Annotated in this window: 401 protein-coding genes, 3 rRNA genes, 5 pseudogenes and 5 riboswitches (1 of these 414 only partly in view); of the genes and pseudogenes, 220 read left to right on the top strand and 189 right to left on the bottom strand. The window is 70.8% G+C overall.

Features of this window, described 5'->3' with window-relative positions; translation table 11 throughout:
- The first annotated feature begins 226 nt into the window (after positions 1–226).
- Positions 227–992 (top strand): annotated as a pseudogene (locus OHT57_RS09100) (carbon-nitrogen hydrolase family protein).
- 77 nt (positions 993–1,069) lie between these two features.
- Entirely contained in the window at positions 1,070–2,785 is a 1,716-nt protein-coding gene (locus tag OHT57_RS09095) for a flavin monoamine oxidase family protein (RefSeq protein ID WP_328745564.1), read from the top strand.
- A 48-nt stretch (positions 2,786–2,833) separates the two neighbouring features.
- On the opposite strand, the gene OHT57_RS09090 is transcribed toward OHT57_RS09095, so the two are convergent.
- Positions 2,834–3,520: a DUF5995 family protein gene (locus OHT57_RS09090; RefSeq protein ID WP_328745563.1), complete on the bottom strand. Its 687-nt coding sequence runs from the start codon at positions 3,518–3,520 to the stop codon at positions 2,834–2,836.
- A 172-nt stretch (positions 3,521–3,692) separates the two neighbouring features.
- On the opposite strand from OHT57_RS09090, the gene OHT57_RS09085 reads away from it, so the two are divergent.
- On the top strand, positions 3,693–4,811 hold the full coding sequence (locus OHT57_RS09085) for a glycoside hydrolase family 6 protein (protein ID WP_328753156.1): 1,119 nt from the start codon (positions 3,693–3,695) through the stop codon (positions 4,809–4,811).
- Positions 4,812–4,857: 46 nt separating this feature from the next.
- Here the strand turns inward: OHT57_RS09085 and OHT57_RS09080 are convergent, their stop codons facing one another.
- Positions 4,858–6,069 carry an MFS transporter gene (locus OHT57_RS09080; RefSeq protein ID WP_328745562.1) on the bottom strand — a complete coding sequence of 404 codons (1,212 nt, stop codon included), beginning with the start codon at positions 6,067–6,069 and terminating at the stop codon, positions 4,858–4,860.
- A gap of 113 nt (positions 6,070–6,182) precedes the next feature.
- Here OHT57_RS09080 and OHT57_RS09075 point away from each other — a divergent pair, with 113 nt between their 5' ends.
- From OHT57_RS09075 to OHT57_RS09030, 10 genes are all read left to right on the top strand, one after another.
- Positions 6,183–7,409, top strand: a complete 1,227-nt coding sequence (locus tag OHT57_RS09075; protein WP_328745561.1) for an ROK family transcriptional regulator — start codon at positions 6,183–6,185, stop codon at positions 7,407–7,409.
- Between the two features lie 286 nt (positions 7,410–7,695).
- A riboswitch (FMN riboswitch) is annotated at positions 7,696–7,826 on the top strand.
- 147 nt (positions 7,827–7,973) lie between these two features.
- Positions 7,974–8,579, top strand: a complete 606-nt coding sequence (locus tag OHT57_RS09070) for a riboflavin synthase (protein WP_328745560.1) — start codon at positions 7,974–7,976, stop codon at positions 8,577–8,579.
- Positions 8,576–9,217: a nicotinamide mononucleotide transporter family protein gene (locus OHT57_RS09065; RefSeq protein WP_328745558.1), complete on the top strand. Its 642-nt coding sequence runs from the start codon at positions 8,576–8,578 to the stop codon at positions 9,215–9,217. The genes OHT57_RS09070 and OHT57_RS09065 overlap by 4 nt, the downstream gene beginning before the upstream one ends.
- Complete coding sequence (locus OHT57_RS09060) at positions 9,214–10,557, top strand: bifunctional 3,4-dihydroxy-2-butanone-4-phosphate synthase/GTP cyclohydrolase II (RefSeq protein WP_328745557.1); 1,344 nt, start codon at positions 9,214–9,216, stop codon at positions 10,555–10,557. The genes OHT57_RS09065 and OHT57_RS09060 overlap by 4 nt, the downstream gene beginning before the upstream one ends.
- A 25-nt stretch (positions 10,558–10,582) precedes the next feature.
- A complete protein-coding gene (gene ribH, locus OHT57_RS09055; protein ID WP_328745556.1) occupies positions 10,583–11,068 on the top strand; it encodes a 6,7-dimethyl-8-ribityllumazine synthase in 486 nt (161 codons plus the stop codon).
- A gap of 34 nt (positions 11,069–11,102) precedes the next feature.
- Positions 11,103–11,375, top strand: coding sequence for a phosphoribosyl-ATP diphosphatase (locus tag OHT57_RS09050; protein WP_020117406.1), 273 nt, complete (start codon positions 11,103–11,105; stop codon positions 11,373–11,375).
- Positions 11,376–11,420: 45 nt separating this feature from the next.
- The gene (gene hisG / locus OHT57_RS09045; RefSeq protein ID WP_328745555.1) at positions 11,421–12,269 is read left to right on the top strand and encodes an ATP phosphoribosyltransferase; all 849 of its coding nucleotides are present in this window, start codon (positions 11,421–11,423) and stop codon (positions 12,267–12,269) included.
- A gap of 13 nt (positions 12,270–12,282) precedes the next feature.
- The gene (locus OHT57_RS09040; RefSeq protein ID WP_328745554.1) at positions 12,283–12,741 is read left to right on the top strand and encodes a PH domain-containing protein; all 459 of its coding nucleotides are present in this window, start codon (positions 12,283–12,285) and stop codon (positions 12,739–12,741) included.
- Between the two features lie 192 nt (positions 12,742–12,933).
- On the top strand, positions 12,934–14,274 hold the full coding sequence (locus OHT57_RS09035) for a hemolysin family protein (protein ID WP_328745553.1): 1,341 nt from the start codon (positions 12,934–12,936) through the stop codon (positions 14,272–14,274).
- Positions 14,271–15,347, top strand: a complete 1,077-nt coding sequence (locus OHT57_RS09030) for a hemolysin family protein (RefSeq protein WP_328745552.1) — start codon at positions 14,271–14,273, stop codon at positions 15,345–15,347. Before OHT57_RS09035 ends, OHT57_RS09030 begins: the two co-directional genes overlap by 4 nt.
- Before the next feature lie 119 nt (positions 15,348–15,466).
- Here the strand turns inward: OHT57_RS09030 and OHT57_RS09025 are convergent, their stop codons facing one another.
- Both OHT57_RS09025 and OHT57_RS09020 read right to left on the bottom strand, forming a co-directional pair.
- The gene (locus OHT57_RS09025) at positions 15,467–17,332 is read right to left on the bottom strand and encodes an AAA family ATPase (RefSeq protein WP_328745551.1); all 1,866 of its coding nucleotides are present in this window, start codon (positions 17,330–17,332) and stop codon (positions 15,467–15,469) included.
- Between the two features lie 432 nt (positions 17,333–17,764).
- On the bottom strand, positions 17,765–18,385 hold the full coding sequence (locus OHT57_RS09020) for a uridine kinase family protein (RefSeq protein ID WP_328753155.1): 621 nt from the start codon (positions 18,383–18,385) through the stop codon (positions 17,765–17,767).
- A 229-nt stretch (positions 18,386–18,614) separates the two neighbouring features.
- On the opposite strand from OHT57_RS09020, the gene OHT57_RS09015 reads away from it, so the two are divergent.
- The 3 genes from OHT57_RS09015 (at position 18,615) to OHT57_RS09005 (ending at position 21,011) form a co-directional block, all read left to right on the top strand.
- Positions 18,615–19,982, top strand: a complete 1,368-nt coding sequence (locus OHT57_RS09015; protein WP_328745550.1) for a peptidase C39 family protein — start codon at positions 18,615–18,617, stop codon at positions 19,980–19,982.
- A 160-nt stretch (positions 19,983–20,142) separates the two neighbouring features.
- Positions 20,143–20,283 carry an SCO1431 family membrane protein gene (locus OHT57_RS09010; protein ID WP_328745549.1) on the top strand — a complete coding sequence of 47 codons (141 nt, stop codon included), beginning with the start codon at positions 20,143–20,145 and terminating at the stop codon, positions 20,281–20,283.
- A 65-nt stretch (positions 20,284–20,348) separates the two neighbouring features.
- Positions 20,349–21,011, top strand: a complete 663-nt coding sequence (locus tag OHT57_RS09005) for a TetR/AcrR family transcriptional regulator (protein WP_328753154.1) — start codon at positions 20,349–20,351, stop codon at positions 21,009–21,011.
- Positions 21,012–21,071: 60 nt separating this feature from the next.
- Here the strand turns inward: OHT57_RS09005 and OHT57_RS09000 are convergent, their stop codons facing one another.
- Positions 21,072–22,304 (bottom strand): glycoside hydrolase family 18 protein, encoded by a 1,233-nt coding sequence (locus OHT57_RS09000; protein WP_328745548.1) that lies wholly within the window; start codon positions 22,302–22,304, stop codon positions 21,072–21,074.
- Positions 22,305–22,644: 340 nt separating this feature from the next.
- Between OHT57_RS09000 and OHT57_RS08995 the strand changes: the two genes are divergently transcribed.
- The 3 genes from OHT57_RS08995 (at position 22,645) to OHT57_RS08980 (ending at position 26,459) form a co-directional block, all read left to right on the top strand.
- Entirely contained in the window at positions 22,645–23,817 is a 1,173-nt protein-coding gene (locus OHT57_RS08995) for an acyl-CoA dehydrogenase (RefSeq protein WP_328745547.1), read from the top strand.
- A gap of 333 nt (positions 23,818–24,150) precedes the next feature.
- Positions 24,151–25,266 (top strand): hypothetical protein, encoded by a 1,116-nt coding sequence (locus OHT57_RS08985; protein ID WP_328745545.1) that lies wholly within the window; start codon positions 24,151–24,153, stop codon positions 25,264–25,266.
- Between the two features lie 98 nt (positions 25,267–25,364).
- Complete coding sequence (locus OHT57_RS08980; protein ID WP_328745544.1) at positions 25,365–26,459, top strand: phosphotransferase family protein; 1,095 nt, start codon at positions 25,365–25,367, stop codon at positions 26,457–26,459.
- Between the two features lie 10 nt (positions 26,460–26,469).
- Here OHT57_RS08980 and OHT57_RS08975 read toward each other — a convergent pair whose 3' ends face one another.
- Positions 26,470–26,901: a hypothetical protein gene (locus OHT57_RS08975; protein WP_328745543.1), complete on the bottom strand. Its 432-nt coding sequence runs from the start codon at positions 26,899–26,901 to the stop codon at positions 26,470–26,472.
- 267 nt (positions 26,902–27,168) lie between these two features.
- On the opposite strand from OHT57_RS08975, the gene OHT57_RS08970 reads away from it, so the two are divergent.
- The 4 genes from OHT57_RS08970 to fxsA all read left to right on the top strand — a co-directional run bounded on the left by OHT57_RS08970 (position 27,169) and on the right by fxsA (position 31,275).
- Positions 27,169–27,609 (top strand): Lrp/AsnC family transcriptional regulator, encoded by a 441-nt coding sequence (locus OHT57_RS08970; protein ID WP_328745542.1) that lies wholly within the window; start codon positions 27,169–27,171, stop codon positions 27,607–27,609.
- 100 nt (positions 27,610–27,709) lie between these two features.
- On the top strand, positions 27,710–29,296 hold the full coding sequence (locus tag OHT57_RS08965) for an amidohydrolase (protein WP_328745541.1): 1,587 nt from the start codon (positions 27,710–27,712) through the stop codon (positions 29,294–29,296).
- A gap of 545 nt (positions 29,297–29,841) precedes the next feature.
- Positions 29,842–30,636 (top strand): polyprenol monophosphomannose synthase, encoded by a 795-nt coding sequence (locus tag OHT57_RS08960; protein ID WP_328745540.1) that lies wholly within the window; start codon positions 29,842–29,844, stop codon positions 30,634–30,636.
- Positions 30,637–30,708: 72 nt separating this feature from the next.
- Positions 30,709–31,275, top strand: a complete 567-nt coding sequence (gene fxsA, locus OHT57_RS08955) for an FxsA family membrane protein (RefSeq protein ID WP_328745539.1) — start codon at positions 30,709–30,711, stop codon at positions 31,273–31,275.
- An 88-nt stretch (positions 31,276–31,363) separates the two neighbouring features.
- On the opposite strand, the gene OHT57_RS08950 is transcribed toward fxsA, so the two are convergent.
- From OHT57_RS08950 to yczE, 4 genes are all read right to left on the bottom strand, one after another.
- Positions 31,364–31,738, bottom strand: a complete 375-nt coding sequence (locus OHT57_RS08950; protein ID WP_003977404.1) for an RNA polymerase-binding protein RbpA — start codon at positions 31,736–31,738, stop codon at positions 31,364–31,366.
- A gap of 266 nt (positions 31,739–32,004) precedes the next feature.
- Entirely contained in the window at positions 32,005–33,360 is a 1,356-nt protein-coding gene (locus OHT57_RS08945; protein ID WP_328745538.1) for an MFS transporter, read from the bottom strand.
- 63 nt (positions 33,361–33,423) lie between these two features.
- Entirely contained in the window at positions 33,424–34,191 is a 768-nt protein-coding gene (locus OHT57_RS08940; RefSeq protein ID WP_328745537.1) for a glycerophosphodiester phosphodiesterase, read from the bottom strand.
- A complete protein-coding gene (gene yczE, locus OHT57_RS08935; protein ID WP_328745536.1) occupies positions 34,188–34,877 on the bottom strand; it encodes a membrane protein YczE in 690 nt (229 codons plus the stop codon). Before yczE ends, OHT57_RS08940 begins: the two co-directional genes overlap by 4 nt.
- 64 nt (positions 34,878–34,941) lie before the next feature.
- Between yczE and OHT57_RS08930 the strand changes: the two genes are divergently transcribed.
- Positions 34,942–36,441 carry an SCO1417 family MocR-like transcription factor gene (locus OHT57_RS08930; protein WP_328745535.1) on the top strand — a complete coding sequence of 500 codons (1,500 nt, stop codon included), beginning with the start codon at positions 34,942–34,944 and terminating at the stop codon, positions 36,439–36,441.
- Positions 36,442–36,564: 123 nt separating this feature from the next.
- Here the strand turns inward: OHT57_RS08930 and OHT57_RS08925 are convergent, their stop codons facing one another.
- Both OHT57_RS08925 and OHT57_RS08920 read right to left on the bottom strand, forming a co-directional pair.
- Positions 36,565–38,127, bottom strand: coding sequence for a hypothetical protein (locus OHT57_RS08925; protein ID WP_328745534.1), 1,563 nt, complete (start codon positions 38,125–38,127; stop codon positions 36,565–36,567).
- Between the two features lie 40 nt (positions 38,128–38,167).
- Positions 38,168–38,362: a hypothetical protein gene (locus OHT57_RS08920; RefSeq protein ID WP_046262076.1), complete on the bottom strand. Its 195-nt coding sequence runs from the start codon at positions 38,360–38,362 to the stop codon at positions 38,168–38,170.
- A 217-nt stretch (positions 38,363–38,579) separates the two neighbouring features.
- Here OHT57_RS08920 and OHT57_RS08915 point away from each other — a divergent pair, with 217 nt between their 5' ends.
- The 5 genes from OHT57_RS08915 (at position 38,580) to OHT57_RS08895 (ending at position 44,022) form a co-directional block, all read left to right on the top strand.
- Positions 38,580–38,972 carry an ankyrin repeat domain-containing protein gene (locus OHT57_RS08915; protein WP_328745533.1) on the top strand — a complete coding sequence of 131 codons (393 nt, stop codon included), beginning with the start codon at positions 38,580–38,582 and terminating at the stop codon, positions 38,970–38,972.
- A 301-nt stretch (positions 38,973–39,273) separates the two neighbouring features.
- Positions 39,274–40,692, top strand: coding sequence for a HEAT repeat domain-containing protein (locus OHT57_RS08910; RefSeq protein WP_328745532.1), 1,419 nt, complete (start codon positions 39,274–39,276; stop codon positions 40,690–40,692).
- A gap of 188 nt (positions 40,693–40,880) precedes the next feature.
- Positions 40,881–42,014, top strand: coding sequence for a glycosyltransferase family 4 protein (locus tag OHT57_RS08905; protein WP_328745531.1), 1,134 nt, complete (start codon positions 40,881–40,883; stop codon positions 42,012–42,014).
- Positions 42,011–43,174 (top strand): glycosyltransferase, encoded by a 1,164-nt coding sequence (locus OHT57_RS08900; protein WP_328745529.1) that lies wholly within the window; start codon positions 42,011–42,013, stop codon positions 43,172–43,174. The genes OHT57_RS08905 and OHT57_RS08900 overlap by 4 nt, the downstream gene beginning before the upstream one ends.
- The gene (locus tag OHT57_RS08895) at positions 43,171–44,022 is read left to right on the top strand and encodes an SGNH/GDSL hydrolase family protein (protein WP_328745528.1); all 852 of its coding nucleotides are present in this window, start codon (positions 43,171–43,173) and stop codon (positions 44,020–44,022) included. Before OHT57_RS08900 ends, OHT57_RS08895 begins: the two co-directional genes overlap by 4 nt.
- Before the next feature lie 96 nt (positions 44,023–44,118).
- Here OHT57_RS08895 and OHT57_RS08890 read toward each other — a convergent pair whose 3' ends face one another.
- The 5 genes from OHT57_RS08890 to OHT57_RS08870 form a co-directional block, all read right to left on the bottom strand.
- Positions 44,119–44,988 carry a biotin-dependent carboxyltransferase family protein gene (locus OHT57_RS08890; protein WP_328745527.1) on the bottom strand — a complete coding sequence of 290 codons (870 nt, stop codon included), beginning with the start codon at positions 44,986–44,988 and terminating at the stop codon, positions 44,119–44,121.
- A complete protein-coding gene (locus tag OHT57_RS08885; protein WP_328745526.1) occupies positions 44,985–45,596 on the bottom strand; it encodes a 5-oxoprolinase subunit B family protein in 612 nt (203 codons plus the stop codon). The genes OHT57_RS08890 and OHT57_RS08885 overlap by 4 nt, the downstream gene beginning before the upstream one ends.
- Complete coding sequence (locus tag OHT57_RS08880; RefSeq protein ID WP_328745525.1) at positions 45,593–46,351, bottom strand: LamB/YcsF family protein; 759 nt, start codon at positions 46,349–46,351, stop codon at positions 45,593–45,595. Before OHT57_RS08880 ends, OHT57_RS08885 begins: the two co-directional genes overlap by 4 nt.
- 28 nt (positions 46,352–46,379) lie before the next feature.
- On the bottom strand, positions 46,380–47,201 hold the full coding sequence (locus tag OHT57_RS08875; protein ID WP_328745524.1) for a putative hydro-lyase: 822 nt from the start codon (positions 47,199–47,201) through the stop codon (positions 46,380–46,382).
- Between the two features lie 72 nt (positions 47,202–47,273).
- Positions 47,274–48,569: an MFS transporter gene (locus tag OHT57_RS08870; protein WP_328745523.1), complete on the bottom strand. Its 1,296-nt coding sequence runs from the start codon at positions 48,567–48,569 to the stop codon at positions 47,274–47,276.
- A 131-nt stretch (positions 48,570–48,700) separates the two neighbouring features.
- Here OHT57_RS08870 and OHT57_RS08865 point away from each other — a divergent pair, with 131 nt between their 5' ends.
- The 4 genes from OHT57_RS08865 to OHT57_RS08850 all read left to right on the top strand — a co-directional run bounded on the left by OHT57_RS08865 (position 48,701) and on the right by OHT57_RS08850 (position 56,692).
- The gene (locus tag OHT57_RS08865; RefSeq protein ID WP_328745522.1) at positions 48,701–49,396 is read left to right on the top strand and encodes a GntR family transcriptional regulator; all 696 of its coding nucleotides are present in this window, start codon (positions 48,701–48,703) and stop codon (positions 49,394–49,396) included.
- A gap of 160 nt (positions 49,397–49,556) precedes the next feature.
- Positions 49,557–51,086 carry a hypothetical protein gene (locus OHT57_RS08860; protein ID WP_328745521.1) on the top strand — a complete coding sequence of 510 codons (1,530 nt, stop codon included), beginning with the start codon at positions 49,557–49,559 and terminating at the stop codon, positions 51,084–51,086.
- Positions 51,087–51,117: 31 nt separating this feature from the next.
- A complete protein-coding gene (locus OHT57_RS08855; RefSeq protein WP_328745520.1) occupies positions 51,118–51,996 on the top strand; it encodes a hypothetical protein in 879 nt (292 codons plus the stop codon).
- Between the two features lie 37 nt (positions 51,997–52,033).
- Positions 52,034–56,692: a hypothetical protein gene (locus tag OHT57_RS08850; RefSeq protein ID WP_328745519.1), complete on the top strand. Its 4,659-nt coding sequence runs from the start codon at positions 52,034–52,036 to the stop codon at positions 56,690–56,692.
- Positions 56,693–56,762: 70 nt separating this feature from the next.
- Here OHT57_RS08850 and OHT57_RS08845 read toward each other — a convergent pair whose 3' ends face one another.
- Positions 56,763–57,302, bottom strand: a complete 540-nt coding sequence (locus OHT57_RS08845; protein ID WP_328753153.1) for a hypothetical protein — start codon at positions 57,300–57,302, stop codon at positions 56,763–56,765.
- A gap of 430 nt (positions 57,303–57,732) precedes the next feature.
- Here OHT57_RS08845 and OHT57_RS08840 point away from each other — a divergent pair, with 430 nt between their 5' ends.
- The 5 genes from OHT57_RS08840 to OHT57_RS08820 all read left to right on the top strand — a co-directional run bounded on the left by OHT57_RS08840 (position 57,733) and on the right by OHT57_RS08820 (position 62,816).
- Positions 57,733–60,702 (top strand): nitrate- and nitrite sensing domain-containing protein, encoded by a 2,970-nt coding sequence (locus OHT57_RS08840; RefSeq protein ID WP_328745518.1) that lies wholly within the window; start codon positions 57,733–57,735, stop codon positions 60,700–60,702.
- Positions 60,699–61,121 (top strand): roadblock/LC7 domain-containing protein, encoded by a 423-nt coding sequence (locus OHT57_RS08835; protein ID WP_328745517.1) that lies wholly within the window; start codon positions 60,699–60,701, stop codon positions 61,119–61,121. The genes OHT57_RS08840 and OHT57_RS08835 overlap by 4 nt, the downstream gene beginning before the upstream one ends.
- Positions 61,122–61,130: 9 nt before the next feature.
- A complete protein-coding gene (locus OHT57_RS08830; RefSeq protein WP_328745516.1) occupies positions 61,131–61,526 on the top strand; it encodes a DUF742 domain-containing protein in 396 nt (131 codons plus the stop codon).
- Between the two features lie 524 nt (positions 61,527–62,050).
- Positions 62,051–62,230 (top strand): hypothetical protein, encoded by a 180-nt coding sequence (locus OHT57_RS08825; RefSeq protein WP_328745515.1) that lies wholly within the window; start codon positions 62,051–62,053, stop codon positions 62,228–62,230.
- On the top strand, positions 62,211–62,816 hold the full coding sequence (locus OHT57_RS08820; protein WP_328745514.1) for a GTP-binding protein: 606 nt from the start codon (positions 62,211–62,213) through the stop codon (positions 62,814–62,816). The genes OHT57_RS08825 and OHT57_RS08820 overlap by 20 nt, the downstream gene beginning before the upstream one ends.
- Positions 62,817–62,886: 70 nt before the next feature.
- On the opposite strand, the gene glpK is transcribed toward OHT57_RS08820, so the two are convergent.
- The 5 genes from glpK to OHT57_RS08795 form a co-directional block, all read right to left on the bottom strand.
- Positions 62,887–64,398: a glycerol kinase GlpK gene (gene glpK / locus OHT57_RS08815; RefSeq protein ID WP_328745513.1), complete on the bottom strand. Its 1,512-nt coding sequence runs from the start codon at positions 64,396–64,398 to the stop codon at positions 62,887–62,889.
- 68 nt (positions 64,399–64,466) lie between these two features.
- Positions 64,467–65,192 (bottom strand): MIP/aquaporin family protein, encoded by a 726-nt coding sequence (locus OHT57_RS08810; RefSeq protein WP_328745512.1) that lies wholly within the window; start codon positions 65,190–65,192, stop codon positions 64,467–64,469.
- A gap of 364 nt (positions 65,193–65,556) precedes the next feature.
- Complete coding sequence (locus OHT57_RS08805; RefSeq protein WP_328745511.1) at positions 65,557–67,209, bottom strand: GGDEF domain-containing protein; 1,653 nt, start codon at positions 67,207–67,209, stop codon at positions 65,557–65,559.
- Positions 67,210–67,316: 107 nt separating this feature from the next.
- Positions 67,317–68,507: a lipid-transfer protein gene (locus OHT57_RS08800; RefSeq protein ID WP_328745510.1), complete on the bottom strand. Its 1,191-nt coding sequence runs from the start codon at positions 68,505–68,507 to the stop codon at positions 67,317–67,319.
- Positions 68,504–68,929 (bottom strand): Zn-ribbon domain-containing OB-fold protein, encoded by a 426-nt coding sequence (locus OHT57_RS08795; protein ID WP_328753152.1) that lies wholly within the window; start codon positions 68,927–68,929, stop codon positions 68,504–68,506. Before OHT57_RS08795 ends, OHT57_RS08800 begins: the two co-directional genes overlap by 4 nt.
- Positions 68,930–69,064: 135 nt before the next feature.
- Between OHT57_RS08795 and OHT57_RS08790 the strand changes: the two genes are divergently transcribed.
- Positions 69,065–69,601 carry an NUDIX domain-containing protein gene (locus tag OHT57_RS08790; RefSeq protein WP_328745509.1) on the top strand — a complete coding sequence of 179 codons (537 nt, stop codon included), beginning with the start codon at positions 69,065–69,067 and terminating at the stop codon, positions 69,599–69,601.
- 189 nt (positions 69,602–69,790) lie between these two features.
- Here OHT57_RS08790 and OHT57_RS08785 read toward each other — a convergent pair whose 3' ends face one another.
- Positions 69,791–72,157, bottom strand: coding sequence for a glycoside hydrolase family 31 protein (locus OHT57_RS08785; RefSeq protein ID WP_328745508.1), 2,367 nt, complete (start codon positions 72,155–72,157; stop codon positions 69,791–69,793).
- A 214-nt stretch (positions 72,158–72,371) separates the two neighbouring features.
- Between OHT57_RS08785 and OHT57_RS08780 the strand changes: the two genes are divergently transcribed.
- The 4 genes from OHT57_RS08780 (at position 72,372) to OHT57_RS08765 (ending at position 76,500) form a co-directional block, all read left to right on the top strand.
- Complete coding sequence (locus OHT57_RS08780; protein ID WP_328745507.1) at positions 72,372–74,339, top strand: acetoacetate--CoA ligase; 1,968 nt, start codon at positions 72,372–72,374, stop codon at positions 74,337–74,339.
- Positions 74,340–74,703: 364 nt separating this feature from the next.
- A complete protein-coding gene (locus OHT57_RS47410; RefSeq protein ID WP_443053433.1) occupies positions 74,704–74,871 on the top strand; it encodes a hypothetical protein in 168 nt (55 codons plus the stop codon).
- A 266-nt stretch (positions 74,872–75,137) separates the two neighbouring features.
- Positions 75,138–75,584 carry a hypothetical protein gene (locus OHT57_RS08770; RefSeq protein ID WP_328745506.1) on the top strand — a complete coding sequence of 149 codons (447 nt, stop codon included), beginning with the start codon at positions 75,138–75,140 and terminating at the stop codon, positions 75,582–75,584.
- A gap of 22 nt (positions 75,585–75,606) precedes the next feature.
- Complete coding sequence (locus OHT57_RS08765) at positions 75,607–76,500, top strand: hypothetical protein (RefSeq protein WP_328745505.1); 894 nt, start codon at positions 75,607–75,609, stop codon at positions 76,498–76,500.
- Positions 76,501–76,566: 66 nt separating this feature from the next.
- Here OHT57_RS08765 and ptsP read toward each other — a convergent pair whose 3' ends face one another.
- Together ptsP and OHT57_RS08755 are read right to left on the bottom strand one after the other, a co-directional pair.
- Complete coding sequence (gene ptsP / locus OHT57_RS08760; protein WP_328745504.1) at positions 76,567–78,237, bottom strand: phosphoenolpyruvate--protein phosphotransferase; 1,671 nt, start codon at positions 78,235–78,237, stop codon at positions 76,567–76,569.
- 82 nt (positions 78,238–78,319) lie between these two features.
- A complete protein-coding gene (locus OHT57_RS08755) occupies positions 78,320–78,769 on the bottom strand; it encodes a PTS sugar transporter subunit IIA (protein ID WP_328745503.1) in 450 nt (149 codons plus the stop codon).
- Between the two features lie 557 nt (positions 78,770–79,326).
- On the opposite strand from OHT57_RS08755, the gene OHT57_RS08750 reads away from it, so the two are divergent.
- The 13 genes from OHT57_RS08750 (at position 79,327) to OHT57_RS08690 (ending at position 94,660) form a co-directional block, all read left to right on the top strand.
- Positions 79,327–80,854 (top strand): 16S ribosomal RNA (locus tag OHT57_RS08750).
- A 315-nt stretch (positions 80,855–81,169) separates the two neighbouring features.
- Positions 81,170–84,292, top strand: a 23S ribosomal RNA gene (locus tag OHT57_RS08745).
- Positions 84,293–84,395: 103 nt separating this feature from the next.
- Positions 84,396–84,512, top strand: a 5S ribosomal RNA gene (gene rrf / locus OHT57_RS08740).
- Together the 16S, 23S and 5S rRNA genes form the textbook arrangement of a ribosomal RNA operon.
- Before the next feature lie 109 nt (positions 84,513–84,621).
- Complete coding sequence (locus OHT57_RS08735) at positions 84,622–85,230, top strand: CDP-alcohol phosphatidyltransferase family protein (protein ID WP_328745502.1); 609 nt, start codon at positions 84,622–84,624, stop codon at positions 85,228–85,230.
- A gap of 115 nt (positions 85,231–85,345) precedes the next feature.
- Positions 85,346–87,841 (top strand): mannose-1-phosphate guanyltransferase, encoded by a 2,496-nt coding sequence (locus OHT57_RS08730; RefSeq protein ID WP_328745501.1) that lies wholly within the window; start codon positions 85,346–85,348, stop codon positions 87,839–87,841.
- A 162-nt stretch (positions 87,842–88,003) separates the two neighbouring features.
- Positions 88,004–88,840 (top strand): DUF881 domain-containing protein, encoded by an 837-nt coding sequence (locus OHT57_RS08725; RefSeq protein ID WP_328753151.1) that lies wholly within the window; start codon positions 88,004–88,006, stop codon positions 88,838–88,840.
- On the top strand, positions 88,837–89,169 hold the full coding sequence (locus OHT57_RS08720; RefSeq protein ID WP_003988855.1) for a small basic family protein: 333 nt from the start codon (positions 88,837–88,839) through the stop codon (positions 89,167–89,169). Before OHT57_RS08725 ends, OHT57_RS08720 begins: the two co-directional genes overlap by 4 nt.
- 5 nt (positions 89,170–89,174) lie before the next feature.
- The gene (locus OHT57_RS08715; protein ID WP_328745500.1) at positions 89,175–90,005 is read left to right on the top strand and encodes a DUF881 domain-containing protein; all 831 of its coding nucleotides are present in this window, start codon (positions 89,175–89,177) and stop codon (positions 90,003–90,005) included.
- Positions 90,006–90,066: 61 nt separating this feature from the next.
- A complete protein-coding gene (locus tag OHT57_RS08710) occupies positions 90,067–90,972 on the top strand; it encodes an FHA domain-containing protein (RefSeq protein ID WP_328745499.1) in 906 nt (301 codons plus the stop codon).
- A gap of 18 nt (positions 90,973–90,990) precedes the next feature.
- Entirely contained in the window at positions 90,991–91,728 is a 738-nt protein-coding gene (gene ftsR, locus OHT57_RS08705) for a transcriptional regulator FtsR (RefSeq protein WP_328745498.1), read from the top strand.
- Positions 91,729–91,805: 77 nt separating this feature from the next.
- The gene (locus OHT57_RS08700) at positions 91,806–92,279 is read left to right on the top strand and encodes a bifunctional nuclease family protein (protein ID WP_004002801.1); all 474 of its coding nucleotides are present in this window, start codon (positions 91,806–91,808) and stop codon (positions 92,277–92,279) included.
- A gap of 263 nt (positions 92,280–92,542) precedes the next feature.
- A complete protein-coding gene (locus OHT57_RS08695) occupies positions 92,543–93,226 on the top strand; it encodes a MerR family transcriptional regulator (RefSeq protein ID WP_328745497.1) in 684 nt (227 codons plus the stop codon).
- A 57-nt stretch (positions 93,227–93,283) separates the two neighbouring features.
- On the top strand, positions 93,284–94,660 hold the full coding sequence (locus tag OHT57_RS08690; RefSeq protein ID WP_443053432.1) for a DNA polymerase IV: 1,377 nt from the start codon (positions 93,284–93,286) through the stop codon (positions 94,658–94,660).
- Between the two features lie 17 nt (positions 94,661–94,677).
- Here OHT57_RS08690 and OHT57_RS08685 read toward each other — a convergent pair whose 3' ends face one another.
- Entirely contained in the window at positions 94,678–95,055 is a 378-nt protein-coding gene (locus OHT57_RS08685; RefSeq protein WP_328745496.1) for a PRC-barrel domain-containing protein, read from the bottom strand.
- Between the two features lie 123 nt (positions 95,056–95,178).
- A riboswitch (glycine riboswitch) is annotated at positions 95,179–95,274 on the top strand.
- Positions 95,275–95,389, top strand: a riboswitch (glycine riboswitch).
- 63 nt (positions 95,390–95,452) lie between these two features.
- Between OHT57_RS08685 and gcvP the strand changes: the two genes are divergently transcribed.
- On the top strand, positions 95,453–98,338 hold the full coding sequence (gene gcvP, locus OHT57_RS08680; protein WP_328745495.1) for an aminomethyl-transferring glycine dehydrogenase: 2,886 nt from the start codon (positions 95,453–95,455) through the stop codon (positions 98,336–98,338).
- Between the two features lie 57 nt (positions 98,339–98,395).
- Here gcvP and OHT57_RS08675 read toward each other — a convergent pair whose 3' ends face one another.
- Positions 98,396–98,815: a TOBE domain-containing protein gene (locus OHT57_RS08675; protein WP_328745494.1), complete on the bottom strand. Its 420-nt coding sequence runs from the start codon at positions 98,813–98,815 to the stop codon at positions 98,396–98,398.
- Between the two features lie 941 nt (positions 98,816–99,756).
- On the opposite strand from OHT57_RS08675, the gene OHT57_RS08670 reads away from it, so the two are divergent.
- The 4 genes from OHT57_RS08670 to OHT57_RS08655 all read left to right on the top strand — a co-directional run bounded on the left by OHT57_RS08670 (position 99,757) and on the right by OHT57_RS08655 (position 103,976).
- Positions 99,757–101,052, top strand: a complete 1,296-nt coding sequence (locus OHT57_RS08670; protein WP_328745493.1) for an extracellular solute-binding protein — start codon at positions 99,757–99,759, stop codon at positions 101,050–101,052.
- Between the two features lie 6 nt (positions 101,053–101,058).
- Positions 101,059–102,057, top strand: a complete 999-nt coding sequence (locus OHT57_RS08665) for a carbohydrate ABC transporter permease (RefSeq protein ID WP_328745492.1) — start codon at positions 101,059–101,061, stop codon at positions 102,055–102,057.
- 65 nt (positions 102,058–102,122) lie between these two features.
- Positions 102,123–102,887, top strand: a complete 765-nt coding sequence (locus OHT57_RS08660) for a carbohydrate ABC transporter permease (RefSeq protein ID WP_443053604.1) — start codon at positions 102,123–102,125, stop codon at positions 102,885–102,887.
- A 54-nt stretch (positions 102,888–102,941) separates the two neighbouring features.
- Entirely contained in the window at positions 102,942–103,976 is a 1,035-nt protein-coding gene (locus OHT57_RS08655) for an endo-1,4-beta-xylanase (protein ID WP_328745490.1), read from the top strand.
- 6 nt (positions 103,977–103,982) lie between these two features.
- Here OHT57_RS08655 and OHT57_RS08650 read toward each other — a convergent pair whose 3' ends face one another.
- The 3 genes from OHT57_RS08650 to OHT57_RS08640 all read right to left on the bottom strand — a co-directional run bounded on the left by OHT57_RS08650 (position 103,983) and on the right by OHT57_RS08640 (position 106,343).
- Positions 103,983–105,020 (bottom strand): LacI family DNA-binding transcriptional regulator, encoded by a 1,038-nt coding sequence (locus OHT57_RS08650; RefSeq protein WP_328745489.1) that lies wholly within the window; start codon positions 105,018–105,020, stop codon positions 103,983–103,985.
- A 180-nt stretch (positions 105,021–105,200) separates the two neighbouring features.
- Positions 105,201–105,398 (bottom strand): DUF5999 family protein, encoded by a 198-nt coding sequence (locus OHT57_RS08645; protein WP_328745488.1) that lies wholly within the window; start codon positions 105,396–105,398, stop codon positions 105,201–105,203.
- A gap of 378 nt (positions 105,399–105,776) precedes the next feature.
- Positions 105,777–106,343, bottom strand: a complete 567-nt coding sequence (locus tag OHT57_RS08640) for a hypothetical protein (protein ID WP_328745487.1) — start codon at positions 106,341–106,343, stop codon at positions 105,777–105,779.
- A 527-nt stretch (positions 106,344–106,870) separates the two neighbouring features.
- Between OHT57_RS08640 and OHT57_RS08635 the strand changes: the two genes are divergently transcribed.
- Positions 106,871–108,388, top strand: a complete 1,518-nt coding sequence (locus tag OHT57_RS08635; RefSeq protein WP_328745486.1) for a glutamate--cysteine ligase — start codon at positions 106,871–106,873, stop codon at positions 108,386–108,388.
- A 54-nt stretch (positions 108,389–108,442) separates the two neighbouring features.
- Here the strand turns inward: OHT57_RS08635 and OHT57_RS08630 are convergent, their stop codons facing one another.
- Positions 108,443–110,251 carry a substrate-binding and VWA domain-containing protein gene (locus OHT57_RS08630; protein ID WP_328745485.1) on the bottom strand — a complete coding sequence of 603 codons (1,809 nt, stop codon included), beginning with the start codon at positions 110,249–110,251 and terminating at the stop codon, positions 108,443–108,445.
- A gap of 209 nt (positions 110,252–110,460) precedes the next feature.
- Here OHT57_RS08630 and OHT57_RS08625 point away from each other — a divergent pair, with 209 nt between their 5' ends.
- Positions 110,461–111,261 (top strand): CPBP family intramembrane glutamic endopeptidase, encoded by an 801-nt coding sequence (locus OHT57_RS08625; protein ID WP_328745484.1) that lies wholly within the window; start codon positions 110,461–110,463, stop codon positions 111,259–111,261.
- Positions 111,262–111,268: 7 nt separating this feature from the next.
- Here the strand turns inward: OHT57_RS08625 and OHT57_RS08620 are convergent, their stop codons facing one another.
- Positions 111,269–112,084 carry a PhzF family phenazine biosynthesis protein gene (locus tag OHT57_RS08620; RefSeq protein WP_328745483.1) on the bottom strand — a complete coding sequence of 272 codons (816 nt, stop codon included), beginning with the start codon at positions 112,082–112,084 and terminating at the stop codon, positions 111,269–111,271.
- Between the two features lie 588 nt (positions 112,085–112,672).
- On the opposite strand from OHT57_RS08620, the gene OHT57_RS08615 reads away from it, so the two are divergent.
- The gene (locus OHT57_RS08615) at positions 112,673–113,566 is read left to right on the top strand and encodes an alpha/beta hydrolase (RefSeq protein WP_328745482.1); all 894 of its coding nucleotides are present in this window, start codon (positions 112,673–112,675) and stop codon (positions 113,564–113,566) included.
- A 179-nt stretch (positions 113,567–113,745) separates the two neighbouring features.
- Here the strand turns inward: OHT57_RS08615 and rox are convergent, their stop codons facing one another.
- The gene (gene rox / locus OHT57_RS08610; RefSeq protein ID WP_328745481.1) at positions 113,746–115,335 is read right to left on the bottom strand and encodes a rifampin monooxygenase; all 1,590 of its coding nucleotides are present in this window, start codon (positions 115,333–115,335) and stop codon (positions 113,746–113,748) included.
- Between the two features lie 555 nt (positions 115,336–115,890).
- Here rox and OHT57_RS08605 point away from each other — a divergent pair.
- Positions 115,891–116,514 carry a PadR family transcriptional regulator gene (locus tag OHT57_RS08605; RefSeq protein WP_328745480.1) on the top strand — a complete coding sequence of 208 codons (624 nt, stop codon included), beginning with the start codon at positions 115,891–115,893 and terminating at the stop codon, positions 116,512–116,514.
- A 69-nt stretch (positions 116,515–116,583) separates the two neighbouring features.
- On the opposite strand, the gene OHT57_RS08600 is transcribed toward OHT57_RS08605, so the two are convergent.
- Both OHT57_RS08600 and OHT57_RS08595 read right to left on the bottom strand, forming a co-directional pair.
- Positions 116,584–117,012: a type II toxin-antitoxin system Rv0910 family toxin gene (locus tag OHT57_RS08600; protein WP_328745479.1), complete on the bottom strand. Its 429-nt coding sequence runs from the start codon at positions 117,010–117,012 to the stop codon at positions 116,584–116,586.
- Positions 117,013–117,162: 150 nt separating this feature from the next.
- Positions 117,163–117,351 carry a hypothetical protein gene (locus OHT57_RS08595; RefSeq protein ID WP_328745478.1) on the bottom strand — a complete coding sequence of 63 codons (189 nt, stop codon included), beginning with the start codon at positions 117,349–117,351 and terminating at the stop codon, positions 117,163–117,165.
- A 198-nt stretch (positions 117,352–117,549) separates the two neighbouring features.
- Between OHT57_RS08595 and OHT57_RS08590 the strand changes: the two genes are divergently transcribed.
- From OHT57_RS08590 to OHT57_RS08580, 3 genes are all read left to right on the top strand, one after another.
- Entirely contained in the window at positions 117,550–118,083 is a 534-nt protein-coding gene (locus tag OHT57_RS08590) for a Clp protease N-terminal domain-containing protein (protein ID WP_328745477.1), read from the top strand.
- 123 nt (positions 118,084–118,206) lie between these two features.
- The gene (locus OHT57_RS08585; RefSeq protein ID WP_328745475.1) at positions 118,207–119,202 is read left to right on the top strand and encodes an EamA family transporter; all 996 of its coding nucleotides are present in this window, start codon (positions 118,207–118,209) and stop codon (positions 119,200–119,202) included.
- Positions 119,203–119,459: 257 nt separating this feature from the next.
- Positions 119,460–120,371, top strand: coding sequence for a DMT family transporter (locus OHT57_RS08580; protein ID WP_328745474.1), 912 nt, complete (start codon positions 119,460–119,462; stop codon positions 120,369–120,371).
- A gap of 38 nt (positions 120,372–120,409) precedes the next feature.
- Here the strand turns inward: OHT57_RS08580 and OHT57_RS08575 are convergent, their stop codons facing one another.
- The gene (locus OHT57_RS08575) at positions 120,410–121,054 is read right to left on the bottom strand and encodes an FMN-binding negative transcriptional regulator (RefSeq protein WP_328745473.1); all 645 of its coding nucleotides are present in this window, start codon (positions 121,052–121,054) and stop codon (positions 120,410–120,412) included.
- Positions 121,054–121,737 carry a pyridoxamine 5'-phosphate oxidase family protein gene (locus OHT57_RS08570; RefSeq protein WP_328745472.1) on the bottom strand — a complete coding sequence of 228 codons (684 nt, stop codon included), beginning with the start codon at positions 121,735–121,737 and terminating at the stop codon, positions 121,054–121,056. Before OHT57_RS08570 ends, OHT57_RS08575 begins: the two co-directional genes overlap by 1 nt.
- Before the next feature lie 35 nt (positions 121,738–121,772).
- On the opposite strand from OHT57_RS08570, the gene OHT57_RS08565 reads away from it, so the two are divergent.
- On the top strand, positions 121,773–123,104 hold the full coding sequence (locus OHT57_RS08565) for an aminotransferase class I/II-fold pyridoxal phosphate-dependent enzyme (protein WP_328745471.1): 1,332 nt from the start codon (positions 121,773–121,775) through the stop codon (positions 123,102–123,104).
- Between the two features lie 41 nt (positions 123,105–123,145).
- On the opposite strand, the gene OHT57_RS08560 is transcribed toward OHT57_RS08565, so the two are convergent.
- Complete coding sequence (locus OHT57_RS08560; protein WP_328745470.1) at positions 123,146–124,195, bottom strand: DMT family transporter; 1,050 nt, start codon at positions 124,193–124,195, stop codon at positions 123,146–123,148.
- A 74-nt stretch (positions 124,196–124,269) separates the two neighbouring features.
- On the opposite strand from OHT57_RS08560, the gene OHT57_RS08555 reads away from it, so the two are divergent.
- Positions 124,270–125,172 (top strand): LysR family transcriptional regulator, encoded by a 903-nt coding sequence (locus OHT57_RS08555; RefSeq protein WP_328745469.1) that lies wholly within the window; start codon positions 124,270–124,272, stop codon positions 125,170–125,172.
- 43 nt (positions 125,173–125,215) lie between these two features.
- Here the strand turns inward: OHT57_RS08555 and OHT57_RS08550 are convergent, their stop codons facing one another.
- Positions 125,216–125,683 (bottom strand): pyridoxamine 5'-phosphate oxidase family protein, encoded by a 468-nt coding sequence (locus tag OHT57_RS08550; RefSeq protein WP_328745468.1) that lies wholly within the window; start codon positions 125,681–125,683, stop codon positions 125,216–125,218.
- Positions 125,684–125,818: 135 nt separating this feature from the next.
- Between OHT57_RS08550 and OHT57_RS08545 the strand changes: the two genes are divergently transcribed.
- Positions 125,819–126,475, top strand: coding sequence for a cysteine hydrolase (locus tag OHT57_RS08545; protein ID WP_328745467.1), 657 nt, complete (start codon positions 125,819–125,821; stop codon positions 126,473–126,475).
- Here the strand turns inward: OHT57_RS08545 and OHT57_RS08540 are convergent.
- Complete coding sequence (locus OHT57_RS08540) at positions 126,462–126,947, bottom strand: Rieske (2Fe-2S) protein (protein WP_328745466.1); 486 nt, start codon at positions 126,945–126,947, stop codon at positions 126,462–126,464. The genes OHT57_RS08545 and OHT57_RS08540 overlap by 14 nt on opposite strands.
- Before the next feature lie 167 nt (positions 126,948–127,114).
- Between OHT57_RS08540 and OHT57_RS08535 the strand changes: the two genes are divergently transcribed.
- The 7 genes from OHT57_RS08535 to OHT57_RS08505 all read left to right on the top strand — a co-directional run bounded on the left by OHT57_RS08535 (position 127,115) and on the right by OHT57_RS08505 (position 133,162).
- Positions 127,115–127,870 (top strand): HipA family kinase, encoded by a 756-nt coding sequence (locus OHT57_RS08535; RefSeq protein WP_328745465.1) that lies wholly within the window; start codon positions 127,115–127,117, stop codon positions 127,868–127,870.
- A complete protein-coding gene (locus tag OHT57_RS08530; protein ID WP_328745464.1) occupies positions 127,867–128,283 on the top strand; it encodes a DUF3037 domain-containing protein in 417 nt (138 codons plus the stop codon). The genes OHT57_RS08535 and OHT57_RS08530 overlap by 4 nt, the downstream gene beginning before the upstream one ends.
- A 152-nt stretch (positions 128,284–128,435) precedes the next feature.
- Positions 128,436–129,197: a 3-oxoacyl-ACP reductase FabG gene (gene fabG / locus OHT57_RS08525; protein ID WP_328745463.1), complete on the top strand. Its 762-nt coding sequence runs from the start codon at positions 128,436–128,438 to the stop codon at positions 129,195–129,197.
- A 12-nt stretch (positions 129,198–129,209) separates the two neighbouring features.
- Complete coding sequence (locus OHT57_RS08520; RefSeq protein ID WP_328745462.1) at positions 129,210–129,974, top strand: SDR family oxidoreductase; 765 nt, start codon at positions 129,210–129,212, stop codon at positions 129,972–129,974.
- A gap of 189 nt (positions 129,975–130,163) precedes the next feature.
- On the top strand, positions 130,164–131,744 hold the full coding sequence (locus OHT57_RS08515; RefSeq protein ID WP_328745461.1) for an ABC transporter substrate-binding protein: 1,581 nt from the start codon (positions 130,164–130,166) through the stop codon (positions 131,742–131,744).
- A 90-nt stretch (positions 131,745–131,834) separates the two neighbouring features.
- Positions 131,835–132,518: a uracil-DNA glycosylase gene (locus OHT57_RS08510; protein ID WP_328745460.1), complete on the top strand. Its 684-nt coding sequence runs from the start codon at positions 131,835–131,837 to the stop codon at positions 132,516–132,518.
- A gap of 122 nt (positions 132,519–132,640) precedes the next feature.
- Positions 132,641–133,162 (top strand): hypothetical protein, encoded by a 522-nt coding sequence (locus OHT57_RS08505; protein ID WP_328745459.1) that lies wholly within the window; start codon positions 132,641–132,643, stop codon positions 133,160–133,162.
- A gap of 12 nt (positions 133,163–133,174) precedes the next feature.
- On the opposite strand, the gene OHT57_RS08500 is transcribed toward OHT57_RS08505, so the two are convergent.
- Positions 133,175–133,693, bottom strand: coding sequence for a hypothetical protein (locus OHT57_RS08500; protein WP_328745458.1), 519 nt, complete (start codon positions 133,691–133,693; stop codon positions 133,175–133,177).
- 220 nt (positions 133,694–133,913) lie between these two features.
- Entirely contained in the window at positions 133,914–134,426 is a 513-nt protein-coding gene (locus tag OHT57_RS08495; RefSeq protein ID WP_328745457.1) for a DinB family protein, read from the bottom strand.
- A gap of 145 nt (positions 134,427–134,571) precedes the next feature.
- On the opposite strand from OHT57_RS08495, the gene OHT57_RS08490 reads away from it, so the two are divergent.
- Complete coding sequence (locus OHT57_RS08490; RefSeq protein ID WP_328745456.1) at positions 134,572–135,477, top strand: Gfo/Idh/MocA family protein; 906 nt, start codon at positions 134,572–134,574, stop codon at positions 135,475–135,477.
- Here OHT57_RS08490 and lnt read toward each other — a convergent pair.
- From lnt to OHT57_RS08455, 7 genes are all read right to left on the bottom strand, one after another.
- Positions 135,401–136,966, bottom strand: coding sequence for an apolipoprotein N-acyltransferase (gene lnt / locus OHT57_RS08485; protein ID WP_328745455.1), 1,566 nt, complete (start codon positions 136,964–136,966; stop codon positions 135,401–135,403). The genes OHT57_RS08490 and lnt overlap by 77 nt on opposite strands.
- Before the next feature lie 65 nt (positions 136,967–137,031).
- Positions 137,032–137,514: a nuclear transport factor 2 family protein gene (locus OHT57_RS08480; protein ID WP_328745454.1), complete on the bottom strand. Its 483-nt coding sequence runs from the start codon at positions 137,512–137,514 to the stop codon at positions 137,032–137,034.
- 136 nt (positions 137,515–137,650) lie between these two features.
- Positions 137,651–138,823, bottom strand: a complete 1,173-nt coding sequence (locus OHT57_RS08475; RefSeq protein WP_328745453.1) for an FAD-dependent monooxygenase — start codon at positions 138,821–138,823, stop codon at positions 137,651–137,653.
- Positions 138,824–139,011: 188 nt separating this feature from the next.
- Positions 139,012–139,191 (bottom strand): hypothetical protein, encoded by a 180-nt coding sequence (locus tag OHT57_RS08470; RefSeq protein WP_328745452.1) that lies wholly within the window; start codon positions 139,189–139,191, stop codon positions 139,012–139,014.
- A 110-nt stretch (positions 139,192–139,301) separates the two neighbouring features.
- Positions 139,302–139,820, bottom strand: coding sequence for a DUF1877 family protein (locus OHT57_RS08465; protein ID WP_328745451.1), 519 nt, complete (start codon positions 139,818–139,820; stop codon positions 139,302–139,304).
- A gap of 7 nt (positions 139,821–139,827) precedes the next feature.
- The gene (locus tag OHT57_RS08460; protein WP_328745450.1) at positions 139,828–140,703 is read right to left on the bottom strand and encodes an undecaprenyl-diphosphate phosphatase; all 876 of its coding nucleotides are present in this window, start codon (positions 140,701–140,703) and stop codon (positions 139,828–139,830) included.
- Positions 140,704–140,922: 219 nt separating this feature from the next.
- Complete coding sequence (locus OHT57_RS08455) at positions 140,923–141,696, bottom strand: TVP38/TMEM64 family protein (RefSeq protein WP_328745449.1); 774 nt, start codon at positions 141,694–141,696, stop codon at positions 140,923–140,925.
- Positions 141,697–142,014: 318 nt separating this feature from the next.
- Here OHT57_RS08455 and tuf point away from each other — a divergent pair, with 318 nt between their 5' ends.
- Together tuf and OHT57_RS08445 are read left to right on the top strand one after the other, a co-directional pair.
- A complete protein-coding gene (gene tuf / locus OHT57_RS08450) occupies positions 142,015–143,184 on the top strand; it encodes an elongation factor Tu (RefSeq protein ID WP_328745448.1) in 1,170 nt (389 codons plus the stop codon).
- A 98-nt stretch (positions 143,185–143,282) separates the two neighbouring features.
- Positions 143,283–144,128, top strand: coding sequence for a spermidine synthase (locus OHT57_RS08445; RefSeq protein ID WP_328745447.1), 846 nt, complete (start codon positions 143,283–143,285; stop codon positions 144,126–144,128).
- Here OHT57_RS08445 and OHT57_RS08440 read toward each other — a convergent pair.
- A complete protein-coding gene (locus OHT57_RS08440) occupies positions 144,090–145,391 on the bottom strand; it encodes an MFS transporter (protein WP_328745445.1) in 1,302 nt (433 codons plus the stop codon). The two genes, OHT57_RS08445 and OHT57_RS08440, sit on opposite strands and share 39 nt — an antisense overlap.
- 224 nt (positions 145,392–145,615) lie before the next feature.
- Between OHT57_RS08440 and OHT57_RS08435 the strand changes: the two genes are divergently transcribed.
- Positions 145,616–146,053: a DUF4442 domain-containing protein gene (locus OHT57_RS08435; RefSeq protein ID WP_328753150.1), complete on the top strand. Its 438-nt coding sequence runs from the start codon at positions 145,616–145,618 to the stop codon at positions 146,051–146,053.
- Between the two features lie 183 nt (positions 146,054–146,236).
- Here OHT57_RS08435 and galU read toward each other — a convergent pair whose 3' ends face one another.
- The gene (gene galU, locus OHT57_RS08430) at positions 146,237–147,187 is read right to left on the bottom strand and encodes a UTP--glucose-1-phosphate uridylyltransferase GalU (protein WP_328745444.1); all 951 of its coding nucleotides are present in this window, start codon (positions 147,185–147,187) and stop codon (positions 146,237–146,239) included.
- 561 nt (positions 147,188–147,748) lie between these two features.
- Complete coding sequence (locus OHT57_RS08425) at positions 147,749–148,282, bottom strand: hypothetical protein (RefSeq protein WP_328745443.1); 534 nt, start codon at positions 148,280–148,282, stop codon at positions 147,749–147,751.
- Positions 148,283–148,300: 18 nt separating this feature from the next.
- On the opposite strand from OHT57_RS08425, the gene OHT57_RS08420 reads away from it, so the two are divergent.
- Both OHT57_RS08420 and OHT57_RS08415 read left to right on the top strand, forming a co-directional pair.
- Positions 148,301–149,419, top strand: a complete 1,119-nt coding sequence (locus tag OHT57_RS08420; protein ID WP_328745442.1) for an RICIN domain-containing protein — start codon at positions 148,301–148,303, stop codon at positions 149,417–149,419.
- A gap of 227 nt (positions 149,420–149,646) precedes the next feature.
- Positions 149,647–150,297: a DedA family protein gene (locus OHT57_RS08415; protein ID WP_328753149.1), complete on the top strand. Its 651-nt coding sequence runs from the start codon at positions 149,647–149,649 to the stop codon at positions 150,295–150,297.
- Positions 150,298–150,300: 3 nt separating this feature from the next.
- Here OHT57_RS08415 and OHT57_RS08410 read toward each other — a convergent pair whose 3' ends face one another.
- Positions 150,301–150,834 (bottom strand): gamma carbonic anhydrase family protein, encoded by a 534-nt coding sequence (locus OHT57_RS08410; RefSeq protein ID WP_328745441.1) that lies wholly within the window; start codon positions 150,832–150,834, stop codon positions 150,301–150,303.
- A gap of 105 nt (positions 150,835–150,939) precedes the next feature.
- Here OHT57_RS08410 and OHT57_RS08405 point away from each other — a divergent pair, with 105 nt between their 5' ends.
- Positions 150,940–151,695, top strand: coding sequence for an acyltransferase (locus tag OHT57_RS08405; protein ID WP_328745440.1), 756 nt, complete (start codon positions 150,940–150,942; stop codon positions 151,693–151,695).
- A gap of 55 nt (positions 151,696–151,750) precedes the next feature.
- Here the strand turns inward: OHT57_RS08405 and OHT57_RS08400 are convergent, their stop codons facing one another.
- Entirely contained in the window at positions 151,751–152,608 is an 858-nt protein-coding gene (locus OHT57_RS08400) for an EamA family transporter (RefSeq protein ID WP_328745439.1), read from the bottom strand.
- 93 nt (positions 152,609–152,701) lie between these two features.
- Here OHT57_RS08400 and OHT57_RS08395 point away from each other — a divergent pair, with 93 nt between their 5' ends.
- Positions 152,702–153,274: a helix-turn-helix domain-containing protein gene (locus tag OHT57_RS08395; RefSeq protein ID WP_328745438.1), complete on the top strand. Its 573-nt coding sequence runs from the start codon at positions 152,702–152,704 to the stop codon at positions 153,272–153,274.
- Between the two features lie 146 nt (positions 153,275–153,420).
- On the opposite strand, the gene OHT57_RS08390 is transcribed toward OHT57_RS08395, so the two are convergent.
- Positions 153,421–154,497: a cation diffusion facilitator family transporter gene (locus OHT57_RS08390; protein ID WP_328745437.1), complete on the bottom strand. Its 1,077-nt coding sequence runs from the start codon at positions 154,495–154,497 to the stop codon at positions 153,421–153,423.
- Positions 154,498–154,557: 60 nt separating this feature from the next.
- Between OHT57_RS08390 and OHT57_RS08385 the strand changes: the two genes are divergently transcribed.
- Positions 154,558–154,917, top strand: coding sequence for an ArsR/SmtB family transcription factor (locus tag OHT57_RS08385; RefSeq protein WP_328745436.1), 360 nt, complete (start codon positions 154,558–154,560; stop codon positions 154,915–154,917).
- 16 nt (positions 154,918–154,933) lie between these two features.
- Here OHT57_RS08385 and OHT57_RS08380 read toward each other — a convergent pair whose 3' ends face one another.
- Complete coding sequence (locus OHT57_RS08380) at positions 154,934–156,145, bottom strand: 4-hydroxybenzoate 3-monooxygenase (RefSeq protein WP_328745435.1); 1,212 nt, start codon at positions 156,143–156,145, stop codon at positions 154,934–154,936.
- Positions 156,146–156,431: 286 nt separating this feature from the next.
- A complete protein-coding gene (locus OHT57_RS08375; RefSeq protein ID WP_328745434.1) occupies positions 156,432–156,839 on the bottom strand; it encodes a CoA-binding protein in 408 nt (135 codons plus the stop codon).
- Between the two features lie 215 nt (positions 156,840–157,054).
- Here OHT57_RS08375 and OHT57_RS08370 point away from each other — a divergent pair, with 215 nt between their 5' ends.
- The 6 genes from OHT57_RS08370 to OHT57_RS08345 all read left to right on the top strand — a co-directional run bounded on the left by OHT57_RS08370 (position 157,055) and on the right by OHT57_RS08345 (position 163,584).
- Positions 157,055–157,789 carry a hypothetical protein gene (locus OHT57_RS08370; RefSeq protein WP_328745433.1) on the top strand — a complete coding sequence of 245 codons (735 nt, stop codon included), beginning with the start codon at positions 157,055–157,057 and terminating at the stop codon, positions 157,787–157,789.
- Positions 157,786–158,328, top strand: coding sequence for a SixA phosphatase family protein (locus OHT57_RS08365; protein WP_328745432.1), 543 nt, complete (start codon positions 157,786–157,788; stop codon positions 158,326–158,328). Before OHT57_RS08370 ends, OHT57_RS08365 begins: the two co-directional genes overlap by 4 nt.
- 50 nt (positions 158,329–158,378) lie before the next feature.
- A complete protein-coding gene (locus OHT57_RS08360; RefSeq protein ID WP_328745431.1) occupies positions 158,379–159,005 on the top strand; it encodes a YigZ family protein in 627 nt (208 codons plus the stop codon).
- Positions 159,002–159,163 (top strand): hypothetical protein, encoded by a 162-nt coding sequence (locus OHT57_RS08355; RefSeq protein WP_328745430.1) that lies wholly within the window; start codon positions 159,002–159,004, stop codon positions 159,161–159,163. The genes OHT57_RS08360 and OHT57_RS08355 overlap by 4 nt, the downstream gene beginning before the upstream one ends.
- Before the next feature lie 267 nt (positions 159,164–159,430).
- Positions 159,431–160,594, top strand: a complete 1,164-nt coding sequence (locus tag OHT57_RS08350) for an exonuclease SbcCD subunit D (protein WP_328745429.1) — start codon at positions 159,431–159,433, stop codon at positions 160,592–160,594.
- On the top strand, positions 160,591–163,584 hold the full coding sequence (locus OHT57_RS08345; RefSeq protein WP_328745428.1) for an SMC family ATPase: 2,994 nt from the start codon (positions 160,591–160,593) through the stop codon (positions 163,582–163,584). Before OHT57_RS08350 ends, OHT57_RS08345 begins: the two co-directional genes overlap by 4 nt.
- 57 nt (positions 163,585–163,641) lie before the next feature.
- Here OHT57_RS08345 and OHT57_RS08340 read toward each other — a convergent pair whose 3' ends face one another.
- Positions 163,642–164,088 carry an Lrp/AsnC family transcriptional regulator gene (locus OHT57_RS08340; RefSeq protein WP_328745427.1) on the bottom strand — a complete coding sequence of 149 codons (447 nt, stop codon included), beginning with the start codon at positions 164,086–164,088 and terminating at the stop codon, positions 163,642–163,644.
- Between the two features lie 94 nt (positions 164,089–164,182).
- On the opposite strand from OHT57_RS08340, the gene OHT57_RS08335 reads away from it, so the two are divergent.
- Entirely contained in the window at positions 164,183–164,668 is a 486-nt protein-coding gene (locus OHT57_RS08335; protein WP_328745426.1) for a rhodanese-like domain-containing protein, read from the top strand.
- 71 nt (positions 164,669–164,739) lie between these two features.
- Positions 164,740–165,255: an immunity 21 family protein gene (locus tag OHT57_RS08330; protein ID WP_328745424.1), complete on the top strand. Its 516-nt coding sequence runs from the start codon at positions 164,740–164,742 to the stop codon at positions 165,253–165,255.
- A 124-nt stretch (positions 165,256–165,379) separates the two neighbouring features.
- Here OHT57_RS08330 and OHT57_RS08325 read toward each other — a convergent pair whose 3' ends face one another.
- Together OHT57_RS08325 and OHT57_RS08320 are read right to left on the bottom strand one after the other, a co-directional pair.
- Positions 165,380–167,071, bottom strand: a complete 1,692-nt coding sequence (locus OHT57_RS08325) for a DUF885 domain-containing protein (RefSeq protein ID WP_328745422.1) — start codon at positions 167,069–167,071, stop codon at positions 165,380–165,382.
- A 33-nt stretch (positions 167,072–167,104) separates the two neighbouring features.
- Positions 167,105–167,599 (bottom strand): Lrp/AsnC family transcriptional regulator, encoded by a 495-nt coding sequence (locus tag OHT57_RS08320; protein ID WP_328745421.1) that lies wholly within the window; start codon positions 167,597–167,599, stop codon positions 167,105–167,107.
- A 60-nt stretch (positions 167,600–167,659) separates the two neighbouring features.
- Between OHT57_RS08320 and OHT57_RS08315 the strand changes: the two genes are divergently transcribed.
- A complete protein-coding gene (locus OHT57_RS08315) occupies positions 167,660–168,871 on the top strand; it encodes a trans-sulfuration enzyme family protein (RefSeq protein ID WP_328745420.1) in 1,212 nt (403 codons plus the stop codon).
- Here OHT57_RS08315 and OHT57_RS08310 read toward each other — a convergent pair.
- The 3 genes and pseudogenes from OHT57_RS08310 to OHT57_RS08300 all read right to left on the bottom strand — a co-directional run bounded on the left by OHT57_RS08310 (position 168,849) and on the right by OHT57_RS08300 (position 173,027).
- Entirely contained in the window at positions 168,849–170,228 is a 1,380-nt protein-coding gene (locus tag OHT57_RS08310) for a GNAT family N-acetyltransferase (protein WP_328745419.1), read from the bottom strand. The two genes, OHT57_RS08315 and OHT57_RS08310, sit on opposite strands and share 23 nt — an antisense overlap.
- Positions 170,229–170,408: 180 nt before the next feature.
- A pseudogene (locus tag OHT57_RS08305) lies at positions 170,409–172,003 on the bottom strand (alkaline phosphatase D family protein).
- A 193-nt stretch (positions 172,004–172,196) separates the two neighbouring features.
- Positions 172,197–173,027: an alpha/beta fold hydrolase gene (locus OHT57_RS08300; RefSeq protein ID WP_328745418.1), complete on the bottom strand. Its 831-nt coding sequence runs from the start codon at positions 173,025–173,027 to the stop codon at positions 172,197–172,199.
- 155 nt (positions 173,028–173,182) lie between these two features.
- Between OHT57_RS08300 and OHT57_RS08295 the strand changes: the two genes are divergently transcribed.
- Positions 173,183–174,067 carry an RNA polymerase sigma-70 factor gene (locus tag OHT57_RS08295; protein WP_328745416.1) on the top strand — a complete coding sequence of 295 codons (885 nt, stop codon included), beginning with the start codon at positions 173,183–173,185 and terminating at the stop codon, positions 174,065–174,067.
- Between the two features lie 193 nt (positions 174,068–174,260).
- The gene (locus tag OHT57_RS08290) at positions 174,261–175,022 is read left to right on the top strand and encodes a GntR family transcriptional regulator (protein WP_328745415.1); all 762 of its coding nucleotides are present in this window, start codon (positions 174,261–174,263) and stop codon (positions 175,020–175,022) included.
- A gap of 43 nt (positions 175,023–175,065) precedes the next feature.
- On the opposite strand, the gene OHT57_RS08285 is transcribed toward OHT57_RS08290, so the two are convergent.
- The 3 genes from OHT57_RS08285 to OHT57_RS08275 all read right to left on the bottom strand — a co-directional run bounded on the left by OHT57_RS08285 (position 175,066) and on the right by OHT57_RS08275 (position 178,306).
- Positions 175,066–176,223: an ROK family transcriptional regulator gene (locus OHT57_RS08285; RefSeq protein WP_328753148.1), complete on the bottom strand. Its 1,158-nt coding sequence runs from the start codon at positions 176,221–176,223 to the stop codon at positions 175,066–175,068.
- Between the two features lie 236 nt (positions 176,224–176,459).
- Positions 176,460–177,122 (bottom strand): response regulator transcription factor, encoded by a 663-nt coding sequence (locus OHT57_RS08280; protein ID WP_328745414.1) that lies wholly within the window; start codon positions 177,120–177,122, stop codon positions 176,460–176,462.
- 14 nt (positions 177,123–177,136) lie between these two features.
- Positions 177,137–178,306 (bottom strand): sensor histidine kinase, encoded by a 1,170-nt coding sequence (locus tag OHT57_RS08275; protein WP_328745413.1) that lies wholly within the window; start codon positions 178,304–178,306, stop codon positions 177,137–177,139.
- A gap of 108 nt (positions 178,307–178,414) precedes the next feature.
- Here OHT57_RS08275 and OHT57_RS08270 point away from each other — a divergent pair, with 108 nt between their 5' ends.
- Together OHT57_RS08270 and OHT57_RS08265 are read left to right on the top strand one after the other, a co-directional pair.
- Positions 178,415–179,335, top strand: a complete 921-nt coding sequence (locus OHT57_RS08270; protein WP_328745412.1) for an ABC transporter ATP-binding protein — start codon at positions 178,415–178,417, stop codon at positions 179,333–179,335.
- 1 nt (position 179,336) lies between these two features.
- Entirely contained in the window at positions 179,337–180,086 is a 750-nt protein-coding gene (locus OHT57_RS08265; RefSeq protein WP_328745411.1) for an ABC transporter permease, read from the top strand.
- Between the two features lie 181 nt (positions 180,087–180,267).
- Here OHT57_RS08265 and mug read toward each other — a convergent pair whose 3' ends face one another.
- The 9 genes from mug to OHT57_RS08220 all read right to left on the bottom strand — a co-directional run bounded on the left by mug (position 180,268) and on the right by OHT57_RS08220 (position 190,560).
- Positions 180,268–180,813: a G/U mismatch-specific DNA glycosylase gene (mug, locus tag OHT57_RS08260; RefSeq protein ID WP_328745410.1), complete on the bottom strand. Its 546-nt coding sequence runs from the start codon at positions 180,811–180,813 to the stop codon at positions 180,268–180,270.
- A gap of 13 nt (positions 180,814–180,826) precedes the next feature.
- Positions 180,827–182,269, bottom strand: a complete 1,443-nt coding sequence (gene purB / locus OHT57_RS08255) for an adenylosuccinate lyase (protein ID WP_328745409.1) — start codon at positions 182,267–182,269, stop codon at positions 180,827–180,829.
- A 59-nt stretch (positions 182,270–182,328) separates the two neighbouring features.
- On the bottom strand, positions 182,329–182,670 hold the full coding sequence (locus tag OHT57_RS08250) for a DUF4326 domain-containing protein (protein ID WP_328745408.1): 342 nt from the start codon (positions 182,668–182,670) through the stop codon (positions 182,329–182,331).
- Positions 182,671–182,676: 6 nt separating this feature from the next.
- Positions 182,677–183,450: an SGNH/GDSL hydrolase family protein gene (locus tag OHT57_RS08245; protein ID WP_328745407.1), complete on the bottom strand. Its 774-nt coding sequence runs from the start codon at positions 183,448–183,450 to the stop codon at positions 182,677–182,679.
- A gap of 67 nt (positions 183,451–183,517) precedes the next feature.
- A complete protein-coding gene (locus OHT57_RS08240) occupies positions 183,518–184,531 on the bottom strand; it encodes a hemolysin family protein (RefSeq protein ID WP_328745406.1) in 1,014 nt (337 codons plus the stop codon).
- On the bottom strand, positions 184,528–185,862 hold the full coding sequence (locus tag OHT57_RS08235; protein ID WP_328745405.1) for a hemolysin family protein: 1,335 nt from the start codon (positions 185,860–185,862) through the stop codon (positions 184,528–184,530). The genes OHT57_RS08240 and OHT57_RS08235 overlap by 4 nt, the downstream gene beginning before the upstream one ends.
- Before the next feature lie 314 nt (positions 185,863–186,176).
- Positions 186,177–187,067 (bottom strand): LLM class F420-dependent oxidoreductase, encoded by an 891-nt coding sequence (locus tag OHT57_RS08230; RefSeq protein ID WP_328745404.1) that lies wholly within the window; start codon positions 187,065–187,067, stop codon positions 186,177–186,179.
- A gap of 48 nt (positions 187,068–187,115) precedes the next feature.
- On the bottom strand, positions 187,116–189,683 hold the full coding sequence (locus OHT57_RS08225) for an ABC transporter permease (protein ID WP_328745403.1): 2,568 nt from the start codon (positions 189,681–189,683) through the stop codon (positions 187,116–187,118).
- A 4-nt stretch (positions 189,684–189,687) separates the two neighbouring features.
- Positions 189,688–190,560 carry an ABC transporter ATP-binding protein gene (locus OHT57_RS08220; RefSeq protein ID WP_328745402.1) on the bottom strand — a complete coding sequence of 291 codons (873 nt, stop codon included), beginning with the start codon at positions 190,558–190,560 and terminating at the stop codon, positions 189,688–189,690.
- Positions 190,561–190,757: 197 nt separating this feature from the next.
- Between OHT57_RS08220 and OHT57_RS08215 the strand changes: the two genes are divergently transcribed.
- Positions 190,758–190,982: an antitoxin gene (locus OHT57_RS08215; RefSeq protein ID WP_328745401.1), complete on the top strand. Its 225-nt coding sequence runs from the start codon at positions 190,758–190,760 to the stop codon at positions 190,980–190,982.
- On the top strand, positions 190,979–191,353 hold the full coding sequence (locus OHT57_RS08210; protein WP_328745400.1) for a fic family toxin-antitoxin system, toxin component: 375 nt from the start codon (positions 190,979–190,981) through the stop codon (positions 191,351–191,353). The genes OHT57_RS08215 and OHT57_RS08210 overlap by 4 nt, the downstream gene beginning before the upstream one ends.
- On the opposite strand, the gene OHT57_RS08205 is transcribed toward OHT57_RS08210, so the two are convergent.
- Positions 191,354–192,043 (bottom strand): class I SAM-dependent methyltransferase, encoded by a 690-nt coding sequence (locus OHT57_RS08205; protein ID WP_328745399.1) that lies wholly within the window; start codon positions 192,041–192,043, stop codon positions 191,354–191,356.
- Between the two features lie 73 nt (positions 192,044–192,116).
- The gene (locus tag OHT57_RS08200; protein WP_328745398.1) at positions 192,117–192,803 is read right to left on the bottom strand and encodes an esterase/lipase family protein; all 687 of its coding nucleotides are present in this window, start codon (positions 192,801–192,803) and stop codon (positions 192,117–192,119) included.
- Positions 192,804–192,971: 168 nt separating this feature from the next.
- Between OHT57_RS08200 and OHT57_RS08195 the strand changes: the two genes are divergently transcribed.
- Positions 192,972–195,173 carry a LuxR C-terminal-related transcriptional regulator gene (locus OHT57_RS08195; protein WP_328745397.1) on the top strand — a complete coding sequence of 734 codons (2,202 nt, stop codon included), beginning with the start codon at positions 192,972–192,974 and terminating at the stop codon, positions 195,171–195,173.
- Positions 195,174–195,203: 30 nt separating this feature from the next.
- Here OHT57_RS08195 and bioD read toward each other — a convergent pair whose 3' ends face one another.
- The 3 genes from bioD to bioB are packed head-to-tail and all read right to left on the bottom strand — an operon-like array spanning position 195,204 to position 198,403.
- Complete coding sequence (gene bioD / locus OHT57_RS08190; protein WP_328745396.1) at positions 195,204–195,920, bottom strand: dethiobiotin synthase; 717 nt, start codon at positions 195,918–195,920, stop codon at positions 195,204–195,206.
- A gap of 1 nt (position 195,921) precedes the next feature.
- The gene (locus tag OHT57_RS08185) at positions 195,922–197,211 is read right to left on the bottom strand and encodes an adenosylmethionine--8-amino-7-oxononanoate transaminase (protein ID WP_328745395.1); all 1,290 of its coding nucleotides are present in this window, start codon (positions 197,209–197,211) and stop codon (positions 195,922–195,924) included.
- Positions 197,204–198,403 carry a biotin synthase BioB gene (gene bioB / locus OHT57_RS08180; protein WP_328745394.1) on the bottom strand — a complete coding sequence of 400 codons (1,200 nt, stop codon included), beginning with the start codon at positions 198,401–198,403 and terminating at the stop codon, positions 197,204–197,206. Before bioB ends, OHT57_RS08185 begins: the two co-directional genes overlap by 8 nt.
- Before the next feature lie 148 nt (positions 198,404–198,551).
- Here bioB and OHT57_RS08175 point away from each other — a divergent pair, with 148 nt between their 5' ends.
- A complete protein-coding gene (locus tag OHT57_RS08175) occupies positions 198,552–199,679 on the top strand; it encodes an 8-amino-7-oxononanoate synthase (RefSeq protein WP_328745393.1) in 1,128 nt (375 codons plus the stop codon).
- Positions 199,680–199,718: 39 nt separating this feature from the next.
- On the opposite strand, the gene OHT57_RS08170 is transcribed toward OHT57_RS08175, so the two are convergent.
- Positions 199,719–199,940 carry a DUF397 domain-containing protein gene (locus OHT57_RS08170; protein ID WP_328745392.1) on the bottom strand — a complete coding sequence of 74 codons (222 nt, stop codon included), beginning with the start codon at positions 199,938–199,940 and terminating at the stop codon, positions 199,719–199,721.
- 10 nt (positions 199,941–199,950) lie between these two features.
- Positions 199,951–200,811 (bottom strand): helix-turn-helix domain-containing protein, encoded by an 861-nt coding sequence (locus OHT57_RS08165; protein WP_328745390.1) that lies wholly within the window; start codon positions 200,809–200,811, stop codon positions 199,951–199,953.
- A 214-nt stretch (positions 200,812–201,025) separates the two neighbouring features.
- Here OHT57_RS08165 and OHT57_RS08160 point away from each other — a divergent pair, with 214 nt between their 5' ends.
- Entirely contained in the window at positions 201,026–201,484 is a 459-nt protein-coding gene (locus tag OHT57_RS08160; RefSeq protein ID WP_328745389.1) for an ATP-binding protein, read from the top strand.
- A 45-nt stretch (positions 201,485–201,529) separates the two neighbouring features.
- Here the strand turns inward: OHT57_RS08160 and OHT57_RS08155 are convergent, their stop codons facing one another.
- From OHT57_RS08155 to OHT57_RS08140, 4 genes are all read right to left on the bottom strand, one after another.
- Positions 201,530–202,132, bottom strand: coding sequence for a DUF6328 family protein (locus tag OHT57_RS08155; protein WP_328745388.1), 603 nt, complete (start codon positions 202,130–202,132; stop codon positions 201,530–201,532).
- Positions 202,133–202,226: 94 nt separating this feature from the next.
- Positions 202,227–202,700 (bottom strand): C40 family peptidase, encoded by a 474-nt coding sequence (locus tag OHT57_RS08150; protein WP_328745387.1) that lies wholly within the window; start codon positions 202,698–202,700, stop codon positions 202,227–202,229.
- A gap of 3 nt (positions 202,701–202,703) precedes the next feature.
- A riboswitch (cyclic di-AMP (ydaO/yuaA leader) is annotated at positions 202,704–202,874 on the bottom strand.
- 377 nt (positions 202,875–203,251) lie between these two features.
- On the bottom strand, positions 203,252–203,557 hold the full coding sequence (locus tag OHT57_RS08145) for a hypothetical protein (RefSeq protein ID WP_328745386.1): 306 nt from the start codon (positions 203,555–203,557) through the stop codon (positions 203,252–203,254).
- Between the two features lie 7 nt (positions 203,558–203,564).
- The gene (locus tag OHT57_RS08140) at positions 203,565–204,200 is read right to left on the bottom strand and encodes an ATP-dependent Clp protease proteolytic subunit (protein ID WP_328745385.1); all 636 of its coding nucleotides are present in this window, start codon (positions 204,198–204,200) and stop codon (positions 203,565–203,567) included.
- 72 nt (positions 204,201–204,272) lie between these two features.
- Between OHT57_RS08140 and OHT57_RS08135 the strand changes: the two genes are divergently transcribed.
- Positions 204,273–204,551, top strand: a complete 279-nt coding sequence (locus tag OHT57_RS08135; RefSeq protein ID WP_328745384.1) for a type II toxin-antitoxin system Phd/YefM family antitoxin — start codon at positions 204,273–204,275, stop codon at positions 204,549–204,551.
- Positions 204,552–204,602: 51 nt separating this feature from the next.
- On the opposite strand, the gene OHT57_RS08130 is transcribed toward OHT57_RS08135, so the two are convergent.
- Entirely contained in the window at positions 204,603–205,589 is a 987-nt protein-coding gene (locus OHT57_RS08130; protein WP_328745382.1) for an ABC transporter permease, read from the bottom strand.
- 102 nt (positions 205,590–205,691) lie between these two features.
- Between OHT57_RS08130 and OHT57_RS08125 the strand changes: the two genes are divergently transcribed.
- The 8 genes from OHT57_RS08125 (at position 205,692) to OHT57_RS08090 (ending at position 212,823) form a co-directional block, all read left to right on the top strand.
- Entirely contained in the window at positions 205,692–206,342 is a 651-nt protein-coding gene (locus OHT57_RS08125) for a TetR/AcrR family transcriptional regulator (RefSeq protein WP_328745381.1), read from the top strand.
- A gap of 88 nt (positions 206,343–206,430) precedes the next feature.
- On the top strand, positions 206,431–206,733 hold the full coding sequence (locus OHT57_RS08120) for an urease subunit gamma (protein WP_328745380.1): 303 nt from the start codon (positions 206,431–206,433) through the stop codon (positions 206,731–206,733).
- An 11-nt stretch (positions 206,734–206,744) separates the two neighbouring features.
- A complete protein-coding gene (locus OHT57_RS08115) occupies positions 206,745–207,056 on the top strand; it encodes an urease subunit beta (RefSeq protein WP_328745379.1) in 312 nt (103 codons plus the stop codon).
- Positions 207,049–208,770, top strand: a complete 1,722-nt coding sequence (locus tag OHT57_RS08110; protein WP_328745378.1) for an urease subunit alpha — start codon at positions 207,049–207,051, stop codon at positions 208,768–208,770. The genes OHT57_RS08115 and OHT57_RS08110 overlap by 8 nt, the downstream gene beginning before the upstream one ends.
- Positions 208,771–208,783: 13 nt before the next feature.
- Positions 208,784–209,461 carry an urease accessory protein UreF gene (locus OHT57_RS08105; protein WP_328745377.1) on the top strand — a complete coding sequence of 226 codons (678 nt, stop codon included), beginning with the start codon at positions 208,784–208,786 and terminating at the stop codon, positions 209,459–209,461.
- Positions 209,462–209,635: 174 nt separating this feature from the next.
- Positions 209,636–210,313: an urease accessory protein UreG gene (gene ureG / locus OHT57_RS08100; RefSeq protein WP_328745376.1), complete on the top strand. Its 678-nt coding sequence runs from the start codon at positions 209,636–209,638 to the stop codon at positions 210,311–210,313.
- A gap of 41 nt (positions 210,314–210,354) precedes the next feature.
- Positions 210,355–211,083, top strand: a complete 729-nt coding sequence (locus OHT57_RS08095) for an urease accessory protein UreD (protein ID WP_328753147.1) — start codon at positions 210,355–210,357, stop codon at positions 211,081–211,083.
- A gap of 126 nt (positions 211,084–211,209) precedes the next feature.
- Positions 211,210–212,823: an alpha/beta hydrolase gene (locus tag OHT57_RS08090; protein ID WP_328745375.1), complete on the top strand. Its 1,614-nt coding sequence runs from the start codon at positions 211,210–211,212 to the stop codon at positions 212,821–212,823.
- A 57-nt stretch (positions 212,824–212,880) separates the two neighbouring features.
- Here OHT57_RS08090 and OHT57_RS08085 read toward each other — a convergent pair whose 3' ends face one another.
- From OHT57_RS08085 to OHT57_RS08055, 7 genes are all read right to left on the bottom strand, one after another.
- Positions 212,881–213,894 (bottom strand): NAD-dependent epimerase/dehydratase family protein, encoded by a 1,014-nt coding sequence (locus OHT57_RS08085; protein WP_328753146.1) that lies wholly within the window; start codon positions 213,892–213,894, stop codon positions 212,881–212,883.
- 70 nt (positions 213,895–213,964) lie between these two features.
- Complete coding sequence (locus OHT57_RS08080; protein ID WP_328745374.1) at positions 213,965–214,696, bottom strand: lysophospholipid acyltransferase family protein; 732 nt, start codon at positions 214,694–214,696, stop codon at positions 213,965–213,967.
- Positions 214,697–214,870: 174 nt separating this feature from the next.
- Positions 214,871–216,103 (bottom strand): PP2C family protein-serine/threonine phosphatase, encoded by a 1,233-nt coding sequence (locus OHT57_RS08075; protein WP_328745373.1) that lies wholly within the window; start codon positions 216,101–216,103, stop codon positions 214,871–214,873.
- Between the two features lie 92 nt (positions 216,104–216,195).
- Positions 216,196–218,649, bottom strand: coding sequence for a SpoIIE family protein phosphatase (locus OHT57_RS08070; protein ID WP_328745372.1), 2,454 nt, complete (start codon positions 218,647–218,649; stop codon positions 216,196–216,198).
- 112 nt (positions 218,650–218,761) lie between these two features.
- On the bottom strand, positions 218,762–219,982 hold the full coding sequence (gene rocD / locus OHT57_RS08065; RefSeq protein WP_328745371.1) for an ornithine--oxo-acid transaminase: 1,221 nt from the start codon (positions 219,980–219,982) through the stop codon (positions 218,762–218,764).
- The gene (gene ddaH / locus OHT57_RS08060) at positions 219,979–220,803 is read right to left on the bottom strand and encodes a dimethylargininase (protein WP_328745370.1); all 825 of its coding nucleotides are present in this window, start codon (positions 220,801–220,803) and stop codon (positions 219,979–219,981) included. The genes rocD and ddaH overlap by 4 nt, the downstream gene beginning before the upstream one ends.
- 151 nt (positions 220,804–220,954) lie before the next feature.
- Positions 220,955–221,443 (bottom strand): Lrp/AsnC family transcriptional regulator, encoded by a 489-nt coding sequence (locus tag OHT57_RS08055; RefSeq protein ID WP_328745369.1) that lies wholly within the window; start codon positions 221,441–221,443, stop codon positions 220,955–220,957.
- A 78-nt stretch (positions 221,444–221,521) separates the two neighbouring features.
- Here OHT57_RS08055 and OHT57_RS08050 point away from each other — a divergent pair, with 78 nt between their 5' ends.
- The 4 genes from OHT57_RS08050 to OHT57_RS08035 are packed head-to-tail and all read left to right on the top strand — an operon-like array spanning position 221,522 to position 225,547.
- Positions 221,522–222,271, top strand: coding sequence for a LytR/AlgR family response regulator transcription factor (locus OHT57_RS08050; RefSeq protein ID WP_328745368.1), 750 nt, complete (start codon positions 221,522–221,524; stop codon positions 222,269–222,271).
- Positions 222,268–222,636 (top strand): hypothetical protein, encoded by a 369-nt coding sequence (locus tag OHT57_RS08045; RefSeq protein WP_443053603.1) that lies wholly within the window; start codon positions 222,268–222,270, stop codon positions 222,634–222,636. The genes OHT57_RS08050 and OHT57_RS08045 overlap by 4 nt, the downstream gene beginning before the upstream one ends.
- Entirely contained in the window at positions 222,633–224,345 is a 1,713-nt protein-coding gene (locus OHT57_RS08040) for a sodium/solute symporter (protein ID WP_328745366.1), read from the top strand. Before OHT57_RS08045 ends, OHT57_RS08040 begins: the two co-directional genes overlap by 4 nt.
- Entirely contained in the window at positions 224,342–225,547 is a 1,206-nt protein-coding gene (locus OHT57_RS08035) for a sensor histidine kinase (RefSeq protein WP_328745365.1), read from the top strand. The genes OHT57_RS08040 and OHT57_RS08035 overlap by 4 nt, the downstream gene beginning before the upstream one ends.
- Before the next feature lie 3 nt (positions 225,548–225,550).
- Here the strand turns inward: OHT57_RS08035 and OHT57_RS08030 are convergent, their stop codons facing one another.
- From OHT57_RS08030 to OHT57_RS08000, 7 genes are all read right to left on the bottom strand, one after another.
- Positions 225,551–225,727 carry a hypothetical protein gene (locus OHT57_RS08030; RefSeq protein WP_031053721.1) on the bottom strand — a complete coding sequence of 59 codons (177 nt, stop codon included), beginning with the start codon at positions 225,725–225,727 and terminating at the stop codon, positions 225,551–225,553.
- A 13-nt stretch (positions 225,728–225,740) separates the two neighbouring features.
- The gene (locus OHT57_RS08025) at positions 225,741–227,570 is read right to left on the bottom strand and encodes a serine/threonine-protein kinase (protein WP_328745364.1); all 1,830 of its coding nucleotides are present in this window, start codon (positions 227,568–227,570) and stop codon (positions 225,741–225,743) included.
- A 27-nt stretch (positions 227,571–227,597) separates the two neighbouring features.
- The gene (locus OHT57_RS08020) at positions 227,598–228,980 is read right to left on the bottom strand and encodes a PASTA domain-containing protein (RefSeq protein WP_328745363.1); all 1,383 of its coding nucleotides are present in this window, start codon (positions 228,978–228,980) and stop codon (positions 227,598–227,600) included.
- Between the two features lie 67 nt (positions 228,981–229,047).
- Complete coding sequence (locus tag OHT57_RS08015) at positions 229,048–229,998, bottom strand: cytochrome c oxidase assembly protein (RefSeq protein ID WP_328745362.1); 951 nt, start codon at positions 229,996–229,998, stop codon at positions 229,048–229,050.
- A gap of 128 nt (positions 229,999–230,126) precedes the next feature.
- Positions 230,127–231,152 (bottom strand): 6-phosphofructokinase, encoded by a 1,026-nt coding sequence (locus OHT57_RS08010; RefSeq protein ID WP_328745361.1) that lies wholly within the window; start codon positions 231,150–231,152, stop codon positions 230,127–230,129.
- A gap of 197 nt (positions 231,153–231,349) precedes the next feature.
- Positions 231,350–232,078 carry a type 1 glutamine amidotransferase gene (locus OHT57_RS08005; RefSeq protein WP_328745360.1) on the bottom strand — a complete coding sequence of 243 codons (729 nt, stop codon included), beginning with the start codon at positions 232,076–232,078 and terminating at the stop codon, positions 231,350–231,352.
- Positions 232,079–232,094: 16 nt separating this feature from the next.
- Complete coding sequence (locus OHT57_RS08000; protein ID WP_328745359.1) at positions 232,095–233,333, bottom strand: MurT ligase domain-containing protein; 1,239 nt, start codon at positions 233,331–233,333, stop codon at positions 232,095–232,097.
- Between the two features lie 112 nt (positions 233,334–233,445).
- Between OHT57_RS08000 and def the strand changes: the two genes are divergently transcribed.
- On the top strand, positions 233,446–233,991 hold the full coding sequence (gene def / locus OHT57_RS07995; RefSeq protein WP_328745358.1) for a peptide deformylase: 546 nt from the start codon (positions 233,446–233,448) through the stop codon (positions 233,989–233,991).
- Positions 233,992–234,069: 78 nt separating this feature from the next.
- On the opposite strand, the gene OHT57_RS07990 is transcribed toward def, so the two are convergent.
- Positions 234,070–234,714: a TetR family transcriptional regulator gene (locus OHT57_RS07990; RefSeq protein WP_328745357.1), complete on the bottom strand. Its 645-nt coding sequence runs from the start codon at positions 234,712–234,714 to the stop codon at positions 234,070–234,072.
- Between the two features lie 172 nt (positions 234,715–234,886).
- Between OHT57_RS07990 and OHT57_RS07985 the strand changes: the two genes are divergently transcribed.
- Positions 234,887–236,116, top strand: a complete 1,230-nt coding sequence (locus tag OHT57_RS07985) for an acyl-CoA dehydrogenase family protein (protein WP_328745356.1) — start codon at positions 234,887–234,889, stop codon at positions 236,114–236,116.
- Here OHT57_RS07985 and OHT57_RS07980 read toward each other — a convergent pair.
- The 8 genes from OHT57_RS07980 to OHT57_RS07945 form a co-directional block, all read right to left on the bottom strand.
- Complete coding sequence (locus OHT57_RS07980) at positions 236,113–236,634, bottom strand: cupin domain-containing protein (protein ID WP_328745355.1); 522 nt, start codon at positions 236,632–236,634, stop codon at positions 236,113–236,115. The two genes, OHT57_RS07985 and OHT57_RS07980, sit on opposite strands and share 4 nt — an antisense overlap.
- Entirely contained in the window at positions 236,631–237,845 is a 1,215-nt protein-coding gene (locus tag OHT57_RS07975) for a cytochrome P450 (protein WP_328745354.1), read from the bottom strand. Before OHT57_RS07975 ends, OHT57_RS07980 begins: the two co-directional genes overlap by 4 nt.
- Before the next feature lie 2 nt (positions 237,846–237,847).
- Positions 237,848–238,909, bottom strand: coding sequence for a type III polyketide synthase (locus OHT57_RS07970; protein WP_328745353.1), 1,062 nt, complete (start codon positions 238,907–238,909; stop codon positions 237,848–237,850).
- 192 nt (positions 238,910–239,101) lie between these two features.
- Positions 239,102–239,338, bottom strand: a complete 237-nt coding sequence (locus tag OHT57_RS07965; protein WP_007380390.1) for a DUF6213 family protein — start codon at positions 239,336–239,338, stop codon at positions 239,102–239,104.
- 25 nt (positions 239,339–239,363) lie between these two features.
- The gene (locus OHT57_RS07960) at positions 239,364–240,749 is read right to left on the bottom strand and encodes an NADP-dependent succinic semialdehyde dehydrogenase (RefSeq protein ID WP_328745351.1); all 1,386 of its coding nucleotides are present in this window, start codon (positions 240,747–240,749) and stop codon (positions 239,364–239,366) included.
- Between the two features lie 71 nt (positions 240,750–240,820).
- Complete coding sequence (locus OHT57_RS07955; RefSeq protein ID WP_328745350.1) at positions 240,821–241,279, bottom strand: NUDIX domain-containing protein; 459 nt, start codon at positions 241,277–241,279, stop codon at positions 240,821–240,823.
- Positions 241,276–242,814 (bottom strand): ATP-dependent DNA ligase, encoded by a 1,539-nt coding sequence (locus OHT57_RS07950; RefSeq protein WP_328745349.1) that lies wholly within the window; start codon positions 242,812–242,814, stop codon positions 241,276–241,278. Before OHT57_RS07950 ends, OHT57_RS07955 begins: the two co-directional genes overlap by 4 nt.
- A gap of 100 nt (positions 242,815–242,914) precedes the next feature.
- Entirely contained in the window at positions 242,915–243,838 is a 924-nt protein-coding gene (locus tag OHT57_RS07945) for an NAD(P)/FAD-dependent oxidoreductase (protein ID WP_328745348.1), read from the bottom strand.
- 65 nt (positions 243,839–243,903) lie between these two features.
- Here OHT57_RS07945 and OHT57_RS07940 point away from each other — a divergent pair, with 65 nt between their 5' ends.
- From OHT57_RS07940 to OHT57_RS07915, 6 genes are all read left to right on the top strand, one after another.
- Positions 243,904–244,476 carry a helix-turn-helix domain-containing protein gene (locus OHT57_RS07940; RefSeq protein ID WP_328745347.1) on the top strand — a complete coding sequence of 191 codons (573 nt, stop codon included), beginning with the start codon at positions 243,904–243,906 and terminating at the stop codon, positions 244,474–244,476.
- 112 nt (positions 244,477–244,588) lie between these two features.
- Positions 244,589–245,566, top strand: a complete 978-nt coding sequence (locus OHT57_RS07935; protein ID WP_328745346.1) for an NADPH:quinone oxidoreductase family protein — start codon at positions 244,589–244,591, stop codon at positions 245,564–245,566.
- Positions 245,563–246,744, top strand: coding sequence for an acyl-CoA dehydrogenase family protein (locus OHT57_RS07930; protein WP_328745345.1), 1,182 nt, complete (start codon positions 245,563–245,565; stop codon positions 246,742–246,744). The genes OHT57_RS07935 and OHT57_RS07930 overlap by 4 nt, the downstream gene beginning before the upstream one ends.
- The gene (locus OHT57_RS07925; RefSeq protein WP_328745344.1) at positions 246,741–247,841 is read left to right on the top strand and encodes an acyl-CoA dehydrogenase family protein; all 1,101 of its coding nucleotides are present in this window, start codon (positions 246,741–246,743) and stop codon (positions 247,839–247,841) included. The genes OHT57_RS07930 and OHT57_RS07925 overlap by 4 nt, the downstream gene beginning before the upstream one ends.
- A 181-nt stretch (positions 247,842–248,022) precedes the next feature.
- Positions 248,023–248,898 carry a phosphatidylinositol-specific phospholipase C/glycerophosphodiester phosphodiesterase family protein gene (locus OHT57_RS07920; RefSeq protein WP_328745343.1) on the top strand — a complete coding sequence of 292 codons (876 nt, stop codon included), beginning with the start codon at positions 248,023–248,025 and terminating at the stop codon, positions 248,896–248,898.
- Between the two features lie 113 nt (positions 248,899–249,011).
- Positions 249,012–249,206, top strand: a complete 195-nt coding sequence (locus OHT57_RS07915) for a hypothetical protein (RefSeq protein ID WP_328745342.1) — start codon at positions 249,012–249,014, stop codon at positions 249,204–249,206.
- An 18-nt stretch (positions 249,207–249,224) separates the two neighbouring features.
- Here OHT57_RS07915 and OHT57_RS07910 read toward each other — a convergent pair whose 3' ends face one another.
- From OHT57_RS07910 to OHT57_RS07900, 3 genes are all read right to left on the bottom strand, one after another.
- The gene (locus OHT57_RS07910; RefSeq protein ID WP_328745341.1) at positions 249,225–250,463 is read right to left on the bottom strand and encodes a phosphodiester glycosidase family protein; all 1,239 of its coding nucleotides are present in this window, start codon (positions 250,461–250,463) and stop codon (positions 249,225–249,227) included.
- Between the two features lie 74 nt (positions 250,464–250,537).
- The gene (locus OHT57_RS07905) at positions 250,538–250,921 is read right to left on the bottom strand and encodes a DUF779 domain-containing protein (protein WP_328745340.1); all 384 of its coding nucleotides are present in this window, start codon (positions 250,919–250,921) and stop codon (positions 250,538–250,540) included.
- A 46-nt stretch (positions 250,922–250,967) separates the two neighbouring features.
- Positions 250,968–252,134 (bottom strand): bifunctional class I SAM-dependent methyltransferase/NUDIX hydrolase, encoded by a 1,167-nt coding sequence (locus OHT57_RS07900; RefSeq protein ID WP_328745339.1) that lies wholly within the window; start codon positions 252,132–252,134, stop codon positions 250,968–250,970.
- A 151-nt stretch (positions 252,135–252,285) separates the two neighbouring features.
- Here OHT57_RS07900 and OHT57_RS07895 point away from each other — a divergent pair, with 151 nt between their 5' ends.
- From OHT57_RS07895 to OHT57_RS07860, 8 genes are all read left to right on the top strand, one after another.
- On the top strand, positions 252,286–253,935 hold the full coding sequence (locus OHT57_RS07895; RefSeq protein WP_443053431.1) for a cellulase family glycosylhydrolase: 1,650 nt from the start codon (positions 252,286–252,288) through the stop codon (positions 253,933–253,935).
- A gap of 157 nt (positions 253,936–254,092) precedes the next feature.
- Positions 254,093–256,144 (top strand): galactose-binding domain-containing protein, encoded by a 2,052-nt coding sequence (locus OHT57_RS07890; RefSeq protein ID WP_328745337.1) that lies wholly within the window; start codon positions 254,093–254,095, stop codon positions 256,142–256,144.
- Positions 256,145–256,168: 24 nt separating this feature from the next.
- The gene (locus OHT57_RS07885; protein WP_328745336.1) at positions 256,169–256,771 is read left to right on the top strand and encodes a TetR/AcrR family transcriptional regulator; all 603 of its coding nucleotides are present in this window, start codon (positions 256,169–256,171) and stop codon (positions 256,769–256,771) included.
- A gap of 177 nt (positions 256,772–256,948) precedes the next feature.
- Positions 256,949–259,327: an excinuclease ABC subunit UvrA gene (locus OHT57_RS07880; RefSeq protein WP_328745335.1), complete on the top strand. Its 2,379-nt coding sequence runs from the start codon at positions 256,949–256,951 to the stop codon at positions 259,325–259,327.
- Between the two features lie 141 nt (positions 259,328–259,468).
- Positions 259,469–260,554: an S-(hydroxymethyl)mycothiol dehydrogenase gene (locus OHT57_RS07875; RefSeq protein ID WP_328745334.1), complete on the top strand. Its 1,086-nt coding sequence runs from the start codon at positions 259,469–259,471 to the stop codon at positions 260,552–260,554.
- A gap of 161 nt (positions 260,555–260,715) precedes the next feature.
- Complete coding sequence (locus tag OHT57_RS07870; RefSeq protein ID WP_328745333.1) at positions 260,716–261,078, top strand: bifunctional 3-phenylpropionate/cinnamic acid dioxygenase ferredoxin subunit; 363 nt, start codon at positions 260,716–260,718, stop codon at positions 261,076–261,078.
- A complete protein-coding gene (locus tag OHT57_RS07865; RefSeq protein WP_328745332.1) occupies positions 261,075–262,235 on the top strand; it encodes an NAD(P)/FAD-dependent oxidoreductase in 1,161 nt (386 codons plus the stop codon). The genes OHT57_RS07870 and OHT57_RS07865 overlap by 4 nt, the downstream gene beginning before the upstream one ends.
- A 111-nt stretch (positions 262,236–262,346) precedes the next feature.
- Positions 262,347–263,477: an aromatic ring-hydroxylating oxygenase subunit alpha gene (locus OHT57_RS07860; RefSeq protein ID WP_328745331.1), complete on the top strand. Its 1,131-nt coding sequence runs from the start codon at positions 262,347–262,349 to the stop codon at positions 263,475–263,477.
- 10 nt (positions 263,478–263,487) lie between these two features.
- On the opposite strand, the gene OHT57_RS07855 is transcribed toward OHT57_RS07860, so the two are convergent.
- The gene (locus tag OHT57_RS07855; protein WP_328753145.1) at positions 263,488–264,240 is read right to left on the bottom strand and encodes an IclR family transcriptional regulator; all 753 of its coding nucleotides are present in this window, start codon (positions 264,238–264,240) and stop codon (positions 263,488–263,490) included.
- 206 nt (positions 264,241–264,446) lie between these two features.
- Between OHT57_RS07855 and betA the strand changes: the two genes are divergently transcribed.
- The 11 genes from betA (at position 264,447) to OHT57_RS07800 (ending at position 281,600) form a co-directional block, all read left to right on the top strand.
- Positions 264,447–266,120, top strand: a complete 1,674-nt coding sequence (gene betA, locus OHT57_RS07850; RefSeq protein ID WP_328745330.1) for a choline dehydrogenase — start codon at positions 264,447–264,449, stop codon at positions 266,118–266,120.
- A gap of 3 nt (positions 266,121–266,123) precedes the next feature.
- The gene (locus OHT57_RS07845) at positions 266,124–266,960 is read left to right on the top strand and encodes a 5,10-methylenetetrahydrofolate reductase (protein WP_328745329.1); all 837 of its coding nucleotides are present in this window, start codon (positions 266,124–266,126) and stop codon (positions 266,958–266,960) included.
- Between the two features lie 121 nt (positions 266,961–267,081).
- Positions 267,082–268,551 (top strand): aldehyde dehydrogenase family protein, encoded by a 1,470-nt coding sequence (locus tag OHT57_RS07840; RefSeq protein WP_328745328.1) that lies wholly within the window; start codon positions 267,082–267,084, stop codon positions 268,549–268,551.
- Positions 268,552–268,571: 20 nt separating this feature from the next.
- A complete protein-coding gene (locus tag OHT57_RS07835) occupies positions 268,572–269,660 on the top strand; it encodes a quaternary amine ABC transporter ATP-binding protein (RefSeq protein ID WP_328745327.1) in 1,089 nt (362 codons plus the stop codon).
- Complete coding sequence (locus tag OHT57_RS07830; RefSeq protein ID WP_328745326.1) at positions 269,660–271,669, top strand: ABC transporter permease; 2,010 nt, start codon at positions 269,660–269,662, stop codon at positions 271,667–271,669. Before OHT57_RS07835 ends, OHT57_RS07830 begins: the two co-directional genes overlap by 1 nt.
- A 13-nt stretch (positions 271,670–271,682) precedes the next feature.
- Complete coding sequence (locus tag OHT57_RS07825; protein ID WP_328745325.1) at positions 271,683–272,645, top strand: ABC transporter substrate-binding protein; 963 nt, start codon at positions 271,683–271,685, stop codon at positions 272,643–272,645.
- Positions 272,646–272,838: 193 nt separating this feature from the next.
- Positions 272,839–275,277: a GcvT family protein gene (locus OHT57_RS07820; RefSeq protein ID WP_328745324.1), complete on the top strand. Its 2,439-nt coding sequence runs from the start codon at positions 272,839–272,841 to the stop codon at positions 275,275–275,277.
- Between the two features lie 20 nt (positions 275,278–275,297).
- The gene (gene glyA / locus OHT57_RS07815) at positions 275,298–276,581 is read left to right on the top strand and encodes a serine hydroxymethyltransferase (RefSeq protein ID WP_328745323.1); all 1,284 of its coding nucleotides are present in this window, start codon (positions 275,298–275,300) and stop codon (positions 276,579–276,581) included.
- Positions 276,578–277,813, top strand: a complete 1,236-nt coding sequence (locus tag OHT57_RS07810) for a sarcosine oxidase subunit beta family protein (RefSeq protein ID WP_328745322.1) — start codon at positions 276,578–276,580, stop codon at positions 277,811–277,813. Before glyA ends, OHT57_RS07810 begins: the two co-directional genes overlap by 4 nt.
- A gap of 24 nt (positions 277,814–277,837) precedes the next feature.
- Positions 277,838–281,005, top strand: a complete 3,168-nt coding sequence (locus OHT57_RS07805; protein WP_328745321.1) for a sarcosine oxidase subunit delta family protein — start codon at positions 277,838–277,840, stop codon at positions 281,003–281,005.
- Positions 280,998–281,600 (top strand): sarcosine oxidase subunit gamma, encoded by a 603-nt coding sequence (locus OHT57_RS07800; protein ID WP_328745320.1) that lies wholly within the window; start codon positions 280,998–281,000, stop codon positions 281,598–281,600. The genes OHT57_RS07805 and OHT57_RS07800 overlap by 8 nt, the downstream gene beginning before the upstream one ends.
- A gap of 12 nt (positions 281,601–281,612) precedes the next feature.
- Here the strand turns inward: OHT57_RS07800 and OHT57_RS07795 are convergent, their stop codons facing one another.
- From OHT57_RS07795 to OHT57_RS07765, 7 genes are all read right to left on the bottom strand, one after another.
- Entirely contained in the window at positions 281,613–282,404 is a 792-nt protein-coding gene (locus OHT57_RS07795; protein ID WP_328745319.1) for an IclR family transcriptional regulator, read from the bottom strand.
- Between the two features lie 32 nt (positions 282,405–282,436).
- Complete coding sequence (gene purU, locus OHT57_RS07790) at positions 282,437–283,309, bottom strand: formyltetrahydrofolate deformylase (protein ID WP_328745318.1); 873 nt, start codon at positions 283,307–283,309, stop codon at positions 282,437–282,439.
- A gap of 180 nt (positions 283,310–283,489) precedes the next feature.
- Positions 283,490–286,066 (bottom strand): CBM35 domain-containing protein, encoded by a 2,577-nt coding sequence (locus OHT57_RS07785; protein WP_328745317.1) that lies wholly within the window; start codon positions 286,064–286,066, stop codon positions 283,490–283,492.
- Positions 286,067–286,126: 60 nt separating this feature from the next.
- Entirely contained in the window at positions 286,127–286,981 is an 855-nt protein-coding gene (locus OHT57_RS07780; RefSeq protein ID WP_328745316.1) for a carbohydrate ABC transporter permease, read from the bottom strand.
- The gene (locus OHT57_RS07775; RefSeq protein WP_328745315.1) at positions 286,978–287,934 is read right to left on the bottom strand and encodes a carbohydrate ABC transporter permease; all 957 of its coding nucleotides are present in this window, start codon (positions 287,932–287,934) and stop codon (positions 286,978–286,980) included. Before OHT57_RS07775 ends, OHT57_RS07780 begins: the two co-directional genes overlap by 4 nt.
- A 78-nt stretch (positions 287,935–288,012) precedes the next feature.
- Positions 288,013–289,323 (bottom strand): ABC transporter substrate-binding protein, encoded by a 1,311-nt coding sequence (locus OHT57_RS07770; RefSeq protein ID WP_328745314.1) that lies wholly within the window; start codon positions 289,321–289,323, stop codon positions 288,013–288,015.
- Between the two features lie 107 nt (positions 289,324–289,430).
- On the bottom strand, positions 289,431–290,501 hold the full coding sequence (locus OHT57_RS07765; RefSeq protein ID WP_328745313.1) for a LacI family DNA-binding transcriptional regulator: 1,071 nt from the start codon (positions 290,499–290,501) through the stop codon (positions 289,431–289,433).
- A 169-nt stretch (positions 290,502–290,670) separates the two neighbouring features.
- Between OHT57_RS07765 and OHT57_RS07760 the strand changes: the two genes are divergently transcribed.
- The 3 genes from OHT57_RS07760 to OHT57_RS07750 all read left to right on the top strand — a co-directional run bounded on the left by OHT57_RS07760 (position 290,671) and on the right by OHT57_RS07750 (position 295,971).
- Positions 290,671–292,776 carry an alpha-galactosidase gene (locus OHT57_RS07760; protein WP_328745312.1) on the top strand — a complete coding sequence of 702 codons (2,106 nt, stop codon included), beginning with the start codon at positions 290,671–290,673 and terminating at the stop codon, positions 292,774–292,776.
- A gap of 437 nt (positions 292,777–293,213) precedes the next feature.
- Positions 293,214–294,818, top strand: a complete 1,605-nt coding sequence (locus tag OHT57_RS07755) for a purple acid phosphatase family protein (RefSeq protein ID WP_328745310.1) — start codon at positions 293,214–293,216, stop codon at positions 294,816–294,818.
- Positions 294,819–294,894: 76 nt separating this feature from the next.
- Positions 294,895–295,971, top strand: coding sequence for a LacI family DNA-binding transcriptional regulator (locus OHT57_RS07750; protein ID WP_328745309.1), 1,077 nt, complete (start codon positions 294,895–294,897; stop codon positions 295,969–295,971).
- Between the two features lie 84 nt (positions 295,972–296,055).
- Here the strand turns inward: OHT57_RS07750 and OHT57_RS07745 are convergent, their stop codons facing one another.
- Entirely contained in the window at positions 296,056–299,655 is a 3,600-nt protein-coding gene (locus OHT57_RS07745) for a LamG-like jellyroll fold domain-containing protein (protein ID WP_328753144.1), read from the bottom strand.
- A gap of 404 nt (positions 299,656–300,059) precedes the next feature.
- Between OHT57_RS07745 and OHT57_RS07740 the strand changes: the two genes are divergently transcribed.
- From OHT57_RS07740 to OHT57_RS07720, 5 genes are all read left to right on the top strand, one after another.
- Positions 300,060–301,091, top strand: coding sequence for a LacI family DNA-binding transcriptional regulator (locus OHT57_RS07740; RefSeq protein WP_328745308.1), 1,032 nt, complete (start codon positions 300,060–300,062; stop codon positions 301,089–301,091).
- A gap of 156 nt (positions 301,092–301,247) precedes the next feature.
- Entirely contained in the window at positions 301,248–302,495 is a 1,248-nt protein-coding gene (locus OHT57_RS07735; RefSeq protein ID WP_328745307.1) for a sugar ABC transporter substrate-binding protein, read from the top strand.
- A 20-nt stretch (positions 302,496–302,515) separates the two neighbouring features.
- Positions 302,516–303,469 carry a carbohydrate ABC transporter permease gene (locus tag OHT57_RS07730; protein WP_328745306.1) on the top strand — a complete coding sequence of 318 codons (954 nt, stop codon included), beginning with the start codon at positions 302,516–302,518 and terminating at the stop codon, positions 303,467–303,469.
- Positions 303,466–304,290, top strand: a complete 825-nt coding sequence (locus OHT57_RS07725; protein WP_328745305.1) for a carbohydrate ABC transporter permease — start codon at positions 303,466–303,468, stop codon at positions 304,288–304,290. Before OHT57_RS07730 ends, OHT57_RS07725 begins: the two co-directional genes overlap by 4 nt.
- 62 nt (positions 304,291–304,352) lie before the next feature.
- Entirely contained in the window at positions 304,353–306,086 is a 1,734-nt protein-coding gene (locus OHT57_RS07720; protein ID WP_328745304.1) for an amylo-alpha-1,6-glucosidase, read from the top strand.
- Positions 306,087–306,174: 88 nt separating this feature from the next.
- Here the strand turns inward: OHT57_RS07720 and OHT57_RS07715 are convergent, their stop codons facing one another.
- Positions 306,175–307,689: an FG-GAP and VCBS repeat-containing protein gene (locus OHT57_RS07715; protein ID WP_328745303.1), complete on the bottom strand. Its 1,515-nt coding sequence runs from the start codon at positions 307,687–307,689 to the stop codon at positions 306,175–306,177.
- Between the two features lie 375 nt (positions 307,690–308,064).
- Here OHT57_RS07715 and OHT57_RS07710 point away from each other — a divergent pair, with 375 nt between their 5' ends.
- On the top strand, positions 308,065–310,932 hold the full coding sequence (locus tag OHT57_RS07710; protein WP_328745302.1) for a helix-turn-helix transcriptional regulator: 2,868 nt from the start codon (positions 308,065–308,067) through the stop codon (positions 310,930–310,932).
- A 145-nt stretch (positions 310,933–311,077) separates the two neighbouring features.
- Here OHT57_RS07710 and OHT57_RS07705 read toward each other — a convergent pair whose 3' ends face one another.
- From OHT57_RS07705 to OHT57_RS07660, 10 genes are all read right to left on the bottom strand, one after another.
- A complete protein-coding gene (locus OHT57_RS07705; RefSeq protein ID WP_328745301.1) occupies positions 311,078–311,902 on the bottom strand; it encodes a DUF1684 domain-containing protein in 825 nt (274 codons plus the stop codon).
- 221 nt (positions 311,903–312,123) lie between these two features.
- Positions 312,124–313,524 carry an NtaA/DmoA family FMN-dependent monooxygenase gene (locus OHT57_RS07700; RefSeq protein ID WP_328745300.1) on the bottom strand — a complete coding sequence of 467 codons (1,401 nt, stop codon included), beginning with the start codon at positions 313,522–313,524 and terminating at the stop codon, positions 312,124–312,126.
- A complete protein-coding gene (locus OHT57_RS07695) occupies positions 313,521–314,621 on the bottom strand; it encodes an LLM class flavin-dependent oxidoreductase (protein WP_328745299.1) in 1,101 nt (366 codons plus the stop codon). The genes OHT57_RS07700 and OHT57_RS07695 overlap by 4 nt, the downstream gene beginning before the upstream one ends.
- Before the next feature lie 23 nt (positions 314,622–314,644).
- Positions 314,645–316,612 carry an alpha/beta hydrolase domain-containing protein gene (locus OHT57_RS07690; protein ID WP_328745298.1) on the bottom strand — a complete coding sequence of 656 codons (1,968 nt, stop codon included), beginning with the start codon at positions 316,610–316,612 and terminating at the stop codon, positions 314,645–314,647.
- The gene (locus OHT57_RS07685; RefSeq protein ID WP_328745297.1) at positions 316,609–317,649 is read right to left on the bottom strand and encodes an LLM class flavin-dependent oxidoreductase; all 1,041 of its coding nucleotides are present in this window, start codon (positions 317,647–317,649) and stop codon (positions 316,609–316,611) included. Before OHT57_RS07685 ends, OHT57_RS07690 begins: the two co-directional genes overlap by 4 nt.
- The gene (locus OHT57_RS07680; protein ID WP_328745296.1) at positions 317,646–319,337 is read right to left on the bottom strand and encodes an ABC transporter ATP-binding protein; all 1,692 of its coding nucleotides are present in this window, start codon (positions 319,335–319,337) and stop codon (positions 317,646–317,648) included. The genes OHT57_RS07685 and OHT57_RS07680 overlap by 4 nt, the downstream gene beginning before the upstream one ends.
- The gene (locus OHT57_RS07675; protein WP_328745295.1) at positions 319,334–320,266 is read right to left on the bottom strand and encodes an ABC transporter permease; all 933 of its coding nucleotides are present in this window, start codon (positions 320,264–320,266) and stop codon (positions 319,334–319,336) included. Before OHT57_RS07675 ends, OHT57_RS07680 begins: the two co-directional genes overlap by 4 nt.
- Complete coding sequence (locus OHT57_RS07670) at positions 320,263–321,222, bottom strand: ABC transporter permease (RefSeq protein WP_328745294.1); 960 nt, start codon at positions 321,220–321,222, stop codon at positions 320,263–320,265. The genes OHT57_RS07675 and OHT57_RS07670 overlap by 4 nt, the downstream gene beginning before the upstream one ends.
- A gap of 3 nt (positions 321,223–321,225) precedes the next feature.
- Positions 321,226–322,845, bottom strand: coding sequence for an ABC transporter substrate-binding protein (locus OHT57_RS07665; RefSeq protein WP_328745293.1), 1,620 nt, complete (start codon positions 322,843–322,845; stop codon positions 321,226–321,228).
- Between the two features lie 215 nt (positions 322,846–323,060).
- Entirely contained in the window at positions 323,061–323,135 is a 75-nt protein-coding gene (locus OHT57_RS07660; RefSeq protein ID WP_328753143.1) for a putative leader peptide, read from the bottom strand.
- Between the two features lie 76 nt (positions 323,136–323,211).
- Positions 323,212–323,325: riboswitch (SAM riboswitch) on the bottom strand.
- A gap of 571 nt (positions 323,326–323,896) precedes the next feature.
- Here OHT57_RS07660 and OHT57_RS07655 point away from each other — a divergent pair.
- Positions 323,897–324,412 (top strand): flavin reductase family protein, encoded by a 516-nt coding sequence (locus OHT57_RS07655; protein ID WP_328745292.1) that lies wholly within the window; start codon positions 323,897–323,899, stop codon positions 324,410–324,412.
- A 316-nt stretch (positions 324,413–324,728) separates the two neighbouring features.
- Here the strand turns inward: OHT57_RS07655 and OHT57_RS07650 are convergent, their stop codons facing one another.
- The 6 genes from OHT57_RS07650 to OHT57_RS07625 all read right to left on the bottom strand — a co-directional run bounded on the left by OHT57_RS07650 (position 324,729) and on the right by OHT57_RS07625 (position 329,508).
- Positions 324,729–325,667, bottom strand: coding sequence for a hypothetical protein (locus OHT57_RS07650; RefSeq protein WP_328745291.1), 939 nt, complete (start codon positions 325,665–325,667; stop codon positions 324,729–324,731).
- On the bottom strand, positions 325,664–326,152 hold the full coding sequence (locus tag OHT57_RS07645) for a hypothetical protein (RefSeq protein ID WP_328745290.1): 489 nt from the start codon (positions 326,150–326,152) through the stop codon (positions 325,664–325,666). The genes OHT57_RS07650 and OHT57_RS07645 overlap by 4 nt, the downstream gene beginning before the upstream one ends.
- The gene (locus tag OHT57_RS07640; protein ID WP_328745289.1) at positions 326,152–327,378 is read right to left on the bottom strand and encodes a macrolide family glycosyltransferase; all 1,227 of its coding nucleotides are present in this window, start codon (positions 327,376–327,378) and stop codon (positions 326,152–326,154) included. The genes OHT57_RS07645 and OHT57_RS07640 overlap by 1 nt, the downstream gene beginning before the upstream one ends.
- Entirely contained in the window at positions 327,375–328,301 is a 927-nt protein-coding gene (locus OHT57_RS07635; RefSeq protein ID WP_328745288.1) for a patatin-like phospholipase family protein, read from the bottom strand. Before OHT57_RS07635 ends, OHT57_RS07640 begins: the two co-directional genes overlap by 4 nt.
- A 124-nt stretch (positions 328,302–328,425) precedes the next feature.
- On the bottom strand, positions 328,426–328,986 hold the full coding sequence (locus tag OHT57_RS07630; protein WP_328745287.1) for a DUF5134 domain-containing protein: 561 nt from the start codon (positions 328,984–328,986) through the stop codon (positions 328,426–328,428).
- 78 nt (positions 328,987–329,064) lie between these two features.
- On the bottom strand, positions 329,065–329,508 hold the full coding sequence (locus OHT57_RS07625; protein WP_443053430.1) for a cupin domain-containing protein: 444 nt from the start codon (positions 329,506–329,508) through the stop codon (positions 329,065–329,067).
- A gap of 210 nt (positions 329,509–329,718) precedes the next feature.
- Here OHT57_RS07625 and OHT57_RS07620 point away from each other — a divergent pair, with 210 nt between their 5' ends.
- The 8 genes from OHT57_RS07620 (at position 329,719) to OHT57_RS07585 (ending at position 338,417) form a co-directional block, all read left to right on the top strand.
- Positions 329,719–330,456 (top strand): SDR family oxidoreductase, encoded by a 738-nt coding sequence (locus OHT57_RS07620; protein WP_328745286.1) that lies wholly within the window; start codon positions 329,719–329,721, stop codon positions 330,454–330,456.
- Positions 330,457–330,511: 55 nt separating this feature from the next.
- Positions 330,512–333,166: a pyruvate dehydrogenase (acetyl-transferring), homodimeric type gene (aceE, locus tag OHT57_RS07615; RefSeq protein WP_328745285.1), complete on the top strand. Its 2,655-nt coding sequence runs from the start codon at positions 330,512–330,514 to the stop codon at positions 333,164–333,166.
- Positions 333,163–333,930: a class I SAM-dependent methyltransferase gene (locus tag OHT57_RS07610; RefSeq protein ID WP_328745284.1), complete on the top strand. Its 768-nt coding sequence runs from the start codon at positions 333,163–333,165 to the stop codon at positions 333,928–333,930. The genes aceE and OHT57_RS07610 overlap by 4 nt, the downstream gene beginning before the upstream one ends.
- 80 nt (positions 333,931–334,010) lie before the next feature.
- Complete coding sequence (locus OHT57_RS07605) at positions 334,011–334,925, top strand: RNA polymerase sigma-70 factor (protein WP_443053429.1); 915 nt, start codon at positions 334,011–334,013, stop codon at positions 334,923–334,925.
- Positions 334,926–335,002: 77 nt separating this feature from the next.
- Entirely contained in the window at positions 335,003–335,500 is a 498-nt protein-coding gene (locus OHT57_RS07600; protein WP_328745283.1) for an Ohr family peroxiredoxin, read from the top strand.
- Between the two features lie 106 nt (positions 335,501–335,606).
- On the top strand, positions 335,607–337,307 hold the full coding sequence (locus OHT57_RS07595) for an L-aspartate oxidase (protein WP_328753140.1): 1,701 nt from the start codon (positions 335,607–335,609) through the stop codon (positions 337,305–337,307).
- 74 nt (positions 337,308–337,381) lie between these two features.
- Positions 337,382–338,128 carry an SDR family oxidoreductase gene (locus tag OHT57_RS07590; protein WP_328745282.1) on the top strand — a complete coding sequence of 249 codons (747 nt, stop codon included), beginning with the start codon at positions 337,382–337,384 and terminating at the stop codon, positions 338,126–338,128.
- Positions 338,129–338,243: 115 nt separating this feature from the next.
- A complete protein-coding gene (locus OHT57_RS07585) occupies positions 338,244–338,417 on the top strand; it encodes a hypothetical protein (RefSeq protein ID WP_328745281.1) in 174 nt (57 codons plus the stop codon).
- Between the two features lie 26 nt (positions 338,418–338,443).
- Here the strand turns inward: OHT57_RS07585 and OHT57_RS07580 are convergent, their stop codons facing one another.
- A complete protein-coding gene (locus OHT57_RS07580) occupies positions 338,444–339,112 on the bottom strand; it encodes a sigma-70 family RNA polymerase sigma factor (RefSeq protein ID WP_328745280.1) in 669 nt (222 codons plus the stop codon).
- A gap of 314 nt (positions 339,113–339,426) precedes the next feature.
- Between OHT57_RS07580 and OHT57_RS07575 the strand changes: the two genes are divergently transcribed.
- Positions 339,427–342,198 (top strand): helix-turn-helix transcriptional regulator, encoded by a 2,772-nt coding sequence (locus OHT57_RS07575; protein WP_328745279.1) that lies wholly within the window; start codon positions 339,427–339,429, stop codon positions 342,196–342,198.
- Here OHT57_RS07575 and qcrB read toward each other — a convergent pair.
- Positions 342,195–343,760, bottom strand: coding sequence for a cytochrome bc1 complex cytochrome b subunit (gene qcrB, locus OHT57_RS07570; protein ID WP_328745278.1), 1,566 nt, complete (start codon positions 343,758–343,760; stop codon positions 342,195–342,197). The two genes, OHT57_RS07575 and qcrB, sit on opposite strands and share 4 nt — an antisense overlap.
- On the bottom strand, positions 343,757–344,002 hold the full coding sequence (locus OHT57_RS07565; RefSeq protein WP_328745277.1) for a WhiB family transcriptional regulator: 246 nt from the start codon (positions 344,000–344,002) through the stop codon (positions 343,757–343,759). Before OHT57_RS07565 ends, qcrB begins: the two co-directional genes overlap by 4 nt.
- A gap of 188 nt (positions 344,003–344,190) precedes the next feature.
- Here OHT57_RS07565 and OHT57_RS07560 point away from each other — a divergent pair, with 188 nt between their 5' ends.
- Positions 344,191–345,054, top strand: a complete 864-nt coding sequence (locus OHT57_RS07560) for an RNA polymerase subunit sigma (protein ID WP_328745276.1) — start codon at positions 344,191–344,193, stop codon at positions 345,052–345,054.
- On the opposite strand, the gene OHT57_RS07555 is transcribed toward OHT57_RS07560, so the two are convergent.
- Entirely contained in the window at positions 345,011–345,970 is a 960-nt protein-coding gene (locus tag OHT57_RS07555; RefSeq protein ID WP_328745275.1) for a sigma-70 family RNA polymerase sigma factor, read from the bottom strand. The genes OHT57_RS07560 and OHT57_RS07555 overlap by 44 nt on opposite strands.
- 189 nt (positions 345,971–346,159) lie before the next feature.
- Between OHT57_RS07555 and OHT57_RS07550 the strand changes: the two genes are divergently transcribed.
- Positions 346,160–346,615 (top strand): hypothetical protein, encoded by a 456-nt coding sequence (locus OHT57_RS07550; protein ID WP_328745274.1) that lies wholly within the window; start codon positions 346,160–346,162, stop codon positions 346,613–346,615.
- 10 nt (positions 346,616–346,625) lie between these two features.
- Here the strand turns inward: OHT57_RS07550 and OHT57_RS07545 are convergent, their stop codons facing one another.
- The 4 genes from OHT57_RS07545 to OHT57_RS07530 form a co-directional block, all read right to left on the bottom strand.
- A complete protein-coding gene (locus OHT57_RS07545) occupies positions 346,626–347,006 on the bottom strand; it encodes a hypothetical protein (RefSeq protein ID WP_328745273.1) in 381 nt (126 codons plus the stop codon).
- Positions 347,003–348,358 carry an NAD(P)/FAD-dependent oxidoreductase gene (locus OHT57_RS07540; RefSeq protein WP_328745272.1) on the bottom strand — a complete coding sequence of 452 codons (1,356 nt, stop codon included), beginning with the start codon at positions 348,356–348,358 and terminating at the stop codon, positions 347,003–347,005. The genes OHT57_RS07545 and OHT57_RS07540 overlap by 4 nt, the downstream gene beginning before the upstream one ends.
- Positions 348,359–348,429: 71 nt before the next feature.
- The gene (locus tag OHT57_RS07535; RefSeq protein WP_328745271.1) at positions 348,430–348,930 is read right to left on the bottom strand and encodes a DUF1003 domain-containing protein; all 501 of its coding nucleotides are present in this window, start codon (positions 348,928–348,930) and stop codon (positions 348,430–348,432) included.
- Positions 348,914–349,363: an SsgA family sporulation/cell division regulator gene (locus tag OHT57_RS07530; RefSeq protein ID WP_328745270.1), complete on the bottom strand. Its 450-nt coding sequence runs from the start codon at positions 349,361–349,363 to the stop codon at positions 348,914–348,916. The genes OHT57_RS07535 and OHT57_RS07530 overlap by 17 nt, the downstream gene beginning before the upstream one ends.
- Before the next feature lie 253 nt (positions 349,364–349,616).
- On the opposite strand from OHT57_RS07530, the gene OHT57_RS07525 reads away from it, so the two are divergent.
- On the top strand, positions 349,617–352,298 hold the full coding sequence (locus OHT57_RS07525) for an AAA family ATPase (protein ID WP_328745269.1): 2,682 nt from the start codon (positions 349,617–349,619) through the stop codon (positions 352,296–352,298).
- Here the strand turns inward: OHT57_RS07525 and OHT57_RS07520 are convergent.
- Entirely contained in the window at positions 352,264–355,065 is a 2,802-nt protein-coding gene (locus tag OHT57_RS07520) for an ATP-binding protein (protein WP_328745268.1), read from the bottom strand. The two genes, OHT57_RS07525 and OHT57_RS07520, sit on opposite strands and share 35 nt — an antisense overlap.
- A 53-nt stretch (positions 355,066–355,118) precedes the next feature.
- The gene (locus OHT57_RS07515; RefSeq protein ID WP_443053601.1) at positions 355,119–355,541 is read right to left on the bottom strand and encodes a cupin domain-containing protein; all 423 of its coding nucleotides are present in this window, start codon (positions 355,539–355,541) and stop codon (positions 355,119–355,121) included.
- Between the two features lie 307 nt (positions 355,542–355,848).
- On the opposite strand from OHT57_RS07515, the gene OHT57_RS07510 reads away from it, so the two are divergent.
- From OHT57_RS07510 to OHT57_RS07475, 8 genes are all read left to right on the top strand, one after another.
- A complete protein-coding gene (locus tag OHT57_RS07510; protein WP_328745267.1) occupies positions 355,849–356,838 on the top strand; it encodes an ROK family glucokinase in 990 nt (329 codons plus the stop codon).
- 136 nt (positions 356,839–356,974) lie between these two features.
- The gene (locus OHT57_RS07505; RefSeq protein ID WP_328745266.1) at positions 356,975–358,408 is read left to right on the top strand and encodes a sugar porter family MFS transporter; all 1,434 of its coding nucleotides are present in this window, start codon (positions 356,975–356,977) and stop codon (positions 358,406–358,408) included.
- Positions 358,405–358,698, top strand: coding sequence for a WhiB family transcriptional regulator (locus tag OHT57_RS07500; protein ID WP_328745264.1), 294 nt, complete (start codon positions 358,405–358,407; stop codon positions 358,696–358,698). The genes OHT57_RS07505 and OHT57_RS07500 overlap by 4 nt, the downstream gene beginning before the upstream one ends.
- A gap of 269 nt (positions 358,699–358,967) precedes the next feature.
- Positions 358,968–361,712, top strand: coding sequence for an ATP-binding protein (locus OHT57_RS07495; RefSeq protein WP_328745263.1), 2,745 nt, complete (start codon positions 358,968–358,970; stop codon positions 361,710–361,712).
- A 278-nt stretch (positions 361,713–361,990) separates the two neighbouring features.
- The gene (locus tag OHT57_RS07490; protein WP_328745262.1) at positions 361,991–364,762 is read left to right on the top strand and encodes a helix-turn-helix transcriptional regulator; all 2,772 of its coding nucleotides are present in this window, start codon (positions 361,991–361,993) and stop codon (positions 364,760–364,762) included.
- 139 nt (positions 364,763–364,901) lie between these two features.
- Positions 364,902–365,171 carry a hypothetical protein gene (locus OHT57_RS07485; RefSeq protein WP_328745261.1) on the top strand — a complete coding sequence of 90 codons (270 nt, stop codon included), beginning with the start codon at positions 364,902–364,904 and terminating at the stop codon, positions 365,169–365,171.
- Positions 365,172–365,406: 235 nt separating this feature from the next.
- Complete coding sequence (locus tag OHT57_RS07480; RefSeq protein WP_328745260.1) at positions 365,407–366,282, top strand: DUF3592 domain-containing protein; 876 nt, start codon at positions 365,407–365,409, stop codon at positions 366,280–366,282.
- Between the two features lie 250 nt (positions 366,283–366,532).
- On the top strand, positions 366,533–366,883 hold the full coding sequence (locus OHT57_RS07475) for a hypothetical protein (RefSeq protein ID WP_328745259.1): 351 nt from the start codon (positions 366,533–366,535) through the stop codon (positions 366,881–366,883).
- Positions 366,884–366,890: 7 nt separating this feature from the next.
- Here the strand turns inward: OHT57_RS07475 and OHT57_RS07470 are convergent, their stop codons facing one another.
- Both OHT57_RS07470 and OHT57_RS07465 read right to left on the bottom strand, forming a co-directional pair.
- On the bottom strand, positions 366,891–370,781 hold the full coding sequence (locus tag OHT57_RS07470) for a carboxypeptidase regulatory-like domain-containing protein (protein WP_328745258.1): 3,891 nt from the start codon (positions 370,779–370,781) through the stop codon (positions 366,891–366,893).
- A 116-nt stretch (positions 370,782–370,897) separates the two neighbouring features.
- Entirely contained in the window at positions 370,898–371,746 is an 849-nt protein-coding gene (locus OHT57_RS07465) for a LysR family transcriptional regulator (protein WP_328745257.1), read from the bottom strand.
- Positions 371,747–372,087: 341 nt separating this feature from the next.
- Between OHT57_RS07465 and OHT57_RS07460 the strand changes: the two genes are divergently transcribed.
- The 9 genes from OHT57_RS07460 to OHT57_RS07420 are packed head-to-tail and all read left to right on the top strand — an operon-like array spanning position 372,088 to position 381,055.
- On the top strand, positions 372,088–372,822 hold the full coding sequence (locus OHT57_RS07460) for an alpha/beta hydrolase (protein ID WP_328745256.1): 735 nt from the start codon (positions 372,088–372,090) through the stop codon (positions 372,820–372,822).
- Positions 372,819–373,667: a sulfurtransferase gene (locus OHT57_RS07455; protein ID WP_328745255.1), complete on the top strand. Its 849-nt coding sequence runs from the start codon at positions 372,819–372,821 to the stop codon at positions 373,665–373,667. Before OHT57_RS07460 ends, OHT57_RS07455 begins: the two co-directional genes overlap by 4 nt.
- A gap of 25 nt (positions 373,668–373,692) precedes the next feature.
- Positions 373,693–374,583 carry an ABC transporter permease gene (locus OHT57_RS07450; RefSeq protein ID WP_328745254.1) on the top strand — a complete coding sequence of 297 codons (891 nt, stop codon included), beginning with the start codon at positions 373,693–373,695 and terminating at the stop codon, positions 374,581–374,583.
- 4 nt (positions 374,584–374,587) lie between these two features.
- Positions 374,588–375,340: an ABC transporter ATP-binding protein gene (locus tag OHT57_RS07445; RefSeq protein ID WP_328745253.1), complete on the top strand. Its 753-nt coding sequence runs from the start codon at positions 374,588–374,590 to the stop codon at positions 375,338–375,340.
- The gene (locus OHT57_RS07440) at positions 375,337–376,308 is read left to right on the top strand and encodes an ABC transporter substrate-binding protein (RefSeq protein ID WP_328745252.1); all 972 of its coding nucleotides are present in this window, start codon (positions 375,337–375,339) and stop codon (positions 376,306–376,308) included. Before OHT57_RS07445 ends, OHT57_RS07440 begins: the two co-directional genes overlap by 4 nt.
- Positions 376,309–376,351: 43 nt before the next feature.
- Positions 376,352–377,452: an LLM class flavin-dependent oxidoreductase gene (locus OHT57_RS07435; RefSeq protein WP_328745251.1), complete on the top strand. Its 1,101-nt coding sequence runs from the start codon at positions 376,352–376,354 to the stop codon at positions 377,450–377,452.
- 60 nt (positions 377,453–377,512) lie between these two features.
- Positions 377,513–378,538, top strand: coding sequence for an ABC transporter substrate-binding protein (locus OHT57_RS07430; protein ID WP_328745250.1), 1,026 nt, complete (start codon positions 377,513–377,515; stop codon positions 378,536–378,538).
- Positions 378,535–379,653, top strand: coding sequence for an acyl-CoA dehydrogenase family protein (locus OHT57_RS07425; RefSeq protein WP_328745249.1), 1,119 nt, complete (start codon positions 378,535–378,537; stop codon positions 379,651–379,653). Before OHT57_RS07430 ends, OHT57_RS07425 begins: the two co-directional genes overlap by 4 nt.
- 28 nt (positions 379,654–379,681) lie before the next feature.
- Positions 379,682–381,055: an FAD-binding oxidoreductase gene (locus OHT57_RS07420; protein ID WP_328745248.1), complete on the top strand. Its 1,374-nt coding sequence runs from the start codon at positions 379,682–379,684 to the stop codon at positions 381,053–381,055.
- Between the two features lie 150 nt (positions 381,056–381,205).
- On the opposite strand, the gene OHT57_RS07415 is transcribed toward OHT57_RS07420, so the two are convergent.
- From OHT57_RS07415 to OHT57_RS07405, 3 genes are all read right to left on the bottom strand, one after another.
- Positions 381,206–381,514, bottom strand: a complete 309-nt coding sequence (locus OHT57_RS07415; protein ID WP_328753138.1) for a hypothetical protein — start codon at positions 381,512–381,514, stop codon at positions 381,206–381,208.
- A gap of 238 nt (positions 381,515–381,752) precedes the next feature.
- Positions 381,753–382,031 (bottom strand): hypothetical protein, encoded by a 279-nt coding sequence (locus tag OHT57_RS07410; RefSeq protein ID WP_328745247.1) that lies wholly within the window; start codon positions 382,029–382,031, stop codon positions 381,753–381,755.
- A gap of 145 nt (positions 382,032–382,176) precedes the next feature.
- Positions 382,177–383,037, bottom strand: coding sequence for a hypothetical protein (locus tag OHT57_RS07405; RefSeq protein ID WP_328745246.1), 861 nt, complete (start codon positions 383,035–383,037; stop codon positions 382,177–382,179).
- Between the two features lie 565 nt (positions 383,038–383,602).
- Between OHT57_RS07405 and OHT57_RS07400 the strand changes: the two genes are divergently transcribed.
- The 7 genes from OHT57_RS07400 to OHT57_RS07370 all read left to right on the top strand — a co-directional run bounded on the left by OHT57_RS07400 (position 383,603) and on the right by OHT57_RS07370 (position 390,095).
- A complete protein-coding gene (locus tag OHT57_RS07400) occupies positions 383,603–384,028 on the top strand; it encodes an STAS domain-containing protein (protein WP_328745245.1) in 426 nt (141 codons plus the stop codon).
- 90 nt (positions 384,029–384,118) lie between these two features.
- Positions 384,119–384,559, top strand: coding sequence for a hypothetical protein (locus tag OHT57_RS07395; protein WP_328745244.1), 441 nt, complete (start codon positions 384,119–384,121; stop codon positions 384,557–384,559).
- Positions 384,556–385,404, top strand: coding sequence for an ANTAR domain-containing protein (locus OHT57_RS07390; protein ID WP_328745243.1), 849 nt, complete (start codon positions 384,556–384,558; stop codon positions 385,402–385,404). The genes OHT57_RS07395 and OHT57_RS07390 overlap by 4 nt, the downstream gene beginning before the upstream one ends.
- 29 nt (positions 385,405–385,433) lie before the next feature.
- Entirely contained in the window at positions 385,434–386,159 is a 726-nt protein-coding gene (locus OHT57_RS07385; RefSeq protein WP_328745242.1) for a GAF and ANTAR domain-containing protein, read from the top strand.
- A gap of 25 nt (positions 386,160–386,184) precedes the next feature.
- A complete protein-coding gene (locus tag OHT57_RS07380; RefSeq protein WP_328745241.1) occupies positions 386,185–386,355 on the top strand; it encodes a hypothetical protein in 171 nt (56 codons plus the stop codon).
- Positions 386,352–388,964, top strand: a complete 2,613-nt coding sequence (gene mgtA, locus OHT57_RS07375) for a magnesium-translocating P-type ATPase (RefSeq protein ID WP_328745240.1) — start codon at positions 386,352–386,354, stop codon at positions 388,962–388,964. The genes OHT57_RS07380 and mgtA overlap by 4 nt, the downstream gene beginning before the upstream one ends.
- A 273-nt stretch (positions 388,965–389,237) precedes the next feature.
- Positions 389,238–390,095: a slipin family protein gene (locus tag OHT57_RS07370; protein ID WP_328745239.1), complete on the top strand. Its 858-nt coding sequence runs from the start codon at positions 389,238–389,240 to the stop codon at positions 390,093–390,095.
- 201 nt (positions 390,096–390,296) lie between these two features.
- Here the strand turns inward: OHT57_RS07370 and OHT57_RS07365 are convergent.
- Both OHT57_RS07365 and OHT57_RS07360 read right to left on the bottom strand, forming a co-directional pair.
- Positions 390,297–390,450 (bottom strand): annotated as a pseudogene (locus tag OHT57_RS07365) (PEP/pyruvate-binding domain-containing protein); the annotation flags it as partial.
- 62 nt (positions 390,451–390,512) lie between these two features.
- On the bottom strand, positions 390,513–391,421 hold the full coding sequence (locus tag OHT57_RS07360) for a universal stress protein (RefSeq protein WP_328745238.1): 909 nt from the start codon (positions 391,419–391,421) through the stop codon (positions 390,513–390,515).
- Between the two features lie 299 nt (positions 391,422–391,720).
- On the opposite strand from OHT57_RS07360, the gene OHT57_RS07355 reads away from it, so the two are divergent.
- From OHT57_RS07355 to OHT57_RS07345, 3 genes are all read left to right on the top strand, one after another.
- Complete coding sequence (locus OHT57_RS07355; RefSeq protein WP_328745237.1) at positions 391,721–392,197, top strand: Crp/Fnr family transcriptional regulator; 477 nt, start codon at positions 391,721–391,723, stop codon at positions 392,195–392,197.
- A gap of 42 nt (positions 392,198–392,239) precedes the next feature.
- Entirely contained in the window at positions 392,240–392,914 is a 675-nt protein-coding gene (locus tag OHT57_RS07350; RefSeq protein WP_328745236.1) for a CBS domain-containing protein, read from the top strand.
- A 135-nt stretch (positions 392,915–393,049) separates the two neighbouring features.
- On the top strand, positions 393,050–393,751 hold the full coding sequence (locus tag OHT57_RS07345; RefSeq protein WP_328745235.1) for a response regulator transcription factor: 702 nt from the start codon (positions 393,050–393,052) through the stop codon (positions 393,749–393,751).
- Between the two features lie 72 nt (positions 393,752–393,823).
- Here OHT57_RS07345 and OHT57_RS07340 read toward each other — a convergent pair whose 3' ends face one another.
- The 8 genes and pseudogenes from OHT57_RS07340 to OHT57_RS07305 form a co-directional block, all read right to left on the bottom strand.
- Positions 393,824–395,569: a sensor histidine kinase gene (locus OHT57_RS07340; RefSeq protein WP_328745234.1), complete on the bottom strand. Its 1,746-nt coding sequence runs from the start codon at positions 395,567–395,569 to the stop codon at positions 393,824–393,826.
- 484 nt (positions 395,570–396,053) lie between these two features.
- A complete protein-coding gene (locus OHT57_RS07335; protein WP_328745233.1) occupies positions 396,054–396,563 on the bottom strand; it encodes a flavodoxin domain-containing protein in 510 nt (169 codons plus the stop codon).
- Positions 396,564–396,708: 145 nt separating this feature from the next.
- Positions 396,709–399,417, bottom strand: a complete 2,709-nt coding sequence (locus OHT57_RS07330; protein ID WP_328745232.1) for a bifunctional acetate--CoA ligase family protein/GNAT family N-acetyltransferase — start codon at positions 399,415–399,417, stop codon at positions 396,709–396,711.
- A 216-nt stretch (positions 399,418–399,633) separates the two neighbouring features.
- Positions 399,634–400,673: pseudogene (gene gap / locus OHT57_RS07325) on the bottom strand (type I glyceraldehyde-3-phosphate dehydrogenase).
- Positions 400,674–400,704: 31 nt separating this feature from the next.
- Entirely contained in the window at positions 400,705–403,089 is a 2,385-nt protein-coding gene (locus OHT57_RS07320) for a phosphoketolase family protein (RefSeq protein WP_328745231.1), read from the bottom strand.
- Between the two features lie 154 nt (positions 403,090–403,243).
- Complete coding sequence (locus OHT57_RS07315) at positions 403,244–404,116, bottom strand: universal stress protein (protein ID WP_328745230.1); 873 nt, start codon at positions 404,114–404,116, stop codon at positions 403,244–403,246.
- A 5-nt stretch (positions 404,117–404,121) separates the two neighbouring features.
- A complete protein-coding gene (adhP, locus tag OHT57_RS07310; RefSeq protein WP_328745229.1) occupies positions 404,122–405,144 on the bottom strand; it encodes an alcohol dehydrogenase AdhP in 1,023 nt (340 codons plus the stop codon).
- Positions 405,145–405,168: 24 nt separating this feature from the next.
- Positions 405,169–406,113, bottom strand: coding sequence for a universal stress protein (locus OHT57_RS07305; protein WP_328745228.1), 945 nt, complete (start codon positions 406,111–406,113; stop codon positions 405,169–405,171).
- Positions 406,114–406,448: 335 nt separating this feature from the next.
- Here OHT57_RS07305 and OHT57_RS07300 point away from each other — a divergent pair, with 335 nt between their 5' ends.
- The gene (locus tag OHT57_RS07300; protein WP_328745227.1) at positions 406,449–406,808 is read left to right on the top strand and encodes an ester cyclase; all 360 of its coding nucleotides are present in this window, start codon (positions 406,449–406,451) and stop codon (positions 406,806–406,808) included.
- A 538-nt stretch (positions 406,809–407,346) separates the two neighbouring features.
- Entirely contained in the window at positions 407,347–409,344 is a 1,998-nt protein-coding gene (locus OHT57_RS07295; protein ID WP_328745226.1) for a WD40 repeat domain-containing protein, read from the top strand.
- 194 nt (positions 409,345–409,538) lie between these two features.
- Here OHT57_RS07295 and OHT57_RS07290 read toward each other — a convergent pair whose 3' ends face one another.
- A complete protein-coding gene (locus OHT57_RS07290) occupies positions 409,539–410,114 on the bottom strand; it encodes a X2-like carbohydrate binding domain-containing protein (RefSeq protein ID WP_328745225.1) in 576 nt (191 codons plus the stop codon).
- A 121-nt stretch (positions 410,115–410,235) separates the two neighbouring features.
- Here OHT57_RS07290 and OHT57_RS07285 point away from each other — a divergent pair, with 121 nt between their 5' ends.
- The 5 genes from OHT57_RS07285 (at position 410,236) to OHT57_RS07265 (ending at position 414,887) form a co-directional block, all read left to right on the top strand.
- Positions 410,236–411,072 carry a helix-turn-helix transcriptional regulator gene (locus OHT57_RS07285; protein WP_328745224.1) on the top strand — a complete coding sequence of 279 codons (837 nt, stop codon included), beginning with the start codon at positions 410,236–410,238 and terminating at the stop codon, positions 411,070–411,072.
- 241 nt (positions 411,073–411,313) lie between these two features.
- On the top strand, positions 411,314–411,919 hold the full coding sequence (locus OHT57_RS07280) for a TetR/AcrR family transcriptional regulator (protein WP_328745223.1): 606 nt from the start codon (positions 411,314–411,316) through the stop codon (positions 411,917–411,919).
- Between the two features lie 109 nt (positions 411,920–412,028).
- Positions 412,029–412,766: an NADPH-dependent F420 reductase gene (locus OHT57_RS07275; RefSeq protein WP_328745222.1), complete on the top strand. Its 738-nt coding sequence runs from the start codon at positions 412,029–412,031 to the stop codon at positions 412,764–412,766.
- 206 nt (positions 412,767–412,972) lie between these two features.
- Entirely contained in the window at positions 412,973–413,716 is a 744-nt protein-coding gene (locus OHT57_RS07270) for an NADPH-dependent F420 reductase (protein ID WP_328745220.1), read from the top strand.
- Positions 413,717–413,786: 70 nt separating this feature from the next.
- Positions 413,787–414,887, top strand: a complete 1,101-nt coding sequence (locus OHT57_RS07265) for a Gfo/Idh/MocA family protein (RefSeq protein ID WP_328745219.1) — start codon at positions 413,787–413,789, stop codon at positions 414,885–414,887.
- Between the two features lie 316 nt (positions 414,888–415,203).
- Here the strand turns inward: OHT57_RS07265 and OHT57_RS07260 are convergent, their stop codons facing one another.
- Positions 415,204–416,154, bottom strand: a complete 951-nt coding sequence (locus OHT57_RS07260) for an alpha/beta fold hydrolase (protein WP_328745218.1) — start codon at positions 416,152–416,154, stop codon at positions 415,204–415,206.
- A 97-nt stretch (positions 416,155–416,251) separates the two neighbouring features.
- Between OHT57_RS07260 and OHT57_RS07255 the strand changes: the two are divergent.
- Positions 416,252–417,082: pseudogene (locus OHT57_RS07255) on the top strand (IS5 family transposase).
- Here OHT57_RS07255 and OHT57_RS07250 read toward each other — a convergent pair.
- Both OHT57_RS07250 and OHT57_RS07245 read right to left on the bottom strand, forming a co-directional pair.
- Positions 417,079–417,471, bottom strand: a complete 393-nt coding sequence (locus OHT57_RS07250; protein WP_328745217.1) for a nuclear transport factor 2 family protein — start codon at positions 417,469–417,471, stop codon at positions 417,079–417,081. The pseudogene OHT57_RS07255 and the gene OHT57_RS07250 overlap by 4 nt on opposite strands.
- Before the next feature lie 363 nt (positions 417,472–417,834).
- Entirely contained in the window at positions 417,835–418,488 is a 654-nt protein-coding gene (locus tag OHT57_RS07245; RefSeq protein ID WP_328745216.1) for a TetR/AcrR family transcriptional regulator, read from the bottom strand.
- A gap of 133 nt (positions 418,489–418,621) precedes the next feature.
- On the opposite strand from OHT57_RS07245, the gene OHT57_RS07240 reads away from it, so the two are divergent.
- Entirely contained in the window at positions 418,622–419,371 is a 750-nt protein-coding gene (locus OHT57_RS07240; protein ID WP_328745215.1) for an NADPH-dependent F420 reductase, read from the top strand.
- A 243-nt stretch (positions 419,372–419,614) separates the two neighbouring features.
- On the opposite strand, the gene exaC is transcribed toward OHT57_RS07240, so the two are convergent.
- The 7 genes from exaC to xylB form a co-directional block, all read right to left on the bottom strand.
- The gene (gene exaC, locus OHT57_RS07235) at positions 419,615–421,138 is read right to left on the bottom strand and encodes an acetaldehyde dehydrogenase ExaC (protein ID WP_328745214.1); all 1,524 of its coding nucleotides are present in this window, start codon (positions 421,136–421,138) and stop codon (positions 419,615–419,617) included.
- Between the two features lie 56 nt (positions 421,139–421,194).
- Positions 421,195–422,511: a GAF domain-containing protein gene (locus OHT57_RS07230; RefSeq protein WP_328745213.1), complete on the bottom strand. Its 1,317-nt coding sequence runs from the start codon at positions 422,509–422,511 to the stop codon at positions 421,195–421,197.
- Positions 422,512–422,583: 72 nt separating this feature from the next.
- Positions 422,584–423,183, bottom strand: a complete 600-nt coding sequence (locus OHT57_RS07225; protein WP_328745212.1) for an N-acetylmuramoyl-L-alanine amidase — start codon at positions 423,181–423,183, stop codon at positions 422,584–422,586.
- Between the two features lie 29 nt (positions 423,184–423,212).
- Positions 423,213–424,232 (bottom strand): acetamidase/formamidase family protein, encoded by a 1,020-nt coding sequence (locus OHT57_RS07220; protein WP_328745211.1) that lies wholly within the window; start codon positions 424,230–424,232, stop codon positions 423,213–423,215.
- Complete coding sequence (locus tag OHT57_RS07215) at positions 424,229–424,426, bottom strand: hypothetical protein (RefSeq protein WP_328745210.1); 198 nt, start codon at positions 424,424–424,426, stop codon at positions 424,229–424,231. Before OHT57_RS07215 ends, OHT57_RS07220 begins: the two co-directional genes overlap by 4 nt.
- 158 nt (positions 424,427–424,584) lie before the next feature.
- A complete protein-coding gene (locus OHT57_RS07210) occupies positions 424,585–425,793 on the bottom strand; it encodes an ROK family transcriptional regulator (RefSeq protein ID WP_328745209.1) in 1,209 nt (402 codons plus the stop codon).
- 153 nt (positions 425,794–425,946) lie between these two features.
- On the bottom strand, positions 425,947–427,392 hold the full coding sequence (gene xylB, locus OHT57_RS07205; RefSeq protein ID WP_328745208.1) for a xylulokinase: 1,446 nt from the start codon (positions 427,390–427,392) through the stop codon (positions 425,947–425,949).
- Positions 427,393–427,538: 146 nt separating this feature from the next.
- Here xylB and xylA point away from each other — a divergent pair, with 146 nt between their 5' ends.
- Together xylA and OHT57_RS07195 are read left to right on the top strand one after the other, a co-directional pair.
- A complete protein-coding gene (xylA, locus tag OHT57_RS07200) occupies positions 427,539–428,705 on the top strand; it encodes a xylose isomerase (protein ID WP_328745207.1) in 1,167 nt (388 codons plus the stop codon).
- 219 nt (positions 428,706–428,924) lie between these two features.
- Positions 428,925–429,383, top strand: a complete 459-nt coding sequence (locus tag OHT57_RS07195) for a hypothetical protein (RefSeq protein WP_328745206.1) — start codon at positions 428,925–428,927, stop codon at positions 429,381–429,383.
- A 33-nt stretch (positions 429,384–429,416) separates the two neighbouring features.
- Here the strand turns inward: OHT57_RS07195 and OHT57_RS07190 are convergent, their stop codons facing one another.
- A complete protein-coding gene (locus OHT57_RS07190) occupies positions 429,417–430,097 on the bottom strand; it encodes a TetR/AcrR family transcriptional regulator (RefSeq protein ID WP_328745205.1) in 681 nt (226 codons plus the stop codon).
- Positions 430,098–430,194: 97 nt separating this feature from the next.
- Here OHT57_RS07190 and OHT57_RS07185 point away from each other — a divergent pair, with 97 nt between their 5' ends.
- Positions 430,195–431,067: a patatin-like phospholipase family protein gene (locus OHT57_RS07185; protein WP_328745204.1), complete on the top strand. Its 873-nt coding sequence runs from the start codon at positions 430,195–430,197 to the stop codon at positions 431,065–431,067.
- A gap of 24 nt (positions 431,068–431,091) precedes the next feature.
- Positions 431,092–432,267, top strand: coding sequence for a cytochrome P450 family protein (locus OHT57_RS07180; RefSeq protein ID WP_328745203.1), 1,176 nt, complete (start codon positions 431,092–431,094; stop codon positions 432,265–432,267).
- Here OHT57_RS07180 and OHT57_RS07175 read toward each other — a convergent pair.
- Together OHT57_RS07175 and OHT57_RS07170 are read right to left on the bottom strand one after the other, a co-directional pair.
- A complete protein-coding gene (locus OHT57_RS07175) occupies positions 432,247–433,524 on the bottom strand; it encodes an SWIM zinc finger family protein (RefSeq protein WP_328745202.1) in 1,278 nt (425 codons plus the stop codon). The two genes, OHT57_RS07180 and OHT57_RS07175, sit on opposite strands and share 21 nt — an antisense overlap.
- Positions 433,521–436,292 carry a DEAD/DEAH box helicase gene (locus OHT57_RS07170; protein ID WP_328745201.1) on the bottom strand — a complete coding sequence of 924 codons (2,772 nt, stop codon included), beginning with the start codon at positions 436,290–436,292 and terminating at the stop codon, positions 433,521–433,523. Before OHT57_RS07170 ends, OHT57_RS07175 begins: the two co-directional genes overlap by 4 nt.
- A gap of 306 nt (positions 436,293–436,598) precedes the next feature.
- On the opposite strand from OHT57_RS07170, the gene OHT57_RS07165 reads away from it, so the two are divergent.
- Positions 436,599–437,657, top strand: a complete 1,059-nt coding sequence (locus OHT57_RS07165) for a fatty acid desaturase family protein (protein ID WP_328745200.1) — start codon at positions 436,599–436,601, stop codon at positions 437,655–437,657.
- Positions 437,658–437,957: 300 nt separating this feature from the next.
- Positions 437,958–438,140 carry a hypothetical protein gene (locus OHT57_RS07160; RefSeq protein WP_328745199.1) on the top strand — a complete coding sequence of 61 codons (183 nt, stop codon included), beginning with the start codon at positions 437,958–437,960 and terminating at the stop codon, positions 438,138–438,140.
- Between the two features lie 54 nt (positions 438,141–438,194).
- On the opposite strand, the gene OHT57_RS07155 is transcribed toward OHT57_RS07160, so the two are convergent.
- Together OHT57_RS07155 and OHT57_RS07150 are read right to left on the bottom strand one after the other, a co-directional pair.
- Positions 438,195–439,082 (bottom strand): hypothetical protein, encoded by an 888-nt coding sequence (locus OHT57_RS07155; protein WP_328745198.1) that lies wholly within the window; start codon positions 439,080–439,082, stop codon positions 438,195–438,197.
- 136 nt (positions 439,083–439,218) lie between these two features.
- Positions 439,219–439,515 carry a hypothetical protein gene (locus OHT57_RS07150; RefSeq protein WP_328745197.1) on the bottom strand — a complete coding sequence of 99 codons (297 nt, stop codon included), beginning with the start codon at positions 439,513–439,515 and terminating at the stop codon, positions 439,219–439,221.
- A 596-nt stretch (positions 439,516–440,111) separates the two neighbouring features.
- Between OHT57_RS07150 and OHT57_RS07145 the strand changes: the two genes are divergently transcribed.
- A complete protein-coding gene (locus OHT57_RS07145) occupies positions 440,112–441,467 on the top strand; it encodes an NAD(P)/FAD-dependent oxidoreductase (protein ID WP_328753137.1) in 1,356 nt (451 codons plus the stop codon).
- Between the two features lie 268 nt (positions 441,468–441,735).
- On the opposite strand, the gene OHT57_RS07140 is transcribed toward OHT57_RS07145, so the two are convergent.
- Positions 441,736–442,335 (bottom strand): class I SAM-dependent methyltransferase, encoded by a 600-nt coding sequence (locus OHT57_RS07140; RefSeq protein WP_328745196.1) that lies wholly within the window; start codon positions 442,333–442,335, stop codon positions 441,736–441,738.
- A 153-nt stretch (positions 442,336–442,488) separates the two neighbouring features.
- Here OHT57_RS07140 and OHT57_RS07135 point away from each other — a divergent pair, with 153 nt between their 5' ends.
- The 5 genes from OHT57_RS07135 (at position 442,489) to OHT57_RS07115 (ending at position 447,469) form a co-directional block, all read left to right on the top strand.
- The gene (locus OHT57_RS07135; RefSeq protein ID WP_328745195.1) at positions 442,489–443,262 is read left to right on the top strand and encodes an MHYT domain-containing protein; all 774 of its coding nucleotides are present in this window, start codon (positions 442,489–442,491) and stop codon (positions 443,260–443,262) included.
- A gap of 61 nt (positions 443,263–443,323) precedes the next feature.
- Positions 443,324–445,864, top strand: coding sequence for a sensor histidine kinase (locus tag OHT57_RS07130; RefSeq protein WP_328745194.1), 2,541 nt, complete (start codon positions 443,324–443,326; stop codon positions 445,862–445,864).
- Positions 445,861–446,298, top strand: coding sequence for a roadblock/LC7 domain-containing protein (locus OHT57_RS07125; protein ID WP_328745193.1), 438 nt, complete (start codon positions 445,861–445,863; stop codon positions 446,296–446,298). Before OHT57_RS07130 ends, OHT57_RS07125 begins: the two co-directional genes overlap by 4 nt.
- Positions 446,299–446,320: 22 nt before the next feature.
- On the top strand, positions 446,321–446,734 hold the full coding sequence (locus tag OHT57_RS07120; RefSeq protein WP_328745192.1) for a DUF742 domain-containing protein: 414 nt from the start codon (positions 446,321–446,323) through the stop codon (positions 446,732–446,734).
- Between the two features lie 129 nt (positions 446,735–446,863).
- Positions 446,864–447,469 carry a GTP-binding protein gene (locus OHT57_RS07115; protein ID WP_328745191.1) on the top strand — a complete coding sequence of 202 codons (606 nt, stop codon included), beginning with the start codon at positions 446,864–446,866 and terminating at the stop codon, positions 447,467–447,469.
- 41 nt (positions 447,470–447,510) lie between these two features.
- Here OHT57_RS07115 and OHT57_RS07110 read toward each other — a convergent pair whose 3' ends face one another.
- Entirely contained in the window at positions 447,511–447,939 is a 429-nt protein-coding gene (locus OHT57_RS07110) for a PPOX class F420-dependent oxidoreductase (RefSeq protein ID WP_328745189.1), read from the bottom strand.
- Between the two features lie 94 nt (positions 447,940–448,033).
- On the opposite strand from OHT57_RS07110, the gene OHT57_RS07105 reads away from it, so the two are divergent.
- Positions 448,034–448,447, top strand: coding sequence for a roadblock/LC7 domain-containing protein (locus tag OHT57_RS07105; protein WP_328745188.1), 414 nt, complete (start codon positions 448,034–448,036; stop codon positions 448,445–448,447).
- A 133-nt stretch (positions 448,448–448,580) separates the two neighbouring features.
- Positions 448,581–449,465, top strand: a complete 885-nt coding sequence (locus OHT57_RS07100; protein ID WP_328745187.1) for a DUF6397 family protein — start codon at positions 448,581–448,583, stop codon at positions 449,463–449,465.
- Between the two features lies 1 nt (position 449,466).
- On the opposite strand, the gene OHT57_RS07095 is transcribed toward OHT57_RS07100, so the two are convergent.
- Positions 449,467–450,333, bottom strand: a complete 867-nt coding sequence (locus OHT57_RS07095) for an acyl-CoA thioesterase (protein ID WP_328745186.1) — start codon at positions 450,331–450,333, stop codon at positions 449,467–449,469.
- A gap of 37 nt (positions 450,334–450,370) precedes the next feature.
- Positions 450,371–452,884 (bottom strand): DEAD/DEAH box helicase, encoded by a 2,514-nt coding sequence (locus tag OHT57_RS07090; RefSeq protein WP_328745185.1) that lies wholly within the window; start codon positions 452,882–452,884, stop codon positions 450,371–450,373.
- A gap of 145 nt (positions 452,885–453,029) precedes the next feature.
- On the opposite strand from OHT57_RS07090, the gene OHT57_RS07085 reads away from it, so the two are divergent.
- A complete protein-coding gene (locus OHT57_RS07085; protein WP_328745184.1) occupies positions 453,030–453,824 on the top strand; it encodes a metal-dependent hydrolase in 795 nt (264 codons plus the stop codon).
- A 32-nt stretch (positions 453,825–453,856) separates the two neighbouring features.
- On the opposite strand, the gene OHT57_RS07080 is transcribed toward OHT57_RS07085, so the two are convergent.
- The 4 genes from OHT57_RS07080 to OHT57_RS07065 all read right to left on the bottom strand — a co-directional run bounded on the left by OHT57_RS07080 (position 453,857) and on the right by OHT57_RS07065 (position 458,594).
- Entirely contained in the window at positions 453,857–454,117 is a 261-nt protein-coding gene (locus tag OHT57_RS07080; RefSeq protein WP_328745183.1) for a type B 50S ribosomal protein L31, read from the bottom strand.
- Positions 454,118–454,201: 84 nt separating this feature from the next.
- Positions 454,202–454,672 (bottom strand): DUF5709 domain-containing protein, encoded by a 471-nt coding sequence (locus tag OHT57_RS07075; RefSeq protein ID WP_328745182.1) that lies wholly within the window; start codon positions 454,670–454,672, stop codon positions 454,202–454,204.
- Positions 454,673–455,025: 353 nt separating this feature from the next.
- The gene (locus OHT57_RS07070) at positions 455,026–456,807 is read right to left on the bottom strand and encodes an ABC transporter ATP-binding protein (protein ID WP_328745181.1); all 1,782 of its coding nucleotides are present in this window, start codon (positions 456,805–456,807) and stop codon (positions 455,026–455,028) included.
- The gene (locus OHT57_RS07065) at positions 456,804–458,594 is read right to left on the bottom strand and encodes an ABC transporter ATP-binding protein (RefSeq protein WP_328745180.1); all 1,791 of its coding nucleotides are present in this window, start codon (positions 458,592–458,594) and stop codon (positions 456,804–456,806) included. The genes OHT57_RS07070 and OHT57_RS07065 overlap by 4 nt, the downstream gene beginning before the upstream one ends.
- Positions 458,595–458,869: 275 nt before the next feature.
- Here OHT57_RS07065 and OHT57_RS07060 point away from each other — a divergent pair, with 275 nt between their 5' ends.
- Positions 458,870–459,646, top strand: a complete 777-nt coding sequence (locus OHT57_RS07060; protein WP_328745179.1) for a L,D-transpeptidase family protein — start codon at positions 458,870–458,872, stop codon at positions 459,644–459,646.
- Positions 459,647–460,178: 532 nt separating this feature from the next.
- Positions 460,179–461,373: the 5' portion of a cation:dicarboxylate symporter family transporter gene (locus tag OHT57_RS07055; RefSeq protein ID WP_328745178.1), read on the top strand. 200 nt of this gene lie beyond the right edge of the window; 1,195 of the gene's 1,395 nt are visible here — the first part of the coding sequence; it begins with the start codon at positions 460,179–460,181; the stop codon falls past the right edge of the window.

Below are 461,373 nucleotides of genomic sequence, written 5' to 3'. Positions count from 1 at the left end.
GGCCGGGCCGGTGGCCTCTCTGCCGCCGGCTTCGCGGAGCCACTGCGACGACCGCGGCGAACCAGCCCCGCTCCACCCCCGCACGCAACGAATCGCCGCGGCTCGGCCGGCACACGCAACAAACCGCTCACCGGCGCGCAACGGCTCCTCCTTGTCCGCCCCGGTGAGCCGCCCGTACCGTCTAGGTGGCCCCCACAACCACCTTCCGCCCCGGTGAGGATCACGCATGCGCACCGCCCTGCTCCAGAGCTCCGGCCGCCCCGGCTCCGTCGAGGGGAACCTCAAGGTCCTCGACGAGGCCGCGGGCCGGGCCGCCGCCGCGGGCGCCGCACTGCTGGCCGTACCGGAGATGTTCCTCACCGGGTACGCCATCGGCGACGACATCGCCCGCCTCGCCGAACCCGCCGACGGCGACTCGGCGGACACGGTCGCGGAGATCGCCGAGCGGCACCGGCTGGCCATCGCGTACGGATACCCGGAGCGCGACGGCGATCGCGTGTACAACTCGGTCCAGCTGATCTCCGCCGAGGGCGCCCGTCTCGCCGGCTACCGCAAGACCCACCTCTTCGGCCGCTTCGAGCACGACCACTTCGAGCCGGGCGAACAGCCGGTGGTCCAGGCCGAGGTGGGCGGACTGACCGTCGGCCTCATGATCTGCTACGACGTCGAGTTCCCGGAGAACGTCCGCGCCCACGCGCTCGCCGGCACCGACCTCCTCGTGGTGCCGACGGCCCAGATGCACCCGTTCCAGTTCGTCGCCGAGTCCCTCGTACCCGTGCGCGCCTGGGAGAGCCAGATGTACGTCGCCTACGTCAACAGGGTCGGCGCGGCTCTCCACGCTGGCCGGCCCCGACGGGGTGGCCCGCACCCGCGCCGGACGAGGTGAGGAGCTGGTGTTCGCCGACGCCGACCCCACCTTCCTCACCGCCTCCCGCGAGGCGAACCCGTATCTGCGGGACCGCCGCCCCGGTCTCTACGGGTCCCTGCTCTGAAACCCACCTCGTCCTTCTCGCACGTTCGCAAGTTCGCACGTTCGCATGATCGAAAGTTCGCAAGGAGCCCGTACCCCATGACGTCCACCGTGCCCAACGCCGTCGAGCACGCAGACGAGCCCCGGCTGCCGCCGATCACCATGTTCGGGCCGGACTTCCCCTACGCCTACGACGACTTCCTCGCGCACCCGGCGGGCCTCGGCCAGATACCGGCCACCGCACACGGCACCGAGGTCGCGGTGATCGGCGGCGGTCTGTCCGGCATCGTGGCCGCGTACGAGCTGATGAAGATGGGACTCAAGCCGGTCGTCTACGAGGCCGACCGGATCGGCGGACGGCTGCGGACCGTGGGCTTCGAGGGCTGTGACCCCTCACTGACGGCCGAGATGGGCGCGATGCGCTTCCCGCCCTCCTCCACGGCGCTCCAGCACTACATCGACCTCGCCGGACTGGAGACCCGCCCCTTCCCCAACCCCCTTGCGGAGGCCACCCCTTCGACGGTGGTCGACCTCAAGGGCGAGTCCCACTACGCCGAGACGATCGCCGACCTGCCGCAGGTCTACCGCGATGTCGCCGAGGCCTGGAACAAGTGCCTCGAAGACGGCGCCGACTTCACCGACATGAACCGCGCCCTGCGCGATCGGGACGTGCCGCGCATCCGGGAGATCTGGGCACGGCTCGTCGAGAAGCTCGACAACCAGACCTTCTACGGTTTCCTCTGCGAGTCCGAGGCCTTCAGGTCCTTCAGGCACCGCGAGATCTTCGGCCAGGTCGGCTTCGGCACCGGCGGCTGGGACACCGACTTCCCCAACTCCATCCTGGAGATCCTGCGCGTCGTCTACACCGAGGCGGACGACCACCACCGCGGCATCGTGGGCGGTTCGCAGCAACTGCCGCTCCGGCTCTGGGAACGCGAGCCGGAGAAGATCGTCCACTGGCCCTACGGGACCTCCCTGAAGGCGCTGCACGCCGACGGCGAACCCCGCCCGGCGGTCACCCGTCTGCACCGCACGGCCGGCAACCGGATCACCGTGACGGACGCCCGGGGAGACATCCGCACCTACCCGGCGGCCGTCTTCACCGCGCAGTCCTGGATGCTGCTGTCCAAGATCGCCTGCGACGACTCGCTCTTTCCGATCGACCACTGGACGGCGATCGAGCGCACGCACTACATGGAGTCGTCGAAGCTCTTCGTGCCGGTCGACCGCCCGTTCTGGCTGGACAAGGCCGTCGACGACAGGGGGAACCCGACGGGCCGGGATGTCATGTCGATGACCCTCACCGACCGCATGACACGCGGGACCTACCTTCTCGACGACGGTCCGGACAAACCCGCCGTCATCTGCCTCTCGTACACCTGGTGCGACGACAGTCTGAAGTGGCTGCCGCTGTCCGCGAACGAGCGGATGGAGGTCATGCTGAAGTCCCTCGGCGAGATCTACCCCAAGGTCGACATCAGGAAGCACGTCATCGGCAGCCCGGTGACCGTTTCCTGGGAGAACGAGCCCTATTTCATGGGCGCGTTCAAGGCGAACCTGCCCGGCCACTACCGCTACCAGCGGCGCCTGTTCACCCATTTCATGCAGGACCGCCTGCCCGAGGACAAGCGGGGCATCTTCCTCGCCGGTGACGACGTCTCCTGGACGGCCGGCTGGGCCGAGGGTGCGATCCAGACCGCACTGAACGCGGTCTGGGGCGTGATGCACCACTTCGGCGGCGAGACCGACGCGACCAATCCGGGGCCGGGGGACGTGTACGAGGAGATCGCACCGGTCGAACTCCCCGAGGACTAGGGCGAGTCACCAAAGCAGCGGCATCCGCCCGGGCGCGCGGATGCCGGTTCAGTCCGGCAGCGGTGTGAGCAGCATCCGCCCCGCGAAGCCCACGGCGGTGTCCAGGCGTTCGGTGAACTCGCCGGCCACATCGGGCAGTCCGCGCAGCGCCCACAGGGCGCGGGCCGCGGTCCAGGTGGCGTCGCGTGCGCGGTCCAGGCTCCAGGAGCCGAGCAGGTGGGTGAGCGGGTCGGCGATCTGGAGGAGGTCGGGGCCCGGCATCAGATCCTCGCGGATGCGCTCCTCCAGCGAGACGAGGAGATCACCCACGCGGTCGAACTCGTCCTCCACGTCGCCGGGTTCGCAGCCGAGGTTACGACAGGTGTCCACCACGGCGAGCGCCAGGTCGTGGCCGATGTGCGCATTGATGCCCGCCAGCGCGAACTGCAGTGGTCGTACTCCGGGATGACGGCGGAACTGGAACAGGGGCCGCCAGCAGGCCGGCGGACGGCGCTCCTGTGCGACCGCGTCCACCGCCGCGAGGTAGCGCTCGGCGAACCGAACGTCCAGCGTGATCGCGGCCCGCGCGTCCGTGAACCGACCCCTGTCGACGTGCCGGTCGACCGCCTCGGTGACAGCGAGGTAGACGCGGTTGAAGACCCCCACGCCGTCCCGCTCCGGCAGGTCGGCGTCCAGGGCGCGCATGCGGGAGACGACGGTGTCGAGGGGAGTGGTGAACTGTTCCAATTGCGCCATAGCAGCAGGGTCCCAGTCCTAGGCTGGCAAGGGTGCCGGCGAGCCCGACGCTTCCCCAGAACGGGGGAACGCGCCCGCTGCGCGAGGGGGGAGCGACAGGGTGTCAGGCCTACGTGCCCAGCGGCTGGCCGCGCGTCGCACCGCACGCAGGCGTGCCGTGGGCCGCGGTGCGATGGTCGCGGTGGCCTCCGTGGTGGTCGCCCTGGGCACCGCGACCGGGATGCTCTCCGCGCTCGACGGCCGCGAGGGCTCCGACGAGGCGCAGCCGGTACTCGTCAGCGGCTCCCCGAGCCCGGATCCACGGCCGGCCGTGCCGTCGGCGTCCCGGCCGGCCCCGGCCGCCGTCCCCACGAAGGCGAGTGCGTCCCCGTCGCCCGGGAAGGCGCGTCCCACCCCCGGTCCTACGAAGGCCCGCCCCACCACCTCCACCCGCCTCTACCGCCACCCCTCCTCCCAGGTGCTCGACTGGGTGCGGGACAACCCGCGCGACCGGCGCACCGACCGCATAGAGGCCCGTATCGCCGACCGGCCGGCCGCGGTCTGGTTCGCGGACTACACCCCGGGGACCATCACCTCCCGGGTCCGCGCGGTCACTTCGGGCGGGGCCGCGCAGGGCCGGGTGCCGGTGGTGGTGGCGTACGCCGTCCCGGACCGCGACTGCGGCGGCGCCTCCGAGGGCGGGGCACCCGACGCCGGCGCGTACGACGCCTGGATCGACCGGTTCGCCGCGGGGCTCGGGTCCGGCGAGGTCGTGGTCGTCCTGGAGCCCGACTCGATCGCCCAGTCGGACTGCCTGTCGGTTGCTCAACGAGCAGCCCGTTTCGCCTCGTTGGCCCGCGCGGGCCGGGTCCTCAAGGCCGCAGATCCCAAGGCCCGCGTCTACTACGACGGCGGTCACTCCGGCTGGCACCCGGCGGACAGACAGGCGGCTCTGCTGAAGGAGGCGGGCGCCGCCTCGGCATCCTCCTCCGACGGGATCTTCAGCAACGTCTCCAACTTCCATGCCACGAGCGCCGAGATCGCCTACGACCGCCAGGTCCTCGACACTCTGGACGGGCCGTCGAGCCTGGGCGCCGTCATCGACACCAGCCGTAACGGCAACGGCGCCCCGGCGGACGGCGAGTGGTGCGATCCGGCAGGCCGGAAGATCGGCCGGGCGCCGAGCCTGAACACCGGCGAGACGAGGATCGACGGCTACCTCTGGGTGAAGCTGCCGGGGGAGTCGGACGGCTGCAGGGGCACACCGGGCACGTTCAGCCCGTCGTACGCCTATGAGCTCGCCTCGCCGTAGATCCGCACACGGCCTACGCGCCGCGCCCCGCTCCGGAGCGAGGAGTTCAGGGCCGCGGGCCGGGAACCGCCGCGGCCGGCGGGCTGAGCTTCGGCCGGTCGCGGTCACCGGAGCGCAGTACCCCCGCGAAGGCCACGATCCCGCCGGCCAGCACCGTCACCAGGACGAACGAGACCATCAGGCTGGTGGCCTGGGCCACGCCGCCCAGCAGGCTCGGCGCGATGAGCCCCGAGGTGTAGGTGATGGTCGCGACGCCCGCGATCGCCTGGCTCGGATTGGGCCCGCTGCGCCCCGCCGCCGCGAAGCACAGCGGTACGACGACGGCGATACCGAGACCCATCAGGGCGAACCCGGCCATGGCCACCCCCGGATGGCCCGCGACGACGATGAGCACTCCGCCGGCGGCGGCGAGGACACCGCCCAGGCGGACGGTACGGACCGACCCGAAGCGGTTGACGACGGTGTCGCCGACGAGCCGGGCCACCGCCATGGTGAGCATGAAGCCGGTCGTGCAGGCCGCGGCGAGTCCCGCCGAGGCGTCGAGCCGGTCCTTCAGATAGACCGCCGACCAGTCCAGGCTCGCGCCCTCCGCGAACACCGCGCAGAAACCGACCGTCCCGATCAGCAGGGCCGACTTCGGGGGCAGCGCGAAGCGTGGCGGCGGCTCCTCGTCCTCGGCGGCCTGCACATCGAGGACCCACCGGCAGGCCAGCAGGCCGAGCAGGGTGAGACAGGCCGAGGCCAGCGCGAAGTGCACGCGCGCGTCCGAGCCCAGATGTGCGGCGAGCGTGCCGCCCGCCGAGCCCACCAGGGCGCCCGCGCTCCACATGCCGTGCAGACTGGACATGATCGACTTGCCGAGCAGGTTCTCGACCTCGACGCCCAGCGCGTTCATGACCACGTCGGCCATGCCGGCACTCGCCCCGTACGCGAACATCGCGAGGCACAACGTGTAGAGGTTGGGCGCGATCGACGGCAGGACCAGAGACAGGGTCCACAGGGTGATCAGCCCGCGCAGCGCCGTGCGGCTGCCGAAACGGTGGCTGACCCGGGCGGCCAGAGGCATCGAACACGACGCGCCGAACGCGGTGAAGGCCAGGGAGAAGCCCAACTGCCCCGCGTTCAAGGAGGCATGGTCCTGGATCCACGGCACCCGTGTCGCGAACGAGCCGGTCACGGCCCCGTGCACGGCGAACACGGCGGCCACGGCATACCGGGCCCGACGTACCTCTGCCGACACCTGAACCACACCGCTCATGCCTTTGCCCCTCCCGGATCCTCGTCGTCCCGACACCGCCGCCGTAAACTATCAGGAACCCTGCCTGTTAGAAAGCGCGTATTCGGCACCACGGATCTGAGAGGATGCCCGGCATGCCCGCATCCCCGAGCACCGCCCGGGCCATCAACGACCGGCACGCCCTGCGTCTGCTGCAGCAGGAAGGCCCGCTGACGGCGGGGCAGTTGAAGCAGCTCACCGGACTGTCCCGGCCGACGGTCGCCGACCTCGTCGAGCGCCTCGCCGCCGCCGGACTGATCGACGTGGTCGGGGAGTCGGGGGAGCAGCGCCGCGGCCCGAACGCGCGGCTGTACGGCATCGTCGCCGACCAGGCTCATCTCGCGGCCCTCGACGTCCGCACGGAGGGCGTCTCCGTCGCCGTGTCCGACCTGCTGGGGCGGGTGCTGGCCGAGGCGTCGGTGCCCATCGGCGGGGACACCGGCACGGGGCCCGCGGTCGAACAGGCGGTCGCGCTCGTCGAGCGGACGGCGAAGGAGGCCGGGGTGCCCGACTTGCACACCGTCGGCATCGGCGCCCCCGGCCTCATCGACCCGGCCACCGGTGAACTCCGCGACTCCGGCGGCCTGCCCGAATGGCACCGGCGACTGGTGCTGGCGCTCCAGGAACGGTTCCCCGAGACCCGCACGCACGTGGAGAACGAGACCAATCTGGCGGCACTGGCGGAGCAGCGGGAGGGCGTGGCCCGCGACCGGGGCACCTTCGTCCTCCTCTGGCTCGGCCACGGCACGGGTGCGGCCGTGGTCCTGGACGGCACCCTGCGCAGGGGTGCCTCGGGCGGCACGGGCGAGATCGGCTTCCTGCCCGTCCCGGGCACGGGTGGACTGCCGTCCGCGGTGGACTGCGAGGGAGGTTTCCACTCCCTGGCGGGCTCGGCGGCCATCGTGGCGCTCGCCGGGGAGTACGGACTGGTGGTCGAGGGCGACGGTTACGAGCCGCTGGCCGCACGCGTGGTCCGGGAGGCCGTGGCGAGCGCCTCGGCGGACTTCCTCGACGCCCTCGCCGACCGCCTCGCCATAGGAGTCGCCTCGGTCGTCGCCATTGTCGACCCGGGCTGTCTGGTTCTGGCGGGCGAGGTCGGCCAGGCCGGCGGGGCGGACCTCGCGGCACGGGTGGAGCGCCGGGTCCGCCGGATGTCACCCCTGTCCACGGAGGTACGGGCGAGCGCGCTGGGAGGGGGAGCGGTCCTGCGAGGAGCCCTGCTCACCGCACGGGACAGGGCCCAGGACGAGGTGTTCGCCCCCCTTCGGGGGCACAAGGGTCCTGCGGCACCGCCGCGTGGGCCCGCACCGGCCCGCGGATAGTCCGCGAACGCCCCCTTCGGCACGGCGTGTTCGGGTGCGCGCGCCCCGAGTTTTGTCCTGGCGGACGCGCGCTGACCGGGGAAGGAGACCCGGCGGCGGGCAAGGGCCGTCTTCACCGCCGCCGGGCCCGTCTTGACGGGTGTCCATCCATGGCGACCCTAAAAAGGACTAGACCATTAGGTCAAGGGGTGGGGAGATGAGGTCGCGAGCAGGGCTGTGAGCCACAGCACACCGTTCGCCCGTATGGACGAGGATCGGGCGTGGCAGACTGAGTCTGTACCAGTAGCAGCGCACTCCGGGGTCGGTGAAAGTCCGAACCGGCGGTTACAGTCCGCGACCCGATCGCTTCCAGCGGTCGGTTGACCAGGTGAAATTCCTGGACCGACGGTTAAAGTCCGGATGGGAGGCAGTGCGCGGCGGGCGGGCATTCGTGCGCGCCGTCGTATCCGTTCGTCCTGAGGGACGAGTGCGTCCGGCGTCGCCCCCGGTGTTCCTGCCCGTACATTCTGTCGTCATCGACAGCCCCGGAGTCCGTGCCCGAATGAGGCAGGGAGGACCCGGGAAGTGTTCACCGGAATCGTCGAAGAGCTGGGCGAGATCACCGCCGTCGAGAACCTCGGCGACGCGTGTCGCTTCCGACTGCGTGGCCCCGTCGTCACCGAGGGCGCGAAACACGGGGACTCCATCGCCGTCAACGGCGTGTGCCTCACCGTCGTCGACCACGAGGGCGACGAGTTCACCGCCGACGTCATGGCCGAGACCCTCGACCGCTCCAGCCTGGGCGCCCTCGGCGTCGGCTCGCGCGTCAACCTCGAACGCCCCACCGCCGTCGGCGCGCGCCTCGGCGGGCACATCGTGCAGGGACATGTGGACGGCACCGGCGAGGTCCTGGAGCGCAAGCCCTCCGAGAACTGGGAGATCATCAAGATCTCGCTGCCCTCGGACCTCGCGCGGTACGTCGTGGAGAAGGGCTCCATCACGGTCGACGGCATCAGCCTCACCGTCGTGGACGCCGGCCCCGACTACTTCACCGTCAGCCTCATCCCCACCACCCTCGCCCTGACCACGCTCGGCCTCAAGCAGCCCGGCGCCCCGGTCAACCTCGAGGTCGACATCGTCGCCAAGTACGTCGAGCGCCTGCTCGCGAGCAGTCAGGGGGCGGGGACGTGAACTCCCTCAACACCGAGGCCTTCACCCTGTTCGGCCAGCACATCCTCTGGTCGGACATGATCGGCAACATCCTCGGCCTCATCGCCCTCGCGCTCGGCTGGCGGCGCAACCTGTGGAGCTGGCCGGTGCAGTTCGCCTCCGGCCTCATCCTCTTCGGCGCCTTCTTCGGACACCTCACCGGCAGCGCGGGCAAGCAGGCCGTCGTCATGGTCGTCGCCCTGTACGGCTGGTGGCAGTGGAACCGCAACAAGGGCCAGTCCGGAGACGGTCACATCGCCCCGCGGTTCGCCACCTGGACCGAGCGCGCGGTGATGACCGGAGCGGCCGCCGCCGGCACCGTCGTGGTCGCCCTCCTCTTCAAGGCCTACCCGACCCTGTCCTGGGACCCCTGGCCGGACGCCTACATCTTCGTCGGGACCATCGTCGCCATGTACGCCCAGGCGCGCGGCATGGTCGAGTTCTGGTTCGCCTGGCTCCTCGTCGACCTCGTCGGCGTCCCGCTGAACTTCGCCAACGGCTACGCCTTCTCCGGCTTCGTCTACGTCATCTACGGCGCGCTCGTCCTGTGGGGCATGCGCGACTGGTGGCTGCGCTCCCGCGAGTCCGCACGGCCCGTCCTGGAAGGAGCGCCGGCATGACCGCCCGCCCGTCACCCACCACCGCCCTGAACGAGCCGCTTCGCGCCGCCCCCTCTGTCCCGCCGATTCTCTACAGCACCGACGGGTTCGAGGACTTCGCGCTGGACCCGGTCGAGCAGGCCGTCGCCGACATCGCGGCCGGCCGCCCCATCGTGGTCGTCGACGACGAGGACCGTGAGAACGAGGGCGACCTCGTCGTCGCCGCCGAGAAGATCACCCCCGAAATCGTCGCCTTCATGATGAGCGAGTGCCGCGGCCTGATCTGCGCCCCCATGGAGGGCGACGAACTGGACCGGCTGAAGCTGCCGCAGATGGTCGACGACAACACCGAGTCGATGAAAACCGCGTTCACAGTGTCCGTGGACGCCTCCGGCGCTCACGGTGTGACCACAGGGATCTCGGCATCCGACCGCGCGACCACGCTTCAGCTCCTGGCGAGCGGCGACGCCGGGCCCACCGACTTCGTCCGCCCGGGCCACATCTTCCCGCTCCGCGCGAAGGCGGGCGGTGTCCTGACCCGCAATGGCCACACCGAGGCCGCCGTCGACCTCGCCCGGCTCGCGGGACTGCGGCCGGCCGGCGCGATCGTGGAGATCGCCGGCGAGGACGGCCGTATGCTCCGGCTGCCCGAGCTGATCCCCTTCGCCCGCAAGCACGGCCTGACGATCATCTCCATCGAGGACCTGATCGCCTACCGCCAGGCCGCCGAGCCCACGGTCCGCCGCGAGGCCGAGACCCGGCTGCCCACCGCCCACGGCGCCTTCACGGCGTACGGCTACCGCTCCATCGTCGACGGCGTCGAGCACGTCGCCCTGGTGCACGGCGAGATCGGCGACGGCGAGGACGTCCTGGTCCGCGTCCACTCCGAGTGCCTCACCGGCGACATCTTCGGCTCCCTGCGCTGCGACTGCGGCCCCCAGCTGGACGCCTCCCTGGAGCGCATCCAGGCAGAGGGCAGGGGAGTGGTGGTCTACCTGCGCGGCCACGAGGGGCGCGGTATCGGCCTGCTGTCCAAGCTGCGGGCGTACGAGCTGCAGGAACAGGGCCGCGACACCCTCGACGCCAACCTGGAACTCGGCCTGCCCGCCGACGCCCGGGACTACGGCGCCGGCGCGCAGATCCTTCAGGACCTCGGCGTCCGCAGTCTGCGCCTCATGACCAACAACCCCGACAAGTCCGAGGCGCTCCTGCGGCACGGCCTCAAGGTCACCGGACGGGAGCCGATGCCCGTACAGGCGGGCGAGCACAACCTCCGCTACCTGCGCACCAAGCGGGACCGGATGGGCCACGACCTGCCCTGGCTGGACACCGCCCCGGTGTCCACCTGCAGTAACCAGTAATCGCACACCGAGGAGACGTAAGAACGTGAGCGGCAAGGGTGCACCGGACCTGTCCGTACGCAATGTCGGAGACCTGAGGGTCGCCGTCATCGCGGCCCAGTGGCACGAGAAGGTGATGGACGGACTGGTCGACGGCGCCCTGCGCGCCCTGCACGACCTGGGCATCGACGAGCCGACCCTGCTCCGGGTCCCCGGCAGCTGGGAACTCCCGGTCGTCGCCAAGGTCCTCGCGGGCCGAGGCTACGACGCGATCGTCGCCCTCGGTGTCGTGATCCGCGGCGGCACCCCGCACTTCGAGTACGTCTGCCAGGGCGTCACCCAGGGCCTCACCCAGGTCGCGGTGGACACCGGCGTGCCCGTGGGCATGGGCGTTCTCACCTGCGACACCGAGGAACAGGCCCTGGACCGCGCGGGCATCGAGGGCTCCAACGAGGACAAGGGACACGAGGCGGTGACCGCCGCCGTGGCCACGGCGGCCACCCTCCGCTCAGTATCCGAACCGTGGCGTTAGGTGGTCCGGCCTTACGCGTAAAGTGGGCGCCACCATGTCCAATAAGACGTTCGAGGAGCTCTTCACCGAGCTCCAACACAAGGCCGCCAACGGCGACCCCGCCACCTCCCGCACCGCAGAACTGGTCGGCAAGGGCGTCCATGCCATCGGCAAGAAGGTCGTCGAAGAGGCCGCCGAGGTCTGGATGGCCGCCGAGTACGAGGGCAAGGAAGCGGCCGCCGAGGAGATCTCGCAGCTGCTGTACCACGTCCAGGTGATGATGGTCGCGCGCGGGATCTCGCTCGACGACGTCTACGCCCACCTGTAAGACCAGTCGCCGCAACCACCCCTGAGAGCAAAGGAAGCCGACCTCATGCTGCGCATCGCCGTCCCCAACAAGGGTTCCCTGTCAGGCCCTGCGGCGGACATGCTGCATGAGGCCGGCTACCAGCAGCGCCGCGAGTCCAAGGAACTGCGGATCGTCGACCCGGTCAACGACGTGGAGTTCTTCTACCTCCGCCCCCGGGACATCGCGATCTACGTCTCCTCCGGCCAGCTCGACATCGGCATCACCGGCCGCGACCTGCTGATCGACTCCGGCGCCCACGCCGAGGAGATCCTGCCGCTCGGCTTCGCCCGCTCCACCTTCCGCTTCGCGTCCAAGCCCGGCGAGGCCAACGGCATCGAGGACCTCAAGGGCAAGACCGTCGCCACCTCGTACGAGGGGATCGTCGCGGGGCACCTCGCCGAGAACGGCATCGACGCCTCCGTCGTCCACCTCGACGGCGCCGTCGAGACCGCCATCGAGCTCGGTGTCGCCGAGGTCATCGCGGACGTCGTCGAGACCGGCACCAGCCTGCGCAACGCGGGCCTGGAGGTCTTCGGCGAGCCGATCATGAAGTCCGAGGCCGTCGTCATCCGCCGTACCGGCGCGGACGTGGAAGAGCCCAAGGTGCAGCAGTTCCTGCGCCGCCTCCAGGGCGTCCTCGTGGCGCGGACGTACGTGATGATGGACTACGACTGCCGCGTCGAGCAGCTGGAGAAGGCCGTCGCGCTCACGCCCGGCCTGGAGTCCCCGACGGTGTCCCCGCTGCACAACGAGGGCTGGGTGGCCGTCCGCGCGATGGTCCCCGCCAAGGAGGCGCAGCGGATCATGGACGACCTGTACGACATCGGCGCGCGGGCCATCCTGACGACGGCCATCCACGCCTGCCGTCTCTGAGGGGTCCCGCCAGATGTCCTCCGAACTGCCCGACCTCCCCGTCACCTTCCGGCCGGGCCGCACCCGTGCGGTCCTGCTGGCCGCCGGTACCGCGATCTTCGTGGTGATCACGGTGATCGCGCTGCTCCTTGAGCAGCTCGGTCCCGGCGAGCGCCTGAGCTTCATCTTCACCGGGGCTCTGCTCGCCGGTGTGCTGTTCATGCTGGCCAGGGTGAAGGTCGTCGCCGACGAGTCCGGGGTCACCGTCCAGAACATCGCCGGCCGGCGCCGTCTGGAATGGGCCGAGATCGTGCAGGTGAACCTGCGTCCCGGCGATCCGTGGGTGTTCCTCAACCTCAGCGACGGCACCAGCCTGCCCGTGCTCGGCATCCAGCCGGGCATCGCCAAGCAGCGGGCCATCGCCGATGCGAAAGCCCTGCGCGCACTCGCCGAGGCCCGCTCCACAGCCCGCCCGGACGAAGATCAGGGCTGACTTGGGGGCTTTGACCCTGCCGCAGGTGCCCATGTCTTGATTAATCTGTTGGCGGAGGCGTTTTCCATGCGCCTCCGCCCTGCGTTGTTCCAGCACCTTGTTCCTGCTACCCGAGGAGTGACTCCCTCCAGCGATGGACGGATCGTCCTGTAGTACATGCGCCGCCCCCTCCCGACCCATCGAGGCGGCGGCATGACCATCCCCTTGTTGCTCCTAGGAGCGGCGTTCCTGCTGATCCTGGCCAACGGCTTCTTCGTGGCAGCCGAGTTCGGCCTGATCACCGTCGAGGCCACGGACGCAGAGAAGGCCGCAGCCGAAGGCGACCGACGGGCCCGAAGGGTCGCCGAGTCGCTCAAGGAGCTGTCGTTCCAGCTCTCCGGCACCCAGCTCGGCATCACCATCACCTCCCTCGTCGTCGGCATGCTCGCCGAACCGGCACTCGCGGAACTGCTGCACGGCCCGTTCACGGCCATCGGCATCCCCGAGGGCGCGGTCTCCGGCGTGGCCGTCGTCGTCGGCATGCTGCTGGCCTCCGCCGTGCAGATGGTGATCGGCGAGCTCGTGCCCAAGAACTGGGCGGTGTCCAAGCCGATGCAGGTGGCCCGCTTCGTCGCGGGCCCCCAGCATGTCTTCGCCCGGCTGTTCCGACCGGTGATCGCCGCCCTCAACGCGGTCGCCAACCGCCTCGTCCGCGCCCTCGGCATCGAGCCCGCCGACGAGCTGGCCTCCGCCCGTACCCCCGGCGAGCTGGTCTCCCTGGCCCGGCACTCGGCCCAGGCCGGTGCCCTGGAGCAGGACACCGCGGACCTCTTCGTGCGCACACTGTCCCTCGGTGAGCTCACGGCACAGCACGTCATGACCCCGCGCGTGAAGGTCAGCTCGCTCCAGGCCTCCGCGACCGCCGAGGACGTCGTCAACCTCACCCGCGCCACCGGGCTGTCCCGCTTCCCGGTCTACCGCGAGAAGATCGACGAGATCGTCGGCATGGTCCACCTCAAGGACGCCCTGGCGGTCCCGGCGCAGGACCGGCTGCGGACACCCGTGCGCCGTATCGCCCGCCCGGCGCTGCTGGTGCCCGAGACGCTCCCCGTCCAGCCCCTCCTCGCCCAGCTGCGCAACGAACAGCCCATCGCCGTCGTCGTCGACGAGTACGGCGGCACGGCCGGCGTGGTCACCCTGGAGGACATCGTCGAGGAGATCGTCGGCGAGGTCCGCGACGAGCACGACGACGCGTCCGACGAAACTCCTGAACTGGCGGCCGCCCCCTCGGAGGACGGCCGTCTCACCTGGGACGCCGACGGCAGCTGCCGGGTCGACATCCTCCAGCGCATAGGCCTCGACGTGCCCGAAGGACCGTACGAAACCGTCGCCGGGCTGGTCGCCGACCTGCTCGGCCGTATCCCCGCCGTCGGAGACCGGGCAGAGCTGCCCGGCTGGCGGCTCACCGTGCGCCAGGTCGGGCACTACAGGGCCGAGCGGGTCCGTCTGGTCCGCACGGTCGCCACCGTGAACGTCATGGAGGCCGCCCGATGAGCGTGCTCCAACTTCTCTTCGCCGCGCTGCTCGTGCTCGCCAACGGTTTCTTCGTCGGCGCCGAGTTCGCGCTCGTCTCCGTGCGCCGCAGCCAGATCGAACCGCTCGGCACCGCACGTGCCCGACAGGTGCTGTACGGCCTGGAGCGGCTGCCGCAGATGATGGCGGCGGCCCAGTTCGGCATCACCATGTGCTCGCTGACGCTCGGCGCCGTCGCGGAACCGACGGTCGCCAAGCTGCTGGAGCCGGTCTTCGAGTGGATCCACGTGCCGCACGGCGTGATCCACCCGCTGGGCTATGTGATCGCCCTGGCCGCGGTCGTCTTCTTCCACCTGGTCATCGGCGAGATGGTCCCGAAGAACCTCGCGATGGCCGCCCCGGAGAAGGTCGCGCTGTGGCTCAGCCCGGGCCTGGTGGCCTTCGCGAGGGTGTGCAGGCCGATCACCGTCGCCCTCGGCGCCTGCGCCCGGGGCATCCTGCGGCTCTTCGACGTCGAGCCCAAGGACGAGGTCGAGGCGGTGTTCACGAGTGAACAGCTGAACCGGCTGGTGGAGGACTCCGGCCAGGCCGGCCTGCTGGACCCCGAGGAACAGGAACGCCTGGAGGACGCGCTGGAACTGGGCTCCCGTCCCGTGACGGACGTCCTGCTCAAGTGGGAGTCCCTGGTGACGGTGCGTCCCTCGGTGACCCCGGGCCAGATCATCGAACTCACCGGCCACACCGGGTACTCACGCTTCCCGATCGCCGCGGAGAACGGTGCCTTCATGGGGTACCTGCACGTGAAGGACGTCCTGGATCTGGAGGACTCGCAGCGGGCGGTGCCCCAGCAGATCTGGCGTCGGATGACGAAGCTCAGGTCTGATCTGCCGCTGGACGACGCGCTGACGGTGATGCGGCGTGCGGCGACGCATCTGGCCCAGGTGGCGGACGGTTCGGGCAAGGTGCTCGGGCTCGTCGCGCTGGAGGACGTACTGGAGCTGCTGGTGGGCGAGGTACGGGATCCGGCTCACCGGGAGCTGCCGGAGGTCCGGGTCGCCGAGCCTCGGAGCAGCGAGGAGGCGTTGGCGTCGTAGGGGTCGTCGTACGGCTGCGGGCCGGTGGGGTGGGTGCAGTCAAGGATGTCCGGCTGCACCCACTGCTTCAGGGGCGCGGGGAAGCGCGCGACAAGCCCCACCGGCCCGTAGCCGTACGACTACGTCGTCGACGGGTCCTGCGGCCCCCGCCCCGACAGCACCTCCCCGTACGCCTGCATCAGGTCCGCCAGCCGTAACGTCGACAGGTCGTCCCGCGTCAGCACGCCCGGATACGTCGACAGGCGAAGATCCCGATACGCACAGCTCTTCTCGTACAGCGTCCGCAGGAACCGACCGTTCCCCAGCTCGTCGATCCATCCCTGATCCACCACGTGGCCGGCGATGGAGCGCAGCTCGTCCAGCGCCTCCTCGTCCCAGATGTCACCGTTCTCGCTCGCCAGCACCTCGCCGATGGAGGTGAGTTCGAGCGGTCGGTACGACGGAAAGTCGACGCGGGTCGTGAAGCGGGAGGAGAGCCCCGGGTTCGCGGCCAGGAGTCGGTCCATGCCCTCCGGGTAGCCGGCCAGGATCACGACCAGGTGGTCCCGGTTGTCCTCGGCCCGCTTGAGCAGCACCTGGAGCGCCTCGTCGCCGTACGCGTCCCCCTTGCCGTAGCCGGAGTTGGAGAGGGAGTACGCCTCGTCGACGAAGAGCACGCCCCCGAGGGCCGAGTCGATCAGCTCGTTCGCCTTCACCGCCGTCTGACCGAGGTACTCCCCGACCAGGTCCGCCCGCTGCGCCTCCACGAGATGGTCGCCGCCCAGCAGACCGAGGGCGTAGAAGACGCGCCCCAGGATGCGGGCCACCGTGGTCTTGCCGGTGCCGGAGGGGCCGGAGAAGACGAAGTGACGTTTGGGCGGCTGCACCGGCAGGCCCTGGCCGGTTCGCAGGCGGGCCATGTTCAACTGGGCGGAGAGCGCCTTGACCTGGCGTTTCACCGGGTCCAGGCCGACCATGCGCTCCAGTTCGGTGAGGGCTTCCTCCAGTAAGGCGGGATCGGTGGGTCCGGCGGGCAGCGGCCCCACCGGTACGCCGGAGCGCTCCCGTCCGGCCGGGTCGGTCATCGAGGGCAGGGGCCCACTGGGCGGCGGCTCAGGCTCGGAGAGCCTCAACTCCCGCCCTTCGATGCCGAACAGGGGATCGACCCCGTCGGGCCCCTCGAGGACGTCCTGCCCGAAGCCGGTGAGTGTGATCGCCGCGAGATCGGCGGGGTCGTCGTACCCGTCGCTCTCGGCGATGGCGGCGAGCCGGGCCGAGGTGTCCATGAAGGCGGGGTCGACGCGGTGCACGGCCCGGTAGAGGGGGAGTGCGGCCGCGGACCGGCCCGTTCCCTCGTGGGCGCGGGCCAGCCAGTAGCGCAGTTCCTTGCGCTGGGGCTGTTCGCTGCGACAGCGCATCAGTGCCGCCGACAGGAGTGGCTCGGCCTGGCCGAACGTCTCCAGACGGACCCGGGCCATGCCGCCGAACAGACCTGCCTCGATGCCGAGCATGGCGTCGTCGATCAGTGGGTCGGTGTGCCGGACCAACTGGTCCCAGTCCTTGACCAGATAGGCGCGGCAGGCGTGCAGGAAGCGGACCTGGTGGTCGGTGTCCACCGGCGGCAGTCCCGCGAGGGCCCGGTCCAGCTCGGGGACATGGCGGCCGTCGAGCCAGTGCGAGGCGTGCGCGAGGAGCAGGTCACGCGGGCTCTCCAGGACCGGCTGCACCCACCACCCCAGCCAGTACCAGGAGTTGAGCGTCCTGCGATGCCGGGTGCGCTGTTCGCCGAAACGCTCGCGGTGCCGGAACATCCGGAGCAGCGCGGTCGTCGTGTCGACGCGCAGTGCGTGCAACCCGAGCCAGCCGTCGGCCATCCCGGGATCGATCCGCACCGCGACCCGGAACTCCTCCTCGGCCTGCGGATAGGCGCCCATCGTGTAGGCGTCCACACCCCGCAGCCAGGCGAGGTCGGCCGGGGCCTCGGGGCCCTGCGTGCCGAAATCCATCACGTCCCCCACAAGCCGTGCCCCCGTGGTTTCACCACCGGGCCGTCGCCCGATGGCCGCCTTCGTCCAACCGCTGTGCCGCGGACCGGAGTTGCATCGGTGTGCAGAGCAGCCGTCCGTAGGTCGCACCGAGGGCATCGTACCTGCGGTGGTGTCGCTCGCCGTAGGGTGCCGCACAGGCCGTTTGGCGAGGTGGGAGCAGATGGGGCGCATCGGGCGCGGTGACCCAGGGTGAGCGAATCGCGCCTCACAGCGTCCGGAATCCCGGGTGAGGGCAGAACGAAGCCCCCGATCACGGGGGAACAACCGGGGGCTTCGCGACTGCGGGCGACCTCGAACGGCCGCACATTGAGAACGTAAGACCTGTACGGCCCCTCGGTCAAGCCGAGTTGGGGGAGTCCGGCAAGTTCCTGTCAGTGGGCCTTCACAGGATCAACACATCGCCGTCGAGCCGTCACCGTGCGTGACATCCTGGTCCGGTCCAACAGGCGCGGCAGGCCCTTTGGCGGTCTCATATCCCTCCCGGCACTGCCGTACCAGAAGGTCGGCGAAGGGCCTGGAGGGGTCTTCGGCGAAATGCCGTTGTTCCGCCGCGACCCATCCGTCCCAGAACTCCCGCTGTTCCGCCCCGTCCCGCAACCGGCCACGCGTCCAGGACTCCTCGCGGGGCAGTTCCATCCACAGCAGGTGCGCCAGGTGCGGCCGCAGAGCGCGTCGGCCGGCCCCGACCCCCTCCAGCAGGATCAGCGGGTCCGGTGGCACGTCGCGGGGCGCTCCGCACTGGCGGGTGCGCCAGTCGTAGGGGGCGTAGTGCGCGGTCTCGCCCCGGCCGAGCGGTGCGATCACCTCGCTCAGCAGCCGCCCGGTCCAGTCGAACAGTTCGTCGTGCCGGGCGATGTCGTCGAGGTGCAGCACGGGAACGCCGCCGAGGGCGGCGGCCAACTGCCGGGCGAACGTGGACTTTCCGGAGCCCGCGTGTCCGTCGATGCCGATCAGACGGACCGGGCCGCAGGACGGGGGCAGCCGGCGGAGCCGGGAGGCGAGGAGGTGGATGACGAGTCCTGAAGGTGCTCATACGGACGGGCGGTCGGGCCCGTCCAGTCTAGTGAGGGCCTGTGATCACCGCCGGAACCGAAGCTTCCCAGGTCACGTCAGTGGACCAGACCAATATTCATGGGCGTGGCACGGGCCGAAGTGCTGGCAGGAGCATGCCCCCTCCTCCATAGTTGGCGCACGACCGTGCACAGTCTGTCCGATTCGCACACCGGGGGTCTTTCCACTCATGAGCCAAGCCCAACAGCCGTCCCGCAGAACCGTTCTGGCCGTCGCGGTCGCCGCCGCGGTGGCCGGCAGCGTGGGCCCCGCGGCCGCCGCGGCCGCCGCGGGCAACGCGACCGACGCGGAACCCGACCGGGACACCCGCCCCGTCGACAACCATGCCTGGACCACGTACAGCGACTGGCACGGCGGCACGGGCAGCGGCACCCGTGCCGTCCCCGGCAGACGACCCGGTGTCGTGATCGGCGCCCCCGCCGGCACCACCGACTACACCGACCCGCACACCGGAACCACCGCCACCTGGGAGTACGCGACCTGGACCTCCCCGGTCCGCCGGCTCGCCGTGCCCTCGACCGAGGTGATCGCCTCCTGGAACGCCCACACCCCGGCCGGCACCTGGATCCAGATCGAGCTGGAGGGGACGTACTCCGACGGCACGGTCACCCCCTGGTACGTGATGGGCCGCTGGGCCGCCGGTGACGGCGACATCAAGCGGACCTCGGTCGACGACCAGACCGACGGCAAAAGCACGGTCTGGACGGACACCTTCGCGATCGACGACCCGGCCACCGGACTGCGCCTGGCCTCGTACCGGCTGCGGCTGACGCTCTACCGCAAGCCGGGCACGAAGGCCACGCCGACCGTGTGGCGGCTGGGCGCGATGGGCTCGGACGTCCCCGACCGGTTCACCGTCCCCGCCTCCGCACCCGGCGTCGCCCGTGAGCTGATCGTCCCGCGCTACTCGCAGGAGATCCACAAGGGCCAGTACCCGGAGTACGACAACGGCGGCGAGGCCTGGTGCAGTCCGACCTCCTCGCAGATGATCATCGAGTACTGGGGCGGCCGCCTCACCGCGGAACAACTGGCCTGGGTCGACCCGTCGTACGCCGATCCGCAGGTCTGCCACGCGGCCCGGTACACCTACGACTACCAGTACGCGGGCTGCGGCAACTGGCCGTTCAACGCGGCCTACGCGGCCACCTACGACGACCTCCAGGGCGTGGTGACCCGGCTCGGCTCGCTCACCGACCTGGAGACGCTGATCGCCGCCGGAATCCCGGCCATAACGTCCCAGTCGTTCCTCAAGGAGGAGCTCACGGGGGCGGGTTACGGCACCTCCGGCCATCTGATGACCGTCATCGGCTTCACCGCCGAGGGCGATGTGATCGCGAACGACCCGGCCTCGCCCAGCGACGCGGCGGTGCGGCGCGTCTACAAGCGGCGTGAGTGGGAGAACATCTGGCTCAGGACCAAGCGGTACAACGCCACCGGCAAGGTCGTCTCCGGCACCGGCGGCGTCTGCTACCTGTACTTCCCGGCCTGTCCGACCGCGCGCCAGCGCAAGGCGCTCGCGGCGGTGGGCGTGCGCTGAGCAGGCCCGCAGCGGCCCCCGGCACCCGCCGGGGGCCGTTCGCTGTGACCAAGCTCTCGGCCGCAGAGGCCCATGTCGGTGGCAAGGTGGACGGATCGGTGGGGGAGACCGTCCAGCCCGTCCAGCCGTTCCGACGGCCATCCGAGAGCAGTGAGACGCCATGACCGCACACTCCGCCACCACCGCCCGCGCCCGTACCGGCAGCCCCCAGGACAGCGGCCCGAGGATCCTCGAACATGTCGCGGGCTGGACCCTCGTCGCGGTGATCGCGATGCTCGTCACGCAGCTCGGCCTGCTGTGACCTGATGCAATTGGTGACCTGACATACTGCGGATGTCCTGCCGCCAGCCCGAGACCAGGTCGATATTGAACATCAGTGAGCAGCGTGAAGCCGCCCGGCCGCGGGCTCGCGGCACCGAGCGCTCGGTCGCGCGCCGTGCCGAACTCATCTCCATCGGGCGGAAGTTGTTCGCGGACACCTCCTACGACGCGCTCTCCATGGACGACATCGCCCGCCAGGCGCACGTCGCCAAGGGGCTGATCTACTACTACTTCCAGTCCAAGCGCGGCTACTACCTGGCGATCATCCAGGACTCCGTCGCGGACCTGGTCACCTACGCGGCGAGCGGTCTCGAACTGGGGCAGGTGGACCGCGTCCACCGCACGCTGGACAGCTATCTGCGCTACGCCGAGCACAACCAGGCCGCCTACCGCACCGTCGTCAGCGGGGGCGTCGGTTTCGACGCCGAGGTGCACGCCATCCGGGACGGGGTGCGCGAGGCGATCGTCGCGACCATCGCCCAAGGCGCCTACGGCCGCACCGACGTCTCCCCGCTGGCCCGGATGGGCCTGCTCGCGTGGGTGTGCAGCGTCGAGGGCGCGACCCTCGACTGGATCGACGGCCCTCCCCAGCTCTCCCGGGACACGATGTGCGACCTCCTGGTGAAGTCGCTCGGCGGCTCGATGCGCGCCATCGCGGAGATGGACCCCGCCTACCCGACTCCGCCGCCGGCCCGCCGCGAGGGCTGACGGCCGACGAGTCGGGGCGGAGGCTCGTGGTCCCCCGCCCCGAGTCCGGTGCCGGACAGGTCAGTTGATCGCCCGGATCAGCTCGCCGCCCGAGGTGTCCCCGCTCAGCTCCCAGAAGAAGGTGCCGCCCAAGCCCTGCTGGTTCTTGTACGTCATCTTCGTGGCGATGGTCGCGGGGGTGTCGTAACTCCACCACTGGTTCCCGCACTTGGCGTAGGCAGTGCCGCCCACCGTTCCCGTCGCCGGGCACTTGGACTTGAGCACCTTGTAGTCGTCGATGCCCTGCTCGTACGTGCCCGCCGCCGGGCCGGTGGCCGCGCCGCCCGGCGCCGACTGGGTCACGCCCGTCCAGCCACGGCCGTAGAAGCCGATGCCGAGCAGCAGTTTCGAGGCCGGTATGCCGAGTCCCCTGAGCTTGGCGATGGTGGCCGAGGTGTGGAAGCCCGCCTTCGGGATGCCGGAGTAGGAGGTCAGCGGCGAGTGCGGGGCCGTGGGTCCGGACGCGTCCCAGGCTCCGAAGAAGTCGTACGTCATCGGGTTGTACCAGTTGACGTACTGTGCCGCGCCCGCGTAGTCCGCCGCGTCGATCTTGCCGCCGGACGTGGCGTCAGCGGTGATCGCTGCGGTGACCAGCGTGCTGCTTCCGAACTTCGAACGCAGCGCCGCCATCAGGTTCTTGAACGCCTCCCTGCCGCTGGTGTCACAGGTGTTGCCGCACGCGTTCGGGTACTCCCAGTCGATGTCGATGCCGTCGAAGACGTCGGCCCACTTGGAGTTCTCGACCAGGTCGTAGCAGGACTGTGCGAACGCGGCGGGGTTGCGGGCGGCCTCACCGAAACCGCTCGACCAGGTCCAGCCGCCGAAGGACCAGAGGACCTTGAGGCCGGGGTGTTTCTTCTTCAGCTCGCGCAGCTGGTTGAAGTTGCCGCGCAGCGGCTGGTCCCAGGTGTCGGCGACGCCGTCCACGGACTCGGCCCCGGTGTAGGTGCGGTCGGTCGCCGCGTAGGCGTCGCCCATCGCGCACTTGCCGCCGGTGACGTTGCCGAACGCGTAGTTGATGTGGGTCAGTTTCGCCGCCGAGCCGGAGGTCTCGACGTTCTTGACGTAGTACTTGCGGTCGTAGGTGCCCCATTCGGTGAAGTAGCCGACGACTTTGGAGCCGGCGGCCCTCGGTGTCGCCTCGGGGGCGGCGGCGGTCGCGGTGCTCGCGCCGGCCAGCAGGCCCGCGCCGAGGACCGCGCAGCACGCGGCCGAGATCAGGGCCCGGAAGCGGGCGTGGCGGGGAAGGTGCATGGGTGTCTCCTCGTGGGGGAGAGGGGATCGCCTGCGATTGGCATGAACGCGGTAAAGCGTTGCCGGAACAGTAGGAGGACTAGACCACCGCGTCAATGGTTCGGACCAATCCGAGGTCGTTGCCGGTTCCGTTGCCGGCGGGCCGGGCCGCCTTGAAGTAAGCGGTCGTTAACCGGTGACCTGGTCCCCCTTGTCGGGCATACTCACAGGGCGCAGCCGCTGGTCAGCAGCTTCCGAGACCCGGGAGACGCGAGCAGCGACCGGCGCCGGTGAGACCCGGCGGAGCCGCCCCACCCCACGGCGTGCGTCCGTCAGCCCCCTACAGGAGGAGAGCGTCCCCATGCCCGACCGCGCCCCGCAGCCAGTGGACCGGCATCTGCCCACGGACGAGGCCCGGGACCTGATCTCGCTCGTCCGCGACATCGCGCAGCGAGAGATCGCCCCGAAGGCGGCCGAGGAGGAGGACGCCGGGCACTTCCCGCGCGAGGTCTTCACCCTGCTGTCCAGGACCGGCCTGCTCGGCCTGCCGTACGACTCCGAAAACGGCGGCGCCGACCAGCCGTACGAGGTCTACCTCCAGGTCCTCGAAGAACTCGCCGCCGCCCGCCTGACCGTCGGCCTCGGCGTCAGCGTGCACACCCTCGCCTCCTACGCCCTCGCCACCTACGGCACCAAGGCGCAGCAGGCCGAGCATCTGCCCGCGATGCTCGGCGGCGGACTCCTCGGCGCCTACTGTCTGTCCGAGCCGTCCTCCGGCTCGGACGCGGCCTCGCTGCGCACCAGGGCCGTCCGGGACGGCGGCGACTGGGTCGTCACCGGCACCAAGGCCTGGATCACCCACGGCGGAGTCGCCGACTTCTACACCGTCATGGCACGCACCGGCGAGGAGGGCCCGCGCGGGATCACCGCGTTCCTGGTCCGCGCCGACGCGGAGGGGCTGAGCGCCGCGGTGCCGGAGAGGAAGATGGGCATGAAGGGCTCGCCGACCGCCCAGGTCCACTTCGACGGGGTGCGCGTACCGGACGAGCGGCGCATCGGCGAGGAGGGGCAGGGCTTCGCGATCGCCCTGTCCGCGCTGGACTCGGGGCGGCTCGGTATCGCCGCGTGCGCGATCGGGGTGGCCCAGGCGGCCCTCGACGAGGCGGTCGGCTACGCGACCGGGCGGCGGCAGTTCGGGCGGCCGATCGCCGACTTCCAGGGGTTGCGCTTCATGCTCGCCGACATGGCGACCCAGATCGAGGCGGGCCGGGCGCTGTACCTCGCGGCGGCACGGCTGCGCGACGCCGGGCGGCCGTTCGCCAAGCAGGCGGCCATGGCCAAACTGCACTGCACCGACACCGCGATGAAGGTCACCACCGACGCCGTCCAGGTCCTCGGCGGCTATGGCTACACCGCTGACTTCCCGGCCGAGCGGTACATGCGCGAGGCCAAGGTCCTCCAGATCGTCGAGGGCACCAATCAGATCCAGCGGATGGTCATCGCCCGGCACCTAGCGGGTCCGGAGACGCGCTGAACTGACCGGGCCTGACCTGCGGCGCCGCGAGCCGGACCCACTCCGGATCATGGCGCCCCGGCAGGGTGCGGCCGCCGCTGGCCCAGGTGTGCAGCAGGTCGCGGTAGATGGGCGGGTCCTGCGGTGGTGGTGGCGGGGCCGGCGGCGCGGGGAGCGGAATCAGCGCAACCGATTCTGCGAACGGCGCGTATGCGGAGGTCATACCGGGGCAACGCGGCGGCCCGCGGCGGGGTCACCGGTTCCGGGAATCGAGCGTGCGTTCACGGCCGTGCATCTGGCCTCCGTCAGTCGGCTGACGTACCGTCAGCGACGTTGCCTGACAGGGAGGTTGAGGTGGCCGACGACCGCCCCGTGCCGCTCGACGAGTACCCCGTGCACCAGGTTCCCCTGTCCATGAAGCATGTGGCCACGGGGGACCGCAACGCCTACGACCGCTGCATCTTCCACGTCATCGACGACGAGGGGAGCGCCCTGCTCATCATCGGGCTCGGGGTGTACCCCAACCTCGGGGTGATCGACGCCTACGCGACTCTGCGCCTCGGCGACACCCTGCACGCGGTGCGCGCCTCGGACGCGCTCGGCGACGACCGGATGCGGCTGCACGTCGGTCCCGTGTCCGTCGGTGTGCTGCAGCCGCTCCGCGAGTTCGTCCTGGAGTGTGATCCGGACCCCGACGATCCGGACGGACTGTCGTTCATGATCAGGTGGTCGGCGGGCTTCCCGCCGCTGTGGGAACCGCACCACCAGCAGCGGCGCGGCGGGCGCCTCACCCTGGAGGGGAAACGGTTCGTTCAGGCGGGCCGTTGTCACGGCGTGCTGCGCGTCGGCGGGGAGGAGATCCAGCTGACCCCCGATCGCTGGACCGGAACCCGCGACCGCAGCTGGGGCGTGCGCACGGTCCCCGGCGAGGACGGCGGCCGACTCGCCGAGGACCATCCGACCGAGGGCTTCCACTGGCTCTGGAGCCCGGTGCACCTCGGGGACCGCTTCCTCATGGTGATCGTCCAGGAGGACGCCGACGGCCACCGCTCTCTCAACGACGCGACCCTCGTCCGTCCCGGCCACCGCGACCGCCAACTCGGCTGGCCCCAGCCCGAGATCACCTACCGCTCCGGAACCCGTCACCCCGAACGCGCCCTCGTGCGCCTCGGCGACATCCGCAAACCCATGGAGCTGGAGATGGAGGTCCTCACCTCCTCGCCGCTCGCGCTCGGCGCCGGCTATCCGCCCGCCGACGACTGGCAGCACGGCACCTGGCAGGGCCGCGACTGGACCGACCGCCGTACCTACGACCTCACCGAGCCGCACCCCCTGGCCGGGTACGGCGTCACCGACCACGCCGCCCGCTTCCGGCTGGACGGCCGGACCGGCCACGGCATCTTCGAACACGGTTCGTTCGGCCGGCACGACCCGAGCGGCTTCACCGGCTTCGACTCGGTTGCTCCATAAGGGCGTTGACCGCACGGACCTCCGCACGGCGGGCCGACCCCGTGAAGCCCCGCACCGGGCGTCGGCCACCCGGAGCTCCACACAAGGGAGTTGACCCCATGGCCACGGCACCCCGCCCCCGCACCACCACCCGCGACCCCGAGGAGCTCACCCACCGCCTCACCGCCTGGCTCGCCGCCCGGCTGCCCGGGGCAAAGGCCGTCGACGTCACCGTCCCGGCCACGAACGGCCTGTCCAGCGAGACCCTGCTCTTCGACATCGAGCACCCCGAACCGCCGCTGCGGGCCTGCGCGTTGCGGCTCGCCGCGGACCCGTCGGCGTACACGGTCTTCCCGGTGTACGACATGCCCCGCCAGTACCGCACGATGCAGACCGTGGCCCGCTTCTCGGATGTGCCGGTGCCGAGGGTGCAGTGGCTGGAAGAGGACCCGGGCCCGCTCGGCGCGGCCTTTTTCGTCATGGAACGCGTGGCGGGGCGAGTGCCGCCGGACGTCATGCCCTACACCTACGAGGGCAACTGGTTGCACTCCGCGAGCGACGCCGAGCGCGAGCACCTGGAGGCGGCCACGGTCGGGCTGTTGGCCCGCCTGCACGACCAAGTCCCGCCAGCGGAAGCAGAGTTCCTGGCACTGCCCGGCGACGGCGACACGCTGCGCCGTCACGTCACCGCCCAACACGCCTACTACGACTGGGTGGTCGACGGACTCGCCCGCTCACCGCTCATCGAGCAGGCCTTCGACCGGCTGGAGGAACTCTGGCCGCGCGCTCCCGGCGCTCCCGTCCTCAACTGGGGCGACGCGCGCATCGGCAACGTGATCTACGACGGCTTCGACCCGGTGGCCGTACTGGACTGGGAGATGGCGGCCCCGGCCCCGCGCGAGGTCGACCTCGGCTGGACCGTCTATCTGCACCGCTTCTTCCAGGACCTGACGGTCGCCTTCGGCCAGCGCGGACTGCCGGACTTCCTGCGTCGCGACCGGATCGAGGCCCGGTACGCCGACCTCACCGGCCACACACCGCACGACATGGACTTCTTCACGCTCTACGCCGCACTGCGGCACGCGATCGTCATGCTGCGCGTCGCCTACCGCCAGGCCCACTTCGGCGAGGTGGCCGTACCGGCGGACCCGGACACACTGATCCTGCACCACGGCAGCCTGCGAGCCATGGTGCAGGGCAGCTACTGGGACTGAGCGAAGCGGCTCAGGCGGCCTGACGCCGTATCACCGGCACGGGGCGCGAGCCCCGGCCACCGACGTGCGAGAAGGGCTGGGTCCGCCAGTCGAGTCCCTGAGGGAGCGTCAACAGCAGCGCAGTGTCCTGCTCCTGAAGCTCCGCCGACTCGTCCGCCGACCGGGCCTCGGAGGCCGTGCGGCCCGTGCCGGTGCAGACCGTCAGACCGAACGGGTTCCACGGCGAAGCGCACAGCGCGTGCTCCGGCAGCTTCTCCTCGTCCGCCAGCAGGGCGATGGGCTGCACGCAGTCCGGGCAGATCACCCGGTACATCTCGAAGGTGTCGTACGCGTCGAACTCCTCGTCGTCGAGGGCGTCGGTCTCGAAGCCCTCCGGTTCGAGCTCGACAACCGCCTGGAGTCGCTTGGGCGCGGTACGTCCAGGACGCTTAACACTCTGCATGGGTTCTCCCCCTAGGGCTGGGCCGTGACGGCACTGCGGCCTCGACCACAGCAAGCACTTCCCGTCCCGTCACGGACGTAATCACGAGACCATCACCGGGGCCCGCGCAGGGGTGTGGCCTTCGTCACATGCCGATTGCAGATGCCCGCCGCGTTCGCTTTGTCCCTCGGACGGCAGCCAGGAGACCCCCGGTCACATCACGAACCGGGCATGACCTGGGCCGCTCAGGTATCGGTGGAGATCAGACGCACTGTAGGTTCTTGCGCCATGGAGGAGCTGGACCGACAAATCGTGCAGCTGCTCGTCAAGGACGGGCGGATGAGTTACACGGACCTGGGCAAGGCCACGGGCCTGTCCACGTCGGCCGTGCACCAGCGGGTGCGACGGCTCGAGCAGCGTGGTGTGATCCGCGGGTACGCCGCGGTGGTCGACCCAGGGGCGGTGGGCCTGCCCATGACAGCCTTCATCTCGGTGAAACCGTTCGACCCCAGTGCCCCGGACGACATCGCGGACCGGCTGGCGGGCGTACCCGAGATCGAGGCCTGCCACAGCGTCGCGGGCGACGAGAACTACATCCTCAAGGTGCGGGTGTCGACCCCGCACGAGCTGGAGGAGCTGCTGGCTCGCCTGAGGTCACTCGCGGGGGTGTCGACGCGGACCACGGTGGTCCTGTCGACCCCGTACGAGGCGCGGCCACCGCGCATCTGAACGAGCCTGCGCCAAAGGGCCGCGACCAGCCGCGACGAAGCGGAGTCCGGCCGTGCACCCGCACCCCCGGGGGCGCCGGGCTCCCTGCGAAACTGTCCCCATGAGTGAACCGAAGACCGTCCTCCTGCGCCGCGGCGAGGTCCACAGCCCCGCCGACCCGTTCGCGACCGCGATGGTCGTGGAGCGAGGCCAAGTCGCCTGGGTGGGGTCGGAAGGTGCCGCGGACGCCTTCGCGGACGGCGTCGACGAGATCGTCGACCTGGACGGCGCCCTGGTCACCCCCGCGTTCACCGACGCCCACGTCCACACCACCGCCACGGGCCTCGCCCTGACCGGCCTCGACCTCTCCGGCGCCCCCTCCCTGGACGCGGCCCTGAGCCTCGTACGGGACTTCGCGACCGCGCGTCCCGGCGACCGCGTCCTGCTCGGGCACGGGTGGGACGCCGCCCGCTGGCCCGGCGGCCGCCCGCCCACGCGCGTGGAGCTCGACGAGGCGACGGGCGGCCGCCCGCTGTATCTGAGCCGGATCGACGTCCACTCGGCGGTCGTGACGACGGCACTGCTCGACATGACCTCCCTGGGGCTCCTCGACGGCCCCCTCACCGCCGACGCCCACCACGCCGTCCGCGCCACCGCCCTCGGCTCCGTCACACCCGCCCAGCGCGTCGAGGCCCAGCGTGCCGCCCTGGCCCACGCCGCCTCCCTGGGCATCGGCACCGTGCACGAGTGCGCCGGGCCCGAGATCTCCTCCGAGGACGACTTCACGGGTCTGCTGCGGCTGGCCGCCGAGGGGACCGGCCCCAGGGTCGTCGGGTACTGGGCGGAGCAGGACGTCGACAAGGCCCGGCGACTCGGCGCGGTCGGCGCAGCCGGAGACCTCTTCGTGGACGGCGCCCTCGGCTCGCACACCGCGTGCCTGCACGAGCCGTACACCGACGCCGACCACACCGGGCTCGCCTACCTGGACGACGCCGCCGTGGCCGCCCACGTCACCGCCTGCACCGAGGCGGGCCTCCAGGCCGGCTTCCACGCGATCGGCGACGCGGCCGTGACCACCGTCGTCGCGGGCGTCCGCGCCGCCGCGGAGAAGCTCGGCCTCGCCCGCGTCCGTGCCGCCCGGCACCGTGTCGAACACGCCGAGCTGCTCACCCCCGAGGCCGTGGCCGCCTTCGCCGAACTGGGCCTCACCGCCTCCGTCCAGCCCGCCTTCGACGCCCTGTGGGGCGGCGAGGACGGCATGTACGCCCAGCGGCTGGGCCGGGAGCGGGCGGGCCGCCTGAACCCCTTCGCGGCCCTCCTGCGGGCTGGTGTCCCGCTGGCCTTCGGCTCCGACAGTCCCGTCACCCCCCTCGACCCGTGGGGCACGGTCCGCGCGGCCGCCTTCCACCGGACCCCCGAGCACCGCGTCTCCGTGCGCGCCGCCTTCACCGCGCACACCCGCGGCGGCTGGCGGGCGGTGGGCCGCGACGACGCGGGCGTCCTGGTGCCCGGCGCTCCTGCCGACTACGCCGTGTGGCGTACCGGCGAACTGATCGTGCAGGCCCCCGACGACCGGGTCGCCCGCTGGTCCACCGACCCCGGCTCCGGCACCCCCGGTCTTCCGGACCTGACGCCGGGGCTCGACCTGCCCGTCTGTCTGCGCACCGTGGTCGGCGGACGGACCGTCTTCGTAGGGCCGGGCGAGTGATCTCCGGGGGTGGCGCGGCACCGATCGGCCGCACGCCCCCTGTCGCGCGACCTGCGCATCCTCCCCGCTGACCAGGGCGTTGGTGGTAGATGCGCAGGTCGGAGGAGTGTTGACAGGCGACGGCAGGGGGCCGGTAGGTTCGGCCGGGTCCACCACCGGACACCCGACCGGGGAACCTCCATCGAGTCGTCGCAGCGCCGCTGGGTCAGACGGTGTACCGCACCGGAGCACCGCCACTGGGAGCCAGGCTCAGCGCTCGCGCCACGGCGAGGGAACGTTCCGTCCGGCCGGGGAGGTGTGACCCGGGTGGGGCCCGGGGGCTCAGTAGACAACGGCTTTCGGTCGACCCGCAGCCAGCGGGCCCCAGGTCGGCCCGAAGGGCGCCGGGCCCCCATCCGCAGCAGGGACCGCGATTCCACAAGGGTGAAAATCGGACTCTTACCCCGTTCTTGTGGAAACGACACCAGCATACGAACGCCTTGTCACGTCATCGCAGGCCGCGCCCATTATGGTGGACGCCTGCGCAATGACTCGAAGGGGCAGCAGTGAACGACGGCGACGGGACCCGCACGGCACAGGGGACGCGTTTCGGCCCGCTCGGCACGACCTTGGTGATCATTCCGACCTATGACGAGGCGGAGAACATCAAGGCCATCGTCGGCCGGGTGCGCAAGGCCGTCCCCGAGGCGCACGTCCTCGTGGCCGACGACAACAGCCCCGACGGCACAGGCAAGCTCGCCGACGAACTGGCCGTCGGGGACGACCACGTCCAGGTCCTGCACCGCAAGGGCAAGGAAGGTCTCGGCGCCGCCTACCTCGCGGGCTTCCGCTGGGGCCTGGAGCACGGTTACGGCGTCCTGGTCGAGATGGACGCCGACGGCTCCCACCAGCCCGAGGAACTGTCCCGTCTGCTGACCGCCCTCAAGAGCGCCGACCTGGTCCTCGGCTCCCGCTGGGTGCCCGGCGGCCGGGTCGTGAACTGGCCCAGGTCCCGCGAGATCATCTCCCGCGGCGGCAGCCTCTACTCCCGCGTCGCCCTCGACCTGCCCCTGCGTGACATCACCGGCGGTTACCGCGCTTTCCGCCGCGAGACCCTCGAAGGCCTCGGCCTCGACGACGTCGCGTCCCAGGGCTACTGCTTCCAGGTCGACCTCGCCCGCCGCGCGGTCAAGGCCGGCTACCACGTCGTCGAGGTGCCCATCACCTTCGTCGAGCGCGAACTCGGCGACTCGAAGATGAGCCGCGACATCCTGGTGGAGGCCCTGTGGCGGGTCACCACCTGGGGTGTGGGGGAGCGGGTCGGCCGGATCACAGCCCGGGGAAAGCGCGCACAGCCTTAGTCGTACGCCCTCACAGTCCCGGCTGATCGTCTCCTTATCCCGTGCTGAGCCGCGCCCAGGCACACTGGACGCATGACGACAGGCGCTCCGACCCCCACGTATCCCGCCCGGCCCCGCCGCTCCCGTATGCGCACCTTCCTGCCGCTGGGTATCGCCGCCTGGCTGGTGCTGGAGATCTGGCTGCTGACCGTGGTCGCGGGCGCGGCGAGCGGGTTCGCGGTGTTCCTGCTGCTGATCGCCGGCTTCGTCCTCGGCTCGGTGGTGATCAAGCGGGCCGGCCGCCGTGCCTTCCAGAACCTGAACGAGGCGCTCCAGCGGGGCGGCACCCCGTCGGGCTCCGGCAGCGGGGGCAACGGCCTGATGATGCTGGGCGGCCTGCTCCTGATGATCCCGGGCCTGATCTCGGACGCGGTGGGCCTGCTCCTGCTGATCCCGCCCGTCCAGAAGGCCGTCGGCCGCTACGCCGAGCGCACCTTCGACCGCAAAATGCGCGCGGCTGTTCCGGGCACCCTGGGTGACGCCTTCCAGCAGGCCCGTATGCAGCGCCCCGACGGCAAGGTGGTCCAGGGCGAGGTCATCGTCCGGGACGAGCCGGGCGACGACACCCCGCAGGGGTCGCGCCCGCCGCTCACGCGCTGAGCCGGCAGAGGGCAGCAGAAAACCGCGGGCGCGGTACGTGAATCACGTACCGCGCCCGCGGTTTCTCGTATGTGCTGCTGTGTCCCGCTCAGGCCGACTTGCGGCTGTCTCGGGGGTGAACAGCGATGTTCATCGCCCCCGAACGCAGAACCGCCAGACGCTCCTCAAGGACCTCTTCGAGTTCCTCTCGGGTGCGTCGCTCCATCAGCATGTCCCAATGTGTACGCGCAGGCTTGGCCTTCTTTTCCTCAGGGCCGTCGCCGTCCACGAGAAGTGCTTGGGCCCCGCAGACCTTGCACTCCCACTCGGGCGGGATCTCCGCCTCGACCGAGAAGGGCATCTCGAAACGATGCCCCTTCTCGCATGCGTACTCCACGGCCTGGCGCGGGGCCAGGTCGATGCCGCGGTCCGTCTCGTAGCTGGTCACCACGAGGCGCGTGCCGCGAAGAGCTCGCTCACTCATGAATCGTGCCTCCCGGGCTTGTCGCCCACAGGACAGGTGTCGCTGTCGTCGTCATCCGGTCAACGTCCGGTCGGCGGTAAAGATTCCCGTTCCGGGTCCCGTCCCGGGCAACGCGTCGCCGTCGTAGCCGCCCCTTGTTGTACCCACCAGTGCCCGGTTTGTCACATCTGCTAGTAGATGTCACCCAGTGTTCGGCATCTTTGACGCGCAGTAACGGTACGCCTGGCAGGCCAAACGCGTACACTACAGCGCTTTCGTGTTGAACGCTAAATCCTTTCCGGTACCGGATTGCCCGCGTCGTTGATCGCCCGCCCCACCGGAACCCGTGCGAGCAGCACGAATCCGATGACGAAGAAGACCACCAACGAGATGATCGCGTCCCGGTAACTTCCCGTCAGCTGGTAGGTGATCCCGAACAGGAGCGGGCCCAGCCAGCTCATGCCCCGGTCGCTCATCTCGTATGCCGAGAAGTATTCGGCCTCCTTGCCCGGCGGGACGAGATGCGAGAACAGGGAGCGGGACAGGGCCTGACTGCCGCCGAGCACGAGCCCGATCCCGGCGGCCAGGACGAAGAACCACCCGGGCGCGCCGGCGGGCAGGAAGTATCCGGCCCCGAGGACCGCCGCCCAGGCGACCAGTGAGCCGAGGATCGTGCGTTTGGCCCCGTACGCCCGGGCGAGTCGCCCGAGCGCGAGCGCCCCCGCCACCGCCAGCACCTGGACCATGAGCACGGCCGTGATGAGGGTCGACTGTTCGAGATCCAGCTCCTCGGAGCCGTAGATCGAGGCCTGGGAGATCACGGTCTGGATGCCGTCGTTGTAGATGAGGTACGCGAGCAGGAAGGCGAGGGTGAGCGGGTGGCGGCGCATGTCGCGGACGGTGGCCGCCAACTGCCGGAAGCCGGGGGCGGTCGACTCCTTCGGGCGCTCAGGGGTGGCACGGCGGTCCCGCAGCCGTCGTAGCGGGACCACGGCGAAGGCGCCCCACCACAGCCCCGCGGAGGCCAGGCAGATGCGGACCGCCGCGCCTTCGGAGAGGCCGAAGGACTCGTGGCCGGTGTAGAGGACGAGATTCCCGACCAGGACCAGCGAGCCCGCCGCGTAGCCGAACGCCCAGCCCTTGGAGGAGACCGCGTCGCGTTCCTCGGGCGGGGCGATCTGCGGGAGGTAGGAGTTGTAGAGCATGGTCGCCACGGACTGCGCGGCGTTCGCGACGATCAGCAGGACCCCGCCGAGGAGATACCGCTCGCCGCCGAGGAAGAACATGGCGGTCGTCGCGGCGGCCCCGGTGTACGCGGCAGCGGCCAGCAGGGGTTTCTTGCGGCCGGAGCGGTCGGCGGCGGCGCCCACCAGGGGCATCACCAGCACGGCGACGATCACCGACAGGGACACCGAGTACGCGAAGAAGGAGCCGGCGCGCACCGGGATCCCCAGCGGATGGACGTAGCCGTCCGCGTCCGCCGCGTTCTTGGCGACCGAGGTCAGATAGGGGCCGAGGAACACGGTGAGCACGCTCGTCGAGTAGACGGAGCACGCCCAGTCGTAGAAGTACCAGCCGCGCTGCTCGCGCCGCCGCTCGGTGGCCTCGTCCGCCGAGCCCGCCCGCACGGTGTCGGTGCCCACCCGTGCCCTCGCTTCCCCGTGAATGCCGTGCGCGGGCCGGGGGAGGGACGGGCCGGACGGGGGTCAGACCCAGATGCCCCGGTCCTCCATGACCTTGCGCAGTGTGTCGATGTGATCGGTCATGATGCCATCGACTCCCAGGTCCAGGAGCCGGTGCATGCGATCGGGTTCGTTGACGGTCCACACGTGCACCTGGAGCCCGCGCGCGTGGGCGGTGCGCACGAACCGGTGGTCGACCACCTGGATGCCGGACTGGGCCTCGGGCACCTGGGCGGCGACGGCCGAGCGGCGCAGCGTCGCCGGCACGCCCCATGAGCGCAGCCGCAGGTTGAGCACGCCCCGGGTGCCGTACGACGTCGCCAGGCGCGGCCCGGCCAGCCGCTGGGCGCGCATCACCCGTGCCTCCGAGAAAGAGCCGACACAGATCCGGTCCCAGGCGCCGGTGCGCTCGATGAGGTCCAGGAGTGGCCGGAGAGCGGGTTCGGCCTTGACGTCGACGTTCCAGCGCGCTTCGGGGAAGGTCTCCAGGAGCTCCTCGAAGAGCGGTACGGGCTCCTTGCCCGCCACACGCGCGCGTTCTATGACCGCCCAGCGCAGGTCGGCTATCCGGCCCGCGCCGTCGGTCACCCGGTCCAGCGTCGCGTCGTGGAAGGCGACCAGCTTGCCGTCCGCCGTCGCGTGGACGTCCGTCTCCAGATATCGGTAGCCCGCCTCGATCGCCCGCCGGAACTGGAACGCGGTGTTCTCGAGCCCGTCCGCCGCCCCGCCCCGGTGGGCGAAGGGGATGGGGCCGGGATGGTCGAGGTAGGGGTGGCGTATCGGCGAGGTCACGGACGGATTATCGCTCCCTGCGGTTGCCCGCCGGCGACGACCGTGCTGCCGTCGGATGCCGGGGGGACGGCGAACACGCGCAGGAAACGCTGGGCGAGCGGTCCGATGGACACCGCGTACAGGACGGTGCCGATGCCGATGGTGCCGCCGAGGACGAACCCCGTGACCACGACGGCCACTTCGACCGCAGTCCGCATCAGACGGATCGAACGGCCCGTCCGCCGATGAAGCCCGGTCATCAGGCCGTCCCGCGGGCCGGGGCCGAAGACGGCGGCGATGTACAGCCCGGTCGCCGCGCCGTTGAGCAGGATGCCGGCCAGCAGGAGAGGGATCTGTACGGCGAGTCCGTGCGCCTGTGGGACCACCGCGAGGGTGCCGTCCATGGCGATGCCGACCACGAAGACGTTGGAGACCGTGCCGAGGCCCGGCCGCTGGCGCAGCGGGATCCACAGGAGCAGCACCGCCGCGCCCACGATGATCGACACGACACCGATCGACAGCCCCGTCAGCGCGGCAAGTCCCTGGTGCAGCACGCCCCAGGGCTCCAGGCCCAGACCTGCCTGGACGAGCAGGGCGGAACTGACCCCGTACAGGGCGAGTCCCACGTACAGCTGGATCAACCGTCGCCCGAGACGGCTCTGCGTGGACAAGGTGGGTCCCCCTGTGGTGGTAGTGGCCTGACTCATGTCACTCTGTGGCTTGGGATGAGATGCCATCCATGGCCAATTCTGGGAAGGTGGACTGATTTCGGTGACGCAGTGGACCTCGGCGGTGGGTGCCGCGCAGCTCGCCCGGCTGCTCAGCTCCCAGCAGGACCGCCCGGCGGGCCCCGGTACGCGCCGGCCGCCGGCCTACCGCGCACTCGCCGACGGCATCCGCCTGCTGGTCCTGGAAGGACGGGTCCCGGTGGCCGCCCGCCTGCCCGCGGAACGCGAGCTGGCCCTCTCCCTCTCGGTCAGTCGTACGACCGTCGCGGCGGCCTACGAGGCTCTGCGTGCCGAGGGTTTCCTGGGGTCCCGGCGCGGCGCGGGCAGCTGGACGGCGGTCCCGGCCGGGAACCCCCTCCCCGCACGCGGCCTCGAACCCCTCCCGCCCGAGGCCCTCGGCTCGGTGATCGACCTGGGCTGCGCGGCGCTGCCCGCCCCCGAGCCGTGGCTGACGCGTGCGGTCCAGGGCGCCCTGGAGGAACTGCCGCCCTACGCCCACACGCACGGCGACTATCCGGCCGGGCTGCCCGCGCTGCGCGCGATGATCGCCGAGCGGTACAGCGCGCGCGGGATCCCGACCATGCCGGAGCAGATCATGGTCACGACGGGGGCGATGGGCGCCATCGACGCCATCTGTCACCTGTTCGGGGGACGGGGGGAGCGGATCGCCGTCGAGTCGCCCTCGTACGCCAACATCCTTCAGCTGATGCGGGAGGCGGGCGCCCGCCTCGTGCCCGTCGCGATGGCGGACGGGCTGACCGGCTGGGACATGGACCGCTGGCGTCAGGTGCTGCGGGACGCGGCGCCGCGGATCGCCTATGTCGTCGCCGACTTCCACAACCCGACCGGTGCGCTCGCCGGCGAGGACCAGCGGAGGCAGTTGGTGGAGGCGGCGCGGTCCGCGGGGACCGTGCTGGTGGCGGACGAGACGATGACCGAGCTGTGGCTGGACGAGGACGTCTCGATGCCGCGGCAGGTGTGCGCCTTCGACCCGGCCGGGTCCACCGTGGTCACCGTCGGTTCCGCCAGCAAGGCGTTCTGGGCGGGGATGCGGATCGGGTGGGTGCGGGCGGCGCCGGACGTGATCCGCAGCCTGGTCGCCGCACGGGCCTATGCCGACCTCGGAACGCCTGTCCTGGAGCAACTCGCCGTGAACTGGCTGTTCACCACCGGGGGCTGGGAGCAGGCGGTGCACCTGCGGCGGGAGCAGGCCAGGGAGAACCGGGACGCGTTGGTGGCGGCGGTGCGCAGGGAGCTGCCCTCGTGGGAGTTCGAGGTGCCGCAGGGCGGGCTGACGCTGTGGGTGCGGGCCGGAGGGCTGTCCGGGTCGAGGCTGGCCGAAGTCGGGGAACGGGTGGGCGTGCGGGTCCCGTCAGGGCCACGGTTCGGGGTCGACGGGGCTTTCGAGGGGTATGTGCGGCTGCCGTTCACGGTGGGCGGTGCGTTGGCGGACGAGGCCGCGACCCGACTGGCCGCGGCGGCACGGGTTGTGGAGAGCGGGGGGTCCGGGGGCGGCGAGGTGCCTCGTACGGTCGTCGCGTGAACGGGGCGGCCGGCCGGGGACGGTCGCAGCTGTGGGACTGACGGCAACCGCAACCGCCCAGGGGTGCGGGGAACCGCGCGACAGGCCCCCATGCGGCCGGAGCCGCACGACAACCGCTGGTGGCTACGGCGCTTCGGCGACCACCGCTTCCGCGGGGACCGTCTCCCCGTCCGCCGGCGTCGTCCGCGGCGGCAGCAATGCCAGCACTGCCTGCCGGTGTGCCTCGCTCGTCGCTTCGTCGTACGGATCCGGAGTCGCCGGGACCTGAAGGCGATGGACCGGCCCGGTGCCCAGACGGGCGTACCCGCGGCCGGGCGGGACCTGGGTGACCGGAGTCGTGTGCGCGGGCGCTCCCAGCACGGCCTCCAACTGGTCCGGCGTCGCCGGGCCCAGCACGACACGCGCGCGTGTGTGCTGCCGTACCGGATCGCTCAACGCCTCCGCGCTGTCGAACTGGTCGGCCACCACCACCGTGACGTTCGCCGCACGACCGTGCCGCAGCGGGACCTGGAGCAGGGACTGCGGATCCGTGCGGCCGTCCGCGGCGGCCAGGTGGGTGAAGGCGCTCGGACGGTCGAGGAGGATCCACAGCGGGCGCCTGGTGTCGTCCGGCGGGGGGTGGCCGGCCTGACGGGCGCGGTTGGCCGCGATCAGGCGGCGTTCCGTCTCGGTCGCCGCCCACTCCAGGCTCGCCAGGGCCCCCGCCAGTCCGCACTCGACCGCGAGAACCCCGTCCCGCCCGGTCAGGCACGCGTACTCGCCGGTGCCGCCGCCCTCGACGACGACGACATCGCCGTACTGCAGGGCCTGGAGCGCGATGGAACGCAGCAGGGTCGACGTGCCGCTGCCCGGCTGGCCCATGACCAGCAGGTGCGGCTCGGTGGAGCGGATGCCGGTGCGCCACACGACCGGCGGGACGTCGCGCTGCCCGTCGCCGTAGCCGAGCGGGAGCGTGCGCTGGACCTGGGTGGGGTCGGTGAAGCCGAGGACGGTCTCGCCCGGGGCGGTGACGAAACGCTGGGCGGCGATGTCGGTGGGCAGCGGGACGAGGACGGAGACCGTGAGCTGGTTGCCCTCCTCGTCCCAGGTGAAGTGGTATTCGCGGCCGCGCCCTGACTTGGCGTACAACAGCTGCTCGATACGGGCCCGGGACGGGGCCTCGCCGTCGGTGAAGTACGCCGGGTAGTGGATCACCAGGCGGGTGATCCGGCCGGTGCCGTCGAAGTCGTACGCGGGGAAGGCCTTCTCCCATTCGCCGCCGTGGGTGTACAGCGGGGCCGGGTCCTCGGCCGCCGAGAAGTACGGGACGAGCGCTTCGTACAGCGACTGGAGGCGCTGTGTCTGCGACTCGTCGGGTCCTTCCGGCTCCGGCGGTCTGTGATCCCGGCCCTGCCAGGCTGCCGCCGCCATCACGGTGATGACGGCGAGGAGCGGGCCGTACGGCACCAGTGCCACGACCAGGACCACCGAGGCCACCAGGAACAGCAGCGGTCCGCGCCTGTCCTTGGGGGTGTCGGCCCATCTGCGCCGACCGGCCGAGGCCAGCCGGCGCAGACCGCGGGTGATCGTGATCAGCGGGTGGAGGACGTCGGTGGCGCTGTCGGCCGCCGTCCGGGCCAGCTCCCGGCTACGGGCGATCTGCGCGCTGCCTGTGCTCAGGATGCGGGGAAGGGGGCGGCGAGCCACTGCGGTCTCCTGAAGGTGCGTACGGACGGGAGGGGCGGCGTCAGAACTTGATGCCGCCGAGGAGGCTCGCGAGGCTCTCGCCACCGGCCTTGATGCTCGGGGCGATGGCCGTGCTGGCCAGGTAGAAACCGAACAGGGCGGCGACGAGGGCGTGGGACGCCTTGAGTCCGTCCTTGCGGAAGAAGATGAAGACGACGATGCCGAGCAGGACGACGCCGGAGATAGAGAAGATCATTTGAGTGCTCCTGGTTCGCGGGGACAGTCACCATGAGTACTTCCAGGATCACAGCATGTATCCATACGACAAAAGCTGCAAAAGGGTGAATTTCTTTTGATTTCACCAGGTTGGCGGAGTCGTGGTGATCTTCACCTCCGACACATCGGGTCATGTGCCGCGCGAGCCAGTACCCTTGCGATTCACCTGAACGGTTGTATGGAAGGCGGACCGGCCGATGACTGAAGCCCCCGACCCCGAGGTCGTGGAGCTGGCGACCAAGATCTTCGATCTGGCCCGGCAGGGGCAGACCGAGGCTCTCGTGGCGTACGTCGACGCGGGTGTTCCGGCAGGCCTCACCAACGACCGCGGGGACTCGCTCGTGATGCTCACCGCATACCACGGCCACGCGGACGCGGTGAGCGCCCTGGTGGCCCGTGGAGCGGCGGCGGGCGGCGTCAACGACCGGGGCCAGACACCGCTCGCCGGAGCCGTGTTCAAGGGCTCCGCGGACGTCATCAAGGCCCTCCTGGAGGGTGGCGCCGACCCTTCCGAGGGCACGCCGTCCGCCGTCGACACGGCCAGGATGTTCGGCCGGACGGAACTTCTCGAACTGTTCGGCGCACACTGATCCGTATGTTCTGACCAGCTGGAACACAGAAAACGGGGGAGGCGGTACGGGGCCGCCGAAATTTCGGTCGCGGCAGACGGAAGTGCCGGGTCATCATGACGTCGTGGTTCACGGACGTGATGGCAGGGCAGGTGATGCCGCACCGCGCGGACCGTGACACGGGTCCGCATGGGCCACCGACGAGAGGCAGAGGAAGATGGCTTACAGCAAGCAGGAAACGGCGGACACCCCGACGTGTCGGCGCGCGGCCAGGTAATGCACGTCCCCGGTTGCGTCGACGCTTGATGTGAGGCTGTTTCCCATGTTCGATCCGGTCATAGCGCCCAGCGGCACGCTGCTCGGCCTGCTCCAGCGGGGCCGCGGCGACGGCACACTGCACGCGCTCACCGCCCCGCGAGCCGAGGCGCTCGCGGCCCTGAACCACTGTGTGCTGCGCGATCCCCGCCACGACTGGCAGGTGGAGAACCGCTCGCTGTACTACGCCCGTCTCTATCTCGACCTGAACGGCGAGCTGGACGAGATCGAGGCGCACCTCTTCGAGGTCGACGACGTCTTCGACACCGAGGAGTCACGCACGGGCCTCGCCCTCGCCGTCCTGGGCCACCTCGCCTCCTACGGCAGGCGCGACGCGCTCGGACTCCTGCGCAGGTACGCCGCCTCGGGCTCCAACTGGGCCTGGGCGCTGGACGAACTGGCGCTGCGCGACGACGACGCCGGGCTGCGGTCTCTCGCCGCCCCCGTCCTCGCACGCTTCGGGACCGATCCCGAGGGAGAGGCCGAACTGGCCACCGCCGTCCGGGACGCCTTCGAGCCGAGGCCATGGCGCCTGTGGGCGGACGATCCACGCGAATCCGTCTCCACGCGTGTGCGCGCCGCTCAGGAGAGCGGCTGTTTCGACCTCTGGCAGCGGCAGATGCGACCTGCCGGGCCCCGCCCGGGGTGGAGTGTGCAGGCCGTCTTCGAATGGGCCCAGCAAGGCGTCGAGCGGGGGGCCGTCCTGTATGTGCCCGCCGCCCGCTGCCTGACCGCCGTCGCGGGCCCCGAGGACCGGCCCGAGATCCTTGCGGCAGCCAAGGACGGTACCGAGGGGGCGCGGTGCACCGCTCTGCGCTATCTCGCCGACGGCAATGATCCCGAGGCCTTCGACCTGATCGAGGCGGCCGTTGTCACCGGCTCGCCGGCCGTCGTGGAGGCCGCCCTCGACTCGTTCGAACGTATGCGCAGTATCGCCGCCGTGGACCGGGCGCGCGGCTGGGCCCGCCGGCCCGATCCACTGGGTGCCGCCGCCGGACGCATGCTCGCCTGTCTGGGCGGAGTCCAGGACCGGGACCTCGTGCTCGCGGCCCTCAGGGAAGCCGTACGGGGCGAGGGCCCCGACGCGCACACCCTGTGGACCCTCGTCGACGGCACCGGCCGGCTCGGCATCGCCTGTGCCGCCCCCGTGCTGCGGCACATCTACCGGGAGACGGCGTCCTCCCATCTACGGGGCCGGGCCGCCCACGCGCTCGCCGCCACCGACCCCTCCTTCCCCAGCGGATTCGCCGTCGAATGCCTGTGGGACTGCGAGGAGGCCACCCGCGAGATCGCCGCCAGGCACGCCGAGACCGGCGACGCCAGGGTCGTGGAGCGACTGCGCCGGCTCGCCGCCGACCCGGCCGAGGAGGGCGAGGTGCAGACCGTGGTCCGCGGCCGTATCGGACCGGACACGGCCGCCATGTGACACCCGCCCCGAACGAGTACCGGTGGGCACCGTCACGCCCACCGGATGAACTCGCGGTGACCCGCGGGGCAGGTCCGCATGGACGTGGCCCGACCTGCTCGGGTGCGCACCGGAACGCTCATGGGACGTTCCCCGCCCGGAAAGATCCACGTTGACGTGACCACGTCCGGCGCGGCGACAACAGCCCTATGCGTGTCGTCATCGTGACCGAATCCTTTCCCCCCGATGTGAACGGCGTGGCCCACTGCGCGCTCCAGACCGCCCGGCACCTCGTAGATCGCGGTCACCTCCCGCTCGTCGTCGCGCCGGCCACCGCGTCCGGCCCCGAGCCCGGCGTGGACGCCCTCGCGCCGTGCCCCGTCGTCCGTGTCCCCTCCCTCCCGCTCCCGGGCTACCCACAGGTCCGCGTCGCCCTCCCCAGCAGGCGCGTGGCCGCGGCGATCGTCGAGCATCGTGCCGACGTGGTCCACCTGGCCAGCCCCTTCGTCCTCGGCGTCCGCGGCATGGCCGCCGCCGCCCGGCTCGGCGTCCCCGCCGTGGCCGTCTACCAGACCGACCTCGCCGGATACGCCCGCACCTATGTGCACGCGGGCGAGGCCGCCGCCTGGCGCCGCATCCGTTCCGTCCACGCCGCCGCCGACCTCACCCTCGCCCCGTCCAGCGCGTCCCTGCAGGACCTGGAGACGCACGGCGTGCCCCGGGTCAAGCTGTGGCCGCGCGGCGTGGACACCGTCCGTTTCCGCCCTCATCTGCGCGACGAGGCACTGCGCCGCCAACTCGCCCCGAACGGCGAGACGATCGTCGGCTACGTGGGGCGGCTCGCCCCCGAGAAACACATCGAGCTGCTGGCCGACGCGTGCCGCCTTGAGGGCGTCAAGGTCGTGGTGGTCGGCGACGGGCCGAGCGCGCCCCACCTCGAACAGGCGCTCCCCGGCGCGGTCTTCCTGGGCCGTCGCATGGGCGACGAACTCGCCCGGATCTTCGCCTCCTTCGACGTCTTCGCCCACACCGGCCCCTTCGAGACCTTCTGCCAGACCGTGCAGGAGGCCATGGCAAGCGGTGTGCCCGTCGTCGCACCGGCCGCGGGCGGCCCGCTGGACCTGGTCGCCCACGGGCGCACGGGGTTCCTCGTCCCGCCGCGCGACCCGGCCGCCGTACGGGACGCGGTGCGGTCCCTGGCCGCCGACCCAGGAATGCGTGCCGAGTTCGGTGCCGCCGCGCGGGCCATGGTCGAGGGACGTACCTGGGCGGCCGTCGGCGACCAGCTGATCGGCCACTACGCAGCCGTGCTCAGCGGCCGGAAGACGGCGGTGGCGGCATGAGCGGGCAGTCACTGCGGATCGTGCGTCTGGCGAACTTCGTCGCTCCCGCCTCGGGCGGCCTGCGCACCGCCCTGCGCGAGCTCGGCAAGGGCTATCAGGCGGCCGGGCACGAGTCCGTGCTCGTCGTGCCGGGCGACCGCCCGAGCGACCGGCAGACCGAGCAGGGACGGATCATCACCCTGCCCGGCCTGCTGCTGCCCGGCACCGGCGGCTACCGCGTCCTCGCCGACAGGCGGCGGGTGGCCCGGCTCCTGGAGGAACTCGCCCCCGACCGCCTGGAGGTCTCCGACCGTACGACCCTCAGGTGGACCGGCAAATGGGCCAGGCGGGCCCGGGTCCCCGCCGTGATGGTCTCCCACGAGACCGCCGACGGAGTCCTGCGCACCTGGGGCCTGTCGGAGACGGCGGCCCGGCGCACCGCCGACGCCCTCAACGTCCGTACGGCGCACACGTACGCGCGTGTGGTGTGCACCACGGAGTTCGCCGAGCGGGAGTTCGTGCGGATCGGAGCACGCAACGTCGTACGGGCCCCGCTCGGCGTCGATCTGGTCGAGCGGCGTCCGGCACTGCGCGACGCGGGCCTCAGGAACCGGTACGCGCGCGAGGACCAGACGCTGCTCGTGACCTGCACCAGGCTGTCCGTGGAGAAACGGCCGAGCACCGCCCTGGACGCTCTGGAGTCCTTGGTGCGGCGCGGCCGGCGGGCGGTGCTCGTGGTGGCCGGGGACGGGCCGCTGAGGCCGCGCCTGGAGCAGCGGGCACGGGAGCGCGGGCTGCCGGTCACGTTCCTCGGCCACGTCCTCGACCGCGGACTGCTCGGCGCGCTCCAGGCGTCCGCCGACGTGTGCCTGTCTCCTGGACCCGCCGAGACGTTCGGGCTCGCCGCGCTGGAGGCGATGGCGTGCGGTACGCCGGTAGTGGTGAGCGCCTCCTCCGCGCTGCCTGAGGTGATCGGCTCCGCCGGGGCCGTCGCCGCCGACCGCGGGGAGGCCTTCGCGGACGCCGTGGACATGCTGCTCGAACAGTCCGAGCCGGAGCGCCGGGAGTCCGCACGCGCGCGTGCGGAGTGCTTCGGGTGGGACACGGCGGTCCGGGCGTTCCTCGCCGCTCATGACGCGGACGTCCTCGTCCGACGCTCCGTGCCCGGAGGCGTGGCATGAGAGGCCCGCGCTTCGTCGCCCTCGGTGACTCGCTCACCGAGGGCGTGGGGGATCCCGTCGAGGGCGGCTGGCGTGGCTGGGCCGCGCTGCTCGCCGACGGGCTCTCCGCCAGGGAGGTGGACTTCGCCAACCTCGCGGAGAGCGGGGCGCAGACCCGGGACGTGTTGGAGCGGCAACTGCCCGCGGGGCTCGCCCTGCGGCCGGACATCGTGTCCGTGGTCGTCGGTGTGAACGACACCCTGCGCTGCACCTTCGACATCCATGCCGTGGCCGAACGGCTCGACACGGTCTACGCGGCCTTCCGTGAGCAGGGTGCGCTGCTGCTCACCGCGTGTCTGCCCGACCCGGGCACGATGCTGGGGCTGCCCGGTGCGCTGGCCCGGCCGCTGGCACGGCGGCAGCGGGCGGTCAACACCGTGGTGCACGCGCTGTCCGAGCGCTACGGGGCGGTGCATCTGCATGCCGCGCAAGGAGACTGGACCACCGAACGGGCGATGTGGAGCGCGGACCGGCTGCATCCCGGCGAGCGGGGGCACCGGCAGTTGGCGGTGCGGTTTCATCAGGTGCTGGCGGAGCGGGGTGTGGCGACGGGGGCCCCGCCCTCGGCCGAGCCGGAGTTTCCCGTGCCCACGAAGTCGGCGAGCATGTGGTGGCTGGCCACGGCGGGGACCGGTTGGGTCGTCCGGCGCTGCACCGATCTGCTGCCGCAGTTGGTGACGCTGGCCGTGGCCGAGATGCGCCACCGCGCGCGGGGGACGAGCGGGCGGCTGGATCTGCGGACCGCGCACGCGGTGTCCACGGCGCTGGCGGCGTTGTCCGTGCAGGAGCAGCGGCCCGAGGCGGCATGAGGGCGTCGGCGGGTGCGGGTGCGGCCGCGTGGGGGCTGGTCGCGCCCACGCGGCGGTAGCCGCACATTCGATACAGCCCGGCGCCCGCGGGGCGCGCTACCGCCTGCGAACCCCTACAAAGCGCACCGGGGTTCCGGGTGCAGCCTGGGCCGCAGCCGGGAGGTCGGTCGCGCGGACCACACCGATCACGGGGTACCCCCCGGTGGTCGGATGGTCGGCGAGGAAGACCACCGGTCTGCCGTCGGGCGGTACCTGGACGGAGCCCAGAACCATGCCCTCACTGGGGAGTTCGCCCGTGAGGACCCTCTCCAGGGCCGGCCCCTCCGTCCGCAGCCCGATGCGGTTGCTCGCCGACGACACCCGGAAGGTGGCGGACGTGAAGGCCCGCACCGATTCCCGTGCGAACCAGTCGTCCCGTGGGCCCAGAGTGACGCGCAGGACGAGTTCCGCGGGGGGCGCCGGCTGCGGTGCGACGTCCACGCGCGTGTGGAGTGACTCCGGGGCGCCCAGAGGAAGTACCGCGCCGTCCGTGAGGGGGGCCGGGCCCAGCCCGGACAGGAGGTCCGTGGAGCGGCTGCCGAGCACCGGCTCCACGGTGATGCCGCCGGAGAGGGCCACATAACTGCGTACCCCGTGGACGGCCGAGCCGATGACCAGCAGCGCTCCGGCCGGCACGAGCACCGGTGCGCCCCAGGCCGCCGGGCGGCCGTCCACCGTGACCTGGCAGGGGGCGCCCGTGACGGCCACGGTGACCGCCGAACGGGGGCGTACCGCACAGCCGTTGAGCGTGGTCTCCAGGACGGCCGTGTCGGCGCGGTTGCCGACCAGCCGGTTGGCGAGGTCCGCCGCGGGGCCGTCGAGGGCGCCGGAGCGGGGCACACCGAGATGGGCGTGGCCCGGCCGGCCCCGGTCCTGAACGGTGGTGAGCGCTCCGGCGCGTACGACGGAGAGGGCGCGGTCCGTCATGGCCCCTCCACGAAGCGGACCCGTGTCCCCGGAGACAGCAGCGCGGCAGGCACCCGCGCGTGGTCCCACAGCACGGCGTCCGTGGTGCCGATGAGCTGCCAGCCGCCCGGGGACGAACGCGGGTAGACGCCCGTGTACGGCCCCGCGAGCGCCACCGAACCCGCCGGGACGGCGGTGCGGGGGGTGGTCCGGCGCGGGACGTCGTACCGGGCGGGCAGGCCGGTGAGGTAGCCGAAGCCCGGGGCGAATCCGCAGAAGGCGACCGTGAACTCGGTGCCGGCGTGGATGCGGGCAACCTCCCGGGGGGAGACGCCCCAGTACGCGGCCACGTCGGCCAGGTCGGGTCCGTCGTAGCGCACCGCAAGTTCGATCGCCTCACGCGCGCGGGTGGGGGCGGGCGGTACGTCGGCGGCGGCGAGTTCCGCGGCCAGGCGGGCCGGCTCGGCGAGGCCGTCGAGGAGGACAGTGCGGGCCGCGGGGACGATCTCCCGGACCGACAGGGAGCCCTCCGCGCGGCGACGCAGCAGCTCGGCGTGCAGGGCCTGGGCCTCCTCGCCCGAGGACACCTCGACGAGCAGGGCGTCGGTCCCGACCGGCAGGGCCCTCATACGAAGGCCTCCACCCGGATTCCCGATGCCTCCAGGCGTTCCCGGACCCGGCGAGCCAGGTCGACCGCGCCCGGGGTGTCCCCGTGCAGGCACAGGGAGCGGGCCGTGACCTCGATGCGGGTACCGGAGCGGGAGATGACCGAGCGGTCCCGGGCCAGGCCCAGTGAGCGCTCCACGACCGCCTCCGGATCGGTGACCACCGCGCCCTCCTGGCCGCGCGGCACCAGCGTGCCCTCCTCGGTGTAGGCGCGGTCCGCGAAGGCCTCGGTGACGCCGGGCAGGCCCGCCTTCCCGGCCGCCTCCAGGAGACGCGAGCCGGGCAGGCCCAGCACGGGCAGCGTCGCGTCCGCGAGGACCACGCCGGCGACGACCGCCGCGGCCTGCTCCTCGTCGTGCACGACCCGGTTGTAGAGGGCGCCGTGCGGTTTGACGTAGGACACGCGTGTGCCCGCCGCACGGGCGAAGACCTCCAGGGCGCCGATCTGGTAGGCCACCTCGGCCGTCAGCTCGGCGGACGGCACGTCCATCGCGCGCCGTCCGAAGCCCGCCAGGTCCCGGTAGGAGACCTGGGCGCCGACCCGGACCCCGCGCGCGGCCGCCAGTTCGCACACCCGCCGCATGGTGGACGCGTCCCCGGCGTGGAACCCGCAGGCCACGTTGGCGCTGGTGACGACGGACAGCAGTTGTTCGTCGTCGGTCAGCTGCCAGCGGCCGAAGCCCTCGCCGAGGTCGGCGTTCAGATCGATCGAGCTCATGGACTGCTCGTGTCTCCTTCCGGGCCTCTCAGGCCACTCGGTACTGCTCGTCGCGGGCGTCCGTCAGGAGCATCTGGCCCGGCGCGTGGGTGAGGGCGAACGGGGGGCGCGAGGCCATCACCGCGGCCTGGGGCGTCACCCCGCAGGCCCAGAACACCGGGATGTCGTCCGGTTCGGCGGCCACCGCTTCACCGAAGTCGGGGCGGCCGAGGTCGTCGATGCCGAGCCCCGAGGGATCGCCGCAGTGGACGGGGCTGCCGTGCACCGCAGGGAGCAGGCTGCTCTCCCTGAGCGCGGTCGCGAGGTGCTGCGGCGGCACCGGGCGCATGGACACCACCATCGGGCCGTGCAGCCTTCCTGCGGGGCGGCACTGGCGATTGGTCACATACATGGGAACGTTTCGGCCCTGCTGAATGTGCCGGATCGGGACGCCCGCCTCGGAAAGCGCCCACTCGAAGGTGAAACTGCAGCCGATCAGGAACGACACCAGGTCGTCGCGCCAATGGGCGCGCACGTCGGTCGGCTCGTCCACCAGCTCGCCGTGCTCCCACACGCGGTAGCGCGGCAGATCGGTGCGCAGGTCCGCGCCGTCGGCGAGGACGGTGCTCCAGTCGCCGGCGTCCGTGACGTCGAGAACCGGGCAGGGCTTGGGGTTGCGCTGGCAGAACAGCAGCATGTCGTACGCCCAGTCGGCGGGCACCGAGATCAGGTTGACCTGGGTGTGGCCGGCCGCGACCCCTGCGGTGGGGCCCGTCAGGCCCGCGCGGAAGCGGGTGCGGGCCTGAGCAGGGCTCCACGCGTGCGCGTGCTCGTCGACCAGGGTCAGGGGACGGTCTTCCGTGCGGTTCATGCGGGTTCCTTTCCGCGGGTCTGCGGCAGAGGGTTCATGCGAGTTTCTTCCCACGCGTCTGCGGCAGAGGGTTCACGCGAGTTCCTTTCCACGTGTCTCCGGCAGTCCGAGCAGGGCCAGGGCCGCGATGCCGTAGCCGATGGCGCCGAAGACCAGCGCGCCGCCCACGCCCCAGCTGTCGGCAAGGAAACCGACGGTGGTCGGGAAGATCGCGCCGATCGCGCGGCCGGTGTTGTACGTGAAGCCCTGTCCCGAGCCGCGCACCGCCGTCGGGTACAGCTCGCTCAGATAGGACCCGAAGCCGCTGAAGATCGCCGACATGCAGAACCCGAGCGGGAACCCGAGCACCAGGAGCAGGGTGTCGGCTCCGTGCGGGATGTTGCCGTAGGCCACGATGCAGACGGCCGACAGCAGCGCGAAGAGCCAGATGTTGCGGCGGCGGCCCAGCCGGTCGGTGAGATAGCCGCCGGTGAGGTAGCCGAGGAAGGCGCCGGAGATCAGGAACGTCAGATAGCCGCCGGTGCCGACGACCGACAGTCCGCGGTCGCTCTTGAGGTACGTCGGCACCCAGGTGGCGAGCGTGTAGTAGCCGCCCTGGACGCCGGTGGACAGCAGCACCGCGAAGATCGTCGTCCGCAGCAGGTCCGGCTTGAAGATCGCCGTGAACGAGCCCTTGCCGGCGGTCTTCTCGCGCACCTCGATCGCCGCGGGGGCGTCCTTGACCTGGCGCCGCACCCAGACGACGAGCAGTGCGGGCAGTGCGCCGGTCCAGAACATCACGCGCCAGGCCGTGCCGTCGTCGAAGACCGAGAAGACCAGCGTGTACACGATCACGGCCAGCGCCCAGCCCACTGCCCACGAGCTCTGGATCGCGCCCAGGGTGCGGCCCCGGTGCTTGGTGCTCGTGTACTCGGCGACCAGGATCGCGCCGACCGCCCACTCGCCGCCGAATCCGAGGCCCTGAAGGGCGCGGAAGACCAGCAGGGACTCGAAGTTCGGTGCGAAGCCGCAGGCCACGGTGAAGACCGCGTAGGTGATCACCGTGATCATCAGCGCCCGGACCCGGCCGGCCCGGTCGGCCAGTACCCCCGCCAGCGCCCCGCCGATGCCGGAGGCCACGAGGGTGACGGTGGTGAAGAGACCGGTCTGGCCGCTGTCCAGGCCGAAGTACGCGGCCAGCGCGACCATGCTCAGCGGGAGCGTGAAGTAGTCGTAGGAGTCCAGGGCGTAGCCCCCGAAGGCGCCGGCGAAGGCGCGGCGGCCGCGTGGGCCGAGGGCCCGGAACCAGCTCAACGCCCCGTCTTCGGCGGCGTGTTCGGTCGTCGTGGGGTCGGTGGTGAGGGACTGGGGTGGCGGGGTCGTGCTCATGGGCACCTCGCAGTGGGAGGACGGAGGGTGCGGAGCTGAGCCGTGCGGTGTTCCTCTAACGTAGAGGATCGTTCAACGATCCTTCAATACCCCTGTTGTTTCGTACTCGTGTCTGCGGTTGAATTCCGGGCATGGCAGAGCAGCTGAGCCCACTGGCCGACGACCGCGCCCTCCTGGGCCGTACCAGCACGGCCGAGCGGGTCTCGGACATCCTCAGAAGCCGCATCGCGGAGGGCTACTTCCCGCCCGGCACCCGGCTGTCGGAGGACAGCATCGGGGGCGCGCTCGGGGTCTCCCGCAACACCCTGCGCGAGGCGTTCCGGCTGCTCACGCATGAGCGACTGCTCGTCCACGAGCTGAACCGGGGCGTGTTCGTCCGGGTCCTGGCGGTCGAGGACGTCGAGGACATCTACCGGACCCGCGCCCTCGTGGAATGCGCGGTCGTCCGTGGGCTGGGCGAGCCTCCGTATGCCCTGGACGCCCTTGCCGAGGCGGTCGTGGAGGGGCAGCGGGCGGTGCGCGAAGGCGACTGGAAAGCGCTGGGGACGGCCAACATCCACTTCCACCGGGAACTCGTCGCCCTCGCGGCCAGCGACCGCACCGACGAACTGATGCGCAGCGTCTTCGCCGAACTCCGCCTGGCCTTCCACGTGGTGGACGACCCCAAGGCCCTCCACGAGCCCTACCTGGCTCGCAACCAGCAGATCCTCGGAGCGCTTCAGGCGGGCGACCGGGAAGAGGCGGAGCGGCTGCTCGCCGTGTACCTCGCTGACTCCTTGGAGCGAGTGGTCGAGGTGTACAGGCGAAGGGTCGGCGAGGAGACCTAGGGGACACCTGGGGGCGCGGGGCCGTGTCCCATGTGCGACTCCGCCGTGCGGGCGTGAGACCTGCCGCAGACGTGTCGCAACCGGTCGTGCCCCGTCCGACCGCCGGGGGCGATCCGTGCCGTTTGGGGAGTTGTCAGACCGAGGACCTAGTCTGTGCACCGTGACTTCGCCTGCATCGACGGACAGCGTTCCGCCCCAGTTCAGCGCGGGGCCGCGCCCCGCACCGGGCCCGGCCGCCGACGAGGGACTGGCGCGTCGGCTGCGCGCCCTCGCATGCACCGCGCCGCTGCACGACCTGGACGTGCGCAAGGCGAACCTCGCGGGTGAGTACTCGGTGTACGGCATGGCGGAGGTGGCCCTCTCCGGCATCGACCTGGTCACACTGAACATGGACTTCGACACGGGCGCCGACCACGACCAGGTCGTGGCCCGCCTCATCCCGCGCATCGCCGCCCAGGCCCCGCAGCGGCCCGTCGCCGAGCACGAGCGGGTGGCCCGCTGGGTCCTGGAGAACCTGATCAACGTCGGCAGCGTCGACCGCGGTTTCCGGGCGGTGTACGGCACCTTCGCGCCGGACGGTACCTATGTCCGGCGCGACTACGACTTCAAGTTGATCGAGGAGGTGCCCGGCCCCGGCGGCTCGGTGTATCTCCGGACGACGGACGAGGCGGTCAACGTTCTCGTCGGCGCCCTCGACACCGATGTCACCAGCGCCCAGATCGCCGCCGAGGTCAAGCTGGAGGTGCTGATCAGCCGCGGACGCCTCGCCGACGCCCAACTCGCCGCCGAGCAGGCGCGGTACCGGACCGTGCAGTACTCCGAGACCCTGCGCAGGGCGCTGGACGCGACCAGGCGCAATGTCCGGGCCGTCGACTGGCTCAACTCCGTACCCGACATGATCGCCGAGGCCCTCGATCACGTCGCCGACCGGTACCGCCACGAGAACGCGATCCTCACCAACATCCGCAAGGCACGGGACGAGTCGGAGGACCCCGAGCAGAAGCGGCGGGCCGCCGAGCTCGTCGACATCGTCAAGGACTGCATCCGGCGCCACACCCAACTCCAGTCCAGGCTCCTCGAGGCCGGGCCCCTGTTCCGTGCCGAACAGGACCGCCAGGCCTTCGCCACACCGATGACGACATCGGGGATAGACCTGTACGGCCACCTCGTCGCGCCGGTGCTGCCGCTCCCGTTGGAGCAGGCCACCCGCGTCACCGACGCGTTCTTCGCGCGCGGGACCGGGCTGCGGACCCCGGTGGCGGTAAGAGTGGGCGATCTCGTCGACATACTGCTGACGCCCCCGATGGAGCGCGAGCACCTGGGCGCGGAGATGCCGGAACCGGACCTCATCGCCACGCCGGACGACAGCCGGTTCAGCGAGGAACAGCTCGCGATCGCGAAGGAGTTGCTGGACCTGCCGGCGGACGCACCACGACGACTCTCGGGCCTGCTGGTGGAGGCTCGCCGCACCGGTGGCTTCGACCTGGCGTATCTGGTGGCCCTGTTGGCGGTCCACGCGGCCAGCCCCGCCGTCGGAACCGCCTACCGGCAGGGCGAGCAGAAGCTGCTCTTCGCGGTGGACGACGGGACGGAACTGGACGATCCGGACTTCGGTGGCGCCGACTTCATCGTCGGCACGGCCCTGCTGGACGCCGCGGGGATGGCGGCGGACCGGAGGGACGCAGCATGAGTGAGCACGAGCGTGACAAGGAGCCCAAGCCGTGAGTGAGCAAGTCGAGTGGAGCGACGCGGAGGCCCCGACCCCGCCGGCGCCCGCCGCCGTCACCCCCGCCGATGCCGCCGACGCCGCTCGGCTCGTCGCCTTCGGGCTGCAGCCCAAGCTGCAGCCCGCGCGTGACCAGGAGTACGCCGACCTGCTGCGGCGCTACCGGGAGGATCCGCCGTTCGCGCGGCTCGCCGACGCCGTCGCCGCCGGACTCGGCCTGGTGGTCCTCGAAGTGTCCCCGCGCGCGGGGATGGCCGTGACCGCCGCCGAGGACTCCGTGTTCGCCGTCCGGATGGGGGACTACGCGCGGCGCACGTCAGCGGACGGCGGCGACCGGTTCCTGCACGGACTGGCCCATCTCGCCGTCGCCGCCATGGCGTTCCCGCGGCCCGAGGACCTGGCCGACGACGGATACATCGGGCGTGTCTCGGTCAACGGCGTCGACGCCTTCGTACGCCAGGCATGCCGGCGCCTGGAGGAGCGGGCCGAGGAGGTCGGCGAGAACACCGACCCGGTCACCGACGCGCCCGGCCTCGAGGCGGCCTGGCGGATCTGGGCGAGACGCAGCGCGGCCGGAGCGACCAAGGACGCGCGCCGGCTCGCCGGGTCCACGACCGGCATCGTGGGCAAGGCCGCCGCCTTCCTCACCGACTCCGGGTTCCTCCAGCGGACCGGGGACGACAACGGCGGTACCTACCGGACCACGGCTCGTTACCAGCTCCAGGTGCGCGACACGGCCGGCAGCGCCGCCATGGCCGAACTCCTCGAACTGGGTGTCGTCCCGGTCACCGACGGCACGCCGACGCTGCTGCCCGCCGCAGACGCAGACGACCTGGAACTGGCGGCCGATGCCGGTCTGCCGTTCCACTCCTGAACCTTCCCGATCTGCCGAAGACTTACGAGAGTCCGCCATGTACGAACTGTCCAGGGTCCGCCTCTACTCCATCGGTCCCGCCGGTGCGCGCTACGCCGACACCGTGCTCGACCTGCGGGGTGTGGGCGCCGTCGTGCCCGACCCCGCGCCCACCCAGGCGGAGTTCTTCGAGGACGAACCCGTCGGCCCGCCGCGCCGGCCCGCACCGGCCGGAGTGCTCTTCCTGGAGAACGGCGGCGGCAAGTCCGTCCTGCTCAAACTGATCTTCTCGGTGATGCTGCCCGGCCACCGGAACACCCTCGGCGGCGCCAGCTCCGGCGTGCTCAGGAAGTTCCTGCTCGCCGACGACTGCGGGCATGTGGCCCTGGAGTGGCAGCACACCCTCACCGGCGAGTGCGTCGTCGTCGGCAAGGTGAGCGAGTGGCGGGGGCGCCAGGTCTCCAACGACCCACGGAAGTTCGCCGAGGCCTGGTACTCGTTCCGTCCCGGTCCGGGACTCAGCCTCGACAACCTGCCCGTCGCCGAGTCCACGGGCGTACGCCGGCCCGCCGAGGGCCAGTCGGCCGCGCAGGGCCGCCGTCGCACCATGAAGGGTTTCCGGGACGCCATCACCGAGTCGGGCAAGGCATATCCGCACCTGGAGGCGCACTGGGAGGAGATCCACGACCGGTGGATCGAGCACCTGGGCGAGCTCGGCCTGGACCCGGAACTCTTCCGCTACCAGCGGGAGATGAACGCCGACGAGGGTGAGGCCGCCGGCCTCTTCGCGGTGAAGAAGGACTCCGACTTCACCGATCTGCTGCTGCGGGCCGTCACCGACACCCGAGACACCGACGGACTCGCCGACCTGGTCGGCGGTTTCGGCAACAAACTGGGTCGGCGCGCCGAACTGATCGCCGAACGGGACTTCACCGCCGGCTCGGCGGATCTGCTGGGGCGGATCGTCGAGGCCGCCGAGGCACGCTCACGCGCACGTGACATCCACACGGGCGCCGAACGCCGTACGCGTGCGCTGGCCCGACGGCTGTCCGCGCGGGGCGTCCAGGAGCGCGTGCGGGCCGGAGACCTGGCCCAGCGGGTCACCGCCGCCGCGTACGCCGTCACCCACGCCGAGGCGGGCCGCGAGCGCAGTGCGCTGATCGCCGCCGAACTCGCCTACCGGCACGCCTCCCTGGCGCTCGCTGCCGCCGAGAAGTCGGCCGCCGCCCAGAAGCGCGAGCTCGCCGAGGCGCGCACCCTGCACTCCGCCTGGCAGGCCGCCGAGACCGTACTGCGCCACCGGGCCGCCGCCGACCGAGTCACGCGCGTGGCCGCCGCCATCCAGGTGGCCGAGCGGGACGCGGCCCCCGCGCTCGCCGCCCGCACCAAGGCCGCCGCCGATCTGGTCCGGGCCCTGCACACGGCCGCCGAGGGCGCGGAGAACCTCGCCAACGAAGGGGAGGAGCGGTCCGCCGCCCTCCAGGAGGTCGGCGAGTCGGCCCACCGGGACGCCACCTCTGCCGCCACCGAGGCACAGCGCGCCCGCAGCGAGGTCGGACACCTGCGCCAGCGTCTGAGCGAGGTCGAGCAGGAAACCGCGGAGGCGGTCCGCGCGGGCTGGCTCGACGACACCGCACCCGACGCCGACCCCGCCCGCGCCGCCCTCGCCGCGAGCGACGCCGAGAAGACAGCGGTGGCCGCTTGGGACACTGCCCGCGAGGCGTCGAGCCGGGCCGCCGAGCATGCGCGCGAGGCCGCCTCCACCGAGTCCCGCGCGGAGCTCACAGCAGCTCGCGCGGAGGACGCGGCCACGGCGGCCGAGCGGTCCTACGAGGCCGAACGCCGACTCGCCGAGGGCCTGGCGGGCGAGGAGCGGCTCGCGGAGCTGCTGAGCCTGACCGGGTCCCGCGGGGGAGTGCCGGGGCCGCGCGCGGGGGCCACGGGAGCGAAGAAGGCCGACGCGGACCCGTACGGAGGTTCGGCCGACGACGGGACGCTCACCCCCGAGGACCTCGACCGCTTCGCCGACGAACTCCGTGAACTGCTCGACGGCTCCGTCTCCTCCGCCGAACGCCAGCTGTTCGAGCTGCGTACGACCGCCGCCGACGATGCGCGGATCCTCGGCGCGCTCGGTGACGGCGGGCTGCTGCCTCCGGGGCCGGACGTACTGGCCACCGTCGAGTTCCTCGGCGAGAACGGCATCCCCGCGCTGCCCGGCTGGCGCTATCTCGCCCAGGCCGTCGACCCCGCGGACCACGCGCGTGTGCTGGCCGCGCGGCCCGAACTGGTCGACGGCGTGATCATCACCGACCCCGCCACACACGCTCGTGCCCGCGAGGCCTTGAACGACGCGGCACTGCTCCCACGGTCGGCCGTCGCCGTCGGTACGGCCGCCGCGCTGCTCGCGCCGACTCCGGCGACCGATTCACCCAGCACGGACGTCTTCCTCGTACCGCCGAACCCGGCCATGCACGACGAGCACGCCGCCGACGAGGAACGCCAGGCGCTGCGGGCGCGGGCGGGTGAGCGCGACGAGGAGATCCGGTCGCTCGCTTCCCGGCTCGGCAAGGACCGCGAGCTGACCGCCCGGCTCGCCTCCTGGCGCACCGGCTGTCCGGCCGGCCGGCTCGTCGAGCTGGCCCGGACCGCCCACGACACGCGCGTGTTCGCCGAGGAGGCGGAGGCCGAGCTGACCGAGGCGCGCGCCGTGCGTGCCGAGGCCGACGAGGTCGCCGGCGAAGCCGCCCGGATGCGCGACGAGCGGCAGGAGGCCGCTCAGAAGACCCGGCGTGCCGCCGACGCCCTGGCAGGGCTCGCCTTCCGGCTGCGCGAGCGGGCCGGCTGGCAGGTCAAGCTGCGCGAACTCGCCGACGAGGCAGGCGAGTCGGAGGCCCGCGCCCAGACCTGTCTGGAGCGCGCCCGCGCCGCCGACGAGGACCGGCGCGGTGCCCAGCGCGCAGCCGACGACGCCCGCCGCACCGCCCGTGCGCTGCGTGCCGAGCGCGCCGAGATCGCGGGCGCCCCCGACGACGTACCGGACAGTGAGACGGATCCGTCCAGGGCGTCCCTGCCCGCGCTCCGCGAGGCCTACCGGGCCGCCTCTCAGCTGTACGAGAAGGTGGGCGTCGACGCCGATCTGCGGGCCGAGCAGGCCCGCGCGGAGAGCGACGAGAGCGGGTCCCTGGCCGAGCTGGACCGGCTGAGCAACAAGGTCCGCACACGCGCGGAGCAGCTTCTCCAGTCCACCGAGGGCTCCGACGGGCCCTCCCGGCAGGCCGCCGCCGCCCGGGCGGAGGAGTTGGTTCAGCTCCTGGAGGCCCGCATGTCGACCGCGAGCGAGCAGCTCGGCCGGCTGCGCGGCGAGACCGAGCGGCTCGCGCCCGAGGACGGCGAGGTGCACACCGAGCTGCCGGACGAGTCGGAGCCCCGCGACGCCGAGCACGCGCAGGCGCTGCTGCGCACGGCCACCGCCGAACTGGCGTCCCGCACCGAGTCTTTGGCCCAGGCCGGGCAGGCGCACGCGGAACTGCTCGGCTCCCACCGGGCCGCCGAGGACGCGGCGAGCGGTTTCGACGAGATCGCCGCGATGCTCCGCGACCTGCTGCGCGAGCACGGTGCGGAGGAGGACCAGGAGGAGCCGGAGCCCTACCCGGGCAGCCCCGAGGAGGCCCGGCAGTCCGCCGCCGACGCCCGCCGCTCGCTGCGCGGCTGCGCCGCCGACCTCTCCGCCGCCGAGTCCGCCGTCCGCGAGGCGAGCGACGTGCTCGTCCGGCACGCGAACTCCACGCGCTACGAGCAGGTCCGTACCCCCGCACGTCAGCAGATCCGGGAGCTGCCCGCGTCCGCGCTGCCCGAGCACGCGCAGAAGTGGGCGGACGCCTTCGCGCCCCGACTGCGGGTGCTGACCGACGAGTTGGTGCAGCTGGAGCGGAACCGGGACTCGATCGTGGACCGGCTGCGGGGGCTCGTGGAGTCCGCCCTCGCCACGCTCAGGTCCGCCCAGCGGCTGTCCCGGCTGCCCGAGGGGCTGGGGGAGTGGTCCGGGCAGGAGTTCCTGCGGATCCGCTTCGAGGAACCCGACCAGGCCACGCTGACCGAGCGGCTCGGCGAGGTCGTCGACGAGGCGACGCGGGCAGCCGTGAAGAAGAACTCCGACCTGCGGCGCGACGGGATGTCCCTGCTGTTGCGGGGAGTTGCGGCCGCGCTCCAGCCCAAGGGCGTGGCCGTCGAGATCCTCAAGCCCGACGCCGTGCTGCGTGCGGAGCGCGTGCCCGTCGGGCAGATGGGCGACGTGTTCTCCGGCGGCCAGTTGCTCACCGCGGCCATTGCCCTGTACTGCACGATGGCCGCTCTGCGTTCCAACGACCGGGGCAGGGACAAGCACCGGCACGCCGGCACGCTGTTCCTGGACAACCCGATCGGGCGCGCCAACGCGACGTATCTGCTGGAGCTCCAGCGTGCGGTCTCGGACGCCCTGGGCGTCCAGCTCCTCTACACCACCGGCCTGTTCGACACGACGGCACTCGCGGAGTTCCCCCTGGTCATCCGGCTGCGGAACGACGCGGACCTCAGGGCCGGCCTGAAATACATCAGCGTGGAGGAACACCTCCGCCCGGGCCTGCCTCAACAGCCCCAGGCGGGCGAGGTGGGACACAGCGAGATCACGGCGACCCGCATGTTCAAACGCCCGGCACCCGTCGCTCCTGTCACTCCGTAAGGGGCACGGGGCCGCGGTGGCCCGGGCCCCGTGCCACGGAGCCCGGGCGAGCGTTCGCGCCCGCCCGGACTCAGGGGTGCGACAACTGCCCCGTGCCGCCGCCCTGGCGCCGTATCCGCTCCTGGGTCCGCTCGGTGGCCCGCACCTGCCGCCGGGCCTTGCGCCGCTCGCGCCGCAGCGCGCGCGCCGTGCTGCTGGGGGTCGACACCACGCCGTGCCGCTGGTTCCACACCTGGCGGGTCACCCACACGTCCAGCGCGCCCCAGGTGGCCACCACGGTGCTGGCCACGCTGCTCACCACCATCGGGAACGCCAGCCAGGAACCGGCCAGCGTGCACAGGAAGGCCACCATCGCCTGAAGCAGGGTCACGGCGATGATGATCACCGCCCGCACCGCGGAGGTCCGCACCGGGTCCGGCAGCCGGCGCCTGCGCGCGGGCTCCTCGACCCACAATGGCCGGTACGACTCCTCCCGGACCGCATCGCGCCTCATTGGCCTGTCCGTCGCTGCCGGAACACCGTGAACCGGCGCCTCGCGACGCCTGGGTACCCTCGAACGCGCCGTACCCGCGCCGTCTTCCGGCGCCTCCTGTCGTGCCGCCGTGCCCATCACCGTGTCACTCCCCACCGCCGGCAGATCCCTTGCCCCGATGCCCGTGAACCGGGCTTCAAGGTGGCTGCCCGGCTTGCGCTGCTTTACGCCGCCCAGTTGCAGATGCGGCTCCTGTGGCCGAATCCACCGCCATTTCCCGAAGAGAACTACGTACAGAACCCCTACAAGATTCCCTCGCAACGTCAAAAAAACGAAAAAATCCAGCCAATCAATGGCCCTGGTCGATCGGTTCCGGTGCGACATGGACTGCCTCATCACAGGAGGCAATCTCCCGCAATGGCCGGACACCTCCACATGTCCCGGTGCTGGTGCGGAAGTTAGTGTTCCGGATGGAACTTCGAGTTACGTGTGCGTCAGTAGTAGGCTCGCGCCGTTTGTTGACGTACATGTGTACCCCCGGCCGACGGGGGTCGAGCTGGGGGAGGCCATGCGCTTTCGCGGGAAGTCGATCCGCCGGAAGATCGTGGCGCTGCTTCTCGTGCCGCTGCTCTCCCTGATCGCGGTGTGGGGCTTCACCACGGTGCTGACGGGACGTGAGGTCGCCCGGCTCTTCCAGGTGTCGACCATCACGGAGAAGCTCGGTTATCCCACCGAGGACGCCGTTCGCGTGCTCCAGCAGGAACGCCGCCAGACGCTCGTCTACCTCGCCGACCCGCGTGCGTCGGATGCCCTGTCCGCCCTGCGCACCACGCGGAACGCCTCGGACGACGCCATCGCCAAGTTCCGCACCAACGCGCACGATCCCGATGTCCGCGACGGCCTGGACCAGGACGACGACGATCGGCTCACCGCCGTACTGGACGCGTTCGCGGGCATCGACTCGCTGCGCCGAAGCGTGGAGGAGGGCACTGTCTCCCGCCTCCAGGCCCTCGACCAGTACAACCGGCTCGTGGACCCCTGCTACGCCCTCCTCGCCACCGTCGACGGAGTCGACAGCGTGGAGCTGGACAAGCAGGCCCGCGCCCTGGTGAACATCACCCGCGCCCGTGAACTGCTGTCCCGCGAGGACGCGTTGCTCAGCTCCGCCCTGGTGGTGGGGAAGCTGGACCACAACGAGATCCGTGACGTCTCCGACCTCGTCGCGCAGCGCACCCTGATGTACGACATCAACCTTGCGGTACTGCCGGCGGCGGAGCGGGAGCGCTATGAGAGCTTCTGGAAGAACGCCGGCACCGCTCCCCTGCGCTCGGCCGAGCAGGCCGTCGCCTCCGCCGATGCCGGGACCTTCAACAAGGTCAGCGCCAAGAGCTGGGACGCCGCCGGGGGCAGTGTGCTCGCCGACCTCGCCAAGCTCGACGACCAGGCAGGCGACCGCCTTCAGGACCGGGTCCACCCGGACGCGATGGGCGTCATCTTCAAAGCGGCCAGTGTGGGCGTCCTCGGCCTGATCGCGCTGCTCTTCTCGCTGGTGCTGTCCGTACGGGTCGGCCGCGGCCTCATCCGCGACCTGAGGCAGCTGCGCCTGGAGGCCCACGAGGCTTCCGGCGTAAGGCTGCCCAGCGTGATGCGCCGCCTCTCCGTGGGCGAGCAGGTCGACGTCGAGACCGAGGTCCCGCGCCTGGAGTACGACAAGAACGAGATGGGCGAGGTCGGCCAGGCACTCAACACCCTCCAGCGCGCTGCCGTCGAAGCCGCCGTGAAGCAGGCCGAGTTGCGTGCCGGTGTCTCCGAGGTCTTCGTCAACCTCGCCCGCCGCAGCCAGGTCCTGCTCCACAAGCAGCTCACCCTCCTCGACACCATGGAGCGCCGCACCGAGGACACCGACGAGCTGGCCGACCTGTTCCGCCTGGACCATCTGACCACCCGCATGCGCCGGCACGCCGAGGGTCTGGTCATCCTCTCCGGCGCAGCCCCTTCCCGGCAGTGGCGCAAACCCGTCCAGCTGATGGACGTCGTCCGCGCCGCCGTCGCCGAGGTCGAGGACTACGAACGCATCGAGGTCCGCCGGCTGCCCAGGGTGGCCGTGACCGGACCGGCCGTCGCGGACCTCACGCACCTCGTGGCCGAACTCCTGGAGAACGCCACCGTGTTCTCCCCGCCGCACACCGCCGTGCAGGTCCTGGGTGAGCGCGTCGCCAACGGCTTCACCCTGGAGATCCACGACCGCGGACTCGGCATGGCCGCCGACGCGCTGCTGGACGCCAACCTCCGGCTCGCCGAGACACCGGAGTTCGAGCTGTCCGACACCGACCGGCTGGGCCTGTTCGTGGTCAGCCGGCTCGCGCAGCGCCAGAACGTCCGGGTCTCGCTCCAGCCTTCGCCGTACGGCGGCACCACCGCTGTCGTCTTCATCCCCGACGCGCTGCTGACCGACGACATTCCGGACACCAACGGCATCGGCTTCCGTCTCGACCGCCCCCAACCGCCGAAGGAGGTCGCACCGGCGGAGTCCAGGCGGGTCATGCTCGCCCAGGGACCGCCCCAGCTGCCGGGCAAGGCACCTGCGATCCTGAACGGGCCGGTCGAACTGGAGGCCCCTGTCGACCTGGACGCCCTGAACGACTTCCCGGGCGCGCTCGACTCCGAGGACAGCGAGCGCGGCGGACTGTTCCACCCGCGCCGCTCCCTGGCCGAGGTCGACGACGACGGTCCGGGCACCGACGGAGCCGGTATCGGCGACGACGCCCCGGTTCCGCTGCCTCGGCTGCGTACGCCCAAGCTGGTCAGCTCCCACGGGCGCCCGGTCACCGACACACGGCCGGGACGCGTGGAGACGGACGAGCCACCGGCGATCGGCCCGGGCGGGTCCCGGCCGCAGCCCAATCCCACGACTTCTCCGGGCCCTTCGCGCTCCGAGCCCCCGACGCTGCCCAGCCGCCGTCGCGCCGCGGCTCTGCGCCGGGGCACTGGCGTCGCCGACCGCCTCGACGAGACGACGCAGGCTCCGGCCTCCTCGGCGTCCCCGGGCCGTGAACCGGGCGGAGCGGCCGTTTCCCCCGTCCTGCCCCGGCGCACCAGGCGAGCCGAGATCGCGTCGAGCGGTCCGGCGCCGGACGACTCCGCCACAGGTGTCACCGGCGCACCGGGTTCGGCAGCACCGGCTCTCGGCACGGTCGGCTCCGCGCCGGGCGTTCTCGGGAGGGCCGGTTCGACCGAGTCCACCCGCGGCACCGCCGCAGCGTCCGGCTCGGGCAGACCGCCGCAGGACACGGCTTCCGGCAGCGCCCCGTTGCCCCGCCGCGTACGGCAGGCCAACCTGGCCCCACAACTGAAGCAGAGCCCTGTGCGACGCCCCCAGAACCAGTCGGGGCCCGCCGAGCGGGACGCCGACGAGGTACGCAGCCGCATGGCCTCGCTCCAGCGCGGCTGGCAGCGCGGCCGCGAGGAGAACGCCGAGGACGACGACGTGTCCGGCGGCACAGCACCACAACGAACGACAGAGGGGGACGGTCGATGACCGCACCGAAGGCGACCGACAAGTCCGGCGAGCTCAACTGGCTCCTCGATGACCTGGTGGACCGTGTCACGAGTATCCGCAAGGCCCTGGTGCTCTCCAGTGACGGCCTCCCGACCGGCGTGTCCAAGGACCTCACCCGCGAGGACAGCGAGCACCTCGCCGCCGTGGCGTCCGGCTTCCACAGCCTCGCCAAGGGCGTGGGCCGGCACTTCGAGGCGGGCAACGTCCGGCAGACGGTCGTGGAGCTGGACGACGCCTTCCTGTTCGTGACGGCCGCAGGCGACGGCAGTTGCCTCGCCGTCCTCTCGGACGCCGACTCGGACGTGGGCCTGGTCGCCTACGAGATGACGCTCCTGGTGAAGCGGGTCGGTGTACATCTGAGTGCCGCTCCACGCACCGATCTGCCTCAGGGCGGGTAGTGAGATGGCATGAGCACAGACGGTCAGGGAAGAAGCCACTGGTTCGACGACGAGGCCGGACCGGTGGTCCGTCCGTACGCCATGACGCGTGGCCGCACCACGAGTGACGGCCAGCACCGTCTCGACCTCATCGCGGTCGTCGTGGCCGAACCCGACACGGACGATCCCGATGGGGACCACTCGCTGTCCCCCGAGCACGTGGACATCGTCGACCTGTGCCGGGACACTCCGCAGTCGGTCGCCGAGCTGTCCTCCGAACTCAACCTGCCCATCGGCGTGATACGCGTCCTCATAGGTGATCTCGTCGACTCGGAGTGGGTCCATGTGAACCGGCCGGTGCCGCCCGCCGAACTGCCTGACGAAAGCATTCTGCGCGACGTGATCAGCGGCCTCAGGGCCCTGTGACGGACCGTCCGGCCCACCCCGGGGCGTTCCGTCGGCGTCGCCGGGCGCTCACGGACGGCGTTCGGGGACGGCATGGCCCGAACCGTCCGGCGCACGGGACTGATCTCGTGGAACGCCGCAGCAGGGGCCGTACGTCCGCCCCTGGGGTCCCCGTCGATCCGTGGCGGGCGCAGGCACCCCCTGCCGATATGATCTGACTGATCGTCGACGACCATTCGCGGACGGCCGGCCACCGGCCCCGCGGGCACGCTGCCGAGCAGGCCGATCGGGGAGACGGACGTGACGACAGGCTCCTCGGACCGACCTCGCCGACCTGCGAGCCCCGGTCTTGTGGCACGACGGCGGACACGGCCGCAGGACCGGCTCCGACGCCCGCCCGCGAGCTCGGGTACGGCCGCTCACCGAGCCGCCGTACCCCTCGTGCGTGCCCGCCCTCGGCGGCGGTCGACGCGGCCGTCCCGTACGGATCCCGGACCCTGCTCCACGATGGCCTCTGCGGGAGTACGGCTCGGGGAGTTCGCGCCGTGGCCCAGCGTCGTAAGGTGCCCCCGTACGGCATGGCGGGCCGCGCGCTCGCGGACGGTACGGTCACCGAAGTCGCCGGACGCGTCATCGAGATCCCGGTCGGCTCGGGCCATGGCCCGTCGTCGACCCGACACCCCCAGCAAGCAGGAGAAGAGACCAATGATCTTCGGGCGTTCTGAGCGCGGCAAGCCCCCGGTCGAGCCCGTCACGCTCAAGATCCTGGTGGCCGGCGGCTTCGGCGTGGGCAAGACCACGTTCGTGGGCGCGGTCAGCGAGATCAGACCGCTGCGCACCGAGGAACTGCTCACCGAGGCAGGCCGCCCGGTCGACGACATCAGCGGTGTGGAGAACAAGCGCACCACCACCGTCGCCATGGACTTCGGTCGCATCACCCTGCGCGAGGACCTCGTGCTGTACCTGTTCGGCACGCCGGGTCAGGAACGCTTCTGGTTCATGTGGGACGAGCTGTCCGAGGGCGCCCTCGGAGCCGTCGTGCTCGTCGACACCCGGCGCCTGGAGGACTGCTTCGCCGCCATCGACTACTTCGAGCGGCGCTCCATACCCTTCCTCATCGGCGTCAACTGCTTCCAGGGAGCGGACCGTTACCCGGAGGAGGACGTACGGCAGGCACTCGACCTCGACGCGGACGTGCCGATCGTGCTGTGCGACGCCCGGGACAAGCAGTCGGTCAAGGACGTCCTCGTCGGAGTCGTCCAGCACGCGATGGCGTACTCGGCGCGACGCCGCGAGACCGTCACCGGCTGAGGCACGGGTGCGGCCCGCACCCCCGCCGACAGGGGTACGGGCCGCGGCTCCACGGCACCACGCGCGCGTGCTAGTTCTCGCCGTCCTCCTCCCAGCCGAAGCTCTTCTCCACGGCCTTGCGCCAGTTGTGGTACTGGCGGTCCCGGACGGACGCCTCCATGTTCGGCGTCCACTCGACGTCCTTCTGCCAGTGGGACTTCAGCTGGTCCAGGTCGTTCCACACGCCGGTGGCGAGCCCGGCCGCGTAGGCGGCGCCCAGGCACGTGGTCTCGGAGACCTTCGGCCGCACCACCGGGACGTCCAGCACGTCGGCCTGATGCTGCATGAGCAGGTTGTTCTTGGTCATGCCGCCGTCCACCTTCAGGGTGGTGATGTGCACCCCGGAGTCCTGGTACATGGCGTCCACGACCTCACGGGTCTGCCAACTTGTGGCCTCCAGCACCGCGCGCGCGAGGTGCGCCTTGGTGACGTACCGCGTGAGACCCGTGACGACTCCGCGGGCGTCGGAGCGCCAATAGGGCGCGAACAGGCCGGAGAAGGCGGGCACGATGTACGCGCCGCCGTTGTCGTCGACACTGGCCGCCAGGGTCTCGATCTCGTCCGCGTTGCGGATGATGCCGAGCTGGTCGCGGAACCACTGGACCAGGGCGCCCGTGATGGCGATCGACCCCTCCAGGCAGTAGACCGGCGCCTCGGTGCCGATCTTGTAGCCCATCGTCGTCAGCAGCCCGTTCTTCGACGGGACCGGCCGGGTGCCCGTGTTGAGCAGCAGGAAGGAGCCCGTGCCGTACGTGTTCTTCGCCGTGCCCACGTCGAAGCAGGCCTGCCCGAACACCGCGGCCTGCTGGTCGCCCAGCGCGGACGCCACGGGCACGCCCGCGAGTTGGCCGACCGCGGTGCCGTAGACCTCGGCGGACGACTTGATCTCGGGCAGCACGGCGTCCGGCACGTTCATCGCGTCCAGGATGGACTGGTCCCACTGGAGGGTCTCCAGGTTCATCAGCATGGTCCGTCCGGCGTTCGTCACGTCCGTGACGTGCTGCCCGCCGTCCGTGCCGCCGGTGAGGTTCCAGATCAGCCAGGAGTCGATGGTGCCGAAGGCGATCTCGCCGTTCTCGGCACGCGCGCGCAGTCCCGGCACGTTGTCCAGCAGCCAGGTCGCCTTCGGTCCCGAGAAGTAGGTGGCCAGCGGCAGCCCGGTCTGCTCACGGAACCGGTCCTGCCCGTCCGAACCACCGAGTTGACTGGTCAGAGCCGCGGTGCGGGTGTCCTGCCACACGATCGCGTTGTGCACGGGTTTGCCCGTGGCGCGGTCCCACAGGACCGTCGTCTCGCGCTGGTTGGTGATGCCGAGCGCGCTGAGCTGATCGGCACGCAGCCCCGCTTTCGCGATCGCCCCGGCGACCACGGCCTGCACCTTGGACCAGATCTCGGTGGCGTCGTGCTCCACCCAGCCGGGCTTGGGGAAGATCTGGCGGTGCTCGCGCTGGTCGACGGCCACGATCGCGCCGTCCTGGTTGAAGATGATGCAGCGGCTGGAAGTAGTTCCCTGGTCGATGGCGGCGACGAACTTGTCCGTCATGACGTCCCCTTCGTCGGTTCCTGCACAAGGCTGTGTTTCGCAAGGGCTGTGGTGCACAAGGCCGTGGTTCAGAAGGCGGCGTTGAAGATGACTCCGGACAGCGCCCCGCCGATGAGCGGTCCCACCACCGGGATCCACGCGTAACCCCAGTCCGAGGTGCCCTTGTTGGGAATCGGCAGCAGCGTGTGCACGATGCGCGGGCCCAGGTCGCGGGCCGGGTTGATGGCGTATCCGGTGGGCCCGCCGAGCGACAGACCGATTCCGACCACCAGGAAGGCGACGACGAGGACCGCGGTACCGGACTCGCCGAGCCCCTTGGTGAGGCCGAAGGCCAGGATCGGCAGGACCAGGCCGATCGTTGCGATGATCTCCGTGACCAGGTTCGCCACGGGATTGCGGATCGCGGGCGCGGTGGAGAAGATCCCGAGCGTGGGCTGGGCGAGCTCCTCCTCGGCGTTGGCGTGGAACTGTGCGTAGTAGACCAGCCAGCACAGGACCGCCCCGAGCATGGCACCGACCATCTGCCCGGCGATGTACACGGGAACCTGGTCCCAGTCCCCGGTGTCGACGGCGATCCCGATGGTGACGGCGGGGTTGAGATGCCCGCCGGACAGCGGGGCGGCGGTGTACGCCCCCGCCAGCACGCCGAAGCCCCAGCCGAACGCGATGACCACCCAGCCGGCGTCCTTGGCCTTGGAGTGGTTGAGTACGACGGCGGCGACCACGCCGGCGCCGAAGAGGATCAGAATCGCCGTTCCGATGACCTCACCGAGGAATACGTCTCCGTTGCTCATGGCGGCTCCAAGGCCCTGGCCCGGGACGTTCCCGCCCCGGTGCTCCGTGCAGGGTTGCGGTTCCTTTGGCGAACTGCCGAGGGCAGGGAGGATTCCGCGCCCCGTCCGGCGTCCGCGACGAGCGTGCCGTCGCAGCCGAATCGCCCGTGGAGGTATGGGCCTTGGCTCGTGGGGGCCCGCGCCGCGTGCTGCCTGGATGCGCCGAGAATGTACGGCGATGTCGACTGACACCGGAAGTGTTCACCGGGCCCCGGAGGCCGTCAAGGTCGCCGACGGCAACGGTTGGGGCGGGCTGGCCAGCTGCCTCCGTGAACGGGCGCAGGGCCGGCCGAGCCTCGTTCGAGCCGAACGCGGCCCTGCCCCTTCAGCCCGTCCCCGGCTCCGCCACCGCGTACCCCGTCGAAGCGGCCTGTGGCCCCGTCCCCCGCCGGATCTCGTACCCGGGCATCCCCGCCCGCCCGACGACCCAGCTCGCCCCGCCGAGGGCCTTCGCGGCCTTTTTCAACGGTGCGAGACACGCCGCTGTCTCCCGGTGGTCCGCCACACTGCCCGGTACGCACACCACGGTGGCCAGGGACAGCGTCACGGGCCACCCGCCTGCCGCCCAGGGAACGTCGAGAACGGACGCGGCCAGCGGAGCCAGTTCCTCCGGGTCCGCCAGCACCAGGAAGTCGTCCCCGCCGATGTGCCCCACGCGCGCGGTGCCGGCCGCGGCCTGCTGGAGGACCCGTCCCACCGAGCGGATCAGCTCGTCGCCCGCGGCGAACCCGGCCCCGTCGTTGACCTGCTTGAAGTGGTCGACGTCCAGCCAACTCAGCGCGAACGTCCGCCCGTCCGCGATACGCCGGTCCACCTCGCCCGTGATCGCGTCCGAACCGGGCAGCCGGGTCAGCGGGTTGAGCCCGGCCGCCTCCTCCACCCTGGTCTCGCTCAGCGCCCGTACGAGGTCCGCGAGCCGTACGACGCCCACGCACCGGCCGTACCGGTCGACCACGGCCACGTCGTCCGACGTACGGTCCTCGCCCCCGACCGCGACCACGTCCAGGACCTCCCACGCGGTGGCGTCGATGCCGACCACCCGCGGCGGATCACCGAGTTTGGCGGCGGGCCGGTCGGCGTACAGGGCGTGTCCGTAGCGCCCCGACATCGACAACAGGAAGCGCGACCGGTGCACCGAGCGGAACGGCACCCCGTCCCTGTCCACGAGCAGCACCCCGGACACGTCGGGCGCCCCGGTCAGCAGCGCCCGCACCTGTCCCGCCGACGCCGTGGCCGGCAGCAGCGCGGCGGGGCGCACGAACTCCCGCACCGACGGTCCGGACCGGGGCGGGGCCACGGCACCGGGGGAGCGCGGCGGAACGTACACCTGCGCCGTGGGCAACCGGGACGGCGGTGCGAACAGCACGCCCTGCGCCAGCTGCGCACCGGCCGACAGCACGGCGGCGTAATGGAGTTCGGTCTCCACTCCTTCGACGCAGACGAGCGCCCCGAGTTCGTCGCACAGGGTCCGCATCGCCCGTACCGCCGAAGGCCGGGCCGACAGCGACGCGTCGAGCTTCACGAGGTCGGGCGACATGTCGACAAGCAGTCTCAGCGGTACGTCCCCATCCCCGATGCCGTCCGCGCTGATCCGGAAGCCCTGCCCCCGCAACGCCGTAACCGCCTCCAGCAGCGCCTGGTGCGGTACATGCGTGTACGGCGGACCCACGTCGATCGTGACCTCCCACGGCAGCCGCCCCGTCTCACGCACCGCCGTGTGCAGCGGGGTGAGTCCGCCGAGGTCGGCGAGCGTGCCCGCGAAGACGTTGACGTGCAGCGGCAGCGGAGTCTGCCGGTGAGCCGCCGCCCGTACCGCCAACACCGCGAGCCGGCCGTCGAGTTCGGGGTCGCGGCGGGCCTCCGCCAGGATGTCGCCGGTCTCGGGACGGGCGAGTATCTCCAGTCCTGCCACCGCACCGGTCGCCAGGTTGACCACCGGCTGGAAGGCGAAGCGGAGAGTGTCCGTCCATGAGCGCACGGCAGCATAGTGACGCCCTTCGGGCCCACCCAGGCGCAGTTCATGAGACGTTCACGCAGGATTCCGGGATGCTCACACAGCGTAGGGAAAACTCCCTTTCCCGCTGATCACCGGACGGCTATCACCGCCGACCCGTGCCCGAACAGCCCCTGGTTCGCGGTGATCCCCACGCGCGCGTGTTCCACCTGCCGCTCACCCGCCTCGCCCCGCAACTGCCGGGTGAGCTCACACACCTGGGCGATCGCCTGCGCCGGGACCGCCTCACCGAAGGAGGCGAGTCCACCGCTCATGTTGACGGGTATACGGCCGTCCGGCGCCGTCGCCCCCTCGCGCAGCAGCTTCGCACCCTCGCCCTCCCCGCACAGTCCGAGATCCTCGTACCACTGCAACTCCAGGGCGGTGGACAGGTCGTACACCTCGGCCAGGGAGAGATCGTCCGGGCCGACCCCGGCCTCCTCGTAGGCGGCATGCGCGATCGAGGCGCGGAAGGTCTCCGCGGCGGGCTCGACCGCCGCGGCGGAGTCCGTCGCGATGTCCGGCAGGTCCAGCACCGTGTTCGGATACGTCGGCGTCACCGTCGACACCGCCCTGATCCGCACCGGCTCGGCCACGCCTCGCCCGCGCGCGAACTCCATGCTGGAGAGCACCAGCGCCGCCCCGCCGTCCGAGGTGGCACAGATGTCGAGCAGCCGCAGGGGATCGGCCACCACGGCGGAGGCGGCGACCTCTTCCGCGGTCACCCGCTTCCGGTACCGCGCGTATGGATTCAGCGCTCCCATGGCCGAGTTCTTCACCTTGACCTGCGCGAAGTCCTCCGCCGTGTCCCCGTGTACGGCCATCCGCCGCCGCGCGTACAGCCCGAAGTACGTGGGGTTGGTCGCCCCGAGGGCCCGGAACCGCAGCCAGTCGGGATCGTCGGGCCGGTCGCCGCCCGCAGGCCGGAAGAAGCCCTTGGGTGCCGCGTCGGCACCGACCACGAGCACCACGTCGGCCAGACCGGCGAGGATCTGTGCCCGCGCGGTCGCCACCGCCTGCGCCCCGGACGCGCACGCCGCGTACACGCTGGTGACGCGGGCTCCCTGCCAGCCCAGCGCCCTGGCGAAGGTCGCCCCCGCCACATAGCCCGGATAGCCGCCCCGCACGGTGTCCGCGCCGACGATCGAGCCGATCTCCCGCCACTCCAGCCCCGCGTCGGCCAGCGCCGCGCGGGCCGCCGCCACTCCGTACTCGACGAATCCGCGTCCCCACTTGCCCCAGGGGTGCATGCCCGCGCCGAGCACCGCCACCTCGCCCGTCATGCCGTCACCCCCGTCGGCCGCCACTGCCAGGTCGTCCAGACCGTCTCCCCGTCCTCGTGCAGCACTCCGGGGACGACCTCCACCTCCGCGCCCACCGTCAGATCGGCGACGGTGACCCCGGGAATCGCCTGCCCCAGCACCACGATCCGCTCGGCGGCGAGCTCCACAGCGATCAACGTGTACGGCTCCCACGGAAGTTCCGGATCGCTCACATACGGTGACGGAGGCCGGTACCGGCTGTCGGTGTAGGACCAGACGCGACCGCGCCGCGAAAGAGGAATCTCCGCCAGATCTCCACCACCGCAACCGGGGTTGCGGCAATGGCTGTCCTCGCGAGGGAAGAAGACCGAGGCGCAGCCGGAGCAACGCGTGCCGAGGAGCGTGAAGTCGTCCCCTTCACCGGCGAACCACCCGGCGACCACAGGTGTGCGTGTGCGCGACAAAGTCCCTCCCCGGACCAGAACTGACGGATCGTCAGAAGTGTCGCACGGGCGGCGGCAAAGAGGCAGAGGACCCAACGGAACCGGAGCCACCGATGATCGGATACAGTCCGCCGCGTGTCCGAAACCCAACACTCCATTCCCAACTCCGTACGCGGCTCCCACTGTTCGAGCTGCGGAGCGCCCTACGGAGAGGGCGTCGCGGGCTGGCCCCGCACCTGTCCCGCCTGCGCCACCGTGGCCTACCGCAACCCCCTGCCGGTCGCCGTCGCCCTCCAGCCCGTGTACGACACCCAGGGCACGGCCCTGGTCGTCATCACCCGAACCATCAGCCCCGCGCGCGGGGGCATCGCACTGCCCGGCGGTTACATGGACGACCGCGAGGACTGGCGGCAGGCCCTGGTCCGTGAACTCAGGGAAGAGACCGGCATCGAGGCGGCGAGCCGGGACGTGCGGCTCATCGACGCCCTGAGCTCGACCGACGGGCACCTGCTGCTGTTCGGGATGCTGCCGGAGCGCCCCGCCGACGGCCTCCCTCGGTCCGCCGCCACGGACGAGACCGAGGGCTGGCATCTCCTGCGCAGACCGGAGGAGCTCGCCTTCCCGCTGCACACCCTGGTCGTACGGGCCTGGTTCGAGGGCCGCTACATCTGAGACCTGGGGCCCTTCCGAGTAATCTCCGCAGCGTCGTGACGCCCGCACGCACCCCCACCGCCTCAAGGCGTGGGGGACCCCCAGCCGCACGGGGCAACGGGCCGGGCGGGTCCGCCACATGACCGTCCGTACGCCGATCGCACGCACCGAACGGCGCGCTTTCTCCCGCGGCGATCCGTCAGAAGGGCCTCAGCTCGTTCCGAGCCCGCGCAGCCGCACCGGGTGGGACGGCCGGCGCACACCGTCCTCACCTTCCAGCCGAACGACCACCTTCCCGCCCTCCCAGCGGGCGGCATAGCGCTCGATCCCGGGTTCGTCCCAGCCGTCGCCCGCCTCCGTCACGACCAGCCCGCCCCCGCTCCGCCCGCGGGCGGGTGCCCATACCTCCAGCTCGAGACCGCCGTCGTCTCCCCGCACCGGGATGACGGCACCCGCGCGCGCGAGCACCGGGATCCGCGACAGCGGAGCGTCGACGAGCACCTGCCCCGGCCCTTCGTACGCCTGCTCCGTCGTCGTGTCGTACCAGCGGCCCCGCGGCAACTGGACCGCACGCCGGTCGCTGCCCGGATCGAGCACCGGTGCCACGAGCAGACAGTCACCCAGGAGGAAGGCGTCCTCGCAGTCCCGCAGGGCGCGGTCCTCCGGCGCGGACCACCACAGGGGCCGTACATAGGGCGCTCCGGTACGCCGGGCCAGTTGCGCGAGAGTCATGAAGTACGGCAGCAGCCGCCGGCGTTCCACCAGCGCCACGCGCGCGTGCTCCAGCACCTCGGCACCGAACTCCCAAGGCTCCCTCCGCCCCGCCCGCGGACCCGCGTGCGTGCGGAACAGCGGCAGGTACGCGCCCAGTTGGAGCCAGCGCAGATAGAGCTCCGGCGACGGGTGCCCGTCGTAGCCGCCCACGTCGGGCCCCGAGTAGGGCACCCCGCACAGCCCGAGCCCCATGACGAGCGACAAGGAGGCCCGCAGACCGGGCCAGCCGGTGGCCACGTCACCGGACCAGGTGCCGCCGTAGCGCTGCATGCCGGCCCATCCGGAGCGCGAGACCAGGAAGGGCCGCTCATCGGGCACCAAGGCGCGCAGACCTTCGTAACCGGCCCGGGCCATGCACAGCGCGTAGACGTTGTGCGCCTCCTGGTGGTCGCCGCCCCGGCCCTCCAACGCGTGCCGAGCCGAGCGCGGCAGAGTGGACTCCCCGAAGGCGGTGAACGAGGTGGGCTCGTTCATGTCGTGCCAGAAGCCCGCGAACCCCGCCGAGAGCCGCTCCTGGTAGAGGCGGGCCCACCAGGCGCGCACACGCGCGTGCGTGAAGTCGGGGAAAACCGCCTCCCCGGTGCGTACGACCCCCTCCACGAGCCGCCCGGACGCGTCCCGCACGAAGACGTCCTCGGCCGCCCCGCCGTCGTACACGGCGCCGCCCGGCCCGGCCTTGACCGCCGGCGTGACGACCGACACCAGCCGGATCCCGTCCCGCCGCAGTTCCTCGGCCAGTTGCGGCAGCTTGGGGAAGCGCTCCTGGTCGACCGTGAACACCTGGTGCCCGTCGTAGTGGTCGGTGCCCAGATGGACGGCGTCGAGCGGCAGACCGCGTTCCTGGTAGCCGGCCACGATGCGCCGCACCTCCTGCTCGGTGCCGAAGACCTCGCGCGCGTGGTGATGGCCGAGCGCCCACGACGGAGGCAGCGCGGGCGCACCGGTGAGCGAGGCCCAGCCGAGCAGCACGCGCGCGGGCGTGCCCACCATCACCCAGCAGCGCAGCGGACCGCCGTCCGCCCGCAGCTCGGACGTCCCCGCCCGGTCGTGCCCGGAACCAGCGCCTTCCTCGCCCTCCCGCAGGGTCACGGTGCCGTCCCACGAGGTGTCGTGGAACACGAGATGGGTGGCTGCGTCGGCCACCACCACCTGCACGGGCATCGTGACGTACAGAGGATCGTCGCCAGGCCCGAACGCCCGCATGGGGTCGGTGTTCCACAGCCGATACGTTCCGTCCCGCAACCGCGGTCCCGACGCCCGGCCCCCCAGCCCGAAGAACCGCGCGTCGGCGGCCACCTCGGACCGCTGCATCCAACGCGCCGCACCGCCGCCCACCGGCTCCCACCACCGAGGCGGCAGATCCCGGCGCAGCATCACCCCACCGGGCGTACGCACCTCGACCGCGCCGTGCCGCGACACCACGACCGTCGCCCGCTCGGCGACGACCCGCCAGCCGCCGTCCTTGTCCGGCTCCAGGACCGCCCGGGGATCAGGCTCCGGGCAACGACCCGCGAGGCCGTACGAGGGCTCGGCCCGGGCCCCGTCCCAGCCCCAGAACACCGCCCCGTTCACCGTGACCGTGATCAGCAGCTCGGAGCGGTTGAACCGTATGACGCCCCCGCCGGGCCCCGGCTCGACGCTCTGCACCAGACCCGGCACCCGTGCGCGCTCGGCCCCGCGGGCCGGCAACCCGGCGGCGTCGGTACGCCTCCTGCGCCACGCCGCCCGCACGGTACGGAACCCCAGGGGCGCCCCCGCAGAACCGACCGCCTTCACCGAACGCACCAGGTCACGACCGTTCATGCTGCTCACCCTGTCACTCACTGCCCCACGCGCGCGTGCCGTTCAACTGCCGTTCACCTGTGCCGGGACCACATCTTCACGACACGGACTGTGTGGGTCGCACCCTGGCGTAGAAGTTGATCACATGGCATCGTCCCTGACAGCCGCGTCACGCGCACACCCCTTGCCCGTGCGCGGGTGACGCACACGACGCGCACAGCCCGGGAGCCGCCCCATGTCGACCGTGAACCCCCAGCCGCTCTGGCAGCCGGATCCGCAGCGCATCGCCCGGGCCCAGGTCACCCGGTTCCAGGCATGGGCGGCCGAACACCACGGTGCCCCGGCCGAGGGCGGCTACGAGGCTCTCCACCGCTGGTCCGTGGACGAGCTGGAGGAGTTCTGGGCAGCGGTCACGCAGTGGTTCCACGTACGGTTCTCGACGCCCTACGCGCGCGTGCTGGGCGAGCGCTCGATGCCGGGCGCCGAATGGTTCCCGGGCGCCACCCTCAACTACGCCGAGCACGCCCTGCGCGCGGCCGCGACCCGCGCCGACGAACCCGCCCTCCTGTACGTCGACGAGACCCATGAACCGCGTCCGGTGACCTGGTCCGAGCTGCGCCGCCAGGTCGGCTCCCTGGCCGCCGAGCTGCGGGTCCTCGGCGTACGTCCGGGAGACCGCGTCAGCGGCTACCTCCCGAACATCCCGGAAGCCGTCGTCGCACTCCTCGCCACGGCCGCCGTGGGCGCCGTATGGACGTCATGCGCCCCCGACTTCGGTGCCCGCAGCGTCCTGGACCGCTTCCAGCAGGTCGAACCGGTGGTCCTGTTCACCGTCGACGGGTACCGCTACGGCGGCAAGGAGCACGACCGCCGGGAGACAGTCGCCGAACTCCGCGGCGAACTCCCCTCCCTCCGTGCCGTCGTCCACATCCCGCTGCTGGGTACCGAGGCTCCCGAAGGAGCCCTGGAGTGGTCCGCCCTGACGAACGCGGACACCGAGCCGGTCTTCGAGCAGGTGCCTTTCGCCCACCCGCTGTGGGTGCTCTACTCCTCCGGCACGACGGGCCTGCCCAAGGCCATCGTCCAGTCCCAGGGCGGCATCCTCGTCGAGCACCTCAAGCAGCTCGGCCTGCACTGCGACCTGGGTCCCGAGGACCGCTTCTTCTGGTACACCTCCACAGGCTGGATGATGTGGAACTTCCTCGTCTCCGGCCTCCTCACCGGCACGACCGTCGTCCTGTACGACGGCAGCCCCGGCTATCCCGACACCGGCGCCCAGTGGCGGGTCGCCGAACGCACGGGCGCCACCCTCTACGGCACCTCGGCCGCGTACGTCATGGCCTGCCGCAAGGCCGACGTGCACCCAGGACGCGACTTCGACCTCTCCGCGGTGCGCTGCGTGGCCACCACCGGCTCACCGCTCCCGCCCGACGGGTTCCGCTGGCTGCACGACGAGGTCCGTGAGGACCTGTGGATCGCCTCCGTCAGCGGTGGCACGGACGTGTGCTCCTGCTTCGCCGGAGCCGTACCGACACTGCCCGTGTACATCGGTGAGCTCCAGGCCGCCGGTCTCGGAACCGACCTGCAGTCCTGGGATCCCAGCGGCGCACCCCTGACGGACGAGGTCGGCGAGCTCGTCGTCGCCAACCCCATGCCGTCGATGCCGATCCACTTCTGGAACGACCCCGACGGCAGCCGCTATCACGACAGTTACTTCGACACCTATCCCGGAGTGTGGCGCCACGGCGACTGGATCACCATCACCTCGCGCGGCTCCGTCGTCATCCACGGCCGCTCCGACTCGACGCTCAACCGGCAGGGCGTCCGCATGGGCTCAGCCGACATCTACGAGGCCGTGGAGCGGCTCCCCGAGATCAGGGAAACACTGGTCATCGGCATCGAACAGCCCGACGGAGGCTACTGGATGCCCCTCTTCGTGCATCTCGTCCCGGGAGCCGTCCTCGACCAGGCACTTCTGGACCGCATCAAGCGGACCATCCGCGAAAACCTCTCACCGCGCCACATCCCCGACGAGGTCATCGAGGTGCCCGGCATCCCGCACACCCTCACCGGGAAGCGCATCGAGGTCCCCGTGAAGCGACTCCTCCAGGGCACGCCCCTGGACAAGGCGGTCAACCCCGGCTCCATCGACAATCTCGACCTGCTCCACTTCTACGAGGACCTGGCCCGCAAGCGCGCCTGACCCGGCGGGTCAACCACCGTAGGTGGCCTCGGACCGAGGCCGGCCGCACCGCGTCGGCCGGTTCGAGCTCGGCGACGGTGATCCGCACCCCCGGACCGGACGACAGCCGGAACCGGGCCCCGGCCGCGACCCACCAGCCGTACGAGCACAGCCCGTTCACCACGGCCGACTCGTCCCGGACGCTCTCGGCGCGAGCCACCAACGCGCGCGTACCTTCGTCGGTGAGGAGCCCGTACACCGTCTCCGGGAGCAGATGACTGACTCAGCCGAGGTCAGCAGCAGCCGCCCGTCGTGCCGGTCCACCGTGATCGGATCACACGCGGCGGCCGCCCACCGCAGGTCCGTCCCCAGGAACTTGCTCACCGTGCGCACATGCACCCAGCGCCGCAACCCGCCGCCGGTGAGAGTCCGCAGAGGCGTGATCGTTCTCTACGACCAGCACCTCAGGACGGTCCCGGAGCACATCCAACAGCGCGTCCCGGCGCTCGACGGAGCAGCCACCACCGTACGGATTCTGGCCCTCGCCTCCTAGGCCGTCCTCACCAACCTCTACGCCGCCCGGGTGGCAGGCCCGGACCGCGTCCGCTACCAGGCTTCCACCAGACCATCGCGAACGCGGGCTGGGCGATCGGCGGTCTCGCCGCCGCGGCGGCCCTGACGATCGGGACGACCGCCGCCTGTCAGTGGCTTCTCGCCGGTGACGCCCTGTCCTTCGTCGCCTCGGCCCTCCTCACCCTGCGATGCGGCGAGCCACAGGCTCCTTCCCGCACCGTCACCGGCTCGAAGCACGCGGCTCCCATGACCCGGCCGGCCAACCCCTGGCGCGACCGCACCTACCTCGCATACGTCGCCACCGAAGCGGTTCTCTTCCTCGACGACGCCATGTTCAAAGTCGGACTGCCTCTGCGGATCGCACACGCGAGCAACGCACCGCACGGACTGGCGCCCCTCCTCATGGTCCTCAACAACGTCATGGTCGTGGCCCTCCAGATCCCGCTCGCCCGATTCGGCACCACCACGGCGGCCGCCTTCACCACGGCCGAGATGCTTCACGCCACCGTCTCGTGGGAACTCTCCGTCGCCCTCGCCCTCGCCCTCGCCCTCGCCCTCGACACCGGCCCGGCGGGATGGCTCACGTTCGGCACACTGATCGCTCTGACCTGCGCAGTCCAGCACCAGCTGGTCCGCGTACGTCTCGGCACACCCCCGTTGTCAGTGCCGCCGATTACTGTGAGTGAGCATTGATCGACTGCACGCAGGGGGAAACATGGCGCACACCGCCCACCAGACGATGCGACGCGCGCTGCGCCGCGAAATCGCCGGCACCATCGGCCTGCTCACCGACGAACACGACTTCCGCGCCATGCGGCGCTACCGCAGCTTCACCTTCGCTGACCACGCGACCTACCTGAAACAGGTCGAAGACCTCCTGAAGACCCGCGCCTCGCAGGGCGGCCACACGACAGTGGCCCTCTTCGACCCCCTGGAGTACGCCGAGTTCTGCGAGGCCACGGGCCTCAACCCGGACATCCCGTCGAGTCGCACACGTTTTACCGCGGAACTCGCCAACACCGGACCGGCGCTCCCTTACGAGGGCCAGCCCCTGACCGACCTGGTGCCCGCCCTCGTGGACGAGGCTGTCCGCCAGGCCACCTGGGAGTACGCGACGACACTCCTCGCCCGACTCGGTGCCTGTGGTTCCTGTGGTGAGGACCTCGGCCGCGCGGCCTTCACCCGGGCCTCCCACCTTCTCGTCCAGATCCTGGACACAGCCCGGCCGGGCACACACCATCTCGTGTGCAGCATCACCAGTACTCCGGAAACCCTCGTCGCCGTTCTCCACTCCGACGAGAACGCCGGGGGAGCCGTACAACTCGACGAGGCCGAAGCCCTCGAATTCACCACCGTCCTCGCCCTGGGCATCGCCAACCAGAGCCCAGGTGGACTCGTCATGCGCACCACTGCCCAGGGAACCACCGACCGCATCTACGGCTGGCGCCTGCGCGGTGACGGCCTCGAACCCCTCACAGCCGGAGAAGTCTTCGACGCCTACTGCACCGACGTCGACTCCGGCGACCTGATCTCCCCGGAATCGGACGTCGACTACTGCGTCCCACCCGACCTCGGCCCGGAAGGGCAGACACTGCGTCACAGCCACTGAACACCTAGAGGGCGCCCCACCACAGGTGAGGCGCCCTCCCGGAACAGTCATACCGGTGCCGTGCGGTTACTCGCCGGACAGCACCGCCTGAGCCGCCTCGCGCGCCTCTTCGGCGCTGTCGGCCGCCCGTGCGGCCGCGGCCGCACGCTCACACTGCGCCAGGGTGTACTTCGCCAGGGTCCCCCGGACATAAGGAAGGGACGCGGAACCCATGGAAAGGGAGGTGACTCCGAGACCGGTCAGTACACAGGCGAGCAGCGGGTCGGAGGCCGCCTCGCCACAGACACCACAGCTCTTGCCCTCGGCCTTCGCCGCCTCCGCTGACAGCGCGACGAGGTCGAGCAGAGCAGGCTGCCACGGATCCTGAAGGCGGGACACCGCACCCACCTGACGGTCGGCGGCGAAGGTGTACTGAGCGAGGTCATTGGTCCCCAACGACAGGAACTCGACTTCCTGCAGAATCGACCGCGCCCGCAGGGCGGCCGAGGGAATCTCCACCATCGCGCCGAACTTCGCTCGCAGCCCCGCCGCACGACATGCATCGGCGAACGCCTTGGCATCGGCACGGTCCGCCACCATCGGGGCCATGACATCGAGGTGGACCGGCAGCCCCTCAACGGCCCTGGCGAGCGCCGTCAGTTGTGTGCGCAGTACCTCCGGGTGGTCGAGCAGCGTCCGCAGACCACGCACGCCGAGCGCCGGGTTCGGCTCGTCGGAAGGCGTCAGGAAGTCCAAGGGCTTGTCCGCGCCGGCGTCCAGTACACGAACGACAACACGCCCCTCCGGGAAGGCTTCGAGCACCTGCCGGTAGGCCTCGACCTGCTTCTCCTCGGACGGTGCGTTCTTGCTGTCGTCGAGGAAGAGGAACTCGGTACGGAAGAGACCGACACCCTCGGCTCCGGCCTCGACCGCGGCAGGCACGTCAGCCGGACCGCCGACATTGGCCAGCAGCGGCACCCTGTGGCCGTCGGCGGTGGCCCCCGGACCGGTCGACGCGGCGAGCGCAGCCTTCCGTTGGGCGGCCGCGGCCTCCAACTCGGCCTTCTTCTCGTCGCTCGGGTTCACGAAAACGTCGCCGGTGCTTCCATCGACGGCGATCACCGTGCCCTCCGTGAGCTCACCGGCACCCGGCAGCGCCACAACGGCCGGCACACCGAGTGCCCGCGCCAGAATCGCGCTATGACTGGTCGGGCCACCCTCCTCGGTCACAAAGCCCAGAACGAGCGTCGGATCCAGCAGAGCGGTGTCGGCGGGCGCGAGATCGCGCGCCACCAGAACATACGGCTCGTCACTGTCCGGCACGCCCGGCATGGGCACGCCCAGCAGACGGGCGACGATACGATTCCGCACGTCGTCGAGATCGGCCACGCGTCCGGCGAGGTACTCACCGGCAGCGGCCAGCAGCTCGCGGTACGCGGCGAACGCGTCGTAAACGGCACGCTCAGCAGTGCTGCCGACGGCGATCCGCCGGTCCACGTCCGCCATCAGCTCCGGGTCCTGCGCCATCATGGCCTGCGCCTCGAGCACCGCCTGGGCTTCACCCCCGGCCAGATTGCCGCGCGCCATCAGGTCGGCTGCCACGGCATCCACGGCCTTGCGAGCGCGTCCCTGTTCGCGCTCCGCGTCTTCCGCCGGAATCTGCTTGGCAGGCGGCTCCAGCACCGCCGTTCCCATGTGCCGAACCTCGCCGATCGCCACACCGTGGCTCACGCCGACGCCTCGCAGCGTTGTCTCCATCTCACCGTCTCCGATAGTGCGGCGGGTCCCGCCGCCGCGGTGGTTGTCATCCCTACCTACCGTCTCCCGACGGTAGGTGACGTCACTTCCAGGCGAAGAGACTGTCGCCGGCCTTCACGTCGCCGTCGTCACGCAGTTCGGAGAGCGCCTCGGCCGTGGCCTCCAGCGCCACGACCGGGCACACGGCGGACTTGCCGGCGGCCTCGACGGCAGCCGGGTTCCAGCGCACGACAGCCTGCCCGCGTGTGACGGTGTCGCCTTTGTTCACCAGCAGCTCGAATCCCTCGCCGTTCAACTGAACGGTGTCGATCCCGAGGTGGACGAGCACGCCGTGCCCCTCTTCGTCCACGACGACGAACGCGTGCGGGTGCAGAGAGACGATCACTCCGTCCACGGGCGCGACGGCCTCGGAGGGCTCACGTACGGGATCGATCGCCGTACCCGGGCCGACCATGGCCCCGGAGAAGACCGGATCCGGCACGGCGGCCAGTCCGATGGCGCGTCCTGCAAGAGGGGACGTCACGGTGGTCATGGGAAGCCTCCCAGGGGTGGAGCTGCGGGTATGCGCCGTCACTGCCTGGCTAGGACGGCGCTTTCCAGCAGCGTATGTCAGATGAAGTTCGGGCTCCGTATGGAAGATACCGCTAAGTGGTCTAGACCACCAGCCCCATGGATTTGCACCCTCTTCGCGGCCCCGTGTACAGTCGTAGTCCTGCTCGAGGCCGAGTGACGCCACCAAGTGTCCTGGTCGAGCAGCATCCAACTTGTCAGATCCCAACTCGGGATCACCTTCTGCGTGCTTGCAGGACGGTGGTCAGGGGGCCGGAAAATCACTGATAGAGTTTGGAACAACGAAGGGAAGCGCCCGGAGGAAAGCCCGAGAGGGTGAGTACAAAGGAAGCGTCCGTTCCTTGAGAACTCAACAGCGTGCCAAAAATCAACGCCAGATATGTTGATACCCCGTCTCCGGCCTTCATGGTCGTAGATGAGGTTCCTTTGAAGAATACACAGCGAGGACGCTGTGAGTGACTGCCTTATTCCGGTGGTTGCTCCGCTCTCGTGATGTGTGCACCCGATTACGGGTAAACATTCACGGAGAGTTTGATCCTGGCTCAGGACGAACGCTGGCGGCGTGCTTAACACATGCAAGTCGAACGATGAACCACTTCGGTGGGGATTAGTGGCGAACGGGTGAGTAACACGTGGGCAATCTGCCCTTCACTCTGGGACAAGCCCTGGAAACGGGGTCTAATACCGGATATCACTGCTACGGGCATCTGTGGTGGTTGAAAGCTCCGGCGGTGAAGGATGAGCCCGCGGCCTATCAGCTTGTTGGTGAGGTAATGGCTCACCAAGGCGACGACGGGTAGCCGGCCTGAGAGGGCGACCGGCCACACTGGGACTGAGACACGGCCCAGACTCCTACGGGAGGCAGCAGTGGGGAATATTGCACAATGGGCGAAAGCCTGATGCAGCGACGCCGCGTGAGGGATGACGGCCTTCGGGTTGTAAACCTCTTTCAGCAGGGAAGAAGCGAAAGTGACGGTACCTGCAGAAGAAGCGCCGGCTAACTACGTGCCAGCAGCCGCGGTAATACGTAGGGCGCAAGCGTTGTCCGGAATTATTGGGCGTAAAGAGCTCGTAGGCGGCTTGTCACGTCGGGTGTGAAAGCCCGGGGCTTAACCCCGGGTCTGCATTCGATACGGGCAGGCTAGAGTGTGGTAGGGGAGATCGGAATTCCTGGTGTAGCGGTGAAATGCGCAGATATCAGGAGGAACACCGGTGGCGAAGGCGGATCTCTGGGCCATTACTGACGCTGAGGAGCGAAAGCGTGGGGAGCGAACAGGATTAGATACCCTGGTAGTCCACGCCGTAAACGGTGGGAACTAGGTGTTGGCGACATTCCACGTCGTCGGTGCCGCAGCTAACGCATTAAGTTCCCCGCCTGGGGAGTACGGCCGCAAGGCTAAAACTCAAAGGAATTGACGGGGGCCCGCACAAGCAGCGGAGCATGTGGCTTAATTCGACGCAACGCGAAGAACCTTACCAAGGCTTGACATACGCCGGAAAGCATCAGAGATGGTGCCCCCCTTGTGGTCGGTGTACAGGTGGTGCATGGCTGTCGTCAGCTCGTGTCGTGAGATGTTGGGTTAAGTCCCGCAACGAGCGCAACCCTTGTCCTGTGTTGCCAGCGTGCCCTTCGGGGTGACGGGGACTCACAGGAGACCGCCGGGGTCAACTCGGAGGAAGGTGGGGACGACGTCAAGTCATCATGCCCCTTATGTCTTGGGCTGCACACGTGCTACAATGGCAGGTACAATGAGCTGCGATACCGTGAGGTGGAGCGAATCTCAAAAAGCCTGTCTCAGTTCGGATTGGGGTCTGCAACTCGACCCCATGAAGTCGGAGTTGCTAGTAATCGCAGATCAGCATTGCTGCGGTGAATACGTTCCCGGGCCTTGTACACACCGCCCGTCACGTCACGAAAGTCGGTAACACCCGAAGCCGGTGGCCCAACCCCCTTGTGGGGAGGGAGCTGTCGAAGGTGGGACTGGCGATTGGGACGAAGTCGTAACAAGGTAGCCGTACCGGAAGGTGCGGCTGGATCACCTCCTTTCTAAGGAGCACTTCTTACCGATCCCCACGGGGTGAGGTCAGAGGCCAGTACATCGGCGTACGTCCGATGCTGGTTGCTCACGGGTGGAACGTTGATTATTCGGCATCGTCAGTCATCTCGGGCTGCAAGTACTGCTCTTCGGAGCGTGGAAAGCTGATCATGAGTGGCGGGGATGCCGGGCACGCTGTTGGGTGTCTGAGGGCACGGCCGTAAGGTCTGTCTTCGGGTGCCGGCCCCAGTGAACTCCAGCTCAGGTTGGGGGTGATGGGTGGCTGGTCGTTGTTTGAGAACTGCACAGTGGACGCGAGCATCTGTGGCCAAGTTTTTAAGGGCGCACGGTGGATGCCTTGGCACCAGGAACCGATGAAGGACGTGGGAGGCCACGATAGTCCCCGGGGAGCCGTCAACCAGGCTTTGATCCGGGGGTTTCCGAATGGGGAAACCCGGCAGTCGTCATGGGCTGTCACCCATACCTGAACACATAGGGTATGTGGAGGGAACGCGGGGAAGTGAAACATCTCAGTACCCGCAGGAAGAGAAAACAACCGTGATTCCGGGAGTAGTGGCGAGCGAAACCGGATGAGGCCAAACCGTATACGTGTGAGACCCGGCAGGGGTTGCGTGTGCGGGGTTGTGGGATCTCTCTTCACAGTCTGCCGGCTGTGAGGCGAGTCAGAAACCGTTGATGTAGACGAAGGACATGCGAAAGGTCCGGCGTAGAGGGTAAGACCCCCGTAGTCGAAACGTCAACGGCTCGTTTGAGAGACACCCAAGTAGCACGGGGCCCGAGAAATCCCGTGTGAATCTGGCGGGACCACCCGCTAAGCCTAAATATTCCCTGGTGACCGATAGCGGATAGTACCGTGAGGGAATGGTGAAAAGTACCGCGGGAGCGGAGTGAAATAGTACCTGAAACCGTGTGCCTACAAGCCGTGGGAGCGTCGCGCATCAAGTTTACTTGGTGCGTCGTGACTGCGTGCCTTTTGAAGAATGAGCCTGCGAGTTTGCGGTGTGTTGCGAGGTTAACCCGTGTGGGGAAGCCGTAGCGAAAGCGAGTCCGAATAGGGCGTTTCAGTAGCACGCTCAAGACCCGAAGCGGAGTGATCTAGCCATGGGCAGGTTGAAGCGGAGGTAAGACTTCGTGGAGGACCGAACCCACCAGGGTTGAAAACCTGGGGGATGACCTGTGGTTAGGGGTGAAAGGCCAATCAAACTCCGTGATAGCTGGTTCTCCCCGAAATGCATTTAGGTGCAGCGTCGTGTGTTTCTTGCCGGAGGTAGAGCACTGGATAGGCGATGGGCCCTACCGGGTTACTGACCTTAGCCAAACTCCGAATGCCGGTAAGTGAGAGCGCGGCAGTGAGACTGTGGGGGATAAGCTCCATGGTCGAGAGGGAAACAGCCCAGAGCATCGACTAAGGCCCCTAAGCGTACGCTAAGTGGGAAAGGATGTGGAGTCGCACAGACAACCAGGAGGTTGGCTTAGAAGCAGCCACCCTTGAAAGAGTGCGTAATAGCTCACTGGTCTAGTGATTCCGCGCCGACAATGTAGCGGGGCTCAAGCGTACCGCCGAAGTCGTGTCATTCATACAATAGGGCCAACGCCTGTATGGATGGGTAGGGGAGCGTCGTGTGCCGGGTGAAGCTGCAGCGGAAGCTAGTGGTGGACGGTTCACGAGTGAGAATGCAGGCATGAGTAGCGATACACACGTGGGAAACGTGTGCGCCGATTGACTAAGGGTTCCTGGGTCAAGCTGATCTGCCCAGGGTAAGTCGGGACCTAAGGCGAGGCCGACAGGCGTAGTCGATGGATAACCGGTTGATATTCCGGTACCCGCTGTGAAGCGTCAAACATTGAATCAGGCGATGCTAAGTCCGTGAAGCCGTTCCGGACCCTTCGGGGAATGGAAAGTGGTGGAGCCGGCGAACCAGACTTGTAGTAGGTGAGTGATGGGGTGACGCAGGAAGGTAGTCCATCCCGGGCGGTGGTTGTCCCGGGGTAAGGGTGTAGGACGAATGGTAGGCAAATCCGCCGTTCATTAAGTCTGAGACCTGATGCCGAGCCGATTGTGGTGAAGTGGATGATCCTATGCTGTCGAGAAAAGCCTCTAGCGAGTTTCATGGCGGCCCGTACCCTAAACCGACTCAGGTGGTCAGGTAGAGAATACCGAGGCGTTCGGGTGAACTATGGTTAAGGAACTCGGCAAAATGCCCCCGTAACTTCGGGAGAAGGGGGGCCATCACTGGTGATCCGATTTACTCGGTGAGCTGGGGGTGGCCGCAGAGACCAGCGAGAAGCGACTGTTTACTAAAAACACAGGTCCGTGCGAAGCCGTAAGGCGATGTATACGGACTGACGCCTGCCCGGTGCTGGAACGTTAAGGGGACCGGTTAGTCACATTTCGGTGTGGCGAAGCTGAGAACTTAAGCGCCAGTAAACGGCGGTGGTAACTATAACCATCCTAAGGTAGCGAAATTCCTTGTCGGGTAAGTTCCGACCTGCACGAATGGCGTAACGACTTCTCGACTGTCTCAACCATAGGCCCGGTGAAATTGCACTACGAGTAAAGATGCTCGTTTCGCGCAGCAGGACGGAAAGACCCCGGGACCTTTACTACAGTTTGATATTGGTGTTCGGTTCGGCTTGTGTAGGATAGCTGGGAGACTGTGAAGCGGGCACGCCAGTGTCTGTGGAGTCGTCGTTGAAATACCAGTCTGGTCGTGCTGGATGTCTAACCTGGGTCCGTGATCCGGATCAGGGACAGTGTCTGATGGGTAGTTTAACTGGGGCGGTTGCCTCCTAAAGAGTAACGGAGGCGCCCAAAGGTTCCCTCAGCCTGGTTGGCAATCAGGTGTTGAGTGTAAGTGCACAAGGGAGCTTGACTGTGAGACCGACGGGTCGAGCAGGGACGAAAGTCGGGACTAGTGATCCGGCGGTGGCTTGTGGAAGCGCCGTCGCTCAACGGATAAAAGGTACCCCGGGGATAACAGGCTGATCTTCCCCAAGAGTCCATATCGACGGGATGGTTTGGCACCTCGATGTCGGCTCGTCGCATCCTGGGGCTGGAGTCGGTCCCAAGGGTTGGGCTGTTCGCCCATTAAAGCGGTACGCGAGCTGGGTTTAGAACGTCGTGAGACAGTTCGGTCCCTATCCGCTGCGCGCGCAGGAATATTGAGAAGGGCTGTCCCTAGTACGAGAGGACCGGGACGGACGAACCTCTGGTGTGCCAGTTGTCCTGCCAAGGGCATGGCTGGTTGGCTACGTTCGGGAGGGATAACCGCTGAAAGCATCTAAGCGGGAAGCCTGCTTCGAGATGAGTATTCCCACCCCCTTTGAGGGGTTAAGGCTCCCAGTAGACGACTGGGTTGATAGGCCGGATCTGGAAGGCGGGTAACCGCTGGAGGTGACCGGTACTAATAGGCCGAGGGCTTGTCCTCAGTTGCTCGCGTCCACTGTGTTGGTTCTGAAACCACGAACAGCCCCACATCCCTGTGGTTTACGAGGGGTGTGGTGTGGCATGGTTCGACAGTTTCATAGTGTTTCGGTGGTCATAGCGTGAGGGAAACGCCCGGTTACATTCCGAACCCGGAAGCTAAGCCTTACAGCGCCGATGGTACTGCAGGGGGGACCCTGTGGGAGAGTAGGACACCGCCGAACTCCTTTTAGAGCTCTGGCTCTTGGGCGCACAGCCCAAGAGCCAGAGCTTTTTTGTGTTGAGGTAGGGTCAGGGGGCATCGTCGGCACATTTCCCACAGGAGGCTCCCGGGTGGAGGTCCAGGAGACCCGGGTCCAGACGGACCGGGTCCTCACCATCCCCAACATCCTCAGCATGGCGCGGCTCGTTGGTGTGCCGCTCTTCCTGTGGCTGATCCTCAGGCCTGAGTTCGGGGGCCCCAGGAGCGACGAGTGGGCGTTGCTGGTGTTGGCCCTGAGCGGCATCAGTGACTACCTGGACGGCAAGCTCGCCCGCCGCTGGAACCAGATCAGCAGCCTGGGCCGGCTGTTGGACCCCGCAGCCGACCGGCTCTACATTCTCTCGACCTTGGTCGGGCTCACCTGGCGCGAAATTCTGCCAATCTGGTTGACGGCTGCACTGCTTCTGCGTGAGCTGGTTCTCCTGGTGATGGTGGGCATCCTCAGGCGTCACGGCTATCCTCCGCCGCAGGTGAACTTCCTCGGCAAGGCTGCCACCTTCAACCTGATGTACGCCTTCCCGTTGCTCCTGCTCAGTGACGGAACTGGATGGCTCTCGTCACTCGCTGCTATTTTCGGATGGGCGTTCGCAGGATGGGGTACAACCCTCTACTGGTGGGCAGGAGTCCTCTACGTGGTACAAGTCCGCCGCCTAGTCCGTGCGGACGCCATGGCCGATTGAACTCGTCCATTGGCACAGCCGTAACGGCTCGATGGCCCCCGCCGGGAATGTGCGGGACAATCTGGACGGGTGAAGTCGGCTAGACCGTCATCTCTTGGAGGAGGACGCTTCCGACATGAAGGCCGTCGTGATGGCCGGAGGCGAAGGCACACGCCTTCGCCCAATGACCTCAAGCATGCCCAAGCCGCTCCTGCCGGTGGTAAACCGGCCGATCATGGAGCACGTTCTTCGGCTGCTCAAAAGGCATGGTCTCAACGAGACCGTCGTCACTGTGCAGTTCCTGGCCTCGCTGGTCAAGAACTACTTCGGTGACGGTGAAGAGCTCGGGATGGAGCTCTCTTATGCCAACGAGGAGAAGCCACTCGGTACCGCCGGAAGCGTCAAGAACGCCGAAGAGGCGTTGAAGGACGATGCTTTCCTCGTAATTTCCGGTGATGCCCTGACCGACTTCGATCTCACCGAACTCATCAACTTCCACAAGGAAAAGGGCGCGCTGGTCACTGTCTGCCTGACGCGCGTACCCAATCCACTCGAATTCGGCATCACCATCGTCGATGAGGAGGGGAAGGTCGAGCGCTTCCTGGAGAAGCCGACCTGGGGGCAGGTTTTCTCGGACACGGTGAACACGGGCATCTACGTGATGGAGCCCGAGGTCTTCGACTATGTCGAGTCCGATGTACCCGTGGACTGGTCCGGCGATGTCTTTCCGCAGTTGATGAAGGAAGGCAAGCCGATCTACGGCTATATCGCTGAGGGGTACTGGGAGGACGTCGGCACCCACGAGAGCTATGTGAAGGCTCAGGCCGACGTTCTGGAGGGCAAGGTCGACGTCGAGATCGACGGCTTCGAAATCTCCCCGGGCGTATGGGTTGCCGAGGGTGCAGAGGTGCATCCTGACGCCGTTCTCCGCGGCCCGCTCTACATCGGGGACTACGCGAAGGTCGAGGCCGGCGCGGAAATTCGTGAGCACAGCGTCATCGGCTCCAACGTGGTCGTCAAGAGCGGGGCCTTTCTGCACAAGGCGGTTGTGCACGACAACGTGTACATCGGCCAGCAGAGCAATCTCCGTGGATGTGTCGTCGGGAAGAACACCGACATCATGCGGGCGGCCCGTATCGAGGACGGTGCGGTCATCGGTGACGAGTGCCTCGTCGGCGAGGAATCGATCATCCAGGGGAATGTTCGGGTCTACCCGTTCAAGACCATCGAGGCCGGCGCCTTCGTCAACACCTCCGTCATCTGGGAGTCCAGGGGCCAGGCGCATCTCTTCGGCGCCCGTGGGGTGTCCGGCATCCTGAACGTCGAGATCACTCCGGAGCTTGCGGTCCGGCTGGCCGGGGCCTACGCGACGACCCTCAAGAAGGGGTCGACCGTCACCACCGCCCGCGACCACTCCCGAGGCGCACGGGCGCTGAAGCGGGCAGTGATCTCCGCTCTCCAGGCCAGCGCCATCGACGTACGCGACCTGGAGAACGTGCCGTTGCCCGTGGCGCGGCAGCAGACCGCGCGCGGCAGTGCCGGTGGGATCATGATCAGGACCACGCCCGGGGTTCCGGACTCCGTGGACATCATGTTCTTCGACGGGCGGGGCGCGGACCTGTCCCAGGGCAGCCAGCGGAAGCTGGACCGGGTTTTCGCCCGGCAGGAGTACCGGCGGGCGTTCCCCGGGGAGATCGGTGATCTGCACTTCCCGGCGAGTGTCTTCGACTCGTACACCGGCTCGTTGCTGCGGAACGTCGACATCACAGGCATTTCCGAGTCCGGGCTCAAGGTCGTCGTGGACGCCTCGAACGGCAGCGCGGGACTGGTGCTGCCCAGTCTGCTCGGGAAGCTCGGTGTGGACTCGCTGACCATCAACCCGGGGCTCGACGAGTCCAGGCCCACGGAGACGGCGGACGCTCGGCGTTCGGGGCTGGTGCGGCTGGGAGAGATCGTGGCGTCCGCGCGAGCCGCGTTCGGAGTGCGGTTCGACCCTGTGGGTGAACGGCTGTCCCTGGTCGACGAGAAGGGGCGGATCATCGAGGACGACCGGGCGTTGCTCGTCATGCTCGATCTGGTCGCTGCGGAGCGGCGTAGCGGTCGTGTGGCGTTGCCGGTGACCACCACGCGGATCGGTGAGCAGGTGGCGGCGTACCACGGCACACAGGTGGAGTGGACGACCACTTCGCCCGACGACCTCACCCGTGTCGGCCGTGACGACTCGACGATCTTCGGTGGTGACGGCAAGGGCGGCTTCATCATTCCGGAGTTCAGCAGTGTCTTCGACGGCGCGGCGGCCTTCGTGAGGCTGATCGGGCTGGTGGCGCGGACGCAGCTGACGCTCAGCCAGATCGACGCGCGGATTCCGCGGGCACATGTCATCAAGCGGGATCTGGCGACTCCGTGGGCCGTCAAGGGGCTGGTGATGCGGCGGGTCGTCGAGGCGGCCGGCGATCGCTTTGTCGACACGACCGACGGTGTCCGGGTCGTGGAGACCGACGGGCGCTGGGTGATGGTGTTGCCGGACCCGGCCGAGGCGGTCACGCATCTGTGGGCCGAGGGGCCCGACGACGCTTCCGCGCAGGCTCTGCTCGACGAGTGGGCGGCCGTCGTGGACAGTGCCGGTCGCTGATCCACACACGCGCGTGCCGGACATGTGCCCCCAAGGGGGCCTGTCCGGCACGCGGATGGGGCCGTTCGGAGGTAGGGGTCGCGACGTGCGACGATGTTCGGCATGCCGCAGCAGCCCCCCGTCCGGAGCACGCCCACGCGCCCCTCGCGCCCGGACGCCTCCATGTCGCTGCTCACCAACGTCATGGACCACAGCCTCGATGACGGATACGCCGAGTCGGCGGCTCGGAAGAAGGCCGCCGGTGACGCTGGGCTCCCCAGGACGTTGCGGGCCAAGCTCGGCCTTGCCGTCGGCCTGGTGCTCGCGGCTCTGGTGGTCACCGTGGGGGCGGCGCAGGCGCGGGTGGCCGCTCCTGTCGTGGCCAAGGAGCGCGAGGAGCTCATCGACCGGATCGACCGTGAGACCGAGACGGCGGACAGGCTCGAGAAGAGCGTGGACGAGCTGCGCGACGACGTGAGTACACGGCAGCGCCAGGCGCTCAAACAGAGTGGCGACAGCGGCCAGGCCGATCTCATGGGCATCCTGTCGGGCGCCGTGGAAGTGCACGGCCCCGGCGTCAAGCTGGTTGTGAACGACGCCAAGGAAGCCAGCACCGGCGGTGACGGGAACCCGCGTGAGACCTCGGGGTTCTCCGACACCGGGCGCGTGCGCGACCGCGACATGCAGCGGGTCGTCAACGGACTGTGGGCGTCGGGGGCCGAGGCCATCTCCGTCAACGGACAGCGGCTGACCGCGTTGTCGGCGATCAGAGCCGCGGGTGACGCGATACTGGTCGACAACAAGCCGCTGGTTCCGCCGTATACGGTGCTTGCGGTGGGGGACGGGCAACGGCTGAGCAGCAGGTTCCAGAACAGTGCCGACGGACTGTATCTGCACGCCCTCCAAGAGGACTACGGCATCCGGACCGCCATCTCCGTGGAGGGCGACCTCCGGCTGCCGGCCGCACCGAGTGTGATCGTACGTACTGCAGAGCCGAGAACTGAGAAAGGCACATCGTGATCGCCGTACTGGGCCTCGTCGTGGGAGTCGTGGCCGGCCTGTTGGTCCGGCCCGAGGTTCCGGCGGTCGTCGAGCCTTATCTGCCGATCGCCGTGGTGGCGGCGCTCGACGCCGTCTTCGGGGGTCTGCGGGCCATGCTCGACGGCATCTTCGACGACAAGGTCTTCGTCGTGTCGTTCCTGTCGAACGTGGTCGTGGCCGCGCTGATCGTGTTCCTCGGCGACAAGTTGGGCGTGGGTGCGCAGCTGTCGACCGGTGTCGTGGTCGTGCTCGGGATCCGCATCTTCTCCAACGCCGCGGCGATCCGCCGGCACGTCTTCCGGGCGTGAGGCCGATGAGCGAGCAGGACGAGCCGCCCGGCAACAGGCTGCGCAAGGAACTGCCCGAGGAACTTCCGGCGAGGCCGCCCGAGGTGACGGACGCGCCGGTGGTGGAGCCGCGGCTCACCGGCCGTCAGCGGCTGGTGCAGGGGTTGTGGCCGCCGCGTGTGACGCGCGCCCAACTCATCGTCGCCGTCCTGCTGTTCGGCCTCGGTTTCGGCCTCGCCGTCCAGGTGGCGTCGAACAGCGACAGCGACAGCGCGCTGCGCGGGGCGCGGCAAGAGGATCTCGTACGCATCCTGGATGAACTGGACGACCGTACTCAGCGTCTTGAAGACGAGAAGCAGGGTCTCGAGAAGCAGCGGGACGAGTTGGAGAACAGCTCCGACCAGGCCGAGGAGGCTCGCAAGCAGACGGTCGAGAAGGAGCGGCAACTCGGCATTCTCGCGGGCACCGTGGCCGCGCAGGGGCCGGGCATCACGATGACGATCGAGGACACCAAGGGGACGGTCGAGGCAGACATGCTGCTCGACGCGATCCAGGAGTTGCGGGCGGCCGGGGCGGAGGCGATCCAGGTGAACGGTGTGCGGGTCGTCGCGGGCACCTATCTGTCGGATTCCGACAAGAGAGTGAACGTCGACGGGAACAAGATCTCCACGCCGTTTCGTTTCAAGGTCATCGGCAATCCGCAGGACCTCGAACCGGCTCTCAACATTCCTGGAGGCGTGGTGCAGACTCTTGAGAAGGAGCAGGCCACCGTTACCGTCGAGCGGTCGGGCAAGATCGTCGTGGACGCCTTGCGAGCGGCGAAGCGGCCTGACTACGCTCGGTCGTCCTCCCGGTGAACCGGGGGTGCATGCGGCGCGTCGGGCCAGGGCATGAGGTTGCGGGGGGTCGGCGCACCGAATGGGTGGTGCGTGGTGGAAACTGTCTGGTGGAAACGGACGTTGTGAGGGTGTCCGGGTCGACCGGTGTGTTCAATCAGGGTTCGTCCTGCCCCACGGGCGGGTCTGTTTCGGTCAAGGGGAATCGCCCGTGAAGTTGTTTGCGAAGTTGTTCGGCAAGAGTGCGCGAGAGGGCAGCGACAACGCGACCGCTCGTCATCGCGCACAGCCCGACTCAGAGGGTGAGCGCCCGCTGTTCCGGGATCAGCTCGGTGGCCCGGGCAGTGACGTTCCCGGAGGTCAGGGCGTGCCGTCTGTTGACCCTGCCCAGTCCGGCGACATAGGTTTCGGGCAGCCGTCAACCTCAAGTACGGGTGGAGGGTTTTCCCCTATGTCGGCCCAGGTGTGTACGAGGTGCGGTAACCGCAACGCGGAGAACAGCCGCTTCTGCTCCAACTGCGGCGCCCCGCTGCGAGCCGGGGCCGTACCCGAGCGTCCCTCGGAGACGACCTCCACCATCTCCATCTCCGGGCTCGAGGCGTACGACGCCGAGGTCACCGGGCAGACGCAGATGCCGGCCCTGTCGCCGGAGGCGCAGGCGGCCGTCGACGCGTTGCCGCTGGGCTCCGCGCTGCTGGTGGTGCGTCGCGGGCCGAACTCGGGCAGCCGCTTCCTGTTGGACGGCGAGCTGACCACGGCCGGCCGGCATCCGCAGAGCGACATCTTCCTCGACGACGTCACCGTCTCGCGTCGGCATGTGGAGTTCCGTCGCGGCCAGGACGGCGCGTTCACCGTGTCCGACGTGGGCAGTCTCAACGGCACGTACGTCAACCGTGAGCGGATCGACTCGGTCGCTCTGAACAACGGCGACGAGGTGCAGATCGGCAAGTACCGGCTGGTGTTCTACGCGAGCCAGCGGGGCTACTGACCCTCCCAGGGAAGGTCCATGCTTCAAACACCGAGCGGCGGTGCGGGATACGGCACCGCCGCCACGGACAGTGGGCTGATGAGTATCGGCACGGTGCTGAACGTGCTGCGCGACGAGTTTCCCGAAGTCACGATCTCCAAGATCCGTTTCCTGGAGTCCGAGGGGCTCATCGAGCCGCAGCGGACCCCCTCCGGGTATCGCAAGTTCAGCGACCGGGACCTCCAGCGGCTCGGTCACGTCCTGAGGATGCAGCGGGACCACTATCTGCCGCTCAAGGTGATCCGTGAGCACCTGGACGCCATGGAGCGCGGCGAGGCCGCGGCGCTGCCCACGGTGGGCCGTCAGCGCGACGGAGAAACGGTCCTGGAGGTCTCCGAGGGACCCACCGCGGCGCGGATCGGCAGGGCCGAGCTGCTCGCCGCCGCCGAGATCGGCGAGTCGGAGCTGGCGGAGTGGGAGTCGTACGGGCTCATCACCGCGCTGCCGGACGGGGCGTACGACGCCGAGGTGGTCACGGTCGCCGCGCTCGTCGCCGAACTCGGGCGGTTCGGGATCGAGCCGCGGCATCTGAGGGCGATGAAGGCCGCCGCCGAACGCGAGGCTGGGCTCGTGGAGCAGGTGGTGGCCCCGCTGAAGCGCCACCGCAACCCGCAGACCCGCGCACACGCGGAAGCCCGTGCGAAGGAACTCGCCGGCCTCACGGTGAAGCTGCATGCGGCACTCGTGCAGACCGCGCTCGGTGTACGACTGCCCTGAGGGCGGCTGGTGCAGGAACTGTCACCCGTTTCCTGCCCGACTACCCAAACGTCCCGGGCACGGCCTAGGGTTGCTGTGTGAACGAGCTCGATGTCGTAGGTGTCCGGGTCGAAATGCCCTCCAACCAACCGATCGTGCTCCTGCGTGAAGTGGGAGGCGACCGCTACCTTCCCATCTGGATCGGGCCCGGGGAGGCGACTGCGATCGCCTTCGCGCAGCAGGGCATGGCCCCCGCACGACCGCTGACCCACGACCTGTTCAAGGACGTGCTGGAGGCGGTCGGCCAGGAGCTCACCGAAGTGCGCATCACGGACCTTCGTGAGGGCGTCTTCTACGCGGAGCTGGTCTTCGCCAGCGGGGTCGAGGTGAGCGCGCGGCCGTCCGACGCCATAGCGCTGGCCCTGCGCACCGGGACGCCCATCTACGGCAGCGACGGAGTACTCGACGACGCCGGCATCGCGATTCCGGACGAGCAGGAGGACGAGGTGGAGAAGTTCCGCGAGTTCCTCGACCAGATCTCCCCCGAGGACTTCGGCACCAGCAGCCAGTGAGACAGAGTCAGCCGACCCGGCGGATCAGTGGTCCGTGAGAGGTCGGCTGTGTCCGGTCGTCACCAAAATGCTGGCATTTGCCACCGGCGTGTGAGAGCGTCCTGCGGCCCGTTCGGAGCACATTCGGCTAGCCTTTCCCCGCGGTTGGATACGGGAAACCACTCCTAGGGTGATTATCACTCGGCGTGCCGAGTGTGGCGATCGTTGACGCACCCCTGGTGACTGCCTACCGTCGAGAAGGCAGGTCAAGGACGGAGGTCGGCGTGAGAAGCAGCGGCGACGGTACGGCTGGGGGTGCCCCCGGACGGAGTCTCGGGGCAAGCGGTCCGTACCCTCCCCCAAGCTCTCAACTTCGGTCGAGTTGGGCAGACCCCCAGCACGGCAGTGCGGCCGAGCACGTTCCGCAGCGAACGGCGGCCGTGCCGAGCAGCGGAGGGGCGACGTCCATGGCGTCCGAGCAGATCGGCTATCGCGGCCCTACGGCCTGCGCGGCGGCCGGCATCACCTACCGGCAGCTCGACTACTGGGCGCGCACCGGGCTCGTCGAGCCGAGCGTGCGGCCCGCCCACGGGTCGGGGACACAGCGGCTCTACAGCTTTCGGGACGTCGTCGTCCTGAAGATCGTCAAGCGGTTCCTCGACACCGGCGTGTCCCTGCAGAACATCCGCACCACGGTCCAGCACCTGCGGGAGCGGGGCTTCCAGGACCTGGAGCGCATGACGCTCATGAGCGACGGTGCCACGGTCTACGAGTGCACCTCGCCGGACGAGGTCCACGCGCTGCTCCAGGGCGGTCAGGGAATCTTCGGGATCGCCGTGGGTGTCGTGTGGCGTGACGTCGAGAGCGCCCTGTCCCAACTGCACGGAGAGCGCATCGACACCGGGGAGACCCTGGTGGGACACAACCCCGCAGACGAGTTGGCGCGGCGGCGCAACCGGGCGGTCTGAGGCCCGTACCGCCCTTCGGGGCGGGCATTGTCAGTGGCGTAGGGCAGCATCGGACCTGTGAGAAAAGCGCCCACGATCCTGCATCTCGACATGGATGCCTTCTACGCCTCGGCGGAGCAGGCGTCCAAGCCGAGTCTGCGCGGGAAGGCCGTCGTCGTGGGCGGTCTGGGGCCGCGGGGCGTGGTGGCGACCGCGTCGTACGAGGCCCGGGTGTTCGGCGTGAACTCGGCGATGCCCACGGCCCAGGCCAGACGGCTCGCGCCGAACGCCGCCTATCTCGTGCCCCGCTTCGACCTCTACCGGTCGATCAGCGAGCAGGTGATGGGGCTGCTGAGGGAGCTGTCTCCGCTGGTGGAGCCCCTGAGCCTGGACGAGGCCTTCGTGGACCTGGAGGCCGGGGGCACGGCTTGGGACGACCGGTCGGCGCGCCTGGCCGGGGCGAAGCTGCGGGCCGACATACGGGCCGGCACAGGATTGACGGGGTCAGTGGGACTCGCCGCGTCCAAGATGCTCGCGAAGATCGCCTCCGAGCAGGCCAAGCCGGACGGGCTGGTGGTGATCGAACCGGGTACCGAGCGCGCGCTGCTCGGGCCGATGCCGGTGCGGACGCTGCCGGGGGTGGGGCCGGCGACGGGAGACCACCTGCGGCGGGCCGGCATCCATACGGTCGACGAGATCGTGGAGGCGGGGGAGGACGAGCTGGTACGGCTGCTGGGCAAGGCGCACGGGCACGGGTTGTACGCGATGGCGCTGGCCCGGGACGAGCGGCCCGTGGTGGCGGAGCGTGAGACGAAGTCGGTGTCGGTGGAGGACACGTACGACGTGGACATCCATGACCGTGTCCGGGTGGGGCTGGAGGTGCAGCGGCTGGCCGACCGGTGTGTGCGGCGGCTGCGGGGGGCCGGGCTGTCGGGGCGCACCATCGTGCTGAAGGTGCGGCGGTACGACTTCTCGACGCTGACGCGGTCCGAGACCCTGAGGGGGCCCACGGACGATCCCACGGTGGTCCGGGAGGCCGCCCTGCGCTTGCTGGAGGGCGTGGACTCCACGGGGGGTGTGCGGTTGCTGGGGGTGGGCGTGAGCGGGCTGGCCGACTTCACCCAGGAGGACTTGTTCGCTCAGGCCATGGAGGAGCGAGGAGAGCACACCGTCGAGGAGGCGGCTGATGACACCCCTGTGGAGGAGCGTGACGTGGCGGTCGGGCGGAGGTGGGTCGCCGGTCACGATGTGCGGCATGCCGAGTTCGGGCACGGGTGGGTGCAGGGGAGCGGGCTGGGGAGGGTGACCGTGCGGTTCGAGACGCCGGATTCGGAACCGGGGCGGGTGCGGACGTTCCGGGTCGAGGATCCTGCGTTGGAGGTGGCGGAGCCGTTGCCGTTGGTGGAGGCGGCCGGTCCCCATCGGATCACCCGTGACGGGTTCGTCGGTGGGTGAGTGGGCCGGAGGCTCCCTCAGGCCTCGGCTTCCTCCGTGCCCGCAAGCTTGCCGAAGTCCCGGTCCGGGAACGGGGGCGGCGGGGCCGTGTCGAGGCCGTAGTGGTGGTAGAGCTGGAGTTCCTGGTCGGGGGAGAGGTGCCGGCCCACGCCGAAGTCGGGGGCTTCCTTGATGAGGGCGCGGTCGAAGGGGATGTGCAGGGTGCCTTCGATCACTTCGCTCGGTCCCAGGGGGACGAAGGCGTCCCTGGAGAAGAGGCCGGTGCGTATGGCTGCCCACTCGGGCATGCCGGTCGCGTCGTCCAGGTAGACCTCGTCGATACTGCCGATCTTGGTGCCATTGCGGTCGAACGCCTTGCGGCCGATCAGGTTGCGCGGATCGATGTCGGTCTGCACGGGCCCTCCACTTGGTCGCACCTCATCCGAAGCGGTCGTAAGCACTACGAAAGAGCACATTGGGGTGTGCGGCCACTCGAAAGCTCGGGCGTTGACCTCGCTGGTACTGTTGCAGGCGGCTGTCGACACCGTGCGGGAGAGTCCTCCAGACATCATCGGAGGCGCCGAAGGAGCAAATCCTCCCCAGAATCTCTCAGGCTCACGTACCGCACGGGCGAGGTCACTCTGGAAAGCAGGGCGGGTGTCGACGGCTTCCGCTCTCACCGACGGTGAAAGCCGGTCGCTCTCGGGCGGCCTGGTGAAGCTCTCAGGTTGAGATGACAGAGGGGGAGGCCGTCGGGGTACCCGTGCCGGGGTGTACCCCTCGAAGGTCGTGTCAGACCAGGAGGCCTCCGCAATGACCGCCCATCGCATTCCGCTCTCCGCCCTCGAGCAGGGAATCCCCTTCGAGCAGCGTCACATCGGCCCCGACCACGGGGCTCAGGCCAAGATGCTCGCCCAGGTCGGCTACGGCTCGCTGGACGAACTCACCGCCGCCGCGGTGCCGGATGTGATCAAGAACGCCGATGCCCTGGAGCTTCCCGGAGCGCGTACCGAGGCCGAGGTGCTGGCCGAGCTGCGGTCGCTGGCCGACCGGAACCAGGTGCTCGACTCCATGATCGGGCTCGGGTACCACGGCACCTTCACTCCGCCTGTCATCCTGCGCAACGTCATGGAGAACCCGGCCTGGTACACGGCTTACACGCCCTATCAGCCGGAGATCTCGCAGGGACGGCTTGAGGCCCTGCTCAACTTCCAGACCATGGTCGCAGACCTCACCGGGCTGCCCACCTCCGGTGCCTCGCTGCTCGACGAGGGGACAGCGGCGGCCGAGGCCCTGGCGCTGTCCCTCCGGATGGGGAAGAACAAGAAGGGGATCTTCCTCGTCGACGCCGACGCGTTGCCGCAGACCATCGCAGTGATCCGGACCCGCGCCGAGCCGACCGGCGTCGAGGTCGTCGTCGCCGACCTCAGCGACGGGATCCCGGCCGAGCTCGCCGAGCGGGAGATCAACGGCGTGCTCGTCCAGTACCCCGGCGCCTCCGGGGCCGTACGCGACATCAAGGCGGTCGTCGACCAGGCTCATGAGCTCGGCGCGCTCGTGACCGTCGCCGCCGATCTGCTTGCGCTGACCCTGCTGAAGTCGCCCGGCGAGCTCGGGGCGGACATCGCGGTTGGGACCACACAGCGTTTCGGTGTGCCGATGGGGTTCGGCGGTCCGCACGCCGGATACATGGCCGTGCGGGAGAAGTTCGCGCGGAGCCTGCCCGGGCGGCTCGTGGGCGTGTCCGTGGACGCCGACGGGAACAAGGCCTACCGGCTCGCGCTCCAGACGCGTGAGCAGCACATCCGCCGGGAGAAGGCGACCAGCAACATCTGCACGGCCCAGGTGCTGCTCGCGGTGATGGCCGGGATGTACGCCGTCTACCACGGGCCCGAGGGGCTCAGGGGCATCGCCCGCCGTACGCACCGCTACGCGAACATCCTCGCCGCGGGCCTCACGGCCGGTGGGGTCGAGGTCGTGCACGGCTCCTACTTCGACACGCTGACCGTGCGCGTGCCCGCGAAGGCCGCCGAAGTCGTCTCCGCGGCGCGGCACAACGGCGTCAACGTCCATCTCGTCGACGCCGACCATGTGTCCATCGCCTGCGACGAGACCACCGCGCGGGCTCAACTCGCCGCCGTGTGGGGCGCGTTCGGGGTCGAGGCCGACATTGAGGCACTGGACGCGGCCACTGAGGAGGCACTGCCGGACGCGTTGCTGCGCGCCGACGACTTCCTCGCCCATCCCGTCTTCCACCAGTACCGCTCCGAGACCGCGATGCTGCGCTACCTGCGCCGGCTGGCCGACCGCGACTACGCGCTCGACCGCGGCATGATCCCGCTGGGCTCCTGCACCATGAAGCTCAACGCGACCACCGAGATGGAACCGGTCACCTGGCCCGAGTTCGGGCAGCTGCACCCCTTCGCCCCCATCGAGCAGGCGCAGGGTTATCTGACGCTGATCCGGGAGCTGGAGGAGCGGCTCGCCGAGGTCACCGGGTACGACAACGTGTCGCTTCAGCCCAACGCCGGTTCACAGGGCGAGCTGGCCGGGCTGCTCGCCGTACGCGGGTATCACCGGGCCAACGGTGACGAGCAGCGGACCGTGTGTCTCATCCCGTCGTCGGCGCACGGCACGAATGCCGCGAGTGCCGTCATGGCCGGGATGAAGGTCGTCGTCGTGAAGACCGCCGAGGACGGCGAGATCGACGTCGAGGACCTGCGGGCGAAGATCGAGCAGCACCGCACCGAGCTGGCCGTGCTGATGATCACGTATCCCTCGACGCACGGGGTCTTCGAGGAGCACGTCGCCGAGATCTGTGCGCAGGTGCACGAGGCAGGCGGGCAGGTGTACGTCGACGGGGCCAATCTCAACGCGCTGGTGGGGCTGGCCAAGCCGGGGCACTTCGGCGGCGACGTCTCGCACCTGAACCTGCACAAGACCTTCTGCATCCCGCACGGCGGCGGCGGACCGGGCGTGGGTCCGGTCGGAGTTCGGGCGCACCTGGCGCCGTATCTGCCGAACCACCCGATGCAGCCCGCGGCGGGCCCGGAGACCGGCGTCGGGCCGATCTCGGCCGCGCCCTGGGGTTCCGCGGGGATCCTGCCGATCTCGTGGGCGTACGTGAGGCTCATGGGCGGTGAGGGACTCAAGCGGGCCACACAGGTGGCGGTGCTCTCCGCCAACTACATCGCCAAGCGGCTGGAGCCGCACTACCCCGTGCTCTACACCGGTCCTGGCGGGCTGGTCGCGCACGAGTGCATCATCGACCTGCGGCCGCTGACCAAGGCGACCGGGGTGAGCGTCGACGATGTGGCCAAGCGGCTCATCGACTACGGCTTCCACGCGCCGACCATGTCGTTCCCGGTGGCCGGGACGCTGATGATCGAGCCGACCGAGTCCGAGGACCTGATCGAACTCGATAGGTTCTGCGAGGCGATGATCGCCATTCGCGGGGAGATCGAGAAGGTCGGGGCCGGGGAATGGGCCGCCGACGACAACCCGCTGCGGAACGCTCCGCACACCGCCGGTGCGCTTGGCGGGGAGTGGGAGCACTCCTACACGCGCGAGGAAGCCGTGTTCCCGGCCGGGGTGTCGGTCGCGGACAAGTACTGGCCGCCGGTACGGCGGATCGACCAGGCCTTCGGCGACCGGAACCTCGTGTGCTCCTGCCCGCCGCTGGACGCGTACGAGGACTGATCTGAGGTGATGAGGGCCCCGTTTCGGCGGGGCCCTTTTCTTCACGCCGGGCCGGGGCTACTCCTTCGCCAGTGACACCTCGGTCGACTTGATGAGAGCGACCACCGGGGTGCCGACGGCCAGGGCGAGGTCGGTCGCGGCGTCCGCGGTGATCGCGGAGGTGAGCTCGCCCCCCTCGACGGCGATCTTCACGGTGGCCATGGCGGCGCCGGCGACCACGGCGGACACCGTGCCCGGGAGCTGGTTGCGGATGGACACGCCCCGGAGCGGGGCGGTGGCGAGGGAGACCTCCGTCGACTTCACCAGGGCGCGTACGGACGTGCCCCGGGTGAGGCCGAGTTCCTGGACGGCATCGAGGGTGATCGCGGCCGTGAGGTCCTGGCCGCCGTCGAGTCGGATCTTGACCGTCGCCATGGCCTCGCCCGGGGTGACGGTGGTGACGGTGCCGGGGAGCTGGTTGCGGATGCTCAGGGTCATGGGCATCAACTTAGAGTCGTATGCGTCGGATGTCTGGTATGCGCATGTCCGTCGGTGTGGACGCGAGGGTGGCGGGTGCGGTCGGGTTCCGCCTCGCGCGGGAGCTCCGAGGTGAAGCAGGCGCCGGCCTTGACGCCGTCGGGGTGTTCGGCGACGTTGGCGACGGGCGTGCGCGTTCCCGTTCCGTAAGGATCGCCAAGACGAGCGAATGTTTCGACTTGCCGGCGGATTTGCCGAGCCCGCCTTGGCCGGGATGGCCGGGATGACCTCGTGCACCGAGAGCGGATCGGCAACGCTACTGATCGGAAAAGGTAGTTGAGGTGGTCCCCGCCAGGACCAGGTCGAGAGTGGCCGGTTGGGCGGGTCCTCGGCCGGGGTGCCCGCAGAGTCGGTCCCCGTGCGGCCGCGTGTCGACCGGGTGGGTGGCCTGCGCCCAGGTGGCGTAGGGCCGCAGGTCGGTCCAACGCCCATGGAGGCGCGGCGACTTCCGTGTCGCAGGCGTTGCGTGATGCTGGATCTCGAAAGGATCCGATCGTGCGGCGGTCCTGAGGGTCCCGGGGAACTCCCCCGGTCGTTTCGATATCCGGCCCTGTTCGCCGCGGGTAATGGTCTGGGCCGGTACGGCACCCTTCGCCGACCGGCGTGGTCCATGCGGACCTTCTCGTGTCCTCCAACAGGCCGTGACGCATGTGGACTTCGCGCCGATGACGCCGCCAGAGCCGCTCCCGGAATCGACCGCTCCCTTCGTGCGGACGCGTCGGCCGAGGGTGCCGTGGCCTTCGCCTGGTTCAACTGCTCAACATTCCCTGTGCGCAAGGGGTTGCCACCGTTTGGTAGCTGTCTCTAGGGTGCGGCAGCAGCGAAGCTTTCTGGATTCATTCCGAAACTTTCGGACCTAGGACGGACAAGGACGGCTCCGTCCCGTACCCAAGGAGCGCATCATGGGCGACCCGGCACTGTCCCGCCGTGGATTTCTGGCGGCGTCCGCCGCGGCCGGTCTGGGCATGACGGCACTGACCGGCTGTGGCGGAGACTCGCACGGAGGATCGTCCGACGGGACGACCACGGTGGAGTGGTGGAACATCTCCACCACCCAGCCGGCGAAGGGTGTCTGGGCGGGCCTCGCCAAGAAGTTCGAGGCCGCGAACCCCAAGGTCAAGATAAAGATCGTCCAGCTGGAGAACGACGCCTACAAGTCGAAGATGACGGCGCTCACCGCCTCCGGGAAGCTTCCCGACATCTTCCACACCTGGGGCGGCGGCGTCCTCAAGCAGCAGGTCGACGCGGGGCTCGTGGAGGATCTGACCGACAGGACCAAGCCATGGGCCGACGGTCTGCTGAAGGTCACCAAGGAGCCGTACATCCTCGACGACAAGGTCTACGGCATTCCGTTCGACATGGGCATGATCGGCTTCTGGTACAACAAGAAGCTCTTCAAGCAGGCCGGCGTCAGTGAACCCCCCACCACCTGGGGCGGCTTCCTGGAGGCCGTGAGCAAGCTGAAGTCGAAGAACATCACGCCCATCGCCCTCGCCGGCAAGGAGAAGTGGCCCGGCATGTACTACTGGGCCTACCTCGCGATGCGCACCGCCGGCATCGACGCCCTCCAGAAGGCCAGCGAGGACAAGGACTTCACCGGCGCCGGATTCGTCCAGGCCGGCCGGCACCTCAAGGAACTCGTGGACCTGCAGCCCTTCCAGAAGGGCTTCCTCAACGCCGCCTACTCCACCCCCACCGGCCAGGCGGCCGCCGTCGGCAACGGCAAGGCGGCCATGGAACTCATGGGCCAGTGGGCCCCGTCCGTGGAGGCCGACAGCGGCAAGGGCCTCGGGAACGACCTGGGCTTCTTCCCGTTCCCCGCGGTCGAGGGCGGCAAGGGCGCCCTCACCGAGGTGTTCGGAGGCGGCGGCGGACACGCCCTGCGCCGGGGCGCCCCGCAGGCGGCCGTCGACTTCCTGAAGTTCTTCGCCTCCGAGGCCACCGAACTGGAACTGGTCAAGAAGACCAGCGTCCTTCCGGTGCTCCCGAACGCGGAGAAGGCCATGACCGACCCCAACCTCAAGCTCGTCCAGGGGCAGTTGAAGGCCGCCACCGGCTTCCAGCTCTACCTCGACCAGGCGTACGCCCCCGCCGTCGGCCAGGAGGTCAACGACAGCGTGGCCGCGCTCATCGCGGGCTCCAAGTCCCCCGAGCAGGTCACCCAGTCGATCACGAAGACGGCGAAGGAAGAGCAGTAGCCCGCGATGACCTCCACGTTCCTCGCAGACAAGCGGAGCGGTCCGGGCACCGATCTCCCGCCCCCGGAATCAGTCAGGGCCCGGGGGCGGGGCCGTCGGCGCGTACTGCACTGGCTCACCGCGGTCGCCTTCCAACTGCCCGCGCTGGTGCTGTTCATCGGCATGGTCCTGCTGCCGATGCTGTTCGCGCTCTACGCCGCGTTCTTCCGCTGGGGCGGCTTCGGCATGCCCTCCGACTACGTCGGCGGCGACAACTTCACGTCGCTGTTCGACAACCCGGTCTTCCTCGGCGACCTGTGGCGCTGTCTGGTCCTGGTCGTGCTCTCCCTCGTGTTCCAGCTGCCGTTCGCGCTCGCCATGGCCGTCCTGCTCAACCAGCGGATGCGCGGCCGGGCCGTCTACCGGATGCTGTTCTTCGCGCCCTACGTCCTGTCCGAGGCGATCACCGGCGTCCTGTTCAGCATGGTCTTCGCCCCGGACGACGGACTCGCCGACCACATTTTCGGCGCCGTGGGCCTCGACGGGGTGGGCGGGCTGTGGTTCGCCGACCCCTCGTACGTCATGGCGACACTGTTCCTGGTCATGATGTGGAAGTACTTCGGCTTCCACATGATGCTCTACCTGGCCGGACTCCAGTCGATCCCGAAGGAGTTGACCGAGGCCGCCCTCATCGACGGCGCCGGTGCCTGGCAGCGCTTCCGCAACGTCACCCTGCCGCTGCTCGCGCCCACCCTGCGCATCAGCGTCTTCCTGTCCGTCATCGGCTCGATCCAGCTCTTCGACCTGGTGTGGGTGGTCACCCAGGGCGGCCCCGACCACCATTCCGAGACCATGGCCGTGACCATGTTCCAGTACGGCTTCAAGCGCTACCAGGTCGGCTACGCCAGCGCGATCAGCGTGGTCATGTTCGGCATCTGCCTCGTCTTCGCCCTCGCCTACCAGCGGTTCGTGCTCCGCCGCGACCTCGAAGGGGCCACCACGACGATGAGGGGGGACGGCAAGTGACCGCCCGCAAGACCACCGCTCGGACCCTGCCCCTGCACGCGATCCTCGTCGCCGTCGGCGCGGTGATGGTCGTGCCCCTGGTGTACGCCGTCCTGTCCGGGTTCAAGTCCACCGACGAGCTCTCCAGCAACCCCTTCGGGCTGCCGAAGCACTGGCGGACCGGCAACTACACCGACATCCTCGGCGGCAGCGACTTCTGGCGGCTGCTCGGCAGCAGCACGCTGATCGCGGTCGGTACGACGGTGCTGGTGGTCGCCGCGTCCGCGCTGGCCGCGTTCTCCTTCGCGCGGTTCGCCTTCCGTGGCCGGGAGGCCCTGTTCACGCTCTTCACGATGGGGCTGATGTTCCCCTTCGCGGTGGCGGTGCTCCCACTGTTCCTGCTGCTGCGCTCGCTCGGACTGCTCGACAACCCGCTGGGCGTGATCCTGCCGCAGGCCGCCTTCGGGCTGCCGATGACGATCATCATCCTGCGGGCCTTCTTCCGGGAGATCCCCGGCGAGCTGGAGGAGGCGGCCACCCTCGACGGGTGCAGCCCCTTCGGCTTCTTCTGGCGCGTCCTGCTGCCGATGGCACGGCCCGCGCTCGGCACGGTCTCGGTGCTCGCCGTCGTCACCAGCTGGAACAACTTCATGCTGCCCCTGCTGGTGTTCACCGACAACACATGGTGGACGCTGCCCATCGGCGTGCAGCAGTTCCAGGGCCAGTACTCCGCGGAGTACGCCCGTGTCTTCGCCTATCTCGTCCTGGCGATGGTCCCCGCCCTCGCCTTCTACTCGGTCGCCGAGCGTCAGCTCGTCGGCGGCCTGACCGCCGGTGCCACGAAGGGCTGACCCCGGCGCGTCGAAAAGTACGGCTCACCCCGCCCGCACGTGAGGAGTCGCACCATGCGCACGAACCGTCTCAGACTCGCCGGAGTCCTGGCCGCAGTGGTGGTCGCCGCCGCCGCTCCCACCGCCCAGGCCCACGGCAAGCCCACCACCCTCGCCGACCTCGCCCAGCGCCACGGCCGCTACTTCGGCAGCGCCAGCGACAACCCCGAACTCGTCGACGGGCCGTACAAGAAGATCCTCGGCAGCGAGTTCGACCAGATCACGCCGGGCAACGGCATGAAGTGGTACGCCACCGAACCCCAGCAGGGCGTCTTCGACTGGACCAACGGCGACGAGATCGTGAACCTCGCCCGCGCGAACCACCAGAAGGTGCGCGGCCACACGCTCGTGTGGCACAGCCAGCTGCCCGGCTGGATCACCGCGCGCGAGTGGACGGCGGACGAGCTGAAGGCCGTACTGAAAAAGCACATTCAGACCGAGGTGCGGCACTACCGGGGCAAGGCCTTCGCCTGGGACGTCGTCAACGAGGCCTTCAACGAGGACGGCACCTACCGCGAGACCGTGTTCTACAAGACCCTCGGCCCCGGCTACATCGCCGACGCCCTGCGCTGGGCCCGGCAGGCCGACCCCAAGGTCAAGCTGTACCTCAACGACTACAACATCGAGGGCGTCGGCCCGAAGAGCGACGCCTACTACGCCCTGGCCAAGGAGCTGAAGGCGCAGGGCGTCCCGCTCGACGGCATCGGCCTCCAGGCCCACCTGGCACTTCAGTACGGCTATCCGACCACCCTGGACGACAACCTGCGCCGCTTCTCCAAGCTGGGTCTCGACACCGCGCTGACCGAGGTCGACATCCGGATGATCCTGCCCGCGACCGAGGAGAAACTGGCCCAGCAGGCCGAGTGGTACGCGGACCTGACCGACGCGTGCCTCGCGGTGCGCCGGTGCGTGGGCATCACCATCTGGGACTACACCGACAAGTACAGCTGGATACCGGCCTTCTTCGAGGGCCAGGGTGCCGCGCTGCCGTGGGACGAGCAGCTCGAGCCGAAGCCGGCGTACGCCGCGATCCGGGCGGCACTGAAGTAGCCGGGCTCATCGGGGGGTTGGTGGTGCGGTGCTCGACCGCACCACCAGTTCCGTGCCCAGCTCCACCCGCGGCGAGTCGGGGCGCTCGCCGCGGGCCAGTTCGAGGACCGTGCGGACGGCCAGCTTGCCCATGTCGGCGAGCGGCTGGCGCACGGTGGTCAGCGGGGGCGCCGACCAGCGGACCTCCGGAAGGTCGTCGAAACCCACCAGGCTCAGGTCCTCGGGAACCCGCAGGCCGCGCTGCCTGAGCGCCTCGATCGCACCGAGCGCCATCTGGTCGCTCGCCGCGAACACCGCGGTCGGCGGTTCGGGAAGGTCGAGGAGCTTCCCGCAGCCGGCGAAGCCGGACTCCGGGTGGAAGTCGCCGGGTACGACCAGCGACTCGTCGAGGGCGAGACCGGCGCCTTCCAGGGCGGCCCGGTAGCCGTCCAGGCGGGCCCGTGAGCACAGCAGCCGGGGCGGTCCGGCGATCAGGCCGATCCTGCGGTGGCCCAGCGACAGCAGGTGCTCGGTGGCCGCGAGCCCTCCCGACCAGTTGGCGGCGCCGATGGTGGGGGCGTCCAGGGCGGGCGAGCCTGCCGGGTCGACGACCACCAGCGGGACACCGAGGACACGCAGTTCGTCGTGGAGGACCGGCTCCAGGGCCGAGGTGACGAGGATGACTCCGTCGGAGGCGCGGGCGCGCAGGTTGCGCATCCACTCGCGGGCGTCCCCGGAACGGCCGTGGATCGCGGACACGACGGTTCCGACGCCCTCCGCGTGGGCGACCTCCTCGACACCCCGGATGATCTCCACGGCCCAGGGACTGTCGAGGTCGTTGAAGACCAGGTCGAGCAGGGCGGCGCGGGTGCCGTGGGCCGCGGGGCGCTTGCGGTAGCCGTGCTGCTGGAGCAGTTCCTCGACTCGGGCGCGGGTGCGCGGGGAGACGTCAGAGCGGCCGTTGACCACCCGGGACACCGTGGGCACCGAGACTCCGGCCTGCCGGGCGATCTCCGTGATGGTGACCCGGCCCCGGGGCTCGGCGCCAGCCTGGCCTGCTGTCACGTGCCCACCTCCACATCTCCCTGCCGAAACTTCCAGGAGTCTTCCGGAAAAGTGGGTTCATACACAAGGCGTCACAGGGAGTGATCACCCCCGGACATGCGTCGGGGCCGGTGCGCAGACAGTCGCTGCGAGCCGGCCCCTCAAGGTCTCCGGGCGATTCGGCGGGCCGCCCGGCGGTACTCAGGCCGCCGTGGCCGCCGCGAGCGGGCGGTGCGGGGCGATGACCCGGCCGTCAGGCAGGAGCTCACCGGTGTCCTCGAAGAGCAGAACGCCGTTGCACAGCAGGCTCCAGCCCTGTTCCGGGTGGTGCGCCACGAGGCGGGCGGATTCCCGGTCGGCGGAGTCGGCTGTGGGACACGGTGACTGGTGCTGGCACATTGGTGGGATCTTTCGCTGTGTTGTGGTCATGACGTCCCCCGTCGTGATTACTCAGTCTGAACCCAGTGTTGCTCTACGGGCGTCAATCCGCAGGTATTTCGCATCACCACTTCTTCACAGGTTGATGACGCCTCACCCGGCTGGACGGTTCATCCCAACTTCACTGTCCCTTTGGGTGGTTCGCAGTGGCCGAATAGGGCTAGTCCACCTGGGGTCAACCCCGCGTTCGGCTCGTACGAGCAATTATCCGCTCGTACGAGCAAATGGTTTTCTGTGAGATCCCTGCGGATTCTGTACGACCTTAATCCTGCCGCAAACACGTTCGTACCCCGCTACCCGGAATTCGGGGCGGGGTACGGGGACGTAGGTGTGTGGATCTCAGGCCGGTGAGCCGAGCAGGGGGGCCGGAGTCACCCGATGGGTCAGCACCGGGACCAGTTCGGCGGCCCGGTGCGGTCGGTGGGCGGCGATGCCCGGTGGGGCCGGTGCCAGCGGGACGAGCAGATCGGTGGCGGCGAGGCGACCCGTGGCGGCGTCGGCCGCGCAGTCGCCGTGCAGCCAGAGCGCGAGCATGTACAGGCCCGGGATCGACAGCAGCCGTGGCTGGTAGGGCTGCTGCATCACTTCGGCCTGGCGCAGCGCACGCTCGGTGGAGGCGATGTAGGGGCCCTCGAAGAAGTGCGAGAACGCCCAGCCGTCCGGGGTCAGCATGGTCTCGGCGGCGGCCACCGAGCGCTCGCCGCAGTGGATCAGGAAACGCCACCCGGTCAGCCGGGTGGCGTTGCCGTCCAGGACGTGTACGGGCAGTGGAAGTTCGGGTGTGACGGGTCCCTGGGCGCGCAGCAGGGAAGGGGTACGGGCCTCACGGACCGCGGTGGGCGAACCGAGTGCGGTGAGGACGGAGCGAAGTGCAGGCGCGGGAGCCGGGTGGACATGCAGCGGCATGGTGGGTCGCCTCTCATTCGACAGGCATGGTGGCGCGAGGGCGGGGGCGGACGGCGCTGTCAGCTCACGGGGTCAGAGAGGCGGGGGCCGGGGTCCGGTGGGGCGGCGCGCGGAGGAGGACTGCCGAGCGTCGCCTGACGGCAGGATCAAGGACCGCGGGTGCCCACCCTCTGCCTTGTTCGCGGAGTTTATACGACATGTGTTCAGACAGTGTTTCGTCTAGCCGCTTTCAGCGCACGAGGCAAGGGCTACTTCGGTCGGTGTTACGTGGGAATCATCCCGATTCCGAGTCTGTCCGGCGGCAGTGACCTCGGGAAATACCGGGAAAACGGTCGGCGCGTTCTCGTCGGAGTTTTTCACGAGTTCTTCGGGGCACTCGGAACTGCTGAGCGCTTCATGCCGAGTGAATGTGCCACCGGTCACATCCGACAGCCTAGCGGGCTCAAGGCCCTCGCGGGACGTTACCGATCGTTCCGGCTGGGCATCATCCCAGCTGACTCAATGACGCATCGAGGAGGGACCCGTCGATGGGGGAGAAGGTCGTGGCAGGCCAGTTCGACCTGGCTGATCGCCAGGGCTACCGCGACAAGCTCCGGAGGTGCCTGACGGGGCTGGAGCGGCTCCTGGCGGAGCAGCGGTTCGATCGGCCCAAGAATCTGATGGGGCTGGAGATCGAATTGAATCTCGTCGGCGCCGACGGTATGCCGAGAATGTTGAATGCGGAGGTACTCGAACGCATCGCGAGCCGAGATTTCCAAACAGAACTCGCCATGTTCAATCTGGAAGTCAACATAGCCCCACACCGGCTGGGCGGCAGGGTATTCGACCGACTCGCGGAGGAACTCCGCACATCGCTGGCATATGCCGACCGTAAAGCGGGCGAGCTCGACGCGGGAATCCTGATGATCGGCATTCTGCCGACGCTCGACCGGGACGACCTGGTTTCCTCCAACCTTTCCGACGTCGACCGCTACACCCTGCTCAACGACCAGATCGTGGCCGCGCGCGGTGAGGACTTCGTCCTCGACATCGACGGGGTGGAACGCCTCACCTGCACCTCGAAGTCCATCGCCCCGGAAGCCGCCTGCACGTCTGTGCAGCTGCACCTCCAGGTCACCCCGGGCCGGTTCGCCGACGTGTGGAACGCCGCGCAGGCGGTGGCCGGCGTGCAGATCGCCGTCGGCGCCAACTCACCCTTCCTGTTCGGCCGCGAGCTGTGGTGCGAGTCCCGGCCGCCGCTCTTCCAGCAGTCCACCGACACGCGCCCGCCCGAGCTCCAGGCCCAGGGCGTCCGGCCGCGCACCTGGTTCGGGGAACGCTGGATCTCCTCGGCGTACGACCTCTTCGAGGAGAACCTGCGCTACTACCCGGCGCTGCTGCCGATCTGCGACGAGGAGGAACCGCTGAAGGTCCTCGACGAGGGCGGCGTGCCCTCCCTCGCCGAACTCGTCCTGCACAACGGCACGGTGTACCGCTGGAACCGGCCGGTCTACGGCATCGCCGACGGCGTCCCGCACCTGCGCGTCGAGAACCGGGTGCTGCCCGCCGGACCCACCATCACGGACGTCATCGCCAACGCGGCCTTCTACTACGGCCTGGTCCGCGCCCTCGCCGAGGAGTCGCGGCCGGTGTGGACCCGGCTGCCCTTCGAGGCGGCGGCAGCCAACTTCGACGCGGCATGCCGGTACGGCATCGACGCCCGCCTCACCTGGCCCCGTCGCGGCCGGTACGGCGGCACCGTCGAGGTCGACGCGGTGAGCCTCGTACGCGACGAACTGCTGCCGCTGGCCGAAGCGGGCCTCGCGGCGTGGGGCGTGGAGCCCGCCGACCGGGACCTCTACCTCGGGGTGATCGAGGAGCGGTGCCGGCGACGGGCCAACGGGGCCTCCTGGCAGGCGGCGACGTTCCACCGCGCGCTGGAGGCGGGGTTCTCCCGGGACGCGGCGCTGGCGGCCACGACCCGGCGCTACGGCGAGCTGATGCATCAGGGGGACCCGGTGCACACCTGGCCGGTGGGCTCGCCGGAGCCGGTGCCGCTGGGGTGAGGCCGTCGCGTACCGCCGGTGTGGTGGATGGGCCGGGCCGGCGGAGTGCCGGGGTCAGCTCGTGCTGCTGCCCTGGGCGCCCGCCGCCACGATCGCCTTCAGGATCACCGCGTGGATCTGGGCGGGGTCGTTGACCTGCTGACCGGAGCCGCCTGTCGTCTCGGCGAGCTGTTCGGCCTCCGCGCGGTCGGCGTCGGGGCCCACCGCGATCACGATCAGGGGGACCGGCCGTCGGGGATCGGACAGTTTCTCCAACTCGGAGATCAACTTCCCGCGCGAGATGCTGCCGGGGTCCTGGTTCACGCCGTCGGTCAGCACGACCAGCGCGTTGAACTTCCCCTCGGCATAGGAGGACGCCGCCGCCCGGTACGCGGCGAGCGTGGTGTCGTACAGCCCCGTCGCGCCGCCCGGCACCGGCTCCAGGCCGCCGAACGCCGCCGACAGCCGCTCGCGCTGGGTGCCGCCCCCGTCCGCGCTGTCGCCCAGGCGTTCCGTCGGCACCAGGACCTTGTAGTCCTTGTCGCCGTCGAGCTTGGTGGAGAACTCCCACAGCCCGATCTCGTCCTCCTGGGTGAAGGTGGCGAGGGCCTGGAGGAGGGAAGCCCTGGTGACGTCCATCCGGGAGCGGCCGGTGCCCGGCACGGGCTCCGACATGGAGGAGGACGCGTCCACGACCGTCGTGATCCGCGCGCTCTGCACGGTGATCGTCCAGGTGCCCAGGGCCTCCTGGAGGGCCGTCGCCGAGGCGGGCTCGGGGGCCGCGTCCGTGTACGGCTGCGGCACCTTGCCGCCGGCCTTCGCGACCAGCGTGGCCGACACCTGGTCGTCGGACGTGCGGAATCCGTGGTCCGTCAGCAGCTGTTCCTGCGCGGGCTTGCGCAGATACGTCATGAACCGGATCGCCGCCCGGCTCTCGTCCGTGGTCAGCCGTGTCTCGTCGACCAGCGCGTAGGGGTAGTCGAGCCGCGGTGAACCGTCCGTGGGGTAGAAGAAGTCCAGACCCTTCCCCGAGTCGGCCGAGGAGTTGTACGCGTAGGAGGCCTGCTCGGACAGGACCAGCGCCTGGTTGCGCTTCGGGTTGCCCTGCTCGGTGCCGGAGGAGCCCCGCGGCAGGGTCTCCATGAGCTGCCCGTCGCTGTCGGAGATGCGCTGCGAGAGCGCCTTCATCATTGCCGCGGCCTGCGTCTGCCCGCCCTCGACCTTGCCGGCCGCGCCGCTGAGCCGGGTGAGGGCGAGCAGCCCGGTCGCGCTGCGCGCGGGGTCGGCGGCGCCCAGCTTGAGGGAGTCGTCCTGAAGGGTGGCGCCCGCCAAAGGGAGCCAGCCGTACGTCTTCTTCGGCCAGCCCAGCGCCTTCGCGGCGGTCGGCACCATCGCCATCCCTACCGGGCTGGAGGCCACGTTGCCGACGCGGGCCACCTTGGTGGCGCCGCCGTTCGCGGAGATCTGCTCCACCCACACGTCCGAGTCCGGCACCCACACCTGCGCGTCGGGAGCCTTGCCGGCCGCGAGGGTGTCCCTGACCTTGTACGACTCGCGCGCGGTCACCGTGATGTCGACGCAGCGCCCGTCGGAGGTGAGGTTCTCGTCTCGGGCGCGCTCCGCCGCGGTGCGCAGTGCCGGGGCCAGGTCGGGGGAAGCGGCGACCTTGATCTCCACGGCTTCGTCCCGGCAGGAGGAGCCGAAGGAAAGCAGGCCGCCCTGGACCGCGGCGGCCGTACCGCCGGCGACGGTCACGACGAGCACCGTCGCGATGGCCACCGTGCGGCGGCGCAGGCGAGGGCGGGGGTCGCGTGGCCGCGGGTCGGGTGGACGGGGGTCGCTGCCGCCCGCCCCATACTGATCGGGCAAGCTGTGACGTCCCATGACGGTGGTGCCCCTCCCTGTCGACTCCCCGTGCCTGGACAGCCGTATCGGGCAGGAAGGAGGGAGGTACGCCCCCGTACGGCGTCCGTCCCCCCGACGGCTTGTCGCGCACGATTTTCGTAATTTCTCACGATCTTCGTATGTTCTTTCGAAGGACCCTAGCGGGGTGGCGATGGGGATGAGACGGGATTACTCAACTGGAGGCAGGAGTGCAGGCGGAGGCAGGTGCGGTGGCCGATTCTTTTCCGCAGAAGGCGCTCTCACGGAGGTTCTTCCGTGACGAGACGCTGCTCGTGCTGGGGCTTTCGCTCGGTGCGAGCGGTGTGTCCGCACTGATCAGTTTTGTCGGATCGGTCACCAGACCAGGAGGCCTCAAGGACCAGGCGGCGACCCTCAACGCCTCGGCCGCGCCCGGCCGCCCCTGGCTGGATCTTGCCTGGCAGCTTTTCGGGATCACGTCGTCCCTGGTGCCCGTGCTGCTGGTCGCGCACCTCCTGCTGCGCGAGGGCGGGAGCCTGCGGACCCTCGGCTTCGACCGCACCCGGCCGGGGCCCGACCTCGCTCGCGGGGCCGGGATCGCGGCCGTCATCGGCAGCACCGGAATCGCCTTCTACCTGGCCGCACGCGGTCTCGGCTTCAACCTCACCGTGGTGCCCGAGGCGCTGCCCGACGTGTGGTGGAAGTACCCCGTGCTGATCCTCTCGGCGATGCAGAACGCGATCCTCGAAGAGGTGATCGTCGTCGGCTATCTGCTGCGCCGGCTGAACCAGTTGGGCTGGACCCCGGGCACCGCGCTGGTGGCCAGTTCCGTACTGCGCGGCAGCTACCACCTCTACCAGGGCGTCGGCGGCTTCATCGGCAACATGGTCATGGGCGTCGTCTTCGTCTACCTGTACCGGCGGTGGGGGCGGGTGGGTCCCCTGGTGGTGGCGCATTCCCTGCTCGACATCGGGGCGTTCGTGGGATACGCGCTGCTCGCGGGGAAGGTCGGCTGGCTGCCGACGGCGTGAGGGCCTTTCACCACGCCAGCAGCTCGCCCTCGATGACGGTGACCGCGCGGCCCGTCAACAGGGTTCGCTCGCCCCGGAGTTCGGTGTGGACCCGGCCGGAGCGGGGCGATGCCTGCAGTCCGGTGAGTGCCGTACGGCCGAGGCGCTCGGACCAGTACGGAGCCAGGGCGGTGTGCGCGCTGCCGGTGACCGGGTCCTCGTCGATGCCGACGTTCGGGAAGAAGCAGCGCGAGACGAAGTCGTAGCCCAGCGCCGGGTTCTCGGCGCGGGCGGTGGCGATGACGCCGCGCGCGGAGTGGGCGGTCAGCGCCTTGTGGTCGGGGTTCAGCGCGTGGACGGTCTTCTCGTCGACGAGTTCGAGCAGCAGGTCGCCGATGTTCGGGCCGGTGTCGAAGGCGGTGAGCGGCTCGGCGCCGAGCGCCTCGGAGACCCCCTCGGGCAGGTCGACCGGGGTCAGCGGGGCGGTCGGGAAGTCCAGGGTGATCGAGCCGTCCTCGCCCGGTGTCGCGGTGAGCACACCACTGCGGGTGGCGAACCGCACAGGGCCCTCGTGGGCGCCGGTGCTGTGCAGGACGTGAGCGGTGGCGAGCGTCGCGTGGCCGCACATGTTCACTTCGGTCGCGGGCGTGAACCAGCGCAACGCCCAGTCGGCGTCTCCGCCCGCGGGGAGCCGGTGGGCGAAGGCCGTCTCGGCGTGGTTGACCTCCAGGGCGATGTTCTGGAGCCGGTCGTCGTCCGGGAAGACGTCGTCCAGGAGCAGGACCCCCGCGGGGTTGCCGGCGAAGGGGCGGTCGGTGAAGGCGTCGACGATTCGGATGCGCATGGCAGCGACGGTACGGCCTGATCCTGACTCCGGAACAAGGCCAATCCCGGGGGGATGGACCTGCTTTCCGACGCATCGGGCGTCGGGCGCGAGGCGTCCGCGTCCCGGATCGGCACGGGTCGCGATGGCCCTCGGTCTGCGGACACCGACGTCCTGGTGAATCCGCACTCCGCGTCGCGGGGGAGGCGGCCGAAGGGTGCACCTGCCCCGAGAACCTGCCGACGGCGCCTACGGGCGTTCTGGAGCCGCTGACCGACGGCTGCTGGCCGTTGACCGCAGACGCCGACCGCCTGAGGCTTTTCGTCCCGTGTGAGGTCGGCGGTGTCGGCCGCGAGCGGAACGCGGCCGTCGTGGAACGGGAGCGCACCGCATCGGGGTGCCCACGTGGGCCGGGGTGCCCACGTGGGCCCGATCCGGGCGGGGGTCGTTCCGGGGGTTCGGTTGAGACCGAGGGCCCGCGGCGACGGTGGTCGGCCCCGCAGGAGAGGTGCTCACGACGGAGTGGCACCGCGCCCATTGCGCGACGAGTGGAGAGCGTTCATTATCAGGAAACCTGTTACTTTAACCTTGTACTGATAGGTGCCCCGCATGCCGCTCAGCCCCAGAATCAAGGCCAGAGGGATCCAGCTCCTGCTCGGCCGCGTGATGTCCCGCGTCCACAAGGACCTGCACTTCACCGATGTCCCGGCCCACACCGAGACCCTCCGGGTGGAGACCGGCGCCGGTCCGGTGACGTGCACCGTCTACCGCCCGCCGGCCACCACCGGCGACCCGGCCCCCGTGTACGTCAACTTCCACGGGGGCGGGTTCGTGATCGCCCGGCCCGAGCAGGACGACCACATCTGCCGCTACATAGCTGCCACGGCCGGCTGTGTCGTGATCAACGTTGACTACTCCGTCGCCCCGCAGCGGCAGTTCCCCGTCCCCGTCACCCAGGCCTACGACGTCACCGCGTGGGTCGTCGAGAACGGCGCCGCGGGCGGCTGGGACGGCTCACGCCTCGCCGTGGGCGGACACAGCGCCGGCGCCAGCCTGACCGCCGCGGTCTGCCGCCTGGCCAGGGAGCGCGGAACCTTTTCGCCCCGGCTCCAGATCCTCGACTCCGGGCCCTTCGACCAGGTCGCCGACCCGGCCACGAAGCGGTCCCTCATCGCCAAGCCGTTGCTCACCCCCACGCTCATGCGGATCTTCACGGCCGCCTACGTCCCCGATCCCGCCGACCGCGCCCACCCCCTCGTCTCGCCCGCCCTCGCCGACGACCTCACGGGACTGCCTCCCGCCCTGGTCGTCACCGCGGAGAACGACCGTCTGCGCGACGAGGGGGACGCCTACGCCAAGGCACTGGAGGCCGCCGGTGTCCCGGTCACCCATCGCACCTTCGAGGGTGTCGACCACTACTTCACCCACACGGGTCCGGCACCGGCTGGGAAGGAGGCCATCCATCTGATGGCCACCACCGTGCGCGCCGCCCTGAACGACTGACGCCGGCCGGGCGCTCGCCGGAGGGCCTTCCGTCACCTGCCCGAGCGTCACGACCGGCGAGCCCGAGCGACATCGAGCCACAGCCCGACGGACAAGCCGGTCCTACGGATGTGCCGTACGCCAGCACCCGCACCGTGCACGGCCGTGTACGACCAAGGCGTGGCCTTCGTCCGGCATCCTCAGTGCGGCGCTCGCCGGAAGCCACCCGACGGAACGGCGTCGGGGTCGGGGTCGGTGGGCGTGCCGAACCAGCGGGCGAGTTGGTCGTCCAGGTCCTGCTGATCGTCGCCGATCCAGGCGACGTGGCCGTCGGGGCGTAGCAGGACGCACGGAACGTCCAGTGCCGCGGTGGGGTCCGCGAGATGGTCGACCCGGTCCGACCAGCCGCCGACGGCCAGGTGTCCGGTGCGGTCCAGCAGCATGCCGCGGCCGCGGTGCAGCAGACCGTAGAGGCTGCCCTGCTTCACGTCGATGTCGCGCAAGCGGCGGCCGAGCAGGTCGGGGCCGGTACCGAAGTCGTAGCGGATGTCGATCGCGGTGATCTTCTCGATCAGACGGCGGTTCACCTCGTCGAAGTCCATGAGTTCGGTGAGCAGCCTGCGCACGGCTCGTGGGCCCGGTTCGGGGGAGTGCAGTTCCATCTGGGCGCGGGTGTTGTCCAGCACGTCTTCGGCGACCGGACGGCGTTCGGTCTGGTAGGTGTCCAGGAGCGTTTCCGGCGCCCAGCCGCGGATCTGTGCGGCCAGTTTCCAGCCGAGGTTGAAGGCGTCCTGAACGCCCAGGTTGAGGCCCTGTCCGCCGGTGGGCGGATGGATGTGTGCGGCATCGCCGGCCAGCAGCACCCGCCCGACCCGATACCGTTCGGCCAGGCGGGTGGCATCGCCGAAGCGGGACAACCAGCGCGGGGAGTGCACGCCGAAATCGGTTCCGGCGACGGTGCGCAGCTGTTCTTTGAAGTCCTCAAGGGTGGGCGGTTCCGCGCGGTCGCCGACGCCCGCGGCGGGGACGACGACGCTGTAGACCCCCGTGCCGACGGGCCTGAGCCAGAAACGCTGTTGGGTCCGGCCGATCTCGGTCACCTTGGCGGCGATCTCCTCCCGCGGCACACCCACTTCCATCTCGCCCATCAGCGTCTCGGTCCGCGAGGGCTCGCCGGGGAAACCGACGCCGAGCAGTTTGCGGACCGTACTGCGCGCGCCGTCACAGCCGACGAGAAAGCGCGAACGCAGCCGTTCCCCGTCGGCCAACTCGACGGTCACACCCCCGTCGTCCTGCGTGAAACCGGCCACCGCGCAACCGCGCCGGACCTGCGCACCCAGTTGGATCACATGCTCTTCGAGGAGGCGTTCGATCACCTGCTGCGGGATGCCCAGCAGATAGGCGTGCGCGGAATCCAGGCCCTTGGGTGCGGGTTTGTCGATGGCGGCGAAGAACCCGGCGGCCGGACGCTGTCGTCCGTGTTCGCGAAGGCGGTCAAGCAGCCCGCGCATGGCCATCAGTTCGAGGCTGCGAATGTGCAGACCGACGATGCGGACGAACGACACGGGCTCGGTTTCCTTCTCCAGGACGAGTACCCGCACATCGTGCAGCCGTAGTTCCGCGGCCAGCATCGCGCCGGTCGGCCCGCACCCGGCGATGATCACGTCGAACACGGGGGTCGCGCGGTCGGCGCCGGAGGCCCGCGGCCGGGGTTGGGGGACGCCCGAGGTGGCGTCGCGCTCGGCCGAATCGCTCGACGACGGTTCGGCGGTGAACTGCGGAGAGCTCATGGGTGGTGCCTTTCGGGAGTGCCTGTTGGGGAGGCGCTCCCGGCGGGACCTACGTCGATCGCCCGACCGTGACGGGAAGGGGGAGCACCCACATCGATACAGCGTTCATGGGTCTCACCTCCCTGGGCGGTGCCGCGGTCGACGGCAACCTACAAGTTCGAGCATCGCCCGTCCAACCCTTTTTCCGGTTTCCGGTCACATGACCACGACTCCGGACGGGCCCGTGCGGGTGCAGGGCGTACCGCCGTCTCCAGCACCCGTGCGCGTACGCCGTTCTCATCCCGGGCGGCCATCCGGCGACCGCAACAAAAACGCCCGTGCCGGCTCGCCGCGCCTGCGCGCTCCGTTGCTGCCGACGCCGCAGCGCGCGCACCTCACATGACCAGGTCTGCCGGGCAGGAATCCGGACGGCTGGGTTGGTCCGCCGGCACGTACCTGGATTGCGGACGGCGGACAGCCGGCTGCGGTCCTCGTCTGAAGGGGCTTGCCGAGCGAACACTTCCGATATATCGTTGAGGCATCGCGACAGATCAACGATGGAATGGAGTGATTGCGATGCGTTCCCATGGATTCGAGCGTGGACACGGTGGTGCCGGTCGTCAGGGCCGAGGTGGCTTCGAGGGCCTGCGTGGCGCCTTCGGGCCTTTTGGCCCGGGCGGTCCCGGTGGCCCCGGCTTCGGTGGCCCGGGGTTCGGCCCCGGGCCCTGGGGGCCGAGGGGGCGGGGCGGACCCAGGGGGAGGGCGCGGCGCGGTGACGTACGCGCCTCGATCCTGGCCCTGCTCAAGGACCGGCCCATGCACGGTTACGAGATGATCCAGGAGATCGCCGAGCGCAGCGGCGGGGCGTGGAAGCCCAGCCCCGGCTCGGTGTACCCCACCCTCCAGATGCTGGAGGACGAGGGGCTGATCGCCAGTGAGAGCGAGGGCGGCAAGAAGCTGTTCGCGCTCACCGATTCCGGCCGCACCGCGGCCGACGAGGGGCCCGACGCACCCTGGGAGGAAGCCTCCCGCGGCATCGACTTCGAGGCGCTCGGCGAGATCCGGCAGGCCGGGTTCGGTCTGATGGAAGCCTTCGGCCAGGTCTGGAAGACCGGCAACAAGGAACAGCGCGACAAGGCCGTGGCCGTCATCAACGAGGCCCGCAAGAAGCTGTACCTGATCCTCGCCGACGAGGACTGACAGTCGTACGGCGATCGACAGGCGCCCCGTGGAGCGATCCGCGGGGCGCCTGTATGTGTGCCGCCGCGCTCACTCCACCAGTCCGGCCAGCTTCCGCAGCGACTCGTTCAGGGCAGCGGTCCCCGAGTCCTTCAGCTTGCCCGCCATCAGGGACACGGCCGCGCCCGTGAACTCGCCGTCGATGCGGACGGTGGTGGCGTCGCCGTCGGGGGCCAGGGTGTAGCGCGTGGCGACGCTCACCGCCATCGGGCCCTTGCCCCGGATGGCGAACAGCCGGGCCGGCTCCACCTGGTCGATGGTCCACTCGACCTCGGCGGGGAAGCCCATCAGCTTCATGTTCTCCTGGAAGGTCCCGCCCACTTCGAGAACCGTCGGGCCACCCTTGGGGAAGCTGGTGTGGGTCGCGTTCCACTCCCCGTACGAGGACCAGTCCGTGAGCTGTGCCCAGACCTTCTCCGCAGGTGCCTGGACACGTGCCTCCGCGCTGATTTCCGCCATGCGGCCACCTCTTCGTGTCGGGCTGTGATGTCGCGGAAAGTAGCCGCAGGGGTCGCAACATTCAATACTGATGAGCCGTCAGGAAGTGTGAACCCGCCTGGGCGACCCGCCCGTCCAGGCAACCCGATCGCCCGGGACGGCCGACCCGCCTCAGCCGACCTCCCGTATCACCGCCGCGTCGAACAGGTCCCACGCGCGCGGGAACGCACTCTCGTCGTGGCGGTGCCACGCCTCCCAGAACAGGTCGGCGAGCAGCGCGTCCTCCGGGGCGTACACCCGGTACACATACTGCTTGCCGTCCACGGCCGGCAGCTCCACCAGCCAACTCCTGCTCTCCATGCCTGTGTGGGACGAGTGCCGCAGCACTGCGGTTGCGCAAGGGGCGCACGGCAAGGCGGCGCGCGCCGACCAGGGCGAGGAGGCGTGATCTCATCCCCAGGGAGGAGATTCCGGCTCCCGGGGTCCGCTCAGCGTGGGACCCGAAGATGCTTCCCTTCGGGGATGACTCGATTCGGTGGGACTGATGGGGTGGGACACGTGCACCCCCGAATCCCCCGGCAGTCCGTCCGCGAACAGGGCGGTCCGCCGTCGGCCGTCGGCCCGGACGGCGATGCCAGGCTCAGCGCGGAACTGGCCGCGGTGGTGTCCGGTGCCCGCAGGCGCGCGCTCCGGGACGGGGACCGGCAGATCGACACGGCTCATCTGCTGCACTCGCTCCTGGACGCCGACGCCGAGGCGTACGCCGTCTTCGAGGCGGAGCCCCAGTTGCCCCGACTGCTCGGCTATCTCGTGCAGCGCAGCATCGGCTACGGACTGCGCTGGCAGGGGACCGTGGAGGACTCCGTTCCCGTCCCCGTGGTGACGGCGGCCGAGGGTTTCTCTCCGCTTGCCGCGGGCGCGATGGAGTACGCCTGCGCCCGCGCCGAGCCCCGCCACGGCGGACGCGTCCGGGGGATCGACCTGCTGGCGGCGATCCTGGTCGACCCCGGGTCCCGGGCCGTGGAAGTGCTGACCCGCGCCGGTATCGACGCCGGGGGCGTGTTCGCGCGGCTCGAGGGCCACCGGCCGTGAGGCCTGCGGAGCGGACCGCCGCACCGCGCACCCTGAGGGTCCGCGCGGCGGGGGGCGGGTCCAGCCGCTGAGACAGGAGTCAACCGGGGTGACGCTCATGTCTTCCCCTGTCATCATGGGCCGGTGCATACGTCTGAGAGCAGCAGCGTCGGTGGCGGCAAGGGAGTCGGGCTCGGTCTGGCGCTGGTGTCCGCGCTCGCCTTCGGCGGATCCGGGGTCGCGGCCAAACCATTGATCGAGGCAGGGCTCGACCCGCTCGACGTGGTGTGGCTGCGGGTTGCGGGCGCGGCCCTGCTGATGCTGCCGCTCGCCGTGCGCCACCGCTCGCTGCTGCGCCGCCGACCCGCTCTGCTCGCCGGGTTCGGCCTGCTGGGCGTGGCCGGTGTGCAGGCCTTCTACTTCGCGTCGATATCCCGCATCCCGGTCGGCGTGGCCCTGCTCGTCGAATACCTCGCGCCCGCGCTGGTGCTCGGCTGGGTGCGGTTCGTGCAGCAGCGGCCGGTGACCCGCGCCGCCGCGCTCGGCGTGGTCCTCGCGGTGGGCGGCCTCGCCTGTGTCGTCGAGGTCTGGACAGGTCTGAGCTTCGACGCCGTCGGACTGCTCCTCGCGCTCGGCGCCGCCTGCTGCCAGGTCGGCTACTTCGTCCTGTCCGACCAGGGCAGTGACTCCGGCGATGCCCCCGACCCGCTCGGCGTGATCGCGTACGGCCTCCTCGTCGGCACTGCCGTGCTGACGGTCGTGGCCCGCCCGTGGAGCATGGACTTCTCCGTTCTCACGCAGCGGGCCGACATGGACGGCACCCCGGTCGCGGCCGGGCTGCTGCTCGGCTGGATCGTGCTCGTCGCCACCGTCCTCGCCTATGTCACCGGCGTGGTCTCGGTGCGCAGGCTCTCACCGGCGATCGCCGGAGTCGTGGCCTGCCTCGAAGCGGTCGTCGCGACGGTCCTCGCCTGGGTGCTGCTCGGCGAACACCTCTCGGCACCGCAGATCGTGGGCGGTGCGGTGGTCCTCCTGGGCGCCTTCATCGCCCAGTCCTCCACCCCGGCCAAGGGCTCCGCGGACCCGATCGCGACCGGCGGCGCAGAAGGGCTGCTCGCCGCCCGGAAGACCGCTGTCTGAGCGCCCCGCCGGATGGGCCGTCACGCTGCCGAATTGCAGTGGACTTCACCCGGCCGTCCTGGACTAGGCTCCGCGTCATGCACACACGCGTCCTCATCGTTTCTCCGCCGGCCGTCTGAGGCGGGTCTTCCGGAGATCACGCCCGGCCTGTCGCCGGGCTCAACGGTGCTGCCCGCAGACGAAGTCCGCGGACCCCGCGACCGAGCGGGTGTCCCCTTCCGAACCTTCGCGCTTCGGCGCGTCTGCGGAGAGAACACGTGTCGCATACTTCTTCAGGCCTGCCCATCGGGCGAGGCCTCGTCTACCTGATCGTCGCCGGTACCACCTGGGGCACCGCGGGAGCGGTCGCCTCTCTGACCTACCGCACCAGTGACCTGGGCCCGGTGGCTCTCTCCTTCTGGCGCTGCGCGGCCGGGCTCGTGGTCCTGCTCGGCGTCCGTGCCGTACGGCCACGCGCGCGTACGGCCGCCTCGGAGCCGGCAGGCCGCAGGGTGCTGCGCGTCGGCGCCTCGGGCCTGGCGCTCGCGGTGTTCCAGACCGCGTACTTCGCCTCCGTACGGTCCACCGGCCTCGCCGTGGCCACCGTCGTCACCCTCGGCGCCGGCCCCGTCCTCATCGCACTCGGGGCACGCGTGGCCCTGGGGGAGCGGCTCGGGCGGAGCGGAGTCGTCGCCGTCACCGGCGCACTCGCCGGACTCGGCGTGCTGATGCTCGGCGGCGCGGAGGCGTCCGTACGGCTCCAGGGCGTACTCCTCGGCCTGCTCTCGGCGGCCGGCTGCTGTGTGATGACCCTGATCACGCGCGCCGCCCGGGCCGGGTCCTCCGGCACGTCCCTCGGGGTGTTCGCGGTCACCAGCGTCTGTCTGCTGCCCTTCGCGTCGGCCGAGGGACTGGTTCCGCACACCGCCCAACCCGCCCTGCTTCTCGTCCTGTTGGCCTACCTCGCGACCTTCCCCACGGCTCTCGCCTACGCCCTCTACTTCGCGGCGGCCGCGGTCGTCCGCTCCACCACCGTCTCCGTGATCATGCTGCTCGAACCGGTGAGCGCGGCGGTCCTGGCTGTCGTGCTCTTCGGCGAACACCTCACCGCGACCACCCTCGTCGGCACCCTGCTGATGCTGGGCGCGGTCGCCGGGCTCGCGGTGACCGAGGCGCGCGTACATGCGTGACGGGCTGAGGGGCCCCTCTCTGTGAAGGGCCCCTCAGCTCAGGCGCGTTGACGTCGCAACAGATGCTCACGCGCCGCCGCGTCCCCCGGAGCGTCCCGGTCGGCCAGCTTTCCCGCGATCCGGTCCTGCACCTCCAGGGTCCGCTTGCCGGCGTACTTGAACTTCGCCCGCACGCCGGTCACTTCGAGCCGCAGCCCGCGGATCCCCGACAGCTGCCGACCGAACGGCACCTCACCCGCCGCCACCTCCGCGGTGCCGCCCTCCGGCTGGAAGTGGCCGACCTGGCGGTTGAGCAGCGCGGCCTTCTCGGCCGGATCGTCCACCAGATGGGCGCGGCAACGGAGTTGGACGGCCGCATAGAAGCTCGTGGGCACCCCGCACTCGGGCGGGACGTCCGGGTCGGCCTGCCAGGGGCCCGGGACGAAGGCGTAGTCGTCGACCACGCTCAGCACCACCTCCGAGTTCGCCTCCACGGCGTCCCAGAGCGGGTTGGGCCGCGCGAGATGCGTGACGACCTCACCGAGTCCGAGTCCGAGCCCGGGGTCGTAGGCGAAGTGCAGCGGCTGGACGAACGGCGGCTCGCCCGCCGGGCCGTTGACCGCGAGCTGCCCGAAGTCGTGGACGGCGAGCCACTGTTGCCACTCGGCGTCGTCGCGGGCCGCGTCCCAGGGATGGATCAGCATCACAGGCTCGCCAGGTAGCCGGGGATTTCGGTGCCCGCGGCCAACTCGCCGTCGGCGACCGGGGCGCCGTAGCCCTTGCGCAGCGGGACCACGCCGGCCCAGTGGGGGAGGGCGAGGTCCTCGGGCTCGTCGTTGACCCCGCCGGTGCGGAGCTTGGCGGAGACCTCGTCGAGGTCGAGGCGGATGACGGCGGTGGCGGCGAGTTCCTTCTTGTTGGCCGGCCGGGAGTCGAGCGCACGCCCCGGGATCACATGGTCGACCAGCGCGTCGAGGGCGCGGCGCTTCTCCTCGGGGTCCGTGACGTCGTACGCGAGTCCGTGCACCACCACGGACCGGTAGTTGATCGAGTGGTGGAAGGCCGAGCGGGCCAGGATCAGCGCGTCGACATGCGTGACCGTCAGACACACCTGCAACCCGGGGTCGGCCTTGCCCGTCATCCGCAGCGGGCGCGAACCGGTCGAGCCGTGGACGTAGAGCCGCTCGCCGACCCGGCCGTAGAGCGTGGGGAGCACCACCGGGGCACCGTCGCGGACGAAGCCGAGGTGGCAGACGTAGCCCTCGTCGAGTATCGAGTGCACCAGTTCCCTGTCGTACGAGGCCCGTTCGGGGGAGCGCGTCGGGACGGTGCGGTCGGTCGGCGCGTAGGCGGTCGGCTCCGGCGTGGTCGCGGTGGTCCCCTGCATTGCGGTCTCCATTGCGCTAGTGCATAATAGGCTTTGTGCTAGAAGGATATCTGATCGAAGGTCGACGCGCAGCGGAGATTGCGGCGAGCGTCGAGCGCGCGGTGGGCACCGGAGAGCTTGAACCGGGTCAACTGCTGCCACCCATGCGGGAGTTGGCGGTCGAGCTCAGCGTGAATCCCAACACGGTCGCGGCCGCGTACCGCACCCTGCGTGAGCGCGGAGTCATCGAGACCGCCGGGCGACGAGGCAGTCGGGTGCGGTCGAAACCGGCGACCACGGGACGCGAGTACATCCGGGTGGCGGTCCCGGACGGTGTGCGGAACGTGGCGAACGGCAACCCGGACCCGGCGCTGCTCCCCAAGCTGGCCCCCGCGTTCGCCGCGGCCGCCGAGCGGGGCGACCGGGAGCCCGTGCTGTACGGCGAGTCGACCGTGGACCCGGAGCTGGCGCGCCTCGCACGCCGGGCGCTGGACGCGGACGGCGTTCCCGACGGCCCCCTCACCGTCGCCTCCGGCTCCCTGGACGTGATCGAGCGCGTACTGGCGGCCCACCTCAAACCGGGCGACACCATCGCGGTGGAGGACCCCGGCTGGGGCAGCCTCCTCGACCTGGTCCCGGCGCTGGGCCTGCGCATGGCCCCGGTGGGCGTGGACGAAGAGGGCCCACCGGTGGACGATGTGCGTCGCGCCCTGACGTCCGGCGCGCGCGCCCTGATCGTCACCGACCGCGCCCAGAACCCGACCGGAGCCTCGGTGACGGCCACGCGCGCGCGTGCCCTGCGCGCCGTACTCGGGGACCACCCGGACACCCTCCTGATCGAGGACGACCACGGCCACGGCATCGTGGACCTCCCCCTGCACCCGCTGGCCGGCGTCACCCGGCACTGGGCCTTCGTCCGCTCGGTCGCCAAGGCCTACGGGCCCGATCTGCGCCTGGCCGTCCTCACCGGCGACGAGGTCACGGTCGACCGGGTCGGAGGCCGCCACCGACTGGGCCCCGGCTGGGTCAGCCTCCTCACCCAGCGGGCGGTGGCGCACCTGTGGGCCGAGGGTTCACCGGACACGGCGGAGGTGGCGGCGGCCTACCGCAGGCGCCGCGATCAGCTGATCGACGCGCTGGCGGTGCGCGGGGTCGCGGCCCACGGCCGCAGCGGACTCAACGTGTGGATCCCGGTCCCGGACGAGACCGGAGCGGTGGCCCGTCTGCTCCACGCGGGCTGGGCGGTGGCCCCGGGTGCCCGCTTCAGGATGGGTGCCCCGCAGGGGATCAGGGTGACCGTGGCGACCTTGACCGCCGAGGAGGCCGTTGCTCTGGCGGACGCCGTCGCCAGGGCGTTGGGCCCGGCGCCGACCAGGAATCACGTGTAGGGAGCCGACCGGGAATCCCATGTCGGGAGGGGCGAACCTGTTCATGGGTGCGGGGCCGCCTCGACGCGCGACTCCGCCGCGTGGGCGCGACCGGCCCTGTCGGACCCGGGCCTGTCGGATCCGCGCCCGCTGGACCCGCGTCCGCCGGCCGTCCGCGATCCGTTGCGTCTGGCGCCCCGCCGTATCTGCGTGAGCGCCGCCCCGGCGAGAACGACCACCGCTCCCACCGGCGTTGACCAGCTCAACGACTCACCCAGCACGGCGACCCCCGCGCCTGTGGCGATCACCGGAATGAAGTAGGTGACCATCTGGGCGGTCGTCGGCCCGACCTCCGCGACCAAGCCGTACTGGATCAGCAGGGCCACTCCCGTCCCGAGGGCACCCAGAGTCGCGACGGCGAGCAGGGGCAGCGCGTCGACATGCGTCGGTACCCCGCTGAACAGCGCGGTGGCGACGGCCAGTTGAACCGTGGCCAGTAGCAACTGCGCGCCCGTCAGGGATATGTGGGAGTGGCCCACACCCGCGAGGGTCCGGCGGACGTAGATCCACCCGATCGGATAGCTGAGTGAGGCCAGCAGGGCCATCACCGTCCCCCTGCCGTCCAGGCCGCTGAAGCCCTGCCACGCGCCGAGAACCGTCAGCACCCCCACAAACCCGAGCCCGAGCCCCGCGACCCGTACGCGCGTGGGCCGGTCCTCGGACAGGGCGACCATGGACAACGCCATCCCCCACAACGGCGAGGTCGCATTGCAGATCCCCGCCAGCGTGGACGGAATGGTCAACTCCGCGTAGGCGAAGAGGGAGAACGGCAGTGCGTTCAACAGGAACCCCGCGACCGCCAGATGGCCCCAGGTGCGCACCCCGCGTGGGGGTCGCTCCCGTTTCACCGCCATCGCCGCCGCGAGCACCAGCGTCCCGAACAGCAGCCGCCCGAGCGTGACCTGGAAGGGTGCGTACCCCTCCGTGCCCACTTTGATCAGCAGAAAGCTGAACCCCCAGATCAGCGAGAGCACGCCGAAGCGCAGACGCCAGTCCAGGGCGGGGCGGCGGACAGCCCGGACCGGGGCTTCGGTGACGGTCGCAGTGGTCATGCCGACCACGATCCGGTACACGATCTCTTAGCACAAGCGAGTTTTCGAGCGAGATATGTCGTAGGGTTGCTTACATGTTGAACCTGGAGCGCCTGCGCACCCTCGACGCCCTCGCCAGGCACGGCTCCGTCAGCGGTGCCGCCGAGGGGATGCACATCACGACGTCGGCCGTCTCGCAGCAGATGTCCAAGCTGGAGCGGGAGGTCGGCCAGCAGCTCCTCGCCAAGAACGGCCGGGGTGTGCGGCTCACCGACGCGGGCCGCCTGCTGGCCGAGCACGCCGCCCGCATCCTGTCCCAGGTCGAGCTCGCCCAGTCCGACCTGGAGGCCCAACGCGGCCAGGTGGTGGGGGAGTTGCGTCTGTCCGCGTTCCCGACGGCCGCGCGCGGGCTGTTCCCGGCCGCGCTGTCGGGGCTGCGCACACAGCATCCGGGCCTGCGGATCAGCTCGCGCGAGATGGAGCCCGAGGCCGCACTCCTCGCCGTGCTCCGCGGCGATCACGATCTCGCGGTCGTCCTGGACTGGTACAACAAGCCGTTGCCCCTGCCCGACGGGCTGGTGAAGGCGTCGATCGTCGACGACACAGCCGACGTGGCGATGCCCGCGACCCACCGGCACGCGCACCGGAGCGAGGTCGATCTGGAGGAGTTCGCCGACGACGACTGGGTCACCTGGGGTGAGAACGAGTTCTGCCACGAGTGGCTGATGCACACCCTGCGCTCCAAGGGCGTCGAACCCCGCGTCTCGCACCGTGCGGAGGAGCATCCGACCCAACTCGCCCTGGTCGCCGCGGGGCTGGGGGTGTGTGTGGCGCCCCGGCTGGGGCGCGGACCGCTCCCGGACGGAGTGCGGGCCGTGCCCGTACGGCAGTCGGTCAGCCGGCACATCTACGCCGTGTGGCGCGCCGACGCCGACCGCCGCCCGTCGATCCGGGCGGCGGTGCAGGCGCTCAAGTCGGCGGCGGAGAAGGCCGCTTGAGTCGGGCCGCCTGAGTCGGGCCCGTCCGAGCGGGCCGTCCCCGTCAGGCCGAGCCCAGCTTGCGGAAGTCCCAGGAGACGATCTTCTCGGGGGTCAGCCGTATCCAGGCATGCCGGCCGTCGTGCGGCATCTCCTCCAGACGGAAGTTCTTGCGGGCGAACAGCGTCTCGGGGACGTCGAGTTCGGCGTACAGCTCACCGGTGCGTGGTGCCTCGCCCACGAAGTCCACGGCTCCGGACAGTTCCACGCCCTGCAGGTCGTCGTACTCCTCACCGGTGTCGACCACGATCGCGACCCGCGGGTCGCGGCGCAGGTCCGTCCAGCGCTTGCTGCGCACGACGGAGTACAGCCATATCGACGCGCCGTCCCAGGCGAACCACAGCGTGCTCACGTGCGGGGCGCCGTCGGCGGAGACGGTGGCGACCCGGCATGTGCGCTGGCTGGTGAGGAACTCGTCCAGCTCGCCCGGCGTCATCATGATCTTCCGGCCCCGGCGCTGAGTGACGGTCATACATCCCCCTCTTGTCTCACGTCGTGTCAGAGGAGATCCTCTGACATCACGTCAGAAAAGAATGGGCGGTCTTCCGTCCCCACGCAATGGTGGCTACTGTCACCGGCTCCGGGCCGCCGGCGACGAGGGGGCACCATGCCGTCGTACGAACAACTCAGCGAACTCCTCCCTTTCGGTAACACCGTCCTGCTCACCGTCGAGTGCCAGCAGGGCGTCGTCGGACCGGACAGTGCCCTGCCCGAACTCGCCCGCGAGGCACGGGACTCGGGCGCCCTCGCCAACATCGCGCGGCTGGTCGCCGCCGCCCGCGAGAGCGGGGTACAGGTCATCCACGCGATCGCCGAACGCCGCCCCGACGGACGCGGCGCCAACCACAACGCCCGCCTCTTCCACGCCGCCGAACGCCTGCCGGTCCAACAGCTGACCGGGACCGCCGCGGTGCGGGTGGCCGCCCCGATCGAGGTCGCCGAGGAGGACCTCGTCGTACGACGACTCCACGGGCTGTCCCCGATCCAGGGCACCGAGACGGACGCGCTGCTGCGCAACCTGGGCTGCCGCACGCTGGTCGTGACCGGGGTCTCGGCCAACGTGGCGATCCCGAACGCCGTCTTCGACGCCGTGAACCGCGGCTACACCGTCGTCGTGCCCGGCGACGCCATCGCGGGGGTGCCCGCCGACTACACCCCCGCCATGGTCCGCCACACCCTCGCCCTGGTCGCCACGATCGTGACCACCGACGAGGTGCTGGCCGGCTTCGAGCGGGCCCGGCGGCCCCGGGTCACGCCAGCGTGATCGAGTCCCCGCTCACGGTGATCTGCTCGGCCGGCAGCGCCTGGGTCGCGGGACCCTTCTTGACGCTGCCGTCCTCGACCGAGAACTCGCTGTTGTGGCACGGACAGTGGATGACACCGTTGGCCACGCTGCCCACCGCGCAGCCCGCGTGCGTGCACTTGGACGAGAACGCCTTGTAGGTGCCCGCCGTCGGCTGGGTGACCACGACACCCTGGTCCTTGAAGATCGTCCCACCACCCTCGGGGATGTCGGAGGTCTTCGCCAGGACGGTGCCGCCGGAGCCGCTGCCGGAGCTGGAACTCGAACCTCCGCCGCTCGCGTTCGCACCCGCCTGGGTGCTGGAGGAGGAGTCGGACGAGTCGTCGCCCGATCCGCACGCGGTCAGCGCGACGGCGAGTCCCGCCGCGCCCACCGCCGCCACGACGGTACGACGAGCAGGAGCCGGAACGGGATGGGGCAGTTCGCTGGTCATGCTGACATTCCTTCCAACGCGGACGTGGTGCAGCTGTCCAGGGGTACGGTCGCCCGACGCGGGTTGTTCAGACGATGTCGAGATCTAAACGTGTTCGAGATCAGAGCCGTGTAAGCCAGAGCTGTCGCTTCGCTGTCGGCCCCCCTTCCGGCCAGTAACCTGGGGCGATGCTCAAGGAAGCCATCGTGACCCGCTACGTCACGCCCCTGCGTGAGGGCGGCTCGCTGCCGGGGCTCGTCGAGGCCGACGACCACGGGACGTACGTCCTCAAGTTCACCGGCGCGGGACAGGGCCGTAAGACGCTGGTCGCCGAGGTGGTGGCCGGGGAACTCGCCCGGCGGCTCGGCTTCCGGGTGCCACGGCTCGTGACGCTCGACCTCGACCCGGACCTCGGGCTCGGCGAACCCGACGAGCGGGTGCAGGAACTGCTCAAGTCCAGCGGCGGCACCAACCTCGGCATGGACTTCCTCTCCGGCGCCCTCGGCTTCGACCCGCTGGCGTTCTCGGTCGGCGCCCGGGAGGCCGGGCGGATCGTCTGGTTCGACGCGCTGATCAACAACGTCGACCGCTCCTGGCGCAACCCCAACCTGCTCAGATGGCGGGGCGAGGTATGGCTCATCGACCACGGCGCGAGCATGATCTGGCAGCACAACTGGCCCGGCGCGGAGAAGTCCGCCGCCCGCCCCTACGACGCCTCGGACCACGTCCTGAGGCCGTTCACGCCGGATGTGGCCGCGGCCGCCGCCGAGCTGGCCCCGCAGGTCACCGAGGACCTGCTCGCCGAGGTCACCGCGGAGATCCCGGACGTCTGGCTGGCCGACGAGCCCGGCTTCGGGTCGCCTGACGAACTCCGGCGAACCTATGCGCGCCCCCTGCTCGCACGCGCGAGCGTCGTCCACGAACGGATCGAGGGGATCCAGTGACCGAGCGCCACATCATCAGGGGCGGCCGCACCGACGACCGCGAGGTCTACGAGTACGCCCTGCTGCGGGTGGTGCCCCGCGTCGAACGCGGCGAGTGCATCAACGCCGGGGTGCTCGTGTACTGCCGCGCCAAGGCCTACGTCGGGGTGCGCACCCATCTCGACGAGTCCCGGCTGCGGGCACTCGACCCGGACGCCGACGTGGCCGGTGTCCGGGCCGCCCTCCAGGCCGTCGAAGGGGTCTGCGCCGGTGGTGAGGCGGCCGGACAGGCCACCCGCGACGACGCCGGACGGCGCTTCCGCTGGCTGATCGCACCCCGCTCCACCGTCGTTCAGCCGGGCCCGGTGCACACCGGGCTCACCCTTGATCCGGGCGCCGAACCGGAGCGTCTGCTCGACCTGTTGGTGAGGTAATGGATCACACCTGGCCCGGGTGACGTTGACACCGCGTGCCACGGCTTCTAGCGTCACGTCTGTCGAAGGTACTAAGCGGTCGCTCACCAACCGGGCCATACCTTCGCAGGGCGATTTCCCAGGGCGATTTCTCAAGGGCGAGGAGAACCAGAATGTCCAGCACAGAGCAGCGCGTAGCGGTCGTCACCGGTGCCGCGCGCGGCATCGGCGCCGCCACCGCCGTACGACTGGCGGCCGAGGGCCGCGCGGTCGCCGTGATCGACCTCGACGAGGCGGCCTGCAAGGACACCGTGGAGAAGATCACCGCGGCCGGCGGCCGGGCGATCGCGGTCGGTGCGGACGTCTCGGACGAGACCCAGGTGCAGGCCGCCATCGCGCGCGTGGTCGACGAGCTCGGCGCGCCGACCATCCTCGTCAACAACGCGGGCGTGCTCCGCGACAACCTGCTGTTCAAGATGAGCGTGTCCGACTGGGACACCGTCCTGAACGTGCACCTGCGCGGCTCCTTCCTGATGTCCAAGGCCATCCAGAAGCACATGGTCGACGCGGGATTCGGCCGCATCGTCAACCTGTCCTCCTCGTCCGCGCTGGGCAACCGGGGCCAGGCCAACTACTCCGCCGCCAAGGCCGGTCTGCAGGGCTTCACCAAGACCCTCGCCATCGAGCTCGGCAAGTTCGGCATCACCGCCAACGCCGTCGCCCCCGGCTTCATCGCCACCGACATGACCGCCGCCACCGCCGAACGCGTCGGCATGGGCTTCGAGGAGTTCAAGGCCGCCGCCGCCACCCAGATCCCGGTCGCGCGCGTGGGTGAGCCCGACGACATCGCCAACGCCATCGCCTTCTTCACGGGCGAGGCAGCCGGATTCGTCTCGGGCCAGGTGCTGTACGTCGCCGGCGGACCGCTCGACTAGGGAAACGGGACCATGACTTCGCAACTCCCCGAGCTTTCGGGCAAGGTCGCGCTCATCACGGGCGCCAGCCGCGGTATCGGTTACGGCATCGCCGAGGCGTTCGTCGCACGCGGTGACCGGGTGGTCATCACCGGCCGCACCGAGGACACCCTCAAGGGGGCCGTCGAGCAGCTCGGCGCCGAGCGTGCCCTCTACGTCGCGGGCAAGGCGCACGACGAGGCCCACCAGGTCACCGCCGTCGAGCGCGCCATGGAGGCCTTCGGCCGCGTCGACTACCTGGTCAACAACGCCGGTACCAACCCGGTGTTCGGGCCGATCGCCGACCTCGACCTCAACGTGGCGCGCAAGGTCTTCGAGACCAATGTGATCTCCGCGCTCGGCTTCGCGCAGAAGACCTGGCACGCCTGGCAGAAGGACAACGGCGGCGCGATCGTCAACATCGCCTCCGTCGCGGGCATCGCGCCCTCGCCCTTCATCGCCGCGTACGGCGTCAGCAAGGCGGCGCTGATCAACCTCACCCAGCAGCTCGCGCACGAGTTCGCGCCGGGGGTGCGGGTCAACGCGATCGCCCCGGCCGTCGTGAAGACGAAGTTCGCCTCGGCCCTGTACGAGGGGCGCGAGGCGGAGGCCGCCGCGTCCTACCCGCTGGCCCGGCTCGGCGTGCCCTCCGACATCGGCGGGGCCGCGGCCTTCCTCACCTCGTCGCAGTCCGACTGGGTCACCGGTCAGACACTCGTCGTCGACGGCGGCATCTTCCTCAACGCCGGCGTGGGCTGATCTTCCTCGCCACGGCACGGGCGTCCGTTGACAGTGACGGCGCCCGTGTCGACGTACAAAAAGCCTCATAGCCGGATGACAGCGGCATCACAGGCTTGATGATCAAGGAGTCCGTGACGGAACGGTTCGGCGAGCCCGGCGCTGCGGTATGTTTTGCCGACTTTCGGCACGGCATTCGAGGAGTAGCGCGTGTTCATGCGGAACCGATACCTGCCGCCGCTCGCGGCTCTCGTGTCCATTTCCACGGTGGCCGGATGCGGCGTGTTCTCCTCGGGCTCCGCCGGCGACGACAAGGCGATCGTCGTGGGAACCACCAGTGCCCCGGCCACGCTGGACCCCGCGGCCTCCTGGGACAACTCCTGGGAGCTGTTCCGAAACGTCTACCAGACGCTCCTGAACTACAGCCCCGGTGGATCCGACCCCGAACCCGACGCCGCCGAAAGCTGCCAGTTCACGGACACGTCGAGCACCGTGTACAGCTGCACACTGCGCGAGGGGCTGAAGTTCTCCAACGGGCACACGCTGGACGCCAAGGCCGTCAAGTACTCGTTCGACCGGATCAAGAAGATCAACGTCAACGGCGGCCCCGCGGGCCTGCTCGGAACGCTCTCCCGGGTGCAGACGAAGGGTGACCGCGAGGTCGTCTTCCATCTCAGCCAGCCCGACGCCACCTTCCCCCTGGTGCTCACCACGCCGGCCATGTCGATCGTGGACCCCGACGAGTACTCCGCGAACGCGATCCGCAAGGACGGGAAGATCAGCGGCTCGGGGCCCTACAGCCTCGACTCCTACCAGGAGGGCAAGAAGGCCGAGCTGGTCCGCAACGACAACTACAAGGGCATAGCGGACCTCAAGAACAACGCCGTCACCATCCGCTACTTCCCGCAGTCGGACCAACTGGTCAAGGCACTCAAGAACAAGGAGATCTCGGTCGTGTACCGCGGTCTCGGCGCCTCCGACACCGTGGACATCGAGGTCAACCAGCAGAAGGAAGGGCTCCAGCTGGTGGAGAACCCCACCACGGAGATCAGTTACCTGGTGTTCAACCCCAGCGACCCGTGGTCCGCGAAGCCCGCGGTCCGCAAGGCCGTCGCCCAGATCGTCGACCGTCCGGCGCTCGTGCACTACGTCTACAAGGACACCGTCGAGCCGCTGTACTCGATGGTCCCGGCCGGACTCACCGGCCACACCACGGGCTTCTTCGACGACTTCGGAGACCCCAGCGTGTCCAAGGCCAAGCGGTTCCTCAGGACAGCCGGGATCACCGAGCGCGTCCCGCTGACCCTGTGGTACACCAGCGACCGCTACGGCTCGACGACCAAGCCGGCCTTCCAGGAGCTGAAGCGGCAGCTGGAGGCCTCGGGCCTCTTCACGATCACCCTGAAGAGCCGCCCGTGGAAGACCTACGTCGAGGGCTACCAGAAGGGCGAGTACCCGGTGTTCGGGCGCGGCTGGTTCCCCGACTTCCACGACGCCGACAACTTCATCGCGCCCTTCGTGGGCCAGCAGAACGCACTCGGCACCCCGTACGAGGCCCCTGAGATCACCGGCCGGCTGCTGCCGGAATCGCGCGCGGAGAGCGACCGCGGGGCCGTGGGCCCGGAGATCGAGGACGCCCAGCAGATCTTCGTGGACGACGCGCGGCTGGTGCCGCTGTGGCAGGGCAAGCAGTACGTGGCCGCGAACGAGGAGATCGCCGGTCTCGAGAAGGTCATCGACCCGGCGACCATGATGACGATGTGGGAGCTGTACTGGAAGACCAGCTGGTAGGTCCCCGGACCGGCCCTCACGGCACGGATTGTCAGTGGTCGCCTGTAGGTTCTGAAGCCTGAAGTGACCGCACATCGTGAGGACGTTGACGTGACCGACATCGCCATGCTGCCCGAGTCCTGGCGCGGGGTTCTGGGTGACGAGCTCCAGCAGCCGTACTTCAAGGAGCTGACGGAGTTCGTCGAGGACGAGCGGGCGAAGGGTCCCGTCTATCCGCCGCGCGAGGAGGTCTTCGCCGCCCTCGACGCGACGCCCTACGACCGGGTGAAGGTCCTGATCCTCGGTCAGGACCCGTACCACGGCGAGGGCCAGGGCCACGGGCTGTGCTTCTCGGTCCGCCCGGGCGTGCGGACCCCGCCCTCCCTCCGGAACATCTACAAGGAGATGAAGGAGGAGCTGGGCCTGGAGATCCCGGACAACGGCTACCTCATGCCCTGGGCCCAGCAAGGCGTCCTGCTGCTCAACGCGGTGCTCACGGTCCGCTCCGGCGAGGCCAATTCGCACAAGGGCAAGGGCTGGGAGAAAGTCACCGACGCGGTGATCCGCGCGGTGGCCGAGCGCCCCGACCCGGCGGTCTTCGTGCTGTGGGGCAACTACGCGCAGAAGAAGCTCCCCCTGATCGACGAGAGCCGGCACATCGTGGTCAAGGGCGCTCACCCCTCCCCGCTGTCGGCGAAGAAGTTCTTCGGCTCCCGCCCGTTCACACAGATCGACGAGGCGGTCGCCCGGCAGGGTCACGAGGCGATCGACTGGGCGATCCCGAACCTCGGCTGACCCTCCACCGGGCCGGTGCCGCACGGACCCGGCCCGGTCCCGCCTGACCGGGTTTGCCGGTGGCGGCGGCTAGCGTCGGGAGGGACAAGCGACGACAGCCGACACAGGGCCTGGAGGAAGCGGTGACGGAGCGACAGGAGCAGGCGGCGCCGGATGCCGTGATGACGCGGATCGGGCAGGTCGTCATGCTGTGTCACGCGGGGGACCGCGAGGAGGCCCGGCACCGCTACCTCGACCTGTGGGCCGAGATCGGACTGGACGGCGATCCGCTGCACCGCTGCACCCTGGCGCACTACATGGCCGACGCCCAGGACGACCCCTGTGACGAACTCGCCTGGGACCTGCGGGCGTTGACCGCCGCCGAAGAACTCTCCGACGACCGGCTCACCCGGCACGAGGGCGCGCTCGCCGTGCGCGCCCTGTACCCCTCGCTGCATCTGAATCTGGCCGCCGACTATGTGCGGCTCGGCCGCACGGACGCCGCCCGCACCCATGTGCGCCGGGCCCGCAGAGCGGCGCACGTCCTCGGGGAGGACAGCTACAGCGACGGTGTGCGGGCGGCGATCAGCAGACTGGAACTGCGGCTGGGCGTACAGGGATCCGAAGGTGACGCGGGGTGGGGGCCGCCGCGACAGCGGCCCTGATCCACCGGTGCCTCAACGGCCGTACGTCTGGCTGCAGATGGCCGCCTCCGGACTGCCCTCCCGCCAACGGCCGTATTTCTTGCCCAGCGCGCAGACGTCCTGCGCGTTCCTGGGGACCGACTTGGGAACCGTGGTGGCCACGTCCGGGATCTCGATGCGCGGTTGCCGGGGGTGCCGCGGCTCGGGACGTGCCGGGTGGCCCGGGTGTTCGGGACGCGCGTGCGCCGGCTGCCCGTGCTGTGGCCGTGCGGGGGCGGCCGCGGCCCCTCGGTCCGTACCGCGTGGCGCGGTACCGCCAGGGTTCGCGGAGCGGGACGGGTCGATCATGGACAGGGCCTCCTGGGCGGGGGCCTGCACGATCTGCGGCTCCGCGCGACCGTCCGGACGGGTGTCCCCGGCCCCCGGCAGGTGGGAAGGTGCCGTGGTCGGTGGCGGTCCTGACACCGGTGGCCGCTGGATCGTCACACAGCCGGTCAGGGCCGAGACAGCCACGGTGACCAGGAGCGTTGCGGTAGTCGTGGTTCGATGCACCCGCGCCACTCTGCTGCTTGGGGCGACCTCGGCGACAGCGGACAAGCGGAGGTTGCCCCGCACGGGTGATCTCCGTCCCCGTACGACGTGCTCGTGCCTTCCGGTGCTGACGGCCGGGGCGGGCCCGGCGGAGTCCGGGGCGAGCCTGACACACCGCCGGGCGCCCTCTGGGGGAGTGCGTGCCAGGCGTCGCCGGGCAGGCGAGACTTCCGAAAGACGTCTAGTCGCCCGTGGCGCCGTCGATGCGCTCGCGGATCAGGTCGGCGTGGCCGTTGTGGCGGGCGTACTCCTCGATCATGTGGGTGTAGAGCCAGCGCAGGTTGAACCGCTCACCGGTCCTGCGGTGCTTGCCCACGGTGAGGTCGTCCACGGCGAAGAGGGCGGCGTTGTGCCGGCTCTGCTCGATCTCGGCCTGCCAGGTGCCGTACGCCTCCTGCCAGGTGTCGGCCTCCGTGAGACGGAACTCGCCGTCCGGGTCGGCCTCGCTGTAGTAGATCGGTCCCGCGTCCTCGTCCGTCAGGACCCGGCGGAACCAGCTGCGCTCCACCTCCGCCATGTGCCGCACCAGACCCATCAGGGAGAGCGTGGACGGCTCCACCGCGGTGGTCCTGAGTTGGGCGTCGGTCAGGCCCTCGCACTTCAGGGCGAGGGTCTCCCGGTGATAGTCCAGCCAGCCCTCCAGCATGCTGCGTTCGTCGGCGGTGGTCGCGGGTTCGGTGCGTTGCGTGGTCATGAGCGCATCCTTTCCCGGTTCGCGCCCGGCCACCATCGGTTTCCGGCGCGGCCCACGGTCGTGCGCCCCGGCGACCCTGCTCGCGGCCACCGCAGCGGCCGTATGCTTCCGGCAAGGCCCCGGCAGACAACCTGGAGGAGTCCACGTGAAGGTCGGCTGCATCGGACTCGGTGACATCGCGCAGAAGGCCTATCTGCCGGTACTCGGTGGTCGCCCCGGCACCGAACTGCACGTGCAGACGCGGACACCGGCGACGCTGACCCGGGTCGCCGACGGCCTGCACCTTCCCGCGGGACAACGGCACCAGGATCTCGACTCGCTGCTCGCCCAGGATCTCGACGCCGCCTTCGTGCACGCGCCGACGAACGTGCACCCCGACATCGTCGAGCGGCTGCTGGACGCGGGCGTACCGACTTACGTCGACAAGCCGCTCGCCTACGAACTCGCCGACTCCGCACGGCTGGTGGCGCTCGCCGAGGAGCGGAACGTCTCGCTCGCCGTCGGGTTCAACCGTCGTTTCGCACCCGGGTACGCGCAGTGCGCCGAGCACCCGCGCGAGCTGATCCTCATGCAGAAGAACCGGATCGGGCTCCCTGAGGAGCCGCGCGTGATGATCCTCGACGACTTCATCCACGTCGTCGACACCCTGCGGTTCCTGGTGCCCGGTCCGGTCGACGACGTGACCGTGCGGGCCCGCGTCGAGGAGGGGCTGCTGCACCATGTCGTGCTCCAGCTCGCCGGGGACGGCTTCACCGCGCTGGGCGTGATGAACCGGCTCAGCGGCTCGGCCGAGGAGGTCCTCGAGGTGTCCGGGCAGGACACCAAGCGGCAGGTGCTCAACCTCGCCGAGGTGATCGACCACAAGGGCCAGCCGACCGTGCGGCGGCGTGGCGACTGGGTGCCGGTGGCCCGGCAGCGCGGCATCGAGCAGGCGGTGCTCACCTTCCTCGACGCCGTGCGCGCGGGAAAGGTGCTCAGCGCCCGGGACGCGCTGGCGACCCATGAGCTGTGCGAACGGGTGGTGCGAGCGGTTCAGGAGCGGCCCGCCTGAGCCGCAGCACGCGCCGGCCGTCCACGGCACACCACGCCACCAGGATCAGCAGGGCCGCATGCAGCGGCCAGTCACCGAAGCGGACGTACAAGGTCGTCCCGGTCGCCAGCGGTACGTCGTACACGCGCGCGGTGCTGGAGTCGGTGCCGACCCAGCGGCCGACGCGCTGCCCGCTCGCGTCGTAGACGGCGGAGACGCCGGTCAGGGTCGCGTGCACCATCGGGCGGCCCGTCTCGGCGGCGCGCAGTGCGGCGAGCGAGGCATGCTGCTCGGGGGCCCAGCTCTGCTGGAACGACGAGGTCGCCGACTGGGCGATCAGCAACTGGGCGCCGTCCTCGGTGAGATGGCGGCTCATGTCGGGGAACGCCGACTCGAAGCACACCATCGGGCCGACCTTCAGCCCGTGGCCGACGTCCATCACGACCTGCTCGGAACCGTGCCTGCGGTTCTCGCCGGCCGCCTTGCCGACCGAGGTGACCCAGCCGAGCAGCGAGCGGGCCGGGATGTACTCGCCGAAGGGGACCAGACGCATCTTGTCGTAGCGGTCGCCGGTGAGCCCGCCGGGCCCGACGAGCACCGAACTCTTGTAGATTCCGGGCTTGTCGGAGCGGCGGGCGTCCACGTTGACGAGGATGTCGGCGCCGGTCTCCTCGGAGAGCGCGGCGATCCGCTTCGCCAGGTCGGGCCGGTCGTGGAGGTCGAAGCCGACACTGCTCTCGCCCCAGACGATCAGGTCGACGTCCTGCCCGGCGAGGTCACGGGTCAGCTGTTCCTCGCGCGCGAAGCGCTTGTCGGGGCCGTCGATGACGCCGGGCTGGACGACTGCGATCCGTGTCGTGCCCCTGGTGTCGGGGCGCGGCGACCACATCCAGGCCGCCGAGGTGACGGCGGCTGTGGCGACCAGGCCCGCCAGCGCGGGGACCCGGGATTCACGGACCGTCACCAACACGGCGAGCGCGACATTGACGGCCACCAGGACGAAGCTGATCAGCCACACCCCGCCGACCGAGGCCAGCCGCAGTGCCGGTTCGACCTCCCACTGGCTGGAGCCGAGCACGCCCCAGGGGCCGCCGAGCCCTTGCCAGGAGCGGACGAGTTCGATGCCGAGCCACCCCGACGGCAGCACGGCCAGCGCCGCCGTGATCCGGCCGCGCGAGGGCGTTCCGGCCAGGAAGTGCCGTACCAGCGCGCCCCAGGGGGCCCACAGCGCGCCGAGCAGGGCGCCGATGACGAAGATGAACACGCTCAGGCTCGGCAGCAGCCAGTGGTGCATCCCCACCATGAATCCGAACCCGCCGGCCCAGCCGTCGTAGGCCGCCCGTTTCGCCGTGGGCGCCGAGCGGATCAGCGCGATCCACGGGACGAGGGCGACAGGGGCGAACCACCACAGGGAGGGCGCGGGGAACGCGAGCAGAGGGAGGGCGCCTGCCAGTGCGGCGACGGTCGAGCGCCGCCACGGGGAGGCGAGCCAGTGGCCGAACGTGTTCATACGACGCCTCCTACCCCGTGAGTGTCACCAGCGTGCGTGTGGTTGACCACCTTGAGGATGTCGGCTCAGTTGATCACAGGTGCCGGGACGGGGTCGGGCAGACGCCGCCACTTCTCCTGTACGACGACCTCGCGCAGCCGCCAGCCGGCGTCCGTGCGCAGCAGAGTGAAGGCGTAGCGGCCGCCGCAGACGAAGTCGGGGGCGGTGCCGTCGCCGCCGTCGCCGATGCGCATCGGGTTGATGTAGTCGGCCTGGACACGGGCCGTGTCGCCGGTGTCCTGCTCCAGGGTCCCGAGCCGGATGCGCCGGTTGACGATCAGGTGCTGCCGCATCGAGAACAGCTGCAGGCTCTCCGCGAGCCAGCCGGCGACGGTGTGCGCGTCGCCGTCGACGCCGCCCGCCGAGCGGTAGTCGGCCCGTCCGTCGGAGGTGAACAGCTTCCGGTACGCCTCCCAGTCGCCGTCGTCCACGGCGACGGCGTAGTCGGTGACGAGTGCGTCCACGGCCAGCCGGTCCATCACGGTCGCGAGCTCCACACGCTGCGTCATCGGCTCAGTGTTGGGCATGGGACGGGCCGCGCCAAGGGGCGTGCGGTGACATTCGGCGGGCGGGGAGGTTTCCGGCCGGCGGGGGCCGGGCGGGGCCGAGGGCCGTTGGGGGTCCGGTCCGGCGGTGCGCGGTACGTCACCCGTCTGTCAGGACGTCCACCGGCCACGCGGCCGAGTGCGGGCCGAACCTGTTCTCGGCCGCGAGGGCTACCAGACGGGCGTTGCGTGCCTCGGCCTCGGGGCCGTCCGGCAGGTGGTAGTCCTGGCCCGCCCGCGCGGAGCCGGCCTGCACGGTCGTGGCGGCGGGGGCCCGCCTGCGGACGTACCGGTCGAGGGCGTCGGGCACCTCCCCCGGTTCCGTTTCCGTGAGGCAGTCGCCGAGCACGGCCGCGTCCATGACGGCCTGGGCCGCGCCCTGGGCCTGGAACGGCACCATCGCGTGGGCGCTGTCGCCGAGCAGGGTGATCCGGCCGACGTTCCAGCGGGTGAGCGGGGCACGGGTGTGGATGCCGTAGCGGAAGACCTGGCCCGCGCGTTCGAGAACCGTCAGCAGTCGGGGGTCCCAGCCTGCGAACGCGCGCAGTTGCTCGCCCGGCGCCGCCCGCGCGGTCCATGACTCCTGTGCCGCCCGGTCCGTCACGAACACGGCGACGACGTTGAGGAGTTCACCGCGGCGCAGCCAGTAGTGGACGATGTGCCGGCCGGGGCCGAGCCAGCCGGCGTACCCCGGAAGGTCCAGGTCGGCCACCTCGGCGGCGGGGAGCAGGGCGCGGTAGGCGGCGGTGTGCGAGAACACGGCCTCGTCCGCGCCGAAGAGCCACTGGCGTGCGGCGGACCGTATACCGTCCGCGGCCACGACCAGGTCGGCATCCAGCTGTTCGCCGCTCGCCGTGGTCACATGGGCCGACGTGTCGTCCTGGTCGATGCCCACCACGGTGGTGTTCAGACGCAGCGACCGGGGCGGTACCGCGGCGACCAGTGCCTGCTGGAGATCGGCCCGGTGGACCTGGAGGTACGGTGCCCCGAACTGCTCCTCGGCCTCGCGGCCGATCACGTAGCGGCAGATCTCGGATCCGTCGGACCATGTGCGGAAGCTGACGTGCGCCGGGCGGGTGGCGTGTTCCGCGACGGCGTCGAGCAGTCCCAGCCGGCCCAGTACGCGGGTGGCGTTGGGGGCGAGCTGGATCCCGGCGCCGATCTCGGTGAGCTGCCGCGACTGCTCGAGGAGCGTCACCTCATGGCCGGCCCGGCGCAGACTGAGCGTCGCGGTGAGTCCCCCGATGCCCGCACCCACGACGATCGCTCTCATGGCAGGACCTCACTTCGAGATCGGGGAGACTCGACTGCGGGTCCGAGCAGGCTATCGGTGAGAACTGCGGGGCTGTAGAAGGCGTTTCGGCCTACGTGAGCGAAGAGGACCGGCCGGGTGGATCATCACCGGGCGCCGATGCCGATGCCGGCAACTGCGCCGGTCGCTGTGCCTGATGCCGGGCCGTCTCAGGCGGCTTCGACGACGGCACCGCGGATCGCGGCCGCCCACTCGACGACCAACAGCTCGTACTCCACGCGTTCCTGGGACGAGAGGGTGCCGCCGGCGCGCATCCAGAGCGCCCGGATCTGCTCGTTCACCTGGGCAGCGGACCGCACGGAACCAGAGGTCACGGAATCGGGGGACATGCGGACAAGCCTAGGCGCAAGAACTGACAGTGCGCTACCGGACGGCTACGCACAACGTATGTGATTGGTCACGGATTTCGGGGCGGGCGCCCTGTGACGGTGTGCCGCGATCAGTCGATCCAGGCGACGACGCACTGACCTCGCCGTGCGGCCCCACGGTAGAACTCCCGCAGGGCGTAGAAGCGTTCGACCAGGTGAATGCGTACGTCACCGTCGAAGCCCGGGCCGAAACCGCAGACGGCCGCCGCCGCGGCGGGGGAGTGCGGTAGGTCCGCCAGCAGGGTGTTCAGGTCGATGGCGTCGAGGCCGTGCGCGATGTCGGCGACGGCGACGGGCGCGAGCAGCCGTGGCGGGTCCGCGAAACCGTCGTACACCTCGTCGTGGTCGAGGAACCCGACGTCGCCGCCCGGGTCCCCCGAGATCGCGCGGTCGAGCAGGGTCACCGTGCCCGGGTCGGCTCCCGACCGGCGGCAGTGCCGCAGGAGACCCCATGTCGCCCAGCCCGTGTCCAGACAATTCCCGGCCGGGGGAGACCAGTTCGGGGACGCGTCCGGCGAGTCCAGGGCCGAGGCGCGGCAGCGGATCAGGTATTCCGGTGCGACCCGCGCGAGTTGCTGGGTGAGGGCCACGCGGGCGTCAGCCCGCAGACTCCGCCGCGTGGGGGCTCAGGGCGCCCATGCCGACCAGGACGATGATGACGATGCCGAGGGCGATGCGGTACCAGACGAAGGGCATGAAGCTCTTGGTCGAGATGAACTTCATGAACCACGCGATCACGGCGTATCCGGTCACGAAGGCGATCACCGTGGCGAAGATCGTGGGGCCCCAGGAGACGTGGTCGCTCTCCATGGCGTCCTTCAACTCGAAGAGACCGGAAGCGAGTACGGCCGGGATGGCGAGCAGGAAGGAGTAACGGGCCGCGGACTCACGCCTGTAGCCCATGAAGAGGCCGCCGCTGATGGTGGCGCCGGAGCGGGAGACGCCGGGGACGAGGGCCATGGACTGGCAGATGCCGAAGATCAGGCCGTCCTTGATGCCGAGGTCGTCGAGTTCCTTGCGCTGCTTGGGTGCGCGGTGCTTGCCGCCGGTCTCGTCGCGTGCCGCCAGCCGGTCGGCGACGCCGATGACGATGCCGACGACGATCAGCATGGTGGCGGTGATGCGCAGATCGCGGAACGGCCCCTCGATCTGGTCCTTGAACAACAGGCCCAGTACGCCGATCGGGATGGAGCCGACGATCACCAGCCAGCCCATCTGGGCGTCGTGGTCGCGGCGCAGTTCCTTCTTGACGAGGGAACGGCTCCAGGTCGAGATGATCCGCCCGATGTCCTTGCGGAAGTAGATCAGCACGGCGGCCTCGGTGCCGATCTGGGTGATGGCGGTGAACGCCGCCCCTGGGTCCTTCCAGCCCGAGAAGGCCGCGGTCAGGCGCAGATGCGCGCTGGAGGAGACGGGAAGGAACTCGGTCAGCCCCTGAACGAGCCCGAGGATGAGTGATTCGAACCAAGACATGAAGTTACGGCGTCCAAATGCTGGTGGTGTGAGGGGCGTCGGGCGTGCCACATCACCGGGCGCGGTGATCGGGGTGCGAGGGCAGCCTAGCGTTCCCGTGCCGTTGTGCCGCTGTCGGCCCCGCCGGTCGTCGCAGTTCGAGGACGGTCCGAGCGGCCGGTACTGGAAGGGGTCCGGCCGCAACTCCCCACGGGGCGCCGGACGGTGCCGATGTGCGGCTCAGCCGCGCAGCGCGTGCCGCTTGCGCCAGGCCACCACGATCCCCGCCAGTCCCGGCAGGGCGATCGCAGCCATGGCGATCAGGAAAGCGGGCGACGTCGGCGCGGAAGCCCGCGCCCCGGCGACCACATACGCGGCGGTGTTCGGAATCGACCCGAGCGCCGTCGCGACGAGGAACGGCACGACCCTCATACGGGACACGGCCGCGCAGTAGTTGGCCGCCCAGAACGGAATCCCGGGAAACAGCCGAGCCGCGAGCATCGACCGGAACCCGTGCCGGCTCAGCTGCCCGTCCGCGGCCTTCAGCCACCGTCCCCGCAGCAGCGGCCGCAGCGCGTCCTGCCCGAGCATCCGGCCCAGACCGAAGGCGATACCGGCCCCGAGTACCGTGCCGGCGAGCGCCGAGGCGAGCCCCAGCTGGGAGCCGAAGAGCGCGCCCGCCGCGAGATTGAGCAGCGGCCGCGGCACGAACGCCACCGTGCACAGGCCGTACGCGACGCCGAACACGACGGCCGCCGCGACCCCGCCGAGCTGGGGCGGCCAGCCGTCCGAGAGCAGTCGCTGGGGCTCGAAGAGCAGGACCGTGGAGGCGGCGCCCGCGAGCAGTGCGACGAGCAGGGACAGCCGGGACCACGGTGACAGCAGCACTCTGGTGCAGCGTGCGGTGAGGCCCACCGGAGCGGGGACGGCGGCAACCGTGAGGGTGAGCTCAGTGGCAGTGGTCCGGGGAGAGACCGTGGCGGTGCCCCCAGAGCGGGTGGTGGCATCGAGCATCCAGTGACCGTAACCGACTCGGATGTGTGATCGCCGTATGGGTGCGGACGATTGTGCGGACATGCGGCGACAAAAACCGTTCGACGTGGGACGACGCGTCGGACATGATCTGCGTCATGTTCCGGTACGCCTTCGCTCTCGCAGCATCCGCAGTCGCGGATGCGCCGAAGGCTGCCGTTCCCGTTCTCCTGGCCGCCGCAGACGGCGCCCGAAGCTGACTCTCCCCGGATCGACCGGCGGACCCCGCAGGGGGAGGGTCGGCAGGTTCCTCGGGGTCCCCGTTCTTCCATAAACACGAAGAGGCTTCGAGGTACAGCCATGTCCAAGACCGCATACGTCCGCACCAAGCCGCATCTGAACATCGGCACGATGGGACACGTCGACCACGGCAAGACCACCCTGACCGCCGCCATCACCAAGGTCCTCGCCGAGCGCGGCAGCGGCACGTTCGTGCCGTTCGACCGCATCGACCGCGCCCCGGAGGAGGCCGCGCGCGGGATCACCATCAACATCGCGCACGTCGAGTACGAGACCGACACCCGGCACTACGCGCACGTGGACATGCCCGGCCACGCCGACTACGTCAAGAACATGGTCACCGGGGCCGCGCAGCTCGACGGGGCGATCCTCGTCGTGTCCGCACTCGACGGGATCATGCCGCAGACCGCGGAGCACGTGCTCCTCGCCCGGCAGGTGGGCGTGGACCACATCGTGGTCGCTCTCAACAAGGCGGACGCGGCCGACGAGGACCTGGTCGAGCTCGTCGAGCTGGAGGTCCGCGAGCTGCTCACCGCGCACGGCTACGGCGGCGACGCGGTGCCCGTCGTACGGGTCTCGGGGCTGAAGGCGCTGGAGGGGGACCCGCGGTGGACGGCGTCGATCGAGGCGCTGCTCGACGCGGTGGACACCTACGTCCCGATGCCGGAGCGGTACGTGGACGCGCCCTTCCTGCTGCCCGTCGAGAACGTGCTGACCATCACCGGCCGGGGGACCGTGGTGACCGGTGCGATCGAGCGGGGCACCGTGCGGGTGGGGGACCGGGTCGAGGTGCTCGGGGCCGGGCTGGAGAGCGTCGTCACCGGCCTGGAGACCTTCGGCAAGCCCATGACGGAGGCGCAGGCCGGGGACAACGTGGCGTTGCTGCTGCGGGGTGTCGTACGGGACGCGGTGCGGCGGGGGCATGTGGTCGCCGCGCCCGGCAGTGTGGTGCCGAGCCGTCGCTTCACCGCGCAGGTGTATGTGCTGTCGGCGCGGGAGGGCGGGCGTACGACGCCCGTCTCGACCGGGTACCGGCCGCAGTTCTACATCCGTACGGCGGATGTCGTGGGGGACGTGGACCTCGGTGAGGTCGCCGTCGCACGGCCTGGCGAGAGGGTCGTCATGACCGTGGAGTTGGGCCGGGACGTTCCGCTCGAGGCGGGGCTCGGGTTCGCCATCCGTGAGGGCGGGCGGACCGTGGGTGCGGGGACTGTGACAGCCGTTTCGTAGGGGTGGCTGATGTTCGGCGGGGGACTGCGGGCCGGTTGTGGCCGGCCGCGCGGTTCCCCGCGCCCCGACGGGCAGTGCGGCGCAGGCACAATTGCGGGATGACCGAGTCCATCCCCGTCGCCCGCGCCGTCGACCACGGGTTCGCCAAGTTGATGCCCGACGTCGATCGGGAGCGGGCCTGGTTGCTGACCGTGGACGGGGCTCCGCAGTCGTACGTCGATCTGGACGAACCCACGCATCTGGAGTTCGAGTACGCGCTGCGGCTCGGGCATGTCCTGGACACCGTCGGGGAGGCGGGGCGGGCGCTGGACGTGGTGCACCTCGGTGGGGGCGCGTTGACACTGCCCCGGTATCTCACCGCCACTCGGCCCGGTTCCCGGCAGGACGTCGTCGAGGCCGACCGGGCTCTGCTGGACATGGTCGTCGAGCATCTGCCGCTTCCGGACGGGGCGGGGATCGCGCTGCACGCGGCCGACGCGCGGGTGTGGCTGGAAAACGCCCCGGCGGGCTCCGCCGACGTGCTGGTCGCCGACGTCTTCGGGGGGTCACGGGTTCCGGCACATCTGACGTCCGAGGAATACGCGCGGGAGGCAGCGCGGGTGCTCCGGAGCGGCGGCGTCTATCTCGCGAACCTCGCCGACGCCGCGCCCTTCGCGTTTCTCCGTTCCCAGCTCGCCAATTTCGCGGAGGTGTTCGAGGAGCTCGTGCTGATCGCCGAACCCGGTGTGCTGCGGGGACGGCGGTTCGGGAACGCGGTCCTCGTCGCCGCGCACCTGCCCCTCGACACGGCGGCCCTGGCACGGCGTACCGCGGCCGACGCCTTTCCCGCGCGGGTGGAACACGGGGCCGGACTGCGGCAGTTCATCGGCGGGGCCCGCCCGGTGCGGGACGCGGACGCGGTGGCGTCACCCGAACCCCCCGACGGGGCGTTCGGTATCGGCTGAACCGTTCGCCGCGCCCTGGGTGACCTGCTTGGTCCTGCGGCGCAGGTTGCGGACGTCCGGTACGCACAGGACGGTCGCCGTGACCACGACGATCAGGCCCGAGCAGCCCCACAGGGCCGCCGCGCGTCCGAACGTCGACTCCGCGGGGCCCGCCAGCGCCGCCGCGAGCGGCATGAGGGCGACCGAGCCGAACCAGTCGTAGGCCGAGACACGGGAGAGCTTGTCCTCCGGTATCTCCTGGTGCAGGGCGGTCATCCAGGAGACCCCGAACACCTCGACGGTCGCGCCGGCCAGGAACATCGCCGTACACAGCAGGGGCACCGACACCGGTACGGCGAGTGCGGCGGACGGCAGGGCCATCGGGAACACGCACACGATGCCCACGAACAGCAGCCGGCGCGGTTTCCAGCGGGTCATGAGGAGGGCGCCGACGACCGTGCCCGCGCCGAAGAAGGCGAGGGCCACGCCCCAGGGGCCCGCCCCGCCCAGGTCGTCGCGGGCGACGAGCGGGCCGTAGACCGCGTCGGCGGCGCCCAGGACCGCGTTGGCCACGGAGAACTGGACCACGATCCCCCACAGCCAGGGCCGCCCCGCGACCTCCCGCCAGCCCTCGCGGAGGTCGGCGAGGATGCCGGCACCCGCTTCGCGCGCCGGGATGTGGCCGACGTCGAGGAAGCAGCGCAGCGAACCGGCGACGGCGAACGCCACCGCGTCCGCCGCGAGCACCCAGCCGGGGCCGACCGCGGCGACCATCGCACCGCCGAGCGCGGCACCGCCCAGCGCCGCGCCCTGCATCGCCATCCGGAACACCGCGAAGGCCCGGCCGGCCTGTTCGCCGCTCACCGAGGACAGCAGCATGCCCTCGGCCGCCGGGCTGAAGAACGCGTGGCCGGTGCCGCCGAGCGCGGTCAGCACCATCATCTGCCACAGCCGGGGTTCGCCGGTCAGGACCAGGAGGGCGAACGCGCCCTGGGAAAGGCAGTTGAGGGCGTTGGCCGCGACCATCACGCGGTGCCGGGGCAGCCGGTCCGCCACCGCGCCGCCGATCAGCAGGAACACCACCAGCGGGAGCGTGCGCGCGGCGGCCACCAGGCCCACGTCGCCGCTGTCGCCGCCCGACTCCAGCACCGCGAAGGCGGCGGCGATCAGGGCACCGTTGCTCCCGAGGTTCGTCACGAAAGCGGCCGCGGTCAGCAGGCTGTAGTTGCGGTTCGCCCAGGCGGGTCCGCGGGTACGGCGGGAGGAATCGACGGAGGGGGTCACCGGCCGACTATCGCCGCCGGACGCCTGCCCTGCCAAACCAATTGCAGGCCATCTCGCGTGTCGGTGAGGACCGGCGGTCCCCGAGTACCGGGTCGACGAGGAGGCGGTCGACGGCCGCCCGGTGTGCCGGGGCGAACGGCGGTGACGAGACGGCGATCACCTGCGCCGGGCCTGGTCAGCGCCTACTACTCGTGGGTAACATCGGGTCCATGAGCGCAGACCAGATGTCCATCGGCGAGATGCTCGCCGCCACCGTGCCGATGGCCCGGACCCTGAACCTCGAGTTCGTGGAGACGAGTCCGGAGAGGGCCGTGGTCGCCCTGCCCGACCAGGGCGAGTTCCACAACCACGTGGGCGGACCGCACGCCGGGGCGATGTTCACGCTCGGCGAGTCGGCCAGTGGTGCGATCGTCCTGGCCGCGTTCGGTGACCAGCTCTCCCGCGCGGTCCCGCTCGCCGTCAAGGCGGAGATCGCCTACCGCAAGCTCGCGACGGGTCCGGTCACCGCCATCGCGACCCTGGGCCGCCCGGCCACCGAGGTCGTGGCCCAGCTGGACGCCGGGGAGCGCCCCGAGTTCCCGGTCACGATCGAGATCCGCCGCGAGGACGGGGCGGTCACAGGCGAGATGACCGTGGTGTGGACCCTGCGGCCTAACGGCTGAGCCGACGCGGACGGGGCTCGGCGGATCCGTGGCTGAGTTGCTGAGCCGACCGAGGGGTGGACGCCCCCGCCGAGCGCCCCAGCTGTCCTTCGGGGCGGATGCCGGGCGCGCGCGTCCCGTCGCGCGTGACATCCGTGTCGGCGGTCGGCGGTCGGCGGTCGGCAGTCGGCCGGTGTCCGGGGCTCAGGCCGCCGGCCGTTGCCACCCGGCACTCTCGCCGCCCTTCAGCCCCGCCACGAACTCCTTCAGCCAGCCGATGAACTCGGGGCCGAGGTCGTCGCGTTCGCAGGCCAGGCGGACCACCGTGCGCAGGTAGTCCGCCTTGTCGCCGGTGTCGTAGCGCAGGCCGTCGAAGACGACTCCGTGGACCGTGCCGCCGGCCGCGAGGTCCTGGAGGGCGTCGGTGAGCTGGATCTCGCCGCCGCGGCCCGGCGGTGTCCGGTCCAGGACGTCGAAGACCGCGGGGTCCAGGACGTAGCGTCCGATCACCGCGTAGGCGCTGGGAGCCGTCTCGGGGGAGGGCTTCTCCACGAGGCCGGTCACGCGCACCACGCCCTTGTCCTCGGTCGGCTCCACCGCCGCGCAGCCGTAGAGGTGGATCTGCTCGCGCGGTACCTCCATGAGGGCGACCACGCTGCCGGCGTACCGGTCGCGGACGTCGAGCATCGTGCTGAGCAGGCTCTCGCGCGGGTCGATCAGGTCGTCGCCGAGGAGGACGGCGAAGGGCTGGTCGCCGACGTGGCGACGGGCGCAGAGCACCGCGTGGCCGAGGCCGAGGGGCTCGCCCTGGCGGATGTGGTGGATGTTGGCCAGGCGGGCCGGGTCGCGTACGGCGTCGAGGCGCACCGCGTCGCCCTTGGCCGCGAGGGCCTGCTCCAGTTCGAAGGCGTTGTCGAAGTGGTCCTCGATGGCCCGCTTGTGGCGGCCGGTGACCATCAGTACGTCGTCGAGTCCGGCCGCGGCGGCCTCTTCGACGACGTACTGGATGGCCGGCTTGTCGACGACCGGCAGCATCTCCTTCGGTGTCGCCTTGGTCGCCGGCAGGAACCGGGTGCCGAGGCCGGCGGCCGGGACGACCGCCTTGCGGACCGTGCGGGCGGGGGCGGGGGCGTCTGCCGTGTGGGGGACGATCATGTGGATCATGCTGCGTCACCGGGATGAGAACGCACCGGGAGACGGCTGGGAGCTTCCTGTGGACGGGCCGGAAGATGAAGATTTCGTGTGCCAACCATCCGGCGGATGCACACAACCTGACGACGACGCCCCGCTTATTTCGAATGCGGGTCCGGCTACCGCCGGTAACTTTTCTGAAGTGGCCTCTTTTTGAACATGAGTCACTCGAACTTCTTGTTTGCTGTGCAGCAATTGTGCGAAGGTGAGCGCGCCCCCGATAGTCGAGTCGGAACTGACGCGGCATAGGTATGCACCAATCAGGCACCTGCATTCCGAGGACGCGCATTCCCCATGCCGTCCTGCGGCCTGGAAGGAATTGGTCCAGTGCAATCCGCTTACCCTCCACGACCCCCGTACCCCCCACGTCCCGGAGCGAGCCCGGGGGAGTCCGACCGCAATCTCCTGGCCAGGCTCGGGGAGAGCAGTGTGGACGGCCATGCCGTCGCCCTGTTGATGGCACGGCACTGGCGGCCGACCTACGAATACGCGGTCATCTGCCTCGCCTCTTGGTCGGGTTCGGCGTCAATGGCGGCTGCCGCGGCTTTCCACCGGGTGCTCGGTCGGGCGGGTGACGGAGCTTTGCGCCCACAACTGCTTACGGCGGTAAGGGAGTTCGTCAAGGAGTGGGCCGCCGATGACGAGGTGTCCGCCGAACTTCCGGAACTCCGCAAGACGATCGGCGGTCGTGGTCTTCGCGCGGCGAGGTCCGTCACCCCCGAAAGGCGACTGCTCGCCGAGCGCGCATTCCGGGCTCTTCCGGGGGCCTCTCAATGCCTGCTGTGGCATGTCGAGGTCGAGGCGGAAAACATTTCTGTACCGGCCGGCCTGTTGGGTGTCGACGCGGCCCGTGCCACGGCCGCTCTGGACCAGGCCCGCGAGCAATTCCGTACCGGATGCGTGCGTGCCCACCGGGAACTCGCGCCGACCAGTGAATGCCGTTTCTACAACCGTCTCCTGGATGTCCCGATTCGCCGGGGTGGAGATCTCCTGCCCGATGTGCGGAAACATCTGGCGGAATGTCGGTACTGCCGTCACGCGGCCGAACAGCTCAGTCATTTCGAGGGCGGCCTTGAGGTGCTGCTCGCCGAGACGGTGCTCGGCTGGGGGGCCCACCGCTATCTGGACTCGCGACCCGCGCGTGCCGGGAACCAGCCGGAGGCGGACCTCCACGGCGCGGTCCGCCCCCGGCCCGGCGGACGGCATCGGCCCACCACGGCCGGCGTCCTCGCCCAGCCCCGCGGGCATGCCCGGGCGGTACTGGTGGGCGCCGGACTGACCTCCCTCGCCCTGCTCGGCACGGTGCTCGTCGGCAAGGGCTGGACGGGCGACGGCGATGTGCCCACGACCGGCACCACCTGGGGCGCGGTCAGCAACAACACCGTCCGGCCGAGCCCGTCGGAGGTGTCCCACGAGGCCGGATCCCCATCCGCCGCCTCTCTGGGCAACCCCGTCCAGGTCGGCCACGGCAGACTCCGCAACGCCGATGTCGGCCTGTGTCTCGACACCCACGACGGCCGGCTCGGGGACGGCGTCCAGGCAGTCCTGGCGGAGTGTTCCGCCGCCGGGTCCCAGCAGTGGTCCTACGAGGACGACGGACTGCTGCGCAGCACCGCGGATCCCGGGCTCTGCCTCGACTCGGACGTCGGGAGGCGGACGGTGGTGGTCGCCGACTGCCTGGCGCACGCGGACGGGGCCCACTACGACCTCACCGTGCGCGGCGAACTGCTGCTGCGCCGCGGCAAGGGGCTGCTGGTCGCGCCCGGCAAGGGCGAGAGCGTCGCCGTCACCGGGCGGGACGGTTCGAAGGCGCAGCGGTGGTACCTGGAGTCCACCGACGAGAGCGCGCCCACACGTCAGGGCACTCAGTCGCCGAAGACGGAGAACACGGAGAACCCGGAGGGCACGGAGAACCCGGAGTCGCGCAGTGGCTCCGGCGGAACGGACGGCGCTCCCTTCGCGCCCCACCTCGCCCCGGCCTCGCCTCCCGGTGCCGGCCAGGGCTCCGGCGGGCCCTCGGACCAGCAGGGAACCCCGTCCGGGCAGTACCGGACGAGGGTTGCCCAGGTCGACCACGACGACTCCGCCCCGGCCGCCCCGGTCGAGGAGGCCGGGGTGGCGGTGCACGCGGTCGTGGACGCCGTGACCTCGGTCGCGGCACCCGTCACTGCGTCCCTTCGGACCGTGCTGCCGTAGACCGCCGCCGTGAGACCGGGTCCGACCCGGTCTCACGGAGCCCCCTTCGGACCGGTGCAGGTATGTCAAAGGCCGTGTTGTCCCGTCGTGGGGTGGCACGGTCGGGAGAGCCGCCCGCAGGTGCGGGAGCCGTTGCCTCGGACGTTGGTTCACGTGACCCGGTAGGCTGCCACGGCGTGCGCGCGTTCACGGCGCGCGCCGTGAACGCGACTCAGGAGGAACCGGCGTTGCACGTCCAGGAATGGCTCGACACCGTGCCCCCGATCGCCGTCTACGCCCTGGTGGGCCTGGTCATCGGCCTGGAGAGCCTGGGTATTCCGCTGCCCGGCGAGATCATCCTGGTCTCGGCGGCGCTGCTGTCCTCGCAGCACGCCGGCATCAACCCGGTGGTGCTCGGTGCGTGCGCCAGCGTCGGGGCGATCATCGGTGACTCCATCGGCTATGCCATCGGGCGCAAGGGCGGGCGGCCGTTGCTGACCTGGCTCGGCAACAAGTTCCCGAGACACTTCAGCGAGGGCCATGTCGCCACGGCGGAGCGGTCCTTCGAGAAGTGGGGCATGTGGGCGGTGTTCTTCGGCCGCTTCGTCGCACTGCTGCGGATCTTCGCGGGGCCGCTCGCCGGTGTGCTGCGGATGCCGTACTGGAAGTTCCTGATCGCCAACGTGCTGGGCGGGATCATCTGGGCGGGCGGGACGACCGCGGTCATCTACTACGTGGGCATCGTCGCCGAGTCGTGGCTCAAGCGGTTCTCGTGGCTCGGGCTGGTGCTCGCCGTGCTGATCGGGCTCACCTCGATGCTCGTGCTCAAGCGCAGGGCGGCGAAGGCGACGGCCGAGATGCGGGCGGCCGAACCGGAGACCGTCCCGGCCGCCGACTGACCGTCACGCCGTGCCATGCACCTCGTCGTGGGCCTTGGCCAGGTCCGCGTAGAGCGTTCCGTTCAGGGTCACTCCCTGCCGCTCCTCGTCCGTCAGTTCCCGCCTGACCTTCGCGGGGACACCCGCCACCAGTGAACCCGGCGGGACCCGCATGCCCTGAGGCACCAGTGCCTGCGCGGCCACCAGGGACCCCGCTCCGATCACCGCGCCGTTCAGCACCGTCGCGCCCATGCCGATCAGGCAGTCGTCCTCGACCGTCGCGCCGTGCACGACCGCGTTGTGGCCCACCGAGACCCGCTCGCCGATCGTCACCGGGAAGCCGGGGTCGGCGTGCAGGGTGCAGTTGTCCTGAATGTTGCTCCGGGCGCCGACTGAGATGCGTTCTACGTCGCCGCGGGCCACCGCGCCGTACCAGAGGCTCGCCCCCGCCTCCAGGGTCACGTCTCCGATCACCGACGCGGTCGGCGCCACGAAGGCCGTCTCGTCGATCCTCGGTTCTCTTCCGCCGATGCCCGTGATCAAGGCCCTGTGCGTCATTTCGCCTCCCGCTCGCGGATATCCGGAACCGTACGCCACCCGGTGGGGCGAAGATCACAAGCCCTCGGTCTCATGCGGACGGCGCGCGCTCAGTACGGTGTGCTCGTGCCGAAGAGCAAGAACACGTTCTCATCCTGGCGGGGCCGTCTCGTCCAGCGTGCCGTCCACACGGGCTGGGCCTGGGTGCAGCGCACGGGCTCCGTGACCGCGGAGCGCCCGGGGCGTTTCCGCTTCGGCGCGCTGGGTGCGCACAGCCGGCTGGCCTTTCCGCTCGGCACGGTCTTCGGTGAGCCGTGGATCCACGTGGGGTCCCACTGCATCGTCGGCGAGCAGGTCACCCTGACCGCCGGCCTCATGCCCGACCTGGACCTCGGTCCGGAGCCGATCCTGCGCATCGGCGACGGGGTCGTGCTGGGGCGCGGCAGCCATGTCATCGCCGACACCACGGTCACCATCGGCAGCGACTGCTACTTCGGGCCGTACGTCTACGTGACCTCCACCAACCACTCCTACGACGATCCCCACGAGCCCATCGGCAAGCAGTGGCCGCGGATGGAGTCGGTGGAGATCGGGCCGGGCTGCTGGATCGGTACCGGGGCGGTGATCCTGCCCGGTGCGCGGATCGGACGGAACGTCGTCGTGGCCGCCGGGGCTGTCGTCCGAGGTGTGGTGCCGGACCACGCCGTGGTGGCGGGGGCGCCCGCCAGGGTCGTACGGCGATGGACCGCGGAGGACGGCTGGCAGCCGCCGCTGCGGACGCCGGCGCCGGTGCCGATACCCGAAGGGGCCACGGCGGACCAGCTCAACGCGCTGGCCGGGCTCGACGAGGAGACGGCGGCGAAACTCGCCGAGATGGACTGAGCGTCTCGCGGAGCCGGCCGGGCCGAGGGGCGCAGGGGCACTGCTGATCCCGGAGTCAGCCCGTCGCGAGGAGCAGCGTGCCGAGCAGGGCCAGGCCGGCGCCCGCGGCCTGGAGTGCGCGCAGCCGCTCGCTGAGGAAGCCGCGGGCGGCCAGGGCGGTGACCACCGGGTAGAGCGAGGCGAGTACGGCGGCCACGGTGACCGGGCCGTGCTGGGCGGCCACCGCGTACGTGCCGTTCGCCGCGACGTCCGCGAGACCGACGAAGGCGAGCGCGGGGAGGGACGACCAGGGGAGCCCGGTGCCGGGGAGGGCGGGGGCGCCGCGCTGCACCGAAACGAACAGCGCGGCGCCGGCCACCGCCACGCTGACGATCCGCTGCACGAACAGGGCCAGGAAGAGACCGGTGACGGTCGTGGACGCCTCCGCGATCAGGGCGAAGACGGCGCCGAAGCCGAGGGCCGCGACCAGCGTGAGGACGATCGCCCGGCGTTGTACGGGAGCCCCCCGCAGCTGGGGGCCGCCGGCCAGGACGACTCCGGTGACGGCCACCGCGATGCCCACGGCCTGCACGGCCCCGGGGCGCTCGCCGAGGAGGAGGCCGATGCCGACCGGGACCGCCACGCTCAGTGTGCCGAGCGGGGAGACGACCCCCATCGGGCCCAGCGCGAGTGCCTTGTAGAAGCAGATCAGGGCGACCGGCCCGGCCAGACCGGCGGCGAACGCGAACCACAACCGGGGCCCGGCCTCGCTCCAGCCGCCTGTCGCCAGCACGGTCATGCCGAGCACCGCCGCGGCGATCGCCTGCGAGACGACCACCACCGTGAGCGCCGGAAGCCGTCGGGTCAGCACGCCGCCGCCGAAGTCGGCCAGGCCCCACAGGAGGCTCGTGGCCAGGGCGAAGAGTGCTGTCACGGCTGACCTCGCAGTACAGTTCGGTGAACGGTCGGGTGCACCCCATCGTAGTTCATTCAGTTGGACCAAGTCATACAGAATATTGGACGTGAAGTGGCGGATCTCGACCTGCTGACCCAGTCCCTGGCGCGCAACGTCAAACGCTGGCGGACCGAGCGCGGCTTCACCCTGGACGCGCTCGCCGCCCGTGCCGGGGTCAGCCGCGGCATGCTGATCCAGATCGAACAGGCCAGGACCAACCCGAGCCTCGGCACGGTCGTGAAGATCGGCGACGCGCTCGGGATCAGCATCACCACGCTCCTCGACTACGAGCAGGGCCCGAAGGTCCGGATCGTTCCGCCGGAGCAGGTGGTGCGGCTGTGGAGCACGGAGGCAGGCAGCTGGAGCCGGCTGCTGGCGGGCGCGGAGGCCCCGGGGCCCCTGGAGATGTGGGAGTCGCTGATGATGCCGGGCGAGGCCAGCCGGTCGGATCCGCACCCGGTGGGCACGGTCGAGATCCTGCATGTCACGGAGGGCGAACTGACCCTGACCGTCGACGGGATCGAGCACCGGGTCCCCGCCGGGTCGAGCGTCACCTTCGAGGCGGGCATCGGGCACGAGTACGCCAACCGGGGTGACACCCCCGCCCGCTGGATGCTGGCGGTCTCGGTACCGGCCGTGTCCTGAGCGGCTGTCGGCCTGCCGCCATGGACGCGCCCACCGGGCACCCGACCGCGAGGCCCCGCTCCCGACGCCCTCGACGAGCTGACCGGCCCGGTCGCGGACGCCCGCAAGGGGAGACCGGCACGGAGCGACATGCGGCCGGCGGTTCCTCAGGCGCCTGTGTGGTGGGCGAGCGTCAGGTGGGGGTCGGTTTCGCCCGGTGCCGGTGTCGGGTCGGCGTGTACGAGCGCGGCGGTGAGACGCGGCACGGCGTGCAGCAGAGCGTGCTCGGCCTCGACGGCCACGGCATGCGACTGACGGACCGTCATCTCGCCGTCCACCACGACCGCCACCTCCGCGCGCAGCCGGTGCCCGATCCAGCGCAGCCTCAACTCGCCCACCCCACGCACCCCTTCGACCTCCCGCAGTGCGTCCTCGGCCCGGTCCACCAGGTGGGGATCGACGGCGTCCAGCACCCGCCGGAACACCTCGCGGGCCGCGTCCCGGAGTACCAGTGCGATCGCGGCGGTGATCGCCAACCCCACGACCGGGTCGGCGAGTTGCCAGCCGAGGGCCGAGCCGCCGGCGCCGAGGAGCACGGCCAGTGAGGTGAACCCGTCGGTACGGGCGTGCAGTCCGTCCGCGACCAGCGCCGCCGAGCCGATGTCCCGGCCCACACGGATGCGGTAGCGGGCCACACATTCGTTCCCCGCGAAGCCCACCAGTGCGGCCGCGGCCACCACCGGCACGTGCGAGACGGGACGCGGATCGAGCAGCCGGTCGATCGCCGCCCACCCCGCGAAGGCCGCGCTCGCGGCGATCGTCAGCACGATCACCATGCCTGCGAGATCCTCGGCGCGCCCGTAGCCGTACGTGAAGCGTCTGGTGGCCGCGCGTCGGCCCAGCACGAAGGCGATGCCCAGCGGTACGGCGGTCAGCGCGTCCGCCGCGTTGTGCACCGTGTCCCCGAGCAGTGCGACGGACCCGGAGACGGCCACGACGACCGCCTGCGCCAGCGCCGTCACACCGAGCACCGCCAGCGAGACCCACAGGGCGCGCATGCCGCGGGCGGAGGACTCCAGGGCGGAGTCGAGCTTGTCGGCACTCTCGTGGGAGTGGGGGGTGAGGGCGTGGGTGAGGCGGTGGCGGAGGCCGTGGCGCGGGTGCTCCTGCGCGTGTTCGTGCGCGTGCGGATGGTCGTGTCCGTGCTCGTGCGTCCGGTGATGCCCGTGGTCGTGGTCGCTCACGTGATGCTCCTTCCGATGTGCGGAGTGGACGTACCGCACTCACGGAGCCATTATGTGCGTATGAGCGCACGCATGCACCTATCACCTGCGCACGATGCGCACCCGCGCACCCCCGGCGAGGAACAGTTCGCCCTCGCGGCCGAGATTCTCGCCCTTCTGGGCGACCGCACCCGCCTCACCCTGCTGCACGTCCTGACCGGCGGCGAGGCCGATGTCACGACCCTCACGGAGGCCTGCGGAGCGGCCCGTCCCGCCGTCAGCCAGCACCTGGCCCGGCTCCGGCTGGCCGGGTTGGTGAGCACGCGGAAGGAGGGCCGCCGGGTGATCTACGCGCTGCGCGACGGTCACCTGCGCCGCCTCGTCGACGAGGCTCTCAAGGTGGCCGACCACCGGCTCAGCGACCGGCCGGTGCACGACTGAAGGATCGGTACAAGGATCAGTACGCGGACGCCGTACCCAGGTACTGCTCGGCGAAGGCTGCGGCTGTGGCGGGCGAGGTGAACAGGCGACGGAGGCGGGCGAAGGTGGTGCCCGCCCGGTACTCGTCGCCCGACGAGGTGCCGTGGTACACCTCGGAGAGCCACTGGGAGAACTCCTGGTAGTCCCACACGCGCCGCAGACAGGCCTCCGAGTAGCCGTCGAGGCCGCTGCCCTCACCCTTGCCGAGGTAGGCCACAAGAGCGTCGCCGAGCAGGAAGGCGTCGTGCAGGGCGAGGTTCATGCCCTTCGCCGCGATCGGCGCGGTGAGGTGGGCGGCGTCGCCGGCGAGGAAGAGGCGGCCGACGGTCATGGGCTCCACGACGTAGTTGTGCATGTCGAGGACGCGCTTCTCGATCAGCCGGCCCTCGGTGAGCGGGGGGCTGCCGTCCACGCCGAGACGCTGCTGGAGTTCGGTCCAGACACGGTCGTGGGACCAGTTCTCGGGGTCGTCACCCGGCGGGCACTCCAGGTAGTAACGGGTGACCTCGGGGCTGCGGGCCATGTGCCCGGCGAAACCGTGGGGATGGATGCCGAACAGGACACAGTCGGACGACGGCGGTGCCTCCGCGAGCAGCGCCAGCCAGCCGATGCCGTAGTCGTGCCGGGCGATGCGGGTGCTCTCCGGGAGGACGCTGCGGGTCACCCCGCGCGCCCCGTCGCAGCCCGCCACGAACTCGCACTCCACCAGCTGTCGTTCGCCCGTCCCGGCATCGGTGTACGACACGGAGGGCCGGTCCGTCTCCAGGTCGTGCAGGCGGACGTCCTGGACGCCGAAGCGGATCTCGCCGCCCCGTACGTCGGCGTACTCGCGCACCAGGTCCGTCACCAACAGCGGCTGCGGATACACGAAGTGGTGCTGTCCCGTCAGCTCGCCGTAGCCGAAGCGGAAGCGCTCGCCGGCGAAACGGAACTCGCACTCGGTGTGCAACTGGGCCCGCTCCAGCAGGGTGTCCGCGAGGCCGTGCCGCTGCAGACCGCGTACGGCCCACTCCTCGATGACGCCCGCACGCGGCCGCTGCTCGATGAACTCCCGGGTCTCCACCTCCAGGACGAGGCAGTCCACGCCGGCGGCCCGCAGGATGTTGCCGATCGTCAGTCCGGCGGGCCCGGCACCGACGACGACGACCGGAAAGCGTTGTGGGGCAACGGAGTTGGAGTCGGGAGTCACCCGGTCATTATGTCGGCGTCCCGGGGAGGCGGGAGGCGGTGAGTGGTTACGGGTGCCTCGGTGCGGGGGTGCGCGCTCATCGGCGTCTTCTCCGGTGTCCCACCACAGGGCGAGCCTGCCCGGCCGCCGCCGACGCCGCCCTGCCAGGAGATCACGCCCATGCCCACCAGGCGGACCGGCAGCCACCGGGCGGCCGTCCGGTCCAGCCGGGAGCGTCCGGCAGACTCAGGAATTGCGGGGAAGTGGTCGCCCGGGCGGACAAGGGTGCGTGCGGGTCTGCGGGGCGTCAGCCCAGCCGGGGCAGCTCGATCGCCGGGCACTTGTCCATCACCATGTAGAGGCCGGCGGCGCGGGTGCGGTCGTAGGCCGCCTCGTCGATGACGTCCAACTGGAACCAGACGGCCTTCGCGCCCTTGGCCACGGCCTCGTCGGCGACCGCACCCGCGAGGTCGCTGTTCACGAACACGTCGACCACGTCCACGTCGAAGGGGATCTCCGCGAGGGAGGCGTATCCCTGCTCGCCGTGCACGGTCTCCGCCTTGGGGTGGACCGGCACGATCCGCTTGCCGTGGCGCTGGAGCACCTCGGCGACCCCGTAGGCCGCGCGCCGCTGATTCGACGACAGGCCCACGATCGCCCAGGTGTCGCCGGGCTCGGTGAGGATCCTGCGGACAATGTCTGAGTCGCCGTACACGCTGGGCTCCCTGCTCTGTATGTGAGGACTGTTGTGCTCGGAAACAGCCGGCGGTCCCGGTTGATTCCGAGCGGTGGGGGCGGGAGGGTGACGGCGAGATGCAGGGCGAGCAGCAGGGGTTACGGGAGCGGGCGCGGTTGGTTGAACCCCGTACCAGTGTCCGGAATACCGGTCAGTCACCTGCGCGGAGCCCTCCGCCCGCCTACGCTCGCCCCGTGCTGTGCATCACCGACGCCCGAACCGGCGAGCTCGTCGACGCCGCCCCCGCCCGCAGAGGCCTGACCAGGGTCGAGGCCCATGCGCCGGGCTACGACGCCTCCGCCCTGCGCGTCCTGCTCGTCGCCGACATCCTGGTCCGGGCCCTGGAACTCGGCGGCACCCCCGTATGGGCGCTGCTCACCGGTGACCGGGAACAGGCGGAACTGCACGCGGGCGCCGCCGCCCTGGGCACCCGGCCCTTCGAGGACCGCCGGGACGTCGGACCCGGGTGGGGTGAGGCCCAGGCCGTCCATGTGGTGGGGGAGGGCGGCGCGGCCCCGGACGGGGTACGGGTCGCCGTCGCGCCCGTCGCGCCCGTTGCGCCCGTCGAGACCGAGGCCATCCCCGAGGGCGCCGACCCCGCCGTCGTCCGCCTCGCCCTGCTCACTGCGCGACGGGGCACACCCGCCCGGCTCGACGAGGCCGCCCTGACCGAGGCCCACGGGACCCTCCTGCGGTGGCGTCGGGCCGTCGCCGCCTGGGCACGGCAGGCGTCCCGGCCCGTCCCGGACGAGGTGCGCGGACGGCTCCGAACCGCCTGGGAGGACGACCTGGACGTACCCGAGGTCCTGCGCGTGCTGCGGTGGGTCGAGGAGTCGGAACTACCGGAGGGCGCCCGTTTCGAAACGTACGTCTACGCGGACCGGCTGCTCGGTCTCGACCTCGCCCGCGACGTCGGATCCCAGCCATGACCGCGCCCACCGGAGCGGGCTCGTCGCGTCGCCTCGTCGTCCTCAGACACGCCAAGTCCGCCTGGCCCGAGGGCGTCGCCGACCACGAACGCCCGCTCGGGCCCCGCGGACTCCGGGACGCCCCGGAGGCGGGCCGCCACCTCGCCGACGCCGGACTGCTCCCCGACCTCGCCCTGTGCTCCACGGCCGTACGCGCCCGGCACACCTGGGAGTTGGCGGCCGCGCAGTGGGACACCCCACCGCCTGTGCGCCTCGACCCCGAGCTGTACGGGGCCGACCCGACGGAGTTGCTGGCGACCGTGCGCGAGACGCCGCCCGAGGCCGTGACGCTGCTGCTCGTCGGGCACAACCCGGGGCTGGAGGAACTGGTCCTCACGCTGGCCGGGGGCGGCCTCGGCGACGCGCTGGACGAGGTCCGGGTGAAGTTCCCGACCTCGGCGATCGCGGTGCTGGAGTGGCACGGTGAGTCCTGGCGGGACCTGGCCCCGGGGGCGGCGCTCCTCACCTCCGTGACGGTGCCGCGGGGGAGCAGAACGTGACGCCGGGGCAGTCCGTCGGGGCCTCCGCATCCACGGATTAGGCTGGCCGGATGCAGGACGAGTACCGCACGGTGGCCCACGCGGGTGTGCACGAGACCGAGGTCAACCGCTCGCGTTTCCTGTGCGCCCTCGCCCCGGCGGCCACCGAGCAGGAGGCCCGGGACTTCGTCGCGGCCGTCCGCAAGGAGCACGCCGACGCCACCCACAACTGCTACGCCTACGTCATCGGCGCCGACGCCGCGATCCAGAAGGCGAGCGACGACGGCGAACCCGGCGGCACCGCGGGCGTCCCGATGCTCCAGATGCTGATGCGCCGCGACATGCGCTACGTCGTCGCCGTCGTCACCCGCTACTACGGCGGCGTCAAGCTCGGCGCGGGCGGCCTCATCAGGGCGTACGGCGGCTCGGTCGGCGAAGCCCTGGACACGCTCGGCACCCTCACCCGCCGCCGGTTCCGCCTCGCCACGGTCACCGTCGACCACCAGCGCGCGGGCAAGGTGCAGAACGACCTGCACTCGACCGGACGCGAGGTACGGGACGTCCACTACGGCGAGGCGGTCACGATCGAGATCGGGCTGCCGGACGCGGACGTGGCGGCGTTCCGGGGATGGCTCGCGGATGTGACGGCGGGGACGGCGGGGTTCGAGCTCGGCGGGGAGGCGTACGGGGACGCGTGAGCTGGTGGGGCGGGGCGCCGACCTGGCGTTCACTCGACGGCACCCCGCCCGGCCTCGCGCCGGCCGCGCACCCGGGCGACAGTGCCGCTGCGGACGTGCCGCCGAGATCTCATCAGCTCCGAGTGGTCGTCTTCGCCGGTGAGGCCCGCGCGATGTGACCCGACCCGGTGCCGTGAGGCGCCGCCCGCGGACGGCAATCCCGCCGGGCCGTAAGGGAGTTCGTCGGCGCCTCGAACAAGCAGCGTGGAGGGTCCGACGGCAGGACCGCCAAGGGCGTCCCTCTCCCGCCTTCGCTCCCTTCCGTCACCCCGCCTGATCAGGGAACGCAATGCGTTAGCGTGGCGGGTGTTGACGGCGAGCCCCGTGCTGGTTCGTGCTGGTCTTAGAGGCGCAGTAGGGGTAAACGTGCAGTTCGGGGCGGTTTCATGAGAATTCTGCACACGTCCGACTGGCATCTCGGCCGGGCGTTCCACCGGGTCGCCATGCTCGAGGCGCAGGCCGACTTCATCGGTCACCTGGTCACGACCGTGCGGGAGCGCGGGGTGGACGCGGTGGTCGTGTCGGGGGACGTGTACGACCGCGCGGTGCCGCCACTCGCCGCTGTCGAGCTGTTCGACGACACCCTGCACCGGCTCGCCGACCTCGGCGTACCGACGGTGATGATCTCCGGGAACCATGACTCGGCCCGGCGGCTCGGGGTGGGGGCGGGGCTGATCCGGCGCGCGGGAGTCCACCTGCGCACCGAACCGGCGGCGTGCGGGACGCCCGTCGTGCTCACCGACGCGCACGGCGATGTGGCCTTCTACGGACTGCCCTACCTCGAACCGGCCCTGGTGAAGGACGAGTTCGGGGTGGTGAAGGCGGGCCACGAGGCCGTGCTCGCCGCCGCCATGGACCGGGTCCGCGCCGACCTCGCCACACGCGCGGAGGGCACGCGGTCCGTAGTCCTCGCTCACGCCTTCGTCACCGGCGGCGAGGCCAGCGACAGTGAGCGGGACATCACCGTGGGCGGGGTGGCCGCGGTGCCCGCCGGGGTCTTCGACGGGGTCGACTACACCGCCCTCGGGCACCTGCACGGCAGTCAGACCATCACCGAGAGCGTGCGGTACTCCGGTTCCCCGCTGCCGTACTCCTTCTCGGAGGCCGACCACCGCAAGAGCATGTGGCTCGTCGACCTGGACGCCTCGGGCGCGGTCACCGCCGAGCGCGTCGACTGCCCGGTGCCGCGTGCGCTGGCCCGGATCCGCGGAAAGCTGGAGGACCTCCTCGCCGATCCCGGACTCGCGCCCCACGAGGAGGCATGGGTCGAGGCCACCCTCACCGACCCGGTCCGCCCGGCGGAACCGATGGCCCGGCTCTGCGAGCGGTTCCCGCACACGCTCAGCCTCGTCTTCGATCCCGAGCGGACACCGGACGACCCCGGCGTGTCGTACGCCCGGCGGCTGGCCGGACGCAGCGACCAGGAGATCGCCGACGACTTCGTGGCTCACGTGCGGGGCGCCGGACCCGACGAGCGTGAACAGGTCGTGCTGCGGGACGCGTTCGACGCCGTGCGCGCGGACGAGGTCGTCCGGGAGGTGGCCCGGTGAGGCTGCATCGGCTGGACATCACGGCCTTCGGCCCGTTCGGCGGCTCCCAGACGGTCGACTTCGACGAGCTGTCGGGCGCCGGGCTGTTCCTGCTGCACGGACCGACCGGGGCGGGGAAGACTTCAGTGCTCGACGCCGTCTGCTACGCCCTGTACGGCTCCGTGCCGGGAGCCCGGCAGAGCGGCCAGGGACTGACCCTGCGCAGCGACCACGCCGGGGCCGCCACCCGCACCGAGATCCGGCTCGAACTCACCGTCACCGGGCGCCGGTTGGAAATCACCCGGCAGCCGCCGTGGGAGCGCCCCAAGAAGCGCGGCTCCGGTACGACGCTGGACAAGGCCCAGAGCTGGCTGCGCGAGTACGACGCGGCTGCCGGGGCCTGGAAGGATCTGAGCCGGTCCCACCAGGAGATCGGTGAGGAGATCACCCAGCTGCTCGGCATGAGCCGTGAGCAGTTCTGCCAGGTGGTGCTGTTGCCGCAGGGCGACTTCGCGCGCTTCCTGCGGGCCGACGCCGAGGCGCGCGGCAAGTTGCTGGGCCGCCTCTTCGACACCCACCGCTTCGTCGAGGTCGAGAAGCGGCTGGCCGAACGCCGCCGTGCCGCCGAGGCGCAGGTGCGCGAGGGGGACGCGGCACTGCTGGCCGACGCGCACCGCATGCAGCAGGCTGCCGGTGACGCCATGGAGCTGCCCGGACTGGCCCCCGGCGAGCCGGGACTGGCCGAGGCCGTCCTGAGCGCGGCCGCCGTCGCCCGCAGCACCGCCCGTGAGCAGTTGACGATCGCCCACTGCGCCCTGAACACCGCCGAGTCCGGTCAGGCCGCCGCCGAGCGCGCCCTGGCCGACGTACGCGAAGTGGACCGGCTGCAACGGCGGTTCGCTCAGGCGCGTGAGCGTGCCGTGCTGCTGGAGGAGCGCGCCGACGGCTACCACCAGGCGCAGGCACGCATGGAGCGGGCCCGCAAGGCCGAGGCGGTGGCGCCCGCGCTGGAGCTGCGCGAGGACACGGAGGCCGAGCACCGGCGGGCCGCCCTGGCCGAGACATACGCGCGTGAGCTGCTGCCGGAGACCTTCGCGGGAGCCGGGGCCGCCGGACTCGCGGCCGCCGCACGCCGGGCGGCCGAGGAACTGGGCGGCCTGGACGCCGCCCGGCGCGGAGAGCAACGGCTGGCCGAACTCCTCACCGAACGCGCCGAGTTGGACCGCCAGGAACGGTCCGACGAGGACGTACTCCAGGAGGCCGAGGCGTGGCTGACCGGGTGGGAGGAGGTCCGTGCGGGTCTGCGCACCGGTGTCGAGACCGCCCAGGAGGCGGCCACCCGCGCCGAACAGCTGGCCGTACAGCGGGAACCCGCCCGCAAAAGGCTTGCCGCGGCACGGCAGCGCGACCAGTTCGCCCGGGACACCGACGACGCCCAGCAGCAGGTGATCGGGGCGACGGAGCGCGCGCTGAAGGCCCGGGCCGACTGGCTGGACGTCAAGGAGCGGCGGCTGAACGGCATCGCCGCCGAACTGGCCGCCCAGCTCGCCGACGGTGAGCCGTGCGCGGTCTGCGGAGCCCCCGAGCATCCCGCGCCCGCCCGCAAGGACGCCGGACATGTCGACCGGGGAGCCGAGGAGCGCGCGCTCGCCGACTCGCAGCGCGCGGACGAACAGCGGGCCGAGACCGAGCGCCGACTCGGCTTCGTACAGCGGGCGCTGGCCGCGGCCCAGGGCGAGGCCGGTGACGCGTCCACCGAGGAACTCGCTGTCCAGGCGGAGGAGTTGGAGCGCGAGTACACCCAGGTGCGCGGCCTCGCCTCGGCCCTGCACACCGCGACGGAGCAGCTGGGGCAGGCCGAGCGGGAACGCGAGCGACGGCTCACCGCCCAGCAGGAGGCCGCCGTGCGCACCGCCTCCCGCGGCGCCCGCCGTGACGCGCTGGACCGGGAACGAACCGCCCTGGAAGCCGAGTTGACCGAAGCGCGAGGAGCCGCCGACAGCGTGGCCGTCCGTGCCGCCCAGCTGGAGCGGCAGGCCGCGCTGCTCACCGACGCCGCCGACACCGCCCGCGCTGCCGAGGACACCGCCCAGCGGCTCAAGGACGCCGACGCCAGGCTCGCCGACGCCGCCTTCCGGGCCGGTTTCGACACCCCCCAGGCCGCGGCCGCCGCCCTCCTCGACGCCGCGGCACACCGCGACCTCCAGCACCGGCTGGACGCCTGGCAGGCCGAGGAGGCCGCCGTGCGGGCCGTTCTCGCCGAGACCGACACCGCCGAGGCGGCCCGGCGTGCGCCCGCCGACGTGACGCGGGCGGAACGGGCCGCTTCCGACGCGGGCCGCCGGGTCCGTGAGGCCGCCTCCGCGCGTGACGCGGCCGCCCGGCGCTGCGCCGAGCTGGACCGGCTCTCCACCCGCTCGGCCACCGGCCTGCGGCGGCTGGCGCCGCTGCGCGAGGAGTACGACCGAGTGGCCCGGCTGTCCGCGCTCGCCGCGGGCACCTCGGCGGACAACGAACGCAAGATGCGCCTGGAGTCCTATGTGCTCGCGGCCCGGCTGGAGCAGGTGGCGGCCGCCGCGACCGTACGGCTGCAGCTGATGTCGTCGGGCCGCTACACCCTCGTCCACTCCGACGACCGTGCCGGCCGCGGCCGCAGCGGGCTGGGACTGCACGTCGTGGACGCATGGACCGGACGGGAGCGGGACACGGCCACGCTGTCGGGCGGCGAGACGTTCTTCGCCTCGCTGGCCCTGGCGCTGGGCCTGGCGGACGTCGTGACGGACGAGGCGGGCGGGGTGCGCCTGGACACGCTCTTCATCGACGAGGGCTTCGGCAGTCTCGACGACCAGACCCTGGACGAGGTCCTCGACGTCCTGGACTCGCTGCGGGAGCGCGACCGCAGCGTCGGCATCGTGAGTCACGTGGCTGATCTGCGTCGGCGTATCCATGCGCAACTGGAGGTCGTGAAGGGGCGTTCGGGGTCGGTGCTGCGACTGCGGGGAGCGGGCTGAACCCGTGTGGCCGGCGGCCCCCGCCGGCCCCTGCGGAAGCCAGGCGGGTTGTCGGGTTCAGAGGCCCAGCGGTCGCCGGGGGAGCGGTGACGAGTACACGACGCTCGTGGTCACCGAGCCCAGCGTGCTGATCCTGCCCGACACCTCCTCCAGGTGGCGCATCGAGCGCGCGGCGACCTTGATGACGAAGCAGTCGTCACCGGTCACGTGGTGGGCCTCCAGGATCTCGGGCGTCACGGCGACCAGGTCGTGGAAGGGCTTGTAGTTGCTGACGGGGTAGCGGAGGCGGACGAACGCCAGGATGGGCAGGCCGAGCCGGTCGGGGTCCACGACGGCGGCGTACCCCTGGATGACGCCCGCCTCCTCCAGACGCCGCACACGTTCGGTGACCGCGCTGGGCGACATGGACACGGCACGGGCGAGCTCGGCGAAACTGGCCCGGCCCTCCCGCTGGAGGACATCGAGGATGCGCCAGTCGATGGCGTCCGGGGAATACGTGGTCATCCATGAGAGATAGCAGGGGAATCCCCGGTCGATCAAGTTCGGTGCCGGGGAATTCGTCTTCAGCTTCCTGACCGTGAGTCATAGATTTCTGGCCATGACGACAATCGACTCGCTCACCGTGAACCCCGTTCTGCGCGACGCCCCCGCCGCCCCGGCCGAGGCCGCCGCCTACTTCCGTGCCGACCTCGCCTTCCACGCGGACGTCTCCGACGTCGCCGCCGCGCTCGCCGCCGACGGGGACCCCGGATTCGTCGTCCTCGACTCCCGCTCCACCGCCGCCTGGGATCAGGGGCACATCCCGGGCGCGGTCCACCTGCCCACCGCGCTCATCGCCGAGCAGGCCGGACCACTCCTCGACAGGTCCGTGCCGGTGGTGACGTACTGCTGGGGCCCCGGCTGCAACGGCGCCACCCGCGCCGCGCTCGCCCTCGCCGAACTCGGCTACCAGGTGAAGGAGATGCTCGGCGGCTTCGAGTACTGGGTGCGCGAGGGCTTCGAGTTCGAGACCCGTGAGGGTCGCGAGCGGCGTGGCACCGACCCGTTGACCGCACCGAACGACTCGGTTGACTGCGGCTGCTGAGGCCCGGGGACCGCGGCGGGATTGCTGTGCAGGTGCAACTCCGAGGTTCCTGTGCGTGTAGGTTCTGGCGCATGGTGCGATACGCGGAGCCGGGCGCGGTGGAGTGGGTGGAGTCGGGCGGCGGTCCGCTCATAGCGGTGCCGGAGACGGTGCTCCCGTTCTGGGCGGGCGCCGACGGTGACGAGACGGCCTCTGATTACGACCGGGCCTGTGAAGTCGACGGCTACATGGGCCTGTTGCCGGTCGGCGACGCCACGGCCCTGGTCCTCGGGGACGAGCCCGCCTCGACCGCTTACCTTCCCGACCACGACACCTTCGTGAGGTGGTGCGCCGCCGACTCCGAGGACGAACTCCTCGCCGAGGTCCCCGCCGCTCTCGCCACTGCCGTCTGGGATTCCGAGGTGAACTGGGCGGTGCCCGGCCCGGTCGTCCTCTTCGACGCGGCCTGGGCCGGAAACGACTGCGTGAACACCGACCACCTGAAGGTCTCGCTGGCCCCCGGCCGGTACGCGGTACGCGCGGCCGGCGTGCGGCCCGGGCCGGAGACCTGGCTGGGGCTGGTGCAGCTGCGACGGCTGCCGGACTGAGGCATGCGCGCGGTCCGCCCCACCACCCCACTGACGGCGGACGAGGCGGACCGGGCCGGGTCACCGGACGAAGGCCGAACCACGAGGCGCCGAACCGAAAGGCACCCCGCGGTCGCCGTGGCCGTCAGAGCTGTGACAGCTCGTCCACCAGGTCGTCCAGACCCAGCGAACCCTGCGACAGCGCCGCCATGTGCCAGGCCTTGAGGTCGAACGCGTCGCCGTGCCGCTCGCGGGCCTTCTCCCGGCCGAGCAGCCAGGCACGCTCACCGAGCTTGTAGCCGATCGCCTGCCCGGGGATCGTGAGGTAGCGGGTCAGTTCGCTCTCCACGAAGTCCGCCGGACGGCTGCTGTGCGCGCCGAAGAACTCCTGCGCCAGATCGGGCGTCCAGCGCTCGCCCGGGTGGAAGGGCGAGTCCGCCGGGATCTCCAGTTCCAGGTGCATGCCGATGTCGACGATGACCCGCGCGGCCCGCATCATCTGCGCGTCGAGGTAGCCGATCCGCTGCTCCGCGTCCGTGAGGAAGCCGAGCTCGTCCATCAGCCGCTCCGCGTACAGCGCCCAGCCCTCGGCGTTGGCGCTCACTCCGCCCACCGCCGCCTGGTAGCGGGAGAGGTTCTCCGCGACGTGCGCCCACTGGGCGAGCTGGAGGTGATGGCCCGGGACGCCCTCGTGGTACCAGGTCGAGACGAGGTCGTAGACCGGGAAACGGGTCTGGCCCATCGTCGGCAGCCAGGTACGGCCGGGACGCGAGAAGTCCTCCGACGGGGGCGTGTAGTACGGGGCCGCCGCACCACCGGGCGGGGCGATGCACGACTCCACCTTCCTTACCCGCTCGGCGAGTTCGAAGTGGGTCCCGTCGAGCGAGTCGATCGCCTGGTCCATCAGCCCCTGGAGCCAGTCCCGGACCTCGTCGACGCCCTCGATGTGCTTGCCGTGCTCGTCGAGGTGGGCGAGGGCCACCCACGGCGTCTCGGCGCCCGGGAGGATCTTCTCGGCCTCCTGCTTCATCTCGCCGAGCAGCCGGTGGTACTCGGACCAGCCGTAGGCGTACGCCTCGTCCAGGTCGAGGTCCGTGCCGTTGAAGTAGCGCGCCCAGCGGGCGTACCGCTCCCGGCCCACGGTGTTCGGGGCGCCCTCGATCGTCGGTGTGTACACGTCCCGCATCCAGTCCCGCAGTTCCACCACGGCGGCGGTCGCGGTGCGGGCGGCCTCGTCCAGTTCCGTGCGCAGGGATTCCGGGCCGGCCGAGGCGAAGTCCTCGAACCAGCCCCGGCCTTCACCGTCGGTGTCGGCCCACTCGGTGAGCTGTCCGACGAAGGTGGCGGTCGGGCGCGGCGGCGCGTACAGCTTGCGCTCCAGACCGAGCGCGAGGGACTCGCGGTAACCCGCGAACGCGGCCGGTACGGCGCGCAGCCGCTCGGCGATCGCCGCCCAGTCCTCGTCGGTCCCGTTCGGGGTGACGGTGAAGACCTCGCGGACCGAGTGCGCGGGCGTGGCCATGTTGCCGACCGCGCGCAGGCCCTCGTCGGCCTCGTGCACGGCGAGTTCGGCCGTCAGCCGTTCGCGCAGCAGCCGGCCGCACCGGCGCTCGCTGTCACTGTCCGCGCCGGGCTGCCGCTCGGCGGTGTCGAGCTTGGCGAGCGTGGCCCGCTGAAGCTCGGCGAGCGCCTCCTGCCCCGCCGGTGAGGTGTCGGGCAGCCTGCTCGAACTCTCCTTCACGCCGAGATAGGTACCGGTGACCGGATCGAGGGCGATGAGTTCGTCGACGTATGCGTCGGCGACCTGACGGGGGAGCGGGATCTGGGTCTCAGACATGCGGTCCATCCTCATACGGAGACCGCGCGGGAGTCACGTGGATTCCGCTGTCGGCGTGGCAGGCGGAAGCAGGGGCCCGCACTCCCACTGCTGGAAGATCAACCGGGTCTCCACCCGCGCCACTTCACGCCGGGACGTGAACCCGTCCAGCACCAGCCGCTGGAGATCCGCCATGTCCGCCACGGCCACATGCACGAGGTAGTCGTCAGGACCGGTCAGATGGAACACCGTCCGCGACTCCGGCAACGCCCGGATCCGTTCCACGAACGGTCCCACCAGCTCTCGCCGGTGCGGCCTGACCTGCACCGACAGCAGCGCCTCGAGGCCGCGCCCGAGCTTCGCCGGATCCAGGCGCAGCTGGTGTCCGAGGATGACGCCCGAGCGGCGCAGCCGGGTCACCCGGTCAAGACAGGTCGAAGGGGCGACGCCGATCTGCTCGGCGAGATCGCGGTAGGTGGTCCGTGCGTCGTTCTGCAGCAACCGCAGGAGATGCAGGTCCACCGGGTCCAGTTCGACAGATGCGGTCATCGATCGAACGTAGCACGGCACTCTGCCCCGGATCACCGGCCGGTGTTCACTCTTGCGGTCATGGACTCAGCGCGCACATCCACCGCCTCGCGTACGCCGCTCAGAGCACTGGACACCGAGGCCGTCCACGCCGGTCGCGACGACCTCGCCCGGCAGGGACTGCACGCCCCACCCATCGACCTGTCGACGACCTACCCGTCCTACGACAGCCGTGACGAGGCCGCCCGCATCGACGCCTTCGCCGCCACCGGCGCCGAACCCGACGGGCCGCCCGTCTACGGCCGCCTCGGCAACCCGACCGTCGCCCGCTTCGAGACCGCGCTCGCCCGGCTGGAGGGCACCGAGGCCGCGGTCGCCTTCGCCAGCGGCATGGCCGCGCTCACCGCCGTCCTGCTCGTGCGGGCGTCCCTGGGCCTGCGTCACGTGGTCGCCGTACGCCCCCTGTACGGCTGCAGCGACCACCTGCTGACCGCCGGACTCCTCGGCTCGGAGATCACCTGGACCGACCCTGCGGGGGTCGCCGCCGCCCTGCGCGCGGACACCGGCCTGGTCATGGTGGAATCCCCGGCCAACCCCACCCTGGCCGAAGTCGACCTGCGGGCCCTGGCCCACTCCTGCGGCTCCGTGCCCCTCCTCGCGGACAACACCTTCGCCACCCCCGTGCTCCAGCGCCCTGCCGAGCAGGGTGCCCGCCTGATCCTGCACAGTGCCACCAAGTACCTCGGCGGCCACGGAGACGTGATGGCGGGGGTGGTGGCCTGCGACGAGGAGTTCGCGGGGCAGCTCAGGCAGATCCGCTTCGCCACCGGCGCCGTCCTGCACCCCCTCGCCGGCTACCTCCTCCTGCGGGGCCTGTCGACCCTGCCCGTCCGGGTACGGGCCGCCTCCGCGACCGCCGCCGAACTCGCCCGCCGTCTCGCCGCCGACCCCCGCGTCACCCGGGTCCACTACCCGCGCATCGGCGGAGCGATGATCGCCTTCGAGGTCGACGGCGACCCGCACGAGGTGATCGCCGGCGTCCGCCTGATCACCCCGGCGGTCAGCCTCGGCAGCGTCGACACCCTGATCCAGCACCCGGCGTCCATCAGCCACCGCGTGGTGGACGCCGAGGACCGCAGGGCCGCCGGGGTCAGCGACCGCCTGCTGCGGCTGTCGGTGGGCCTGGAGGACGTCGAGGATCTGTGGGCGGATCTGGGTGCCGCGCTGCGGTACCCGTCCGGACCCGCGCCCGCCGTTGAGGTCTCGGCCGCTACGGCGTCCCGGTCTTCGTGACCCCCACAGCGCGCTCCTGCTCTCCCCGCGGAGCGAGCCGCGCCGTGATCACCAGAGTCCCCTCCTCGATCTGGTAGTCGAGGGGGAGCTCCAGCCCCCGCATCGCCGCCACCATCCCCGTGTTGGAGGACTGCGTCACGGCGTACACGTTCTCGCACCCGGCCTCGGCGGCCATGGTCACCAGTCGCTCCAGCAGTTCCGCACCGATCCCGCGCCGCTGCCACGCGTCCTCGACGAGGAGCGCCACCTCGGTCTCGTCCCCGTCCCAGAGCAGATGACCGAGCCCGACGATTCGCCCCGAGGCGGTCTGCACCGCGAGCGTGCGGCCGAAGCGGGGACTGAGCAGGTGGTTCAGATAGCGGTCGGCGTCGCCGAGCGGCCCGTGGTAGCGCATGCTCAGAGTTCGCGGCGAGCACCGCTCGTGCATCGCCCGCGCGGCCTCCACGTCACCGGTGTCGGCCCGCCGCACGGTGATGTCGCTGCCCTCCGGCAGCGTCAGCACGTCGTGACTGCGCGGAATCCGCGGACCGAGCCGGGCGTCCAGCTCGACCAGGGCCCGGGCCCTGGCGAACTCCGTAGGCGTGAACGGCAGATACGGCCGCTCCACGGTGATCACTCCGCCCTCCGGCCCCCGCAGCCGCATCACGGTGTCCTCGAGAACTCCTTCCACGGGCACGCCCTCCGGCCTGCGGCCGCCCCCCACCGGAACCGCAGGCAGCGACCGGATGGTGCACCGGCCCAGCAACTGCCGTAGGGCCAGGGGAAGTTCGGCCGCGTCCAACGCGGTGCGGGTGGCAAGTCCCAGCACCCGGGTGGGGGCGTCCACCAGGTCGTGGGTGTCGGCCCGCTCGATCCAGGTGTCGGTCCCGCCGGCCCGCGCGACGGACCGGGTGATCTCGGAGCCCTCCAGGGTGCCGGGGGCGCGCAGCAGGAACTCGTCGACCGTGCCCTCGGCCAGAGGATGGGTCTGGAGACTGAGGATGTCGACCCGCTGCCCGGCGAGCGCCGCGCAGAGGGCGGCCAGGGAACCCGGCGCGTCCTTCACCGTGGTGCGCATCCGCCACAGCGTGCTCTCTGCGGCCACGGGGGCCGCGGTCCCCGACGGCTCCTCGGACGGCCCGGCCTGCTCCCCCTGGGGTAGCGGCCGGGCACCGGTATCGCCCGTCGGGGGCGCATGGCCGTGGCGGTGTGCCCACCATGTGTGGAATCCGGCGGTGGCGGCCAGGGCCACCGCCGAGATCACCAGCAGCGCCGTACCGTCGGGTCCGTGCCCGACCATGTTCGCCACGGTGTCCGCCACCGCGACGGCCGTGAACAGGGCCGCGAGTTCTATGACGTCGCGCCGCCAGTGGTGCACGGGACGACCGTGTTTCGCACGCGTCACATCAGACATGTCTCGAGTCATGCAGCCACTGTGGAGGAACGGTGTTGCGTGATCACGAACGCATTGTGACTGATCGGTAAAGCGTGGTTCCGTACTTTTTATACCCTTTTCAACTGTTGAGTCGCACCATGAGCCCCCTCGGTGGGCCGGGAGTCACTGGCCCACCCGGCCCGGCTGGAGCACCTGCGTGAACAGCACGGTGCCGTCCGCCTCGCGCAGCCGGACCGTCAACTCGCCGCTGTGTCCGTCGATGTCGACCTCGCCGAAGAACTGGTAGCCGCCGGCGGGGGAGACGTTCGAGGCGGTCGGCGCCTTCACGAACACCCGCTCCGGACCGAAGGTGCCGTCGAGCGCACTGGCCGGGAAGGCCCCCGCGTTCAGCGGGCCCGAGACGAACTCCCAGAACGGTTCGAAGTCGGTGAACGCGGCCCGCGAGGGCTGGTAGTGCTGGGCCGAGGTGTGGTGGACGTCGGCGGTCAGCCACACCGTGCCGGTGATCTTCCGGTGCTTGACGTACCGCAGCAGTTCGGCGATCTGCAGCTCACGCCCGAGCGGGGCGCCCGGGTCGCCCTGCGCCACCGCCTCGATGTTCGCCCTGCCCTCAGTGGCGTCCGGAACCACCAGCCCGAGCGGCATGTCGGAGGCGATCACCTTCCACACCGCGCGCGAGCGCGACAGCTCCCGCTTGAGCCACTCCAACTGCTCCCGGCCGAGGATGCCCTGCGGGTCCACGGTCTGGTCGTCGGGCGAGTTGGCGTTGCGGTACGTGCGCATGTCCAGCACGAACACGTCGAGCAGCGGCCCCTGCCGCAGTACCCGGTACACCCGGCCGTCCCGGGCTCCCGGGCTCCCGGCCGCAGCGTGGAGACCGGGAAGTACTCGCTGAACGCGCGCCGGGCCCGTCCGGCCAGGACGTCGACGCTCTTCTCGGTGTAGCGGGTGTCGGAGTCCAGGATCGTCTGGCCCGGGTACCAGTTGTTGCGGACCTCGTGGTCGTCCCACTGGATGACGGACGGGACCCGGGCGTTGAAGGCCCTGAGGTTGTGGTCGAGCAGGTTGTAGCGGAAGTTGCCGCGGAACTCGGCCAGGGTCTCGGCGACCTTGGACTTCTCCTCGGTGGTGATGTTCCGCCAGGTGCTGCCGTCGGGCAGGGCGGCGGTCTGCGCGATGGGGCCGTCGGCATAGATGTTGTCACCGCTGCACAGGAAGAAGTCCGGATCGAGGTCGGCCATCGCCCGGTAGATCGTGTAGCCGCCGACGTCGGGGTTGATGCCCCAGCCCTGTCCCGCGAGGTCGCCGGACCACAGGAAGCGCACCCCGTCCCGGCGGGCGCCGGAGACCGTGCGGAAGGTGCCCGTGACCGGCTCGCCGGTGCGGCGCGGGTCGTCCGGGTCGGCCAGCAGCACGCGGTAGTGGATCTGCTCGCCCGAGGGCAGGCCGTGCAGCCGGGTCGTCCCCGTGAAGTCGGTGCCGGCGCCGAGCAGCGGGCCGTGCCACCGGCACGGGTTGCGGAACGACTCGGTCGCGGACGTCTCCACGATCATCCGGGCCGGGCGGTCCGAACGCACCCACACCAGGCCGGAGTCGGAGGTCACGTCTCCCGTCTGCACGCCCCAGCCGGCCACGGGACGCCCGGACAGGGCGAAGGCCGGCGCCGCTGCGGACACGGTGGGCAGGGTGAGGGCCGCCGACGCGGCAAGGGATCCGCGCAGAACGCTGCGACGACCGGGGAACGGACGGTGGGACATGAATGCGCCTCCAGGGACGGGATCCGGCCAGTGTGCGATGCCACACCTACTGGGGCCCCGCAGCGCATACGCAAACCACGAGTGAACAACTGACCGCGGGAACAAGGGAACCCGTGTGTGAGACGGCGCGGCCGGTCCCGGTCCGCCGCACCCGTCAGGTGTACGGCGTCCGGAAGCCCGTCGGGAGAAGGGCTCAGCGGCTGCCGTCGAGGATCACGCGGGCGACCAGGGCGGGGTCGTCGTTCATCGGGCAGTGGCCGCAGCCGGGCAGCCGTACCAGCCGGGCCCGGGGAATGACCTGCTTGGCGCGCACGCCCTGCCGGCGCACGAGCAGCATGTCCCTGGTGCCCCAGGCCACCGTGACCGGGAGCCCCGGGATGTCGTCGGTGAACTGGACCGCGGTGCCGGACCGCAGGGTCTGGTCGAACCCCGTGGCCCGGGCGAGGGCCAGCGTCTCGGCGACCACGGCCTCGGGCGCCCGCAGGCCCGGGCGGGCGTAGATCGTGCTCGTCAGCATCGTGCGGCCTGCCACGGTGCGCGACAACCGCTCGACGAGCGGCAGCGGCAGCCGCCGGGAGATGTGCCGCATCGTGAGCAGGACGCCGAACGCGTAGCGGCGCTCGGCCTGTGACCAGAACCCGGCCGGGGACAGTGCGGTGACGGACCGTACGAGCTTCTCGCGGGCGAGTTCCAGGGCCAGCAGACCGCCGAGGGAGTTGCCCGCCACATGCGGGCGGTCCAGCTCCAGCGTCTCGCAGAACGCCCCGAAGACCGTCGTCGTCGTGGCCAGGTCGTAGGCGACGCCCTCCGGCAGGCCCGGGGATGCGCCGAACCCGGGCAGGTCCACGGCGATCACGTCGCGCTCGGTCGCGAGGATGTCCACCACCGGGTCCCAGGCCTGCCGGTGGTGACCTATGCCGTGCAGCAGGAGCAGCGGCTCACCGCGGCCCACACGCGTGTAGGAGACGGTCACGGGCTTCGGCCCCTGAGCGGTGGGGACTTCGAAGGAGACGGTGGCGGACATGAGGGCTCCTTGACTGCGGCTCACGGGCTCAGACGGGAACGCACGACGGACACGCTGTAGACAGCTTGTCAGCAATTGCTACTCGCGGGTAGACCCGTTGTGTGCCGCATGGATATCGTCTGGACACGAGACGGCGTCCGGGTTGGGATGAACCTGTGGCCACCGAAACCGAGACCGACGTCTTCGAAGCACACCGTCCCGTCCTCATGGGCGTCGCCTACCGCATGCTCGGGCGCGTCGCCGACGCCGAGGACGTGGTGCAGGAAGCCTGGCTGCGCTGGTCGGCGGCCGACCGGAGCGAGGTGCGCGAACCGCGCGCCTATCTGGTCCGTGTCACCACGCGTGTGGCGATCGACCGGCTGCGCCAGGTCAAGGCGCGCGGTGAGACGTACGTCGGCCCGTGGCTGCCCGAGCCGTATGTCACCGACTTCGGGGACACCGTCCCCGACACCGCCGAGCGGGCCGTCCTCGCCGACTCGGTCTCCCTCGCCGTCATGGTCGTCCTGGAGTCGCTGTCACCGCTGGAACGGGCGGTGTTCGTTCTCAGGGAGGCCTTCGGCTACCCCTTCGCCGACATCGCCGCCATGCTCGACCGCGCCGAACCGGCCGTACGCCAGCTCGCCGGGCGGGCCCGCAGGCACGTCGATGAACGACGGCCGCGCTACGAGGTCGACCCGGTCCGGCGCCGCGATCTGACCGAGCGTTTCCTCGCCGCCGCGGGCGGGGGCGACCTGGCGGGGCTGATGTCGCTGCTGGCCCCGGACGTCCGCCTGGTGGGCGACAGCGGCGGCAAGTCCAAGGCGCCGCTGCGGGTGCTGGAGTCGGCCGACAAGGTGGCCCGCTTCCTGGTCGGCGTCTCCGAGAAGGGCGTCGAGGACATCTCGTGGCGGTTCCTGGAACTCAACGGGGGTCCGGCAGTGCTCGTGCTGTCCGCGGGAAAGCCCGACTCGGTGTTCCAGTTGGACGTCGTGGACGGGCGCATCCAGGCCGTTTACATCATCCGCAACCCCGACAAGCTGCGGTCGCTGCCCTCCGCCTGACGTCCGGCGGACGGGGCGTTGTACGAACGCCCCGTGAACGCTGCCCGGCGTCACGCCCGCATGCCGCTCAGGGGATCGAGGATTGGTCTTGACCAAGGGTGGGGGCCGCCCTATGGTCGCAGAGAAGTGCAACAACCTTTAATAAACAAGGGCGCTAAAACGCCGTAGGACCACGGCGATTGCGGAGGACAGGGTGGGGACCACGCAACTGGAATCGGTACCGGAACCGAAGTACTGGCATCTGAGGACCGTGCTCAGTGAGGCACTGGACTCCGAATTCTCCGTGGGGGAGATCCTGCCCAACGAGCGAGACCTCGCGGCCCGCTTCGGCGTCGCCCGCGCGACGCTCCGACAGGCACTGGAGCAGCTGGAGCTGGAGGGCAGGCTCCAGCGCCGCCGTGGAGTCGGCACGACCGTCGCACCGCCCCGCGTGGGCGTCGCCGTCGGCCCCGAGCAGCACGCGTGGCCCGGTGCGGCCGGCGACGACTGGCAGCCCGTCGACTGCGCCGCGGCGGTGCCGCCCGCATCCGTCGCCGATGCCCTTCAGGTCGACCGCGACCAGCCTGTGCACGTCGTGCGCCGCTCCCGTACGAACCATGGCCAGCCGGTCGCCGCCGAACTGCTCTACATTCCCGAGCAGTCGGTGCCGGAACTCTCCGCCATAGACGCGCCGTCGGGCGCGGCACGCGTGCGTGCCGTGCTGCGCGAGCTGCACCGCCTGGAACTGGACAGCCGGGAGAACGCCGTCGAGCTCGGCTCGGCCCGCGCGGACGACGCCAAGGAACTGGACCGCCTCCCCGGGGCCCCGGTGCTCGTCGTCACCACCCGCTACCTGGCGGGGGGCCGCACCGCAGCGATCTCGGTGGCCACCTACCGCGCGGACACCTGCAGGCTGACCTTCGGGGACTCCGGCGCGGTGGAGATCGACGAGGGGCCGCAACGCCAGGCCTCCTGAGCGCTACGGCGGTGCCCCGGACCCGCGTCCGGGGCACCGCACCTCAGCGTCGCGCCGTCACCGTGCTCTCCACGGCGAACAACTGCTCCTCGACATGGTCGAGGGCGAGCCGCAGCGCTCCTGTCGCCACAGCCGCCTCGCCGAGGAGAGACAGGGTGACTTTCGGCGGGCGCAGACAATAGCGGGCCAACTCGCGCCGCAGCGGCTCCAGTACGCCGTCCAGGCCGGCCGCCCAGCCGCCGATCACCACAAGCTCCGGGTCGACGGCCAGGACCAGTGCCGCCACGTCGTGGACGAGCCGCTGGATGAAACGGTCCACGGCCGCCCGGGCCCGCTCGTCGCCGCCGCGGGCCTGCGCGAAGACCTCGGCCACGGCCTGCTCGTCGAGCGGGTGCAGGGGCTCGTCCGTGGTGGACAGCAGCGTCTCCGGAGTGACCCCGCGGCCCAGCAGGTGCAGTGCGCCGATCTCCCCGGCTGCACCGCCGTACCCCCGGTGCAGCCGCCCGCCGATCAGCGAGCCGGCCCCCGGGCTCAGCCCGGCCAGCACGAACACCATGTCGTCGGACTCGGTGGCGGCACCCTTCCAGTGCTCGGCGACCGCGGCCGCGTTGGCGTCGTTCTCGACCAGGACCGGGCACTTGAAGGAACGGCTGAGCCGCTCGCCCAGAGGCAGTCCCGTCCACTCGGGCAGCGCCGCGCACAGCCGTATCGTGCCGTCCGTCTCCACGATGCCCGGCGAGGCGGCCCCCACGGCCCACAGGGAGTCGCGCGCGACTCCGGCCCGGCGCAGCAGTTCGGCCACCGTGGTGCGCAGGCGCTCCAGGCGTTCGTCGGCGGACGCCGTCTCGTCGACGTCCTTGGCCACCGCGCCAAGGACGCGGCCGTCGAGGTCGGAGAGAAGGGCGGCGACCCGGTGCGGTCCGATGTCCAGGCCCAGCAGATGCCCGGCCTCGGCCCGGAACCGGAACCGTCGCGCGGGCCGCCCCTGCCGCCGGGCGACGCTCTCGTCCGCCGCCTTCTCGACCACCAGGCCGGCCTCGATGAGCCCCTCGACGACGCCCTCGACCGTCGGCCGGGACAGGCCCGTCACCCGGGTGATCTCGGTCAGTGTCGCGCAGTCCGTGGCGCGCAGCGCGTGCAGCACCACCGCGGAATTGATCCTTCGCAGCAGCGAGGGATCCCCGCCGGTCAGCCGCCCCAACGTCCGTCCTCCCAGCTCGTGCGCGTGTTTGGGCGGATCGTACTCGGCGCGGCGGGCCCCGGCGAGTGCCGGGAGCCGTGAGATCGTCCACCACGCCCACCGACCGGATCCGGACACCGGGCCGGATCCGATGCATCGGCCGCGGTCCGGCCCACCGAACGCGGCCAGGAGGGCGACCGCCGGCCGATCAACGACGTGAGCAGATCGATCACACGGGCACGTGTCCGTGTGTCCGGTCAGCCCGGTGCGACGAAGCCCGACTCGTACGCCGCGATCACGGCCTGGGTACGGTCGCGCGCCCCCAGCTTCGCCAGGACCGCGCTCACATGCGACTTGACGGTCTCCGTGCCGACGATCAGCCGCCCGGCGATCTCCCCGTTCGACAGGCCGCGGGCCATCAGCCGCAGCACCTCGGCCTCCCGCTCGGTCAGCTGGGCCCGCTCCATCGTCGCGCGGGCCGCCCGGTTGCCGCCGTCGTCGCCGTACCGGGCGGCGAGCCGGCGCACCGAAGCGGGGAACGGCAGCGACTCGCCCTCGGCGACCAACCGCACCGCGTGCACGATCTCGGCCGGCCGCGCCCGTTTCAACAGAAACCCGTCGGCGCCCGCCCGCAGGGCCTCGTACACGTACTCGTCGTTCTCGAACGTCGTGATGACGACGATCTTCGGCGGCTCCTCGATGGTGCGCAGCACCGCGCGGGTGGCCTCGATGCCGTCCAGCAGAGGCATCCGTACGTCCATGGCGACCACGTCGGGCCGCAGTTGCCGCACGAGGGGGATCACCGCCGCCCCGTCGGCCGCCTCGCCGACGACCTCGATGTCGGGCTGCGCCTCCAGCACCGCCCGCAGCCCGGCGCGTACGAGAGGTTCGTCGTCGACGAGGAGGACGGTGATCGGCATCCGGTCAGCGTATGTCAGCGCAGCGGCAGCTCGACATGGACCTGCCAGTCGCCGCGGTCCGGGCCGGTGTGGGCACGGCCACCGAGCAGGGCCGCGCGCTCCCGGATGCCCCGCAGACCGCTGCCCCGCCCGGGCCCGGGCACGTCGGCCGTGAGCGGATTGCGGACCTCGAGGACGAGCATGTCGCCCGCGACCTCGATGAGGACCCTCACCGGGACGCCTCCCGCGTGCCGCAGCACGTTGGTCAGCGACTCCTGCAGGATGCGGTAGCCCTCGCGCGAGACCGGTCCGGGCACGGTGTCCACCGGACCCGTGAACTCGGCGTCCACCTTCGCGCCGGACGCGCGGGCGGACTCCAGCAGCCGGTCGGCGTCCGTCAGCGTCGGACGGCCGCTCACCGGACGCTCCGACTCCCGCAGCACACCGAGGACCCGCTCCAGGTCCTCCAGGGCGGCCCGGCCGGTCTCCTCGATGGCGGCCAGGGCACGGTCGGTGAAGGTCGGGTCTCCCGCCGCACGGGCGGCGCCCGCCTGGACGACGGCGACGGTCAGGGCGTGCCCTATGGAGTCGTGCAGTTCGCGCGCGATACGGGTGCGTTCGAGGAGCTGCTCGGTGCGCTCCTCCATGGCGGCCAGGCGGTCCGCGGGGGAGGGGCCGAGCAGCCGGAGGGCGATGGCGGTGATGAGACGGCCCGCACCGACCACCGTCAACGCCAGCGCGGCCAGCGACAGGGGCGCGAGCAGGATGTGCCACCACCGGTGGCCGGCGAGGAAGATGAGTGAGCCTTCGTCGACGTCCCGGCCGAACGCCGACGCCACCAGGTCCACCGAGCCGATGAGCAGTTGCACGGTCAGCATCGATGTCGCGAAGCCGAGCAGCAGCCGCGTCTCCAGCCACACCACGAGCCGGCCCCGGTCACCCCAGGACGCGGACGGCGCCACCACGATGTCGATGTTGTCGCTGTCGTGCCGGTGCCCCGTCAGCAGGAGCCTGGCCTGCAACCCCTCCACGGTGCGCATCGCGGGCACCAGTGCGGCGGGGGCGAGCGTCAGGGCCGCGACCGGCCAGATCCACCACGCCTCCTCGATGAACAGCCACATGGCCGGCCACACGACGGCGATGAACAGATGCAGCCATCGTGTGTACGTCACCACCCGGCCGAACGGGCGCAGCAAGCGAACCATGCCGTCATGGTGTCAGCCGCCACCGACATCGGACCTCCCTCGCACGGGGGAGACGATCTCCACGCGCGGGGGAGGCCCCGGCCCCGCACGAGCGGCCAGGCTGCTGCCATGACCAGCATCGAAGTCCAAGCGCTCACCAAGGAGTTCGGCACCCGACGTGCCGTGGACGACGTCACCTTCCGTGTCCTGCCCGGCCGCGTCACCGGCTTTCTCGGCCCCAACGGCGCCGGAAAGTCGACCACCATGCGGCTCGTCCTCGGACTGGACCGCCCCACTTCCGGGACCGCCACGATCGGAGGCCGCGTCTACACCACGCTCCACGAACCCCTGCGCCATGTGGGCGCTCTCCTCGACGCCCAGGCCGCGCACGGTTCCCGCACCGGCCGCGATCACCTGCGCACGCTTGCGGTCAGCAACCGCATCCCCCACAGCCGGGTCGACGAGGTGCTGGAGGAGACCGGGCTGGCCTCGGTGGCCCGGCGCAGGGTGAAGACGTACTCCCTGGGCATGCGGCAGCGGCTCGGTATCGCGGGCGCCCTGCTCGGCGACCCCGGGGTGGTCATGCTCGACGAACCCTCGAACGGCCTCGACCCCGAAGGCATCATCTGGATCCGCGAGTTGCTGCGCCGACTGGCCGGGGAAGGCCGCACGGTCCTGGTCTCCAGCCACCTCATGAACGAGACCGCGTCCTTCGCCGACCACCTCGTCGTCCTGGGCAGAGGCCGGCTCCTCGCCGACACCCCGCTGCGAGGGTTCATCCACGCACGCGTGCAGCCCAGCGTCCGCATCCGTACGTCGGACCCCGCCGCCCTGGAGGACACCCTCACCCGGCACGGTCACCACGCCGTGCAGCACGACGACGGGCACTGGACGGTGCCCCACGCACGCGTGGACGAGATCGGCGTCCTCGCCTCCGCCGCGGGCGTACCGATCCTGGAACTGACCGCGCAGGAAGGCACCTTGGAACAGGCCTACCTCGACCTCACCGCCGCCGAAACCGAGTTCACCGCACAGCCGCAGGAGGCCTGACATGTCGTCCCCGCCCACCGCCCACTCCCTCGCCCCCGTCCTCCACTCCGAGTGGCTGAAGATCCGCACCCTGCGCTCACTGCTCGGCACCCTGCTCGCCCTGTTCGCCGCGACCACCGCGTTCTCCGCGCTCGCGGGAGTCTCCGAGACGTCCGACCCCGAGTTCGACCCGTTGTTCATGGCGTTGTCCGGCGTCGCGCCGGGGCAGATCGCGGCCATCTCCTTCGGCGCCATGGCAGTGTCCTCGGAGTTCCACGGGGGTGGACTCCGGCTGACCCTGGCCGCCGTGCCCGGACGCGGGCGGTGGTTCGCGGCGAAGCTCCTGGCGATCGCCCTGCCGACCCTGGCCGTGGGGCTGGTCACCGCGTTCGCCGCGCTCGTCGTGGCACGGGCCGGACTCGGTGCCGCGGCGAACGGACTGTCCACGGCCGAGCAGGCGCGCGGTGTCGTCGGCTGCGCGATCTACCTCACGCTGATGGCGTTGTTCGCGGCGGGCATCGCGGCGCTGCTGCGCAGCGGTGTGGGTGCGCTCTCCCTCATCATCCCGTTCGTCCTCATCGTGTCGTTCGTGATCGGCGACGCGGCCGGGGGCGGCATCGCCGACCTGCTGCCCGACAGGGCGGGACAGACCGTCCTGTACGAGCACCCCGACCGAACCCTGGGACCATGGGCGGGCCTTGGGGTCACCGCGCTGTGGACGGCGGCGGCCGTGGCCGCGGGGGCCTGGAGAGTACGTCGACGGGACGCCTGAGCCCGCACGTCGTCCGGCACCCTGCCAGATGTCAGTGCCGCCAGGTTCACTGGAGCACATGGACAGTGCGAGGTACCTCGACGTGATCGGCTCACTGCGGGCCGGGCGACCTGACCGCGGCGGACGGCGAGTCGGACGCCCGCAGGACGCGGCCGAACCGCAGCAGCCTTCACCACGTCGCTCAGGCCTCCGCCGCCACCCGCAGCCGGGCGAACTCCTCCGCCATCGTCGCCGCCGTCCAGTGCGCGTTCAGACCGCTCGGGTTGGGCAGCACCCACACGCGTGAGGTGCCGATCGTCCGCTCCTGCGGCCCCACTTGAGCCTTGCGGTCGTCGAAGGCCGCTCGATAGGCGGTCACCCCCACCACGGCCAGCCACCGAGGCCCGAGCCGGGTCACCTTCTCCGCCAGCGACCGCCCGCCCTCGCGGTACTCCTCGGCGCTCAGCTCGTCCGCCCGCGCGGTCGCCCGGGCCACGACATTGGTGACCCCGAGGCCGTACGACAGCAACTCCCGCTGTTCCGACGGCTTCATGAGCCTCGGCGTGAAGCCGGACAGATGCAGCACCGGCCAGAACCGGTTGCCGGGGCGGGCGAAGTGGTGGCCCGTCGCGGCCGTCATCAGGCCGGGGTTGATGCCGCAGAACAGCACATGGAGACCGTCCGCGACCACGTCCGGCACCAGACGGTCGCGGGCGGCCTCCAACTCCTCGGGGGTGAAGCGCGTCATCGTGAGAGGGGTGTCAGAGGATCGCGCCGGGCGTGTAGCCCGCGGCCGCCGGGTGCTGCTTGACGATCTCCTCGATCCGGCCGACGACGAGGGCGACCTGGTCGGCCGCGGCGCCCGTGAAGGACAGCTTGTCGGCCATCAGCGCGTCCAACTGGGCGCGGTCGAGCGGGATGCGCCCGTCGGCGGCCAGCTTGTCGAGGAGTTCGTTGCGCTCGGCACCCTGCTCGCGCATCGCGAGCGCGGAGGCGACGGCGTTCTCCTTGATCGCCTCGTGGGCGACCTCGCGGCCCACGCCCGCGCGCACCGCGCCCATCAGCACCTTGGTGGTGGCGAGGAACGGCAGGTAGCGGTCCAGCTCACGGGCCACGACCGCCGGGAAGGCACCGAACTCGTCGAGCACGGTCAGGAAGGTCTCCAGCAGACCGTCGAGCGCGAAGAACGCGTCCGGCAGCGCGACCCTGCGCACCACCGAGCAGGACACGTCGCCCTCGTTCCACTGGTCGCCCGCCAGCTCGCCGGTCATCGAGGCGTAGCCGCGCAGGATGACCATGAGGCCGTTGACGCGCTCGCAGGAGCGCGTGTTCATCTTGTGCGGCATCGCGGACGAACCGACCTGGCCCGGCTTGAAGCCCTCGGTCACCAGCTCGTGCCCGGCCATCAGACGGATTGTCTTCGCCAGCGAGGACGGGGCCGCCGCCAGCTGCACCAGCGCGGTGACGACCTCGTAGTCCAGGGAGCGCGGATAGACCTGGCCGACCGAGGTGAACGCCTGCGAGAAGCCCAGGTGTCCGGCGATCCGGTGCTCCAGGTCCGCCAGCTTCGCCGCGTCACCGCCCAGCAGGTCCAGCATGTCCTGCGCGGTGCCGACCGGGCCCTTGATGCCGCGCAGCGGGTAGCGCGCGAGGAGCTCCTCGACCCGGCCGTACGCGACGAGCAGTTCGTCGGCGGCGGTCGCGAAGCGCTTGCCGAGGGTGGTGGCCTGCGCGGCCACGTTGTGCGAACGGCCGGCCATGACCAGCTCGCCGTACTCGCCCGCGAGCTTGCCGAGACGCGCCAGGACGGCCACGCTGCGGTCGCGGACCAGTTCCAGGGAGAGGCGGATCTGGAGCTGCTCGACGTTCTCCGTGAGGTCACGGGAGGTCATGCCCTTGTGGACCTGCTCGTGGCCCGCGAGGTCGTTGAACTCCTCGATCCGCGCCTTCACGTCGTGCCGCGTGACCTTCTCGCGCTCGGCGATGGAGGCCAGGTCGACGGTGTCCAGGACCCGCTCGTAGTCGGCGAGCGCCTCCTCGGGCACCTCGATCCCGAGGTCCTTCTGGGCCCGCAGCACGGCGAGCCAGAGCTGACGCTCCAGCCTCACCTTCTGCTCGGGCGACCAGAGCGTGGCGAGCTCGGCGGAGGCGTAGCGTCCGGCGAGGACGTTCGGGATGCGGGGCTTGGCGGGAGCGGAAGTCACGTGCAGGGATTCTACTGGCGCTTCGTGCAGGCCAGCGACCCGGTCCCGTTCGTCGGAACCTACGAGAGCCGTTCCGCCAGCTCCGCCAGGACACCGGCGTGACACGGTTGTGGCGCGCACCAGCAGGCCAGGGCGCTCCCGCGCAGTTCGGGGAGGTGGGCGAGCAGATCCGGCCGGTCCAGCAGATACGCCCGGTACTTCGCCATGACCTCGGCCCGCGTGCCGTCCCTGCGGCGCTTCGGGGTGTCGTAGGCGAACGGGTTGTACAGCGGGTGCCTCGGCAGGTCCCAGCCGCCCATCGTCCAGCGGCGGCCGACGTACACGAGGTCGGCGGGCGCGTGTTCCAGGCGGGGGCCGTACTCGTGCAGCCGGCCCCTGACGTTGACCACGCGCGTGCCCACCCGGACCTACTCCTCGTAGGGCTGCAGGTCCGGCCGCTTCGGGGATCGGCCGTCCCCCGAGGAGCGTCCCGTCAGCCGCCGTCCGATCCATGGCAGCAGGTACTGCCGGGCGAAGCGGGCGTCCTCGATCCGCCGCGCGGCCCACCTCGGGGGGACCGTCGCCGGCACCGGTGTGCGCCACTCCGTGTCCTCGGGGTCGTAGCCGAGCCCCTGCCAGACGGCCTCGGCGACCCGGCGGTGGCCCTCGGCCGTCAGGTGCAGCCGGTCCACGTCCCACATGCGCTGGTCGGAGAGCGAGGGGGCGCCGTACAGGTCGACCACCAGGGCGCCGTGCCGCGTGGCCAGCTCGTCGACGACCTCGAACAGCTCTTCCATGCGGGGCCGGAAACGCTCCAGGACGGGCCCCTGGCGGCCGGGGCTGCGCATCAGGACCAGTTGCTTGCAGGACGGGGCGAGCCGCTCCACCGCCTCCGTCAGCAGGGCGCGGACCTGCCCCATGTCGCACTTGGGCCGCAGTGTGTCGTTCAGGCCGCCGACCAGGGTGATCACGTCCGGCTGCATCGCCGCCGCCACGTCCACCTGCTCGTCGACGATCTGCCGGATCAGCTTGCCGCGCACCGCGAGGTTGGCGTACCGGAAACCGGGCGTCACCGCGGCCATCCGGCCGGCGAGGAGGTCGGCCCAGCCCCGGTAGGTGCCGTCCGGCAGGAGGTCCGACATGCCCTCGGTGAAGGAGTCGCCGACCGCGACCAGGCTGGTGTGTGTGGGATTCGTCTGCATGGCGGAAGGAATGGTAACCGGTGCACATACCCGGCGGTCGGTCACCCTGTCGGCGGGAAGCCGGTCCTCAGGTTCGCCGCCCGAACAGCTCCCGCAGGACGTCCTCCATCGTCACCAGTCCCGCCAGCCGCCCGTCCTCGCCCAGTGCCGCCGCCAGATGCGTCCGGCTGCGCCGCATCGCCGTGAGCACGTCGTCCAGCGGCGTGGCCGCCCGGATCCGCGCGATCGGCCGCATGTCCCGCACCGGGAACGGCAGATCCCGCGGCGAGGCGTCCAGCGCGTCCTTGACGTGCAGATAGCCGACGATCCGGCGCGCCTCGTCCACCACCGGGAAACGCGAGAACCCGGACTCGGCCGACAGCGCCTCCAGCTGTTCCGGCGTGACGCCCACACGCGCGTAGACGACGCGTTCCAGGGGCAGTACGACGTCACGCACGGGCCGCCGCCCCAGTTCCAGCGCGTCGTGCAGCCGCTCGCGCGCCCGCTCGTCGATGAGGCCTGCCTCGCCGGAGTCCCGCACGATCCGGGCCAGCTCGGCGTCCGAGAAGGTCGCCGTGATCTCGTCCTTGGTCTCCACGCGCAGCAGCTTCAGCAGCGTGTTCGCGAAGGCGTTCACCGTGAAGATCACCGGGCGCAGCCCCCGTGCCAGCGCCACCAGCGGCGGCCCCAGCAGCAGCGCGGTGCGCACCGGCTCCGCGAGCGCGATGTTCTTCGGCACCATCTCGCCGAGCAGCATGTGCAGATAGGTCGCCACCGTCAGCGCGATCACGAAGGACACGGCGTGCCCCGCACCCTTCGGCACGCCCACCGCGTGGAACACCGGCTCCAGCAGATGCGCGATCGCCGGCTCCGCGACCACACCCAGGACCAGCGTGCACAGCGTGATCCCGAGCTGCGCGGCCGCCATCAGCGCGGAGACGTGCTCCAGCCCCCACAGCACGCCCTTCGCACGCCGGTCGCCCTGCTCGGCGTACGGCTCGACCTGGCTGCGGCGCACGGAGATCAGCGCGAACTCCGCACCCACGAAGAAGGCGTTGACGACGAGGGTGGCCAGGCCGATCAGCAACTGGACGGCGGTCATGAACCGGCCTCCTGCCCCGTGCCGTCGTCCAGGGGCGCGTGCAGCAGCACCCGCGCCGCCCGGCGTCCCTGCGCGTCCACCACGTCGAGCCGCCAGCCCGCGACGTCCACGGAGTCGCCGACGGCCGGGATCCGGCCGAGCTCCGTCGCGACCAGACCGGCCAGCGTCTCGTACGGCCCCTCGGGCGCCCGCAGCCCCACGCGCGCGAGCTGGTCCATCCGCGCCGAGCCGCCGGCGCGGAAGAGCTCCCTGCCCTCGTCGTCGGTGCCCGCGGGGGCCAGGTCGGACATCTCGTGCGGATCGTGCTCGTCCCGTACCTCGCCGACGACCTCCTCGACGATGTCCTCCAGGGTCGCCACGCCGGCCGTACCGCCGTACTCGTCGATGACGACGGCCATCGTCCGCTTGCCGGACAGCCGGTCCAGGAGCCGGTCCACGGTGAGCGACTCGGGCACCAGGAGGGGCTCGCGCATCAGCTCGGCGACCGAGGCCCGGGGCCGCCGCTCGGCCGGCACCGCGAGGACGTCCTTGATGTGCGCGATACCCACCACCGAGTCGAGGCTGCCGCGGTAGACCGGGAACCGGGACAGCCCGGTCGCACGCGTCGCGTTCGCCACGTCCTCGCAGGTCGCCTGGACGTCCAGGGCCATCACCTGGACCCGCGGGGTCATCACGTTCTCCGCGGTCAGGTCGGCCAGGTTGAGCGTCCGCACGAACAGTTCGGCGGTGTCCGCCTCCAGCGCGCCCGCACGCGCGGAGTGCCGGGCCAGCGCGGCCAGCTCCTGCGGTCCGCGCGCGGAGGCCAGTTCCTCGGCGGGCTCCAGGCCGAAGCGGCGTACCACCCGGTTGGCGGTGTTGTTGAGGTGCGTGATGAAGGGGCGGAAGGCCGCGCTGAACCAGCTCTGTGCGGTGCCCACCCGCTTGGCCACCGCCAGCGGCGAGGAGATCGCCCAGTTCTTGGGCACCAGCTCGCCGACCACCATCAGGAAAACGGTCGACAACGCGGTGCCGAGCACCAGCGCCACCGAACGCGCCGTGGACCGCGAGGCCCCCAGCGACTGAAGCGGTCCCGCGATCAGCGCCGCGACCGACGGCTCGGCGAGCATGCCGACGACCAGGTTGGTCACGGTGATCCCGAGCTGCGCCCCGGACAGCTGGAACGTCAGATTCCGTACGGCCTTCAGGGCACCGGACGCGCCCCGCTCACCGCGCTCCACCGCGCGTTCCAACTGCCCGCGCTCAACCGTGGTCAGCGAGAACTCCGCGGCCACGAACGCACCGCAGGCCAATGAGAGCAGGATCGCCACCAGCAGGAGGAGCACTTCGGTCATCGGGTCACCTCCGTCCCATGATCGGACAGGGCTCCGAGGATCGCCTGTCCTGAGCGGCGCCCGCCACCCCGGTCGGCGGGGGACTGCACCCGGCGCCGCACCATTTCCTCAGGCGCATACCCCGCCCCACGCACCGGCACCATCCCGTCCCTGCGCAGCCGTCACGCCTCCGGCGCAGGCAGCAGCCGCCCGTGGGCCGGCCGAAGTGACCGGTCTGCCGGCCACGCCGTCCACCCAGCCGCACGAGACGCCCTTCCGCAGCGATGAGCACCTTCGACCCCGTGCCCCCTGTCGCCGTTCCGGACCCCGGACCGCTATCGTCCGCGCAACTCCGCCATGACCGGGGCGAAGGCCTCCATGGACGCCTCCAGCACCGTCAGATACGTGAAACCGTACCGATCGCGCTGCGCCAGCACCTGCGTGACGATCTCCTCGACCGTGCCGATCAGCATGATGGGCAGGTCCAGCGCCTGCTGGAGGGTCAGGTCCGGTAGCCGGTGCAGGAACGGTGCGGCCTCGGCCTCGCGGTCGTCGGTGACGACCACCGTCTGGAGGAGCAGGTTCAGTTCGGCCGGTTCCTTGCGGCCCGCGGCGAGCTGCCGATAGCGCGCGACACGCTCGTCGAGTTCCTCGGCGGTGGTCGGGGTCAGCTTCCCGGTCGTGTTCCCCGGCACCAGGGTCGCCCCCGTGAAGGCTGCGATGTCCGCGTGCTCGGCGGACAGCTTCAGCATCCGGTTGCCGATACCGCCGATCAGCAGGGGCACCCGGGGCAGCTGCACCGGACGCGGCACATGGTCCACCGAGTACAGCAGCCGCTCCAGCTCCTCGACCGTGCGCCGCAGATGGTCCACCCGCTCGCCCGCCGAACCGAAGGGCAGCCCGGCCCGGTCGTGCTCGGACTGCACATATCCGGTACCCAGGCCGAGTTCGAGGCGGCCGCCGGTGAGAGCGTCCACCGTGGCCACCTCACGGGCGAGCAGCGCCGGGTTCCAGAAGCCCGCGTTGAGCACGAACGTGCCGAGCCGCGGCCGCTCGGTGACCTGCGCCGCCGCGACCAGCGCCGGGAACGGCGCGACCTTGCCGAGATGATCCGGGACCAGGATCACGTCGTACCCGAGTTCCTCGGCCCGCCGGCACTTGGTGCGCCAGTCCTCGTCGGTGGAGGCAGTGGTCAGGTTGACGGCGAAGCGGAAGGGGCGCGGCATGAACTCTCCTCAGCGGTAAGCGACTTGAGTTGTATGCCCGCCATTACCTCACTCGTGCGCGATCGCGGCCAGTACATTCATGCGCGATGCACGCAACGCCGGCAGCAGCGCCGCCACGACGCCCACCACCGCCGAGCCGACGACGACCGCGACGATCGTGCCCCAGGGGATCGCCAGCGCGTTCAGGCCCTGCAACGCCAGCACCTGCTGGGTGCACACGCCCCACACCAGCCCCAGCGACAGTCCCAGGACCGCGCCGAACACCGCGATCACCACCGACTCCAGACGGATCATCCGGCGCAGCTGACGCCGGGCGAGCCCGATGGCGCGCAGCAGCCCGATCTCCCGGGTGCGTTCCACGACCGACAGGGCAAGCGTGTTGACCACGCCGAGCACCGCGATGACGATCGCGAGTCCGAGCAGCGCGTACACGAGATAGAGCAGCACCGCGATCTGGTCGTGGACGAGATCCTTGTAGTCGGCGAGGTCGCGTACCTGGACCTGCGGATACGGGTCGAGCGTCTTCTCCAGGCCTGCGCGCAGCCGGTCCGCGCCGGTCCCGGAGGCGGCGTTCACGTACAGCGCGGAGTCCTGGCCGCCCGGCGCGAACCGCTCCAGCGTGCCCAGGCCGAAGTAGATGCCGCCCTGCGTCCCGAACCCGCCCGAGGAGCCCTGGTCGGTGAGGGCGCCCACCGTCAGTTCCGTCCTGCGTCCGCCCTGGAACTCGACCGGGACCCTGCTGCCGACCTTCACGTCGTGGTCGCGGGCGAAGCCCAGGTCCATGGCCAGGTGCCCGGAGGCGAGCGCGGCCGCGGTGTCGCCCTGCGCGTAGGTGATGTGGGCGACGTCGTCGAGCTGCGGGTCGTACCCCGCGGCGGTCGTCTCGACCCGCTTGCCGTCCGGCAGCCGTACGGCGATCGGTGCGAACCGCGACCGTACGACGAGCCCGGCGCCGTCGGTGTCGCGCACCGCGTCCGTGACCTCCTGCGGGAACGGCAGGAAGTTGCCGTTCTGCACGACGAAGTCGGCGCCCAGCGTCTTGTCGATCTGCTCGTCGAAGGACTTGGACATGGACGCGCTCGCCACGGACATCCCGCCGACCAGGGCCAGGCCGACCATCAGGGCGGCCGCGGTGGCACCCGTGCGGCGGGGGTTGCGCAGGGCGTTGCGCTGGCTCATCCGCCCGACCGGACCGAACAGTGCGGGGAAGGCCCCGCCCAGCACCCGGATCACCGGCCGCACCAGCAGGGGACCGGCGATCACGGTCGCCAGGAGGGTCAGGACGACGCCGAGGCCCAGGAAAGAGGCCGCCGACGCGGTCTTCGACGCGAGCGCGCACCCGACGAGTGCGGCCGCGCCCACCGCTCCCACCAGGCCGCCCACGATCGCGCGGACCTTCAACGGCCGTCCGATGTCGGCGATCTCGGCGTCCGCCAGGGCCGCCATCGGTGAGACGCCCGCAGCCCGCCGGGCCGGGAGATAGGCCGCCACGAAGGTGACGCCCACGCCGACCACGTAGGCCGCGACGGGTGTTCCCCAGCCGATGACCATCTCGCCGGTGCGGATGTTCATGCCGAAGGCGTTCATCAGCGCGATCAGTCCCACAGCCAGCCCGATGCCCGTGCCGAGCCCGACCGTGGAGCCGACCAGGCCGAGCAGGAGCGCCTCGGTGAGCACCGAGCGGCGGACCTGACGGCGGTCGGCGCCGAGTGCGCGCAGCAGGCCCAACTCACGCGTGCGCTGGGCGATCAGCATCGAGAAGGTGTTGACGATCAGGAAGACACCGACCATGACGGCGATGCCCGCGAAGCCGAGCATGACGTACTTGACGACGTCGAGGAATCCACCCAGCTGGTCGACGTCGGACTTCGCCTGCTCCTCCGCCGTCCGGTACTCGTAGGTGCCCGTGCCGAGCGCGGCGGCCACGTGCTGCTTGAGCCGGTCGTTGCTCACCCCCTCGGCGGCGTCCACGGAGATGCTGGTGGCGGCCGTCGAGGAGCCGAGCAGCTTCGTCTGCGCGGTCGGCGGGTCGAGGAACAGCAGCGAGGCACCGGGGTTGGTGGTGGTGAAGGTGGCGATGCCGACGATCCGGACCTTGAACGAACCCGGTCCCGCGATCACGGTGAGCGGGTCACCGATGCGCAGGTCCTTGCGGTCGGCGGTCTCCGAGTCGAGCAGCGCCTCGGAGGGGCCGTGCGGGGCATGGCCGGAGGTGAGCTTCAGGGGGCTGCGCTCGGTGGGGTTCCAGTCGGTGCCGATGGTGGGGGCGCCGGTGGTCGAGCCGATCGACTTGTTGTGGGAGTCGACAACGGTGATGCCGTCGTCCTCGGCGTCGAAGCGCGCGGCGGCGACCCCGTCGACCTCGGCCAGGCGTGCCGCGAGCGCGGCCGGCAGGGTGGCCGTCGTCCCGGACGGGATGGCCTCGCGCAGGTCCTCCTTGGGGCTGACGGTGAGGTCGGGGGCGGTCGAGGCGAAGAGCCGGTCGAAGGTGCGGCTCAGCGTGTCGGAGAAGATCAGGCTTCCCGACACGAAGGCCACGGACAGCACGACGGCCAGCGCGGAGAGCAGCAGCCGTCCCTTGTGCGCGAGAAAGCTCCGCAGTGTCGCCTTCAGCACGGGCTCAGTCCTTGTCGAGGGTCACGTCACCGGAGCCGCTGTCCTGAGGCGAGCCGGGCGGGCTCGGTGGGCCGGAGGACTCCGGTGAGCCCTCGAACTGGCCGCGGATCACGTCGAAACGCTTCATACGCTCCAGCACCGCCTCCGCCGTCGGCCGCTCCATGCTGTCCACGATCCGCCCGTCCCCGAGGAAGAGCACCAGGTCGGAGTGGGTCGCCGCCCCCGGGTCGTGGGTGACCATGACGACGGTCTGTCCGAGCTGGTCGACGGCCTCGCGCAGAAAGCCGAGGACCTCCAGACCCGCCCGTGAGTCGAGGTTGCCGGTCGGCTCGTCCGCGAAGATCAGCTCGGGCCGGGAGGCGAGCGCCCGCGCGCACGCGACCCGCTGCTGCTGACCGCCGGAGAGCTGCGAGGGCCGGTGCTTGAGCCGGTCCCGCAGGCCCAGCGTGTCGATGACCTGGTCCAGCCACTTCTCGTCGGGCTTCTTGCCCGCGATGTCCATGGGCAGGGTGATGTTCTCGGCCGCGTTCAGCGTCGGGATCAGGTTGAACGACTGGAACATGAACCCGATCCGGTCCCGGCGCAGCCGGGTCAGCTCGCGGTCCTTCAGCCCCGTGATCTCGGTGTCGCCGAGCCACACCTGACCGGCCGACACGGTGTCGAGCCCCGCGAGGCAGTGCATCATCGTGGACTTCCCGGAGCCCGAGGGGCCCATGATCGCGGTGAACCGGCCGCGCGCGATGTCCACGTCCACCGAGTCCAGGGCGAGGACGGCCGTCTCTCCCGAGCCGTACGCCTTGGTCAGACCGCGGGCACGGGCCGCGGTCCCGTCGGCCGGAACGGCACCGGGGGCGTGCTCGGCTGCAGCTGTGGACAAGGCTCTCTCCTCGCTCGTGGACGGCGTGGCTTCCCGCCCGGCCGAGCGTAATGTGATCCACCCCACACCCGGTATCCCTCGCGCGGTCGAGACCTTCTCCACCCCAGGTCGGGCCCCCGGTATCGATGTAAGGGACATATTCCACCCAGGGGAGGACCCTCTTGCGCATGCTAGCGTTTCGGCGCTAGCTTCAAGGTATGGCGAAGACTCAGTTGAACGTGCGGGTGGACGAGGGCACCGCCCGTGCCGCCCGTGATCGTGCCCTCGCCCGTGGCGTGAGCGTCAACCGCTACATCGAGGAGTTGGTCATGAAAGACACCGGCGAGGCGGGCCAGGCCTTCGTGGAGGCCGCGGCCGACTTCATGAAGCAGTACGAATCCGTCTTCGTGGAGGAATTCGGCAAGGAACACGAGGCTCGTTGAGCGATCTGCACATCGATCTGGCCTGGCTCCTGATGCTCGCCGAGCAGAAGACCCCGGGCGACCCCCAGGTCACCGACTGGGGTGCCCTGGTCGCCGCCGTGGCGCGGCACCAGGCGGAGATCTTCGACATCCCGGTCTACGACAGCCCGCACATGCGCGCCGCCTCACTGCTGCAACTCCTCATCCATGTCCCGGCGTTGGAGCGCACCAACGCGCTGTTCGCGTGTGCCGTCGCCTACGCCTATCTCGTCGCGAGCGGGCTCAGGGTCGTCACCTCGCCCGAACTCGTCCGTGACCTCGCCAAGGTGGCCAAGAAGGGCGACGTCTCGGTGCTCGACATCGCGCGCGAGCTGAGGAAGTGGACCCTGTGATCAGCGCTCCGCCGCCGGCGGCCGCCACGCGGTGCCGAGCACGCAGAAGGACGTAGGCAGCCTGGGTCCCTTCTCCGGCATCAACACCCGCCGGTAGGGGCCGAGTTCGAACCCGGCGTCCCGCAGCGCTCCGACCGGGTCGCGGCCCAGGTGGCAGCCGCCGTTGAGCGGGGGCCACACCGTGCGGTCCAGGGCGCGCTGGGTGAGGCGCATCGCCGGGCCGCCACCGCTGCCGTGCTCGAAGAACCGCACGACCCCGCCGGGCCGCAGCACCCGCCGCACCTCGCCGAGTGCACGCGGCACATCGCGCACACTGCACAGGACCAGCGAGATCACCACGGCGTCGAAGGCCTCGCTCTTGACCGGCAGCGCCTCCGCGGCCCCGGGCACCACGTCGACCGGTACCTCCGAGCGCAGGGCGGACTCCACCGCCAACCGCCGCAGGTTGCGCTCCGGTTCGATCGCCACCACCTCGCAGACCTCGCCCGGATAGTGCGCGAAGTTCAGACCGTTGCCCGCGCCGATCTCGATCACCCGCCCGGACAGCCCGGCGAGCAGCCGCCCGCGCACACCCGCCATGCCCATTCTGGTCTCGGCGGCGACACTGACCCGGGCGTAGTACCGGGCGAACAGCGGATGGTGGACGGGATCCCGGGACACCTTGCCGGTGTCGGTGGACCGTAGCGGCATGACAGCCTCCCTCGCAGGACTGGTCCTACCGTGAGTGTCCCCCGCGGGACCCCGTCGCACCCCCGCCGGCGGCTCACCGCACGAAGTCGCGCACCTGTCCGTAGACGCCGTAGTCGTTGTTCATGTCGGTGTGCGAGATGCAGCCGACCTCGACGTTCGTCGCGCCGCTCAGGATCGCCGTGGTGTCCGGGGTGAGTGCGTCGTCGCAGTTCGACCAGTAACTGGCGTACGCGACGCTGCCCGGCGTCTCGTCACCCGAGTTGAGGGCGGTGAGGAAGGAGCTGCCGGTGTTCATCTGCGCGCACGAGGTGTAGAGCCACGCGCACCAGGCGGCCGTGGTCGTCCCGTGGTTGACGCCGGCTGCCGAGACGAAGTCGTCCACGTACGCCGTACCGCCGAGGTTCTTCAGGTAGTAGCGGGCGCTCAGCGCGCCCATCGAGTGGGTGACCAGGTCGACCTTCGAGGCACCGGTCGCCTTGAGCACCCGCTGGATCTCGGTGGCCAGCTGCTGGGCGGTGGTGACGTTCGACTGCGACCAGCTGTAGGTCCAGGCGTCCAGCTCGGAGGCGCTGTAGCCGTCGGCCTTGAAGTCGGCGATCCAGTCGTCCCAGCTGCTCGCGTCACTGCTGATGCCGTGCACGAAGACGATCGGGTTGTGGGTGGCCGCGTGAGCGGGGGTCGCGGAGAGGGAGAGGGACAGAAGGAGCGGTGCCGTGACGGCCGATACGACCGTGGCGATGCGACGCGTGCAGCGCCTCATGATGCCTCCTGAAACGGGTGGGGTTGCCAGGAGTGTCCGGCGGGTCTACGCGTGCCGCATCGGCGAAATCGCCGGTCTTTACGGGTGAATTAACTCGCCAGTAACGTGAATGTCGTGGTGACTCCGGTGAACCCCCCGCCTCAGCCCCGTACTTCGCCACCGCGGCGCGTGCTCCCGGCGCTTCCCGAGGGCGTCAGGGTGCGGCTGCTGCATTCCGTGCACGGCGACCCGCGTGCCGCCGCCGAACTCGTGACGCTGCTGACGGAGCGTCAGGCGGCGGGTCTGGACCCGCTTCCCACCGAACCCGCCGACCTCGCCCCCGCACTGCTGCGCGCACTGCGCGCGGAGATCCGGGCCCTGCCCGACGACACCCGCCTTCTGCTGCTCCTCGCGGCGGCCGACCAGTACCCGGTCGCCACCCACGCGTTCCTCCGTGCCACCGCCGCCGCCCGCCTCGACACCCGGCCGCTGGAGAGGGCCGAGACGGTCGGCGTGGCGCACTCGGGGGCCGGCGGTGTCGTCTTCCGCGACGCCTGGACACGGATCGCCGCCTACGAGGCCGGCTCCTCGGCCGACCGCCGTGACGTCCACCGGCTGCTGGCCCGCGTGCTGCACGGCGACGACGAGGCCCCTCGGCGGTCCTGGCACCGCGGCGCGGGCGCCCTCGGCCCCAGCGGACGGCTTGCGGCGGAGCTCCGGGGCTCCGCGGACACGGCCCGCCGCACCGGCCGACTCGCCCTGGCGCGGGCCCTGTTGGAGCGTGCCGCCGCGCTCTGTCCGGATTCCCCGGAGCGCGCCCGTCTGGTGACACGTGCCGCCACCGACGCCTGGCAGGCCGGTGACGGCGACCGGGCCCGCCGTCTCGCGGCCGAGGGCGCGGCGGACGACGCCCTCTCGGGCCTGCTCGCGCTGCGCACGGGCAACGCCACGGAGGCCTTCGACGCGCTCCTCGGGGCAGCGGCGCGACGCGCGAGACCCACGAGAGGGAACGATTCCCCACGGCCGGGCGGGACACCGGGTGACCGTGCGGCGTCACACGGAGCGGTGGCACAGGACGAGGCGTCCTGCGACCCGGCGGAACTGCTCCTCGCTCACGCCGCCGAAGCGGCCGTGTACACCGGTGACCTGCGCCGCTGCCGGGAGGCCGCCCGGGTCGCCGGGCGCCTGGGCATCACCCCGCCCGGCACGCTCGGGGGCCTCGCGGCAGCCTTCGAGGGGCGGTACGAGGACGCGCGCGACCTCCTCCAGGCGGCCGCCGGGCGCTGCGGACCCGGCGGCGACCCCACCCTCCTCGTCCACGCAGGCATCGCCGCCCTGATGCTCGGCGACCACACCCGCGCCGCCACGGCGACCCTCCGGGCCACCGCCTCCGCCCGCGCCCGGGGCGCGACGGGCGCCATGGCGCAGGCCATGGAGTTCCGTGTCTACGCCGACTTCTGGACCGGCCGCCCGCAGGCCGGACAGGCCGCCGCGACCGAGGCACTGCACCAGGCGTACGCCACCGGCCAGGACAACGGCGCCTGTCATCTCCAGGCCGCCCTCGCCATGTTCGCGGCGATCACGGGCGACGCCGACGTCTGCCGCGAACGCGCCGCCGCCGCACGGTCCTACGCCCTGGCCCGGGGCCTCGGCCTGCCCGCCGCACTCGCCCAGTGGGCGCTCGCCTTCCTCGACCTCACCGGCGGCCGCTTCGCGGGCGCGGCGGCCCGGCTGCGGGCCCTCGCAGGGTTCGGTCCCGGCCACGGCCACCGCGCGATCCGGCACCTGGCCACCCCGCACTACGTGGAGGCCGCCGTCCGCACCGACGACACGAGGATCGCCCGCGGCGCCCACGCCGACTACCACCGCTGGGCCACGGCCGTGCACAGCCCCGACGACCTCGCTCTCAGCGCCCGCTGCCGCGCCCTGCTGGCGCCCGGTGAGGAAGCGGTCGAGCACTACCGCTCGGCCCTCGACCTCCACGCCGGCGGCACCCGCGACTTCGAACGCGCCCGCACGGAGTTCCTGTTCGGCAGCGCCCTGCGCCGTCTGCGCCACCGCACGGAGGCCCGCGACCGTCTCCACAGCGCCCTGGAGGCCTTCGACCAATTCGGCGCGCCGCACTGCGCGGCCCAGGCTCGGGCCGAGCTCCGCGCCCTCGGCGCCCCGGCCGCCCCGAGGCATGCCGTGGATCCCACCGCACGTCTGACCGCCCAGCAGTTGCTGGTCGCCCGGATGGTCGCCGAGGGCGCCACCAACCGTGAGATCGGGGCCCGTCTGGCCCTCAGCCCCCGCACGATCGACCACCATCTGCGCGGCGTCTTCAGCCGCCTTGGCATCCGCTCACGTGTCGAACTGGTGCGGCTCATCGCACAGAGCGAGGCCTCGTAGAGGTTGCGGAAGAGGTTGCACGGAGGTGTCTCAGGGTGCCTCGCGCACCGCGAACGCCTCCGCGTCCCACGTCCCGTCGAGGCGAGGCGCCAGCCAACCCGGCGCCGCGGTACGGAAGTCGGCCGGAGCGAGTCCGCCGGCTCCGGCCGGGAGGGCGCCGAGCAGCGGAGCCCCGGACACGTCCGGCAGATCCGCGAGGTTGCAACGCGAGGCGAGATCGGGGGAGTCGGGCCAGCTGCCGATCACCACACCCTCGAAGTCCAGGCCCCGGCGCCGGAGTTCACGAGCCGTCAGTTCTGTGGTGTTCAGGGTTCCCAGGCCCGCGGACGCCACGACCAGGACCGGCGCCCGCAGCAGTTCCGCCGCGTCGGCCAGTGTCCCGCCCATGTCGTCGAAGCGGACGAGGAGCCCGCCCGCGCCCTCGACCAGCACCAGATCGTGCTCGGCGGCCAGTTCGGCGGCGGCCTTGGCCACCTCAGGAGGGCGCACCGGTGCGAGAAGAGCACGCCGGGCGGCCGTCGCCGGAGCCAACGGCTCGGGATAGCGGGCGACTTCGGCCTTCGTCACCGCGCCCGCGAGCCGTGCCACCTCGTCGGCGTCCCCCGGCTCGTCCGGCCGTACGCCGGTCTGCGCGGCCTTCAGGACGGCGACCGTCCGTCCGGCGGCGAGGGCTGCGGCGGCGACGGCGGCCGTGGCGACGGTCTTGCCGACCTCCGTGCCCGTCCCCGTGATCACCAGTACCGGCATGTCATCCCTCCCGGGCGGCGGCGCACACCGCACGCGCGATCCGTGCCACGTCCTCGTCGCCCGTGACGTACGGCGGCATCGTGTAGACGAGGTCGCGGAACGGCCGCAGCCACACACCCTCGCGTACGGCCGCGTCCGTGGCCGCCTTCATGTCGACCTCGTGGTCCAGCTGCACGACCCCGATGGCCCCCAGGACGCGTACGTCCCGCACGCCCGCGAGCTCCCGAGCAGGCGCCAGTCCCTCCCGCAGTCCCGTCCCGATCCGTTCGACCTCTGCGAGCCAGTCCTGCGCGAGCAGCAGCCCGATCGAGGCGCAGGCGACCGACGCGGCGAGCGGGTTGCCCATGAACGTGGGGCCGTGCGCGAGCACCGGGACCTCGCCCCGCGAGATGCCGTCGGCCACCCGAGGCGTGCACAGGGTCGCCGCCATCGTCATGTAACCGCCGGTCAGCGCCTTGCCCACGCACATCACGTCCGGCGTCACGCCCGCGTGCTCCGCCGCGAACATCGTGCCCGTACGCCCGAATCCGGTCGCGATCTCGTCGAACACCAGCAGCACGTCGTGCGCGTCGCACGCCTCGCGCAGCACCCGCAGATACGCGGGGGAGTGGAACCGCATCCCGCCGGCGCCCTGCACCACCGGCTCCACGATCACCGCGGCCAGTTCGTCCGCGTGCCGCTCGATCGCCCCGCGCAGCTGATCGGCGTACGACTCGTCGTACTCGGCGGGAGGCGCGTCCACGAAGACCTGGCGGGGCAGGATCCCGCTCCACAGGTCGTGCATCCCGCCCTCGGGATCGCACACCGACATCGGCTGCCAGGTGTCGCCGTGGTAGCCGCCGCGCCAGGTCAGCAGCCGCTGTTTGCCCGTGCGGCCCAGCGAGCGCCAGTACTGGAGGCACATCTTCACCGCGACCTCGACCGACACCGACCCCGAGTCGGCGAGGAAGACATGCTCCAGCCCCTCGGGAGACATGTCGACAAGGAGCTTCGCGAGGCGGACGGCGGGCTCGTGGGTGAGCCCGCCGAACATCACATGGCTCATCCGCCCCAGCTGCTCGCGCGCGGCCTCGTTCAGCACCGGGTGGTTGTAGCCGTGGATCGCCGACCACCAGGACGACATCCCGTCGACCAGTTCCCCGGACCCGTCCGCCATCCGCAGCCGCACCCCGCTCGCCGACTCGACGACGAGCGGGTCGACCCGGCCGGGCATCGGACCGTACGGATGCCACACATGCCGACGGTCGAGCTCCAGCAGCTCCGACACGGGCAGGCCGGACAGATCAGGCATTGGGCGCGAGATCCGTTCCGGCACCTCGACGGCGGACGGCGACCAGGTCCGTACGGGGCTCGCTCACCGCAGGCGCGGCGGGGGCGGCCGTACCGCAGAGACCGCCGCCCTCGTGCGATCCGCATCCGGTGCTCTCGTGCGACCCGCAGTCCGCGGACCCGTGCGAGCCGCATCCGCCTCCGGCCGTCGCCCGGTGCTCCGGCAGGGTCACCTGGCCCGCGCCCTCCACCTCGAAACCGGCGTCGGCGATCATCTCCAGGTCGGCCTGGCCTGCCTGGCCCTCGGTGGTGAGGTAGTCGCCGAGGAAGATCGAGTTGGCCAGATTGAGTGCCAGGGGCTGCATCGTGCGCAGATGGACCTCACGGCCGCCCGCGATGCGCACCTCGACGTCGGGGCAGACGAAGCGGACCATCGCGAGGATGCGCAGACAGCGCTGCGGGGTGAGGTTCCACTCCGCGGCCAGCGGGGTGCCCTCGACCGGGATCAGGAAGTTGACCGGAACCGAGTCGGGGTCCAGGTCGCGCAGCGAATAGACGACGTCGACGAGGTCCTCGTCGCTCTCGCCCATGCCGGCGATCAGACCCGAGCAGGCGGACAGGCCGGCCGCGTGCGCCTTGGTGACGGTGTCGACCCGGTCGGCGTAGGTGTGCGTGGTCGTGATGTCGCCGTACGTCGACTCGGACGTGTTGAGGTTGTGGTTGTAGGCGTCCGCGCCCGCCTCGCGCAGCCGCTCCGCCTGGCCGTCGGAGAGCAGACCGAGGCAGGCGCACACCTCGACGTCCTCGTGCTGGTCCTTGATCGCCTTGATGGTGCCCGCGACCCGGTCCACGTCACGGTCGGTGGGACCGCGTCCGCTGGCCACCAGGCAGACCCGCTTGGCGCCGCCCGCCAGACCGGCCGCCGCGGCCCTGGAGGCCTCGTCCGGCTTGAGCCAGGTGTACTTCAGGATGCCGGTGGTGGAGCCGAGCCGCTGCGAGCAGTACGAGCAGTCCTCGGGGCACAGTCCGGACTTCAGGTTGACGAGATAGTTGAGTTTCACCCGTCGCCCGAACCAGTGCCGGCGTACCTTTCCGGCCGCGGCCACCACGTCGAGCAGGTCGTCGTCGGACGTGGCCAGCACGGCCAGCGCCTCCTCGCGGGTCGGCAGCTCGCGCCGAAGCCCCTTTTCCACCAGCGTGTTCAGCAGGTCCATGAGAGCCGATCCTGTCCTACGGACCCGCTCCGGGCCAAGGTAGGGATCACACAACAGACCCGGATCGACGTGTGCGTATTGCCACACCGTGGGTAGCGAATGCTGCCGCTAGGGTCTGTCCGTTACCTACAAAAGCCCGGGAGGACCCATGGCGTTCGGCTGGATCGACGAACAGGCCGACGCGCGCCGCCGGGCCGGACTCGTACGGACCCTGCGGCCTCGTCCCGCCGACTCACCGCTCCTCGATCTCGCGAGCAACGACTACCTGGGCCTGGCCCGCCACCCCGAGGTCGTGGCGGGGGCCGAGGCGGCCGCGCGGGCCTGGGGCGGCGGCGCGACCGGCTCCCGGCTCGTCACCGGGACCACCGAACTGCACACCGAACTCGAACGCGAGCTGGCCGGCTTCTGCGGCTTCGAGGCCGCGCTGGTCTTCTCCTCCGGATACGCGGCCAACCTCGCCGCCGTGACCGCGCTCGCACCGCACGGCTCGCTCCTCGTCTCCGACGCGGGCAACCACGCCTCGCTCATCGACGGCTGCCGGCTGGCTCGCGGTACGACCCAGGTGGTCGCGCACGCCGATCCGGAGGCCGTCCGCAAGGCGCTCGGCACCCACGACGGGCCCGCCGTCGCCGTGTCCGACACGGTCTTCTCGGTCGACGGGGACGCGGCGCCCCTGGCCGGCCTCGCCGAGGCATGCCGGGAGCACGGCGCGGGCCTGGTCGTCGACGACGCCCATGGCCTGGGTGTGCTCGGCGACGGCGGCCGCGGTGCCCCGCACGCGGCGGGTCTCGCGGGCGCCGACGACGTGGTCGTCACGGTCACGCTGTCGAAGTCGCTCGGCAGCCAGGGCGGTGCCGTGCTCGGCCCCGCACGGGTGATCGAACACCTGGTCAACGCGGCACGGACGTTCATTTTCGACACAGGTCTGGCCCCCGCGGCGGCGGGAGCCGCCCTCGCGGCCCTGCGGCTGCTCGGCCGTGAGCCCGAGCGCGCCACGCGCGCGCGTGAGGTGGCCACCGCACTGCACGCACGCCTGACCGCCGCGGGTCTGGAAGCGGTACGTCCGGACGCCGCGGTGGTCTCGGTGCGCGCACCCTCCCCGGAGGAGGCCGTTCGGTGGGCGGCCGACTGCCGTGCCGCCGGGCTCTTCGTGGGCTGTTTCCGACCCCCTTCCGTACCGGACGGCATCTCACGACTCAGGCTGACCGCGCGCGCGGACCTCTCCGAGGCGCAGATCGAACGCGCTGTGCGTGTGATCGGCGGAACACGACCATGAGTCGGCGTGACACGGCCGTGCGCCGGACGGACCGAAGGGTCAGAACGCGGCTGTGAAGCCCGCCCAGCTCTCGGGGGAGAAGAGCAGCGCGGGTCCGTCCGGGTCCTTGGAGTCTCGTACGGCGAGCAGCCCGGCCCATGGCCCGGCCGACGGCCTCGCGGTCTCGACGCAGTTGTTCGCTCCGGTGCTGTAGCTGCTGCGCAGCCAGCGCACTTCGGGCAGTTCCGTACTGGCAGATACGTTCCGAGGCAGTGCTGACATTGGTGCCTCCTTACACGCCGTCACCTATCCCGGCGATGTGATCCAACGAGTCCTCGGGTGAAAGGGCGTGGGACTGAAGGGTGTTGAAGGCCTCGGTGTAGGCCTGGAGGTCTTCTTTCCGCTCGAGGTAGAGGCTACTCGTCAAGTGGTCGAGAACAACCACGTCCAGATCAGATGTGCGCGAAAATGAGAAGATTACGAAAGGCCCGGTGATACCCACATGCGCCCCGGCCGTGAACGGCAGTACCTGTAGGCGCACTTGAGGCAGTTGTGCCGCCTCCACAAGTCTCTTCAACTGACGGGCCATCACCTCGGGGCCGCCGACCTCCCGCCGCAGCACCGCCTCGTCCAGGACCGCGCTCAACTCCAGCGGCGGCTCACCGCGCAGCACGTCCTGCCGGGCCAGCCGCACCTCGACCAGCGTGTCGAGACGTTCGTCGTCGAGGCCGCCGACCGAGGCCCAGGTCACCGCGCGGGCGTACTCGGGGGTCTGGAGCAGTCCGGGCACGACCGAGGTCTCCAGGGTGCGCATCGCGCTCGCCTGGGACTCCAGACTGATGAAGTCCCGGTAGGTCGGCGGCAGGACACCTCGGTACGCATGCCACCAGTGGTGCCGGCCGCCGCCCTCGTCGGAGCCGGCCAGCACCAGGAGCAGCTCCCGCAGATCCTTGTCCAGTACGCCGTAGGCATCCAGGAGTAACCGCACATCGGCCGGTTTCACCCCGCTGGCGCCGGTCTCGATACGGCTCACCTTCGACTGGTGCCAGCCCACGAGCCGGGCCGCCTCACCGCTGGTGAGCGCCGCGGTCGTGCGTAACGCACGCAGTTCGGCGCCCAGTTTCCGGCGGCGCACCGCAGGACCGTACTGCATGGCGCTGCTCCTTACTCCCTACGAGCCGCCCAAATACGGTCTCGCGTCGCAGAGTTCACCGCTTCGAGCGACAGATATATGCACATCTTGGTGGATCAGCACCCGTCGGCGCCTCGGTAATGGCACTCTGACGATGAACCACCAGTCCGGGACCGTACTCGAACCATCCGCACTGTGTCGGACTCCGGTCCTGTGGGAAAGGGGCGACGTCGCCATGGCAGACCACCTGGAAGCATCCGTCACTCTGCCGAGCGAACCCGCCTCGGTCTCCGCGGCCCGCACCTATGTCCTGAACACACTCGCGGAGTGGGGGCTGCCACCGGCCACCGACATCGCCGAGACCGTCCGGCTCATCGTCTCCGAACTCGCCACCAATGCCGTACAGCACACGTTCGGTCAGTCACCCACCTTCACGGTGGACATCGAGCTGGACCGTGACGAACACCTGCGCATCGGGGTCACCGACAGCCACCCCCGCTTCCCCAAGCGCCTCCCGGCGGCGGTCCAGCAGGACAACGGTCGGGGGATGGTGATCATCCGCTGGCTCGCCGCGGAGTACGGCGGCAAGCTCAGAGTCAGGCCCACCCGGGAAGGCGGCAAGACCGTCTCGATCGAACTCCCGTGGACGGTGCCCGCGCAGCCGGTCACGGCGGCCGGGCAGCAGGAGCCGTGACCCACCGCGCAACCGGAAGCTCAGGGGCGACGCGCCCTCTTCGGGTCACCGCAGGCGCGGCGACGGTTCCCGGGGTGCCACACCCGGCCGAGCCGTGGCTCGCGGCCTGACCGGCTCGCGGACCGGCGGCCGAGGCGCCGCATGGGATGCCTGCGTGGCGTGGTCAGCGGCGCGCCCCGCCCGCCACACCAGTCGGGGAAGCAGCCACCACAGGCCCGGACACACCAGCAGGGTCGCCGTACCCGCGGCCACCCCGCCGGCCCGGCCGGTCGTCACGTCCGCGACGAGCAGCACCGACCCGGTGAACGCGAGGACCAGAACGCCCATGCCGACCGTGGCGAGCCGGGAGGAGACCTGCACGATGCGGGCCTTGGCGCCCCGCTGGAAGAGCGAGCGGTGCAGGGCGGCCGGCGCGGTGAAGAGGGCCGCGGCGAGCACCGCGAACAGCAGGGTGGTGACGTAGGTGGCGCGCTGGAAGGTGTCCAGCGACGGGAAGCGCTGGGTGAGGGCCAGGGTCAGCAGGAACGCGAAGAGGATCTGCACCCCGGTCCGGGTGACGCGCAGTTCCTGGAGCAGCTCGCCGAAGTTGCGGTCGGCGCGCTCCAGCGGGGTCTCGTTGCGGGCGGTGCACGGGCGGTGGTCGGCCATAGCGGTGCGGGTATCCACCTGAGCCCGTGCCGCGCGTCCCGAAGGACCCGAGGGGGTGACGTCCGGTCAGGGCGCCGTCACCCCCTCGGAGGTGTTACTTGACCCGGCCGTACCAGACGCTCTTCGTCCAGATCTTCTGCAGCCTCACCACGTCCCCGGTCTTGGGGGCGTGCCAGATCTTCCCCTTCCCGGCGTAGAGACCGACGTGGTAGACGTTCGAACCTGAGTGGAAGAACACCAGGTCACCGGCCTTGCGGCTGCCCGCGGAGATGTGCCGGGTCTTGTTGTACTGCTGGGCCGCCGTGCGCGGGAGCTTCTTGCCCACCTTCTTGAACGAGTACATCGTGAGCCCTGAGCAGTCGAAACGCGATGGCCCCGTGGCGCCGTACCTGTACGGCGAGCCCTTCTTGGAGGCCGCGACCTTGAGTGCCTTCGTCGCCGGCGTGGCGGCCGCGGCGTCGGCGGCGAAGCCCGGGATCACGACAGAGCCGCCCACAGCGGCGAGTGTCAGTGCCGAAGCCGTACCGGCTCGGACCATCAGCGACGGGACACGATTGAGCGCAGACATGCGCAACCCTTCGTCAGCCGCCTGTGAAGGATGACCTGTCGGATTCGGGCTGACAAAGTTGCCCGGCCGCTGACGCGGCTTCACCCCAAGGGCTGCTCGGCCCGGTCATGGCGTGACCGTTCCGGCGACCCGTCGTGCCTGGGTCCTCCACTCCTGCCGATGCACCTCTGTCGACCGGTCATCCGGGCGGCGGCAGGACTCGGCGTCCGCCCGGATCGCCCCGCCGCTGCGGCGGGGGCTTGTCGTCAGACAGGGATCTTGGCGCAAAGAAGTCCGAAAAACCCAACAGAACCGGGGGTTTGTGGCGTTACTCACCACTCACTCGTTCGGGTGGACACCTGAGCGATCGAAAGGTGTCGAGGGGCTGAAGGACCCCCGGACCAGCGCAGGAACTCCTCATTCCGCTCATGCGCTACGCGTGTTGCGCGACCCTTCCGGTCGTCAAAAAGGAGCCGCCCCCCCTCCAACAGGGGGTACGTCGTCTGGTCCGTTTCAACCGCGCTCCGGACGCCCCGTCAGAACCACGGGGTACGCGGGCCGCTGCTGAAGCATCAGTCGTCCGGGCCGGGCGGGAGGGTGACCCGCGCCGCGCGCCGTTCACCGTCCAGGACCCGCAGGGCCCGCGCCAGAGTCGCGGCGTGCATCTCGTGCTCACCCCGGCGGTGCATCAGCGCGAGCGCGTCCCGCAACTCGGTCGCCCTGCTCACCAGCGCCTGCGCCGCGCGCAGTCCGCCGTAGGTGTCCTCGTGCCGGGCGGGGTTGATCCGGCCCAGCAGGTCGACCACGTCGAGATATCGGTCGATCAGCTCGCCCTCGGCGCGTGTGAGGGCGGGCAGCGGTGGGAGATCCGGCACCATCGGCAGTTCACCTCGCGCCTTGCGTGCCGCGCGTGGACCTGCGGCTCGGGACGATCGCGTCCACCAGGCCGTGGTCCAGCGCGCCCTGCGCGTCCAGGATCCTGTCCCGCTCGATGTCCGCGCTCACCTGCTCGGCGCTGCGCCCGGTGTGCCGGACGAGCATCTCCTCCAGGCGGGCCCGCACGCGGAGCAGTTCGTCGGCCTGGACGGCAAGGTCACTGGCCTGCCCGTGCACCGGTTCGTTCAGTGCCGGCTGGTGGATCACCACCCGCGCGCCCGGCAGCACGGAGCGCTTGCCCGGGGTGCCCGCCGCCAGCAGCACCGCCGCGGAGGACCCGGCCTGTCCGAGACACGTCGTCTCCACGTCGCAGCCGACGTACTGCATCGTGTCGTAGATCGCCGACATCGCGCTGAACGAGCCGCCGGGGGAGTTGATGTACAGCGCGATGTCCCGGTCGGGGTCCTGGTACTCGAGGTACATGAACTGCGCCATCAGATCGTTCGCCGAGGTGTCGTCGATCCGCGTCCCGAGGAAGACGATCCGCTCCTCCAGGAGCTTCGAGTACGGATCCGTCGTCCTGTGCCCGGAGCCGGTGCGCTCATGGAACTCGGGCAGGACGTGACGCGCGGTCGGTCGGGTCATGGCGTACCCCTCGCTCATGGCAGAGTTGCCTGTCAAAAATGTACAGGACGTACGTGACGTTATGATGGGGGTATGGCCTACGAGATTCCGGTGACGCAAGCCAGGGCTGAGCTCGCCGACCTGATCAACCGGGTGGTGTACGGCGGCGAGCGCGTCGTCGTCACACGACACGGAAAGCCGCTGGTCGCCCTGGTCTCCGCCGCCGACCTCGAACGGCTGGAGAAGCTGCAGGGGTCCGTCGAGGACCAGGTGGTCACTTCGGTCTCGACCGTGCGCGAGGTCGCGTCCGCTCCCCGCGAACAGCAGCGCTTCGGCATCGCGGCGCATCACCGGGGGGCCGGGGCCCCGTAGAAACGCGTGCGCCCCGGCCGTCGGGACGGGGTGCACGCGAGAGCGGTTCGGTCAGCCGACGGCGGTGAGTTCGGGCTCCGCGGCGGTGGATTCGGTGCTCTTCGCCCGCGTCTTCAGCGCGCTGCCGAGCGTGACGGCGCCGAGGCCCAGTACGGCCCACGAGGTGAGTGCCAGGGCGGGGCCGGTCGCCGCCGCGCCGTCGAAGAACGTCACCGAGCGCAGCAGCGTCGCGCTCGCACCCGGCGGCAGCCACTGACCGATCGTGCCGACCGGCTCCGGCAGCAGTTGCGGGGCCGAGGAGGCGCCCGAGAACGGGTTGCCGAGGAACATCACCAGGAACGCGACGGCGCCGATCCCCGCGTGTCCGATGAGGGCGGCGAGTCCCGCGACGGCCGCGCTCACCGCCAGGGTCGCCAGCGCGAGCGTCCCCGCCTCGGCCCACCAGTTGCCGCCCAGGGCGCCGAGCCAGCTGTCCGCCAGTGCGGCCGCGATCACGCCCACCAGGGCGGCGCTGAGGGTGAGCCCGGCCACGGCGCGAAGTCCTCGCAGCCCGAGCACGGTCACGACGGCGCCCGCGACGATGCCGGCCAGGGCGAGGGGCAGCACGGACGAGCTCAGGGCCGCACCCCTCGGGTCGGATGCGGGGGCGGGGACGACGTCCACGGTCCTCGGCGCGGTGCCGCTCGCCGCGGTCTGCTGGGCCACTGCCTGCTGGAGGAGTTGGGCGACGACCGGGCTCGCGGCCGAGGCGGTCAGCAGTTCGGGCCCCTGTGCGGTGACCACGACCGCTCCGTATACGGTCCGGTCCTCGATCGCGGTCCGGGCGGCGGCCTCGTCGGCGTAGCGGTGGATCTCGAAGGCGCCCTCGTGGTTCCGGAGCTGTTTCTCCACCTGTGCGGTCGCGGCGGCAGGCCCGGCCACGCCGAGCGGCAGGTCGCGGGGTGCGGTGCGGGCGGCGGGCCAGGCGAAGGCCCACAGCGCCAGGGCGGCGAGCAGCGGCACGAGGACGACGACCGCGATCAGGCGGCGGGTGGCCATGGGAGTCTCCAAAAAGAAGGATCGTTCGTTTTAGGTTCGTCATCACCGTCCCGCTGTTGGCTCGCCTTGTCAAGAAGGAATGTTCGTTTTATGTTGTGGAACATGGCCCGCGTATCCCAGGCACACCTCGACGCCCGCCGCCGTCAGATCCTCGACGGCGCCTCGATCTGCTTCGCCCGCAACGGTTTCCACGCCACGTCGATGCAGGACGTGCTGAAGGAGGCCGACCTGTCGGCCGGGGCGGTGTACCGCTACTTCAGCGGCAAGGAGGAGCTGATCGGCGCGATCGTGGGGGAAGTGCTGGGCCAGGTCCACGAGGGTTTCGAGGAGGCGGCCCGCAGCAGCCCGCCGCCGTCCCCGGACGTCCTGGTGGCGTCGGTGCTCACCCGTGTCCTCGCCGCCAAGGAGTCCCTGACCGTGGACGGCCGGCCGGCGTTCCCCCGGCTGGTCGTCCAGGTGTGGACCGAGACCCTCCGCAACGACGAGCTCGCGGCCCTCCTGCGCGAGGGCTACGGCGCCGTCCGTGAGACCTGGACGCGGATCACCCGGGCGTACCAGGACGCCGGGGTGATGCGGGCGGACGTCCCCCCGGAACACGTGGCCCGCACGATGATGGCGACCGCGATGGGTTTCCTCGCGCAGCAGGCGCTGTTCGGGCCGACGCCCGCCGAGATCCTGGGCGACGGTCTACGGGCGTTGATGAGCGTGCGGGATCATGACTTGGTTAACTTGCCTGAAACCGGATCCAACTAGCCTGCGGATCCACGCCACCAGGGAGTTTGCCCCGGGGCTGCGGCAACCGGACCCCGCACGGTCCGTAGCGAGGACTGTGAGGTGGGACGTGCAACTGACCCCGCACGAGCAAGAGAGGCTGCTCATCCATGTGGCGGCCGACGTGGCGGAGAAGCGCAGGGCCCGCGGGCTCAGGCTCAACCACCCCGAGGCGGTCGCCCTCATCACGTCGCACATCCTCGAAGGGGCGCGTGACGGCCGTACCGTCGCCGAACTCATGGTCTCCGGGCGGGAGCTGCTCACCCGGGACGACGTCATGGAGGGCATCCCCGAGATGATCCACGACGTCCAGGTCGAGGCGACCTTCCCGGACGGCACGAAGCTCGTCACCGTCCACGACCCGATCGTCTGAGGGGGCCGTCGATGATTCCCGGAGAGATCTTCTTCGCCGACGGGCCGATCGCCTACAACGAGGGCCGCGAGGTCACCCGGCTGACCGTCCTCAACGCCGCCGACCGGCCCGTCCAGGTCGGCTCCCACTACCACTTCGCCGAGACCAACCCCGGCCTGGAGTTCGACCGTGCCGCGGCGCACGGCAGGCGGCTGAACATCGCCGCCGGCACCGCCGTGCGCTTCGAGCCCGGTATCCCGGTCGAGGTGGAACTCGTCCCGCTCACCGGCGCCCGCGTGGTGCCGGGTCTGCGCGGGGAGACCGGAGGTGCCCTCGATGCCTGAGATCTCCCGCGCCGCGTACGCCGACCTGTTCGGCCCCACCACCGGCGACCGCATCCGGCTCGCCGACACGGACCTGATCGTCGAGGTCGAGGAGGACAGATCCGGCGGCCCCGGGCTCGCCGGTGACGAGGCCGTCTTCGGCGGCGGCAAGGTCATCCGCGAGTCGATGGGCCAGTCGCGCGCCACACGCGCCGAAGGCACCCCGGACACCGTCATCACGGGCGCGGTCATCGTCGACCACTGGGGCATCGTCAAGGCCGACGTCGGCATCCGCGACGGCCGGATCACCGGCATCGGCAAGGCGGGCAACCCCGACACCATGGACGGTGTCCACCCCGACCTCGTGATCGGCCCCGAGACCGAGATCATCGCGGGCAACGGGCGGATCCTGACCGCGGGCGCCGTCGACGCGCACGTCCACTTCATCTGCCCGCAGATCGCCGACGAGGCGCTGGCGTCCGGGGTGACCACGATCGTCGGCGGCGGCACCGGACCGGCGGAGGGCTCGAAGGCCACCACCGTCACGCCCGGCCCCTGGCACCTCGCCCGGATGATGGAGGCGATGGAGGCGTACCCACTCAACATCGGCTTCCTCGGCAAGGGCAACACCGTCTCCCACGAGGCGATGCTGTCGCAGATCCGCGGCGGCGCGCTCGGCCTGAAACTGCACGAGGACTGGGGCTCGACCCCCGCGGTCATCGACGCCTCGCTGACCGTCGCCGAGCGGACCGGCGTCCAGGTCGCCATCCACACGGACACCCTCAACGAGGCCGGGTTCGTCGGCGACACCCTCGCCGCGATCGCCGGGCGGGGCATCCACGCCTACCACACCGAGGGTGCGGGCGGCGGGCACGCGCCGGACATCATGACCGTGGTCTCGCAGCCGCACGTGCTGCCCAGCTCGACCAACCCGACCCGCCCCTACACCGTCAACACCGCCGAGGAACACCTCGACATGCTGATGGTGTGCCACCATCTCAACTCCGCGGTGCCGGAGGACCTCGCCTTCGCCGAGTCCCGCATCCGGCCCACCACGATCGGCGCCGAGGACATCCTGCACGACCTCGGAGCCATCTCGATCATCTCCTCCGACGCCCAGGCCATGGGACGCGTCGGCGAGGTCATCATGCGGACCTGGCAGACCGCCCACGTCATGAAGCGGCGCCGGGGTGCGCTGCCGGGTGACGGGCGGGCGGACAACCATCGGGTACGGCGCTATGTCGCCAAGTACACGATCAACCCCGCCATCGCCCAGGGACTCTCCCACGAGGTCGGCTCCGTCGAGACCGGCAAGCTCGCGGACCTCGTGCTGTGGCAGCCCGCCTTCTTCGGGGTGAAGCCGCATCTCGTCATCAAGGGCGGGCAGATCGCGTACGCGCAGATGGGCGACGCCAACGCGTCCATCCCGACACCGCAGCCGATCCTTCCGCGGCCGATGTTCGGGGCGATCGGACGGGCCCCCGCCTCGAACTCCTTCAACTTCGTGGCGCCCCTGGCCATCGACGACGGGCTGCCCGAGCGGCTTCAGCTGGGTAAACGATTCGTCGCGATCGAGTCGACGCGCGGGGTCACCAAGGCCGACATGCGGGAGAACGACGCGCGGCCCGACGTGCGGGTCGACCCCGACAGCTTCGCCGTGCACATCGACGGTGAACTGGTGGAAGCCACCCCGGCGGCCGAACTGCCCCTGGCCCAGCGTTACTTCCTCTTCTGATGGCGTGGTTGTGATGTCACGGGCCGCACTTCTCGTCCTGGCCGACGGCCGGTTTCCCGCCGGAGGGCACGCGCACTCCGGCGGGGCCGAGGCGGCGGTCAAGGCGGGGCGGATCACCGGGGCGGCGAGTCTGGAGTCCTTCTGCCGGGGGCGGCTGCACACGGCGGGCCTGGTGTCGGCCGCGTTCGCCGCCGCGGCCGTGCTGGGGTTCCCTCCCGCGGAGCTGGACGCGGCCGCGGACGCCCGCACGCCGTCGCCCGCCCTGCGGGTCGCCGCGCGAAAGCTGGGCCGGCAGCTGATGAGGGCCGCTCGGGCGACCTGGCCCTCGGACGAACTCGACGCGGTGGCCCGGGAGTTCCCCAAGGGCGCCCATCAGCCGGTCGTGCTGGGACTCGCTGCGCGGGCGGCGGGACTGGAGGCCCTGGACGCGGCCCACTGCGCGGCGTACGAGAGCGTGAGCGGGCCCGCGTCCGCGGCGGTGCGGTTGCTGAGCCTCGACCCGTTCGACGCGACGGGAGCGCTGGCGCGGCTGGCGCCGGAGCTGGACCTCGTCGCGGATCGGGCGGTGGAGGCGGCCCGGCGGGCCGTCGCCGGCGCGGGCGTCGATGCGTTGCCTTCGGCTTCCGCGCCCCTGCTGGAGATCGGGGCGGAGGCGCATGCGGCATGGCCGGTACGGCTGTTCGCGTCGTGAGCTTCCTTCGCCCCCGCCGCGCCCACCCGTCCCGTCCCCAGGGGCTGCCGCCCCTTCGGCCCCGCCACGGGGCTCCGCCCCGGACCCCGCTCCTCAAACGCCGGAGGGGCTGGGTTGACCGGCCCCCACGCACCTGCACCTGACCACGAACCCCCCTCGGCCGAGGAGCCGTACATGCATCTGGACCATCACCACGACGGCCCCGCCGCAGTAAGCGCTGACGCTCATCGGGCCGACGGCACTCACCGGGCCCTGCGCATCGGTCTCGGCGGACCCGTCGGCTCCGGCAAGACCGCCACCGTCGCCGCCCTCTGCCGGGCCCTGCGCGACGAACTGTCCCTCGCCGTCGTCACCAACGACATCTACACCCGGGAGGACGCCGAGTTCCTGCTCAGGGAGGCCGTGCTGCCACCCGAGCGGATCACCGCCGTGGAGACGGGAGCCTGTCCGCACACCGCGATCCGGGACGACATCTCCGCCAACCTCGAAGCCGTCGAGGACCTGGAGGACGAGGTGGGGCCCCTGGATCTCATCCTCGTCGAGAGCGGGGGCGACAATCTCACCGCCACCTTCTCCAAGGGGCTGGTCGACGCCCAGATCTTCGTGATCGACGTTGCCGGGGGCGACGACATCCCGCGCAAGGGCGGTCCCGGTGTCACCACCGCCGACCTGCTCATCGTCAACAAGACCGACCTCGCGCCGTACGTCGGGTCCGACCTCGCGCGGATGGCCGCCGACGCCAAGGCCCAGCGTGCCGAACTGCCGGTCGTCTTCCAGTCGCTCAGGGGCGGGACCGGCGTCGCGGACGTCGCCGCCTGGGTGCGGGCGCAGCTCGCCGCGTGGACGGCGTGACCGGGGCCGCGGCCGCGACGGGGGTGCGGGCCACCGCGCGGATGGTCGCGCGGGACGACGGACGCGGCGGTACGGCCCTGCCCGTGCTGGAGAGCGACGGGCCGCTGGCACTGCGGCGGACCCGTGGGAGCGGGTCCGAGGCGCGGGTCGTGCTCGTCGGGGCGATGAGCGGACCGCTCGGCGGCGACCACTTCACCGTGGAGGCCGGCGTCGGTACAGGCGCCCGGCTGCGGGTCGGATCGGCCGCCGCCACCATCGCCCTGCCGGGACAGACCAAGGGCGAGGCCCACTACGACGTACGTCTCACGGTCGCCGACGAGGCCGAACTGCACTGGCTTCCCGAGCAGTTGATCTCCGTGGGCGGCAGTGATCTGTACGTCACCACCCGGGTCGACCTTGCTCGGACCGGCCGCCTCGTGCTGCGTGAGGAGCAGGTGCTCGGGCGGGTGGGGGAGGAACCCGGACGGTTGAGCAGCCGGCTCGTCCTGCGGATCGCGGGGCGCACCGTGCTCGACCAGGAACTGGCCTGCGGACCTGGGGCGCCGGGCGGCTGGGACGGGCCCGCGGTGCTCGCGGGGCACCGAGCCGTGGGCCAACTCCTGGTCGCACGGCCTGAGTTCGCCGAAGCGCCGGTGACCGCGCGGGTGCTCGGCGAGGGTGCCGTCCTCGTACCGTTGGCGGGCCCCGCCGCGCTCGTGACCGCCGTCGCCCCGGATGCTCTGCTGTTGCGCCGGGTCCTGGACGAGGCACTGGCGGCCTTCAGCTTCTAGTCCGCCCAGCGAACGAATCCTTCCGTTTATCGGATTGGCAAAGAAGCTACGCATCCCCTGTTCACAACGTCTCCACAGCCACGAGGATCCCCGTACGAATCGAATCGACGTACGGGGAGGTCCCTCTTGAGGGAGACGAGACCGAAGTGGCGGACGACCGCACTCGGTTCGGCCGGGGTTCTCATCACGGCCACACTCATATCCGGTGCCCTCGCGATACCCGCGGCCGGCGCCAACACGCACGCCGATGCCACCCGGCACGGGCAGGACCGCGAGACGGTCGGCGCCGCGATCGCCGCCGCCCGGGCCGCGAAGGCCGGTATCGACTGGGCGGACTGCCCCGCAGACTGGGGGTTCGCGAAGCCCGTGCAGTGCGGCTGGGTCAGCGTGCCGCTGGACTACGCCAAGCCGAACGGCAAGCAGATCAAGCTCGCCGTCGACCACATCGGCAACACCGGCACCGCGGCGGAGCGCCAGGGCGCCCTCGTCTACAACCCGGGCGGCCCCGGCGCCTCCGGCATGCGCTTCCCGCTCCGCGTCACGACCAAGAACCCGATCTGGGCCAACGCGGCCAAGGCGTACGACTTCGTGGGCTTCGACCCGCGCGGCGTCGGCCACTCCGCGCCCATCTCCTGCCTGGACCCGCAGGAGTTCGTGAAGGCGCCCAAGGCCGACCCGGTGCCGGATTCCGAGGCCGACAAGCGCGCCCAGCGCAAGCTGGCCCGTGAGTACGCCGAGGGCTGCGCGGAGCGCACCGGCAAGGCGATGCTCCAGCAGATGACCACGCCCAACACCGTGCGCGACCTGGACGTCATCCGTGCCGCGCTCGGCGAGAAGACGCTCAACTACCTGGGCGTCTCCTACGGCACCTACATCGGCGCCGTCTACGGCACCATGTTCCCCGGCCACGTCCGCCGCATGGTCGTCGACAGCGTCGTCAACCCGTCCCGGGAGAACATCTGGTACGAGGCCAACCTCGACCAGGACGTCGCCTTCGAGGGCCGCTGGAAGGACTGGGAGGACTGGGTCGCCGCCAACGACACCGCCTTCCACCTCGGCACCACCCGCGCCGCGGTCCAGGCCAAGTGGCTCGAACTGCGCGCCACCGCCAAGAAGAACCCCATCGGCGGGGTCGTCGGCCCGGCCGAGCTGATCGGCTTCTTCCAGAGCGCCCCGTACTACGACTCCTCGTGGGTGCCGGTCGCGACCGTGTTCAGCAAGTACGTCGCCGGTGACACACAGGCGCTCGTCGACGCGGCCGCCCCGGACCTGTCGGACACCGCGGGCAACATCGCCTCGGAGAACGGCAACGCCGTCTACACGGCCGTCGAGTGCACCGACGCCAAGTGGCCCACCAGCTGGAAGAAGTGGGACCGCGACAACACCGAGCTCAACAAGCAGTACCCGTTCATGACCTGGGCCAACGCCTGGCTGAACCTGCCCTGCGCCACCTGGCCGGTCAAGCAGCAGAGCCCGGTCGAGGTCCGTACCGGCAAGGGCCTGCCCGGTGTGCTGATCGTGCAGTCCCAGCGTGACGCGGCCACCCCGTACCCGGGCGCCGTCGAACTGCACAAGCGCTTCAAGGGCTCCCGCCTGATCACCGAGAAGGACGCGGGCTCCCACGGTGTGACCGGCCTGGTCAACCCGTGCATCAACTCGCGGGTGGACGCGTACCTGCTCACCGGCGCGCTGGACAAGGCCGACGTGACGTGCACCCCGCACGCCACGCCCAAGCCGTAGTCGCACACGCCGTACGACGGTGAAGGGGGCGGCCCGAGCCACGGGCCGCCCCCTTCCTCACGCCCCGAGGAACTCGTCCTCCGCCGCGTAGTCGAAGAGGTCGCCGTACGTCGGGAACATCTTCGGGTACGCCTCCCGCCAGTCCCGTCCCTCCAGTTGCCGCTCGATCCAGGCGACGGTCTCCGGCAGCCGGTCCGCGTACCGCACCACCGGGCGATAGCCCAACTCCCGTTCCGCGGCGGACATGTCGCAGACCACCGGCGCGGGCACCGACCACGGGGTGTCGCCCACGACCGGTGACGGAGGCGGCCCGTCCAGCAGGACCGTCTCGGTCCGGGCGCCCATGACGGCGTCGATCGCACCGGCGATCTCCGCGACCGTGGGGGCGTCCGGGTCAACGGCGTTGAGGACCCGGCTGCCGGGCCGTGCCGCCGCCAGCCGGATCAGCTCCGCGATGTTGTGGACGCTCGCGGGGTGGAAGCGGCTCCTTCCGCCGAAGGGGAGCACCCGCCGAGGGCGGGCGTCGAGGTTGCGCTTGACGAAGTAGAGCTCGCGCGGTGTCCGGCAGTGCGGCCCGTGGACTGCGCCCGCCCGCAGCAGCGTGGTGGGCAACCGGTCGCCCGCAGCGAGGAGTTCACGCTCCAGTCCCGCCTTGCGGGTGCTGTACGACGTCTCGCCCGGCGGGACCGTCCGCTGTGCCTCGCTCAACGGCACCGGGTACTCCGGGAAGCCGTCCGGCTCGCCCTGGGTGTCGAAGGTGCGGCCTCTGCCGTCCTCGTACACCGAGATGCTGGAGATCACCACGGCCGAGCCCACACGGCCGGCCAGCGACACCAACTGCCGCGCGTGCTCGGGCCCGTAGGCGACCATGTCCACCAGGACCCCGCAGTCGTCGCCCACCACGGCGGCCAGAGCGGCGTCGTCCGCCCGGTCGGCCCGCGCCGTGCGCACGTCCGCGGGCCAGTCCGCGTCCCGTCCGCCGCCCCGGGAGACGGCCGTCACCTCCCAGCCGTCCCCGGCCAGCGCCGCCACGGCCACCCGCCCGATCTGCCCGGTCGCTCCGATCACCACAGCACGTCTCATACGGCGACGCTACGGCCGGAAAGCTCCCCGGCACAGGCCGCTCTGCCGACGGCAGACGTCAACCGAGCGGCAGCCGCGGGAACTTGCGCTCCTTCTCCTTGGCCGAGCGCGCGGCGGCCTCCTCCGCCTTCACCACGGCCGCGTACTGGTCGACGTACTCCTGGCCGGACAGCTTCAGGATGGCGTACATGATCTCGTCGGTGATGGCCCGCAGGATCGCCTTCTCGTTCTCCATGCCCTCGTAGCGGGAGAAGTCGAGGGGCTTGCCGAAGCGGATCACCACGGGGTGGACGTTCGGGATGACCTTGCCCGGGGGCTGCGCCTCGAAGGTGCCGATCATCGCGCAGGGGATGACCGGGACCTGAGCCTTGAGCGCCATCACCGCGACGCCGACCTTGCCCTTGTAGAGACGGCCGTCGTGGGAGCGGGTGCCCTCCGGATAGATGCCGAGCAGTTCGTCCTTGCTCAGCACGCCGAGGCCCTCACGGATGGCGGCCTGACCCGCCTCCTTGCCGGAGCGGTCGACCGGGATCTGCCCGGCGCTGCGGAAGAAGAAGGCGGTCAACCGGCCCTTGACGCCGGGGCCGGTGAAGTACTCGGCCTTCGCCAGGAAGGTGATGCGCCGCTTGAGGACCGCGGGCATCAGAAAGTGGTCGGCGAAGGACAGGTGGTTGCCGGCCACGATGGCCGCACCCGAGTCCGGGATGTGCTCCAGGCCTTCTATTCGAGGCCGGAAGAGCAGTCTCAGCAACGGCCCCAACAGTACGTATTTGAGCAGGTAGTAGAACAAGAGGGGGCGCTCCTCGGTCGGGCGGACGGCTCAACTCCGCGTTCTGGCTGGTCAACCGGCGTGAGACGGGGCTGTCAGTGTAGGCGCAGGGGGCAGGAGCCGAAACAGCGCCGACCGCCGGTCCGGGCCGGTTCCCGCCGGCCGCGTCTGCTCCACGACGGCATTCCGTCGCGTTCACAGCCGCACGATGACGAGCGCCGTGTCGTCGGTGGCACCGCCGGGCGGGAGGAGCTCCAGCAGGACCGCGTCGGCGAGGGTCTCGGGGTCGTCCCCGCGATGCCGGGCGAGAGAGTCGGCGAGCCGGGCGAGGCCCTTGTCGATGTCCTCGTGCCGCCGCTCCACCAGGCCGTCGGTGTACAGGGCGAGCGTCGCGCCGCTGCTGAAGGTGGTCGAGGCCTGCGGCCGGGCGACGGGGTCGGGGTGGGCGTCCAGCGGCGGGTCGGTCGCCTTGTCCAGGCACTCCACCCGGCCGTCGGGGTGCACCAGCATCGGCGGCGGATGCCCGGCGCTGCTGTAGGTGATGGTCTGGTGGTCGAGGTCGATGAAGGTGGTCACCGCGGTCGCCGACTCGGCTCCGTCGACCACATGGGCGTACCGGCCCAGCACGTCCAGAGCCTGCGCCGGGCCCTCGGCCACCCGGGAGGCGGCGCTCAGGGCGCTGCGCAGCTGGCCCATCACCCCGGCGGCGGCGAGCCCGTGGCCCACCACGTCGCCGACCGAGACGCCGACGCGGTGTCCGCCGACCAGGTCGACCACGTCGTACCAGTCGCCGCACACGTTCAGCGCGCCGACCGCGGGCCGGTACCGGACGGCGGCCCGGTGCACCGTCTGCCGGCACGCGGGCAGCATGGCCTCCTGCAGGGTCAGCGCGACCTCGCGGTCGTGGGCGTGGGCCTTGCGCAGCCTCTCGTTGAGCTCCTGGAGCTCACGGGCGCGGGTGTACAGCTCGGCCTCCAGGACCCGGGACCGGTCGCCGTCCGGCCCGCCGCGCGCCCGGATCAGTTCGGTGACCTCCTCGACCCGGTGCACCAGCAGCTTCACCTTGCCGTCCGGGCCGAAAAGGGGCGCGTTGCACGGGCTCCAGTAGCGCTCCTCCCATGCCCCCGGCCGACCGGGCACCTCGACGTCGTACCGCTGCAGGGCCATGGAGTCGCGCTCCCCGGTCTGAAGGACCCGGCGCAGGGAGGCGGCCAGATTGCGCATGCCGGACGCGGCGGGGTCGTTCGGGTTGTCCGGGAAGACGTCGAAGAGATAGCGGCCCACGACCTCTTCGCGGCGGCGCCCGGCCATGCGCAGGAACTCCTCGTTGACGTCCGCGTACACCAGGTCGGGAGTGAGCAGCGCGACCATGCCCGGCAGGGCCTGGAACACGGCCGCATAGTCGGTGTCGATGGATCTGTCGGACATGGCTGCCGCCTCACCGCCGGGATCACACCAGTTTCCCATGGTATGAGGGGGTTGCGGGGGCGATCTGCGCGTACTCCTACGGGCCCCGGCCGTCAGTCGGTAGGCTCCTGGAGCGACTGCTCGGCCCAGATGATCTTTCCCTCGGGTACGAACCGGGTGCCCCAGCGCTGCGCGAACTGCGAGACCAGCAGCAGCCCCCGGCCGCCCTCGTCGGTGGTGCGCGGGTGACGCAGATGGGGAGCCGTGGCGCCGCTGTCGAACACCTCGCAGACCAGCGTTCGCTCCCGGATCAGCCGGAGCCTGACCGGGCCGACTGCGTGCCGGATGGCGTTGGTGACCAGTTCGCTGACGATCAGCTCCGTCGTGAACGCGAACTCCTCCAGGCCCCACTCCGTCAGCTGTCGCGACGCCGTCTTGCGGGCCTCGGCGACCAGGGACGGATCGACGGGTACGTCCCAGTCCGCGACCTGCCCCGGTCCCAGCAGCCGGGTGCGGGCCATCAGCAGCGCCACATCGTCGTGCGGCCGGTCCGGCGACAGCGCGTCGACGACGGCCCGGCAGCGCAGGTCGAGCGAGGGCGCGGGGCGCTCCAGTGCCTCGCGCAGCCGGTCCCGGCCGGTGTCCGCGGTCCACTCCTCGCCGCGGGCGAGCAGACCGTCGGTGTGCAGCGCGAGCGTGCTGCCGGCCGCCAGGGCGAGCTCGACCGACTCGAAGGGCGGGCCGCCGACACCGAGTGCCGGGCCCTGCGGGAGGTCCACGAAGGCGACCGTGCCGTCGGGCAGGATCACGGCGGGCGCGGGATGCCCGGCGGAGGCCATCGCGCACTGTCCGTCGACCGGGTCGTAGACGACGTAGACACAGCCGGAGCCCACCGCCTGCGCGCTGTCGGTGTCCTCGCCGGACTCCGCCGAGCCCGCCGGGTCCGGGCCCTCCTCACGCGCCGCCCGGGCGACCAGGTCGTCGAGATGCCCCAGCACCTCCTCGGGCGGCAGCTCCAGGGCCGCAAGCGTCCGTACGGCGGTCCGCAGCCGGCCCATCGCGGCGGCGGCACCGATGCCGTGCCCGGGCACCTCGCCCACCACCAGGGCGACCCGCGCGCCGGAGAGCGGGATCAGGTCGTACCAGTCACCGCCGAGGCCGGTCAGCTCGTCGGCGGGCCGGTAGCAGGCGGTCACCTCCACGGCGTCCTGCTCGGGCAGCCGGTGGGGGAGCAGGCTGCGCTGGAGGACGAGCGCGGCCTCCCGCTCACGGGTGTAGCGCCGGGCGTTGTCCACACAGACGGCCGCCCGCGAGACGAGGTCCTCGGCGAGGTTCAGGTCGTCCTCGTCGAAGGGTTCCTGACGGTGCCGGCGGAAGAACGTGGTGACGCCGAGCGTGACGCCCCGGGCGCGCATCGGCACGATCATCACGCTGTGCAGGCCCAGCTCCAGGAAGGTGGCCTGCCGCCCGCCGGGAATGTCGGTGGCCCACTCCGCGGCCAGTGGATCCAGGCGCCCCTCCCGCCAGGGCGTGCCCGAGGCCAGAGCGCGCAGCGGGGGCGAGCCGGGCCGGTAGGCGGCGACCTCACCGACCTCCACGACGGCCTCCGGGACACCCTCGTTCACCGACTGCTGTCCGGCCCGCAGCAGCGGCACCTGCGCGGTGGGTTCCGCTCCCCGCAGCACCGACTCCAGCAGGTCCACGGTGACGTAGTCGGCCAGCGCCGGTACGGCCACGTCGGCCAGCTCCTGCGCGGTCCGTCGGATGTCCAGGCTGCGCCCGATGTACTCGCCGGCCCGGTCGAGCAGGGCGAGGCGCTGACGGGCCCGGTGACGCTCGGTGATGTCGACGACGGTGTAGTACACACCCATCGGATGGCCCCGGTCGTCGTCGATCCGGGTGAACGACATCGTGTGCGCGGTCTCCCGGTGCGGCGCGGAACGGACCCGCCCGACGTGTTCGTACTCCACGATCGGCTCACCGGTCTCCAGCACGCGCCTCATCTGCGCCTCGATCGCCTCTGCGTCCAGCCCCGGCTGGATCTCCGCGAACCGCAGTCCCAGCCGCTGCGGGGCCGGGGCGCTGCCGAACTTCTCCAGGGCCGGGTTGGACCACACACAGCGCAGGTCCGTGTCCACGATCGCGATGCCGATCGGCGAGCGGCTGACCATCTGTTCCAGCACCGGACGGCTCATGTCCCAGCCGGGAGCCTGAGCCATCTCGGACAGGAGCACCAGCCAGCGGGCGGAGCCGTCGCAGTCGTCGGCCACCGTGATCCGCACCATGACCCGGACCGGCCCGCCACGTCTGTCGAGGGCGGTCAGCAGCCCCGCCCAGCTGCCGTCGCTCCGGCACCGCGCGGTGATCTCCGGCAGCCGGCGGGCGTCCTCGGGGGTGAGCAGGTCCGCGACGTTCTGTCCGACGGCCTCGGAGGCGGGGTAGTCCAGCAGCCGTTCGGCGTCCCTGGTCCACCCCGTCACCGTCCCGTGGGCGTCGAGCAGCAGGGGTGCGGCATCGGCCACGTCGAACCGGTGCCGGGCGGTGTCGTGCTCTTCCTGTGCGCCCACGGACGACCTCTCTGTCGCTGAGAGTGGTCTATCACCTCTTCGCATCATCTTCACCCGGTACGTCGGGAGTGCGCGCACGGGGAGGGGCGCCCGGGTCGCCCGGCAGCGTGCGCTACCGCCGCAGAACCTTCTCAAGGACTCCGAGCGCCGACACCAGTTCCTCCGCCGTGATCGTCAGCGGAGGCGCCAGCCTGATCGTCGAGCCGTGGGTGTCCTTGACCAGGATTCCCTCGCCCATCAACAGCTTGCTCACCTCGCGGCCCGTGCCGATCGCCGGGTCGATGTCGACGCCCGCCCACAGGCCCCTCGCCCGGAAGCCGACGACACCCCTGCCGACCAGGTCGGCCAGGCCGTCCCGCAGGACCGAGCCCAGCTCGGCCGCCCTGCGCTGGAACTCGCCCGTCTCCAGCAGCTCGACCACCGCCGTGCCCACCGCCGCCGCCAGCGGGTTGCCGCCGAACGTCGAGCCGTGTTCGCCCGGACGCAGTACGCCGAGGACGTCACGGCCCGCGACCACCGCGGAGACCGGGACGATGCCGCCGCCCAGCGCCTTGCCCAGGAGCAGGACGTCGGGGACGACCCCTTCGTGCTCGACGGCCAGCGTGCGACCCGTGCGGCCGAGGCCCGACTGGATCTCGTCCGCGATGAAGAGACAACCCTTGCGGCGGGTCAGCTCCCGTACGCCGGGCAGGTAGCCGTCGTCCGGGATGACCACGCCCGCCTCGCCCTGGATCGGCTCAAGGAGCACCGCGGCCGTCGTCTCGTCGACCGCCGCCTCCAGCGCCGCGAGGTCGTTGTACGGCACGATCCGGAAGCCCGGCGTGAAGGGGCCGAAGCCCGCCCTCGCCGTCTCGTCCGTGGAGAACGACACGATCGTCGTCGTACGGCCGTGGAAGTTGTCCGCCGCCACCACGATCGTGGCCCGGTCGGCGGGGACGCCCTTCACCTCGTACGCCCACTTGCGGGCCACCTTGATGGCGCTCTCCACCGCCTCCGCGCCGGTGTTCATCGGCAGCACCATGTCCAGGCCCGTCAGCCGGGCCAGGCGCTCGGCGAACTCGGCGAGCCGGTCGTTGTGGAAGGCGCGGGAGGTCAGTGTCAGGCGGTCCAGCTGCTGGTGGGCCGCCTCGATCAGGGCCGGGTGGCGGTGGCCGAAGTTCAGGGCGGAGTACCCGGCCAGCATGTCGAGGTACCGGCGGCCCTCCACGTCCTCGACCCAGGTGCCCTCGGCACGGGCGACGACCACGGGCAGCGGGTGGTAGTTGTGCGCGAGGACCGGCTCCTCGGCACTGATGAGATCGGCGGAGGAACGCGTGCTTACGGGTGCGGTCATGAGCGGATCTCCTGGGTGCAGCACTTGATGCCGCCGCCGGCCTTGTGGAGCTCGGAGAGGTCGACGGGGACGGGGACATAGCCGTGGTCGTCGAGGCGTACGGCGAGCGCCTCGGCCTGCGGGGCGATGAAGACGTGCCGGCCGTCGGAGACGGAGTTCAGGCCGAACGCCATCGCGTCGTCACGGGTCGCGAGCACCGCGTCCGGGTACAGCCGTGCGAGCACCTCGCGACTGCCCGGCGAGAAGGCCTCCGGGTAGTACACGATGTTGTTGCCCTCGGCGGAGTCGTCGATGACGAACAGCGCGGTGTCCAGGTGGTAGAAGTGCGGGTCCACCAGGGTCAGGCTGATCACCGGGTGGCCGAAGAACTCCTGTACCTCGCGGTGTGCCTCCCGGGTCGTCCGGAACCCCGTTCCGGCCAGGACGTACCGGCCCGTCCAGACGAGGTCGCCCTCGCCCTCGCAGACCGCCACGGGACGGTGGACGTCGTAGCCCGCCGTCTTGAACCACAGGTCGTAGTGCGTGGACTCGGGGCGCCGCTCGGGCGCGTGGAAGAGGGAGCCGAAGACGCGGCCGCCGACGACGACCGCCGAGTTCGCGGCGAAGACCATGTCCGGGAGACCGGGAACCGGCTCCACGGCATCGATGGTGTGACCGTGGTTCTCGTAGGCACGGATCAGTGTCTGCCACTGCTCGTGGGCGAGATCCACGTCGACGTGGGTGTCGGGATGCATCCACGGGTTGATCGCGTACTGCACGGCGAAGTGTCTGGGTTCACAGACCAGGAAACGCCGTTGGCGCTGCACACGGGAGTCGGACACAGAGGGGTTCCTCCGCTTCCTGCGGTGTCACTTGAGGGTTGACACCAAGGTAGGAAGTGACCGGCATGCACGACAAGCAACATGACTTGCGTGTCTGCGCAGGAATGCTGCGTGTTCGGCCCACAAAACGCAGGAGTGCTGCGTTTACCGACTACGCGTCAGGTGCGGGCTGACTTGCGCCCGCCTCGGGGCTTTCCGGGAGCAGATGGGACAGCACCATCACGCTGATCGTCTTCCGGATGAACGGCTCGACCCGGATGCGTTCCAGCACCTCTTCGAAGTGCTCCACGTCCCGCGCCCGCACATGCAGCAGCGCGTCCGCGCCCCCGGTCACCGTCATCGCGGCGGTGATCTCCGGATGGTTGCGCACCACCTCGGCGAGCCGCCGCGGCGGCGCCGCGCCCTCGCAGTACACCTCGACGTACGCCTCGGTGCGCCAGCCCAGCGCCCACGGCTCCACCGTGGCCGTGAACCCGGTGATCACCCCGGTGTCCCGCATCCGGTCCACCCGCCGCTTCACCGCCGTGGCGGACAGTCCGATCGCGGCGCCGATCTCCGCGAAACTGGTTCTGGCGTTCGCCATCAGCGCGGTGACGATCTTCCGGTCGAGCTCGTCGAACGGCGTGGGCCTGCTGTTCATGCCGGCACTGTATCCAGCGGGGACGTCCGCACCTCCGCACATGTCCAGTCGTACGAATTACTCCTACACTCCGGGTTCATGCTGCGCGCCCTGGCTGTCGACGACGAACGCCCCTCGCTGGAGGAACTGCTCTACCTCCTCAGCACCGACCCCCGGATCGGCAGCGTGGAGGGCGCCGGTGACGCCACCGAGGCGCTGCGCCGCATCAACCGCGCGCTGGAGTCGGGACCGCACGGGCCCGAGGCGATCGACGTGGTCTTCCTCGACATCAACATGCCCGGTCTCGACGGCCTCGACCTCGCCCGGCTGCTGACCGGTTTCGCCAAGCCGCCGCTCGTCGTGTTCGTCACCGCCCACGAGGGCTTCGCCGTCCAGGCCTTCGACCTCAAGGCCGTCGACTACGTCCTCAAACCGGTCCGCAAGGAACGCCTCGCGGAGGCCGTCCGCCGCGCCGCCGAACGCCTCGGCAGCGCGCCCCGCATCCCCGTGCACGAACCCGACCCCGACCACATACCCGTCGAACTCGGCGGGGTGACCCGGTTCGTCACCGTCGACGACATCACCCACGTCGAGGCCCACGGCGACTACGCCCGGCTGCACACCGACCGGGGCAGCCACCTCGTACGCATCCCGCTGTCCACCCTGGAGGAGCGCTGGCGCTACCGCGGCTTCGTCCGCATCCACCGCCGCCACCTGGTCGCCCTGCGCCACATCGGCGAACTCCGCCTGGACGCGGGTACCGTGAGCGTCCTCGTCGGCGGCGTGGAACTCCAGGTCAGCCGCCGCCACACACGCGAGCTGCGGGACCTGCTGATGAGGAGGCCCTGACCGTGCCGCACCAGGACCCCGTCGAGCGGCGCGTCGTCGTCACCGGCCCGCCCCGCCGCAGCCGGCCCGCCTCCGGCTACTACCGGCCGCGCACCGAGATCGACGAACAGACCACCCTCGGCCACACCTACGTCCGTTCCCTGATGCGCACCCAACTGCGCGCCGGCCTCGCGGTGTTCGCCTTCCTGGGGCTGCTCATCGGCCCGCTGCCGCTGCTCTTCGCGGCGATGCCGGACGCCCACCGCCTCGAATGGGCCGTCCTCGGCTTCTGCCTCTACGCCCCCCTCGTCCTGCTGGCCCGCTGGTACGTGCGCCGCGCCGAACGCAACGAACGGGACTTCGTGCGCCTGGTCGAGGACCGATGAACCCCAGCTACTCGGTGCCCGCCGTCGCCCTGGTGGTCGTGACCACGATCCTCGTCGGCGCCTTCGGCCTGCGCATCTCCCGCACCACCTCCGACTTCTACGTCGCCTCCCGCACCGTCGGCCCCCGCCTCAACGCGGCCGCCATCAGCGGCGAGTACCTCTCCGCCGCCTCCTTCCTGGGCATCGCGGGCCTGGTCCTCGTCCAGGGCCCGGACATGCTCTGGTACCCGGTCGGATACACGGCGGGCTACCTCGTCCTGCTCCTGTTCGTGGCCGCCCCGCTGCGCCGTTCCGGCGCCTACACCCTCCCCGACTTCGCCGAGGCCCGGCTCGCCTCCCAGGCCGTGCGCCGGCTCGCCGGAGCCTTCGTCGTCGGCGTCGGATGGCTCTACCTGCTCCCCCAACTGCAGGGCGCCGGACTGACGTTGACCGTGCTGACCGGGGCACCTCAGTGGCTCGGCGGAGTGATCGTCGCGGTGGTCGTGGTCGCCACCGTCGCCGCGGGCGGCATGCGCAGCATCACCTTCGTGCAGGCCTTCCAGTACTGGCTCAAACTCACCGCCCTCCTGGTCCCCGCCCTCTTCCTGATCCTCGCCTGGCAGGGCGACGGCGCCCCCAGCCACGCCTTCGACGAACCGGCCACCTTCCGCGAACAACGCGTCGTACGCGTCGACTCCAGCCTCGACCTGAAGCTGGAGAGCCCCCTGGCCGTCACGGTCAGCGGCACGGTCGACGGCCGCCCGCACGAGGACCAGAAGCTCCGGCTCCCCGCCGGGACCCACCACATCGCCAAGGGCACCCGCCTCACCTTCGCCAAGGGCACCACCGTCCCCGCCGCCGACCGCGGCACCAGCGACGGCATGTCGACCTCCCTGGCCGCGGGCCGCGAGGAACGGCCCCTGTACGCCACGTACGGACTGATCCTCGCCACCTTCCTCGGCACCATGGGCCTGCCGCACGTCGTCGTCCGCTTCTATACCAGCCCGCACGGCGTCGCCGCCCGCCGCACCACGGTCGCCGTCCTCGGCCTGATCGGCTGCTTCTACCTCCTGCCACCCGTCTACGGCGCCCTCGGCCGCCTCTACACCCCCGAACTCACCCTCACCGGTGACGCCGACGCGGCCGTCCTGCTGCTCCCCGAGCGGATGATCGGCGGTCTCGGCGGCGACCTGCTGGGCGCGCTGGTGGCGGGCGGCGCCTTCGCCGCGTTCCTGTCCACGGCCTCCGGACTGACCATGGCGGTGGCGGGAGTGCTCACCCAGGACGTCCTGCCGACGCGCGGCGTACGGCACTTCAGACTCGGCACCGCCCTCGCGATGTGCGCGCCGCTCGCCGCGAGCGTCCTGGTCGGCGGTCTGCCGGTCGCCGACGCCGTGGGCCTCGCCTTCGCGGTGTCCGCCTCCTCCTTCTGCCCGCTGCTCGTGCTCGGCATCTGGTGGTGGCGGCTGACCCCGCCCGGCGCCGCCGCGGGCATGCTCGTCGGCGGCGGTTCCGCGTTCGTCGCCGTGGCCGCGACCATGGCCGGTTTCCCGGCCACCGGCCCCCTCCACGCCCTGCTCGCCTGGCCCGCACTGTGGTCGGTACCGCTCGGCTTCCTCACCATGGTGCTGGTGTCCCTGGCCACCGCGAGCCGGGTGCCGGCGGGCACGGCGGCGATCCTGGCCCGCTTCCATCTGCCGGAGGAACTGCGGGCGGAGGTGAAGGCGTGAGCGGATTCATCGCGGGCCTGTGCGTGGCGATCCTCCCGCTGCTGGCCGCCGGCTTCTGGCTCGGCCGGCGTACGGCCCGCCCGCAGAACCTGGGCGGCCTCGGCACCCCCGTCGAACACGCCACCTTCGAAACCCTGCACACCGCCTCCCTGGCCGCGCCCCCGCTGCGGGCAGGCCTGACGGAGGAGACCGCGCGCAAGTCGGCCCGGCGACTGCGTTCCCTGCTCGGCACCGACGCGCTCTGCCTCACCGACCAGAAGCAGGTCCTGGTCTGGGACGGTGTGGGCGGCCACCATCGCGCCGAGATCATGGAGCGCCTCGCCGGACCGCTGGAGACCGGCCGCGGCGAGGCCTTCCCGCTCACCTGCGACACCCCGGACTGCCCGGTCCGCTGGGCGGTCGTCGCCCCGCTCACCGTCGACGACCGGGTCCACGGAGCCCTGGTCGCCTGCGCGCCCCGTGAGTCGGCCGTCCTGGTCCGTGCCGCCGGAGAGGTCGCCCGCTGGGTCAGTGTCCAACTGGAGCTGGCCGACCTGGACCAGTCCCGCACCCGGCTGATCGAGGCCGAGATCAAGGCACTTCGGGCCCAGATCTCCCCGCACTTCATCTTCAACTCGCTCGCGGTGATCGCCTCGTTCGTCCGCACCGACCCCGAGCGCGCCCGCGAACTGCTCCTGGAGTTCGCCGACTTCACCCGCTACTCGTTCCGCAGACACGGCGACTTCACCACCCTCGCCGACGAACTCCACGCCATCGACCACTACTTGGCGCTCGTGCGGGCACGCTTCGGCGACCGTCTCGCCGTCACCCTCCAGATCGCCCCCGAGGTGCTGCCGGTGGCGCTGCCGTTCCTGTGCCTGCAGCCGCTGGTCGAGAACGCCATCAAGCACGGACTGGAGGGCAAGGCGGACAAGTGCCACCTCCAGATCACCGCTCAGGACGCCGGCGCCGAAGCCCTCGTCGTCATCGAGGACGACGGCGCCGGAATGGACCCGGTCCTGCTCCGCCGTATCCTCGCCGGCGAGGTCAGCCCCTCGGGCGGCATCGGACTGTCCAACGTCGACGACCGGCTCCGCCAGGTGTACGGGGACTCCTACGGCCTCGTCATCGAGACCGCCCCGGGCGCGGGCATGAAAATCACCGCCCGGGTGCCCAAGTACCAGCCGGGCGTGCACTCGGCGGGCCGTCTCGGCGACGGCTGAGTCTCAGGTGCTGCGCGTGGCGACCATCCCGAGGGTGATGAGGCCCAGCACGACCCAGCCGAACCACAGCCAGCCGTTGCTGCCGAGCGCCACCGTGTAGGCCGTCACCGCGACGAGTCCGCCGACGGTGAGCACCCCCATCGTTCTGGTCGAGCCGTCCGTCGAACCGGTACCGGGCATCGCGACACCCTCCTCAGGATTCGTCTCCCTCCATGGTGCCCCCGTTCTGCCTGCGGACGGTGCACACGACGAAATGAGTGCCGTTCTTCCAGGGGCCCGCACTGGTCCAGGAGCCCGCCGTGTAGACGGACGGGTCGAAGCCGTAGTCGCCCGGCGGCACGTCACGCGCACATGCCGTGTCCGATTCGGTCCGCGCCTCGGGCAGCGTGACGTCCGGGGCCAGTCGGGTGAAGCCGAGCACCTGCTCGTCGTAGGAGCCCGCGCAGGACACCAGCCGCGCGTCCCGGTTGGTGCGCACGTCCAGACAGTCGCGCCGCTGCATGGTCGCGGTGTCCGCGAACGCCGAGCCCGGTGCGCGATGCGTGCCGATCGGCCCGTACAGCGGCCCGCTCGCGCCCAGCACCAGACAGGCGGTGCGCCGGCCGGCGGCCTCGAAGCCCCCGCCGGTCGGCACCACGGCCTGGCTGCGGACGTCCGCGAGCCGCTCCCGGATCTCCCGCGTCCCCTCCTCGCACTTCACCGCCCCGGTCCGCCGCGCCTCGTCCGCCGAGGCGGCCGCCACGAACGCCGTCACCTGGCCGTCCGGGGCCGTGGCGCAGGTCGGGTCCGGCTTCAGCCGGGGTGTCCCCCGGAAGCGGTCCGAGCCCGGCCAGTCGGCGATGACACAGTCGCCGTCCCGCAGCGGCTTCGACAGCCCGACGTCCTTGCCGTACGGCTGCCGGGCGCCTCCGGTCCCGGCTCCGCCACCGCCGTCCGCCGACCGGTCGGCCATGGCGTACCACACCCCGCCCAGGGCCAGCAGGAGCCCGAGACCGCAGGCGAGCACGGCCCGCAGGGCGTGTGAACGCTCCCGCCGCCGACGTCCGCGCCCTTGCTGTCGGGGAGGCTCCGCCGCCCTGAGCGGCGGCACCCGCACCGCCGCCCAGGGCGGCTGGGAACCGAGGTCGGTCTGTGTCCGGACGTACGGCTCGGCCTGCGGTGTCACGATCCCCGACAGCGCGGCCTCCGCCTCCGCCGACGACAGCCGCCGGTCCGGGTCCTTCGCGAGCAGCGCCCCGAGCACGGGACCCAGCGCTCCGGCGCGCACGGCCGGGCGCGGCTCCTCCATGACGACCGCGGTGACCTCGGCGAGATGCGAGTCGCGTTCGAAGGGGCCCACGCCCTCCACCGCGTGGTACAGCGTGCAGCCCAGTGAGAACAGGTCCGCGGCCGGGGTGGGCGCCCCGCCCGTGGCACGTTCCGGCGCCAGAAAGCCCGAGGTGCCCACCAGCACCGACGCCAGGGTGTACCGCGTCTCCCCGGCGTCCGGCTGCACGGAGATGCCGTAGTCGGCGAGCAGGACGCGCCCGTACGGCGACCCCGAGCGGTCCGGTGCGAGCAGGATGTTCGCCGGCTTCACGTCCCGGTGCATCACGCCCCGCTGGTGCCCGGCGGTCAGCGCGTCCAGCACGGCCAGGCCGATACGGGCGCTCTCCGCCGGAGCGAGCGGGCCCCGCGAGTCGACCAGGTCGCGCATGTCCACGGCGTCCGCCACGTACTCCATGACGATCCACGGCAGTCCCTCGTGCTCCAGCACGTCGTGCACGGTCACCACATGCGGGTGGCCGCGCAGCCCGGCCGCGTGCCGGGCCTCGGCGCGGGCCCGGGCCACCCGGGCCTCCCGCTCGTCGGCGGCCTCGACCGGGTCACGGAACACGATCTCCTTGAGCGCGACCTCACAGGCGAGTCTCTGGTCGTGGGCGAGCCACACATGGCCCATGCCGCCGCTGCCGAGCGGGTTCAGCAGCAGATAGCGGCCGGCGATGACCCGGCCCACTCCCGACGTCGGTGATCCTGAAGGCATCCGGTGACTCTCCGGTTCTGCGGGGCGCTACGTGGCGACGCTGCTGCTCGGCCCGTCGGCGGGCCGGGTGGTCGTGGGATCGCCGCTCGCCGGTTCGCCGGTGACAGGGGCGCCGGTCGTCGACGGCGGTGGCTTCGAGGGCGGCGATGCTGGCGGCGCGCTGCTGGTGTGCGGAGTGCCGGCCGGGGACGACCTCGTGGAGGGCGGCGGGCTCGGCGGCCTGCTGGACTTCGCGGGCGACGGCGAGGCCGGAGCCGTACTCGACGAGGGCGGGGACGACGGCTTCCCGGGTTTGCTGCTCGACGACGACGGAGGCGCCGAAGAGGACTTCCCGGGCTTGCCGCTGGACCCGGACGATCCCGACGGCCTCGCCGACGACGGTGTGCCGGTCGGCGGTGTCTTTGTGGCAGCAGAGGAGGACCGCGGCGGGGGAGTGGTCGTCGGCCGGCGTACCCCGCCGGTGGTGCTCGTGCCGCCCCCGGCCACGGTCAGCGTCACGAACTGCCCGAACGGCAGTTCCGCCCCCGCGGGCGGATCGCTCGCCGTGACCTTCGCACTGTCGGGCGGCACTCCCCGCCCGGCATACCCGGCCGCCAGCCCGGCGTCGATCAGTTCCCGACGGGCATGCGCGAAGGTCGTCCCGGTGAGGTCCGGCACCGCGCGCGGCTGCTTCGTGTCGAAGGTGGTGTCCTTCTCACCGGTCGTGCCGGTCGGCCGGGCGATCCCGCGGGCGGGTTCCCGTACGTCGACGAGAGCGATCCGTTCCAGTTTCCGCGGAGCGGGCTTCACGGCGACCACGGCGTCCCGCTCGTATCCCGCCCACTTCTTGTTGCCGCCGTCGAAGTGGACGGAAATGCGGCTGGTGTCACCCTTGAAGGGCCGCAGTGGATTTCCACACGAACACTTCACAGCCGGAAGCCCCTGTTCGTCGACGAGAATCGCGATTCCCGTCTGGAGCAGGGAGTTGTACGGGACGGCCTTTTCCTTCTTGTAGTCGTGATTCTCGACGAGAGTGTCGTGACGCAGCAGGACCGGTGTGAGTCGATCGAGATATTCCGGTATTCCGTCGGTGCCGATGTTCAGTACATGGGCCCACGCCTGTGCCTTTTTGTGATTCCTGGGATCCGTGAGGAATCGTTCGAGTTTGGCGACGTCGCAGATGGTCGGCTGTTTGCTGCCGCCGTAGAGGCCGGGTGTGTCTCCCTGCTGGAGACTTCCCTGCACGGCCCGTGACCGCACCGCGGCGTCCTGGCCCAGGCCGCTGTTCTCGTCGAAGAACGGCGCGAGCGACGGCACATGGGCGGCGACCGCCTTGACCGCCGTCACCGGAGCGGCGTGGTCGCAGCCGCTCACCAGCAGCGTGAATATCGCCAGTAAGGCGATCCTGTGCATAAATGCGCGAAGTGTCATCACCGCTCCCCCCGGCGGTTTCCCCAACGCGCTTCATGCTACTGAATGCTTCAGGAAGGCGAAGGCATTAACGCCCCTGTGCGTTCAATGAGGCCAAATAGGCGTTGTAGGCCTCGAGTTCCTTGTCACCGTCCCGGTCGGCGGCCCGGTCCGTGCGCTTGGCCTGCCGCTGTTCGGAGCCGTACCACTGGAACAGCAGTGCGATCAGTACGAGTACGGAGGGAACCTCGCTGAACGCCCAGGCGATACCGCCCGCGTAGTTCTGGTCGGAGAGCGCGTCGATCCCGAGCGAGGCGGGCGGGTTCTTGAAGGTCCCCACCATGGGCTCGGACGCCATCATCAGCGCGATGCCGAAGAACGCGTGGAACGGCATCCCCGCGAACAGCTCCAGCATCCGCATCAGATAGCCCGGTCGCTGCGGCCCGGGATCGATGCCGATGATCGGCCAGAAGAAGACGACACCGACGGCGAGGAAGTGCACCATCATCGCGACGTGCCCGGTCTTCGACCCCATCAGGAAGTCGAAGACGGGCGTGAAGTACAGCCCGTACAGGCTCGCGATGAACAGCGGGATCGTGAACGCCGGATGCGTGATGATCCGCATGTACCGGCTGTGCAGCAGCATCAGCAGCAGCTCGCGCAGCCCCTTGCGGCCCTTGCCCGCGACGGGCAGTGCCCGCAGGGCGAGCGTGACCGGGGCCCCGAGCAGGATCAGGATCGGCGACAGCATGCTGATCACCATGTGCTGCACCATGTGCACGCTGAACATGACCATGCCGTAGTCGTTCAGCCCGGTGCACATCATCAGCGCGATGGACAGCACACCGGCGACGTAGGAAACGGTCCGCCCCACGGGCCACGCGTCCCCCCGCCGCCGCAGCCGCACCACGCCCCACACGTACAGGCCGAGCCCGAGCAGACAGGCGACGAGGAAGAACGGGTCGGTGGACCACTGAAGGCCTCGTCCCAGCGTGAACGGCGGCAGATCCGTGGTCATGCCGTGCCCGCTGTGATCCATGCCGGCGGCTCCTGATTCGTGGGGGTTGTGCACGTCTGTCCACGCCCAGACTAGAACCGCCCCCGGTCGCGACTGCGACCGGGGGCGGCTTCTTCAGGTCCGTGCGAGCAAGCTCCGTGCGCGCTGATCTAGAGGACGCACTCGGCTTCCTCGTAGCGTTCCGCGGGAACCGTCTTCAGCGTCTCGACCGCCTTCGCGAGGGGCACCATCACGATGTCCGTCCCCTGGAGCGCCGTCATGTGCCCGAACTCCCCGCGGTGCACGGCCTCCACCGCATGCCACCCGAACCGGGTGGCGAGAACCCGGTCGTACGCGGTGGGCGTACCGCCTCGCTGCACATGCCCCAGGATGACGGGCCGGGCTTCCTTCCCCAGCCGCTGCTCCAGCTCGATGGACAGCTGGTTGGCGATCCCGGCGAACCGCTCGTGCCCGTAGATGTCCTTGGCGCCCTCGTCGAACGCCATGGACCCGGCCGCGGGCTTGGCACCTTCGGCCACCACGACGATGGCGAACCGCTTGCCCGCCTCGAACCGCTCGCCGACCCGCCGGGCCAACTCCTCGATGTCGAAGGGGCGTTCCGGTACGACGATGGCGTGTGCGCCGGCCGCCATGCCGGAGTGCAGCGCTATCCACCCGGTGTGCCGCCCCATGACCTCGACGACGAGGACCCGCTGGTGGGACTCGGCGGTGGTCTTGAGCCGGTCGAGCGCCTCCGTGGCGACACCGACCGCGGTGTCGAAACCGAAGGTGACGTCGGTGACCGCGATGTCGTTGTCGATGGTCTTGGGCACACCCACGATCGGCAGACCGGCGTCCGACATCAGCCGGGCCGCCTTCAGCGTGCCCTCGCCGCCGATCGGGATGATCGCGTCGAGCCCGAGCTCCTCGACATGCCCCTTCGCCCGCTCCACACCGTCCCGCAGATGGGAGGGCTGGACCCGGGAGGAGCCGAGGATCGTGCCGCCGCGGGCGAGGATGCCGCCGACGGCGTCGAGGTCGAGCTTGAGGTAGTCGCACTCCAGGAGGCCTTTCCAGCCGTCCCGGAAACCGATGACGTCGTCGCCGTGGTCGGCGACGGCACGGTGCACGACGGACCGGATGACCGCGTTCAGGCCGGGGCAGTCGCCGCCGGACGTGAGGACACCAATGCGCATAGCCCGAACAACCTTCTCACCGAGTCGACGTGGGTCGGATCCGGACCACGTCGTCCGGCTCGAACTCCGCCAGAGTAGCGGCAGGAGGGGTCGGGGCCGTAGCGTGCGTCCGCCTGCTGGACGGGTCCGCTCACCTGTGCGGACCCGTCGACAGACGGGCCGTTTGCGCCGAGCTGAACAGCTGGTGTCGTCGCAGGTCAGGCAGGCTGCTGCGCGGATGCGATGCGCTCGGTGCGCAGGGCCTCGTACCAGCGGTCGTCGGTCGGCGGCAGGGCGTTCACGTCGAGCGCCAGCTTCAGCAGCAGGTCGGCGATGAGCGGATTGCGTGCAAGGACGGGTCCGTGCATGTACGTACCGAAGACGGTGTCGTTGTACGCCCCCTCCGTGCCGTCCCCGGTGCCGTTGCCGTTGCCCAGGCGGACGTTGGCGAGCGGACGGGCGGTGGGGCCGAGGTGGGTGATGCCCTGGTGGTTCTCGAAGCCCGTCAGCGGGGGCAGGCCGAGGCGCGGGTCGATGTCGCCGAGCACGTCGCCGACGCACCGCGCGCCCTCGCCGCGGGTCGAGACCACGTCGAGCAGGCCGAGGCCGGGCTCGCGCTGGCCGAGGTCGTTGATGAACTCGTGGCCGAGGATCTGGTAGCCGGCGCAGACGGAGAAGACGATCGCGCCGTTGCCGACGGCCCGGTGCAGACCGCCGTCCCGGCGCAGCCGCTCGGCCGCCAGCCGCTGGGGCCGGTCCTCGCCGCCGCCGATCAGGTAGATGTCGCCGGAGGTCGGGATCGGCTGGTCGCTGCGCACGTCCAGGCGGGCCACGTCGAGGCCGCGCTGACGGGCCCGCCGCTCGACGACGAGGACGTTGCCCTGGTCGCCGTAGGTGCTGAGCAGGTCGGGGTAGATCCAGACGATCCGCAGTTGGTTGTCGCTCACAAAATTCCCCTGTGTCTCAGTTGCCGACGCGGCGGCGCAGGTCCTGGAAGGCGGTGTAGTTCGCGATGACCTCGATGCGGCCGGGCGGGCTCATCGACACGGCCTGGTCGAGGTTGTCGCAGACCTGGAAGTTCTGGTTCGCGACCTCCAGACGCACCGCGAGGTCGAGCTTGCGGTCGCCGACCACGCAGATCGGGTGGCCGGTCAGCCGGGTGTAGTCGACGTCCCACAGCCAGGAGGTGTCGGTGCCGTCGGCGCCGCGGGCGTTGACGGAGAGGATCACCGGGGTCGGCGGCGGGTCGATCAGGCTGAACGTCTCGAGCCAGCCTGCCGGGTTCTTCGCGAGCAGCAGGCGCAGGTCGCGCTGCTGGAACTGGACGACGTCGTAGCGTCCGGCGACGGCCTGCACCTTGTACATGCGTTCCAGGGCGACCTGCGGCGGCACGCCGAAGACGGCGGCGACGGCGGCGGAGGAGGCGGCGTTGGCCTTGTTGGCGCGGCCGGGCAGCTGGAGGTGGATGGGCCAGGCGGACCCGTGCGGGTCGAGGACGTGGTCACCGGAGAGCGCCCAGCTCGGTGTGGGGCGCCGGAAGCCGCACTCGCCGCAGAACCAGTCGTCGCCGGGCCGCTGCATCACGCCGCCGCAGGACGGGCAGGACCAGGCGTCGTCCTTCCACATCTGTCCGGCGGCGACCCAGATGACGTTGGGGGAGGACGAGGCGGCCCACACGACGAGCGGGTCGTCGGCGTTGGCGACCACGACGGCCTTGCTGCCCGCCAGCCCCTCGCGCCAGTTCTCCGCGAGCATGCGGGTCTCGGCGGCGCGGTCGAGCTGGTCGCGGGAGAGGTTCAGCAGGGCGATGCACTTGGGGTCGGTGTCCCGGGCCACGCCCGCGAGGTACTTCTCGTCGACTTCGATGACGCCGTACCGGGAGTCCGAGCCGCCCGCGAGGGCGGAGGTGATGCCGGCGGGCATGTTGGCGCCGAGCGCGTTGGAGACGACGGGTCCGGCGGCCCCCAGTGCCTCGGCGATGAGCCGGGTGGTGGTGGTCTTGCCGTTGGTCGCCGAGACGAGCACGACGTCCAGGTGCTGGGCGAGCCGGGCGAGGAGGTCGGGGTCGAGTTTGAGGGCCACCTTGCCGCCGATGACCGAACCGCTGCCGCGACCCGCGGCCCGGGATGCCGCAGCGACGGCCTTGCCCGCCGTCACGGCGAGCTTGGCCCGCGGCGAGAGCGGGTCCGAGTTGGCTGTCATCAGATCTCGATCCTCCTTGCGTACGCGCCGCGACTCTGCCTCCGGCCACGTGGTGTGGACCTCAGCCTATCGAGATCCGTAGGCACTCCCGAATCGCCGTACCCTTGCGGCCATGCGAAACGGCTCCATTCCGGGCACCCATGGCCGCGTCCGGCCCCTCACTCTGCTCGGCGGCCCCCTGCTGCACGAACCCTGCGGGGCCGTGTCGGACTTCGGCCCGGAACTGGCGGCGCTCGTGGAGGACTTGTTCGCGACGATGTACGCGGCCGAGGGCGTGGGCCTCGCGGCGAACCAGATCGGCGTGCCGCTGCGGGTGTTCGTCTACGACTGCCCGGACGACGAGGAGGTCCGCCACCTGGGACATGTGGTGAACCCGCGGCTGGTGGAGGCGGACGGCCTGGTGCTGAGGGGGCCCGAGGGCTGTCTGTCGCTGCCGGGTCTTGAGGCGCCGACGGAACGCTACGACCACGCGGTGGTGGAGGGTTTCACGGCGACGGGCGAGCCGTTGACGATCCACGGCACGGGTTTCTTCGCGCGGTGCCTTCAGCACGAATGCGACCACGTGGACGGCAGGACCTACGCGGACCGGGTGGAGGGCCGCCGCCACCGGCGGTTGATGCGTCAAGTGGCCCGGGCTTCCTGGCGTACGGGCGGCTGAACCTGTTCAGGGGTGCGGGGCTGTGCCGATGCGCGGCCTCGCCGCAGGGGCGTCACCAGCCCCGACGAACCCGAGGCGTCAGAAGCCCGGGCCCCCCACCTTGTCCCCGGCGGCAGCGAGCCGCCCCCACAGCAGGTCCGCCATGTTCCGCACCAACTCGGCGCGGGGGCACGGCCGTTCCCCGAGCCACCAGTCGCCCGCCGCGTACATCATCCCGACGATTCCGTGCCCCCACACCCGGGCCAGCAGCTGGCTCCCGGGCCCGAGGTCCAGCCGCTCCTCGATGACCTGCGCCAGCTCTTCACCCATCCTGCGCAACACCGGCGCGGAATGCTGGCCGACATCGAAGCCCTGGTCCCCGACGTGGCTCCCCTCGGCGGGGTGCATCAGGAACCGGTAGACCTGGGGACGGGCCTCGATCGCGGCGAGGTAGGTGTCCAGGGTCGCCTCGACCCGCTCGCGCCGTTCCGCGGGGGCGTCCAGCGCGGCCCGCAGCGAGGCCAGGAGAGCGTCGGTGTGCCGCATGGCGAGGGCGGCGTAGAGTCCCCCCTTGTCACCGAAGTGCCGGTACAGAATCGGCTTGGTGATGCCGGCTTCCGCGGCGATCGCGTTCATAGAGGCCTGCGGTCCGTCGCGCAGCACCACTCTGTCCGCGGCCTCCAGCAGTTCGCGCCGGCGGCGGTCGGTAGACCGTTGCTGATCGGTCCACTGTGTGGTGTCCATGAGCTCTCCCCACCCGTGCTGAATCGGTAACGCCTGCGCAAACTAACACCTGTCGCGCGATTGGCATCGAACAGGCTACTGACTGAGCAGGGGCAGTTGACTTTTCCTACCCGTGGGTAACAGACTCACGTTACCGCTAGTAACATGTATATGCACCGCCGCTGGAGGGGACATGGCCGAGTTCACCATGGAGCTCAACGACGAACAGAAGGAGGTCCGGGACTGGCTGCACGGCTTCGCCGCCGACGTCATCCGCCCCGCGGCCGCCGAATGGGACGAGCGCGAGGAGACTCCCTGGCCGGTCATCCAGGAGGCCGCGAAGGTAGGCATCTACTCCCTCGACTTCTACGCCCAGCAGTACTTCGACCCCACCGGGCTCGGTATCCCGATGGCGATGGAGGAGCTGTTCTGGGGCGACGCGGGCATCGCCCTGTCGATCGTGGGCACCGGTCTCGCCGCTGTCGGCGTCCTCGCCAACGGCACCGAGGAACAGATCGGCACCTGGATCCCCCAGATGTACGGCGACGCGAACGACGTCAAGGTCGCCGCCTTCTGCTCCTCCGAGCCGGACGCCGGTTCCGACGTGGCCTCCATGCGCACGCGTGCCGTGTACGACGAGGCCAAGGACGAGTGGGTGCTGAACGGCACCAAGACCTGGGCGACCAACGGCGGCATCGCCAACGTCCACGTCGTCGTCGCGGTCGTCGACCCGGAGATCGGCTCCAAGGGCCACGCGTCCTTCATCGTGCCGCCGAACACACCGGGCCTGTCCCAGGGGCAGAAGTTCAAGAAGCACGGCATCCGCGCCTCGCACACGGCAGAGGTCGTCCTGGAGGACGTACGCGTCCCCGGCCACTGCCTGCTCGGTGGCAAGGAGAAGCTGGACCAGCGCCTGGCGCGGGCCCGGGAGCGCGCCAAGGCCGGCAACGGCGAGCGCGTGAAGAACGCGGCGATGGCCACGTTCGAGGCGTCGCGGCCGGCGGTGGGCGCGATGGCGGTGGGCACCGCTCGTGCCGCCTACGAGGTGGCCCTGGACTACGCGAAGACGCGTGAGCAGTTCGGGCGCCCGATCATCGACAACCAGGGTGTGGCCTTCCAGCTCGCCGACATGCGGACGTCCATCGACGCGGCCCGGCTCCTGGTCTGGCGTGCCTCCTGGATGGCGATCAACGGCAAGCAGTTCACCGCGGCCGAGGGCTCGATGTCGAAGCTGTTCGCGAGCGAGACCGCCAAGACGGTCACCGCGCAGGCCGTGCAGATCCTGGGCGGCAACGGCTACACGCGGGAGTACCCGGTGGAGCGCATGCACCGGGACGCGGCGATCTACACCATCTTCGAGGGCACGAGCGAGATCCAGCGACTGGTGATCGCCCGCACCCTCTCCGGGATGTCCATCCGCTAACGGTGTCTGAGCGGCGTCAGCTGCTCGATGTCGTACCTCGCGCGCAGCTCCTCGATCGCCGCGTGGTCCGGCGGGCCCCCGCCGCCCAGGATCTCCAGCAACTCCTCGAAGTACCGCTCGTGATCCGGCGGCGGGCTCGCCTGGAAGAACATCTTCGCCGGGGTGTCGGTCGGGTTGGCGAAGGCGTGCGGGCAGCCCGGCGGGACGACGATCACCGTTCCCGGCGTGGCCCGTACCACCCTCTTGCCCGAACCCGACTGCCAGCGCTGCCAGTTGTCGGGGGTCCGCACTCGCGGCTCGAAGGCCAGGACGTCCAGTTCGCCTTCGAGGACGTAGAACAACTCCTCGCTCCGGGTGTGCACATGGGCGCCCACGTCGAAGCCGGGCGGGACGATGACCTCGAAGGTGGACGCCGTGCGGGAGTGCGTGCCGGTCACCTTGAAGGTCACGTGCTGGGCCGGGGTCCGGACGACCCTGCCGTGCCCCGGGGGCACCAGGAGCCCCTCGGATGCCGTCACCACGTCACCGGGAGGGCCTCGGGCCCACGGATCAACGCGCCCTTCCTGAACGGGACCTGCTCGGGCGGCACCGCCAGGCTCAGGCCCGGCAGCCGGTCGAGCAGCGCGTCGATCAGCAGCCCGGACTCCAGCCGGGCCAGCATCCCGCCGGGGCAGTAGTGCGGTCCGAAGCCGAAGGACACGTGCGGGTTGGGGCTGCGGTCGAAGTCGATCGTCTCCGGATACGGGAAGACGTCGGGGTCCCGGTTCGCGGAGAGATACGACACGTAGACCGGGTCGCCCGCCCGGATCCGTACGCCTGCGATCCCCACGTCCTCCAGGGCGATCCGGGACAGGCCGACCGCGTTGCGGTGCGGGATGTAGCGCAGCAGCTCGTCGATGGCGCGCGGGCGGATCTCCGGCTCGGCACGCAGGCGTTCGGCCAGGTCGGGGCGGGTCAGCAGCAGATAGAACATCTGGCCGCTGTTGTTCGTGACCGCTTCGCCGCCGATCTGCAGCAGCACCGCGAGCCCGACGGCCTCGTCGAGCGTCACCTCGCCGCGGCCCACGGCGGCGCCGAGCAGGGAGGCCACGTCCTCGCCGGAGCCGCCCTCCCTGAGGCCGATGAGGTCGGCGAAGTAGGCGCCCATCTCGTTCTTGGCCTTCTCGCTGACCTTCGCGCCGTGCGACGACGACAGGATCAGCTGGGTCCAGATGTGCATGTCCTGCCGGTCGGCGGCAGGGACACCCATCAGCTCGCAGATCACCGCGATGGGGAAGGGGCTCAGGACGGCGGCGGTGAGGTCCGCGGGCGGCCCGTCCTGCACCAGTTCGTCGACCAGTTCGTCCAGCAGCCGCCGGGACTTGTCCCGGATCCGTTCCACGCCCTTCGCGGTGAACGCGGCGGCCACCGAGCGGCGCAGCCGGGTGTGGTCCGGCGGGTCGAGGAAGCCGACCGCGCCGCGCTGCGGGATGAAGTGCGGGGCGAGCCGGGTGACCGGCTGGTCCATGACGGCCTCACGGCTGAAGCGGGGGTCGTTGGTCACCGTCCGCACGTCGTCGTACCGGGTGGCCAGCCAGGCCCAGCCCTCGCCGTTGGGCAGCTGGATCCGGGTGACGGGGCCCTCACGCATCAGCTCGGTCAGCACCGGGTCGAAGTCGACGCCGTTCAGTTCGAGTGCCGGCCAGTGCCGGATGGGGGGCAGGAACTCGGTGATCGTCTCGTCGGTCATGGTCACGCCGTCTCGTCGGGGCGCTGCCAGCGGCCCAGGGACATTTCCGCGGTGATGCCGGGTCCGAACCCGGCCAGCAGGCCACGCGCACGATCGTGTGGCCCGCCCTCCTCGAACAGCCGCCGCAGCGCGTCCAGTACGACGGCGCTGGCGATGTTCCCGTACTCGGTGAGCGTGGCCCGGCTGAACCGGAAGGCGTGCGGATCGACCTGGAGGAACGTGCTGAGGTCGTCGAGTATGCGGGGGCCGCCCGCGTGGATTATGTAGAAGTCCAGGTCGGCCGCGTCCCAGCCGTGCAGACCCGCGAGGTCCTGGAGCGCCGGGGCCAGCGGCTCCATGGTGGCCGGCACCCGCTTGTCCAGCTGGAAGTGGAAGCCCGTGGCCCGGACGTCGTACATGATCCACTCTTCGGTCTTGGGGATCAGGTACGAGCCGTTGCGTTCCAGCGCGATGCCCTCGCCGCCCCGGCCGCGCACCACTGCGGCGGCGATACCGTCGCCGAACAGCCCGTTGGACAGCAGGTTGCCGACGCCGAGGTCACCCGGCTGGTAGCACAGGGAGCAGAACTCGCAGGCCACGATGAGGGCGTTGGCCCCGGGATAGGCCGTGCAGAAGTCGTGCGCCCGATTGATCGCGGCACCGCCGGCCGCGCAGCCCAGCTGGGCTATGGGCAGCTGCCGGGTGGTGTTCTCGAAGTCCATCTCGTTGATCAGCCACGCCGTGAGGGAGGGCATCATGAAGCCCGTGCACGACACGTAGACGATGACATCGATATCGGCGGTCAGGAGCTCGGCCTCGTCCAGGGCCCGCTGCACCACCGCGGGCACCCGCGCCTTCGCCTCCGTCACGTAGACCTTGTTGCGAGCCTCGAACCCGGGATGCCTCAGCGTCTCCTCGATGGGCTGCACGACGTGCCGGGTGCGCACCCCCGTGTTCTCGATCAGCCGCAGCGCCAGGGGCAGTTGAGGGTGATCGGCGTGCAGGGAACGCGCCAGCTCCAGCGTGTCCTCCATCGTGATCACGTACTCCGGGACGGACACCGAGGGTCTGCACAAAGTCGCCATGAACCGCCTGCCTTCACCTCAGAGACTGGTCCAGACCACGATCACCTGAGGGAGCGGCGACTTCGCGCGGGGTTACTCCGTATCAGTGACAGAGGCGCCTCCTCGACGGGCGCAGGAGAAGCCCGCCCGGGGCGCGTGGAACCGCGCGGCCGGCCACGACGGATACCCGCACCCGGCGACGCAACAGCACCCCTACGGCGCGCCGCCGCTACTGTGCGCGATGCACGCGACGTCGATCCGGTCGGCCAGCTTCGCCAGCTCGATCGTCAGCGCGGCGACGGTGTCCTCGTCGAGCCCGTCGGCTCCGGCCTCGACCAGGTGCAGCCAGCGTCCGCCGAGACTGCGCAGCAGCTTGCTCACATCGGCGGCAGCCACCTGCAGGGTCCCGCGGTCATCGACGATCAGAGGCAGTGTCACTTCGCGGTTCACACCGGGGATCGTAGCCGCGCAGACGTCACGCTCCGTGCCAAACCGTCGTGATGTTGCAGAACTCCCTGATTCCGTGCCCGGACAGCTCACGCCCGTATCCGGACCGCTTGACCCCGCCGAAGGGGAACGCCGGATGGGAGGCCGTCATCCCGTTGACGAAGACCCCGCCGGCCTCCAGATCCCGTACGAACCGGTCGACCTCGGCCTCGTCCCGCGTCCACACGTTGGAACTGAGCCCGAACGGCGAGTCGTTGGCGATCAGCACGGCCTCGTCGACGTCGGCCGCCCGGTACAGGGTGGCCACCGGTCCGAAGGTCTCCTCGCGGTGGACGCGCATCTCGCGGTCGACGTCGGCGATGACCGTCGGCGGGTAGAACCAGCCGGGACCCTCGGGCCGCTCGCCCCCGCACAGCACGCTCGCCCCACTGCGCCTGGCGTCGTCGACCAGTTCCTCCAGGTCGTCCCGTCCCTGCTCGCTGGCGAGCGGCCCGACCTCGGTGTCCTCCTCCAGCGGGTCGCCGACCTTGAGGGCCTTCATGCCCTCGACGAACCGTTCGGCGAAGCGGTCGTAGACGTCGGTGTGCACGATGAACCGCTTGGCGGCGATGCAGGACTGCCCGTTGTTCTGCACGCGCGCGGTCACCGCGATCCGCGCCGCCCGGTCGATGTCCGCGGACGGCATCACGATGTAGGGGTCGCTGCCGCCCAGTTCGAGGACCGTCTTCTTGACCATGTCCCCGGCGGTGGAGGCGACCGCCCGCCCCGCGGGCTCACTCCCTGTGAGCGTGGCCGCCTTGACGCGCTCGTCGCGCAGGATGTCGTCGATGGCGGCGGAGCCGACGAGCAGGGTCTGGAAGCAGCCCTCGGGGTAGCCGGCCCGGTGGAAGAGGTCCTCCAGGAACAGGGCGGTCTGCGGCACGTTGGAGGCGTGCTTGAGCAGGCCGACGTTCCCGGCCATCAGAGCGGGCGCCGCGAAACGCACCACCTGCCACAGCGGGAAGTTCCACGGCATCACCGCGAGCACGGGGCCCAGCGGCCGGTAGCGGACCAGGGCACGGGACGCGCCGGAGTCCTTGACGTCGGTCTCCGACGGCTCCTCGTCGGCGAGCAGCGACTCGGCGTGCTCGGCGTACCAGCGCATGGCCTTGGCGCACTTGGCGGCCTCGGCGCGGGCCTGCTTGACCGGCTTGCCCATCTCGGTGGTCATGACCCGGGCGATGTCCTTGCCGTCGTCGTCGAGGAGTTCGGCGGCGCGGTTCAGACGACGGGCCCGCTCGGCGAACGGCGTCGCCCGGTAGGTGCGGAACGTGGCCTGGGCGAGCTGGAGCCTGCGCTCGATCTCCTCCTCGTCCATGGCCCGGTACGTCTTGAGCGTCTCGCCGTTCGCCGGGTTCACCGTCGCGATGGGCATGACCGACCTCCTGAAGAGCTGACTGTGCTTCGACCTTCCCGCGCGCCGCGGGCGACCGCAACGTGTGGACGTCAGCCCGAGTGCTCAGTCAGCCGGTCGAGAAACGCGGCCTGCGCCGTGACGATCACGGCCCGGGCCCGGTCGAGGCCGAACCACTCGACGCGGTCCAGCTCCGGGAACTCCCGCATCTGCCCCGACTTCGGCGGCCACTCCATGCGGAACGTCCCCGGCACCACCGTCGCCGGGTCGAGGTCCGCCTCGATCGCCCACACCGTGACGACCTTGCCGTTCGTCTGCCGCACCTCGCCCAGGGGTACGGCCACCCCGTCGGGCGGCGCCAGCCCGAGCTCCTCCTGGAACTCCCGGCGGGCCGCGTCCCAGGCCGGCTCGTCCGGCTCGTACTCGCCCTTCGGCACGGTCCACGCCCCGGCGTCGCGCCGCGCGAAGAACGGGCCTCCCATATGGCCCAGCAACACCTCCAGGCCGTCACCGGTGTGCCGGAACAACAGCAGGCCCGCGCTTGTCCTCACGGCTTCACCTCGGGATGCGCGGCCAGCAGCGTCTCCACCGTGTCGGCCTCCTCCGGCCGTTTGTCCTCCCGGTAGCGGACCACGCGCGCGAACCGCAGCGTGACGCCGGCCGGATAGCGGGTCGATCTCTGGAGCCCGTCGTAGGCGATCTCGACGACGAGTTCGGGCCGTACGGTCACCACATGACCGCTGCTGTCGACGGCCAGCTCCTGGAGCCGCCCGGTCTGCCAGGTGAGCATCGCGTCGGTCATGCCCTTGAAGGTCTTGCCGAGCATGGCGAAGCCGCCGTCGGCGGTGCGGGCGCCGAGATGGAGGTTGGAGAGCTTGCCGGTACGCCGGCCGTGGCCCCATTCGGCGGCCAGCACCACCAGGTCGAGGGTGTGCACGGGCTTGACCTTCAGCCACGAGGCGCCGCGCCGGCCCGCGCTGTAGGGGGCGTCGAGGGACTTCACGACGACGCCTTCGTGGCCGCGCTCAAGGGTCGCGGCCAGGAAGTCCTCCGCTGTGCGTACATCCTCCGGGCCCGACACCGGTGCTCGCCGCACCCGCATCGGCTCGGGCACCAGGCGGGCCAGCTCCGCGTGCCGTTCGGCGAAGGGCAGGTCGAGGAGGTCGCGGTCGTCGACCAGGAGCGCGTCGAAGAAGACGGGGGAGACGGGCACCGCCTCGGCGGCCGTCGTCACGTCGACGCGGGAGCCGACCCGGCCCGCGGTCTCCTGGAAGGAGCGGGGCCGTCCCGCCTCGTCGAAGGCGATGACCTCGCCGTCGAGGATGAACCGGTCGCCTCTCAACTCCCGTGCGGCAGCAGTCAGTTCGGGCAGCCGGTCGGTGATGTCGTCGAGGGTGCGGGTGTACAGCCGTACGACGTCGCCGTCGCGGTGGACCTGGACGCGGATACCGTCCAGCTTCTCCTCGGCCACGCAGGTGCCGAGCTTCTGAACCGCCTCGGCGACCGAGGAGGCGCTGTGCGCCAGCATCGGCAGGACCGGGCTTCCCACGGTGAGGCGGAAGCGGTCGAGGGCGGACGGGCCGTCGGCGAGCAGGGTCTCGGCCACCGTCTGGAGGGAGCCCGCGAGCATAACGGCACGGCGTACGTCGGCGGGGGGCGCGCCGGTGGCCTGGGCGAGCCCCTCGGTGGCGACCGCGTCCAGTGCGCCCTGCCGTACCTCCCCGCTGATCAGCCCCAGCAGGAACCGCTGCTCTCCCTCGGTGGCCGCGCCCAGCAACTCCCCGACCAGCCGGGCCCGTTCGGCCTGCGAGCCCGCGCCCGCGACCTGGCCCAACGTGCTCAGCAGGGCGTCCACCCCGCGCACGGTCAGGGTTGGTTCGGCGGCGGGGGCGACCGGCCGGCTCAGCACCTTCCAGCCGACGCCGAGCCGGCCCTGCGGGAGGCGTCCCGCCAGGTACGGGATGACGATCGGCACGTCCTGCGCCTCGGCGTCCCGGAAGAGCTCGGCGAGGAGCGCGGTCTTCCGGGACCGGGCCGAGGTGGCGGCGACCTCCTGGGACACCTGGGCCAGCCGGGCAAGCAGCATGCAGCCATGGTGCGGCACGCTTCGCTGGATTACACGTCGACGGAGGGGGGGCTTTCGTCTGCAGGTGCGTCGTGGCTGGTCGCGCAGTTCCTCGCGCCCCTTAGGGCGTTGCGTCGAGGTCGGTCATCAGGAGCTCCCCGTTGATCGTGGCCCCTGCCCGGTAGCCGCCTGCCGCCGCGTTCACCACCTGCTCGCCGAAGCCCATCGCGTTGCCGACCGCCCAGACGCCCGGCACGGAGGTGAGCCCGGTCGGGTCGACCACCGGGTAGGAGCCGAAGGGGGTTTCCGTGAGCTCGGCACCGAGCTGCTCCAGCAGCCCGGTCTGCGGTACCGCGCGGGGCGCGACGAACAGCACCTCGCGTGCGTGCGCCGAGCCGTCCTTCAGGCGTACGCCGGTGAGGTGGTCCCCGTCGACCACCAGCTCGGCGACCTCGCCCGGCGCCACTCGGACCCCGGCCGCGGCCAACCTGCGCAGGTCGTCGTCCGAGAGGTCGGACTCGGCGAGGGTGTGCAGGAAGAGGGTCACGTCCTTCGACCACTGCGAGACCATCAGCGCCTGGTGCACGCTGAGCGGGGTCGTCGCGAGCACCCCGAAGGCCTGGTCGCGGACCTCCCAGCCGTGGCAGTACGGACAGTGCAGGACGTCCTTGCCGAAACGCTCGGCGACGCCGGGCACGTCGGGGAGCTCGTCCTTGAGGCCGGTCGCGACGACGAGGCGCCGGGCCCGGAGCACGCGCCCGCTCGCCAAGGTCACGGTGAAGCCCTCGGCGGCCCCGATCACCCGGTCCTCGACCAGCTCGACGCCGTACCCCTTGATCTCCTCGCGCCCGAGCGCCAGGAACTCGGCGGGCGGCATGCCGTCCCGGGTGAGGAAGCCCTGCATGTGCGCGGCGGGCGCGTTGCGCGGCTCACCCGCGTCGACGACCAGGGTCCGGCGCCGCGCACGGCCCAGGATCAGTGCGGCGGACAGTCCGGCGGCTCCGCCACCGATGACGATCACTTCGTGTTCGTATGTCTCGGTCATACCGACACGGTTGCTCCGCCGGTGCGGGATTGACAAACTTCTTTGCCGATCCTGCAATACGTCCCATGACTACCGATGACGTTCTCGCCGAAGTGGGACCGAGGCTCAGGCGGCTGCGGAAGGACCGGGAGGTGACGCTCGCGGCGCTGTCCGAGAGGACCGGGATCTCCGTGAGCACCCTGTCCCGTCTGGAGTCAGGCCTGCGCAAGCCCAGCCTGGAGCTGCTGCTGCCGATCGCGCAGGCCCATCAGGTCCCGCTGGACGAGTTGGTGGGCGCCCCGCCGGTCGGCGATCCCCGGGTGCGGACCGCCCCGCTCGAACGGCACGGCCGCACCTTCTGGCCGCTGACGCGGCAGTCCGGTGGACTCCAGGCCTTCAAGGTGATGGTGCCGCAGCGCGCGGAGGAGCCGGAGCCGCGCACCCACGAGGGCTACGAGTGGCTGTACGTGCTGGCGGGGCGGCTGCGGGTGGTGCTGGGGGAGCACGACGTGGTGATGGCGGCGGGGGAGGCCGCGGAGTTCGACACCCGGGTGCCGCACTGGTTCGGATCGACGGGGGAGGGACCGGCGGAGTTTCTGAGCCTCTTCGGACCGCAGGGCGAGCGGATGCATGTTCGGGCGCGGCCCCGGAAGGCGTGACGAGGGCGACTGTTCACCCGAGGACTGTTCCCTGATCGACAAGCGACCGCTTAGTATGCGGGGGATCCCGGTCAGACCCCGGCATGACGACGCAGTCCTGTGGAGGCCCCCCATGCAGGCATGGCAAGTGCACGAGAACGGCGAGCCGAGCGAGGCGATGCGCCTCGAGGACGTGGCGCAGCCCGTGCCCGGCGAGGGCCAGGTCCTGCTGAAGGTGCGGGCCGCGAACATCAACTTCCCGGACGTGCTGATGTGCCGCGGCCACTACCAGGTCCGGCCGCCGCTGCCGTTCACGCCGGGCGTGGAGATCTGCGGCGAGACCGAGGACGGGCGGCGGGTGATCGCCAACCCCGCGCTGCCGTACGGCGGATTCGCCGAGTACGCCGTCGCGGACGCCGCAGCCCTGCTGCCCGCACCCGGTTCGCTGGACGACGCCGAGGCCGCGGCGCTGCACATCGGCTACCAGACGGGCTGGTTCGGTCTGCACCGGCGGGCCCACCTGGAAGCCGGCGAGACGCTGCTCGTCCACGCCGCCGCGGGAGGGGTCGGCAGCGCGGCCGTACAGCTCGGAAAGGCGGCCGGGGCCACCGTCATCGGAGTCGTCGGAGGCCCCGAGAAGGCCGCCGTCGCCCGGGAGCTGGGCTGTGACGCGGTGATCGACCGGCGGAGCGAGGATGTCGTCGCCGCCGTGAAGGAGGCCACCGGGGGCCGGGGCGCGGATGTCGTCTACGACCCCGTGGGCGGCGAGGCCTACACACAGTCGACCAAGGTCGTCGCCTTCGAGGGGCGCATCGTGGTCGTCGGCTTCGCCAGCGGGACCATCCCCAGCCCCGGCCTCAACCACGCCCTGGTCAAGAACTACGCGATCCTCGGTCTGCACTGGGGCCTGTACAACACCAAGAACCCGAAGCTGGTCCAGCACTGCCACGAACAGCTGACCGAACTGGCCGCCCGGGGCGCGATCAAGCCGCTGGTGAGCGAGCGGGTGCCGCTCGCCGGGGCCGCGGACGCCGCGCAGCGCCTCGGCGACGGCGTGACCACGGGCCGGATCGTCGTCGTCCCGTCCCTCGGCAAGGGAGCCGCAGCATGACCGACGCAGTCGAACTCAAGCGCCGCACAGCCGAGTTGCTGGCCGCGCACCCGCCGGCGACCACGGACCGGCAGACCTTCCTGAAGGCCCGCTTCGACGCGGGGCTCGCCTGGGTGCACTACCCCGAGGGCCTCGGCGGACTCGGCGCCCCCCGCTCCCTCCAGGCCGTCGTGGACGCGGAACTGGAGGCCTCGGGCGCCCCCGACAACGACCCGCGGCGCAACGGCATCGGCCTCGGCATGGCCGCGCCGACGATCCTCAAGTACGGCACCGAGGAGCAGAAGCAGCGCTTCCTGCGGCCCCTGTGGGTGGGGGAGGAGATCTGGTGCCAGCTGTTCAGCGAACCCGGCGCCGGGTCCGACCTCGCTGCCCTCGGCACCCGGGCCGTCCGGGAGGGCGACAGCTGGGTGGTCAACGGGCAGAAGGTGTGGACGTCCGGCGCCCACAACTCCCGCTGGGCCATCCTCATCGCCCGCACCGACCCGGACGTGCCCAAACACCGCGGCATCACCTACTTCCTCTGCGACATGACCGACCCGGGCGTCGACGTGCGGCCCCTGCGCCAGATCACCGGCGAGGCCGAGTTCAACGAGGTCTTCCTCACCGACGTCCGCATCCCCGACTCCCGCCGCCTCGGCGAGACCGGAGACGGCTGGAAGGTCGCGCAGACCACCCTGAACAACGAGCGCGTCGCGATCGGCGGCATGCGGCTGCCCCGCGAGGGCGGCATGATCGGCCCGGCGTCCAGGACCTGGCGCGAACGCCCCGAACTGCGCACCCAGGACCTGCACCAGCGCCTGCTGAAGCTCTGGGTCGACTCCGAGGTCGCCCGCCTCACCGCCGAACGCCTGCGCCAGCAGCTCGTCGCGGGACAGCCCGGCCCCGAGGGCGCCGGCATGAAGCTCGCCTTCGCCCGCCTCAACCAGGAGATCAGTGGCCTGGAGGTCGAACTCCGCGGCGAGGAGGGCCTGTTGTACGACGACTGGACCATGCGCCGGCCCGAACTCGTGGACTTCACCGGCCGCGACGCCGGCTACCGCTACCTCCGCTCCAAGGGCAACAGCATCGAGGGCGGGACCACCGAGGTCCTGCTCAACATCGTCGCCGAGCGTGTCCTGGGCCTGCCGTCCGAGCCGCGCACCGACAAGGACCTCGCCTGGAAGGACCTCGCCCGATGACAACAGAGCGCACCCAGCCGGACCTGCTGTACTCGGAGGAGGAAGAGGCCCTGCGGGCCGCCGTACGGGACCTGCTCGCCGACCACTGCGACGCGCCGGGCGTCATCGCCCGCACCGAGTCGGACACCCCGCACGACCTCGCCGCCTGGAAGGCCCTCGCCGACGGCATGGGCCTCGCCGGACTCCTGGTGCCCGAGGCGCAGGGCGGCCAGGGCGCCACGCACCGCGAAGTCGCCGTCGTCCTGGAGGAGTTGGGCCGCGCGGTCGCACCCGTGCCCTACCTCACCAGCGCCGTCGTCGCCACCGAGGCCCTGCTGGCCTGCGACGCCGACGACCTGCTTGCCGAGCTCGCGTCCGGACGGCGGATCGGCGCGCTGGCCGTCGCGCTGAACGTCGCCCCGGGCGGCGCCTACAAGGTCGTACGCCATGAGGACGGCGGTCTGCACGGGGAGTTGACCGCCATCGCGGACGCCGTGGTGGCCGATGTGCTGCTGATCCCCGCGGACGACGGCGGGCTGTACGCCGTGGACGCCTCCGCCGCGACCGTCACCCCGCAGGTCTCCTTCGACCTGACCCGTCCGCTCGCGACCGTCACCCTCGACGCGGCACGCGGCCGCCTCCTCGGCGACGCCGAACCCGCTGTACGCCGGGCCCTCACGGCCGGTGCCGGACTGCTCGCCTCCGAACAACTCGGGCTCGCCGACTGGACGTTGACCGAAACCGTGCGCTACCTCAAGGAGCGCAAGCAGTTCAACCGGCCCGTCGGCGGATTCCAGGCGCTCAAGCACCGACTCGCCCAGCTGTGGCTGGAGGTCGTCAACCTCCGCGCCGCAGCCCGCAACGCCGCCGACGCGCTCGCCCGCGGTGACTCCGGCGCGGAGACGGCCGTGGCCGTCACCGTCGCCCAGGCCTACGCGGCGTCCGTCGCCGTGCACGCCGCCGAGGAGGCGCTCCAGCTGCACGCCGGGATCGGCATGACATGGGAGCACCCGGTCCATCTGTATCTGAAGCGGGCCAAGGCCGACTCGATCGCGTACGGCACGGCGGGCGCCCACCGCGCCCGGTTGGCCGAACTCGTCGACCTCCAGGCCCCCTGAGCGTCACCCGCTGCGGCCCGCTACAGCCCGCCCCACCTGGGGCGGGCTTTTCCGTGCGGCCGAGCGGAAGGAGTGAACAGGCGGCGGCAGTCCGGCCAACTCCTCGCGCGTACAGGTTCATCGGGGGCCGGGCAGCCCCATACTCCCTGTGGTTCCGACCCGACCCGCAGGGAGGCAGAACATGGCCCGCATCACTCGTCGCAGAGTCCTCACCACCCTCGGCGCCACGGCCGCGGCGGTCCTCGCCCCGCCCGTCGGCAGCGCGTGGGCCGACGGCCGCAGGCACTGTGCCGGCCCGTTGTGGCGCGCCCACGCCCACAACGACTACGACCACCCGCGCCCTCTCTTCGACGCCCTCGACCACCGCTTCGGCAGCGTCGAGGCCGACATCTTCCTCGTCGGCGACCAGCTCCTCATCGCCCACGACGCCACCGGCCTCGACCCGACGCGCACCCTGGAGTCCCTCTACCTGGCCCCGCTCGCCGCCCGCGTCAAGGCCAACCACGGTTCCGTGTACCGGGGTCACCGCAGGCCGCTCCAGTTGCTCATCGACATCAAGACCGAGGGCTCCTCGACCTACCTCGAACTCGACCGTCATCTCCTGCGCCACAAGCACCTGTTCACGACCTACGTGAACGGCCGCATCCACCCGGGGCCGGTCACCGCCGTCGTCTCCGGCGACCGCGCCGCCCGCACGCCGATGGAGGCCCAGACCGTACGCCGGGCCTTCTACGACGGCCGGCTGACCGACCTCGGCAGCTCGGCGCCCGCCTCATTCATCCCGCTGATCAGCGACAACTGGACGCTCACCTTCACCTGGCTCGGCGAGGGCGCCTTCCCCGACGCCGAGCGGCAGAAGCTGCGGAGCATCGTCCAGCAGGCCCACGCACGCGGGCAGAAAGTGCGGTTCTGGGCCACCCCGGACCTCGCGGGCCCCGCCCGGGACGCCCTGTGGACCGAGCTCCTCGCCGCCGGTGTCGACTACTTCAACACCGACGACCTGGCGGGCCTGGAAGCCTTCCTGGACGCGCACCGACAGGCGTCCTCGAACGGGTAGGGACATCACCCGTTCGGAGGACGGGGCAACCACCCGGACGAACCCTCCGCTACGCCACACTTACGGCCGAACGCCGCGAAACGCACTGGGCGGTGTGGCGGAGGAGGCCGGCCATGGCGATTTCCATTTCTGTACTGGTGCTGCTGCTGATCCTGGCGGTGGTCTTCGTGCGCAGCGGCGGGCTCAAAGCCTCCCACGTGCTGGTGTGCGTGCTGCTCGGCTTCTTCCTCGCCGGTACGAGCATCGCGCCCACCATCCACAGCGGCATCACCGCGACGGCGGACATCGTCAGCAGCCTGCGGCCCTGAGCCTGCCCGGGGGGCCGTTCAGGACGCCGAGAACACCCCGATGCCGTTCGGTACGGGCCGTTCGGCGCCGCCCGAGGGGTGGTTGAGGGCGGCGACGGAGGCCGTCCCCGGTGTGCGGGCGGCCATGGTCGTGGAGCCGCCGCCATCCAGGCTGAAGGCGTCGACCGAACCCAACGTCCGCATGGTGTCCGCCACTTCGGCGATGGTGAGCCCGCCGCGGTAGGCGGGCGCCCCGTCCAGCGCGAGGAGGTACAGCCGCCGCCCGTCGTCCGCGACGCCCACGGCCGTACGCACGGCCGACACCGTGTCGTCGAGCCCGGGCAGCGAGCGCCCCTCCTCCAGCACCGGGTACCCGCCGAGCGCGAAGCGGTACGGGACCGCCGACGAGGCCGCGACCAGTTCGTGCCGGACCGTCACCGCCGCGCCGACGGCGAGCTTCCGCAACTGCTGCGCACCCGCCTCCCGGCCCACGAGCACGGTGGTGCCGACGCCGATCGGCCCGCTGCCCGGGGTGTCGGCGGTGGCCACGACCTGCCCGCCGCGGACCGTCACCTCGTAGGTGTCGGTGCTGCACGGCGCGGCCCGGTTCGTGTCGGTCCCACAGGTCGCCCGCACCCGGGACACGCCGCCCCAGTCCGAGGTGAACGCCCCCACCGAACCGACGGGCAGCGCGTACTGGTTCAGCCCGCCGAGCGGCAGCTGTCCCTCGGGTGTCCGGACCGAGCCGTCGAGCGCCAGGTCGTCAAGCCGGGCCCGGCGGTCGGTGCCCACGCCGAACACCTCCCTGGTGCTCGTGCCGGGCGGCAGCGCGGGCCCGAAGCGCTGGCCGTCCGGCACCGCCGCTTTGAGCTCGCGGCCCTGTGCGATCGCCGGACCCACACTCGCGCCGGTGGCCTCGACCCCCGGGTGCTGGGTCTCCGTGATGTTGAAGAAGTCGCCGTTCACCCCCGCGAGGGCGCCCTGTGCGGTGGCCAGCCGGGACACCGTGGCCCGTGCGGCCACCGCGCCCGGATACAGCAGTTCCACCCGCACCCGTGGATCGCCCAGGTCCACGCGCAGGACATGGGCGTGCGCCACCCCCGCGGTCGCGTAGATGTCGAACTGTCGGTACTGCACGCCCGTCGCGAACCGTGTCCACCCCGGCGCGGCACCGGCCGGTGCCGCCCCCACCAGGGCCGCACCGGCCAGTGTGCCGAGTGCCGCGAGAAACGTCAGTACCGATCTGCCTGCGCCGAAACGACTTTGACGGTGCGTCACAGTGCTCCCTGATGTCTCGTCAACCGTGCCAGGACTCAGGGGAGTGCATCAGACGGCGACGGCGGAGGGGAGGCCTAGGCGCCGACCACACGCGAACGGATGAGGAAACGCACCCCCTCGGGTGCCTCCAGCGAGAATCCGCTGCCCCGGCCCGCGACCACGTCGACGATCAGCCGGGTGTGACTCCACACCTCGTACTGGCTCCTCGACATCCAGAACGTCACCGGTTCCTCGACCCCCGCCACGTCCAGCTCGGCGAGCAGCACGTCGGAACCGCCGGTGCGGAACTCACCCGCCGGGTAGCACATCGGCGCACTGCCGTCGCAGCAGCCGCCCGACTGATGGAACATCAGCGGCCCGTGCGCCTGGTGCAACCGGCGCAGCAGCTCGGCCGCCGCGGGGGTGAGCTCGACGCGCGGCACCTCGTCGTACACGGCACGTACGGAATCCTCGTCCATGGTCGCCGAGTCCAGCACGGGGAAGGTTGCGAGGGGGTTGCACGCCCTAGCCGGCGTACGGCGTGAAGTGCGCCGGTGTGTGGTCGATCGGGAGGTCCGGGCGCCAGGCGGTCAGGCCCTGGGCGCTGCACACGAACAGGTTCTCCGGGAGGCGGCCCAGGGCGAACCAGCGCCAGTCGCCGACGCGCTCGTCCGGCTGGTCGCCGGGCTCGCCCCGCCAGGCGGTGACCTGACTCGCCACGGTCATCCGGACGACTCCGTCGACGTCGTCGAGGAGCGTGCCCAGGAGCCGGACATCGGTGGGGCGAGCCTCGATGCCGGTCTCCTCGCGGAGTTCACGCACCACCGTGTCGACCAGTGACTCCCCGGGCTCCACCGTGCCGCCGGGCAGTTCCCAGGTGCCGCGCCGGTGCCGGCCGAGAAGCAGCCCGCGGGGGCCGTACAGGATGGCGCCGACCCCGATCGCGGCGTGCGGTGCCGGACCGCGGTTCGTGCGGGGGCGTGAGGAGACCCGGACCGGTCGGGTCACCCGGAAGATCCGGTACGAGGCGTGGTTGCCCTCCTCCGGTGCGTCGAGGACGTCGATGCCCTCGACCCGCAGCCCGTGTTCGCCGAGCAGGTCCGTCCAGAGCTCGGGGGTGAGCACCCACATCCGGACCTCGGTCTCACCGCCCCCGGCGAGCCGCAGGATCTCGGACCGGGACTCGGCCACGGAGGAGGGACCGTCGCCGCGCGAGTTGGTGTGCAGCACGGTGAAGCAGAGGGTTCCGCCGGGCCGCAGTGCCCCGGCGAGGGCGGGCAGGAGCCGGCGGGGGTCGATGTACGGCACCGCGTTGACGGAGTACACGACGTCGTACGGTTCTGCCGCGCCGAGGTGTTCGACGGCGTCGGCCCTGACCAGGCGCAGGCCGGGCAGGGCGGCGTAGCGGGCGAGGGCCCGTTCGTGCTGGGTCGGCGAGGAGTCGACCGCGTCCACCGAGGCGCCGTGGGCGCGGACGAGATGCGCCGCGTGCCGGGCCGGGCCGCACCCGAGGTCCAGGACGCGCCGCCCGGCGAGTTCGCCGAGGATCTCCGCGCCGGGGCCGGTGTTTCCGAGCCCCCAGTCGAAGCGTTCCAGCTCCGTCAGTACCGTGCCGCGCCGCAGATGGTGGTCGCCGTAGGCGTGCCAGGCCTCGGCGTTCACCGAGTGGGGGTCGAGGGGGTGGGTGGTCAACGTGCCTCCCGGGTGCGGTGGTCGAGGTTCGGCACCCTATGCGCGGTCACCGCCCTTTGCCGTCACGCATCTTGACGTGTACTTGGCGGGTCGGTTCTATGGGAGCGCTCCCACACCCCTTCCGACTGCATGACTCACCCCTGGAGCCGCAGTGAGAAGAACGAGAAAGAGCCCCTTGACCACCCTCCTCGCCAAGCTGGCGGCCCTCACCGGACTGGTGGTGCTCGGCGCCCTGTGTCCCGGCACGGCCCGGGCCGCCGGGGAACCCGCCGTCCAGGCCGCCGGCCTGCACATCAGTGACGGCCGCCTGGTCGAGGGCAACGGCAACGACTTCGTCATGCGTGGCGTCAACCACGCCCACACCTGGTACCCGAACCAACTGGGTTCGCTTGCCGACATCAAGGCGCAGGGCGCCAACACCGTCCGGGTGGTCCTCGCCGACGGCCATCGCTGGACCGCCAACAGCGCCGCCGACGTGACCAACGTGATCACCCAGTGCAAGGCCAACCGGCTCATCTGCGTCCTGGAGGTGCACGACACCACCGGATACGGCGAGGACAGCGCCGCGGGCACCCTCGACCAGGCCGCCGACTACTGGATCGGCCTGAAGAGCGTCCTGGCCGGCCAGGAGGACTACATCGTCATCAACATCGGCAACGAGCCCTGGGGCAACACCGACCCCGCGGGCTGGACCGCCCCGACGGTCGCCGCGATCCAGAAGCTCCGGAGCGCCGGCTTCCAGCACACGATCATGGTGGACGCGCCCAACTGGGGCCAGGACTGGCAGGGCGTCATGCGCGCCAACGCCCAGGCCGTGTACGCCGCCGACACCACGGGCAACCTGATCTTCTCGATCCACATGTACAGCGTCTTCGACACCGCGGCGGAGGTGACCGACTATCTGAACGCCTTCGTCTCGGTCAAACTCCCCATCCTGATAGGGGAGTTCGGCGGCCCCGCCGACCAGTGGGGTGATCCGGACGAGGACACCATGATGGCCACCGCCGAGCAGCTCCACATCGGCTATCTGGCCTGGTCCTGGAGCGGCAACACCGACCCGATCCTCGACCTCGTGCTCAACTTCGACCCGGCACAGATGACGTCGTGGGGCAAGCGGATCTTCAACGGCGCCAACGGCATCGCGCAGACCGCCAAGGAGGCCACGGTCTTCGGCGGCGGCACGAGCGACACCCAGGCCCCGACCGCTCCCGGCACCCCGGCCGCCTCCGCGGTGACGGCCGCCTCCGCGACCCTGACCTGGGCGGCGTCCACTGACAACGTTGGCGTCGCCGGGTACGACGTCGTCCGCGTCAGCGGCGGAACCGAGACCAAGGTCGCGTCGTCGACGGCGAACTCGGTGACCGTGAGCGGCCTGACCGCGAACACGGCGTACTCCTTCGCCGTCTACGCCCGCGACGCCGCCGGGAACCGGTCCGCCCGCTCGGCGACGGTGAACCTGACCACCGCCGCCACCCCCGCGGGGAGCTGCTCCGTCGGCTACCGCGTGGTCGGCGAGTGGCAGGGCGGCTTCCAGGGGGAGATCGCCGTCCGCAACACCGGCACCGCCGCGGTGACCGGCTGGAAGCTCGGCTTCACCTTCAAGGACGGGCAGACCGTCTCCAACATGTGGGGCGGGACCGCCGCACAGAGTGGCGCTGCGGTGACCGTCACCCCGGCCTCCTACACCAACACCATCCCCGCCGGGGGCTCGGTCACCGTCGGGTTCATCGGCGGCAAGGGCACGACGAACACCGCGCCGACCGTTTTCACCCTCAATGGGGCGGCCTGCGTGAACGGTTGATGGCCCCCAGGTATCAGGTCAACTGTCCCGGACTCTTGACTCGGAACGCGCTCAGTCGCGATCCTGACGCTCATATTGCGCCGGTCATGACAATCCCAAGGGCAGTCAAAGCTCCCTCGGTCGACGGCGCCATCCCGCCGACCGAGGGACGTGGGCCATGACCGGACCATCCGGCCACACACGCAAGAACATCACCGTGGTCTCCGTGCTCTTCCTGGTGCTGGCCGCCATCCTCGGCCCCACGCCGAGCTCGGCGGCCACCGACTGGTGGACACCGACGGCCAGACCCGCCCCCGACGCCCAGATCAACATCACCGGAGCGCCCTTCACCGGCACCAACTCGGCCGGTGAGGTACGCGGGTTCGTCGACGCGCACAACCACCTGTTCTCCAACGAGGCCTTCGGCGGCCGGCTGATCTGCGGCAAGGTGTTCTCCGAGTCCGGCGTCGCCGACGCGCTCAAGGACTGTCCCGAGCACTACCCGGACGGCTCCCTCGCGCTCTTCGACTACATCACCCACGGCGGCGACGGCAAGCACGACCCGACCGGCTGGCCCACCTTCAAGGACTGGCCGGCCTACGACTCGATGACCCACCAGGCCGACTACTACGCCTGGGTGGAGCGGGCCTGGCGCGGCGGCCAGCGGGTCCTCGTCAACGACCTCGTCACCAACGGCATGATCTGCTCCATCTACCCCTTCAAGGACCGCAGTTGTGACGAGATGACCTCGATCCGCCTGCAGGCCAAGCTGACCTACGACCTCCAGGCCTTCATCGACAAGATGTACGGCGGCACCGGCAAGGGCTGGTTCCGGATCGTCACCGACAGCGCGCAGGCCCGACAGGTGATCGAGCAGGGCAAGCTGGCGGTCGTCCTCGGTGTCGAGACCTCCGAGCCGTTCGGCTGCAAGCAGATCCTCGACACCGGGCAGTGCAGCAAGGCGGACATCGACAAGGGGCTCGACGAGCTGTACGCGCTGGGCGTGCGCTCCATGTTCCTGTGCCACAAGTTCGACAACGCCCTGTGCGGCGTCCGCTTCGACGAGGGGGGCCTGGGAACCGCCATCAACGTCGGGCAGTTCCTGTCCACGGGCACCTTCTGGAAGACCGAGAAGTGCACGACCGCGATGCACGACAACCCCATCGGCACGGCGGCCAGCGCGGCGGAGAGCGACCTGCCGGCCGGCACCGATGTCCCGGCGTACGACGACAACGCCCAGTGCAACGTCCGCGGGCTCACCGACCTCGGCGAGTACGCCGCGCGCGGCATGATGAAACGCAAGATGATGCTCGAGATCGACCACATGAGCGTCAAGGCCACCGGGCAGGTCCTCGACATCTTCGAGGCCGCTAACTACCCCGGCGTGATCTCCTCGCACAGCTGGATGGACCTCAACTGGACCGAGCGCGTCTACTCGTTGGGCGGCTTCGTCGCCCAGTACATGCACGGCTCGCAGGACTTCGCCACCGAGGCCAAGCGCACCGACGCGCTGCGCGACAAGTACAACGTCGGCTACGGCTACGGCACCGACTTCAACGGCATCGGCGACCACCCCGCGCCGCGCGGAGCAGCCGCCGCCAACAAGGTGACGTACCCCTTCAAGAGCGTCGACGGCGGTTCCGTGATCGACAAGCAGACGAGCGGCCAGCGCGTCTTCGACTTCAACACCGACGGCGCCGCCCATGTCGGCATGATCCCGGACTGGATCGAGGACATCCGGCTCGTCGGCGGGCAGGGCGTGGTCGACGACCTGTTCCGCGGTGCCGAGTCCTATCTCGACACCTGGGGATCGGCCGAACGGCACCAGGCGTCGGTGAACCTCGCCGCCGGGCGTACGGCGACGGCGAGTTCGTCCGAGTCCAACCCGTTCACCAGCTACCAGCCCGGCCGGGCGGTGGACGGCGACGACTCCAGCCGCTGGGCCAGTGACTGGAGCGACGACCAGTGGTGGCAGGTCGACCTGGGCTCCACCAACCTGGTCTCCAAGGTCACGCTCGACTGGGAGCGGGCGTACGGGAAGTCGTACCGGATCGAACTCTCCACGGACGGCACGACCTGGACCACGGCCTGGTCCACCACCTCCGGTGACGGCGGGCTCGACACGGCCAAGTTCACCGGCACCCCGGCCCGTTACGTCCGGGTCCACGGTCTGGACCGCGGCACCGACTGGGGATACTCACTCAACGAGGTGGGCGTCCACAGCGGCTGATTTCTCGACAGCGGGGGGACACGAATGGCACGCATGCCGTCGGCTCAGCGACGCAGCCAGCTGACGGAAGCGGCGATCAGGGCGATGGCCCGGGACGGCGTCGCGAAGACGACGACCCGGTCCATCGCCGCCGAGGCAGGCGTGTCCCTCAGCGTCTTCCACTACTGCTTCGACTCCAAGCAGGCCCTCGTCGAGGCCGTCATCACCGCCCTCACCGACCAGTCCGTCAGCGTGGTCAGGGAGGTGCTGCGCCCCAGGGACACCCTGGAGGAGACCGTCGCCGCGGGTTTCCGGGCGTACTGGGAGCACGTCCGCGCGCACCCCGAGGCGCACATGCTCACCTATGAGCTGACCCAGTACGCCCTGCGCGAGCCCGGGTTCGAGCACCTCGCCAGGCGGCAGTACGAGCTGTACGGCGAGGCGTACGCCGAGCTGATCGAGCAGCTGCGCAGCGACATGGAGCTGCGGCTGAGGGTGCCCGTCCCCGTGCTGGCCCGTTATCTCGCGGCCATGACTGACGGGCTGACCCTGAACTACCTCGTCCTCGGCGACGCGACCGCGTGGAACGACATCCTCGACACGGTCACCGCCCACATCGCGGGGCTGGTCCAGGACGCGGGGGCCTGAGGCGGGCCGATCAGGATTCGAGAAGCGCCGGCTCGGGGCTGTGGCTAGCGTGACGTCAGGAGCTGCGCCGTAGCGCCGAGGTCGACGTAATCTTCGAAGCTGTCGAAACCGGTCGGACCGAGCCGGGGGACGCCGTCGAGGACGCGAGGGCGGCCCGGCCCCACAGATGGAGACACCATGAGCAAGGCCACCACGACGGGCGCGCCGCACGCTGCCGACAGCCACGATCTGATCCGCGTGCACGGGGCGCGCGAGAACAATCTGAAGGACATCAGCATCGAGATCCCCAAACGCCGGCTCACGGTGTTCACTGGGGTCTCCGGCTCCGGCAAGAGCTCGCTGGTGTTCGACACCATCGCCGCCGAGTCGCAGCGGCTGATCAACGAGACCTACAGCGCCTTCGTGCAGGGCTTCATGCCGACCCTGGCCCGCCCGGAGGTCGACGTCCTGGACGGCCTGACCACCGCGATCACCGTCGACCAGCAGCGCCTCGGCGGTGACCCGCGCTCCACCGTCGGCACCGTCACCGACACCAACGCGATGCTGCGGATCCTGTTCAGCAGACTCGGGACCCCGCACATCGGCTCACCGAAGGCGTTCTCCTTCAACGTCGCCTCGATCAGCGGAGCGGGCGCGGTCACCATGGAGCGCGGCGGACAGACCGTGAAGGAGCGCCGGAGCTTCAGCATCGTCGGAGGCATGTGTCCGCGCTGCGAGGGCCGGGGCACGGTCAACGACATCGACCTCACCCAGTTCTACGACGACTCCAAGTCGCTCGCCGAGGGCGCGATGACCATCCCCGGCTACAAGTCCGGAGGCTGGAACTACCGGCTCTACAGCGAGTCCGGCTTCTTCGACGCGGACAAGCCGATCCGGAGGTTCACCAAGAAGGAGCTCCAGGACTTCCTGTACCGCGAACCGGTCCGGATGAAGATCGCGGGCATCAACATGACCTACGAGGGTCTCGTCCCGCGGATCCAGAAGTCGATGCTCGCCAAGGACCGCGAGTCGATGCAGCCGCACATCCGCGAGTTCGTGGACCGCGCGATCACCTTCACGGTCTGCCCCGAGTGCGACGGCACCCGGCTGAGCGAGGGCGCCCGGTCCTCGAAGATCAAGGGGATCAGCATCGCCGACGCCTGCGCGATGCAGATCAGCGACCTGGCCGAGTGGGTGCGGGCCCTGGACGAGCCGTCGGTCGGCCCGCTGCTGACGGCGCTCGGGGAGACCCTCGACTCCTTCGTGGAGATCGGCCTCGGCTATCTCTCCCTCGACCGCCCCTCGGGCACCCTGTCCGGCGGCGAGGCGCAGCGCACCAAGATGATCCGGCACCTCGGCTCCTCACTCACCGACGTCACCTACGTCTTCGACGAGCCGACCATCGGGCTGCACCCCCATGACATCCAGCGCATGAACAACCTGCTGCTGCGCCTGCGGGACAAGGGCAACACGGTGCTGGTCGTGGAGCACAAGCCGGAGACGATCGTGATCGCCGACCACGTCGTCGACCTCGGTCCCGGTGCCGGTACGGCGGGCGGCTCCGTCTGTTTCGAGGGCACCGTCGAGGGGCTGCGGACCAGCGACACCGTCACCGGACGCCACTTCGACGACCGGGCCGGATTCAAGGACACGGTCCGCAAGGCCACCGGCGCGCTGGAGATCCGCGGTGCGTCCACGCACAACCTCCAGGGCGTCGACGTCGACATCCCGCTGGGCGTGCTGACCGTGATCACCGGCGTCGCGGGATCCGGCAAGAGCTCGCTCGTGCACGGGTCGATTCCGGCCGGGGAGGGGATCGTGTCCGTCGACCAGGGTGCGATCCGCGGTTCGCGGCGCAGCAACCCGGCGACGTACACCGGACTGCTCGAACCGATCCGCAAGGCGTTCGCGAAGGCCAACGGCGTGAAGCCGGCGCTGTTCAGTGCCAACTCCGAGGGCGCCTGTCCCACCTGCAACGGCGCCGGGGTCGTCTACACCGACCTCGCGATGATGGCCGGGGTGGCCACGACGTGCGAGGAGTGCGAGGGGAAGCGGTTCCAGGCCTCGGTGCTGGAGTACCACCTCGGCGGGCGGGACATCAGCGAGGTGCTCGCGATGCCGGTGGCCGAGGCCGGGGAGTTCTTCGGTGCCGGCGAGGCGGCCACGCCCGCCGCGCACCGGATCCTGGAGCGCCTCTCGGACGTCGGGCTCGGCTATCTCACCCTCGGCCAGCCGCTCACCACCCTGTCCGGCGGCGAGCGGCAGCGGCTGAAGCTCGCGACGCACATGGGGGAGAAGGGCGGTGTGTACGTCCTCGACGAGCCGACCACCGGTCTCCACCTCGCCGACGTCGAGCAACTCCTCGCTCTGCTCGACCGGCTCGTCGACTCCGGCAAGTCCGTCATCGTCGTCGAACACCACCAGGCGGTCATGGCGCACGCCGACTGGATCGTCGACCTCGGCCCGGGCGCGGGCCACGACGGCGGACGGATCGTCTTCGAGGGGACCCCAGCGGAGCTGGTCGCCGCCGGGTCCACGGTCACGGCGAAGCATCTGGCGGCGTACGTCGGTAGGTGACGCGGCGCAGCGCCGCCGCCCTGCGCGGCACCGGCCGGCACCGGCCTCTTGACCCCGGGCGCCCCCTCCCCGATGCTCAGTTGCGCATGGTGATGCCTGTATCGAATGAGGCAACGATCAGGCCTGTCGGAGGAGTAACCCATGGCTCATGAGGTTCGTGCTGTCGTCGCCCGGGCGAAGGGCGCCCCCGTCTCCGTCGAGACGATCGTCGTCCCCGACCCGGGACCCGGCGAGGCGCTGGTGAAGGTCGAGGCGTGCGGTGTCTGCCACACCGATCTCCACTACCGCGAGGGCGGCATCAGCGACGACTTCCCCTTCCTGCTGGGGCACGAGGCGGCGGGACGTGTCGAAGCCGTCGGAGAGGGCGTCACCGCACTGGAGCCCGGTGACTTCGTCATCCTCAACTGGCGTGCGGTCTGCGGCACGTGCCGGGCGTGCGCCAAGGGCAGGCCCTGGTACTGCTTCGCCACGCACAACGCGACCCAGCGGATGACCCTGCTCGACGGCACCCCGCTCGCGCCCGCCCTCGGCATCGGCGCCTTCGCGGAGAAGACCCTGGTGGCCGCGGGCCAGTGCACCAAGGTGGACCCGGCCGCCCCCGCGACGGCCGCCGGACTGCTCGGCTGCGGTGTCATGGCGGGCTTCGGCGCGGCCGTGAACACCGGAGCCGTCGGCCGCGGGGACTCCGTCGCCGTCATCGGCTGCGGCGGGGTCGGCATGGCCGCCGTCGCGGGGGCGAGGCTGGCCGGCGCGACCAAGGTCATCGCCGTCGACGTGGACCCGCGCAAGCTGGAGCGGGCCATGGGGATGGGCGCCACCCACACCGTCGACTCGCGGGAGAACGACCCCGTGGCGGCGATCCGCGAACTGACCGGCGGTTTCGGTGCCGACGTGGTCGTCGAGGCGGTCGGCCGCCCCGAGACGTACCGGCAGGCGTTCTACGCCCGGGACCTGGCCGGCACCGTCGTTCTGGTCGGTGTGCCGACCCCGGAGATGAAGCTGGAGCTGCCGCTGCTCGACGTCTTCGGGCGCGGTGGCGCGCTGAAGTCCAGCTGGTACGGCGACTGCCTGCCCTCGCGCGACTTCCCGGCCCTCATCGATCTGTACCTGGGCGGCCGCTTCGACCTGGACGCCTTCGTCTCCGAGACCATCGGCCTCGACGACGTGGAGAAGGCGTTCGAGAAGATGCACCGCGGTGAGGTGCTGCGGTCCGTCGTGGTGCTGTGACGGCGAACCGAGTTGTTGATTACTGTGCAGTGAGTTGCGCCAGCTGCAACATGAAGTCAAGGGTGTGTCCGACCTCTGGACGCCTTGACAAGGGTTTGCGGGCGCCCTCAAACTGACGTTGCGTTCACCGCAATCCGTTCCGCTATACGCACCGAGGTGTCATGATGATTCCCGCGTGCCGTCTCGTGGATCTTCCCCGAGGCGAGGCCTACCGGCTCGACATCGACCCGCCGGTCTCGGTGTTCCACACCGACGACGGCGAGGTCTTCGCCATCGACGACACCTGCACCCATCAGGACGCCTCGCTCGCCGACGGCTGGCTGGAGGGCTGCGAGGTCGAATGCCCGCTGCACGCCTCGAAGTTCGACCTGCGGACGGGTGCCGTCGACGCCCCGCCGGCCAAGCGGCCGGTCCGCACGCACGCGGTCCACGTCGAGGACGGCATGATCTACGTCCAGCTGTCCACGGACGCGCCCAACCTGCCGCCCTGCGTGGCGGCCCGCCTCGCCGGGGGCCCCGCGTGAGGACCGTGGCCGTGGTCGGCGCCTCGCTGGCCGGTCTCTCGGCGGCGCGCTCGCTGCGCAAGCAGGGCTACGACGGACGGCTCGTCGTCATCGGTGACGAACTCCACCGCCCGTACGACAGGCCCCCGTTGTCGAAGGAGTTCCTGTCCGGCTCCCTGGCCGAGGCCGATCTCGCGCTGGAGCCGGACGGCGAGGACCTGCGGGTGCAGTGGCTGCTCGGCGTCCGCGCCGTCGGCCTCGACGGCCCGCAGCGCGCCGTACGGCTTGCCGACGGCAGCGAGGTCCGGGCGGACGGCGTCGTCATCGCGACCGGCGCCGCCGCCCGGACTCTGCCGGGCACCGACGGTCTGACCGGGGTGCACACCCTGCGCACCCTGGACGACGCCCGCGCCCTGCGGGACGAACTGGCCCTGGGGGGACGGCTGGTGGTGATCGGCGGCGGCTTCATCGGCGCCGAGGTCGCCTCCACCGCGTACGCCCTCGGGCTCGACGTGACCGTCGTGGAGGCGGCCCCGACCCCCCTGGCCGGACCGCTCGGCGAGACCATGGGCGGGATCGTCTCCGCCCTCCACACGGACCACGGCGTACGGCTGTTGTGCGGTGTGGGCGTCAAGGGGCTGAGCGGCCGGAGCCGCGTCGACGCCGTCCTGCTGGAGGACGGCCGGAGCATCCCCGCCGACATCGTGGTCGTGGGGGTCGGCGCCCGACCGTGCGTCGAGTGGCTCGCGGGATCCGGCATCGCCCTCGCCGACGGAGTCACTTGCGGCGCCGACGGCCGCACCAGCCTGGCCGGTGTGGTCGCGGTCGGCGACTGCGCCTCCTGGTACGACCCGCGCGCGGGCCTGCACCGCCGCGTCGAGCACTGGACCGGCGCGCGGGAGCGGCCCGACGCTGCCGTGACCGCGCTGCTGGCGGGCGGCGCGGTGGAACCGGGTGCGCCGAGGCCGCCGTACTTCTGGTCGGACCAGTACGGCGTGAAGATCCAGTTCGCCGGTCACGCGGCCGGCGCCGACAGTGTGACGATCGAGGAAGGTGCCCGGGACGACCACAACGTCCTGGCCGTCTACCGGCGTTCCGGGCATCCGGTCGCCGTGCTCGGGATGAACCAGCCGCGGTTGTTCACGCGCTGGCGCAAGCAGCTCGCCGCCGCGGCCTGACAACACAGCCGCTGCCGCTCCGCTCAGAACGCCGACCGCTCTTCCCGGCGTGCATCACCGGTACACGAAGGCGTGCATCACCGGTCCCCGACGTCCCCCGAGGAGTGCCCTGTGACCTCGACCAGCCTGCCGGACAGCCTGATCGCCACCCTCCCCGGCGCTTCCTACACGGATGCCGGGGTCTTCGCCCTGGAGCAGGAGCGCATCTTCGAGGCGATGTGGTTCTGTGCCGTCCGGGCCTCCGATCTGCCCAGGCCCGGTTCCTTCAGGACGGTGGAGGTGGGGCGGGAGAGCATCCTGATCACGCGCGCGCGGGATCAGTCGGTGCGTGCGTACTTCAATGTCTGCCGGCATCGCGGGGCGAGGCTGTGCACCGAGGAGTCCGGTGAGGTGAAGCGGGCTTTCCAGTGTCCGTATCACGCGTGGACGTACGACCTGACGGGCAAGCTGGTCGCCGCGCCGAACCTGACGAAGATGCCGGACGTGGGGCGTACCGAGTACGGGCTGGCGCCCGTGGCCGTGCGCGAGTGGCTGGGTTATGTGTGGGTGTGCCTCGCGGAGAACCCGCCCTCCTTCGAGGACTCGGTGGTCGCGGACGTGGTGGGCCGGCTCGGGGACGTGGAATCCGTCGACCGGTACGACATCGGGAGCCTGGAGGTCGGACGGCGGATCGTCTATGACGTGAAGGCGAACTGGAAGCTGATCGTCGAGAACTTCATGGAGTGCTATCACTGCGCGACGATCCATCCCGAACTGACCGAGGTGCTGCCGGAGTTCGCCGACGGGTACGCGGCGCAGTACTACGTGGGCCACGGTGCCGAGTTCGGTGAGGACATCAAGGGGTTCACCGTCGACGGCTCCGAGGGCCTCGACCGCATCCCCGGGGTCTCCGACGACCAGGACCGCCGCTACTACGCGATCACCGTGCGGCCGCAGGTGTTCGTCAATCTGGTGCCCGACCATGTGATCTTCCACCGGATGTACCCGGTCGCCGCGGACCGCACGATCGTCGAGTGCGACTGGCTCTACCTCAAGCACGTCGTCGACAGCGGAAAGGACGTCAGCCGGTCGGTGGAGCTCTTCGACCGGGTGAACCGGCAGGACTTCGACGCGTGCGAGCGCACCCAGCCCGGGATGAGCTCACGCCTGTATGCCAAGGGCGGCGTCCTGGTGCCCAGCGAGCACCACATCGGCGAGTTCCACCACTGGGTCCAGGCCCGGCTGGGGGCTCAGCCCGGATGACGACGAGGGCTCAGTCCAGGCCCAGGTAGCCCATACGGTGACTGATCTCCTCCGCGCCCTTGACCAGCACCGGCGCGAGTGCGTGCATACGGTCCTCGGTGAGCCGGTACGCGGGACCGGAGGCGCTGAGGGCCGCGATGACGTCGCCGTCGCGGTCGCGGACCGGCGCCGCCATGGCGTGCAGACCCACCTCCAGCTCCTCCAGGGTCCAGGAGTAGCCGCGTTCCCGGGCGTCGGCGAGGCTCTTCTCCAGCTTCGTCTTCGCGGTCAGCGTGCGCGGGGTCATCTTCTTCAGACCGGTCTCGGTCAGCAGCGCGGTGCGGTCCTTGACGGGCATGTGGGCCAGCAGGATCTTCCCGCTGGAGGTGGCGTGCAACGGGGTCAGCTGGCCGACCCAGTTGTGCGCGGTGACGGCCCCCGGGCCGCGCACCTGGTAGAGGTTGATCGCATAGTGCTCCTGCATCACGGCGAGGTTCACGGTCTCGCCGATCTCCTCGGCCAGACGCTCGCAGACCGGGCGGCTCTGCTGGGTGATGTCGATGCGTCCGGTGACCGCGCCGGCCAGGCGCACGATGCCGAAGCCGAGGCGGTACTTGCCCCGCTCACCCGCCTGTTCGACCAGACCGCGTGCCTCCAGGGCACCGAGCAGGCGGAACGCCGTGGACTTGTGAACGTCGATCTCGGCGGCCACCTCGCTGACCCCCGCCTCGCCGCGCCGGGCGAGGATCTCCAGTACGTGAATGGCCCGGTCGACGGACTGCACCCCGCCGCTCGACGACCCTGTCGTTTCGTTATCCGGGTTGTAGTTGCTCACAACGCAACTATACGGGGGGTAAACAACAGGGCGCGGAGATGTTTCGCAGACCTGGTGCATATGTCGCGCAAGTTGCGCGCCTCGCAACCTGGTGCGTATAGCGCTACCCGTACTAACATGCGCGCATATCTACGGCGCGAGCGAGACGAGGCATCATGGCTCCTCAGCAGCAGTACGACTTCGTCATCGTCGGTGGTGGATCAGCCGGCAGCGCACTGGCCAACCGGCTCTCCGCAGACCCGGGCAACCGGGTGCTGGTCCTGGAGGCCGGCCGGCCCGACTACCCGTGGGACGTGTTCATCCACATGCCCGCGGCGCTGACCTACCCGATCGGCAGCCGCTTCTACGACTGGAAGTACGAGTCCGAGCCCGAGCCCCACATGGGCGGCCGGCGCGTCTACCACGCCCGCGGCAAGGTACTGGGCGGCTCCAGCAGCATCAACGGCATGATCTTCCAGCGCGGCAACCCCCTGGACTACGAGCGCTGGGCCGCCGATCCCGGCATGGACACCTGGGACTACGCGCACTGTCTGCCGTACTTCAAGCGCATGGAGAACTGTCTCGCGGCCGACCCCGACGACGAGTTCCGCGGCCACGACGGCCCCCTCGTCCTGGAGCGCGGCCCGGCCACCAACCCGCTCTTCACCGCCTTCCAGAAGGCCACCGAGGAGGCCGGGTACGCGCCCACGGACGACGTCAACGGCTACCGGCAGGAAGGCTTCGCCAAGTTCGACCGCAACGTCCACCGCGGTCGCCGGCTCTCGGCCTCGAAGGCCTATCTGAAGCCCGCCCGCAAGCGCCCCAACCTCACGGTCACCACGCGCGCCCTCGTCACCCGCGTCCTCTTCGAGGGCAAGCGGGCCGTCGGTGTCGAGTACCGGCGCGGCAAGGGCGCGCTCCAGCAGGTCCGTGCCAAGGAAGTCATCCTCTGCGGCGGCGCGATCAACTCCCCGCAGCTGCTGCAGCTGTCGGGCGTCGGAAACGCCGAGGAACTGCGCGCGCTGGGCATCGACGTCGTGCACGACCTGCCGGGCGTCGGCGAGAACATGCAGGACCACCTGGAGGTGTACATCCAGTACGCCTGCAAGCAGCCCGTGTCCATGCAGCCGTATCTCGCGAAGTGGCGTGCCCCCTTCATCGGCCTGCAGTGGCTCTTCCGCAAGGGCCCCGCCGCCACCAACCACTTCGAGGCGGGCGGCTTCGCCCGCAGCAACGACGAGGTGGACTACCCCAACCTGATGTTCCACTTCCTGCCCATCGCGGTCCGCTACGACGGCTCGGTGCCCGCGGGCGGACACGGCTACCAGGTGCACGTCGGGCCCATGTACTCGGACGCCATCGGCTCCGTGAAGATCAGGAGCAAGGACCCGCAGGAACATCCGGCACTGCGCTTCAACTACCTCTCCACGGAACAGGACCGGCGCGAGTGGGTCGAGGCGGTCCGGGTCGCCCGCAGGCTCCTCAACCAGCCCGCCCTGGCCCCCTACAACGACGGAGAGGTCTCACCGGGACCGTCCGTCGAGACCGACGAGGAGATCCTCGCCTGGGTCGCCAAGGACGGCGAGACCGCCCTGCACCCGTCCTGCACCTGCAGGATGGGCACCGACGAGAAGGCCGTCGTGGACCCCGCCAGCATGCGTGTGCACGGCGTGGAGGGGCTGCGGGTCGTCGACGCGTCGGTGATGCCCTACGTCACCAACGGCAACATCTACGCGCCGGTGATGATGATCGCGGAGAAGGCGGCCGACCTCATCCTCGGCAAGGAGCGGCTCGCGCCCTCCAAGGCCGCGTACTACCGGCACCGCGACGCACACACGCAGGCGGGATAGGCGTTGGGCGCCGAGGACCTCCGCGCGCTGCTCACCGGCGTCCGCTACGAGGTGCTGCCCGCGAAGACCACCGAGGACAAGGTCCTCGCCCATGTCCCGCGCGACGTCGTCGTCACCGTGACGGCGTCACCGGTCAAAGGCCTGGAGCCGACGCTCGACCTGGCCGGCCGGCTCGCGGCGCACGGCTACCGGGTCGTCCCGCACGTGCCCGCGCGGCTGCTGCGGGACGACGTTCACCTCAAGGACGTCGCCGACCGGCTCCGTGAGGCGGGCGTCGACGACGTCTTCGTGCCCGCGGGAGACGCCGACCCACCGGCAGGGGTGTACGACGGCGCCCTGCCGGTGCTGCGCGGGCTGGGCGAACTGGGCGACCCCTTCGCCCGCGTCGGCATCACCGGCTATCCCGAGAGCCATCCGCTCATCCACGACGACCTCACCGTCCAGGCGATGTGGGACAAGCGGGCGCACGCCACGTACATCGTCAGCAACCTCTGCTTCGACCCGCGGGTGCTCACCGACTGGGTCGTCCGGATCCGCCGCCGGGGTGTCGCCCTGCCCCTGCATGTGGGCGTCGCGGGGCCCGTGCAGCGGGCCAAGCTGCTCGCCATGGCGACGCGGATCGGTGTGGGGGAGTCGGCCCGCTTCCTGGCCAGGCACCCCTCCTGGTTCCTGCGCTTCGCGGCCCCCGGTGGCTATGCGCCGGAGCGGCTTCTCACCCCCAGTTCCGGGCAACTCGCCCTGCCCTTTGCGGGAGTTGCCGGTCTGCATCTCTTCACCTTCAACCAGATCGCCGAGACCGAACGGTGGCGCAGGGCTCTGCTCGACCGATTGAATCGGTAACGCAGAGTTTTCACCCACGGTCCTCCAACCCCTTGACGTGCGTTCCTGCATTCTCCAGAGTGTTCCACCACAAGCAATGCGATGCGCGATGCGCAACGAAATCGCTCGAAGGGCTCCCGACGTGGCTGACCTGTATGTGGACGGTGAATGGCGGGAACCGGTGGCCGGAGGCCGCCGGGAGATCCGATGTCCCGCCGACGGCACGCTCTCCGCGACCGTGTCCGAGGGGACGCGCCCCGACACCGAGGCGGCCGTCGCCGCCGCCCGCCGGGCCTTCGACGAGGGCCCCTGGCCCCGCACCCCCGAGCGTGAGCGCGGCGCCCTGCTGCTGCGCACCGCCGACCTGATCGAGCGCGACGCCAAGGAGTTCGCCCGCGCCGAGTCGCTGGACACCGGCAAGCGGCTGGTGGAGAGCGAGTACGACATCGCCGACGTCGTCTCCTGCTTCCGCTACTACGGCGGGATCGGCGGCACCGACGCCGGCCGCGTGATCGACACCGGGCGGGACGACGCCGTCAGCCGCGTGGTCTACGAGCCGATCGGCGTGTGCGGACTGATCACCCCGTGGAACTATCCCCTGCTGCAAGCGAGTTGGAAGGTCGCCCCGGCGCTCCTCGCCGGCAACACGATCGTCCTCAAGCCCAGCGAGCTCACCCCCTCCACCGCGGTCCTGCTGATCCGGGCCCTGGAGGAGGCCGGGCTGCCGGCCGGGGCCGCCAACCTCGTCCTGGGCGCCGGCCCCGAGGTGGGCGCACCGCTCTCCGAGGACCCCCGCGTCGACATGGTCTCCTTCACCGGCGGCCTGGAGACGGGCAAGCGGATCATGGCGACGGCCGCCGCGACCGTGAAGAAGGTCGCGCTGGAGCTCGGCGGCAAGAACCCCAACGTCGTCTTCGCCGACGCCGACTTCGAGACGGCCGTGGACTTCGCGCTCACGGCCGTCTTCCTGCACTCCGGGCAGGTCTGCTCGGCCGGCGCCCGGCTGATCGTCGAGGACTCCCTGCACGACCGGCTCGTGGACGAGATCGTCCGGCGCGCCCGGCAGATCCGCCTCGGCGGTCCCTTCGACCCCGAGGCCGAGACGGGGGCGCTGATCTCCGCGCAGCATCTGGCGAAGGTCGAGGCGTACGTCGCGGCCGGGGTGGAAGAGGGCGCCGTCCTGCGCTGCGGCGGCGAGCGTCCCGACGATCCCGCCCTCGCCGGCGGCCACTACTACCCGCCCACCGTGCTCGACGAGTGCCGGCAGGACATGCGGGTCGTGCACGAGGAGTCCTTCGGACCGGTGCTCACAGTGGAGCGCTTCACCGACGAGGACGACGCCGTCCGGATCGCCAACGACACCGAGTACGGACTCGCGGGTGCCGTGTGGACGCAGGACGCCGGCAAGGCCCAGCGGGTCGCCCGCCGGCTGCGGCACGGCACGGTGTGGATCAACGACTACCACCCCTATGTGCCGCAGGCCGAGTGGGGTGGCTTCGGGCACTCCGGTGTGGGCCGGGAACTGGGACCGACCGGCCTCGACGAGTACCGCGAGGCCAAGCACATCTGGCAGAACATCCAACCCCGGCCGCAGCACTGGTTCCGCGGCTGAATGCCGAGAAGAGGTCGACCATGACCCCCACCAAGACCGAGGTGCCGCCCCGGCGCGGCGCACCCGAGGACGCGGCTCCCACGCCGGTCATATCCGTGCGCGGGCTGTGGAAGGTGTTCGGGCCGAAGGCGGAGCAGGTACCGGAGTCGGAGGAGCTGTGCGGGCTCACCCGCCGCGAGCTCATGGACCGCACCGGCTGCACCGCCGCCGTGCGCGACGTGAGCTTCGACGTCGCGCCCGGCGAGGTCTTCGTCGTCATGGGACTGTCCGGCTCCGGCAAGTCCACCCTGGTGCGCTGTCTGACCCGGCTGATCGAACCCACCGCCGGGGAGATCGTCTTCGAGGGCGAGGACATCCGCGACGCCGACGACAAGCGACTGCGCGAACTGCGGCGCAGCAAGTTCTCCATGGTCTTCCAGCACTTCGGGCTGCTGCCGCACCGCCGCGTCGTCGACAACGTGGCGTTCGGGCTCGAGATCCGCGGCATGGGCAGGGTCGAGCGCACCCGGCGGGCGCTGGAGGTCGTCGAACTCGTGGGGCTCTCGGGGTACGAGAACTCCTACCCCGACCAGCTCTCCGGCGGTATGCAGCAACGCGTGGGTCTGGCAAGGGCGTTGGCTGGTGACCCGGAGGTCCTCCTCTTCGACGAGCCGTTCTCCGCGCTCGACCCGCTGATCCGCCGCGACATGCAGAACGAGGTCATCCGGCTGCACCACGAGGTCGGCAAGACGATGGTGTTCATCACCCACGACCTCTCCGAGGCGCTCAAGCTCGGCGACCGCATCCTCATCATGCGCGACGGCAAGATGGTCCAGTGCGGCACCGGCGACGAACTCGTCGGCGCCCCCGCCGACGACTACGTACGCGACTTCGTCAAGGACGTGCCACGCGGCGACGTGCTCACCCTGCGCTGGATCATGCGCCCGGTCACCCCCGAAGACCCCCTGGACGGACCCGAGTTGGGCCCCGACGTCGTGGTGAAGGAGGCCACCCGCGCGGTGCTCGCGGCCGAGAGGCCCGTCAAGGTCGTCGAGAACGGCGAACTGCTCGGCATCGTCGGCGACGAGGAGATCCTCGCGGTGGTCGCCGGGCAGGAAGGCGACGTGTGATGACCGTCGCCATGGAGAAACCCGAGACATCGGGAGAGACACCGCAGGCCGCCCCGCCGCCGCCCGCCGCCCCCGTGCGCAGGATCAGCAGGTCCATGGTGATCGGCGCGATCCTGGTCGTCTGGCTCGTCCTGTTCGCCGTACTGCGCGGGAAGCAGACCCTGTCGCTGGCCGCGGCCGATCTCACCGACCTGCACCGCTGGCTCAACGACGTCAACGACTCCATCGGCGCCAACCGCAACTCCAACCCGCTCTTCCTCTACTTCTTCAACGAGATCCGGCTGGTCATCGACAACCTGGTGACCTTCGTGCAGGACCTGATCTCGCAGCCCTCCGGTGACCGCCCGCTCCCGCAGATCGGCTGGCTCGGCGTCGTCGGGCTCGCCGGGTACGTCTCCTGGGCGGTGGCCAACTGGCGGGTCGCCCTGCTGGCCGCGGCCGGCTTCACCTTCCTCGGCCTGCAGGGGCTGTGGCAGGAGAGCATGGACACCCTGGCCCTCACCCTCTCCGCGGTCCTGGTGGCGCTGCTGTTCGCCCTTCCGCTGGGGGTGTGGGCGGGACTGTCCGAACGGGTCAACCGGATCGTCACGCCCTTCCTGGACTTCATGCAGACGATGCCGACCTTCGTCTACCTGGCGCCACTGACCCTGATCTTCCTCATCGGCGGAGCCTCCGCCACGATCGCCACCGTCATCTACGCGGCCCCGCCGGCCATCCGCATCACCGCGCACGCCATTCGTTCCGTGCCCGGGACGACGGTCGAGGCGGCCGAGTCGATGGGGGCCACGCGACGGCAGTCGCTGCTGAAGGTGCTGCTGCCCATGTCCAAGCGGACCGTGGTGATGGGCGTCAACCAGACCATCATGGCCGCGCTGGCCATGGTGACCATCGCGGCCCTGATCGACGCGCCGGGCCTCGGCAAGACCGTCGTCCAGGCACTGCAGTCCCTCGACGTGGGTACGGCCTTCAACGCGGGTCTGGCCATCGTCGTCCTGGCCATCGTCCTGGACCGGGTCACCACCGCGGCGAGCGGCCGCGCGGAGGCCGCCCGGCGTTCCGCCGGACCCTTCCTGAAGTGGCGGCGGCACCTGCTCGCCGCCGGGGGAGTGGTGGCGGCAGTGCTCGTCTACCTGTCGCACACCTATCTGTGGGCGGCCGAGTTCCCCGGTGCCGGCAGCACCGGCACCCACATCGCCAAGGCCGCCGACAACGTGACCACGTGGGCCCAGGACAACCTCTCGGGGCTGACCAACGCTCTCCGTGACGCGCTCACCAACGGCTTGCTGAACCCGTTCCAGACGCTGCTGACCGACTCCCCGTGGTGGCTCGTCGGCGCCGTCCTGGCCTCGCTCGCCGTCGTCCTCGGCGGCCGGCGCGCCGGGATCACCACCGCCGTGTGCGTGGGACTGCTGGTCGGCACGGGCCTGTGGTCGGACGCCATGACGACGCTGGCGTCGACCATCGTGGCCACGGTGCTGGTGATGCTGTTCGGCGCCGTCCTCGGGGTGTGGATGGGGCGCAGCGCGCTGGTGGACCGGCTGCTGCGGCCCACCCTGGACGCGGCCCAGGTCATGCCGCCGTTCGTCTATCTCGTGCCGTTCCTCGCGCTGTTCGGCGCGACACGGTTCACGGCCATCGTCGCCGCGGTCGTCTACGCGGCGCCCGTCGCCATCAAGATCATCGCCGACGGGGTGCGGACCGTACCCGCGGCCACCGTCGAGGCGGCGACCTCCACCGGGTGCAACACCTGGCAGATCATCACCAAGGTCCAGCTGCCGATGGCCCGCAGCGCCCTGACACTCGCGACCAACCAGGGCCTGATCTACGTGCTGTCGATGGTGGTCGTGGGCGGTCTCGTGGGAGCGGGCGCACTCGGCTACGACGTCGTGGCCGGGTTCTCGCAGGGAGAGCTGTACGGCAAGGGCCTGGCGGCCGGTCTCGCCATCGTCCTGCTCGGCGTCATGTTCGACCGGATCACTCAGGCAGCGGCTCGCCGCACCAGCGATTGAGGAGCACCACACGATGGCAAGACACTGGCGGGCCGGAGCGGCCGGCATCGCGGTCCTGGGCCTCACCCTCACGGCCTGCGGCGGCGCGAAGGTCGGCGACGACAGCGCCGGGGGCTCCGCGAGCTCGGGCAAGTGCGGCACCTTCAACCTGGCGGTCAACCCGTGGGTGGGCTACGAGGCGGACGCGGCGGTCGTCGCGTACGTCGCCCAGCACGAACTCGGCTGCAAGGTCACCAAGAAGAACCTCAAGGAGGAGATCGCCTGGCAGGGCTTCGGGACCGGCGAGGTCGACGCCGTCCTGGAGAACTGGGGCCATGACGACCTGAAGAAGAAGTACATCACCCAGCAGAAGACCGCCGTGGAGGCCGGCTCGACGGGCAACACAGGTGTCATCGGCTGGTTCGTGCCGCCGTGGATGGCGAAGAAGTACCCGGACATCACCGACTGGAAGAACCTCAACAAGTACGCGTCGCTCTTCAAGACCTCGGAGTCGGGAGGCAAGGGCCAGCTGCTGGACGGCGACCCGTCCTACGTCACCAACGACGAGGCCCTGGTGAAGAACCTCAAGCTGAACTTCAAGGTGGTGCAGGGCGGCAGCGAGACCTCGCTGATCCAGTCCTTCCGGCAGGCGGAACAGAACAAGACGCCGTTCATCGGCTACTTCTACTCACCGCAGTGGTTCTTCTCCGAGGTCAACCTTGTCCGGATCAAGCTGCCCGCTTACACCAAGGGCTGTGACGCGGTCCCGTCGAAGGTCGCCTGTGACTACCCCGATTACAACCTCGACAAGATAGTCAGCGCGAAGTTCGCCAAGTCCGGCAGCCCCGCCTACAACCTGGTCAAGAACTTCAACTGGACCAACGAGGACCAGAACACCATCGCCAAGTGGATCGCCGTGGACAAGATGTCCGACGACGCCGCAGCGAAGAAGTGGGTCGACGCCAACAAGGACAAGGTCGACGCCTGGCTCAAGTAGTCCGCTCGTGGACGCCCGGTGGGCGGTGCGCACTTCCGCGCACCGCCCACCGGGCGTTGCCGTTCCCCGGCCCGTTCTTTGGCCCGTTCCGCGACGTCACCCGGCCTCTTGACACCCATCCGGGCGACGGGCACATTGAGTTGCGCAACCTGAATCACGTTGCGTAGAAAGCAACTGAGCCGGAGGTGTGGCGATGGCGGGACCCCGGGTGGTCATCATCGGAGCGGGCGTCGTGGGGGCGGCGCTCGCCGACGAGATCTCCGCACGCGGCTGGACCGAGGTGACCGTGGTCGACCAGGGGCCGCTGCCCGCCACCGGGGGCTCGTCGTCGCACGCCCCCGGGCTGGTCTTCCAGGCCAACGCCTCCAAGACCATGACCGAGCTGGCCCGCTACACCGTCGAGAAGCTCTGCTCCCTCGACGTCGACGGACAGCCCTGCTTCCTCCAGGTCGGCGGTCTGGAGGTGGCGACCACCCCGGAGCGCGTCACGGAACTCCACCGCCGCCGGGGCTGGCTCACCGCCTGGGGCGTCGAGAGCCGCCTGCTGACCGCCGAGGAGTGCGTCGCGCAGCACCCGCTGGTCAACCCGGACCGGGTCCTCGCCGGCCTCCTCATCCCCACCGACGGCCTCGCCAAGGCCGTCCTCGCCGTCGAGGCGCAGATCCGCCGGGCCACCGAGCGCGGTGTGACGTTCCTGGCCCGCCACGAGGTCCTCGACGTGCTGCGGACCGACGGCGAGGTGACGGGCGTCCGCACCGACCACGGCGATCTGGAAGCCGACATCGTCGTGTGCTGCGCCGGTATCTGGGGCCCCAGGATCGCCCGCATGGTCGGTATGAACCTCCCGCTCACCCCGCTCGCCCACCAGCTCGCCTGGACCGGACCGGTCCCCGCGCTCGCGGGCCAGACCGAGGAGGCGGTGCGCCCGATCCTGCGCCACCAGGACGCCGACCTCTACTACCGCGACCGCTACGACACCCTCGGCATCGGCTACTACGGCCACCGCCCCATGCCCGTCAGCGCCGACGACATCCTCTCCGTCGACGAGGCCGACGCGATGCCGTCCGTCCTGAAGTTCACCGAGGACGACTTCGCGGACGCCTGGACCGAGACCCGGTCACTGATCCCCGCGACGAAGGACGCCAAGATCGAGGAGGGCATCAACGGCCTCTTCTCCTTCACCACCGACGGACTGCCCCTGCTCGGCGAGTCCCCGGACGTCAAGGGCTTCTGGGTCGCCGAGGCCGTCTGGGTCACCCACTCCGCCGGCGTCGGCCGGGCCGTCGCCGAATGGCTGGTCGACGGCCACTGCTCCTCCTTCGACCTGCACGAGTGCGACGTCAACCGCTTCGAGCCGCACCAGCTCGCCCCGGAGTACGTACTGGCCCGCGACTGCCAGAACTTCGTCGAGGTCTACGACATCCTCCACCCGCTCCAGCCCTCCGGTGACCCGCGTCCCATCCGCACCAGCCCCTTCCACACCCGCCAACAGGAGCTGGGTGCCTTCTTCCTGGAGGCGAACGGCTGGGAGCGCCCGCAGTGGTACGAGGCCAACGCGGGCCTGGTGGAGGGGCGTTCGATCGTCACCCCCAACGACTGGGCCGCGCAGTACTGGTCGCCGATCGTCGGCGCGGAGGCCCAGAGAACCCGCGAGACGGTCGCGATGTACGACATGACGGCCCTCAAGCGCCTGGAGGTGAGCGGGCGGGGAGCAGCCGACCTCCTGGAGCGGCTGTGCACCGGCAAGGTCGCCAAGTCCGTCGGCTCGGTGACGTACACGCTGCTCCTGGACCACGACGGCGGCATCCGCAGCGACATCACCGTCGCCCGGCTGGCCCCCGACCTCTTCCAGGTCGGCGCCAACGGAAACCTCGACCTGGACTGGTTCACCCGTCACCTGCCCGCCGACGGCACGGTCCAGGTCCGGGACATCACCCCCGGCACCTGCTGCATCGGCCTGTGGGGACCGCTCGCGCGCGACGTCCTGCAGCCCCTCACCGACGAGGACTTCTCGGCGACCGGCCTGAAGTACTTCCGTGCCCGGCGCGCCCACATCGGCTCCGTCCCGGTCACCGCCATGCGGTTGTCGTACGTCGGTGAGCTCGGCTGGGAGCTGTACACCACGGCCGACCTGGGCCAGAAACTATGGGACACGCTGTGGCGCGCGGCGCGGCCGCTCGGCGGCATCGCGGCCGGGCGCGGCGCCTTCAACAGCCTCCGCCTGGAGAAGGGTTACCGCTCCTTCGGAACCGACATGACGTACGAGCACGATCCGTACGAGGCCGGCGTCGGCTTCGCCGTCAAGGCGGACAAGGAGGACTTCATCGGCAAGGCGGCACTGGAGCGGCGCAGGGCCGACGTACGGCGGAAGCTGACCTGCCTGACCATCGACGACCCGCGGGCCGTCGTCATGGGCAAGGAGCCGGTCTACGACGGCGGCCGAGCCGTCGGTTACGTCACCAGCGCCGCCTTCGGTCACACGATCGGCAAGGGCATCGCCTACGCGTGGCTGCCCGTCGAGCTCACCACCCCCGGCACCACCGTGCACATCGGCTACTTCGACCGGCGCGTCGAGGCACGCGTCGCCGAAGAGCCCCTGTTCGACCCGACGATGTCCCGCCTGCGCGGCTGAGCAGGGAGAGCGAACACCCCATGAACGCGCTGAACACCCCCCTTGCGGAGCTGGACCCCGAGGTCCACGCGGCCCTCGCCGCCGAACTCCACCGCCAGCAGTCCACCCTGGAGATGATCGCCTCCGAGAACTTCGCGCCCGTCGCCGTGATGGAGGCGCAGGGCTCGGTCGCGACCAACAAGTACGCCGAGGGCTACCCCGGCCGCCGCTACTACGGCGGCTGCGAACACGTCGACGTCACCGAGCGGTTGGCCATCGAACGCGTCAAGTCCCTGTTCGGCGCGGGCTTCGCCAACGTCCAGCCGCACTCGGGCGCGCAGGCCAACACGGCTGTCTTCTTCGCCCTGTTGCAGCCAGGCGACACTATCCTCGGCCTCGACCTCGCGCACGGCGGCCACCTCACCCACGGCATGCGCCTCAACTACAGCGGCAAGATGCTGAACGTGGTGCCGTACCACGTGTCGGAGGGCGACCACCTCGTCGACCTGGACGAGGTCGAGCGGCTCGCCAAGGAACACCGTCCCAAGATGATCATCGCGGGCTGGTCGGCCTATCCCCGACAGCTGGACTTCGCGGCCTTCCGCAGGATCGCCGACGAGGTGGGCGCCCTGCTGATGGTCGACATGGCGCACTTCGCCGGCCTGGTCGCCGCGGGACTGCACCCGAACCCCGTCCCGCACGCCCACGTGGTGACGACCACGACCCACAAGACGCTCGGCGGCCCGCGCGGCGGAGTCGTCCTCACCAACGAGGCCGACCTTGCCAAGAAGATCAACTCAGCGGTGTTCCCCGGTATGCAGGGCGGCCCGCTGGAGCATGTCATCGCGGCGAAGGCGGTGTCCTTCAAGGTCGCCGCGTCACCGGAGTTCGCCGAGCGCCAGGCCCGTACGCTGGCCGGCGCCCGCATCCTGGCCGAGCGTCTGACCCGCGAGGACGCTGCCGCCGCCGGGGTGAAGGTGCTGACCGGAGGCACCGACGTGCACCTGGTCCTGGTCGACCTGCGGGACTCCGCGCTGGACGGCCGCCAGGCCGAGGACCTCCTTCACGAGGCCGGCATCACCGTCAACCGCAACGCCGTCCCCTTCGACCCCCGCCCGCCGATGGTCACCTCGGGCCTGCGCATCGGCACCCCGGCACTGGCCACGCGCGGTTTCACCGAGGAGGACTTCGCGGAGGTCGCCGACGTGATCGCTCTCGCGCTCCAGCCGGAGCCCGACATCGCCGCCCTGAGCGCCCGCACCAGGGCCCTGGCGGCGAAGCACCCGCTGTACCCGCACCTCTCCGGCGAGGGAGACGCCCGATGAGCAGCCCCCGCACCCCCGGCGCCGAGCTCCCCGAACACCCCGACTGGCTGTGGCGCAACCCCGAGCCGAAGCGCTCGTACGACGTCATCGTCGTGGGCGGCGGCGGACACGGCCTGGCCACCGCCCACTACCTGGCGAAGAACCACGGCATCACCAACGTGGCCGTGCTGGAGAAGGGCTGGCTCGCGGGCGGCAACATGGCCCGCAACACCACGATCATCCGCTCCAACTACCTGTGGGACGAGAGCGCCGGCATCTACGAGCACTCCCTCAAGCTGTGGGAGGGCCTGGCGGACGAGCTCGACTACCCGATCCTCTTCTCCCAGCGGGGCGTCCTGAACCTCGCGCACAGCCTCCAGGACGTCCGCGACAGCGTGCGCCGGGTGGAGGCGAACCGCCTGAACGGCGTGGACGCCGAGTGGCTGGACGCCGAGCAGGTCAGGGAGATCTGCCCGATTGTCAACATCTCACCCGACGTGCGCTACCCGGTCCTCGGCGGTACCTACCAGCCGCGCGCCGGCATCGCCAAGCACGACCACGTGGCCTGGGGCCTGGCCCGCTCGGCGGACGCGGCCGGCATCGACATCATCCAGAACTGCGAGGTCACCGGCCTGGACGTGGTCGGCGGCAGGGTGGTCGGGGTCCGGACCACGCTCGGCCCGATCGCGGCGGGCAAGGTGGCCCTGTGCTCGGCGGGCCACACCTCGGTCCTCGCCGCCATGGCGGGTATCGAACTCCCGCTCCAGAGCCACCCGTTGCAGGCGCTGGTGTCGGAACTCCTGGAGCCGGTCCACCCGACGGTGGTCATGTCCAACGCCGTCCACGTGTACGTCAGCCAGGCACACAAGGGCGAGTTGGTGATGGGCGCGGGCATCGACTCGTACAACTCCTACACCCAGCGGGGCGCGTTCCACATCATCGAGGAACAGATGGCGGCGGCCCTGGAACTCTTCCCGGTCTTCGCCCGCGCCCACGTCCTGCGCACCTGGGGCGGCATCGTCGACGTCAGCCCCGACGCCTCGCCGATCGTCGGCCTCTCCCCGGTCGACAACCTGTACCTCAACTGCGGTTGGGGCACGGGCGGTTTCAAGGCCACCCCGGGCGTCGGCTGGGTCTACGCCCACACGATCGCCCACGACACGCCCCACCCGCTCAACGCCCCCTTCTCGCTCGACCGATTCACCACCGGCGCGCTCGTCGACGAGCACGGCGCCGCCGCGGTGGCCCACTAGGGATCCTCAAGGGAGCCGAACGACATGCTGCTGATCCCCTGCCCGTGGTGCGGGCCCCGCGACGAGTCCGAGTTCCACTACGGTGGCCAGGCCCATGTGCCGTACCCGGAGAGCCCCGCGGACCTGACCGACGAGGAGTGGGCCCGGTACCTCTTCTTCCGCGCCAACCCGAGGGGCCCGTTCGCCGAACGCTGGAGCCACGCGGCGGGCTGCCGACGGTGGTTCAACGCGGTGCGGGACACGTCGACCAACGAGATCCAGACGGTGTACCGGGTGGGTGAGGAACGTCCGGCGACGGTCGAGCCGAGGGCGGAGGCGCCGCGTCCGGCGGCGTCGGCCCGTCCGGCCCCCGAGGACCGGGCCCCTTCAGGGCCGATCGCGGGCGCGAGGTCGAAGCCGCCGGAACGCAGCCGTGCCCGCCCGGTCACCTTCACCTTCGACGGCATCGAGTACCAGGGCGTGGAAGGAGACACCCTCGCCTCCGCGCTGCTTGCCAACGGTGTCGTCCAGACCGGCACCAGCATCAAACTCGGCCGCCCCCGGGGCATCTTCTCGGCAGGCGTCGAAGAGCCCAACGCCGTCGTCCAGATCGAGAAGCCCTTCCCCGAGCCGATGCTCCCGGCCACGACCGTGGAGCTCCATGACGGCCTGGTCGCGGCCGGCCTCCCGGGCCAGGGCCGCCTCGCCACCGAACCCGACCCCGCCCGCTACGACGCCGTACACGCCCACTGCGACCTGCTGATCGTCGGCGCGGGTCCGGCAGGTCTCGCGGCGGCGGCAGCGGCGGCGGGCAGCGGAGCCCGGGTGATCCTCGCCGACGACCGGCCCGACCTCGGCGGCAGTCTGCGCGGCACCGGTGAACTCCTCGACTGGGCCGACGAGTTGGCAGCACGTCTCGACGCCGCCCCCGACGTCGTCGTCCTGCGCCGCACCACCGTCTTCGGCTACTACGACGACAACCACCTCCTGGCCGTCGAGCGCCGCACCAACCACCTCGGCGACGCGGCCCCGGCCGACGTCTCCCGCGAACGCGTCCACCGCATCCGGGCCCGACGTGTCGTCCTGGCCACCGGCGCCCACGAGCGCTCCCTGGCCTTCGCGGACAACGACCGCCCCGGCGTGATGCTGGCGGCCTCGGCCCGCGCCTATGTCAACCGTCACGGCGTCGTGCCCGGCCGGCGGGCGGTCGTGCTCACCACCAACGACAGCGCCTACCCGGCCGCGCTGGACCTCGCCGCGGCGGGCGTTGACATCGCGGCGGTCCTCGACACCCGCCCGGCGCCGGGGGAGTGGGCCGACCGGGCCCGGGCAGCCGGCATCGAGGTGCTCGCGGGCCACGCCGTCACCGGTACGCAGGGCGAGGCCCGTCTGGCCGCGGTGAGCGTCGCTCCGTACGGAGAGAGCGGGGGACAGCGGGAGTTCACCGCCGACCTGCTTCTCGTCTCCGGCGGCTGGAACCCCGTCGCGCACCTGTTCAGCCAGGCGGGCGGCAAGCTGCGGTACGACGACACGCTCGGAACCTTCGTGCCCCACTCGTGCCCCCAGGCCGTCGAGGTCGCGGGCAGCGCCGACGGAGAGTTCGACCAGGGCGCCGTCCTCGCGCAGGGGGCCGCCGCCGGAGCCCGCGCGATCGAGACCGAGGGCTACACCGCCGTGTCGCCCCGCCTGCCACAGCTTCCCGCACCACCGCGGCCGACACCGCCGATGCAGGTCTTCACCCTCCCCGGCCGCGACGGCGCCCCCCGTTTCGTCGACCTCCAACGCGATGTCACCGTCGACGACCTGACCCGCGCCACCGGCACGGGCATGCGCTCCGTGGAGCACACCAAGCGCTACACCACGGCCGGCACGGCCAACGACCAGGGCAAGACCTCCGGGGTCCTGGCCAGTGGGGTCGTCGCCCAACTCCTCGGCGTGGACGTCTCGGCGCTCGGCACGACCACCTTCCGCCCGCCCTACACCCCGGTGTCCTTCGCCGCCCTCGCCGGCCGCGACCGGGGCGCGCTGCACGACCCGGTCCGTACGACCGCCCTGCACGAGTGGCATGTCGCGCACGGCGCCCGCTTCGAGAACGTCGGCCAGTGGAAGCGCCCCTGGTACTACCCCCGGACCGGCGAGGACATGGAGGCGGCCGTCCTGCGCGAGTGCGCCGCAGCCCGCGACGGCGTCGCCTTCATGGACGCCTCCACCCTCGGCAAGATCGACGTCCAGGGCCCGGACGCCGCCGTCCTCCTCGACCGGCTCTACACCAACATGATGTCCACCCTGAAGGTCGGCATGATCCGCTACGGCGTGATGTGCCGGCTGGACGGCATGGTCTTCGACGACGGCACCGTCATCCGCCTCGCCCAGGACCGCTTCCTGCTCACGACGACCACGGGCAACGCGGCGGCCGTCCTGGACTGGATGGAGGAGTGGCTGCAGACGGAGTGGCCGGAGCTGAAGGTCCACTGCACCTCCGTGACCGAGCAGTGGGCCACCGTGGCCCTCGTCGGCCCCGAGTCCCGGGCGGTCCTCGGCTCGCTGGCGCCCCGACTGGCCGTGGCCAACGACGACTTCCCGTTCATGGCCTGGCGGGAGACGACCGTCGCGGGCATCGACGCCAGGGTGTGCCGGATCAGCTTCTCCGGCGAACTCGCCTACGAGATCAACGTGTCGCCGTGGCGGGCCCTCGCCCTCTGGGAGGCGCTGGCCGAGGCCGGCGCCCCGTACGGCATCACCCCGTACGGCACCGAGACCATGCACGTCCTGCGCGCCGAAAAGGGCTACCCGATCATCGGCCAGGACACCGACGGCACCGTCACCCCGCACGACCTCGGCATGAGCTGGGCGGTGTCCAAGAAGAAGCCCGACTTCATCGGCAAGCGTTCCTTCGCACGTGCCGACGCCGTCCGCCCCGACCGCAAGCACCTGGTCGGTCTGCTCCCCGAGGACCCGGGCACCTTCCTCCCCGAGGGAACGCAGCTGGTCGCCGACGGTGTGCTGCCCGCGCCGCCCGTCCCGATGCTCGGTCACGTCACCTCTAGCTACCGCAGCGCCGCCCTCGGCCGCACCTTCGCGCTGGCCCTGATCAAGGGCGGCCGGGAGCGCATCGGGGAGCGGCTGTACGCCCCCGTCGGCGACCGGCTGGTCCCGGTGACCGTCGCAAGCCCCGTCCTTTACGACCCCGAGGGAGCCCGCCGCGATGGCTGACACCGCCCTTACCGCCCCGCTCCGCAGCCCCCTGTCGCACACTGCCGGCCGCCTCGCCGCCGCCACCCGTACCTCCCGGGGAGCGGTCCGGCTGGCGGAACTCCCCTTCCTGACGCAGATCGACGTGCGCCTCGACCCCAAGGGCGCGGCGGCCGACGCCGTGGGGCTCGCTCTGGGGCTCCAGCTGCCCGCCGAGCCCGACACCGTCGTACGCGCCGGGGAACTCACCGCCCTGTGGCTCGGTCCCGACGAGTGGCTCGTGGTGGGGCCGCCGGACCGGCGGGACGTGGAGGACCGTATCCGCGAGGCCTCGGGCGACGAACCGGTGTCGGTCGTCGACGTGTCGGCGCAGCGCACCACACTGCTCGTCGCGGGACCCCGCGCCCGCGACCTGCTGGCCCACGGCTGTTCGCTGGATCTGCACCCGCGGGTCTTCGGGGCCGGACGCTGCGCCCAGACCACCCTCGGACGCGCCCAGGTCGTGCTGATCGCCCGCGACGAACCGGGCGCCGGCTTCTGGGTCCTGGTCCGCTCGTCCTTCGCGGGCTACCTCACGGACTGGCTGCTGGACGCGGCCGTGGAGTGGACGTCCTGAGAGGGCCGGGCGTCAGCCCAAGTGGCCGAGACGCCTGCTGAGTTCGTCGGCGCCCTCGACCAGCGCCGGTGCCAGCTCGTGCATCCGCTTCTCGGTGAGACGGAAGGCGGGCCCCGAGGCGGTCAGGGCGGCGACGACCTCGCCGTCGCGTGACCGCACCGGCGCGGCCATGGCGTTGAGGCCCTCCTCGTACTCCTCCACGGTCATGGCGTAGCCCTGCTCGCGGACCCGGGCCAGCTCGGCCTCCAGATCCTGCCTGGAGGTCACCGTGCGCTCGGTCATCCGGTCGAGTCCGGCAGCGGCGACGAGTTCGTCCCGGCGCTTGTCCGGCAGGTGGGCGAGGAGGACCTTGCCGCTCGACGTGCAGTGCATCGGCGTCTGCCGGCCGACCCAGTTCTGCGCCGTGATGGCGGAACGGCCGCGCACCTGGTCGAGGTTGATCACGTGATGGGACTCCAGCACCGCGATGTTCATCGTCTCGCCCAGGGCGTCGGCGAGCCGCTCGCAGATGCCACGGCCGTGCTTGGTGACGTCGATGCGTCCCGTGACCGCTCCGGCCAGCCGCACGATGCCGAAGCCGAGGCGGTACTTCCCGCGCTCGCCCTCCTGCTCGACCATCCCGTGCGCCTCCAGAGCGCCGAGCAGACGGAACGCCGTGGACTTGTGGACGTCGATCGCCGCGGCCACCTCGCTGACGCCCGCCTCACCGCGCTGGGCAAGGATCTCCAGCACGGTGACGGCCCGGTCGACGGACTGCACACCGCCACCGGAGGTGCCCGCGGACTCGGTGCCGTAGTTGCTCATGGCGGAACCATATGCGAAGGGGGCGACTCCGGTCAGCGGAAGACGACCGTGCGACGGCCGTTGATCATCACCCGGTTCTGGCTGTGCCATTCGACCGCCCGGGCGAGGACCTGCGCCTCGACGTCGCGTCCGAGGGTGACCAGGGTCTCGGGGCTCTGTGCGTGGCTCACGCGCATGACGTCCTGCTCGATGATGGGCCCCTCGTCGAGGTCCGGGGTGACGTAGTGAGCCGTGGCCCCGACCAGCTTGACGCCGCGCTCGTACGCCTGGACGTAGGGCCTCGCGCCCTTGAAGCTCGGCAGGAAGGAATGGTGGATGTTGATCGCCCGGCCTTCGAGCTGCTTGCACAGGTCGTTCGACAGGATCTGCATGTAGCGGGCGAGGACCACGAGGTCGACGCTCAGCTCGTCGACGAGTTCGAGCAGCCGGGCCTCCGCGTCCGGCTTCGTCTCCGGGGTCACCGGCACATGGTGGAAGGGGATGCCGTAGCTCTCGGCGAGCGGGGCGAAGTCCCGGTGGTTGGAGACGATGCCCGCCACCTCGATGCCGAGTGCGCCGGTGCGCTGCCTGAAGAGCAGGTCGTTCAGGCAGTGTCCGAACTTCGACACCATGATCAGTGTGCGGGTCGGGGTCGATGCGTCGCACAGCTGCCAGGTGATCCGGTACGCCTCCGCGACCGGGGCGAAGCCGGACCGCAGCGACTCCAGGGACATGGCCGGGTCCGAGACGTCGAAGTGGACGCGCATGAAGAACCGGTCCTGGAGCCGGTCGTCGAACTGCTGGCTCTCCTGGATGTTCCCGGAGTGCCGGACGAGGAAGCCGGTGACGGCGTGGACGAGTCCGGAACGGTCGGGGCAGGAGAGGGTGAGGACGAACTCGCGGTCGGGTTGCGGTCGAAGAGACACTGAGTCCTCCCGAAGGCTGCGCATTACGCAACAGTGAGACTGATACGCAACATGGTCCCGGCAATGGCGGCCCGCGGTCAAGGGCTCGCCCGCTCTGAGGAACCCTCGGGCCACGTCGGACGTACGGACACGCGTGAGGGGCCCGGTGTCGGACACCGGGCCCCTCACGCGTGTCGGTCGTCAGCCGGCGAGCGGCGCGACCGTGATCCGGTCGACGTTGGGCGCGTACGCCGTGGCGTTGGCCAGGGTGACGGTGTTGGTGCCCGCGGCGAGGGTCACCGGGACGGGGAGGTCCCAGTAGTTGTTCCAGCTGTAGTTGTTGCGGAACATGACCGTCCGGGCGGTTCCGTTGACGCTGATCTGGGCCGCGCGGGAGACGACGTTGGTGTTGTAGTTGCCGGATCCCGAGACCTGGTTGTTGGCGTAGCGGACGTTCATGACGTAACGCCCGGCGCTCGCCGCACTGACCTTGAAGGTGAGCGTGTTGCTCGCGCCGTTGCCGATGTAGCCCACGTACTTGCCGCCGGACGCCCAGGTGTCCGAGGTGACGACGGCGGCTCCGGCGAGGGTGGCGGCCTCGGCCTCGTAGGCGGTCACGCCCGTGGTGTCGGCGCTCGCGGAGACGCGCAGGTCACGCAGGGTCAGTGTGGTGGAGCCCGAAGTGGCGGCGGTGATGCGGTTGTTGCCCGCCGACAGGTACAGCCGGGAGCTCTTGTCGGTGAGCGCCCCGCTGGTGGAGGCCAGTGTCACGGCGGTGGCGCCGTCCAGGGCGAGCGTGCCGGTGCCGTTGGAGGAGTAGTCGGTGTGCACCGTGTAGTAGCCGTCGGTCGGCGCGTACACGTCGAAGATCGCCGAGTCCGCGGAGTCCAGGGCCAGGGACCCGGCGCCGGTGGTGCCGGACACGGAGTAGCCGTACGCGGGTGTGCCGGTGACGTCGGTGTAGGCGGCCGGGTAGAGGGTCTCCGCGCTGGAGGCGGCGGTGAGGTCGATCTTGTCGAGGGTGACCTCGTTCGTGCCCTTGGCCAGGGTCACTGTGTGCGTGCCCGCCGTCAGCGACACCGAGGCGCCGGCGGTGGCACGGTAGACCCAGGACAGCGTCGGACCGTAGGTGATCGTCTGCGCCGAGCCGCCGTCGACGGTGAGGGTCTGGGTCGCCGGGGCGCCGGACTGGTTGCCGTAGAAGACGTTGAGGTTGTACGTGCCCGTGGTCGGCACGTTGACGGTGAAAGCGACCTTGCTGGTCGACTGGTTCAGGCCACCGACGTCCTTGGTGCCCGAGGTGGCGTGGCCGAAGTAGTTGGAGACCGTGCCCTGGGTGTAGACCGTGCCGCCCGTGATGGCCGCGCTCTCCGCCTCGTACGACGCCGACCAGGGCACGGAGGCCGCGGTGGGCGTGCCGGTGCCGGCCGGGTTGACGGTGATGCGGTACGCCGACATCGGGTCGAGGCTGGTCAGCGGCACGGTGATGCTGCCGTCGGCGGCGACCGTGTAGGTGCTGCGGGCCAGCACGCCCGGCGCGGACGCCCCGCCCTCGTAGCCGCTCCACGCGGTGCGCTCGACGGTGACGTTGACGGTGCTGCCGAAGGCGGACGGTATGTGCTGGATGACGGTGTCGGCCGCGCCGGCGGTCCCGCCGCCCAGCAGCACCTGTGCCTGCTTGCGGCCGGTGTCCAGGGACGCGATGCCCTGGAGCGTGTCGACCACGCCCGGCTGCGGCGGGGTCACCTTGGTGGTCTGTCCGCTCAGACCGGCGTACCAGCGCATCAGCCACCAGTTGCCGTTCGGGATGTTGGTCTGGGCGACGTTGTCGTCCAGGTTCCCGGCGATGTCCCAGTACGCCAGGTCGGCGTCGACCTTGTTCCGCTCGAACACCGACATCCACTGGATCATCTGCCCGGGGACCGACAGGTCGCGCTGGTCCGCGTACTCGTCGATGTTGACCGGCCGCTTGCTGATGCCCGCGCTGGTCTCCAGGGCCCGGTAGGTGGCGAGGGTGGAGTCGAAACTCGACAGTGAACTCGGCGCCAGTTCGTGCCAGGTGGTGACGTCGGGCACGACGTTGTTGGTCTTCGCCCACGGGTAGAAGTCGGCCATGAGGCGGGTGTCGTAGTGCGTCTCGTTGGGGCCGGCGATCCGTGCGTTCGGGATGATCGACCGGATCTTGTTGTAGACGGTCGCCCAGTCGCTCTCGAAGCTGCTCAGCGCGTTCGCGTAGGTGGTGGCGTTGGAACTGCCCAGTCCGCTGTACCAGTTGCCGTCCGGCTCGTTGAACGGCACCCATACGAACGTGGCGGCGTCCGAACGGGCCGCCACCTTGCGGACCATGGTGTCGACCTTGGCCAGGTAGTCGCTCAACCCGTTGTTCTCGTAGGGCCAGTTGGCATAGATGTCCTGCATGTAGATCAGGTTGTCGCCGCCGCCCGTGCGGGCGTACTGGGACTGCACGACCAGCGCGTCGCCGTTGGGATGCTGGGCGCCGTCGGGCGCCTTGGTGGCGATGCTCGTCATGTGCAGCGGCGCGACCACGCTGTCGCCGGGCACACCGTCGTCGCTGAGCCCGTACAGGGCACCGTTCGCGCCGTGCGCGACCGCGCCGGTGGTGGTGCCGAGGTCGACCGTGAACCGCGGGTTGGCGGCCTCGGCGGCGGACGGGGTGAGGAAGCCGGCGACCAGTGCGGCGACTGCGGCGGCGCCGGTGAGACCGGCGAGACGTCCGGTTCTGCGGCGGTTGTGGGACATGGCGGAAGAGCGAGGCATGGCAGACCTCCTCCTCCCGCACCGTTGCGGGAGGCTCGTGGTGCTACTGCGGGGGTGGGCTTACTTGACGGCGCCGCTGGTGATGCCGGAGACGATGCGGCGCTGCGCGATCACGAAGACGAGCACCATGGGAAGGCTCATCATCACGACGTAGGCGAAGATCAGATGCCAGTTGTTGAGGTACAGCTGGGCGCTGGCGACCTGGTAGAGGTTGAGCGGCAGGGTGGCCTGGTCGCCGCTGCCGAGGACGAAGAAGGCGTAGAAGATGTCGCTCCAGGCGAACAGCATCACCATGATCGTCGCGGTGGCGATGACCGGCCTGAGCAGCGGCAGGATGATCTGCCAGAAGACCCGCAGCGGACCGGCGCCGTCCATGCGCGCGGCCTCCTCCAACTCCTCGGGGAGCGCGCGGATGAACCCGGTCATGAAGAAGATCGACGTCGACAGGTACATCCCGGCGTAGACGCCGATCATGCCGGGCCGGGTGCCGGCCAGGCCGAGCTGGCGCAGCTCCATCACGATGGTGATCACCGCGGGAGGCAGCAGCAGACCGCTGATGCTCAGCGCGTACAGGGCGTTGACCAGCCGCCCCTTGCGCCGGGCGAACACCCAGGCGGCGCCGGCCCCGAGGAGCAGGACGAGCACCACCGAAGGGGCCACCACCAACAGGCTGTTCACAAAGCCCTGGACGACCTTGCCCTCGTCGAAGGTCTGCTTGTAGTTGGCGGCGGCCTGGACGTGGTGGGGCAGGGACAGGTTGGGCTTGATGGCCTCGGCCTGCGGCTTGACCGAGGTCACCGCGACCAGCCACAGCGGGATGCCGATGGTCACGGCGGCGGTCAGCAGCACGACGACGGGCTGCACCCAGCGCCAGGGGCGCCGGTGGACGGGCGCGAACGCGCCGATGGTGGTCACTGGTTGTTCTCCCTGCGGCGCAGGCCGACGATGACGGGCACGGCGAGGACGACGACGATGAGGAAGAGCACCAGGCTCATCGCGGAGGCCTGCGCGTAGAGCCCCTGGCCGAAGATGCGGAACATGTAGATGTTGAACACCTCGGTCTCACTGCCCGGGCCGCCCGCGGTGGTGGCCTGGACGATGTCGAAGGTGTTCATGGAGCCGATCAGCGCGGTGGTCACGTTGAATGTCACCGCGGGTGCCAGCAGCGGGAACCTGATCGACCAGAAGGTGCGCCAGCCGCCCGCCCCGTCGATCCGGGCCGCCTCCAGCACGTCACCCGGCATGCTCTTGAGGCCCGCCAGGTAGATCAGCATGGCCAGGCCCATCCACTTCCAGCCGTGGATCAGGGTGACCACGACCAGCGTCCAGGTGGTCGAGCCGAGCCAGGGCGTGTCGACGGGGTGCCCGGCCAGGGACGACAGCACGCTGTTCAGTGCCCCGTCCTGGGCGAGCAGGGCCCGGAAGATGTAGCCCACCGCCAGGGCGGAGATCAACACCGGCAGGAAGAACACCGCGCGGAAGAAGCGGTTGAAGCGGGTGTCGCGTTCGAGGAGCAGGGCGAGCCCGAGACCGAATCCGTTCTGGAAGACGGCCACGAGGACCGCGTACTCCAGGGTGATGCGGATGTCCCGGACCATCGACCCGTCGTGCAGGATCGTGGAGAAGTTCGAGAAGCCCACGAAGCTGATCTGCGGGTGGAACGCCGACCAGTTGGTGAACGGGTAGACGAAGTTCAGCAGGTTCGGCAGCAGGAAGAACACACCGAACACGGCGAGCGCGGGCACCGCGAACCACCATGGCTGGTTGGCCCTGCGACGGGACCGCCCGCGCCGGCCGGGACGCGTGGCCCGGTCCGCTTCCTGTGCGCGCGTGGCGTCCTTGACGCCCAGGGTGGCAGTGTCCGCCACGATTCAACCTCCGGTACGGGACCCCGGGCACGCCACCGACGGGCGGCCCGGGGAGGGGACTGGCTGGGGGTGTACCGGTCAGAAGCCGGAGACGCCGCGGGCCTTGAGGACCTGCACGAACTGGTCCTGGGCGGCCTGGGCGACCTGCTTGGGGGTCTTCTTGCCGTAGATCATGTCGGCGAGGGCGAGGTGCATGTCGGGCGCGGTCAGTGCCTTGACCTGGAAGACGCCCTGCGCGGTGGCCAGCGCCTCGGACTGAGTGATCGCGGTCTGCGGCAGTCCGGCGGGGTTGGGTACGGCCGGCTGGACGGAGACGAGCTTGTTGGCCGCGATGTAGGCCGGGTAGTCCTTGCCGAGCCAGAAGGACAGGAACTGCCGGGCGGCGTTCTGGCGCTTGTCGTCACCGGTGTTGAAGGCGACCACGCCGTTGGTCTGGTCGGGCGAGTACTCGGCCTTGGCGGCGGTGTTGGAGAGGGGGAACCAGCCCAGTTTCTGGTCCATCTCCGCGGTGCTGGAGGTCGCCTGGATCTCGGACTGGAGCGCGGTGACGTTCACGGCCATCGCCGCGCTGCCGTCCATGATCGCCTTGCCCTGGTCCACGAAGGTCGCGGTCTTGTAGTTCTTCTGGGCCAGCCCGCCGTCGAGGACCTTCGTCTTGTACTTGGTGATGGCGTCGACGATGGTCTTGTTGGTCCAGGAGTCCTTGTTCTTGTTCAGGTTGTCCCAGAAGCTCTGCGGCAGGTCCGTCATCTGGAGCTGCACCTGCCACTGCAGCGGCCACTTGTCGCCGCCGACCTCGAAGAACGGGGCCACGCCCGTCTTCGACTTGATCGTCTTCGCGTCGGTGAGCATGTCGTCGTAGCTGGTCGGCATCGTGGTGATGCCGGCCTTCTTGAAGACGGCCTTGTTGTAGTACACGCCGAGCACCGCGGGGCTGGTGACGATCGCGGCGTAGCGGTGGCCGTCGACCTGGCCGAGGCCCTGCTCCGTCTTGCCGAGCTTGGAGACCCAGTCCTCGTTGTCGAGCTGGAGCAGGTTCTGGGCCGGCTGGATGAACGGCAGGGTGCTGCCCGTGGGCTGCCAGAACATCAGGTCCGGCTTGGTGCCCGAGGCGAGCTTGGTCGGCACGTTCGACTCGTAGGGGTCGGGGATCACCTCGGTGGTGATCTTGGCGCCGGTGGCCTTCTCGAACGCGTCGATGGCCTGCTTGGGCTCGGAGACGCTGTTCTGGGCGACCCACATCGTCAGCTTGACGCCCTTGAGGGAGGCGGTGGCGTCGACCGACCCGGTCGGTGCGGCGCCGGTGCCGCCGGCGGTGCTGTCGCTGCACGCGGTGGCGGTCAGCCCGATGACACAGGCGGTGGCAAGGACGGAGACGGCTCTTCTCATGGCGGAATCCTTGGTCGTACGGAGGGTTGGGTGGTGCGGTACTGCTGAGGGTCGTGCTGTGGGGCGGTCCGTGCTGTGGGGATCAGGGGGCCGGGTGCCGGTCCGGTTCAGGAACGGTGCGGACCGGCGCTCTCGCGGTGGACGAGCGTCGGTGCGGCCGGCGGGGGCGGGGGTTCGTGCCGGTCGGTGTCGAGCTGGGCCCGCAGCAGCCCGAAGGCGGCGCGGCCCAGACCGTGGAAGTCCATGCGGACCGTGGTGAGGGAGGGGGTGAGGAAGGCGGAGTGCGGGGCGTCGTCGAAACCGATGACACTGACGTCCTGAGGAACCCGCAGGCCGGCGTGGTGCAGAGCCCGCAGGACACCCAGCGCCAGGTCGTCGTTGCCGCACAGGATCGCGGTGACGTCCGGGTTCCCGGCGAGCTTCCTCCCCGCCTCGTATCCGGCCTGCGCGTCCCAGCCCCGGCCGCAGGGCGGGGGAGGAGTCACGCCCGCCGCCTTGAGAGCCTGGCGCCAGCCCTCGGCGCGGGGTGCCGCCGAGCGCCGGGTTCCGGTCGAGGCGGGGATCGCGACGTAGTGCACGGTCGGGTGCCCGAGCCCGAGGAGGTGTTCGGTGGCTGCACGGGCCGCCTCCCGGTCGTCGGCCCACACCGCCGGACGGCCGGGCGTGTGGCCGGGCGGCGGCGCCTCCACCAGCGCCGCGCACGGCACCTGCGCCGGCACCCGGTCCAGTACGGCGGCGCCGAGCCGGTCGTAGCCGATGACCACCAGACCGCCACCGGTGTCGGCGGCCGTGGCGACCGTACGGTCCAGGTCGTCCTCGGGGGTCACCACCCGCACGCCGAGTGCGTAGCCGGCGGAGCGGGACGCTTCCTCCAGACCCTGCAGGGTGGCCGCGTAGCCGTGGAGGACGGTGTTGGAGGTGAGGACCGTGACCGCTCGGGTCACCCCGCTGGCCAGGGCGAACGCGGTGGCGTTCCGCCTGAACCCCAGGGCACGGACAGCCGCTTCGACGCGTCCGCGGGTCTCCTCCTTCACGTTCGGACGGCCGTTGATGACCCTCGAAACGGTCTGGTAGGAGACGCCTGCCGCCTGGGCGACATCGCGGATGCTGGCGGGTCTGTGCTGCCCCGGGGAGGGGGCGGTCTGGCCGCCGAAGCTTGTGTGACCGGTCACAACCATGCGAGGATTGTGAGCGGTCACATCGCGGGCGTCAAGAGACCGTAACCGGGGATTTACCTTTCAAACACAACCGCCGACGAGGCCGACTCTCTCCCGCCGAGCGGAAATCCCCAGCTCATCGCTTACGAGACCGTCGCAGTACCGAACCATCCCGGAAGGGGAAATTGCGTTGACCGCAGTCGTCGGAACACTCGAGAGATCCCGTCTCTGGTCGCACCCGGAACTCGGGCTGCACGCCGTCCTGGACGCCACGGGCTCGGTCCGGCTGGGGGCGTTGGGCCAGGACTGGGCGGGCCTGGTGCCCGTCGTGGAGATCACCGCCACCGGTCACGGACGCCTGTGGTCGGGTGAGCGCTTCATCGAGACCGCGATCGGCGACCGCCTCACCTACCGCGACCACGAGAGCGTCCGGGAGGGAAACCGGGAGCGTACGACGATCCGGCTGGCCGATCCGGAGACCGGTCTGGTCGCCGAGGTCACCCTGGAGACCGCTTCCGGTGCCGGTTTCCTGCGCTCGCGGGTGCGTCTGGTCAACGAGGGCGGCGCACCGCTGCGGCTGGAGAGCGTGAGCACCCTGACCCTCGGCGGCATCACCGACGAGGACGCCGGTCTCGACGGACTGACCCTGCACTGGGCGGACAACGACTGGCTCGCCGAATGCCGGTGGCACAGGGCTCCCTTCCGCGACCAGGTCGTCCCGCTGAGCCGGTTCGCCCACGGTCACGAGGGGCGCGGCTGCTTCGAGCGCTACTCACAGGGCAGCTGGTCCACCGGCCGCCACCTGCCGATCGGCGCGCTCACCGACCGCTCCGGCCGCACCTGGCTGTGGCAGATCGAGTCCAGCGCGGGGTGGCGCTTCGAGAGCGGAGAACGCGAAGGCGTCGCCTATACCGCCCTGTTCGGCCCCGACGACGCCCACCACCAGTGGCGGCACACCCTCGCGCCCGGCGAGGACTTCCGCACGGTTCCCGCCGTCCTGGTCCGCGCCGAGAGCGGCGGCCTCGATGCGGCCTTCGGTGAACTCACCGACTACCGCAGGCTGATCCGCCGCGCACACCCCGACCTGCGCGCCCTCCCGGTGATCTACAACGACTACATGAACACCCTCATGGGCGACCCGACCACCGAGAGGCTCCTGCCGCTCATCGAGGCGGCGGGGAAGGCCGGCTCCGAGGTCTTCGTCATCGACGCCGGGTGGTACGACGACGACGCCCAGGGCTGGTGGGACGCGGTCGGCGCGTGGGAGCCCGCCCAGGGACGTTTCCCCGGCGGCATCCAGGAGGTGCTGGAAGCGATACGACGCCACGGCATGGTCCCGGGACTGTGGCTCGAGCCCGAAGTCGTGGGCGTGCGCAGCCCGTTGGCCCACACCCTGCCGGCGGAGGCGTTCTTCCGGCGCGGTGGCCTGCGGGTGACGGAACACGGCCGGCACCACCTCGACCTGCGCCACCCCGCCGCCCGGGCCCACCTCGACGCGGTCGTGGACCGGCTGGTCGGCGAGTGGGGCGTCGGGTACCTCAAGCTCGACTACAACATCAACATCGGCCCCGGCACGGAGAGCGGCCCGGAGAGCCCCGGCGCCGGACTGCTCGGACACCACCGCGCCCACCTCGACTGGATGAACGGTCTCCTTGACCGGTACCCCGACCTGGTCCTGGAGAACTGCGGCTCCGGCGGCCTGCGCATGGACTACGCCCAGCTCGCCGTGGCCCAGATCCAGTCCACCAGCGACCAGCAGGACCCCCTGCGCTATCCGCCCATCGCCGCCGCGGCCGCCACCGCCGCGACGCCCGAACAGGCGGCCGTGTGGGCCTACCCGCAGCCCGACCACACCCTTGACCGGATCGCCTTCACCCTCACCGGGGCGCTCCTGGGCCGGGTGCACCTCTCCGGCTTCCTCGACCGCATGAGCGACGAGCAGTTCGAGCTCGTACGCGCGGCGATCGGCGTCTACAAGGACATCCGGCCGGAGATCGCCGACGCGCATCCCTTGTGGCCACTGGGGCTGCCGGACTGGGAGGACGCCTGGATCGCCCACGGCCTCAAGGGGCAGTCGTCCACCTTCGTCGCCGTGTGGCGCCGGGACCGGGACGGCGTCCCGGAGAGCCGGACGCTCACGCTTCCCCACCTGCGCGGTGTCCCGTTGCGCCCGGAGGTGCTTCAGCCCACGACAGCCGACGCCACGACGGAGTGGGACGCGGCCGAAGCGAAGCTCACGATCCGTCTTCCGCGCACCGACACGGCGGTACTCCTCCGGCTGAGCGCGGCGCTGTGAGTACGGCTTCGTGAGCGGGGCTTCCTGGTTATGGAAGGGGGCGGACCCGCGCTGTCGGCTCCGCCCCCTTCCGGCAAGTTCCACCGCGAGCCGGGCTCACTGCGTCGTCCCGCCGGGGTGAGCGTCGAGCACGGGCGGCGACCCGGTGTCGTGGTTCTCGCCGAGGCAGTGGGCGGGCCTCCCGCGCGGCCGTCGCCTGCTCCACGTCGGCCTGGTGGCCCGGGGCGACCGCGTCGACGGTTCCCGACTCCCGATGCCATACGTCCAGCCTGTCGCACCCCCCGGTCATGACCCCGTCGGGCCCCGGCAAAGGCACGGACAAGATTGGCCCTCGCGGAGCGCCCCTTGCGGCTCGATGGCCCTCTGTCAACGTGGCGTTCACCCAGGTGCCGCCAAGGCGCGCCAGGGTGCGGTCGTCGTCAGCCAGGGAGGGCACCATGACCGCACAGTCAGATCCGGGTACATCGGACGAGTCGGCGAAGACCCCCGAGGGGGTCAGCCGTCGCCACGCGCTCGGCCTGCTCGGTACGGCGGGGGCGGGCGCGGCCGTCACCCCGTTGCTCGCAGCGGGTACGGCACAGGCGGCCCCCGCTCTGCATCTCACCGCCGACTCCTCCGGCGCGCCCCCGGTCCAGGGTCTGCACCTGACCTTCGGGGCGGACCCGTGCACCCGGATGACGGTCTCCTGGCTCACCGACCGGCCGGTGACCAGACCCCAGGTGCGCTACGGCACCCTGGAACACGGCTTCGGCTCCGGCGCCGAGGCCCGGACCGTCACCTATGTCGACGGCACCTCCGGCCGTACCGTGTACGTCCACCACGCCGCGCTCGAACGGCTGCGCCCCGGCACCGAGTACATCTACCTCGCCACGCACGCGGGGGCCACGCCCGACAGCGGTACGTTCCGCACGGCTCCACGCGGACGGCAGCCGTTCACCTTCACCAGCTTCGGCGACCAGTCCGCCCCGCAGGTGACCTGGGCGGCCAACGGCACGCCCGCCCTGGACGCGAACTCCACCCCCGCCACCAAGGACATCGTCACCGGTGTCGAGCAGGTCGCCCCGCTCTTCCACCTGCTCAACGGCGACCTGTGCTACGCCAACCTCGACGTCGACCGCGTGCGCACCTGGAACAACTTCTTCACCAACAACACCCGTTCGGCACGCTTCCGCCCGTGGATGCCGGCGGCCGGCAACCACGAGATCGAGAAGGCCAACGGCCCGCTCGGACTCGGCGCCTACCAGACCTACTTCGCCCTCCCGTCCACCGAGACGGACCCCGAACTCGCCGGCCTCTGGTACGCGTTCACCGTCGGCTCGGTCCGGGTGATCGTGCTCCAGAACGACGACAACTGCCTCCAGGACGGCGGCGACGTCTACATCAGCGGCTACTCCGGCGGGCGCCAACTCGCCTTCCTGGAAAGGGAACTGAAGGCGGCACGGTCCTCCCGTGACGTCGACTGGGTGGTGGTCGCCATGCACCAGGTCATGATCAGCTCCTCGGACGCCAACGGCGCCGACCTGGGGCTGCGCCAGAAGTACGGCCCCCTCTTCGACCGGTACGGCGTGGACCTGGTGCTGTGCGGCCACGAACACAACTACGAGCGCTCACTGGCCGTCCGCGGAGTGGTCACCGGCAGCGAGACCCTGACCCCGAACCCGGTCTCCGGGGCCACCGACTCCATCGACACCGGCCTCGGCACCGTGCACATGATCCTCGGCGGCGGAGGCGTCTCGGGCACCACGAACCAGAACTTCTTCAAGGACGGCAGCGCCAAGGTGATCACCTCCGTGTCGTCGACCGCCGGCGCCAACGGCAAGCGCACCTCCACCTACACCAAGGAGCAGGCGGTCTGGACGGGAGTCAGGGACGTCGAGCACCCCTACGGCTTCGCCGCCTTCACCGTCGACCCCGGCCGGCACGCCGGCGACACCACCCGCATGCACGTGACCTACTACAACGTGAACAAGCCGGGCGGCGACCTGTCGGTCTTCGAGGAGTTCACGCTGCACCGCCGCCGCTCCGACGGCCACACCGGGTGACGGTGTCTCCCAGGGGGTTCAAGCCTTGACCAGTCGCTCTGGCTAGGATTCGAGGTGCCGACATCGGGAGACATCAATGACGCCAGTGGGAGGCCAGGGACAGAGCCCCGGCGCGCCGCGTGCCGTGGACGTGGCCCGGCGGGCCGGGGTCTCGCAGAAGACGGTCTCCCGGGTCTTCAACGGCGAGCGGTACGTGTCCGTCGAGGTACGGGGGCGGGTGCTCGAAGCCGCGGAGGAACTCGGCTACCGGCTGAACAACGCTGCCCGGGCCCTGGCCTCGGGACGTACCCGTTCGATCGGTGTGGTCACCCTCGGAACCGCCCTGTACGGACCCGCCTCCCTGCTCATCGGAGTGGAACGGGCCGCCCGCGACGCGGGCTACGCGCTCCGCGTCGTCAACACGCTGGAGGGCGATCCCGCAGGCGTCGCCGGAGCCATGGAGTCACTTCTCGAACAGGGCGTCGACGGCATCGTCGTGTCCGAACCGATCGACGAGGGGCCCGCCTCGCTCGGTGTCGACGTCCCGGTCCTGGTCCTCGGGGCGCCCGCCGGTTTCGGCGGTCCGCGCGCGGTGGCCGCGGGGGTCGGCGCCGAGTCGCTGGCGCGGGTGGCCACCGAACACCTGCTGGATCTGGGGCATGTGACGGTCCATCATCTGGCCGGTCCGCAGAGGTGGTTCGCCGCCCGGGACCGTCTCCAGGGCTGGCGGGCGGCGCTCGCGGAACGCGACAGGCGGCAGCCGTCCGTCATCGAGGGCGACTGGTCGGCCTCGTCCGGCTACGCGGCGGGTCAGGAAATCGCCGCCGCCGGCGACGTCACCGCCGTGTTCGCCGCCAACGACGACATGGCCATCGGCCTGATCCGCGCGCTGCTGGAAGCCGGTCTGCGCGTGCCCGAGGACGTGAGCGTCGTCGGGTTCGACGACACCCCCGTCTCCGCCTACGTCACCCCGCCGCTGACCACCGTGCGCCAGCCGTTCGACGCCGTGGCCCACGAAGGGCTCCGGCGCCTGGTGCAGGCCATCGAGAAGCCGGACGAGGAGCCCGCACCGGTGAGCGATCCACCGGTCGAGCTCGTCGTACGCGCCTCCACGGCACCTCCGCCGAGCCGCGGGTCCCGGGCCGCCGGACGACCTTCGGGCACCGCCGACTGAACCGGCCTGTCCACCACCGGCCACGGCGGGGGACAGGCGGCCGGACACCGGCGGCGCCTCACGGCGCCGCCGGTGCACCTCACCTCACCGCACTTCCTTGGCATACGGCGCCACGACGATCCGGTCGATCAGCGGCGCGTACCGGGAGCGGAGCAGCACGCCGGGGAAGGTGTCCGAGGCGTAGCTGGTGCCGTCGAAGTTCGGCAGTTCCTCGGAGCGGAAGGCGATGGTGTTCCGCCCCTTCTTCAAGGTGACCGGCACCGTCAGTTCCCAGAAGTCGTTCTGGTGGAAGGTGTGCGGGAAGCCGACCCGTCGAGCCTCGCCGCCGTTGACGCTGATGTCGGCGTGGCGGGCCAGCGGGTCCGGGTTGTAGTGGGTGGCCTCGGACTGCTCGGGGTTGGAGTAACGGACGCGCAGCGCGTACAGGCCGGCCTTGTCCGCGCTGACGGTGAACGTCGCGGTGTTGCCGTTGCCCGGGTCACCGCCGATCCCGGTGATCGCCGTACCGTCGGTGGCGAGGGACAGCGGGGTGAGCGTGGCCGAGCCCGCGAGTACGGCGTCCTGCGCCTCGTAGGTACGCGTCCTGAGCGTGCCCTCGGTCGGTGTGACCGTGAGGCGGTCGACGAGCGTGGGCGACGAACCGCCCGTCACCGTCACCTTGTTGACGCCACCGGAGAGGGAGACCGCGACGCGGTTGCGGTCCTTGTCGAGGCGTAGGACGTCGTGTCCGTTGACGGAGAGCCGGGCGCCGGTGCCGCCGAGACTGTCGACCTTGAGGGTGGCCTCACGATCGGCGGGGGAGTACACCCAGAACGTGGCCGTCTGGCCCTTGGCGAGCCGGGCCGCGCCCGAGCCGGAGCCGGGCAGGTTGTAGGCGGCCTGTGCTCCGCCGCCCAGCCAGGCCAACTCGCCTTCGTAGACCTGCCTGTTGGCCGAGGCGTCCGGCAGGGACAGGGTGAGGCGGTCGACGATCGCGTCACCCTTCGTCACGCGCTTGCCGTCGAGGCTCTTCGCGGCGAGCGTCAGGGTGTGCTTGCCCTTGGTGAGCTTCACCTTGGTGTCGGTGTGGTCCCAGACCACCCACTTGTAGCCGAGCGGCAGGTACAGCTGCTGCTCGCCGTCGGCCTTGCCGTCCACACGCAGGAAGACGTTGGTGGGGCCCTGCTCCTTCACCTTGTCGAAGGTGTTGAGGGAGTTGGCGAAGACGCTCAGGTCGTAGGTGCCGTCCTCGGGCACGTCCACGGTGAAGTCGAGCGCGACGTCCGAACCGGTGCGCAGGCCGCCGACGTCGTAGCCGCCGGAGGTGTAGAACTTCGACACGTCCGAAGTGGAGCCCTCGGGGCCGTTCTTGGAGTAGCCCGAGCCCGTGTGCGCGGCGTCCTCCGCCTCGTACGACGACTGCCAGCGCACCGGCGGCGACTGCGTGCTCTTCGCCTTCCCGGCCGGGCTGAGGACGATCTCGTACGCCGAGGACTCCTTCAGCCTGGGCAGCGCGCCGTCACCGAAGTCGACGGTGACCGTGCCGTCCGAAGCGACCTTCAGGTTCTGCTCGCTCAGCAGCTTCGGGCCGGAGTTGTCACCGACCTGCCCGCTCCACTCGATCTCACGCACCCAGGCGTGCACGCGGTCCCCGAAGAGTTTCTTCTGGACGCCCGCGAAGGTGATGTGGCCCTTTCCGGTGGAGCCGCCGAAGAGCAGCCGGGCCTGCTTCTTCTTCGCGTCGAGCGTGGCCACGCCCTGCATGGTGTAGTTCCGGCCGGGGAACGGCGGGGTCACCGCCAGGGTGTGCCCGCTCATCGAGGCGTATGAATTGAGCAGCCACCACTGGCCGTTGCCGCGATTGGACTGCACAGCGGAGTCGGAGAGGTTGCCGTCGATGTTCCAGTACGCGATGTCCGCGTCGACCTTGGACTCCTCGATCGCGGAGACCCACTGGATCATCTGGCCGGGGACGGAGGTGTGGTAGTTGAAGGCGTACTCGTTGATGTTGACGGGGAGTTGGGTGCCCTCGCGAGAGGTCCCCTTGAACAACTCCTTTTCCCACACCCGGTACTTGGCGACGCTCTCGCGCACCGCCTCAGGATGGCTCAGCTCGTGCCAGGTGATCACGTCCGGGAGGGTGCCCGCGGCCAGCGCGTGGGTGAGGAAGCCCTTCACCTGGTCGTACAGGACACTGGTGTTGGGGCCGGCGATACGGGCGTCGGGCATCTTGCCCTTGATGAGCTTGTAGGCGGAGTCCCAGGCGGCGAAGTAGTCGTCCGGGTCGCTCAGCCAGCTGACCTTGTCGTAACTCCACTCGCCGGTGCCGAACATGTTGCCCTCGGGCTCATTGAACGGCACGAAGACGATGTTGTCCTGGTACTGCTCCGGCAGCTTCAGGACCTGGTCGACCTGGGTCGCGATCTTCGCTTCGTAGAGCTTCAGCTTCTCCTGCGGGGTACTGCCCGGCCACTCGTACGGGAAGCCGCGGTGGATGTCGGTCATGTAGATGTACACGTCGCCGTCGGTGGAGTCCGCCAGCGGCTTCACCACGTCCAGCGCGTCGGCACCGGGGTGCTGCGGGCCGTCCTGCGCCTTGGTGGAGACCGTGCGCAGACCCATGCCCTCGATGAGGTTGTTGGTGGGGACGTCCGGTCCGTACACGCCGTAGAGGGTGCCGGAGGCGCCGCCGTGGAACGCGCCGGTGTCCGACCCGAGGTCCACGGTGAGCGCCCCCTCGCGGACCACGGTGACGGTCGCCTGCACCGCGCGTCCGGCCGCGGTCCCGGCCACCGTGAAGGTCCCCGGCCCGGCGTACTTCTCCGGCGGAACGGCGTCCCAGACGATGGAGGTGTCGCGGTCGTAGCCGTCGGAGAACGAGGAGCGCACGACGGCCGGCAGGACCGGGGCGGTCCCGTCGGTGGTACGGACGTCGAAGGACGTCGTCGAGAGTGCGTCGAGGGTCGGCACCGGACCGCCGAGGCCGGCCACCTGCTCGGCGCTGAGGGCCGCGTGCCACACCGTGAAGTCGTCGATCGCGCCCTTGAGCAGCGGGTCCGGGTACAGGGACTTGCCTATGTAACCGGCCGCCGTGGCCGAACCGTCCAGCAGGTCCTTGGCCTTGATGCCGGTCGCGGCGGAGGACACCGCCACGCCGTCGAGGTAGGTGGTGAGCCGGCCGGCGACGGAGTCGAGGGTGACGGTGACCGTCCGCCACGCGTTCGCGGGCAGCGCGGTGTAGCCGCGGACCTGTGTCTCGCCGCCCCCGCCGCCGGTGGTCACGGAGGTCTGGAACAGCCCGTTGCCGTTGTAGGGCGTACTGAAGAGGTACTTGGAGGTGTCGGTGCCCAGATCGAAGATCCGCTGCCAGGACGACTTGTCGCCGCTCCACTTCACCCGGGCGGAGACCGTCAGGTCGCTTGCGTCGCCGACCACTTCGCGGGGCAGGCGGACGTACGCGCCGTCGGAGGTGGGCGCCCCGCCCGGCAGGTCGAGCGCCTTGCTGCCGTCCGGGCCCGCCACGGTCCGGGCGGTGGAGCCGTTCACCAGGCTCGCCGTCAGGCCGTTGCCGGAACTGTCGGCGATCTTTCCGGAGGTGAGGTCGTCCTGGTCGAAGGTGTAGCGGGCGGCGGGCTCCGGCGTCCCGGCCGCGTGAGCGGGGACGGCGGGTGCGGCCAGCAGGCCCGCGCCGAGGGCCAGCGCCATGGCGGCCGGGGCGCGGCGGCGCGGGGATCTGTCAGCGGATGGCATGGAAGCGTCCTCATCGTCGAGTAGCGGGTTCCGGTCGGCACACCTCAGCCGCCGTCGCACCGGCGGGAGCCGGTGTGCAGCGGGCGCGTGTCACAGGGAAGGGCGCGTGTCGGACGGCCGGTGGGGTGGCTCTGCGGCATGGGAATGAGCGAGTGGCCGGTGTGGGGGCTGTGTCGAACCGGTTCGGCGAAGCTAGCACCGGAGTAACCGGCCAGCAATCCCCTCGACACGGGGATTTCGCGGTCCCCCTTGCCCGGTCGGGGAATACGTTCCGGGTATTGACAGGGGTCCGGGCAGTTCCTACGTTCACTTCACGCGAACCGGTTCGACAGCCGGTTGTCCCCTTCCAAGGAGTCGCCGTGAACATCGGTGAGATCGCCCGGCGGGCCGGTGTCTCCCGCAGCACCGTGTCCTACGCGCTGAGCGGCAAGCGCCCGGTGTCGGAAGACACCCGCCGGAAGATCCAGCAGGTCGTCGACGAACTGGGCTACCGGCCCAGCGCCAGCGCCCGCGCCCTGGCCAACGGGCGGACCAGTACGCTCGGCCTGGTCTTCCCGCCGGCCGGCAACCACTACACGGGGATGCAGCTGGACTTCATCGGCAGCGTGGTGGAGGCCGCCGCGGCTCACGACTACGACGTGCTGCTCTCCCCTAGCGGAGTGGACAGCGACCGTTCCTTCCAGCGGCTGCTGGGGGAGCGGCGGGTGGACGGCGCGATCCTGATGGAGATCAGGCTGGAGGACGACCGGGTCGATCACCTGGCCGCGCTCGGCTTCCCCTCCGTCGCCATCGGCCGCACCGCCCGCGCGGAGGAGGGCTGGTACGTCGCCCTGGACCACACCGCGCTGACGGCGGCCTGCGTCCACCACCTCGCGGACCTCGGCCACCGCCGGATCGCCTTCGTCAACCGGCCCGAGCAACTCCTGAGGACCGGGTACGAGTCGGCGCACCGCGGCCTGGACGGTTTCACCAAGGCCGCGGCCGAGCGGGGTCTGACGGTCCGGACGTACTGCTGCGGGGACGACGCCGCCTCGGGGCAGGCCTGCGTGGAACGGATCCTGCACGACGACCCTGCCACCACGGCCCTGGTCACCTTGAACGAGGCCGCGCTGGGCGGTCTCCACCGGGGCCTCGCCCACGCGGGCCGCCATGTGCCACGGGACTTCTCCGTCACCGGGATCGTGGCCAACCGGTGGGCGGAGACGGTGACTCCGCAGGTCACCGCGGCGGACGTACCGGCGGCCGAGATGGGCCGGCTCGCCGTCGACCTGCTGGTGGAGCGGCTCGGCCGTCCCGACGCGCCGCCCCGGCACCACCTCCTCGTCCCACCGATCTCGCTGCGGGCCAGCACCGGGCCCGCGGGGGCCACCCAGGCCGACCCGGCTCCCTGACCGCACTCCACACCCTCTCGTCACACCACCGCGTCCCAGCACGTCTCGTCACACCACCGCACGGACCGGCCGCCTGACGGCGCTGTCCGCCGTGCCCGTCTCTCCTCGCGAGCCACCGCCGTGGCACCCGCATGCCACAAACCAAAGGAACCCGCCATGAACAGCTTCTCCGGACGGCACCGCCCGACCGCCGCAGTCCTGCTCTCGCTGGCCGTCGCCGTCACCGCCACCGCGTGCGGCTCCGGCTCGGGCGGCTCCGGGACGAACGCCGCGGACAAGGGCACGTACAGCGTCTGGGACCCGTACCCGCAGTTCGCCAAGGGCTCGGCCTGGACGAACCTGCTGGACAAGTGCGGCACCGCGGCGGGCGTGAAGATCAAGCGGACCGGTTTCGACACCAGCGACCTCGCCAACAAGTCCCTGCTCGCCGCCCAGCAGGGCAACTCGCCGGACCTCCTCATCGTCGACAACCCGGTCGTCTCCACCCTGGCCGAGGCAGGCGTTCTCACCACGACCGACGACAACAAGCTGGACACCTCCAAGGTCGACCCCAACCTCCTCGCCGCCGGCCAGTCGGGCGGCAAGACCTACGGCACCCCCATCGGCGCGAACACCCTCGCCCTCTACTACAACAAGGCGGTCCTGAAGAAGGCCGGGGTCGACATCGCCTCGGTCAAGGACTGGACGTCACTGACGGCGGCGCTGGAGAAGATCAAGGGCGCGGGAAAGAAGGGCATCACGTTCTCCGCGATCGGCACCGAGGAGGGCAGCTTCCAGTTCCTGCCCTGGTACTGGGGCTCGGGCGCCAAGCTGACCGCGCTCGACTCCGACCAGGCGGTCTCCGCGCTGTCGCTGTGGAAGACCTGGCTGGACAAGGACTACGCCCCCAACTCGGTCCTGAACAACACCCAGACGACCAGCTGGCAGGAGTTCGCCACCGGCGACTACGCCTTCGCGGAGAACGGCACCTGGCAGCTCGCCAACGCCAAGAAGGCCGGCTTCGACTACGGCGTCCTCCCGATACCCGGCGCGTCCGGCGGCAGCGCGGCCGCCCCGACCGGCGGCGAGTTCGTCACCCTCCCGGTGCAGAGCGACACCGGCCGCTACACCACCTCCCAGAAACTGGCGACCTGCCTGACCAGCACCCAGAACCTGTACGACACCGACACCACGCTGTCCTACGTGGCCCCCACCGCCGAGGTCCAGGACAAACAGCTGGCCGCCGAACCCGAGTTGAAGCCCTGGATCGCGGCGGTCAAGGCGGCCAAGGGGCGCACCAGCGACGACCTCGGCACCAAGTACCCCAAGATCTCCGAGCAGTTGTGGAAGGCCGTCCAGACCGCGCTCAGCGGCTCGAAGTCCCCGAAGGACGCGCTGGCCGACGCCCAGTCCGCCGTCAAGTGACCACAAGCCGGGGCCAGTTGATGAGCCAGACGACACAGGCGCCGCGCCCCCCGACCGACTCCGAAGGCGTGGCCCCGAAGGCGCGGCGCCGACCCGCCTCCCCGCAGTGGGCCGCCTGGGCGTTCCTCACCCCGGTGACCCTCTACCTCGCCCTGTTCTACGCCTATCCCCTCTACCGAAACCTCGATCTGAGCCTGCGCAACTACACCGTCCGCTCCTTCGTCCAGGGCAACGCCCCCTTCACTGGCCTGAAGAACTACCGGACCGTCTTCGACGACCCGACGTTCGCCCCCGCACTGCTCCACACCGTGGTGTTCACCGCCGTGTGCCTGGTCTTCCAGTACGCGATCGGCCTGGCCCTCGCTGTCTTCTTCAACCAGCACTTCCGGCTCTCCGCCACCCTGCGGGCCCTGTTCCTCGTACCGTGGCTGCTGCCGCTGATCGTGTCGGCGTCCACCTGGTCGTGGATGCTCAACAGCGAGTCCGGTGTCGTCAACGCCCTGCTGCACGCGGTCGGGATCGGCCCGGTGAACTGGCTGACCTCGCCGTCCTGGTCGCTGGCCTCGGTGATCATCGCGAACATCTGGATCGGTGTCCCCTTCAACCTCGTCGTCCTCTACAGCGGCCTGCAGTCCATCCCCGCCAGCCTGTACGAGGCCGCCGCCCTCGACGGGGCGAACGCCTGGCAGCGCTTCAGGAGCGTCACCTTCCCGCTGCTGCGCCCGGTCTCCGCGATCACCCTTCTCCTGGGCCTGGTCTACACACTCAAGGTCTTCGACATCATCTGGATCATGACCAAGGGCGGCCCGGCCGACTCCTCCACCACCTTCGCCACCTGGTCCTACCAGCTCGGCTTCGGCAACCTGCTGCCCGCCTTCGGCCCCGGAGCGGCCGTCGGCAACCTGCTCGTCGTCGCCGCCCTGGCCTTCGGACTGATCTATCTGAAGGTCCAGCGAAAGCAGGCCCAGTCATGAACCCGGGCACCAGCCGCACCTGGTGGAAGACGACCGTCGGCGTCCTGCTCACCGCGGTCATGCTCTTCCCGGTCTACTGGATGCTCAACGTGTCCTTCACCCGCGACCAGGACATGCGCAAGTCCCCGCCCGACCTGTTCCCCGCCCACGGCACCCTGGCCGGCTATCGGGCCGTCCTCGACCAGCAGTTGCCCTACCTCGGCACCAGCCTCGTCATCGGTCTGGGCACCGTCGCACTGACCGTGGCGCTCGCCGCACCCGCCGGCTACGCACTCGCCAAACTCCGCCCGCGCGGCGGGGGCGCACTCGGTTTCGTCCTCCTGGTCGCCCAGATGATCCCCGGCATCATCATGGCGATGGGCTTCTACGCCATCTATCTCCAGCTGGGCCTGCTCCAGTCCGTCCCCGGCCTGATCGTCGCCGACTCCACGCTGGCCGTCCCCTTCGCCGTCCTCATCTTCACCGCGTTCATGTCCGGCATCCCCGGCGAACTCCTCCAGGCCGCCAGGACCGACGGCGCCGGACCGCTGCGCACCTTCTGGTCGATCGTCCTGCCGATGAGCCGCAACGCGATCGTCACGGTGTCACTGTTCGCGTTCCTGTGGTCCTGGTCCGACTTCGTCTTCGCCAGCACCCTTGCCAACGGCGGCGCGCACGAGCCCATCACCCTCGGCATCTACCACTACATCGGCAACAACAACCAGCAGTGGAACGCCATCATGGCCACCGCCGTAGTGGCCTCCCTGCCGGCCACGGTGATCCTCGTCCTCGCCCAGCGCTACGTCGCCGCAGGAGTGACCGCCGGCGCCGTCAAGGACTGACACCGGACCACCCCGCCCCTTCCCTCCCCGACGATCCCTGCTCGAGAAACGAGTGACACCTGATGACCGCCGACCGATCCGGCCCGGCCTTCTCCGTCCACGACATCCCGTTCAGCACCTACGGATCCTGGTTCGGCATCTCTCCCGTGGTGGCGGAGAAGACGTACGCCGAGGACCTCCACCTCGTCTCGCACCAGAACGGCATGCACGCCGTCCTGCGCCTGGTCCCCCTCGACTCGGCGACGGGCGACCGCGCCGAGACCCGCGTAGAGGCGACACCGGGCCTGCTCAGCTGGACCGGTACGCAGGGGCGCGTCGACCTCGCCTACGAGTCGCCGGACACCGTACGCCTGCGCGGTGCGGGTCTGCCGCTGCGGATCTCGGCGGCGGCGCGGACGCTGACGCCGTTCAGCGGCACATACTTCTTCCGCGACCCGGCAGCCGACGCGTACGTGTTCACGTCGTACGAGACCGGCTGCCGCTACCGGGTCACGGTGCTCGCCGGCACGGCCGACGCGTTCGGCGGCCAGGCACTGGGGAGCGCAGACCGCGGACTCACCGTCGCCGCCGACGCGGACGGCCGCTGGGAGATCGCGGTCGAGGAACTCGACACCTCCCGCCCGCCCCACGTGTCGACGACGGCCTTCGCGAAGGTCGTCGAGGCCGCGCACAACTCCTTCGCCGACTTCGTGGACACCGTGGCCCCCTGGCGCACGTCCGCGACACCGGCCGCCGAACTCGCCGCCTACGTCCTGTGGTCAGCGACCGTACGCCCGGCCGGCCTGGTCACCCGGCCCGGTGTCCTGATGTCCAAGCACTGGATGGACAAGGTGTGGAGCTGGGACCACTGCTTCAACGCCCTGGCCCTGGCGCCCGGTTACCCCGAACTGGCCTTGGACCAGTTCCAGCTGCCCTTCGACCACCAGGACGAGAGCGGGGCACTGCCCGACTCGGTCACCCACTCCGAGGTGCTCCGCAACTTCGTCAAACCCCCCATCCACGGCTGGGCGTTCGGCCGGCTGCGCCGTCGGCTGCCCACGCCTCCCGGCCGGGCGGACCTGGAAGGGACGTACGACAGGCTGGAACGCTGGACGGAGTTCTGGCTCACCGCCCGGCGCGCGCCCGGCGCCGAGCTGCCCCACTACCAGCACGGCAACGACAGCGGCTGGGACAACGCCACCACCTTCGATCCCGCACGCGTCGTCGTCACCGCCGACCTGGCCGCCTTCCTCACCCTCCAGCTGCGTGAACTCGCCACCCTGGCAACGCACTTGGACCGGCCGGACGACGCCCTCCGGTGGACCCGCACCGCCGAGGCCACCCAGGAGGCGATGCTCGCCCAGCTCTGGAAGGGCGACCGGTTCGTCGCCCAGGGTGCCGACGGCGGTGACACATGGGACAGTTCCAGCCTGCTCGACCTGATGCCCATCGTGCTGGGCGAGTATCTGCCGGACGACATCGGCGCCGTGCTGGCCGACCGTATCGAGGCCCATCTGACCCCGTACGGCCTGGCCACCGAGCTGCCCACCTCACCGCACTACCTTGCCGACGGCTACTGGCGCGGCCCGATCTGGGCCCCGGCCACGGTCCTCGTCGAGGACGGCCTGCGGCGCGCCGGCCATCACCGGCTGTCGGACGAGATCAGCGCCCGCTTCCGCGGCCTGTGCGAGACTCACGGCTTCGCGGAGAATTTCGACGCCCTGACCGGGACGGGCCTGCGTGACCGCGCCTACACCTGGACGGCCGCCGCCTATCTCCTGCTCGCCGAGGCCCACACACAACGAGGCGACCGTTGAGGCCGAGCAGTCGGGTGCGACCCCGGCCGGGGTCAGGCACCGCGCGGGCCGCCTCGCCACATCCGGCGGCCCGATCCGCGGGGCAGGGTCACTCGTCGATCACGGCACCGAAGTGGGCGACGTGGGCGGTACCGCCGAGGGCCGCGGCACCGTAGGAAAGGGAGCCGTCGGCGAGGAGCCCGTTGCCGCTCGCGGGCAGCAGCCACACCGCGCCGTCACCGGCGTTCTCGTCGGGCGCGGCGGCCACCAGCTCGGCCCTGCCGTCACCGTCGGTGTCCACGAGCCGCACCTGGGCGCCCCACGCGTCACCCTCCTCGGCGGCGCCGGGGATGCCCGGGCTGTTCTGGTCGAAGGACTGGGCACCGGTAGCGGTCAGACCCGTACCGGATCCGCGCAGCAGCCACACCGCGCCCGCATCGCGGACCGTGCCCACGTCCTCGCCGGGCGCGCCCACAGCCACGTCGGCGCGGCCGTCACCGTCGACGTCGGCGACGGACAGGTCGTTGCCCCAGGCGTCGCCCTGCTCCGCGGTACCGGGCACGCCCGGGGAGTTCTGCGACCACCACTGCGGGGCGGTGCCGGGGCCCTCGGTGCCGGCCGGGCCGTCGTCGCCGCCGTAGTAGACGCCGATCAGACCGCCGGGCGCGTCGGCGTCACCGGTGGTCTCGTCCACGGCGCTGCGCTGTCCGACGACGAGGTCGTCGTAGCCGTCGCCGTTGATGTCGCCGGAGGCCGTGCCGAGACCGCCGCGCAGGTCGCTCCGGTAGCTCAGGCCCTCGGTGCCGCCCGCGTAGTAGGAGGACCAGCCCATGACGTAGTCGTTGTCGGGGCTGTAGCCGGACACGACCAGGTCGGCGAAGCCGTCGCGGTCGTAGTCGCCGGTGGTCAGGTAGGCGCCCTGGAGGGTGTGGCCGGTGGAGCGCGGGGTACCGACCTGGCGCAGGAGGCCGACGTGGTAGGTGAAGACGTGCAGGCCCGCCTTCTGGTCGAGGACGACGAGCTGGTCGCCGTCGATGTCCCCGGAGAAGCGGGCGGCGGCCACCGACAGACCGAACCGGGCGCCCGCTACGGCCTTGTCGGCTCCGACGGTCATGGTGTTCTCGGCGCCGAGGCCCGCCTTGGAGCCGTACAGGACGGTCACCCGGCCCGCGTCCTCGACGGTCCCCTCGTCCTCGCCGGGCGTGCCGATGACCGCGTCGTCGTAGCCGTCGCCGTCCAGGTCGCCGGTGGCGACGGCCTGCCCGAAGTGATCGCCGGTCTCGGAGGTGCCGGGCACGCCCTTGGTCGACTGGCTGACGACCTGGACCTGACCCCTGGGGACGGTGGTGTTGGTGCCGATGCCGTTCGGCGCGCCGTACTGGACGGTGACGTACCCGGCGCCCTCCTTGCCGTCGACGGTGCCCTCCGGCACGCCGGTGAGGAGGTCGGCGTAGCCGTCGCCGTCGAAGTCGTTGTTGCGGTCGACGGCGGAGGTGCCGCCGGGCACGCCCGCGAACGCGGCCGGCGCGGCCAGGATGCCCGCTCCCGCCAGCAGCAGGAAGGAGGCCGCGGTGACTGCGGCCGAGCCCGCGGAACGGCGGGCGGTGCGCGCGGTGATGCTCATGTCTGTTTCCCCCGTGAAAGATTGATGACCCGTCAGCCGACTGGTCAGGGCCGGCTGTTGTTGTTCCGAACGCAGGGTTCGACACGGTGGCCCCGGGATGAGTTGTGGTGCAGGGGCGTGCTGTGACACGCCAGTGACAACCGTTCCGCGCCCAGGACATACGGAGGGCGGGGGCAGGGAGTTGTCCTCGCGGCCCGGGGCGGCTCCTCCGTCTTCCGCGGCTCGCGGAGAGCGTCGGTGACGTCCTGCCACGGACCGGGCGGTCGCCACCGCGTTCGCGGAGCTCGCAGGACGGTTTGTCGGTACCCGCCCGTAAGGTGACGTCAGGAGTGTGATCGACTTCGGTGGGGCGGGGGACCTGTGAAAGGCGCGGACGTGGAACAACTGGTCGGCAGGGCCACGGAGCTCGACCGGTTCGACGCCGTGCTCGCGAACCTGGGGCGGCCCGGAGCGGTGTCGGCCGTCGACATCTCCGGGGAACCCGGCATCGGCAAGAGCCGCCTCCTCACCGAGGCGTGCGCACGGGCACGGCGTGCCGGATTCACCGTGCTGCGGGGCAGGGCCACCGAGTACGAACAGCACGTGCCGTTCCAGGTGTTCACCGACGCGCTCGCCGACGCGGAGTCCGAGACCGACGCCACCGTCACCCTTGCCGCCGCCGATCCGGGAGCGGTGCCGCACCGGGACGGGCGCGGGTCCGACGGCGGTGCGGCGGCCCGCTTCGGCCCGCGGCACGCGATCAGGGCACTCCTCGCGCGCCTGGGCGACCCCGGAGTGGTGCTGGCCCTCGACGACCTGCACTGGGCGGACCCGGCCTCCCACGAACTCGTGGACCATCTGGTCCGCCACCCTCCGCGCGGCCGGGTGCTGCTGATCGTGGCGCGCCGGGCCCGGCAGACGCCGACCTCGCTGACCGCGGCGCTGACCCGCGGCATCGATACGGGGGCCGTACTCCACCTGCCCCTGGATCCGCTGGCCGAACGGGAGTCCATCCAGGCGCTGGCGGGCGACCTGCCCCCGGCCCGGGCCGGACAGCTGTACGCGGCCAGCGAGGGCAACCCCCTCTATCTGCACGCCCTGTTGCACGCCTACCGCAGCGGGGCCCCGCTGGGCGGCGTCGACATCCATGACGACATCACCGGCCCGGCCGGTGTCCCCAGCGGTCTGGCCGCGCTGCTGCTCGACGAGCTGACCGGACTGACGCCGCCGCAGCGCCGTCTCGTCGAAGCGGTGGCCGTGCTCGGTGACCAGGCCACGACCGGCATGCTGACCCTGGTGACCGACACACCCGCCGGCACCGTCGAGGAGCACACCGACGTCCTCGCGGCACGCGACATCCTGCGCCCGGGGCCGGGAGACCGCTGGGCGCCGCGGCATCCGCTGGTGCGGGCCCTGGTCTACGAGAACACCTCGCCCGTACGGCGCGCCGACCTCCACCGCCGCGCGGCACGGGAGTTGGACCACCGGGGCGCCCCCGCGGCCGAACGCGCCCACCACGTCGAACGCTCGCTGACCGGCTGGGATCCCGAGGCCGCCGCCGTGCTGAGTGAGGCGTCCGAACAGCTCGCGTCCACCGCACCGGCCACCACCGCCCACCTGCTGGACGTCGTCCTGGAACACCTGCCCCGAACGCCCGAGCACACCCGGCGGCGCGGCGAACTGACCCTGGCCCGTGCCCGCGCGCTCGGCGTCAGCGGCGCACTCAGCGAGAGCCGCGACCTCCTCCATCTCCTGATCGAGGGAGTGGGCAGGAGCCACCCCGACCTGCGAGCCGAGGCCGTCGCGCAGTACGCCGTGATGGAACGCCACCTCGGTCACTCCCCGGAGGCCACGGCCCTGCTGCGCCAGGAGCTGTCCCGCACGCCGGGCCCGACCATCGCCCAGGACGTCTCCCTCAGGCTGGCCCTGGGCATGTCAGCCCTGTTGACCGCGTCCTACCCCGAGGCCCGCACGGACGTCGCCCGGGCCGTCGACATCGCCCGTGCCGACGGCAACACCCCGGCAGAGGCGGCCGCCCTGGCCCTCGCCGCGCTCGGCGAGGCGTACGAAGGGCATACGGCTGCCGCCACCGGATTCGCCGACGCGGCCCGCGCCCTCACCGACGCGCTCACCGACCCCGACCTCACCGAGTCGTCCGAGGCACTGGTCTGGCTGGCCTGGGCCGAAACGCTGCTGGAGCGCTATGCCGACGCGGAACGGCACATCACCCGCGGCCTGGACATCGCCCGCCGCGGCGGCCAACTCCAACTCCTGCCCCATCTGCTGACGAACCGTGCCTTCGTCTGCCTGCACACCTGCCGGCTGCCCGCCGCGCTGGAGGCGGCCGAGGAGGCCGAGGCCATCGCCCGCGCCGCCGGCAGCGGCGACCTGCTCGGGTTCACGCTCGCCATCAAGACGCTGGTGCTCCTCATCGGCGGCCCACTGGGCGACGGCAGCGCGCTGGCCACCGGTGAGGAGGCCGTCGCGGCGCTGACCGGGAGCACGGGCTGGTGGGCCGCCCTGGCCTGGTGCATGCTCGGCCACGCGGCCTTCGTCAACGGCGACCCGTACCGGGCCCAGGAAGCCATCGTGGCCGCCGGCGGGGGCCCCGAACTGCCGCTGCTGCAGCCGTCGATCCGGCCGGGCCAGCTCGACACGCTGGTGGGCACCGCCCTCGCCACGGGTGACCCCGCCAAGGCGGGTCGGTGGGCCGCCCAGGCGGCCCGCGAGGCGAAACGGCTCGGCCTCGGCGGCCAGCGCGCGGGCGCGCTGCAGGCCGAGGCGACCGTGGCCGAACACCACGGAGACACCGACAGGGCCGTCCGCCTCCTGGACGCGGCCACACAGGAATACGCCCGCTGCGGTCAGACCCTGTGGGAGGCGTACTGCCTCCTGCGCGCCGCTCCCCTCGTCAAACGCGCCGGCCGGCGCAGAGCGGCCGTCGCGATGTGGCAACGGGCCCACCGCATCGCCGCCGACGGGGGCGCCCGACTGCTGCTGGACCTGGCCGAGCTGACCCGCCCGCAGATCATGGCGGACACCGCCGAACTGCCGGCGGAACTGGCCGACCTGACGCCACGGGAACTCGACATCGCCGGGCTCGTGGCGGAAGGCCTGAGCAACCAGGCCATCGCCGCCCGGCTCCACCTCAGCCCGCGCACGGTCGAGACCCACCTGTCGTCCGTCTACCGCAAGGCGTCCTTGCCGTCCCGCTCGGCCCTGGCCGTCCTCATGACGCGCAGTGGCCTGACGACCTACGGGTGACCCGCTCGGGCGCCGGGTTCGACCCTTTCTGACGCTGTCCCGGACGCCGATCACGTTAGCGGCGGCGAGAGCCTGGGCGGCCAAGGCGCGGGCGGCCGGGTGCGGACCGTGGGCCGGCCGCTGTCACCGCGGCCGGCCCGCCGGTTCAGGATCCGCCGCGCTCGCGCGGGATCTTCAGCCCCGCCTCGATCGCCACCGGCAGCCGGTTCTCGGCCGGTGGCAGTGGGCAGGTGGCCAGGTCCGTGTAGGCGCACGGCAGGTTCGCGGCGCGGTTGAAGTCCAGGACGACCGTGCCGTCCGCGGCGGGCGGCTCGACGGCCAGGGTCCGGTTGGCGGCATAGGTGGTGACCCCGGAGGTCGCGTCGGTGAACAGCACCGACAACGCGCCCGCACCCCGCCCGGGGAACGCCGTCAAGGACAGTCGGTGCCCGTCCAGTTCGAACTCGATCCTGCCCGGGGCGTCGTACACATGCTCAAGGCCCTCGACCGCGGCGCCCACCGTGGTCGGCCGCGGCTCGGCGAAGGGGACGTACCTGCCCGGCACGGTCCAGCGCGGGTCGGGGGCGTAGGCGGGTGTGCCGGTGAAGTCCGTGCGCAGCGGGGTGTCCGGGTGCCGGGGACGCACGATGTCGTTGCCGCCGCGCTTGGCGACCTCGATGACGGCGTCTCCCCAGACCGCGTCGACCCCGCCGCGCTCGGGAAGGACACCGAAGCGGTGTTCACCCCGGACCGGCGCTCCGTCGACGATCAGTTCCTCACCGTCGTCGAGGTTGACCACGACGCCTTCGGGGCCGGTGTGCCACACGCCGGGTGCGTCGGGGAAGCGCTGCGGCCGGTCGTCGAGCCAGTGCAGTCCGGTGATCGCCAGGAATCCGTGCGGGTCGGCGAGCCGGGCCTCCTGGGCGCGGTACCACTCCAGCCAGCTCTCGGTGAAGGTATGCAGGTCCGTGGTGGTCGCCTCGGTGGTCATGGGTTCTCCTTCGTCACGCGAGGTCGGGCCTCGCACAGGGGAGGTGCCGGGCCGTCGGCCCGGAGGGCGTGCTCAGCAGGCCGGTTCGCCGAGGAGTGCCCCGGACGCGTTGAGGGCTGCTCCGACAGTCATGTCAGTCAGAACGGCTGCCGGCCGGACCGGCATTCCGGTCCGTGTGTGACAGCTTCTTGTCAGTCGTGTGTACGGGACCTCGACCTCGGTCAGCTCGCGTGCGCTCGGGCGGGCGCGGAGCGGTGGGTGAGCGGTTCGCGCAGGCCGAGGTGGTCGCGGAGCGTGGTGCCGGTGTACTCGGTGCGGTAGACACCGCGTTCCTGGAGTTCGGGTACCAGCAGGTCGACGATGTCGTCGAGTCCGTCGGGGATCAGGTAGGGCGTGACGTTGAAGCCGTCGACGGCGCCGTGCCGTACGAAGTGGGCGAACTTGTCGGCCAGCGCGGACGGGGTGCCGACGTGGCCGCGCTGCGGGCCGAGCGCGATGACGGTCTCGCGCAGCGACCAGCGGTGCGCCTGCGCCTTGGCCCGCCATTCGGCGACGACCTCGCGGGGGTCGGCGATGCGCCGGGCGCCGAAGGAGCCGTCGTTCTCGGCGACGACCGGATCCTCCTCGGGCAGTGGCCCGTCGGCGTCACGATCGGACAGGTCGATGCCCCACAGCAGCCCGGCGATCCCCAAGGCCGTGGCGGGGGTGACCTGTTGGAGCCGGATCCAGCGCTTCTTCTCCTGTGCCTCCTCCTCGGTGGCGCCGAGGATGATCTCGGTGCCGGGCAGGATGCGCAGGTCGTCGTCGGGCCGGCCGACGGCACGCAGGCGGTTGCGGATGTCCTCGGCGAAGGCGAGCGCGTCGTCGAAGTCGTTGCCGTGCGCGGAGAAGATGACGTCGGCGTTTCGGGCGGCGAAGTCGCGTCCCTCGCCGGAGTCGCCTGCCTGGAAGATGACCGGGTGCCCCTGAGCGCTGCGTGGCAGGGTCGGGGCGAGGTCGAGGTCGAACTGCGGTCCCTGGTGGCGTACCCGGCGTACGGCGCCGGGCGCCGACCAGGCGGGCGCGTCCGCGGAGTCGGCGACGGCCTTGTCGTCCCAGCCGTCCCAGAGCGCGCGGGCCACGGTCAGGAACTCCTCGGCGCGCCGATAGCGGTCGGCGTGGTCGAGGTAACCGCCGCGGCGGAAGTTGGCTCCGGTCCAGGCGTTGTCCGTGGTCACCACGTTCCAGCCGGCGCGGCCTTCGGAGAGCAGGTCGAGGCCGGACAGCCGGCGGGCGAGGTCGGCGGGCTCGTTGAACGTGGAGTTGGAGGTGGAGACCAGGCCGATCCGGCGGGTGACCGCGGCCAGCGCGGCGAGCTGGGTGATGGCGTCCGGCCGCCCGGCCACGTCCAGGTCGTGGATCTCGCCGTCGACCTCGCGCAGCCGCAGCCCCTCGCCGAGGAAGAACGCGTCGAACAGGCCCCGTTCGGCGGTCTGGGCGACCTTGCGGAAGGAGGCGGGGTCGATCTGGGAGCCGCTGTCGGGGGCGGACCAGATGGTCCAGTGGTTGACGCCCTGGAAGAACACCCCGAAGTGGAACTGTGCGTGCGGCCGGGGGACGTCGAGGGGATCGGTGCGGGTCATCGGGCTTCCTCCTGAACGGCCGCGGCCGCGAAACGGTTGGCGGGGCGCTCCAGACCCAGGGTCGAGCGCAGGGACGTGCCGGGCAGCGGGCGGGCGAGGTGACGCCGCTCGGACAGTGCCGGCAGGACCAGGCGGGAGAGGACCGGCAGGTCCTCGTCGAGCACCAGCGGATGCAGCCGTACACCGTCGACATGGCGACTCAACTCGCCCAGCAGGGCGACCAGTCGGTCCCCGGAGCCGATGTGCCGCAGCCTTCCCCGGTCGGTCCACGGCGCGTGCCGCTCCAGGTCGGCGACGCGCTCGGCGGCGGTGGCGTCCGGCGTGTCCAGCGCCACCTCGACCTCGGCGAACACGCGGGGTGTGCCCGCGGCGGCGGCGGCCCAGGCGACCGCCGCGAGATCCCGGCCCGCCACGAGAGCGACATCCAGCTGTGCGGCGGGGACGCGGTCCGGCTCGCCCAGGACCACGAGCTGCCCCTGAGGAGGGCGCGGCACGATCGCCGGGCCCTTGACGGCGTAGCTCTCTCCGGTGAAGTCGATGTAGTGGAGCCGTTCGCGGTCGAGGTAGCGGCTTGTGGCCACGGACCGGATGACCGCGTCGTCCTCCCACGAGTCCCACAGGGCCCGGGCCACCTCCACACCGTCCCGGGACGCCCGGGCCCGGGCGTCGGTACCGGTGACCGGAGGACGCCCCCAGGCACGGGCCGCCTCGGGACGTTCCTCCTCCGTCACCAGCCACCCGGCGCGGCCGCCGGAGATGTGGTCCAGGGACGCCAACTGGCTGGACACATGGAAGGGTTCGGCATAGGTGACCGGCACGACGGGGGCGATCCCGACGGTGCTCGTGGACGCCGCGACGAAGGCCGCGCGCTCCACCGCGCCGATACGGGCCACGGGATCCGGTGCGGCGCCGGGCGGCAGTACACCGTCGTCCAGGGTGATCAGGGTGAACCCGGCGTTCTCGGCCACGGCGGCGACCCGGGCCACACGGCGCGGAGTGAGCAACTGGCCGGGCGAGTGGGCGGCGCGGCGCCAGGCCGCGGGGTGGGAGCCGTCACCGTCGATCTCGACGGCGAGGTGCAGGGCGGGGCCGGGCATGGTGTTCCTTCCGGGAAGCAGGGTCATCGAAGCTCGAAGCGGTGACGAGGGAACGACCAGTTCGCCGCCGACGCCACCACGCGTTCGACGTCCTCGGCGAGCAGGAGCCTGCGCGTCACGAGGTCCTCGGCGGCGGCCCGGATCCCGGCGGCGTACCCGGCCGCGTCCCGGTGGCGCTTCTGGACGCTCGGGCGCGGGTCACCGGTGATCAGACGCTCGTCCTCCGTCGCGGCGAAAGGGAACGTGGAGCCGCTGAATTCGTGCAGCGCGCCATGGCCCTGACCGGGAGCGCGGGTGTTCCAGCCGGTGTAGGTGGCGAGCGGGACGGCCACCATGGGCGCGCGCACGCCCGCCGTCTCGTTGCCGTCGGCGTCGACGGCGGGTACCAGTACCGTGTAGCGGCGCGAGCGGTCCGCGACCGGCGGCACGGCCGAACGGTCCACCGCGTACAGCTCGTTGGGTTCGTGCGGACGCAGCGCGGACGGTACGGCCGGGAACTGCCGTGACCACTCGTCCATCGTCACCAGCGTGCCGTCGCCGACGGTGGGCACCGCGCTCGGGGGCGGTTCCACGCCCTCGCTCACCCAGGCGTCGAGCGCGTCCAGGACGGCGCGGAAGAGGGCTGAGGTGGCCACGACGTTCTCCGGGTGGTTGCAGATCCCCCGGCCGGGGGCCCCCGCCGCCGGATCGGCCACATGCTGGCTCGACGACCACAGGTATCCCCGTACGTCCGGCGGGAAACCCAGGTCCCGGCCGTCCGTCGTGGTGTGCACCAGCGAGCCCCGGCGCTGCCAGTACTCGGTCGAGGTCTGGGTGTGCAGCACCTTGGGGTCGCTCGGCCGCTTCATGATCGCGTCACGTGCGCCGGTGAGATGGTCCACCGTCTCGGCGTAGGCGAAGGGGAAGGCGTCGGCGGGACTGAGGTGGTCCTCGTACTGCTGGCCGCCCGGAACCGTCAGGTTGGTGAAGCGCTCGACGCCCAGCCGGCCGGCTCCGGAGACGTGCGGGAGCAGCCCGTCGAAGACGCGGCGTCCGTCGAGGTCCTCGTTGAAGCCGTGATGGATGAAATCGCGGATGGCCCGGCCGGTCTGCGAACGCCCCCAGCCATAGGCGTAGTCGACGGGCCCGGCCGGCCGGGCGGGATCGTGGCGCAGATGGCTCACCAGATCGCGGACCGCCACCAGGCCCAGTCCCAGGACCAGCGGATCCTCGGCCTCGTAGGTGAGTTCGTAGATCCAGCCGGGCCGGAAGCCGTCGTCGAGGTGAAGGTCGTGACGGCTCGGCACGAGGGCTGTGGAGCTTCCCTTGAGGTCGCTGCCGCCGCCCTGCAATCGGGCGAACCGCCAGGTGTCCGACGGGAGTTCCTCCGGCGTGCTGTGCGCGTAGCGCCGCCGGGTCAGCCGCGCGCTCCGCCGGCCCCGCTCACTGACCGGGGAGGATCCGGTGCTCGACCAACGGGACAGCGGAAGCGACCGGATGGGCTCCTCCACGATGAACTCGGCCGTCGTCAGGCCCCGTACGGGCTCGCCGTCGCGTCGCGCGACCGGCACGTCCAGCAGCAGCCGTCCGTCGCCCGGCAGCAGGTCGCCCTGCCAGGCACCGAAGACGAGGGTGTACCCCCGGCGCAGCAGGTAGCCGTTCCCCGCGTCGGCGCGTGTGCGGGGCCGGTTGGTGTGCGGGGCGTCGCAGAAGTACTGCACGGCCCGCTTGTTGCCGCGGTTGCCCCAGTCGAAGAACAGACGTCGGCGTCCGCCGTCGACCGGCCGAAGGATCTCGACGTCTCCGCTGAAACGGACTCTGCCCGTGCCGTCGCGCGGTGCGAGGCCGAGGTCCGGGACGGCGCGGTGGGCGGGCGCCTCCGGGTCCACGCAGTAGTGGGCGGTCGCCGTGAGAACCTCGTACGCCCCGCCGTCGTCGAAACGGTGGCCTTCGGCGAACTGCTCGCGGCTGTGCACCTCCAGCCGGACGGCCGGCTCCGGAACGGCGCTCATCGAGCCGCCCCCCGAACCGCCGAGGAGACGGGATGCCAGCCCAACTCGGGCGCGACGAGGTGCCGTACGTCGTGCAGGATCTGCTCGTACTCCTCCCGGTGGAACTCGTACGGCAGTTCCAGGCGCAGCTCGGACACCTCGGCGAGCACCGGATCGGACGCCAACTGCTCCAGGATCTGCTCTGCGGTGCCCACCACGTCCGGGGCGAACAGGGTGCGCCTGGGACCCTGGGGCGCGAGAGTGCGTTCGTGACGGCCTGCCGCATAGGCGCGGTAGCGGGACCGAGTGGCCGCGTCGGCGCTGTCGAGCGGCACGATCACCCGGCCCAGGGCCACGCGTGCCGGACGGTCCCCGGAGAACGCGCGCCGGTACTCGGCGAGCAGGTTCAGCTGGGCCGTGCCGAAGTCGTCGGTGTCCTCGCCGGTGACGATGTTGCCGGACAGCAGACCGAGGCCGTTCTCGGCGGCCCAGCGGACCGAGCGCACACTTCCGCCGCCGTACCAGATCCGTCGCGCGAGCCCGGGGTTGTGCGGTTGCAGCCGGGGACGCTGGACGTTGCCGGGAGAGTGGATGACGGTGTCCGGGCCGCCGATGTAGTCACCGCGCAGGTTCGCGAGGACCCGGGCGATCCGGCCGTACGACAGGTCGAAGCCGCGCCAGTCCCCGTCGTACACCAGGTCGCCGAGCAGGTCGGCGTGCGGCATCCCGGTGCTGAAACCGATCTGGAGCCGGCCCCCGGACAGTACGTCGGCCAGCGCCAGGTCCTCGGCCAGCCGGAACGGGCTCTCGTAGCCGATGGGGATGACCGCGGTGCCGAGTTCGATCCGTTCGGTGCGCTGACCGGCCGCGGCGAGGAACACGGCCGCCGAGCCGACGCCGTGTTCGAGGTGGCGCTGCCTGATCCATGCGCCGTCGAAGCCCAGTTGCTCGCCGTACTCGAACAGCCGGAGAGTCTCCTCCAGTCCCGCACGGGGGTCGTCGTCGGCGAAGTTGCCGGGCGTGAGAAAGGCCAGCGAGGTGATGGTGGGGGTGCTCATGCCGGTCCTCGGGTCGTTGCCGGTTCGGCGGCGGGGGAGACGAGCCGGCCGCCCGGGATCGCCGCGAGCAGCTCCCGGGTGTACTCGTGGCGTGGCGCGGAGAACAGGACCTCGGGCGGGCCCGTCTCGACGACGCGTCCGGCCCGCATGACGGCGACGTGGTGCGCGATCTGGCGTACGACGGCCAGGTCGTGCGAGATGAACAGGTACGCGACGCCGGTGTCGGCCTGCAATTCGGCCAGCAGGTCCAGGACTTGGGCCTGGACGGACACATCGAGCGCGGAGACGGGTTCGTCGCACACCACCAGATCCGGTGAGAGGGCGAGGGCTCGGGCGATGGCCACCCGCTGGCGCTGTCCGCCCGACAGCTCCGCCGGGCGACGCTCCAGCGTGGCGGCGGGAAGCGCCACCCGGTCGAGCAGTTCGGCCGCCCGGGCGAGCCGGGAGGTGCGGTCGCCGACCTTGAACGCCCGCAGCGGCTCGGTGATCACCTCGCCGATGGACAGGCGCGGGTCGAGGGAGGCGTACGGGTTCTGGTAGACGAGCTGGGCGCGTCGGCGCAGTTGTCTGGCCCGGCCCCCCTTGGCGGTGGTGACGTCGGTGCCGTCGAACAGGACCTGTCCGGAGGTCGCGTCGGTGAGGCGGAGCACCAGGCGGGCGGTGGTGGACTTGCCCGAGCCCGACTCCCCGACCAGTGCGAGGGTCTGCCCGCGCCGCAGGGTGAGGCTGACGTCGTCGACCGCGCGCAGCGTCCGGGCCTCGCCGCCCGCGTGCGGCAGCCTGAACTCCTTGACCAGGTTGCGTACGTCGACCAGGGGTGCGGTGGCGGCCGGTGCAGTGGCGGCCGGGGTTCGGGGCCGGGCTGTGGTCAGGCTAGGCGCGCTCGCCAACAGCCGCCGTGTGTAGGCGTGTTGGGGGTCGGCCAGGACGGCACGGGTCTCGCCCGCCTCGACGACCCTGCCCTGCTCCATGACCACCAGCCGCTGGGACCGGTCGGCGGCCACCCCCAGGTCGTGGGTCACCAGCAGGATCGCGGTGCCCGACTCCTCGGTGAGGTACTGGAGATGGTCGAGGATGACGCGCTGCACGGTGACGTCGAGCGCGCTGGTCGGCTCGTCGGCGACGATCAGCCTGGGCTTCGCGGCGATGGCGACGGCGATGAGCACCCGCTGCCGCATGCCCCCGGACAGCTCGTGCGGATACTGCCGGGCCCGGACGGCCGCGTCGGGCAGCCCGGCCCGGGCCAGCACGGCGACCGCCTCGGAGGCCGCCGTACGACGGGTCGCGAGACCATGGATGCGCAGCACCTCGGCGACCTGCTCGCCGATCCGCTTGACCGGGTTGAGCGAGACGGTCGGATCCTGCGGGACCAGTCCTATCTGCGCGCCCCGCACGAGGCGCAGCTCCGCCTCCGACAGGGTGGCGAGGTCGTGCCGGCCGAAGCGGACCGTGCCCGCCTCGATGGTGCCGTTCGCCGCGAGCAGCCGGGTGACGGCGTGCGCCGTGGTGCTCTTGCCGGATCCCGACTCGCCGACCACGGCGGTCACCTGCCCGGGCCAGACGTCCAGGTCCACGCCCCGCACGGCCGCCACGGTGCCGCCCCGGGTGCGGTACGACACGGACAGGCCGCGGATCTCCAGCAGTGGTGTGGTCACGTCCTCACCGTTCTCCTGCGTGTTGTCGGTCATCGCTGTCGGGCCCATTCGCCGTCCAGCGCCCTGGCGATCCGGTTGGTAGCCAGCACGGTCGCGGCGATGGCCAGACCGGGCAGCGCGGTCAACCACCAGGCGTTGGCAAGGTAGTTGCGGCCGTCGGAGATCAACGTCCCCCATTCCGGGGCCGGTGGCGGCGCGCCGTAGCCGAGGAAGCTCAGCGCCGACACGGCGAGGATCGAGGAGCCGAAGTCCAGCGTGGCCAGCACGATCACAGGTCCGGCGGCGTTGGGCAGGACGTGCCGCCCCAGCACCGAGTACCAGCGGGCCCCGCTCGCACGGGACGCCTCGACGAACACCGCCTGCCGTACCCGCAGGACCTCGGCGCGCGCCACCCGGGCGAAGGAGGCGACGCTGGCGATACCGACCGCGACCGCCACCTTCACCGTGCCGTACCCGAGCGCGGTCACGAGGGCCAGCGACAGGAACAGCGCCGGGATGGACAGGAGGACGTCGACGAAGCGCATCAGCACGTCGTCCACCCAGCGGCCCACGAAGCCGGCGACCACGCCCAGCAGTCCGCCGACCACGAACGCCACCAGGACCGCGATCAGCGTGGCCTTCAGGGACAGTTGGGCGCCGTGGACCACGCGGGAGAACACATCGCGGCCCAGTTCGTCCGTGCCGAACCAGTGACTGCCGCTCGGGCTGCGGAAGTTCTGGGACGGCACCCCTTTCAGCGGGTCCTGTGAGGTGAACAGGCCCGGCTGGAACGACGCCGACACCACCAGCACGACGACGGCCGCCGACAGCAGCAGACCGGGGCGGCGCAGCAGAAACCGCAGCAACCGCCGCAGGTCGGCACGTCGGCCCGGTTGCGGAGGGGACGATCCCGCCTCGACCGGCCGGAGGGGGCCGGGACCGAGGTCGGCCCCGGCGCGGTCGTCCACAAGGCTCCGGCTCATGCGAGGCTCGCCTTTCTGCCCGAGGCCACCACGATCCGCGGGTCCAGCAGCGGATAGACGAGGTCGACGACCAGATTCGTCGCCACGAAGATCAGCGCCCCGAACACCACCACGCCCTGGACCAGCGGAATGTCCTGGGCGGTGACCGCCGCAGCCGTCACCCGGCCCAGTCCGTCGCGGGAGAAGACCGTCTCCACGACCACCGAACCTGCGATCAGCTGTCCGACCAGCAGGCCCACGACCGTCAGCGCGGGCAGTGAGGCGTTGCGCAGCGCGTGCCGCAGATGCACCCGCCACCGGCCGGCGCCCTTGGCCCGCGCGGTCTCCACATAGGCCTGGTCCAGCGCGGTGAGCAGGCTCTTGGCAAGGACCTGGGCGACCTGCGCTCCGGTGGGGACGGCCAGCGTCACAGCCGGCAGCACCAGACCCCGCAGTCCGTCGTTGCCGAACGCCGGGAACCAGTGCAGCCGGAAGGAGAACGTCTCGACGAGCAACAGCCCCACCCAGAACGTCGGGACCGACACCCCGAGCGGGGGCAGCGACAGCAGCAACTGCCGCAGCCACCGCTGCGAGGTGTACGTCGCCACCACCGCGAGACCGCCGCCCAGCACCACCGCGAGCAACAGTGCGGCACCGGTCAACTGGAGTGTCTGCGGCAGTGCGTCGGCCAGCGTGGAGGTCACCGGGCGGCCCGTGGAGATCGCGTCGCCGAAGTCGCCGCGCACCGCCCGGCCGAGATACTCGACGTACTGCACCAGCACCGGCTTGTCGAAGCCGTACTCGTGCCGCAGTGCGGCGAGCCGGGCGGGATCGACCTCTCCCGAGTCCATCCCGGCCCCGGCCATCGCGGAGACCGGGTCGCCGGGCAGAAATTCCAGCACCAGGAACGACACCGTGTACGCCGCCCACAGCACGCCGACCGCCTGCGCCAGCCGTTTGATCACATAGCGGCGCATGCGCTAGCCGATCCAGGTGTCGTGCAGTTGGATCCGGCTGCCCGAGTCGAAGTCGAGGTCGTGCACCTTCTTCGTCACTGCCAGCTGGGTCTGGAGCTCCACCACCGGAACGTTGTACGCGTTCTGCACGATCAACTTCTGGGCCTCGCCGACCAGTTCGCTGCGCTTGTCGGCGTTCGTGGTCGCGGCCTGTCCGGACAGGTCTGTGTCCAGTGAACTCGCGGGCAGGCGGTAGAAGTTGGCCAGCTGCGTCGAGAAGGAGCTGCGCAGGATGTCCGGGTCGGAGCGCGTCACGTTGCTCCACACCAGGTCGAAGTCGCCCCCTTGGAGGGTGGTGGCGAACTGGGAGACCTGGCCCTGCTTGAGCACCACGTCGATCCCGACGGCCTTCAGTTGCTGCTGGACCAGCTCCAGTGCGGGCTGGTTGGTGGCCGCGTTGGGGAACCAGCTGATGGTCAGGCTCAGCTTCTTGCCGCCCTTGGTGCGGACGCCGTCACTGCTCGCCTTCCAACCGGCCGCGTCCAGCAGGGACTTCGCCTTCGCAGCGTTGAAGGCGAGGTCCGAGGAGAGGTCGGTGTAGTCGGGCGTGGTGTGCGCCAGGACGCTGGTCGCGGGCCGCGTGCCGGTCGGGAACACGGTGTCCGCGATCTGCTTGCGGTCGACGGCGGCCAGGATCGCCCGGCGCACCTTGACGTCCTTCAGCAGGGGCCGCGAGTTGTTCACCCCCAGGCCGAACACCACCCCGGGGTTGGCCCGCCGCAGAAGGGTGACCTGGCCGCCCTGCAGCGCCGCCTCGTTGGCCCTGCCGACGCTGCTGATCGCGTCCACCTGCCCGGATTGGAGGCTGCCGGCCCGCACCCCCGCCTCGGGCACGACCTTGAACACCAGCTTGTCCAGGTAGGCCTCGCCCTTCTTCGACCACCGCGAGGAGCCCCAGTCGTAGCCGGTTCGCCTGGCCAGGGTGATCGACTGGTTCTGCACGTACTGCTTCAGGACGAACGGCCCGGAACCGACCACTCCGTCACTGCACTTCTGCTGCGGGGACCTCTGCACGCTCGCCGCCGACTCGATACCCAGCGAGTGGGTCGAAGTCGCCTGGAGGAACTGCGCGTTGGGTTGCTTGAAAGTCACCTTGACGGTGAGCGGATCCACCACGGTGGTGCTCTCGACGCCGCTCAGGTACCCCTGGGCGAGGGTCCCGAGGGCCCCGAGCCTCGGCACCGCGTCGAAGTTGTCCTTGACCACCTGCGCGGTCAGCTCGGAGCCGTCGCTGAAGGTGACACCCGACCGCAGATGGAACGTGAACGTCGTCGCCCTGGAGTCGATGTCCCAGCTCTTGGCCAGCCACGGCACGATCTTGCCGGTCCCGGGATCCTGGTCCGTCAGGGAATCCACGATCTGGCGTACCGAGTAGATGCTTTCGTTGCTGCCGACCTGCTGCGGATCCACGCAGCCGGCGTCGGATCCCACCGCGAACGTCAGGGTGCCGCCGGACTTCGCGGGGCCGCTTGTGCCACCGGAGTCCTCGCCGCCCGACCCGCAGGCGGTCAGGAGAACACTGGTGGTCAGCAGGGCGGCCAGGGGGGCCCATCGGGAGAGTCTGGAATCCGGGAGTGCTGTCACGGAGGGGTTTCTCCTACTCGTGTCACCCCGCACGGAGTGGTCGTGTGAGACACGGTCGTGCAGGGGCGTGCGGCCCCGGCCGGTTCGACGCCGGCAGCGGGGGAGCGCTGTGCAGACAAGGGGGGTCAGGGAGACGACACCGGGAGCGGTGGCAGAGAAGGGGGCGCGAAGGACCGTGGCCGGTGACGGACGTCAGCCGGCGAGATCCGAGCTCGTCAGGCCTGACAGAGGCAGCTGGTCGAGCGCTTCAGATCGATGTGGCGTCGGCGCGAGAGCCGGGAGAACGCCATGGCGTCAGCGAGGGAGAAGGACGGGACATCACACTGCCTCATGCCGGTCCTCCCCGTCTCCGGCCCCGGTCAAGGGGCCACGCGCTTGCGGGAATCGTCGGTGATCCCGCCGGGCTTTCACCTGGAGCACCCCACCGCGCGGGAGGGTTGCCGGTCAGCGAGCCAGGGCTTGACGCTGACACTCAATGCCGGTCGTGATGCTACGGAGCGGTCTTGTCGTACGTCAATGCCGGATTCGCAGGCCCTGTCGGAAACAGACCCATGGCCGTCGACAGCAGCGCCCCCGGCAGCGTTGTTCGCCGCGCTGAGCGTCTGTGACCACCGGACCCCATGGCTGACGGCCACACCGGGCAGCCCGGTCCACGCCTCGCCCTCGATGCCGACGGGTTCGATCCGGCGGCACGATTCGGTGTCCCGACTTAATTCAGAAAGTTGCTTTGTTGACCAGCTCCCGACCGGCACTGATGATGGATTCATGACCGGTCGACAGCGGATTCCCCAGCGCCTGCCCTCAGCGGCATGCCGTTGCCGGGCGACTGCGCCGGTCCGCGTCCTTGCCCGGCGCTTGTGTTGTTGCCCCTGTCCGGGTCCCCGATAAACCAGAGGCTGTTGTACCGGAGCGCGCCCCACCTGGGTGAACACCTCTTTATGCATGCTCGACTTGTCTCTTCGGACCGCCGTTGTGCGTATCTCGTTCGTGTGCCGACTCCACCTCGTGGTGTGCCGATCGCACTCCTTCGCCATTCCATCCGGGAGCGACGTTGACTGTCACCGCGTCTTCGTATTCCGCGGCATCCTCCACCGAGGGCATCGCGCCGCAGCATTTCAAACAGGCGTTTCGCAGGTATCCCGCGGGCGTCGTCGTGGTCACCGCCGACGCCGGCCTGGGGCCGGTGGGATTCACCGCCACCTCGCTCGCCTCCCTGTCACTCGATCCGCCGCTGGTCTCCTTCGCCATCGGGACCACGACCTCCTCCTGGCCCCATGTCGAGCGGGCCGCCACCGCCGTGGTCAACTTCCTCGGTGCCGACCAGCAGGAACTGGCCACGACGTTCGCCACCAGCGGCATCGACCGGTTCGCAGCGCCGACCAGGTGGCGGCGACTCCCGGAGGGCGAGCCGGTCCTGGACGACGTGGCCGGATGGCTGCGCCTGGACATCGAGCAGCTGGTTCCCGCGGGCGATCACAGGATCGTCATCGCCCGCGTGGTGGACTCCTGGCTCGACGAGAGGCGCAGCCCGCTCGTCTTCCTGGACGGCGCCTATCACTCCCTCTGACCGCCGGTCCGGATCGGCGCTCCGAACAGCGTGGCCGAAGTCGACCCGGCGAGCCGCGATTCCCTTTGACTCCGCGGCACCAACCTCTCGGCGCGCGAGGCGGGTTGCACGCCGCCCTCGCTCACCGACCCCACCCTGCACCGACGTCCGTCGAACTGACGGCCAAGGCCACCATGCTTCTGGGTCGTCCGCTCCACCGAGGCGAAGAACTCCGGCGGTCCGTTCATCCGCCAAACTCCTGCGCCGGCGGCCCCCGGCCCCGCAGTGTCGCGACCGACCGTGCCGGATCCTGCGCCGGGCGCTCCGGGCGAGAGCGTCAGGTTCTCGGGTCGCCTTGTGCGAGGGCGGAGCCGTGGTGGACGCGGATGACCGCGATCACCGTGTCGGCGGTGCGGGCCAGGTGGCTGCGGCCGTCGGGCAGTTGAGCCGTGGGACTGATGTAGCTCTGCGGGCCGAAGTGGGTGGCCGGTTCGAGCCGATGCACGGTGATCTTCCCCGCGCGAACGGCCTGGTTCCATTTGCTACCACGCAGGAGCCGCCAGCGCTGCGGGAAGATCCAGGCGCCGATCTGCTCGATCCGGTCGTTCGCGCTGGTGAGTTGATGCAGATGTTCGGCATGGGTGAGGTCATTGGCTCCGTTGTGGAACCCACCGAGTGTGATCAGCAGGAGCGGGCAGCGCAGCTGGGTGTGCAGCTCGTCGACCGCGCCCGTGGCGACCTGGGCGCCGCCGCTGTAACTGAGCAGGACCACCGGCGTACCGCTGTCGGGCAGGTAGCCGGCGAGCCGAAGCTGGGTGGCGATCTGAGAGCCGACGGCCCGGTTGTACAGGGGCCGGTAGCGATGGTCGGCTGCCACAAAGGTCTGCACGACGTTGTGCAGGAACAGCACCACCCCGATGTGGCGGCGCAACCACGCCCACACCGGCCGGTCGGCGAGCGGGTCGGCCAGTGGTGAATAGGGCTGTACCTGTCCCAGTACCCGCAGTTCCGGCGCTCCGGCGATCAGAGCCTCGACCAGCTGGCCGCCGTCCCGGCTGTCACGTACGCGGCGTTTTCCGATGCCGTCGAGGTAGACCAGGAAGGCCCCCGGGGGACTGTCGGCGGACGCACCGCGGGCGTAGGGAACACCTTCAGGGAGCACGGTGGCCGGCACCCGCCAGCCGGCGCCGTACGCCAGAACCTCGTAGCGGGCCAACAGTGCTTCGGCCAGCAGGGCAGGCCCTACCAGGCAGGCCCAGAGCAGGAACCCGTTCACGCGGCGGCCTCCTGTACTCGGGTCGCGCTGATCCGCACGACAAGCCGCCGGACGGTCTCCACCGCGAGACCGAGCCCGGCCCCGGCGACGGCCACGCAACCGGCGGCGCTCCACCAGCCCAGCCCGCTCGCCGTGGCGAGCGGGCCGACCAGACCTGCCCCGACCCCGACGAAGAGCAGGAAGTGGAGCAGAGGTCCGAGCAACGGGAACGCGAGGACGGCGGCGAGCACCAGCGGCGCGACCATGCCCGGTGTCCACACCAGGCCGGTCCCCGGCGAGGGAGAGGACAGCACCGACTCGGTCATGGTCCACGCGGTCAGCGGCCACAGCGCGAACACCGCACCCTCGACCAGGCCCGCGGGCAGCAGGAACCCGGCCACGAGGGTCCTCGACATACCAGGACGACGCGCCACGAGGGGGAGGATGCGCCCCGCGGCCTCCGACAGTCCGGCGAACAGCAACAGGACAACCACGATGGGGGACATCACTCGGCCTCGCTGTGCCGGACCGACGCAGACGGCTGACCGTTCGAGCCGGCCGTGTGCAGATACCGCTCGAGTTCGTCGGCCGCGCGCTCGTATCCGCCCGCCTCGCGCTGGGCGGTCTGCAGGGTGCGTGCGGCTGCCCGGAACCGGGTGTCGTCGAGCAGCCGCTGGGCGAGGACACGCACCGAGCCCCTCGCGACGTCCTGGGTACGCATCGACAGGCCGGCACCGAGCTCGACGACACGCCGGGCCACCATCGGCTGGTCGGCACCCTGGGGGACCACCAGCAGCGGAACCCCGGCGTACATGGCCTCGTTGACGCTGTTCATCCCGCCGTGGGTGACGAACAGCGCCGCGCGGGCCAGAACTTCGGGCTGGGGCACGAAGCGGCGGGCGAACACGTTGGCCGGCAACGGACCCAGCGCCTCGGGATCGGTCTGCCCGGTGGAGACGACCACGGTGCCGCCCAGCGGGGCGAGCCCGGTGGCCAGGCTGCGCAGCAACCGAGGGTCGGCGTTGAAGACCGTGCCCAGCGAGGCGAACAGCACCGGGTCCCGCAGCCGGTCGGCCGGGAACGAAGGGTCGGGCGGACGGGCGCCGATGCTCGGTCCGACGAACCGGTAGGACTCGTCGAAACCCTCGACGGCGGGCTGGAACGCCCGTGAGGTGTAGACCAGGTTGAGCGGCTGGCGGATGTTCGCCAGGTCGAGCAGGGGCAACCCGCGCGCGTCGAAGCGGCGGTGCAGCGCCCAGCGGGACCGCAAGTAGGCCTGGACACTGCGAGGTTGGGCCGTCGCCGCGGTCAGCAGGTCCCAGGAGCCCCGGGTAGGGCTGGGGACATGCCGGTCGAGGGCGAAGGTGGTGAACGAGGAGGCTGCCGGCACCCCGAGTTCGCGGGCGGCCACCGCACCCCACAGACAGGCGCTGTCGTGGACGATCAGGTCGGGTCGGTCGCGGCGCAGGTCGGTGAGGACCGGGGGCAGCAATCGGACGGCGGTGCTCGCGAGCGACTCCATCCAGCTGACCGGTGTGGGCGGATCGGGCAACGGCTGGTCGCCCCCTGGGTACAGGTGGACGGTCGCGCCGGTCGCCTCGATCTCCGCACGGAACGCCGGAGAGGTGTGGTAGGTGACGGTGTGGCCGCGCCGGACGAGTTCGGCCACGACCGGCAGCGTCGGATTGATGTGCCCGTGCATGCCGATGCTGAGGAACGCGATGGTGCTCACAGTCCGGCCTCCGCTGTGGATGAAATGGATGTCTCGCCCGGGCCGCCCGAAGCCGCCGAGGCGTCGTCGACCCGATACAGCCCCGGCCCACTGATGCGCAGCCCGTCCAGGAAGCGCTCCGCGGTGAGGCACGTGGTGCTGATCAGTCGCTGGGTCTGGCCGAAGTCCCATGGTGCGGGCCAGGCTTCGATGCCGGTCGGCAGTACGACGGTCGGGATGTGCCGGGACACCTCGTGCAGATCGCGCTCGATCTGATGGTGCAACAGCAGCAGCCCGGCCCTGGCGGCGATCGCGCCGGCACGTCGGCGCGGAACGACGGGGCGCAGCGGCGAGCTCTCCGGCCCGGTCGCCACCACCACGACGCTGGCCGCTCCGGCCTGCAGTGCGGCCAGCACCGGGACATAGGCGATCAGGCCGCCGTCGACGAGCGTCCGGCCCGCACGGACCACCGGGGGCAGCATCCCGGGGATGGCTGCGCTGGCCAGCAGCGCGGACGCGAGGTCTCCCCGGTCGAGCAGCACCGCGGCTCCGGTGACCAGGTCCGTGGCCACCGCGACGAACGGGACCGCCAGCTCCTCGATCCGCGACGGCAGCCCGGCCCGGGCGATCAGCCGACGCAGACCGCGATCGGTGAACACGCTGGTCCGTGAGGACAGGTAGCCGAGCGGATACACGTCGCGGCGCCGCAGTTGGGTCCACACGTGGTCCAGCCACGGCGCGGCCCTGCGGGGATGGGCGGCCGCGATGGCCCCGTTGAGGGCGCCCACCGAGGTCCCGATGATCATGTCCGGGACGAATCCGCGGCGTTCCAGCGCGTACCCGGCACCGATGTGTGCCGCTCCGAGTACGCCACCGGCGCCCACCACGACGGCCACGGGACGCGGAAGGCTGCCCAGACCCGCCGCTGTGGGATTTCCCCTCATGATCCACCTTTTTCGTCATGGGCACGGAAACGGACTGGTTCTCCCACCAGGACCGGGCCGGCACACGATGTGTGACACCGTTGGGTACTGGCTTCGGTACAACACGGTTGTTCGGCGTCGAATGTCAGTGGTGCATCAGCAACATGAGAGCCGTGCCCATGGCCGTCGATCCCTGCCAGAAGCGGTCGCCGGGCCCGCCGAGGTCCGTGGAGACGCCCGAGCTGCCCGGAGCCGCGCGCACCGTGGGCATGTCCTGGGTCAGCGACCGGAGAGCGTGGGCCAGCAGGCAGAGCGTGAGCACACCGGTGACCAGGTCGCCGGTGTGGGCGTCGGTGACGCCGCCGTGCCGCATCAGCATCCATGCCATGGCGGCCATGCCGACCGCGTGCGGCGACCTGTGCACGAGGTCGGCCCACCTGGGGCCACGGAGGCTGAGAACCGCGGTCAACGGAAACCACAGGGCAGCGGCGGCGAAGAAGAAGGCCGTCCGCCCCGGCGTCGACCCGTCGCCGATCCGGTGCCACGGCATCACCGCCATGGCCGCCGCCATGACGGTGTGCAGGAGAGCGTCGCCTCGGCCGCGCCAGCCGGCGCCTCGGGCCGGCGCGGCCTGCCGCAGTGCGTGAACGGCCGCGGCGGCGAACAGCGCTGTCAACATGCCGTGCACGACATCAGCGGCGCTCATGCCTCACCGTGTCCTCCCACGGAACCGTGTCCTCCCACGGAGCGGACGGGCTTGTTCCGAAGTGACCCTGTACGGCGGTCAGTCGGTGGGCCGTGGGGCGCGGAGATGGGCCCGCTGGGCCAGTTCCTCCTCCTCGACCAGTTCGAGCATGGGCTTGCCCGGCGCGCACAGCATCGTCACGACGAACCGGGTGCACGCGTCGGACAGCGCGTTGCCGTCCTGGTAGTGGATCGCGTCGCCGCCCGGCTCCCAGAACGTCCCGCCCGCCTCGACCACGCGCTCGGGCTCGCCTTCCATCTCGAAACGGACGGCGCCCTCGACGACGTAGCCGAACGCAGGTCCCGAGTGGCGGTGCGGCGGGGATCCCGGGTCTCCGGGCTCCCACTCGACGAAGATGGTCATCGCCGACGCGCCCTCGGGGACGGTGAGCGGAGCGGTGTCCTGCAGCATTTTCGCCGCCGTCTTCCAACCCTCGGGCCGGGTCTGCACTCCGGTCCCCTGCGCTGAGTCCTTTTCCGACATGTGTCGGCCTCCCTTGGATTCACCGGGCCATGGAAGCCATGGCCCTCTCCAGTGATGACCGGGCTCCGGACGAATCTGTGACACCCGCGACCACATCAGTGTCACACCGTTGGCATGAGCCCTGTCCTAGGTGGTGTGGGGGTCGACATCACCACCACCTGACGAAGCCGTCACAGGGGCCGCCGAGCCCTCGACGGGAAGGGGCCCGGAATGCGAGTCGTTGTAGCAGGAGGAACCGGTCTGATCGGTTCCAGGACGGTGGCAAGGCTTCGGGACCACGGTTGCGAGGTCGTGCGCGTGTCCCGCCGCGAGGGCGTCGACGTCACGACCGGGAAGGGTCTCGACGAGGCCATGCGCGGCGTCGATGTCGTGGTGGACGTCACCGACACGCCCTCCCGCGGGGAGCTGGAGAGCCTGGAGTTCTTCGGCACCGCGACGCACAACCTGCTGGAGGCCGCGGCGAGGGCGGGCGCCGGACATCACGTGATCCTTTCCATAGCGGGGGCCGAGCATCTGCGAGCGGGTTACTTCCGAGCGAAGGCGCTGCAGGAGGAGCAGGTGCGGCGCTCGCCCATGCCCTACTCGATCGTGCGTGCCACGCCGTTCTTCGAGTCGGTGGAGTACATGTCGCGCGCGGCGACGTACGGAGACGTCGTCCATGTCGCGCCCGTCCTGATCCGTCCCGTGTCGACGGACGACGTCGCCGCCGCGGTCGCCCATGTCGCCGTGGGAGTACCGCTGTTCGGTGTTCTGGAGGTCGCAGGACCCGAGGAGTACCGCCTCGACGACCTCACCGCGAAACTGCTGGCCGCGCGCGGCTACCCGAGGGCCGTGGTCTCCGACGCCCACACCCCGTTCTTCGGGGCGGTGCTCGGACAGCGGGCGCTGCTGCCCGGGGCGGACGCCGACCTGGGGCACGAAACCTTCTCCGAGTGGCTCGCCCGGTGATGACCTCGTCAGCCCCCGACCGACTTCCCGCACCACGCCCCGACAGGAAGCAGCCATGAGTGAGCTCGACCAACTACCCGACCAGGACAGCGAGGAGACCGCCGAATGGCAGGAGTCGCTCGACGCCGTGGTGCGGCACGCGGGCCCGGAACGGGCCGTGTACCTCATGCGACGTGTGCACGAGTTCGCGGCCCGGTCCGGCGTGTCCCTGCCGGGGCTCCTGACCTCCGACTACATCAACACGATCCCGGCGTCGCAGCAGCCGGCCTTTCCCGGTGACGTCGCCATGGAGTCCAGGATCACCGCCCTGAACCGGTGGAACGCGGCGGCGATGGTGACCCGCGGCTCCCGTTTCGGGCTCGGCGGCCACATCTCCACCTACGCTTCGGCTGCCTGGCTGTACGAGATCGGGTTCCATCACTTCTTCCAGGGCAAGGACAGAGACGGTTCGGGCGACCAGCTGTACTTCCAGGGGCATGCCTCACCGGGCATCTACGCCCGTGTGTTCCTCGAAGGGCGCCTGAGCGAGGCGCAGTTGGACGGTTTCCGACGCGAGGCCGACGGCCATGGACTGCCCTCCTACCCGCACCCCCGACGGCTGCCGTGGCTGTGGGAGTTCCCGACCGTGTCCATGGGCCTCGGTCCGCTCGCCGCCGTCTACCAGGCCCGGTTCAACCGCTATCTGCACGCCCGGGGCATCAAGGACACCTCCGCATCGCGCGTGTGGGCCTTCCTCGGGGACGGTGAGACGGACGAGCCGGAAGCGACGGCCGCGCTGGCACTGGCCGCCCGTGAGCGCCTCGACAACCTCACCTTTGTCGTCAACTGCAACCTGCAGCGCCTGGACGGGCCCGTGCGGTCGAACTCCAAGATCGTGCAGGAACTCGAGGCCAGGTTCCGCGGTGCGGGCTGGCACGTGGTCAAGTCCCTCTGGGGCGAGGCCTGGGACCCGGTTCTGGGGCAGGACACCACCGGCGCACTGGTCCGCCGCCTCGGCGAGGTCCCCGACGCCCAGCTGCAGACGTACGCCGCCCGGGACGCCACGTACGTCCGCGAACACTTCTTCACCGGCGACGCGCTCTCCGGTCTCGCCGCCGGGCTGAGCGACAGCCGGCTGACCGAGTTGTTCGGGAACTCCAGAGGCGGGCACGAACCGCTCAAGGTCTACGCCGCCTACCGGGCAGCCGTCGAGCACCGGGGCACGCCGACGGTCGTCCTGGCGCAGACGGTCAAGGGCCACACGCTCGGCTCGGCCTTCGAGTCGCGCAACGCCAATCACCAGATGAAGAAACTGACGACGACGCAGTTCCGCGAGATGCGGGACCTGCTCGAACTCCCCATCCCCGACAGTGCGTTGAGCGGCGACCTGGTGCCGTACTGGCACCCGGGCGAGAACTCGGAGGAGGTGCGGTACCTGCGTGAGCGGCGGGCGGCGCTGGGCGGCCCGGCCCCGGTGCGCAGGGTCGTCCCGAAACCCCTGAGGCAGCCGCCGGCCCGCCCGTTCGAAACCCTGGAGAAGGGCTTCGGCCTTCAGGAAGTGGCGACCACCATGGCCCTGATCCGCCTGGTCAAGGACCTGATGCGCGACCAGGAGACGGGACCGCGCTGGGTGCCGATCATCCCCGACGAGGCCCGCACGTTCGGCATGGAGTCCCTGTTCCCGACGGCCGGGATCTACTCGGCGGACGGCCAGACCTATGAACCGGTGGACGCGGACCAGCTGCTCTACTACCGGGAGGCCAGGAACGGCCAGTTGATCGACGAGGGCATCACCGAAGCCGGTTCCATGGCCGAGTTCACCGCCGCGGCGACCTCGTACGCCACCCACGGCGAACCCATGATCCCGTTCTACATCTTCTACGCCATGTTCGGTTTCCAGCGCACCGGCGACCAGTTCTGGGCGCTCGCCGACCAGATGGGGCGCGGATTCGTCATCGGGGCGACGGCGGGCCGTACGACGATGACGGGGGAGGGGCTCCAGCACGCCGACGGGCACTCCCATCTGCTGGCCTCCACGAACCCTGCCGCCGTGTCCTATGACCCGGCGTTCGCGTACGAGATCGCGGTGATCGTGCGGGAGGGGCTGCGCCGGATGTACGGCGAACGGCCCGAGGACGTCTTCTACTACCTGACGGTCTACAACGAACCCAAGGAGCAGCCGGTGATGCCCGCCGGGCCCGGCGTCGAGGAAGGCATCCTGCGAGGCATCTACCGGTTCCGGCAGGCGGCCGAACCCGCCGGAACAGAACCACGGATCCAGCTGCTGGCCTCCGGTACGGCCATCCACTGGGCGCTGACCGCGCAGGAGCTCCTGCTGTCCCAGTGGGGCGTCCACGCCGACGTCTGGTCGGTGACCTCATGGACGGAACTGCGCCGCGACGCGCTGGACGCCGACCGGGCGATGCTGCGGGGCGAGGAACGCGTCCCCCATGTGACGGCGGCGCTCGCGGACGCGCCCGGACCGGTGCTGGCGGTCAGCGACTGGATGCGGCAGGTACCCGACCAGATCAGCCAGTGGGTCGGTCACGACTACTCATCGCTGGGCACGGACGGGTTCGGGCTGTCGGACACCCGGGACGCCGTACGGCGTTACTTCCGGGTGGACGCCGAGTCGATCGTCGTCGCCGCCCTGGACCGGCTGGCGCGCGTCGGCGCGGTCAGCCCGGAGGCGGTCGGACAGGCACGCGAGTGGTACGGATGGCGCGGATGACCGTCGTGAACGCGCCCCCGGTCGATACGCCCGGGTGCCGGCATCAGGACGCCTACGCGATCAGTGCGGAGTTCTACGACGTCCTGCAGGGGGAGCGGGACGAGGTTCGGGTGCGCTCGCTCTACGGCGACGACGTCCGCAGGGCCCGGGTCGGTGTGCTGGACGTCGGTGCGGGCACCGGGCGGATCACGCTGATGAGCCTCCTGGAGTCGCACGTTCCTGTGCACGCGGTGGAACCGGCCCGTTCCATGCGCACCCCGCTGATGACGCGTCTGGCGTCCCTGGGCGCGGAGCTCACGGCGCGGGTGACCGTGCACCCGCAGGCGCTCGACGAGGCGGCGCTGCACGGGGTCGCGGACGTCGCCGTGTGCCACAACACCGTTGCCTGTCTGCATCCGGCCTCGCGCCGGGCGCTGTGGCCGGCTGTCGCCGAGGCGCTCGTGCCCACCGGGGTGCTGCTCGTCCAGCTCCCACCGGCTCGCCTGCCGCGGCACCGGACCGTCCACGCGCTGCCGACCCGGACGGTAGGCCGCCACGAGTACGGGGGCCGCATGGTGATGTCGGCCGACATGGACCGGATCCGGGCGCGGTTCGACTACTGGGTGCGCGGTGACGGGCGTGTGCTGCGTCGGTACGACGAGACGTTCTGGATGTGGCCTGCCTCCCGTGCGGAGATGATCGCGGAACTGGAGGAGGAGGGTTTCGTCGCGCTGCCCGAACGGCCGGACGCGTCCGTACTGGCCGTCCGACCGGCTCGGCCATGACGTGCTCCGCCCGGCCGTGACCCGCCTGAGTACCATGGGCGAGCGCTTGCGCGAACGGGTCGGAACTGAAGGCGGCACGCATGGGTATGAGGGACGGCACGGACTCCCTCACCGGTTGGGACTCCCTCGACGAGGCGACGACGGTGTTCATGGCGGTGCGGCCCCGGCTCTTCGGCATCGCCTACCGCGTACTGGGCAGCACCGCGGAGGCCGAGGACGTCCTCCAGGAGGCGTGGCTGCGCTGGCAGCACACAGACCGTGGCGTGGTCCGTGACCCGAAGGCGTTCCTGGCCACCGTCACCGCCCGCCTGGCGATCAACCTGGCCCAGTCCGCCAGGGTGCGGCGCGAGTCGTACACCGGTCCCTGGCTGCCGGAGCCGATCGACACACGCGCCGACCCGCAGCTGGGCGCCGAACGGTCCGAGGCGCTCGACCTGGCGGTGCTCTTCCTCCTGGAGCGGCTGAACCCCGTGGAACGGGCCGCCTATGTGCTGCGCGAAGCCTTCGACTACCCCTACCGGCAGATCGCCGACATGCTGGAGACCAGCGAGACCAACACGCGCCAGCTGGTGAGCCGCGCGCGCAAGCGCATCTCCTCGGAGCGCCGCAAGCCCGTCGACGCCACCGAGCACCGACGGTTGATGGAGGTGTTCCTGGCCGCGGCACAGACCGGCGATCTGGCTGTGCTGGAGGACATCCTCACCGAGGACGTCGTCAGCTACACCGACGGGAACGGGCTGCGCGGGGCGTCCCGGATTCCGGTCGCCGGCCTGGTGCACGTCTCCAGGTACCTCGCCGCCTTCGGCCCGCGCTTCTGGCCGCACAAGGAGATCGAGTGGGTCGAGGCCAACGGCGGGCCGGCCGCCCTCGTCTCGGACGGCGGGACCGCCGTGGTCCTGCTGACCCTCGACATCTCGGAACGCGGCATCGAACGGGCCATGTGGGTCATGAATCCGGAGAAACTGGCACCTTACGTGGCATCGCTGGGTCGCTGAACGGGCCGGGTCGTCACACCACCGGGCCCTCGTCGGTCAACCAGTGGTCCGAGACCCCACACACAGAGGCGCGCTCGATGACCGAACCGACCCAGCCGCCGGACCTGTCCACCGAGCGGGACTTCGACGGGGAGTCCTTCGCGCCCCTTTACACCACGACGGTCACCGTGACCGGCGGAGCGGCGGCGCACGGGAGAGCCTCGGGAAGAGCACGCTCGGACGACGGAGTCCTCGACCTCGATCTGCGCCTGCCCGCCGAACTGGGCGGAGACGGCCAGGGAACCAACCCCGAGCAGCTGTTCGCCGCCGGGTTCGCGGCCTGTTTCCACGGCGCGCTGAGCCTCGTCGCACGACAGGCCGCGCTCGACCCCGCCGCGATATCGGTGGAGGCGACCGTGGCGTTCGGCCGCAGTCCGCAGGACGGTGGTTACGTCCTGCACAGCGACCTGGTCGTCGGCTGGCCGGGGATCACCCTCGACGTCGCCACTCCGCTCCTGCGGCGGGCCGACGCACTGTGCCCCTACGCGAGGATGGCCTGGCACGGCGCCCCGGCCACCATCACGCTGGCCCCCTGAAGCCACGGCAGGAGTGTCACAGATCGCGGGACTGCCCGGTCGTACTGGATGAAGACCCCAGCGATCGGAGTGGACCGTGGCTGTCACCGAACAACGTCTTGCCACCATGGTGCTGGTGATCGGCACCGGAGGTGCCGGTCTGCGCGCGGCGATCGAACTGGCCGAGGCAGGCATCGACGTCCTCGCCGTCGGCAAGCGTCCCAAGGAGGACGCCCATACGGCACTGGCGGCCGGCGGCATCAACGCCGCACTGGCCACCATGGACCCGGAGGACAGCTGGCAGCAGCACGCTGCCGACACCCTGAAGGAGAGCTACCTCCTCGCCGATCCGCGCACCGTGGAGATCGTCACCCAGGGCGCCGCCCGGGGCATCGACGACCTGGAGCGCTACGGCATGGCCTTCGCGCGGGAGGAGGACGGCCGGATCTCGCAGCGCTTCTTCGGCGCGCACAAGTTCCGGCGGACCGCCTTCGCCGGTGACTACACCGGCCTGGAGATCCAGCGCACGCTGATCAGGCGGGCCGAACAGCTCGACATTCCGGTGCTGGAGGGGGTGTACATCACCCGGCTGCTGGTGCACGACGGCGCCGTGTTCGGCGCGTACGGCTTCGACCTCACCAGCGGCAGGCGCTACCTGATCCACGCCGACGCCGTGATCCTCGCGGCGGGCGGCCACACCCGCATCTGGCGGCGCACCTCCTCGCGGCGCGACGAGAACACGGGCGACTCCTTCCGGCTGGCCGTGGAGGCCGGGGCCAGACTGCGGGACGCCGAGCTGGTGCAGTTCCACCCGTCCGGCATCATCGAGCCGGAGAACGCGGCCGGCACCTTGGTCAGCGAGGCCGCCCGGGGCGAGGGCGGCATCCTGCGCAACGCGCTCGGGGAACGCTTCATGGCCCGCTACGACCCCGAGCGCATGGAGCTGTCCACCCGCGACCGCGTGGCTCTTGCCGCGTACACGGAGATCAAGGAGGGCCGCGGCACGCCCAAGGGAGGTGTGTGGCTCGACGTCTCGCACCTGCCCCGGCGGACGATCATGACGCGGCTGCCCCGCGTCTACCAGACCCTGCTGGACCTGCAGATGCTCGACATCACCCGAGAACCGATCGAGATAGCGCCCACCGCGCACTACTCGATGGGCGGGGTGTGGGTACGCCCGGAGGACCACAGCACCGACGTACGCGGCCTGTACGCCATCGGTGAGGCGTCGAGCGGGCTGCACGGCGCCAACCGTCTCGGCGGGAACAGCCTCATCGAGCTGCTGGTGTTCGGCCGGCTCACCGGACAGGCCGCCGCCGCGTATGCGCGGTCCCTGGAGGCGCAGCCGCGGTCGGCGCCGGCCGTCGCGGAGGCCCGTGCGGAGATCGACGACCTTCTCGCCGCCGACGGGCCGGAGAACGTGCGTGCCCTGCAACGCGCCATCCGCAACACCATGACCGAGCACGCGGGTGTCGTACGCGACGAGGACGGCCTGCGCGCGGGACTGGCGGAACTCGCGGCGATCGAGAAGAGGGTGCAGGACGTCGGCATCCACCCGGACATCGCCGGCTACCAGGATCTCGCGCACGCCTTCGACCTCAAGTCAGCCGCGCTCGCGGCCCGGGCCACCCTCGAATCGGCACTGGAGCGCCGCGAGACGCGTGGCTGCCACAACCGCAGCGACTACCCCGGTCTGGATTCCGCTCTGCGGGTGAATCTCGTGTGGTCCCCGACGGAGGGCGTCACCCGCGAAAGCATTCCGGCCGTCCCTGAGGAGATTTCCTCCCTCATGGAGGACGTGTCGACCACGGGAAAACTCGTCGAATAGAACGTGTCACAAAAAGATCCGGTGCCCGGTCTCTACTGATACAGGCATCAGGAAAACCCGAAAGGAATTCCCTCATGAAGGTCGTAGTGATCGGTGGAACCGGGCTCATCGGCTCGAAGGTGGTCGCCGGGCTCGGCGAGCACGGGCACGAGGCGGTCGCGGCGTCGCCGAACACCGGCGTCAACACGCTGACGGGCGAGGGGCTGGCCGAGGTCCTGCAGGGTGCGTCGGTGGTGGTCGACGTGTCGAACTCGCCCTCGTTCGAGGACGAGGCCGTCATGGACTTCTTCCGCACCTCGACGACCAACCTGCTGAAGGCCGAGTCCGAGGCCGGTGTGGCGCATCACGTGGCGCTGTCCGTGGTCGGCACCGACCGCCTCCAGGGCAGCGGCTACTTCCGGGCCAAGCAGGTCCAGGAAGACCTGATCAAGGCGTCAGGCAACCCCTACTCCATCGTCCACGCCACCCAGTTCTTCGAGTTCGCGAAGGGTCTCGCCGACGGGGTCACCGACGGTGACACCGTGCGTCTGCCCGACGCCAGGATCCAGCCCATCGTCTCCGACGACGTGGCGGCGGCCGTCGCCCACACCGCGGTCGGCGCACCGGTGGGCGGCGTGGTGGAGGTCGGTGGCCCCGAGGTGTTCCAGCTGGAGGAGTTCATCCGCATGGGGCTGACCGCCCTGAACGACCCGCGCAAGATCGTCACGGACGCGCAGGCGACGTACTGGGGCGCCCCGCTGGAGGACGACACCCTCCTGCCCGCTTCGGACGCCCGCCGGGCCGAGACGAAGTTCGCCGACTGGCTCGCACAGCAGAAGTGATTCCTCGGGGTGGCCCTCACCGAAAGGAGAGGGCCACCCCCGCCCTGTGAAAGCGGGCCGAATTCCTCCCAGCGTGGAAATGTCTCGCACTCCCCGTAAAAGTCATGGAGACATGATGTCCCTCATCGATGAGGACCGCGTCGACCTCGCCGCCACCTTCGTATCGCTGACCGCCGAAGCCGCCGAGCTTCGTACCCGGGTCACTGAACTGCGCCAGGAACTCGCGGACCTCGGCGAGCGCATGAACGCCGTCTCCAGCGCACTGAACCGGCACGCGGTCCGCCGCTGATCCCCGGCCGACACCTGCCACGACGCTCACCGGGTGCCGCTCGCATCAGCGGACAGCACCCTTTCCAGGTGCCCGAGGTCACCGGTCTGGGCTGCCGAGAAGAACGCCTGAACGAGACGCCGGTGCGCGACGGCGTCGACGGGTTGCCTGCGGTGGTCCCCGGTGAGACGCCGCTGGGCGCGGGCGACCTGCTGCCTGGTGTTGACGACGCTGAGGCCCAGGATCCCGGCGATCCGGTCGTACGGGCAGCCGAACCCCTCCCTCAGGACGTACGCGGCACGCTGCCTCGGAGTGAGGGTCTCCATCAGCAGGAGAACCGCTCGTTCCACGGCGTCCTGACGCTCGGCGACCGCTTCGGGCCCCGCGTGGTGGTCCATCGGCTCCGGGAGCGCGGGGTCGGCACAGGACTCCCGGCGCTTCCAGGCGGACCGGACGACGTTGATGGCCAGCCGGACGGCGGTCGTCCTGAGCAGGGCCGACGGGTTGGTGACAGCCGTACGGTCGGCGCCCTGCCACCGCAGCCACGTCTCCTGGATGACGTCCTCCGCGTCGTGCGCGTTCCCGACGATCTGCCGGGCAAGGGTGAGCAGGCCCGGCCTGGCCCGCACGAACACCCAGGTCGCGTCGTCCAGTGCGATGACGGACGTGCCCGTCGTCGCCCGGCTTCGCCGGGTATCGGTCAGATGTGTGTCCACGTCCGGCTCCTCTGCTCCGTGGGTCAGCAGCTCGAAGGCAACCGGCATCAATGTCGCTCCCGAGGGCGGCCCGGCGCGCCCTTGGAAGGCCGTAGGGGAGTGCGTGGTCGTGCCGTGGCAGGTCCGTGGCCGCCCCTGTCCGGACCGTCGTCACGCACGGCACTCGATCCACCGCGCGCACCCGACGTCGGAAGTTCTCCGCTTTCGCAGCCGATTACGATGGGCGCGGCTCGCCCAGGCCGCACCACGGCTGGAGTGATCCGGCAATGCACCGGCCGACGCACCGCCGGGAGGATCTGACGTGGGAGAGCGCCATGACGAGCCGCGGTTCCGGAGCCGGACTCCTTGACAGGCGGGACGAGCGGCGGGCCCTCGACGACCTGCTGGCGGGCGCCAGGGACGGGCGCAGCGGGGTCCTCGTCCTGCGAGGTGAGGCGGGGATCGGGAAGACCGAGCTGCTGAAGTACCTGCGGGGGCGCGCCACCGGATGCCGTACCGTCAGCGCCGCCGGCGTGCAGTCCGAGATGGAACTCTCCTACGCCGGCCTGCACCAGCTGTGCGCGCCACTGCTGTCGGGGCTCGACAAGCTGCCGGAGCCTCAACGCGACGCTCTGCGCACGGCGTTCGGGCTGCACGGCGGGGCCGCGCCTGACCGGTTCCTGGTGGGTCTGGCCACGCTGAGCCTCCTGTCCGAGGCCGGCGGGAGCAAGCCGTTGGTCTGCGTCGTGGACGACGCGCAGTGGCTGGACAGGGTTTCGGCACAGACCCTGGAGTTCGTAGCCCGAAGGCTGCTCGCGGAATCGGTCGTGCTCGCCGTAGCCGTGCGTGAGCCGACCACCGGTGAGATGTTCACCGGCCTCCCCGAACTGCCCGTGACCGGGCTGTTCGAGGACGACTCCCACACCCTCCTCGCCTCGGTCGTCACCGGCCCGCTCGACCGCAGCGTGCGTGACCGCATCGTCGCGGAGACCCGCGGTAATCCACTCGCACTGCTCGAACTGCCGCACGCGCTCACCGCGTTGGACCCCGTCGGCGAGTCCGGGCGCCTCGGCGCGGGGCCCCTGTCCAACCGCATGGAGCAGGACTTTCTCCGCCGCGTACAGGCGCTGCCAGCCGAGACGCAACGCCTGCTGTTCGTCGCCGCCGCCGAGCCCATCGGCGACGTGACGCTGCTCAGACGGGCGGCCGAGCGGCTGGGAATCGCCGTGGACGCGGCTGCGGCGGACGCCGAGGCGGCCGGACTGATCACCCTCGGTTCCTGGGCGCGCTTCCGCCACCCGCTGGTGCGCTCGGCCGCCTATCGCGCGGCAGGCCCGGACGACCTGCGCGAGGTGCACAGAGCTCTCGCGGACGTGACCGACGCCCGGCTCGATCCGGACCGCCGGGCGTGGCACATGGCGCGAGCGACGCTGCGACCCGACGAGGCAGTGGCCGCCGAACTGGAGCTTTCGGCGGACCGTGCGCAGGCCCGTGGCGGAGTCGCCGCCGCGGCGGCCTTCCTCGACCGGGCCGCCCAGCTGACGCCCGACCCCACGCGCCGTGGAGCCAGGGCGCTGGCGGCCGCACACGCCAAATACCAGGCCGGCGCGTTCGACGCCGCCCGGGAACTGGCGGGCGCGGCCGAGCTGGCCCCCCTCGACGACCTCGGAGCCGCCCGGTCGACCCTGCTGCGCGGTCGGATCATGACCGCCTCCCACAGCGCCGGCGCCGGCCTGCCGCTGCTGCTCGAAGCGGCCAGGAGACTGGAGCCGCTCGATGCCGGGCTCGCCCGGGAGACGTACCGGGACGCGATCTACGCGGCCCTCACCGCCGGCCGGCTGCCGCAGGGCGAGGGGATCCTCGAAGTGGCCCAGGCGATTCTCGCGACGCCCACGCCCGCCGAGCCGACACGCGACGATCTCCTTCTGGACGGCCAGGCCCTGCTGACCACGGAGGGTTACGCGGCGGGCGCGCCGATGCTGCTCCAGGCGCTGGCCGCGTTCCGCGCGGGCGTGATCTCGCCGAAGGAAGGGCTGGGCTGGCTCCCGCTCGCATGCCGCCTGGCCCACAGCACCTGGGACTTCGAGAGCTGGTCCGTGCTCTCGGCCCGGCTCATCGACCTCGCACGGGGGACGGGAGCGCTGTCGGTGCTGCCGTCGGCGCTTCTGCTCCGGCTGTCGAACCGGGTCTTCGCCGGTGATCTCGCCGGTGCCGGCTCTCTGGTCGCGGAGGCGACGGCGATCGGTGAGGCGACCGGCAGCAGTTTCTTCGCGCACTACAGCGCGCTGGTCGTCGAGCCCTGGAGGGGCAGGGAGGCCGAGACCCGGCAGGCGATCGCGGCGGTCACCCAGGATCTCCTCCTGCGCGGGGAAGGCAAGGTGGAGACGGCCACACAGTGGGCTGCTGCGGTGCTCTACAACGGCCTCGGCAGATACGCGGAGGCGTACACGGCCGCTCTGCGGGGTTGCGAGAATCCGCAGGAACTCGGTCTCTCCCTCCAGTCCACGGTCGAGCTGGTCGAGGCTTCCGTACGACTGGGCAGACCCGTGGACGCAGCCGCGGCGGTGCGCAGGATCGTCGACATGGCGCAGGCCGGCGGCACCGAGTGGGCCCTCGGCACCGCCGCCGGCGTCCGTGCTCTGGTGAGTGAGGGGCAGGTCGCCGATGCCTTGTACCGTGAGGCGATCGAGCGGCTCGGTGCCACGGGTGTGCGGATGGACCTCGCTCGGACTCACCTGCTGTACGGGGAATGGCTGCGCCGCGAGAACCGCCGGGCCGACGCCCGCGCCCAACTGGGCGTCGCGCACGACATGCTCGGTCACATCGGAGCCGGGGCCTTCGCCGAGCGGGCGCGCCGCGAACTCCAGGCGACGGGAGCGAGGGTCCGCAAGCATCCGACTGCGGCGCATACGGCCCTCACCCCTCAGGAGGAGCAGATCGCCCGCCTGGTCCGGGACGGGCTCACGAACTCCGAGATCGGCGCCCAGTTGTTCATCAGCCCCCACACGGTCGAATGGCATCTGCGGAAGGTGTTCTCGAAACTCGGCATCACCTCCCGCAAGGAGATCCGCACGATACGACTCGCAGGCGAGGCGGCATCGGCCTAGGAATGGTCTTCGGCGTGACCTTTGTGCAGCGCCCGGTATTCCTGCGCGGTCGGCTTGACGATCTGTGTGCCCTCTCCGTAGAGCATCTCGCTGATCCGGGAACGCAGTCGCTGTGAGAGGCGGACACCGGGACCGATCGGCCCGTACTGCTCATGCTGGGTGAGGACATGGAGTTGTTCCTGGCTCAGCGGCTCGTGCACCTCGACGAATTCGCCATCGGGCATGCGCTTGATGATGCCGGTCTCACGTCCGTGCAGCACCTTGTCGCGGTCCCCGCGTTGCAGGCCGAGTGCCATTCGTTTGGTCAGCACATAGGCCGCGACAGGTACCACGAGGAGTCCGATGCGGACCGCCCACGTCACGGACTCGACCGGGACGTGAAAGCGGATCGCGATGATGTCGTTCGCCGCGCCGATCAAGGAAACCAGATAGAAACTGAGCCACGCCACACCAAGTGCCGTTCGCACGGGCCGGTTACGGGGCCGGTCCAGAAGGTTGTGCTCGCGGGCGTCCCGGGTCGCCCAGGACTCGATGAACGGATACGCGCCCAGGGCGAGGAAGAGGCCGACCCCCACGGTCAACGGAATCAGATTGTCGAGCGCCAGGGTGTGACCCCAGAAGGTGACCTCCCAGCCCGGAGTTATCCGAAGCAGACCGTCCGCCACGCCCATGTACCAGTCGGGCTGCGACCCGGCGGAAACCTGGTCGGCACGGTAAGGCCCGTACTGCCAGACGGGGTTGATCTGGGCGACCGCGGCCATGACGAAGACGGCACCGCTCACCAGCAGGAAATACCCGGCGGACTTGACGGCGCGTACCTTGGCCGGCACACCCACGACATTGCTGTCGCTACGTTCACGGCCCGGGTACTGGGTGTGGCGGCGGTACAGCATCAGGGCCAGATGGGCGGTCAGCAGTCCGACCATGAGGCCGGGGATGATCAGCACATGGAGGGTGTTGAAGCGGGCCACCAGCTCGTTGCCGGGGAATTCGCCGCCGAACAGGAACATCGACAGGTACGTTCCGACGATCGGAACGGACAGGATCGTGCCGTTCACCACGGCGAGGCCGGTACCGGAGAGCAGGTCGTCGGGGAGGTCGTATCCCGTCAGTCCGGCGAACATGGCGAGGACCAGCAGCAGGAATCCGATCAGCCAGTTGAGTTCGCGTGGTTTGCGGAAGGCGCCCGTGAAGAACACCCGCATCATGTGCGCGAGTATGGCGGCCACGAAGACCAATGCCGCCCAGTGATGGGCCTGCCGGATGAGCAGACCGCCGCGGACGTCGAAGGATATGTGCATGGTCGAGTCGAAGGCCTCCGACACCATCTGACCGCGCAGCGGCGCGTAACTCCCGTTGTACTGCACCTCCTTCATCGACGGATGGAAGTAGAAGGTCAGATACACGCCCGTGACGATGAGGACGACGAAACTGTAGAGACAGATCTCGCCCAGCATGAAGGACCAGTGGTCCGGAAACGCCCGTCGTGCCTTTCCTGTGGCCGTCCGGCGGACGCCCAGTCGTCCGTCGGCCCAATCGGCGACTCTTTCCCCCGTGGTCATGGCACTGCCACCCGTGTCTCGATTCCTCGCATCGCTCGGCGCTCGATTTCCGTTGTTCCGCCCCAGACGCCATCCACGGGTCCCACCCGCAGGGCCCAGTCGAGGCACTGCTGCGCGACGGGACAACCGCCGCAGAAGGCCTTCGCCTCGTCGATCTGCCGAAGGGTGGGACCGCTGTTGGATATGGGGAAGAAAAGCTCGGGATCCACGCGAAGGCAAGCTGCCCGTTCACGCCATTCCATGGCATGGTCACCTCGTTCGGCAGTCAAAAAGAAGTGCGGTGTCGTCCTGTAAGACCGGGCAGCCGCCGCAGGTGTGACACGCGGCCCCGACGAGCCCGTGTCACACCGTCCGGCAGTTCCCGGTCTTACGGGGTGAGCCGACGCCCCTGCCGCGTGCGGGGCAGCGCGAGCGAGAGCGAGGATGCCCTGTGGACCCGAGCGATGCGGTGCCGATCGACGAACTGTGGGAGGAGCGTCGGTTCCTGCTCGATGTCGCCCACTGGATGCTGGGCGACCCGGGCGCCGCGCGAAGCGTCGTCGACGAGGCGTACCACCGGTGGTACGGGCTGCCCGACGCGGTACGGCGGCAGGTCACCGTCCCACGGTCCTGGCTGGCGAAGACCGTGGGAGGGATCTGCCTCGACCGCCTCGCACGACCCGGCCGAGGCCTGGCCGGCCACGAAGAAGGCCACGAGGAAGGGCACGGGGCACAGCCGTCGGAGGTGGAGGAGGAGGCCGGTCGGGTCGTGCTGAACGCGCTGGAGTCGCTGTCGACCGCCGAGCGCGCCGCGTTCGTGTTCCGTGCCTTCGGGATGGCCCCGGCCACGGTCGCCGACATCGTGGGCCGTACCGAACCGGAACTCGCCGAACTCGCCGCACGGGCCAGGCAGTGGCTGGAGCTGCGCCGCACCCGTTCCACGACACCGCAGCAGCATGACCTTGTCGCCCACGCCGTGCGCCGGGCATGCGTCACCGAGGACCAGGAGCTGCTCACGTCGTTGCTGTGCTCGGACGCGACGGCGTTCTTCGACGGGGGCGGCAAGGTACGGGCGTTGACCGGGCCGGTCCACGGCTGTCGCCCGGTCGCCGACAGCCTCCTGACGCTCCTGGCCCGGAGCCCCCACACCACTCTGAGCACCCATTCCGTCAACGGCCGGACCGGCCTCGTCGCCCGCTACGGCCGTGAGGTCGCCGCCGTCATCAGTCTCGACGTCTCGGACGACCGGGTGGCCCAGGTCTGGGTCATGCTCAACCCCGACAAACTGCGCTCCTGGAACCACCGCCCTGCATGAGACCGGGGCCGGCGGTGACGCGGGAACGGGAATCGAGGAAGGCGGCGATCTTGCTCGGTGCGAACACCCACAGCACTTGGTGAACGCCGTGCTGCGAGGCGGCCGCGGTCAGGAAGGCGACCGTGCGGCCGTCCCGCCGGACCAGCACGCCCGTAGCCCCGTTGGCGTCGACCAGCTCGGGCACCGCATCCCGCCACAACTGCCGATAGGTCGCGAGCCTGGCCACCCGGGCACGGCCCAGCACGGGCACCCGGGCACAGCCCCGCATGCCGTTGCCGTCGGAGAGGCTGACGACATCGGGTGCGAGCAGGGCTTCCAGTGACGCCACGTCTCCTGTTCTGGCCGCTGAGACGAAGGCGCTGAGGAGCCGTCGGTGCTCAGCCGCGTCCACGGACTCCCGCCGCTCGTCCAGCAGGTGCCGGCGGGCACGGCTGACGATCTTGCGCACATTGACGAGGCTGACCTCGAGCATGTCGGCGATCTCGGTGTAGGCGTAGTCGAACGCCTCGCGCAGTACATAGGCGGCCCGCTCGACGGGAGTCAGTTTCTCCAGCACCAGCAGCAGGGCCAACTCCACCGTCTCCGCGTGCTCGGCGCCGATCGCGGGGTCCGCGCTGGTGTCGACGGGTTCCGGCAGCCACGGTCCGATGTACGTCTCCCGGCGCAGGCGTGCCGACTGGGCGACGTTGATGGCGAGACGGGTCGTGGCGCTCGACAGGAAGGCCCCGGGACTCAGCACCACCGAGCGGTCGGTCTTCTGCCAGCGCAGCCATACCTCCTGGACCACGTCCTCGGCCTCGACCGTGCTGCCGAGCATGCGGTAGGCGATCCCGAAGAGGCGCCTGCGGTGGTGCATGAAGACGGCGACAGCGTCCTCGATGTCGTCGGGTGAGGTGGGGAACGCTTCGACATGCATGATCCATCGGCCTCCGTTGCTACGGTTCATCCGCTGCATGGACCGTGACCGACCCGCCCTTGTGACAGAAACGGACGATGTGATGTCACGGACCTGCGAAATGCCACTGTTCGAGACACTGAGATGCTCTGTCTGACATGCGAAGCACTGCATATGATGTCGACAAGGGTTGAGGAGGGGGGAGAACCGATGGTCTCCGCGAGCCGTACGGCACACAGCATCGAGGTCACCGCCGAGGGCCTTCAGGAGGAACTGGCCCGGCTGCAGTTCCAGAAGCAGGCGCTGGAAAGGGAGTTGGCGGCAGTCGTCGCACATCTCGGCTCGGTACAGCGGGCCCTCGGCGCCCTCGAGAGCGCGCTGGTCGCACCGGCCGCCGCTCCTCGGACGGACGAGCACACCGCGCCCGGCTCCGCACAGGCGGACACCGACGCGGACAAGCAGTACGGAAAGCTCACCGAGCAGATCCTGGCGTACTTCGCCGAGGTCGGTGACGTCGAGGTACGGGCCCGTGACGTCGCCGCGGCGCTCGGTCGTGACGCCGACAGCGGAAGCATCAACGCGGTCCGCAGCACACTCGACCGCCTCGTCGCCTCCTCCCGCGTCCAGCGCGCCGGCAGGGGCCTGTACCGCACCGGGCGTACCTAGGGCACGGCGGTCACCGCGACGAGCCGAGGATCACCACGACGCACACGATCATCGCCAGGATGATCAGCGCCATCCCGGTGAGTGTTCCCCGCAGCCAGTGCCGGATCCTGACGTGGTGCTGCGCCTCCAGCGCGTCGGTGCGCTCGGCGATGTGATCGGTCACCAGGTGCGCGACGTGTCTCTGCTCGGCGACGTACCACTGCTCGATGTCCCGCTTCTGCTCGGGGGTGAGACCCTCCACGCGCGCGGTGAAGTCCGCGACGCGGCGGTATGTCGCTCCCATGTGAGCCTCCCGGTACAGGAAGCCCTCGATGTCGGGCAGGCCGCGTGCGGCCTCCTCGCGTGCGGCCACGGCGTACCCCCGATGGAAACGAGAACCCCACATGGTCATGGTGTGCTGCCTTCCTTCGCACGGTCGGCGCTCGGGTTCTGCGTCCGCTCACCCGCGACGAAGGCGTCCCGCGGGTACTGGACGGAGGCGAGGGACACGAGATCCCGGCCTGTCAGGGCCGCGGTGAGCCAGACGGCCAGAACGCGGATCTTCCGTTCCCAGCTGGGTACCGCGAGCACGTGGTAGCCCCGGTGCATCAGCCACGCCGGGAATCCCTTGATGACGATGCCCTTGTACTGGAAGATGCCCCGGCCCAGCCCGAGCGTCGCCACCACGCCCAGGCTGTCGTGTCGGTAGTTCCTCACGCGGCGCCCGCGCAGGTCGGCCACGAGGTTCCTGGCCAGACGTCTGCCCTGGCGCACGGCGTGCTGGGCGTTCGGTACCGTGCGGGCGCCCGGCACCGGCGAGGCCAGGTCGGGGACGGACGCGTCGTCACCGGCGGCCCACACGTCCGGTACGGGTTCGGCCTCGGTGCCCACGCGCAGATCGGCGCGGGCCAGCAGCAGGCCGCGCTCGTCGAGCGGCAGGTCCGTGTGGTTGTGCACGACCGGGTTCGCGGCGTTGCCGGCGGCCCAGACGATCAGCTCGCAGTCGTACTCCGTGGTGTCGGAGAGGGCGACGTGACCGTCCTCGGCGGACAGCAGTTGCGTGTTCAGATGGACATGTGCGCCGCGGCGTTCCAGGTGGCGCACCACCCAGGCACCCGGTCTGTCGCTCACCTCGGGCAGGATGCGGCCCCGGGCCTCGACCAGGTGGAAGGACAGGTCGTCGACGGTCAGTTCCGGATAGGACCTGAGCATCGCGGTCGCCAGTGACAGCAGTTCACCGAAGCCCTCGACACCGGAGAACCCGCCTCCCACGAACGTGACGGTGAGCAGCTTTCGCCGCTCGGGGCCGGCCGGCAGCGACGCGGCCTGGTCGAAGGCGGTCATCAGCCGGTCACGGATGGCCACGGCCTCTTCCACGTGCTTGAGGCCGATGGCCCGTTGCGCGAGTCCGGGAATGGGGAAGGTGCGGGTCACCGCGCCCGCTGTGACCACGAGGACGTCGTAAGGGAGCTCGTAGGTGTCGCCGCGTACCGGGCGGACGGTCACCGTGCGGTCCGCGTTGCTGATCCCGGTCACGGTGCCCGAGATCAGCCGGGTGTGGCGCAGGTGCCGCCGCAGTGACACGACGGCGTGACGTGCCTCCACCGAACCGGCCGCCACCTCGGGCAGGAAGGGCTGGTAGGTCATGTACGGGCGCGGGTCGACGACCGTGACGCGCGCCTCGCCCGGACGCAGCTTCTTCTGCAGGCCCCAGGCGGTGTAGAAGCCCGCGTAGCCGCCGCCGACGATCAGAATCTCTCGCATGACTGCCTCTGCTTGTTGTCCGTCACCATGTAGACCGCGCAGGCCGGGCCGATGTGACATGCACCGGTGACTCAGGCCGGGGTGGTGGGTGTCTGCCCGCCGTTCTCGCAGGTCGCGGTCCCACTCGTGGCCGCGGCGTTCACCGCTTCGTGGATCTCGACGGTGAGCGTGTGGACGAGTTCTGTGAGGTGGGTGTTGTGACGCAGTTCGAGTTCCTGCGCCTCGTAGTCGTGGTCGGCCTTCTTGCGGGTGAACTCGGCCTGTCGGTTCTGGCCGATCATCACGAACGTGGACAGGAAGATGGCTTCGAGGGAGACGATCAGCGTGAGCGTCGGCCACGGGCTCCTCTCCGTCCACACCATCCACACCGCGAACACGACCACGTGGATGTAGACGAACCACATCGATCCGGCAAACCGGGTGATCCAGTCGGCGGTCCGCAACTGGACGTCCTCGGCACGTTCCTTCTGTACCTCGAGATAGGCGGGGTGCCTGTGTGCCGGGGGCGGGGTCCGCGACGTCGTACGGCGCCGGGCTGTCCGGCTCGTACGGCCCCTATCGAAGCGACTCATCGGGGCCGCCCAGGAGTTGGTGGACGGCTCCGTCCATGTCCAGGTGGCACTCCTCGGTACCGGTGGGCACCACCGCGAGGGTTCGTCGGAGGAAGGCACCGAGTGTTCGCGCCGGAGCGGTCACGACGACCGCTTTCTGCTTCGGCCACGGACACAGCGCGATGTGCACTCTGTCCGCTTCAGGGTCCCGGCAGGGCCAGATCTGGATGTCGCCGACGCCGGAGAGCTTCTCCAGCCCGTCCATGAGGAGTTCGCGGCCGACCACCCAACGCACGGTCGTGTCGGTGCACATGTGGAACGTCAGGGACACCGCGTAGGGATCCGCTCTGTCGTAGGACAGATCGAGCATCACGGGCCGGTCCACTCCTTCGGCGACGATCAGGCGGACCAGCATCCGGCACACCACCGGAGTACAGCTGTCGGGTTCTCTCATCACATCACCGCTCGGTGAATCGGGGGGTTCAAGGGGATCGAAGGGCACACGGTGTGCTACGTCCTGCGCTCACTCGTGTGATTCAGTGACATCACGATTCTGCGGGGTCCCCGTGGGTCGGCACCATCAGTCAAATGACCCGCGAGTCGCCGCGCAGTCACGTGACTGATGTTCGCCCTCGCCGGCCGGTGCACGGTGAGCTCAGGTCTTCCCGCCGTGCGGTGGGAGGACGGAGCGAACGTACGGAGTACCCATGTCACTCGGCTCGCGCGTCGAACCGTCGCCCCGGACTCCCTCCGAGGACGCCGGTCAGCCCCTTGATGTGGTGGGGCGTGCGCGGCACCTCCAGGAGATCACGGAGCTGCTCGGGCAAGGCTCGACCGCGGCCCGTGCCCTGCTGCTCTCGGGAGAGCCGGGTGTGGGCAAGAGCGTGCTGCTCCGTGAGGTCGCCAGAGCCATGTCCGAGGCGGGTGCCCGGGTTCTCTCGGCCGCCGGCGTCCGGTCCGAGGCCGAACTCGCCTACGCCGGTCTGCACCAGTTGCTGTTGCCGCTGAGCGACCTGATCGAGCGCCTGGTAGACCCCCATCGCAGGGTGCTGCGCAGTGCGCTCGGCTACGGGGGCGACCCGGTGCCCGACGGCCGTCACGTCGCCGACTCGGTGATCTCTCTGCTGCACCGGGCGGCAATCGAACACCCCGTGTTCATCGTCGTGGACGATCTCGCCGGTTTCGACCTGGCCTCTTCGGTGGTGCTGGGCCTCGTCGCGCGTCGGGCGGGCAGCCGCTTCGGATTCCTCGCTGCCTGCAGATCGGGAACCGGGACCTTCTTCGAGCGGGCCGGACTCCCCGAGTACGAGTTGCCGCCGCTGGATCGCGACGCGGCGGCGGAACTGCTCAGGGTCCGTTGCCCGGGGCTGGCCGAACCGGCGCGGGAGCGTGTCCTGGCGCAGGCGCGGGGCAATCCGCTGGCGCTCGTGGAGCTGCCCGCCGAGCTGAGCGGCCCGCAACGCGACGCGCTGACCGATCCGCACGACGCACTGCCACGGTCCCCGCGTCCACGGAACCGCCACGCCGCGCGCGTGGCCCGCCTCCCGGCCGCGTCGCGCCGGCTCCTGCTGCTCATGGCCCTCGACGGCACCGGAGATCCGGGCGTCCTCCATGTCGGACCGGACGACCCGACGGTTCTCGCGGCGCTGTCAGCGGCGGAATCGGACCGTCTGATCACCTTCGTCGGTACGAACCACCGGGTCGACTTCCGCCATCCGTTGACGAGGGCCGCGGTCGTCGAGACCAGCACCCTGAACGAGCGCTGCCAGGCCCATCGCGCGCTCGCCGAGATCCGCGCGGCGGTACCCGAGCGCCGGGCCTGGCACCTGGGCCGGGCCACCCTGGTTCCCGACGAGCGTGTCTCCGCCCTCCTGGAGGAGGCCGGGCACCGCGCCGCCCGGCGAGGTGACGCCACGGCAGCGGTCGCCGCCTTCACCAGGGCCGCCGAACTGAGCCCGCGCCCCGCGGACCGCGCACGCCGGCTGACCCGGGCCGCCCATCTGCGCGCCGACGCGACCGGTGAGCTGCGGGCGGCCTCGGAGCTCCTCGACCGGGCCCGGTACGCGGATCCGGAGGTCAGCAGGTCGCCGCTGACCGCCGCCACAAAAGCGCTCCTCCTGCTCAACGGCGGTGACGGCGACATCGACATGGCTCACCGCCTCCTGGTGGAGGCCATCGAGACCGGAAGCCACGGACACGACGGCGAGGACGACGCCCTCGTCGAGGCACTGCACCTGCTGCAGCGGGTGTGCTGGGCCGGGGGCCGGGACGCCCTGTGGAAGCCTTTCCTCGCGGTCCTCGGCCGTCCGGAGCCGGCGGCGGCGCCGCACATGGCCGCCGTGAATCCCGACCGGGTCACGGAACCGCGGGACGTCTCCTGGGACGTGGTCCGCCGAGGACGCCGGGGCGGCCACGTACGCCGGTACATCGACGCGCTCGCACAGCTGTGCCTGGAGGATTTCCCGGCCGGCCGGTGGGCGGAGGCCGAAACGCTGGCCGCCGAGGGGCTGAGCATCTGCGAGGAGCGTCAATACCCCTTCTTCTCCTGGCATTTCGTGTACCACCAGGCTCTGCTCGCCGCCGTCCACGGGCACTTCGAGGAAAGCCGGGGCATGGCCGACCGGATCACGCAGTGGGCCGTGCCTCGTGGAGTTCTGACGGCGGCAACCTTCGCCGACCACGCAAGGGTCCTCGCCGAACTCGGTGCCGGCGACTACGAATGCGCGTACCGCCACGCCGTGGCGATCAGCCCTGCGGGCCGACTCGCGTCCCATGCTCCGTACGTGGTGTGGGCCTGCATGGACCTGGTGGAAGCAGCGGTGCACACCCGGCGCACCGCTGAGGCGAGGGCGCACGTGCGTGCGTTGCAGGAGGCCGGTGTCGCTGCCCTCTCTCCGCGGCTGGCGCTGCTGGTGGCCGGCTCGGCCGCGCTGGTCGCATCCGATGACGACGCGGTCCGGTGTTTCGAGCAAGCACTGGCCGTCCCGGGAGCGCGGGACTGGCCCTTCGATCTGGCGCGGATCCGGCTGGCCTACGGAGAGCGCCTCAGGCGCATGCGCTTCGTCACGCAGGCCCGAGCCCAACTGGACGCGGCGGCCGAGGTGTTCGAGCACCTGGGCGCCCGGCCGTGGGCCGACCGGGCCATGGGAGAACTCCGCGCCACCTACCGGTCCCGGAGCGGAGCGAAGCACGGCTCCGTGACTCTCACCGCACAGGAGCAGGAGATCGCCGCACTCGCCGCCGCCGGAATGACCAACAAGCAGATCGGGGAACGTCTCCACCTCTCGCCCCGAACCGTGGGTTCGCACCTCTACCAGCTGTTCCCGAAACTCGGCATCGCCTCACGCGCGGCACTCAGGGACGCGCTCGCGTCTCTTCCCGCGCGGTGAGGGCCTCGCCGAGGGTCACCCGCGAGGTGATACCGAGCTTCGGGAAGATCCGGTGCAGGTGGGCCGCCACGGTCCGGTGGGAGAGGAACAGGCGTTCGCCGATCTGCTTGTTGGTCAGCCCGGCGGCGGCCAGTTCGGCGATCTGGTGTTCCTGCTCCGTGAGCGGGCTCGTCACCGGATTCTGGTGGGCCCCCCGAGTGGCGGTACGACCGGCGGCCCGCAGCTCCTCGGCCGCCCGCGCGGCCCAGGGAGCGGCCCCGAGACGGCGGAAGGTCTTGAGAGCGGCGGCGAGGTGCGGTCCCGCGTCCTTCCCGGCCCGTGCCCGACGCAGGTGCTGCCCGTAGGCCAGCCGGACTCGCGCGAGGTCGAAGGGCCAGCGCTCGGCACCGGGAACGGCGAGCGCCTCCTCGAAGGCGTCGGTGGCCCGGTCCTCGGGGGCGACGAGCGCGGCCGAACCGGCGGTGACCAGTGCCAGCCGGCCGGAGATGCCGGGCAGGCCCGTCTGCCGCATCACGGCGACATGGGCGAGCGCCTCGGCTCGGCGTCCGCTGCGGACGGCGGCTTCCACGAGGTCCATGGGCACCCACAACGCCAGCGGGGCATGCGCGGCCAGCTCGCCCGCAGGGCTGATCGCCGCCGCTTCGAGGTAGGCCTCCTCGTGGTCACCGCGTCCCAGGGCGGCCAGTGCCGTCATGTGACGCGCGAAGTGCTCGACGGTCCGGGCGCCGCGGGGTACCGCCCACTCCATGATCTCCTGTGCCAGTCCCCGCACCGTGCCGTCGTCGCCCCGCGCCGCGGCCAGCAGACCCCGGGCCCGGTGGAACTGCTGGGCCACCATCCGGTAGCCGTTGGCCTCGCACAGCGCCAGCCCCTCCGCGGCGAGACGGCCGCACTCGTCCCACCGCCCCGTCATGAAGTCGTCCTGGCACAGCACCACCAGCCCGATGAGAGCCGAGGCGACCGCACCGCCCGCGCGACCGTCCTCGACGACGGGCCAGAGCGCCGCACGGCACCCCGTCGCCCGGTCCACGAAGAGTGCCGCCATCGCGACCCGTTCGATGCGGCTCGGGTCCGTCTCCCGATGCAGGTCGTGGATCACCGCGTCGAGCAGGCCGAGGGCTGCCGCCGAGGAGCGTGCCGGATCGGAGTAGACGTCGCCGAGCAGTTCCTGGAGGGGAGGCATCGGCACGGTCAGTTGCGACATGGCGGCGTGATACGCGTTCCAGAGCTCGGGTCTGCCCGCGCACAGACAGACCCTGCGCAGGGTGCACAGCGCCTCGAAGAGCGCCTCGTCGTCGCCGTCGGACCGGCCGTCGCGGGTCGTGATGGCACCGACGAGGAGCCGGTGCGCGGTGTTGACGTCACCGTCGCGGTTGAGCAGCACCTGGGAGGCGGCGGCCGCCGCGCGCAACGACCCCCGCAGCCCGGGGTCGGCGCGGCGGGCCTCCACGAGCAGTTCGGCCGCCGTGCGCAGTTCGCCGGCGACGTCCGCGCCCACGAAGGCGGCTTCGGCCAGCCGTCTGCCGCGGTCCGCGGGGCCGGGAGTGAGGTCCGCGGACCGTACCAGCGCGTTGAACGCGCCGACGGCGTCGCCGCGTCGGCGGACCCGGTGGGCGGTGTGCTCAAGGAGCGCCGCGACCTGCTCGTCCGGATCGGTCGTGGCCTCGGCGAGGTGCCAGGCCCGTCGATCGGGTTGTCCGGTCAGCGCCTCGGCCAGAGCGTGGTGGGCGTCCAGCCGCTGACCGCTGGTCGAGCCCGACACGACGGTCGCGCGGATCAGCGGATGGTGGAAGGACAGCCGCCCCAGCCCTCGGTGCTCGATCCGCAGCAGTTGCGCCCGCTCCGCGGGGGCGAGAAGGGACAGCACGTCCTGGCCGACGGCGGCCCGCAGCACCGACAGGTCGCCGCCGCCCTCCAGCGCGGCCAGAAGCAGCAGCCGGCGGGTGGGGGCGGGCATCTCGGCGACCCGGGATGCATACAGGTCCTGCAGTCGACGGCTGAGCGGGAGTACGTCGGTGAGCACCACTCCCGCGCTGCCTCGCGCGTCGCCGAGCGCGCCCGGTAGTTCCAGCAGGGCCAGCGGGTTGCCCCGGGCCTGGGCGAGGACCCGCCGCAGCTCCCGCCCGGCGAGCAGCGGGAAGCGGGTGCCGACCAGGTCGGCCGCCGCCCTGTCGTCCAGCGGAGACACGGTGAACTCGGGAAGTCCCGCGCGTTCGAAGAAAATCTCGAACCCGGGACGGCAGGCCGCGAGAAGGCCCACCCGGCTCCCGCCCAGCCGCCGCGCCACGAACGCGAGCGCGGCGGCGCTCGCCCGGTCGACCCATTGCAGGTCGTCGACGATCAGCAGAACCGGACGGCCGCTCGCCGCCCGGCGGAGCAGCGCCAGGACGGCCCCGTAGAGGACCAGCCGATCCACGGGGGCACCGTCGCCCCCGCCCAGCGCCACGGTCAGCGCCTCGCGGTGCACCGGGTCGAGACCGCCGTACTCGTGCACCAGGGGTTCGAGTACGTGGTTCAGCCCGGCGAAGCTCAGATCCGCGAGGAACTCGACGCCGTCGGAGCGCAGGACCAGCGCACCGGCCGCCGTCGCCGCCGCAGCCGCGGCATCAAGGAGCACGGACTTGCCGACGCCCGGCTCCCCGGACAGCACCAGCACCCCGCCGTGCCCGAGCACCTGGTCGACGTACGACCGAAGCAGCTCCAGTTCCCGGTCGCGTCCTACGAGCACCTCGGTCGTGCTGTGCGGCAGCGACCCGTTACCGGCCACGGTGGCCCCCTTCGAGAACTGGTGCGGCGGACTCCTCGTCCCCGGACGGTGGTTCAGTCGGCGGTCGGCCGGGGGGCGCGCAGGTGGGACCGCTTCTCCAGCTCGTCCTCGTCGACCAGCGTGAGCATCGGCCGGCCGGGCGCGCACAGCATGATGACGACGTACTTGGCCGGCGTGTCCGACAGGGCGTTGCCGTTCCGGTAGTGGATCACGTCACCGCCCGGCTCCCAGAACGTCTCACCGGCCCTGATCACCCGCTCGGGCTCGCCTTCGAGCTCCCACCGGACGGCGCCTTCGGTGACGTAGCCGAAGCACGGCCCCGAGTGCCGGTGCGGTGGCGTTCCGGGGTGTCCCGGAGGCCACTCGACCACCACGGTCATCGCCGAAGCACCCTCCGGCACGAAGGGCGGCTTGACGTCCGCCAGCATCCTGGGCCCGGTCCCGTCCTGGCCCCCGTGCTCGTCGGCCCCGCTCATTGTCTCGTTGTCCAACACCGTGTCACGCCTCCATCCGATCGAACTGCTTCCCCAGCAAGACAAGGCGACGGGCGCGTGTGTGACACAACGAGCGACCGCAGTTGGTCGCAGTCGAATGACTCATGCAACTCGCCGACGGATTGCGGAAGCTGAGCCGGTAGCCGGACCGACGGCGAAACCATCGCCTTCACACGGTTCACCATGTGAGGAAACACACCATGTCTCTCGGCCTCGTCAGCCTGCACCGGTCAGGCGCACACACATGTCGGCACGGGCACCGTCGGTTCGACGGCGTGGGCGGTGCCGCGTGAACGAACAGAACGGCGGTCTGACCGTCGGCGTCGACCTGGGCGGCACGAAGATCGCCGCCGGGACGGTGGACCCCGCGGGGGAGGTCGTCTCCCGTGTCCGCATCCCCACCCCGAGCGACCCGGACCGGATCGCCGGCGCCATCGCCGAGGCGGTCCAGCAGGTGCGCAGGAACTGGGACGACGTCCGGGCGGTCGGCGTCGGGGCCGCCGGATACGTGGACGCGGACCGCTCGACGGTCAGGTTCGCACCCAACCTCGGTTGGCACGACAAGGAGATCCGGGACATCGTCCAGGAGGCCACCGGGCTTCCGGTCGTCGTCGAGAACGACGCGAACGCCGCCGCCTGGGGCGAGTTCATCCACGGAGCGGGTGCCGGACACGACGACATGCTGATGGTCACGGCGGGCACCGGCCTGGGGGGAGGCATCATCAGCAGGGGCCGGCTCTTCCGTGGCCGCTTCGGCATGGCGGGCGAGATCGGCCACTACCGGGCGGTTCCCGACGGCCTGCGCTGTCCCTGCGGCCAGTACGGCTGCATGGAGCAGTACGCCAGCGGCGCGGCCCACACGCGCCGGGCCCGCGAGATGGCGGCCGCCGATCCGGCCCGTGCGGCGGCGGTGCTCGCGCTGGGCGACGGTACTTACGGCGGCCTCGACGGGCACCATCTGACCGAGGCCGCCCTCGGCGGAGACCCCTTCTCCCTCGATGTGTTCGCGCGGTCGGGCCGCTGGCTGGGCCAGGCCCTCGCCGACCTCGCCTCCATCCTCGACCCGTCCGTCCTCGTCATCGGCGGCGGCCTCGGCGACACCGGCGAGCTGATCAGGCGTCCGGCGGAGATCTCCTACCGACGGGCCCTCGGCGGCGGCGAGCACCGCGTCTACGCCGAGGTCCGCACCGCCACCGTCGGAGCGGACGCCGGCCTCGTCGGCGCGGCGAACCTCGCCCGTCTCCACGAACTGCTCTCCGCCCCCGTGGTCGGAGTCTGAGCGGCGGCACGCCCGCCGACCGGGACGAAGCGCAGCGCCCGGTCCTCAGCGCAGTCGTCCTCCCGATCCACGTCCCCCACGACCGGTGCGGCCGCCTGCGCGGTCGGGCACCCGTCCTGTGAAGGAGTCCTTGTCCATGACCGCGAACGCCTCTTCCGCGGGGCGGGCCCACTCAAGGGCCGCGCTCCGCCCGACCAACCTCCGGCGTGTCACCTCCATCTCGGCGGCCGCGTCGATCGGCGGCTTCCTGTTCGGCTACGACAGTGCCGTCATCAACGGTGCCGTCACCGGAATCCAGCATCGCTTCGACGTCACCTCCAGCGAGACGGGCACCATCGTCGCCTCCGCTCTGCTCGGTTCCGCCTTCGGAGCGGCGGTCGCCGGACGTCTCGCCGACCGCGTCGGCCGTCGGCGCGTGATGCACCTCGCCGCGGTTCTCTTCGCGATCAGCGCGCTCGGCTCGTCGATGCCCTTCTCCGTCTGGGACCTGGGCGCCTGGCGCATCGTCGGTGGTGCGGCGATCGGCCTCGCCTCGCTGATCGGGCCCACCTACATCGCCGAGGTCGCGCCGCCCGACCACCGCGGGCGGCTGGCCTCGTTCCAGCAGGCGGCCATCGTGCTCGGCATCACCGCCTCCCAGCTCGTCAACTGGGGCATCGCCCAAGGAGCCGACGGCAGGAGCGAGAACCCGCTGGGCGCCCTGCACGCCTGGCAGTGGATGCTCATGGCCGCGGTCGTACCGGCGCTCGCCTACCTGCTGCTCACCCTGCGCATCCCGGAGTCACCGCACTTCCTCGTCGCGAGGGGCCGTGAGACAGAGGCCCTTGCCGTACTGCGCGACCTTCAGGGCACGTACACGGGCGCCGAGGAGCGGCTCGCCGAGATCCATCACGCGCTCAAGACCGACCACAGGCCGCGGGTACGTGATCTGCTCGACGGCCGCTTCGGGCTGCTGCCGATCGTGTGGGTCGGCATCGGGCTGGCCGTCTTTCAGCAGCTCGTCGGCATCAACGTCATCTTCTACTACTCGTCGCTGCTGTGGCAGTCCGTGGGCATCGACCAGGCCGACTCCCTTCTGATCAGCCTCTCCACGTCGATCGTCAACATCGTCGGAACCGTCGTGGCGATGCTGCTGATCGACCGGGTCGGCCGCAAGCCGCTCGCCCTGACCGGTTCGGCCGGCATGGCCGTGTCGCTGGCCGTCGCGTCCTGGGCGTTCTCGTACAAGACGGGAAGCGGCGGCAGCCTGTCCATTCCGGACACCCAGGGCACCGTGGCGCTGGTCGCCGCCCACACCTTCGTGTTCTTCTTCGCGGTCTCCTGGGGTGTCGTGCTGTGGGTGATGGTCGGCGAGATGTTCCCGCTGAGGATCCGCGCCGCCGCGATGTCGGTGGCGACCGCCGCGAACTGGATCGCCAACTGGGCCGTCACCGAGAGCTTCCCCCGCATGTCGGACTGGAACCTGTCGTCCACCTACGCCGTCTACGCGGGCTTCGCCGCGCTCTCGTTCGTCTTCGTCGCCGTCCGCGTGCGCGAGACCAACGGCAGGAAACTGGAGGAGATGACATGACAGCGCAGGACACACCATCGGCCCCCGCCGCGGTGAACTGGTGCGGGGCGGCCAACTGCCGAGACTCCGACATCAGGACCTTCTTCCCGCCCCCGGACGACCGGAACGCCGTCCGGCGGGCACTTGCCCTCTGTGAACGGTGCCCGGTGCGGATCCCGTGTCGCCGGTACGCCCTCGACCACCGGGAACGGCACGGGATCTGGGGCGGCCTGACCGAGGAGACCCGCGAAACGCTCATCCGCATCGGGCCGCCGTCCGCCGTACAGGGAACCCGCGCGAAGCCATCCTGAGGCCGGACCGATGTCCCACGCCACCGAAGCCGACAGAACCGGCCGAAGCCACCAGCGCGGCCGGTTCTGCCGTGCGACCACCCGCGCATCAGGGCTTCGGCGCTGTGTCACGGACGAAAGCCGAGTCGTTCTACCGATGGTGTGATCGCGCCCAGGGTGTAATGGGCCGCGGCTAGGATGCCGTGCAACGTGACTCCTGCACGGAGGAAGCCGCACATGCTCAGCCCAGCAGCCGGAACCCTCCTGAGACCGAACCAGGCACCCGCGCGATGATCGGCCGGGACGAGGAGTCGCGACTCCTGCGGGGACTGCTGGCGGACACCGCGGCCGGACGCGGCGGTGCGCTGTTGATCCACGGCACAGCCGGCGTCGGCAAGTCGGCTCTGCTGCGCTCGGTCGGCGACGAGGGCACCGAGGGCGGTTTCACGGTACTGAGCACGGCCGGTGTGGAGACCGAGTTGTGGCTGCCGTTCGCGGCTCTGCAACTGCTGCTGCAACCGGTCGCCGACGCCATCGGGAAGCTGCCGTCCCCACACCGGGCCGCGCTTGTCGACGCGTTCAGCGCCACGCAGGCCGAGCCCCATATCTTTCAGGTCGCGCTCGCCGTGCTCGAACTGCTCGCCGACGCGGCCGACGGGCAACCGCTCCTGCTGCTCGTCGACGATCTGCAGTGGGTCGATTCGCCGAGCCGGGACGTCCTCGCATTCGTCGCCCGGCGCACCCGCGATCTTCCCGTACTGCTCGTGGCGGCGTCCCGGCTCCACGCTCCCGACTCCTACGCCCCGAGCACACAGCCGGAGCTCCACCTGCGACCACTGGGCCGGTCGGCCGCCGCCGAACTGCTCGACGCGGGCGCACCGGGACTGTCGGCGCCGCTGCGGGCCCTCGTCCTGGAGCGCGCCGCAGGCAACCCGCTGGCCCTCGTCGAACTGCCCAAGACGGTGCACGACATGGGCACGCAGCCGGCCGACCTGCCCCTCACCCAGCGGCTGGAGGACGCGTTCGCCGCGCGTACGGACTCGGCGAGCCCCGGGTGCCGTACCCTCCTGCTGGCCCTGGCCGCCGAGCCCAGCGCACCACTGAACCGGCTCCTGGACGTGGCGAGCAGCCTGAGTGAGGCGGTGGTCTCACTGGACGTGGTGCAGGAGGCGGTCGACGCGGGCCTGGTCGGTCTGGTCGGCCGTACCCTCGTGTTCCCGCATCCGCTGATGCGCTCGGCGATCTACACCCGCGCCACGGTCGCCGACCGGCTGGCGACCCACCGCGCCATCGCCGCGGCCATGGCCGACACCCCCGAACGCCAGCTCCTCCACCTGGCCACCGCGATGCTCGGCCCGGACGAGGAACTCGCCGCACGGCTGGAACGTTTCGCGGACACGGCGCTGGCCCGGGGCAAGGTGGCCTCGGCCGTACCGGCCCTGCGCCAGGCCGCCGAACTCGTCCAGGACCCGCGCCGCAGGACCGAAATCCTGGTCCGGGCGGTCGAGTCGGCCAGCGAGATCAACGACCGTGTGCACACCCAACTGCTGCTGGACCAGGCCGACATGAGTGAACTCGGCCCGCTGGAGCGGGCCCGCCTCATGGTCGTGTCCGACAAGGCGGCCTTCGAACCCGACGAGCCGCACCGCCGGATCGAGGACATGGTGACGACCGCGGCCGGCGCGTTCGACACAGGCGACGTACCAGTCGCCGAGAATCTGCTGTGGCGGGCCGCCGCCAGGTGCTTCTTTCAGGACGGCGACGCCCGGGTGCGCTCGTTGGCCGCGGCCGAGCTGGACCGATGGAACCCGGATCCGGACTCTCCCGTCGTCCTGACGGTACGGGCGTACACCGAACCGTACCGATACGGCGCCGAGGTGATCACACGGCTCGGCAGCCTCGGGCCGGATCGCCTGGACGGCCGGATCATGCATTTCCTCGGCAGCGGCGCGATGGTCCTGGGCGACGCCACTCTCGCCGCCCGGTACCTGACACTGGCGGCCACCGTGTGGCGGTCGCAGGGCAGACTCGGGCTGCTCGCCCGGTCACTCGCGGGCAGTTGGCCGCGGGTGTACCTCGGTCAGCTCGATCGGGCCCGCGAGGAATCCGGTGAGGGACTCGCCCTGGCCGAGGAGACCGGGGAGTGGATCGTCTGGCTGGGAGTGAAGGCGACGGGGAGTCTGGTGGCGGCGATACGCGGGGACACCGAGGACGCGGCACGGATGCTCGGCGAGCTGCGCACCCACCGGCTGTTCCCCGGCATGCCGTTCGCCGCCGTGATGGGGCAGCAGGTCGAGGGTCTGCTCGCACTCTTCGACGGCCGCTCGGCCGAGGCGTACGACAATTTCGCGCGCGCGTTTGATCCGGCCGACCCGCACTACCACTCGGTCAGCCGCTGGCTGCTCGCACCGGACCTGGCGGACGCCGCGGTGGCCGCGGGCACCGTGGCGCAGGCCCGGGAACTACTCGACGGACTGCCCGAGTTGGCCGCCCGACTGCCCTCGGAAATGATGGTGGTGGCTCACGCCTACACCGAGGCGGTGCTGGCGCCGGACGACACGGCGACCGAGCGCTACACCGCGGCGCTGGCCGCGTTGCCCGCCGGCTGGGCCCTGGCGCGGGCCCGGCTGCACCTGCACCACGGCCGCCGGCTGCGCCGACAACGGCACAACGTCGACGCCCGCAACCCGCTGCGCAGCGCCCGCGACGAGTTCGACCGGATCGGCGCGCGGCCGTGGGCCGAGATGGCCCGCGAACAGTTGCGTGCCGCCGGCGAGTCGAGCGGCCGACGGCACGCGAACACCAGCGACCGGCTGTCGGCCCAGGAGATGCAGATCGCGGTGCTCGCGTCGCAGGGGCTGAGCAACCGGGAGATCGGCCAGCGCCTGTTCATCTCGCACCGCACCGTCGGAGCCCATCTGTACCGCGTCTATCCCCGCCTGGGCATCACCAGCCGCGGCAAGCTCGCCGCGGCACTCGCCGCACTCCAGGACGGACACCCGGCGAGCGACGCGGCAGGCGCAGACGCAGGGTGAGGACACGTGGTCGCCCGCCTGCTCGGCTCTCGGCCGCACAGGCCCGGCGACGGCCGACCGCGCCCTTGAAAACCGCAGGTGACCGCGTGGTCGTCCGCGGGTGATCCGTGGCCACACCTCCGGAACCGCCCTGACCAGCACCGTCACACAGGGCGGCCAAGCCCGCTCAGCCGCTCTGCGGGCCCGCAGGCGAGCCGACGCGGCACGGTCGATCATGGGCATGGCGATCAACGGACGGATTACCATACCGAGCGAAGAGTCCTGACAAGGGAGCGGCCATGGCGAGGCGCGGTTCACGGGCCGGGCTTCTCGGCAGGGAGAACGAATGTGAGGCTCTCGACGATCTCGTGGCAGGTGCCAGAGCAGGGCGCAGTGGTGTCCTGGTGCTGCGCGGTGAGCCCGGGATCGGCAAGACCGAGCTGCTGAGACATCTCCTCACCCGTGCCACCGGCTGCCGCACCATCAGAGCGGCAGGCGTCCAGTCCGAGATGGAGCTCTCCTACGCTGGCCTGCACCAGCTCTGCGCTCCTCTGCTCGCCGGTCTCGACCAGCTGCCCGAGCCCCAGCGTGACGCGCTCGGCACGGCCTTCGGTCTGCGCGCCGGCGCCGCGCCCGACCGGTTCCTCGTGGGTCTGGCCACTCTGAGTCTCATCGCGGACGCCGGAGGTGACCAGCCGCTGATCTGCCTCGTCGACGACGCGCAGTGGCTGGACGAGGCGTCCGCGCTGACCTTGGAGTTCGTGGCGCGCCGCCTGCTCGCAGAATCGGTTGTGCTCGTCTTCGCCGTCCGTGAACCCAGTGCCGGGCGTGCTCTCGGCAGCCTTCCCGACCTGTCCGTCACGGGACTGACCGAGCGCGACTCCCGGACACTGCTCGACTCGGTCGTCACCGGACCGCTCGACGAACGGGTGCGCGACCGCATAGTCGCCGAGTCACGCGGCAACCCACTGGCCCTGCTCGAGCTGCCACGCGGGCTGACCGCGGCGGAGACGGCCGGGGGATTCGAACCTCCGGACGCACGGCCGCTGTCGAGTCAGATCGAGCAGGGGTTCCTCCGCCGCGTCCAGGCGCTGCCGTCCGACTCGCGACGCCTGTTGTTCATCGCCGCCGCCGAACCGCTGGGCGACGTCACACTGCTGCGGCGCGCGGCCCGGCGCCTGGGCATCGACGCCGACACCGCCGGGTCGCACGAAGGTGCGATGGACCTGATCGCCCTCGGCAACCGGGTACGGTTCCGGCACCCGCTGGTGCGCTCGGCGGCCTATCGAGCAGCAGGCCCGGGCGAACGCCGAGAGGTGCACAAGGCGCTGGCCGACGCCACCGATGCCCGGCTCGACCCCGACCGCCGGGCCTGGCACCTGGCCGACGCCGCCTCGGGACCCGACGAGACAGTGGCCGCCGAACTGGAGCGCTCCGCGGGCCGAGCCCACGCGCGCGGTGGCATCGCTGAAGCCGCCGCGTTCCTCCAGCGTGCGACCGCGCTGACACCGGATCCCACGCGACGCGCACAGCGCGCGCTGGACGCGGCACAGGCGAAACTCCACGCCGGGGCGTTCGAGTCGGCTGCCGGCCTCCTCGCCTCGGCGGCGGCCGGGCCCCTGGACGAACCGGGCCGCGCGCGGACAGAGGTGCTGCGCGCCGGGATCGCGTTCGGCCAGAACCGTGGCGGTGAGGCCCCGCAGCTGCTGCTTGCCGCCGCTCGCCGGTTCGGCCGGCTCGATGTCGCGATTGCCCGTGAGATCCACCTGGACGCCGTCGCGGCGGCGATATTCGCCGGCCGCCTGGCGCGCGGCCCGGGACTGCGGGAGGCGGGCGAGGCCGCCCGTGAGGCACCGCCGGCACAGCAGCCAGGGGTGTCCGACCTCGTGTTGGACGCCCTCGCGGTGCGACTCACCGACGATTACCCGGCCTCGGTGCCGATGATGGAGCAAGCACTCGAGACGCTCTGCGACGAGCGGCTCCCCGTACAGGAACAGCTTCGCCGACTCTGGCTGGCGTCGGTCATCGCCTCGGATCTGTGGGACGACGAGCACTGGCACACGGCCGCGACCCGGCATGTGGCGATCACCCGCGAGGCCGGAGCGCTCAGCGCTCTTCCCGACGCTCTCGACTCCCGGGTGTTCGTCCACCTCCTTGCCGGGGAGCTCACGACGGCCGAGTCGCTGATCGAGGAGATCGCGGAGGTGTGCGCGGCCACCGGGAACACCAACCCGGGACGGGTCGGCCCCCTCGGTCTGGCTGTCTGGCGTGGCCGCGAGGGCGAGGCCCGTGCGCTGATCGACGCGAACCTGGGGGAGGCGGTGCCGCGGGGCCAAGGGGCCACTGTCACCGTCACACGCTGGTACGAGGCGGTGTTGTGCAACGGGCTCGGCCAGTACGCGCAGGCGCTGGCCGCGGCCAGGGAGGCGGCCGCCGAGCCGCGGGAGTTCTCCTCGCCCCGGTGGGCCCTGGTCGAGCTGATCGAGGCCGCCGTGCGGAGCGGTTCACCCGAGTCGGCCACCGACGCGCTGGAGCGGGTCTCGGAGACGACGCGAGCCAGCGGCACGAACTGGGCCCTGGGTGTGGAAGCGCGCTCGCGGGCGCTGCTCAGCGAGGGCGACTCCGCCGACCGGCTCTACCGTGAGGCGATCGAGCGACTCGGCCGGACCCGGGTCCGTATGGAACTCGCCCGTGCGCATCTCCTCTACGGGGAGTGGTTGCGCCGCGAGAACCGGCGTGTCGACGCCCGTGCCCAACTGGACATCGCACACGAGATGTTCAGCCGATTCGGGGCGCAGTCGTTCGCCGAACGCGCGCGAGGCGAGTTGCAGGCCACGGGGGCGAGGGTCCGCACCCACACGGTCGCGACGCCCACGGCTCTCACCTCGCAGGAGGCGCAGATCGCCCGGCTCGCAGGGAAAGGGCTCACCAACCCCGAGATCGGTGCCCAGTTGTTCATCAGCCGGCACACGGTCGAATGGCACCTCCGCAAGGTGTTCTCGAAGCTCGGCATCTCCTCCCGCCGGGAGATCCGTGCCATCCAGTTCGACGGCGAGGCCACATCGGCCTGATCCGGGCGGCCGGTACCGCGGATGCCAACGTTGTGACACTGTCACAGAAACTTCGGCTGCCCGGTCATCACTTCCGAACGAATGACTCAGCGGGCGGGACCGGCGGGCCCCGTGCGTGCACCGGACCCCAGGAACTGACATGGAGACAACAGTGTTCGAGCACCGGACAGAGGCCGAGATGAGGCTGTTCTCCGAGAAGAGGGCCAAGGAGCTCGCCTTGAAAAGGCGGCAACAGGAGAGTGACGGGAACAACGACTCCACCGAGAAGACGGACGCAGCGCACGGTGGCCCCCAAGAGAACAGCGACATCACCGAAAGCGATGACGCCGTCGATCCACCGTCCCGGGCCGGCGAGGCACACGTGACCATGGGATCGACGACCACCGTGGACCCGGAGCGAGCGGACTGACCCCGGTACGGACCGGGTGATGACGGCGATGATCCTTTGAAGGCACACGGTCGGCCCCGGCACAGGCCCGTTCCGGGGCCGAGCCTCAAGACCGGAACGACAGCAGCTCCTGGCCCAGAGCGGTCGCTGCTGTGAGGGAACTGTCGCCTCGGGCCGGCTCGCCGAATCCAGGGAGATGGCCGTCCCGGCCCGAACCTGGGATCGGTAGGAGTCCATGCAGCGAGAGCCTCGCTGCATGGACCTGCAGAGGATGCTCGGGCTGTGGTGGACGGTGCCCGCTGGGCTGGCGTTGTTGGGCTACGCGTGTTCGCTGGCCGGGCTGACCCGGCCGCAGCGGGCGGTGTGGGTGACGGCCCGGGTCGTGGAGGTGCATCCGCCGGTACACGGTGAGTCGGGGAATCACGGGATACCGGTGACGATCGAGTACCAGGACCCCGGCACCGGGCGGGAGTTCAGGCTGCGGCACGAGAACAAGCGTGGCGACCGGGTGCTGGTGGCCTGGGTGGGGCAGGAGTTCCCGGTCCGGTTCCCGCGGCGGCGGCCGGAGCGGTTCTATCTCATGCTGGACAGCGAGGGGCGGACCGCCGGGGTCGACGGGCCGAACTGCATGGTGATCCTGCTGGTGTTGGGACTGGTCGTCCAGTCGTTCTTCGCGTGGGGCTGGCAGTGGGGGCTGATCTGCGTCGGTGGCCTGCTGCTCCTCGTCGTCGCACTGAGCCGTGACGGCGAGTACGCCCGTGCCCGCGTCGCTCAACTGGCGGAGGGCGTCACCGTCCAGGGGCGCGTGGTCGCCGTCACCAGGGACGTCCACACCGACGGCGAAGGCGGCGAGAGCGTCAGCCACGCCTCCGTCGTCGCCTTCACCACCCACGAGGGGGTCGAGGTCACCGCACTGTGCACGCAGGGCATCCGGGACATCGCCGCGTCCCTCGGCCGCGCCATCCCCCTCCGGTACGCGCCCGCCGACCCGTCCCTCCTCACCGCCGACCCCGACCACGAACGCCGTGAGCGCACGTCGGACATCAGGTTCATCACCACTCTGCTGCTCACGGGGATCGCCACGATCGGAGTGGGCGGCTACTGCCTCTACCACCCCTGGCCTTTCACCTGACGAAGCAGGTCAGGGCCGCCCGGAGAAGGGGTGGAGATGGGTCGGCCGATGTGCGCGCGGCGGACCGAAGAGCGGACGCGCGAACGCGCGAACGCCAGGAATCCCTGCTCAGCACGTCGGCCGGCGAGAGGTCGTCCAGCGGGCCGAGCGGGTCCCGCTCGCGCTCCTCAGCGGATCGTGCGCGGCAGTTGACACAGCCTAGGACCTGCGACACCCGGTTCCGTATGCCCCGCCAGGCAAAGGGATGACGGTGATCGGGCACGTCCTGACCGAGACCGAGCACAATCAATCCCGGTCGCTGATCGACACACTGCGGCGGCTGCGGGCGGAGGGTGCCCTGCGCCCGGACGTGGACGTGCTCGTCATCGCGGACATGATGATCGGCAGCATCTACGCGTACTGCCTGCGCACCGGCGACCGGGACCCAGGTCTCGCGGACCGGATCGGCGCCGCACTGTGGCCCGTTCTCGCCGTCCGGGAGGAACCTGTCGGCCCGGCCCGCTTTCGCCGGAGCGCCGCGGTCGCGCCTTCCACGGCCTGGGCCGAGCCCTCCGCGACTGGTCGGTCGCGGAGGGCTGCGGCGGAAGGCATGGCCGGATGACGTCCCGTCAGCGCACGGTCATCCGCACCGGAACCAGCGGGTACGTGTACGGCGTGTCCGTGCCGACCGCGAGCGCGGCCGTATAGGTCCCGGCCACGTCCACCGCCTTCACGCCCGCGTCCAGCCGGACAGTGACGGTCAGACGCCGGCCGGGGGCGAGCGTACGGGTGACGGGTGTGGCGGAGAGCCAGCGGACGTCGGTCGACGGGACGCAGCTGTCGAGGCCCGGCAGCTGCTCGACGTTCGCATGGGCGTCGAAGACGCTCGGCGCGCCGCCGACACGGTAGAACCCGCAGGCACCGCCGGCCCGGTAGAGCGGCGTGCTGGCCGCGGGCAGGGCGGACCAGGTGCGCGCGGCCGGGTCGTAGGCGTAGCCGGCGCTGGTGACGGCCCCGAGCAGATTGCTGACCCCGCCGGAGAGGAGGAAGCGGCCGTCGGCGGTGGTGGCGGCCGAGGCCCAGAGGTCGATGGGAAGGTCGGTGATCGGAGTCCAGACGGCGGTGGCCGGGTCGTAGACGTAGCCGTGCCGCGTACCCTCCACCACGGTGGTGCCGCCCGCGCAGTACAGGGTGCCCGAGACGGCGCCGCAGCCGAGCCAGGAGATGGCCTCGGGGTAGGGGGTGGTGGTGGCCCAGGTGTCGGTGGCCGGGTCGTAGACCTGCACGGTGGTGGAGCCGGTGCAGTAGCCCTGGCCGCAGCCGCCGACCAGGTACCACTTGCCGTCGAGCGTGGCGGAGGCCGCTGCCGCGTACCCGGCGGGCGCCGGGGCTGCGGTGGACCAGGTGCGGTGCTGCGGGTCGTAGACCTCGGTGGTGGTCACGGTGTCGCCGTCCGCCGTCCAGCCGCCGGTGACGTACAACTTGCCGTTCAGGAAGGCGGACTGGGGTGACTCGCGGGGGGTCGGGTGGCCGCCGGGGATGGCCGTCCAGGCGGCGGTGACGGGGTCGTAGACGTAGCCGCCGGACAGGACGGAGGTTCCGTCGGTGCCGCCGACCGAGTAGACGCGGCCGTCCGGGCCGGTGGCTACGGCGTTGTCGATGACGGGGGTGGGGTAGTCGGCGAGGGAGGTCCAGGCCGAGGCGGCGGGGGCCACATCCGTGGACGTGGATGTGGACGTAGCCGCGGACTTCGACTTCGCCTTTGCCTTCGTCAGCCGGTCGGGGGTGTAGTCACCGGGGACGTACTGCGGGGCCGCCGCGCCGGCCTTCGTCGCCGTCGGGATGTCCCCGGACCGCTCCGTGAGGCTGACGGTGAGCGGGGCCGAACCGGTGTTGCGCAGGGTGACCTGGGAGGTGGTGGCCTTCCCCTTGCGGACGGTCCTCTCGACCGACGCCGGGCTGATCGCCAACCGTCCGGCGCGCAGCACCGCGTCGAGGCGGGTGGCGTGGTCGGCCTTGACGCTCAGTTTCCTCGTCGCGGTGGTGTAGTGCTCGGCGCTGAACGCGACCTGCTGACGGGCCGCCCGCGGCGCGAAGCGTACGTACGAACCGTCGCCCGCCGTGGTCGCCGTGGCGCCGGTCCTGCCGCTCACCGTCGCGCCGCTCAGCTGCCGGCCGGTGTTGCGGTCCGTCACCGTCCCGTACAACAGCCCGCCCGGCACCGGCTTGCAGGTCATACCGCCGAAGGCGACGTCGTCGACCTGCCAGTAGTAGGCGTAGTCGCCGTTGTAGCGGAACCGCACCTGGACGGCGGACTTCCCCGCCGCGTCCGGGAGGGCGATGCTCTGCGTCCCGGGGCCCGCGGAGTCGGTGTCGCGGTGCCAGACCGTCGACCAGGTGGTGCCGCCGTCGACACTGAGGTCGACATCGGCCTTGGAGTCGTCGTCGAACGGCTTGTAGAAGGTGCCGAAACGGACCGCGGGCGTGTCGTGGCCGGTCAGATCGAGAACCGGGGAGAGGAGGGAGGTGTTCTCCCGGTCGCCGTAGTAGCCGCTGTCGGCGATGGCGAAGTCGCCCGAGCCGCCGGTGAGGTTGCCGCGCCCGGCCGGATCGTCGAAGCGCCAGGTGTGGCCACTGCCGGTGACGCTCCACCCGGCAGGCGCCCGCGTGCCGTCGAAGGTCTCGGTGGCCTCGCTGAACGTCTGTGTGTATCCGGGCGCCACGCAGGCGGCGGCGTCGACCGGGATGCCGAAGTCCTTGCGGCCGGCCTTGGCGCCCACCGTCAGGTCGGCCGTCGTGACCTGGTACCCGGTGTAGACCGGGTCGACCTGGAGGGTGTAGGTGCTGTTGGCGGGCAGTTCGAGGGTGTAGCGGCCGGTCGCCGGGTCGGTGTACGTCCGGGTGGACGGCTCGTTGGTGACCTGGATGCCCGCGGAGAGCGGCCAGCCGTGCCCGGAGCCGTCCCGGATCCGCCCGCTGACGGTCACCAGCGGCTGGGCGGTGAGGGTGAAGTCCCGGGCCACGGTCGCGTCGTCGCCGACCTCGACGGCGGCCGGCGTGGTGCTGCCGTAGCCGAACCTGGCGGCCGTCACGTCGTACGTGCCCGCCGGGAGCGTCATGTCGTAGGTGCCGTCGGCGCCGGTCGTCGTGGCGTTCGCGCCGGCCGTGATCCGTACCCCGGCCACGGGGCCGCCGACGGACGGGTCGGTGACCTTGCCGGTCAGCCTGCCGTACGGGCCGGTGGTGAAGGCGGCTGTGCCGTTCGGGGTGCCGAGGCCGGTGGGGCCGTCCCAGCCGGGGCCGGCGGTGCACAGGTAGGCGGTGGCGCAGGTGCCGTTGGTGCCGCTGGTCACGTCGTTCAGCGCGCCGCTCGGCGCGCCGTCGGGGGCGCTGATGTGGGCGTACGGGTAGGCGTTGGGGTAGGTCTTCGCGCCCGGCTTTCCGGCGAGCGCGTAGGTGGCGGCGATGATCGGGGCGGACGCGCTGGTACCGCCGTAGACGCCCCAGCCGTGGTCCTCGTAGGTGTTGTAGACGGTGACGCCGGTCGCCGGGTCGGCGACGGCCGACACGTCCGCGACGGCGCGGTTGGCGCAGCCCCGGTCGGTCTGGAAGGACGGCTTGGGGGAGTAGGCCGAGCAGCCGCTGCCCGCCCCGGTCCACGCGGACTCGTTCCAGCCCCGGGTCGTCCCGCCGTCCCGGCTCAGCGAGGTCCCGCCGACCGCCGTGACGTACGGCAGTGTGGCCGGGTAGCTGTTGCCGTAGCCGTTGTCGCCGGTGCTGAAGGTGATCGCCACGCCCGGGTGCTTGTAGTAGTCGTCGCCGGGCAGGTCGCCGATCGCGCTCTCGCTCCCGCCCCAGCTGTTGGAGATGTAGGTGGCGCCGAGCGCGACCGCCGTGTTCTCCGCCTCGCCGAGGCCTTCGATGGACGGCTCGTCGGCCTCGACCAGCAGGATGTGACAGAGCGGGCAGGCGGCGCTGACCATGTCGAGGTCGAGGGCTATCTCACCGGCCCAACCCGCGTCGGGCTGTGGGTACTCGGTGCCGCCGCGCTGGTCGGTCTTGCGGAAGCAGCCGCTCGCGGTGGTGCAGGGCGGCAGGCCGAACTGGGAACGGTAGACGGCCAGATCGGCCTCGGCGTTCGGGTCGTCGTAGGCGTCGACTATGGCCACCGTGACGCCGGCCCCGGCCACGTCGGACGGCAGATCGTAGGCGCTCTGGAGGTCGGCGGGGCCCAACCCGGCCGGTGCCAGCAGGGGTTGGAGGCCTTTGCCGGTCTGCCGGACATCGTCGCGGGCGACCGCGAAACAGGCCATCTGGTGAGGCTTGTCGGGTCTCGCGCAGAGGGGGTGCGTCGGCACGGGTGCGGCGGTCGAGGCCGGCGGGGCCGTCGAGGCGGGCGAGACCGTCGCGGCCGTCGAGGCGGTGGCGGGCCGGGGGAGTGCCCAGAGCAGTGTCATCAGGATGCCGAACAGGGCGGTTAACGCGGCCAGTCGGGTACGGAGCAGTCTCATCTTGATCATCCGGGTCCTCACAGACCTTCATGGGTACAAGGGAAACGATCAGCCGGGAGCGTAATTCATGTACATGTCATGTGTGTGAAATTGTGCGCTCTTGACGGAACCGCGTGGGGCTTCCCTCAGTGCAACAGTCCCCGTACGGCGTCGAACGCCGCCGCCACCGTCGCCGGATCCGCCCCCGGGCGGGCCAGTGCGCTCATGGGGATCGGGGTGACCGGGGGCAGCCCCTCGCAGGGGGTCAGGCCGTCCGGTGCCGGGCCGACCGCGGCGAGCAGGGCCACGCCCTGGCCCGTGCGGGCGATGTCGAGGACGCCGGCCAGATATCCCGCGTCGCCGACGACCGTGGCCTGCACCCCGTGCGCGGCAAGCGTCGCTATGGCCCGGCGGCGGATCGCGCAGGGGTCCTCGATGGCGACCAGCGGCACGGGAGCCGGCGCGGTCGGCGGCTCCCAGCCGGGCGTGGCGTGCCAGAGCAGGGGAAGGCCGCCGACCGGCGTGCCCTCGGTGGCCGCGGCCTCCGTGACGTACACCGCGACATCCACGCTGCCCCGCTCCACGGCCTCGACCAGCCGCGCCGAGCGGTCGATGCGGAACCGCACCCGGCAGCCGGGCCGCACCTCCTGGACGGCCGCGGTGAGGCGGGGCAGGAACTGGTCGGCGGCGTGTTCGGTGGAACCGATCGTGACGGTGTCGCCGTCCACGTCGAGCAGGGCACGCACGGCCTCGTCGTGGACGGCGAGGATGCGCCGGGCCTGCTCGACGAGCAGGCGCCCCTGAGGGGTGAACCGCATGCCCCGGCCCTCACGTTCGACGATCGGGCCCCCGAGCGTCTTCTCCAGTCGGCGTACATGCTGGCTGACCGCGGACTGGCTGAGCGCGAGCGAGCGCGCCGCGCGGTGGAAGCCGCCGCAGTCGGCTATCGCGGTCAGGCTGCGCAGGGCCACGATGTCGAGGACAGGTTGGGGCATACGGCGACCGTAGCCCGTATCCGGCACCGATCGCGATTGCTGATCGGTTTCGATGCGGAATCGTCGTTGGACGTGGTCCGTCCCGGCCGGTCATGATGGGCGCATGGTTCCCACGACCGCTTCCGCTGCCCTTCTGACGCAGCGCCGAGTCATCGACTTCGGCGTGGCGTGCAGCGCGCGCTGTCGTTGATCTCCGCCGCGTACCGGCGTTCCCGTTCTCCACACCGGCGCTCCCGCCGGGCCTGAGCTGATCACGTCTCCCTTGTTCTGACACGTGTCGGCGTCCCCTCCTGCTTGTCACGCGTCCATTTCCCCTGCCCCGAAACGGGAGTTGCTTCCCCATGCCCTCCTCTCCTTCCCCCTCGCCTGTCTCCTCGCCTGTCTCCTCCTGGGACGAGCCCGAAGGCCTCGCCGCACGTGGCACGCTCATCGTGCTGGCCGGGCGGGGCGAACACGGGGGCGTGTACGAGCGGTTCGGCCGCCGGCTCGCCTTCGACGCCTACCGGGTGCGCGCCCTCGGCGACGCATCCGCGGATCCCTCCGTGCTCGACGAGGCGGCCAAGCTCCTCGCCGACGAGTCGCTGCCCGGCCCCAAGGTGCTCGTCGGTTCGGACACGGGTGCCCGGTACGCCGCTCGGCTGGCCGCCGAGCAGCCCGCGGGCGTCGACGCGCTGATCCTGGTGGGCCTGCCCACCGGCCCCTGGACGTCCGGAAGTTGGGAGGACGAGGTCGAGGCACGCACCGCCTGCCCCACCCACCAGGGACGCCTCGCCAACGACCCGCGCTTCCGGCGCGGCGCTCTCGACGAGCCGCCCGTCCTGCCGGACCTGCGACTGGATCTCGCCGGCGTTCCCGTGCTGGCCCTGCACGGTACGGACGACACGGTGAGCCCGCTCGACCGGGCGCTCAGCGCCTACGAGGACCACCCCGCCGTACGGGTCGTGACCTTCAACGGCGGTCGGCACGACGTCCTCAACGACGCGCTGCACCGCACAGCCGCCGCCACGGTCGTGCTCTTTCTGGAACGGCTGCGCCTCTCGCCCGAGCTGCCCGCGATCGCGGAGGGTCTCGCATGAGCGCCCGTGTGACGACGACCGTCTCCGAGCTGCGCGAGCTGCTCGTCTCGGACCGGCCGCCGGTGGTGCTCGACGTCCGCTGGGCGCTCGGGGACCCGCACGGCCGCGATCACTACACCCACGGGCACATCCCGGGCGCGGTGTACGTCGACCTGGACACCGAACTCGCCGCGCCACCGAGCCCGCAGGCAGGCCGCCATCCGCTGCCGGACCTCGCGCAGTTGCAGACCGCGGCGCGCCGATGGGGCCTTCGTGACGGTCAAGCAGTCGTCGTCCACGACGACTTGGGTAACACGGCGGCGGCCCGCGCCTGGTGGCTCCTGCGGCACGCCGGAGTGGCTGACGTGACGTTGCTGGACGGGGCGTTGGGGGCCTGGCGGGCGGCGGGAGTGCCGCTGGAGACCGGAGTGCCGACCGCTCCCGCGCCGGGTGACGTCGTGCTGGAACCGGGCGGACTGCCGGTCACCGATGCCGACGGCGCAGCCGAACTCGCCGGTGGCGGGCTGCTGTTGGACGCACGTGCCGCCGAGCGGTACCGGGGCGAGGTGGAGCCCGTGGACCCGCGCGCGGGGCACATCCCGGGGGCGGTCTCCGCGCCGACCGGGGAGAACCTCGCGCCGGACGGGACGTTCCTTGCGCCCGAGGTGCTGCGCAAGCGGTTCGAGGAGCTCGGCGCCGGCGACGGGTCCCGGATCGGCGTGTACTGCGGGTCCGGCGTCACCGCCGCCCACCAGATCGCCGCGCTCGCCCTCGCCGGCTTCGAGGCGACGCTCTTTCCCGGCTCCTGGTCCGCCTGGTCCGCCGATCCCGCCCGCCCGGCCGCGACCGGTCCGCTGCCGTCCTGAGGCGACGCGAGAGGAATCCCCGCACATGACGACGAAACCGCTCGACGCTGCGGCCACCACGGCCCTGCCGCGCCCGCACTCCCCGACCGACAAGGCGCCGCCGACCGCCCGGGTGACCATCCGGGGCACCGCCCGCACCACCCGCCGCTTCCGGGTGCCCCGCTCCGTGCGCCGGACGGCCGGACCCGTGGGCCTGGTCCTGCTCTGGTTCCTGACCTCGGCCACCGGTGTGCTCCCCGAATCGGTCCTCGCGTCCCCCGTGGACGTCGTGAAGCAGGCCGTCGAACTGACCCGGAACGGCGAACTCCCCAGCGCCATCGCCGCGTCGGGACGCCGAGCGGCCATCGGCTTCCTCATCGGGGCGACCGTCGCCCTCAGCCTGTCCCTGCTGGCCGGGCTGTTCCGGCTCGGCGAGGACGTCATCGACTCCTCGATGGGCATGTTCCGGGCGATCCCCTGGGTCGGACTGATCCCGCTGTTCATCGTGTGGTTCGGCATCGAGGAGACCCCGAAGATCGCACTGGTCGCGCTCGGTGTCACCTACCCGCTGTACTTCAACATCTACGGCGGCATCCGCTCCACCGACTCCCAACTCGTCGAAGCCGCACGGATGATGGGGCTCGGCAGGCTGGGCCTGATCCGGTACGTCATCCTGCCGAGCGCGCTGCCCGGGGCACTCGTGGGGCTCCGGTACGCCCTCTCCACCGCCTGGCTCGCCCTCGTCTTCGCCGAGCAGGTCAACGCGGACGCGGGCCTCGGCTATCTGATGAGCAACGCCCAGCAGTACTTCCGCACCGACGTCATCGTGCTCTGCCTCGCCGTCTACGCGCTGCTGGGTCTCGCCTGCGACTTCGCCGTACGGATCCTGTCGCGCCGGCTGCTGACCTGGCGGGCCAACTTCGAGGGTGAGGCATAGCAACATGACCAACAGTGTGGAAATCCGCGGCCTTTCACGGGCTTTCGACGGCACCACCGTCCTGCACGACCTCGATCTCGACCTCCGTGAGGGCGAGTTCGTGGCCCTGCTCGGGCACAGTGGCTGCGGCAAGTCGACGCTGCTGCGGATCCTCGCCGGGCTCGACGACGAGATCGGCGGCGAGGTCACCGTACCCGCGCGCCGCAGCGCGGCCTTCCAGTCGCCGCGGCTGCTGCCCTGGCTGAAGGTATGGCGCAACGTGGTCCTCGGGCTGCCCGGCCGCCCCGACCGGTCGCGCGCCGAGAAGGCGTTGCACGAGGTCGGCATCGCGGACCGTGCCACCGTCTGGCCCAAGACCCTCTCCGGCGGCCAGGCCCAGCGCGTCTCGCTGGCCCGCGCCCTGGTCCGCGAGCCCGAACTCCTGCTCCTGGACGAGCCGTTCGGTGCCCTCGACGCGCTCACCCGGGGCCGGGTGCAGCAGCTGGTCGCCGAACTGTGGCAGCGGCACGGCTGCGCGATCCTCCTCGTCACCCACGACGTGGAGGAGGCGCTGCTGCTCGCCGACCGCGTCCTGGTGATGGACGAGGGCCGGATCGCCCACGACCTGACCGTCGGCCTGCCGCGTCCCCGCGACCTCACCGCCCCCGAGTTCGTCGCCCTGCGCGCCCGGCTCCTCGGCTGGCTCGGCGTCACCCCCACCAACACCCCGGCCGACACCCTGGCCGACACCAAGGCCCTTGAAGGGACCCTCTCGTGATACGCAGACTTGCCGCCGCCGGACTCAGCCTCTCCGCCCTCCTGGCACTGACGGCCTGTGGCGCAGACTCTTCCGCGGACACCGCCAGGAGCCAGGACGAGGTCACCCTCACCATCGGCGACCAGGCCAAGACCCTCCAGACGATCGTCGCCGCCTCCGGCGCGCTGAAGGGCGCCGCGTACAAGGTGAAGTGGGCGGAGTTCCAGGGTGCGGCCCCGCTCTACCAGGCCGTCCAGGCGGGCGCCGCCGACACCGGGTTCTCCGCCGACCTGCCGGCCCTCCAGGCGCTCAGCGGCGGCGTGAAGTTCAAGAACGTGGCCGCGCTCAAGAACGACGGCAAGCACGTCGGGATCATCGTGCGCAAGGACTCCGGCATCGACAGCGTCAAGGACCTCAAGGGCCAGAAGGTCGTGGTGTCCTCGGCGAAGGGCAGTGTCGCCGAGTACCTGCTCGCGAACGCCCTGAAGCAGAACGGCCTCACCTACTCGGACGTGAAGGTCCAGTACCTGCTGCCGACCGACGCACAGGCCGCGTTCGCCTCGGGGAAGGTCAAGATCTGGGCGACCTTCGGCGTCTACCAGGCCGTCGGCCTGGAGCAGGGCGGCAGGCTCCTCGTCGACGGCGCCGACGGGCGCGTCAGCGGCTACGGCTTCATCGGCGCCTCCGACAAGGCCCTGGCGGACCAGCAGAAGAAGACCGCCCTCGGTGACTTCCTGCGCCGCCTCGGCACGGCCCTGAAGTGGACGAGCACGCACCAGGACGCGTACGCCAAGGCCATCGAGCAGCGCAACGGCGCCGACGCCTCCGTGGCGAAGACGCTCGCCTCCGCCGCGTACAGCCAGGTTCTGCCGATCGACTCCGGTGTGAACCGCACCGTCCAGGGCGTGGCCGACCTCATGAACGGCATCGGTGTGCTGGAGCCGAACGTCGACGTGGCCAAGTCCGCTGACACCTCCGTCCTCAAGTGACCTACGCGGAACTCAACTGACCTTCGAAGAAAGGGAGTTCACCATGCCCGTCGAGTTCATCAGTGCTGTCCACACCGACTCCGGGGCCTCGGGCCCGGCCGCGGCGAGCCGGACCGGCTTCGACCCCGCCTATCTGCGCAAGTACGCCCGTGCCCTGGACGACGGCGGCTTCGACCATACTCTGGTCGCCTATCACTCCGCCTCGCCGGACGCCTTCCAGGTCGCCCAGTTCGTCGCCACCCACACCGAACGCGTCCGCCCGATCCTGGCGCACCGGCCCGGCGTCGTCTTCCCCACGCACGCGGCCCGCGCCCTCGCGACCCTCGACCAGATCAGCGACGGCCGACTGTCGCTGCACATCATCTCCGGCGGCAGCGACGAGGAGCAGCACAGGGAGGGCGACTACCTCAACAAGAGCGAGCGGTACGAGCGTTCGGACGAGTACATCCAGATCCTGCGGAAGGTGTGGACGGCCGAAGGACCCGTCTCGCACGAGGGCAAGTACTTCAAGTTCGAGGGCTACTACTCCGATGTGAAACCGTTCAACGGGCTCATCCCCGTCTCCGTGGGCGGGTCCTCCCAGGACGCCTACCGGGTCGGCGGCCGGCAGGGCGACATCTTCGGACTGTGGGGCGAACCGCTGAAGGAGACCGCCGAGCAGATCGCCGCCGTCAACGCGGTCGCGGACGCCGCCGGACGCCCCCGCCCCCGCATCTGGGTGTCGTTCCGGCCGATCATCGCGCCCACCGACGAACTGGCCTGGGAGAAGGCGCACCGGACGCTGGGCGTGCTGAAGGACCAGGCGAAGAACACCGAGCTGCTGCGCCACTACCGGACCACCGGGCGCCCGGCGAACGTCGGATCGCAGCGGTTGCTCGACATCGCGGAGCGCGGCGAGGTCCAGGACCGCTGCCTGTGGACCGCCCCGGCGGTCGCCACCAATGCCGCGGGTGCCTCGACCGCCCTGGTCGGTTCCCCCGAGACGGTCGCCAAGGCGCTCCTCGACTATGTCGACATCGGCTGCGACCTGCTGTCGATCCGCGGCTACGACCCGCTCAACGACGCGATCGACTACGCCCGTTACGTCGTCCCGCTGGTCCGGCAGGAACTCGCCCACCGAGCCGCCGCCTCCCAGGCCGCCTGACCCGAGCCGCCTGGACCCCCGTCCACCGAACCCGTTTGCGAAGACCCTCATGGAGACTCCGTGTTGTTCCGCCGTTCCCTGCGCGCGTCCGCCGCCGCCCTCGCCCTCCTGCTGCCGTTCGCGGCGGCCTGCGGGGGCGACGCGACGGCCACCTCCTCGTCCTCGTCCGACCAGTCCTCGGTGACCCTGCGTGTCGGCGCCACCGGCTGGAAGGCCGAGGAGGCGATTCTCAAGTTCGCCCACCTCGACGACACCCCGTACAAGGTCAAGTGGAGCCTGTTCCAGGGCGGTGACCAGCAGCTCCAGGCCATCCGCGCCGGAGCCCTCGACGTGGCTTCGTCCAGCGAGATCCCGCCGATCTTCGCGGCCGCCGACGGCAGACCCAACTTCAAGGTCGTCGCCGTGCAGCGCGGCTCGACCCTGAACCAGGAGGTCGTGGTCCCCAAGGGCTCCGAGGTGACCGACATCGCGGGCCTGAAGGGCAAGAAGGTCGGCTACGTCCAGAACACGACCGCCCACTACTTCCTGTACGAGCTGCTCAAGCAGGCGGACCTGAAATGGTCCGACATCGACGCCAAGCCGCTGCTGCCCAACGACGGTCTCGCCGCCCTCAACGGTGGGAGCATCGACGCCTTCGCCTCGTACGGCACGTCGGTCATCACCGCACACCAGCAGGGCGCCACGACGGTGGGCTCGGGCAAGGACATCCTGTCCGGCAACTTCCTCTGGTCGGCGCGGGACAGCGTCCTTGAGAGCGCGGCGCAGCGGGCCGCCACCGCCGATCTGATCGCGCGGATCACCAAGGCGTACGCATACGTCCGTGACGGCCGGCAGAACGCGTTCGCCAAGGTGATCGCCACCACCACCCACCAGCCCCTGGCCCAGGCGGAGAAGGACTTCCGCGCCCAGCAGGCCCAGCGGCCGACGCAGGCCCGGACGGTCGGCGACGACGGAATCGCCTCGCAGCAGAAGGTCGCCGACGTGTTCGCCGAACTCGGTGCGCTGAAGTCGCCCCTGGACGTCAAGTCCTTCTGGAGCCGCGAGCTGAACACCGACCTGAACGCCGATCTGAAGAAGGCGCTGTGACCACGGACCTGACAGCCCGCCTCGCGGAACTGGCCCCCGGCTACGACCGGTCCGGCGCCTTCCCCACCGAGTCCCTGCGAGCCGTGCACGAGGCCGGGCTGCTCACCGCCACCGTCGGCGAGCGGTACGGCGGCCGGGGCGCCGGCGTCGAGGAGACCGCGCGCATCCTGCACACGCTGGGGCAGGGTGACCCCTCCGTCGCCCTGATCGCCGCGATGACCCTCACCACGCACAGCAGACAGGCGGCTCAGCCGCACTGGCCGGACGAGCTGTACGCGCGCCTGCTCAAGGAGTCCGAGGAGCGGCCCGCGCTCGTCAACCACGCCCGCGTGGAACCAGAGTTGGGCTCTCCGGCGCGAGGCGGGCTACCGGCCACCCGCGCCCGGCGCACTGCCGACGGCTGGTCGGTCAGCGGCACCAAACGGTTCGTGACCGGCGCGGAAGGGCTCGCCTGGTTCCTGGTGTGGGCCAGTACCGACGAGCCGGAACCACGGGTGGGCACGTTCCTGGTGCCGGGCGACTCTCCCGGCATCGAGATCACCGACCGCTGGGACCAGTTGGGGCTACGGGCCAGCGGCAGCCACGAGGTGACCTTCCGGGACGTGGACGTCCCGTACGAGCAGGTCATCGGGCTCACCCCGTACGGTCCGGCCGCCGAGCAGGACAACAGGGCCGGCGCTTCCCTCCATCTCCCGCTCGCCGCGCTCTACTTGGGTGTCGCACGGGCCGCGCAGTCCTTCTTCCACGCCTTCGCCCACGAGCGGGTACCCGCCAACCTCGGCCATCCGGTGGCCCGTACGGAACGCTTCCGGCGGACCGCCGGGGAGATCGAGGTGCTGCTCGCCGCCGCCGAACAACTGGTGTTCGGCGGCGCCGCCCGGATCGACGCCCACGACACCGCGTACACCCCCGAACAGGCCCTGGGCGCCCGCGTGCTGGCCGACCGGCACGGGGTGCGGGCCGTGGAGCTGGCGGTCAGGCTGCTCGGCAATCCGGGCCTGGCGCGTGGCAACCCCCTGGAGCGGCACTTCCGCGACATCCAGTGCGGCCCCGTGCACGCACCCCAGGAGGACATCTCCCTGCTGGCGATCGGAACGAAGGCACTCAACCCGTGACCGTACGCGCGACGAAGGACCGGAACCTGTGACCGCACCCGCAACCACCGCGTCCGCGCAGCTCCTGGGCCTGCTGGCCCGTGACCTCGCCCCCGACCGGCTGACCACGGAACCGGCAGCGCTCGCCGCGTACGCCACCGACCGTTCCGGCACCCGGCCGGTCGGCAGCCCGCTGGCCGTCGTGCACGCCCGGCGCACCGAGGACGTGACCGTCACCCTCCGGCACGCACACGCCCTGCGGGTGCCGGTGGTACCACGCGGTGCGGGCACCGGTCTGTCAGGAGGAGCCTCGGCGGGCGAAGGCACGCTCGTCCTGGACCTGTCCGGGATGAACCGGGTGCTCGAACTGTCGGCGGACGACCAGCTCGCCGTCGTCGAACCCGGCGTGATCACCGCCGACCTGGACCGGGCGGCCGCCGCGCACGGGCTGCGGTACACGCCCGATCCGGCGAGCGCCGCCCTGTCCACGATCGGCGGGAACATCGCCACGAACGCGGGCGGTCTGCGCTGCGCGAAGTACGGGGTGACCCGGGACAGCGTGCTCGGCCTGGAAGCGGTGCTGGCCGACGGCACCGCGCTGCGGACCGGCCGCCGCACGGTCAAGGGAGTCACCGGCTACGACCTGACCGCCCTGCTCACCGGCTCCGAGGGCACCCTGGCGGTGATCACGTCGGCCACCCTGCGGCTGCGCCCGATCCCGGTGGCGACGGCCACGCTCGCCGCGTACTTCTCCTCGTTCGAGCGGGCCGCCGAGGCGTCGTACGCCATCGCCCGCGCCGGTGTCGAGCCCGCCCTCGCGGAACTCGTCGACGGGCCGGTGCTCCAGGCGGTCGACCCGGCGCTGCGGCAGCGGGGCGCGGCCCTGCTGCTCGTCCAGTGCGACGGCGCGGGCGCGGCCGCCGAGGCGGCGTCGGTCTCACGGCTGCTGAAGCCGCTGGCGACCACCGTGGAAACGACCACGGATCCCGCCGAGGCCGAGGCGCTCCTCGCCGCCCGCCGACTGGCGCTGCCCGCGCTGGAACGCCTCGGCCGGCCCCTGATCGAGGACATCGTGGTGCCCCGTTCCCGGCTCGCGGAGGCGGCCGCGGAGATCCGGGCCATTTCCGCACGCCATGACGTGCCGGTCTTCACCATCGCGCACGCGGCGGACGGGAACCTCCACCCGATCATCGTCGTGGACCCGGCACTGCCGGCTCTGCCGGACGCGGCCTGGGAGGCGGCGGGTGAGATCTTCGCCCTGGCCCTGCGGCTCGGCGGCACGCTCACCGGTGAACACGGGGTGGGGGTGCTCAAGCGGCAATGGGTGGCGGAGGAACTGGGGCCCGCGGCACACGCGTTGCAGCGCAGACTCCGGGAGGCGTTCGACCCACGGGGCATCCTCAACCCCGGCAAGTCGCTCTGAGCGGAGACTGTTCGCTCTGTAGCGAAGCCCCTGGCGAGGAACGCGACACGCTGGTCACCTATCTGGACAAGATGGCCGACATGCTGGAATCCCCGGCTCTGGCCGCGCGGGACAAGCCGGGGCTGATCGGCGGGACGTTGGTCTCGCCGATCAGCATCGATCTCGCACAGGAGAACTGGTGGCAGTCCATGACCGATTGACCCGCCAGAGGTGCGGGGACCCGCCCGGTGAGCTGGCCCCCGTGCTCTCTGTCGTGCGGTGACGCTCGTGCTGGCTGCCTGTCCTCTTCCACGTGCAGGTCGTCGCCCGCTCGCTGGAACACATCCGCCGCGGGAGCGGCTCGCCCTCCCAGGTGGCGACCAGAGCCGCTGCCACGTCCGGAAGTTCGGTCCTGCACTGCCGCGAGATGTCCACCAGCAGGCTCCTGGCCGGCCCACGGTGGCAGGGAGCCAGGACCATCACCATGCCGCGCGCCTGGTCGATCACCGCACGGGCGGCCGGCCCCCGCCGCAGCTGATCGATCTCAGTGCGCAGGGCCACGACATCCTGACCCGCCGGACCCTCCTCCACCGAAGCCCCCACCACTCCCTCGGAAGCATGGCTGTGCCGTGCGCGGCATCCACCTCTCCACGATCTGCACGCGTCCGATGTGACGGAAGCAGCCCCGGTACCTCTGAACGTCAGGCCGATTCACCGGTCACTCGCGGCGTTCATGGTCCTGACGGTCCTCGCGCCTCCAGCGCGCCCGGTTCTGACGGCTGTAGCGGCGGGCCCAGCGGTCCTGACGGTCCCGGCGCTCCTGGTAGGCACGGTAGCCCTCGAGATCGGAACCGTCGCCACGGATCCAGCCTCCCCCTCGATCGCGGCCGTAGCGGGTGGCGCCGAAGAGCAGCACGGCCGCGGCCACCCACCAGAGGGGATTGAGAAAGCCGAGGCCGAACAGGACCACGATCAGGATCAGAAGCAGAACGAACACGGCGGGCCTCCCCGGAGCGGAACAACGCATCACTGCCGGGGGCCAGGGCCTGTTCGAACAGTCTAGCCTTACCGCCCTCCCCAGAGGCCGCGGACAGCGACCCATGCCCGCGGCTTCCGACGGAACCGGTCGGTAAAGAACGAACTCAATGAACCGGATCCGGCGGACTGCCGAGCGGCAGAGAACCCCGCTCATTGACCGGTGACGTCGGACTGCTCACGGCACCGCTGCGGGACGGCACGGACGACGCCGAAGCGCTGGGGCTGGAGCCGGGACTGTGACTCAGGCCGGGACCAGGACTGGTGTCCGGCGCCGCGCTCGCGTCCGGCGAGGCTGAACCTCCCGTCTGCGACGCCGAGCCACTGGACGCACCCGGGGTGGGGGCCACGTTGTCTGCGGGACCACGGCTGCCGGCCGAGCCACCGCCCAATGAGGTTCCCCTGCCCTGCTCGTTCCTGACCACGGCCGCCACCGGCTTGCCCATGACAAGCTCCCCCACGGTCACCGTGACCATCGCCAGGGCGAACACCAGGCCCGTCGCCAGGGCGTACTTCTTCCAGCCGATGGACTTCCGGAAGGAACCACCTCGATTCCGGAGGGAGCCACCCCGATAAGTGGTGACCGACTCACCCTCGGAGGGCGCGAAGGGCCGTAGCGCGTCGGCAACGGGAGCGTCGGCCGGTAACCCGAACGCCGCCCGGGCGTCCGCGCGGTGTTCCGTGCGCTCCTCGCCCGGCGTCCTCGGCACTCCCACCAGCGGCACCCGGCTGCGGATCCCCTCGCCCGTCCGCCGGAAGGCATGCGAGAAGACCGCTGCGCCGGTGGTCGCGCTGGTACTGACCACGGCGGCACCGATGATCGTCCCGGTCACCCCCAGCAGGGAGGCCAACACCGCGCCCACCACAGTCGCGAGTGCGCTCGCCACCACCTGCACAGCCGTCAGGTCGAGCACCTTGCGCTTCGGCGCCCGTGCCCCTTCTTCGCTTTCTTCTCTGCGCTTCTCCATCAACGTCCTTTGATAGATCCGGAGCCCGACGGTCATCGACACCGTGGCCACCGGCGTGGCGGCGGACAGCCAGGACCAAACCGGCCGGGAGAAGGCCGATACGGGGTGCCCCAGCCGCGAGTTGTGCGGTATGCGCTGAGCACAGGGGCGCGTGAAGCTCCTGCGGCGGTGCGGCGGTGCGGCGGTGCGGCGGTGCGGCGGTGCAACGGGACGACTGCCCGGCTGACCGGGTTTCACCTGTGCTCAGCGCCCCCGCCACGGCATCGGAGCCGCCCTGATCACCGCCGTGTAAACATCGTGGTGCCCCTCTCCCGGACCAACCGAGGGGCAGGCCTCAGGACTATGCTGTGTGCGGACGTCCCAGACCCCGGCGGGCCACCACTGCTTGGCCCACATGCCTGCGGAGAGCGGATCGTTCGTCCGGTCGCCCAGCGCATCCCCGAGGGAACCGGCTGGGTCCTGCGCCCCGGAACATCGGCTGCTGGATCGGTCACTCACCTGCCTGCTCGACAGTACGACCGTACCGGGAGCCCGGCACGGTCTCGTGAACCGAGGCACCCTGCCCATGAGTGTCCCACCCGTCCTGAACGTCCACCGGCACGACGCGGACAACCGGGAGATGGTCACCCTCGCCGGCGAGATCGACCCGAGTTCGGCGCCTCTGGTGCACGCGTCACCGGAGCGTTGCCTCCACGACGGCATCCGCGCCGTCGAACTCGAAGTCACCGCCGTCACCTTCTGCGACCGCGGCGGCCTCAACGCCTTCCTCCACACCTTGCCGCACACCACTGCGGCCGGAGAATCCCTGCAACTGCACGACCCCAGCCCGGCGATGGAGCGCCTCGTCGCCCTCACCGGCTCCGGTTCCCTCTTCCTCGCTCTTCCGGATGCCTTCGCCGGGAGCCGACCGTTCCCGCGGCCTTCTCCCGTGCGCCAGGCCGCGCGCCGGCTCGCCCCGGCGTCGGCTGCTCTCCCGGGCGGTGCGCTGTGACGGCCATGCCCCCGGGCCGGTCCGATGGCGCAGATGCCCCCACCATCAGCTGCACACCACGCGCAGGACACCTGGCGATCAGCGTTCGCGATGCTGACCGCTGAGGCATCGAACCCGGTGGGGTACGCGTCCGGAATCCCCGTACGCTGCGACGGCTCCTGGTGGCCGGGATTCGACGGAGCACTCCCGCTCGCCGCCGACCGGCTCACCGGCGCCGACCGCGCCTTCACCTTTACCTGCACCTTCACCGGGATCCTGGTTCACCCGCACACGCGGAACCGGGACGTGGCCCGGCGGCTGCAGGAACGGCTGCTCGCCGAGCACCAGGCATCAGTCGGTGCCACCTCGGCGGATCGGGTCGGCCAGCCGATCCCGGCTGCTCTCCGCTCCTGGAGCCGGAAGGATGCCGGAGACGTCAGCAGGGCGGCCGACGGCGCCGTGTTCCTGTCGTTGGTTTTCCCTTGGGGGGTGCGAACGGCGGCGAGGCCGGAGGAGCTTGATCACCACCCCTGGACCGGGTGGTCGCCGTGATCCCCGGCAGTCGGTCGGCGCGGATCCAGGCTCTCGTGGCCGAGCAGGCGGCCCTGCGCGGCGCCCGGGTCGGCGTCCTCGACGTGTGTACGGCGGCGGTTGCGGCGCTGCCGGTCGGCGGGGCCGGGCTGTCCGCGATGTCCCAGGGGCGGGCGAGTCATCCACTGTGCGGTACCGACTCCGTCAGTCAGCAGCTGGAAGAACTCCAGCTCACACTGGGAGAGGGGCCGTGCGTGGACGCCTACGTCCTGGGCTCGGCGGTCCTGTGCCCCGATCTGTTGGCCGGTGAACTCCAACGACATTGGACGGTGTTCGCCGACGCGGCTCTGGAAGCCGGGGCAAGAGCGGTCTTCGCCTTCCCCCTGCGGACCGGAACCGTCAGCCCCGGCGTACTCGATCTGTACTCCAGTAGTTCGGTCGAGCTGGACGCGGACGCGGTTGCCGACGCGATGGCCTTCGCCGACACCGCCGCGCTGCTTCTGCTCGATGCCAGGATCAGTGAGACGGGTGTTCCTTCCGGCACCGGCGCGTCCGGCACCGGCGCGTCCGACACCGGGGCGTCCGACACCGGCGCGTCCGACACCGATCGGACGGACGCCGCGCCCTTCGACGACCTGGGTGGTTACCGCGCCGAGATCGACCAGGCCACCGGCATCCTCATGGTGCAGCTCGGCGTCGGCTTCGAGGAAGCCTTCGTCCGGCTGCGCGCCCACGCGTACGCCCGGGGGACACGGATCTCGGTGGTCGCCGCCGACGTGGTCGCCCATCGGCTCCGCCTCCCCCCGGGCACGACTCCGTCCGACATGAAACCGCCGGATGCGCGACCTCCCGACGACGAGTCCTGATGCTCCACCCCACACACAGAGGTGTGCAGATGAAGGAACAGCTGATGGCCCGGACGTTCGTCGAGCTGGCGGACAGTCTCGTCGCCGACTTCGACCTCATGGACTTCCTGCGCATGCTCACCGACCGCTGTGTCGATCTGCTCGACGCGAGTGCGGCGGGAGTCCTGCTCGCCGACCGTGACGGCGTGCTGCGTGTCATGGCTGCCTCCGACGAACGGGTGCGCCTTCTGGAACTCTTCCAGCTCCAGAACCACGAAGGCCCCTGCCTGGACTGCTTCCACACCGGAATCGCGGTCTCCGTTCACGACCTGCGCGACGAGGCCGCCCGCTGGCCCCTGTTCACCGCCCAGGCCCGGCGCAGCGGCTTCACCGCCGTCCAGGCGCTGCCCATGCGCCTGCGCGACGAGGTCGTCGGTGCCCTCAACCTTTTCCACACCACCCCGGCGCCCATCAGTCCCGTAGCCACCCCCTTCGCCCAGGCCCTCGCCGACGTCGCCACCATCAGCCTGCTGCAACAGCGCACCAGCGAGCGCAGCACGCTCCTCAACGAGCAGTTGCAGACAGCCCTCAGCAGCCGCGTCCTGATCGAACAGGCCAAGGGAAAACTCGCCGAACGCCGCCACACGGACATGGAACAGGCCTTCACCGCCCTGCGGTCCTACGCCCGCTCCCACAACCGCCGCCTGTCGGATGTCGCCCGCGCCTTCATCGACGAAACTGAATTCCTCCCCGGCCTCAGCTCCCAAGGTTCCTGAGCAGCCCCTTCACGAAGGGTTCGTCATGCCACTCCGCTCCCCTCCCGAGGGTTCCCTCTACGCGCTCGGCACCCCCGACGGCCTCAACCGCCTCGACCGCCGGCGGATGGTCGACGCCCGTTTCCGCCCTCACGACTGGATCCGCGCCCATGGGGCTGACCGGCCCGAGGCGGCCGAATGGACCTGGAGTCAGTGACGACCCGGGCAGCGGAGCTGAGGGTGGGGGAGGCCGCCGCGGAAGACGCGAAGGCCGTGCTGGTCGCGCTCGCGAGCAGCCCCGAGGGCCTGTCGGGGGGCGCGGGGGGTGAGGCGGCCGAGCGGCTCGCGGCCGTCGGGCCGAACGCCGTACGCACGCACCACGTCCGTGTCCTGGCGGTCCTCGGGCGGCAGTTGCGCAGCGCCCTGCTGATCCTGCTGGCGGTGACGGCCGGGGTCTCGTACTTCTTCGGCGAGCGGACCGGCGCGATCATCATCGCGGGGATCCTGGTGCTGAGCGTGGCGCTGGGCTTCGTCAACGAGTACCGCGCGGAGAAGGCGGCACAGGCCCTGCACTCGCGGGTGCGGCACACGGCCGTCGTGATCCGCGGCGGCGCGGCAGCCGAGGTCGATGTGACCGACCTGGTGCCGGGCGATGTCGTACGGCTGACGCTGGGGCAGGTGGTGCCCGCTGACCTGCGCCTGCTGGAGTGCACGGCGTTCGCCTGCGACGAGAGCGTCCTCACCGGGGAGTCCGCCCCAGCCGAGAAGAGCCCGGAGCCGGTCGCCGCGGGGGCGGCACTGGCCGAGCTGACCTCCTGCGCGCTGATGGGGACGGTGGTGCACGGGGGCAGCGCGACCGGAGTGGTGGTCGCCACCGGGGGCCGTGCCGAGTTCGGGCGGATCGCGCTGGGGCTGGGCGAACGGCAGCCGGAGACCGACTTCCAGGCGGGGCTGCGCCGCTTCTCCATGCTGCTCCTCAAGGTCGCCGCCGCCCTCACCACGGGAATCTTCGTCATCAACGTCCTGCTCCACCGGCCGCTGCTCGACGCGCTGCTCTTCTCGCTGGCCATCGCGGTGGGCATCACCCCGCAACTGCTGCCCGCCGTGGTGAGCACCGGCCTGGCCACCGGCTCACGACAGCTGGCGCGGCGCAAGGTCCTCGTGAAGCGGCTGGTGTGCATCGAGGACCTGGGCGACATGGACGTCCTGGTCACCGACAAGACCGGCACGCTCACCGAGGGCCGCATCCGTTTCGAGGCGGCCCTCGACCCGGCCGGCGCGCTCTCCGACACGGTGCTGAAGCTGGGTCTGCTGGCCACCGAGGGCGACCTCGACCAGGTGGGCGGCAACGCGCTGGACGTCGCGCTGTGGCAGGCCACGGGCACGCCCCCGGCCGGTCACCACCGGCTCGCGCTGCTGCCCTTCGACCACGACCGGCAGCTGGGCTCCACGCTCGTCGAGCGCCCGGACGGCAGCCGCCTGCTCGTCGCCAAGGGCGCGCCCGAGGCGGTCCTGGCCCGCTGTGGTGACGTACCGGACAAGGCGGCGGCGGTCCTCCAGGAGCACTTCGCGGCGGGCAGCCGGGTGGTCGCCGTGGCCACCAGGGCCGCGGACGGGCAGACGTCCCTCACGGCTGCCGACGAGTACCGGCTGTGCCTGGCCGGCTTCCTCGTCTTCCTCGACCCGCCCAAGACCGGTGCCGCCGACTCACTGCGCCGCCTCGCCGACCTCGGCATCACCGTCAAGATCTGTACGGGCGACAACGCGCTCGTCGCCCAGAAGGTCTGCGCCGACCTCGGGCTGCCGCCCGGCCGGGCCCTGACCGGCCGGGACATCGAGGAGCTGGACGACGACCAGCTGACCAGGGCGGCCGAGACCACCACCGTCTTCGCCCGCGTCTCGCCCCAGGACAAGGCACGGGTCGTACGGGCGCTGCGGCGCCGTGGCCGGGACATCGGGTTCCTGGGCGACGGCGTGAACGACGCGCTGGCCCTGCACGCCGCCGACGTGGGGCTGTCCGTGGACACCGCGACCGACGTGGCCAAGGACGCGGCCGACGTCCTGCTCCTGGAGAAGGACCTCGGCGTACTCGCCGACGGGGTCGCCGAGGGCCGCCGGATCTTCGCCAACACCATCAAGTACGTCCTGATGGGCACCTCCAGCAACTTCGGCAACATGTTCAGCGCGGCCGGAGCCTCCCTGGTGCTGCCGTTCCTGCCGATGCTGCCCTCGCAGATCCTGCTCAACAACCTTCTTTACGACGCGGGGCAGTTGACCATCCCCACCGACCACGTCGACCCGGAGCAACTGCGCGCGCCCTCGCACTGGGACATCGCCTTCATCCGTCGCTTCATGCTCTTCTTCGGGCCCGTCAGCTCCCTCTTCGACTTCCTCACCTTCGCGATCATGATCCAGATCTTCCACACCGGCGCCGATCTGTTCCGCTCCGGCTGGTTCGTGGAGTCCCTCGCCACGCAGGCGCTGGTCGTCTTCGCCATCCGCACCCGCCGGGTGCCGTTCTACCGCAGCCGGCCCAGCCGCCCCCTGCTGGTCAGCGCCATCGGTGTCGTCGCTGTCGCCGTCGCGCTGCCGATGTCCCCGCTCGCGGAACCGCTCGGTTTCCGGCCCCTGCCGCTCGGACTCCTCCTCACCCTGGCCCTGATGGCCGTGCTCTACCTGGTGCTGATCGAGGGCGCGAAACACGTCTTTTACGCCCGCGTGGACGCGCGAGCCGCACATCCGCCGGTACGGCACCGCACCCTCCGGCACCGCATCCAACGCCGGGCCGGCCGCTTCAGCCACCCCGGACCGCTGCGACCCCGGTGACACGCTGTCACCACGCCCATCAGCAGCGGTCGAGGTGTCGGCGCAGGCGCCCGGACGTACCGCCGGGGCGGGAGGTTGGGGCCGTTCGGCCCCTGCCGTGGCCGGGGACACCGGGCGATGCTGGATACACGGCAGGGCGGCTCGTCGCGGAAAGGTCACACCGGACCACACCGAGAACCCTGCGGACGGACCCGGGCCAATTTCCCCTGCTCCGCCGACGTACTCCGGGCCTCGCGCGGGAACGACGCGGTCCTCATTCTGAGGAGCGGCACCATGAAAGTCCTGATCTTCCTTCTGGTCATCGCGATCCTGTTGGCCCTGGTGGTACTCGCCATGGCGATCAAGATCGTCAAGCAGTACGAACAAGGAGTGCTGTTCAGGTTCGGCCGACTCGTCGGATCACGGGAACCGGGGCTGCGGATCATCGTCCCGGTCGTGGAAGTCCTGCACCGGGTGTCGCTGCGGATCGTGACGATGCCGATCCAGTCCCAGGGCATCATCACCCGGGACAACGTGAGCGTCGATGTGTCGGCGGTCGCCTACTTCCGGGTCGTGGACGCGGTGAAATCGGTCATCGCGATCGAGAACGTCCATACGGCGATCAACCAGATCGCCCAGACCACCCTGCGCAAGGTCGTCGGCCAGCACACCCTCGACGAGACACTCTCGGAGACCGACCGCATCAACCTCGGCATCCGCGAGATCCTCGACGTCACGACCGCCGAATGGGGTGTGGAGGTCACACTGGTGGAGCTCAAGGACATCCAGCTCCCCGACAGCATGAAGCGGGCGATGGCCCGTCAGGCCGAGGCAGAGCGCGAGAAGCGCGCCAAAATCATCAACGCCGAGGGTGAATCACTGGCCGCCGCGGCACTCGGCGACGCCTCGGACATCATGATGAACCACCCGCTCGCACTCCAACTCCGCAACCTCCAGAGCCTGGTGGAGATCGGCGTGGACAAGAACACCACAGTCGTCTTCCCCGCCCCCCTCATGAGCACCATCGGCGAACTCGGCTCCTTCCTCGCCCGGGAGACGGCAGCAGCCGTCACGGCCACCGTGCCGCCGTCCCTCGACGACACCAGGACCGACCCCGCCCCGGTACTGAACGGGGCGACCAAGACCGCCTGATCAACGTCGCCATGGCGGTGACCTGCCAGGACCTGTCCTGGCAGGTCACCGCCATGGCGACACGGGACGTCAAGGGACCGCATGTGATCGACGAGCTGCCGGTACGACGCCGGGTCGAGGCGGTCCGGTTCGGCGAGCGGTACGGCGTTGTGGATGCCCGGCCGCCCGGCTCGTGGCCGATCCGGCGCTCCAGCACCGAAGGGCGACCTGGGCGCCCAGCTCCTGGGGTTCCGCACCGGTGGCCAGGTACTCCCGGCGGGGCGCGCGTGGTGACGGTGAAGCCAGGGGGTACGGGCAGTCCCAGCCGGGTCGTCTCCGCGAGGTTCGCCCCCTTGCCGCCGAGGACGTCCGCCATGTCACGGCCGCCCTCGGCGAATGCGTACACGTACCGGGTCGTCTCTCACCCTCCGGGCTTGTTCAGGCGTGCGGGACGACGGCGACGGGGCAGGGCGCGTGATGCAGCGCCGCGTGCGCGACAGGGCCGAGGTGGGTGCCGAGACGGGATTCGCGGATCCGGCGTCCCATCACGAGGAGGGCCGCGCCGGCCGAGGCGCCGATCAGCTTGCCGGCGGCACGTCCTTCGGCGACGCTCTCCGTGACGGCGACCTCGGGGAACTTCTCGCACCAGGGGCGCAGTGCGGCGGCCACGGCGTGCTCCCGCTCCGCCCTCAGCTCCGGGCTGCTCACCGGGACGAGGCTGTCCGCCACGGCGAAGTCCGGCGGACGGCTGAAGGCGTGGATCACACGCAGCGAGGAGCCCCGGCGTCCGGCGGCGTCGAAGGCGAACTCGATCAGTTCGTCGCAGGGCCCGCCGGTGTCGAGACCGAGGACGACATCGCGGTACGGGATCCCGGGTATCTCGTCCGGGGAGATGCCGTCCGGTGCCGAGAAGTGCTCGTCGGCGGTGCTCCCGCCCGCCCTCACCAACACCACGGGACAGGGTGCCCTGGCGACGACCCGCTGCGACACCGACCCCATCACGAACCCCGCGACGCCGCCGAGCCCACGGGAGCCGAGGACCAGCAGCTCGGCCTGCTCGGCCGCCTTGAGGAGGGCTGAGACCGGCGAGTCCGCCAGCGCCTGGCCGATGACCTGCAGGTCTGGGTGCGCGGCGCGCATGCTGTTCGCCGCCCGTTCCGGCAGGTCCTCGGCCCGGGCCCGTTCGGACATGTCCGCGGGCACGGGCGCAGCCGGACGCGGATGCCACTCCCAGGCATGCACCAGGCACAGCGCGGCGCCCCGGCGTATGGCTTCCCGGGCCGCCCAGTGCACGGCTGCCAGGCTTTCGGGAGAACCGTCGATCCCCGCGGTGACATGTCGAAGCATGATCAGTACCTCCAGTGTTGCTGCCCGTGGGTTTCTCTTCCTCCATCGAGCCTGGTACCGGGACGAGCAGCGGCGCAGAGGCCGGGCAGGCCCTTGTGAGGGGCCCTTCGGCCCTGATGCTGTCCCGCCGTGCACGGCCCGGCGGCCTCCCGCACCTCGCGGCACGGGCAACGGGCCATGCAGATCGCCCTGACCGATGCCATGCGGCCCGGTCTGGGGGCCGGGTGGCCCATGGCGGAGGAGGGGAGACGGGGAGAGATTGGAGTCGGCAGGGTCGCGCTCCAGGAAGAGGCAGGACCATGAACGCTTCCCCTACATCCACCTTTGCATCCACCATGCTGCGGGCGTTGCCCGCCGATCACCGCGAGCGGCTGATGAGCCTCGCCCGCGAGGTGTCGTTCCCGCAGGGCACCCACCTCTTCGAGGAGGGCGGGCGGGCCGACCGGTTCTGGATCATCCGTACCGGCACGATCGCCCTCGACATGCACGTGCCCGGTCGCCGGGCAGCCGTCATCGAGACACTCGGGCACAACGAACTCGTGGGCTGGTCCTGGTTGTTCGGACCGCACGCCTGGTGCCTGGGCGCCGAGACGACGAGCCCGGTACGCGCGTACGAGTTCGATGCCGAGGCGGTAGTGGCCATGTGCCGGGCCGATCCCGTACTGGGAATGGCGGTGACCCAGTGGGTGGGAGACGTCGTCGCCCGCCGACTGCGGTCGGCGAGGACCCGCCTGCTGGACGTGTACGCGCCCTACGGCAGCGGCAGCTCTCTCTGACCCGTCCACGATGGAATCGTCGGAACCGACCAAGGAGTCACCGTGCACGGCACCCCGCACATCGTGAGCGACGTGATGACCCACCCTGTCGCCTCCATCGGCCGCAGGGCCGACTTCAAGGAGATCGTGCAGCTGATGGAGCAGTGGGACGTCAGTGCCCTTCCCGTTCTGGAGGGCCCAGGAGAGGGGAAGGGCCGGGTGGTCGGCGTCGTCTCCGAGGCCGACCTGCTGTACAAGGAGGAGTTCCGCGACGCCGACCCCGACCGTGACACACAGCTGCGGCGTTTCTCCGATCTCGCCAAGGCCGGCGCCGTGACCGCCGAGGAGCTGATGACGTCGCCGGCCCTGACCGTCCACGCGACCGCGACGCTCGCGCAGGCCGCCCGCACCATGGCGCACGCCAAGGTCAAACGGCTCCCCGTCGTCGACGACTCAGGCAGGCTGGAAGGCGTTGTCAGCCGCGGTGATCTGCTGAAGGTGTTCCTGCGGGACGACGAGGAGGTCGCCGAGGAGGTCCGCAGGGAAGTCGTGCCGTACCTGTTCCCCGCGTCGTACTCGTCTGTGCGCGTGCAGGTGAAGCAGGGGATCGTCACACTTGCCGGGCGTGTCAGGGACACCTCCCTGGTGCCCGTGGCCGCACGCCTGGTGCGGGCCGTCGAAGGTGTGGTGGACGTGGAGTGCGAGCTCGCGGGCCCGACGCGCCGCCCGGAGCAATGACCGCCGGCCGAACCGGGGGCCATCGCCCGGTTGGGCCGGTCGGCCCTGGTGCATCCGCTTCACAAGGGTGACCATCGCCATCACAGTCGGCATGTGGTCCGTAGTCCCTGGGCCACCAGCGAACGAGGGGTCGTCATGGCCGAGGCACGTACCTTCACGCAGCAGAACCCGATCCGGGTCTTCCTGCTGGACGACCACGAGGTCGTACGACGCGGCCTCACCGACCTGCTGGACTCCGAGCCGGACATCTCGGTGGTCGGCGATGCGGACAGCGTCGAGCACGCGCTGGTGCGCGGGCCGGCGCTGCGCCCGGACGTGGCCGTCCTCGACGTACGCCTGCCGGACGGTGACGGGATCAGTGTCTGCCGTGAGCTGCGCAGCCGCATGCCGGAGCTGGCCTGTCTGATGCTGACGTCCTTCGACGAGGAGGAGGCCCTGCTCGACGCGATCATGGCCGGGGCGGCGGGCTATGTGCTCAAACAGATCAGGGGGTCCGACCTGGTCGCGGCGGTCCGCACGGTTGCTTCCGGGCAGTCGATGCTGGATCCGGCGACGACCGCCCGCCTGATGCGCTCCCTGCGGGCGGACCCCACCGAGGGACCGGCACCCGCACCCGAGCTCGCCGGCCTGTCACCCCGCGAGAGGGACATCCTCGCGCTGATCGGGGACGGGCTCACCAACCGTGAGATCGGCAAGAAGCTCTACCTGTCCGAGAAGACGGTGAAGAACCACATCTCCCGGCTGCTCGCCAAGCTCGGCGTCCAGCGCCGCGTCCAGGCGGCGGTCCTGGCCAGCCATCTCGAACAGCCCGCCGCCACCGACCGCCCGACGCGATGAGTCCGCCCTGCCCCGCCTCGCCGCCCTGCCCCGCCTCGCCGTCCGGGCCGGTGGAGCGGAGGCCTTCCGCGGTCAGCTTTCGTCCGCGGCACCGTCCGCACGCACGGGGACCCGCCACACCAGTCGTGTTCCGCCGCCCTCCGGCCGTTCGCCGAGTGCGAGAACTCCGCCGAGGGTGACGGCCCGCTCCTTGATGTTCTTCAGCCCGCTGCGTTCGACTCCGTCCGGCACCCCGCAGCCGTCGTCCGTCACCGTGAGCGTCAACTCGCCCCTGGCACACTGAAGTCGGACGTCCACCGCCTGTGCTCCGGAGTGCCGGGCCGCGTTGCTGAGGGCCTCGCCGAGCACCGCGACCGCATGGTCGGCGATGTCGCCGGGGACGTCGGTCTCGACGAGCCCCTCGATGCGCAGTGCGGGCGGGAATCCGAGAGACGTGACCGACGCTCTCACCGCCTCGGCCACCCGGCCGCGCAAGCCGTCGCTCTCCCGCCTGCCCCCGCTGTGGGTGCGCAGTCCGAAGATCGTGGAACGAATGATCTTGATGGTGTCGTCGAGGTCGTCGACGGTCCGTGTCAGCCGCTCCATGCCTTCGGGGTGCTCCATGAAGCGCTGGGTGCTCTGCAGGGTCATGCCGGCCGCGAAGAGCCGCTGGATGGCGAGGTCATGGAGGTCGCGGGCGATGCGGTCACGGTCCTTGAGCAGCGTGAGCTGTTCCGCGTCCCGCCGCCGTTCGGCCAGCTCCAGGGCGAGCGCCGCCTGGTCGGCGAACCCGAGCAGCGGCCCGGTGTCCACGTCGCCGAACGGCGTACCCGCCGGTACGCGCCCCAGCAACAACACGCCCCGCGCCTTGCCGCCGGCACCGAGCGGCACCGCGACCACGGGTCCGAGCCCGGCCCACTGGGCTTCGTCCTCGCCGGTGCGCGCGTCGCGCTCGATGTCGGCGCTGACCACCGGTTCGGCCGCGCCGAGTGCCGCTCCGACGAAACCGTCGCGCGCGGACAGCACCAGACCGCTGCGTTCCTCTCGTCCCAGGCCGACCGCCAGGGCCGGCCGTAGTGTCTCCTCGCCCGGTACGTGTTCCGCGATCAGTCCCATGTCGGCGGAGACGATCTTGCGGGCCTCGTCGACGATCAGTTCCAGGACGTCCGGGCTCGGCGCACCGGTCAGGAGCATGCTGGTGACCTTGCCGCTGGCCCGCTGCCAGCGTTCGCGCAGCCTGGTCTCCTCGTACAGCCGTGCGTTCTCGATGGCCACCCCGGCGGCGACCGCCAGCGTCGACAGGACGGACTCGTCCTCCACGTCGAATTCCCTGGCGCTGCGTTTCTCGGTGAGGTAGAGGTTCCCGAAGACCTCGTCGCGCACCCGGATCGGTACGCCGAGGAAGGAGTGCATCGGCGGATGGTTGGCCGGGAAGCCGTACGACGCCGGGTGCTCCGACAGCTCCGGCAGCCGCAGTGGTACCGGGTGCCGGATCAGCTCTCCGAGGAGTCCGTGCCCGCTGGGCAGCGACCCGATCTCCGAGTGCCCCTCCTCGCCGATGCCGACGGTCAGGAACTCGGACAGCTTCTGGTCACCGCCGATCACACCCAGCGCCCCGTACTCGGCGTCCACCAGCACCACCGCGGCCTCGACGATGCTGCGCAGCACCTGTGGCAGGTCGAGCTCCCGCCCGACGGAGAGAACGGCCTCCAGCAGGCTGTGCAGACGGTCCCGCGTACCCCGTACGGCGTCGATGCGCACCTGTAGCTCGTCCAGCAGCTCGTCGAGCCGCAGCTTGGGCACCTGCTCCTCGGTACCGCCGTGCCGATCCTCGCTCATGACTTCCTCCGACCGACACAGCGGACAGGGCGGCTCGGACCGGTTCCCCTGTCTTCACCGTACTGCCCGGGGGCCTCGATATGACCGTCGGACGAGCTGAGGCCAGGTCGGCATCCCGGCGGCGCGGACCGCTCCCTCAAGCACTACGGCTCCAGAGCGGCCCCGTCGCTGCCCACCCCCACTCCCACGCGCCCGCCCGACGGCGTTGGGCCACGGTTCGCACCCCGATCCACGAGCCCACACGCAGACCGCGACCGCCGTGGCCGCCCCCTGCCGGACGACCGTGGCGCTGCCCTCGGCTGCACCGGCGACCACCCTGACCGCGCTGATCCGTGCCCGCGCACGGTCACAGGGTGTCCCGACCCAGCCTCTCGACGAAGCGGCTGCGGGTGACCCGGCGGAGCCGACGAACACAGGCGCAGGGACGCACTCACACGCACTCACCGACAGGACGGCGGACGGGGCGGGAAGAGGCCGGCATGGTTCAGCTCCCTTGTGACACGCCCGCGAGTTCGCTGCCGATCCGAGTGGCCCACGCCTCGATCGCCGTGAAGTCGCGGAAGTCTCCGCCCTTGCCGGAGGAGACGATCTGCCGGGCGACGAATCCCTTCGCTCCCTCATCGAGGCGGCCGCCGAAGGTGACGTGTTCCCTGGCGTCGAGCCGGACGACGGCCCGCTTCACTCCGGGGACGGGCGGGATGTCCCGCTCCGAGGCCGAGGGGTCGAGCGGGCCGCTGCTGAACATCCACAGCGGGCGTCCGGCCAGTGCGCGGCTGTGGCGGCGGACGAAGCGGCGGGCGTGCTTCTGCCAGCGTCCGGCGTACACGCCGCCTCCGACCACCACGGCCTCGTACGAGGCCACGCTCGCCACGGACTGGGCGGGCAGTACATCGACCGTCAGTCCCGCCTTGCGCAGGACCTCGGCCACGGCCTCGGCGATCTGCGCGGTCGATCCGTTCGTCGTTCCGTAGGCGACCAACACACTGCTGGGCATGGCGGTCCGCCTCCTCTCACAGGTTGTGCGGTTCAGAGTCTTCCTGCCGGACCATCAGGTCGGTTTCGGAGATCACCGTGATGACCAGGACGACCTCGGTGGTCATCACGGTGCCGACCTTGTTGTGCCTCATGTCCGTTCCTCCTCAGCGCAGTCGGCGTAGATAAGGGTCCTGAGCCCTGCGCGGCAGCAGGCGGACTCGCCCGTCGAGCACGGTGACCGAACCGGGCGTCGCGAGGACGGGGTTGAAGTCGGCCTCGGCGAGCTGCGGCAGGTCGCCCGCCATGCGGGACAGGCGCAGCAGCAGTTGCTCCAGACCCTGGAGGTCGACGGGTCCGCTGCCGTGTGCCCCGAACAGGAGCGGTGCGCAGCGCGGTGCGGTGATCAGGTCGTGTACGTCGTGGTCGGTCAGCGGGGCGAGGCGGGCGGCCTGGTCGGCCAGGACCTCGGTCGCGGTGCCGCCGAGCCCGAACAGCACGAGCGGGCCGAAGACCTCGTCCTGTACGACTCCCGCGAACAGTTCGGTGCCGCGTGCCGCCAGTGGCTGGACGATCACCCCGGTCAGCAGTCCGGCGAACCGTGTCTCGAAGTCCCTGAAGGCGGCGCGCACTTGGGCTTCACCTTCGAGGTCGAGGTGCACGGCATGCTGTTCGCTCTTGTGCAACTGGCCGGGCCAGTGGGCCTTCATGACGACTCTTCCGTCGGGGCCCCGCAGCCGTTCGGCCGCGACGACGGCGTCGTCCTCCGTCTGCGCCCAGGACCACGGGAGCTGGGGAATGCCGTAGCAGCCGAGGAGTTCGGCGCAGGTACGCGGATCGAGCCAGCCGCCGTCCGGGTGGGCGGCGAGGTACGTCTCGGCGACCGCGCGGGCCCGGGCCGTGTCGACCCCCGCGAGCTCCGGGATCGTGCCCGCCGCCCGGCTCAACCAGGCCGCGCGGTGAGCGGCGTGGGCCAGCGCACGTGCTGCCGCACCGGGTTCGGCGTACGAGGGAATCGCGCCGCCCTCCGTGGCCGGCAGCAGCCTGACGGGCAGGTCCTGCTCCAGGCGTACGACGGCGACCGGAAGGGCGCGGTGTGCGGGGCCGCTGGTGAGGGCCCGCACGAGGTCGTTGCCGGTCGCGGCCGCGACGGCCGTGGGGACGAGGGCAAGCAGGACGGCGTCGATCCCCGGGTGCCGCATGATCCGGTCCACGCAGTCCCCGAGCTGCTCCTCCGTGACGGCGGCGGTGACGTCGACGGGGTTGCCCGCGGTCGCACCGTCGGGCAGTACGGCAGACAGGCTTTCGACCACCGAGGGTGTGAGCGGCGGAAGCGACAGTCCCGCTTCCGCGCAGGCGTCCGCGGCCAGGACACCCGCGCCGCCCGCATTGGTGACGATCGCGACGCGGGTCCCGGCCGGCAGCGGCTGGGAGTGCAACAGCGCCGCGGTTTCGAGGAGTTCACCCACAGAGCGGGTGGCGGTGATCCCGGCCTGGGTGAACAGCGCCTGCCGGGTCATGGTCGGGGTCGCGGCGGCCGCGGTGTGCGAGGCGGCGGCGCGACGGCCGGCGGCGGTGCGGCCCGCGTCGACCGTCAGCACGGGCATGCGGCGGGTCACACGCCGTGCGGTACGGGAGAACGCACGCGGGTTGCCGAAGGACTCCAGGTGCAACAGGGCGAGGTCGGTGCGGCCGTCGCTCTCCCACCACTGGAGCATGTCGTTGCCGCTGACGTCGTACTTGTCGCCGAGCGAAGCGAAGGACGAGACACCGATGCCGAGCCGGGACAGCCCGTCGAGCAGGGCGATGCCGACGCCGCCGGACTGCACGGCGACGCCCGCCGTGCCGGGGCGCGGATGGTCCGCCGCGAAGGTGGCGTCGAGGGAGAGTGCCGGGTCGGTGTTGGTGATGCCGAGGGAGTTGGGGCCGACGAGCCGCATGCCGTATGTGCGGCAGGCGGCCATGAGCGCTTCCGCCTGCCGGCTGTCGAGGCCGGCCGAGACGACGAGCAGTGCTCGTACTCCGGCCTTGCCGCACTCCTCCGCGGTGGCGGGGAGGGCTGCCGCGGGCACCGCGAGGACCGCGAGATCCGGGACCCTGGGCAGCGCGCTGACCGAGGGGTGGGACGGCACGCCGAGGATCGAGGTGGCACAGGGGTTCACCGCGAAGAGCCGTCGGGTGAAGCCGCCCTCGTGCAGATGGTGCAGGAGGGCCCGCCCCACCGATCCCGGCCTGCGCCCGGCGCCTACCACGGCGATCGCGGTCGGCCGCAGCAGCGGCTCCAGGCTGGCCACGTCGGCGGCCCGGCCGCGGGCCTCGACGGCAGAGAGATAGCCCTGGTCGTCCTCGGCGTCGTTCTCGTTCAGTGCGATGACGCAGCGCACCTCCGGACCCTCGAAACGGCGTGCGGTGCGCAGGCCCAGGTCGGCGAAGAGCCGAAGGACTTCGTGGTTCTCCGAGAGCGCGTCCGCCGTGAACGTGGTGATGCCGTCCGCACGGGCGGCGGAGACCAGATGCTCGATCAGGAGTGTGCCGACGCCCCGGTGGTGCAGTCCGTCGGCCACCGCGACGGAGATCTCGGCCGTGGCCGCTTCGCCGCCGACCTCGTACTCGGCCAGGCCGATCACCTGCCCCTGCGACTCGGCCATCAGCGCCCGGTAGCCGGGGCGCGGCGGCGCACACGCCCGGTCGGTGGCCATCGCTGCGGAACGCCGGCTCGCCGCGAAGAACCGCAGCCGCAGACTCTCCGCGGACATCTCCTCGTAGAGCCCCTGCAACTGCTCGTGATCGCCCGGCCGCACAGGACGTATGCACACGGTGGTGCCGTCCGAGAGCAGGGCATGGACCGTGGGTCGGCTGAGCGTGTCATACGTCATCGCGGGTCTCCTCCAAAGCCTTCTGGCACTTCGAGCATCCAGCGGATCGGGCGGTGACCGCATGGGCTGTCCGGGGGTGCTTTGGGGGCCGATCGGCCCTGGAGCCCGGCCCCGCACGGCAACGGCCCAGGCCGGCACCCGGCAGACGTCACGGGGTGCGGGCCGGGCGCGGGCGCGGGCGGGGTGACGGTGACGCCGGTGTACGGGTCGGCGTCCTCAGTCGTCGGCCACCAGCGCCGTGAGGTCCAGGAGCCGGTTTGCGTAGCCCCACTCGTTGTCGTACCAGCCGAAGACCTTGACCAGATGGCCGTGCGCCTGCGTCAGCGCCGGGTCGAAGACGCAGGAAGCGGGGTCGCCGATGACGTCGCGGGAGACGATGGGCGCCTTCGACACGCGGAGGATGCCGTTCAACGGGCCCTGAGCGGCCTCGGCGAAGGCCGTGTTGACCTCGTCCACCGTCGTCTCGCGCCGCAGCACCACCGCGAGGTCCGTGCGCGAGCCGTCCTCGAGGGGCACGCGGACCGCGATGCCGTCCAGCGCACCCGCCAGTTCCGGCAGCACCAGGCCGACTGCGCGGGCGGCTCCCGTGCTGGTCGGGATGATGCCGAGCGCCGCGGAGCGGGCCCGGCGCGGGTCCCTGTGCGGGCAGTCCAGGAGGGACTGGTCGTTGGTGCAGCCGTGGAGGGTGGTCATCATGCCGCGGTCGATGCCGAAGGTCTCGTGGAGGACCTTGACCATGGGAGCGGCGCAGTTGGTGGTGCAGGAGGCCGCCGACACGATCCGGTCACTGTGACGGTCGTACGTGCCGTCGTTGACGCCCATCACGATGGTGGCGTCCGCGTCCTTGCCGGGCGCGGAGAGCAGCACCGTGTGGGCGCCGCTCTTCAGGTGCAGTGCGGCCGAGTCGCGATCACGGAAGTGCCCGGTGGACTCGATGACGATGTCGGCGCCGCAGTCGCCCCACTGGAGGGCGGCCGGGTCGCGTTCGGCGGTGACGGCGATGCGATGGCCGTCGACGGTGATCGAACTGTCGTCGTGGGTGACCTCGCGTCCGATCCGGCCGAACGTCGAGTCGTACTCCAGCTGGGGGTCCCCCCGGACGGAGTCTGGGGGAGGGCCAGGGTGGCGGGCGGAGCGATGTCGTTGACGGCGACCACCACGACGTACTGGGTGCCCGCCTCCGCCCGGTCGAGGGCCGCGCGGAGGTAGGTGTGGCCGACGCGGCCGAAGCCGTTGATGCCGACCCGTACGGTCATGGCGTTGAACTCCTTCGCGCGGTAGGGGTGTTCAGGCCGTCCAGGTCCAGTCGGTGACCTCGGGCAGGTCGGTGCCGTGCTCGCGGATCCAGGCGTGGTGGCGGGTGCGGGCGTCGGCCATCTCCTGCCGTACGGCGGCGGCGCGGACCGCGAGTCCCGGGACGCGGTCGATGACGTCCGTGACGAGCCGGTAGCGGTCCATGTCGTTGCGGACGACCATGTCGAACGGTGTGGTCGTGGTGCCCATCTCCTTGTAGCCGCGGACGTGGAGGTTGGCGTGGCCGGTGCGGCGGTAGGCGAGGCGGTGGATCAGCCAGGGGTAGCCGTGGTAGGCGAAGATCACCGGCTTGTCGGTGGTGAACAGGCCGTCGTACTCGAAGTCGCCCATTCCGTGCGGGTGTTCCTCGCGCGGCAGCAGCCGGGCCAGGTCGACGACGTTGACTACCCGGACGGCGAGTTCCGGCAGATGGCGGCGGAGCAGACCGGAGGCGGCCAGGATCTCCAGGGTGGGTACGTCGCCCGCGCAGGCGAGGACGACATCCGGTTCCCGCGTGCTGTTCTCGCTGCCGGCCCAGTCCCAGATCCCGGCACCGCGGGCGCAGTGGGCGCGGGCCTCGTCCATGGACAGCCAGTCGAAACAGGGCTGCTTGCCCGCCACGATCACGTTGACGTAGTCGCGGCTGCGCAGGACGTGATCCGCCACGGACAGCAGGGTGTTGGCGTCCGGCGGCAGATAGACCCGGACGACCCCGGGGCTCTTGCTGAGGACATGGTCGATGAACCCGGGGTCCTGGTGCGAGAAGCCGTTGTGGTCCTGACGCCAGACATGCGACGTCAGAAGGTAGTTGAGGGAGGCAATGGGTGCCCGCCACGCCAACTCCCTCGACGTCTTCAGCCACTTGATGTGCTGGTTGACCATCGAGTCGACGATGTGGACGAACGCCTCGTAGCAGGAGAACAGTCCGTGCCGGCCGGTGAGGAGATAGCCCTCCAGCCAGCCCTGGCAGAGGTGTTCGGAGAGGATCTCCATGACCCGGCCGTGCCGGTCCAGGTGCTCGTCCACCTGGAGGGTCTGGGCCTGCCAGGCTTTGCCGCTGGCGTTGAGGACGGCGCCGAGCCGGTTGGACGCGGTCTCGTCCGGGCCCACCAGGCGGAAGTCGCGCCGTGCCGATGTGTCCCGCATGACCTGTTCGAGGAGGTCGCCGAGGACCCGGGTGGGCTCGTGCAGGGTGGCGCCCGGCTTGTCGACGGGGACGGCGAAGCGGTCGAGGGACGGCATCGGCAGGTCACGTACGAGCAGACCGCCGTTGGCGTGCGGGGTGGCACCCAGCCGGCGGGTCCCCTCGGGGACACAGGCGAGGACGTCGGCGGTGGGCCGCCCCTCGGTGTCGAAGAGCTCCTCGGGACGGTACGAGCGCAGCCAGGTCTCCAACTGCCGCAGGTGCTCCGGGTTCTCGCGTACGCCGGACAGCGGGACCTGGTGGGCGCGCCAGGTGCCCTCGACCGGGACTCCGTCGACCTCGGCGGGGCCCGTCCAGCCCTTCGGCGTGCGCAGCACGATCATGGGCCAGTGCGCGCGCTCGGTCACGCCGTCCTCGCGGGCCGTGCGCTGCATCAGGGCGATGCGGTCCAGCGCCTGGTCGAAGGCGTCGGCCATGGCACGGTGGACCTGGTGCGGGTCGTCGCTGGTGACGTGGATCGGCTCGTGGCCGTAGCCGCGCAGCAGCTCGTCGAGTTCGGACTCCGGGAGCCTGGACAGCACGGTCGGGTTGGCGATCTTGTAGCCGTTGAGGTGCAGGATCGGCAGGACGGCGCCGTCGTGTACCGGGTCGAGGAACTTGTTGGAGTGCCAGGACGCGGCGAGCGGCCCGGTCTCCGCCTCACCGTCGCCGATCACACAGGCGACCAGCAGGTCCGGGTTGTCGAAGGCGGCACCGTAGGCGTGCGCGAGTGAGTAGCCGAGCTCGCCGCCCTCGTGGATCGAGCCGGGTGTCTCCGGCGCGACATGGCTGGGTACTCCGCCGGGGAACGAGAACTGCCGGAAGAGCCGGTCCATACCCGCCGCGTCCCGCGAGACGTCCGGGTAGGTCTCGCTGTAGCTGCCCTCCAGCCAGGAGTTCGCGAGCATCGCCGGGCCGCCGTGACCCGGCCCCCACACGCACAGCGCGTCGAGACCGCGAGTCCTGATCACGCGGTTGAGGTGCGTGTACACGAGGTTGAGGCCGGGGGAGGTGCCCCAGTGGCCGAGCAGCCGCGGCTTGATGTGGGCGGCGGTGAGGGGTGCGGTGAGCAGTGGGTTGGCCAGCAGGTAGATCTGGCCGACGGCAAGGTAGTTGGCGGCCCGCCAGTGGGCGTCCAGGGTGCGTAGTTCCTCGTCGGTCAGCACGGTGCTGTTCCGGTTTTCGACCTTGGGCATGGTGACTCCGTAACTCATCGAGGCGAGTCGGGCTTCCGGAAGGGGCGGGAACCGAGGGCGCCCGCTCGTCGTGGTGTTCGAGGGGCGCCACGTTCGAACGCGTCCCGGCGCACGTGAACCCGCGGGTCGCGCACACGGTGGCGCTCTGAGCCGGTCATGCCCGTTGGGGTACGACGGCCACCGGGCAGGCGCAGTGGTGCAGGACCGTGTGGGCGACCCGGCCGAGCTGGAGCCCGAAGTGGCCGTGGCGCCGCTGGGCGCCGACAACGAGCAGGCCGGCGTCGGCCGAGGCGTCGAGCAGCACCGTGCGTGCGGGGCCTTCGGCGGTACGCCGGTGCAGTTCCACACCCTCCGGGGCATCCCGCAGCGCCGCGTCCAGGGTCTGAACGGCCCGCTCCTCGTGCAGCCGGGCGGGTTCGCCGGCCATCAGAGGATGGTCGGTGGTCTCGTACCCGGGGCACCGCCAGGCGCGTACGGCCTCCAGGGGCACCCGGCGCTGCGCCGCCTCCTGGAAGGCGAAGCGTACGGCCGCCGAGTTCTCCGGCTCCTCGCCGACCCCCAACACGACGCGCCCGCGCGTCGCGGACGTCGCCCGGTTGTCGTGGCTGCCGCGCAGCACGATCACCGGGCAGTCGGCGCGGGCGGCCACCGCGAGGCTGACCGAGCCGAGCAGCAGCTCGGCGATGCCGCCGCGGCCGCGCGAGCCCAGGACCAGTGCGGAAGCGATTTGGCCCTCGCGCAGCAGAGCGGGCACCGGCTCTTCGGGCAGTACCTCGGTGGAGATCTTCACGTCCGCCTCGCGGCGGTGCGCACGCTTCGCGGCGGCCTCGACGATGGTGTCGGCCAGCACCTGCTCCGAGGACCTGCCAAGACCCGTGGCGAGGGCGGCACCCTCGTAGCGTTCCCACAGCGAGGCGTACACCAGCCTCAATGGCACCCCGCGCAGGGCGGCCTCGTCGGCCGCCCAGTCCACGGCGCGCAGACTCGGCTCGGAACCGTCGACGCCCACGACCAGGGGGAGCTCCATCGCCGTCACCTTCCCGCAGCCATGTCGAAGACGATCCGCGCCTTGATGTCGCCGCGCAGCACCTCGTCGATGGACTCGTTGACGCCGGCGAGCGGCCGTGTCTCGTAGATGACCCTGGTGCGGCCTGCCGAGTGGAGCTGGAAGACCTCGGCCAGGTCCTGCCGGGTGCCCACGATGGAGCCGATCACCGAGGTGCCGTTCAGCACGGTGTCGAAGATCGGGACCTGGATCGTGCCGTGCGCCGGCAGGGCCACCATCACGAGCTTCCCGCCGCGCCGCAGCCCGGCGTACGCCGCCGAGAACGCCGCCTCGTTCACCGCGAGCGCGACGGCGGCATGCGCACCGCCGTACCGTCGCAGCACCTCTGCCGGGTCCTGCTTGCGGGCGTCGATGACGAGGTCGGCGCCGAGTTCCGCGGCGAGTTCGAGCTTCTCGTCGGTGACGTCGATCGCGGCGACGGTCGCCCCGGCGATCTTCGCGTACTGCACCGCCAGGTGGCCCAGTCCTCCGACACCGGAGATGGCCACCAGCTGGGTCGGCTTGACGTCGGCGACCTTGAGCGCCTTGTACGTGGTGACGCCGGCGCAGGTCAGCGGCGCGGCCTCCAGGGCGCTGATGCCGTCGGGCACCGGCTGGGCGAAGTCGGCCCAGGCCAGCATCTTCTCCGCGTACCCGCCGTCGCACCCGTATCCGGTGTTGATCTGCTGCTCGCACAGCGTCTCCCGGCCGGACAGGCAGTACTCGCAACGCCCGCACGTCCTGCCCAGCCAGGGCACGGCGACGCGCTGCCCCGGTGCGAGGTGCGTGACGCCGTCGCCGAGGGCCTCGACGAGGCCGACGCCCTCGTGGCCGGGGACGAACGGCGGGTTCGGCCTGACCGGCCAGTCTCCGCGGGCGGCGTGGATGTCGGTGTGGCACAGCCCGCAGGCCTCGACCCGGATACGGACCTGTCCGGCGCCGGGCTCGGGATCGGGGCGCTCCTCGATGACCAGGGGCTCGCCGAAGGCTCGTACGACTGCTGCCTTCATGGATTCTCTCCTCCTCGGGACAGGTCAGCCGTGCGGGACGACGGCGACGGGGGCGGTGGAGTGGTGCAGTACGGCGTGCGTGACCGGGCCGACGCGGGCGCCGAGCGGGCTGCGGCGGATACGGCGGCCGACGACGACCAGGGAGGCCTCACGCGAGGCGTCGACCAGGTGAATGGCGGCCGTTCCGTACCGGGACTCCTCGACCACCTCGACGGCGGGGAACTTCTGCCGCCACGGGCGCAGGAGGTCGGTCAGGGCGGTGGCCTGCTGCCGGGACAGCTCGGTGTGGAGTTCGAGGTCGGAGGAGAGGCCGTAGGCGTAGTAGGGAGGCGGGTTCCAGCCGTGGACGACCCGCAGTGAGGTGGCGCGGCGGCCGGCCGCGTCGAAGGCGAACTCGACGAGCGAGGGGTCCGGGTCGTCGGTGTCCAGGCCCAGGACCACGGGCCGGTAGGGGGCCGCGGCGGACGGGATGCCCGCCGGGTCCATCAGGTGCTCGTCGGCGGCCTGTTCACCGGCCCGTACGAGGACCACGGGCCGCTCGGCGTGCGCCACGACGGCGAGGCCGACCGAGCCCACCAGGAACCCGCCGACCCCGCTCATCCCGCGCGAGCCCAGGACGAGCAGCGCGGCGTCCTCGGCCAGGTGCGCCAGGACCTCGCCGGGCCGGCCGGAGACCTGCTCCGCGGTGATCTCGACACCGGGGTGCCGCAGCCGCAGTCCCTCTGCGGACTCACGGCAGATCCACCCCCAGCCCGCGGCCGGAGGTGCACCCGTCTCGCTTCGCCCGGTCCCGTGCTGCTGGGGCTCGGCGCCCAGGAGCGGGGCCTGCGCCATCGGCGTGGGAACCGGCTCCGCGACGTTGACGAGCTTCAGCGGCAGGCCGCGCAGCCTGGCCTCCCTGGCCGCCCATTCGGCGGCGGCACGGCTCTCGGATGAGCCGTCGAGGCCCACAGTGACGGTTCGGGGCATGGTCGCCACCTCCTGAATAGGGATCGCACGATCCGATTCCAGACTGGTGTCGATCGAGTCCGTGGTGCAGGGGCCGCAGGTCCCGGGCAGGGGCCGATCGGCCCCTGCCCGGGACCTGTCGCGGTCAGCGCAGCCGGCCGTGGGTTTCTGATCGCTCGTGCGGGATGATCTCGGTGCGCGTGGTGGTGCGCGTGGTGGTGCGTATGTCCTGTGCGAGTCGGAGTAGGTCGAGACCGAGGCTCTTCGCTGTCTTCGCCGGAGTCGGCATCCGCGCAGGCCCGCTCCGCTCTCCTCATAAGCTGAGCCACGCCCGTGTCCTGGACAGGAAGCGTGAGATGACAGACGACGTACGAGCCCTCGCGGAGCGCATGTATGAGGCGTTCAATGCCCGTGACCTCGCCGTGGCAGAGGCGATCTTCTCGGCCGACTTCGTGAGCCATCCGTTGGGAACCGTTGGCGTCGACAGCATTGTGCAGGCGTGGAGGGGGCTCCACGCCACGTTCCCAAACATGCAGGTCGTCGTCGAGGACATCCTCGTCGATGCAGATAGAGCCGCAGTCCGCACGAGCCTGCATGGCATCCCGGGGGGAGTTGGGGAACAGGCTCTCCCCTCGATGATGGAGATCTTCCGGGTGCGGGACGGGCGCATCGCCGAGCTGTGGGGCCTGTCTTCACTCAGTCGCCCCGGGCGCTGAGTTCAACGTTCAGCCTCCCTGAAAACGGTGCGCGGGGACAGGCGAAGGAGCTGGTGAACGTCAGCGGTTCGTTCTCAGCAGGACTCAAGTCCGGGTGCACTCGCCCGGGGTGATAGTCGTGATGGTGTATTCCGCGACGTCGTTGAAGACGAAGGGGTCCTGCGCGGCGATCCGTACCGTCTGACACTGGCCCGCGCACTGGCCGCCTCGTGGAACTGCCCGAGCCGTCCCACGCCTGCAGGCTTTCCGCACAGGTCGTGGCCCTCGACGGCTGGGACACTGTCCTGCCACTCCTGGAGCGGATCGTGCCGCGCGCCAGCAACCGTCGCCGATCAGATGCCGAGCTGATCCGCGGCGACGTTACGACACCCTGCCGCGCCGCACGGCACCTCGTGTGCCAGGCCACGGCATCTCGACGCGGGCGCCGGCCGGATCGCTGGGAGCAGCAGGCCCCCTCACTGTCCCCGACGATTGCGAGACGCACTCCATGATTCCGAAGCTGCCCCTGCACGACCCCCGTTGGCGTGACCTTCAGGGTGTGACAGCCGACGAGGTGAGAGCACTCCTGGAGCAGATGGCGTCCACGGCTGACACCGGGACCGGTGATGAATGGAGGCGGACCTGGACGCACCTGACCGGCGGCCTGATGGACGGCGGAGACGTCTCCGACGGGGCCTATGCGGCCCTGCCACATCTCGTCGAGGCGGCAGCGGCCCTGCCTTCGGGACAGACCGTGGATTTCTGGGTGGACATGGGCTACATCCTGACCGCGGATTACCGGCCACCCGTCCCGGCCGACCTCGAGGCGGGGTTCAGCGCCGCACTGCGTCTGGCCGAGCGGGCGGCCACCCGAAGCCTCCTTGCCGCCGGCACACCCGCGCAGTTGTACGCCCACCTCGCGCTGTCCTGTGTGGCCTTCGCCGGTCACCACATCGCCCCAGCGCTGCAGCGGCTTCCCGACAGCCAGGAAGAGGAAGGTGAGCTTCCGCTGGTGTGCCCCGGGTGCGGAAGCGATACCGAGATCCCCGAGTTCTTCGTGAACCCGGTGCGTCCGCCTGTCGAGGCTCCAGAGCTGCCTGATCCCACACCTGTCCGCCAAGGAGAGCATCCCTGGGGTGAGGTCGCCGCGGCTTTGGAGCCGGAGACGGTGGGGGAGGGGTGGGAGCCGTTCCTGCGGGTGGCACGCGAAGTCGCGAGGGCGGGCGTACCCCCGGAAACACCGGGGCAGGCCGTTCTGTGCCTGGTCGCCGGACTGGTCGCGGTCAAGGGCGCTCCGCAACGGGCCGGCAGGGAATGGGCCCGCCAACTGATGTCGCTCACCGGATACTTCCGCTGCTGGGACTGTGGGCGGACATGGACGATTGCTGACGGTCTGGCGGAGAATCCGGACGGTGCGCGCCCCCGGAACCAGCTGACGGAAGCGTGGACGGACTCCGGCTGGTCGGCTGTCACGGCTGTCACGGGAGAGTCAGCGGCGTCGGGTGGATCCGGCGAAGCAGCGACCCGGTTCCTGCGGGAGGGGAACGCTCTGCTTGCGGCCGACGGCACACGCTGGGGCCGTATATCGGTGTTCTCCGATTCCGCGCCCGGTGCCATCGGGGGTGTCGACTCACTGGCGGTGGTGTCCCGCCCCGGTCAGCCAACGCTCATGGCCGGTGCCGGTGCCGGTCCCGGGGGCGTGGTGTGCCTGTGGGATGCGGCCGACGGCCGACTCGTCCATGGACCGCTGCCAGGACATCCTGACCGTATCCGCTCGATGACGACCCTGCTCCTCCCCGACGGCCGCACCCTCCTGGCAAGCGGCGGCGACACCGGGACGATCGCCGTGTGGGACCCCGTCACCGGGCGACCGGTTCGCGAACCGGCCGGCAACTGGCCCGGCGGGGTGACCGGGATGTGTGCCGCGACCGTCCCCGGCGGTGGGACCCTGCTCGTCACCGCCACCCCCCGAGGCGCGGTCCGGCTGTGGAATCCGGACACCGGTGAGGCCGTCGGGCGCCTCAACCCGTATGGGAGTCCGATCCGGTCGATCGCCGCCATCCCGATCTCCGCCGGCCATACGCTGATCGCGGCCGCGGACACCGCGGGCCGCGTTCACATGTGGGATCCGGCCGTCGACGACCCCTGGGAACCGGGCGCGGCCGTGCAGGTGAGAGGACGCGCGCTCGACGATGCCGATCACCGGGCGGCAGCCGTGGCGGCTGTGCCCACTCAGACCGGAACCGTGCTGGCCACCGGAGACGACCGCGGCAAGGTCATGTTGTGGGACCCCGCGATCGGTGACCCGGTCGGGGACGGCCTGCCCTCCTCGACAGGCACCGCAGGACTTCCGGTCATGGCCGCCACCACACTGCCCGACGGGCGCTCCGTCCTGGTCACCGGCAGCGGGCGCCGCCTGCGGGTATGGGAACCGGAGAGCGGCACGGTGCAGCACATCGCCGTGGATGTGGCGGTCACCTGTCTGGCCACCGCAGGCCCGGACCTGATCGTCGGACACGACCGCGGGGTCTTGCGACTACCGCTCACGCGGCAGTGAACCGTCCACGTGCCACAGGGCCTGCCCGGGCACGTGGTCCCGCACCACCGGGCCCTTGCCGGGCCGGAGGTGAACGGACTGACGGCCGATCCCCGGAGATCGGCCGTCACACCGCCGGGCACGTACAGCGAAGCGCCCGTCACCAGCCAGTACCGAAGGTCTCGCAGCCTCGCGACTTCCCGATGGGCCCGGTTTCAGGCGGAGGTGCCGGTGACCGCGGTGCCGGACCTGGTCAGTGTGTACGTCAGTCGTGTCCCGCTCCAGAAGTAGAAGGTGAGGGTCACGGCGGCGCCGTCGGTGACATCGCCGAAGAACGCGGTCGGCAAGGTGATCGTGCCCGCGGTGTAGTCCGGTGTGAAAGCCACGTTGAACTGCTTGTACGTCGTCCAGGACTGCGGACCTGCGGGGCTGCCGTCGGCGTAGACGGCTTCCATGGTCGCCAGCTTGTCGCCGTTGAACGCGGTGGGGATCGCCAGCGAGGCGGTCGTACCCGTCGCGCTCGTCAGCACCGGCTTTTCGTAGGTGATGACGTTGACGGCCCAGGGAGTTCCGTCCGTGAAGCGAAGGGACAGGACGGCATTCGTGCCGTGCTCCTGTGACGCGGTCAGCCGGCCGAGTGTCGCGGCGGCGATCGTCAGCGTGCTGCCGCTGACGGTGTAGTCCACGCCTCGGACCAGGTGGCGGGTGCCGACGACGTCGATCCTCGTCAGCCTGGTGCCGTTGAGGTTCAGCGTGATCGTCGCGGCCGCCGGGGCCCTGCCCTTGGGCACGAAGAGCTGATCGTTGGAGGCAGTACCGGATACGAGCGGCTTCGCGCGCGTGGGCGACGGGGCTCAGCCATGGATCCGCGGTCTCTGGATAGCCGGGCGGGATGCGGCGAGGATGGACGGCATGAACAAGAAGGAACTGGCGGAGTTCCTGCGCCATCGGCGTGAGGCGCTGCGGCCCCGCGATGTCGGGCTGGTCGAGGGGCCACGCAGACGTACCCAGGGCCTGCGCCGCGAGGAGGTCGCGCAGCTCGCCGGCATGTCCACCGACTACTACGCCCGGCTGGAACAGCAGCGTGCTCCACAGCCCTCCGTCCAGATCACCGCGGCTCTTGCCCGGGCGCTGCGGCTGACCCCGGATGAGCGCGACCATCTCTTCGTGCTCATCGGGCACAACGCCCCGGCTCGCTTCCACCGCTCCGAGCATGTCAACCCGACGCTGCTGCGGGTCCTGGACCGCCTGGACGACACACCGGCCCTGGTGACGACCGACCTGGTCGACACTCTCGCGATGAACCCCTTGGCCGTCGCGCTGCTCGGCGACCAGACCCGCCACACCGGTCTGGCCAGCAGCGGCTACTACCGCTGGTTCATGGACCCGACCGAACGCCTGGTGTATCCCGAGGAGACCCATGAACAGCACGGCCGCGCCCAGGCGGCACGCCTGCGGGCCGCGCTGACAGCCGGCAGCGACACCCCCCGAGCCGCCCAGATCCTCGCCGAACTCCAGCAACACAGCCCCGAGTTCGTCCGCATGTGGGAACTCCAGGAGGTCGCCCGCTACGGCGACTGCAAAACCCTCCTCCACCCCGAACTCGGCCGCATCGACGTCGACGCCCAGCTCCTGTACACCGAGAACCGCGCCCAGACCCTGGTGGTGCTGACCACCCGCCCCGGCACGGAGAGCCACAGCAAACTCGAACTGCTCTCCGTCATCGGACACCAACAGCTCACCCCCTGACGTCCTGGTCCGGGTACCGGGCCGGGCGCGGGACGGGCCGGACATGGGCACCCTGGAATGGTGCGGCCCGCACGGCTTGCGCCCGCTCTCCACGGCCGAACATGTCGGCCCCCTGCTTGTCCCGGGCACCGTGGTCGGGCCGCCCGTTTGACCGGATGCCGCCTCCGCTTTACGCTCGACCATGTACGGAGGCAGCATCCGTTTTGATGCGGCCGCCAGATCACAGCAGGCAGGAGGGCGCATGAGCGTCAGTGAACAGCGGGGCCGCAAGCCCCGCGCGGATGTCCAGCGCAACCGTGCGGCCCTTCTGGAGACCGCGCAGCGTCACTTCCTGCAGTACGGGGTCGGTACCTCCCTCGAGGCGGTGGCCAAGGAGGCGGGCGTCGGGCCCGGCACCCTGTACCGGCACTTCCCCACCCGGGAAGCGCTGCTGGCGGCCGTGCTGCAGACGCGTTCCGAGGAGCTGGTGGCCCGTCAGGCGGACATCGAGCAGCTCGGCGACCCGGCCGAGGCGCTGGAGCAGTGGCTGCGGGCGATGGAGGAGTACTTCAGCGCCTTCAGCGGGCTGCCGGACCCGCTCATGGCCGCGGCCCGGGCGCAGGAGCCGGACAACCCGCTCACGATCCCCTGCGGCATCCTCATCTCCGCAACCGATCAGTACGTGCGGGCCGCGCAGCGCGCGGGGCGCGTGCGCGCGTCGGTGCGGGGCAACGACCTGTTCCTCGCGGCCTGTTCCATTGCCTGGATCAAGGGCGCCGGCGTCGAGGAGGAGTCGCTCGACCGGCTCCGCACGCTCATCGCGAGCGGCTACCGCCAGCAGGACACCCAGCAGGACATCCAGGCGTAAACCGCCAGCCGCCCCGCCCCGGCCCCCGCAACGCCAGGCGGCACCACACCCACCCAGCCATCACATCGCGCTGCCCTCAGGAGCAGCACAACCTCTGAAGGAACAAATCATGAAAATTACTGTCATAGGTGCCGGCGTCATCGGCGGGAACCTCGCTGCCAAGCTCAGCACGGCCGGTCACGACGTTCAGGTGGCCGACGCCCGCGGCCCCGAGGCCGTCCGGGCGGAGGTGCTGGAGTCCGGGGCCCGCGTGGCGGACCTCGCCGACGCCGTCCAGGGCCGGGACGTCATCGTCCTGTCGATCCCGTTCGGGGTGGCGGGCCAGCTGGCGGACCTGTTCGCGTCGGTGCCCGACGAGACGGTGGTCATCGACACCGCGAACTACTACCCCGGCATGCTCAGCGAGCCGATCGAGGCGGTGGACAACGGCCAGGTGGAGAGCGTGTACACCGCCGAGCTGCTCGGCCGCCCCGTGGTCAAGGCGTGGAATGCCGCGCTGGCCGAAACCCAGCGGACCAAGGGCGTCCCGGCCGGAACGACCGGCCGCCTCGCCATCCCCGTCGCCGGCGACAGCGAGGAGGCGCGGAAGGTGGCCATGAGCCTGGTGGACGACACCGGCTTCGACCCCTACGACACCGGCACACTGGCCGACTCCTGGCGCCAGCAGCCCAACAGCCCCGCCTACTGCACCGAACTGACCCTCGACGAACTGCCGGCGGCCCTGGCCGCGGCCGACCGCGCCAAGGACGCGGCCATCCGCGACACCCTCCCGGAACGCTTCGCCGCCCTCCCGGCCAACCCCACCGTCGACGACGTCGTCGAGATGAACCGCGCCGCCCACCGCTGAGACACCCGACGCCGCTCTCGTCCACGCAACGACACGAGGGTGGCAGCGCCGGCACGCCACGAACACACACGACGAACACGCAGAACGGCGCTCACTTCGGCAAGGCCGCCATTACCCACCCGCACCACCGCGTCCGCGGCCGGCCCGCAGCGCCAAGAACCCCGGTCACCGAAACCGGGGTTCCTTTCCGGACAAGGAGTTTCACCATGAAGATCGGCATTCTCGGCACCGGGAACATCGGCAAGACGTTGACCAGGCGGTTGAGCGCGGCCGGGCACGAGGTGAAGGCGGCCAATTCGCGCGGCCCGGAGACGATCGAGGCGGACGTGCTGGCCTCGGGCGCACGAGCGGTGACAGCGGCGGAAGCCGTAGTGGACGTCGACGCCGTGATCCTCTCCATTCCCTTCGCCCGCAATCCGCAGGTCGCACCGCTGATCGCCAAGGTGCCGGCTGACACGGTGGTCATCGACACGTCGAACTACTACCCGCACCGAGACAGCGGAATCGCGGCGATCGAGGCCGGCCAGGCCGAGAGCGTGTGGGCTGCCAAGCAGCTGGGCCGGTCCATCGTCAAGGCGTGGAACTCGATCGGAGCCGAGTCGTTCGCGCACAGGAACAAGCCGGCGGGAAGTGCGGACCGCATCGCGCTGCCCGTCGCGGCCGACAGTGCGCGAGAGCGTGACCTGGCCATGGCACTCGTTGAGGACACCGGGTTCGACGCCTTTGACGCGGGGCCGCTCGCGAAATCGTGGCGGCAGCAGCCCGGCACACCCGCCTACTGCACGGATCTCACCCGTCAGGAGCTGCCGGATGCACTGGCGGCGGCCGACGCGGCGCGATCACCGAAGCGGCGCGACCTCGGGCTCGCCGTGCTCCAGGAACGCTTCGCGGCCGGCGGGCAACCGGACGCGGAATACCTTCTCCGCCTGAACCGCGCAATTTTCATGTGAGGAGGGACGGGGGCCGGCGCGGTGGCCCGTCATTGCCGAACAGTTTGTCGCTCTGTGTAGGAGTCTCACCATGTCATCCCCGCACCAGACGCCCATTGGCGTGGGCATCGTCGGTCTTTCCGCCAGGCGCGGCTGGGCTTCTCGGGCCCACCTTCCCGCGCTGCAACAGCTGGACGGCTTCGAACTGCGCGCACTTTCGGCGAGCAGCGCCGAGTCCGCGCGGCAGGCTTCGGAGAAGTACGGAGTCGCGCAGTCTTTCGGGACGGCCGGAGAACTGGCGGCGGCCGACGGGGTCGACCTGGTGGTGGTCACCGTGAAGGTGCCGCACCATCGGGAGATCATCCAATCCGCCCTGGCCGCAGGGAAGATGGTGCTCTCCGAGTGGCCGCTGGGCAACGGCACCGCGGAGGCCGAGGAGTTGGCGACCGCCGCTGCCGAACGCAAACTGCGCACCTTCACCGGGCTGCAGGCACGGTCCGCCCCGGTTGTGCGCTATCTGCGCGACCTAGTCGCCGACGGATATGTCGGCGAGGTGCTCTCGACCAGCCTGGTAGCGTCCGGCGGGAGTTGGGGAGCGGTCTTCTCCGAGGACGGTGCCTACCTACTGGACCGCGCCAACGGCGCCACCATGCTGACCATCCCGTTCGGGCACACCCTGGACGCACTGACCATGGTGCTCGGCGATGTCGGAAAGGTCACCACTGTCACAGCCACTCGCCACCGAGAAGTCAGGTACCCGCAGACCAGCCGGGTCTTCCGGCCGAACGTCGCCGACCAGGTGGTGTTCGGCGGCGTGCTCTCCTCCGGCGCGGTGGCCTCCGTGCACTACCGGGGCGGCCGGTCCCGGGGCACCAACTTCCACTGGGAGATCAACGGAACGGACGGTGACCTGGTCATCACCGGCGACACCGGACACCTCCAGGTGGGCGAGTTCAGCATCGCCGGAGCGCACGGATCCGACGCCGAGCTCAGCCGCCTCACCGTACCCGAGCGGTACTTCGACCCCGCGCTCCAAGAGCTGCGCGGTACCCCCGCATACAACGTCGGCGCCGCCTACGCCCAGATCCAGCGCGACCTGACGGAAGGCGGCTCCGTGGTGCCCGACTTCGCCCACGCAGCCCGACACCACCGACTCCTCGACCGGATCGAGCGCACGGCCGAGCCCGCCTGACTGGAGTCCGCGGAAGGGTCTTCGCCACGCGGCGGGCACTCGCGGCGTGGACTACTTGCGGGCAAGCGCCACGGAGTCCTGAGCTCCTGGAACGCTCAGGAGCCGGGGCCTTCGAAGCCGTATGCACAGGATGGAATCCTGTTACTGATTTCTTCGGTTTGTTGTCGGATGCCGGCAGATGTGATCCGGCTGAGACGTCGTCAAGCGCCGTTTATGTTGGCCTCGGTGTGCCGGCTTTCGAGGTCGCCGCCAAGGGACCGCGCGAGTGCTGGCATCGGATGGTTTGGACGTCATGTGGTCGTGTGGCGCTTTTTGGTCAGGGGGCGGAGGTGGGGTAGAAGGCGTTGATCTCGGCCAGGACGCGGTCGGGTGCTTCGTGGACGAGGAAGTGTCCGGCGCCGGGCACGACGGCGGAGGTGGCGTGGGGGGCGGCGTCCTGGATGGGCGGCAGGAACAGGTCGGCGAGGGCGGCCTGGGTGATCAGATGGACCGGGATGGTCAGCGGGGTGTCCTGGAGTTTGGTGTTGTCGGCCTCGTCCTGGGTCATGGTCCGGTAGAGCCCGAAGCCGGCGTGCAGGACCTGGGGACGGGAGAACACCCGGACGAACTCGGCGAGTTCGTCGTCGGAGACGTTCTCGCCGGCGGTCTTCACACTCTGGAGGAAGCGGGTGAGGAAGGTTTCGACCCGGCCGGTGACCAGTTCCTCGGCGAGCGGATTCTGCAGGAAGAAGGAGAAGTGCCAAGAAACCGATGCGAGGGTGGCGAACTTAAGGTTCTTGCCGACGAGGCCGCCGTCCATGAGGAACAGGCCCGCCACCTGGTCGCGGTGCTGGGCGGCCAATGGGTAGGCGACGTTGAGGCCGAAGTCGTGGGCGACGACGTGTACGTTCTCGTGGTGGCCGAGGTGGTTGAGCAGCTTGTGGACGTACGTGGCCAGGACCGTCTTGGTCATGGAGGGCGGGTTTCCGGTCGAGTCGCCCATGCCCGGCAGGTCGATGGCGATGACGGTGCGGCCGGGCAGCAGTGAGGGCATGATTTGGCGGTACTCGTACCAGCTCTGCGGCCAGCCGTGCAGGAGCACCATGACCTGCGGGCCGTCGCCGCCGACGACGTAGTGCATCTGTACGTCGTTGATGGTGGTGAAGCCGTGCCGGAAGTGCTTGTTGAACTCGGCGTCGTCCTTGGTCGCCGCGTCGTAGCCGGGGCTGAGAGGCTCCTCCGACCCGATGGCCAGGGCGGTCGTGGAGGCTGTGGTGGAAGCGTTCATGATGGTGGTACGTCCTTTTTTAGGGGTCCTTGCAGAAAGATCGTGTTGTGGCACGGCGGAGATGTGCGTAATCCCATGTTTTCTGTGGGGTGTGACCATGGCGCGGCGGAAGCCATGGGAGGTCAGTGACGGGTTGTGGGCGGTGAGCGAGCCGCTGTTGCCGAAGCATGAGCGGCAGTTCCGCTACCCGGGGCCCAAGCGGATCGATGACCGCTAGACGCTCCAAGGTGTGCTGTTCGTCCTCTACCCAGGTGTCCAGTGGGAGTTCCTGCCGCCGGAGTTGGGGTTCGGTTCCGGTCCTACCTGCTGGCGGCGGCCGGCCGAGTGGCAGGAGGCCGGGGTGTGGGAGGAACTCCGGCGGGTGCTGCCGGACGGGGTGCGGGCGCCGGACCGTCTCGACTTCTCCCGCGCCACCATCGACGCCTCGCACGTGCAGGCCAGACGGGGACGACGCAGCCCGAAAGTCGGTCCGAGCCCGGTTGACCGCGGGAGGCCGGGTTCGAAGCATCACGTGCTGACCGATGCCCGCGGCACCCCGCTGCGGGTGTCGCTGACCGGCAGTCACCGCCACGATGTCACCCGGCTTCGGCCGCTGATCGACAGCCTTGGGCCGGTGCGGGGCAAGCGGGGCCGCCCCCGGCGCAAACCCAGGATGCTGTATGCCGACCGCGGCTACGACTACGACCTCTATCGCCGCCGACTGCGCGAGCGCGGCATCACACCGAAGATCGTTCAACGGAGCCAGCCGCACGGGTCGGGCCTGGGCAAGGTCCGCTGGGACGCCGAGTCCGCCATCGCCTGGCTCCATGGCCCTCGCCGCCTGTGGATCCGGTGGGAAGTACACGACGACATGCACGACGCCTTACTGCAACTCGCCCACTGCATGACACTCGCCCGCAAGCACCCGGCTTTTGGAAAGCACCCCTAGAAGCGCTGTGGCCACGTGAGATGGATGACCCGCCGGGAAATGCGCCAGCCGTCATCGGTGCGCCGCAGGTCGTCGGCGTAGACGACGCTGGCGACAGTGCCGCCCTCCAGCAGGCTCAGACCTTTGGATCGGGCCCGCACCTCGTCGCCCGGGCCTTCCGACACGACGATGTTCGTCGTGTGGTGGGCTTTCGCGTGTCCGGGGGCGTTCATGAAGGCCGCGATCGCGTCCAGCCCGACGATCGGGTCGCCGCCGAAGACGCTGCCGTCCCACACCGCGTCTTCGGTGAGGCATTCGCCGAGACGGTCCAGTTTGTGGTCGTCCATGATGTGCGCCCACAGCGCCAGGGCCCTGCTTATTTCGACGGTGTCTTCATTCGTGGGTTTCACGTTCGGCTCTCCATTGTGTGGCTGGATCAGGTCGTGGCGCCGCTCAGCAGGGCCAGCACCTGGTCGTAGACGCCGTTGACCTCGGCGATACTCTCCTTCGCCGCAGGGGCCGGGCGCGCCCGGCAGTCTCGACTATGGGGGTGTATCGACGGGGGCGGGAGAGGATCACATATCCATGGACCGACAATCCTCCCCGGCTCCGGACGGTGGGCTCCTCGTCGTACGGAACGTTCGCCGAGGAGCCGACGAGGCCCGAGCTGGAGCGTCGGTCGGCGGGGTGCCGACCGAAGACCGCAGAGCGGAGGCCTGTAGGAGCCGCGGCAGCCCGCGCGTCGGTGAACTTCTGGCGCATGCCGGTCGGCCCTACCGGATCGTCGGCAGCAAGGAGTCGTGAAAGAGTGCCGGGGGTAGAGGCCCGGTGCCGGTGGCGCACATGCCGTCGAAGGTGAGCCGCAGGTAGCGCCGCCAGGCCGACGGATCGGCAGCCAGCAAGGGTGCGGCGGTGTAGTACACGCCGCAGATCAGCAGCATCACGTCCTGCCCGTTCAGATCCGCACGGAGTGAGCCGTCGCGTTGCGCCCGCCGCGCCAGTGACCCGGCTGTTGCGATCAACTGCGCCTGTCCGGCCTGTATCTCCGGGTGCCGAACATCCGACACCATACGAAGTGCCTCCGCGAGCGCCCGGTTGTTTGCGTAGAGATCGACGCCCGCGCTCATGAACTGCAGCAGGGCGGCGTCCGCGTCGGCCTGCTCGGCCTGCTGGCGGCCCACTGCCACCAGCCCGTCGATTGCCTCGCCGATGATCGCGGCGAACAGGTCCTCCTTGGTGGGGAAATGCCGGAAGACGGTTCCCTTTCCGATCCCCGCCCGTGCCGCGATCTGCGCAGTGGACCCTTCCGCGCCGTGCTCGGCGAACACCTCCGCGGCAGCCTTCAACAGCGCCTTGCGCGTCCGCACCGCGTCGGCTCTCATCCGTCGCGCGGGCGGCGCTGCAACGGCTTCTTCTTCAGTGCTCATGGGTCCACTCTACTCAACATGACCGGGCGGTCCGGTTAGGTGGTACGGTAGTTAAAGTGACCAGCCGGTCCGGTTACGGTTCGTGGCTGTGGCCGGTCCGGCATTTCCTCATCCCATTGGAGAACAGAGCACCATGAACAAGACACTCGGCTTCATCGGCAGTGGCACCATCGGCGGCATCTTGGCCCGCCTTGCTGTCGCCGCAGGCCTGGACGTCGTCCTGAGCAACTCCCGCGGTCCCGAGTCCCTCGCCGGTCTCGTTGCCGAACTCGGCCCCCGCGCCCGGGCGGCCACTCCCGCCGAGGCCGCCGAGGCCGGGGACCTGGTGGTGGTGTCCATCCCGCTGGGCGCCTACGAGAAGATCCCGGCACAGCCGCTGGCGGGCAAGATCGTGATCGACACGCTGAACTATTACCCGGAGCGCGACGGCCGCATCGCCGAGCTGGACGCGAACGAGCTGACGAGCAGCGAGCTGGTGCAGCGCCACCTGGCCGACTCCCGTGTGGTCAAGGCGGCCAACAATATCGTCTCCAGCCAGCTGTCCAGCCTGGCACGTCCCTCGGGTGCGCCGGACCGCAGTGCCATGCCGATCGCCGGTGACGATGCCGCCGCCAAGACGGAGGTCGTGGAGTTGCTCGACATCCTCGGCTACGACGCGGTGGACATCGGCACGCTCGCCGACAGCTGGCGCAGCGAACCAGGCACGCCCGTCTACTGCAAGCCCTACTTCGGGGAAGTACCCAAGGACGTGGGCTTGGACAAGACGATGGAATGGATCTTCCAAGCCCCGGGCGTTCCGGTACCTGCCGACCGGGTGAGGGAACTGACCGCCACGGTTGTCCGGCCCGCGGGCGGCAGCTTCTCGGTCGACGCCTGGAGGTGAGTGGAGAGCATCGCGGAAGAGGTGGAACCGGAACTCCTGAGCGGGTCCGGACACCGACCCACCGTGGTGGTTCCGGCCGCCGGCGGGGAGACAGACGCCTGCGGCTGCCGCCCCGGCTGCGACTGAGCCGATACCTGCACCAGGCAGAGGTCGGCGACGGGTGAATGGATTCAACCGCCGCCGACACTATCGTGTCGGGTTGCCGGGAGCGCATCGGTGCCTCCAGGCAACCGACTTGAGACTCTAGAAGAACCCAAGTTTCTTCGGGCTGTATGAAACCAAAAGGTTCTTCGTCTGCTGGTAGTGCTCCAGCATCATCTTGTGGTTCTCCCGCCCGATCCCCGACTGCTTGTACCCGCCGAACGCGGCATGCGCCGGGTACGCGTGGTAGCAGTTGGTCCAGACGCGGCCGGCCTGGATCCCCCGGCCGGCCCGGTACGCCGTGTTGATGTCCCGGGTCCACACACCCGCGCCGAGCCCGTACAGCGTGTCGTTGGCGATCTTCAGGGCGTCGTCGAAGTCGTCGAAGGAGGTCACCGAGACGACGGGGCCGAAGATCTCCTCCTGGAAGATCCGCATACGGTTGTCGCCCTCGAAGATCGTCGGCTGGACGTAGTAGCCGCCCTTCAACTCCCCGTCGTACTCGATGCGTTCGCCGCCGGTGAGGATGCGCGCGCCCTCCTGCCGGCCGACGTCGAGGTAGGAGAGGATCTTCTCCAGCTGGTCGTTGGAGGCCTGGGCGCCGATCATCGTGTCGGTGTCGAGCGGGTGGCCCGGCTTGATGAGCTCGGTGCGGGCGACGGCCGCCTGGAGGAACTCGGAGTAGTTGCCGCGCTGGATGAGCGCCCGGGACGGACAGGTGCAGACCTCGCCCTGGTTGAGGGCGAACATCGTGAACCCTTCGAGAGCCTTGTCCCGGAAGTCGTCGTCCTGCGCCCACACGTCGTCGAAGAAGATGTTCGGTGACTTGCCGCCGAGTTCGAGGGTGACCGGCTTGATGTTCTCGGAGGCGTACTGCATGATCAGCCGCCCCGTCGTGGTCTCGCCGGTGAACGCCACCTTGGCCACCCGCGGGCTGGACGCGAGCGGCTTGCCGGCCTCGACGCCGAAGCCGTTGACGATGTTCACCACGCCGGGCGGCAGCAGGTCCGCGATCAGGCTCATCCAGTAGTGGAGGGAGGCCGGGGTCTGCTCGGCGGGCTTGATGACGACCGCGTTGCCCGCGGCGAGGGCCGGGGCGAGCTTCCACACCGCCATCAGGATCGGGAAGTTCCACGGGATGATCTGCGCTACGACACCGAGCGGCTCGTGGAAGTGGTACGCCACCGTGTCGTCGTCGACCTCGCCCAGCGAACCCTCCTGCGCGCGGATCGCCCCCGCGAAGTACCTGAAGTGGTCGATGGCCAGTGGGATGTCGGCGGCGAGGGTCTCCCGCACCGGCTTGCCGTTCTCCCAGCTCTCCGCGACGGCGAGCTTCTCCAGGTTCGCCTCCATCCGGTCGGCGATCTTCAGCAGGATGCCGGACCGTTCGGTCACCGAGGTCCGGCCCCAGCCCGGGGCGGCGGCGTGCGCGGCGTCCAGCGCCCGCTCCACGTCCTGTGCGGTGCCCCGCGCGACCTCGGTGAACGGCTGCCCGTTGACCGGGGACGGGTTCTCGAAGTACTGCCCGAGCGCCGGCGCCACGTACTCGCCGCCGATGAAGTGGTCGTAGCGCGCCTGGTAGGAGACGATCGCGCCCTCGGTGCCGGGTGCCGCGTAACGGGTCATGCTGGCCTGCCTCCTTCAGCAGCGCTGCCCGCCGTTGGGCAGCTCTGGGCGCGAGGCTAGGAGCGCGGACGTTGCAACCACGTTGCCGCCGGGGCGGCCAGCTCCGATTCCAGCGCGGCAAGACGGGCTCGTACGCTCACCGTGGGCCGTACGGCCGCGAGCGCCCGCCACACGTCGAGGTCGTCCTCGCCCCACGGAGCGTGCGCCCAGTCGGAGAGCAGGTCGGGATCGCGGCGGGCGATCAACGCGGTGCGCAGCCCGTCGGCGACCCGGCGCCGGAGCCGTACCACGGCCGGAGCCTGCGACGCCGGCAGCAGTGGACCGGCGTATCCCCGTGCCGCCCCCGTGACCGCCCCGCTCTCCAGCCGACGCTCGACGAGGGCCACGTCCGACTCGACCGGCACGGTCAGCCGGTACGGCCGCGAGGCCAGCAGTCCCGGCCCGAGGACCCTGCGCAGCCGCGCCAGTTCGGCCCGCAGCGTCACCGACGGCACCGACTCGTCCTCGTACAGCGCGCACAGGAGCTCGTCCCCGGTCAGTCCCTCCGGGTGGCGGGACAGCAGCACAAGGATCTCGCTGTGCCGACGGCTGAGCCTGGTCCCGCCGCCGTCGCCGACCAGCACTGCCTCATCCCGGCCGAGCGCGCTCAGTTCGGGGATGTCGCCGGCGGGCCGCTGCGGGAGGAGCAGCGTCAGCTGGGACTCGGCGGCCCGCGCGACCGCCTGGACGAAGCCCAGACTGTGCGGATGCGCCAGTCCATCCCCGCCGGTGATGTCCACGGCCCCCAACACCCGCCCGGTCCGCGGATCGTGCACCGGTGCCGCCGCGCAGGTCCACGGTTGAACCCGGCGGATGAAGTGCTCCGCCGCGAACACCTGCACCGGCCGGTCCACCGCGACCGCGGTGCCCGGCGCGTTCGTCCCGACGGCTGTTTCCGCCCACTGCGCACCCGGCACGAAGTTCATCCACTCCGCCTGTCGGCGGGTCGTAGCGTGGCCCTCGACCCAGAGCAGCCTGCCGTGCTCGTCGCACACCGCGAGCAGATGCTCCCCGTCGGCGGCGAAGGTCCCCATCAGCTCACGGACCAGGGGCATGACCCGTGCCAGCGGATGCTCGGCCCGGTACACATCGAGGTCACCGTCGCTGAGGTCGACGCTCGCCGTTCCGTCGGGCCCGACACCGGCCCGCGCGGATCGCCGCCACGAGTCGGCCACCACGGGGCGCACCGGGCGTTGCACCGTGCCCGCCTCGGTGAACCTCTCGTGAGCGCGTCGCAGCAGCCGGACCTGCTCGGCGGGGTCGGTCCCCGGCTCCAGGGCCACCCATGGATCGGTCAACTCGGTCTCCCCGGAAGGCGATGTGGCTGGGGACATCGTCACTCCGGGTGCGCGCGCAGACAACCACTTCGACCGGCGTCACCTGAGGCGATGTTTCTCTCGCGCGGGTCAGGCCAGTTCGACCATCCTCATGTAGCGCGCCCAGTTCCAGTACGGTCCCGGGTCGGTGTGGTCCGTGCCCGGCACCTCGGCGTGCCCGATGATGTGCCCACGGTCCCGGGGGATGCCGTATCTCCGGCAGATCTCCGCGGTGAGCTTCGCGGACTGCCCGTACAGGGCCTCCGTGAAGTAGGCGGGCTTGTCCACCCAGCCCTCGTGCTCGATGCCGATGCTGCGGGTGTTGTACCCCCAGTTCCCGGCGTGCCAGGCGATGTCGGCCTCCCGGACGCACTGCGCGATGTGACCGTCGGCCGATCGCACGACGTAGTGCGCGGACACCTTCTTCGCCGGGTCCCGGAAGATGGCAAGGGCGCCGGTGTAGTCGGTCTGCGTGACATGGATGATCACCCGGTCCACGCGGTAGGAGGAGGGACGGTCCGACGCCGTGTAGTTGGACGGGGTGGCCGGCTGCCACTCGGCGGACGGCTGGTGGACGGGCTGGGGAGCCGCCCAGACGCGCACCTCGGGAAGCAGCGTGTACGGTACGGCGGCCAGAGCGGCCCCCTTCAGCAGTCGCCGTCTGTCGAGGAGCGGTCGCGAGCGTTCCAAGGATCAGGAGCCTTTCCTGTCGGCGGTGTTCAGCCCAGCAGGGCCGCCGCGGTGTGACGGAGCCGGGCGTGCACCCCGCGGTGAGTCTCGCCCGCGGGCAGCCATTCCTTGCGGATTTTCGCCACGCACGTGTAGTTGGTGTCGCAGACGTTGGCCAGCGGGGACTCCACGGCCTGGGTCGCGAACTGGTAGGCGTCCAGCTCACTGAACCCGTAGTCGCGCACCAGCCACCGCACGAGGTCGAGCTGCGATATCCGGAACGCGTCCTCCAGTGGCCGAGCCGAACCGGTCGAGATGATGTGAGTGTCCGACTCGATGCGCGGCCAGGGCGTGGAGATGCCCTTGAGTAGTTCGACGATCACCACGGTGTTCATCGCGCACTCGACGGCGACCCCGCAGGTCTCGCCCTCGCCCTGCCGGGCGTGTCCGTCGCCGAGGCTGAGCAGGGCGCCCTCCACGTTGACACCGAGGTAGCAGGTGACGCCGGCCCGCATCTCGGGTGTGTCCATGTTCCCGCCGTGTGCGTCGGGCACCAGCGCCGAGCGCACCTCCATATGGGCGGGAGCCACCCCCACGGTGCCGTGCATCGGGTCCATGGGCAGCTCGATCTCGATGTCACTGTCACGGGCCCGGAACAGTGCCGTGCGCCGGGTCCGGTCCAACTGCCAGATCCACACTGTCTCCGGCAGCGGGGGCTGGAGCGTGGCGGTGGTGTGCGTCGAGGTGAGCGCGCCGAACAGGGGGACCGTGGTCGACGCGGCCCAGTCCCGGGCCGGTTCGATCGAGACGAAGTGCACGGCGACGGTGTCGCCCGGCTCCGCGCCCTCGATGTGGAAGGGACCGGTCTGCGGGTTCAGGAAGGGGAATTCGCACACCTCGGACACCAGGTCCCTTTCGGACCGCACCCGTCCCGCGAAACAGTCCTCCGTGTACAGGTCGAGAACTGTGCCGGGGGAGATCCGGGCCACGGGTGGCGCGCCGCCGAACGTCCAGGCGTACTCGCCGGGTTGGGGCCGTACCTTCAGGATCCTGGGGTCGTCGCTCGTCACTGCACGGCTCCGTTCTGCGTGGGTTCGTCGGGGCGGACATGCGCGAGGTGGACACGGGTGATCCGGGCTCCGGTGGTCTGGGGGTCGGCGGTGGGGACACGGGCGGTGTCGGCCATGGCCGTGATGCGGCGGAGCCGGATCTCGCGCAGCCCGATGACGTCGCGCCGCGGCCGAGCAGCCCTGTTCCTTGACATGTTGTGCACCCCCGACTCCGCTGTTCACGGCGGCTGTGTGCCTCGTGTGGATCACGGTACGGCGCCTGCCGATGGGGCAGAAGTGTGCTTGGTGTTTCGGTGGACAACCTTGGGGATGTGGACAACTCGCTCACCCGACGGGGTGACGCGGCCGGGGCTCAGGTCCGTTCGCCCACAACCGCGGGATCGTCCAGTACAGCCCGCACGACCGAGTGCGCGGCCCCGAGCAACGGCCCCTCCGAACCCAGCCGGGACACGGTCACCGGGCAGGCCGGGCCGGCCGTGCGCCGGGCCAGTTCGTCCTGCAGCGACGGCAGCAGCCAGGGCGCGAGCCCGGACAACGCGCCGCCCAGCACCACGGCTTCGGGGTCCAGCAGGTTGACCGCTCCGGTCAGCGCGATACCGAGCGCCTCGCCCGCCTCGCGCAGCGCGCCTCGCACCTCCTCGTCGCCGTCCGCCGCGTGCTGGGCGAGCAGACCGACGCGGTCCTCGCCCGGCTCCAGGCCGGCCGCCCGCAGCACCGCCTCCTCACCGGCGTACTGCTCCAGACAGCCCCGACTGCCGCACGGGCACCGGGGGCCGTCCGGCCGGACCGGCACATGGCCGAGCTCGCCGGCGAAACCCCGCGTCCCGCGCAGCAGTTGTCCGTCCACCACGAGGGCCGCACCGATGCCGATCTCGGCCGAGACGTGCAGGAAGTCGTGGGGGGTGCTTTCTCCGAGCCAGAGTTCGGCCAGCGCACCGAAGTTGGCCTCGTTGCCCACGGTCAGCGGGTAGTCCTCGGGCAGCAGGGTGCCCAGGTCCGTGTCGTGCCAGTCGAGGTTGGGAGCGCGCACGACGGTCCTGGCGTTGCGCGCCACCAGACCGGGCACCGCCACCGCGAGACCCGCCGGCCACAGGCCCTCGGCCTCGACCTCCGTCACCACTTGGCGTACCAGGGCGGTGAGTTCGGCGATCACCGGCTCGGGGGAGCGGCCGCGATTGGCGCCGTACCGCACCACGCGTGAGCGCATCTGTCCGCGCAGGTCGACCGCGCAGGCCGCGAGGTGGTCCACGCCGATCTCGGCACCTATCCCGGCCGGACCGCGCCCGCTGACGGCGAGGGCCGAACCCGGTCTGCCGACCCTCCCGGGACGCTCGGGGCCCAGCTCTTCGAGGAGCCCGGAGCGTATGAGCTCGTCGACGAGGGTCGACACCGCGGCCCGGGTCAGACCGATGTGCGAGGAGACCGCGGCACGCGACAGCGGTCCTTCGGCACTGACGGCGTGCATCACCCGGGCCAGGTTGCGGCGGCGCATGCCCTGCTGGGTGTCGGGCAGGCCGCGGCCGGGACCCGCCGGGTGGGCGTCGTGCAGCGGTGCGGTCATGCCTCCCTCGATCCTCAGTGGCTCCGCGTTCCCGTCCTGGGTCGGGCTACGAACCCGTCCTGGGTCGGGCTACGACCCCGTCTTGGGCCGGCCCGTGTCCCCGTCGTCAGCCGGTCTGCGTTCCCCGTCCTGGGCCGGCCCGTGTCCCCGTCGTCAGCCGGTCTGCGTCCCCCGTTCCAGCAGCGGCGCCGCGTCGGAGAGTACCCCGGCGATCCTGGCCAGCGTCTCCTCGTCCCGCTCCACGGCCTCCAGCACCGGCCCGGCGGCCGTGTTCCAGCGTCGGGCGACCGCGCCGGGGTCCTCGCCGGTCAGCAGGCCGGCGGCCTGCGCGGCGGCGCCGAGCGCGACCAGTTCCTTGGCCTCGGGCACCTGGACGGGGCGTCCCGAGAGCCGTCGTACGGTCTGCCGCCAGGCCGCGCCCTGGGCGCCGCCGCCGATCAGCAGCAGTGGCGTCGAGCGGTCCGCGTCCTCGTCGAGCACCAGGTCCAGTGCTCCGAGCAGGGCTTGTACGGCACCGTCGTAGGCCGCCTGGAGGAGCTGGCCGCCGGTGGTGTCGTGGCGGAGTCCGTGCAGCAGTCCCGAGGCGTTCGGTAGGTTCGGGGTGCGTTCGCCGTCCAGGTAGGGCAGCAGGGTCACCCCGGAGACCGGCTCCACCGCCTCGCGGTCCAGGCCCAGCAGGGCCGCCACGCGGTCCACGGCGAGCGTGCAGTTCAGGGTGCAGGCCAGCGGCAGCCAGTCGCCGTGGGCGTCGGCGAAGCCCGCCACGGTCCCGGTCGGGTCGGTGGGACGCCGCTTCGACACGGCGTACACCGTGCCCGACGTGCCCAGGCTCATCACCGGCGCCCCGGGGCGCAGCCCGAGGCCCAGCGCGGCCGCCGCGTTGTCACCCGTGCCGGGGGCCACCAGGGTGCCCTTGGAGAACGGCAGGTCATGTCCGTCGCGGACGGTGCCCGCGACCTCGCCGGGCCGGACCACGCGGGGAAGCAGGGCCGGGTCGAGCCCCACGTGCGCGAGGATCTCGCTGTCGTACGACTCCGTCGACGAGGCCCACCAGCCGGTGCCGGAGGCGTCGCCGCGGTCCGTCGTGCCCTGGCCGGTGAGGCGCTCGGTGAGGTAGTCGTGGGGCAGGCGCACGGCCTTCGTGGCGCGCAGGGCTTCCGGCTCGTGCTCGGCGAGCCAGGCCCACTTCGTGACCGTGAAGGAGGCGCCGGGCACGCTTCCGGTTCGCTCCGCCCAGGCCTTCGGGCCGCCCAGCTCGTCGATCAGGCGCTGGGCCTGGGGCGCGGAGCGGACGTCGTTCCACAGCATCGCCGGGCGCACCGGCTCGCCCTGGGCGTCCAGGGTGACGAGGCCGTGCTGCTGGCCGCCGATCGATACCGCGGCGGCCTCGCGGGCCGCGTCTCCGCACTGGCGCAGGGCCTCGTTGAGCGCGTCCCACCACTGGCGCGGGTCGCTCTCGCGGCCGGCCCCGGAGGACACGGTGTGCGGTGCCTGGCCACTCGCGACGACCTGGCCGGTGGCCGCGTCGACCACCAGCGCCTTCGTGGACTGGGTGGACGTGTCCACGCCGACGACGAGCGGACCCTCGGCTGCTGACATCGGGCTCTCCCTTGTTGCGCGGCTCATGATCTTGAAAACGGCTCGGGTCTCCACCGGAGACGCCTTGTCTCTTCCCAGAGACGTGTGCGCATACTAATTTGTAAACCGCCATGACGAAATAGTCCGGAGCAGCGAGGAGCCGCGTCATGAACTACCAGCCCACCCCTGAGGACAGGTTCACCTTCGGCCTGTGGACCGTCGGCTGGCAGGGAAGGGACCCGTTCGGCGACGCCACCCGCCGTGCCCTCGACCCGGTCGAGACGGTGCAGCACCTGGCCGGGCTCGGCGCCCACGGCGTGACCTTCCACGACGACGACCTGATCCCCTTCGGGTCCTCGGACAGTGAGCGCGAAAGGCACATCAAGCGCTTCCGTGAGGCCCTGGACGCGACCGGCATGAAGGTGCCGATGGCGACCACCAACCTCTTCACGCACCCGGTCTTCAAGGACGGCGCGTTCACCGCCAACGACCGTGACGTGCGCCGCTATGCGCTGCGCAAGACGATCCGCAACATCGATCTCGCGGCCGAGCTGGGCGCCGATACCTACGTCGCCTGGGGCGGCCGTGAGGGCGCCGAGTCCGGCGGCGCCAAGGACGTGCGCGTCGCCCTCGACCGCATGAAGGAGGCGTTCGACCTCCTCGGCGAGTACGTGACCGAGCAGGGCTACAACCTGAAGTTCGCGATCGAGCCCAAGCCGAACGAGCCGCGCGGCGACATCCTGCTGCCCACCGTCGGCCATGCCCTGGCGTTCATCGAGCGCCTGGAGCGCCCCGAGATGTACGGCGTGAACCCCGAGGTCGGCCACGAGCAGATGGCCGGGCTGAACTTCCCGCACGGCATCGCCCAGGCCCTGTGGTCGGGCAAGCTCTTCCACATCGACCTCAACGGTCAGTCCGGCATCAAGTACGACCAGGACCTGCGCTTCGGCGCCGGTGACCTGCGCGCGGCCTTCTGGCTCGTCGACCTCCTGGAGACCGCCGGTTACGCCGGGCCGAAGCACTTCGACTTCAAGCCGCCGCGGACCGAGGACCTCGACGGCGTGTGGGCGTCGGCCGCGGGCTGCATGCGCAACTACCTCATTCTCAAGGAGCGTGCGGCCGCCTTCCGCGCCGACCCGCAGGTCCAGGAGGCGCTGCGCGCCTCGCGTCTGGACGAGCTGGCGCAGCAGACCGCGGCGGACGGTCTGAAGTCGCTCCTCGCGGACCGCAGCGCCTTCGAGGACTTCGACGTGGAGGCGGCCGCCTCGCGCGGCATGGCCTTCGAGCAGCTCGACCAGCTCGCCATGGACCACCTGCTGGGCGCGCGCGGCTGAACGAAGACCACGCGCGTGTGCCGTCGGTCGTGAGTGGCCTCCGTCGCCGGCACACGCGCGTGCCGACCGGCCCGGACCGTTGACGACGGCACATGAGCGAGTCGGCCTGTCGCGACCCCCGCGCGGAATGTTCCGGAATCATGCGATCCACGGCATGGGTCCGTATCAACTGCCGCGCGGGGGTCGCCCCATGACCGGTTCGAGGCGACTCTGGACGGTATGGCCATGCCGCCGGTACCGCCCCAGCCGCCCGGACCGCCGGGTGACACGCCGCCTCCGGGCGGTGGCTTCGGACCACCCCCCGACGACTTCGGGCGCAAGGGTCCGAATCCCTACGGCGGTCTGCCGCCGACCCAGAGGATGGGTTCGGTCGGCGACCCTGGGGGGCCGCCGCGGGGCCCGAGAAGGCGCCGCAGCCCACTGATCGCCCTGCTCATCGTGATCGTGGCCGCCGCCACGGTGGCCGCCGTGATCCTCATGTCGTCGGGGAGCAGCGACTCACCGGACAAGAAGCCGGCGCCCGCCACCAGTACGAGCCAATCTCCGAAGCCGTCGTTCAGTCTGCCCTCGCAGCTCCCGAGCGAGTTGCCCAGCGAGCTCCCGTCGCAGTTCCCGAGCGACATTCCCAGCGAGTTCCCGAGCGACCTGGAATCGCTGGTCCCTTCCCTGCTCGGGTGACGCGGACGCGCGTGTGCCGTGCCGGATGTGCGTTCACTCAGGGGAGCTCCGGGGTGCCCGATGCGGTCCAAGCCCTTGGAGGACGTCCCCGAGTTCGCCCGCTGTGAGTGCGGGGGAGGGGAGGGTGCTGGTGACCGGTGAGGCGCGCAGACCGTCGAGGAGCAGGGCCAGCGGACGGCGCCAGGCCTCCGGGGCGACGGTGGTGGCCAGGGAGGGGACGGCGCGCCCCAGCGCGGCCAGTGCGAACAGGACGTCCTCCGTGGTGACGTCCGCGCGGACGCTGCCCTGCTCACGGCCGCGGGCGAGCAGCAGGTCCAGGGTCGCCCGGTTGTGGGCGTGCACGGCCCCCAGCGAGTCGACGCCTTCGAGGTGGGTGGTCATCAGGTCGTTCGTGCCACGATCGGTGGCCAGGACGGCGAACACGGCGTTCAGGTAGCCGGTGAGTCCCTCCCAGGGGTCTATGGCGGTCCTGGCCTCCTCGCCGGCGGCCATGGTGCCCGCCAGCGGTTCGCGGAAGACCGCGTCGACCAGAGCGGCACGGCTCGGGAAATGCCGGTAGAGCGTGGCGTTGCCCACTCCGGCCCGCCGCGCGATCACGTCCAGAGCTGCTTCGAGCCCCTGCTCTGTGAACACCTCGTGAGCGGCCTCGACCAGCAGCTCCCGGTTGCGTCGCGCGTCGCGCCGTCGAGCCGGTGCCGTCGCGTCGTTCGTCATGTTCGCCCCTCCGTTACCGGGGAGCACTCCCCGGTAGTGATGCTATCGTCGGCCTAGAAGTGGGGAGTAGTCCCCATTTATTTGGGAGGGGTGGCACATGGGCAGTACCGCGCTTGTCCTGGGCGGGGGCGGGCCCGTCGGCGGAGGTTGGATGACGGGAGTCCTCGCGGGCCTGTGCGACGCGGGCGTCGATCCGGTCCGCGCGGACGTCGTGATCGGGACCTCGGCCGGTGCGATCTTCGGTTCGCGGCTCCTTGCCGGTGAGTCCGCGCGTGAGCTGTACGAACGCCAACTGGCCGGCGCCGACGGGGTGGACCTTCGTGTCACTCCCGCCCAGACGCTCCGCTTCCTGTGGGCCGCGCTGGGTGCCCGCGACCCGGAGCGTTCCGTGCGACGTCTCGGACGAGCCGCGTTGAAAGCCCGCACGGGCCCCGAGTCCGACGTGTACGACGCCCTCGGCCCCCTGCTGCGTGGCGTACGGGACTGGCCCGGCCGCGGGCTGCGGATCACGGCAGTCGACGCTCTCTCAGGGCAACTGACGGCCTTCGGCGCCGACTCCGGCATCTCGTTTCTCGAAGCGATCGCCGCGAGCTGCGCGGTCCCCGTGGTCTGGCCTCCCGTCACGGCGGCAGGGCGCCGCTGGATGGACGGAGGCAGCCGTTCCACGGCCAACATCCACCTCGCGTGCGGCCACGGCCATGTCCTGGCCATCGCCCCGATCCCCACCGCAGTGGGTCCCCATTCCAGTGCGGGACAGCAGGCGGCGACGCTCACCGCCGAAGGTGCCCACGTCACCCTCGTGACCCCGGACCACGCCGCACGCCGGGCCATGGGACGTGACATGACGTCCGACGCGCGCCGCCCCGCGGCCGCCCGGGCCGGCCATGCCCAGGCGACGGCACTCGCGGGGTCGGTGCACGAGGTCTGGCGCGACGAACGACGCAGACCGGCCGGGACGACACAGGCCTGAGGACCGCGATCGAAAGGAATCACCATGCCCGCGCCCACCCTGGAGGAACTGGCTCCGGACGGCCACGACCTGGCGTCGAACCCGTACCCCGTCTACGCCGCGCTGCGGGCCGAGGGCCCTGTGCACCGCGTGCTCGTCCCAGGAAGCGGCGAGAGCTGGCTCGTCGTCACGCACGACGCGGCGAGGGCCGCGCTGACCGACCCGCGCCTGAGCAACGACATCCGCCACTCCGCGTCCTGGCAGGGTGACGGCGGACACGCCATCGGCCGCAACATGCTCCAGACCGAGCCCCCGCAGCACACCCGGCTGCGCCGAGCGGTGGCGGCCCGCTTCACGACCGGGAGCATCGCCGCACTGCGCCCGCGGATCGAAGCCGTAGCGCTGCGACTCCTCGACGCGCTGCCGGAACAGGGAACGGCTGACCTGGTCACCCGGTACGCGCTGCCGCTGCCGGTCACGGTGATCTGTGACCTTCTGGGCATACCCGCAGACGATCGCGCGGTCTTCCACGCATGGTCCGACGAACTCGTCATACCCACCTCGCCCGAGGCCGCGAGCACCGCCGCGGCCGCACTGACCGGGTACCTCGCCGACCTGATCTCGCCAAGCCGTGCAGAGCGGGCGACGGGCCTGCTCGGCGACCTCGCGACAGCCGCCGACCTCACCTCCGAGGAACTCCTCGGCATGGCCTTCCTGATCCTCGTCGCGGGCCACGAGACGACGGTCGACCTGATCTCCACGACCGTCCACGCGCTGCTCGCCCACCCGGACCAACTCGCCCTGCTCCGTACCGAGCCGGCCCTCACCGAGGCCGCCGTGGAGGAGTCCCTGCGCTACAACTCGCCTGTGCACGCCACGGCGTTCCGCTTCGCCGCCCGACCGCTCGACATCGGCGGCACCCGGATCGAGGCGGGCGATTCCGTGCTGGTCTCGCTCGCCGCCGCCTCCCGCGACCCGCTCCGCTTTCCCGAGCCCGACCGCTTCGACGTACGGCGCCCCGCGCGTGGGCACCTGGGATTCGGCCACGGCCTGCACCACTGCCTGGGAGCCCCGCTGGCCCGCGTGGAGACGGCCGTCGCCCTGCGCCTGCTGCTGCGTCACCGGCCCACTCTCGCCTTCGCGACCGATCCCGACACGCTGACCTGGCGCAGCAGCACCCTTCTGCGTGGCCTGGCCGAACTACCGCTGAGGTTCGGCTGAGGCAAGCTCAGCCGAGGCCAGAGCGGTCGCCGGATCCAGGGCGGCCGGACCCGCCGGCAGCCAGCGTCCCTGTTCCCTCCGGTACGGCCACCACCGACCGTCCCGTCCCAGACGTATCTGGGTGCGGCCCCCGCTGACCGTCCACCGGTTGCCGGCCGGCTGCAGCGGTGGCCTCTCGTCCTCGTCCCAGGCCGAGTCAACAGCGGCACACGCGCGTACGTGTGTCTCGCGGTCGGGAGCCCAGTGCTCCTCCAGCACGGACAGCGCCGCCGCACCACCGAGGCCCCACGCACGTGTGGCGTCCGCCAGGGTTTCCGGGCCGCGCCCCGACCCGTCGGCGAGCCGTCGTGTGACGTCCTGGTCGGGCGCGGCCACGGCAAGCCGCACCGCGTCCTGAGTGGCGGTCAACTCGGTGACGTGGACAGGGTGTTCGGGCAGCGGCCGGAGAGCCTCCGCGAGCAGCCGATGAGCCTCTACGGCGGTCCTGGCCGCCAGGTGACGGACCGCGGCCGGGTCCACTCCCGGTCCCGGCGGGGCCTCGGTGTCCAGCGAGGGCGGCAGACCGGGCTCCTGGGGCAGCTCGGCGGCTGCGGGCAGCGGCGGCAGGATGCCGCCCGCCACGTAGGCCTCGGCGGCATCGACGCCTTCCGTCTCCGCGGCGGCCGCAGGCTCCTTTGTGGAGGTGACGCTGCGGGCCTGCAGGGCGTCCAGGAGCGCGTGCTCGCCGCGTCCGCGCATCAGCAGCAGCACGAACGGGTCCTGGTCCAGCAGGCGGGCCACCTGATAGCAGAGGGCCGCCGTGTGGCCGCAGTGGTCCCACGCACCGCAGTCGCACTCCGGTTCCAGATCGCCCAACCCCGGCAGCAGTTCGATGTCCGCGGCGGCCGCGTCCTCTACCAGATGGGGCGGCATCTCCCGGTCCAGCAGCGCGGCGACGTGCCCTGCCCGTTCGGCGGCCATGTCGAGGAAACGGTCCCATTGTTCGGCCGACAGTTCGGCCAACAGGACATCGGCCCGGTGCGCGCTCCGGTCGCGGTCCTGGACGACGGCAGTGATGCGTCCGGCGCGTACCGATACTGCGCCCACCGCACCCCGGCGCGCGAGGCTGCGGCCCGTCTTCACCTGCGCCGAGTCCACCGCCGCGTCCTCCAGCGCCCGCAGCCAGGCCCGGCCCCACCAGGTCTCGGCGAAACCCCGCCCGTGCGCGGGCGGCAGCGCCGCGAACGTGCGCTCCGCGCCGGCGTCATGTCCCGTCATCGCGCATCCCCTCGCAGTTCCACCAGATCGGCCAGCTCCGCGTCCGTCAGCTCGGTCAGCGCCGCCTCGCCGGCACCGAGCACCGCGTCCGCCAACTGCCGCTTGCGGCGCAGCATGTCGGAGATGCGGTCCTCGATGGTCCCTTCGGTGATCAGCCGGTGCACCTGCACGGGGCGGGTCTGGCCGATGCGGTACGCGCGGTCGGTGGCCTGCGCCTCGACGGCCGGGTTCCACCAGCGGTCGTAGTGCACGACATGCTCGGCCCGCGTCAGGTTCAGGCCGGTGCCCGCCGCCTTCAACGACAGCAGGAACACGGGCACTTCACCGTCCTGGAACCGTTGCACCATCGCCTCGCGCCGGGAGACCGGCATCCCGCCGTGCAGGAACTGCGAAGGCAGACCGCGCGCCGCCAGATGACGCTCGATGAGACGGGCCATGCGCACGTACTGCGTGAACACCAGGACGCTCGCCCCTTCGGCGAGGATCGTGTCGAGGAGCTCGTCCAGCAGCTCCAGCTTCCCGGAGCGGCCGACGATCCTCGGCTGCTCCTCCTTGAGGAACTGCGCGGGGTGGTTGCAGATCTGCTTCAGACCCGTCAGCAGCTTCACGATCAGTCCGCGCCGCGCCATGCTGTCCGCCCCGGAGATCTCCGCGAGGGTCTCGCGCACCACCGCCTCGTAGAGCCCCGCCTGTTCCGGGGTGAGGGACACAGCACGGTCGGTCTCGGTCTTCGGCGGCAGCTCCGGGGCGATTCCCGGATCCGCCTTGCGTCGCCGCAGCAGGAAGGGGCGCACCAGCCGGGCGAGACGCTCCGCGGCGGCCGGGTCCTGACCGCTCTCGACGGCCTGGGCGTACCGGGTGCGGAAGGCGCCGAGCCGGCCCAGCAGACCCGGCGTCGTCCAGTCGAGGATCGCCCACAACTCCGACAGGTTGTTCTCCACCGGGGTGCCGGTGAGCGCCACACGTGCGTGTGCCCCGATGGAGCGCAGCTCCCGCGCGGTCGCCGAGTAGGGGTTCTTCACGTGCTGCGCCTCGTCCGCCACGAGCATGCCCCAGGCCACCTCCGCCAGCCGGGACGCGTCCAGGCGCATGGTGCCGTACGTGGTCAGCACGAACTCCCCGTCGGCCAGGCCGTCGAGCTCGCGCCGCGGACCGTGGAAGCGGCGCACGGGCGTACCCGGTGCGAATCGCTCGATCTCGCGCTGCCAGTTGCCCATCAGGGATGTCGGGCAGACCACGAGAGTGGGCCCGGCGGTGGCCCTGTCGGTCTGCCGGTGCAGATGCAGCGCGATCAGCGTGATCGTCTTGCCGAGTCCCATGTCGTCGGCCAGGCAGCAGCCGAGTCCCGCGGAGGTCATGCGGGCCAGCCAGCTCAGGCCCCGGCGCTGGTAGTCCCGCAAGGTGGCGGCGAGGGCAGCGGGTTGGGGGACGGGCTCCTGGGATTCCGGGTCCGCGAGGCGGTCCCGCAGGGCAGCCAGCCACCCAGTGGGCTGCACGTCGACCCTGTGGCCGTCGACGTCGGCGGAGCCTGTCAGGGCGGCGCTCAGAGCGTCGACGGGTGTCACCTTGTGGTCCTGCCGGGCATGGGCGCGGCGCACCTCGTGCGGGTCGACCAGCACCCACTGGTCGCGCAGCCGCACGACAGGTCGATCGGCTTCGGCGAGCCGGTCGAGTTCCTCGCGCGTCAGCTGGTGGTCCCCGAGCGCGTAGGACCAGTCGAATGCGAGCAGTGCGTCGGCGGACAGGAACGACGGAGCGGCGGAGGAAAGCTTCGCCATGTCGTCGGGCGGACCGACGGTCGCGCGCGTGGTGAGCTTTCTGACCAACTCCTTCGGCCAGTGCACCCCGACCCCGACGTCGGCGAGACCCCGGGTACCTTCGCCCAGCAGGTCGGTGACCTCCTCGTCGGCGAGTTCCACGGCATCCGGCACCGAAGCCGAGAGCAGCGGGGTGAGCGGCGGCCAGGCGCGTGCCGCCCGGCGCAGGGCGAGGAGAACGTCCCTCCGCGCGCGGGAGCCGAGGACGGTTGATCCTGCCCACACGTCGGCGGCGTCCGCGACGATGGTCGGATCGCTGACGCTGTGCGCCTGAAGAACGGCCCGGAAGGAGGGCGCCCCGTCAGCGGCCGGGCTGTGCGCCTCGATCCGCAACGACACGCGCACGCCCGCGTCATGGCCCGCAGCGACGTCCGCCGCCCACGCGCGCTGCTCGGGCAGGTGTTGCGGTTCCTGAGCGGCGTACGCGGGCCCGCCCGTCACGAGAGGTGCCGCGGGCGAGCGGGGCAGGGCGTCGGCGACCGCGTCCAGGAAGGCGCGCAGCAGTTCCTCCGGCTCGGGCAGTCTGAGTGGCTCGTCGGCGTTCAGCGGTACTGCATGCGCCTCGGGCGGCATCGCGGCGGCGAGCCGACGAAGGCGCTCGACGTCCGCCGCGCCCAGCGGACCCATGCGCCACGCGTCGTGGTCGGTCCCGGACAGTCCGGGCAGCAACAGCCCGCGCGCCACGCACTGCAGGGCCAGCACGGCCGCCGAACCCCAGAACACCGTCGCCCGGTCCCCGTGTGCGGAGGCACGCGCGCGTGTGAGGACCGGGAGGGACGCGCGGACCGGCAGCAGCACCGCGGGCAGGCTCAGCAGTTCCACACCGCCGTCGCCGGGGACCGCGAGCGGCAGGTCCTCGAGCGTCCCCGCGGCCACGGCCGGAGGCGGAGTGCCGTCGGGCCGCCAGAAGGCCACATGGCCGGTTCTGGCGGGGTCCCCGGGTACGAACACGGCACAGCATGAGGCGAGTTCGGAAATCTCGGACGGTGATACCGCAGGGAATCCCTGGACAGAGATCGTGGTTCTCCTCAAACTTGACTAGTTCGTCGGAGTGGTCGAGGATACAGCACCTCTCGGGCTTGCGAGGTAGCAGAAGCGTGACGTGGTTCACATTCTCGCAAGGGTGTTGTCAACCCCCTGCGTGGCACGGTGCTGACCCCCGTACGTACACGGGGGGTCGCCGCATGGTCGCGACAGGTCACCGGTTCGTACGTTTGCTCAGGTCAGCACGTTTCCTGAGAGAGCCGGAGCCCGGACATGTCCCAGAGTGCCGCGACCGTCGCACCCCAACCGCGCGGTACGTCCGGTTCCCCACCCGGCGGAAGCGAGTTCGCCCCCCTCCTCCGCGAGGTGAAGTCGCAGGGGCTCCTGGAGCGCCGCCAGGACTGGTACGCCCGGGCCATCACCGTCAACGCACTCGCCCTCGCCGGCCTCGTCACGGCCGTCGTCCTGTCCGGAGACTCCTGGTGGACGCTGCTGCTGGCCCCGCTCCTCGCCGTGTTCTCCGCCCGCACCGCCTTCCTCGGTCACGACGCGGGCCACGCCCAGATCACCGGCGACAGGGCGAGCGGCCGGGCCATCGGTCTCGTGCACAGCAACCTGCTGCTGGGGATGAGCTACTCCTGGTGGAACCGCAAGCACAGTCGCCACCACGCCAATCCCAACCACATCGACAAGGACCCCGACGTCGTCGCGGACGTCCTCGTCTTCACCGGCGAACAGGCGAAGGTACGCACGGGCTTCAGGCGCTGGCTCACCCGCCACCAGGCCTGGCTCTTCTTCCCGCTCACCCTCCTCGAAGGCGTCGCCCTGAAGATCCAGGGCTTCCGGGACCTGCGCCGGCAGGAGCCGGGGGAGCGCGCCGTGGAGGCCACCCTCCTGGTGAGCCATGTCGCCGCCTACGCCACGCTGCTGCTGACCACCATGTCCCCCGGCAGGGCGCTGGTCTTCGCGGCGATCCACCAGGCGCTGTTCGGCCTGCACCTCGGGATGGCCTTCGCGCCCAACCACAAGGGCATGGAGATGCCCGACCCGAACGGCGAGTCCTGGGGCCACCTGCGCCGCCAGGTGCTCACCTCCCGCAACGTCCGGGGCAGTGCCCTCACCGACTGGTTCCTCGGAGGCCTCAACTACCAGATCGAACACCACCTCTTCCCCAGCATGCCCCGGCCCCATCTGCGGCTCGCGCAGCCGCTTGTGCGCGCGCACTGTCGAGATCTGGGCATTCCCTACGCGGAGACCGGACTCGTCGACTCCTACCGACAGGCGCTGAGCCACATGCACGAGGTGGGTGAACCGCTGCGGGCCGACCGCTAGGGAGCGCTTCGAAGGTCCCGCCGGCCCGCCGGTGCCTGGCACGCATGTCCGCCGGATTCACCCCGGTATACGCGGTAGCGGGTCACTCCTCCGCCTTGCGGATCGCACGTACCGGCCGCCGTCGGGCCCGTCCTACGGGCGGACGGCGCTACTTTCGAAGCACGTCCCGGGAGACACGCATCCGGGATGTCTCAGGGCGTGGTCTCAGGGATGTCTCAGGGTCGCGCTTCGGAACCACAGACAGCGCGGGTCCGTTTCTCTGGACAGAGAGCGGCATCCGCCGCGAAGGAGGCGACGCACATGTCGAAGAACGCGAAGATCGCCGCGGGGGGTGTGGCAGTCGGGCTTCTCCTGTTGATCTGGCTGCCCTGGTGGGTCGCCCTACTGATCGTCCTGGGAGTCCCGGCCGCCGCATACCTCACACTGGACCCCTCACAGCGGCGCAGGCTGCGCCGCGTCACCCGCAAGGAAATCGGCCGCTGACCACCCGCGCACCGGCCGGGCAGCACACAGGCCCGACCGGTGCGCCGCAGCGGTTCAGCTGGGCCGAACGGCCATCTTGTCGAGCGCTTCCAGCAGTCCCGGCAGCTCCGGTCCCCGGCCCACCGGCAGGACCTCTCCGGGCTCGTCGTCGAGCAGCACGAACGCGATGTCGTCGGTCCTGGCCACCAGCGACCACCCGGGCCCGTCGGCACGCAGGGTCCGGGCGTCGCCCGACGCGAAGGACGAGCGGACGCGGCCGAGGGGCGGCGAGGTGTCCACATAGGCGCGGGCCTCCGCGAGCACCCGCCGAATACCGCTGTGGCCCTTGGGCGTCTCCGTCTCGGCCTCGCCCGCGCCCTTGCTGTCCGAGACGTCGTGGTCCGTGACCTCGCCGTCAGGGCCGTTGCCGTCCCCGGCGGACCCGCCGTTCGGTCTGGGGAAGGCCGCGTCGTCGATCTGCTCGCGCCACATCGCCCACTGGAGCGCGATCTCGTCGGCCCCCAGGCGTCGCTGGGCGGCGCCCCACGTGGAGGTGTCCGGCGGCGACAGGGCGGGGCCGTCGGCGGTCTCCGGATCGGGGTCGTGCGGCGCCGGCACGCCGGGCGCGGCGACGGCGACCGCCAGGGGCCAGCCGGGCAGCGCGGCCACGACGGTGTGCTCGTCGGGCGACAGGTCGTACTCCATGCCGCAGTCCCAGGACGCGATGGCGACGGCGACCAGTGAGACGTCGTCGATGACGACCGTCCACCGGGCGCCACCGCCGTCCTGGCCGATCACCAGGCCGTACCCGTCGGCGAGCGGTGCCAGACCGAGCGCCGCGCAGGCCTCCGGATAGTCGTCGCCCAGCACGCTCGGGAACTTCGCCGGCGTCAGCAGCACCGCCGTCAGCACATAGAGCGCGTCGTCCGCGGCGGCGACGGCGTCCTCGTCCGTCCCGGCCATCCCAGCCTCCCGATAGGTTCGTCCAACGGCGCGCACCCTAGTGGGTGGGGGAGGCGCTTGTCACGATTCCCAAGTGCACCCGGAGCTGCAGTTTTCCGCTTGGACGGGGGCGAATCGACCATGCCTTGTCATCCGGTCAGGCTGTCGGTAGCCCGAGGAGCGCCCGTGCCACCGTACGCGGAGACTCGTCGCGTTCCCGCGCGAGGGCGATGACGGCCCGGCACGCGAGCTCGTTGACCCCGAACGACAGCGCTTCCGGGGAGACCCAGGCCGAGGCCTCCTCGATCCGGTCCTGGTCGTCCTCCGCGCAGGCCGAGACATACGCGGCGGCGGCCTCGAACAGATTGTGCGAGCGGGTCTCCCGGCCGGTGTGCTCCTCGATCCGCATGGAATCGACCAATCTGGCACTGGACTTACGGATCCTGCCCCACATGTCGATCACCTTCCCCCTGAGTGATGTGGTCCCACCGAACGTTCGTCTTCTGCTATCCAAAATAGAGTTGGAGGCCTGACGGCAGAAGGGGGCAGTCCGGCGAGGGGGGCCGGCGACTTGTACGGAACCTTGGCCGGACGCGTCGCGGATCGTTCGGCGGGGAGGGTCGCGTACGTCCTCGCGGCCTGGATGTTCCTGCCCCAGCCGTCGCCAATGCCGGCGTGCCGGCCGATCCCGACGCCGTCCAGGTCGCCGTCACCGGACGCTTGCGAGGAGCCGCATTCCCGCCTGCGGGCGCCTCCACGTCGGTCGGCCTCGCCCACGTCGTACCGTCGTCGCCGCTCTCGAACACGAGCAGGTATCCCTAGGTCGCCGACGGCCGGACCGTCACCGTGACGCGGTGGCCCACGAGGGGCCGCCGGAGCGAACGGGTCGGGCCGTTGCGGAAGGGCCGGAACACGGTCAACTCTGCTCGCCGGACGGGATACTTGTGTCTCTCACGACGAGGCGACCAAGGGAGCGGATCGGTGAACTCAGCCGTAGGAACGGGCCGTTGGGGAGAGAGCGGCGGTCGGGGCGGGCGGCACGCGGTCGTCGTGGGCGGAAGCCTCGCGGGGCTCCTCACCGCGCACGTACTGGCCGGGTACGCCGACCGGGTGTCCATCGTCGAGCGCGACCGGTTCCCGGACGGGACCGGGGCCCGGCCCGGCGTACCGCACGGCCGGCATCCGCACGTCCTGCTGCAGGGCGGGCAGGTGGCCATGGAGTCGCTGCTGCCGGGCTTCCTGCCGGAGCTGCGGGCGGCGGGGGCGCCGAAGGTGGGGATGCCGTCGGACATGGTGCTGTGGCAGAACGGCCGCTGGTTCCGCCGCTCGCCCGCGACGACGCACATCTACACCGGTTCCCGGGCGCAGCTGGAGGCTCTGGTGCGGCGGCGGGTTCTCGCCCATCCGGCGGTCAGCGTGGTGGAGGGGACCGATGCCGTCGGTCTGCTCGGCGACGCGTCGCGGGTACGGGGCGTGCTGCTGCGGGACCGCGCGGACGGCGTCGGCGCGGAACACCGGGCCCTGGAGGCCGACCTGGTCGTCGACGCCTCCGGCAGCGGCACCAAGGCACCGCAGTGGCTCACGGCGATCGGCGCCGAGCCTCCGCAGGAGGAGATCATCGACACCGGGCTCGCCTATGCCTCCCGTGTCTACCGCGGCAGGAAGGGCGTCCTCGACGGCGAGACCGTCGGTTACTTCGTCTACCCCGGCCCCGACCAGGTCCACGGCGGCGGCGCCCTGCCACTGGAGGACGGTAGCCACCTGGTCATCGTCTCGGGGCTGCGAGGAGACGAACCGCCCACGGACGACGACGAGTTCGAGACGTACACCAAACGGCTGGCGCATCCGCTCCTGGACCGGTGGATCGAGGAGGCCGAACCCCTCACCCCGGCCTTCGGTTACCGGCGGACCGCGAATGTCCGTCGTCGCTACGACCTGCCCGGCCGCCACCCGGCCGGATTCATCGCCACCGGCGACGCGCTGTGCACCTTCAACCCGATCTATGGGCAGGGCATGGCCATCGCCGCGATGAGCGCGGTCGCCCTGCGTGACGCGCTGGCCGAACGGCGCCGGACGCCCACCACGCGGCGCGTGCAGCAGAGGGTCCTTGCGGCGTCCACGCTCGCCTGGGACATCTCCGCCGGGGCGGACCGCAAGATGCCGGGCGCGGTCGGCACCGCCGTCGCCGACGGGCCCGCGGACCGCGTAGCGGGGTGGTATCTGGGCCGCGTCACCGAACGGTCCCCCGGTGACCCGGTCGTGGGTCGGGCCTTCCGCTCCGTGCTGACCCTCTCCGCGCCCGTCACCGCCCTGTTCGCGCCACCCGTGCTCCGGGCCGTCCTCTTCCGTCCGCCCGGCCCGACACCCACCGAGCCGCCGACCACGCCGGAGGAACCGGGCCACTGAGCCCCACCGGCCATCGACGGCCCCTGCCATGCACCACCGCGCGGTGGGCGTCGCGTGAAGCCGTCAGTCGCCGAGTGCCGTGAGCGTCTCCCCGCAGCCTGCCGGGTTTCCATGGGGTGCGGGCAGCAACTCGCTCGGCGCCTGGGCGGAGGATGACGTCGTCGCCCACGCGCGCGTGACCTCGAAAAGGTCCGCTCTCTGTGGGCGGCGACGACCGGCCGCCGGCCCGCGCGCCCCCTGCGCGGGTTGCCGCGACGGGTGAGCGCGGTCAGTCCTCGCGGACGGCCAGGGCGAGGAACCGGGCGTCCTCGTCGACGTACGACGTCATACGCCACCCCGAACCGGTCAGCAGGGCGCGGAGGTTGGATTCCGCGCGCAGGTCGTCCGGGGTGATCTGCCGCCCCTGACGGGCGGCGAGCGCCGCCCGGCCGATCGGATGGAACAGGGCCAGGACACCACCCGGCCGCACCACACGGGCCAACTCGCGCACATTCTCGGCCGGTTGAGGCAGATGTGAGATCAGGCCCGCTCCGAAGACGGCGTCGAGCGACCGGGAGCGCAACGGCAGCGCGGTCACGTCGGCGAGGAGCAGCCGTCCGTCCCGGTCCCTCCCGGCCCGTACGGCGGCTTCCAGCATGGCCGAAGTCAGATCCGCACCCATGACCACTCCGGACTGCCCCACGGCCGCACGCAGGGGCGGCAGGGCCCGCCCTGTGCCGCAGCCGGCGTCGAGCACACGGTCGCCCTCCCGCAGCCCGAGGCCGGCGACCGCGGCGGCGTAGGCCGGACCGTCGTCCGGGAATCTGCTGTCCCAGCCGGCCGCGCGGGCCGAGAAGAACTCCTGGACATGCGTGTGGTCGTCACTCATGTTCCGCATGATCCCCCACCGACACGGATGGGAGCCCCTGCGCACACGTTCGAGCGTGACGCGATCGTTCAGGTACACCTCTGCGTCATATTCCAACACCTTTCGAAATGCGCCCTCTGTGGGTACCCCTGACCGGACTAGCGTCCCCTGGCCATGGGACACCTGGACCACGCAGCCCTGGGCTGGCTGACGCCCACACTTTCGTACGTCATGGCCTGCATCGGCTCCGCGCTCGGCCTGCGCTGCACCGTCCGCGCGCTCGGCGCGACCGGACGATCGCGCCGCAACTGGCTCATCACCGCCGCCTCGGCCATCGGAACCGGGATCTGGACCATGCACTTCGTGGCCATGCTCGGCTTCAGCGTCAGCGGCACCGACATCCGCTACGACGTGCCACTGACCATCGCGAGCCTCCTGGTCGCGATGATCGTGGTCTCCGCAGGCGTCTTCGCGGTCGGCTACAGCCGTGACCGGGTCCGCGCGCTCTTCCTGGGAGGACTCACCACCGGCCTGGGTGTGGCGAGCATGCACTACCTGGGCATGGCTGCCGTGCGGCTGCACGGAGACGTCGCGTACGACCCGGTGCTCGTCGGCCTCTCCGTCCTCATCGCCGTCGTCGCGGCGACGGCGGCCCTGTGGGCGGCGCTCAACATCAAGTCGCCCGTCGCCGTCACCATCGCCTCCCTGATCATGGGGGCCGCGGTCAGCAGCATGCACTACACCGGGATGTTCGCGGTGAGCGTGCGGGTCGCGCCCTCCGGCGACGTCCTGCCCGGAGCCACGGCGATGCAGTTCATCTTCCCGCTCGCCGTCGGCCTCGGCTCCTATCTGTTCCTGACCTCGGCCTTCGTCGCACTGTCACCCACCACGGGAGAACGCACGGCCTCTGCCTCGGCCCAGCGGACGGTCGAGAACGTCCCCTCCTAGGAGCGGATCCGAGCCCCGGACGGCCCCGACCACACCCCGACCACTTCCGAGCGAGGAGGCCATGCGTACACCGCGTAGGACCCCCACCCCCGGCGCCGAGACGCCGCCCACGACACCCGCGCGCGGTCGTCGCGCCCATGCCGGGCCACCGGCCGACGAAACCCGGGACGACCCGCTGGACCCGGTGCCGGAGGACATACCTGCGCGTGCGGGACAGTGGCGGATACGCCCCCGCACGGTCCGCGCCAAGATCGTCTGTCTGCTCATGGTGCCCGTCGTCTCGCTGCTCGCCCTCTGGGCGTACGCGACCGTCAGCACCGCCCAGGACGTCGCCCGGCTGCGGCAGTTGCAGCACGTGGACGACGCCGTCCGCTCGCCCGTCACCGACAGCGTGACCGCGCTGCAGGCCGAGCGTGCCGCCGCGGTCCGCTACGCGTCCGACCCGTCCGCCGCACAGGGAGACGAGCTGCGCAGGCTCGCCGGACGCACCGACCGGGCCGTGGCACGGCTGCGACTCGGCGACGACAACACCGTCGCCGACAGCGAGGAACTGCCCGCCGGGGTCGCCCAGCGCCTCGACGCCTTCGTGACCGGCGCCGAGCGACTGCGCTCCTTGCGCACCGCCGTGCTGGACCGCAGCTCCGGCTGGGACGAGACGTACGGCCGCTACACCAGGACCATCGCCACCGCCTTCGCGGTGGACGGTGCCCTCACCGGCATCCAGGACGCCGACCTCGGCTCCGACGCGCGCGTCCTGCTCGAGTTCTCCCGCGCGGGAGAGTCACTGGCCCAAGAGGACGTCGTGCTGGCGAGCGCGCGCCAGGCCGGCGTCCTCGCCGGAGAAAGGCTGCGACTGTTCACCGGCGCCGTCGACACCCGCCGGGCCCTCACCGAGGGCGCCGTGGTCGACCTGCGCGGCTCCGACCGCGCCGCCTGGCAGAAGATCGCAGGCAGCGGTGCCTACGCCACCGTGACCGCCGCCGAGGACCGGACGCTCGCCGCGGCACCCGGTGTCCGCGCCGTCGAGTCGACGCCCGAGGCCACCTGGCAGGCGGCACACACGCGTGTCCAGAGCGGCATGCGGAACGTCCAGCAGGCGGCGGGCAGCGGGGTCGCCGACCGCGCCGACCCGTTCACCCGGGGACTTCTCACCCCGGCGGGCGCCGCGGTCCTGCTCGGCCTCGTCGCCGTCGCCGCCTCCCTCGTCATCTCCGTGCGCATCGGACGCGGCCTCGTCATCGAACTCGTCAGCCTGCGCAACAGCGCCCTGGACATCGCCCGCCGCAAACTCCCCGAGGCCATGGAGAGGCTGCGCGCGGGCGACGAGATCGACATCCGGTCCGAGGCCCCGCCCGGGCCGCCCGCGGAGGACGAGACCGGCCAGGTCGCCGAGGCCCTTGGAACCGTGCACCGCGCCGCACTGCGGGCCGCGGTGGAGCGCGCCGAACTCGCCAGCGGCATCTCAGGGGTCTTCGTCAACCTCGCCCGCCGCAGCCAGGTCCTGGTCCACCGCCAGCTGAGTCTGCTCGACAGCATGGAACGCCGCTCCGACGACCCCAACGAACTGAGCGACCTCTTCCGGCTCGACCACCTCACCACCCGCATGCGCCGCCACGCGGAGAGCCTGATCATCCTCTCCGGAGCGGCACCAGGCCGTGCCTGGCGCATGCCCGTGTCGCTGACCAACGTGGTCCGCGCGGCCGTCTCCGAGGTCGAGGACTACGCACGCGTGGAGGTACGCCAACTGCCCGACGCGTCCGTCGTCGGCGCGGCGGTCGCCGACCTCACCCACCTGCTGGCCGAGATCATCGAGAACGCCGCCCAGTTCTCACCGCCCCACACGCGCGTGCGGGTCACCGGCGAGCCCGTCGGCAACGGCTACGCCATCGAGGTCGAGGACCGCGGTCTGGGCATGGGCAACGAGACCCTCGCGGAGGCCAACCGGCGCATCGAGCAGTCCGAGGCGCTCGACCTGTTCGACAGCGATCAGCTGGGCCTGTTCGTGGTCAGCAGGCTCGCGGCCCGGCACGGCATCAAGGTGCACCTGCGCACCTCGCCCTACGGCGGCACCACCGCGGTCGTTCTGCTGCCCACGGCACTGCTGCACGTCAAGGCGGCGGAACGTTCCCCCGCCAACGCCGTGACCAGGGAACGGTCCATGGAACGCGAGTACGCGCGCGTGCCCGCCGCCCAACGGGACCAGGAGTCCGTTCCCGCCCCGGCCGAGCGGCCCGCGCTGGTGGCTCCCCACAGGGCCGTAACCGACAGGGGATCGACCGACAGGGGATCGACCGACACACCGCCCTCCGGAGTCACCGCCTTGCGTCTGCACCGACCTCCCGACGAGCCCGAGGACTCCGACGAACTCCCCCGCAGGGTGCGCCAGGCGAACCTCGCTCCCCAACTGCGCGCACAGCGCCCTGAGGAACCGGCTTCGGCGACCGCCCGCCGGGACGACGACGGCCGTACCCCGGAGGTCGTACGGGACCGGATGGCGGCCTACCGGGCCGGCTGGGCGCGTGGGGGCGGCCGGCAGCCGGGCCGCGCCGCCACCCCAGATTTCCCAGCGGGCAGAGACAGCAGTGAAGGAGACCGAGGATGATCCAGGATCCGAGTATGAGGGCCGCTCAGAGGTCCGGCGAACTCGACTGGTTGCTGGACGACTTGGTGCTGCGCGTGAGCGAGGTACGACATGCCGTGGTGCTCTCCAACGACGGCCTCGCGGTGGGCGCCTCGACGGACCTGCGCCGGGAGGACGCGGAACATCTCGCCGCCGTCTCCTCCGGCTTCCACAGCCTCGCCAAGGGCGCCGGCCGGCACTTCGGGGCCGGGGGAGTGCGCCAGACCATGGTCGAGATGGACGACGGCTTCCTGTTCGTGGCCGCCGCGGGAGACGGTTCGTGTCTCGCCGTCCTCACCGCCGTGAACGCGGACATAGGCCTGGTCGCCTACGAGATGGCACGGCTGGTCAAACGGGTCGGCGAGCACCTCTACACGGCGCCGCGCGTGGGCGCGCGACCGCCCGCAGCCGGATGAGAGGGAAGGGCGGTCGGCACACATGACCGACGACATGACGGGTGGCCCGCACGAACAGGGCAGTCAGTGGTACGACGGGGAGGCGGGGCCCCTGGTCCGCCCCTACGCGATGACGGGCGGACGCACCAAACCCGGCCCCACCGGGGTGCGTTTCGACCTGATCGCCCTCGTCACCCTGAACGCGAGCGCGCCCAACATCGGCGACGACTCGGCGCTCGGGCCGGAACACCGGGCCCTGATCGACCTCTGCCGCCCGGAGACGCAGTCGGTGGCAGAACTCGGCGCAGGCGCAGATCTTCCCGTCGGTGTCGTCAGGGTGCTCCTGGGAGACCTCCTGGAGCTCGGCTGTGTCACCGTCAGCCGCCCGGTGCCCCCCGCGCAACTGCCCGACGAACGGATTCTGCGCGAGGTGATCGAAGGGCTTCGGGCGCTGTAGATGAACGTTCAGAACCGGGCAAAAAGTGGTCCAATCCCCCAAAGGGGAGCTCCAGTTGTCATGATGCTGATTTCGCGACCCCGCATGGACGTCGCCGCCCGTTGCCGACCCTCCCGAGAGAAGTGAACGATGGTCTCCGAGAACTCCGACGCCCAGGACGGCGAGACGACCGCCCTCGCGCTGAAGATATTGGTCGCCGGCGGTTTCGGCGTGGGCAAGACCACCCTGGTGGGCGCGGTCAGCGAGATCAGGCCGCTGCGCACCGAGGAACTGCTGAGCGAAGCGGGCCAGTTGGTGGACGACACCGACGGCGTGGACCAGAAGGTCACCACGACGGTCGCCATGGACTTCGGGCGCATCACCATCCGCTCCGGACTGTCGCTCTACCTCTTCGGCACCCCGGGCCAGGACCGCTTCTGGTTTCTGTGGGACGAGTTGTCGCAGGGAGCCCTGGGTGCCGTGGTTCTCGCGGACACCCGGCGGCTGGAGGACTGTTTCCCGGCCGTGGACTACTTCGAGCACCGGCACATCCCGTTCGTGGTGGCCGTCAACTGCTTCACCGGCAGCCGGACCTACGGCGCCCATGACGTGTCCCGCGCCCTCGACCTGAATCAGGGGACACCCGTGGTCCTGTGCGACGCACGGGACCGTGACTCGGGGAAGGAGGTGCTGATCCGCCTGGTCGAGTATGCCGGGCGGATGCACACCGCCCGGCTCCTCGACTCGGTGGGCTGACCCGGACCCGGACCGTTGACCGGGGCCGGGTCACCGGCACGTCACGCCGCGACGGCCTTCTCCGCCAGCACCCTGTCGATCGTCACGCGGACGAGGAGTTCCCCGGGAACGCCGTTGCGGGCGCCGAACTCCTCGGCCCGCTCCTCGCCCATGTACCGAGCCCCTATGCGGCCCGCCCAGTGCCGGACCTCGTCGAGATCCTCCGATATGCGGGCCCGGCCCTGGAGTACCACGTAGTCGAAGGGCGGCCGGTCGTCGTCCACGCAGAACGCGACGCGCCCGTCCCGCACGAGGTTGCGCCCCTTGACGGTGGCCTTACCGGTGTTGAACACCAGGTCGTCACCGTCGAGCACGAACCAGACCGGGGCCACGTGTGGGCTCCCGTCGGCCCGGACGGTCGACAACTTACCGGTGCGGGTGCCGTACGAAACGAACGCCCGCCATTCCTCATCGGTCATCTTCTGTGCCATGTCCCCATTCTCCTTGCCCCGTTGACGGTCGTGGGGAAGGCTTGCGAGGAGATCCTCCGGGCAGGGGGAGACGTCACACGGGGAGACGGGACACATGCCGGAGAAGCGGAGCCTCGGTTGGCTCCTGGACGACCTGACCGAGCGTGTCCACCATGTGCGGCACGCACTGGTGCTGTCCAACGACGGGCTGGTCACGGGCGTCAGCACCGGTCTGCGCCGGGAGGACGCGGAACATCTCGCCGCCGTCTCGTCCGGACTGAACAGCCTCGCCAAGGGCTCCGGGCGCCACTTCGGCGCGGGCCAGGTACGGCAGACGATGGTCGAGTTCGACGAAGCAGTGCTGTTCGTCACCGCGGCGGGCACCGGCAGCTGCCTGTGCGTGCTCAGCGGCGCGAGCGCCGACATCGGCCAGATCGCCTACGAGATGACCCTCCTCGTCAACCGAGTCGGCGAGCACCTCGACGTGGACGCCCGCAGGCCCGAGCGGAGCCCGGCGACCGACCTCTGACCTCTGACCTGCGTGTTTTGCTGCCCCCATGGAGTTATCCACAGGCCCGTCGCGCATCCCGCCCCACCGGCTACTTTTGTGTCACGGCGAACGCACACAGCGTGAGCGACGACTCCATGGGGGAGAGCGACACATGTCCGGAAGCCTGATCACCCAACGCCGCCACCAGCCCTACGCGCCCAGCCGCGCCGCAAGGGAACTGGGCCTCAAGCGAAGCGAGTTCGACCTCGCCGTGCACCTCGGGCAGATCCGGACCGTCCCCGACGAAGGAGGCGGGGGCCGGCGCGTCACCCACTCCGAGCTCGACCGGCTGCGCGAGTCGGAAGGCTTTCCCGACTCACTGCAGCGACGTGTACGCGTCGTGGGCACCACCGAGGCCGCGGAGGTCATGGACATCCCCGCCGGCAGGTTCACCCGCCTTGCCCGTCTCGGCCTCTTCTCACCGGTGCGCTTCTATCTCAACCGGTACCGAGCCGTGGTGTGGCTGTATCTGGCCGAGGAACTGGAGCAGTTCACGGAAGTCGAGGAGAACACCCGGCTGCTGACGGCACGGCGAATGCCCGAGGGCCTGCGCGACATGCTCGACGCGGGCGTGGACCTGCGCGCCCGCAACTGGCGCCAACGCCACCGTGGATTCCTGCTACGCCTCGCCGAAGGCCCCTGGGAGAGCGCCGGAACCCTCGCCGCCTTCCTCGACCCCGCCCAGATCGCGGAGCTCGTCCCGGATCCCTACGAGCGGTCCCACCTGGGCCGCTTCCGGCCCGGACCCCCGGCCGGCGGCGCACAGGGCTCGCCTGCCGCAAACCTCATCGAGAAGATCATGACAGCGGACCACCCGGACGAGATCGAGTGGCTGCGGACCGATCTGGCCCGCGCACTGGAAGATGCCCGAAGGCTCCGGCCCGCGCCACGCCCCACGACCGGGCGGACTTCCCCCGGCCGGCCGCGGGACACGCCGACACCACCGGAGGAACCTGCTCGCGGCCTGCTGGGCTGGCTCCGGCGCAGAAGCGCCTGACCTACAGCGGCCGGAACAACCCCTCCTGGACGACGGACACCAGCAGGCGTCCCTCCAGGTCGTAGATCCGGCCGCGGGCCAGACCTCGTCCGCCCGTCGCGATCGGCGACTCCTGGTCGTACAGGAACCACTCGTCCGCACGGAAGGGCCGGTGGAACCACATGGCGTGGTCCAACGACGCGATGTCGAAGGACCGCGGGCCCCACAGGGGCTGGACCGGGAGACGGACAGCGTCCAGGAGGGTCATGTCGCTCGCGTAGGTCAGCGCGCAGGTGTGCACGACCGGATCGTCGCCGAGCGGCCCGACCGCACGCATCCACACCGCGCTGCGCGGTTCGGCGTCCTTGACCTCCTCGGCACTCCAGCGCAGCCGGTCCACATACCGGATGTCGAACGGCTGTCTGCGCGCCATCCGCTCCAACTGCTCGGGCAGCTCGCCCAGATGCTCCCGAATCTCGTCACCCACCCTCGGCAGGGAGTCGGGCGCCGGGACCTTACGGGCGGGCGGCAACTGGTGCTCGAACGCACCTGTCTCAGGCTTGTGAAAGGAGGCGGTGAGATTGAAGATCGTGCGTCCCTGCTGCACGGCGGTGACCCGGCGGGTGGTGAACGACCGACCGTCCCGCACCCGCTCCACCTGGTACACGATCGGCACCCCGGGCCGGCCCGGGCGCAGAAAATACGCGTGCAGCGAGTGCACCGGGCGGTCGCCCTCCGTGGTGCGCGCGGCAGCCACCAGCGCCTGGCCCGCCACCTGCCCGCCGAAGACCCGCTGGAGGGACTCGTGCGGGCTTCGGCCCCGGAAGATGTTTACCTCGATCTGTTCCAGGTCGAGCAGGTCGACGAGCTTCTCGGCCGGGTTCGTCATGCGTCGGTCTCTCCTTGGCTCACAACTGCCCTACGGCTCACAGCTGGCCGACATCGGTGACCCGGACGACCGCACGGCCCTCCGTGTCGGAGGCAGTGAGGTCGATCTCCGCACTGATGCCCCAGTCGTGGTCACCGTTCGGGTCGGCGAAGGTCTGCCGCACACGCCACAGCCTGTTCTGCGGCTCCTCCTCGATCCGCAGCAGCTTCGGGCCACGGGCGTCCGGTCCGGTGCCGAGGTCCTCGTACTCGTCCCAGTACTTGTCCATCGCCTCACCCCATGCCTCGGCGTCCCAGCCGGCCTCGGCGTCCATCTCGCCGAGCTGGTCGACCTGGTCCAGGGCGGCGAGTTCGACGCGGCGGAACATGGCGTTGCGGACCAGGACGCGGAAGGCGCGCGAGTTGAGGGTGACCGGCTTGACCTCGTCGGCCTTCTCCTGAGCCTCCTCGGCGGTCATCACTTCCGGGTTGGCGAGCTGCTCCCACTCGTCCAGCAGACTGGAGTCGACCTGGCGGACCGTCTCACCGAGCCACTCGATCAGATCCTGCAGGTCCTCGGACTTGATGTCGTCCGGGATGTTGTGGTCGAGCGCCTTGTAGGCACTGGCGAGGTAGCGCAGGACAATGCCCTCGGTGCGGGCGAGGTCGTAGAGAGAGATCAACTCCGTGAAGGTCAGAGCCCGTTCGTACATGTCACGGATGACGGACTTCGGGGAGAGCGGATGGTCGCCGACCCACGGGTGGCTCTGGCGGTAGGTGTCGTACGCGTGGAAGAGCAGCTCTTCCAGAGGCTTCGGGTAGCTGATGTCCTGGAGGCGCTCCATGCGCTCCTCGTACTCGATGCCGTCCGCCTTCATCAAGGCCACAGCCTCGCCCTTCGCCTTGTTCAGCTGGGCGACGATGATCTGCCGAGGATCGTCCAGTGTGGACTCGACAACGGACACCATGTCCAGGGCGTAGGACGGCGATTCGGGGTCGAGCAGCTCGAACGCGGCGAGAGCGAACGTGGACAGCGGCTGGTTGAGCGCGAAGTCCTGCTGGAGGTCCACGGTGAGGCGGACGATACGGCCGGTGGCGTCGGGCTCGTCGAGCTTCTCGACGATGCCACCGTCCAGCAGCGAACGGTAGATGGCGATCGCCCGACGGATGTGCCTGAGCTGCTGCTTACGCGGCTCGTGGTTGTCCTCCAGAAGATGCCGCATCGCCTCGAAGGCGTTGCCCGGGCGGGCGATCACCGACAGCAGCATCGTGTGCGTCACCCGGAAGCGGGAGGCCAGCGGCTCCGGATCCGAGGTGATCAGTTTGTCGAAGGTGGTTTCCGACCAGGCGACGAAGCCCTCGGGCGCCTTCTTGCGGACGACTTTGCGGCGCTTCTTCGGGTCGTCGCCGGCCTTGTGCAGCGCCTTCTCGTTCTCGATGACGTGCTCAGGAGCCTGGGCGACGACGTAGCCGGCCGTGTCGAAACCCGCCCGGCCCGCGCGCCCCGCGATCTGGTGGAACTCGCGGGCACGCAGGGTGCGGACGCGGTTGCCGTCGTACTTCGTCAGGGCCGTGAAAAGCACGGTGCGGATGGGCACGTTGACACCGACGCCGAGGGTGTCCGTGCCGCAGATGACCTTCAGCAAACCGGCCTGGGCCAGCTTCTCCACCAGTCGCCGGTACTTGGGCAGCATGCCGGCGTGATGGACACCGATACCGTGCCGGACGTAACGGGAGAGGTTGCGGCCGAACTTGGTGGTGAAGCGGAAGTTACCGATCACCTCGGCGATCCGGTCCTTCTCCTCACGCGAGCACATGTTGATGCTCATCAACGCCTGTGCCCGCTCCACGGCCTGCGCCTGCGTGAAGTGGACGATGTAGACCGGCGCCTGCCTGGTGTCGAGGAGCTCGGTCAGCGTCTCGGTGAGCGGGGTGAACTTGTACTCGTACGAGAGCGGCACGGGCCGGGTCGCCGAGCGGACCACCGACGTCGGCCGACCGGTGCGCCGGGTCAGATCCCCCTCGAACATCGAGACGTCGCCCAGCGTGGCCGACATCAGGACGAACTGCGCCTGTGGCAGCTCCAGGATCGGGATCTGCCACGCCCAGCCGCGATCCCCCTCAGCGTAGAAATGGAACTCGTCCATGACGACCTGGCCGACGTCCGCGCCCTTCCCGTCACGCAGCGCGATCGACGCGAGCACCTCGGCGGTACAGCAGATGATGGGCGCGTCGGAGTTGACGGAGGCGTCACCGGTCAGCATTCCGACGTTCTCGGTGCCGAACATCTTGCACAGCTCGAAGAACTTCTCCGACACGAGAGCCTTGATGGGCGCGGTGTAGAAAGTGACCTCGTCGCGGGCGAGGGCGGCGAAGTGCGCACCCGCCGCGATCATGCTCTTGCCGGAACCGGTGGGCGTCGACACGATCACGTTCGCCCCGGAGACCACCTCGATCAGCGCCTCCTCCTGATGGGGGTAGAGCGTGAGCCCTCGCTCCTTGGCCCACGACTCGAAGGCTTCGTAGAGGGCGTCGGGGTCGGCGGTCGGCGGCAGCTGATCGATGAGGGTCACGGACCCATCTTGCCTGGCGACCTCCCCCATAGGGGAATCGGTTGTCGGCAGGAAGATCACGACCAGTACGCTGTGTCGCCGACGGGGCGTCAGCGCAGCCGGTCAACTGGACAGTGGCACACGAGGAATGGGGCGGGCAACGCCAATGATGGGACCAGCACACTCACTGTCGGGGGCAGCGGCCTGGCTGGGCGTAGGAGCGGCGGCCGCCGCCACGGGGCACACCATGCCGTGGCCCGTTCTGCTGGCCGGGGCGCTGATCTGCGCGGGGGCCGCGCTCGCTCCCGACCTCGACCACAAGGCGGCCACCATCTCGCGGGCCTTCGGGCCGGTCTCCCGTGGCCTGTGCGAGATCGTCGACAAACTTTCGTACGCCGTCTACAAGGCCACCAGGAAGCAGGGCGACCCGCGTCGCTCCGGCGGGCACCGCACGCTCACGCACACCTGGCTGTGGGCCGTGCTGATCGGTGCCGGTGCCTCGGCGGCGGCGATCACCGGTGGCCGCTGGGCGGTGCTGGCCCTCCTGTTCGTCCACATGGTGCTGGCCATCGAAGGCCTGCTGTGGCGGGCGACACGCGGCTCCAGCGCCGACGTGCTGGTCTGGCTGCTGGCCGCGACCAGTGCGTGGATCATCGCGGGCGTCCTGGACAAGCCGGGCAACGGTGCGGACTGGTTGTTCGACCAGCCGGGCCAGGAGTACCTGTGGCTGGGCTTGCCGATCGTGCTGGGCGCGCTCGTGCACGACATCGGGGATGCGCTGACCGTGTCCGGCTGCCCGGTCCTGTGGCCGATCCCGGTGGGCCGCAAGCGCTGGTACCCGATCGGGCCGCCCAAGATCATGCGGTTCCGGGCGGGCAGCTGGGTCGAGCTGAAGGTGCTGATGCCGGTGTTCATGCTGCTCGGCGGAGTGGGCTGCGCGGCGGCGCTGAACTTCATCTGACCCATCCGCGGCCGCGGCGTCGGCCCGTTCCGTCAGCTGCTCTGACCGGCCCCGCCTCCGTAGCGCCGCTCGAAGGCGGCGACGCGTCCTTCCGAGTCCACGGTGCGGGCCTTGCCGGTGTAGAAGGGATGGCTCTCGGAGGAGATCTCCACGTCCACCACCGGGTAGGTCTCGCCGTCGTCCCACTCGATGGTCTGCTCGCTGGTGGCGGTGGACCGGGTCAGGAAGGCGTAGCCGGCGGAGCGGTCACGGAAGACGACCGGGTGGTAGACGGGGTGCTTGTCCTGCTGCATGGATGCTCCTCGAAGGGCGCGATGTACGGCGCGACAGTCGGCGCCGACTGTGCGGTGGGGGGTGGGCGGCAGGGAACGGTTCGGTCAGCCCGAGAGGGACTCCTCGTCGACGATGTGCATCGCGGCCTCCTCGGCGGACGCCGCGGCACCGTCGATGCCCACGTCCGTGGCGATCAGCGCGCTCTCCTCGTCCTCGTGCGCCCCTTCGTCGGGGGCCACGAGACGACCGGAGCGCATCGTGCCGACCTCGTTGTCCAGGAGCTCGCCGTCGGTGCCGTCGGAATCGCCGAGACCGTCGTCGTCGGAGGCGACGAGGTCGGGCAGTTCCTCGGCGAGCCGCTGGTCGAGCGTCTCACCGTGCTGACGCTCCGCGGCCGTCACACCGGTGTGCTCCACCGCCCACGGTCTCTCGGGTGGGGACCAGCCACGGTCGAGGGGGTCGCCGACCCCGTCGTTCTCCAGGGTGTCCTCCGCGTCGAGCAGACCCGCGTCGTCCTGGACCTCGGATCCGTCGGGCTGGTAGACGTCGTCTCCCCATCCGTCGGAACTGTCCACGGCTACCTCCAGGTGAAGCGGACGGACGCGGTCCTCGCACGGCCCGGGGCGGGCCACGGACTCCCGGGACACTTGCCGCACCCGTCGGTGAACCGTGCTGTCCGCGGGCGCTCCCTGAGCCGGTGCTGCTGTCCAGCCTTCCACCCTCTTTCGGCACCGCGCAACGGCACGGGGCCCTCGCGCCCGACGGAACAGGCAAAGGATGAGCGCCGGAGCCCGGGCGCGGGCGGGGACCGGGGCGCCGGGATGCGGGGCGCCGGCGTGGTCCGGGGCGCCGGGGTGGGAAAGCGGCGGCGTCGGACGGTGACGCTCCGGGTACCGTCGCCCAGGACGGTCCCCGGCCGCGTCGAGGCTCAGCCGTGCCACGACCTCCACAGTGCCGCGTACGCCCCGTCCGCCACGACCAGCTCCTCATGGCTGCCCAGTTCGCTGATACGGCCGTCCTCGACGACAGCGATGACATCCGCGTCGTGAGCGGTGTGCAGCCGGTGGGCGATCGCGACCACCGTGCGGCCTTCGAGGACACGGGCCAGGGACCGTTCCAGATGGCGGGCCGCGCGGGGGTCCAGCAGCGAGGTGGCCTCGTCGAGGACCAGGGTGTGCGGGTCGGCAAGCACCAGCCGGGCCAGCGCGACCTGCTGGGCCTGGGCCGGGGTGACGGTCAGCCCGCCCGAGCCGACCTCGGTGTCCAGGCCGTCGTCGAGCGCCCGCGCCCACCCGTCCGCGTCGACCGCGTCCAGCGCGGCCCAGAGCTCGGAGTCCGTGGCGTTGGTGCGGGCGAGCAGGAGGTTGTCGCGCAGGGAGCCCACGAAGACGTGGTGCTCCTGGTTGACGAGGGCCACGTGTTCACGGACCCGTTCGGCGGACATCCGGGACAGCTCGGCGCCGCCCAGGGTGATCCGGCCGTCCCGGGGCGCGTAGATCCCGGCGAGGAGGCGACCCAGCGTGGACTTGCCGGCACCCGAGGGGCCGACCAGCGCCAGCCTGGTGCCGGGCGCCACCTCCAGGGACACCTTGCGCAGGACGTCCACGCCTTCCAGGTAGCCGAAGTGGACCTGGTCCGCGTGCACGTTCCGGCCCTCGGGAGCCAGTTTCATGTCCCCGGTGTCCGGCTCGATGTCCCGGACGCCGACCAGCCGGGCCAGCGACACCTGGGCCACCTGGAGCTCGTCGTACCAGCGAAGGATGAGCCCGACGGGGTCGATCAGCATCTGCGCGATCAAAGCGCCCGTGGTCAGCTGGCCGACCCCGATCCAGCCCTGGAGGACGAACACCCCGCCGACCATCAGCACCGACGAAAGGATCATGACGTGGCTGACGTTGATGCACGGGAACAGCACCGACCGCAGCCACAGGGTGTAGCGCTCCCAGGCCGTCCACTCCTTGATCCGCTGCTCCGACAGTTCGATGCGCCGGGCGGCGAGCCGGTGCGCCTCGACGGTCCGTCCGGCGTCCACGGTCTCCGTGAGCGCGGCGGCCACGGCCGCGTACCCTGCGGCCTCCGAGCGGTAGGCGGACGGCGCCCGTTTGAAGTACCAGCGGCAGCCGATAACGAGCGTTGGAAGGGCGAGCAGCACGGCTGCCGCCAGCGGTGGGGCCGTGATCACGAGTCCGCCGAGCAGCAGGGCCGCCCACACCACGCCGATCGCGAGCTGCGGCACGGCCTCACGCATGGCGTTTCCGAGCCGGTCGATGTCCGTCGTGATCCGGGACAGCAGGTCTCCGGTCCCGGCCCGTTCCAGGACGCCCGGTGGCAGGCCGACCGACCGTACGAGGAAGTCCTCGCGCAGGTCGGCCAGCATCTGCTCGCCGAGCATCGCACCGCGCAGCCGCACCTGCCGTACGAACACGGCCTGGACGATCAGCGCGATCACGAACAGGCCGGCCGTCAGCTCCAGATGGAGCTCACGCGCCCCGTCCGTCACCCGCTCGACGAGATCGCCGAGGAGCCAGGGCCCGACCATGGAGGCGACGACCGAGATCGTGTTGACGCTGACGAGGAGCACGAAGGCACGTCGGTGCCGGTGGAACAGTTCGGCCACGTACGCGCGTACGGTCGCGGTGGCTCCGACGGGCAGGGTGTTCGCCGTCGTCGGTGCCGCCGGATCGTACGCCGGTGGCGCCACGCCGATCATGCTGTCTCCTCGATCTCTTCCAGTTCGTTCAGAACGTCTTCGAGCGCGGCCTCTTCGTCCGTCTCGCGGGTCACGACCGCCCGGTACCGGGGTTCCTTGTGCACCAGTTCGCGGTGTACGCCGACGGCCACCACCTCGCCCTCGTGCACGAGCACGACCCGGTCTGCGTGGTCCAGGAGGAGCGGCGAGGAGGTGAAGACCACGGTCGTGCGTCCGGCGCGCAAGTCCCGTACGCCTTCGGCGATCCGCGCCTCGGTGTGCGAGTCGACGGCGGAGGTCGGCTCGTCCAGGACGAGCACCTCCGGGTCGGTGAACAGTGACCGGGCCAGCGCGAGCCGCTGGCGCTGGCCGCCGGACAGGGACCGTCCCCGTTCGGTGATGCGCGCGTCCATCGGGTCCTCGGCGTCCAGGGACCCCTGGACCAGAGCGGCCAGCACATCGGCGCACTGCGCGGCGGCGAGCGCGGCCACCGCGCCGACATCGCCCGAGGCGGGCACGTCGAGCAGTTCCCGCAGGGTTCCGGAGAGCAGGACCGGATCCTTGTCCTGGACGAGGACGGCGGTGCGTGCCGAGTCGAGTGGCAGTTCGTCCAGCGGGACCCCGCCCAGCAGCACCGGCGTACCGGCGTCCGAAGGGTGACCGCCCAGCCGTTCAGCGAGCGCCCCCGCCGCGTCCGGGTCGCCGCACACCACCGCGGTGAGCCGGCCCGAGGGGGCGAGCAGACCGGTGGCCGGGTCGTACAGGTCCCCGGACGGTACGCCCGCCAGGGCCCGCGAGCCTTCGGCGGACGTGGCCCGCTCCAGCGACAGCACCCGGGCGGCCCGGGTGGCTGAGGGCCGGGAGAAGGAGTACGCCATGGCGATCTCCTCGAAGTGCCGCAGCGGATAGGTCAGGATCATCACCGAGCTGTAGACGGCGACCAGTTCGCCGACCTCGACGCGACCCTGGCGGGCCAGGTGGACGCCGTACAGGACGACCGCGATCAGCAGCAGCCCCGGCAGCAGCACCTGGATCGCGGAGATCAGGGACCACATCCGGGCACTGCGCACCGCCGCGTGCCGGACCTCCTGGGAGGCGCTGCGATAGCGGTCGAGGAAGAGTTCCTCGCCGCCGATGCCGCGCAGCACCCGCAGCCCGGCGACGGTGTCGGTGGCCAGTTCGGTGGCGCGGCCCGCCTTCTCCCGTTGCACGTCGGCGCGTCTGGTCGCCCGAGGCAGCAGCGGCAGTGCCGCGAGGGCCATCACCGGCAGACCCACGGCGACCACCGCACCGAGCGTGGGCTGGTAGACGACCAGTCCGACGCAGACCACGACGACGGTGACCGCCGCCGCGGTGAATCGCGACCAGGCCTCCACGAACCAGCCGATCTTCTCGACGTCACCGGTGGAGACGGCGACGACCTCGCCGGCCGCGACACGCCGGGTGAGCGCCGCGCCCAGGTTGGCGGCCTTGTGGGCCAGGAGCTGCTGGACGCGTGCGGCGGCCGTGATCCAGTTGGTGACGGCGGTGCGGTGCAGGAAGGTGTCGCCGAGCGCGCTGCCGAAACAGCACAGTGTCAGCAGACCGCCGGCGAAGGCGAGTCTGCGGCCGGAGTGGTCGACGACGGCCTGAACGGCCACGCCGACGCAGAAGGGCAGCGCGGAGACGGAGAGGAAGTGCAGCAGTCCCCAGGCCAACGACTTGAACTGTCCGCCGAGTTGGTTCCGGAAGAGCCACCACAGAAACCGGGGGCCCGAGCGGGCGTCCGGCACTCCCGGGTCGGGATACGGAAGGTCTTGGATCTGCATGACGTGTGACGTCCCAGTGGCTCGTGTCAGGGGGGTGGGAGGGAGCCGCACACGGCGGCTGCAAACCGTGAAAGGTTCGCGGCAGAACACGGTCGGAAGCAAACGGTTTTCCGCTGCGACGCACGGGTCCGGCTGGGCTTGCCGACCGGCCTCGTCCGGACCGGCCTTGTCTGAACCGGCCTCGTCCGGGCCGGCCACCTGCGGATCTGCCTGCTCCGGGCCGGCCACCTCCGGATCTGCTGCTCCGGACCGCGGTGCGACCATGGTGCGGTGCGATGCGAGGCGGCGGAGGCGCACGGCGTGCCGTGGTGACGGTCACGCTCCTGGGAGTGCTGCTGGCGCTCTTGGGCGGGTGCGGTGGTCAGGGCCCGGCACCCGACGGTGGCACGCACACCGGAGCAGCGGACAAAGCCGTGGATTCGCCGGCGGGCGGCGGCGCGGTGGACCAACCCTCCCGTCTCCCCGGCGCGAGCGACCGCATCCCTGACGTCGGCGACCGCCTCCAACGCCGCATCCCCGCCGGTTCCCGTCAGGTCGTGGCCGTGTACGGCGACGGCAGGAACTCCGTGGACGCCACCCTGGTGCTCTACACCCCGCAGGGCTCCGGCTGGGACCGGGTGCGCAGTTGGCCCGCGCACAACGGCAAGAAGGGCTGGACCACCGACCACCACGAGGGCGACAAGCGCAGCCCCGTCGGCGTGTTCACGCTCAGTGACGTGGGCGGCGCCCTCCCGGACCCCGGCGCGAGGCTGCCGTACACGAGGTCGGCCGCGATGGCGGCGCCCCGCTGGTGGCCCAAGCCCTACCGGCACGACTTCGACTACGTGGTCGCCATCGACTACAACCGCGTCGAGGGCACCCCGCCGAATGACCAGAACCGGCCCGAGGGCTACGCCAAGGGGGGCGGAATCTGGCTGCACATGGACCACGGCAGCGGTACCTCGGCCTGCGTCAGCGTGTCCAGGACGGCGATGGCGTATCTGCTCCGCACGCTCGATCCGGACCGGCATCCCGTGGTGGTGATGGGAGACAGGACAGACCTGAAGGCATAGGGCCGTTGAGGGAGGTGCCATCGCGGGGGAGGCCCAACTCGCCCTACCAGTCGTCGGTCGTTCCCGATCCCCGTGACCTCTATGTCAAGTCGATCGAATACGACCTGACGCGGGTTACGAGTCATGGGTCATAGGTCACTGGTCATCGGCTTCCTCCATGCCGGCCGCCCGCACCACGTCGAGGTCTCGGCCGTCCGCCTGTCCGAGAGGGACAGGAACTCGCCAACTCCTGTACCGGCAGGTCCGGTTCGCGGCGCGGCGTAGACACCCCGCTTGGCCGGGTGGAAGCCACCGTCCGCAGTCGGCCGGTGAACATCTCCAACGCGTCGATGGGCCCGCGGCGAGAACCCCGTCCCGGGTTGTGTGCGATGGGTCACATGGGGGGCGGATTTACCTGGCCGAAACACTGCAGTTTCGTGCGAGATCAATGGCACCCGCAAAGTGATCGCCACGGAAACCGCTTTCCGTATCGCAGAAGTCCTGATGGTTCCCTTTCGGCTTCTGCGCGTCCCCATCGTTTCAAGGAGTGCCCGTGCCGCAGTCCGTCCCGTCCCTGCCGCGACGCGTAGCACACATATTGAGTACCTCACTGTTCGCGCAGGTCGCCTGCGCGCTGGTGCTCGGCATCCTCGTCGGAAAGCTGTGGCCGGGCTTCGCCTCGGACCTCCAGCCGCTCGGCGACGGCTTCACCCGGCTGATCAAGACGATCATCTCGCCGCTCGTGTTCTGTGTGGTCGTCGTCGGTATCGCCAAGGCCGGCGACCTCAAGGCGTTCGGCCGGATCGGGCTCAAGGCTCTGATCTGGTTCGAGGTCGCGAGCACGCTCGCGCTGCTCATCGGTCTCCTCGCCGCCAACATCGTCCAGCCCGGTTCGGGGATGCATGTCGATCCCTCGACGCTCAACTCCGCGGCGGTCGACGCCAAGACGGGCGGCGGCCACCTGCCCTCGACGACCGAGTTCATCGTCAACGCGCTGCCGACCAGTTTCATCGGCGCCTTCGCCGAGAACTCGCTGCTCCAGGTGCTCATCCTGGCCTGCCTGGTGGGCGCCGCGCTGCTGCACCTCGGCCACACCAAGGTCCCGCAGGTGCTGCCCGCCATCGAGCAGGCACAGGAGATCATCTTCGCGATCGTCGGTTTCGTGATGCGCCTCGCGCCCATCGCGGTCTTCGGCGCCATGGCCGTCCTGATCGGCCAGTACGGCCTGGGCGTCATCGAGACGTACGCCAAGTTGATCATCCTCTGCTACGTGGCCGCCGCGCTTTTCATCTCGCTGCTCGCCGTCGCGCTCAAGGCGCTCACCGGGATCAGTCTCTGGAAGTTCCTGCGCTACATCCGCGAGGAGATGCTGCTCGCGCTCGGCACCGCGTCCACCGAGTCCGTCATGCCGCGCGTGATGCAGAAGCTGCGCAAGGCCGGTGCCCGGGAAGACGCCGTGGGTCTGGTGCTGCCCACCGGCTACTCCTTCAACCTCGACGGTGCCTCGTTGTACCTCTCCATCGGCACGCTGTTCATCGCCCAGGCCGTGGGGGTCGACCTCAGCCTGGGCCAGCAGATCACCGTGGTCCTGGTGCTCATGCTGACTAGCAAGGGCATGGCGGGCATCCCCGGTTCGGCGTTCCTCGCCCTGTCCGCGACCGCCTCCTCGCTCGGCGCGATCCCGGCCGGCGCTGTCGCCCTGCTCCTCGGTGTGGACCGCATCATGGACTCGATGCGCGTCGTGACGA

Origin of the sequence: Streptomyces sp. NBC_00285 (genome assembly GCF_036174265.1) — a bacterium.
GTDB lineage: Bacteria > Actinomycetota > Actinomycetes > Streptomycetales > Streptomycetaceae > Streptomyces.
Note: the sequence above shows the minus strand (reverse complement) of the source record. Positions and strands in the feature narration are given on the sequence as shown.

Coding starts and splice junctions, on each gene's coding strand:
- OHT57_RS07905 (WP_328745340.1), bottom strand. CDS start 250,921: ATGGACGAGGATTCCGTACGTGCCGTGTACGACGAGGTGCCGCGCGTC.
- OHT57_RS07485 (WP_328745261.1), top strand. CDS start 364,902: ATGGAGACAACAGTGTTCGAGCACCGGACAGAGGCCGAGATGAGGCTG.
- OHT57_RS07155 (WP_328745198.1), bottom strand. CDS start 439,082: ATGGCCGGGACGGACGAGGACGCCGTCGCCGCCGCGGACGACGCGCTC.
- OHT57_RS08040 (WP_328745366.1), top strand. CDS start 222,633: ATGAACCCCAGCTACTCGGTGCCCGCCGTCGCCCTGGTGGTCGTGACC.
- OHT57_RS07680 (WP_328745296.1), bottom strand. CDS start 319,337: ATGACCGACAACACGCAGGAGAACGGTGAGGACGTGACCACACCACTG.
- OHT57_RS07385 (WP_328745242.1), top strand. CDS start 385,434: ATGAAGGAACAGCTGATGGCCCGGACGTTCGTCGAGCTGGCGGACAGT.
- OHT57_RS07105 (WP_328745188.1), top strand. CDS start 448,034: ATGCCGGAGAAGCGGAGCCTCGGTTGGCTCCTGGACGACCTGACCGAG.
- ftsR (WP_328745498.1), top strand. CDS start 90,991: ATGCTTCAAACACCGAGCGGCGGTGCGGGATACGGCACCGCCGCCACG.
- OHT57_RS08570 (WP_328745472.1), bottom strand. CDS start 121,737: ATGCAGGGGACCACCGCGACCACGCCGGAGCCGACCGCCTACGCGCCG.
- OHT57_RS09060 (WP_328745557.1), top strand. CDS start 9,214: ATGACCGCCCGCCCGTCACCCACCACCGCCCTGAACGAGCCGCTTCGC.
- OHT57_RS07600 (WP_328745283.1), top strand. CDS start 335,003: ATGACCGAACCGACCCAGCCGCCGGACCTGTCCACCGAGCGGGACTTC.
- OHT57_RS08555 (WP_328745469.1), top strand. CDS start 124,270: ATGTTGAACCTGGAGCGCCTGCGCACCCTCGACGCCCTCGCCAGGCAC.
- OHT57_RS09010 (WP_328745549.1), top strand. CDS start 20,143: ATGACCGCACACTCCGCCACCACCGCCCGCGCCCGTACCGGCAGCCCC.
- OHT57_RS08470 (WP_328745452.1), bottom strand. CDS start 139,191: ATGTCCCCCGATTCCGTGACCTCTGGTTCCGTGCGGTCCGCTGCCCAG.
- OHT57_RS09095 (WP_328745564.1), top strand. CDS start 1,070: ATGACGTCCACCGTGCCCAACGCCGTCGAGCACGCAGACGAGCCCCGG.
- OHT57_RS08300 (WP_328745418.1), bottom strand. CDS start 173,027: ATGTCCGCCACCGTCTCCTTCGAAGTCCCCACCGCTCAGGGGCCGAAG.
- OHT57_RS07400 (WP_328745245.1), top strand. CDS start 383,603: ATGAGTGTCCCACCCGTCCTGAACGTCCACCGGCACGACGCGGACAAC.
- OHT57_RS07535 (WP_328745271.1), bottom strand. CDS start 348,930: ATGAGTCGCTTCGATAGGGGCCGTACGAGCCGGACAGCCCGGCGCCGT.
- fxsA (WP_328745539.1), top strand. CDS start 30,709: ATGACGACAGGCGCTCCGACCCCCACGTATCCCGCCCGGCCCCGCCGC.
- OHT57_RS08675 (WP_328745494.1), bottom strand. CDS start 98,815: ATGACCCTGAGCATCCGCAACCAGCTCCCCGGCACCGTCACCACCGTC.
- OHT57_RS08475 (WP_328745453.1), bottom strand. CDS start 138,823: ATGAGAGCGATCGTCGTGGGTGCGGGCATCGGGGGACTCACCGCGACG.
- aceE (WP_328745285.1), top strand. CDS start 330,512: ATGAGTGAGCTCGACCAACTACCCGACCAGGACAGCGAGGAGACCGCC.
- OHT57_RS08325 (WP_328745422.1), bottom strand. CDS start 167,071: ATGTCTGAGACCCAGATCCCGCTCCCCCGTCAGGTCGCCGACGCATAC.
- qcrB (WP_328745278.1), bottom strand. CDS start 343,760: ATGACCACGGGGGAAAGAGTCGCCGATTGGGCCGACGGACGACTGGGC.
- OHT57_RS07950 (WP_328745349.1), bottom strand. CDS start 242,814: ATGCTGCTTGCCCGGCTGGCCCAGGTGTCCCAGGAGGTCGCCGCCACC.
- xylB (WP_328745208.1), bottom strand. CDS start 427,392: ATGTCAGCAGCCGAGGGTCCGCTCGTCGTCGGCGTGGACACGTCCACC.
- OHT57_RS07820 (WP_328745324.1), top strand. CDS start 272,839: ATGGCGGGACCCCGGGTGGTCATCATCGGAGCGGGCGTCGTGGGGGCG.
- OHT57_RS07945 (WP_328745348.1), bottom strand. CDS start 243,838: ATGACCGAGACATACGAACACGAAGTGATCGTCATCGGTGGCGGAGCC.
- OHT57_RS08520 (WP_328745462.1), top strand. CDS start 129,210: ATGACTTCGCAACTCCCCGAGCTTTCGGGCAAGGTCGCGCTCATCACG.
- glpK (WP_328745513.1), bottom strand. CDS start 64,398: ATGACGGACAAGTTCGTCGCCGCCATCGACCAGGGAACTACTTCCAGC.
- OHT57_RS08655 (WP_328745490.1), top strand. CDS start 102,942: ATGCGCACGAACCGTCTCAGACTCGCCGGAGTCCTGGCCGCAGTGGTG.
- OHT57_RS08535 (WP_328745465.1), top strand. CDS start 127,115: ATGCTCAAGGAAGCCATCGTGACCCGCTACGTCACGCCCCTGCGTGAG.
- OHT57_RS08245 (WP_328745407.1), bottom strand. CDS start 183,450: ATGCAGACGAATCCCACACACACCAGCCTGGTCGCGGTCGGCGACTCC.
- OHT57_RS07785 (WP_328745317.1), bottom strand. CDS start 286,066: ATGCCTCGCTCTTCCGCCATGTCCCACAACCGCCGCAGAACCGGACGT.
- def (WP_328745358.1), top strand. CDS start 233,446: ATGCGAAACGGCTCCATTCCGGGCACCCATGGCCGCGTCCGGCCCCTC.
- OHT57_RS07645 (WP_328745290.1), bottom strand. CDS start 326,152: ATGTCCCCCATCGTGGTTGTCCTGTTGCTGTTCGCCGGACTGTCGGAG.
- OHT57_RS08785 (WP_328745508.1), bottom strand. CDS start 72,157: ATGAACGGTCGTGACCTGGTGCGTTCGGTGAAGGCGGTCGGTTCTGCG.
- OHT57_RS08835 (WP_328745517.1), top strand. CDS start 60,699: ATGACCGCACCGAAGGCGACCGACAAGTCCGGCGAGCTCAACTGGCTC.
- OHT57_RS08205 (WP_328745399.1), bottom strand. CDS start 192,043: ATGCCGCTACGGTCCACCGACACCGGCAAGGTGTCCCGGGATCCCGTC.
- OHT57_RS07745 (WP_328753144.1), bottom strand. CDS start 299,655: ATGGCGCTGGCCCTCGGCGCGGGCCTGCTGGCCGCACCCGCCGTCCCC.
- OHT57_RS07175 (WP_328745202.1), bottom strand. CDS start 433,524: ATGACGGGACATGACGCCGGCGCGGAGCGCACGTTCGCGGCGCTGCCG.
- OHT57_RS07300 (WP_328745227.1), top strand. CDS start 406,449: ATGACAGACGACGTACGAGCCCTCGCGGAGCGCATGTATGAGGCGTTC.
- OHT57_RS07115 (WP_328745191.1), top strand. CDS start 446,864: ATGGTCTCCGAGAACTCCGACGCCCAGGACGGCGAGACGACCGCCCTC.
- OHT57_RS08950 (WP_003977404.1), bottom strand. CDS start 31,738: ATGAGTGAGCGAGCTCTTCGCGGCACGCGCCTCGTGGTGACCAGCTAC.
- OHT57_RS08900 (WP_328745529.1), top strand. CDS start 42,011: ATGAGCGGGCAGTCACTGCGGATCGTGCGTCTGGCGAACTTCGTCGCT.
- OHT57_RS08320 (WP_328745421.1), bottom strand. CDS start 167,599: ATGACCGCATCTGTCGAACTGGACCCGGTGGACCTGCATCTCCTGCGG.
- OHT57_RS07360 (WP_328745238.1), bottom strand. CDS start 391,421: ATGCTTCGACATGTCACCGCGGGGATCGACGGTTCTCCCGAAAGCCTG.
- OHT57_RS07735 (WP_328745307.1), top strand. CDS start 301,248: ATGAACAGCTTCTCCGGACGGCACCGCCCGACCGCCGCAGTCCTGCTC.
- OHT57_RS07455 (WP_328745255.1), top strand. CDS start 372,819: ATGAGCGCCCGTGTGACGACGACCGTCTCCGAGCTGCGCGAGCTGCTC.
- gcvP (WP_328745495.1), top strand. CDS start 95,453: ATGACCGCCCATCGCATTCCGCTCTCCGCCCTCGAGCAGGGAATCCCC.
- OHT57_RS07795 (WP_328745319.1), bottom strand. CDS start 282,404: ATGAGCAACTACGGCACCGAGTCCGCGGGCACCTCCGGTGGCGGTGTG.
- OHT57_RS07195 (WP_328745206.1), top strand. CDS start 428,925: ATGGCCATGCCGCCGGTACCGCCCCAGCCGCCCGGACCGCCGGGTGAC.
- OHT57_RS07835 (WP_328745327.1), top strand. CDS start 268,572: ATGACCCCCACCAAGACCGAGGTGCCGCCCCGGCGCGGCGCACCCGAG.
- OHT57_RS08270 (WP_328745412.1), top strand. CDS start 178,415: ATGACCAGCATCGAAGTCCAAGCGCTCACCAAGGAGTTCGGCACCCGA.
- OHT57_RS08630 (WP_328745485.1), bottom strand. CDS start 110,251: ATGGGACGTCACAGCTTGCCCGATCAGTATGGGGCGGGCGGCAGCGAC.
- OHT57_RS07525 (WP_328745269.1), top strand. CDS start 349,617: ATGTCACTCGGCTCGCGCGTCGAACCGTCGCCCCGGACTCCCTCCGAG.
- OHT57_RS08435 (WP_328753150.1), top strand. CDS start 145,616: ATGTCCATCGGCGAGATGCTCGCCGCCACCGTGCCGATGGCCCGGACC.
- OHT57_RS08020 (WP_328745363.1), bottom strand. CDS start 228,980: ATGACACTTCGCGCATTTATGCACAGGATCGCCTTACTGGCGATATTC.
- glyA (WP_328745323.1), top strand. CDS start 275,298: ATGAACGCGCTGAACACCCCCCTTGCGGAGCTGGACCCCGAGGTCCAC.
- OHT57_RS08575 (WP_328745473.1), bottom strand. CDS start 121,054: ATGCTGATCCATCCCTGGGACGCGGCCCGCGACGACGCCGAGTGGCAA.
- OHT57_RS07890 (WP_328745337.1), top strand. CDS start 254,093: ATGACCGGACCATCCGGCCACACACGCAAGAACATCACCGTGGTCTCC.
- OHT57_RS08710 (WP_328745499.1), top strand. CDS start 90,067: ATGGGTGGTGCGTGGTGGAAACTGTCTGGTGGAAACGGACGTTGTGAG.
- OHT57_RS08995 (WP_328745547.1), top strand. CDS start 22,645: ATGCCCGACCGCGCCCCGCAGCCAGTGGACCGGCATCTGCCCACGGAC.
- OHT57_RS07920 (WP_328745343.1), top strand. CDS start 248,023: ATGGCCCGCATCACTCGTCGCAGAGTCCTCACCACCCTCGGCGCCACG.
- ureG (WP_328745376.1), top strand. CDS start 209,636: ATGCATCTGGACCATCACCACGACGGCCCCGCCGCAGTAAGCGCTGAC.
- OHT57_RS07060 (WP_328745179.1), top strand. CDS start 458,870: ATGCGAGGCGGCGGAGGCGCACGGCGTGCCGTGGTGACGGTCACGCTC.
- OHT57_RS07555 (WP_328745275.1), bottom strand. CDS start 345,970: ATGCATGTCGAAGCGTTCCCCACCTCACCCGACGACATCGAGGACGCT.
- OHT57_RS08905 (WP_328745531.1), top strand. CDS start 40,881: ATGCGTGTCGTCATCGTGACCGAATCCTTTCCCCCCGATGTGAACGGC.
- OHT57_RS09080 (WP_328745562.1), bottom strand. CDS start 6,069: ATGAGCGGTGTGGTTCAGGTGTCGGCAGAGGTACGTCGGGCCCGGTAT.
- OHT57_RS08160 (WP_328745389.1), top strand. CDS start 201,026: ATGGCAGACCACCTGGAAGCATCCGTCACTCTGCCGAGCGAACCCGCC.
- OHT57_RS08645 (WP_328745488.1), bottom strand. CDS start 105,398: ATGTGCCAGCACCAGTCACCGTGTCCCACAGCCGACTCCGCCGACCGG.
- OHT57_RS07480 (WP_328745260.1), top strand. CDS start 365,407: ATGGACCTGCAGAGGATGCTCGGGCTGTGGTGGACGGTGCCCGCTGGG.
- OHT57_RS07240 (WP_328745215.1), top strand. CDS start 418,622: ATGAACAAGACACTCGGCTTCATCGGCAGTGGCACCATCGGCGGCATC.
- yczE (WP_328745536.1), bottom strand. CDS start 34,877: ATGAGTCAGGCCACTACCACCACAGGGGGACCCACCTTGTCCACGCAG.
- OHT57_RS07435 (WP_328745251.1), top strand. CDS start 376,352: ATGCCCGTCGAGTTCATCAGTGCTGTCCACACCGACTCCGGGGCCTCG.
- OHT57_RS07505 (WP_328745266.1), top strand. CDS start 356,975: ATGACCGCGAACGCCTCTTCCGCGGGGCGGGCCCACTCAAGGGCCGCG.
- OHT57_RS07265 (WP_328745219.1), top strand. CDS start 413,787: ATGTCATCCCCGCACCAGACGCCCATTGGCGTGGGCATCGTCGGTCTT.
- OHT57_RS08315 (WP_328745420.1), top strand. CDS start 167,660: ATGGACTCAGCGCGCACATCCACCGCCTCGCGTACGCCGCTCAGAGCA.
- OHT57_RS07875 (WP_328745334.1), top strand. CDS start 259,469: ATGGCTCATGAGGTTCGTGCTGTCGTCGCCCGGGCGAAGGGCGCCCCC.
- OHT57_RS08830 (WP_328745516.1), top strand. CDS start 61,131: ATGAGCACAGACGGTCAGGGAAGAAGCCACTGGTTCGACGACGAGGCC.
- OHT57_RS08055 (WP_328745369.1), bottom strand. CDS start 221,443: ATGAACAGCAGGCCCACGCCGTTCGACGAGCTCGACCGGAAGATCGTC.
- OHT57_RS08910 (WP_328745532.1), top strand. CDS start 39,274: ATGTTCGATCCGGTCATAGCGCCCAGCGGCACGCTGCTCGGCCTGCTC.
- OHT57_RS07960 (WP_328745351.1), bottom strand. CDS start 240,749: ATGCCCATCGCGACGGTGAACCCGGCGAACGGCGAGACGCTCAAGACG.
- lnt (WP_328745455.1), bottom strand. CDS start 136,966: ATGAACACGTTCGGCCACTGGCTCGCCTCCCCGTGGCGGCGCTCGACC.
- OHT57_RS08425 (WP_328745443.1), bottom strand. CDS start 148,282: ATGACTGAGCTGTTCGGCCGCGTGACGGCAGTACCGACATTCCGCCAG.
- OHT57_RS07135 (WP_328745195.1), top strand. CDS start 442,489: ATGGGACACCTGGACCACGCAGCCCTGGGCTGGCTGACGCCCACACTT.
- OHT57_RS07805 (WP_328745321.1), top strand. CDS start 277,838: ATGCTGCTGATCCCCTGCCCGTGGTGCGGGCCCCGCGACGAGTCCGAG.
- betA (WP_328745330.1), top strand. CDS start 264,447: ATGGCTCCTCAGCAGCAGTACGACTTCGTCATCGTCGGTGGTGGATCA.
- OHT57_RS07595 (WP_328753140.1), top strand. CDS start 335,607: ATGGTGCTGGTGATCGGCACCGGAGGTGCCGGTCTGCGCGCGGCGATC.
- OHT57_RS08235 (WP_328745405.1), bottom strand. CDS start 185,862: ATGACCGAAGTGCTCCTCCTGCTGGTGGCGATCCTGCTCTCATTGGCC.
- OHT57_RS07990 (WP_328745357.1), bottom strand. CDS start 234,714: ATGGACACCACACAGTGGACCGATCAGCAACGGTCTACCGACCGCCGC.
- OHT57_RS07490 (WP_328745262.1), top strand. CDS start 361,991: ATGGCGAGGCGCGGTTCACGGGCCGGGCTTCTCGGCAGGGAGAACGAA.
- OHT57_RS08820 (WP_328745514.1), top strand. CDS start 62,211: ATGATCTTCGGGCGTTCTGAGCGCGGCAAGCCCCCGGTCGAGCCCGTC.
- OHT57_RS08875 (WP_328745524.1), bottom strand. CDS start 47,201: ATGAACCGCACGGAAGACCGTCCCCTGACCCTGGTCGACGAGCACGCG.
- OHT57_RS07540 (WP_328745272.1), bottom strand. CDS start 348,358: ATGCGAGAGATTCTGATCGTCGGCGGCGGCTACGCGGGCTTCTACACC.
- OHT57_RS08920 (WP_046262076.1), bottom strand. CDS start 38,362: ATGATCTTCTCTATCTCCGGCGTCGTCCTGCTCGGCATCGTCGTCTTC.
- OHT57_RS07705 (WP_328745301.1), bottom strand. CDS start 311,902: ATGACCACCGAGGCGACCACCACGGACCTGCATACCTTCACCGAGAGC.
- OHT57_RS07355 (WP_328745237.1), top strand. CDS start 391,721: ATGAACGCTTCCCCTACATCCACCTTTGCATCCACCATGCTGCGGGCG.
- OHT57_RS08890 (WP_328745527.1), bottom strand. CDS start 44,988: ATGACGGACCGCGCCCTCTCCGTCGTACGCGCCGGAGCGCTCACCACC.
- OHT57_RS07755 (WP_328745310.1), top strand. CDS start 293,214: ATGACCGCACAGTCAGATCCGGGTACATCGGACGAGTCGGCGAAGACC.
- OHT57_RS07575 (WP_328745279.1), top strand. CDS start 339,427: ATGACGAGCCGCGGTTCCGGAGCCGGACTCCTTGACAGGCGGGACGAG.
- galU (WP_328745444.1), bottom strand. CDS start 147,187: ATGATCGTCCCCCACACGGCAGACGCCCCCGCCCCCGCCCGCACGGTC.
- OHT57_RS08155 (WP_328745388.1), bottom strand. CDS start 202,132: ATGGCCGACCACCGCCCGTGCACCGCCCGCAACGAGACCCCGCTGGAG.
- OHT57_RS07625 (WP_443053430.1), bottom strand. CDS start 329,508: ATGTCGGAAAAGGACTCAGCGCAGGGGACCGGAGTGCAGACCCGGCCC.
- ptsP (WP_328745504.1), bottom strand. CDS start 78,237: ATGGAGACAACGCTGCGAGGCGTCGGCGTGAGCCACGGTGTGGCGATC.
- OHT57_RS08150 (WP_328745387.1), bottom strand. CDS start 202,700: ATGTCTGCGCTCAATCGTGTCCCGTCGCTGATGGTCCGAGCCGGTACG.
- OHT57_RS08550 (WP_328745468.1), bottom strand. CDS start 125,683: ATGACCGTCACTCAGCGCCGGGGCCGGAAGATCATGATGACGCCGGGC.
- OHT57_RS08595 (WP_328745478.1), bottom strand. CDS start 117,351: ATGGAGAGCAGGAGTTGGCTGGTGGAGCTGCCGGCCGTGGACGGCAAG.
- OHT57_RS07610 (WP_328745284.1), top strand. CDS start 333,163: ATGACCGTCGTGAACGCGCCCCCGGTCGATACGCCCGGGTGCCGGCAT.
- OHT57_RS07590 (WP_328745282.1), top strand. CDS start 337,382: ATGAAGGTCGTAGTGATCGGTGGAACCGGGCTCATCGGCTCGAAGGTG.
- OHT57_RS08665 (WP_328745492.1), top strand. CDS start 101,059: ATGACCTCCACGTTCCTCGCAGACAAGCGGAGCGGTCCGGGCACCGAT.
- OHT57_RS07345 (WP_328745235.1), top strand. CDS start 393,050: ATGGCCGAGGCACGTACCTTCACGCAGCAGAACCCGATCCGGGTCTTC.
- OHT57_RS09030 (WP_328745552.1), top strand. CDS start 14,271: ATGAGCGTGCTCCAACTTCTCTTCGCCGCGCTGCTCGTGCTCGCCAAC.
- OHT57_RS07720 (WP_328745304.1), top strand. CDS start 304,353: ATGACCGCCGACCGATCCGGCCCGGCCTTCTCCGTCCACGACATCCCG.
- OHT57_RS08620 (WP_328745483.1), bottom strand. CDS start 112,084: ATGCGCATCCGAATCGTCGACGCCTTCACCGACCGCCCCTTCGCCGGC.
- OHT57_RS08980 (WP_328745544.1), top strand. CDS start 25,365: ATGGCCACGGCACCCCGCCCCCGCACCACCACCCGCGACCCCGAGGAG.
- OHT57_RS09035 (WP_328745553.1), top strand. CDS start 12,934: ATGACCATCCCCTTGTTGCTCCTAGGAGCGGCGTTCCTGCTGATCCTG.
- OHT57_RS08540 (WP_328745466.1), bottom strand. CDS start 126,947: ATGACCAGCGAACTGCCCCATCCCGTTCCGGCTCCTGCTCGTCGTACC.
- OHT57_RS08185 (WP_328745395.1), bottom strand. CDS start 197,211: ATGCCTGATCTGTCCGGCCTGCCCGTGTCGGAGCTGCTGGAGCTCGAC.
- OHT57_RS08410 (WP_328745441.1), bottom strand. CDS start 150,834: ATGACGCACAGGGCCTTGATCACGGGCATCGGCGGAAGAGAACCGAGG.
- OHT57_RS07315 (WP_328745230.1), bottom strand. CDS start 404,116: ATGGAGCTCCCCCTGGTCGTGGGCGTCGACGGTTCCGAGCCGAGTCTG.
- OHT57_RS07685 (WP_328745297.1), bottom strand. CDS start 317,649: ATGAGCACCCCCACCATCACCTCGCTGGCCTTTCTCACGCCCGGCAAC.
- OHT57_RS08660 (WP_443053604.1), top strand. CDS start 102,123: ATGGTCGTGCCCCTGGTGTACGCCGTCCTGTCCGGGTTCAAGTCCACC.
- tuf (WP_328745448.1), top strand. CDS start 142,015: ATGTCCAAGACCGCATACGTCCGCACCAAGCCGCATCTGAACATCGGC.
- OHT57_RS08135 (WP_328745384.1), top strand. CDS start 204,273: ATGGCCTACGAGATTCCGGTGACGCAAGCCAGGGCTGAGCTCGCCGAC.
- OHT57_RS08545 (WP_328745467.1), top strand. CDS start 125,819: ATGCCGTCGTACGAACAACTCAGCGAACTCCTCCCTTTCGGTAACACC.
- OHT57_RS07445 (WP_328745253.1), top strand. CDS start 374,588: ATGACCAACAGTGTGGAAATCCGCGGCCTTTCACGGGCTTTCGACGGC.
- OHT57_RS08445 (WP_328745447.1), top strand. CDS start 143,283: ATGACCGAGTCCATCCCCGTCGCCCGCGCCGTCGACCACGGGTTCGCC.
- OHT57_RS08340 (WP_328745427.1), bottom strand. CDS start 164,088: ATGACCACGTATTCCCCGGACGCCATCGACTGGCGCATCCTCGATGTC.
- OHT57_RS08915 (WP_328745533.1), top strand. CDS start 38,580: ATGACTGAAGCCCCCGACCCCGAGGTCGTGGAGCTGGCGACCAAGATC.
- OHT57_RS07725 (WP_328745305.1), top strand. CDS start 303,466: ATGAACCCGGGCACCAGCCGCACCTGGTGGAAGACGACCGTCGGCGTC.
- OHT57_RS07260 (WP_328745218.1), bottom strand. CDS start 416,154: ATGAACGCTTCCACCACAGCCTCCACGACCGCCCTGGCCATCGGGTCG.
- OHT57_RS07070 (WP_328745181.1), bottom strand. CDS start 456,807: ATGATCGGCGTGGCGCCACCGGCGTACGATCCGGCGGCACCGACGACG.
- OHT57_RS07800 (WP_328745320.1), top strand. CDS start 280,998: ATGGCTGACACCGCCCTTACCGCCCCGCTCCGCAGCCCCCTGTCGCAC.
- OHT57_RS08880 (WP_328745525.1), bottom strand. CDS start 46,351: ATGAGCTCGATCGATCTGAACGCCGACCTCGGCGAGGGCTTCGGCCGC.
- OHT57_RS07065 (WP_328745180.1), bottom strand. CDS start 458,594: ATGCAGATCCAAGACCTTCCGTATCCCGACCCGGGAGTGCCGGACGCC.
- OHT57_RS07215 (WP_328745210.1), bottom strand. CDS start 424,426: ATGTCAAGGAACAGGGCTGCTCGGCCGCGGCGCGACGTCATCGGGCTG.
- OHT57_RS08330 (WP_328745424.1), top strand. CDS start 164,740: ATGGTGCGATACGCGGAGCCGGGCGCGGTGGAGTGGGTGGAGTCGGGC.
- OHT57_RS07605 (WP_443053429.1), top strand. CDS start 334,011: ATGGGTATGAGGGACGGCACGGACTCCCTCACCGGTTGGGACTCCCTC.
- OHT57_RS08335 (WP_328745426.1), top strand. CDS start 164,183: ATGACGACAATCGACTCGCTCACCGTGAACCCCGTTCTGCGCGACGCC.
- OHT57_RS07515 (WP_443053601.1), bottom strand. CDS start 355,541: ATGAGCGGGGCCGACGAGCACGGGGGCCAGGACGGGACCGGGCCCAGG.
- OHT57_RS08075 (WP_328745373.1), bottom strand. CDS start 216,103: ATGTCCGACAGATCCATCGACACCGACTATGCGGCCGTGTTCCAGGCC.
- OHT57_RS07080 (WP_328745183.1), bottom strand. CDS start 454,117: ATGCAGCAGGACAAGCACCCCGTCTACCACCCGGTCGTCTTCCGTGAC.
- OHT57_RS08615 (WP_328745482.1), top strand. CDS start 112,673: ATGCCGCTCAGCCCCAGAATCAAGGCCAGAGGGATCCAGCTCCTGCTC.
- OHT57_RS08560 (WP_328745470.1), bottom strand. CDS start 124,195: ATGACCACTGCGACCGTCACCGAAGCCCCGGTCCGGGCTGTCCGCCGC.
- rox (WP_328745481.1), bottom strand. CDS start 115,335: ATGAGCTCTCCGCAGTTCACCGCCGAACCGTCGTCGAGCGATTCGGCC.
- fabG (WP_328745463.1), top strand. CDS start 128,436: ATGTCCAGCACAGAGCAGCGCGTAGCGGTCGTCACCGGTGCCGCGCGC.
- OHT57_RS08275 (WP_328745413.1), bottom strand. CDS start 178,306: ATGGTTCGCTTGCTGCGCCCGTTCGGCCGGGTGGTGACGTACACACGA.
- OHT57_RS07750 (WP_328745309.1), top strand. CDS start 294,895: ATGACGCCAGTGGGAGGCCAGGGACAGAGCCCCGGCGCGCCGCGTGCC.
- OHT57_RS07470 (WP_328745258.1), bottom strand. CDS start 370,781: ATGATCAAGATGAGACTGCTCCGTACCCGACTGGCCGCGTTAACCGCC.
- OHT57_RS08730 (WP_328745501.1), top strand. CDS start 85,346: ATGAAGGCCGTCGTGATGGCCGGAGGCGAAGGCACACGCCTTCGCCCA.
- OHT57_RS07695 (WP_328745299.1), bottom strand. CDS start 314,621: ATGCCCGGCCCCGCCCTGCACCTCGCCGTCGAGATCGACGGTGACGGC.
- OHT57_RS07500 (WP_328745264.1), top strand. CDS start 358,405: ATGACAGCGCAGGACACACCATCGGCCCCCGCCGCGGTGAACTGGTGC.
- OHT57_RS07765 (WP_328745313.1), bottom strand. CDS start 290,501: ATGGTTGTGACCGGTCACACAAGCTTCGGCGGCCAGACCGCCCCCTCC.
- OHT57_RS07915 (WP_328745342.1), top strand. CDS start 249,012: ATGGCGATTTCCATTTCTGTACTGGTGCTGCTGCTGATCCTGGCGGTG.
- OHT57_RS07230 (WP_328745213.1), bottom strand. CDS start 422,511: ATGTCCCCAGCCACATCGCCTTCCGGGGAGACCGAGTTGACCGATCCA.
- OHT57_RS07675 (WP_328745295.1), bottom strand. CDS start 320,266: ATGAGCCGGAGCCTTGTGGACGACCGCGCCGGGGCCGACCTCGGTCCC.
- OHT57_RS07280 (WP_328745223.1), top strand. CDS start 411,314: ATGAGCGTCAGTGAACAGCGGGGCCGCAAGCCCCGCGCGGATGTCCAG.
- mug (WP_328745410.1), bottom strand. CDS start 180,813: ATGACGCGCTTCACCCCCGAGGAGTTGGAGGCCGCCCGCGACCGTCTG.
- OHT57_RS08755 (WP_328745503.1), bottom strand. CDS start 78,769: ATGACCACCGTGACGTCCCCTCTTGCAGGACGCGCCATCGGACTGGCC.
- OHT57_RS08385 (WP_328745436.1), top strand. CDS start 154,558: ATGAGCGCACGCATGCACCTATCACCTGCGCACGATGCGCACCCGCGC.
- OHT57_RS08965 (WP_328745541.1), top strand. CDS start 27,710: ATGAGTGAACCGAAGACCGTCCTCCTGCGCCGCGGCGAGGTCCACAGC.
- OHT57_RS08455 (WP_328745449.1), bottom strand. CDS start 141,696: ATGCTCGATGCCACCACCCGCTCTGGGGGCACCGCCACGGTCTCTCCC.
- OHT57_RS07405 (WP_328745246.1), bottom strand. CDS start 383,037: ATGGAGAAGCGCAGAGAAGAAAGCGAAGAAGGGGCACGGGCGCCGAAG.
- OHT57_RS07635 (WP_328745288.1), bottom strand. CDS start 328,301: ATGAGGGGAAATCCCACAGCGGCGGGTCTGGGCAGCCTTCCGCGTCCC.
- OHT57_RS08170 (WP_328745392.1), bottom strand. CDS start 199,940: ATGTCAGCACTGCCTCGGAACGTATCTGCCAGTACGGAACTGCCCGAA.
- OHT57_RS07450 (WP_328745254.1), top strand. CDS start 373,693: ATGACGACGAAACCGCTCGACGCTGCGGCCACCACGGCCCTGCCGCGC.
- OHT57_RS09025 (WP_328745551.1), bottom strand. CDS start 17,332: ATGGATTTCGGCACGCAGGGCCCCGAGGCCCCGGCCGACCTCGCCTGG.
- OHT57_RS07340 (WP_328745234.1), bottom strand. CDS start 395,569: ATGAGCGAGGATCGGCACGGCGGTACCGAGGAGCAGGTGCCCAAGCTG.
- OHT57_RS07110 (WP_328745189.1), bottom strand. CDS start 447,939: ATGGCACAGAAGATGACCGATGAGGAATGGCGGGCGTTCGTTTCGTAC.
- OHT57_RS08845 (WP_328753153.1), bottom strand. CDS start 57,302: ATGGGCACGGCGGCACGACAGGAGGCGCCGGAAGACGGCGCGGGTACG.
- OHT57_RS07730 (WP_328745306.1), top strand. CDS start 302,516: ATGAGCCAGACGACACAGGCGCCGCGCCCCCCGACCGACTCCGAAGGC.
- OHT57_RS07870 (WP_328745333.1), top strand. CDS start 260,716: ATGATGATTCCCGCGTGCCGTCTCGTGGATCTTCCCCGAGGCGAGGCC.
- OHT57_RS08030 (WP_031053721.1), bottom strand. CDS start 225,727: ATGCCCGGTACCGGTTCGACGGACGGCTCGACCAGAACGATGGGGGTG.
- bioD (WP_328745396.1), bottom strand. CDS start 195,920: ATGCCGGTACTGGTGATCACGGGGACGGGCACGGAGGTCGGCAAGACC.
- OHT57_RS09050 (WP_020117406.1), top strand. CDS start 11,103: ATGTCCAATAAGACGTTCGAGGAGCTCTTCACCGAGCTCCAACACAAG.
- OHT57_RS07465 (WP_328745257.1), bottom strand. CDS start 371,746: ATGCCCCAACCTGTCCTCGACATCGTGGCCCTGCGCAGCCTGACCGCG.
- OHT57_RS09040 (WP_328745554.1), top strand. CDS start 12,283: ATGTCCTCCGAACTGCCCGACCTCCCCGTCACCTTCCGGCCGGGCCGC.
- OHT57_RS07305 (WP_328745228.1), bottom strand. CDS start 406,113: ATGCCCCGAACCGTCACTGTGGGCCTCGACGGCTCATCCGAGAGCCGT.
- OHT57_RS08970 (WP_328745542.1), top strand. CDS start 27,169: ATGGAGGAGCTGGACCGACAAATCGTGCAGCTGCTCGTCAAGGACGGG.
- OHT57_RS08230 (WP_328745404.1), bottom strand. CDS start 187,067: ATGCCGCGCCCCTTCCGCTTCGCCGTCAACCTGACCACTGCCTCCACC.
- OHT57_RS08095 (WP_328753147.1), top strand. CDS start 210,355: ATGGTCGCGCGGGACGACGGACGCGGCGGTACGGCCCTGCCCGTGCTG.
- OHT57_RS07585 (WP_328745281.1), top strand. CDS start 338,244: ATGTCCCTCATCGATGAGGACCGCGTCGACCTCGCCGCCACCTTCGTA.
- OHT57_RS08025 (WP_328745364.1), bottom strand. CDS start 227,570: ATGCCTTCAGGATCACCGACGTCGGGAGTGGGCCGGGTCATCGCCGGC.
- OHT57_RS07880 (WP_328745335.1), top strand. CDS start 256,949: ATGAGCAAGGCCACCACGACGGGCGCGCCGCACGCTGCCGACAGCCAC.
- OHT57_RS08895 (WP_328745528.1), top strand. CDS start 43,171: ATGAGAGGCCCGCGCTTCGTCGCCCTCGGTGACTCGCTCACCGAGGGC.
- OHT57_RS09075 (WP_328745561.1), top strand. CDS start 6,183: ATGCCCGCATCCCCGAGCACCGCCCGGGCCATCAACGACCGGCACGCC.
- OHT57_RS07285 (WP_328745224.1), top strand. CDS start 410,236: ATGAACAAGAAGGAACTGGCGGAGTTCCTGCGCCATCGGCGTGAGGCG.
- OHT57_RS07545 (WP_328745273.1), bottom strand. CDS start 347,006: ATGACCATGTGGGGTTCTCGTTTCCATCGGGGGTACGCCGTGGCCGCA.
- OHT57_RS08640 (WP_328745487.1), bottom strand. CDS start 106,343: ATGCCGCTGCATGTCCACCCGGCTCCCGCGCCTGCACTTCGCTCCGTC.
- OHT57_RS07395 (WP_328745244.1), top strand. CDS start 384,119: ATGCTGACCGCTGAGGCATCGAACCCGGTGGGGTACGCGTCCGGAATC.
- OHT57_RS08050 (WP_328745368.1), top strand. CDS start 221,522: ATGCTGCGCGCCCTGGCTGTCGACGACGAACGCCCCTCGCTGGAGGAA.
- exaC (WP_328745214.1), bottom strand. CDS start 421,138: ATGACCCGTTACGCGGCACCCGGCACCGAGGGCGCGATCGTCTCCTAC.
- OHT57_RS07970 (WP_328745353.1), bottom strand. CDS start 238,909: ATGGCGACTTTGTGCAGACCCTCGGTGTCCGTCCCGGAGTACGTGATC.
- OHT57_RS07495 (WP_328745263.1), top strand. CDS start 358,968: ATGATCGGCCGGGACGAGGAGTCGCGACTCCTGCGGGGACTGCTGGCG.
- xylA (WP_328745207.1), top strand. CDS start 427,539: ATGAACTACCAGCCCACCCCTGAGGACAGGTTCACCTTCGGCCTGTGG.
- OHT57_RS09085 (WP_328753156.1), top strand. CDS start 3,693: ATGGTCGCGGTGGCCTCCGTGGTGGTCGCCCTGGGCACCGCGACCGGG.
- OHT57_RS08000 (WP_328745359.1), bottom strand. CDS start 233,333: ATGACAGCCAACTCGGACCCGCTCTCGCCGCGGGCCAAGCTCGCCGTG.
- OHT57_RS07670 (WP_328745294.1), bottom strand. CDS start 321,222: ATGCGCCGCTATGTGATCAAACGGCTGGCGCAGGCGGTCGGCGTGCTG.
- OHT57_RS08240 (WP_328745406.1), bottom strand. CDS start 184,531: ATGACCGCCGTCCAGTTGCTGATCGGCCTGGCCACCCTCGTCGTCAAC.
- OHT57_RS07415 (WP_328753138.1), bottom strand. CDS start 381,514: ATGGTCCTGGCTCCCTGCCACCGTGGGCCGGCCAGGAGCCTGCTGGTG.
- OHT57_RS07620 (WP_328745286.1), top strand. CDS start 329,719: ATGCGAGTCGTTGTAGCAGGAGGAACCGGTCTGATCGGTTCCAGGACG.
- OHT57_RS07095 (WP_328745186.1), bottom strand. CDS start 450,333: ATGACGAACCCGGCCGAGAAGCTCGTCGACCTGCTCGACCTGGAACAG.
- adhP (WP_328745229.1), bottom strand. CDS start 405,144: ATGAAGGCAGCAGTCGTACGAGCCTTCGGCGAGCCCCTGGTCATCGAG.
- OHT57_RS08635 (WP_328745486.1), top strand. CDS start 106,871: ATGGGGGAGAAGGTCGTGGCAGGCCAGTTCGACCTGGCTGATCGCCAG.
- OHT57_RS08145 (WP_328745386.1), bottom strand. CDS start 203,557: ATGGTGCCGGATCTCCCACCGCTGCCCGCCCTCACACGCGCCGAGGGC.
- OHT57_RS07190 (WP_328745205.1), bottom strand. CDS start 430,097: ATGACGAACGACGCGACGGCACCGGCTCGACGGCGCGACGCGCGACGC.
- OHT57_RS07125 (WP_328745193.1), top strand. CDS start 445,861: ATGATCCAGGATCCGAGTATGAGGGCCGCTCAGAGGTCCGGCGAACTC.
- OHT57_RS07140 (WP_328745196.1), bottom strand. CDS start 442,335: ATGAGTGACGACCACACGCATGTCCAGGAGTTCTTCTCGGCCCGCGCG.
- OHT57_RS08765 (WP_328745505.1), top strand. CDS start 75,607: ATGGCGCACACCGCCCACCAGACGATGCGACGCGCGCTGCGCCGCGAA.
- rocD (WP_328745371.1), bottom strand. CDS start 219,982: ATGACCGCACCCGTAAGCACGCGTTCCTCCGCCGATCTCATCAGTGCC.
- OHT57_RS07940 (WP_328745347.1), top strand. CDS start 243,904: ATGACTACCGATGACGTTCTCGCCGAAGTGGGACCGAGGCTCAGGCGG.
- OHT57_RS07180 (WP_328745203.1), top strand. CDS start 431,092: ATGCCCGCGCCCACCCTGGAGGAACTGGCTCCGGACGGCCACGACCTG.
- OHT57_RS08840 (WP_328745518.1), top strand. CDS start 57,733: ATGCGCTTTCGCGGGAAGTCGATCCGCCGGAAGATCGTGGCGCTGCTT.
- OHT57_RS07830 (WP_328745326.1), top strand. CDS start 269,660: ATGACCGTCGCCATGGAGAAACCCGAGACATCGGGAGAGACACCGCAG.
- OHT57_RS08600 (WP_328745479.1), bottom strand. CDS start 117,012: ATGGCGGAAATCAGCGCGGAGGCACGTGTCCAGGCACCTGCGGAGAAG.
- OHT57_RS08885 (WP_328745526.1), bottom strand. CDS start 45,596: ATGAGGGCCCTGCCGGTCGGGACCGACGCCCTGCTCGTCGAGGTGTCC.
- OHT57_RS07550 (WP_328745274.1), top strand. CDS start 346,160: ATGGTCTCCGCGAGCCGTACGGCACACAGCATCGAGGTCACCGCCGAG.
- OHT57_RS07925 (WP_328745344.1), top strand. CDS start 246,741: ATGACAACAGAGCGCACCCAGCCGGACCTGCTGTACTCGGAGGAGGAA.
- OHT57_RS07120 (WP_328745192.1), top strand. CDS start 446,321: ATGACCGACGACATGACGGGTGGCCCGCACGAACAGGGCAGTCAGTGG.
- OHT57_RS07460 (WP_328745256.1), top strand. CDS start 372,088: ATGCCCTCCTCTCCTTCCCCCTCGCCTGTCTCCTCGCCTGTCTCCTCC.
- OHT57_RS07275 (WP_328745222.1), top strand. CDS start 412,029: ATGAAAATTACTGTCATAGGTGCCGGCGTCATCGGCGGGAACCTCGCT.
- OHT57_RS08200 (WP_328745398.1), bottom strand. CDS start 192,803: ATGAGGCGCTGCACGCGTCGCATCGCCACGGTCGTATCGGCCGTCACG.
- OHT57_RS07810 (WP_328745322.1), top strand. CDS start 276,578: ATGAGCAGCCCCCGCACCCCCGGCGCCGAGCTCCCCGAACACCCCGAC.
- OHT57_RS07270 (WP_328745220.1), top strand. CDS start 412,973: ATGAAGATCGGCATTCTCGGCACCGGGAACATCGGCAAGACGTTGACC.
- OHT57_RS08870 (WP_328745523.1), bottom strand. CDS start 48,569: ATGAGCACGACCCCGCCACCCCAGTCCCTCACCACCGACCCCACGACG.
- OHT57_RS08350 (WP_328745429.1), top strand. CDS start 159,431: ATGAGAATTCTGCACACGTCCGACTGGCATCTCGGCCGGGCGTTCCAC.
- bioB (WP_328745394.1), bottom strand. CDS start 198,403: ATGGACCTGCTGAACACGCTGGTGGAAAAGGGGCTTCGGCGCGAGCTG.
- OHT57_RS07185 (WP_328745204.1), top strand. CDS start 430,195: ATGGGCAGTACCGCGCTTGTCCTGGGCGGGGGCGGGCCCGTCGGCGGA.
- OHT57_RS08780 (WP_328745507.1), top strand. CDS start 72,372: ATGTCGACCGTGAACCCCCAGCCGCTCTGGCAGCCGGATCCGCAGCGC.
- OHT57_RS08360 (WP_328745431.1), top strand. CDS start 158,379: ATGCAGGACGAGTACCGCACGGTGGCCCACGCGGGTGTGCACGAGACC.
- OHT57_RS07320 (WP_328745231.1), bottom strand. CDS start 403,089: ATGCCCAAGGTCGAAAACCGGAACAGCACCGTGCTGACCGACGAGGAA.
- OHT57_RS07100 (WP_328745187.1), top strand. CDS start 448,581: ATGTCCGGAAGCCTGATCACCCAACGCCGCCACCAGCCCTACGCGCCC.
- OHT57_RS07715 (WP_328745303.1), bottom strand. CDS start 307,689: ATGAGCATCACCGCGCGCACCGCCCGCCGTTCCGCGGGCTCGGCCGCA.
- OHT57_RS07165 (WP_328745200.1), top strand. CDS start 436,599: ATGTCCCAGAGTGCCGCGACCGTCGCACCCCAACCGCGCGGTACGTCC.
- OHT57_RS07630 (WP_328745287.1), bottom strand. CDS start 328,986: ATGAGCGCCGCTGATGTCGTGCACGGCATGTTGACAGCGCTGTTCGCC.
- OHT57_RS08480 (WP_328745454.1), bottom strand. CDS start 137,514: ATGACGCAGCGTGTGGAGCTCGCGACCGTGATGGACCGGCTGGCCGTG.
- OHT57_RS08105 (WP_328745377.1), top strand. CDS start 208,784: ATGTCACGGGCCGCACTTCTCGTCCTGGCCGACGGCCGGTTTCCCGCC.
- OHT57_RS07150 (WP_328745197.1), bottom strand. CDS start 439,515: ATGTGGGGCAGGATCCGTAAGTCCAGTGCCAGATTGGTCGATTCCATG.
- OHT57_RS08165 (WP_328745390.1), bottom strand. CDS start 200,811: ATGCAGTACGGTCCTGCGGTGCGCCGCCGGAAACTGGGCGCCGAACTG.
- OHT57_RS08110 (WP_328745378.1), top strand. CDS start 207,049: ATGCCTGAGATCTCCCGCGCCGCGTACGCCGACCTGTTCGGCCCCACC.
- OHT57_RS08215 (WP_328745401.1), top strand. CDS start 190,758: ATGGCGAAGACTCAGTTGAACGTGCGGGTGGACGAGGGCACCGCCCGT.
- OHT57_RS08725 (WP_328753151.1), top strand. CDS start 88,004: ATGTCGCTGCTCACCAACGTCATGGACCACAGCCTCGATGACGGATAC.
- OHT57_RS08130 (WP_328745382.1), bottom strand. CDS start 205,589: ATGGCCACCCGCCGCCTGATCGCGGTCGTCGTCCTCGTGCCGCTGCTC.
- OHT57_RS07935 (WP_328745346.1), top strand. CDS start 244,589: ATGCAGGCATGGCAAGTGCACGAGAACGGCGAGCCGAGCGAGGCGATG.
- OHT57_RS08365 (WP_328745432.1), top strand. CDS start 157,786: ATGACCGCGCCCACCGGAGCGGGCTCGTCGCGTCGCCTCGTCGTCCTC.
- OHT57_RS07210 (WP_328745209.1), bottom strand. CDS start 425,793: ATGACCGCACCGCTGCACGACGCCCACCCGGCGGGTCCCGGCCGCGGC.
- OHT57_RS08280 (WP_328745414.1), bottom strand. CDS start 177,122: ATGCCGATCACCGTCCTCCTCGTCGACGACGAACCTCTCGTACGCGCC.
- OHT57_RS08010 (WP_328745361.1), bottom strand. CDS start 231,152: ATGCGCATTGGTGTCCTCACGTCCGGCGGCGACTGCCCCGGCCTGAAC.
- OHT57_RS08715 (WP_328745500.1), top strand. CDS start 89,175: ATGAGCGAGCAGGACGAGCCGCCCGGCAACAGGCTGCGCAAGGAACTG.
- OHT57_RS08115 (WP_328745379.1), top strand. CDS start 206,745: ATGATTCCCGGAGAGATCTTCTTCGCCGACGGGCCGATCGCCTACAAC.
- OHT57_RS07885 (WP_328745336.1), top strand. CDS start 256,169: ATGGCACGCATGCCGTCGGCTCAGCGACGCAGCCAGCTGACGGAAGCG.
- OHT57_RS07335 (WP_328745233.1), bottom strand. CDS start 396,563: ATGCCCAGCAGTGTGTTGGTCGCCTACGGAACGACGAACGGATCGACC.
- OHT57_RS08865 (WP_328745522.1), top strand. CDS start 48,701: ATGGCAGAGCAGCTGAGCCCACTGGCCGACGACCGCGCCCTCCTGGGC.
- OHT57_RS09000 (WP_328745548.1), bottom strand. CDS start 22,304: ATGCACCTTCCCCGCCACGCCCGCTTCCGGGCCCTGATCTCGGCCGCG.
- OHT57_RS08770 (WP_328745506.1), top strand. CDS start 75,138: ATGACCCGGCCGGCCAACCCCTGGCGCGACCGCACCTACCTCGCATAC.
- OHT57_RS07380 (WP_328745241.1), top strand. CDS start 386,185: ATGCCACTCCGCTCCCCTCCCGAGGGTTCCCTCTACGCGCTCGGCACC.
- OHT57_RS07530 (WP_328745270.1), bottom strand. CDS start 349,363: ATGAGAGAACCCGACAGCTGTACTCCGGTGGTGTGCCGGATGCTGGTC.
- OHT57_RS07930 (WP_328745345.1), top strand. CDS start 245,563: ATGACCGACGCAGTCGAACTCAAGCGCCGCACAGCCGAGTTGCTGGCC.
- OHT57_RS09015 (WP_328745550.1), top strand. CDS start 18,615: ATGAGCCAAGCCCAACAGCCGTCCCGCAGAACCGTTCTGGCCGTCGCG.
- OHT57_RS08140 (WP_328745385.1), bottom strand. CDS start 204,200: ATGACCCGACCGACCGCGCGTCACGTCCTGCCCGAGTTCCATGAGCGC.
- OHT57_RS08810 (WP_328745512.1), bottom strand. CDS start 65,192: ATGAGCAACGGAGACGTATTCCTCGGTGAGGTCATCGGAACGGCGATT.
- OHT57_RS08495 (WP_328745457.1), bottom strand. CDS start 134,426: ATGACCACGCAACGCACCGAACCCGCGACCACCGCCGACGAACGCAGC.
- OHT57_RS08265 (WP_328745411.1), top strand. CDS start 179,337: ATGTCGTCCCCGCCCACCGCCCACTCCCTCGCCCCCGTCCTCCACTCC.
- OHT57_RS07700 (WP_328745300.1), bottom strand. CDS start 313,524: ATGACCCGCACCGATCCCCTCGACGTCCCCCGGCCGCACGCACAGTTC.
- OHT57_RS07825 (WP_328745325.1), top strand. CDS start 271,683: ATGGCAAGACACTGGCGGGCCGGAGCGGCCGGCATCGCGGTCCTGGGC.
- OHT57_RS08850 (WP_328745519.1), top strand. CDS start 52,034: ATGTACGAACTGTCCAGGGTCCGCCTCTACTCCATCGGTCCCGCCGGT.
- OHT57_RS07690 (WP_328745298.1), bottom strand. CDS start 316,612: ATGAGCGCCGTTCCGGAGCCGGCCGTCCGGCTGGAGGTGCACAGCCGC.
- OHT57_RS09090 (WP_328745563.1), bottom strand. CDS start 3,520: ATGGCGCAATTGGAACAGTTCACCACTCCCCTCGACACCGTCGTCTCC.
- OHT57_RS08015 (WP_328745362.1), bottom strand. CDS start 229,998: ATGGATCACAGCGGGCACGGCATGACCACGGATCTGCCGCCGTTCACG.
- OHT57_RS07160 (WP_328745199.1), top strand. CDS start 437,958: ATGTCGAAGAACGCGAAGATCGCCGCGGGGGGTGTGGCAGTCGGGCTT.
- OHT57_RS07130 (WP_328745194.1), top strand. CDS start 443,324: ATGCGTACACCGCGTAGGACCCCCACCCCCGGCGCCGAGACGCCGCCC.
- OHT57_RS08460 (WP_328745450.1), bottom strand. CDS start 140,703: ATGTCTTGGTTCGAATCACTCATCCTCGGGCTCGTTCAGGGGCTGACC.
- hisG (WP_328745555.1), top strand. CDS start 11,421: ATGCTGCGCATCGCCGTCCCCAACAAGGGTTCCCTGTCAGGCCCTGCG.
- OHT57_RS08670 (WP_328745493.1), top strand. CDS start 99,757: ATGGGCGACCCGGCACTGTCCCGCCGTGGATTTCTGGCGGCGTCCGCC.
- OHT57_RS07370 (WP_328745239.1), top strand. CDS start 389,238: ATGAAAGTCCTGATCTTCCTTCTGGTCATCGCGATCCTGTTGGCCCTG.
- OHT57_RS07565 (WP_328745277.1), bottom strand. CDS start 344,002: ATGGAATGGCGTGAACGGGCAGCTTGCCTTCGCGTGGATCCCGAGCTT.
- OHT57_RS08800 (WP_328745510.1), bottom strand. CDS start 68,507: ATGACGGGCGAGGTGGCGGTGCTCGGCGCGGGCATGCACCCCTGGGGC.
- OHT57_RS07085 (WP_328745184.1), top strand. CDS start 453,030: ATGATGGGACCAGCACACTCACTGTCGGGGGCAGCGGCCTGGCTGGGC.
- OHT57_RS08975 (WP_328745543.1), bottom strand. CDS start 26,901: ATGCAGAGTGTTAAGCGTCCTGGACGTACCGCGCCCAAGCGACTCCAG.
- OHT57_RS07770 (WP_328745314.1), bottom strand. CDS start 289,323: ATGAGAAGAGCCGTCTCCGTCCTTGCCACCGCCTGTGTCATCGGGCTG.
- OHT57_RS08125 (WP_328745381.1), top strand. CDS start 205,692: ATGGCCCGCGTATCCCAGGCACACCTCGACGCCCGCCGCCGTCAGATC.
- OHT57_RS07985 (WP_328745356.1), top strand. CDS start 234,887: ATGGCCGAGTTCACCATGGAGCTCAACGACGAACAGAAGGAGGTCCGG.
- OHT57_RS08175 (WP_328745393.1), top strand. CDS start 198,552: ATGGCGTTCGGCTGGATCGACGAACAGGCCGACGCGCGCCGCCGGGCC.
- OHT57_RS07975 (WP_328745354.1), bottom strand. CDS start 237,845: ATGACCGACGAGACGATCACCGAGTTCCTGCCCCCCATCCGGCACTGG.
- OHT57_RS08605 (WP_328745480.1), top strand. CDS start 115,891: ATGCGTTCCCATGGATTCGAGCGTGGACACGGTGGTGCCGGTCGTCAG.
- OHT57_RS07330 (WP_328745232.1), bottom strand. CDS start 399,417: ATGACGTATGACACGCTCAGCCGACCCACGGTCCATGCCCTGCTCTCG.
- OHT57_RS07245 (WP_328745216.1), bottom strand. CDS start 418,488: ATGAGCACTGAAGAAGAAGCCGTTGCAGCGCCGCCCGCGCGACGGATG.